This is a genomic window from Maribacter algae, from assembly GCF_047345745.1.
Taxonomy (GTDB): Bacteria; Bacteroidota; Bacteroidia; order Flavobacteriales; family Flavobacteriaceae; genus Maribacter.
The window spans coordinates 230,686-692,058 of the sequence record NZ_JBLFES010000001.1; the positions used below are offsets into that span (position 1 = coordinate 230,686).

At 39.5% G+C, this 461,373-nt stretch carries 377 protein-coding genes, 4 tRNA genes and 1 pseudogene (2 of these 382 cut by a window edge); 155 read left to right on the plus strand and 227 right to left on the minus strand.

Annotated elements, in window-relative coordinates:
* The 10 genes from ACKWBX_RS01085 to hemA all read right to left on the minus strand — a co-directional run.
* Positions 1-875 carry the 5' portion of a CNNM domain-containing protein gene (locus ACKWBX_RS01085; RefSeq protein ID WP_413966791.1) on the minus strand. Its footprint begins 289 nt before the window's first position, so 875 of the gene's 1,164 nt are visible here — the first part of the coding sequence; its start codon is at positions 873-875; its stop codon lies beyond the left edge, outside the window.
* 145 nt (positions 876-1,020) lie between these two features.
* On the minus strand, positions 1,021-2,010 hold the full coding sequence (hemB, locus tag ACKWBX_RS01090) for a porphobilinogen synthase (RefSeq protein WP_413966792.1): 990 nt from the start codon (positions 2,008-2,010) through the stop codon (positions 1,021-1,023).
* A gap of 17 nt (positions 2,011-2,027) precedes the next feature.
* Positions 2,028-2,816: a PhzF family phenazine biosynthesis protein gene (locus tag ACKWBX_RS01095; protein WP_413966793.1), complete on the minus strand. Its 789-nt coding sequence runs from the start codon at positions 2,814-2,816 to the stop codon at positions 2,028-2,030.
* Between the two features lie 4 nt (positions 2,817-2,820).
* Positions 2,821-2,970 carry a hypothetical protein gene (locus ACKWBX_RS01100; RefSeq protein WP_413966794.1) on the minus strand — a complete coding sequence of 50 codons (150 nt, stop codon included), beginning with the start codon at positions 2,968-2,970 and terminating at the stop codon, positions 2,821-2,823.
* Between the two features lie 3 nt (positions 2,971-2,973).
* Positions 2,974-3,876 (minus strand): oxygen-dependent coproporphyrinogen oxidase, encoded by a 903-nt coding sequence (hemF, locus tag ACKWBX_RS01105; protein WP_413966795.1) that lies wholly within the window; start codon positions 3,874-3,876, stop codon positions 2,974-2,976.
* Positions 3,866-4,402 carry a GNAT family N-acetyltransferase gene (locus ACKWBX_RS01110; protein ID WP_413966796.1) on the minus strand — a complete coding sequence of 179 codons (537 nt, stop codon included), beginning with the start codon at positions 4,400-4,402 and terminating at the stop codon, positions 3,866-3,868. The genes hemF and ACKWBX_RS01110 overlap by 11 nt, the downstream gene beginning before the upstream one ends.
* A gap of 7 nt (positions 4,403-4,409) precedes the next feature.
* Entirely contained in the window at positions 4,410-5,441 is a 1,032-nt protein-coding gene (hemE, locus tag ACKWBX_RS01115) for a uroporphyrinogen decarboxylase (RefSeq protein ID WP_413966797.1), read from the minus strand.
* 51 nt (positions 5,442-5,492) lie between these two features.
* A complete protein-coding gene (locus ACKWBX_RS01120; protein ID WP_413966798.1) occupies positions 5,493-5,849 on the minus strand; it encodes a four helix bundle protein in 357 nt (118 codons plus the stop codon).
* Between the two features lie 68 nt (positions 5,850-5,917).
* On the minus strand, positions 5,918-7,492 hold the full coding sequence (gene hemC, locus ACKWBX_RS01125; protein ID WP_413966799.1) for a hydroxymethylbilane synthase: 1,575 nt from the start codon (positions 7,490-7,492) through the stop codon (positions 5,918-5,920).
* Positions 7,489-8,745: a glutamyl-tRNA reductase gene (gene hemA, locus ACKWBX_RS01130; protein WP_413966800.1), complete on the minus strand. Its 1,257-nt coding sequence runs from the start codon at positions 8,743-8,745 to the stop codon at positions 7,489-7,491. The genes hemC and hemA overlap by 4 nt, the downstream gene beginning before the upstream one ends.
* Positions 8,746-8,937: 192 nt before the next feature.
* Here hemA and ACKWBX_RS01135 point away from each other — a divergent pair, with 192 nt between their 5' ends.
* Both ACKWBX_RS01135 and ACKWBX_RS01140 read left to right on the plus strand, forming a co-directional pair.
* Complete coding sequence (locus ACKWBX_RS01135) at positions 8,938-9,825, plus strand: helix-turn-helix domain-containing protein (RefSeq protein WP_413966801.1); 888 nt, start codon at positions 8,938-8,940, stop codon at positions 9,823-9,825.
* Positions 9,826-9,977: 152 nt separating this feature from the next.
* Positions 9,978-10,388 (plus strand): EthD family reductase, encoded by a 411-nt coding sequence (locus ACKWBX_RS01140; RefSeq protein ID WP_413966802.1) that lies wholly within the window; start codon positions 9,978-9,980, stop codon positions 10,386-10,388.
* Between the two features lie 23 nt (positions 10,389-10,411).
* On the opposite strand, the gene ACKWBX_RS01145 is transcribed toward ACKWBX_RS01140, so the two are convergent.
* Positions 10,412-11,257, minus strand: coding sequence for an N-acetylmuramoyl-L-alanine amidase-like domain-containing protein (locus ACKWBX_RS01145; protein WP_413966803.1), 846 nt, complete (start codon positions 11,255-11,257; stop codon positions 10,412-10,414).
* Between the two features lie 8 nt (positions 11,258-11,265).
* The gene (locus ACKWBX_RS01150; RefSeq protein WP_413966804.1) at positions 11,266-12,330 is read right to left on the minus strand and encodes a mechanosensitive ion channel family protein; all 1,065 of its coding nucleotides are present in this window, start codon (positions 12,328-12,330) and stop codon (positions 11,266-11,268) included.
* Positions 12,331-12,562: 232 nt separating this feature from the next.
* Here ACKWBX_RS01150 and hemH point away from each other — a divergent pair, with 232 nt between their 5' ends.
* The 3 genes from hemH to ACKWBX_RS01165 are packed head-to-tail and all read left to right on the plus strand — an operon-like array spanning position 12,563 to position 16,164.
* Positions 12,563-13,594 (plus strand): ferrochelatase, encoded by a 1,032-nt coding sequence (gene hemH / locus ACKWBX_RS01155; protein ID WP_413966805.1) that lies wholly within the window; start codon positions 12,563-12,565, stop codon positions 13,592-13,594.
* 48 nt (positions 13,595-13,642) lie between these two features.
* Entirely contained in the window at positions 13,643-15,019 is a 1,377-nt protein-coding gene (locus tag ACKWBX_RS01160; protein ID WP_413966806.1) for an MATE family efflux transporter, read from the plus strand.
* A gap of 47 nt (positions 15,020-15,066) precedes the next feature.
* Positions 15,067-16,164: a lactonase family protein gene (locus ACKWBX_RS01165; protein ID WP_413966807.1), complete on the plus strand. Its 1,098-nt coding sequence runs from the start codon at positions 15,067-15,069 to the stop codon at positions 16,162-16,164.
* A gap of 6 nt (positions 16,165-16,170) precedes the next feature.
* On the opposite strand, the gene ACKWBX_RS01170 is transcribed toward ACKWBX_RS01165, so the two are convergent.
* Positions 16,171-17,484 (minus strand): alpha/beta hydrolase family protein, encoded by a 1,314-nt coding sequence (locus ACKWBX_RS01170; RefSeq protein ID WP_413966808.1) that lies wholly within the window; start codon positions 17,482-17,484, stop codon positions 16,171-16,173.
* 616 nt (positions 17,485-18,100) lie between these two features.
* Complete coding sequence (locus ACKWBX_RS01175; RefSeq protein ID WP_413966809.1) at positions 18,101-19,216, minus strand: ATP-binding protein; 1,116 nt, start codon at positions 19,214-19,216, stop codon at positions 18,101-18,103.
* Positions 19,217-19,540: 324 nt separating this feature from the next.
* On the opposite strand from ACKWBX_RS01175, the gene ACKWBX_RS01180 reads away from it, so the two are divergent.
* The 5 genes from ACKWBX_RS01180 to ACKWBX_RS01200 all read left to right on the plus strand — a co-directional run bounded on the left by ACKWBX_RS01180 (position 19,541) and on the right by ACKWBX_RS01200 (position 29,027).
* Complete coding sequence (locus ACKWBX_RS01180; protein WP_413966810.1) at positions 19,541-22,678, plus strand: VPS10 domain-containing protein; 3,138 nt, start codon at positions 19,541-19,543, stop codon at positions 22,676-22,678.
* 372 nt (positions 22,679-23,050) lie between these two features.
* Complete coding sequence (locus ACKWBX_RS01185; protein WP_413966811.1) at positions 23,051-23,422, plus strand: endonuclease domain-containing protein; 372 nt, start codon at positions 23,051-23,053, stop codon at positions 23,420-23,422.
* Between the two features lie 294 nt (positions 23,423-23,716).
* Positions 23,717-26,845 carry a VPS10 domain-containing protein gene (locus ACKWBX_RS01190; protein ID WP_413966812.1) on the plus strand — a complete coding sequence of 1,043 codons (3,129 nt, stop codon included), beginning with the start codon at positions 23,717-23,719 and terminating at the stop codon, positions 26,843-26,845.
* Between the two features lie 55 nt (positions 26,846-26,900).
* Complete coding sequence (locus tag ACKWBX_RS01195) at positions 26,901-27,449, plus strand: CopD family protein (protein ID WP_413966813.1); 549 nt, start codon at positions 26,901-26,903, stop codon at positions 27,447-27,449.
* 168 nt (positions 27,450-27,617) lie between these two features.
* A complete protein-coding gene (locus tag ACKWBX_RS01200; RefSeq protein WP_413966814.1) occupies positions 27,618-29,027 on the plus strand; it encodes a sensor histidine kinase in 1,410 nt (469 codons plus the stop codon).
* Between the two features lie 15 nt (positions 29,028-29,042).
* Here ACKWBX_RS01200 and ACKWBX_RS01205 read toward each other — a convergent pair whose 3' ends face one another.
* On the minus strand, positions 29,043-29,333 hold the full coding sequence (locus ACKWBX_RS01205; RefSeq protein WP_413966815.1) for a hypothetical protein: 291 nt from the start codon (positions 29,331-29,333) through the stop codon (positions 29,043-29,045).
* 173 nt (positions 29,334-29,506) lie between these two features.
* Here ACKWBX_RS01205 and ACKWBX_RS01210 point away from each other — a divergent pair, with 173 nt between their 5' ends.
* From ACKWBX_RS01210 to ACKWBX_RS01220, 3 genes are read left to right on the plus strand one after another with little or no spacing between them, the layout of a single operon-like run.
* A complete protein-coding gene (locus tag ACKWBX_RS01210; protein WP_413966816.1) occupies positions 29,507-30,289 on the plus strand; it encodes an enoyl-CoA hydratase/isomerase family protein in 783 nt (260 codons plus the stop codon).
* A gap of 16 nt (positions 30,290-30,305) precedes the next feature.
* Positions 30,306-31,862, plus strand: coding sequence for a hypothetical protein (locus ACKWBX_RS01215; protein WP_413966817.1), 1,557 nt, complete (start codon positions 30,306-30,308; stop codon positions 31,860-31,862).
* Positions 31,863-31,908: 46 nt separating this feature from the next.
* Positions 31,909-32,982 (plus strand): PA0069 family radical SAM protein, encoded by a 1,074-nt coding sequence (locus tag ACKWBX_RS01220; RefSeq protein WP_413966818.1) that lies wholly within the window; start codon positions 31,909-31,911, stop codon positions 32,980-32,982.
* Positions 32,983-32,985: 3 nt separating this feature from the next.
* Here ACKWBX_RS01220 and ACKWBX_RS01225 read toward each other — a convergent pair whose 3' ends face one another.
* Both ACKWBX_RS01225 and ACKWBX_RS01230 read right to left on the minus strand, forming a co-directional pair.
* The gene (locus ACKWBX_RS01225) at positions 32,986-34,713 is read right to left on the minus strand and encodes an amidohydrolase (RefSeq protein WP_413966819.1); all 1,728 of its coding nucleotides are present in this window, start codon (positions 34,711-34,713) and stop codon (positions 32,986-32,988) included.
* A gap of 86 nt (positions 34,714-34,799) precedes the next feature.
* Positions 34,800-35,438, minus strand: coding sequence for a hypothetical protein (locus tag ACKWBX_RS01230; RefSeq protein WP_413966820.1), 639 nt, complete (start codon positions 35,436-35,438; stop codon positions 34,800-34,802).
* A 299-nt stretch (positions 35,439-35,737) separates the two neighbouring features.
* Between ACKWBX_RS01230 and ACKWBX_RS01235 the strand changes: the two genes are divergently transcribed.
* Both ACKWBX_RS01235 and ACKWBX_RS01240 read left to right on the plus strand, forming a co-directional pair.
* Positions 35,738-37,150 (plus strand): glycosyltransferase family 2 protein, encoded by a 1,413-nt coding sequence (locus tag ACKWBX_RS01235; RefSeq protein ID WP_413966821.1) that lies wholly within the window; start codon positions 35,738-35,740, stop codon positions 37,148-37,150.
* Positions 37,151-37,256: 106 nt separating this feature from the next.
* Positions 37,257-38,528, plus strand: coding sequence for a nucleotide sugar dehydrogenase (locus ACKWBX_RS01240; protein WP_413966822.1), 1,272 nt, complete (start codon positions 37,257-37,259; stop codon positions 38,526-38,528).
* 9 nt (positions 38,529-38,537) lie between these two features.
* On the opposite strand, the gene ACKWBX_RS01245 is transcribed toward ACKWBX_RS01240, so the two are convergent.
* The 3 genes from ACKWBX_RS01245 to ACKWBX_RS01255 form a co-directional block, all read right to left on the minus strand.
* Positions 38,538-39,224, minus strand: coding sequence for an HD domain-containing protein (locus tag ACKWBX_RS01245; protein WP_413966823.1), 687 nt, complete (start codon positions 39,222-39,224; stop codon positions 38,538-38,540).
* Positions 39,221-39,805, minus strand: coding sequence for a lysophospholipid acyltransferase family protein (locus ACKWBX_RS01250; protein ID WP_413966824.1), 585 nt, complete (start codon positions 39,803-39,805; stop codon positions 39,221-39,223). The genes ACKWBX_RS01245 and ACKWBX_RS01250 overlap by 4 nt, the downstream gene beginning before the upstream one ends.
* 229 nt (positions 39,806-40,034) lie before the next feature.
* Positions 40,035-40,445 carry a BrxA/BrxB family bacilliredoxin gene (locus tag ACKWBX_RS01255; RefSeq protein ID WP_413966825.1) on the minus strand — a complete coding sequence of 137 codons (411 nt, stop codon included), beginning with the start codon at positions 40,443-40,445 and terminating at the stop codon, positions 40,035-40,037.
* A gap of 127 nt (positions 40,446-40,572) precedes the next feature.
* Here ACKWBX_RS01255 and ACKWBX_RS01260 point away from each other — a divergent pair, with 127 nt between their 5' ends.
* The 4 genes from ACKWBX_RS01260 (at position 40,573) to ACKWBX_RS01275 (ending at position 44,186) form a co-directional block, all read left to right on the plus strand.
* Complete coding sequence (locus ACKWBX_RS01260) at positions 40,573-41,313, plus strand: TerB family tellurite resistance protein (RefSeq protein WP_413966826.1); 741 nt, start codon at positions 40,573-40,575, stop codon at positions 41,311-41,313.
* Between the two features lie 136 nt (positions 41,314-41,449).
* Positions 41,450-42,034 (plus strand): HupE/UreJ family protein, encoded by a 585-nt coding sequence (locus ACKWBX_RS01265; protein WP_413966827.1) that lies wholly within the window; start codon positions 41,450-41,452, stop codon positions 42,032-42,034.
* Between the two features lie 84 nt (positions 42,035-42,118).
* Positions 42,119-42,550 (plus strand): deoxycytidylate deaminase, encoded by a 432-nt coding sequence (locus ACKWBX_RS01270; RefSeq protein WP_413967971.1) that lies wholly within the window; start codon positions 42,119-42,121, stop codon positions 42,548-42,550.
* A 13-nt stretch (positions 42,551-42,563) separates the two neighbouring features.
* Complete coding sequence (locus tag ACKWBX_RS01275; protein WP_413966828.1) at positions 42,564-44,186, plus strand: S41 family peptidase; 1,623 nt, start codon at positions 42,564-42,566, stop codon at positions 44,184-44,186.
* Here the strand turns inward: ACKWBX_RS01275 and ACKWBX_RS01280 are convergent.
* Complete coding sequence (locus ACKWBX_RS01280; protein WP_413966829.1) at positions 44,183-44,386, minus strand: hypothetical protein; 204 nt, start codon at positions 44,384-44,386, stop codon at positions 44,183-44,185. The two genes, ACKWBX_RS01275 and ACKWBX_RS01280, sit on opposite strands and share 4 nt — an antisense overlap.
* 42 nt (positions 44,387-44,428) lie before the next feature.
* On the minus strand, positions 44,429-45,013 hold the full coding sequence (locus ACKWBX_RS01285; RefSeq protein WP_413966830.1) for a MarC family protein: 585 nt from the start codon (positions 45,011-45,013) through the stop codon (positions 44,429-44,431).
* A 114-nt stretch (positions 45,014-45,127) separates the two neighbouring features.
* On the opposite strand from ACKWBX_RS01285, the gene ACKWBX_RS01290 reads away from it, so the two are divergent.
* Positions 45,128-45,700, plus strand: a complete 573-nt coding sequence (locus tag ACKWBX_RS01290; protein WP_413966831.1) for a DUF3109 family protein — start codon at positions 45,128-45,130, stop codon at positions 45,698-45,700.
* Here ACKWBX_RS01290 and ACKWBX_RS01295 read toward each other — a convergent pair.
* On the minus strand, positions 45,690-47,675 hold the full coding sequence (locus tag ACKWBX_RS01295) for a tetratricopeptide repeat-containing sensor histidine kinase (protein WP_413966832.1): 1,986 nt from the start codon (positions 47,673-47,675) through the stop codon (positions 45,690-45,692). The two genes, ACKWBX_RS01290 and ACKWBX_RS01295, sit on opposite strands and share 11 nt — an antisense overlap.
* A gap of 8 nt (positions 47,676-47,683) precedes the next feature.
* Positions 47,684-48,418, minus strand: coding sequence for a LytR/AlgR family response regulator transcription factor (locus ACKWBX_RS01300; RefSeq protein WP_413966833.1), 735 nt, complete (start codon positions 48,416-48,418; stop codon positions 47,684-47,686).
* 515 nt (positions 48,419-48,933) lie between these two features.
* Between ACKWBX_RS01300 and ACKWBX_RS01305 the strand changes: the two genes are divergently transcribed.
* From ACKWBX_RS01305 to ACKWBX_RS01315, 3 genes are all read left to right on the plus strand, one after another.
* A complete protein-coding gene (locus ACKWBX_RS01305) occupies positions 48,934-49,488 on the plus strand; it encodes a hypothetical protein (protein ID WP_413966834.1) in 555 nt (184 codons plus the stop codon).
* A gap of 470 nt (positions 49,489-49,958) precedes the next feature.
* On the plus strand, positions 49,959-50,945 hold the full coding sequence (locus ACKWBX_RS01310; RefSeq protein WP_413966835.1) for a ribonucleotide-diphosphate reductase subunit beta: 987 nt from the start codon (positions 49,959-49,961) through the stop codon (positions 50,943-50,945).
* A gap of 150 nt (positions 50,946-51,095) precedes the next feature.
* Positions 51,096-53,582 carry a ribonucleoside-diphosphate reductase subunit alpha gene (locus ACKWBX_RS01315; protein WP_413966836.1) on the plus strand — a complete coding sequence of 829 codons (2,487 nt, stop codon included), beginning with the start codon at positions 51,096-51,098 and terminating at the stop codon, positions 53,580-53,582.
* 688 nt (positions 53,583-54,270) lie between these two features.
* Here the strand turns inward: ACKWBX_RS01315 and ACKWBX_RS01320 are convergent.
* Together ACKWBX_RS01320 and ACKWBX_RS01325 are read right to left on the minus strand one after the other, a co-directional pair.
* On the minus strand, positions 54,271-54,918 hold the full coding sequence (locus ACKWBX_RS01320) for a gluconate 2-dehydrogenase subunit 3 family protein (protein WP_413966837.1): 648 nt from the start codon (positions 54,916-54,918) through the stop codon (positions 54,271-54,273).
* The gene (locus ACKWBX_RS01325) at positions 54,918-56,630 is read right to left on the minus strand and encodes a GMC oxidoreductase (protein ID WP_413966838.1); all 1,713 of its coding nucleotides are present in this window, start codon (positions 56,628-56,630) and stop codon (positions 54,918-54,920) included. Before ACKWBX_RS01325 ends, ACKWBX_RS01320 begins: the two co-directional genes overlap by 1 nt.
* A 143-nt stretch (positions 56,631-56,773) precedes the next feature.
* Here ACKWBX_RS01325 and ACKWBX_RS01330 point away from each other — a divergent pair, with 143 nt between their 5' ends.
* The 3 genes from ACKWBX_RS01330 to ACKWBX_RS01340 all read left to right on the plus strand — a co-directional run bounded on the left by ACKWBX_RS01330 (position 56,774) and on the right by ACKWBX_RS01340 (position 59,602).
* Positions 56,774-57,784 (plus strand): sugar phosphate isomerase/epimerase family protein, encoded by a 1,011-nt coding sequence (locus ACKWBX_RS01330; RefSeq protein ID WP_413966839.1) that lies wholly within the window; start codon positions 56,774-56,776, stop codon positions 57,782-57,784.
* Positions 57,785-57,798: 14 nt separating this feature from the next.
* Positions 57,799-58,242, plus strand: coding sequence for a DinB family protein (locus tag ACKWBX_RS01335; RefSeq protein ID WP_413966840.1), 444 nt, complete (start codon positions 57,799-57,801; stop codon positions 58,240-58,242).
* 220 nt (positions 58,243-58,462) lie between these two features.
* Positions 58,463-59,602, plus strand: a complete 1,140-nt coding sequence (locus tag ACKWBX_RS01340) for a Gfo/Idh/MocA family protein (protein ID WP_413966841.1) — start codon at positions 58,463-58,465, stop codon at positions 59,600-59,602.
* Positions 59,603-60,034: 432 nt separating this feature from the next.
* On the opposite strand, the gene ACKWBX_RS01345 is transcribed toward ACKWBX_RS01340, so the two are convergent.
* Entirely contained in the window at positions 60,035-60,496 is a 462-nt protein-coding gene (locus ACKWBX_RS01345; RefSeq protein ID WP_413966842.1) for an ASCH domain-containing protein, read from the minus strand.
* A gap of 87 nt (positions 60,497-60,583) precedes the next feature.
* Entirely contained in the window at positions 60,584-62,287 is a 1,704-nt protein-coding gene (locus ACKWBX_RS01350; RefSeq protein WP_413966843.1) for a GMC oxidoreductase, read from the minus strand.
* A gap of 158 nt (positions 62,288-62,445) precedes the next feature.
* On the opposite strand from ACKWBX_RS01350, the gene ACKWBX_RS01355 reads away from it, so the two are divergent.
* The 6 genes from ACKWBX_RS01355 to nadD all read left to right on the plus strand — a co-directional run bounded on the left by ACKWBX_RS01355 (position 62,446) and on the right by nadD (position 67,277).
* Positions 62,446-63,498 carry a sugar phosphate isomerase/epimerase family protein gene (locus tag ACKWBX_RS01355; RefSeq protein ID WP_413966844.1) on the plus strand — a complete coding sequence of 351 codons (1,053 nt, stop codon included), beginning with the start codon at positions 62,446-62,448 and terminating at the stop codon, positions 63,496-63,498.
* Between the two features lie 87 nt (positions 63,499-63,585).
* The gene (locus ACKWBX_RS01360) at positions 63,586-64,332 is read left to right on the plus strand and encodes a 3-keto-disaccharide hydrolase (protein ID WP_413966845.1); all 747 of its coding nucleotides are present in this window, start codon (positions 63,586-63,588) and stop codon (positions 64,330-64,332) included.
* Between the two features lie 40 nt (positions 64,333-64,372).
* Positions 64,373-65,185, plus strand: a complete 813-nt coding sequence (locus tag ACKWBX_RS01365; RefSeq protein WP_413967972.1) for a 3-keto-disaccharide hydrolase — start codon at positions 64,373-64,375, stop codon at positions 65,183-65,185.
* Between the two features lie 54 nt (positions 65,186-65,239).
* Positions 65,240-66,097 carry a YicC/YloC family endoribonuclease gene (locus tag ACKWBX_RS01370; RefSeq protein WP_413966846.1) on the plus strand — a complete coding sequence of 286 codons (858 nt, stop codon included), beginning with the start codon at positions 65,240-65,242 and terminating at the stop codon, positions 66,095-66,097.
* Complete coding sequence (gene gmk / locus ACKWBX_RS01375) at positions 66,097-66,687, plus strand: guanylate kinase (RefSeq protein WP_413966847.1); 591 nt, start codon at positions 66,097-66,099, stop codon at positions 66,685-66,687. Before ACKWBX_RS01370 ends, gmk begins: the two co-directional genes overlap by 1 nt.
* 5 nt (positions 66,688-66,692) lie before the next feature.
* Positions 66,693-67,277, plus strand: coding sequence for a nicotinate (nicotinamide) nucleotide adenylyltransferase (nadD, locus tag ACKWBX_RS01380; protein WP_413966848.1), 585 nt, complete (start codon positions 66,693-66,695; stop codon positions 67,275-67,277).
* 13 nt (positions 67,278-67,290) lie between these two features.
* Here nadD and ACKWBX_RS01385 read toward each other — a convergent pair whose 3' ends face one another.
* The 4 genes from ACKWBX_RS01385 to ACKWBX_RS01400 form a co-directional block, all read right to left on the minus strand.
* Positions 67,291-67,701: a hypothetical protein gene (locus ACKWBX_RS01385; protein ID WP_413966849.1), complete on the minus strand. Its 411-nt coding sequence runs from the start codon at positions 67,699-67,701 to the stop codon at positions 67,291-67,293.
* Between the two features lie 119 nt (positions 67,702-67,820).
* Positions 67,821-68,555, minus strand: a complete 735-nt coding sequence (locus tag ACKWBX_RS01390) for a DUF6503 family protein (RefSeq protein WP_413966850.1) — start codon at positions 68,553-68,555, stop codon at positions 67,821-67,823.
* Positions 68,542-70,785 carry an inorganic phosphate transporter gene (locus ACKWBX_RS01395; RefSeq protein ID WP_413966851.1) on the minus strand — a complete coding sequence of 748 codons (2,244 nt, stop codon included), beginning with the start codon at positions 70,783-70,785 and terminating at the stop codon, positions 68,542-68,544. Before ACKWBX_RS01395 ends, ACKWBX_RS01390 begins: the two co-directional genes overlap by 14 nt.
* Before the next feature lie 155 nt (positions 70,786-70,940).
* Positions 70,941-71,336, minus strand: a complete 396-nt coding sequence (locus ACKWBX_RS01400) for a carboxypeptidase-like regulatory domain-containing protein (RefSeq protein WP_413966852.1) — start codon at positions 71,334-71,336, stop codon at positions 70,941-70,943.
* Positions 71,337-71,505: 169 nt separating this feature from the next.
* Between ACKWBX_RS01400 and dgt the strand changes: the two genes are divergently transcribed.
* On the plus strand, positions 71,506-72,852 hold the full coding sequence (dgt, locus tag ACKWBX_RS01405) for a dGTP triphosphohydrolase (protein ID WP_413966853.1): 1,347 nt from the start codon (positions 71,506-71,508) through the stop codon (positions 72,850-72,852).
* Positions 72,853-72,860: 8 nt separating this feature from the next.
* Here the strand turns inward: dgt and ACKWBX_RS01410 are convergent, their stop codons facing one another.
* Positions 72,861-73,985, minus strand: coding sequence for a DUF3078 domain-containing protein (locus ACKWBX_RS01410; RefSeq protein ID WP_413966854.1), 1,125 nt, complete (start codon positions 73,983-73,985; stop codon positions 72,861-72,863).
* A complete protein-coding gene (locus ACKWBX_RS01415) occupies positions 73,982-75,745 on the minus strand; it encodes a 1-deoxy-D-xylulose-5-phosphate synthase (RefSeq protein WP_413966855.1) in 1,764 nt (587 codons plus the stop codon). The genes ACKWBX_RS01410 and ACKWBX_RS01415 overlap by 4 nt, the downstream gene beginning before the upstream one ends.
* Before the next feature lie 48 nt (positions 75,746-75,793).
* Between ACKWBX_RS01415 and ACKWBX_RS01420 the strand changes: the two genes are divergently transcribed.
* Entirely contained in the window at positions 75,794-76,237 is a 444-nt protein-coding gene (locus ACKWBX_RS01420; RefSeq protein WP_413967973.1) for a nucleoside deaminase, read from the plus strand.
* A 53-nt stretch (positions 76,238-76,290) separates the two neighbouring features.
* On the opposite strand, the gene ACKWBX_RS01425 is transcribed toward ACKWBX_RS01420, so the two are convergent.
* The 4 genes from ACKWBX_RS01425 to aspS all read right to left on the minus strand — a co-directional run bounded on the left by ACKWBX_RS01425 (position 76,291) and on the right by aspS (position 80,780).
* Positions 76,291-76,482, minus strand: coding sequence for a cold-shock protein (locus ACKWBX_RS01425; RefSeq protein ID WP_413966856.1), 192 nt, complete (start codon positions 76,480-76,482; stop codon positions 76,291-76,293).
* A 73-nt stretch (positions 76,483-76,555) separates the two neighbouring features.
* On the minus strand, positions 76,556-76,819 hold the full coding sequence (locus ACKWBX_RS01430; protein ID WP_413966857.1) for a hypothetical protein: 264 nt from the start codon (positions 76,817-76,819) through the stop codon (positions 76,556-76,558).
* Between the two features lie 40 nt (positions 76,820-76,859).
* Positions 76,860-78,575 carry a chloride channel protein gene (locus tag ACKWBX_RS01435; RefSeq protein WP_413966858.1) on the minus strand — a complete coding sequence of 572 codons (1,716 nt, stop codon included), beginning with the start codon at positions 78,573-78,575 and terminating at the stop codon, positions 76,860-76,862.
* Between the two features lie 456 nt (positions 78,576-79,031).
* The gene (gene aspS, locus ACKWBX_RS01440) at positions 79,032-80,780 is read right to left on the minus strand and encodes an aspartate--tRNA ligase (RefSeq protein ID WP_413966859.1); all 1,749 of its coding nucleotides are present in this window, start codon (positions 80,778-80,780) and stop codon (positions 79,032-79,034) included.
* Positions 80,781-81,039: 259 nt separating this feature from the next.
* Here aspS and ACKWBX_RS01445 point away from each other — a divergent pair, with 259 nt between their 5' ends.
* The gene (locus ACKWBX_RS01445) at positions 81,040-81,387 is read left to right on the plus strand and encodes a toxin-antitoxin system YwqK family antitoxin (protein WP_413966860.1); all 348 of its coding nucleotides are present in this window, start codon (positions 81,040-81,042) and stop codon (positions 81,385-81,387) included.
* A 75-nt stretch (positions 81,388-81,462) separates the two neighbouring features.
* On the opposite strand, the gene ACKWBX_RS01450 is transcribed toward ACKWBX_RS01445, so the two are convergent.
* The 7 genes from ACKWBX_RS01450 to ACKWBX_RS01480 form a co-directional block, all read right to left on the minus strand.
* Positions 81,463-84,969 carry an efflux RND transporter permease subunit gene (locus ACKWBX_RS01450; RefSeq protein ID WP_413966861.1) on the minus strand — a complete coding sequence of 1,169 codons (3,507 nt, stop codon included), beginning with the start codon at positions 84,967-84,969 and terminating at the stop codon, positions 81,463-81,465.
* A 164-nt stretch (positions 84,970-85,133) separates the two neighbouring features.
* The gene (locus ACKWBX_RS01455) at positions 85,134-86,300 is read right to left on the minus strand and encodes an efflux RND transporter periplasmic adaptor subunit (RefSeq protein WP_413966862.1); all 1,167 of its coding nucleotides are present in this window, start codon (positions 86,298-86,300) and stop codon (positions 85,134-85,136) included.
* A 97-nt stretch (positions 86,301-86,397) separates the two neighbouring features.
* Positions 86,398-87,747 (minus strand): TolC family protein, encoded by a 1,350-nt coding sequence (locus ACKWBX_RS01460; protein ID WP_413966863.1) that lies wholly within the window; start codon positions 87,745-87,747, stop codon positions 86,398-86,400.
* Positions 87,748-87,749: 2 nt separating this feature from the next.
* Positions 87,750-88,355: a TetR/AcrR family transcriptional regulator gene (locus tag ACKWBX_RS01465; RefSeq protein ID WP_413966864.1), complete on the minus strand. Its 606-nt coding sequence runs from the start codon at positions 88,353-88,355 to the stop codon at positions 87,750-87,752.
* Positions 88,356-88,409: 54 nt separating this feature from the next.
* Entirely contained in the window at positions 88,410-88,577 is a 168-nt protein-coding gene (locus tag ACKWBX_RS01470) for a hypothetical protein (protein ID WP_413966865.1), read from the minus strand.
* Entirely contained in the window at positions 88,555-88,983 is a 429-nt protein-coding gene (locus ACKWBX_RS01475; RefSeq protein WP_413966866.1) for a hypothetical protein, read from the minus strand. The genes ACKWBX_RS01470 and ACKWBX_RS01475 overlap by 23 nt, the downstream gene beginning before the upstream one ends.
* A gap of 5 nt (positions 88,984-88,988) precedes the next feature.
* Positions 88,989-89,522, minus strand: coding sequence for an RNA polymerase sigma factor (locus ACKWBX_RS01480; protein WP_413966867.1), 534 nt, complete (start codon positions 89,520-89,522; stop codon positions 88,989-88,991).
* 144 nt (positions 89,523-89,666) lie between these two features.
* Between ACKWBX_RS01480 and ACKWBX_RS01485 the strand changes: the two genes are divergently transcribed.
* Together ACKWBX_RS01485 and ACKWBX_RS01490 are read left to right on the plus strand one after the other, a co-directional pair.
* Positions 89,667-90,641, plus strand: a complete 975-nt coding sequence (locus ACKWBX_RS01485) for a polyprenyl synthetase family protein (protein ID WP_413966868.1) — start codon at positions 89,667-89,669, stop codon at positions 90,639-90,641.
* A gap of 53 nt (positions 90,642-90,694) precedes the next feature.
* Positions 90,695-91,060: a hypothetical protein gene (locus tag ACKWBX_RS01490; protein ID WP_413966869.1), complete on the plus strand. Its 366-nt coding sequence runs from the start codon at positions 90,695-90,697 to the stop codon at positions 91,058-91,060.
* 12 nt (positions 91,061-91,072) lie between these two features.
* Here ACKWBX_RS01490 and ACKWBX_RS01495 read toward each other — a convergent pair whose 3' ends face one another.
* Together ACKWBX_RS01495 and ACKWBX_RS01500 are read right to left on the minus strand one after the other, a co-directional pair.
* Entirely contained in the window at positions 91,073-92,221 is a 1,149-nt protein-coding gene (locus ACKWBX_RS01495) for a lycopene cyclase family protein (RefSeq protein ID WP_413966870.1), read from the minus strand.
* Positions 92,222-92,319: 98 nt separating this feature from the next.
* Positions 92,320-94,590: a TonB-dependent receptor gene (locus ACKWBX_RS01500; RefSeq protein WP_413966871.1), complete on the minus strand. Its 2,271-nt coding sequence runs from the start codon at positions 94,588-94,590 to the stop codon at positions 92,320-92,322.
* A 78-nt stretch (positions 94,591-94,668) separates the two neighbouring features.
* On the opposite strand from ACKWBX_RS01500, the gene ACKWBX_RS01505 reads away from it, so the two are divergent.
* Genes ACKWBX_RS01505 through ACKWBX_RS01515 form a run of 3 tightly spaced genes read left to right on the plus strand, consistent with a single transcriptional unit; the run spans position 94,669 to position 96,710 of the window.
* Positions 94,669-95,325 (plus strand): metal-dependent transcriptional regulator, encoded by a 657-nt coding sequence (locus ACKWBX_RS01505; RefSeq protein WP_413966872.1) that lies wholly within the window; start codon positions 94,669-94,671, stop codon positions 95,323-95,325.
* A 36-nt stretch (positions 95,326-95,361) separates the two neighbouring features.
* Entirely contained in the window at positions 95,362-96,183 is an 822-nt protein-coding gene (locus ACKWBX_RS01510; RefSeq protein WP_413966873.1) for a ZIP family metal transporter, read from the plus strand.
* Positions 96,184-96,200: 17 nt separating this feature from the next.
* Positions 96,201-96,710, plus strand: coding sequence for a Cif family virulence factor (locus tag ACKWBX_RS01515; RefSeq protein WP_413966874.1), 510 nt, complete (start codon positions 96,201-96,203; stop codon positions 96,708-96,710).
* 287 nt (positions 96,711-96,997) lie between these two features.
* Here the strand turns inward: ACKWBX_RS01515 and ACKWBX_RS01520 are convergent, their stop codons facing one another.
* Positions 96,998-97,894, minus strand: a complete 897-nt coding sequence (locus tag ACKWBX_RS01520) for a DUF4382 domain-containing protein (protein WP_413966875.1) — start codon at positions 97,892-97,894, stop codon at positions 96,998-97,000.
* Between the two features lie 235 nt (positions 97,895-98,129).
* On the opposite strand from ACKWBX_RS01520, the gene ACKWBX_RS01525 reads away from it, so the two are divergent.
* The 5 genes from ACKWBX_RS01525 (at position 98,130) to ACKWBX_RS01545 (ending at position 102,012) form a co-directional block, all read left to right on the plus strand.
* On the plus strand, positions 98,130-100,160 hold the full coding sequence (locus tag ACKWBX_RS01525; RefSeq protein WP_413966876.1) for a S9 family peptidase: 2,031 nt from the start codon (positions 98,130-98,132) through the stop codon (positions 100,158-100,160).
* Between the two features lies 1 nt (position 100,161).
* Positions 100,162-100,602, plus strand: coding sequence for a hypothetical protein (locus ACKWBX_RS01530; RefSeq protein WP_413966877.1), 441 nt, complete (start codon positions 100,162-100,164; stop codon positions 100,600-100,602).
* A 59-nt stretch (positions 100,603-100,661) separates the two neighbouring features.
* Complete coding sequence (locus ACKWBX_RS01535) at positions 100,662-101,081, plus strand: DUF2141 domain-containing protein (RefSeq protein WP_413966878.1); 420 nt, start codon at positions 100,662-100,664, stop codon at positions 101,079-101,081.
* A gap of 91 nt (positions 101,082-101,172) precedes the next feature.
* A complete protein-coding gene (locus ACKWBX_RS01540) occupies positions 101,173-101,538 on the plus strand; it encodes a SnoaL-like domain-containing protein (protein WP_413966879.1) in 366 nt (121 codons plus the stop codon).
* 87 nt (positions 101,539-101,625) lie between these two features.
* A complete protein-coding gene (locus ACKWBX_RS01545; protein ID WP_413966880.1) occupies positions 101,626-102,012 on the plus strand; it encodes a DUF423 domain-containing protein in 387 nt (128 codons plus the stop codon).
* 5 nt (positions 102,013-102,017) lie between these two features.
* Here ACKWBX_RS01545 and ACKWBX_RS01550 read toward each other — a convergent pair whose 3' ends face one another.
* The 9 genes from ACKWBX_RS01550 to ACKWBX_RS01590 all read right to left on the minus strand — a co-directional run bounded on the left by ACKWBX_RS01550 (position 102,018) and on the right by ACKWBX_RS01590 (position 110,303).
* Positions 102,018-102,731 (minus strand): DUF4097 family beta strand repeat-containing protein, encoded by a 714-nt coding sequence (locus ACKWBX_RS01550; protein WP_413966881.1) that lies wholly within the window; start codon positions 102,729-102,731, stop codon positions 102,018-102,020.
* 34 nt (positions 102,732-102,765) lie between these two features.
* A complete protein-coding gene (locus ACKWBX_RS01555; RefSeq protein WP_413966882.1) occupies positions 102,766-103,527 on the minus strand; it encodes a DUF4097 family beta strand repeat-containing protein in 762 nt (253 codons plus the stop codon).
* Between the two features lie 43 nt (positions 103,528-103,570).
* On the minus strand, positions 103,571-104,368 hold the full coding sequence (locus ACKWBX_RS01560) for a HEAT repeat domain-containing protein (RefSeq protein ID WP_413966883.1): 798 nt from the start codon (positions 104,366-104,368) through the stop codon (positions 103,571-103,573).
* Positions 104,365-104,889, minus strand: a complete 525-nt coding sequence (locus ACKWBX_RS01565) for an RNA polymerase sigma factor (RefSeq protein WP_413966884.1) — start codon at positions 104,887-104,889, stop codon at positions 104,365-104,367. The genes ACKWBX_RS01560 and ACKWBX_RS01565 overlap by 4 nt, the downstream gene beginning before the upstream one ends.
* A 296-nt stretch (positions 104,890-105,185) precedes the next feature.
* Complete coding sequence (locus ACKWBX_RS01570; protein WP_413966885.1) at positions 105,186-106,715, minus strand: carboxypeptidase-like regulatory domain-containing protein; 1,530 nt, start codon at positions 106,713-106,715, stop codon at positions 105,186-105,188.
* 183 nt (positions 106,716-106,898) lie between these two features.
* A complete protein-coding gene (locus ACKWBX_RS01575; protein WP_413966886.1) occupies positions 106,899-107,048 on the minus strand; it encodes a hypothetical protein in 150 nt (49 codons plus the stop codon).
* A gap of 1 nt (position 107,049) precedes the next feature.
* Positions 107,050-109,287, minus strand: a complete 2,238-nt coding sequence (gene feoB, locus ACKWBX_RS01580; protein WP_413966887.1) for a ferrous iron transport protein B — start codon at positions 109,285-109,287, stop codon at positions 107,050-107,052.
* A complete protein-coding gene (locus tag ACKWBX_RS01585) occupies positions 109,272-109,529 on the minus strand; it encodes a FeoA family protein (RefSeq protein WP_413966888.1) in 258 nt (85 codons plus the stop codon). Before ACKWBX_RS01585 ends, feoB begins: the two co-directional genes overlap by 16 nt.
* Before the next feature lie 99 nt (positions 109,530-109,628).
* Positions 109,629-110,303 carry an SCO family protein gene (locus tag ACKWBX_RS01590; RefSeq protein WP_413966889.1) on the minus strand — a complete coding sequence of 225 codons (675 nt, stop codon included), beginning with the start codon at positions 110,301-110,303 and terminating at the stop codon, positions 109,629-109,631.
* 161 nt (positions 110,304-110,464) lie between these two features.
* Here ACKWBX_RS01590 and rseP point away from each other — a divergent pair, with 161 nt between their 5' ends.
* The 4 genes from rseP (at position 110,465) to ACKWBX_RS01610 (ending at position 113,827) form a co-directional block, all read left to right on the plus strand.
* A complete protein-coding gene (gene rseP / locus ACKWBX_RS01595) occupies positions 110,465-111,820 on the plus strand; it encodes an RIP metalloprotease RseP (protein ID WP_413966890.1) in 1,356 nt (451 codons plus the stop codon).
* Positions 111,821-111,957: 137 nt separating this feature from the next.
* Positions 111,958-112,031, plus strand: a tRNA-Asn gene (locus ACKWBX_RS01600).
* A gap of 502 nt (positions 112,032-112,533) precedes the next feature.
* On the plus strand, positions 112,534-113,076 hold the full coding sequence (locus ACKWBX_RS01605) for an RNA polymerase sigma factor (RefSeq protein WP_413966891.1): 543 nt from the start codon (positions 112,534-112,536) through the stop codon (positions 113,074-113,076).
* 4 nt (positions 113,077-113,080) lie between these two features.
* Positions 113,081-113,827: a tetratricopeptide repeat protein gene (locus ACKWBX_RS01610; RefSeq protein WP_413966892.1), complete on the plus strand. Its 747-nt coding sequence runs from the start codon at positions 113,081-113,083 to the stop codon at positions 113,825-113,827.
* On the opposite strand, the gene ACKWBX_RS01615 is transcribed toward ACKWBX_RS01610, so the two are convergent.
* Together ACKWBX_RS01615 and ACKWBX_RS01620 are read right to left on the minus strand one after the other, a co-directional pair.
* Positions 113,802-116,705, minus strand: a complete 2,904-nt coding sequence (locus ACKWBX_RS01615) for a CHAT domain-containing protein (protein ID WP_413966893.1) — start codon at positions 116,703-116,705, stop codon at positions 113,802-113,804. The genes ACKWBX_RS01610 and ACKWBX_RS01615 overlap by 26 nt on opposite strands.
* Before the next feature lie 70 nt (positions 116,706-116,775).
* Positions 116,776-117,393 carry a hypothetical protein gene (locus ACKWBX_RS01620; RefSeq protein ID WP_413966894.1) on the minus strand — a complete coding sequence of 206 codons (618 nt, stop codon included), beginning with the start codon at positions 117,391-117,393 and terminating at the stop codon, positions 116,776-116,778.
* A gap of 306 nt (positions 117,394-117,699) precedes the next feature.
* On the opposite strand from ACKWBX_RS01620, the gene ACKWBX_RS01625 reads away from it, so the two are divergent.
* The 4 genes from ACKWBX_RS01625 (at position 117,700) to ACKWBX_RS01640 (ending at position 120,824) form a co-directional block, all read left to right on the plus strand.
* Positions 117,700-118,380, plus strand: a complete 681-nt coding sequence (locus tag ACKWBX_RS01625; protein ID WP_413966895.1) for a collagen-like triple helix repeat-containing protein — start codon at positions 117,700-117,702, stop codon at positions 118,378-118,380.
* Positions 118,381-118,429: 49 nt separating this feature from the next.
* Positions 118,430-118,810 (plus strand): hypothetical protein, encoded by a 381-nt coding sequence (locus tag ACKWBX_RS01630; protein WP_413966896.1) that lies wholly within the window; start codon positions 118,430-118,432, stop codon positions 118,808-118,810.
* Positions 118,811-118,931: 121 nt separating this feature from the next.
* Entirely contained in the window at positions 118,932-120,095 is a 1,164-nt protein-coding gene (locus ACKWBX_RS01635) for a hypothetical protein (RefSeq protein ID WP_413966897.1), read from the plus strand.
* 78 nt (positions 120,096-120,173) lie between these two features.
* The gene (locus tag ACKWBX_RS01640) at positions 120,174-120,824 is read left to right on the plus strand and encodes a hypothetical protein (RefSeq protein WP_413966898.1); all 651 of its coding nucleotides are present in this window, start codon (positions 120,174-120,176) and stop codon (positions 120,822-120,824) included.
* Between the two features lie 198 nt (positions 120,825-121,022).
* On the opposite strand, the gene ACKWBX_RS01645 is transcribed toward ACKWBX_RS01640, so the two are convergent.
* Entirely contained in the window at positions 121,023-122,792 is a 1,770-nt protein-coding gene (locus tag ACKWBX_RS01645) for a hypothetical protein (RefSeq protein ID WP_413966899.1), read from the minus strand.
* Positions 122,793-123,108: 316 nt separating this feature from the next.
* On the opposite strand from ACKWBX_RS01645, the gene ACKWBX_RS01650 reads away from it, so the two are divergent.
* Complete coding sequence (locus ACKWBX_RS01650) at positions 123,109-124,848, plus strand: hypothetical protein (protein ID WP_413966900.1); 1,740 nt, start codon at positions 123,109-123,111, stop codon at positions 124,846-124,848.
* Positions 124,849-124,852: 4 nt separating this feature from the next.
* Complete coding sequence (locus ACKWBX_RS01655; protein WP_413966901.1) at positions 124,853-126,601, plus strand: right-handed parallel beta-helix repeat-containing protein; 1,749 nt, start codon at positions 124,853-124,855, stop codon at positions 126,599-126,601.
* 84 nt (positions 126,602-126,685) lie between these two features.
* Here the strand turns inward: ACKWBX_RS01655 and ACKWBX_RS01660 are convergent, their stop codons facing one another.
* Entirely contained in the window at positions 126,686-127,267 is a 582-nt protein-coding gene (locus tag ACKWBX_RS01660) for an RNA polymerase sigma factor (RefSeq protein WP_413966902.1), read from the minus strand.
* Positions 127,268-127,396: 129 nt separating this feature from the next.
* On the opposite strand from ACKWBX_RS01660, the gene ACKWBX_RS01665 reads away from it, so the two are divergent.
* The 4 genes from ACKWBX_RS01665 (at position 127,397) to ACKWBX_RS01680 (ending at position 137,561) form a co-directional block, all read left to right on the plus strand.
* Entirely contained in the window at positions 127,397-128,566 is a 1,170-nt protein-coding gene (locus ACKWBX_RS01665) for a FecR family protein (RefSeq protein ID WP_413966903.1), read from the plus strand.
* Between the two features lie 180 nt (positions 128,567-128,746).
* Positions 128,747-132,208 (plus strand): SusC/RagA family TonB-linked outer membrane protein, encoded by a 3,462-nt coding sequence (locus tag ACKWBX_RS01670; protein WP_413966904.1) that lies wholly within the window; start codon positions 128,747-128,749, stop codon positions 132,206-132,208.
* An 11-nt stretch (positions 132,209-132,219) separates the two neighbouring features.
* Positions 132,220-133,761 (plus strand): RagB/SusD family nutrient uptake outer membrane protein, encoded by a 1,542-nt coding sequence (locus ACKWBX_RS01675; protein ID WP_413966905.1) that lies wholly within the window; start codon positions 132,220-132,222, stop codon positions 133,759-133,761.
* A gap of 230 nt (positions 133,762-133,991) precedes the next feature.
* Positions 133,992-137,561, plus strand: a complete 3,570-nt coding sequence (locus ACKWBX_RS01680; RefSeq protein ID WP_413966906.1) for a VCBS repeat-containing protein — start codon at positions 133,992-133,994, stop codon at positions 137,559-137,561.
* A gap of 107 nt (positions 137,562-137,668) precedes the next feature.
* On the opposite strand, the gene ACKWBX_RS01685 is transcribed toward ACKWBX_RS01680, so the two are convergent.
* The 8 genes from ACKWBX_RS01685 to ACKWBX_RS01720 all read right to left on the minus strand — a co-directional run bounded on the left by ACKWBX_RS01685 (position 137,669) and on the right by ACKWBX_RS01720 (position 149,399).
* The gene (locus ACKWBX_RS01685) at positions 137,669-138,706 is read right to left on the minus strand and encodes an aldose epimerase family protein (protein WP_413966907.1); all 1,038 of its coding nucleotides are present in this window, start codon (positions 138,704-138,706) and stop codon (positions 137,669-137,671) included.
* Positions 138,696-140,960, minus strand: coding sequence for an NADH:ubiquinone reductase (Na(+)-transporting) subunit F (gene nqrF / locus ACKWBX_RS01690; RefSeq protein ID WP_413966908.1), 2,265 nt, complete (start codon positions 140,958-140,960; stop codon positions 138,696-138,698). The genes ACKWBX_RS01685 and nqrF overlap by 11 nt, the downstream gene beginning before the upstream one ends.
* Before the next feature lie 10 nt (positions 140,961-140,970).
* Positions 140,971-143,076, minus strand: a complete 2,106-nt coding sequence (locus ACKWBX_RS01695) for a hypothetical protein (protein WP_413966909.1) — start codon at positions 143,074-143,076, stop codon at positions 140,971-140,973.
* Between the two features lie 23 nt (positions 143,077-143,099).
* Positions 143,100-144,815 carry an arylsulfatase gene (locus tag ACKWBX_RS01700; RefSeq protein WP_413966910.1) on the minus strand — a complete coding sequence of 572 codons (1,716 nt, stop codon included), beginning with the start codon at positions 144,813-144,815 and terminating at the stop codon, positions 143,100-143,102.
* 11 nt (positions 144,816-144,826) lie between these two features.
* Positions 144,827-145,699: a creatininase family protein gene (locus ACKWBX_RS01705; protein ID WP_413966911.1), complete on the minus strand. Its 873-nt coding sequence runs from the start codon at positions 145,697-145,699 to the stop codon at positions 144,827-144,829.
* Positions 145,692-146,723, minus strand: a complete 1,032-nt coding sequence (locus ACKWBX_RS01710; protein ID WP_413966912.1) for an aldo/keto reductase — start codon at positions 146,721-146,723, stop codon at positions 145,692-145,694. The genes ACKWBX_RS01705 and ACKWBX_RS01710 overlap by 8 nt, the downstream gene beginning before the upstream one ends.
* A gap of 17 nt (positions 146,724-146,740) precedes the next feature.
* The gene (locus ACKWBX_RS01715; protein WP_413966913.1) at positions 146,741-148,309 is read right to left on the minus strand and encodes a sodium:solute symporter family transporter; all 1,569 of its coding nucleotides are present in this window, start codon (positions 148,307-148,309) and stop codon (positions 146,741-146,743) included.
* Between the two features lie 70 nt (positions 148,310-148,379).
* Entirely contained in the window at positions 148,380-149,399 is a 1,020-nt protein-coding gene (locus tag ACKWBX_RS01720) for a GntR family transcriptional regulator (protein WP_413966914.1), read from the minus strand.
* 355 nt (positions 149,400-149,754) lie between these two features.
* Here ACKWBX_RS01720 and ACKWBX_RS01725 point away from each other — a divergent pair, with 355 nt between their 5' ends.
* The 3 genes from ACKWBX_RS01725 to ACKWBX_RS01735 are packed head-to-tail and all read left to right on the plus strand — an operon-like array spanning position 149,755 to position 153,368.
* Entirely contained in the window at positions 149,755-151,656 is a 1,902-nt protein-coding gene (locus ACKWBX_RS01725; protein WP_413966915.1) for a hypothetical protein, read from the plus strand.
* 1 nt (position 151,657) lies between these two features.
* Positions 151,658-152,491, plus strand: a complete 834-nt coding sequence (locus ACKWBX_RS01730; protein ID WP_413966916.1) for a DUF2490 domain-containing protein — start codon at positions 151,658-151,660, stop codon at positions 152,489-152,491.
* 34 nt (positions 152,492-152,525) lie between these two features.
* Complete coding sequence (locus ACKWBX_RS01735; RefSeq protein WP_413966917.1) at positions 152,526-153,368, plus strand: MORN repeat-containing protein; 843 nt, start codon at positions 152,526-152,528, stop codon at positions 153,366-153,368.
* Positions 153,369-153,620: 252 nt separating this feature from the next.
* On the opposite strand, the gene ACKWBX_RS01740 is transcribed toward ACKWBX_RS01735, so the two are convergent.
* From ACKWBX_RS01740 to ACKWBX_RS01765, 6 genes are all read right to left on the minus strand, one after another.
* Positions 153,621-156,884, minus strand: coding sequence for a S41 family peptidase (locus ACKWBX_RS01740; protein WP_413966918.1), 3,264 nt, complete (start codon positions 156,882-156,884; stop codon positions 153,621-153,623).
* 297 nt (positions 156,885-157,181) lie between these two features.
* Positions 157,182-157,787 carry an SIMPL domain-containing protein gene (locus tag ACKWBX_RS01745; RefSeq protein WP_413966919.1) on the minus strand — a complete coding sequence of 202 codons (606 nt, stop codon included), beginning with the start codon at positions 157,785-157,787 and terminating at the stop codon, positions 157,182-157,184.
* Positions 157,788-157,806: 19 nt separating this feature from the next.
* Positions 157,807-158,232, minus strand: coding sequence for a hypothetical protein (locus tag ACKWBX_RS01750; protein WP_413966920.1), 426 nt, complete (start codon positions 158,230-158,232; stop codon positions 157,807-157,809).
* Between the two features lie 192 nt (positions 158,233-158,424).
* Positions 158,425-159,072 carry a response regulator gene (locus tag ACKWBX_RS01755; RefSeq protein WP_413966921.1) on the minus strand — a complete coding sequence of 216 codons (648 nt, stop codon included), beginning with the start codon at positions 159,070-159,072 and terminating at the stop codon, positions 158,425-158,427.
* Complete coding sequence (locus ACKWBX_RS01760; protein ID WP_413966922.1) at positions 159,059-161,029, minus strand: tetratricopeptide repeat-containing sensor histidine kinase; 1,971 nt, start codon at positions 161,027-161,029, stop codon at positions 159,059-159,061. The genes ACKWBX_RS01755 and ACKWBX_RS01760 overlap by 14 nt, the downstream gene beginning before the upstream one ends.
* Positions 161,030-161,209: 180 nt before the next feature.
* A complete protein-coding gene (locus ACKWBX_RS01765) occupies positions 161,210-162,454 on the minus strand; it encodes an MFS transporter (RefSeq protein ID WP_413966923.1) in 1,245 nt (414 codons plus the stop codon).
* Positions 162,455-162,670: 216 nt separating this feature from the next.
* Here ACKWBX_RS01765 and ACKWBX_RS01770 point away from each other — a divergent pair, with 216 nt between their 5' ends.
* The 4 genes from ACKWBX_RS01770 to ACKWBX_RS01785 are packed head-to-tail and all read left to right on the plus strand — an operon-like array spanning position 162,671 to position 165,992.
* On the plus strand, positions 162,671-163,246 hold the full coding sequence (locus ACKWBX_RS01770) for a RidA family protein (RefSeq protein WP_413966924.1): 576 nt from the start codon (positions 162,671-162,673) through the stop codon (positions 163,244-163,246).
* Positions 163,247-163,280: 34 nt separating this feature from the next.
* Positions 163,281-164,285 (plus strand): TRAP transporter substrate-binding protein, encoded by a 1,005-nt coding sequence (locus ACKWBX_RS01775; protein WP_413966925.1) that lies wholly within the window; start codon positions 163,281-163,283, stop codon positions 164,283-164,285.
* Entirely contained in the window at positions 164,257-164,721 is a 465-nt protein-coding gene (locus ACKWBX_RS01780) for a TRAP transporter small permease (RefSeq protein WP_413966926.1), read from the plus strand. Before ACKWBX_RS01775 ends, ACKWBX_RS01780 begins: the two co-directional genes overlap by 29 nt.
* Positions 164,718-165,992, plus strand: coding sequence for a TRAP transporter large permease (locus ACKWBX_RS01785; protein WP_413966927.1), 1,275 nt, complete (start codon positions 164,718-164,720; stop codon positions 165,990-165,992). Before ACKWBX_RS01780 ends, ACKWBX_RS01785 begins: the two co-directional genes overlap by 4 nt.
* Positions 165,993-166,035: 43 nt before the next feature.
* Here ACKWBX_RS01785 and ACKWBX_RS01790 read toward each other — a convergent pair.
* From ACKWBX_RS01790 to ACKWBX_RS01810, 5 genes are all read right to left on the minus strand, one after another.
* Positions 166,036-166,107 (minus strand) — tRNA-Arg (locus ACKWBX_RS01790).
* A 19-nt stretch (positions 166,108-166,126) separates the two neighbouring features.
* Positions 166,127-166,462, minus strand: coding sequence for a GIY-YIG nuclease family protein (locus ACKWBX_RS01795; RefSeq protein ID WP_413966928.1), 336 nt, complete (start codon positions 166,460-166,462; stop codon positions 166,127-166,129).
* Positions 166,463-166,548: 86 nt separating this feature from the next.
* Positions 166,549-167,268 (minus strand): hypothetical protein, encoded by a 720-nt coding sequence (locus ACKWBX_RS01800; RefSeq protein ID WP_413966929.1) that lies wholly within the window; start codon positions 167,266-167,268, stop codon positions 166,549-166,551.
* Positions 167,269-167,402: 134 nt separating this feature from the next.
* Positions 167,403-167,978, minus strand: coding sequence for a hypothetical protein (locus tag ACKWBX_RS01805; protein WP_413966930.1), 576 nt, complete (start codon positions 167,976-167,978; stop codon positions 167,403-167,405).
* A gap of 118 nt (positions 167,979-168,096) precedes the next feature.
* Positions 168,097-169,035 carry an NAD-dependent epimerase/dehydratase family protein gene (locus ACKWBX_RS01810; protein WP_413966931.1) on the minus strand — a complete coding sequence of 313 codons (939 nt, stop codon included), beginning with the start codon at positions 169,033-169,035 and terminating at the stop codon, positions 168,097-168,099.
* 64 nt (positions 169,036-169,099) lie between these two features.
* On the opposite strand from ACKWBX_RS01810, the gene ACKWBX_RS01815 reads away from it, so the two are divergent.
* Positions 169,100-169,597 carry a hypothetical protein gene (locus ACKWBX_RS01815; protein ID WP_413966932.1) on the plus strand — a complete coding sequence of 166 codons (498 nt, stop codon included), beginning with the start codon at positions 169,100-169,102 and terminating at the stop codon, positions 169,595-169,597.
* Positions 169,560-170,078, plus strand: a complete 519-nt coding sequence (locus ACKWBX_RS01820; RefSeq protein WP_413966933.1) for a nuclear transport factor 2 family protein — start codon at positions 169,560-169,562, stop codon at positions 170,076-170,078. Before ACKWBX_RS01815 ends, ACKWBX_RS01820 begins: the two co-directional genes overlap by 38 nt.
* Here ACKWBX_RS01820 and ACKWBX_RS01825 read toward each other — a convergent pair whose 3' ends face one another.
* The 6 genes from ACKWBX_RS01825 to ACKWBX_RS01850 form a co-directional block, all read right to left on the minus strand.
* Entirely contained in the window at positions 170,079-170,402 is a 324-nt protein-coding gene (locus ACKWBX_RS01825; protein ID WP_413966934.1) for an ArsR/SmtB family transcription factor, read from the minus strand.
* A complete protein-coding gene (locus ACKWBX_RS01830; protein WP_413966935.1) occupies positions 170,392-170,823 on the minus strand; it encodes an SRPBCC family protein in 432 nt (143 codons plus the stop codon). The genes ACKWBX_RS01825 and ACKWBX_RS01830 overlap by 11 nt, the downstream gene beginning before the upstream one ends.
* Positions 170,824-170,982: 159 nt before the next feature.
* The gene (locus ACKWBX_RS01835; RefSeq protein ID WP_413966936.1) at positions 170,983-171,681 is read right to left on the minus strand and encodes a tetratricopeptide repeat protein; all 699 of its coding nucleotides are present in this window, start codon (positions 171,679-171,681) and stop codon (positions 170,983-170,985) included.
* A gap of 130 nt (positions 171,682-171,811) precedes the next feature.
* Positions 171,812-172,186, minus strand: a complete 375-nt coding sequence (locus ACKWBX_RS01840) for a hypothetical protein (protein WP_413966937.1) — start codon at positions 172,184-172,186, stop codon at positions 171,812-171,814.
* A 119-nt stretch (positions 172,187-172,305) separates the two neighbouring features.
* On the minus strand, positions 172,306-173,118 hold the full coding sequence (locus ACKWBX_RS01845) for an SDR family oxidoreductase (protein ID WP_413966938.1): 813 nt from the start codon (positions 173,116-173,118) through the stop codon (positions 172,306-172,308).
* Positions 173,111-175,396, minus strand: a complete 2,286-nt coding sequence (locus ACKWBX_RS01850; RefSeq protein WP_413966939.1) for a M20/M25/M40 family metallo-hydrolase — start codon at positions 175,394-175,396, stop codon at positions 173,111-173,113. Before ACKWBX_RS01850 ends, ACKWBX_RS01845 begins: the two co-directional genes overlap by 8 nt.
* Before the next feature lie 119 nt (positions 175,397-175,515).
* On the opposite strand from ACKWBX_RS01850, the gene ACKWBX_RS01855 reads away from it, so the two are divergent.
* On the plus strand, positions 175,516-175,980 hold the full coding sequence (locus ACKWBX_RS01855) for a CBS domain-containing protein (protein ID WP_413966940.1): 465 nt from the start codon (positions 175,516-175,518) through the stop codon (positions 175,978-175,980).
* Between the two features lie 72 nt (positions 175,981-176,052).
* Here the strand turns inward: ACKWBX_RS01855 and ACKWBX_RS01860 are convergent, their stop codons facing one another.
* The 9 genes from ACKWBX_RS01860 to ACKWBX_RS01900 all read right to left on the minus strand — a co-directional run bounded on the left by ACKWBX_RS01860 (position 176,053) and on the right by ACKWBX_RS01900 (position 184,430).
* Positions 176,053-176,403, minus strand: coding sequence for a hypothetical protein (locus ACKWBX_RS01860; protein WP_413966941.1), 351 nt, complete (start codon positions 176,401-176,403; stop codon positions 176,053-176,055).
* Positions 176,404-176,895, minus strand: coding sequence for a DUF6265 family protein (locus ACKWBX_RS01865; RefSeq protein ID WP_413966942.1), 492 nt, complete (start codon positions 176,893-176,895; stop codon positions 176,404-176,406). It abuts the gene before it with no gap.
* Between the two features lie 90 nt (positions 176,896-176,985).
* Positions 176,986-177,555, minus strand: coding sequence for a pentapeptide repeat-containing protein (locus ACKWBX_RS01870; protein ID WP_413966943.1), 570 nt, complete (start codon positions 177,553-177,555; stop codon positions 176,986-176,988).
* A gap of 1 nt (position 177,556) precedes the next feature.
* Positions 177,557-180,712 (minus strand): WD40/YVTN/BNR-like repeat-containing protein, encoded by a 3,156-nt coding sequence (locus ACKWBX_RS01875; protein WP_413966944.1) that lies wholly within the window; start codon positions 180,710-180,712, stop codon positions 177,557-177,559.
* Positions 180,713-180,831: 119 nt separating this feature from the next.
* Complete coding sequence (locus tag ACKWBX_RS01880) at positions 180,832-181,206, minus strand: hypothetical protein (protein WP_413966945.1); 375 nt, start codon at positions 181,204-181,206, stop codon at positions 180,832-180,834.
* 27 nt (positions 181,207-181,233) lie between these two features.
* A complete protein-coding gene (locus ACKWBX_RS01885; RefSeq protein ID WP_413966946.1) occupies positions 181,234-181,551 on the minus strand; it encodes a hypothetical protein in 318 nt (105 codons plus the stop codon).
* A 180-nt stretch (positions 181,552-181,731) separates the two neighbouring features.
* Positions 181,732-182,190, minus strand: coding sequence for an RES family NAD+ phosphorylase (locus ACKWBX_RS01890; protein ID WP_413966947.1), 459 nt, complete (start codon positions 182,188-182,190; stop codon positions 181,732-181,734).
* Complete coding sequence (gene parS, locus ACKWBX_RS01895) at positions 182,187-182,618, minus strand: type II RES/Xre toxin-antitoxin system antitoxin (protein ID WP_413966948.1); 432 nt, start codon at positions 182,616-182,618, stop codon at positions 182,187-182,189. The genes ACKWBX_RS01890 and parS overlap by 4 nt, the downstream gene beginning before the upstream one ends.
* Before the next feature lie 216 nt (positions 182,619-182,834).
* Positions 182,835-184,430: a hypothetical protein gene (locus ACKWBX_RS01900; RefSeq protein ID WP_413966949.1), complete on the minus strand. Its 1,596-nt coding sequence runs from the start codon at positions 184,428-184,430 to the stop codon at positions 182,835-182,837.
* A gap of 273 nt (positions 184,431-184,703) precedes the next feature.
* On the opposite strand from ACKWBX_RS01900, the gene ACKWBX_RS01905 reads away from it, so the two are divergent.
* A complete protein-coding gene (locus tag ACKWBX_RS01905) occupies positions 184,704-185,033 on the plus strand; it encodes a TfoX/Sxy family protein (protein WP_413966950.1) in 330 nt (109 codons plus the stop codon).
* 40 nt (positions 185,034-185,073) lie between these two features.
* Here the strand turns inward: ACKWBX_RS01905 and ACKWBX_RS01910 are convergent, their stop codons facing one another.
* Entirely contained in the window at positions 185,074-185,691 is a 618-nt protein-coding gene (locus ACKWBX_RS01910) for a LysE family transporter (RefSeq protein WP_413966951.1), read from the minus strand.
* A gap of 455 nt (positions 185,692-186,146) precedes the next feature.
* Here ACKWBX_RS01910 and ACKWBX_RS01915 point away from each other — a divergent pair, with 455 nt between their 5' ends.
* The 9 genes and pseudogenes from ACKWBX_RS01915 to ACKWBX_RS01955 all read left to right on the plus strand — a co-directional run bounded on the left by ACKWBX_RS01915 (position 186,147) and on the right by ACKWBX_RS01955 (position 194,263).
* Positions 186,147-186,473 (plus strand): hypothetical protein, encoded by a 327-nt coding sequence (locus ACKWBX_RS01915; protein ID WP_413966952.1) that lies wholly within the window; start codon positions 186,147-186,149, stop codon positions 186,471-186,473.
* Between the two features lie 126 nt (positions 186,474-186,599).
* On the plus strand, positions 186,600-188,126 hold the full coding sequence (locus tag ACKWBX_RS01920; protein WP_413966953.1) for a bifunctional GNAT family N-acetyltransferase/carbon-nitrogen hydrolase family protein: 1,527 nt from the start codon (positions 186,600-186,602) through the stop codon (positions 188,124-188,126).
* A gap of 54 nt (positions 188,127-188,180) precedes the next feature.
* The gene (locus ACKWBX_RS01925) at positions 188,181-188,597 is read left to right on the plus strand and encodes a VOC family protein (protein WP_413966954.1); all 417 of its coding nucleotides are present in this window, start codon (positions 188,181-188,183) and stop codon (positions 188,595-188,597) included.
* A gap of 53 nt (positions 188,598-188,650) precedes the next feature.
* Entirely contained in the window at positions 188,651-190,024 is a 1,374-nt protein-coding gene (gene rimK, locus ACKWBX_RS01930; protein ID WP_413966955.1) for a 30S ribosomal protein S6--L-glutamate ligase, read from the plus strand.
* Between the two features lie 211 nt (positions 190,025-190,235).
* On the plus strand, positions 190,236-190,625 hold the full coding sequence (locus ACKWBX_RS01935) for a serine protease family protein (RefSeq protein ID WP_413966956.1): 390 nt from the start codon (positions 190,236-190,238) through the stop codon (positions 190,623-190,625).
* Positions 190,622-191,107: a trypsin-like serine protease gene (locus tag ACKWBX_RS01940; protein ID WP_413966957.1), complete on the plus strand. Its 486-nt coding sequence runs from the start codon at positions 190,622-190,624 to the stop codon at positions 191,105-191,107. The genes ACKWBX_RS01935 and ACKWBX_RS01940 overlap by 4 nt, the downstream gene beginning before the upstream one ends.
* Before the next feature lie 379 nt (positions 191,108-191,486).
* A pseudogene (locus ACKWBX_RS01945) lies at positions 191,487-192,385 on the plus strand (IS1595 family transposase).
* Positions 192,378-193,490, plus strand: coding sequence for a virulence RhuM family protein (locus ACKWBX_RS01950; RefSeq protein WP_413966958.1), 1,113 nt, complete (start codon positions 192,378-192,380; stop codon positions 193,488-193,490). Before ACKWBX_RS01945 ends, ACKWBX_RS01950 begins: the two are co-directional and overlap by 8 nt.
* Positions 193,491-193,930: 440 nt before the next feature.
* Entirely contained in the window at positions 193,931-194,263 is a 333-nt protein-coding gene (locus ACKWBX_RS01955; RefSeq protein ID WP_413966959.1) for a single-stranded DNA-binding protein, read from the plus strand.
* 251 nt (positions 194,264-194,514) lie between these two features.
* Here the strand turns inward: ACKWBX_RS01955 and ACKWBX_RS01960 are convergent, their stop codons facing one another.
* From ACKWBX_RS01960 to flxA, 35 genes are all read right to left on the minus strand, one after another.
* The gene (locus ACKWBX_RS01960) at positions 194,515-195,657 is read right to left on the minus strand and encodes a gliding motility-associated C-terminal domain-containing protein (RefSeq protein WP_413966960.1); all 1,143 of its coding nucleotides are present in this window, start codon (positions 195,655-195,657) and stop codon (positions 194,515-194,517) included.
* A 12-nt stretch (positions 195,658-195,669) separates the two neighbouring features.
* Positions 195,670-198,705, minus strand: coding sequence for a hypothetical protein (locus tag ACKWBX_RS01965; RefSeq protein WP_413966961.1), 3,036 nt, complete (start codon positions 198,703-198,705; stop codon positions 195,670-195,672).
* A gap of 80 nt (positions 198,706-198,785) precedes the next feature.
* Positions 198,786-200,075: a flexirubin biosynthesis putative acyl-CoA ligase FlxY gene (gene flxY / locus ACKWBX_RS01970; protein ID WP_413966962.1), complete on the minus strand. Its 1,290-nt coding sequence runs from the start codon at positions 200,073-200,075 to the stop codon at positions 198,786-198,788.
* Positions 200,076-200,079: 4 nt separating this feature from the next.
* Complete coding sequence (locus tag ACKWBX_RS01975; RefSeq protein WP_413966963.1) at positions 200,080-201,747, minus strand: C45 family autoproteolytic acyltransferase/hydolase; 1,668 nt, start codon at positions 201,745-201,747, stop codon at positions 200,080-200,082.
* Entirely contained in the window at positions 201,744-202,616 is an 873-nt protein-coding gene (locus tag ACKWBX_RS01980; RefSeq protein WP_413966964.1) for a cupin-like domain-containing protein, read from the minus strand. Before ACKWBX_RS01980 ends, ACKWBX_RS01975 begins: the two co-directional genes overlap by 4 nt.
* Entirely contained in the window at positions 202,616-204,166 is a 1,551-nt protein-coding gene (locus tag ACKWBX_RS01985; RefSeq protein WP_413966965.1) for a phytoene desaturase family protein, read from the minus strand. Before ACKWBX_RS01985 ends, ACKWBX_RS01980 begins: the two co-directional genes overlap by 1 nt.
* Positions 204,163-207,858, minus strand: coding sequence for a 1-acyl-sn-glycerol-3-phosphate acyltransferase (locus ACKWBX_RS01990; RefSeq protein ID WP_413966966.1), 3,696 nt, complete (start codon positions 207,856-207,858; stop codon positions 204,163-204,165). The genes ACKWBX_RS01985 and ACKWBX_RS01990 overlap by 4 nt, the downstream gene beginning before the upstream one ends.
* Complete coding sequence (locus tag ACKWBX_RS01995; RefSeq protein ID WP_413966967.1) at positions 207,851-209,020, minus strand: DUF2062 domain-containing protein; 1,170 nt, start codon at positions 209,018-209,020, stop codon at positions 207,851-207,853. The genes ACKWBX_RS01990 and ACKWBX_RS01995 overlap by 8 nt, the downstream gene beginning before the upstream one ends.
* Before the next feature lie 95 nt (positions 209,021-209,115).
* On the minus strand, positions 209,116-209,601 hold the full coding sequence (locus ACKWBX_RS02000; protein ID WP_413966968.1) for a hypothetical protein: 486 nt from the start codon (positions 209,599-209,601) through the stop codon (positions 209,116-209,118).
* A 1-nt stretch (position 209,602) separates the two neighbouring features.
* Positions 209,603-209,971, minus strand: coding sequence for a hotdog family protein (locus ACKWBX_RS02005; RefSeq protein WP_413966969.1), 369 nt, complete (start codon positions 209,969-209,971; stop codon positions 209,603-209,605).
* A 4-nt stretch (positions 209,972-209,975) separates the two neighbouring features.
* Positions 209,976-210,560, minus strand: a complete 585-nt coding sequence (locus tag ACKWBX_RS02010; protein ID WP_413966970.1) for a porin family protein — start codon at positions 210,558-210,560, stop codon at positions 209,976-209,978.
* 2 nt (positions 210,561-210,562) lie between these two features.
* Entirely contained in the window at positions 210,563-211,168 is a 606-nt protein-coding gene (gene lolB2, locus ACKWBX_RS02015) for a flexirubin biosynthesis protein LolB2 (RefSeq protein WP_462043867.1), read from the minus strand.
* A complete protein-coding gene (gene lolA2 / locus ACKWBX_RS02020) occupies positions 211,149-211,766 on the minus strand; it encodes a flexirubin biosynthesis/transport protein LolA2 (RefSeq protein ID WP_413966972.1) in 618 nt (205 codons plus the stop codon). Before lolA2 ends, lolB2 begins: the two co-directional genes overlap by 20 nt.
* Positions 211,759-212,535 carry a polysaccharide deacetylase family protein gene (locus tag ACKWBX_RS02025; RefSeq protein WP_413966973.1) on the minus strand — a complete coding sequence of 259 codons (777 nt, stop codon included), beginning with the start codon at positions 212,533-212,535 and terminating at the stop codon, positions 211,759-211,761. The genes lolA2 and ACKWBX_RS02025 overlap by 8 nt, the downstream gene beginning before the upstream one ends.
* Complete coding sequence (locus ACKWBX_RS02030; RefSeq protein ID WP_413966974.1) at positions 212,529-213,593, minus strand: beta-ketoacyl synthase N-terminal-like domain-containing protein; 1,065 nt, start codon at positions 213,591-213,593, stop codon at positions 212,529-212,531. Before ACKWBX_RS02030 ends, ACKWBX_RS02025 begins: the two co-directional genes overlap by 7 nt.
* Positions 213,590-214,792 (minus strand): beta-ketoacyl-[acyl-carrier-protein] synthase family protein, encoded by a 1,203-nt coding sequence (locus ACKWBX_RS02035; RefSeq protein WP_413966975.1) that lies wholly within the window; start codon positions 214,790-214,792, stop codon positions 213,590-213,592. Before ACKWBX_RS02035 ends, ACKWBX_RS02030 begins: the two co-directional genes overlap by 4 nt.
* Positions 214,793-214,842: 50 nt before the next feature.
* Positions 214,843-215,097 carry a phosphopantetheine-binding protein gene (locus ACKWBX_RS02040; RefSeq protein WP_413966976.1) on the minus strand — a complete coding sequence of 85 codons (255 nt, stop codon included), beginning with the start codon at positions 215,095-215,097 and terminating at the stop codon, positions 214,843-214,845.
* A gap of 3 nt (positions 215,098-215,100) precedes the next feature.
* The gene (locus ACKWBX_RS02045) at positions 215,101-215,697 is read right to left on the minus strand and encodes a 3-oxoacyl-ACP synthase (RefSeq protein WP_413966977.1); all 597 of its coding nucleotides are present in this window, start codon (positions 215,695-215,697) and stop codon (positions 215,101-215,103) included.
* 5 nt (positions 215,698-215,702) lie between these two features.
* Complete coding sequence (locus ACKWBX_RS02050) at positions 215,703-216,764, minus strand: methyltransferase (RefSeq protein ID WP_413966978.1); 1,062 nt, start codon at positions 216,762-216,764, stop codon at positions 215,703-215,705.
* 55 nt (positions 216,765-216,819) lie between these two features.
* Positions 216,820-217,962 carry a beta-ketoacyl synthase N-terminal-like domain-containing protein gene (locus ACKWBX_RS02055; RefSeq protein WP_413966979.1) on the minus strand — a complete coding sequence of 381 codons (1,143 nt, stop codon included), beginning with the start codon at positions 217,960-217,962 and terminating at the stop codon, positions 216,820-216,822.
* On the minus strand, positions 217,955-218,392 hold the full coding sequence (locus tag ACKWBX_RS02060; protein WP_413966980.1) for an acyl-CoA thioesterase: 438 nt from the start codon (positions 218,390-218,392) through the stop codon (positions 217,955-217,957). Before ACKWBX_RS02060 ends, ACKWBX_RS02055 begins: the two co-directional genes overlap by 8 nt.
* Positions 218,382-219,641 carry an ABC transporter permease gene (locus ACKWBX_RS02065; RefSeq protein ID WP_413966981.1) on the minus strand — a complete coding sequence of 420 codons (1,260 nt, stop codon included), beginning with the start codon at positions 219,639-219,641 and terminating at the stop codon, positions 218,382-218,384. Before ACKWBX_RS02065 ends, ACKWBX_RS02060 begins: the two co-directional genes overlap by 11 nt.
* On the minus strand, positions 219,634-220,377 hold the full coding sequence (locus ACKWBX_RS02070; RefSeq protein ID WP_413966982.1) for an ABC transporter ATP-binding protein: 744 nt from the start codon (positions 220,375-220,377) through the stop codon (positions 219,634-219,636). The genes ACKWBX_RS02065 and ACKWBX_RS02070 overlap by 8 nt, the downstream gene beginning before the upstream one ends.
* 15 nt (positions 220,378-220,392) lie before the next feature.
* Entirely contained in the window at positions 220,393-221,400 is a 1,008-nt protein-coding gene (gene darH / locus ACKWBX_RS02075; protein WP_413966983.1) for a BtrH-related acyltransferase DarH, read from the minus strand.
* Positions 221,393-221,794, minus strand: a complete 402-nt coding sequence (DarG, locus tag ACKWBX_RS02080) for a flexirubin biosynthesis protein DarG (RefSeq protein ID WP_413966984.1) — start codon at positions 221,792-221,794, stop codon at positions 221,393-221,395. The genes darH and DarG overlap by 8 nt, the downstream gene beginning before the upstream one ends.
* A 29-nt stretch (positions 221,795-221,823) precedes the next feature.
* Positions 221,824-222,276 (minus strand): ABC transporter permease, encoded by a 453-nt coding sequence (locus ACKWBX_RS02085; RefSeq protein ID WP_413966985.1) that lies wholly within the window; start codon positions 222,274-222,276, stop codon positions 221,824-221,826.
* A 1-nt stretch (position 222,277) separates the two neighbouring features.
* Positions 222,278-222,712: a hypothetical protein gene (locus tag ACKWBX_RS02090; protein ID WP_413966986.1), complete on the minus strand. Its 435-nt coding sequence runs from the start codon at positions 222,710-222,712 to the stop codon at positions 222,278-222,280.
* Positions 222,713-223,846 carry a dialkylresorcinol biosynthesis protein DarB gene (gene darB, locus ACKWBX_RS02095; RefSeq protein WP_413966987.1) on the minus strand — a complete coding sequence of 378 codons (1,134 nt, stop codon included), beginning with the start codon at positions 223,844-223,846 and terminating at the stop codon, positions 222,713-222,715.
* Complete coding sequence (locus ACKWBX_RS02100) at positions 223,846-224,772, minus strand: NADPH-dependent FMN reductase family protein (RefSeq protein WP_413966988.1); 927 nt, start codon at positions 224,770-224,772, stop codon at positions 223,846-223,848. The genes darB and ACKWBX_RS02100 overlap by 1 nt, the downstream gene beginning before the upstream one ends.
* On the minus strand, positions 224,769-225,656 hold the full coding sequence (locus ACKWBX_RS02105) for an LpxL/LpxP family acyltransferase (protein WP_413966989.1): 888 nt from the start codon (positions 225,654-225,656) through the stop codon (positions 224,769-224,771). The genes ACKWBX_RS02100 and ACKWBX_RS02105 overlap by 4 nt, the downstream gene beginning before the upstream one ends.
* 16 nt (positions 225,657-225,672) lie before the next feature.
* On the minus strand, positions 225,673-225,915 hold the full coding sequence (locus tag ACKWBX_RS02110) for an acyl carrier protein (RefSeq protein WP_413966990.1): 243 nt from the start codon (positions 225,913-225,915) through the stop codon (positions 225,673-225,675).
* Between the two features lie 12 nt (positions 225,916-225,927).
* Positions 225,928-227,145, minus strand: coding sequence for a beta-ketoacyl-[acyl-carrier-protein] synthase family protein (locus ACKWBX_RS02115; protein WP_413966991.1), 1,218 nt, complete (start codon positions 227,143-227,145; stop codon positions 225,928-225,930).
* 14 nt (positions 227,146-227,159) lie between these two features.
* Positions 227,160-227,906, minus strand: coding sequence for a flexirubin biosynthesis SDR family reductase FlxB (flxB, locus tag ACKWBX_RS02120; RefSeq protein WP_413966992.1), 747 nt, complete (start codon positions 227,904-227,906; stop codon positions 227,160-227,162).
* Between the two features lie 29 nt (positions 227,907-227,935).
* Complete coding sequence (locus ACKWBX_RS02125) at positions 227,936-229,060, minus strand: WG repeat-containing protein (RefSeq protein WP_413966993.1); 1,125 nt, start codon at positions 229,058-229,060, stop codon at positions 227,936-227,938.
* Complete coding sequence (flxA, locus tag ACKWBX_RS02130; RefSeq protein ID WP_413966994.1) at positions 229,057-230,592, minus strand: flexirubin biosynthesis tyrosine ammonia-lyase FlxA; 1,536 nt, start codon at positions 230,590-230,592, stop codon at positions 229,057-229,059. The genes ACKWBX_RS02125 and flxA overlap by 4 nt, the downstream gene beginning before the upstream one ends.
* Positions 230,593-230,708: 116 nt before the next feature.
* Between flxA and ACKWBX_RS02135 the strand changes: the two genes are divergently transcribed.
* Entirely contained in the window at positions 230,709-231,965 is a 1,257-nt protein-coding gene (locus ACKWBX_RS02135; protein ID WP_413966995.1) for an NAD(P)/FAD-dependent oxidoreductase, read from the plus strand.
* Between the two features lie 2 nt (positions 231,966-231,967).
* Here ACKWBX_RS02135 and ACKWBX_RS02140 read toward each other — a convergent pair whose 3' ends face one another.
* Positions 231,968-232,585: a hypothetical protein gene (locus ACKWBX_RS02140; RefSeq protein ID WP_413966996.1), complete on the minus strand. Its 618-nt coding sequence runs from the start codon at positions 232,583-232,585 to the stop codon at positions 231,968-231,970.
* Positions 232,586-232,612: 27 nt separating this feature from the next.
* The gene (locus ACKWBX_RS02145) at positions 232,613-233,212 is read right to left on the minus strand and encodes a hypothetical protein (protein WP_413966997.1); all 600 of its coding nucleotides are present in this window, start codon (positions 233,210-233,212) and stop codon (positions 232,613-232,615) included.
* 257 nt (positions 233,213-233,469) lie between these two features.
* On the opposite strand from ACKWBX_RS02145, the gene ACKWBX_RS02150 reads away from it, so the two are divergent.
* Positions 233,470-234,441, plus strand: coding sequence for a GntR family transcriptional regulator (locus ACKWBX_RS02150; protein WP_413966998.1), 972 nt, complete (start codon positions 233,470-233,472; stop codon positions 234,439-234,441).
* 126 nt (positions 234,442-234,567) lie between these two features.
* On the opposite strand, the gene ACKWBX_RS02155 is transcribed toward ACKWBX_RS02150, so the two are convergent.
* From ACKWBX_RS02155 to ACKWBX_RS02195, 9 genes are all read right to left on the minus strand, one after another.
* Entirely contained in the window at positions 234,568-235,902 is a 1,335-nt protein-coding gene (locus ACKWBX_RS02155; RefSeq protein WP_413966999.1) for a Gfo/Idh/MocA family protein, read from the minus strand.
* A 26-nt stretch (positions 235,903-235,928) separates the two neighbouring features.
* Positions 235,929-236,879 (minus strand): formylglycine-generating enzyme family protein, encoded by a 951-nt coding sequence (locus ACKWBX_RS02160; protein ID WP_413967974.1) that lies wholly within the window; start codon positions 236,877-236,879, stop codon positions 235,929-235,931.
* A 2-nt stretch (positions 236,880-236,881) separates the two neighbouring features.
* Positions 236,882-237,805, minus strand: a complete 924-nt coding sequence (locus ACKWBX_RS02165) for a hydroxypyruvate isomerase family protein (protein ID WP_413967000.1) — start codon at positions 237,803-237,805, stop codon at positions 236,882-236,884.
* Between the two features lie 88 nt (positions 237,806-237,893).
* On the minus strand, positions 237,894-238,979 hold the full coding sequence (locus ACKWBX_RS02170; RefSeq protein ID WP_413967001.1) for an acyltransferase family protein: 1,086 nt from the start codon (positions 238,977-238,979) through the stop codon (positions 237,894-237,896).
* Positions 238,980-239,041: 62 nt separating this feature from the next.
* Positions 239,042-240,373, minus strand: coding sequence for a vanadium-dependent haloperoxidase (locus ACKWBX_RS02175; protein ID WP_413967002.1), 1,332 nt, complete (start codon positions 240,371-240,373; stop codon positions 239,042-239,044).
* The gene (locus tag ACKWBX_RS02180) at positions 240,370-243,891 is read right to left on the minus strand and encodes a VCBS repeat-containing protein (RefSeq protein ID WP_413967003.1); all 3,522 of its coding nucleotides are present in this window, start codon (positions 243,889-243,891) and stop codon (positions 240,370-240,372) included. Before ACKWBX_RS02180 ends, ACKWBX_RS02175 begins: the two co-directional genes overlap by 4 nt.
* The gene (locus ACKWBX_RS02185; protein WP_413967004.1) at positions 243,888-247,415 is read right to left on the minus strand and encodes a VCBS repeat-containing protein; all 3,528 of its coding nucleotides are present in this window, start codon (positions 247,413-247,415) and stop codon (positions 243,888-243,890) included. The genes ACKWBX_RS02180 and ACKWBX_RS02185 overlap by 4 nt, the downstream gene beginning before the upstream one ends.
* A gap of 110 nt (positions 247,416-247,525) precedes the next feature.
* On the minus strand, positions 247,526-249,055 hold the full coding sequence (locus ACKWBX_RS02190) for a RagB/SusD family nutrient uptake outer membrane protein (RefSeq protein ID WP_413967005.1): 1,530 nt from the start codon (positions 249,053-249,055) through the stop codon (positions 247,526-247,528).
* Positions 249,056-249,087: 32 nt separating this feature from the next.
* On the minus strand, positions 249,088-252,195 hold the full coding sequence (locus ACKWBX_RS02195; protein ID WP_413967006.1) for a SusC/RagA family TonB-linked outer membrane protein: 3,108 nt from the start codon (positions 252,193-252,195) through the stop codon (positions 249,088-249,090).
* Between the two features lie 489 nt (positions 252,196-252,684).
* On the opposite strand from ACKWBX_RS02195, the gene ACKWBX_RS02200 reads away from it, so the two are divergent.
* From ACKWBX_RS02200 to ACKWBX_RS02210, 3 genes are all read left to right on the plus strand, one after another.
* Positions 252,685-254,454: a glycoside hydrolase family 36 protein gene (locus ACKWBX_RS02200; RefSeq protein ID WP_413967007.1), complete on the plus strand. Its 1,770-nt coding sequence runs from the start codon at positions 252,685-252,687 to the stop codon at positions 254,452-254,454.
* A gap of 175 nt (positions 254,455-254,629) precedes the next feature.
* On the plus strand, positions 254,630-256,288 hold the full coding sequence (locus tag ACKWBX_RS02205; RefSeq protein WP_413967008.1) for a solute:sodium symporter family transporter: 1,659 nt from the start codon (positions 254,630-254,632) through the stop codon (positions 256,286-256,288).
* 57 nt (positions 256,289-256,345) lie between these two features.
* Positions 256,346-258,001 (plus strand): solute:sodium symporter family transporter, encoded by a 1,656-nt coding sequence (locus ACKWBX_RS02210; protein ID WP_413967009.1) that lies wholly within the window; start codon positions 256,346-256,348, stop codon positions 257,999-258,001.
* An 8-nt stretch (positions 258,002-258,009) separates the two neighbouring features.
* Here the strand turns inward: ACKWBX_RS02210 and ACKWBX_RS02215 are convergent, their stop codons facing one another.
* Positions 258,010-258,840 carry a phosphatase PAP2 family protein gene (locus tag ACKWBX_RS02215; RefSeq protein ID WP_413967010.1) on the minus strand — a complete coding sequence of 277 codons (831 nt, stop codon included), beginning with the start codon at positions 258,838-258,840 and terminating at the stop codon, positions 258,010-258,012.
* A 109-nt stretch (positions 258,841-258,949) separates the two neighbouring features.
* Positions 258,950-259,852, minus strand: coding sequence for a histone deacetylase family protein (locus ACKWBX_RS02220; RefSeq protein ID WP_413967011.1), 903 nt, complete (start codon positions 259,850-259,852; stop codon positions 258,950-258,952).
* 85 nt (positions 259,853-259,937) lie between these two features.
* Between ACKWBX_RS02220 and ACKWBX_RS02225 the strand changes: the two genes are divergently transcribed.
* Positions 259,938-260,894 carry an L-threonylcarbamoyladenylate synthase gene (locus tag ACKWBX_RS02225; RefSeq protein WP_413967012.1) on the plus strand — a complete coding sequence of 319 codons (957 nt, stop codon included), beginning with the start codon at positions 259,938-259,940 and terminating at the stop codon, positions 260,892-260,894.
* Between the two features lie 333 nt (positions 260,895-261,227).
* On the opposite strand, the gene metG is transcribed toward ACKWBX_RS02225, so the two are convergent.
* From metG to ACKWBX_RS02240, 3 genes are all read right to left on the minus strand, one after another.
* Complete coding sequence (gene metG / locus ACKWBX_RS02230; protein ID WP_413967013.1) at positions 261,228-263,351, minus strand: methionine--tRNA ligase; 2,124 nt, start codon at positions 263,349-263,351, stop codon at positions 261,228-261,230.
* A gap of 178 nt (positions 263,352-263,529) precedes the next feature.
* Positions 263,530-265,242, minus strand: coding sequence for a DUF1501 domain-containing protein (locus ACKWBX_RS02235; protein WP_413967014.1), 1,713 nt, complete (start codon positions 265,240-265,242; stop codon positions 263,530-263,532).
* A 12-nt stretch (positions 265,243-265,254) separates the two neighbouring features.
* Positions 265,255-266,760, minus strand: coding sequence for a DUF1800 domain-containing protein (locus tag ACKWBX_RS02240; RefSeq protein WP_413967015.1), 1,506 nt, complete (start codon positions 266,758-266,760; stop codon positions 265,255-265,257).
* A gap of 186 nt (positions 266,761-266,946) precedes the next feature.
* Between ACKWBX_RS02240 and ACKWBX_RS02245 the strand changes: the two genes are divergently transcribed.
* A complete protein-coding gene (locus ACKWBX_RS02245; protein WP_413967016.1) occupies positions 266,947-267,306 on the plus strand; it encodes a YraN family protein in 360 nt (119 codons plus the stop codon).
* Between the two features lie 89 nt (positions 267,307-267,395).
* Entirely contained in the window at positions 267,396-268,055 is a 660-nt protein-coding gene (locus ACKWBX_RS02250) for an aspartate kinase (protein ID WP_413967017.1), read from the plus strand.
* Positions 268,056-268,110: 55 nt separating this feature from the next.
* On the opposite strand, the gene ACKWBX_RS02255 is transcribed toward ACKWBX_RS02250, so the two are convergent.
* From ACKWBX_RS02255 to ACKWBX_RS02265, 3 genes are all read right to left on the minus strand, one after another.
* Entirely contained in the window at positions 268,111-269,430 is a 1,320-nt protein-coding gene (locus ACKWBX_RS02255) for a TlpA family protein disulfide reductase (RefSeq protein ID WP_413967018.1), read from the minus strand.
* A 95-nt stretch (positions 269,431-269,525) separates the two neighbouring features.
* Positions 269,526-270,332 carry a helix-turn-helix domain-containing protein gene (locus ACKWBX_RS02260; protein ID WP_413967019.1) on the minus strand — a complete coding sequence of 269 codons (807 nt, stop codon included), beginning with the start codon at positions 270,330-270,332 and terminating at the stop codon, positions 269,526-269,528.
* Between the two features lie 195 nt (positions 270,333-270,527).
* A complete protein-coding gene (locus ACKWBX_RS02265; RefSeq protein ID WP_413967020.1) occupies positions 270,528-270,857 on the minus strand; it encodes a tellurite resistance TerB family protein in 330 nt (109 codons plus the stop codon).
* Positions 270,858-270,982: 125 nt separating this feature from the next.
* Between ACKWBX_RS02265 and ACKWBX_RS02270 the strand changes: the two genes are divergently transcribed.
* Complete coding sequence (locus ACKWBX_RS02270; RefSeq protein ID WP_413967021.1) at positions 270,983-271,819, plus strand: zinc ribbon domain-containing protein; 837 nt, start codon at positions 270,983-270,985, stop codon at positions 271,817-271,819.
* Positions 271,820-271,827: 8 nt separating this feature from the next.
* Here the strand turns inward: ACKWBX_RS02270 and ACKWBX_RS02275 are convergent, their stop codons facing one another.
* A complete protein-coding gene (locus ACKWBX_RS02275) occupies positions 271,828-272,535 on the minus strand; it encodes a Dph6-related ATP pyrophosphatase (protein ID WP_413967022.1) in 708 nt (235 codons plus the stop codon).
* 3 nt (positions 272,536-272,538) lie between these two features.
* The gene (gene mfd, locus ACKWBX_RS02280) at positions 272,539-275,925 is read right to left on the minus strand and encodes a transcription-repair coupling factor (RefSeq protein WP_413967023.1); all 3,387 of its coding nucleotides are present in this window, start codon (positions 275,923-275,925) and stop codon (positions 272,539-272,541) included.
* 133 nt (positions 275,926-276,058) lie between these two features.
* On the opposite strand from mfd, the gene ACKWBX_RS02285 reads away from it, so the two are divergent.
* Positions 276,059-277,402, plus strand: coding sequence for a dihydrolipoyl dehydrogenase family protein (locus ACKWBX_RS02285; RefSeq protein ID WP_413967024.1), 1,344 nt, complete (start codon positions 276,059-276,061; stop codon positions 277,400-277,402).
* A gap of 30 nt (positions 277,403-277,432) precedes the next feature.
* Here the strand turns inward: ACKWBX_RS02285 and ACKWBX_RS02290 are convergent, their stop codons facing one another.
* Together ACKWBX_RS02290 and pdeM are read right to left on the minus strand one after the other, a co-directional pair.
* Positions 277,433-278,230, minus strand: a complete 798-nt coding sequence (locus ACKWBX_RS02290) for a tryptophan-rich sensory protein (RefSeq protein WP_413967025.1) — start codon at positions 278,228-278,230, stop codon at positions 277,433-277,435.
* A 67-nt stretch (positions 278,231-278,297) separates the two neighbouring features.
* Entirely contained in the window at positions 278,298-278,966 is a 669-nt protein-coding gene (gene pdeM, locus ACKWBX_RS02295) for a ligase-associated DNA damage response endonuclease PdeM (RefSeq protein WP_413967026.1), read from the minus strand.
* Positions 278,967-279,044: 78 nt separating this feature from the next.
* Between pdeM and ACKWBX_RS02300 the strand changes: the two genes are divergently transcribed.
* Complete coding sequence (locus ACKWBX_RS02300) at positions 279,045-279,341, plus strand: putative quinol monooxygenase (protein WP_413967027.1); 297 nt, start codon at positions 279,045-279,047, stop codon at positions 279,339-279,341.
* Between the two features lie 27 nt (positions 279,342-279,368).
* On the opposite strand, the gene ACKWBX_RS02305 is transcribed toward ACKWBX_RS02300, so the two are convergent.
* From ACKWBX_RS02305 to ACKWBX_RS02320, 4 genes are all read right to left on the minus strand, one after another.
* The gene (locus ACKWBX_RS02305) at positions 279,369-281,831 is read right to left on the minus strand and encodes a ligase-associated DNA damage response DEXH box helicase (protein ID WP_413967028.1); all 2,463 of its coding nucleotides are present in this window, start codon (positions 281,829-281,831) and stop codon (positions 279,369-279,371) included.
* 45 nt (positions 281,832-281,876) lie between these two features.
* The gene (locus tag ACKWBX_RS02310; RefSeq protein ID WP_413967029.1) at positions 281,877-282,194 is read right to left on the minus strand and encodes a GIY-YIG nuclease family protein; all 318 of its coding nucleotides are present in this window, start codon (positions 282,192-282,194) and stop codon (positions 281,877-281,879) included.
* A 120-nt stretch (positions 282,195-282,314) separates the two neighbouring features.
* Entirely contained in the window at positions 282,315-284,030 is a 1,716-nt protein-coding gene (locus ACKWBX_RS02315; RefSeq protein ID WP_413967030.1) for an ATP-dependent DNA ligase, read from the minus strand.
* 30 nt (positions 284,031-284,060) lie between these two features.
* A complete protein-coding gene (locus tag ACKWBX_RS02320) occupies positions 284,061-285,089 on the minus strand; it encodes a ligase-associated DNA damage response exonuclease (protein WP_413967031.1) in 1,029 nt (342 codons plus the stop codon).
* Between the two features lie 100 nt (positions 285,090-285,189).
* On the opposite strand from ACKWBX_RS02320, the gene ACKWBX_RS02325 reads away from it, so the two are divergent.
* Positions 285,190-285,621 carry a tellurite resistance TerB family protein gene (locus ACKWBX_RS02325; protein WP_413967032.1) on the plus strand — a complete coding sequence of 144 codons (432 nt, stop codon included), beginning with the start codon at positions 285,190-285,192 and terminating at the stop codon, positions 285,619-285,621.
* A 49-nt stretch (positions 285,622-285,670) separates the two neighbouring features.
* Here the strand turns inward: ACKWBX_RS02325 and fbp are convergent, their stop codons facing one another.
* On the minus strand, positions 285,671-286,681 hold the full coding sequence (gene fbp / locus ACKWBX_RS02330; RefSeq protein ID WP_413967033.1) for a class 1 fructose-bisphosphatase: 1,011 nt from the start codon (positions 286,679-286,681) through the stop codon (positions 285,671-285,673).
* 111 nt (positions 286,682-286,792) lie between these two features.
* On the opposite strand from fbp, the gene ACKWBX_RS02335 reads away from it, so the two are divergent.
* From ACKWBX_RS02335 to ACKWBX_RS02350, 4 genes are all read left to right on the plus strand, one after another.
* Entirely contained in the window at positions 286,793-287,272 is a 480-nt protein-coding gene (locus ACKWBX_RS02335; protein WP_413967034.1) for a GNAT family N-acetyltransferase, read from the plus strand.
* Positions 287,273-287,288: 16 nt separating this feature from the next.
* Entirely contained in the window at positions 287,289-287,624 is a 336-nt protein-coding gene (locus ACKWBX_RS02340; protein WP_413967035.1) for a n-acetylglutamate synthase, read from the plus strand.
* Positions 287,625-287,669: 45 nt separating this feature from the next.
* A complete protein-coding gene (locus ACKWBX_RS02345; protein ID WP_413967036.1) occupies positions 287,670-288,917 on the plus strand; it encodes an aspartate kinase in 1,248 nt (415 codons plus the stop codon).
* 86 nt (positions 288,918-289,003) lie between these two features.
* A complete protein-coding gene (locus tag ACKWBX_RS02350) occupies positions 289,004-290,824 on the plus strand; it encodes a GNAT family N-acyltransferase (protein WP_413967037.1) in 1,821 nt (606 codons plus the stop codon).
* Here ACKWBX_RS02350 and ACKWBX_RS02355 read toward each other — a convergent pair whose 3' ends face one another.
* The 10 genes from ACKWBX_RS02355 to ACKWBX_RS02400 all read right to left on the minus strand — a co-directional run bounded on the left by ACKWBX_RS02355 (position 290,825) and on the right by ACKWBX_RS02400 (position 296,179).
* Positions 290,825-291,328, minus strand: coding sequence for a GNAT family N-acetyltransferase (locus ACKWBX_RS02355; RefSeq protein ID WP_413967038.1), 504 nt, complete (start codon positions 291,326-291,328; stop codon positions 290,825-290,827).
* A 112-nt stretch (positions 291,329-291,440) separates the two neighbouring features.
* Positions 291,441-291,929 (minus strand): DUF6428 family protein, encoded by a 489-nt coding sequence (locus ACKWBX_RS02360; RefSeq protein ID WP_413967039.1) that lies wholly within the window; start codon positions 291,927-291,929, stop codon positions 291,441-291,443.
* Between the two features lie 79 nt (positions 291,930-292,008).
* A complete protein-coding gene (locus ACKWBX_RS02365) occupies positions 292,009-292,332 on the minus strand; it encodes an ArsR/SmtB family transcription factor (protein WP_413967040.1) in 324 nt (107 codons plus the stop codon).
* Between the two features lie 77 nt (positions 292,333-292,409).
* Positions 292,410-292,835, minus strand: coding sequence for a YtxH domain-containing protein (locus tag ACKWBX_RS02370; protein WP_413967041.1), 426 nt, complete (start codon positions 292,833-292,835; stop codon positions 292,410-292,412).
* A gap of 54 nt (positions 292,836-292,889) precedes the next feature.
* On the minus strand, positions 292,890-293,276 hold the full coding sequence (locus ACKWBX_RS02375; protein WP_413967042.1) for a VOC family protein: 387 nt from the start codon (positions 293,274-293,276) through the stop codon (positions 292,890-292,892).
* 59 nt (positions 293,277-293,335) lie between these two features.
* Positions 293,336-293,791 (minus strand): DUF1801 domain-containing protein, encoded by a 456-nt coding sequence (locus tag ACKWBX_RS02380; RefSeq protein ID WP_413967043.1) that lies wholly within the window; start codon positions 293,789-293,791, stop codon positions 293,336-293,338.
* Position 293,792: 1 nt separating this feature from the next.
* Positions 293,793-294,164, minus strand: coding sequence for a VOC family protein (locus ACKWBX_RS02385; protein WP_413967044.1), 372 nt, complete (start codon positions 294,162-294,164; stop codon positions 293,793-293,795).
* Positions 294,165-294,205: 41 nt separating this feature from the next.
* Entirely contained in the window at positions 294,206-294,715 is a 510-nt protein-coding gene (locus ACKWBX_RS02390; protein WP_413967045.1) for a DUF4199 domain-containing protein, read from the minus strand.
* Positions 294,716-294,820: 105 nt separating this feature from the next.
* The gene (locus tag ACKWBX_RS02395; RefSeq protein ID WP_413967046.1) at positions 294,821-295,231 is read right to left on the minus strand and encodes a response regulator transcription factor; all 411 of its coding nucleotides are present in this window, start codon (positions 295,229-295,231) and stop codon (positions 294,821-294,823) included.
* 9 nt (positions 295,232-295,240) lie between these two features.
* Positions 295,241-296,179 carry a 2-hydroxyacid dehydrogenase gene (locus ACKWBX_RS02400; RefSeq protein WP_413967047.1) on the minus strand — a complete coding sequence of 313 codons (939 nt, stop codon included), beginning with the start codon at positions 296,177-296,179 and terminating at the stop codon, positions 295,241-295,243.
* Between the two features lie 140 nt (positions 296,180-296,319).
* On the opposite strand from ACKWBX_RS02400, the gene ACKWBX_RS02405 reads away from it, so the two are divergent.
* The 3 genes from ACKWBX_RS02405 to ACKWBX_RS02415 all read left to right on the plus strand — a co-directional run bounded on the left by ACKWBX_RS02405 (position 296,320) and on the right by ACKWBX_RS02415 (position 299,876).
* Entirely contained in the window at positions 296,320-297,450 is a 1,131-nt protein-coding gene (locus ACKWBX_RS02405; protein WP_413967048.1) for a helix-turn-helix domain-containing protein, read from the plus strand.
* Between the two features lie 68 nt (positions 297,451-297,518).
* The gene (locus ACKWBX_RS02410; protein ID WP_413967049.1) at positions 297,519-298,466 is read left to right on the plus strand and encodes a Vgb family protein; all 948 of its coding nucleotides are present in this window, start codon (positions 297,519-297,521) and stop codon (positions 298,464-298,466) included.
* 123 nt (positions 298,467-298,589) lie between these two features.
* Positions 298,590-299,876 (plus strand): hypothetical protein, encoded by a 1,287-nt coding sequence (locus ACKWBX_RS02415; protein ID WP_413967050.1) that lies wholly within the window; start codon positions 298,590-298,592, stop codon positions 299,874-299,876.
* A 154-nt stretch (positions 299,877-300,030) separates the two neighbouring features.
* Here ACKWBX_RS02415 and ACKWBX_RS02420 read toward each other — a convergent pair whose 3' ends face one another.
* From ACKWBX_RS02420 to ACKWBX_RS02465, 10 genes are all read right to left on the minus strand, one after another.
* A complete protein-coding gene (locus ACKWBX_RS02420) occupies positions 300,031-300,396 on the minus strand; it encodes a cupin domain-containing protein (RefSeq protein WP_413967051.1) in 366 nt (121 codons plus the stop codon).
* Positions 300,397-300,482: 86 nt separating this feature from the next.
* A complete protein-coding gene (gene mgtE / locus ACKWBX_RS02425) occupies positions 300,483-301,835 on the minus strand; it encodes a magnesium transporter (protein ID WP_413967052.1) in 1,353 nt (450 codons plus the stop codon).
* Positions 301,822-302,682 carry a 16S rRNA (adenine(1518)-N(6)/adenine(1519)-N(6))-dimethyltransferase RsmA gene (gene rsmA, locus ACKWBX_RS02430; RefSeq protein WP_413967053.1) on the minus strand — a complete coding sequence of 287 codons (861 nt, stop codon included), beginning with the start codon at positions 302,680-302,682 and terminating at the stop codon, positions 301,822-301,824. Before rsmA ends, mgtE begins: the two co-directional genes overlap by 14 nt.
* Before the next feature lie 4 nt (positions 302,683-302,686).
* Positions 302,687-302,998: a DUF4286 family protein gene (locus ACKWBX_RS02435; RefSeq protein ID WP_413967054.1), complete on the minus strand. Its 312-nt coding sequence runs from the start codon at positions 302,996-302,998 to the stop codon at positions 302,687-302,689.
* Between the two features lie 105 nt (positions 302,999-303,103).
* On the minus strand, positions 303,104-304,891 hold the full coding sequence (locus tag ACKWBX_RS02440; protein ID WP_413967055.1) for a tetratricopeptide repeat protein: 1,788 nt from the start codon (positions 304,889-304,891) through the stop codon (positions 303,104-303,106).
* A gap of 57 nt (positions 304,892-304,948) precedes the next feature.
* Positions 304,949-306,220 carry a serine--tRNA ligase gene (gene serS / locus ACKWBX_RS02445; protein ID WP_413967056.1) on the minus strand — a complete coding sequence of 424 codons (1,272 nt, stop codon included), beginning with the start codon at positions 306,218-306,220 and terminating at the stop codon, positions 304,949-304,951.
* A 76-nt stretch (positions 306,221-306,296) separates the two neighbouring features.
* Positions 306,297-306,464: a hypothetical protein gene (locus ACKWBX_RS02450; protein WP_413967057.1), complete on the minus strand. Its 168-nt coding sequence runs from the start codon at positions 306,462-306,464 to the stop codon at positions 306,297-306,299.
* Between the two features lie 160 nt (positions 306,465-306,624).
* Positions 306,625-307,047, minus strand: coding sequence for a hypothetical protein (locus ACKWBX_RS02455; protein WP_413967058.1), 423 nt, complete (start codon positions 307,045-307,047; stop codon positions 306,625-306,627).
* 55 nt (positions 307,048-307,102) lie between these two features.
* A complete protein-coding gene (locus ACKWBX_RS02460; RefSeq protein WP_413967059.1) occupies positions 307,103-308,398 on the minus strand; it encodes an HTTM domain-containing protein in 1,296 nt (431 codons plus the stop codon).
* 28 nt (positions 308,399-308,426) lie between these two features.
* Positions 308,427-309,353: a bifunctional riboflavin kinase/FAD synthetase gene (locus ACKWBX_RS02465; RefSeq protein WP_413967060.1), complete on the minus strand. Its 927-nt coding sequence runs from the start codon at positions 309,351-309,353 to the stop codon at positions 308,427-308,429.
* 50 nt (positions 309,354-309,403) lie between these two features.
* On the opposite strand from ACKWBX_RS02465, the gene ACKWBX_RS02470 reads away from it, so the two are divergent.
* Positions 309,404-313,192, plus strand: coding sequence for a zinc-dependent metalloprotease (locus ACKWBX_RS02470; RefSeq protein ID WP_413967061.1), 3,789 nt, complete (start codon positions 309,404-309,406; stop codon positions 313,190-313,192).
* Positions 313,189-313,878: a fibronectin type III domain-containing protein gene (locus ACKWBX_RS02475; protein ID WP_413967062.1), complete on the plus strand. Its 690-nt coding sequence runs from the start codon at positions 313,189-313,191 to the stop codon at positions 313,876-313,878. The genes ACKWBX_RS02470 and ACKWBX_RS02475 overlap by 4 nt, the downstream gene beginning before the upstream one ends.
* A 7-nt stretch (positions 313,879-313,885) precedes the next feature.
* On the opposite strand, the gene pth is transcribed toward ACKWBX_RS02475, so the two are convergent.
* The 3 genes from pth to ACKWBX_RS02490 all read right to left on the minus strand — a co-directional run bounded on the left by pth (position 313,886) and on the right by ACKWBX_RS02490 (position 316,331).
* Positions 313,886-314,512: an aminoacyl-tRNA hydrolase gene (pth, locus tag ACKWBX_RS02480; RefSeq protein ID WP_413967063.1), complete on the minus strand. Its 627-nt coding sequence runs from the start codon at positions 314,510-314,512 to the stop codon at positions 313,886-313,888.
* Between the two features lie 89 nt (positions 314,513-314,601).
* Positions 314,602-315,249, minus strand: coding sequence for a 50S ribosomal protein L25/general stress protein Ctc (locus ACKWBX_RS02485; protein WP_413967064.1), 648 nt, complete (start codon positions 315,247-315,249; stop codon positions 314,602-314,604).
* A 140-nt stretch (positions 315,250-315,389) separates the two neighbouring features.
* Positions 315,390-316,331 carry a ribose-phosphate pyrophosphokinase gene (locus ACKWBX_RS02490; RefSeq protein WP_413967065.1) on the minus strand — a complete coding sequence of 314 codons (942 nt, stop codon included), beginning with the start codon at positions 316,329-316,331 and terminating at the stop codon, positions 315,390-315,392.
* Positions 316,332-316,641: 310 nt separating this feature from the next.
* On the opposite strand from ACKWBX_RS02490, the gene ACKWBX_RS02495 reads away from it, so the two are divergent.
* Positions 316,642-316,836, plus strand: a complete 195-nt coding sequence (locus tag ACKWBX_RS02495; RefSeq protein ID WP_413967975.1) for a GIY-YIG nuclease family protein — start codon at positions 316,642-316,644, stop codon at positions 316,834-316,836.
* Between the two features lie 26 nt (positions 316,837-316,862).
* Positions 316,863-316,942 (plus strand) — tRNA-Leu (locus ACKWBX_RS02500).
* A gap of 106 nt (positions 316,943-317,048) precedes the next feature.
* Here the strand turns inward: ACKWBX_RS02500 and ACKWBX_RS02505 are convergent.
* The 4 genes from ACKWBX_RS02505 to ACKWBX_RS02520 form a co-directional block, all read right to left on the minus strand.
* Entirely contained in the window at positions 317,049-317,933 is an 885-nt protein-coding gene (locus ACKWBX_RS02505; RefSeq protein WP_413967066.1) for a hypothetical protein, read from the minus strand.
* Between the two features lie 162 nt (positions 317,934-318,095).
* Positions 318,096-318,539, minus strand: a complete 444-nt coding sequence (locus ACKWBX_RS02510) for a LexA family protein (RefSeq protein WP_413967067.1) — start codon at positions 318,537-318,539, stop codon at positions 318,096-318,098.
* Position 318,540: 1 nt separating this feature from the next.
* Positions 318,541-319,800 carry a Y-family DNA polymerase gene (locus tag ACKWBX_RS02515; protein WP_413967068.1) on the minus strand — a complete coding sequence of 420 codons (1,260 nt, stop codon included), beginning with the start codon at positions 319,798-319,800 and terminating at the stop codon, positions 318,541-318,543.
* 166 nt (positions 319,801-319,966) lie between these two features.
* Positions 319,967-323,218 (minus strand): VCBS repeat-containing protein, encoded by a 3,252-nt coding sequence (locus ACKWBX_RS02520; protein WP_413967069.1) that lies wholly within the window; start codon positions 323,216-323,218, stop codon positions 319,967-319,969.
* A gap of 512 nt (positions 323,219-323,730) precedes the next feature.
* On the opposite strand from ACKWBX_RS02520, the gene ACKWBX_RS02525 reads away from it, so the two are divergent.
* The 6 genes from ACKWBX_RS02525 (at position 323,731) to ACKWBX_RS02550 (ending at position 339,392) form a co-directional block, all read left to right on the plus strand.
* On the plus strand, positions 323,731-326,802 hold the full coding sequence (locus tag ACKWBX_RS02525; RefSeq protein WP_413967070.1) for a SusC/RagA family TonB-linked outer membrane protein: 3,072 nt from the start codon (positions 323,731-323,733) through the stop codon (positions 326,800-326,802).
* 82 nt (positions 326,803-326,884) lie between these two features.
* Positions 326,885-328,408 carry a RagB/SusD family nutrient uptake outer membrane protein gene (locus ACKWBX_RS02530; RefSeq protein WP_413967071.1) on the plus strand — a complete coding sequence of 508 codons (1,524 nt, stop codon included), beginning with the start codon at positions 326,885-326,887 and terminating at the stop codon, positions 328,406-328,408.
* A 74-nt stretch (positions 328,409-328,482) separates the two neighbouring features.
* Positions 328,483-331,800: a VCBS repeat-containing protein gene (locus ACKWBX_RS02535; protein WP_413967072.1), complete on the plus strand. Its 3,318-nt coding sequence runs from the start codon at positions 328,483-328,485 to the stop codon at positions 331,798-331,800.
* Positions 331,801-331,825: 25 nt separating this feature from the next.
* The gene (locus tag ACKWBX_RS02540) at positions 331,826-336,088 is read left to right on the plus strand and encodes a hybrid sensor histidine kinase/response regulator transcription factor (protein ID WP_413967073.1); all 4,263 of its coding nucleotides are present in this window, start codon (positions 331,826-331,828) and stop codon (positions 336,086-336,088) included.
* Positions 336,089-336,096: 8 nt separating this feature from the next.
* Positions 336,097-337,893, plus strand: a complete 1,797-nt coding sequence (locus ACKWBX_RS02545; RefSeq protein WP_413967074.1) for an arylsulfatase — start codon at positions 336,097-336,099, stop codon at positions 337,891-337,893.
* Between the two features lie 2 nt (positions 337,894-337,895).
* Positions 337,896-339,392 carry a sulfatase-like hydrolase/transferase gene (locus tag ACKWBX_RS02550; protein ID WP_413967075.1) on the plus strand — a complete coding sequence of 499 codons (1,497 nt, stop codon included), beginning with the start codon at positions 337,896-337,898 and terminating at the stop codon, positions 339,390-339,392.
* 27 nt (positions 339,393-339,419) lie between these two features.
* Here the strand turns inward: ACKWBX_RS02550 and ACKWBX_RS02555 are convergent, their stop codons facing one another.
* Entirely contained in the window at positions 339,420-340,292 is an 873-nt protein-coding gene (locus tag ACKWBX_RS02555) for an AraC family transcriptional regulator (protein WP_413967076.1), read from the minus strand.
* Between the two features lie 34 nt (positions 340,293-340,326).
* Here ACKWBX_RS02555 and ACKWBX_RS02560 point away from each other — a divergent pair, with 34 nt between their 5' ends.
* The 7 genes from ACKWBX_RS02560 (at position 340,327) to ACKWBX_RS02590 (ending at position 354,403) form a co-directional block, all read left to right on the plus strand.
* The gene (locus ACKWBX_RS02560; RefSeq protein WP_413967077.1) at positions 340,327-341,535 is read left to right on the plus strand and encodes a DUF6786 family protein; all 1,209 of its coding nucleotides are present in this window, start codon (positions 340,327-340,329) and stop codon (positions 341,533-341,535) included.
* A gap of 119 nt (positions 341,536-341,654) precedes the next feature.
* Entirely contained in the window at positions 341,655-344,876 is a 3,222-nt protein-coding gene (locus ACKWBX_RS02565) for a DUF1553 domain-containing protein (protein ID WP_413967078.1), read from the plus strand.
* A 15-nt stretch (positions 344,877-344,891) separates the two neighbouring features.
* A complete protein-coding gene (locus tag ACKWBX_RS02570; RefSeq protein WP_413967079.1) occupies positions 344,892-346,415 on the plus strand; it encodes a DUF1501 domain-containing protein in 1,524 nt (507 codons plus the stop codon).
* 21 nt (positions 346,416-346,436) lie between these two features.
* Positions 346,437-347,543, plus strand: coding sequence for an NHL repeat-containing protein (locus tag ACKWBX_RS02575; RefSeq protein WP_413967080.1), 1,107 nt, complete (start codon positions 346,437-346,439; stop codon positions 347,541-347,543).
* A gap of 110 nt (positions 347,544-347,653) precedes the next feature.
* The gene (lacZ, locus tag ACKWBX_RS02580; RefSeq protein ID WP_413967081.1) at positions 347,654-350,914 is read left to right on the plus strand and encodes a beta-galactosidase, LacZ type; all 3,261 of its coding nucleotides are present in this window, start codon (positions 347,654-347,656) and stop codon (positions 350,912-350,914) included.
* A 136-nt stretch (positions 350,915-351,050) separates the two neighbouring features.
* The gene (locus tag ACKWBX_RS02585) at positions 351,051-352,619 is read left to right on the plus strand and encodes a sulfatase family protein (protein ID WP_413967976.1); all 1,569 of its coding nucleotides are present in this window, start codon (positions 351,051-351,053) and stop codon (positions 352,617-352,619) included.
* Between the two features lie 56 nt (positions 352,620-352,675).
* Positions 352,676-354,403, plus strand: a complete 1,728-nt coding sequence (locus ACKWBX_RS02590) for a glycoside hydrolase family 32 protein (RefSeq protein WP_413967082.1) — start codon at positions 352,676-352,678, stop codon at positions 354,401-354,403.
* A 19-nt stretch (positions 354,404-354,422) separates the two neighbouring features.
* Here the strand turns inward: ACKWBX_RS02590 and ACKWBX_RS02595 are convergent, their stop codons facing one another.
* The 10 genes from ACKWBX_RS02595 to ACKWBX_RS02640 form a co-directional block, all read right to left on the minus strand.
* On the minus strand, positions 354,423-354,764 hold the full coding sequence (locus tag ACKWBX_RS02595) for an L-rhamnose mutarotase (RefSeq protein ID WP_413967083.1): 342 nt from the start codon (positions 354,762-354,764) through the stop codon (positions 354,423-354,425).
* 1 nt (position 354,765) lies between these two features.
* A complete protein-coding gene (gene fucP / locus ACKWBX_RS02600) occupies positions 354,766-356,094 on the minus strand; it encodes an L-fucose:H+ symporter permease (RefSeq protein WP_413967084.1) in 1,329 nt (442 codons plus the stop codon).
* A gap of 45 nt (positions 356,095-356,139) precedes the next feature.
* Positions 356,140-356,931 (minus strand): SDR family oxidoreductase, encoded by a 792-nt coding sequence (locus ACKWBX_RS02605; RefSeq protein WP_413967085.1) that lies wholly within the window; start codon positions 356,929-356,931, stop codon positions 356,140-356,142.
* A gap of 47 nt (positions 356,932-356,978) precedes the next feature.
* Complete coding sequence (locus tag ACKWBX_RS02610; RefSeq protein ID WP_413967086.1) at positions 356,979-357,806, minus strand: amidohydrolase family protein; 828 nt, start codon at positions 357,804-357,806, stop codon at positions 356,979-356,981.
* A gap of 116 nt (positions 357,807-357,922) precedes the next feature.
* On the minus strand, positions 357,923-359,464 hold the full coding sequence (locus tag ACKWBX_RS02615) for an alpha-L-fucosidase (RefSeq protein WP_413967087.1): 1,542 nt from the start codon (positions 359,462-359,464) through the stop codon (positions 357,923-357,925).
* Positions 359,465-359,474: 10 nt separating this feature from the next.
* Entirely contained in the window at positions 359,475-360,926 is a 1,452-nt protein-coding gene (locus tag ACKWBX_RS02620) for a tagaturonate reductase (RefSeq protein ID WP_413967088.1), read from the minus strand.
* Positions 360,927-361,028: 102 nt separating this feature from the next.
* A complete protein-coding gene (locus ACKWBX_RS02625; protein ID WP_413967089.1) occupies positions 361,029-362,681 on the minus strand; it encodes a UxaA family hydrolase in 1,653 nt (550 codons plus the stop codon).
* A 3-nt stretch (positions 362,682-362,684) separates the two neighbouring features.
* Positions 362,685-363,353 carry a bifunctional 4-hydroxy-2-oxoglutarate aldolase/2-dehydro-3-deoxy-phosphogluconate aldolase gene (locus ACKWBX_RS02630; protein ID WP_413967090.1) on the minus strand — a complete coding sequence of 223 codons (669 nt, stop codon included), beginning with the start codon at positions 363,351-363,353 and terminating at the stop codon, positions 362,685-362,687.
* A gap of 57 nt (positions 363,354-363,410) precedes the next feature.
* Positions 363,411-364,451: a PfkB family carbohydrate kinase gene (locus ACKWBX_RS02635; RefSeq protein WP_413967091.1), complete on the minus strand. Its 1,041-nt coding sequence runs from the start codon at positions 364,449-364,451 to the stop codon at positions 363,411-363,413.
* Between the two features lie 50 nt (positions 364,452-364,501).
* On the minus strand, positions 364,502-365,515 hold the full coding sequence (locus ACKWBX_RS02640; RefSeq protein WP_413967092.1) for a zinc-binding alcohol dehydrogenase family protein: 1,014 nt from the start codon (positions 365,513-365,515) through the stop codon (positions 364,502-364,504).
* A gap of 152 nt (positions 365,516-365,667) precedes the next feature.
* Here ACKWBX_RS02640 and ACKWBX_RS02645 point away from each other — a divergent pair, with 152 nt between their 5' ends.
* Positions 365,668-366,552 (plus strand): AraC family transcriptional regulator, encoded by an 885-nt coding sequence (locus ACKWBX_RS02645; protein WP_413967093.1) that lies wholly within the window; start codon positions 365,668-365,670, stop codon positions 366,550-366,552.
* Positions 366,553-366,664: 112 nt separating this feature from the next.
* Here ACKWBX_RS02645 and ACKWBX_RS02650 read toward each other — a convergent pair whose 3' ends face one another.
* Positions 366,665-368,224 (minus strand): alpha-L-fucosidase, encoded by a 1,560-nt coding sequence (locus ACKWBX_RS02650; protein ID WP_413967094.1) that lies wholly within the window; start codon positions 368,222-368,224, stop codon positions 366,665-366,667.
* Between the two features lie 494 nt (positions 368,225-368,718).
* Here ACKWBX_RS02650 and ACKWBX_RS02655 point away from each other — a divergent pair, with 494 nt between their 5' ends.
* The gene (locus ACKWBX_RS02655) at positions 368,719-370,260 is read left to right on the plus strand and encodes a sulfatase family protein (RefSeq protein WP_413967095.1); all 1,542 of its coding nucleotides are present in this window, start codon (positions 368,719-368,721) and stop codon (positions 370,258-370,260) included.
* A gap of 131 nt (positions 370,261-370,391) precedes the next feature.
* On the opposite strand, the gene ACKWBX_RS02660 is transcribed toward ACKWBX_RS02655, so the two are convergent.
* Both ACKWBX_RS02660 and ACKWBX_RS02665 read right to left on the minus strand, forming a co-directional pair.
* Entirely contained in the window at positions 370,392-371,282 is an 891-nt protein-coding gene (locus ACKWBX_RS02660; RefSeq protein ID WP_413967096.1) for a 3-keto-disaccharide hydrolase, read from the minus strand.
* 25 nt (positions 371,283-371,307) lie between these two features.
* Positions 371,308-372,777, minus strand: coding sequence for an alpha-L-fucosidase (locus tag ACKWBX_RS02665; RefSeq protein ID WP_413967097.1), 1,470 nt, complete (start codon positions 372,775-372,777; stop codon positions 371,308-371,310).
* Positions 372,778-373,288: 511 nt separating this feature from the next.
* On the opposite strand from ACKWBX_RS02665, the gene ACKWBX_RS02670 reads away from it, so the two are divergent.
* The 11 genes from ACKWBX_RS02670 to ACKWBX_RS02720 all read left to right on the plus strand — a co-directional run bounded on the left by ACKWBX_RS02670 (position 373,289) and on the right by ACKWBX_RS02720 (position 386,598).
* The gene (locus ACKWBX_RS02670) at positions 373,289-375,379 is read left to right on the plus strand and encodes a hypothetical protein (protein WP_413967098.1); all 2,091 of its coding nucleotides are present in this window, start codon (positions 373,289-373,291) and stop codon (positions 375,377-375,379) included.
* A gap of 1 nt (position 375,380) precedes the next feature.
* Complete coding sequence (locus ACKWBX_RS02675) at positions 375,381-378,443, plus strand: DUF7133 domain-containing protein (RefSeq protein WP_413967099.1); 3,063 nt, start codon at positions 375,381-375,383, stop codon at positions 378,441-378,443.
* A gap of 4 nt (positions 378,444-378,447) precedes the next feature.
* Positions 378,448-379,404, plus strand: a complete 957-nt coding sequence (locus ACKWBX_RS02680) for a sugar phosphate isomerase/epimerase family protein (RefSeq protein ID WP_413967100.1) — start codon at positions 378,448-378,450, stop codon at positions 379,402-379,404.
* 28 nt (positions 379,405-379,432) lie between these two features.
* Positions 379,433-379,750 (plus strand): hypothetical protein, encoded by a 318-nt coding sequence (locus ACKWBX_RS02685; protein ID WP_413967101.1) that lies wholly within the window; start codon positions 379,433-379,435, stop codon positions 379,748-379,750.
* Positions 379,751-379,763: 13 nt separating this feature from the next.
* Entirely contained in the window at positions 379,764-379,955 is a 192-nt protein-coding gene (locus tag ACKWBX_RS02690) for an acetolactate decarboxylase (protein ID WP_413967977.1), read from the plus strand.
* 211 nt (positions 379,956-380,166) lie between these two features.
* A complete protein-coding gene (locus ACKWBX_RS02695) occupies positions 380,167-381,468 on the plus strand; it encodes an MFS transporter (protein ID WP_413967102.1) in 1,302 nt (433 codons plus the stop codon).
* A 50-nt stretch (positions 381,469-381,518) separates the two neighbouring features.
* Positions 381,519-382,682, plus strand: a complete 1,164-nt coding sequence (locus ACKWBX_RS02700) for a mandelate racemase/muconate lactonizing enzyme family protein (RefSeq protein WP_413967103.1) — start codon at positions 381,519-381,521, stop codon at positions 382,680-382,682.
* 4 nt (positions 382,683-382,686) lie between these two features.
* A complete protein-coding gene (locus ACKWBX_RS02705; RefSeq protein ID WP_413967104.1) occupies positions 382,687-383,694 on the plus strand; it encodes a PfkB family carbohydrate kinase in 1,008 nt (335 codons plus the stop codon).
* Positions 383,691-384,320 carry a bifunctional 4-hydroxy-2-oxoglutarate aldolase/2-dehydro-3-deoxy-phosphogluconate aldolase gene (locus tag ACKWBX_RS02710; RefSeq protein WP_413967105.1) on the plus strand — a complete coding sequence of 210 codons (630 nt, stop codon included), beginning with the start codon at positions 383,691-383,693 and terminating at the stop codon, positions 384,318-384,320. The genes ACKWBX_RS02705 and ACKWBX_RS02710 overlap by 4 nt, the downstream gene beginning before the upstream one ends.
* Complete coding sequence (dgoD, locus tag ACKWBX_RS02715) at positions 384,317-385,477, plus strand: galactonate dehydratase (RefSeq protein ID WP_462043913.1); 1,161 nt, start codon at positions 384,317-384,319, stop codon at positions 385,475-385,477. The genes ACKWBX_RS02710 and dgoD overlap by 4 nt, the downstream gene beginning before the upstream one ends.
* Positions 385,478-385,494: 17 nt before the next feature.
* On the plus strand, positions 385,495-386,598 hold the full coding sequence (locus ACKWBX_RS02720; RefSeq protein WP_413967106.1) for an SMP-30/gluconolactonase/LRE family protein: 1,104 nt from the start codon (positions 385,495-385,497) through the stop codon (positions 386,596-386,598).
* A gap of 251 nt (positions 386,599-386,849) precedes the next feature.
* On the opposite strand, the gene ACKWBX_RS02725 is transcribed toward ACKWBX_RS02720, so the two are convergent.
* From ACKWBX_RS02725 to ACKWBX_RS02740, 4 genes are all read right to left on the minus strand, one after another.
* A complete protein-coding gene (locus tag ACKWBX_RS02725; protein WP_413967107.1) occupies positions 386,850-387,020 on the minus strand; it encodes a DUF6747 family protein in 171 nt (56 codons plus the stop codon).
* Between the two features lie 432 nt (positions 387,021-387,452).
* Positions 387,453-388,223, minus strand: coding sequence for a sugar phosphate isomerase/epimerase family protein (locus ACKWBX_RS02730; RefSeq protein WP_413967108.1), 771 nt, complete (start codon positions 388,221-388,223; stop codon positions 387,453-387,455).
* Between the two features lie 71 nt (positions 388,224-388,294).
* Positions 388,295-389,200, minus strand: a complete 906-nt coding sequence (locus tag ACKWBX_RS02735; RefSeq protein WP_413967109.1) for a phytanoyl-CoA dioxygenase family protein — start codon at positions 389,198-389,200, stop codon at positions 388,295-388,297.
* Positions 389,201-389,212: 12 nt separating this feature from the next.
* Positions 389,213-390,184: a GntR family transcriptional regulator gene (locus ACKWBX_RS02740; RefSeq protein WP_413967110.1), complete on the minus strand. Its 972-nt coding sequence runs from the start codon at positions 390,182-390,184 to the stop codon at positions 389,213-389,215.
* 131 nt (positions 390,185-390,315) lie between these two features.
* On the opposite strand from ACKWBX_RS02740, the gene ACKWBX_RS02745 reads away from it, so the two are divergent.
* The gene (locus ACKWBX_RS02745) at positions 390,316-391,665 is read left to right on the plus strand and encodes a sugar porter family MFS transporter (protein ID WP_413967111.1); all 1,350 of its coding nucleotides are present in this window, start codon (positions 390,316-390,318) and stop codon (positions 391,663-391,665) included.
* Between the two features lie 556 nt (positions 391,666-392,221).
* Here the strand turns inward: ACKWBX_RS02745 and ACKWBX_RS02750 are convergent.
* Genes ACKWBX_RS02750 through ACKWBX_RS02765 form a run of 4 tightly spaced genes read right to left on the minus strand, consistent with a single transcriptional unit; the run spans position 392,222 to position 397,660 of the window.
* Positions 392,222-393,178 (minus strand): hypothetical protein, encoded by a 957-nt coding sequence (locus tag ACKWBX_RS02750; RefSeq protein ID WP_413967112.1) that lies wholly within the window; start codon positions 393,176-393,178, stop codon positions 392,222-392,224.
* 42 nt (positions 393,179-393,220) lie between these two features.
* Positions 393,221-393,922 (minus strand): cyclodeaminase/cyclohydrolase family protein, encoded by a 702-nt coding sequence (locus ACKWBX_RS02755; protein WP_413967113.1) that lies wholly within the window; start codon positions 393,920-393,922, stop codon positions 393,221-393,223.
* 19 nt (positions 393,923-393,941) lie between these two features.
* Positions 393,942-394,649: a hypothetical protein gene (locus ACKWBX_RS02760; protein WP_413967114.1), complete on the minus strand. Its 708-nt coding sequence runs from the start codon at positions 394,647-394,649 to the stop codon at positions 393,942-393,944.
* Positions 394,649-397,660 (minus strand): HsdM family class I SAM-dependent methyltransferase, encoded by a 3,012-nt coding sequence (locus ACKWBX_RS02765; protein WP_413967115.1) that lies wholly within the window; start codon positions 397,658-397,660, stop codon positions 394,649-394,651. The genes ACKWBX_RS02760 and ACKWBX_RS02765 overlap by 1 nt, the downstream gene beginning before the upstream one ends.
* A gap of 193 nt (positions 397,661-397,853) precedes the next feature.
* Here ACKWBX_RS02765 and ACKWBX_RS02770 point away from each other — a divergent pair, with 193 nt between their 5' ends.
* The 9 genes from ACKWBX_RS02770 to ACKWBX_RS02810 all read left to right on the plus strand — a co-directional run bounded on the left by ACKWBX_RS02770 (position 397,854) and on the right by ACKWBX_RS02810 (position 408,152).
* Positions 397,854-398,945: a Fic family protein gene (locus tag ACKWBX_RS02770; protein WP_413967116.1), complete on the plus strand. Its 1,092-nt coding sequence runs from the start codon at positions 397,854-397,856 to the stop codon at positions 398,943-398,945.
* 774 nt (positions 398,946-399,719) lie between these two features.
* Positions 399,720-402,038: a TonB-dependent receptor gene (locus ACKWBX_RS02775; protein ID WP_413967117.1), complete on the plus strand. Its 2,319-nt coding sequence runs from the start codon at positions 399,720-399,722 to the stop codon at positions 402,036-402,038.
* A gap of 17 nt (positions 402,039-402,055) precedes the next feature.
* Positions 402,056-402,742, plus strand: a complete 687-nt coding sequence (locus ACKWBX_RS02780; protein WP_413967118.1) for a family 16 glycoside hydrolase — start codon at positions 402,056-402,058, stop codon at positions 402,740-402,742.
* A gap of 53 nt (positions 402,743-402,795) precedes the next feature.
* Positions 402,796-403,779, plus strand: a complete 984-nt coding sequence (locus tag ACKWBX_RS02785) for a sensor histidine kinase (protein ID WP_413967119.1) — start codon at positions 402,796-402,798, stop codon at positions 403,777-403,779.
* Positions 403,776-404,465, plus strand: a complete 690-nt coding sequence (locus ACKWBX_RS02790; protein WP_413967120.1) for a LytR/AlgR family response regulator transcription factor — start codon at positions 403,776-403,778, stop codon at positions 404,463-404,465. The genes ACKWBX_RS02785 and ACKWBX_RS02790 overlap by 4 nt, the downstream gene beginning before the upstream one ends.
* A 111-nt stretch (positions 404,466-404,576) precedes the next feature.
* A complete protein-coding gene (locus ACKWBX_RS02795; RefSeq protein WP_413967121.1) occupies positions 404,577-405,425 on the plus strand; it encodes a DUF6503 family protein in 849 nt (282 codons plus the stop codon).
* Positions 405,426-405,524: 99 nt separating this feature from the next.
* Positions 405,525-406,253, plus strand: a complete 729-nt coding sequence (locus ACKWBX_RS02800; RefSeq protein ID WP_413967122.1) for a trypsin-like peptidase domain-containing protein — start codon at positions 405,525-405,527, stop codon at positions 406,251-406,253.
* Positions 406,254-406,405: 152 nt separating this feature from the next.
* Complete coding sequence (locus tag ACKWBX_RS02805) at positions 406,406-407,275, plus strand: DUF2911 domain-containing protein (protein WP_413967123.1); 870 nt, start codon at positions 406,406-406,408, stop codon at positions 407,273-407,275.
* A gap of 10 nt (positions 407,276-407,285) precedes the next feature.
* Entirely contained in the window at positions 407,286-408,152 is an 867-nt protein-coding gene (locus tag ACKWBX_RS02810; RefSeq protein WP_413967124.1) for a tetratricopeptide repeat protein, read from the plus strand.
* A 545-nt stretch (positions 408,153-408,697) separates the two neighbouring features.
* Here the strand turns inward: ACKWBX_RS02810 and ACKWBX_RS02815 are convergent.
* Positions 408,698-411,103, minus strand: a complete 2,406-nt coding sequence (locus tag ACKWBX_RS02815; RefSeq protein ID WP_413967125.1) for a TonB-dependent receptor — start codon at positions 411,101-411,103, stop codon at positions 408,698-408,700.
* Between the two features lie 217 nt (positions 411,104-411,320).
* On the opposite strand from ACKWBX_RS02815, the gene ACKWBX_RS02820 reads away from it, so the two are divergent.
* The 4 genes from ACKWBX_RS02820 to ACKWBX_RS02835 all read left to right on the plus strand — a co-directional run bounded on the left by ACKWBX_RS02820 (position 411,321) and on the right by ACKWBX_RS02835 (position 415,145).
* Positions 411,321-412,382 carry a sensor histidine kinase gene (locus ACKWBX_RS02820; RefSeq protein ID WP_413967126.1) on the plus strand — a complete coding sequence of 354 codons (1,062 nt, stop codon included), beginning with the start codon at positions 411,321-411,323 and terminating at the stop codon, positions 412,380-412,382.
* A complete protein-coding gene (locus ACKWBX_RS02825; RefSeq protein ID WP_413967127.1) occupies positions 412,379-413,089 on the plus strand; it encodes a LytR/AlgR family response regulator transcription factor in 711 nt (236 codons plus the stop codon). The genes ACKWBX_RS02820 and ACKWBX_RS02825 overlap by 4 nt, the downstream gene beginning before the upstream one ends.
* A 203-nt stretch (positions 413,090-413,292) precedes the next feature.
* Positions 413,293-413,991: a hypothetical protein gene (locus tag ACKWBX_RS02830; RefSeq protein WP_413967128.1), complete on the plus strand. Its 699-nt coding sequence runs from the start codon at positions 413,293-413,295 to the stop codon at positions 413,989-413,991.
* A gap of 47 nt (positions 413,992-414,038) precedes the next feature.
* Positions 414,039-415,145, plus strand: a complete 1,107-nt coding sequence (locus ACKWBX_RS02835; RefSeq protein ID WP_413967129.1) for an AraC family transcriptional regulator — start codon at positions 414,039-414,041, stop codon at positions 415,143-415,145.
* A 161-nt stretch (positions 415,146-415,306) separates the two neighbouring features.
* On the opposite strand, the gene ACKWBX_RS02840 is transcribed toward ACKWBX_RS02835, so the two are convergent.
* The 6 genes from ACKWBX_RS02840 to ACKWBX_RS02865 all read right to left on the minus strand — a co-directional run bounded on the left by ACKWBX_RS02840 (position 415,307) and on the right by ACKWBX_RS02865 (position 423,512).
* Complete coding sequence (locus ACKWBX_RS02840) at positions 415,307-416,605, minus strand: site-specific integrase (protein ID WP_413967130.1); 1,299 nt, start codon at positions 416,603-416,605, stop codon at positions 415,307-415,309.
* A gap of 199 nt (positions 416,606-416,804) precedes the next feature.
* A tRNA-Asp gene (locus tag ACKWBX_RS02845) sits at positions 416,805-416,878 on the minus strand.
* Positions 416,879-416,951: 73 nt separating this feature from the next.
* Positions 416,952-417,881, minus strand: a complete 930-nt coding sequence (locus tag ACKWBX_RS02850; RefSeq protein WP_413967131.1) for a DUF58 domain-containing protein — start codon at positions 417,879-417,881, stop codon at positions 416,952-416,954.
* A gap of 72 nt (positions 417,882-417,953) precedes the next feature.
* Positions 417,954-418,271, minus strand: a complete 318-nt coding sequence (trxA, locus tag ACKWBX_RS02855) for a thioredoxin (protein WP_413967132.1) — start codon at positions 418,269-418,271, stop codon at positions 417,954-417,956.
* 214 nt (positions 418,272-418,485) lie between these two features.
* Positions 418,486-422,871, minus strand: a complete 4,386-nt coding sequence (gene dnaE / locus ACKWBX_RS02860) for a DNA polymerase III subunit alpha (protein WP_413967133.1) — start codon at positions 422,869-422,871, stop codon at positions 418,486-418,488.
* Positions 422,872-423,056: 185 nt separating this feature from the next.
* Positions 423,057-423,512, minus strand: a complete 456-nt coding sequence (locus ACKWBX_RS02865) for a ferritin-like domain-containing protein (RefSeq protein ID WP_413967134.1) — start codon at positions 423,510-423,512, stop codon at positions 423,057-423,059.
* Positions 423,513-423,783: 271 nt separating this feature from the next.
* Here ACKWBX_RS02865 and ACKWBX_RS02870 point away from each other — a divergent pair, with 271 nt between their 5' ends.
* Positions 423,784-424,365, plus strand: a complete 582-nt coding sequence (locus ACKWBX_RS02870) for a 30S ribosomal protein S16 (RefSeq protein WP_413967135.1) — start codon at positions 423,784-423,786, stop codon at positions 424,363-424,365.
* 12 nt (positions 424,366-424,377) lie between these two features.
* Positions 424,378-424,905: a ribosome maturation factor RimM gene (gene rimM / locus ACKWBX_RS02875; RefSeq protein ID WP_413967136.1), complete on the plus strand. Its 528-nt coding sequence runs from the start codon at positions 424,378-424,380 to the stop codon at positions 424,903-424,905.
* A gap of 15 nt (positions 424,906-424,920) precedes the next feature.
* Here the strand turns inward: rimM and ACKWBX_RS02880 are convergent, their stop codons facing one another.
* The 5 genes from ACKWBX_RS02880 to ACKWBX_RS02900 form a co-directional block, all read right to left on the minus strand.
* A complete protein-coding gene (locus ACKWBX_RS02880) occupies positions 424,921-428,253 on the minus strand; it encodes a VCBS repeat-containing protein (protein ID WP_413967137.1) in 3,333 nt (1,110 codons plus the stop codon).
* A gap of 95 nt (positions 428,254-428,348) precedes the next feature.
* A complete protein-coding gene (locus ACKWBX_RS02885; RefSeq protein WP_413967138.1) occupies positions 428,349-429,872 on the minus strand; it encodes a SusD/RagB family nutrient-binding outer membrane lipoprotein in 1,524 nt (507 codons plus the stop codon).
* A 10-nt stretch (positions 429,873-429,882) separates the two neighbouring features.
* Positions 429,883-433,008, minus strand: a complete 3,126-nt coding sequence (locus tag ACKWBX_RS02890) for a SusC/RagA family TonB-linked outer membrane protein (RefSeq protein ID WP_413967139.1) — start codon at positions 433,006-433,008, stop codon at positions 429,883-429,885.
* A 326-nt stretch (positions 433,009-433,334) separates the two neighbouring features.
* A complete protein-coding gene (locus ACKWBX_RS02895; RefSeq protein ID WP_413967979.1) occupies positions 433,335-434,303 on the minus strand; it encodes a glycoside hydrolase family 130 protein in 969 nt (322 codons plus the stop codon).
* Positions 434,304-434,319: 16 nt separating this feature from the next.
* Entirely contained in the window at positions 434,320-436,191 is a 1,872-nt protein-coding gene (locus ACKWBX_RS02900) for a sodium:solute symporter family protein (protein WP_413967140.1), read from the minus strand.
* Between the two features lie 188 nt (positions 436,192-436,379).
* Here ACKWBX_RS02900 and ACKWBX_RS02905 point away from each other — a divergent pair, with 188 nt between their 5' ends.
* From ACKWBX_RS02905 to ACKWBX_RS02925, 5 genes are all read left to right on the plus strand, one after another.
* Positions 436,380-437,465, plus strand: a complete 1,086-nt coding sequence (locus ACKWBX_RS02905) for a sensor histidine kinase (RefSeq protein WP_413967141.1) — start codon at positions 436,380-436,382, stop codon at positions 437,463-437,465.
* Positions 437,465-438,172 carry a LytR/AlgR family response regulator transcription factor gene (locus ACKWBX_RS02910; protein ID WP_413967980.1) on the plus strand — a complete coding sequence of 236 codons (708 nt, stop codon included), beginning with the start codon at positions 437,465-437,467 and terminating at the stop codon, positions 438,170-438,172. Before ACKWBX_RS02905 ends, ACKWBX_RS02910 begins: the two co-directional genes overlap by 1 nt.
* 203 nt (positions 438,173-438,375) lie before the next feature.
* Positions 438,376-440,670 (plus strand): PSD1 and planctomycete cytochrome C domain-containing protein, encoded by a 2,295-nt coding sequence (locus tag ACKWBX_RS02915; RefSeq protein WP_413967142.1) that lies wholly within the window; start codon positions 438,376-438,378, stop codon positions 440,668-440,670.
* A 3-nt stretch (positions 440,671-440,673) separates the two neighbouring features.
* A complete protein-coding gene (locus ACKWBX_RS02920) occupies positions 440,674-442,167 on the plus strand; it encodes a DUF1501 domain-containing protein (RefSeq protein WP_413967143.1) in 1,494 nt (497 codons plus the stop codon).
* Entirely contained in the window at positions 442,167-444,227 is a 2,061-nt protein-coding gene (locus tag ACKWBX_RS02925) for an FN3 associated domain-containing protein (protein WP_413967144.1), read from the plus strand. Before ACKWBX_RS02920 ends, ACKWBX_RS02925 begins: the two co-directional genes overlap by 1 nt.
* Before the next feature lie 96 nt (positions 444,228-444,323).
* Here ACKWBX_RS02925 and ACKWBX_RS02930 read toward each other — a convergent pair whose 3' ends face one another.
* Positions 444,324-445,730: an FG-GAP repeat domain-containing protein gene (locus ACKWBX_RS02930; protein ID WP_413967145.1), complete on the minus strand. Its 1,407-nt coding sequence runs from the start codon at positions 445,728-445,730 to the stop codon at positions 444,324-444,326.
* Between the two features lie 639 nt (positions 445,731-446,369).
* On the opposite strand from ACKWBX_RS02930, the gene ACKWBX_RS02935 reads away from it, so the two are divergent.
* The 6 genes from ACKWBX_RS02935 to treF all read left to right on the plus strand — a co-directional run bounded on the left by ACKWBX_RS02935 (position 446,370) and on the right by treF (position 455,686).
* Positions 446,370-449,396: a SusC/RagA family TonB-linked outer membrane protein gene (locus ACKWBX_RS02935; protein ID WP_413967146.1), complete on the plus strand. Its 3,027-nt coding sequence runs from the start codon at positions 446,370-446,372 to the stop codon at positions 449,394-449,396.
* A gap of 11 nt (positions 449,397-449,407) precedes the next feature.
* A complete protein-coding gene (locus ACKWBX_RS02940; RefSeq protein WP_413967147.1) occupies positions 449,408-450,829 on the plus strand; it encodes a RagB/SusD family nutrient uptake outer membrane protein in 1,422 nt (473 codons plus the stop codon).
* A gap of 12 nt (positions 450,830-450,841) precedes the next feature.
* Positions 450,842-451,753 (plus strand): hypothetical protein, encoded by a 912-nt coding sequence (locus tag ACKWBX_RS02945; protein ID WP_413967148.1) that lies wholly within the window; start codon positions 450,842-450,844, stop codon positions 451,751-451,753.
* 236 nt (positions 451,754-451,989) lie between these two features.
* On the plus strand, positions 451,990-452,649 hold the full coding sequence (locus ACKWBX_RS02950; RefSeq protein ID WP_413967149.1) for a tRNA1(Val) (adenine(37)-N6)-methyltransferase: 660 nt from the start codon (positions 451,990-451,992) through the stop codon (positions 452,647-452,649).
* A 56-nt stretch (positions 452,650-452,705) separates the two neighbouring features.
* Positions 452,706-453,884, plus strand: coding sequence for an acyl-CoA dehydrogenase family protein (locus ACKWBX_RS02955; RefSeq protein WP_413967150.1), 1,179 nt, complete (start codon positions 452,706-452,708; stop codon positions 453,882-453,884).
* 209 nt (positions 453,885-454,093) lie between these two features.
* Complete coding sequence (gene treF / locus ACKWBX_RS02960) at positions 454,094-455,686, plus strand: alpha,alpha-trehalase TreF (RefSeq protein WP_413967151.1); 1,593 nt, start codon at positions 454,094-454,096, stop codon at positions 455,684-455,686.
* Positions 455,687-455,893: 207 nt separating this feature from the next.
* Here treF and ACKWBX_RS02965 read toward each other — a convergent pair whose 3' ends face one another.
* The 6 genes in view from ACKWBX_RS02965 to nirB are tightly spaced (at most 43 nt apart) and all read right to left on the minus strand, a layout consistent with a single transcriptional unit that may run on beyond the window.
* Entirely contained in the window at positions 455,894-456,259 is a 366-nt protein-coding gene (locus tag ACKWBX_RS02965) for a DUF7009 family protein (protein WP_413967152.1), read from the minus strand.
* Positions 456,249-456,842 (minus strand): precorrin-2 dehydrogenase/sirohydrochlorin ferrochelatase family protein, encoded by a 594-nt coding sequence (locus ACKWBX_RS02970; RefSeq protein WP_413967153.1) that lies wholly within the window; start codon positions 456,840-456,842, stop codon positions 456,249-456,251. Before ACKWBX_RS02970 ends, ACKWBX_RS02965 begins: the two co-directional genes overlap by 11 nt.
* Complete coding sequence (locus ACKWBX_RS02975) at positions 456,829-458,679, minus strand: PAS domain-containing sensor histidine kinase (RefSeq protein WP_413967154.1); 1,851 nt, start codon at positions 458,677-458,679, stop codon at positions 456,829-456,831. Before ACKWBX_RS02975 ends, ACKWBX_RS02970 begins: the two co-directional genes overlap by 14 nt.
* 31 nt (positions 458,680-458,710) lie before the next feature.
* Entirely contained in the window at positions 458,711-459,301 is a 591-nt protein-coding gene (locus ACKWBX_RS02980; RefSeq protein WP_413967155.1) for a DUF4202 domain-containing protein, read from the minus strand.
* Positions 459,302-459,315: 14 nt separating this feature from the next.
* Complete coding sequence (gene nirD, locus ACKWBX_RS02985; protein WP_413967156.1) at positions 459,316-459,693, minus strand: nitrite reductase small subunit NirD; 378 nt, start codon at positions 459,691-459,693, stop codon at positions 459,316-459,318.
* Between the two features lie 43 nt (positions 459,694-459,736).
* Positions 459,737-461,373: the 3' portion of a nitrite reductase large subunit NirB gene (gene nirB, locus ACKWBX_RS02990; protein ID WP_413967157.1), read on the minus strand. 877 nt of this gene lie beyond the right edge of the window; only the last 1,637 of its 2,514 coding nucleotides appear in the window; its start codon lies off the right edge, out of view; the stop codon is at positions 459,737-459,739.

Sequence of the window (461,373 nt, forward strand, 5' to 3'; positions counted from 1 at the left end):
CTCCGCGTCACCAAAATATCCCTTCTAATTTCGCCTAGGGGCAAATCTCCATTATTATTGATAATCTCCTCATACACATTGTCCTTTAGAACAAAACCAGAGATATTATCCATTTTTTCACGGAAAACGGGTATCCTCGAAAATCGGAGTTTTGGATTTTCTTCAAAAAAAGACTGAATTGTTTTTTCTTCGGAAGCAATTTTCATGACTGCCCTAGGTGTCATGATATCCTTTACCAATACTTCATCAAAGCGCAATAGATTTTTGATGATGGTGGATTCGGATTTCTCAAAAACACCTTCCTCGTGCGCCATATCCGTCATTACGGTAAAGTCTTCACGGCTCAAAACACTTCCATGATGTCCTTTTCCGCCTACAAGTCTGGTAAAAAGTTGTAACAGCCACAAAAGACCTGTATATTTTAAGCCCAATACCATTATATTCAAAGCTTTTGCCGTAAAGTTGGCCAACTGTCTCCAGTATGTCGCGCCAATGGTTTTTGGAATGATTTCCGAAGCTACCAGAATTAGGATGGTCATTATAGTGGAAACTACTCCTACCATAAGGTCTTCTGTAAACGAAATTCCGAAAATACTGCGTTGGGTACTTCCATAGAGTTCCGCATAAGCTACTTTGGCTTGTACTCCTACCAGAATAGCACCCACGGTATGGGCAATGGTATTGAGTGTTAAAATAGCAATAAGGGGTTTGTCCACATCTTTTTTAAGCGATTCCAACGTACTGGCATAAGACTTGCCCTCCCTTTTTTTAACATTTACGAAAGTTGGTGTAATGCTTAGCAATACTGCTTCCAAAATTGAACAGAGGAAGGAAAAAAATATAGATATAACTGCGTAAAAGATGAGTAGTCCCATAGGGTTGATTTATGGGACTAAGATACAAATTATTGGAAGCTAAAATGGCACTCGGCATTTTGTAATGTACCTTACAAAAAACGACACTAAACAGGAACCTAAAAAAGTATTACGCTATTAAATAAACCAAAAAGTATAAAAGGAGTTACCCCATTAGTTTAACCGCATCTTTGGCAAAATAACTGGCAATGATGTTCGCGCCGGCGCGCTTTATGGCAATAAGTTGTTCCATCATCACGGAATCATGGTCCAGCCATCCTTTTTCTGCGGCAGCTTTCAGCATGGCATATTCTCCCGAGACCTGATAGACCGCAACAGGTACATCAACTTCGTTTTTGATTTCCCGGACGATATCCAAATAGCATAATCCAGGTTTGACCATAACGATATCGGCCCCTTCATCAATATCCATTTGGGTTTCACGGATGGCTTCAAACCTATTGGCAGAGTCCATTTGATAAGTGCTTTTATTTTTAGGCACGTTTTTGATATCCACGGGAGCAGAATCCAAAGCATCGCGAAACGGGCCGTAAAATGCGCTTGCGTATTTTGCGCTATAGCTCATAATCCCGGTATTGGTAAAACCTTCATCTTCCAAGGCTTCCCGAATGGAGAGAATACGACCGTCCATCATATCACTGGGCGCTACAAAATCCGCTCCAGCCTGCGCATGGGAAACGCTCATTTCTGCCAAAACCTCGACTGTTTCGTCGTTTAGAATTTGACCATCCGCTACGATACCGTCATGGCCGTAGGAAGAAAAAGGATCCAATGCCACATCTGTCATGACCAACATATCCGGGCAGGCATTTTTAACGGTTTTAATGGCCAATTGCATCAGTCCGTTGGGATTAAGTGCTTCCGTGCCCTTATTGTCCTTTAAATCGTCCGAAACCTTTACGAAAAGGAGCACGGCGCAGAGCCCCATATTCCAAAGTTCCTTGACTTCTTTTTCAAGCTGGTCCAAGCTCAATCTATAATAATTGGGCATTGAGGAAATCTCCTCTTTTACGCCTTTTCCCTCAACCACAAAAAGAGGTACTAAAAAGTCGCTCGGCGTGATAATGGTTTCACGCACTAAGTGCCGAATGGCTTCATTGCTGCGTAATCTTCTATTTCTTATGAGTGGGTACATGGCTTTGCGTTTAATGTTTATATTTCTATATCTCCTATTAGATAAGGTACGGCCTTTCCTGAAATTTTTATGCGTTCCCCTAAAAATTCACAGTTTAAATCTCCTCCTCTTGAGGATACTTGTTTGGCCGTCATTTTGGTTTTGCCAAGTGTTTTAGACCAAAACGGTGTTAAGGTTGTATGTGCCGAACCGGTTACGGGGTCTTCGGGCACACCACATTGCGGTGCGAAAAAGCGCGATACAAAATCCACTTCGTTTCCTTTGGCGGAGATAATGACCCCGCGACAATCCAACTGGTCGAGCAAATGAAAATTTGGCCGTATTTCTTCAATTTCGGATTGAGTGGAATAAATAAGAAGGTAATCCGTTTTTCCTCTAAAAGTTTCCAAAGGAACTTTGCCAATAGCCTTATTGATAGCTTCGTTAAAAGGTACGGATTGTAAATCATCTGCCGGAAAATCTAGGGTCATCCAGCCATTATTCTCTTTCTCCACAATTAGTTCTCCACTTCTTGGAGATAAAAACCGGATGGTATTTTCTTTATAATTATAGTAATTGAAGAGTACAAAAGCTGCTGCCAACGTGGCATGTCCGCAAAGGTCTACTTCTACTTCCGGGGTAAACCAGCGTAGGGTATAGCAATCGTTATCTTTTACGGCAAAGGCTGTTTCTGCCAAATTATTCTCAGCGGCAATATTTTGCATCAATTTATCTGAAATCCAATTTTCAAGAATACATACCGCAGCAGGATTCCCACTAAAAACATGGTCGGTAAACGCATCAATCTGATATATTTTTTGTTTCATAGTGTTACATAGCCGTTTTCGATTTGGCTACAATAGCTTTCAAACGTTCTTTTCGTAAGGCTGACTCTTTTTTGAGCTTGTTCTTTTTGCGTTCCATTAATTTGGAATGTTTTGCCTTGTTGATTGTATTTTTTGCTTTTCTCTTTTTCGCCATACTTCACACCCAAGTTTCAGGTTTCTTTAAAACTTGAAGTAGTCGCTCCTCTTCACTTCCCTTTTCCGGTTGATGGTCATAACGCCATTGCACGTGTGGTGGTAGGCTCATCAAAATACTTTCAATACGACCATTGGTCCTCAGACCAAAAAGGGTTCCCTTGTCATGTACAAGATTAAATTCTACGTAACGCCCCCTTCTGATTTCTTGCCAATCCCTTTGCACAGGAGTGTAGTCAAGATTTTTTCGTTTTGTAACAATCGGTATATAACTATTTAAAAAGCTGTTTCCTACCTCTGTGACAAAGTCATACCAAGCTTGCATGTTCATTTCATCCGTAGCTTTGCAATAATCGAAGAAAAGTCCGCCTACACCCCGAGCTTCGTTTCGGTGAGCGTTCCAAAAATACGCATCGCATCGTTTTTTATACTTATTATAAAAATCCGGATAATGCTTGTCACAGGCTTCTTTGCATATGGTATGAAAATGCTTGGCATCTTCATCGAACAAATAATAGGGCGTTAAATCCTGACCGCCACCAAACCATTGGTCAACTAGGTTCCCCTGTTTGTCATACATTTCAAAATAACGCCAGTTGGCATGGACTGTCGGAACCATGGGGTTTTTGGGGTGAAGCACCAAACTGAGCCCACAAGCATAAAAATCGGCGTCTTCAACACCAAAATAGGCCTGCATACTTTTGGGCAATGCTCCATGTACCCCAGAAATATTAACGCCTCCTTTTTCAAAGACGGCTCCGTTCTCGATTACACGTGTACGACCGCCACCTCCTTCAGGGCGTTTCCAAATATCTTCTTGAAATTTGGCCGTACCATCAACGGCTTCCAGCTTTTGGGTGATAGTATCCTGTAATGCTAGAATGTATGCGTAGAATTTATCTTTCATAACTACGTTCGTAAAGTTCCATATCCAAGGCGATGCTATTTGGCGGGGTGAATTTCTTCGGCAAGGTAGCCTTCCATAGAAATCCACAATTTTCCGCAACTTTTATGCTTTTTGTATTTTCTTTGTTGACGATAATTTGTAGGGTTTTTAAGCCTTGTTTAAAAGCCCAATCACATATGGCCGAAACACTTTTGGAAATATAGCCTTTGCCCTCAAAAGTATAGCTTACCGCATATGCTAGTTCGCCCTGACCCTTTTCCCAATCCAATTCTTTGAGATAAATAAGCCCGATAATAGTTCGATCGGTTTTTTCTTTCAATATGAACAGAAACTCTTCTTTCTTTTGAAACGCTTTTACTTTTTTTGACGTAAAATAACCTGCCAAGTCCGGCGTAAGATTCGCTTTTAAGGTTTCAGGGAAATATTTTTTAAAACGGTCCGCATTGATAGTCACAAAATCACACAAACGCCAAGCATGTTTTTCATGCACAGGTTCTATGATATGGCTATCGAATTCAGTGGTCATCATTTCATTAAGACGGACTCTTATATTCCTTTACCGCGTCCACAAAGGCTTTTGCATTATCCAAGGGAATATTGGGCAATATGCCGTGACCTAAATTTACTACATATTGGTCTTTTCCAAATTCATTGATCATTTGCGTTACCATCTTTTTTATTTCCGATGGAGGCGATAATAATCGAGAAGGGTCAAAATTGCCTTGTAAGGTGATGTTTCCACCGGACAAATACCTGGCATTTCTTGGGGAGCAGGTCCAATCTACCCCTAAGGCCGAAGCGCCAGACTTAGCCATATCACCTAAGGCAAACCAACATCCTTTCCCGAAAACGATTACGGGAGCGTAATCTTTTAAGGCATCAATAATCTGTTGGATATACTGAAACGAAAATTCTTGATAATCCGTAGGCGAGAGCATTCCTCCCCAGGAATCGAATACCTGAACGGCATTTACGCCTGCTTTTACTTTCGCTTTTAGATAGGCAATAGTCGTATCCGTTATTTTTTGGAGCAGCTCATGTGCTACGGTCGGTTGGGTAAAACAAAGTTCTTTGGCCTTGTCAAACGTTTTACTGCCCTGTCCCTGCACACAATAACATAAAATGGTCCAAGGAGAACCTGCAAAACCGATTAACGGAATCTCATTGTCCAGTTTTTCTTTGGTGGCTTTTACGGCTTCCATGACGTAGCCCAAAGCATCGTTTACATCTGGGACGATGACACGGTCCAAATCTTTTTGCGAACGAATCGGATTGGGCAAGTACGGCCCAAAATTGGGCTTCATTTCTACCTCAATATTCATAGCTTGTGGAATTACTAAAATATCGGAAAATAGAATGGCGGCGTCCATCCCATAACGGCGTATAGGCTGTACGGTAATCTCAGAAGCCAATTCCGGAGTTTGGCAGCGCGTAAAGAAATCGTACTTTTTTTTGATTTCCATAAACTCCGGTAAATATCGCCCGGCTTGACGCATCATCCACACCGGTGGCCGTTCGACGATTTCGCCTCTAAGGGCTCTAAGGAATAAATCGTTTTTTATCATTTTGATGTATAAGCTTTTAGCAATTGGCCTTTGGATATGAGCGCTTTGCTTTTAGCGTTTTTTTATTTTAGTTATAAGGCTATTTATCATCCTAGCTTCTTGTTGAATCAAATCAAGGACAGGCTTTAATTCTTTTGATGGAATAAATTTTAACTCTTGTGCTATTATTAATTGTGTTTCGACTTCAAAGAGTGAACCTATTGAAATTTCCAAATACCTTTTAAATTCGATTTCACTGTTTCTACTACACCCTTCTGCAATATTTGAAGGAACTGAAACTACTGCTCTAGTAATTTGAGACCGAAGACCAAATCGCTCATTAGAAGGTAGTTTTTCAGAAAATTTGTAAACTATCTTCACTAATTCAATACCATTCTTCCAAATTTCAAGTTTTCTAAAGTCTCTCATATTTCTTTTGTTCCAACAGCCAACAGCCAACAGCCAACAGCCAACAGCCAACAGCCAACAGCCAACAACTAAAACCCTTCGTTCACCAAATCAATCAAACTTTCCACATCGGGTATTTTGGCTACTTTCACTTCCTTAAAATGCTTGCGCGCTGCTGCAGCCGTTGTTTCCCCAATACAATAGGCCACTTTATCCGCGCGATTGTTCTTTAGGTAACTTTCTATGGTAGACGGACTGTAAAAAAGAATGCTTTTCACACCTTCTTGTACCGTTTTCCCGGAAAGCTTCGTTTTATAAGCTTCTACTTTGTGTACGACGATATTGTTTTCTTCCAATATCCGAGGCATTTCTTCCAAGCTTAAATTTCCATGGAAATAGGTAAGCTCGGTTCCTTCAATATACTCCACTAAATAATTGGCCAAATTGATAGCATTGTTTTCGAAATGTTTGACAGGACCTATTTTTTTTTGGATAAGGCGGCGTGTCTTTCGCCCTACACAATAAATATTTTCAAATTGTAATTCTGCTGGACTAGCGTTCGTTAAAAGGCTTTCTACAGCATTTTTACTGGTAAATACTACGTTTTTGTGTTTTTGTTTTATGATGGATGGTGCAATACGGTTAGGGCTTATTTTTATAAAATCTTCGGAAGCCACTCTGATGGTCGGTTTGAACCGTTGAAGCTGTGCATCGGTCAGTTTTTTGGTAGAATAAAAGTGAGGGGCGGTATCCGCATTTTGTAGCTCGTTCATCAACCTTTTTCCGCCTCTGCTCAAAATACTTTTGGCACAGTCCACGCCCAGATTTTGATGTCTTCCCAAAGGTGCGGAGAGTGATGCTTCCAGTTTTTTGGAACCGTCCGTAGTCAATAGTACGCCATCCAAAGTTACGTTGTTCTCCTTGTCAATTTTGGCAAGTGCTCCGATGGGCGCGGTACAACCCCCTTCCAGTTCCCGCAAGAACTCGCGTTCCAAACGGGTACAGATTTCAGTTTCTCTATGGTTGAGTGCCGCACATATTTCTTGGACTTCAGGATTATTTTCCATAGCTACCACCATAATGGCTCCTTGTGCCGGAGCTGGCAGCATCCACGTGAGTCCAATGGTATTTTCCGGTTCCAGACCAATACGCGTGAGTCCCGCGGCGGCAAAAATAGCACCGTTCCAGTCATTATGGTTCAGTTTTTCCAAGCGACTGTTGACGTTCCCCCTCAAATCTACCACGGTGTGGGTGGGATAGCGGTTAAGCCATTGCGCTTTTCTGCGAAGGCTTCCCGTAGCGATGATACCTTCCCGTTGGCCAAGAAATTCTTCATTGTCCTTGTAGGCTAGAATATCCAAAAAATTGGCACGTTCCAAAACGGCGGCCTGCACAATGCCTTTTGGTAGGGCCGTAGGTACATCTTTCATGGAATGTACTGCAATATCAATATCGCCATTGAGCATGGCAACATCCAGGGTTTTGGTAAAAATACCGGTAATGCCCAGCTCGTATAAAGGTTTGTCCAGAACAAGATCTCCTGTAGATTTTACGGGGACCAATTGGGTTTGATGGCCTAAAGCTTCCAGCTGATTTTTAACGTTATTGGCCTGCCACAATGCCAATTCACTATCGCGTGTCCCTATTCGGATGATTTTGGTCATTTTCTTTTCGGTTCAAGTTGGAAAACCTTTTGAATCAATTCCAAACTTGAATCGGAATCAATCGTATCATCCTTTAAGTGGTTGGCAAATTGTTTGGTTATTTTTTGGATGAAGCGGTTGGAAACAATATCCGCCTGTTTTGCATCAAAATTGGCCGTTTTTTTAGATTGATAGTCCAGCTCTTCTTCCTTCATGATATGCAACTTTTCTTTTAACGCTTTGATGACCGGAGCAAACTTTCTGGTTTCCAACCATTGGGTGAAGTCGGTTTTGACCTCGTCAATAATAGTTTCCGCTTGTGGAATAAATTGTTTTCTACGCTCAAGGGTCTCATCCGTGATTTGCGAAAGATGGTCCAGATGCACTACCTTTACATTGTTCATTTCCAATACCGCATCATCTACGTTTTTAGGTACGGAAAGGTCCAAAATGAGTAATGGTTTCTTCGTGTAGATCAATTCTTTGGTAACCGTAGGGTGTTGCGCTCCCGTGGCCACGACCAGAATATCCGCCTTTCTGATTTCGGCCTGTAAATCCCCATAATCCTTCACTTCAAGATTAAACTTCCCGGCCACTTTTTCGGCCTTGTCCTTAGTTCTATTGATCAAGGTGATATGTGGATTCTTGGTATGTTTTATAAGGTTCTCACAGGTATTTCTTCCAATTTTCCCAGTACCGAACAGTAAAATATTTTTCTCGGATATATTTTCAACATTGCGAAGAATGTATTGTACCGATGCAAAAGCGACCGAAGTGGCTCCAGAAGATATTTCCGTTTCGTTTTTAATACGCTTACTGGCTTGTATGATGGCATTGCAAAGCCTTTCTATGAAAGGATTGGCGATATCAAGTTTTTTGGAGCGGTTAAAACTTTGTTTTAATTGGCTTATAATTTCAAAATCGCCCAAAATCTGACTATCCAGTCCCGTTCCTACGCGAAAAAGATGCCCAATGGCCTCATTGTTCTTGTAGACGTAGGCCACTTCTTGAAATTCTTCTACCGTACCGTTGGAATGTTCGCAAAGTAATTTGATAAGCTGAAAAGGATGCTGTGCAAAACCATGGAGTTCCGTGCGATTACAAGTGGACGTTGCCAACAGACCATCTATGCCAAGTGCTTTTGCCTTTAAAAGTAATTTGTTGATAGAGGTTTCGTCCAGACTAAACTTACCGCGTACCTCGGCATCGGCCTTTTTGTAGTTAAGTCCTATAGTATAGAAAGAGCTGTGTCTGGAAATATGGTAGTCCTTCATAAAGCAGCACAAAAATAAGGGCAACTCATTTGTAAAAATAACGCTAGAGGAACAATTAACATCGATTAAAGTATTTTTGGATATAATTGGATAATAATACGGCCAATAACACTATTTTTATACTGAATTCAACGTTTAGGAGAAATCTTATTTAGACGCTTTCTAAATAGATAGGATAAAGTTAGAAAAAGGATGAAATTAAAAAATGTCGCTCAAGGTTCATACGAAGAAGTGTTAATCGATGACGGATTTTATGTGTTGAAAATTCAGAACGAAGGTTCCGAAACAATACAGGTTCATAGAGAAATTAACAAACGCTATATTCAATTTCACTTTTGTTTAAAGGGTGGGGCCAAATTCCTTTTCAATCAGGGAAATTACGCATTGGATATTTCAGAAGAGAATTCCCTTTTGTTATATAATACAAAAATGGATTTGCCATTAAATCTAGAGGTTACTCCTAGTTCTTGGATAGTTTCCATCGTGATGACGTTGCGCAAATTTCACTCTTTATTTTCCAGTGATGCCAGTTATATTCCTTTTTTAGCGGATGAGAACAAAGAAAAAAAATATTATGCCCAAGAAACTATTTCGCCTGCTATTGCGGTAGTTTTGAGTCAGATCATCAATTATAATTTGCATCCCACGATTAAAAAACTTTATGTAAAAGGAAAAATTTATGAGTTGATATCGCTCTATTTTAATAAAAGTACGGACGCGGATATAGAACAATGTCCCTTTTTGGTAGATGAAGAAAACGTAAAACGCATCAGAAGGGCCAAAGAATTGATACTGGCCAATATGGCCGAGCCGCCCTCTTTGGCCGATCTTGCCAAAGAAGTAGGCCTCAGTCTAAAAAGGCTTAAAGAAGGTTTTAAACAAATTTATGGAGACTCGGTTTACAGTTACCTGTTCGATTATAAAATGGAGTATGCCAGAAGATTGTTAGAGTCCGGGCAATACAATGTGAACGAAATAGGATTGAAAATTGGCTACAGTACGTCCAGCCATTTTATTGCGGCTTTCAAAAAAAAGTATGGGACTACGCCTAAAAAATATGTGATGGCCTTGGCCAATTAAATTGCTTTTTTAACTGGTTTTATTGTATAGTGTCTAGCACAGTCTTACTTACCGTCAAAACTAATATTGTTTAATTCTAAGGTAGTTAATTTACTGTTTTTGAAGCCATTGGAAAATCATTAACTTTATGCAAACCGTTAAAGCTGAGCTAAATGAAAACCAAAATAGCATTACTGGCATTTCTTATTGTTACATTTTCTTCCTTTGGCCAAGAAAAAGCCGTAATGACTACCGCCAAAGTAAAAACAGGAATGATCAAAGTGGCCATCATGTACCCCAGTGGCGAAGAAAAAACGTTTGACATGGATTACTATTCCAACAAACATATGCCCATGGTCGCAAGTTTGTTGGGCAACTCGCTAAAGTCATGGTCCATTGACAAAGGTATCTCCGGAAGAACGTCAGAAGAACCCATCCCTTATCTAGCTATAGGATATCTGTATTTTAATAAACTGTTCGAGTATCAAAATTCCTTTGGACCGAATGCGGAAAAAATAGTGAACGACATACCCAATTACACCAATATTCAACCTGTGATTCAAATCAGTGAGGTCTACAAATAATAGCCGTTTATCATTTTAATGAATCAAGGAGCGATGGGTCTCGCCACCATGATTCCGGTATTGTTCTTTACCTTTTTGAGGTAATCCGTCAAAGGAAGTTTGGAAACGACCACTTCACCTACGGTCGAAGCATGGAGTAAATGTATTCGTCCGTCTTTTTCCTTTATTGCTATACCGGTATGGGTAATGTCCAAACCTTCTATAGCGGTAGTCAGGGCGATAATATCCCCGGATCGTATTAAATGTTCATTGGCTTCAATTTCATCTTGCGCCAATATGCAAATGGCTTCATTGTTCAAGTAAGCTTCGGAAGCTTTTATCTTTTCAAAGTTTTCTTCATCGCTTAAAAATAGATATAAATCCCGATGGGCACTCATAAAATTAATGGTCTTGGTAGTGGGTTTGCCACCAATTTCCGAGGTGATGTCTTTTAGAAGCCCTTTCTTTTCATTATTATCGATCCATTCCGAAAAGTAGTGCAAGCGGGAGGCATAACCGTTCAGTTTTCCATTTTTATACCGAATGGTTTCTAGCTTTTCGATGAAGTCATCAAAAGAATCTTTGTCATTTTTGAGCATCAAACTAAATGCGAATACATTCTCCACGAATGTAGTACAATCCAAACCGTGGAGGTTAACAACCAGTGATTCCGTCTTTCCAATTTCCAAGGTTTTAGCCACATAAGGAGTGCCTAAGAACGTTTTGCCAACAGCAACCAGTGTTTCGCCAAAATCATTTACGAGTAGACCATCTATTTCTTCTATTTTGGCTTCTACCGCTTGCCTATCTTTAGGGGAGCAGGTAATTTTTTGGGCACTACTAATTTGGAATGCAAAGATTGCCGAAAGTAGCACCGTTAGTTTTTTCATAGATTTTATCATGCATCTTTTTCTGTCATATTCTTAAATAAAACCCTTGTTTGAGCAATACTCTCCGGATAGTTTTCCTGTAAGAAGGAAATCAATTTTTCCCGTACCATCACGCGCAAGTCCCAAGCGGTCGAGGCATCTTTTGCACTCATCAAAGCACGAACTTCTACATAGTCCGCTTTGCTATCCGTAACCTGAATATTGTTCACTTCCCCATCCCATAAATCGGTTCCCTTTAAGATGCTGGTCAATTCTTCACGTAAAGCGTTGAAGGGAACTTTATAATCGGTATACAAATACACGGTACCAAGCAAATCCGCTGAGGTCTTTGTCCAGTTTTGGAACGGTTTTTCAATAAAATATGGCGTTGGGACAATTAATCTTCGCTTATCCCAAATTTTAACGACAACATAGGTCAAGGTAATTTCTTCGATACGGCCCCATTCACTCTCTACAATGACTACATCATCAATTTTTATAGGTTGCGCAATGGCTATTTGAACACCTGCCAAAATAGTACCGATCAGTTTTTGTGCCGAAAAACCAATAATAATGCCCGCAACCCCAGCTGAAGCAAAAATACTGATACCGATTTCCCTGATTTCCTTGAAACTCATCAAAGCGAGTCCTATGGCGAGGATGATTACGATGAAAATAACAATGCGTTCCAGGATATTGAACTGGGTATAAATTTTCCTTGCCTTTAGATTATCGGCCTCGTTGACATCATAACGGTGCAGAAGCACTCTTTTGATAATTTTTAGGATTCCTATGACCAATAGGGTGAAAGCAAGTATAAAGGTGAGCGTACTCGCTTTTTTGAACCAAAAACCATCATCCTCCATTCCAAAAAGCGAAATGAACGATTCCATTCTCACCACGGTGGCCACAAAAAACAGGAACAGTGGCAAACCGATTCTTTTCATAACGCCTTCGGGTAAAAAAGAAGAAGGGTCTTTGCCTAATTTTCTGAGTATGAACAATAAAATCCAGTACAGCACCACAAAACCGATACAGATGAGGCTTAGATGCAGCAATGATTCTTTTGAGATATTTTTGAACAATGAATCCATGTATAGACTATGTTGGATAAAAAACTAGGTTCCCTTTTCCAAAGCTACGATGTTTCATCTATCGATACAATTGATATTACAATTGAAAAACTATTGGTCCGCCAATGGTATCAAATGAATATGAAGGTTTATTTTTGTTCTCAAGTTTTTTGTTTATCAATTTATTGAAAAAGATAGACATTTATTGTTTTTCCGTTTCTAACGGAATGGATATAATTATATTTTATTAGTTATGAAGGGAGTTTTATTGGTCAATTTAGGTTCTCCGGATAGCCCGACACCAAAGGATGTAAAGCCATATCTAGATGAATTTTTAATGGACGGACGTGTGATAGATGCCCCAAAATGGCTTCGCACGTTATTGGTGCGCGGTATCATCCTTCAGACCAGGCCTAAAAAATCGGCCAAGGCCTATGCAAAGATTTGGTGGGAAGAAGGCTCACCCCTCATTGTGCTTTCCGAAAGATTTCAAAACAAATTAAGGAAACATACGGAAATGCCTGTGGCCTTGGGAATGCGCTACGGCACCATGTCCATAAAAAAAGCGTTACAAGAATTGAAAGATAAAGGAGCCGATGACGTATTGTTGGTGCCGCTGTACCCACATTATGCCATGTCCTCTTTTGAAACGGTGGTCGTTAAGGTATTGGAGGATCAACAAAAGCATTTCCCGGAAATGAAAGTGACTACGATGCAGGCATTTTATAAGAACCCGGATTATATTAAAGCCCTTTCCGAAAGTATTGCAGACGGACTGAAAGATTTTGAATACGACCATATACTGTTCTCGTACCATGGGATTCCTGAGCGACATATCCGTAAAAGTGATCCAACGCGTTTTCACTGTAAAATAGATGGGAGTTGTTGTAAAATCAATTCCGTAGCGCACAATACTTGCTACCGTCACCAGGTATATGATACTACGGAAATGGTCAAGGAATATTTGGGACTTCCCGAAGAGAAGGTGAGTACCTCTTTCCAATCCAGATTGGCGGGCGATCCGTGGTTAAAACCATATACGGATTATGAGTTTGAGCGATTGGCCAAGGAGCGCAAAAAACGGCTTGCCGTAATTACCCCTGCTTTTGTTAGTGATTGTTTGGAGACCTTGGAAGAAATTGCCATGGAGGGCAAAGAGCAATTTGAAGAGGCGGGCGGTGAACATTACAAACACATCTCTTGCTTGAACGATAGTGATGCTTGGGTCAACGTAATGGCCAAATGGGTCAATGAGTGGATGGAAACCGAAAAACTACCCGTCTAAAACTACACAGCCATCTCGACTCCGCTCGATGTGACAGATTAATATAAAATGCCCAAAACAAAATCCGATGAACTGGGAATACTGCCCATAAGCAAGCTGCTGATCAAACAGTCTATTCCAGCTTCTATTGGTGTTTTGGTCATGTCATTGAATGTACTGGTAGATTCCATTTTTGTTGGTAATTGGATAGGCCCTCTTGCCATTGCGGCCATAAGTGTGGTACTCCCGGTCACTTTTTTCGTGGCCGCCTTGGGTATGGCCATAGGTGTTGGAGGTGCCAGTATCGTTTCACGTGCGTTAGGGGCCGGGGAGCGGGAAAAAGCGAAACGTACCTTTGGCAATCAGATTACCTTGACCGTACTGGTCACGGTCATCATGATGTTTTTGGGATTGTCTTTTAAGGATGACCTTATTCTTGCCTTTGGCGGGAAGGGCGAGATATTCGACTATGCAAAACCCTTTTATACGGTCGTCTTTTATGGTGTTCCATTTTTAGCGTTGACCATGATGGGCAATATTGTCATCCGTTCCGAAGGAAAACCCAAATATGCTATGATCGCAATGATCATTCCCTCGGTCATCAACCTCACGATGGATTATCTTTTTATCTATGTATTCAATTGGGATATGGAAGGTGCTGCATGGGCCACAACCGTTTCCTATATCATATCTTTTGGCTACCTGATTTATATTTTTCGCTCTAATCGTTCGGAATTACAGATCAGTTTTTCCCATTTTAAACTAAAACTCCCCATTATAAAGGAAATAGGCTCTTTGGGGTCAGTAACTTTGGCACGCCAAGCAATGATCAGTTTGGTCGTACTTATTCTAAATAATATCCTATTTGATCTAGGGGGTGAAGCTATGGTCGCCGTGTATGCCATCATAGGCAGAATGCTAATGTTCGCCCTGTTTCCTATTTATGGTATTGCACAGGGTTTTCTGCCCATCGCAGGCTATAATTATGGCGCAAAAAAGTATACGCGGGTCAAGGAAAGTATTTTTACCGCAATCATTTACGCTTCTTTTTTAGGAACGATAGTCTATGCCGGTCTTTTTCTTTTTCCTGTTGAAATTGCTACGTTGTTTCTGAGCTCAAACGAAAATCTTAGCACTAATGAAATCGCTATCAATGAATATGTTTTGGAGCATATTTCCGTAGCAATGCGATGGGTCTTTGCAGCTACTCCCGTCATTGCGATACCCTTGATGGGCGGTGCCTATTTTCAAGCGATTGGTAAGGCTATACCCGCAATGTTATTGACCATATCACGACAAGGATTTTTCTTTATCCCCTTGGTGTTCATACTCCCCTATTTCTATGGAGAATCGGGAGTTTGGACCTCCTTCGCCATTGCGGATGTTTTGGCAACGATCGTTACATTGTGGTATCTGCGTCGGGAAATCAAAAGAACTCTTTATTAATGCTTTTGTGCATCGGATTGAGTATTTTAGGCCGAAATTCATCTAAAATGAAAAAAACAATATTGTTTTTATCCATAGTTTTATCTTTTTCTTGTACCCAAAATAAAAACGACTCGGAAATGACCAATTTATATGTAGGAACTTATACGGATGGCGATAGTGAAGGGATTTACCAGCTCAAATTCAATACAGAAACAGGAGCGTTGACCCAGAAGATAATCAAAGCGAAACTTCCCAATCCATCTTTTTTGGCCATCACCAAGGATAAGAAAAATCTTTATGCAGTTCAAGAAACAAACAGTTTTGAAAACGATGCGGGAGCGGTGACCGCTTTTGCTATGAAAAACGATAGTTTGATTGAACTGAACACGGTTTCTACTGGTGGCGCACATCCCTGCCATGTTTCTTTATCCCCGGACGGGGACAAACTGGCCGTTTCCAATTATAGCGGAGGGAACGCGAGCGTTTTTAATATTGATGCAGAAGGCAAAATAGCTGGACAATCTGCTTTTATGGACCATAAAAAACTGGATACGCTAAAAACGCCCCACGCTCATATGGCCCAATGGCTCAATAATGAAATTTACATTGCGGATTTAGGTCTGGACGCGTTATTGGTTTATGAGGACGATGATATGAAAAATGCGAAGCCAACGGCTAAAATTCCATTGCCCACAGGTGCCGGCCCAAGACATTTTACAAGTACGCAAAACGGAAAATTTCTTTATGTTATCAATGAACTGAACTCCAGTATCTCCGTATTTGAAAAAGATGTATCGGGAAACTATACCTCAAAACAGAATGAATCTACCCTAGCCGAAGATTTTAAAGGAGAGAGCTTTTGTGCGGACATTCATATCTCCAAAGACGAAAAGTTCCTATACGGCTCCAACAGAGGGGAAAACACTATCGTGATATTTTCAATAGACCAAGAATCGGGCCGTTTAACGCTGGTAGGCCGCGAAAGCGTAAAAGGGGATTGGCCGCGCAACTTTGCGATAGATCCTTCGGGAAAATTCCTTTTAGTGGCCAATCAAAAGAGTAACAATATCACGGTTTTTAAGAGAAACACGGCGGAAGGCACACTGACTTTTATGAGTGAGATGGTAATATCCAGCCCAGTCTGTCTTCAGTTTTTGAACTAATTTAAATTATTCTTCTTCTTTGGGTGTAGCGTATAATAGTTCCATACCGGTAGAGGACCTTGGTTTAAAACCCGGCCAATCCTTTTTATTGGAATCTTCGGGGATTTTTAAGTAGGCAGACATATCTTTTGCTTTGAGATGTTGCGCTAAAAAGGCCGTTACAAAATGTTGGTTTACATTGTTTATTTTTCGCTGGTCCCATGAAGGTTCGGCGTATCTGTAGTATTCATCAATATGCAGGCCCGGTCGTAAAGATTCCGCGGGCGGGGGATTAGGGGCTACATTATGTCTGGCGTTCTTGTAGGTAAGTAAATACCGTTCAGTATTTACGGTTCCTTCATAAATGGCTTTGATGCCCTTTTCATATCCAGATATATCGTCTTCGCTGCCCGCAATAAAAAAAGTAGGCTTGTTCAGGCCTTTAAGTCCTTCGGCATTCCAAACTCCGCGTTCCATTCCCCAAGGGGCAAAAGCAACAATCGCTTTTACACGTTTATCAATCGTCTTTTGATATTCGGGATTACTGGCAGCCAAAGCGGAAATAGCGGTACTTCCACCCGTCATCTGCCCGAAAAAAGCGGAGAGACCGTCACTGTAACCCGCACCACCAACATTCAACACCCCATAGCCACCCATGGAATAACCGATAATCCCGGTTTTGGAAACATCTATTAAATTGTATAATATATCGTTTTTGTTACTATTTAGTTTTTCCAGTTGGTCAATAACAAATCGGATATCTTTTGGCCTGTTCAGCAATGTGCTTTGAAATGCATTTGCATCTCTAAAAGTAGATTCCGTGTGGTCAATAGCCGCAACCACATAACCTTTGGAAGCAAGATTTTCTGTCAAATAGGTCATTAAATAACGGGAACCCACATAACCATGGGAGACAATGACAAGCGGGTATTTTTCCATATCAATTTTGGGTGTTGCTCCCTTTAAGGCCCTTCCTTTAAAGGTGAACGGGATCAATGGTCGTAAAGAATCGCCACGCGTGCCCATCACCTCTTCATAAACAACAGATACTTCCGTACCGGATGCCAAATCTGCAGGATACCAAACTTCTACCGTTAAAGGCCTATTGTATATAGGGTCTTTTCCATCTTTAGAGTTTAAAATATCCACCTGATTCGGATGTACCATTTCAAGCGTTTTCACCCCAACCGCGTACATTCCTCTTGCTGATAGCTCTGGAGCATCGGGAAGCATATCGCCGTATATAAATTCGTTTTGTGACCGGACTTCATAACCTGTAAAAAACAGGAATACCGCGATAAGAACTGTAGTTCTAAATAGTGTAGGGAGTATTATTTTCATGTTGGGCCGTTTCAGTTTCCTTTTAAAGGTAGCCAAATTTAAACATCCCTTTTCGTGCTGCGAAAGGACTTCTTTGCGATTGCCTCCAGGTCTTTTGAAATCAACTTAAATTATCAAGGTGAAGAGGGTTTCTTAAGTCCTTTATACGGATCAGAAATAGACAGCATCAGATACTACGGCTACTTTTATGGGGTGCTTTTGCATGGCAAGTCAGTTTAAGCTCCGATACCTATTGGGGCGGGGAATTAGTTGGGTAAGGTGGGGAAACCTACGAAAGAGAACTATTATGTACCAATTTTTAATCCTTCACATAAAACAAGAGTTTATATAGAGAATTTTGAATCTTTGTCAACTAACGCCATTTTTTAATACTCTTTCTTCACTACGTTTAGTCTGATTAATTTAAATACCCATTGAAACCAAATTCTTTTCTCGCTTTTACTTCGACTCCGCTTAGGATTACAGCACAAAAATTGTTTTTCTTGTATGGTCTTAAAGAACAAAAGTGAAAAATACTACGGCCAACTCGACTTGTTGGTCTTTATGTATTCCACGAACGGCAGATTCCCAAATTTCGACGGCGAGTTGTTGTTTGTTCATAGTGTCCGTTGTTTATTTATTGTAAAAACTCTCTAAAATTATCACGGGTAACCACCTTAACCTCAGTGTTGTAGGTTGCTATAAACGTTTTTGGTATTTTAACCTTGCGTTGCGCATTCCATTTGAGTTCATACCCTTTTATGGTTCTGGCTTCTTCTTCTACATAATCAATTTCTTGTTGTTGTACCGTTCGCCAGAAATAGCCTTTTGCCAGTGAACCAGTATAGGCATTCTGTTTTAAGCGCTCTGCAATTAAAAAATTTTCCCAAAGGCTGCCTTTGTCTTGGCGGACTTCCAAAGGATTTAAATCGCCAATGATGATATTTCTTACTCCGGTGTCGTAGAAGTATATTTTTTGATTGGTTTTTATTTCATTCCGTAAATTTTTGCTGAAACTGGGCAACCTAAAAATAACATAGGCTTGACAGAGCAAGTCTATATAACTCGATACGGTTTTTTTATCGATGCCTAGAAGTTGTGAAAGTTCATTGTAGCTCACTTCACTTCCTATCTGAAAAGCCAAGGCGCGCAGTAACTTTTCTAAGAGTTCCGGTTTACGTATACCCCCGTAGCTTAATATATCCTTATACAGATAGCTGTCGGTTAATTGTTTCAATACCGCTTTTTCATCCCCGAAATTGGTAATCACATCTGGGTACATACCATATACTATTCGCAGTTCTAATTGTTGTTGTGCTTTTAGATAGCCAATATTATTTTCAAACTCGTTCCATGAAATAGGATATAGTTGATACTCCCATTTTCTTCCGGTCAGCGGTTCTTGTGTTTGGTTATTCAGTTCAAAGGCAGATGAACCACTCACCAAGACCTGAACAGATTGAAGTTGGTCCGTGAGCAGTTTTAACGTAAGACCGATATTCTCGATTCGTTGGGCTTCGTCAATAAATACAAGGGCATGATTTCCTATTATATTCTTGAGCTGTTCAATATTTGGGTTGGTCAGTAATTTTCTGATTGTGGGATCATCACCATTGAGAAAGAGATGCTCCTTTCCTTCCAATAAAGTGTTGAAAAGCGTAGTTTTGCCCACTTGCCTGGGGCCGGTTAGTAGAATAGCTTTACCTTTTCCAAAGCGCGCACTAATCTGCGATTCTAATATTCGTTTAATCATATTTGGAGATTGTAATCCCTAAATATACTATTTTTTGAGGATTACGATAGCTAAAAATAGTTTTATAAAAGTAAATTACGCCGTAGTTATAAGATAGATTGAAAAAATTATTTCTTACATTTTTATAAGGCTATTGCACAATATGGAAGCTCCTATTGTGCGCGTTCGTATATCATGCACAATATTTCTCTATTTTGTGTTTTTAAAATAGAAAGTTGGTTACCCAGATTCTTAATCTATCTCTCCAAAAACTCTATCAAACACCATTTTTTTAATACCCCTTTCTTCACTACATTTAAAGGGACTAATTTGAAGACTATTAAAATGAAAACTCGCTACAACTTTCTAGGGCTGTTAACTACGGCCCTTTTCCTTTTTACTTTTACCTCCGAAGCACAAAGAAGAAAAAAAACACAACCTGTCAAGACCGCTTTCCCGCAAGAGCTCTATTCCAGCATGGAGTACCGTTCCATTGGTCCGCATCGCGGTGGGCGCTCCGCTGCCGTAACCGGCGTACCGGGAGAACCCAACCTCTTTTATTTTGGTGCCGCAGGCGGTGGGGTGTGGAAAACTATGGACGGCGGCCGTACGTGGGAGAATATTTCCGATGGCTATTTTGGGGGTAGTATCGGTGCAATCGAGGTGGCGAAAAGCGACCCAAATGTAATCTATGTTGGCGGTGGCGAAAAAACATTAAGAGGCAATGTATCCTCGGGCTATGGTATTTGGAAAACCGAAGACGGTGGAAAAACATGGACCTCCGCCGGACTCAAAAAGAGTAGGCATGTGCCGCGTATCCACGTTCATCCGACCGATTCGGATGTCGTGTATGCAGCCGTACTCGGTAATATTTATAAACCTACCCAAGACCGAGGTATTTACAAATCCACCGATGGTGGAAAGACGTGGAGCAAGAAATTATTTGTCAACGATCAATCAGGTTTTGTCGATTTGACCTTTGACCCAAACAATCCAAGGATTCTATACGCTTCTTCATGGCGTGCGAAACGTACGCCCTACAGCCTGAGTAGTGGGGGTGAAGGTTCCGCCCTATGGAAAAGTACCGATAGTGGTGAAACGTGGAAAGAGATTTCCAAAAATGATGGTTTCCCAAAAGATACCTTGGGCATCATAGGTGTTACCGTTTCCCCTAAAAATAGCGAACGTGTCTGGGCAATCGTTGAGAACAAAGCCAAAGGTGGACTCTACCGTAGCGATGATGGGGGCAAAAAATGGACGCGCATCAACGAAGAACGCAAATTGAGACAACGAGCGTGGTACTATACTAGGGTATATGCAGATACCGAAGATGAAGACATCGTATATGTGCTCAACGTCCGCTATCATAAATCTACCGATGGTGGGAAAACTTTCAATACTTTTAATGCACCCCACGGGGACCATCATGATTTATGGATATCACCGGAAAATGGTCAACGTATGATTATTGGTGATGATGGGGGAGCGCAAGTGACCTATGACGGAGGCGAGACTTGGAGTACCTATTACAACCAGCCCACGGCGCAATACTATCGCGTGACGACCGATAATGCGCATCCGTACCGTATTTATGTGGCGCAGCAAGATAACTCTACCCTGCGCGTAAACCATCGTTCGGATGATGGAAGTATCGGGGAAGATGATTGGGAACCTACCGCAGGGGGAGAATCGGCACATATTGCAGTAGATCCAAACAATAATGATATTGTCTACGGAGGTTCTTACGGTGGATTCCTAACTCGGGTAAATCACAAAACAGGAACGGTTCGTGGCATCAACGTGTGGCCCGATAACCCTATGGGATATGGAGCTGAGGGTATGAAATATCGTTTTCAATGGAATTTCCCCATCATGTTCAGCAAGCACGACCCCAAGAAATTATACACGTTCTCACAACATGTACATAGGAGTACTAATGAAGGTCAGAGTTGGGAGTTGCTTTCGGATGATCTAACACGGAACGACCCTGATAAATTGGTTTCCAGCGGCGGACCGATTACGCAGGACAATACGGGGGTGGAATACTACTGTACCATTTTCGCGGCAAATGAGAGTCCATTGAAAGAGGGATTGCTATGGGTTGGAAGTGATGACGGATTGGTACATGTTTCTAAAGATGGCGGTGCCAATTGGGAAAATGTAACGCCTTCCGGAATGCCCGAATGGATGATGATCAATAGCATAGAACCTTCTCTTTTTGATGAAGGAACCTGTTACGTAGCAGGCACACGATACAAGTTGGGAGACTTTAGGCCCTACCTCTACAAAACCACTGATTATGGTAAGACATGGACGAAAATAACGAACGGTATAAATGAGGAGCATTTTACCCGTGTAGTCCGTGAAGACCCGAAGAGGAAAGGTTTGTTATACGCCGGAACTGAGACCGGAATGTATGTTTCTTTTGACGATGGCGCAAATTGGAGTCCGTTTCAACTCAACCTTCCGATTGTTCCCATCACGGATTTGGCGATAAAAGACAACAATTTGATCGTTGCTACCCAAGGGAGAAGCTTATGGATTTTGGATGATCTCACGGTCTTACATCAATTGGATGATTCTAAGAAAAGTATGTCGGCTATTTTATACAAACCCAAAGATTCATATCGCACCAAAGGAGGAGCTTCAAGCGAACCTTCAAAGACGGAGGGGGTGAACCATCCCAACGGCGTCATTTCACATTTTTATTTGAAAAATCTTGCTGAAAAAGATAGTGTCGCACTGACCTATACAACAACGGCAGGAGATACTTTGGCATCCTTTAGTAACTCGGCCAAAGATAAAAGCAAAAAGTTAAAAGTTGAAAAAGGAGGCAATACCCATGTTTGGGATACCCGCGGAAAAGAGGCGGAAAAACTAAAGGGGATGATTTTTTGGTGGGCGAGTTTCAATGGACCAAAAGCTGTGCCCGGGAAATATAAAGTCCATTTGAACGTAAATGGTTCAAACCGAACACAAGAATTCAATATTGTTCCCGATCCACGTGCCGAAGTTTCTATAGCCGATATGCAAAAACAGCACGATTTTATTTCGGCCATCAATAAAACGGTTGACCGTGCCCATAGTTCTATAAAGAAAATCCGTAAGGTCAATACGCAGCTCGAGGCCTTTACAAAGCAATATAAGGACAATGAGAGCACAAAGGAATTGGTCGAAAAGGCAAAAACGATGAAGGCCGAATTTGAAAAAATCGAAAAAGCGCTGTACCAAACGAAAAATCGAAGCAATCAAGACCCCTTGAACTTTCCCATTCGTTTGACGAACAAATTAGCACATTTGAACAGCTTGGTCGGTTTGGATGATTTTCCGCCCACAGATCAAGACATTGCTGTTCAAAAGGAACTGACCGGCAAAATTGAAACCCAATTAAAAGCTTTTGATGCAATGGTAGACAAAGAGCTACAGGATTTCAATGCCGCTTTCAATGACTTGAAATTGAATTATTTGTTTGTGGAGGAGTAGGGTAATAGTTGTCAGTTGATGGTTGATTGGTGTTTTATGCTCGATGCTCGGTGTTGGAAGTAAGGTGAAAGAAAATGAATAGACCCAAATCCTCCCCTGTCAAGGGGAGGTGCCCGCCTTGTCTCCGACGAGTGAGGCACGAACGAGAGGAAGACATAGAGGGGTTTGGTGAAGTAACTCAGAAAGTTCAATACAAGAACAAACTATATTTAATAATTAGAGGTCTCGGAAAAAGCGAAGGAGTTTTAAAGAAGTAATAAAGAAGGTTTAATTATACAAGTTCCTAGCCTCAACCCCTCCGGCTGTCGCCACCTCCCCTTGAAAAAAGGGGAGGATCCCCTGAAGGTTCAAATTTTGTAGTACGATGTAATAATGCCCGAAAAACTATACAATTATAAATACCTGAAAGAGTTTAGAAAGGAGCTACGGAAAAATCCAACAAAGGCAGAATCGCAATTGTGGAAAGCGCTTCAAAAAAACCAATTAGAAGGAAGAAAATTCAGAAGACAACATAGCATAGGAAATTATATTGTCGATTTTTACAGTTCTAAAGAAAAACTGATAGTAGAATTAGACGGACAAGTACATGACAATTTTGTCAACGAAGAATATGACACAAAACGAACCAAATATCTTGAAAGCCTAGGTTTTAAAGTTTTGCGTTTCGAAAACTATTTGGTCTTCGAACAATTAGATATGGTTCTAGAAGCCATAAAAGCAGAATTTAGACAAAAAGATGAATAACGCGGTCCTCCCCTGTGAAGGGGAGGTGCCCGCCTTGTCTCCGACGAGTGAGGCACGAACGAGAGGAAGACATAGAGGGGTCCTGGTAAGGTAAGCAAGAAATTTAATTCATCAAACCTAGTTTTTAAATAAATAAAATTTTAAAGTTTAGTGGGAATGAGGGATTTTTATTAAGCCATCTAGAAAGTTGAATCATTCAAGTCCCTAGCCCCAACCCCTCCGGCTATCGCCACCTCCCCTTGGCAGGGGAGGACTCAAGAAAAGAACATTATATCAAGAAATAAACAATCCAAAATGAAAAACAACATCCAACTCCTATTGCTAATCTTCCTAACCACAACTACTACCTTCGCCCAAACAGCAGAAGACTATTTTAAACCCCTAAAATTCCGAAATATTGGTCCCTTTAGAGGTGGACGTTCAGTCTCCGCTAGCGGAGTAGTAGGTGACCCCATGACTTATTATATGGGTACTACGGGCGGTGGACTTTGGAAAACTGAGGATGCGGGTCAGCGTTGGAACAACATTTCAGACGGGTTTTTTGAAATGGGCTCTGTGGGTGCCGTTACAGTTTCGACCTTAAATACAAATATCGTTTATGTGGGTATGGGCGAACACGCACCACGTGGGGTGATGACTTCCTACGGAGACGGAGTCTACAAATCCACCGATGCCGGAAAGACCTGGAAGCATATGGGACTCAAGGAAACCCAGCATATTTCACGAATTATCATTCACCCAACGAATCCCGATATCGTTTATGTGGCAGCACAGGGTCAATTGTACGGCCCGAATAAGGAGCGTGGCATTTATAAATCAACAGATGGCGGAAAGACTTGGAAAAATACCCTTTTCATAAATGAATTGACAGGTTGTGCCGAACTTTCGATGGATGCCAATTATCCCGAAATTATGTATGCCGCGATGTGGGAACATCAGCGCAAACCCAATATGGTAGTCAGTGGCGGCGAAGGGAGCGGATTGTACAAATCCACCGACGCAGGGGAAACATGGACAGAAATGACCGAAGGCCTTCCAAAGGAAAAAGGGAAAATGGCGATTTCCGTGAGCCCCGCAAATTCCAATAAGGTGTACGCTTTGATTGAAAGTGACAGTAACCAAGACAAAGGGGGACTCTTCGTTTCCAATGATGCCGGAAAAAGTTGGACTATGGTCAGTGGAGATAATAGATTAACGCAACGTGCTTGGTACTATATTGAAGTATTTACAGATCCCCAAGATGAGGATATTGTTTATGTGTTGAGTGCTCCGGCCTTACGTTCTTTAGATGGTGGAAAAAACTGGGAACGTATCACAGGTACCCACGGTGATTTTCATGATTTATGGATAAATCCTGAGAATTCCTTAAACATGGTTATCGCCAATGATGGTGGAGCAGCCGTTACGTTCGACTTTGGCAAAACCTGGTCTTCACAAACGAATATGCCTACGGGACAGTTTTACCGTATTAATACGGACAACCTGTTTCCGTATAATATCTATGCCGGACAGCAAGACTATTCTTCGGCGATGATTGCAAGTATGTCCGTTGGAAGTAGTGGTATTACGATGTCCGATTTTAGTCCCTCTGCGGGTGGGGAAAGCGCTTTTTTGGCCTTTGATCCTGACCATCCCAGATATGTGATGGGCGGAAGTTATTTGGGTACTATCGAGGTCTTGGATACCAAGTCAAAAGCCTCCACCAATGTTATGGCAGCACCTATTCAGTATTTGGGACGGGAAGCACGAAACATGAAATATCTCTACAATTGGAACGCACCGACCTTACGCTCCCAACATGAGAAAAATACGTTTTACCACGGGGCGCAATTGTTGTTGCGTACTCGCGACATGGGAATGACCTGGGAAGAAGTGTCTCCGGATTTAACGCGTGATATAGATGCCAAACAAGGCAATGGTGGCGGCCCTTACACTAACGAAGCGGTCGGAGCCGAAAACTATGGAACACTGGCCTACGTTTTGGAATCACCGCATGAAGCAGGTGTTTTCTATACAGGAAGTGATGATGGCTATGTACATATTACCAAGGATAATGGAGAAAGCTGGCAGAATATCACTCCAAAAAATTTGGGAGAGTCTTTAGTGAACGCCATCGAGGTTTCGCCACATGATAAGGGGACGGTTTATATCGCTACTACAAAATATAAATTTAATGACCATACACCCGCACTTTATAAAAGTATGGACTATGGAAAAACCTGGACGAATATTTCTTCGGGAATTCCATATGGCGCATTTACACGGGTAGTCCGTGAAGACCCGGTTCGCAAAAACTTGTTGTATGCCGGTACCGAAAAAGGATTATACCTTTCTTGGAACGGTGGGAAAAGCTGGAAGCCTTTTCAGCTTAACCTTCCTAAAACTCCGATTACGGATATTAAAATCCACCAGGGAAATTTGATCGTAGCCACTTCAGGAAGAGCTTTTTGGATATTGGACGACCTTTCAATGTTGAGTCAGTACGAGCCCACTCAAAAAGGAATGAAATTATACCGGCCCAACGATGCCATGAACGGTTCTTGGTACAGCCCCATGAGCGGAAACACGGATAAATTCAAAGGGACCAACACTTTGTCCGGCATAAATCCTGCAAACGGAATGGTTATGTATTATGAGCTTCCAAAGTTAAAGGATACTACAGAAATTATTATGGAAATTTTGGATTCCGATGGAAAGATGGTCCGTAGTTTTTCTTCCGAAAAAGATAAAAATTACAAACCGAATAATGGAGGTGGCCCCAGACCTGAACCGACCTTATCGAAAAAAGAAGGCTTGAACCGTTTTGTTTGGGATATGAAAACGTATCATCTGCCGGGAATCCCCGGCGCGTATATTGAATCTCGTTTTGCCGGACACGTAGTTCCTCCGGGCACATACACAGTTCAATTGAAGTCCGAAGGCAAAATGGTCACCACTGAAGGCAAAATCGTCGCGGTACCGACTTTCAGTACTACACCCGAGCAGTATACGGAATACCATACTTTTTTGACCGATGCCGAAGCAAAACTAACCGATATGCACAATACTGTAAATTCTTTGTACAAAGCGCAAAACCAGATCAAGGAAGTATTGAAAGAGGTAACGGATGCTTCGGTAAAGGAGGAAGGTGAAAAGTTATTGAAGGCCTTACAGGCGTGGGATGTCGATATGATTCAACGGAAATCCAAGGCGTATGACGATGTTGAAAATTTCCCCAATAAATTTACAGCGGAGTATTTATTTTTAATCGATGCTACAAACAGCACAATTCCCAGAGTGAACCAACCTTCAAAAGACAGAAAAGCAGAACTTGATGGACAATGGAACATTTTAAAAAGCAAAGCAGATTCTTTTATGAAAACCACTATTCCAGATTTCAATAAAGAATTATGGGAAGCAGGTGTTGGGGCGATACGCATTTAAGCTGTCAGTTGTTGGTTCATAGTTGTTCGATTACTTAATTTTACCATCAACTAAAATGGAATACTACTACTACATAAAAGCCCTTCACCTTATTTTCGTAATCACATGGTTTGCGGGTCTTTTCTACATTCCACGCTTGTTCATTTATCACATTGAGGCCTCCGAAAAACCATCCCCTGAAAAGGAAATATTGACCAAACAATTGAAGTTGATGACCAAACGATTGTGGTACATCATCACATGGCCATCCGCTATTTTGGCTACTCTCTTTGCCGTTTGGTTATTGGTCTTAATGCCATCTTGGTTACAGCAATCATGGATGCACATAAAACTCGCTTTTGTGCTACTACTTTTTTTCTATCACGGAAGGAATCATCTGATATTCAAACAATTGAAAGGAGATAGAATAAAATATACTTCTCGGTATATGCGTATTTGGAATGAAGTGGCAACGTTGGTCTTGTTTGCGATAGTGTTCTTGGTCGTTCTTAAAAGCGCCATCGATTGGGTCTTCGGTGTTGTTGGGATATTAGTTTTGGGCATTATGCTGATGTTGGGTATAAAATTGTACAAACGTATCCGAGAGAAAAATCCTGAAGCATAGAAAATTCAAATTCAAGAATCAAGTTCAATATACGGTTTCGCTTTTTTTGAGTTAGTATTTGTCATTTGGGTTTGTGTTTTAAAACATGGTGCGATATTTGCTAACTTTGAATGAAACGCTAAGCCCTTGTTCAAAAAATTCTCCTTACGGTCCCGAATTTTTATTTCAATGATTCTATTGGTGCTATTGGCATCCGTATTGATTGTAGGGATTACCGTATATCAATTTCAAGAAATAAACAACGACTACCATCAAAATAGGATGGAGCGTAAAGAAGAGCAAATTAGGCAAAGTATTGATTTAGCCATACAGAAAACGACCTACCCCGTTACTACAGAAAATCTAGGCCTTATTTTCAAGAACGAAATCTATGAAATAGCCGTGGTTCAGAACATGAACTTCAATATGTATAGTCTTGATGGTCAATTGATCAAAAGTTCACGTCCAAAACTGGATAACGATGCCATTTCCATGTGTTTGGATGCCGAGGTGCTCAATCGGTTGGAAGCAAGCCCGGACAAAAGGTATGTACAGGAAAATGAAGCTGCAGGAGACAGATATCAAACCTCATATACTTATATAGCGGACCGGAAGTTCAAACCTATCGGGATACTGAATTTGCCGTATTTTGAGGATAATTCCTTTAATAACAAAGAACTTAGGGAGTTTTTGGCTCGTTTGGCCGGGGTGTATTTCTTTATGCTCCTGATTGCCATCGCCCTGGCTTTCTTCATATCAAAATATATAACACGCTCCTTAGAAACGATTTCGGATATGATGGAAAGTACTGATTTGACAAAACGAAACAAGAAAATCCATATCGAAAATCCTGGGGAGGAGATTGAAAAACTTATCGATTCCTATAACGGTATGATAGATGAATTGGGGCAAAGTGCGGTAAAACTGGCAAGGAGTGAACGGGAGCAAGCGTGGCGCGAAATGGCAAAGCAAGTGGCCCATGAGATTAAAAACCCCCTGACGCCCATGCGCCTTAGCGTACAGAGTTTTGAGCGCAAGTTTGATCCGAACGACCCAAATGCGGAGCAAAAACTAAAGGAATTTTCCGACACGCTCATACAACAGATAGATACGATGAGCAGTATTGCTTCGGCCTTTTCCAATTTTGCCCAGATGCCGGCACAACAAAACGAAACCCTGAACGTGGTACAGATCGTAAAATTGGCGTTGGACATTTTTAACGAGGACTATATTCATTTTATAGCCGATGAAGAGGAAATTATTGCAAAATTGGACCGCACGCAACTGATCCGCGTAGTCACTAATTTGGTAAAGAATGCAATTCAGGCAGTGCCAGAGGTAGCCTCGCCCAGAGTGTTGGTTTCCGTAGCTAAGGATGGTAATCATGTCAAAATTTCTGTAGCGGACAATGGGGTGGGTATTTCCGATGAAAACAAGGAGAAAATTTTTGAACCTAAGTTTACCACCAAAAATAGCGGTATGGGCCTTGGCCTTGGCATGGTGAAAAATATTGTCGAGACCTATAACGGGAGTATCAATTTTACATCCCAACCGGGTAAAGGAACTGTTTTTTGTGTAAATTTTCCGCGTGCGAGCTAATTGAAATTTAACTCATCAATCTATAAAGACAACTCTGTTTCTAGGGATGTAAATACCCTGTTTCAAGACCACGGCATCATTCGTAACGGCCCAAATAGTAGTATTTACGCGCATTAGATTTTCTTCAACATCCTTAAAATAAATGTTTACTTTATTTTTTAGCAGGTTTCCCAACTGTAAAGCACGCATAAGTTGATTGGTCCTTAGTTTCTTTTGGTCCATATTTTCCAATACTTCTAACGATGTAAACTGTAGTTCGGAAATAGCTTCTTTTTCTATAAAACAGGATGGTGCCGTATTTCTCATAGCATTTTTTATTTTTAGTCAGCGATGCCCATAGATTACTTACGCCTTCCATTTATATTTGGGTAAATTTTAACGCATGCGCTTAGGGCCGTACAAATAGAAAGAGGTTGCCATCGCAAGGAAAAAAATCTTGTTAATTAGTACCTTAGATGCCATAAAACAAAAATAAGACCATGTCCTATTCAAATATAATTATCGATAAAAAGTATCCACTCGCAATAGTTACTATAAATCGTCCTAAAAAATTGAATGCCTTAAATCGCGACACCATTCAGGAATTGCACGGGGCTTTTGTTCTTTTGGAAAAAGATGAACAGGTAAAAGCTATTATCCTCACTGGGAGTGGTGAAAAGGCTTTTGTTGCGGGTGCCGATATTTCTGAATTTGCGGATTTCTCCGTAAAAGAAGGGAAAAAGTTGGCGGCCAAGGGCCAAGAGTTATTGTTCGATTTGGTGGAAAACCTATCCACGCCCGTAATTGCGGTTGTCAATGGCTTTGCCTTGGGCGGAGGACTGGAATTGGCCATGTCCTGCCACTTTAGAATAGCAAGCGATACTGCCAAAATGGGGTTGCCAGAAGTTTCCCTTGGGGTCATTCCTGGATATGGAGGAACACAAAGACTGCCCCAATTGGTGGGTAAGGGTAGGGCTATGGAACTCATTATGACCGCTGGAATGATTTCTGCGGAAAAAGCCTTGGATTACGGTCTTGTAAACCATGTAGTTTCTCAGGAAGAGCTACTTCCTTTAGCCGAAAAATTGGCCCAAAAAATAACAAACAATTCATCTGTGGCCATTTCTTATGCAATAAAAGCGGTAAATGCTGGTTTTATGAATACTGTTAACGGCTACGAAGCGGAAATTAAAGCCTTTGGGGCTTGCTTTGGCACGGATGATTTCAAGGAAGGAACTACCGCCTTTTTAGAAAAACGAAAAGCCAATTTTCCCGGTTCCTAGCGCAAACTAAACCGGCATGTTAAGATTTTCACTAGCGTTTCTTTTCATTTTTATCACCGCATTACACCTTCATTCACAAGAGAGCGGGCAAGTAGACTATACTATTGGTGAAAAATATAATGATAAGTACAGGTATTCCAATATGTTGGCCATCGCCGATGATGGCAAGGATGGCACCATAGTGGTGCGTTCCTATTATCAGGGAATCGTATTACGTCCAAAAGGTTATTTTATTGAGCATTACAATAAGAATTTGGAACTAATCTCAGATTACAATTACAAGCTCAAGAACGCCAATTTTGTGAATGCCTTCGTGAAGAACGGACAGGTATACTTGCTTTTTCTGGAATATAATTACGGTACTTCTGCCTATGAATATATTGTACATAGAAGCCCGTTCTCTGAATTTAATTTTTCTAAAGAGGTGCTTTTGACCATTCCTTCGGAGGTGGTTCAACAGCCTTTGGACAGGAATTATTATAATAGAAATTTTTCCTCTGGCTTTACCACTTCGGTTTTGTTCAATGAAGCAAAAACGGCTTTTGCCATTACGACGCACTTTAAGAGGCGAAAAGAAAACAAACATTTTATACATGTCTTTGATTCCAGTTTGCGAAAATTAATGGAGCATGATTTTTCCGCAGAAGTGGAGGAAAAAAATTACGCCTTTGAAAATGTAGCTTTTTCGAAGGATTTGAAAGACGTTTACCTAACCGGGAAGGCCTATTTTAAGAAAAAGCGATTCAATGCCACGGAACGTAGGTTTCAATACGAACTGGTTCGGATTTCAGGCCAGAACAGGGCAACACAATCCTTTTATACGCCAGGAAAATTTCCGGAAGCCGTAAAGCCTATTTTTAAGGGAGATGAACTCATCTGTCTTGGTTTTTATGCGGACCGAAGGGATAATCGTTATAACGGTATCTCATATTTTAAATTGAATCCAAAATCCTTGGACATCGTTTCCAAAAAATTCAATCCTTTTTCAGAACAGTTCATGTTGGACAAGTTTGGTCGCGAAGATGATAAAACCATAAAAAATCTTGTTTTTAAGAGTACGGATGTCACTTCATCCGGACATATTCTGTTCAATGCCGAGGAGTATTTTACCAGTACCAGTACGCAGGCGAACTCTAGTGGCGGTCGTGTGATGGTAACACGATTCCATCACAATGATATTGTAAGCGCTAAGCTAAGCCCAACAGGAGATTTGGTCTGGGCACGTAATATCAACAAAACGGAAGTTACCCAGGGAGATGAAGCATATACTTCCTACAGTGCCTACACCAAAGGGGAGGACACGTATTTTTTTATCAGTACGGCATCGGATAACCCGCAACAGCTAAGTGCTGAGCGAATCATGTTCAAGCAGGGCCTTAGTAGAAATAGAAATGTTTTCTTGATTAAATTAGATGCCAAAGGGCATATGAATTATGAAAAAGTAATCGATGCCCAAGATGCCAGATTGCCTTTGATGGTCTCCAGACCTTTGATAGACAATGTAAATGACGAGTTGTTATTCTATGCAAAAAGAGGAAGTAAAAAACAATTGGTGCAAGTAGCTGTTAAATAAATTTTAATAATGGATTATTTCCATATTTTTGGATTAAATCCATTAAATGAATTTCAAGAACACCATAAAAGGAAGAGGAGCGCAGCAAAATGTTCCCAACAAATTTTTGCAACATATCTATGAAACACGAGATGATTTCTTGGAATTTTGCCGTGTAGAAGGTGAAGAGGCGGATAATAATCGCACGCAGTACATTCCTATTTTTCCTAAAACGATTGTAAACAAGGTAACCAGTCCGGATATCGGGATGGGCTATTCCATGAACTCCTACCAAGGGTGTGAACACGGTTGTATTTATTGCTACGCAAGGAACACACATGAGTTTTGGGGCTATGGTGCGGGCTTGGATTTTGAAAGAAGAATTTTAGTAAAAAAAGATGCTCCGAAACTCTTGGAGGAAAAGTTGAAGAGCAGAAATTGGAGGGCGAATACCATCGTAATGTCCGGAAATACGGATTGTTATCAACCTGCAGAAAAGAAATTCAAGATTACAAGGGCCTGTCTTGAGGTGTTCTTAAAATATAGACATCCGGTAGGCATCATTACCAAAAATGCTTTAATTCTAAGGGATTTGGATATCTTGAAAAGGTTATCCGAAGATACTTTGGTAGGCGTAAATGTTTCCGTGACCTCTTTATCCGAAGAAACCAGAAGAATTTTGGAGCCAAGAACCACAACTATTAAAAAGCGTTTGGAAACGATTAGGATACTGTCCGAAAATGGCATCCCGGTCAATGCAATGTTAGCTCCGATCATCCCGGGAATCAATAGTCATGAAATTTTAAACTTGGCCAAAGAAGTTTCAAGAAACGGGGCAAGGTCCTTTGGCTTCACCGTGGTAAGATTAAACGGTGCCATTGGTGAAATCTTTACGGATTGGATTAAAAAAACGATGCCGGATAGGGCGAAGAAAGTACTACATCAGATACAGGAGTGCCATGGAGGCAAACTGAATGACAGTCGGTTTGGAATTCGCACTAAGGGAGAAGGAAAAATTGCCACACAGATTCATGACCTAATGCGATTGGCCAAGCAAAAATATTTTGAGGATAAAATATTTCCTAAGTTGAATACGGCATTACATGAACAATACAAAGATGGGCAAATGAAACTTTTTTAAAAGCTACTCCTTTTTTTCATATACCACTTCGCCATCAAAAATGGTCATTGCGATTTCCGTTTCCAATATTTTGTTTTCGGGAACTTGCATCAAATCTTGATTATAAATAGTGAAATCCGCTAGTTTGCCAACGGTAATGGAACCTTTTATATCTTCCTCAAAAGCACCATAAGCAGCATCTAGGGTATAGGACCTTAGGGCTTGTTCCCTTGTCATTTTCTGTTCGGGTTCGTAACCACCATCCGGAGTTCCTTTTAAAGTTTTACGACTTACACTGGCATAAAAACTAGCGATAGGATTTAACGGCTCCACGGGAACATCCGTTCCATTTACAATGGGGACACCACTTTTGAGTAGGGTTTGCCACATATAGGCTCCTTCTTTGATTCTTTTTTCACCCAAACGGTCTATCGCCCAAGGCCTGTCCGAAGACATGTGCACCGCTTGCATTGCCGGGATAACCTGTAATTCAGCAAAGCGGGGAATATCATCTGGATGCAAATGTTGCGCATGTTCTATTCTAAACCTATGGTTTTCCGTAGTATTGGGCAATGCTTTCATTGCCGCTTCGTAACGGTCCAGTATTTCCCTATTGGCACGGTCTCCTATGGCATGTGCACAGACCTGAAAACCGTTTCGCAATCCGTTTAAAGCTGTCTCCTTAACAAATTCCATAGGCAGGGTTTCATGGCCAAAATGCCCAGGTCTATCCGTGTAAGGATCTAATAGCCAGGCTCCTCTGGAACCTAGGGCACCATCGCAATTTAGTTTTACGGCGCGAATGGTCATTAAATGATCTTCATCTACCATAGGACCTTTTTCATACCACTCATTGAGCAGGTCTTTATCCCACCCTGTGAGCATGGCATATAAACGCACTTTTATTCTATCCGCTGCTTTCATATTCTCGTATAGCGCAATGGTTTCTTTACCGATACCGGCATCGTGAAAACCTGTAATTCCGTTTCTGTGACAGGCGGCTACTGCCAATTCAAAAGCTTTTATATCTTTTTCAGGCGTATTTTCCGGAATATGTTCACTGATAAGTCCTTGGGCCCGCTCATTGAAAATACCCGTGGGTCTTCCCAAGGCATCACGCATGACCTCACCCCCTTCTACCTCAAACTTATCGATACCATCTTTGGGCAATAATTCCAAACCTGCAATTTCCATGGCCTTTGCATTGGCAAAACCGGCATGACCGCTAGCGTGGGCCAAGTAAACAGGATTGTCGGGAGATACTTCGCTTAGTCTATAGTGCGTTTGAAACCCGTTTACGGTATCGGCCGGCATCTGTGTCCATTTGCTTTGGTGCCAACCCCTGCCTGTTATCCATTCACCTGGTTTCGCGTTTTTCACTGCTTTTGCTACGGCATCTATCATTTCCTGATAACTGGTCGTATTGATGAGGTCTATATTCAATTCGTTATAACCTAAGCCCATGAAATGCCCATGACCTTCAATGAGTCCCGGGGTCATGGTTTTACCCTCTAAATCAATAACTTGGGTCTGTTCGTTTTTATATTTTTCGGCATCTGCCAGAGTACCTGCAAAAAGAATGGTATTGTCCTTCGTAGCAACTGCTTCTACCGTAGTTTGGGCGGAATCAACCGTATAAATGGTTCCCCCATGAATAAGCAAAGTGGCCGATTCTTTCTTAGGATTTGAGCAAGCTGTGAAGGTAAATGCGGCAATAATCAGACCGCCAAGAATAGATTTTTGAAAATGCATAGACGTTGGACTTTTTAAAAGATTGAATTTACGATTTTTAATCTTTTGGTTTTAATCACATCTATCTTTTGTTCACGGTAATGTTTCTATAATTTGGTAATCCCAATATTTGAGAAGTTTGCGTTAAGGGTAGTACCTCCCGCATTCAATACATATTGTATGCCAACCACATCATTGGCATTCAAAGCATACATCAAAACTCCCGTAGTACCCCAAAAATCCTGGCCGGGAAGGCTTGCAAAACCACGACTAAGATAACCGCGCCGTATGCCGTTGATGAATACCGCTAGAATGAACTTGGTATCACCACTGGGCATATTGGTCGTGGAAATTTCTCCTGAAATCATATAATTTCCTTGCTTTAATATGGTTACTTTAGAAGTGCCGGTTACATTAAAATAATTCGAGTTGATATATTGTATATCCGTAGCATCCAATGGTAGGTTAAAAAATGTATTCGTTGCTGTGGGCAAAGAGCCGCCACTGGCATTCAGGATAACGGTTCTACTGGGCGCATCGATAAACTTGTTCCAATCCGTACCATTAAATTCATATAGGGTACGCGCATCGGTATTAAAGATTAATGAGCCTTCCTCTGGAGAAACGATTGCGTTCATTTCAGCATTCGATACCGAATGGATTTTAACCAAATCCCCGGCCGTGGGAGTCTGGGCGCATATTTTGAAAATACCGCAGACCACAAGTGCAAAAAACAACCTTTTCATGATATTCAATAGTTTGGTGGACTAGTAATGCTATAAATTTTTGCATTAAAACCTTTTAACTAACGTTATTTTAAGAGTCTTATTATCTTATTTTAATACTGATTCCAAGAGAATATCCAAGTCTTGAGAAGCTTTATTAGTTGTGCAATGAAGTCCTTTTTTAAGGAGGTATGGCCACTGCCATATTGATGAGGTTGTTTTTTATAAAAGCCGTAGAGAATATGCTAATGTTAAATAATTGAAAACACGGAGTCTAAAACGGAAAACCTGCCGTATAACAAAGTGAACACAGAATATAAATGTCAATGAAATCTAAAATTACTACGCCGAATAAAACCGATCAAAGGAAATTTAAGAACAAGTTTGTCCAAAGTATAGAAAACGCAAATGCATGGGGTATCTTCGTGATGGGAAGTACGTTCGTACTCATGTTAGGTGCCGCTTATCTTGTATACATTCTACAAAATGATTTTACACAATTTAAGATAGATAGAAATAATTCTCTTCTAGGTTCGGCCTTTATGAAGTTGGCCTTGGGACTGTTCATATTTAAAGCTTCTTTTTTTGCTTACATCGTCTACCGATTTTTCAAGTATAAACCCATAGCCCCTGTTTCCGATGAAGAATTGCCAACGGTAACGGTAATCGTTCCGGCATATAACGAAGGAAAACAGGTTTATGCCACACTGATGAGTTTGGCGGAAAGCGACTATCCACATGAAAAAGTACAGCTCCTTTCCATAGATGATGGTAGTCAAGACGATACTTGGTATTGGATGCAAAAAGCAAAGGAGGAATTGGGCGATCGGGTTTCCATTGCCCAACAGCCACATAACAAAGGCAAACGCCATGCGCTGTATCGCGGTTTTAATGAAGGTACTGGCGAGATTTTTGTCACGGTAGACAGTGATTCCATCGTGAACAAGGATACGCTCCGAAATTTAACAAGTCCGTTTATTGTGGATGAAAATTGTGGTGCCGTAGCCGGAAACATTCGTGTATTGAACAACGAAAAGGCATTACTCCCTAAAATGCTGGATGTTAGTTTTACCTTGAGTTTTGAATTCGTACGTTCTGCGGAAAGTAGTCTAAATTCGGTATTATGTACACCCGGAGCATTGGCGGCCTACCGAAGTTCTGCCGTTTTCAACTGTTTGCCGGACTGGATCAATCAGACCTTTATGGGACAACCTTCCGATATTGGGGAAGACCGTGCCATGACGAACATGATATTAAAACAAGGGTTCCACGTTTTGTTTCAAAAAAACGCTTTCGCATACACCAACGTTCCGGAGAAGTACAAAGGATTGTACAAAATGTTTATTAGATGGGGTAGAAGCAACGTTCGTGAAAACATTCAAATGTCCAAATATGTATTCAAAAACTTTAGGGAAGGCAATAAAGCAGGTACGCGTCTTTTGTTTGTAAGTCAGTTTTTAAAAATCATCATGAGCTATCCGTTTTTAGTCTTTATGTTGTTTTTTATCATCTCACACCCATTATTGTTTTTAAGTTCTACGCTACTGAGTATTTTAGTATTGAATACGTTTCCGGTATTGTTCTATGCAAAACGATATGAGCTTAGGGAATCTTTTTGGGCCTACTCTTACAGTATTTTATATACCTTCGGATTGTTTTGGATAACACCCTATGCGATTGTTACGGCAAACAAAAGAGGTTGGTTGACCAGAGGGCTTTCAGAAAAGAAATAAAGAATACCTTTTTCTTGGCAGACTTTGATTTTTTCATAAAACTATCTTGTAATGGTATTTTTACATGAATCTTATTTGAGCATAGAGTATCTGATAAATTTAGACCATGAGTGATTTAAAAAACAAAAAGCTAGCGATAGTAGGTTTGGGATATGTAGGTATTCCCTTAGCGGTCGAATTTATCAAAAATGGATTCGAGGTTACCGGGTTTGACATCGATACGAACAAGATTGAAAACCTAAGAAAAGGTGTAGATATCACGGGTGAAGTTGCTCTAGAAGATTTGAAAGCGATGGAAAAGATAAGATTTACCCATAATGATGAAGATTTAGCTCTCGCACAGATTTATATCATAACGGTACCAACGCCTATAAACCATTCCAAACAGCCAGACTTAAGCCCATTGTTAAGTGCCAGTAAAGTTGTTGGAAAACACTTAAAAAAAGAGGATATCGTTATTTATGAATCTACGGTTTATCCCGGCTGTACAGAGGAAGAATGTGTGCCGGTTTTGGAAAAATATAGTGGACTTCTATTTAACGAGGATTTTTTCTGTGGATATTCCCCGGAACGTATTAATCCGGGAGATAAGAAAAGGCGGGTTCATAACATCGTAAAAGTTACCTCTGGAAGTACCCCGGAAATAGCGGAGATAGTTGATCAACTTTACAACGAAATCATTACGGTAGGCACCCATAAAGTTTCTAGTATGAAGGTTGCCGAGGCCTCTAAGATTATAGAAAACACACAGCGCGACGTTAATATTTCCCTAATCAATGAATTTGCGCTGATTTTTGATCGGTTGAATATTGATACGGTAGAAATTTTGGAAGCTGCCGGAACCAAATGGAACTTTCTCCCTTTTAGGCCGGGATTGGTAGGTGGACATTGTATAGGGGTCGACCCCTATTATCTTACGCACAAGGCCGAAAGCGTAGGGTATTATCCCGAGGTCATACTGTCCGGTAGAAGGATCAATGACGATATGGGTGTCTATATTGCCAATAGGGTCATTAAACTAATGGTCAAAAATGATGTAATGGTCCGAAAATCCCGAATTCTAGTTTTGGGAATAACCTTTAAGGAAAACTGTCCCGATATCAGAAATTCCAGGGTAATAGATATGATCCGTGAATTTGAGAGTTTTGGGGCCCACTTGGATGTGTACGACCCCTATGCCAATAATGAACAGGTTTATGATGAATATGGACTTAGTCTAGCGCCAAAAATCGGCAAAGGATATGATGCTATCGTACTTGCGGTTGGGCATGACGCCTTCGAGGAAATAAATCTGGGAGAAATCAAGGCTAGTTCCAAAACTGTGATTTTTGATATCAAAAGCTTTTATCCAAAACAACTTGTTACGGAAAGGCTTTAGGGTACCACTTTATTTGATCAGAGGTTTTTTGACCGCCAAAGGATTCCATTCCAAAAAGAATTGTTCCAGAAAATCCAACATATATTGATGCCGTTGCTCCGCTAGTTTTTTTCCGGTTTCCGTATTCATTTTATCCTTGAGCAATAACAGCTTTTCATAAAAATGATTTATGGTAGGCCCATCCGATTTTTTATATTCCTCTTTGGTCATCCCCAATTTAGGCGCAATGTCCGGATTGTGCATAGTTCTATTTTTATATCCACCATAATTGAATGCCCTGGCAATACCAATAGCCCCAATGGCATCTAATCTATCGGCATCTTGTACCACATGAAGTTCTGGAGAGCTGAACCTTCTTTTTTGTTTGCTGTGGGATAAAGAGGATTTGTATGAAATATGTTGAATGATTTTCACCACATGGTTTATAGTGCGTTTAGGAACTTTTAGGGAGCTCAGAAAATCCTTTGCCAGTTGCGGCCCCACATTTTCGTCGCCATCGTGAAATTTTGCGTCTGCAATATCGTGTAACAAGGCACCGAGACTTACTACGAGGATATTTACTTCTTCGTCCTTTGCAATGAGCAAGGTATTGTTGAACACACGCTGAATATGAAACCAATCATGGCCTCCTTCTGCGTATGCCAAGGTTTCTTTTACAAATAGAATAGTTTCTTCGATCAGTTCGGCATCGGTCATTTAAAAGAATTTACGCCGGCGGTAACGGCTTTTTCAATTTGCTTGATAAGGATATCTACATCACCTTCATTCTTAATGGGCCCATGAACATCAAAAGACACTTTTGCTCCCAATCCCATGGGGAATTTTCCATAACGGACCAGTTTCCAAGAATTATTGATGCTTATGGGAACTACAAGGGCAGATGGTGCCTTTTTCAATAGCATTTTCAATCCCATGGGTTTAAAAGGTTTGGGATGACCATCTCGGCTACGGGTACCTTCGGGAAAGATGACCGCACTACGGTTATGTTTTTCAATATAGGCCCCTAATTTACCAATTTCCATCAGGGCACCCTTGCCATCTTTTCTATCGATCAAAACAGACCCACCGTATTTTAAATTATGTGATACACTCGGAATGCCTTTTCCCAATTCTTTTTTGCTTACAAACTTTGGATGGTATTTTCGCATATACCAGATAATAGGCGGAATGTCATACATGCTTTGATGATTGGTCACAATAACAAGCGGTCTTCCGGTAGGGATATCATAATTGTTTCTAAATTGGTAAGTAGTTCCCAAAATATTGGTACTTCGCATTAAGCACCAATTCAGAAAGCTCACCGTTCTTTTTAGAGCACTATATCCAAAAATTTTATAGCCAAGCCATTGTATAGGATGAAAGAACACGAGACAGCCTCCAAAGGCAATAAAAAAAATTGGGGTAATTATGTAGGACAGGTACTTCCGCATAATACAAAAATAAAAAACCACCCCGTTAAGAAGTGGTTTAATTTTAGAATTCTATTCTTAATAATAGGAACTCAGGCTAACAAAACTCATCATAAGCCTGTACTAAGTTTTCCGCAATCATTTCTGCCGGTCTTCCCTCAATATGGTGACGCTCTATCATATGGACCAATTCTCCATCTTTAAACAATGCCATAGAAGGAGAGGACGGTGGAAAAGGAACCATAAGGTCTCTAGCGGCATCTACCGCTTCCCTATCCACCCCGGCAAATACGGTTACCGCATGGTCGGGCTTTTTTTGGTGCTGTAAGCTCATCTTAGCGGCAGGTCTAGCATTGGCAGCGGCACAGCCACAAACGGAATTCACGACCACCAAAGTAGTACCTTCTTTTTTGATGGCATTTTCCACGGCTTCTGCCGTATATAATTCTTCAAACCCGGCAGTTGCCAAGTCATCTCTCATAGGTTTTACTAATTCTGCAGGATACATAGTCTTTTTTTTTAATCTGATGAACAAAGATAACCAATTTGTCGTATTACCATGATCGACCTTAACTTTTCGTTCACCTAAAGATTAGCACTATATATTTTATCTTTGGCACTTTCAAAATCTGTATATGATTAAGTGGTTAGGTGCTTTCGTGGGCTTTTTTATAAGGGGACTTGGCGGTGCCGTTTTGGGTTTTTTTGTGGGGAGTGCCATTGATAGTCTGTTTGGTTCCAATACCTCTAGGGCCAGAACTGTTTTTAGTGATTTTACAAGACCCAATGTTTCCCCGGCAGATTTTGAACTAAACCTGCTTTCGCTCTGTTCTATAATTATAAAGGCCGATGGTACGGTAAGCCGAACGGAAATGGATTACGTCCGCCAATATTTTGTGGCCACTTATGGAAAAGAGAAGGCAAATGCCATTTTTAGGACCTTCAACGAAATCAATAAGAAAAGGGAGATTTCTGCGCAACGTATCTGTGCTTTCTTGACACAGCGAACGCGTTATGAAGTGCGGCTGCAACTGCTTCACTTTTTATTCGGGATAGCTCAGGCGGACGGGAACATCAGTAATCCTGAAGTGCAAAAACTAAAGGAGATAGCAGGGTATTTAAGGGTAAGTTTGAACGATTTTGAGAGTATCAAGGCAATGTTCATCAAGTCTGCCAATAATTCTTACAAGATTTTAGAAATCGATAAATCGGCTACAAACGATGAGGTGAAAAAAGCCTATAGGAATATGGCGAAAAAGTATCACCCGGACAGGGTCAATACACAGGATGAAGCGATTAAAAAAGGTGCCGAAGAGAAATTTAAACAAGTGCAACTCGCTTATGAGACCATTCAAAAAGAACGGGGAATTGGTTAAATTAGGAGTTAGGAGAAAAATTTACAAATGGAAAAGAGAGCTATAAAAGATAAAAAGATAGATTTAAGGCCAAGGCAGCATCTCACGAATACAAAGAAATACTGATTACTTAATACTGTCAACTTATTACTGAATAATGGAAGATTTTTGGTTTTACATACAGTTGGGTTTAGATCATGTGCTGGATTTTGCTGCGTATGATCATATTCTTTTCCTTTCGGCATTGGCCGTTCCGTTTACGTTTAAAAACTGGAAAAAAGTAGTGCTTTTAGCTACTATATTTACAATAACCCATTGTCTGTCACTCATACTTTCGGTCTTTGAAATTTTGGTGATGGATGTTTCTTTGATCGAGTTTTTGATACCGGTCACAATATTTTTAACGGCCATCTTCAATTTATTTTATCAAAAGATGGAGGTCGGTCAAAAAAACATAGGATTGCATATTGCGGCCACGGCATTTTTCGGATTAATCCATGGTTTTGGTTTTTCAAACTATTTTAAAATGCTGGTAGCTGGCGTTGAAGAAAAGACTCCTCCGCTCATGGGTTTTGCACTGGGTATTGAAATTTCGCAAGTCATTATAGTACTGTGTATTCTACTTTTGGCTTTTATAGTTCAGTCTATATTTAAAGTATCGCAATCCATTTTCATCTGGGTAGCGAGCGGTATCATTTTGCTGATTACATTGCCGCTGTTGTACCAAACCTTTCCTTGGTAGTGTTTTGTTAAATTTAACCCTATGGGGTTGTACCAACTGATCAAAGCAGGTATCTTAGTAAATTATCCTGAGAAGATAGTTTTCATGAAGAAAACCAAGCAGAAGAAATATGATAAGGCCTATTTAAGAATGGCCCAAGAATGGGGAAAACTTTCGTACTGCGAACGCAAACAAGTGGGAGCTATAATTGTAAAGGATAGGATGATTATTTCCGACGGTTACAATGGCACTCCAACAGGTTTCGAGAATGTTTGTGAAGATGAAGCGGGGGATACCAAATGGTATGTATTACATGCCGAGGCCAATGCTATCCTGAAAGTAGCTGCTTCCACACAGTCTTGTCAAAACGCCACCCTCTACATTACGTTATCCCCTTGTAGGGAGTGCAGTAAGCTCATACATCAATCTGGCATAAAACGTGTTGTATATCAAAAGGCATATAAAGATGACTCCGGATTGAAATTTTTGGAGCAAGCTGGCGTTGAATTAGTGCATAGCCCTGAGATTGAAGCATAGTTATAAATATAAAATGAAGAAATACAGTTATTTAGCCCCCGCAATTATTGGTGCCGCTCTGGCCCTTGGTATTTTTGTGGGGGGCAAACTTCATTTCAACGATACCCCGGAACGTTTGTTCACCACAAATTCCAAAAAGGACAAACTCAACAGGCTTATAGACTATATAGATTATGAATATGTAGATGAGGTAAATACCGATAGTATCGTGGATGTTACCGTCAACAGCATATTGGAAAAGCTAGACCCACATTCAGTCTATATCTCGGAAAAAGACATGTCTCGTGTATCCGAAAATATGAAAGGCGATTTTGTGGGAATCGGCATCAATTTTTATTCATACCGAGATACGATTTCCGTTATCAGGACGGTAAAAGGAGGTCCGAGCGATAGAAAAGGAATTCGACCGGGAGACCGTATTTTAATGGCGAACAACGATACGCTTTACGGAAAGGGAATGCCCAGTGATGTTATTGTAGATAAATTGAAGGGAAAAGAAGGAACTTCCGTAAATCTTACGGTATATCGAAAAAGTGAGGACAAAACCTTTTCCGTAAAAGTTAGGCGTGGCATAGTGCCTATCAAGAGCGTGGATTCCTATTACATGTTGGAAGATGATATTGGGTACATAAAAGTGAACCGCTTTGCGGAATCTACTTTTAAGGAATTTAAACTGGCCCTGACCGATCTTCAAAAAAATGGTGCCGAAAAATTGGTTTTGGACCTAAGGGATAATCCAGGCGGTTATCTAGGCATTGCTGAAGAAATGGCGGATGAATTTTTAGAAGACGGGAAACTTATTCTTTTTACCAAGAACAAAAAAGGGAAAATAGACAAGTCCTACGCTACGGATGAGGGTAGTTTTGAGGACAAACACGTATATGTGCTTATCAATGAACGTTCCGCTTCTGCCAGTGAGATAATCGCCGGAGCGTTACAGGATAATGATATAGGTACTATTGTAGGTCGCCGTTCCTTTGGAAAAGGATTGGTACAACGTGAAATGGCCTTGGGAGACGGTTCAGCGGTACGGCTTACCGTATCAAGATATTACACACCTACGGGAAGAAGCATTCAAAAGACCTATGCCAAGGGAAATAAGGATTACTACCAAAGGTTTACGGAGCGCTATCACAGTGGGGAAATGATTTCTGTAGATAGTATAAAAGTAGCCGATTCGCTAAAATTCACCACGCCCAAAGGAAAGGTAGTTTACGGTGGCGGCGGTATTATTCCAGATGTATTCGTACCTATAGGCACCAATGAGGAGGAAGCTTTGGAAAGTATGGATAGCCTTGGATTTTTATCCTTCTTTGTCTTTGAGCATTTGGAAGAAGACCGTACGCGCTATTCGGAATACACCAAAGAAGAATTTATAAACGATTTTAGGGTAGACGATATTCTTTTTGAGCAATTTGTGGACTACGCCATCAATCGAAATCTTAAGATGAATTTCTACGATTATGAGGGCACGTTAAAGCGCTACATTAAAGCGGCTCTGGCAGAACAATTGTTCAATGCCAATGTTCACGCCAAAATAAAAAGTGTGGAAGACCCCATGCTTATAAAAATATTGGAATTGGAAAACCCTGTAGTTCAGCAAAAAGAGGCAGAGGCCATTGAATCCAACAATTAATCCTTGTTCACTTTTTTCTGTACTTTTTTACTTGCGATAAAAATCAATAAAAGTACCACGGCACATAAGGAGGCCATGATTCCTATCATTGCTATAATACTATCTCCTTGAAACGGATCGGCAAAATCGATTAGCGTTACGTTATAGGTTATCAGGGCCAAGGCCAAAACCATTAAAATAATAGAAAGTGTTCTGCTCATGCCTTAGTTTGAAGTTGCTTTTCTACAAAAATACATCCTTTTTTAATGGCTGAAAAGCTCATTGATATTGGCGGCAAATAACTTAACGGCGATAGCCATAAGAATTACCCCAAAGACCTTACGTATAACGTTCACTCCGTTTTTTCCAAGAATACGTTCCAGTTTTGCGGAAGATTTAAGCACTATAAAAACGAAGATGATATTTAGTATAATCGCTATGATAATGTTTTCTACGTAATATTCGGCTCGTAAAGAGAGCAAGGATGTTAACGTACCCGCTCCCGCTATCAAGGGAAAGGCAATAGGTACAATAGAAGCGCTTTCGGGTTCGTCATCTTTGTAAAGCGATATGCCCAAAATCATTTCTATGGCAAGAAAGAAGATGATAAATGCCCCGGCCACGGCAAAGGAATTTACATCAATACCAATGAGGTTGAGTATTTCCTCCCCCACAAAAAGAAAAGCTACCATGATAACAGCGGCAACAATCGATGCCTTTCCGGATTGTATATGCCCTACTTTGTTACGCAGACCTATAATGATAGGAATGCTTCCCAGTATATCTATCACTGCAAAGAGCACCATGGCCGCGGTCACTATTTCCCTAAAGTTAAAATGAAATTCCATCTTAAAATTTTTGCAAATTTACGTTTATATAAAAGGTTTTGGACGTTTGTTCATTAAATAATCTTTAAGTTGATAGGAACCAAAAAAACGTATCTTTCCGGTTTAAAATAAGCCATGTTTCAATTAGGAAAAACCATTGTTTCCGAGGAGATTATCGAAAACGATTTTGTTTGCAATCTTAGTGCCTGTAAAGGAGCTTGTTGTGTTGATGGTAATGCCGGGGCACCGGTAGCGGATGACGAGACCGAGATAATGGTAGACATTTATGAGAAGGTTAAGCCTTTTCTTAGACCGGAAGGCGTAAAGGTAATTGAGGAAGAAGGAGCTTTCGTAAAAGGTGATGATGGTGAATGGGAAACCCCGCTGGTAAACGGTAGTGAATGTGCCTATGTGATTTTTGATGAAAAGAACACGGCAAAATGTGGCATAGAAGAAGCCTATAATCAAGGAAAAATCGATTGGAAAAAACCGGTCTCCTGTCATTTGTATCCCGTTAGGGTAAGAGAATATACCCAACTTACCGCAGTCAACTATCATAAATGGCAAATTTGCGATCCGGCCTGTGCTTTGGGAGATGAACTACAGGTGCCAATTTATAGATTTGTAAAGGAAGCATTGGTGCGGAAATTTGGGCAGGAATGGTATGATGATTTGGCAAAAGTAGCCGAGGAGCATCTTACTCGATAGGAATGTGCAATACTATTTTAGTACCGGTGGGCTGATTGTTATCATCATATAGATCCACGATTTCTACATGAAATGAATTTTGATAGTCCCGCGAGAAATTTGCGAGTCGCTCCCTAGTAATATCGATCCCGACCGATTTTCGTTTAAGCACTTTGTTCTGTTTTATTTTTTCCGCGGCATCCCTGCCTACACCATTGTCGGTAATGGAAATGTTAATGAAGCCGTAGTCTTCTTTGTTAACATCTAAAGTGATGTTTTTTTCACCTTCTTTGGACGAAAGCCCATGCCAAAGTGCATTTTCCAGAAAAGGCTGTAGAATTAGGGAAGGAATGCGTATTGTGTGCACATCAATATCATCGGCAATATTTATTTTAAAGTCTATTTCGTTTGAAAATCTAATGTTCTCAATATTCATGTATAGTTCTACGGTTTCCAGTTCTTCCGATAATGGTATTTCCCTTTGTGAAGAGGCTTCCAGGATTTTGCGTACCAGCTTTGAAAATTTGTTCAAATAATGGACCGCATTTTTCTGCTCATTATTGATGATATAAAGTTTGATGGAGTTGAGCGAATTAAATAGAAAATGTGGGTTCATTTGACTGCGCAGCATGGTCTGTTCCAAGGTCAACAGTTTCTTTTCGCTCTTTAGTTGATATTGCCTGTAGAGGATGTAAAGGATGCCGGCCAAAAGCGCTAACGCAATTCCGCTGATGAGCAGCATGGTACGGTTTTTTCTCAGTTTCAGCCTAACGATTTCATTTTCTTTGGCAAGTACCGCGATCTGATTTCCTTTTTTTTCATAATTATACCGGAACAGGATATCGTTTACATATTTCACGGTTCCTTCATTGAGTATTTCCCGATCCAGCGCAATGGCCTTGTTTTTGTATTGAAGGGCCATTTTATATTGAGCTTTATTTTGATATACCTCGGACAAAAAGTGACTTGCCTGTGCATTTTCGTCCCTCAGGTTGTGTGTTTCACATATTTCAAGACTTTTTAAAAGATATTTTTCCGCACTTATATTGTCCTTGGCGAGTAAACTGGCCCAACCCAGATTATTGTAAACGGGCGCGGTCAGGAACCCGTCCCCTAATTCATTGGCCTTTTGTAGTGTTTTTTTAAGAAGTGTTGTTGCTTCTGATATTTTGTCTTTTTTAATAAATACTCGTGCGATACTATTATTGCAAATGACCCTGCCCATGTCATTGTTCAATTGTTCATTATAGGCGAGGGAGGTTCTATAATTTTGAAGTGCCTTGTCCAATTGGTCCAGTTCTTCCTGACATTTCCCTATGTTTTGATGGTTGATGGCGAGCCCTAATTCATTGCCTAGTTCGGCCTCAAGCTTCATGGATCTTTCAAAATAAGAAATGGCTAGGTCATATTGCTTTAAAATTTTGTAGAGATTACCTATGCTGTTCAAGGAAACATTAATACTTCTTTTTAACCCTTCGGATGGGTTCGGTACCGATTCCGCAAGCTCCAAAGCCTGCTGGATATAGTCCATGGCAAAGCGGAAGGAAGAGGTTCTTCTATAAACCACTCCCAAATAGTTGAGACTTGATACCTTAAACTCTAGGTTATTTATTTTTTTGGCAATATCCAAGGCCTCTTCATGCAATTTAATGGCTTTGGAGTAATTGGATAGGTTTCTGTAATCTCTTCCCAGTTCGCTCAGAGCGTAGGATTGTCCTTCGAGGAAATTCTTTTCTTTGGACTTTTCGCTGAAATAGCGCATTAAAACGGTATCTTTTCGGTATTGTCTAAAAGCATCGTGTATTTCGGTATAGGTCTTTGGAGCTGCCTTTATTAAGCTGTCTACGCGTTGACTGAATTCTGGAGAAATTTCTTGGGCAGTTCCAAAACTGAAAAAGAATAGTGCAGCAAATACCAGTGTTACAAACCCTGACGAATTTATGGATGAGCTTAGGGACGGATTACAAAACACATGCTTTACTGCTACCAACCTCATACATCATTTTATAATAAATCCAAGAAGTCGGATTTCTTCTGTCTGGAAACGGGTATTTTATGGTTGGATTTTAATACCACATAACCATCCGTCTTTAAAAATTCCTTGATTTTATTTAGGTTGATGATATAGGAATTGTGTATCCTAAAAAAGGAATCGTCCGGGAGTAACTGGTTGACTTCCTTTAGTTTTTTTGTGAGTACAATTTTTTGACCATCGGCAAGAAAGATGGTGCTATAATTTCCATCGGATTCGGCATACAATATCTCATCGCTTTCCAAAAAAAGTAATTTTCCATCCGTATTCAAGGTTATTTTTTTATTGATGGACCTGGAATTGAAGTTCAGAAGTATTTGCTCCAGTTTTTCGGCAGTAAAATTTTTGGAGTTGAATTTTTTTATCTTAACGATGGTTTCCTTAAGATCATCTGTATCTATCGGCTTTAAAAGATAGTCAATGGCCTCGTTCTTCAATGCTTTAATGGCATACTGATTGTAGGCCGTAGTGATGACGACAGGGAAATTTTTATTGGTCAGTTTTTGTATGAACTGAAAACCATCCATAGTTGGCATTTCAATATCCAAAAAAAGACAATCGGGAGTATTGTTTTCCAAATACTCCAACGCCTCAAAAGGATTGGTGAAAGAAGCGGATACGCTTATCTCCTCACTAAAATTGGTGAGCTCCCAAGAAAGGCTTTGCAAGGCTTTGATTTCATCATCAACTATAACAGCTTCTAGCATACAAATAAATAAAGATAGAAAATTAGTCAAAAATAATATTTAGGCCTTCCCAATGGCTAAATTTTGTATCAATGGGAGTTATTCTAGTATAATTGGCAGAAAATTCTTTAAATAAATCTTTTAAACCTTATGATATTCATTTTATAGGAAAAAGATTACAGATAAATAATGGTAAAGAGGTTGATTTTAGGCCGTTTTCCCGTTTATACAAAAATTACTGCCGATTATACATAATGCCTCAAAGTTCTATGTCTCTGCCCTTAATTTAGTCGAAGATTAGGTTTTAAAGGTTGTTTGCGTAACAGATTAAGAACATCCAAATAGTATTGAATGAATTTTAAAACTAAGGTCATGAAAAAGTGTTTGTTAATGTTTGCATTGCTCATTTTAACTCTAATAGTTGCGGTTATTAGCAATAATGCCGAAACACGATTCTTGGAAGATAAAGTTGCCACTGAGAACATAAAGAATACAACTGCTTTGACTAACCTAGAATAACATAAGCCCCTTTAAAAATGTCACCCTTCCTATTTAAAATCCCTAAAATTCTAATTCTTGGTTTTGTTCCGCTTTTACTGATTTCCGGTGGAAGTAAAGAGCATTTGGAAACCAAGGTCTTACCCAACAGCGAAAGTCTTTTGACAACCAAGGGTGCTTTGAATCAAGAACTTATGGCCAACGTTAGTTTTGCTTTCAATGTGCTTTCTTCTATAAAAGAGGATTTTGTTAGCACTTTATCAATTAATTTTGTTGATACTGCCGAAGAGGATACGGAGTATGAGATAAACCTTACGATAACAAAAAATGATAATGTAGAGGGTATTGCTGATGGTACGTATGATGTTGAGAAAATTGAAGGCTTCTTAAATAATTTTGATAATGTCTTTGGAGTGGCTAATATTGCATCGCTTGGGGAAAAACCCTTTTTCGCAAAGGGGGGTACTATAAAGATTCAATCAAGAAGAAACAATACTTTAAAAGGTGTTTTGGAAATAACATTCGTAAACGAACAGGGGGCTACTTTTGAAATAAAAGGGGCTTTCGACACAAAAAACAGTATAAGTAATTAATATCAAAAAGAGGTACGGCTCAGGATAGCTATTTGTAAAGATATTTTATCCGCCCAATGTTTTGAGCGCCAAACATAGTAACCTTTGGGTTATAGGTCTAATGATAGGTTTCGGGGGAACTACCTAGATTTGGATTTTGGTGGGCATTTTCATAATATGAAGCGTTGGAAGGCCGTACATTTTGATACTCTGGATTTTACCTAAACAAACCAAAAGGTATATTAATAACATACTTTTTGGTTTATTTTTTTCTGTTCATTCCTTCTGTGAATTTATTGTAAAGTATCTTTTCTTCTTAAGGCAATAAACATCACTTGCGAGCCTAGATTTCAACATGTTGTGTTAAAAACTTTGTAGCTTAAAAGCTAAAACAAGCTTTATAGATCGCTCACATTTTCCAATCTTTGTTAGTCCCTATAAGAGGGTAATATTCAGCCTCTTTACACTAACATTTATTTAAAATATATATTATGTCCACAGCCGTAGAGCCTATTTTGGAAGCAAATGACGACCGATTTGTAATTTTCCCCATAAAACATGATGACCTTTGGGAATGGTATAAGAAATGTGAAGCATGTTTTTGGACTGCCGAAGAAATTGACCTCCATGAAGACTTAACGGACTGGAACAATAAACTGAACGATGATGAACGTTATTTTATCAAACATATTTTAGCTTTCTTTGCTGCTTCGGACGGTATTGTAAATGAAAATTTGGCCGAAAACTTTGTGAGCGAGGTTCAATATGCGGAAGCAAAATTCTTTTATGGCTTCCAGATTATGATGGAGAATATTCACTCGGAAACCTATTCTCTTTTGATAGATACCTATGTAAAAGACGAAAAAGAAAAGAATATTCTTTTTAAAGCGATAGAGAATTTCCCTGCTATCAAAAAGAAAGCGGACTGGGCATTGAACTGGATCGAATCCCCAAGTTTCGCCGAGCGTTTGATTGCATTTGCGGCTGTAGAAGGTATTTTCTTTTCCGGTGCTTTCTGTTCCATATTTTGGTTAAAGAAAAGAGGACTCATGCCGGGATTAACATTCTCCAATGAATTGATTTCTAGGGATGAAGGAATGCACTGCGATTACGCGGTTCATTTGCATAACAAGCACTTGATCAATAAAGTGCCAAAAGAACGTATTACACAAATCTTGACGGATGCGCTGAACATTGAGCGTGAATTTATTACCGAGTCACTTCCTGCAAGTCTAATCGGGATGAACTCTAAATTGATGACCCAATATTTGGAATTCGTAACGGATAGATTATTGGTAGAATTGGAATGTGATAAAGTGTACAACGCTACCAATCCTTTTGATTTCATGGATATGATCTCGCTACAAGGAAAAACCAATTTCTTTGAAAAAAGAGTATCTGAATACCAGAAAGCTGGTGTTTTGAACAAAGATAAAGACGAGGACGCCCAGAAAATCAGCTTTGATGCAGATTTTTAGATAGCATTTGGCCACAAGCTTTTGACCGGAGTCTGTGACCGTTACTTGCCCCTGAATGAAAAATAATCAACTAAAACAAGCCATCAAGGTTGGAGAACCTTGAAGGTCTTTATAGCCCATAGTATTAACAATTAAATCAACAGTAGCCACATGTATGTAGTAAAAAGAGACGGAAGAAAAGAACTTATCATGTTTGATAAGATTACGGCCAGAGTACGTAAATTATGTTACGGACTGAACGGATTGGTAGATCCATTAAAAGTTGCTATGCGTGTCATAGAAGGGCTTTATGATGGTGTAACAACATCGGAATTGGATAATCTAGCAGCAGAAATTGCGGCTACGATGACCACTACACATCCGGATTATGCAAAATTGGCGGCCCGTATCTCTGTTTCTAACTTACATAAGAATACCAAGAAGTCTTTCTCGGAAACGATGACGGATTTGTATGAGTATATCAACCCTAGAACGGGGAAAAAAGCACCACTTTTATCGGATGAAGTATATAAAGTGATTTCCGAAAACTCGGAAAAATTAGATTCTACCATAATTTATAACCGTGATTTTGGCTACGATTATTTCGGTTTTAAAACATTGGAGCGCTCTTATTTGTTAAAGCTTAACGGAAAAATTGCCGAACGTCCCCAGCATATGTTGATGCGTGTATCTATCGGTATTCATTTAAACGATTTGGATGCGGCCATTGAGACCTATGAGCTCATGTCCAAAAAATATTTTACGCACGCCACACCAACACTTTTCAATTCCGGTACACCAAAACCACAAATGTCCTCTTGTTTCCTTTTGGCCATGAAGGATGACAGCATAGACGGTATTTATGATACCTTGAAACAGACTGCCAAAATATCCCAATCGGCAGGCGGTATTGGGTTGTCTATTCACAATGTTAGGGCTACCGGTTCTTACATTGCCGGAACAAATGGCACGTCTAACGGTATTGTGCCTATGTTACAGGTATTTAATGATACTGCTAGATATGTAGATCAGGGTGGCGGAAAACGTAAAGGGAGTTTTGCCATTTATATGGAACCATGGCATGCCGATATTTATGAATTTTTGGATTTGAAAAAGAACCATGGGAAGGAAGAAATGCGTGCGCGAGATTTGTTCTATGCAATGTGGATTTCAGATCTGTTCATGAAAAGGGTGGAGGCCAATGAGGATTGGACCTTGATGTGCCCTAACGAGTGCCCAGGTCTTTTTGAATGCCACAGTGAAGAGTTTGAAAAACTATACACAGGTTACGAAGCGGCCGGAAAAGGTCGTAAGACAGTAAAAGCACGCGAACTTTGGGAAAAAATATTGGAATCCCAAATTGAAACAGGAACACCTTATATGTTGTATAAGGATGCGGCAAACCGTAAGAGCAACCAGAAAAATTTAGGTACCATACGTTCATCCAACTTATGTACGGAGATTATGGAGTACACTTCTCCAGATGAGGTTGCCGTTTGTAATTTGGCTTCGATTGCATTGCCAATGTTCGTTAAGAATGGTGCTTTTGATCATAAGGAACTATTCAAGGTGACCAAGCGTGTGACCAAGAACCTGAACAAGGTGATCGATAGAAATTATTATCCGGTAAAAGAAGCGGAAAATTCCAATATGCGTCATAGACCTATTGGTCTAGGTGTACAAGGATTAGCCGATGCTTTTATCATGCTGCGTTTGCCCTTTACAAGTGATGAAGCTAAAAAACTAAATCAAGAAATTTTTGAGACACTTTATTTTGCTGCCGTAACAGCATCAATGGAAATGGCCAAAGAAGAAGGTGCCTATTCTTCCTATAAAGGTTCTCCAATGGATAATGGTGATTTTCAACACAATCTCTGGGGAATCAAGGATGATGAACTTTCAGGCCGTTGGGATTGGGCCAAACTAAGAAAGAGTGTCAAGAAGAACGGTGTGCGCAATTCATTGTTGGTGGCACCCATGCCAACGGCGTCCACTTCACAAATACTTGGAAATAATGAATGTTTTGAACCGTACACTTCGAACATTTATACGAGAAGGGTACTTTCTGGGGAGTTTATCGTAGTGAACAAACACTTGTTGGAAGACTTGGTGGAACTAGGTCTTTGGAACGAAAACATGAAGCAGGAGTTGATGAGAGCCAACGGTTCCATTCAACATATAGAAACCATTCCACAGGATATTCGAGAATTATATAAAACGGTTTGGGAGTTGAGCATGAAGGATATCATTGATATGTCCAGACATAGGGGGTACTTTATTGACCAAAGTCAATCCCTGAACTTGTTCATGGAAAATGCGAACTACTCCAAACTTACTTCAATGCACTTTTATGCATGGAAGAGCGGTCTTAAAACGGGAATGTATTACCTAAGAACCAAAGCTGCCGTGGATGCCATTAAGTTCACGTTGGACAATAGTAAAAAGAAAGCGGCTCCAGTAAGTGTTGCTGCAGAAGCTGAAGCAGCGGCAACCACGCCTGCTGTGGAAGCTGCTCCGGGAATGCAAGTGGCGGCTACTCAAGTCACAGCACAAACGGAAACGGACATACAGCCTATGACGCCAGCAGAGATGAAAGAGATGATTGCTAGAGCAAAAGAAGGGCAAGCTGATGACGATTGTCTCATGTGTGGTTCTTAACACGTTAAGGGAACAATCCAAAACAAAAAAGACGCGTCCTATAGGACACGTCTTTTTTGTTTCTTCTAATTATTTAAATTAGGGAAAGTCTTATTTTTTCTTGATATACGGTTTTAGCATACCAGTAAAAAGCAAGGCTGCTGCATATATCATCAATATTATTGTATAATTATCCATAATTGTATCTTTTTGGGGGATGTAATACCATATACGTCGATATAACGTAAAAAGGATTACGGAAATTTTATTAAATCATTAAAAAAATTGTTAAAGTTTAAAAAATATGGCTTTTCCTTTCGAATCAAGGAAGAAATCGCCGGTTTTTTAACCGATTTTGAAAGAGTAATCTTTTTTGATTGATAGTAATGGAATCCTATTTTGGATATACAAAACAGGGCCACATAGCCGATAAGTAAATAGATGTAGGGAAACATATATTAAAGTAACGAAAAAGTAATAAAAAACTTACATTTTTATAACGTAGTTCATCGAAATGTTTGATTTTTTCGATGAAATGCACAAAATACACTACTTTTTATTGATTTTGCTTATTGCTGAACGCAAGTGGCATGCTATAAATTTATTCTTTTAGAGAAATAACGATTTCGGATAAAGTGTTTTATAGATTTGTTAAATAAAAAAGGGGCATGTTTAAAACATGCCCCTTTTTTATCCATTTAGATTATGTTTATAAAGACCAAGCCTTGCCTCCAGTGAGTTCCTGAACATCCACACAACCCTTGTATTCTCCTGGGACGGGAAGATAGGCCAATACTTCTTCACCGACATATTCAGAAGTTTTATACCCCCAAATAGTCAAACCACGGAGGTTGTTGGCAAAAGCAAAACGGGAGACCTCATCATCCAAAACGGATTCCTTTCCCTGCTCCACATCTTCATGATACTTATTGATCATATCAAAATGGGCTACTTCTTTTTCTTTAGTGACCTTTAATGCACTGGCCAAAACTGGCTCTAGGTCTTCAGCGGACAGATCTGCAATTTTTTCTTTTCCAGCATCTTTCAAGGCTTTGTCCATAAATTTATCCATGGACATTTTTATAAAGTCCTGATTTTCTTTTTCGACTACTTCGTTAACGAAACGGTCTATAAAAAGATCTACTTGTACTTCAGAAGCTGATGGGGTATCTGTTTTAGGTAAAATAATATCAATTAATGTGGTAAGAACTTTTCCTTCTTCCTTGGTAAAGAAATCCGGGGTCCATTCAATAGCCTGTTCGCCCTTGCAACTTTGCATGATGCTTACCAACGTAGGTGTAGCAACCGTATAGCCTAAGGCCATACCCATATTTTTGAGTGCTTTTCTTCTATCCATTATATATTTCCTTTTTTAAGTTGTTCGGCTGCGTGGTTTGCAGCTCTGGCTGAAAATGCCATATAGGTAAGCGATGGATTTACACAACTTGCCGATGTCATGAAGGAACCATCGGTTACATAGACATTCTGTACGTCGTGCAAGGCATTATTGCCATCCAAGACAGACGTTTTTCTATCTCTTCCCATACGTGCAGTACCCATTTCGTGGATTCCTAATCCCAGTGCACTTGGTTCGTCATAACCTTTTACTTCTCTTAAACCTGCCTTTTCCAACATATCTACAGCAGATGCCTGCATATCCTTACGCATTTGGAGTTCATTTTCTTGGAGTTCGGCATCAAAAGTAACGGTTGGTAACCCCCATTGGTCTTTTTTATCATAATCCAGTGTAAATCGGTTGTCCTGATGTGGTAAAACCTCTCCAAAGCCCATCATTCCGAAGGTCCAGCCACCCGGTTTTAAAACAGCTTCCTTAAGATTTTTTCCATAGGAGAGTTCCGCAATGGTTTCTTCCCAATTACCTCTAGAAGCACCTCCTTGGTATCCGAAGCCTCGCTTATAGTCATCTCGATCACTGGAACCGCCAAGGTTTCTAAAACGGGGAATATAAATGCCATTGGGTTTTCTTCCCTTAAAATATTTGTCCTCAAACCCATCAAATTTACCGGATGCTCCAACTTTTAACTGGTGATCCATGATGTTACGACCCAATTGGTCGGAATCATTACCCATACCATTAGGGAAACGATCGGATTTGGATTGCATCAATATAGAAGTAGAGGCAATGGCGGAAGCACATAAGAAGATAACTTTTGCCTTAAATTCAAATTCTTCCTTGGTTACTCTATCAATAACCTTTACACCGGTCGCTTTTTTCGTATCCGCATCATACATTACTTCATGCACAATGGAATCCGGTCTGAGGGTCATATTTCCCGTAGCTTCTGCTGCAGGCAACGTAGAAGAAAGACTACTAAAATAAGCTCCGAAAGGACAACCTCTTATGCATCTATTCCTAAACTGACATTTACTACGTCCGTCAAAATTTTTGGTTCCGGTAATATGAGCCACTCTTCCTGCTGTGACTACACGGCCATCAAAATTTTCCGCCACTTTTTCCCTGAACTCTTGTTCTACACAATTAAGTTCCATCATTGGTAAAAAATCACTATCCGGGAGTTGCGGTAATCCTAAAGTTTCTCCACTTACACCAATATAGTTTTCTACTTTGGAGTACCACGGAGCAATATCCTTATACCGCACGGGCCAATCTACGGCAACTCCTTCTTTAGCATTTGCTGTAAAGTCGATGTCGCTCCAACGATAACTATGTCTTCCCCATTGTAAAGAACGTCCTCCTACGTGATATCCTCTCATCCAATCAAAACGTTTGGTTTCGTTATAAGGGTGCTCCAAGTCGTTTACAAACCACATTTTACTTGCCGCATTGGTAGTGTACCCCGTTCTATGTTGTTTTTCTTGTTTGGAAATATCTTCTTTTGTGGGTTGTCCTGCATTTGGAAAATCCCATGGGTCCATATTGGCGGTTTTGTAATCCTCAATGTGCTTGACCATTCTTCCTCGCTCCAACACAAGGGTCTTCAACCCATTCTCGCATAATTCCTTTGCAGCCCATCCGCCACTGATTCCTGTTCCTACGACAATCGCATCATACGATTCCTGCTCTTCATTATAATAGAATTTACCCATGTGCTTTAATAGTTTGTGCCTAAATTTATTAAATATTAAATTAATTTTCTACATTTAAATTCTATACTTATTACGAGAATCGTACTACAACGTTGTAGCAAATCAACAATCACTAAAAATTAATTACAAATATTACAGAAAATATGAAAAAATCAGGGTTTTTAAAGCATGGCCTGCTGGCTTTTATGGTATTTGCAGTGTTGGGATTGAATGCATGTAAAGAGACTAAAAAAGAAGCTGAAAAAGAAATGGAAGAAGTAGCCAAAGCCGAAGAAAAAGAACCCTTTTTTAAACTTTCCTTGGCGCAGTGGTCCATCCACAGAATGATAAGGGAAGAAGGAATGGACCCCTATTCGTTTGCCGAAAAAGCGAAAGCTTGGGGTTTTGAAGGTTTGGAATACGTAAGCCAATTGTATGAGGAAGAACTGGAAAAAAGCAATTACTCAGAGGAAGCCATGGCCATGTTTGTTGAAAAATGTAATGCGGAAGCCAAAAAACACGGACTAAAAAACGTACTCATCATGATAGATCATGCAGGGGATTTATCCGTTAACGATAAAAAAGAGCGAGACGCCGCTATAGAAAAACATGCTATTTGGGTAGATGCCGCCGCTGCAATGGGTTGCACATCGGTACGTGTAAATTTATTTGGAGGAGCTGCGGAAAAGAACCCTGAGGAATGGCATAAAAATTCAGTAGATGCCATGGGGAGGCTGGCCGCCTATGCATCAAAGAAAAATATAAATGTAATTGTCGAAAATCATGGAGGGCTCTCTTCCGATGCAGAAAAAGTAGTGGCCGTTATCAAGGAAATAAATATGCCCAATTGTGGTACTTTACCGGATTTTGGTAATTTTTGCGTTAAACGCGATAGCGGGGAACGTTGGGGCGGTAATTGTATAGAGGAGTACAATATATATAAAGGTGTTGCTGAAATGATGCCCTATGCAAAGGGGGTAAGTGCAAAAAGTCATGATTTTGATAAAGAAGGAAATGAAACTGCAATAGATTATACAAAAATGCTACAAATAGTTAAGGATGCAGGGTACACCGGTTACATAGGCGTGGAATATGAGGGAGATGTAATGGGTGAGGAAGCTGGTATTATGGCAACAAAAGAGCTCTTGCTAAACGCGGCCAAACACGTTGAGTAAATTATCTACGGTTTATGAAAGTATTTTTTAACGAGCTTTTTGATTATAATTTTCATTGTAATAAAAAGATAATTGAAGCATGTATCGCCATGGAAACTGTTCCTGACATAACCCAGGAACTCTTTAGCCATATTTTGAACGCCCATCATATTTGGAATGCCAGGATTCTTGGAAAACCATATGAATTTGAAGTTTGGCAAAAACATCCTGTCACTACGTGGGGAGATATACATTATGAGAACCAAAGAAGCTCTTTTGAAATTACAATGAACGCAGATGCTTTTGACAAGCGTATTGATTACGAGAATACAGAGGGCAGGTTGTTTACGAACACGCTCAGGGATATGTTGTTCCATATCATAAACCATTCAACCAATCATAGAGGTCAAATAGCTTTGGATTTTCGAAAGAACAATTTAGAACCTATTGTATTGGATTATGCTTTTTACAGGCGATGAGAGAAAAGCTGAAAAGTTAACGGGAACTTTGCCGTGTACAGCGATAGGTAACCTTTTAGTTTGCGATATTGATTTATGACCGGTGTTTAATGCATAAGAACCAGCTATAATTCTTGGAATTTTTGATGAAATGGAAAGACATTTTTTCAAAAAAATAGCAATCTTTGTTTCACAGTGAAAAACAAAAAGAAATAATAGAACTTTTAAACAAATTTATAAAATGCCAAAAAAAATAAGATTAGGGATTTTAGGAGGTGGAGGTGATTCCTTGATCGGAGTCTTACACAGAGTGGCCAGCCATATTAATGATAACTATAGGATAACGGGTGCGGTTTTTAATCCGGATTTTAAAGCAAATGTGGATTTTGCCAAGGAAATAGATATTCCTTTGGATAGAGTTTACAAAGATTTTGACACTTTTATTGAGGAGGAAATGAAGCTTCCCAAACAAGAGCGTATAGAAGTCTGTTCCGTGCTTACGCCTAATTTTTTACATTTCCCAATGGCTAAAAAGCTTTTGGATAACGGGTTTCATGTCATCTGCGAAAAACCGATGACCACCTCATTGGAAGAAGCGAAAATTCTACAGGAAGCGCATAAAAAAGCAGGGACTGTCTTTGCTTTAACGCATACGTATACAGGATACCCTATGGTACGCCAAATGCGGGAGATGATAAAAGAGGGTGCTTTGGGCAAAATACATAAAGTAGATGCCAGGTACTATCAAGGATGGATAAATACGATCATCCATGATGCCGAAAAACGTTCTTCCGTTTGGCGATTAGATCCAGAAAAAGCGGGCATCAGTTCCTGTATGGGAGATATTGGGGTGCATGCTTTTAACATGGTGGAGTACACCACCGGTCTAAAAGTGAAATCGCTTTTATGTGATTTCAACTATATCTATGAGGATAATAAGATGGATGTGGACGGAACCGTGCTTATACGAATGGGAGACCACATAAAAGGTGTGATACGTGGTAGTCAAGTGGCTACCGGAGAAGAAAACGGATTGGCAATTACCATTTATGGTGAAAAAGCAGCTTTCCGTTGGGAGCAGGAACGGCCCAACTTTTTATACATGATGAGCGATACGGAACCGACTAAAATCTATAAACCGGGCCATGCCTATAATTCCGACCTTTCGTTGGACGGTACAAAATTACCTCCTGGACATCCAGAGGGCATTTTTGACTCCATGGCGAATATTTATTTGGGAGCTGCCAGAGCCATTCGTGGAGAGCAGTATAACAATGGTGAATTCCCAACGATGACAGATGGTGTAAGAGGTATGGATTTTATTGAATCTACCGTTAAATCGCACAAAGACGGGAATACATGGGTGACATTGGAAGATTAATAACAAGCAGAGCGAAATTATTCGTTTTATATGATATCCTAATGAAATAGGAGCCTTTCTAAAAAACTTGCTTTCATCATGCTGTCCCATGGAGCTGGGTCGAGATGTATTGAATATCAATTTAATCTAAATAATGCCCCGATGGTTCTGCTTCGGGGTTTCCGGATTTACTTCCCCTTGGGGGAGGTAGGAATTGGTTTTTTGTAATTCCGGGTGGCGCAAAATAAAAAATTTCGGTTTTCGGTCCTAAGCTAAAATGAAACTGCCGAAACCTGCCGACCGTAGACAGGTAACTCTATGGCTTGCCTCTGGGATACTCGGTTTCAAGATTTTTTTTATTTTGATGAAAGCCTCTCCCGAAACCTTGGGAAAATCAGTAGGGTTAAGTTTTTAGACAGGCTCGTATTTTTTTGGCATATACTACTATTGCTATTACCCAAAAACCTTTTCAAATTCTTGACAAACAATGATCATGCTTTCTCTGGGAACGCGTTCAAAAGCTTCTAGCTCCCTTGTGTAATAGTCCCAATGCACTTTTTTCCAATGATCAAGTGATTTATCGCCTTCGCCTTCTAATTTAGCATATTCGGCATCAATACTAAAAAAAGGTTTGAGCTTTACTGCGGTAGTTCTTACAACACATTGCGCTTTTCCTTCCCAATCGGTGACGATTAAAAAATCTCCGATTTTTGGTAAGGATTCATTTCTATATTGTAGTCCCAAAAGGGAATGCGAAGTGGCTTTTTTTATTTCGTTTTTGACCAATTTCGCACATTCATCAGCATCTTTTTGGTTGTCACAAAAGTGATCTACTGTTGGGGTGTCTACAAAAGCATGCTCCAAATGAGCATCCAAATAATCACCCCACATATTTCTCGCAGATGCATTATCCATGTACGTATTGTTTTATTTTAATGCAATAAAGCAAATGATTCTGATAAGACCATAATTTAGAGGACACTTTCTCCTTATTTTTCGATATCAAGCAAATTTACCGGCTTTAAACTGTTTTGCCGCATGATGGGCAGCCCGTGCGGTAAATGCCATATAGGTCAAAGAGGGGTTTACACAACTGGAAGAACTCATAAAAGCACCATCTGTTACATAGACATTCGGCACAAGATGAACTTGATTGTGTTCATTTACGATAGAGGTTTTTGGGGAATGCCCCATTCGTGCACCGCCCATTTCATGAATGCCGAGACCGGGGCCGGAGGATTCCTCATAAGGCTGTACATCCTTAAAACCAGAAGCTTTGAACATAGAAACGATTTCTTTTTTGATATCTTCTCGCATTTTGTATTCGTTTTCTTTGAATTCAACATCAAAAGCCAATTGGGGAAGTCCCCATGAGTCCTTTTTTGAAGTGCTGAGCGTTACCCTGTTATCATCGTACGGGAGAAATTCGCCAAAACCGGTTACGCCTATTTGCCACTGCCCGGGCTTCAGAAGTTCCTCTTTTAATTGTTGTCCGTAGCCCATTTCAGATACTGAGGCGGACCAATCTTCCCTACTTGCCGTTCCTTGGTACCCGAATCCTCTTAGATAGCCTTTGCGCTTTGTTTTTTCATCCAGGTTTACAAATCTGGGAATGTAGAAACCGTTAGGTCGTCTGCCCTTATAATACTTTTCTAAATGGCCCTCTATTTTTGCGGTGGCCCCCAATTTATAATGATGGTCCATAATGCCTCTGCCAAGGGCGCCGGAATCATTGCCAAGGCCATTTGGGAATCTTGTAGATTTGGATTGCAATAAAATACCTACGGATGCCATGGACGATGCGCATAGAAAAATAATTTTTGCCTTGAACTCTAGTTTTTCATGTGTTTCCGTATCGATTACACGAACGCCGGTGGCTTTTTTCGTTTTGTCGTCATACATAATTTCATGAACTATGGAATTGGCCCTTAACGTCATGTTTCCGGTGCGTTCCGCAGCAGGTAATGTGGATGAATTGCTGCTAAAATATCCGCCAAATGGGCAGCCGCGCCAACATCTGTTTCTATACTGGCATGGGTTTCTTCCTTCAAATTCGGCATTTTTATCGGTTATATGCGCTACTCTTCCTATGGTAACTAGACGGCCATCATCAAATTTATCGGCAACGGCATTTTTAAAATCGATTTCTGCACAGTTTAAATCCATAGGCGGTTGAAATTTACCGTCCGGTAATTGAGGAAGGCCCAAATTCTCGCCACTAACACCTATGTATTGTTCTATTTTGTCATACCAGGGCGCAATATCTTTGTATCGCAAGGGCCAATCTACCCCTATATTTTCTTTCTTGTTCGCATTGAAATCCAAATCGCTCCAACGATAACTTTGCCGGCCCCAAGTAAGGGACCTTCCGCCAACTTGATATCCCCTGATCCAATCAAAACGTTTTATTTCTTCATAAGGGTGTTCCAAATCGTTGACAAAAAAGTGTTTCACATCTTCTTTTGGCGCCCATTTTACTCTTCCTTGTACATGATATTTTTTTTGGTCCACTTTGGAAAGCTCTCCTTTAAGGGGATAATCCCATGGATCGTCGTTCATGGTTTTGTAATCTTGAATGTGCTTTACCATAGGCCCACGTTCCAAGACCAAGGTCTTTAAACCGTTCTCACATAGTTCCTTGGCTGCCCAACCTCCACTTATGCCAGTGCCCACGACAATAGCATCATACATTTCGTTTTGATTCATCTTTAATTTTTTGTCTTTTTCTGAAGGTATTCCCTATATTTATAAATTATCGATATTGGGATTCAGATTGCAAATAATTCAATTTTAAATATAACGTTATTCCGCAAACTTCTCATAACAAACAAAAGAACAATTCACAAAAACAAGAGCATTAGACTATGAAAACAATCAAAGGCCCTGCGGTTTTTTTAGCACAATTTGTAGATGGCACAGCCCCTTTCAACTCTTTGGACGGCCTATGCAAATGGGCGTCCGACCTTGGATATAAAGGCATACAGATTCCTACATGGGAACATTTTTTAATAGATGTTGACAAAGCGGCAGAGAGCCAGACGTATTGTGACGAGCTTAAAGGAAAAGTAAATTCATACGGTCTGGAAATCACCGAGCTTTCTACACATTTACAAGGGCAATTGGTAGCGGTACATCCAGCTTATGACATTATGTTCGATGGTTTTGCACCGGATACCGTTAAGAACAATCCAAAAGCGAGGACGGAATGGGCAGTAGACGTGGTTAAAAAAGCAGGTACGGCCAGTAGAAGATTGGGAATTAATGCACACGCTACATTTTCTGGTGCGCTCCTATGGCATACGATGTATCCTTGGCCGCAACGCCCTGCAGGATTGGTCGAGATGGGATTTGAAGAATTGGCTAAACGATGGATGCCTATTTTGAATCATTTTGACGAACAAGGGGTAGATGTTTGTTATGAGATACACCCTGGAGAGGACTTGCACGACGGTGTTTCATTTGAACGCTTTTTAAAAGCCACCAACAATCACAAAAGGGTGAATATGTTATACGACCCAAGCCACTATGTGCTTCAGCATTTGGACTACCTTACTTTTATTGACCATTATCACGAATTCATAAAGGCTTTTCATGTAAAGGATGCAGAGTTCAATCCTACCGGAAAACAAGGTGTGTATGGCGGGTATTCGGATTGGATAGATAGAGCGGGCCGATTTAGGTCCTTGGGAGACGGTCAAGTAGATTTTAGCGGAATTTTCTCAAAACTTACACAGTACGGTTGTGATGTTTGGGCGGTAATGGAATGGGAATGCTGCATGAAAAGCCCTGAGCAGGGCGCAAGGGAAGGAGCTCCTTTTATCCAAAAACATATCATTGAGGCTACACAAAAAACTTTTGATGATTTTGCAGGAGGAGAAACCGATAAGGATGTATTAAAGAAAATATTGGGACTTTAACATCTAAAATTTCCTTCACATGGTTTGATGTATAAATATCGAAATATACTTTTCACCTCTATTTTAGAAATTAAAAGAATAAGACATATGAAAAATTTGACAGTATTGGCAATGGTTGTTTTAATAGTTTTTTCGTGTAAGGAAAAGACAAAGACAACCTTTGAAGAAAATGCTGATTCAGCAGTAGCTGAAATGCCAAAAACAGATACAGAACAAGAATGGACGATTCTTTTTGACGGCTCATCTTTTGATGCTTGGAAAGAATACAATACAGATGGTGTAAGTGAAAACTGGAAAATAGAAAATGGTGCCATGGTTTTTTATCCAACTGAAAAATATGAGGCCCATAATTTAGTGACCAAAAAGGAGTACACGGATTTTATATTATCACTGGAATGGAAAATTTCGGAAGGTGGCAATAGCGGTATTTTTTGGGGCGTTCAAGAAAATCCAAAACTTAGCGAAGCCTATCAAACGGGTCCGGAAATCCAGGTCCTGGACAACGAAAAGCATCCAGATGCCAAAGCGGGACTTAATCACCAAGCAGGAGCGTTGTACGATATGGTAGCACCATCCAAAGATGCTACGAAACCTGTTGGAGAATGGAATTCCTGTATTATTACCATTGATCATAAAGAGCAAAAGGGGAGTGTAAACCTAAATGGAACCGAGGTTGTAACTTTTCCGGTAGGAAATGAGAAATGGGATGAAATGGTATCCAAGTCCAAATTTGCGGATTGGGAACATTTTGGAAAATATGATACCGGTAAAATAGGATTGCAGGACCATGGAAATAGGGTATCCTTCAGAAACATCAAAATAAAAGAATTATAATATTCCTAATAGTTTAACCAACCGTATTATTATGAAAAATATGAAACCGTTCTTATTATTGATAGTTATAATACTTGCATCATGCAAACAAGAGGGTGAGGTAAACATGCCGGAAAAGGTACCAGAGGCAGAAGATGTAGTTATAGTTTATGAAGAATATTCCGGTGTTGAACCCACAAAACCGGAGCAGACGGAATTCTATGAGCCAAAAGTCCCTGTGGTAGGACCTGCGACCAACAACAATATTCCGAGTGACGCCATTGTGCTTTTTAACGGTGATGATTTAGACCAGTGGATCAGTGTAAAAGATAGTACAATGGCCAAATGGCATTTAAATGGCGATGGAAGTATGACCGTGAATGACAAAACGGGTGATATCCAGACCAAGCGAAATTTTGGGGATATTCAACTGCATATAGAATGGCGTTCCCCAGCAGAGATTAACGGTGAAAATCAAAGCAGGGGCAATAGTGGAGTGTTTATCTCTGGCCTTTATGAAGTACAAGTGTTGGATAACAATGACAATCCCACTTATGTGAACGGTCAGGTAGCATCGATCTATAAACAGCATACGCCTTTGGCAATGGCATCTGTCCCAACGGGAGAATGGAATACCTATGATATTATCTATCATGCCCCGGAATTCAATAACGAGGGCCAGAAAACAAAATCCGGCACACTCACCGTATTGCATAACGGCGTTTTGGTCCAGGACCATGTGGAAATAAAAGGGACCACCCCATATATTGGCTGGCCAAAGAATCCGGCTCATGGGAAGGGCCCCATTATCCTTCAGGATCATGGCGATAATAGCAGGGTGAGTTATAGAAATATTTGGGTAAGGGAATTATAGTCCATACGCGAGTACCCGAAATAAATTAACTTTGTCAAAATTTAGTTTTAGCCCATGATTAAATCCATGACCGGTTTCGGGAAATATGTTGTTCAACTTCCAACAAAAAAAATAACAGTAGAAATCAAATCACTCAATAGCAAAAGCATAGACTTGAACGCTCGCATGCCTTCTTCCTATCGTGAAAAAGAGCTTGAAATACGAAAAGTGATCGCGAACTCCTTGCAAAGAGGGAAAGTAGATTTTAATCTTTATGTTGAGATTACCGGCGATGAAACTACTACCGAGGTCAATGAAACGGCGGTACGGCAGTATATGAAGCAATTAAGGTCCATTGCCGATGGTGATGATTTAAGATTGATGGAGATGGCTTTGCGTTTTCCGGACGCAATGAAGACCGATAAGGACGATATTGATGAACAGGAATATGAGGCCATTAAAAAAGCATTGGAAGGTGCTTTGCGAGAGATCAATGACTTTAGGTTGGAAGAAGGTACCGTACTAGAAAAGGATTTTTTGGAACGGGTGGATGCCCTAAAGGAATTATTGGAGCAAGTCCTGAAAATGGACCCTGAAAGATCGGGAACTATTAGGGAACGTTTAGAGAAGGCGGTAAACGATATCAAAGCGGAAATAGATGCGAACAGGTTTGAGCAAGAGCTGATCTACTATTTGGAAAAGTACGATATAACAGAGGAAAAGGTACGTTTGGCAAACCATTTGGACTACTTTCAAAAAACCTTAAAATCAGACGATAGCAACGGCAAAAAACTAGGATTTATTTCTCAGGAAATAGGTAGGGAAATAAATACCATTGGTTCCAAAGCTAATTATGCCCCAATGCAGCAATTAGTAGTGCAGATGAAAGATGAGCTAGAGAAAATAAAGGAACAAATGTTGAATGTGCTTTAATGAAAGGAGGTAAGCTTATTATATTTTCCGCACCTTCGGGAAGTGGTAAAACAACGATTGTGCGGCATCTATTGAAACAGCCCGATTTAAATTTGGCTTTTTCGGTCTCGGCTACTTCAAGACCTAGAAGAGGAAAAGAAAAAAATGGGGAACATTATTACTTTATGTCCGTTTCCCAATTTAAAAAACATATTAAGAACGATGATTTCCTGGAATGGGAAGAGGTATACCGGGATAATTTTTATGGTACGTTAAAGTCTGAGGTAGAACGACTTTGGACCGAAGGTAAAAATGTGATTTTTGATATTGATGTGGTCGGAGGACTTCGTATCAAAAAGAAATTCCCAGAACTTACCTTGGCCGTTTTTGTAAAACCGCCCAGTGTGGACGAACTTAAGATCAGATTGAAAAAAAGGAGCACGGAGAGCGATGATAAAATAAATATGCGCGTTGCCAAGGCATCGGTAGAATTGGCAACGGCACCGCAGTTTGACAAAATCATTAAAAATTATGATTTGGAAGTTGCGTTACAGGAAGCGCATGATTTGGTCGCTGAATTTGTTGGTGCGGATAAGTCTGGGGAGGAATAGGAAGCATGAAAAAAGTGGGCCTATATTTTGGAACGTTCAACCCTATTCATATAGGTCATATGATAATAGCAAACCATATGGTAGAGTTTTCGGACTTGGATGAGGTTTGGTTCGTTGTGACACCGCAAAGTCCATTTAAGACAAAGAAGACCTTGTTGGACAACAACCATAGGTATCAGATGGTTTTAGAGGCTACCAAAGATTTCCCAAAGCTAAGACCCAGCACCATAGAGTTCAACCTTCCACAACCCAACTACACTATAGATACTTTGGTGCATCTTTCTGAAAAGTATTCCGATCATCATCAATTTTGTTTGATCATGGGAGAGGATAATCTAAAGAGTTTTCACAAATGGAAGAACTACGAGGTGATTTTGGAAAATTATGAACTATTTGTATATCCTAGAATTTCGGATGGGGATGTGGAACATCAATTTAAAGATCATCCTAAAATACATCGGGTAGCGGCACCTGTTATGGAAATATCATCGACCTTTATTCGTAACGAACATAAAAAAGGGAAAAACATCAGTATTATGTTGCCCAAGGCTGTTTGGAAATATATGGATGAAATGAATTTTTATCGATAATGAAACAAAAAAATCAACTTGCTTTTTCTTTCTCCAAAAGTTCTTGCGTCCACTGAAAAGCGCTTTCCAAATCTTTGAAAGCCCGTATAGGCTGTTTCATGAACATCCGTTCCAAACCCGCCAACGTTCTTCTTTTTTTGCTTTTGGCCACTACCGCCAATCCCACAAGATTAATAAACATTTTAGATGCTTCGCGATAACCCATTGGGTCAATGGAGTAGGAATAAACCCTGTTTGAAATATACACAAATCTTTTGTCGTAAGTGTATATTTGGGCAGCGGTCTGTAAGGATATAATGGCCTCTTCGAAAGTGACATGGACACCTTCTTTTATACACCCAATTACAAAATTGGGATAATAATCAAACCTGCCTATATCAGTTTCAAGTGTATGGATGATGTTATGGGCCAAATACGTTTCCAATACTTCTACTTAATAGAAGCACAAATTAACATATTTGCGATAGGGTTGCTTTGTAACAGGGTAACTATCCCCAATGATCGATAAACTGCAATTCTGAAGAGTTGGGGAGTAATATGTCTTTAAAGCGGTACTGCTTTCGTGAGCACATCCGTTCCTAGATATTTATCCTCTTTGTTATAATACCAAGCCCTGACCTTTGGCATTTTGATATCGTTTATCTCCAAGATATCCGTGAGAAGAATGTATTCCCCGTCATTTTTAGTCTCGTCATGATAAAACTGGTATACTTCCATAGCATAGGTTTTTGCATCAAAATAAAAATACCAAATATCTTTCCCCACTTCGGGATCATACGTTGCCTTCAGCCGAAGGTATTCTTTATCCTTAAAACGTACTTTTTCTACCTTGGGGTCTATATAGGTCCCGGGATCTTTAAGTTTCATAGGTAGCCCGTAAAGATAAGTGTAGTAATCTTTCATCATTTTGGCCCTTTCACAGGTGATGTTCAACTGCTCCCGGTATTCATCTGAAATAACTTCGCTATTGTCTAGCTTTAAGGTGCAATTGCCTCTATCCAATACGGATTCAATTGTATGGTCATCCTTCAAAACTATCGATTTATAATAATTTCCGGGAAGATTCAAAAAGAGAGTGGTACTGCGTTTGCCCTTGTCGGGAGTGGTCATTTCTATGGCCAGGGTTCCTTTAAAATTTCTCCAGTTTCCCTCCGGGTCGTGATAGGAAATAGCTTTTTCTAAAAGTTCCTCACCTGACAATTCTTGGGCAAGTCCTGACCAAGCCATAAAAAATACTAAAACAATCCGTATGCTTAAACTAAAGCTATGAGTTTGCATATTTGTCATAGGTTTCTATGAGGTTCATCGTAGCGGAAAGTAAATCTTTTGTTTCGAGCAATAAGCTAAAGTATAGTGCGGTGTTTTTTGGGCTGGATTCATCCGCGCGAGTACGTTCCACTTGTTTTGCGATTTTCTGATCTAGTTTTGCCAGCATTTCTTCTTTGTTCATTAACAACGAAGTCAATTTTTCAAATTCTTTGGTGCTGAAAATTTCTTCAATATCGGCAAGTAGTTTGGAAACGTATTGATCTGTCTCCTTTAAATCCTTAATCTGGTTGAACCGTAACTTTTTATGATTGTTGTTTACGTGTTTATAACCTGCCTTTGAAATATACTCTAAAGACTGCGTCATGTCCTGCAGGTAACTAAGGGCGGTGATGTAAAAATTACTGGTCCCAACACTGGATTCGTCCAGATTTTTTATAAAGTAGAAAATATTGTCCCGTAAACCTTCAACTTCCGTATCTAATTTGGAAATGCCTTTTTTGCTTTTCTTTAGGGTATCCAAATCATGTTTTGCAAGACCATCAATACTCTGTGTATAGATTTTATTGCCTCGTTTCATGGTCAATGCTATATTGGCGGCACTCTCCTCAATTAGCCCTATGATGGTGTTACTTTCCGCTTTCTGTAGTTTTTCCTCTAGCTTGGTTTCTTTCACTTTTTTGGAATGGGAAAGGTAATTTTTCCCGATCAGCAGAAACGCCACGACCAATAAAATTCCAATGGCAATAATACCTCCCAAGTGAATGATATAGGCTATGATGGCCGCCGCGGTAAAAGCACTGAAAGCAGTAAAGAACCATCCTCCAATTACGTTTAACACACCTGCAACCCTATAAACGGCACTTTCCGGGCCCCAGGCCCTATCGGCCAGGGAAGTTCCCATGGCTACCATAAACGTCACATAGGTTGTGGATAGTGGTAATTTCATGGAGGTCGCCAAGGAAATAAGGACACTGGCTACCATGAGATTAACGGATGCCCTTACCAAATCAAAAGCGGGAAGGTCTTTTACCTTACTTTTTGGAATATAAACGTAGGGCTTTTCAAATTGTTTGTCCATTTTCTTCTGAAGTCCTACCGGGATGACACCGGAAAGATTTTCAGAGGCTTTGATACTATATTTTACGATCTGTCTGGATAAAAAGTTAGGTTGAAACCGCTCATCGCCCTCATCTTGTCTGGAAAGATCAACACTGGTCTTTACTACATTTTTCGCCTTTGAGGAAAACCATAAAGTAATGACCATAACTACTCCGGAGGCCAATAGAAGATAAGTTGGTGTTTGCACGGCAGCGGAAAGCCCTTTCATGTTGAATTCATAAGCGTCTATTCCAGAAGCTTGCCAACTATTAAAAGATTCCAAAGCAGCCAATGGCACACCGATAAAATTCACCAGATCGTTGCCCGCAAAGGCCATGGCCAACGCAAAAGTCCCTAAAACGATAATTACCGTATAAATATTCCATTTTAGCACCGCAGAAAATACCCATGAAACTAGAGACCAAAAAACAATGTTGCCCAATACAAAGAGTTCACGCTGTGTGGCAATAAATTCATTTATATCCGAAGGTAAAATGGTCGTGCCCTTTAACCCCTTAACAACAATGAAATAAACGATTGCGGTAATGGCCAGCCCTCCAAACAAGGCACCTACCCATTTTGGTTTTTCTTCGAACTTAAAAGAAATAAGCAGTCTGGAAACAAATTGTACCAAAGCGCCTATAGTGAATGCAACGACGACAGAAAGGAGAATTCCCAAGATTATTTCCGTGGCCTTATCGGTATTGATATAATTGGGCAATTCAGAGAAACCACCGTCACTGTTGAATATTTTTACTAAGGAAATAGCCACGGCAGCACCTAACAATTCAAAAACGATGGATACCGTGGTCGAAGTGGGCATTCCAAGGGTATTGAAGAAATCCAATAGCAGAATATCCGTAATCATGACCGCCATAAAAATGATCATGATTTCCGCAAAGACAAATTCGCTAGGATTAAAGATTCCTTTACGTGCTACCTCCATCATACCACTGGAGGAAATAGCGCCAAAAGCAATTCCAACACTCGCTACGATCATAATCGTCCTAAAGGAAATAGCTTTGGAACCTATGGCAGAATTTAAAAAGTTAACGGCATCATTACTAACACCAACGACTAAATCGGTTATGGCCAAGACCGCCAAAGCAATAATCATGAAGAGGTAAATGTTTTCTCCCATCAATTTGAAATAATCACAAAAATGATATTATAATTTAGTAAGTATGTTAACATAAGGTTATGAAGTGTAGCAGGTAGGCATTACACTTTTTAACAAGTGCTCAATGTACTAATTTCTTTTTGGAAATAGGAGCTGTATAAAAAGAAGAAAAGGCGTTACTTTAAACGCCTGGCCAAAGTTTCCTCGACCGCATTTTCAGAAATATTTTCGGTTGTGGCAGTGGTTGCTCCGGGCGTTAAGGATTTTGCCCGTAAAGACTGTAAAATAGTGGTGTATTCCCCCGACTTTATTTCAATAGGCAATGTTACGGCTTCATACCCCAAAAAAGCAATCTCCAATGTGTATTGACCGGGAGCCATATCCGCTATTTCAAAATTACCGTTGAAGTTGGTCTGTACGGATTTATCCGTTCCTTTTACGGAAACAAATGCCATCAACAAAGGCTCATTGAACATTTCCGCATCAAGAACTTTTCCACTAACGCCACCCAAATCTTGAGCAGACGATATGAGGCCGGACAGTAAAAAAACAACTGTTAATATGTGTTTCATTAAGATTGCATTTATTTGCACTGCAAATAAACTTACACAAGGTTAAATTAAAGTTAGCTGTAGATTATTTGTATGTGTTTTTAAAGTTAAGTTTATCGTATTACACACATTTTGTAGCACGATGTTCGGCCGTTTAAAAACTGTATCTTGCGGTTTATTTTGATGAAAAATGCACTGGGAAAAACTACTTTCTTTAAAACGTAAGGGCGATAAAAACAAAAGACTTAGAAACGAGCAGGACGAAACCCGGTTAGGTTTTGACGTAGACTACGATCGTATTATTTTTTCTGCGGCGTTCAGAAGTTTGCAGGACAAGACCCAGGTAATTCCACTTTCTAAAACGGACTTCATACATACCCGACTCACGCATAGCTTAGAAGTTTCCGTGGTGGGGAGAAGTTTAGGCAGATTGGCGGGAAAGAAAATATTGGAGAAGCATCCTTATCTAAAAGAGGTCCATGGGTACCAATTTAACGATTTTGGGGCTATCGTAGCAGCGGCCGCCCTGGCACACGATATTGGGAACCCTCCTTTTGGACATAGCGGGGAAAAATCCATTGGGGAATATTTTAAGACAGGAAAAGGAAAAGTCTATAAAGCATCACTTTCTGAAAAGGAATATCAGGATATCATTGATTTTGAAGGAAATGCCAACGGTTTTAAATTAATGACCCAGGACAAGGCCGGAACGCCGGGAGGGTTGCGGCTCAGTTATGCAACTTTGGGTGCGTTCATGAAATACCCAAAGGAATCTCTACCAAAAAAGCCCACCAAACACATTGCGGACAAGAAATTTGGGTTTTTTCAACCTGAAAAAAATGATTTTGCCGAAATAGCGGAAGAATTGGGATTGATACAGAGCAGAAAAGGAACAGCTGTTTCCTTTGCAAGACATCCTTTAACGTATTTGGTAGAGGCGGCCGATGATATTTGTTATACGATTATCGATTTTGAGGACGGTATCAACCTCGGACTCATCTCCGAAGATTACGCCTTGGAATATTTGATCAAACTGGTCAAGGACTCCATCAACACCAAAAAATATAATGCCTTGGCCTACAAGGAAGACCGTCTTAGCTATTTGAGAGCACTGGCCATCAATACTTTGATACAGGATGCAGTAACTATCTTTATAGAAAATGAGGAAGCTATTTTGAATGGGGAATTTGAGGTTTCCTTGATGGACAAGAGTAAGTATGATGCACAGATAAAGGATATCATTAGCCTCAGTGTGGAAAAAGTCTACCAATCACAGGAGGTAGTGGAAAAGGAAATTGCGGGCTACCAGATTATTGCGGATATATTGGATGTGTATATAGAAGCACTTGTACAGCAAAAAAACGATAGAGCTTCCAATTACCACAAATTGATTTTATGTACGTTGCCTGAATTTTACCGAAGAACTTCAGGTATATCGCTTTATGAAATAATCCTGAATACGTGCTGCTATGTGGCCAGTTTATCGGATAGTTCTGCGGTGCACATCCATAATAAAATTAAAGGAAGCCAACTTTAGAAAGATTTTTAGAAATCATAGGAAATGCCAACACCTAACACTTGTTTAAATTGTATTCTTTGTTGACCGGGGTCCGTGACAACACCATCGGTCCTTACTTCGTCAAAAAGGATATCGTCGTCATAAATAACATGGGTGCCGAGCGTGGTGAGAATATACTTATTCACCCTTAGCTTAATATTCATTTCCCAGTCCAGGTCCACGTTTCCAAAGCTGTTCAAATAATCCGTGTAAAGATTTATCCTGCTTTTTAAATCGATATTTTTAGCGATGTTCACCTCCCAATTATGGGTAATGAGAAAACCAAGTTCCAACAAATGATTTTTACCGGGCGTGATGACATTGCCATCATCGTCCAAAATTGCTTTGTCCACTCCAAAAGCACCTTTGTCCGCAAGTTCTTGATCCAATACAAAAGTAGATTTTTGGGTCAGCGGAGAAATGTAGAGGTTAAATTTCTGGTCCTTACTAATATAAGAGGTACCGGCACCAAGAAACAAATAGCCAGGGGCCATAAAACGGGAAATAGGGGTTTCCCTATCCGGATATTTAAAACCGTTGGAAAATTGGGTATTAAAGTTCAATTGAACGGAATAATACCAGTTACTTATGGTATCCCTCCTATAGCCTACGTTAGAATTTAAGCGAATAACATCCTCGGTCTTGCGCAGTCTTCTTCCCTCTTGGGCATTAAGCCCGTACCTTAAATCTAGATTATTGTCCCATTTAAAATAACGGAACTTATAGTTGCGCACAAATTTTAAAAATCCCAGTGCACTTACGGCATTGTTCCCACCGGCATTCCAATTTACGAAAGCGACTTCGCTCAGATTAAAACCAAAGCCGTTTTCCTTGGTCCAGAAAGAGGGAACCCTGAACCTATTGTATTTATCCCTTAAGGGTTTCGTTCTTTTGAATGATATCACCGGATTGGTGAGGTTCACACCTCTACGAATGTTGTTCACTTTTTCCTGGGTCTTCCGTATGACAATGGTGTCGATTACAACAGAATCCAACAATACGGAATCAGGTGCCGTGGGAGACGGGATACTGTCCTGACCAAATCCTAAGTTTACGGTAAAAGCAAAAATTAATAGAGACAGCGCTTTTCTGAATGTATGCTGTTTGCTCATGAAATCTCTTTAATATAATTTTTAATGGATTTCTTGTCCAGTCCGACGATTTTATAGAGTTCTGAGATGGCCCCATGCTCTATAAAACCATCCGGGACGCCAAATATCTTAATATTTTTTTGAAAATGGATAGCATTTGCAAATTCTAGAATCGCACTTCCAAAACCACCATTTATGACACCATCTTCCATGGTTATAATGTGAGAATGATTTTTGAGAATTTGTTTTAACATTTTGGAATCCAAAGGTTTGATGAATGGAAAATCATAATGGGCAATATCAATTTCTTTGAGTTCATTGGTAATTTCAATTGCCATGTTCCCAATAGGTCCAGTGCTCAAAATAGCAATTTCCTTGCCAGATTTTATTTTTGCTGCCTTCCCTATTTCAATTTTTCGCATGGGTTGTTGCCAGTCTTTCAACACCCCTCTTCCCCTGGGATACCGAATGGCAATTGGATGGGGCAGACCCAATTGTGCCGTGAACATGATGTTGCGCAATGCAATTTCGTTCAAAGGCGAAAAGAGGATGAGGTTGGGAATGCAGCGCAGGTATGCAATATCAAAAACCCCGTGATGTGTGGCACCGTCCTGACCTACCAATCCAGCCCTGTCCAAACAAAAAATAACGGGTAGGTTCTGTAGTGCAACATCATGGATTACCTGATCATAGGCGCGCTGTAAAAACGTAGAATAGATATTACAGAAAGGAACGAGCCCTTGCGTAGCCATTCCTGCGGCCAAAGTAACCGCATGTTGTTCCGCGATACCCACGTCAAAAGCACGGCTCGGAATTTCATCCATCATAAATTTTAACGAACTGCCACTGGGCATTGCAGGGGTAATACCTACTATTTTTTCATTTTTGTTTGCCAGTTCTACAATGGTTTTTCCAAATACATCCTGAAATTTAGGAGGTTGCTGGGCTTCTATCTTTTTGAATAGTTCCCCCGTGGTTTTATCAAATTTTCCGGGAGCGTGATAAGTGACCTGGTTTTCTTCGGCCTGTCGTAGACCTTTGCCTTTCGTGGTAATTATATGAAGCAATTTTGGACCGGAAATTTTTTTCAATCGTTCCAGTTCGGAAAGAACCAATTCCAAATTATGACCGTCAATAGGTCCGGTATAGTTAAGATTCAGGCATTCAAAGATATTTTCCTCTTTTGCTGTCCCCTTTTTTACATTGGTCAAATATTTTTTAAGGGCACCTACGCTTGGGTCAATACCAATGGCATTGTCGTTTAATACGACCAATACGTTGCAATCGGTCACTCCAAGGTGGTTCAACGCTTCAAAAGCCATTCCACTAGCAATGGAAGCATCTCCGATCACGGCTATATGCTGTCTTTCTTTTTCTCCCTTTAATTGTGAGGCGATGGCCATGCCCAAAATAGCGGATATAGCGGTAGAGCTATGACCTGTACCGAAAGCATCAAACTCACTTTCCGTAATTTTTGGAAAACCGCTGATACCGCCCAATTGCCGGTTGGTATCAAAGATTTCTTTTCTTCCCGTCAAGATTTTATGTCCATAAGCTTGGTGGCCTACATCCCAGATAAGCTTATCGTAGGGCGTATTGAAAACATAATGCAGGGCAATGGTCAGTTCAACTACCCCAAGACTTGCGCCCAAATGCCCTTCCTTAGTGGCAACGATATCAATGATAAAATTTCGTAATTCTTGTGCAAGTTGGCGCAATTGCTCTTTAGAGAGCTTTTTTAAATCTTTAGGATTTGTAATATGATCAAGAAGGTTCTCCAAAAGTCATAATTAAAGCACAAAAGTAGTTCTTTATTGTATTTTTGAATGATGGTTCTCCCTTTTGACGATACATATTTTATGAAAAAAGCCCTGCAAGAAGCAGAAGCCGCCTTTGATAAAGGAGAAATTCCGGTCGGAGCCGTGATAGTTGTAAAAGATAGGATAATCGCCCGTTCCCATAATCTAACGGAACAATTAACGGATGTTACGGCACATAGTGAAATGCAGGCCATCACCGCCGCGGCCAATTTTTTAGGGGGCAAATACCTACATAACTGTACCATGTACGTTACGCTGGAGCCTTGCCAAATGTGTGCCGGAGCTTTGTATTGGAGTCAAATTTCCAAGATTGTTTATGCGGCCAATGACCCTAAGAGAGGATATGCCGCCATGGGGGCTCAACTGCATCCAAAAACTGAAGTGATAAGCGGTATTCTGGAACTTGAAGCCTCGGATTTGCTGAATCGTTTTTTTGAAAAGCTGAGAAAATAGAAAACCATCCGATATGGATGGTTTAAAATCTTCAAAAAGTAATACGTATTACATCAAAGGACCTGAACTTGTCCCGCTACTGTGCCTTTTCTTCCTTCTTCTTCTTCGTATGCTACTTTATCTCCTTCGCGTATCTCTGTTCCGTTAAGAGCAGTCGCATGAACAAAAATGTCCTTGCCCGTGTCATCGTTCGTAATAAATCCATATCCTTTGGATTCATTAAAAAATTTTACTGTGCCGGTCATTAAAATAAAAATTAAGAATTAATATCTCTAATTTACTATTTTTATTGGAATTATATGATAATCAGCACCTTAATTATTTTTTTGATGCGGTATCATCCGTTTTTTTAGGAGGTTTCCCCTGCATTTTTCTTACGTTTTCCTCCGTTAACATATAATCGTTCATTTTTTTGCCTTTACTTTCTTTGTATAGAAACAAGGGCATTGCAATCAAGAACAGCCCCAAGGTTCCCGAACCGATAAATTTATTGGCCAATTGCTTTTCGGTTTCTTCTAGATTAAATCCGTAGATAATCAATCCAAAGGAGATGAATACAATTCCGGTAATGAAATATTTCATACCCTAAAATTAAAAAAATAAGAATGAAAAGGGGGAATCGTTATTTGGTAAAATTGATGAGTTCTCTGCGGTATGCCGTCAAGAGTTTGGATTTGGATACAAAACCTTCATATTTGCCATCCTTGATGACAGGTAAGTTCCACGCACCGCTATCTTGAAATTTTTGCATCACTTTACGCATGCTATCCTGATCGTAGAAAATATGTTCGGGCGCGTGACTCATAAAGGTCTCTACCTTTGTGGTTTTATAGAGCGAAGTATCGAACATAAATTCTCGGATATCGTCCAGAAGAATTATCCCTACGAGCGATTTTGATTTATCCACCACAGGAAAAATATTTCGGGTAGATTTGGCAACGGCTCCATGGAGCATGTCGCCCAAGGTGGTTTCAGGCGTAACAGATTTAAAGTTTTTCTCGATGATATCCTCAAGTTGCATCAAGGTAAGCACGGCTTTGTCCTTGTCATGTGTGAGTAAATCTCCCTGTGCGGCCAATTCTCGGGTGTAGATGGTATAATCGATTGTGTTTTTGGTAATCAAGTATGATATCGCCGCCGTAATCATCAAAGGAACAAATAGGCCATAGCCACCTGTAATCTCTGCGATAAGGAATATAGCGGTCAGCGGCGCATGGAGCACCCCGGCAATTAGGCCTGCCATACCGATCAGGGTGAAATTACTTTCCGATACCGAAAACCCCAAGCCAACGTTATTGATGACTTTTGCCACCACGTTTCCAAGTGCACTGCCCATAACCATAGTAGGAATAAAGATGCCCCCGGCACCACCAGCGGCAAAAGTGGTCGTCATGGCGACTGCCTTAAAAATAGTAATACCGAACAATAGGGCGATGACCACCCAAATGTTATCCAAATAAGCATCAAATGGCGTAGCGCCGAGCGCCATCAGGTGATTGCCATCCAATAAATGATTTATAAAACCGAAGCCTTCTCCGTATAACGGTGGAATGAAGTAGAGCATAATCCCAATGGCCAGGCCTCCCACAAGAAGTCTATATTTTGGGCTTTTTAAAGGACGAAAGAGTTTGATGATGCCAAAATACATTTTGGTAAAATATATAGATGCCACTGCGGTTCCCATGCCCAAAGCGATGTAGAATAACGTATCCTTAACTTCAAATTCTTGGGAAATCGTGAATTTGAAAAGTACTTCGTTTCCCAAAAAGAAATAGGAGGTGAGCACTCCAGAAATAGAGGCCAAAAGTAAAGGTAACATGGAAATCATGGTCAAATCCATACTAAAGACTTCTACGGCAAAAATAATGGCCGCAATGGGTGATTGGAAAATGGATGCTATTGCCCCGGCAGATGCACAGGCAATCAAGAGCGAACGTGTTTTTGCGTTAATATGAAAAAGTTGTCCCAGATTGGAGCTTATGGCAGCTCCAGACGCCACTGCCGGCCCTAACAATCCTACAGATCCTCCAAAACCAACGGTCAGCGGTGCTGTGATCAATTGTGTGATGATTTGTTTTTGTTTAATGATTCCCTTGTTTTTGGAAAGTGAAAAAAGAATGGAGGAAACAGCATGTCTCAGTTTTTCTTTATGGATATATTTTACATACAGGTAAACAAGCGTAAGCCCTACAATGGGGAGGATAAAATACAATTGATTTTTAGAAATGATAATCCCGCTTTCCAAGGAGGATTCTATGAAATAGGTTATATTTTTTAAAGTAACCGAGGCCAGCCCTGCCAAAAGCCCTACCAGTACACTTAAAATATAGATGAACATTTTGTTGGAGATGTTTTTATACCTCCATTTTAAAATGCGTTTTAGAAGTCCTTGGGTTTTGGTTGGCATTATGTGATATACAATCGTTCCCCTAAAGGTATTTAAAAAGTGAGGAAATATAGCTGGGTTATTAGGGTTTAAAATAAATCTCTAGTGCTACCCTATTATTGGATTAGAAATAGCTGCTCGAATACACAGTCAATTCGATGAAGCTTGCGAGCAATAAATCTCAACATGTAAACGACATATTAGATTTCTCACGTCCATTTCATTCGGTTCGAAATGGCTGGAACTTTTTATAATTGACATTACAAACCTTCGCTTTTGTGCCAGCGTTCAAAGAGTTGTCATTTCTGGATTTCTCACATCCGTTCGAAATGATAAAATGTACTAAAAGTCATTTTGATATAAGCGGAGCGATTGAGAAATCTAAAAACGCTTTTGTAGTATGAAAAACTACAAATCTACTTTCAAATTCAACTCTTTAAGTTGCTCCTCATCAATAGTTGCGGGAGCATCGATCATAACGTCACGACCACTATTGTTTTTTGGGAAGGCAATAAAATCACGTATGGTTTCCTGTCCGCCCAAAATAGCCACTAATCTGTCCAGCCCAAAAGCGATTCCTCCATGAGGGGGTGCTCCATATTGGAAGGCATCCATCAGAAAGCCAAATTGCGCTTTTGCTTCCTCGGGCGTGAAACCGAGATGTTTGAACATGATAGCCTGAGTTTCCTTATCATGAATACGAATAGAGCCTCCTCCGATTTCGTTTCCATTTAAAACCAAATCGTAGGCATTGGCACGAACCGCTCCAGGGTCACTATCCAATAGTTCCAGCTGACCAGGTTTCGGGGAAGTGAACGGGTGGTGCATGGCATGGTAGTGTCCTGTTTCCTCATCAAGCTCCAATAATGGGAAATCAATCACCCAAAGAGGTGCAAATTCATCCGATTTTCTGAGCCCCAAGCGTTCTGCCAGTTCCATTCGTAAAGCACTTAATTGCGTCCTGACTTTATGGGTATCTCCCGAAAGCACGCAGATCAAATCTCCTGACTTGGCACCGGTTACGGCCGCCCATTTGGCCAGATCTTCTTGGTCATAGAATTTGTCAACGGACGATTTAAAAGTACCGTCTTCGTTGCATCTGCAATAGACCATACCCAATGCGCCTACCTGCGGCCTTTTGACCCAGTCGGTCAATTTATCTATTTCTTTTCGAGTATATGAATTTCCTCCCGGTACGGCGATACCGACCACCAATTGGGCCGAATTGAACACATTGAAATCTTTATGTTGGGCAACTTCGTTCAGTTCACCAAATTCCATCCCAAAACGGATGTCCGGTTTGTCGTTTCCATATTTGGCCATGGCCTCATCAAAGGTCATTCTTGGAAAAGTATCGACATCAATCCCTTTTATTTCTTTGAGCAAATGTTTGGTGAGCCCTTCAAAAGCATTTAGAATATCTTCCTGCTCCACAAAGGCCATTTCACAGTCGATTTGCGTGAACTCGGGTTGCCTGTCCGCACGTAAATCTTCATCGCGGAAACACTTTACGATCTGAAAATATTTATCCAGGCCACCGACCATCAATAATTGCTTAAAAGTTTGTGGCGATTGTGGTAACGCGTAAAATTGACCTTCGTTCATACGGCTAGGGACCACAAAATCACGGGCACCTTCCGGTGTGGATTTTATGAGATATGGGGTCTCCACCTCAATAAAACCTTTATCGGATAAATATTTCCGGACTTCTATGGCGACCTTACTTCTAAATATAAGATTGTTTTGAACCGGTTTTCTTCGGATATCCAAATAACGGTATTTCATACGGAGGTCCTCACCGCCATCGGTATCGTCTTCTATGGTGAAAGGAGGTGTCCGGGATTTGTTTAGAATGGATAGTTCATCTACCAATACCTCAATATCTCCTGTTAGGATATTGTTATTTTTCGAAGCCCTTTCAATCACTTTCCCTTTGGCCTGAATCACAAACTCCCTGCCCAGATTTCTGGCTTTTTCCAATAGCTCTGTCGCTGTCCGATCCTCATCAAATACCAGTTGGGTAATTCCGTAACGGTCACGGATATCTACCCAAACTACAAACCCCTTGTCCCGGGTTTTTTGTACCCATCCAGATAAGGTTGCCGATGTGCCTATATGGGAAGCGTTGAGTTCACCGCAGGAATGACTTCTATACATAGTTTATGTTTTACCAAAGGGCAAATTTAAGAAGTCTCAGGGATTAAAGATGTATATAAAAAGTCAGTTTTTAGTGTTAAAATACCTGTTGTGAGCAATATCCAATATGAAATTAAAATACTGATAATCAATTATTTATATTTTCAATGTAAATTTAATGTAAACAAAATGTTATTTTAAAGTTGATTTAAAGTGAAATAAATGTATATTTGTAACGTTAATGTAAATAATCGAAGATATAATATAACTCCATATACTCATGAAAAAGATTTTATTTTTAGCGGCATTTTTGGTTTCCATAGCAATGAGCGCACAGGCAGTGAAACCAAAATTTGAAAAAGAAGGCGATAAAGTGAAAGCAACATATTTCCATGCCAACGGTGAAGTTTCCCAACAAGGTTATTTTTTAAATGAAAAACTTACCGGGGAATGGACCATGTACAATACCCAAGGAGAAAAAATTGCTATGGGAAATTATGTTGAAGGTGTAAAAACAGGAAAATGGTTGTTTTGGGAAGGTGAAACTATTAAAGAAGTAGATTTTAATAATAACAGGATAGCTGCAGTGGTAGATGCCAAAACTAAAGAGAGCTTGGTAAAAAATTAAATCACTATTTAAAATAATTGAAATAAAAATGCCCAACCGTAACGGTTGGGCATTTTTTTATGGAATTATAGTGGACTATGCTGCTGCACTTTCCAATACTTCTGGCTGTGTTTCTTTTTTCTTTCCGCCTCCCCTGATTTTTATTTTAATCCTATAAACAATATTGAACAACACTGGTACGATGATCAAGGTTAGAAAGGTTGCTACTATCAAACCAAAGATTACGGTCCATGCCAAAGGCCCCCAGAAAATAACATTGTCACCGCCAATATAGATTTTCGGGTCAAACTCCGAGAATAAAGAAAAGAAGTCAATATTCAGGCCAATGGCCAACGGAATCAATCCAAGTACCGTAGTAATAGCCGTTAAGATTACCGGTCTTAATCTTGCCTTTCCACCGCGTGTGATAATTTCGGTTACTTGCTCCATGGAAAGCAGGTCCTTATCATCCATTCCCAATGCTACTTTCTTTCGGTCTATTAGAATTTGTGTGTAATCTAACAGTACCACCCCATTGTTTACGACGATACCTGCCAAGGAAATAATACCCATCATGGTCATCATGATGACAAAAGGCCATCCGGTGAGCATCAATCCCCCAAAAACACCTATAAAACTCAGGAAAATAGCAATCATTATGATAATGGGTTTTGAAATCCCACCAAATTGGAATATTAAAATCAATAAAATCAACCCAAGCCCAGAAAAGAAAGCACCGACCAAAAACTGCATTTGTTTATTTTGTTCCTCAATCTGTCCGGTATAATCAATTTTGATATCTTCAGGGAGACCCTTGTAATTCTCCATTTCTTTTTGGATTTCTGCCACGATGGCTCCCGCATCACTAAATCCGGGCTTAAGTCCTGAATATACCGTAACGATTCGTTTCTTGTTCTTATGCTTAATAGCACTAAAACCAGAAGAGTTTTTCTGCGTAGCTACAGCGGAAACAGGGATTTCCTTAATCTGCCCGTTGGCCGGGTCCCTGAAAATTATATTTTGGTTGAATAATGCGTTCTTATCATAGCGAATGTCTTCCTGAAACCGCACATTGATGTCATAATCTTCACCATCTACTTTGTAAACCCCCGCTTTTTCACCAAATAAAGAACGACGCAATTGTTGCCCTACTTGCCCTACTGCTACGCCCAACTGTCCTGCTTTTTCGCGATCCACCGTTACTTGCATGGAGGGCTTGCTTTTGTTTACATCAATTTTGAGCTCCTCGATTCCTGCAATGTTTTTGGCATCGATGAAGTTTTTGATATCCTCCGCAGTATTGATAAGTTCCGCATAATCTTTTCCCTCCAATTCTATATTAATAGGATATCCTGCCGGAGGTCCCGCAGCATCTTTTTCCACAGAAATAGCTACTCCCGGATAGACATCCTTAAGACTTTCTTGGATTTCTTTACGAAGCTCTTCAGTATCCAGACCGTTTCTATATTTAAATTCCCGCATAGAAACCGTTACTTTTCCGCGGTGTGGCATTTCCGCTGCGGAACCTCCATCGGTTTGTGGATTTCCGGCACCTTCGCCAACTTGTGAAACAGCTGACTCTACTAAATAATTTTCCCCATTAGGTCCCTCGTATTTGTCTTGATTCACGATACCGTAAATACGCTTTTCAATATCCTTGGTAATTTTGTTGGTCTTTTCAATAGAAGTCCCTTGAGGATATTCAATGTACGCATAAACTTCATTGGGAATGGTGTCCGGAAAGAATTCAATTTTAGTTCTGCCAGAGCCAATAGACCCACCAAAGGCCATAAATACGGCAATTAATAAAAAGAAGGTAATCCCAAAATACCAATACACATTTTTACCGCGTAAGGAATGTTGAATGCGCCGCTCGTACCAATTTTCAAAATGCACCATGGTCTTTTTTTGAAAATTTAACGCCCATCGCTTTAGAACATATTTATAGACCCAGAACATAATAGCGGTTAAAATCATAACCGTTCCCAAACCACGCATGGCACCTCCGAAAACTAATATGAAAATTCCCAAACCTCCTAAAATAGCACTGATGCGTATTAGTTGTTTTGTCTTCAATTCTTTTTCCCCAATTTCCATAAACTGTGAAACCAACATGGAGTTCATAAAAATAGCAACGAACAAGGAAGACCCCAATACCACGGATAAGGTTATCGGGAAGTAAATCATAAACTGACCAAAGATACCGGGCCATAAACCTAAGGGCACAAATGCGGCGACGGTGGTCAAGGTGGAAATAATGATTGGGAAAGCGATTTCGCCGATACCTTTTTTGGCAGCTTCCGTTCTGGGCATCCCTTCATCCATTAATCTATAAACATTTTCGACTACTACAATACCGTTATCCACCATCATTCCCAGCCCCATGATCATTCCAAATAAAATCATTGTATTTAGCGTATAACCAAGTGTACTTAAAATGGCAAAAGACATAAACATGGACATTGGGATGGCAAAACCAACGAACAAGGCATTTCTAAAACCGAGGAAGAACATGAGTACCGTAACCACTAAAATAATCCCGAAAATGATGTTGTTCACCAAATCATCTACTTGATTTAAAGTCCGTCCCGATGAATCGTTCGCGATAGAGATATTCAGGTCAGAAGGATAATATTCCGCTCTTTCCTTTTTTACGATTTCACGAATCTTGTTGGAAGCTTCTATCATGTTCTTTCCGGAACGCTTCTTAATATCCAGCATGACCACGCTTTCCCCAAATTCTCTGGCAAAGGTAGTTTTGTCCTCTTCTGAAAAGGTGACCTTGGCAATGTCTCGAAGATAGATAGCCCCTTTTTCCGACTTCACCACAAAATTGTTCAGTTGCTTAGGGTCTTTTATTTCTCCCAGCACTCTGATAGTTCTACGTTGTTCATCGCTTTTTATGTTACCGGCGGACATGGTCATGTTACCGTTGGCGATAGCCCCGATGACATCTTGAAAACTGACTTGTGCGGCCATCATCTTATACACATCTACTGCAACTTCTACCTCTTTTTCCTGTGCTCCACGGATACTTACTTCCTTGATTTCCGGTAGATCCTCTATTTCATCCTGTAGGTATTCTGCAAATTCCTTCAACTTTTCTACAGGATAATCTCCTGTAAAGTTGACGTTCATAATAGGAAAGGATTCGGATAAATTTAGATCAAAGACATTGGGTTCTACCTTTGCATTGTTAAAGGTAGGCCAGTCTTCACTTGCTTTTTCACCGTCTACTTCATCCTTAACCTTTTGTTTTGCCTGTTCCACGGTCAAATCCTCATCAAACTCTACGGTGATAATGGAGTAATCCTCTTGTGAAGTGGATGTGATTTTTACCACGTTACTTACATTTTTGAGTCGGTCTTCCAATGGATCGGTTATCAATCGCTCAATATCTTCCGCTGTATTACCAGGATATGGAGTACTCACATAAATTTTAGTTTCTACGATTTCCGGGAAATCCTCACGTGGCATAGCCTGATACGATTTAAAACCTATCCACAGAAAAATAGCGATCATCACATAAATGACGGATGGATTATCTATGGCCCAAGAGGAGAGTTTAAACTCTTTGTCGGCGTTTTTCTTTTGTTTACTCATTTTTTTAGTCTTTAGACGGTAGTCGTTAGTCTTTAGTTTTATTTTTTAAGTATTTCTGAAATCCAAATATCATTTTGGATAATTCTTCCAGTTTAATCCTTATGTAATTTTCTTCTGTTAAGGCGAATTTAATTTCCCTCATAAAATATAATTTCGTCTACCTTCTACTTACTAATTTGCACTTTCTGTCCGTCCTTGACACTTCTTGCCCCTTCCTTGATCAAATGATCACCATTGGATATGCCGGAAATGATTTCCACATCACTGCCCTGCGTTTTTCCGGTAGTGATAATATGTTTTGCCACAGTAGCTTCTTCAGCACCGTCCGTTAGTTCTGCAACATATACATATTGTTCGCCTTCGGCATTTTCCGAGATAATGCTTTGTGGAATCACAATGGCTTCTTCATTGGAATAATCGTTGATGTTGACTTTTGCCGTTAAATTCGGTTTAATGTTGCCTTCTTTGTTCGGAACGGGAATTTCAACGGTAAACGCCCTGTTGCTAGGATTGATGAAGTTGCCGGTCTGTCTAACTTTGCTTACGACCGTATCTCCCAATACAGGAAAATATACTTTTGCTTCTTTTCCTTCGGAGATACCGGATAAGTAATTTTCTGGAACATCGACTTCAATATACATATCGCTCAAATTGACAATTCTGAATACTTCGGAACCCGGTCCAGGAGCCACTACCGTGCCCTGTTCTTTGATGACGTCATCAATAATTCCGGAGAACGGTGCCCTAATGGTAGATTTTCCCAATTGGCTTTGTACCTGTTTCACGGCACTTTCCGCAGCTTCATAAGTTGTCTTTGCCTGTAAATACTGAATTTCAGAACCAATTTTTTGCTCCCATAACCTTTTCTGGCGCTCATAAGTTGTCTTTGCCAGTTGCGCCTGTGTTTTTAATTGGTTTAATTGACTTCCCATACCGCCATCATCAATGGAGGCCAACACTTGTCCTTTGGAAACTTTTTGTCCTTCTTTCACATATACACGATATAAAGTTCCTGCCATTTCCGGATAGATCAAAACGTTTTGCTTGGTCTTCACATCGCCCTGTAATTCCAAATAGTGTTGAAAAGGAGCCGTTTTTGCTTCTATCGTTGTGACAAGAGCAAGATTACTTTCTCGATTGGCAGATCCCAACGCATCATCTATCTGTTTCAATTGCGCCTCAATTGCTTTTTGGGTTTCCGATAGTTCCGTTTTCTTTGCTCTAAGGCCGTCTAAATCTCCTGCTTCGACAAGGTCGGATACGGATTTTTCGCTCGCCCCTCCACAGGATATGAGAACTAAAGCCGTTATAAGATAAATTATGTTTTTCATTACTTTAAAGTTTATTTGTTTGTAAGTTGATGCGTTTATTAAAATGTTTATGTGACAAAAGGGTTATATGTTTATTTGTCATAACAGATGATACCAATCATTCATTAAGGATAATTTCCAGTTCTGTTTTCTTATTAATTACGGATACCATCGCTTGTAAGTATTCTTGCTGTGCGGTATACAGTTGTGTCTGTGCCTGTCTAAGCTCAAAACTTGAGGCGATGCCCTCAAAATATTTGATTTGATTTTTATTTTCGATACGCTCCGCGAGATTCAGATTATTTTTTGAGGTTTGATATTGTTCTATGGCCAAGGTGTAGTTGCTTTTGGCATTTTCCAATTGTAGTCTAATTTGTGCCTCGGCTTCGGTCAGTTGCGTTTTTGCTTTTTCCAAAGCGATTTTTGCCCTTGAGGTACTTGCACTTCTTTTAAGCGAACTGAAAATTGGGATATTTAAATCGAAACCAAGTACCGAAGATTCGAACCATTCTTGGTCACTGCTCAGAAAGGTAAAATCATCCGAAAAAGAATTCGCTCCATAGTTTACAAAGGCGTTCAAAGTTGGCAAGGCCCTACTTTTTGCCAGCTTCCATTCAAAATAACGCTGTTCGTTAAGGTTAAGGGCCAGCTTATAATCTACGTTGTTTTCAATGCTCAATTGATTTTCGAGTAGGCCGAAATCAATTTGTTTTTGGGTCAAATCGTCCAGCGTTTCTTCCAACTTAGTGGGCGCATCCAAATCGATTCCCATTACCAAATTCAGCATTTTTAGCGTAATTTCCTTTAACCGAATGGCATTTTTTAATTGATTCTCAACGGATGATAAGGTAATCTGTAACTGTTCTACACTTTCCTCGTCACCCAGTCCGTTTTCAAATATTTTGGTGGTCTCGAACAGGTTTTTTTCGAGCGTAGCCTTATTGTTTTCAAAGATATCCACACTTTCCTGTGCCAACAGCACATTGCCATAGGCTTCTACTGTGGCCTTCCGAACTTCCTGCGCTGTTTTCTCCTTGTTGTTGGCACTGTAGCTTAGAAAAGATTTTGTGGCCTGCACGCCCACAATGTAGGAGCCGTCGAAAATTTGTTGTTTAAGTGTAGCGGTTGCCCTTGCAGACTGTGCCTGACCGAACACCACTTCTTGGAAAGTGCCGGGTTCCCCACCAAAAAATTCTGCCGGTATTTGGGTCACAGGTTGTATCAATTGGTTTTGATAACCAACGGCCCCACTTATTTGTGGCAATCCAGAAGCTATAGTCTCCCATTTTTGTTTTTGCGCATCCATAATATCACGGTCCGCATTTATGGCACTGTAATTATTTTCCAGCGCAAAATCAATGGCTTCTTGTAAAGTAAAACTGTAGGTGGTTTTTTCTTGTTCTTTTTCCTGTGCTTCAGTATGCCCAAAGGAGAACAGGAGGATAAGAATATATAAGTAATTACGCATTTTTATTCTTGGTTAGAGTTGATGATTGCATTTAATATTTTTCTTCCTTTTGGGGTTACAATTCCTCTTAAGTGGTATTCTAGATATTCATCCATGAGCGTAGCGATCGGAAATTTGTTGATGGGGAATAATTTTTGATCTTTGATACTGGTAACACCGGAAAAATAGATACGTGCTACAAAATCCTTATTTAAATTTTCTCTGTAAATGCCCTGTTCCATTCCTCTTTTGATATTGTCCAATACACAATCTTCCATGAGTTCAAATTGCTTATCGCGCATCACCCCGTACACCGCCGGGTAGTATTTTTGAAGTTGGTATTGGGGCGAAGATTTTTCATCTTTCAAATGGAGCATTACAAATTTCTTTATCTCGTACAATTCGGCTATCGGATTCTTTTCCAGCGCACATATATGGTCAATGCCAAGGGCAATACAATGTAACAAATGTGTTGTACTGGCTTCGATCAGTTTTGTCTTGTTGTCAAAATGGGTATAAATCGTCTTTTTTGAAATACCCATTTCGTTGGCCAGATCGTCCATTGTGACACTTTTAAAACCTAGGTTCAAAAATAGATCCGTCGCTTTCTCTAAAATTTTTTCTTTCATAGCGAGGCAAATGTACAATAGGAAACTTTGAAAACATTTAAAGTTTCCTAAGTTTTACAATTTTTTAACACTCGCTTTTTTGCCATGTATGATTGTTTTTTTCTCAGTTTCTTTTTCTTTATTGGTACGGGAAACATTGGTTTTTGGATTCAAACTCCAGAAAAAGGCTTTGTTTTGGTACCCATACGTTTTTCTGTTTCTATTGTCCTTGGGTACTGCCATTGTTTTCTTCTTTAATTCGCGCTATATAATTGTTGTAGGCCTGTTCCCCTTCTGCTTCCCAGAATTCGTCATAATATTTCCATTCGGAAAAGTCCTTTCGCAACGTACTGCATTTATGGGCACGGTTTCTCCTTTTCGATTTACTGTTCTTGCCCGGGCCGTCGCCACCGCCAAACCCAAATAGAATCTTGGCCAAAATAAGAACGCCCACAGCTTGCCAATAACCCACCATAGGCAATCCAAATAGCTCTGGCATTAACCAGTTCCACAGGCGCATTACAATATATCCTACCAAAAAGGCAATGGCCAGTCCAAGAATAATGAAAAAGAAAATTTTGAATCCTTTGGTGACATAGTGTTTAACATTGTCCTCCACCTCTTTTTTAATTTGTGCTTTATGTTCCATAACTTTTAATTTTTATCTGTTTCTAAATATTTTAATAATAATGCTATTGCTCTATGCCTCCTGGACATTAAGGTTCCTTGCGCAATTCCGGTTTCCTGGGAAATTTCCCTGTAGGTATACCCTTCAAAATCAACTGCTATAATGATATCGTGATAAACTGGTTTTAGTTTTCCAATAGCCATTTTCAACTGTTCTTGTAGTTCCTTCGAATAATTTTCCGCTTCGCCCTCGTAGAACATTCCTGTAAATTCGGTCCAGGCCTGTTCCAAGGTTTTTTCATCGTGTACGCTTTCTTTCTTGGTACGCATTACATCAATGATTTTATTTTTGATGGCGTTATAGACAAAACCTCCAATATTACGTATAGGCAGTGCATCCGTTGGTCTCGAAAATATCCGGAGCGCCACATCCTGTATGATATCTTCCGCATCACTTTCCGATGTATGCGAGATTTTGGAACGCACGTATCCTTTAAGCGAAGCATATTCGTTTTTAAAGAACTCGTTTAGGTTGTTGTTTTCTTGTTTTTCGGAAACCACGTTGCCGTTTTTCTTTAGGTCGTCTATTGATAAAGACGACGGATTTAAGATCTATTGCATTTTCAAGAAAGATTTTTTGTCATACATCTGACGGTTATCAAAGCTATTTGTAACAATGGATGTATTTTTGAAAAAAATTGTCCTATGCACTCCATCGAAAATTATCGCTCTGCATTTATAGATTACTTGGAAACCCGTACAGCTACAAAAGAACCCAAGAACCTTTACGAGCCGATAACCTACATTTTAGGCTTGGATGGAAAGCGATTACGGCCTGTATTGACATTGATGTCCGCCGAAATTTTCGGAACGGATTATCTAAAAGCTATGGATGCAGCCCTAGCTATTGAGGTGTTCCACAATTTTTCTTTGGTACACGACGATATTATGGACGATGCTCCATTGCGAAGAGGTAAAGCTACGGTACATGAAAAGTGGGATGTGAATACGGGAATTCTTTCCGGTGATGCCATGCTCATCAATGCTTACCAATTGTTTGAGAATTATAAAGGCGAAACGTTTCGCAACTTGGCCAAATTGTTCAGCAAAACGGCCATAGAGGTTTGTGAAGGACAACAGTACGATGTAGATTTTGAGACCCGGGACGATGTGACCATACCGGAGTACTTGAAAATGATCGAGTATAAAACTGCAGTCTTGGTGGCCGCTGCCTTAAAAATGGGAGGAATAATTGCCGAAGCTTCCAAGGATTGTCAGAATCATATTTACGATTTTGGATTGAATCTGGGCTTGGCCTTTCAATTGCAGGATGATTATTTAGATGCCTTTGGTGACCCAAAAACATTTGGAAAGCAAGTAGGAGGGGATATTATTGAAAATAAGAAGACTTATTTATATTTAAAGGCATTTGAACTGGGAACAAAAACGCAACAAAAAGAGTTGATGGATTTATTTTCCATACAACCAACGGATTTTTCAAGCAAAGTGGAGCGTGTAAAGGAAATATTCTTGGACAGCGGTGCTGCCAACGTTACAAGGCAAGCCATTGAAAGCTATACCCAAAAAGCCTTTGAAATATTGAAACATTTGGAAGTCTCCGAGGATAAAAAAGCTATTTTGAGACAATTTGGAGAGCAGTTAATGCGGCGTAAGGTGTAAAGGCTAGCAACCTTTTCAATAATTGGACATCTATCTATAAAACGGAACGCTTTATGAGAAAGTTGGTTATGCTGTTACTCTTATTTGCTGGTTCTTGCAATAAATATGATTTACCAAAGTGTGAATTTGATGATGCTACGCAAGATTTAATTTGGCTTAAGGATATTATAGAGGAGAGAGAAGCCAACCCTACGGACGATATGATGTATTGTTACATTGTTCAAGGAAAATTAAATAAAAGGCCAGTATTTGTTCTGGGAGATTGTAACCCCTTAGTAAATAAAGTTATTTTCGTTCTTGACTGTGAGGGAAATGCAATAGAAGAAGATGGCCGGAAAATTGGGGCTAACGAAGTAGATATAAAAAATCAAAAAATCATTTGGCAACCAGAGAACTTTGCCTGCGATCTGGATTTATAACCACGACCCACTTTATCTATTGAATATTCTTGAGAGCAATGCCCTTGTAAATGGCCAAGGGCTAGGGGCGGCCATCATCTCGATATCCTCTAAAATACTTGTTTTTTCATCCAAAAATTTAAAAATCTTTTGAGGTTTTCTATTTCTAAAGAGCGATTCAAATATTTCCTGACCCAAACTGTTATCTCTTTTAAGAATATCCAACAAGATTAGGTCATAGAACCAAAATTTGGTTTTAAAGCTCAACTTGTTCAAAGGGCTGCCTGATTTTAAATGGGCTATTAATTTTGGGATTTTTCTGGCGGTGCTCATAAAGGTGTATCCTGTACTAGGTTTTGCCCAACCGCCCGCCATTCCTATATATCTTATGTTTTTAGAGTGATGTTCCTTAAAGTCATAGCAGGTCATGGGAATGCTGCCTTGTTCCTGATCCGTTATCGTATAATTGACAGTTCCAAATTCTTCCAAAACATAATCCTTGATAGCGGTTTCATATTCTTCTTTTGGTAAAAGGTGTTCGGAAAACAAGGTATATTCCAATAAGGCTTCCGTATCGGAAAAAGGGAGTACATACATAAAACGTGTATTCCCCTCTTGGGGAACGGAAAAATCCATGAAAGTGGCTTGGTCTTCCTTAAAAACAGGCTTTTCCGTTTTAATGAACCATCCTATAAAGTGTTGCTGTAAAACAGGATATTTGGTTTGATAAGTAGCCATCTTATAATCAAAAATACTGTTCATAACCTTTTTACCTCTATAGGTCTCGATAGTGGTGGTTACCGTAACAAAATTGGTTGAATCTACAACGGAAGAAACGGTTTCCTGTTTAAAATGAATGTTAGGGTAGTTTTTGATACGATTCAGATAATCCTCATAAAAATCAATGCCCTTAATCACTTTATAAGTATAAGGCGCTATTTTAAATAAATTCGAAAATTCTTGTCCACCAAAAAAAATATAGTTCCATTTTTTGTGAACGATGGCATCAAATTCTCCTTCTCCTTTTTCCCAAAAACACCAGGTACGGTCGTTTGTTTTTTTGTCGTCCTTGTCTAAAAGCAAAATAGATTTATCGGAAAAATAGGCATCCTTACCCATAGCATCGGCCAGCATGAGTCCAGCTGCACCGGCTCCAATAATGATATAGTCGTATTCGGGCATAAACTGAATTTGACGAGTCAAGAAGGTTTAAATCAAGTCGAAGATACTAAAAGGATATTTTGGCTAGCATCTTATTGGTTTGAATAGTATTTCAAATGCTAATCCAATCGATACCGCAACCCAAAAAAACCACGGATTCCCTGGTTGGGTCCATAAACGTAGGAGGGATCAAAAGTAAGCGCATTGGGATTGTCCGCTGTGGCTATGACGTCCCCATTACCATCAAACTGTACGTTACGGTCAAACGGGTCATTGGCACGGGCAATGATAAAAGGGTTGTTTCGGTTGGGTGTCCAGTTCAATAGGTTTTTAATACCTCCGTAGAATTCAAAATTGCTCAATTTTTTATAGGTAAACTGAATGTTCTGTATGCTCCAAACGGGAGAGAAATCGCTTCTGGGGTCGTTTTCGCCAAGGGTAGGCAATCGCATGGGGCCGTATAGATTTCCGGTATAATCAATACTTAATTGTATTTCCCGAAACGTATAACCTACGTTCCATGTTCCCGTATAACTTTCGGTCAATATTTGACGGGATTTTATGCCGTCTTCGGTTTGCGCAACATCTTGAAAGGTAGCTCCGACCAAAAATTTAAATCCACTGGGAAGAACAACATCTATATTGGCACTCACCCCTTGTGAAACCGATTTTCCGTTAAGATTGTCATAGATGATCTGGTTGGGATCGGTATCATAATCCGGGAGTATGGCATTGCTGAAATTGGTATAGAATATTGAAGCGTCCAAGCTTACAAAAGTACCGTTATCCCCATATATTTTTTTAAGATAGTTGAGGTTGAAATTAAAGGATTGCTCCGGCTCCAGTTCCTCGGTAACGATAACATCGCGAGCTCCCGTAAGTGCTGCATGTTCCTCGGTAAAAAGATTGACCACCCGAAACCCCGTCCCGGCATTAAAGCGAATGATATCGTTATCTGTCACCTTCCAACGGTAAGCGGTTCGTGGCGTAAAAATGTTACCGTGCCTTTGGTCGTAATCATAACGAGCCCCCAGCAATAAGGAATGTTTTTCGGCCAATGCTATTTCATCTTGTACAAAAAGACTAGGAATGACCACTTCATCGGCATTCACCGTTGCCGTGGTATTATCATCATAATAGTTATAACGCAATGCGGAACCGACGAGCAGATCATGTTTCCCTAAGTTTTTGTCCCATGTTAATTGGGTAAAACCAATGCGTTGGTCCGCTAAATAGGGGACATCTCCGTAAACGGAATTTTGGGCATGGTCATTATAGGAAAAGGAAAGCATTAGTTTTTCATCTATGGGAAGCTGGTATTTTCCCAAAACTTCCCACCGGCGAGTATAAATACTTTCACCATAGATTTCATCACCGCCCCTGGATTCTGGCGTCCATTGCAATTCGCCTCCCCATCGGTCTTCATAGAAAAACCGACCTGCCAGTGAGAAAATACGGGATTTATTTCGTTTGAAGTTCCATTTTTGAAAGATAGAGATTCTGTCCTGAAGGGTCAGGTCCGTGAAATTATCCCCGTTATTATCTATGAGCTCATCATAGTTAAAATAGTTGACGCCCAATAGTAAATCGGTTTTTTTACTTACGTCAATTTTGGCCCCTACATCTAAATTGTATTCTCCCCATCCCGTCGCAAAAGCATCGGCAAAGAAATCAGGAGCTTCCAAAGCATTTTTGGTAATGACGTTGATTAGTCCGCCCACGGCTTCACTTCCATACAAACTAGACGCCGGACCTTTTACGATCTCAATCTGTTCAATAAGGGAATTCGGAATCCCGGAGAGCCCATAAACCGTTCCTAGACCGCTTACAATGGGCATCCCATCGATCAAGACCAACGTATAAGGCCCTTCCAGCCCGTTGATGTGAATATCGCCCGTATTGCAGACGTTGCAATTGATCTGTGGGCGCACGCCATTAACATTTTGCAATGCTTCAAAAATACTGGCCGTTGGATTTTTCTTTAAAAAAGTAGGGCTATATACTTCTACTGGAACCGGGCTATCGGAACGCTTCACGGCTTTTAGGGTTCCGGTGACCACGGTTTCTTCCAAAGACTCGGTTGATGGTCGTAGAATGACATCTAGGATTATGTTTTTCTTGGTAAGCGTTATGACCTTTTGATAGGGCGCATAGCCAATGGCAGATACAATCAGGGTATATTTCCCTTCTTGAAGCCCTGTTAGCTCATAGTTTCCGTTCCCGTCTGACGAAGTGCCTTTTTCCGTTTCTTTTAAATAGATGTTAGCGAAAGGAACGGGATTAGCTTCATCGTTTACTGAACCTATAATGGAAGACTGTGCGGAAACTCCCCAGCTAAGGAAGAGAAGCATACATAAACTAGAAATCACTAAAAATAATTTTGAATTCATCAAAATATAAATTTAGACAAAACTAAAAATTTGTTTTTAGATATAAAAATGTAATTTAGCCTTATTGAAAAATTTGTAATGACGCTATCCGAAGAGGATTATATCAAGGCTATCTACCACTTGGGAAAAGGGGAGGGGAATCCTATTTCTACCAATGCCATTGCGGAACAAATGAATACGAAACCTTCTTCCGTAACGGATATGATCAAAAAATTATCCGATAAAAACCTAGTACATTATAAAAAGTATAAAGGGGTTCAACTTACCGAATCGGGTATTTTAACAGCGCTTTCCATTGTTCGAAAACATCGGCTCTGGGAAGTATTTTTAGTGGATAAGCTAGATTTTGCATGGGATGAGGTACATGATGTGGCAGAACAATTGGAGCATATTAAAAGTGAGCAACTGATAGATAAACTGGATGCTTATTTGGGTAGTCCAAAAGTGGATCCACATGGTGATCCCATACCCTCCAAGGAAGGAAAGTTCACAAAATCCGTCAAAAAGTTGGTCAGTGAATTGCCCGTAGGCACCAGTGGTATCTGCGTGGGGGTAAAAGATTCTTCAGTGGCATTTTTGAAATTTTTGGACAAGAATAAGATCGCATTGGGAGATGATTTTATGCTCATAGACCGTGAAGAGTTCGATGGATCCGTTCAATTGAAGACCAAAGATGAAATTTTACGCATATCCCATCAAATAGCAAGTAACTTATACTTGGAAGTTTCAGAGTAAGAATGAAGAAAATGAGGATACAATACTATTAAAGATATGGAACAAGTAATCGACTATTTTGAATCTATCAACCCCATTTTAGCGGCATTTTACGCTACATTATTCACTTGGGGGCTTACTGCTTTGGGTGCTGGACTGGTTTTTTTGTTCAAAAATCCGAATCGCGCCGTGATGGATGGTATGTTGGGTTTTACGGGCGGTGTTATGGTGGCGGCCAGTTTTTGGAGCCTTTTGGCACCGGGCATAGAATTGAGTCCCGGAGAAGGCTTTGTAAAAGTAATCCCTGCTGCGGTAGGGTTTTTGTTGGGTGCATTTTTCCTTTTTGGTCTGGACAAGATACTGCCGCACTTACACATAAATTTTAAGGAAAGCGAAGCGGAAGGCGTAAAAACACCTTGGCATAAGACCACCTTATTGACTTTGGCCATTACACTACACAATATTCCCGAGGGTTTGGCGGTAGGAGTACTTTTTGGTGGTGTAGCCGCAGGTTTTGAAGGTGCAACGATCGGGGGTGCCGTAGCCTTGGCCTTGGGAATAGGACTACAGAATTTCCCAGAGGGTTTTGCCGTGGCCATGCCCTTGAGAAGACAGGGACTTTCCAGAGGAAGAAGCTTTATGTATGGCCAGGCTTCCGCTTTGGTAGAACCTATTGCCGCGGTAGTAGGAGCTTGGGCAGTAATAACATTTCAGCCTATATTGCCTTATGCTTTGTCATTTGCTGCAGGAGCCATGATTTTTGTGGTAGTAGAAGAAGTAATACCCGAAACGCAACAGGATAAACACTCAGATGTAGCTGTTATGGGCTTTATAGGAGGTTTTATAGTAATGATGGCCTTGGACGTTGGTTTAGGGTAAAATTTAAATAAAAGATTATGAGAACTAAGATTAGTATACTGATGTTGTTTTGCATTGTAGGAATATATGCCCAAGACGATGCTGTACAGTTTCAAAAAGAGATTGACCAAACCGTTTGGAAACCTTTTCAAAAAGCTTTTGAAACCTTGAACGGGGATGCACTCAATGCAACCTATGCGACTGAGGTGTTGCGTGTAACACCCAATGGAATTGATACGGACGGTTCCTTTAAAGCAGAAAACTTAAAACGCTTTGTCATCAACAAAGCGGATGGTATCACCATTGCTTTGGATTTTTGGTTCGATAGTAGGCATACGAACAAAACTACTTCTTATGAAGTGGGCTTTTATCGTATTGCGGCAACGGATATAGAGGAGAACACTTCCTATAATTATGGGCAATTTCATATTGTACTTAAAAAGATAAATGGCGAATGGAAAATCATTCAGGATTGGGATACCAATTTAATAAATGGCGAGGCTATTGGGGCCGATGATTTTGCCAAAAAGGAACCTCTGGTGTTTTAGAAAGGGTTTGCCTATACCTCCAACCATCTATTTAAAGGTTTTTTAATGAATTTTTAATGAATTGAGATTTCTTAATCACTTCGTTCATAACGAAATGCTTTTTTTAGATTGAGTCATTTCGAACTTGCCTATCGCAGATAGGCACATGTGAGAAATCTCAATTTTTCAATCGTTGTTCCGCCCCTTATTCAGGAATAATTGGTTTGATTTTTTAATCGATTTAAAATATTGGTATAAAAAAAGCGGGATATTATCCCGCTTTGATTCCCAATCTACTGACCGTGAAACTAATCGCTACCAGTTTCTTCAACAACTTCTTTTTCCAATATAAAATCCTGTATAGTCTTATTGGCTGCGGTAATCTGTATATCCAATGTATCGCTGCTGGTATAGCCTTCAAATTCTGCTATAGCTTTATAGCTTCCTGTTTCAAGCCCCATAATCATATAATTACCATCCGCATCCGTAAAACTGGATGTGTTTACGGTGTCTGCCGCCAGTACAGAAATCTGTACGCCTTCGAGGGCCTTTTCTATCTCGTCCTCAATTGTGATAACGTTACCTAATAAACTACCGGATGTAGAAAGGTTACTTGCCTTTATGACAGGTTTAAAATTAAACCCACGTATACCGTCCACTTTTTTCAGATTGCCTTTGGCTACAAAAGAACGGCTCACGTCAAAATCCAATAAAAGGTCAGTAGAAAGACCACCAACTACAGTAATTCCTGGTTTCAGAAAAACTTTTATTCCAGTTTGTTCTCCACTGGGCACTTTAAGGTCAAATGTTCTTCCATCTGTCAATACCACGTTTACTCCTTTTACATAAACTCGGATTAAATCATAAGTGCCCTGGGGAATTTCTACATCTGCCAAGATTTGTGTAACCCCATTTGTCAAGTTCAATAGGTTTACGGATATTTCTTGTTCCATTAAGGTAATGAACGGCAACGTTTCATTATCCGCCATATCATTTTCTTCCACCGCTTCATCGTCAACTTTTCTTGCTTCTACCTTAAATAAGGTGACATTGGCTTCTGAAACCAAATCATAGGGAAACGGAGCATCAGTTAACTTAAGGATCAATCGACCTGAGTATTCATTTCCTGTCTTAACATCTTCGACACAACTAAAAAATAGTAGGGCGGCACCTAAACATATGGCTAAAATTGCTTTTGTATTCATGTATTGAGTTTTATCTTTTTTCTACGATACAATTTAAAACTTGTTGTTATTCTAGAACTATAACAACTGTAAGCCCCTAACTCCTGAGCAGAAACCTAAATTTTTTATTTTTTCGATGAACTACACTATACAAATCCTTTGACTTTTAGCATAGAATATCCTAAATGTCATAAGGGTATATGGGTTTTGCAATATTGATGCTATCCGCTATCTTTAAAAAAATAAATTCAATACTATGTACAGGCTTATTTTCTTGGTAATATTTGCACTTTCCATACAATTTTCATCGGCCCAAAAAACCAATTTCTCTTATTTGGACGTATTTGATCTGCAATACGCATCGGACCCGCAAATTTCCCCAAATGGAGATTGGGTAGTATACAGAAGAATGGGTTTTGACATCATGAAAGACAGGGCTTCCGGAAATCTATGGATGTTACGGACCGATGGTTCCCAACATCAAAAACTCACCTCTAGGGAAGTGGGCGAATCCAGTCCCAAGTGGTCGCCTTCCGGAGACCGTATTGCCTTTACCAGTAGTACGGAAGAAGGTTCAGAAATTTATATATACTGGATAGCCACGAGCAGGATCGCTAAAATTTCGCAACTTCCTTTTGGCCCTAGTTCATTGACATGGTCACCCGATGGAAAACAATTGGCCTTTTCTATGAACGTGCCAAAGAAAGCACCTGTATTGGCAAATATGCCGGCAAAACCCAAAGGTGCCGAATGGGCGGATCAACCAAGAATTACGGATAGGCTCTATCACGAAGCGGATGGTAGCGGTTACATAAAACCGGGATTTAACCATATTTTCGTAATCCCTGCAAATGGAGGGGCGCCCAGGCAAGTTACTTCTGGGGATTATCATCATAGAGGCCAGTTGTCTTGGAGTAAAGATGGGCAACACATATTTTTTTCCGCCAATAGAAATGCAGATTGGGAATATGATTTCAGGAATAGTGAAGTGTATTCCGTCAGTATAACTAACGGAACTATAAAAGCCCTAACGGATAGAAAGGGCCCGGATAGTAATCCCACCGTTTCTCCCGATGGAAAACATATTGCTTATATAGGATTTGATGACAAAGTACAGGCCTATCAGGTGAGGAAACTCCATATCATGAATAGGGATGGAACCAACCAAAGGGTAATTTCAGGGAATTTGGACCGTGGGGTATCCAATGTTGTTTGGGACGCTAAAAGTCAAGGACTCTACTTCGCGTATGATGATGAAGGAAATGGAAAAATTGCGCATATTTCTCTGGATGGGAAAGTGAAAAAATTAGCGGACAATCGTGGGGGGACCTCTATTGGTAGACCTTACGGGAGTGGTTCTTTCAGTGTTTCCAAAAATGGAGAAATCGTTTTTACGCAAAGTACACCATCTTATCCCGCCGAGCTGGCTGTGGTACCTTCCAAAACAAAAAATCCGGTAAAGATAACGGCTTTGAACACAGCGCTTTTGGACTATAAAAATTTGGGAAAGGTTGAAGCCGTTTGGTATAAATCCTCGGTGGACCAGCGTGATATTCAAGGATGGGTGGTTTACCCACCGGATTATGACGAAACTAAAAAATATCCTTTTTTGGTGGAAAACCACGGCGGACCAATTCTCAATTATGGAGACCGTTTTTCAGCTGAAATGCAGTTATACGCTGCAGCGGGATATGTAGTTTTTTATCCCAATCCGAGAGGGAGCACCAGTTATGGTGAAGAATTTGGAAATTTGCTCTATAACAATTACCCGGGAGAGGACTATAATGATGTGATGGATGGCTTGGATTTTTGTATCGAAAAAGGAATCGCGCATGAAGACCAACTGTTTGTGACCGGAGGGAGTGCGGGTGGTATTATGTCCGCTTGGATGATCGGTAAGAACAATCGGTTTGAGGCTGCCGTGGTGGCTAAACCTGTCATGAATTGGATCAGTAAGACCTTAGTAGCGGATAATTATTTTGGCTATGCCAACTCTAGATATCCTGGACAGCCATGGGAAAATTTTGAAGGATATTGGAAATTTTCTCCGCTTTCTATCGTTGGTAATATTGAGACCCCTACCATGGTTATGGTAGGAATGAACGATTTGAGAACACCGCCGAGCGAGGCGAAACAATTATACCATGCTTTAAAATTGCGAAAGGTAGAAACGGTGTTGGTAGAGATTCCAGGCGCAAGTCATGGCATTGCCAACAGGCCCAGTAATCTCATTACAAAAATTGCACATACCTTGGCGTGGTTGGACAAGTATAGGATCAAAGAATAGTATGGCCGTTAAGAAGCGACATTGGTTTTGGAATTTGTTACTGGTGATTACGGTAATCGTTTGCTTGTCCGCTTTGGTCATGCATTATAAGAATTGGATAAAACTGAAACCGAAAAGCATTCAGATAATCTCTGGATTTTATCATGTTGACATTCAATATGAAGCGTTGGACAGTGTCGTTTTTGTAGAACGAATTCCCCCTATGGAACGTTTGAATGGTTTTTCCGCCTTGGAAAAAGAGAAAGGGATATTCCGGGAATTCAAAGACTCATTGACGGATAAAAAAGTGCGTGTTTTTGTAGATAATATTTCACAGCAAAAAATAAAACTGGTCTATCAGGATTCCGTGAAGCTTTATTTGAACGTAAAGGATTCTGTTAAAACAATCGATTTATTTAATCACTTGGAAGAAAAACGGGCATTAAATGTTGCATCAAACTAAATATTGTTTTCAATGGAAAAGTTTGGTCTGGATTTTGGTATGAAAAGCGAAACAAGAGAATGAAAGCAACAAAAATTTTATTGGTATTCGTTTTTAGTTTACTATTTCAATGGTCCTCCGCACAGTATACGTTGAACCTTAAGATTGATGGAGTGAAGTCCGCTGAGGGAAATATACTTGCAGCGGTATATACGAGTGAAGATTCTTTTTTAAAGTTCGATAAAGTTTATAAAACAAGTGGTTCTAAGGCTATCGAGGGAACAACCCAGATTGCTATAAAAGATTTGCCCAAGGGCACTTATGCGGTAGCTATTTTTCATGATGAAAACGGAAATAATGAACTGGATACCAATATGTTGGGTATTCCAAAAGAACCCATAGCCTTTTCAAAAGGGAAGATGAAAATGTTTGGTCCGCCAGATTTTAAGGATTGTGCTTTTAGCTTAGAAAGCAATAGTGAAATTGAGATTTCTTTGTAGTTTAATGTAGTACCATTTCGTAATAATTCTTTGTTTTAAAGTATAGGCAATTATTAGTATCTTGAGATTTCTAATCAATAAATCATCTATCATGAACACGAATGAAATTGCAACAAAATTGGTCAGCTGGTGTAAACAAGGGGAATTTGAAAAGCCTTACCAAGAGCTCTATAGCCCTCACATTGTAAGTATAGAAAATGATGGTACCGCAGAAGGTGCTTTGGTCAAAGGATTTGACGGAATCCAGAAAAAAGGGGAGTGGTGGCAAGAAAATTTTGAAGTGCATAACACAGAAGTTTCCGAGCCTATTGTAGCGGATAATTGGTTTTCGGTAAAATTTGAAATGGATACTACCCATAAACCATCAGGACATCGGTCTACCATGTCGGAAATCGCTGTTTATGAGGTCAAGGAAGGAAAAATCGTGAAAGAGCAGTTTTTCTATGACGAAAATTAAATTAGGGTACAAAATATAAAACAGAGGGGCCAAAAACGTTTTTTAGCCCCTCTGTTTATATCTTATCTTAGCCTATAAATTTTTCATATGGTTTTAGTGGCACAATTTGTTGGAGCGTTATATGGCCTGTTGGCGGTCGTCTTCGGAGCTTTTGGCGCACACGCTTTAAAAAAGCGCTTTACGGAAGAGCAGCTCAAAAGTTTTGAGACCGGGGTCAAATATCAAATGTATCACGCCATCGTATTGTTGATGTTGGGCTTCAACCTTAATCTGGATACGACACTGGAAAAGTACATGGTATACTGTTTTCTTCTTGGTGTCTTTCTTTTTTCGTTCAGTATTTACGGACTATGCCTGAGTGCTTCAAAAGGGAGGAAATTAAAGTTTCTAGGTCCAATTACTCCCCTTGGAGGACTGTTTCTAGTGGTTGGCTGGAGTTTGTTGCTTTACTCTTTTATCAGGAACTTCATATAGCAAACCTATCGCCTCAAATACATATTGCCGTTTATAGTATTCAAGCGTAGGGTATGCTTGCCTTCCGCTACTGTACCCATGATTTTCTGCCCCACATGACGGTCGGTCGAATCAAATTTCAGTTTTTCGTCCGCGTAAATATCCCCATGAATGGTTTCGGCCACTAAATTGGCATTGACCATTTTCAGGTCAATTTCTCCATTTATCGTGTTCAGGTCCAATATCCCGGCGTACTCTTTAATATCAATATCACCATTGATCAAATCGGCCGTAAAAGTTCCTTCTATCACTTCGGATTTTAAATCACCATTGATACTACTGATTTTGAACTTGGCATTTTTGGGTACATAGAGCGTATAGTTGAATTCGAACAAATCCCCATTATTATAGCATTTGCGCTTATCACCGTTATTTATTTGTAAGCAATCTTCCCGTTGTGCCTTGTAAAGAGGCTTGGCGTTGGATGCTATGGTAATGTTATTGTTGGTATCGTTCGTTTCTACCGAATAGAGGTTTAGATATTTTTCTTCCTTTGCACTTATACTTGCCTTAAAGTAAACGGTAGATTTACCCCATGTTTTTACATCGATTTCATTTGCGAACTTTACGTCCATTTCTATATGCTGGCCATCATAATCTATGTTTTTTTCAATGACCCTTTGTGCATTTCCGAAAAGGCAGATAAGACCGATCAAAAGACTAAGTGTGTTGTTTTTCATGACTGTTCATTTTTTATGATTTGATTGATGTGTTTTACTTCTTCCTAAGGTAGATGTTGCCGTTGGTAGATTTTAGTTTGATGCTGACCCCACCGCCATTGATATCGCCTTTGGTCTTACTACTGCTATAGGATTTTAACCCTTTTTTCTCCGGACGTTTTAAATCGAAGTTGCTATAAATGTCACCGTTCCATGAGCTTAACTCTAGATTGGCGGGCGTGCTCCCTGGTAGGGTAACGTCTATCTCACCGTTGGTGGTCCTAATATCAATAGGCGAATCTTGGTTGATTTTGTCAAATATCACCTGTATGCCCTCATTCAGGGAATATGCAGTAATAGGGCCGGATAAGTCTTTCAATTGAAGTCCGCCGTTCAAGTTGGCATTGGCTTCCACTTCACCCGTAAAACCTTCGATAAAAATATCGCCGTCCCAAGTATTGGTTACCGATATGTTTTGTGAGGCTGGAAGAAATATTTCCGCTGCACCAGATTTGCGTACATTTTCTACAATGAGGTTATTGCCGGATTCTACGACATTAAAGCCCACATTGGTATTGTCTTCGCCGCCTACACCAAGAAGTTTTAGGCCTTTTGCTCTTGCCGGTGCCGGTTTTTGATTACCAACTTTGATCAGCAGCTCATTTTTGTCATGGGTTTTTAGTACGATTTCCGATTTTGATGAGATTTTGACCCATTCTATGCCGTCCAAAGATTTGCTGAAGTTAGCTTGTGCTTGTAGTCCATAAGATAATAGACAAGCCATTAGGATAAATGTGATTTTTTTAAACTGTTTCATGATGTTCGTTTTTTGATGTTTTGTCTGTGTTTAACATAGGTTATTATATAATTTGTGGCAATACTCTATTGATTTCAGCTCGTACAAAGGGCTGCGTGTCCTCTTTCTCCAACAATCTTTTCATGGGTGTAGCGGCTTTCCCTTCTTGAAGTTGAACCAAGTTTTGGATAAGTGCTATTTGTACACTAGGGTTTTTTTCAGTTCCCAATGCCTTTATAAAAGCTGTTTTTACCTGTTCTGACTCTGAAAAATGGGCAAGTGCTTCTACTGCGGTCAAACGCACGTTGGTATTTTCGTCTTCTAATAGTCGGTTCGTCAAAGCGGTTACAATCTCCTCGTCAGGATTGGAAAATGCTTCCACAAAATTTACACCTTGGATGCGTTTGCTTGCCGATTTATTTTCCATAAGCGAGAGCATCGCCGTTTGTTTTATGGCTCTGGTTTCAACCTTCAAAGCAGCGATATCCCTGTTCAGTCTTTCAGACTGATGAAATTTGCCCATTAAAAAAGAACCGATTAACAATGCGATGCCTGCCGCTATTTTGAGAAAGACTTGTAACTTAAAAGAGCTTTCCGAAGATGGGTTCATTTTCACGACGCCATCTTGCTGCTGCTTCTCGGCCTCCAATTGCTTCAAAAAATTGCTTTTGAGCTTATTGGAAGGTGTGTTTAGGAGTTCATCCTCAAACGCTTTGAATAAGGTTTGGTATTGTATTAACTCTTCTTTGCACGTATTGCAATTTTTCAAGTGCGCTTCCACCAATTTTTGTTGTTTCGCTGGTAGTATTCCATCAATATACTGCGGCAGCAATGCTGTGATATGTTCGTTTTTCTGTATCATATATTTTGAAAATAAATGGCCTTCAATTTTTGGAGTGCCCTGTTCACTTTTGTCTTTACCGCTCCGGGCGTACTTCCAATAATTTCTGCCAATTCATTGTATTTTATTTCTTGAAACCGATTCAAGATCAGTAATTCCCTATCCGCGGCGCTCAGTTTTGCCAAAGCTTTTTGCAAATGCGAATACTCTTCTTCTTTTTCTTCATTTTCCGATATCAGTTTAAAGGAGCTATCGTCAATATTGTCATGGTTTTCCTTGTTTCTCCGAAAATGAGTATGCAAGCTGTTTCTTGCGATAGTGAACATCCAAGAGACAAAGTTTCCGTTTTTATATGAGCTTCTGTATTTCATCACTTTGTAAAATACTTCTTGTGTTAAATCCTCACTGAGCATTTTATCCCCGCACATTTTGTGCAGAAAATTAAAAACATGAACATGATGTCTTTCAAAAAGCACCTTCAATAAATCCAGGTCGCCCTGCGCGACTTGTTCCATCAGTTCTTCGTTGCTCAATGCTTCCAAAAAAATGTCTTTTAGTTGGTGTTCACTATTATATAGTCAGGAATTTACAAAAGGTTACAGGAAGGGATTTAAAAAAAATTAGAAATAAGAAATACGTAGTAGTCCTTCTAATTTAATTTTTTTAGAATAATCAAAAAATCCAAGATGAATCATTATGGCTGTTCAATAATAAACATGTCTTTTGGAGATTAATTGGGATAAACCGAATTTAACAGAAAAGTGAAGGTGTTAATTATCAGAATATAAGAAAGTTACAAATTATTTTGGAAGTGAAAACAATGTCGAATTTCATTAAACTATTCGGCTATCTGTACCTCGGATTTAAATTCGCGGATGGCGGTATTGGGCTCCATTATGGTATATCCCTTCCAGAACTCAGGGTCATAATTGGGCATAAATTGAGGCAGCACCGTGTTGTTTTCTTTGAACGCTTCAAATTGAGGTTCATTAATAGGGTCCACATCAAAAACCACGACCTCATACTTGTTACGGCTACCAAAGGCAGCATCGATTTTTAGGTGCAACTCGTTCTGTTTTCTTCGCCCCTTAACATTTTTATTCTTTTCAATGATCTTGATCGGTCTCTTAAAACCTACCCTATTTCCTTTGGTAATGTCATAGTACCTTAGACTGTACAGACCGTCATCATCCTTCCCAAAAAGCACGGTTCCCTTGGCCAAATACTCATTTAGTGAAATTCCCAAAAGTTTAAAGTTCCGTAAGGATTTTACATTTTCAAACTCCATTTTTATCAAAGCAAAATCTTCCGCATTGATATATAGCTTGCCTCTGAACTCTTGGCTCCCTTTTGGTTCAAAATTAATGACATACAAAGCCTTATCCCCTATATAGGTAAACTCTTCTAAAGTTAGGGTATAGCGCCCCGGTCTAAAAAGGACATTGTAATCCGTATCTTCAAAAATGGGAAGATTGGAATAGAGATTGCCCAAGGTCCTACGTTTGTAATTGGCAAAAAACTTTCTTTGTTCCTCTTTGTCTTTCTTCTTTTTTTCCAGTTGTTCGTTCAATGCGGAGACATCGGTAGAATCTACATCGGCTTCGAACAGATCATCGGCATCCACTTTAGTGCCAAATAGTCCTGATTTCACTTTAAAATAAGAATCGCTCTTTACATTTTTTTGAATAATCTCATTAAAACGCTCTTCTATGTTGTCCAGGTCCAAACGTTTGCTCTTGTCATAAAGTTCGGAAGCTTTTATCAAACTCAATTTTTGTTCATCATCATCTTCGTTACCATATAGGTCGCCCAGCATTTCTGTGTAATACGTATCTCTCTTTGGAACACTGTTGAGCACACTGTCCAAGAAGGGTTTGTTAAAGGCATCTATGGTCGACTCTTTGATACGGTAGTTTGTTTTTTCAATGACATTACTATAAGTTTCCCTTAGGAACAGTCTTTTTTTCGTAAAACCGTACCGGTAATTTTTTTTCAGGCTGTCCTGAACCAGCTCGATAATTTCTCTGGGAGTATAATTTTTGTTGGATACGATGACCTCTCGCAGTTCTATGGCTTTAGGAGCAAGAAAAATGGCATTCTCGATAAATTCGTTTAATGGTTTTCCGATGGATTCATAACCGATGCAGGAAATAAAAAGCGAATCGGTCTCCTTGATTTTTTCATCCAACAGAAAAGTAAATTGTCCTTCTTCATTCGTGATAACCCCTTTTTTATTGAGCAGCACCGTTACATAAGGAATAGGCTTTTGGGTAACGCTGTCCAAAATTTTGGATGTTAGCCTTTGCGCGCTGATCTGTGAGGTCAAAAAAAGAGTAATCGTAAAAAAGAGAAAAATGTTGGTCTTCATAAAATGATTGCTAGTACAAACTAAAGCATCGCTATTGATTTTGCTGTGCTCTTTTGGATTTTGTTAGGATGTATTTATTCTTTTTTTAACGAAAGAAGCCTGCCTGTTTTTCTATAAGACGCTCAAAATCTTAATTGGGTTGCTTTTGTACAAGAATATTTTTAGGCAATGCGAATTAAAAACTCAATGACACCCACAATCCTCTTGCCCGCAGGCTTTGGAGTTTCTTTTTTTAGAGGATAAAAGCGATTTTGGGAGGATAAATTTCCATAGGATATAACCCACGGCAATGGCTAATGTAATGTAGACCAAAATGTGCTGAAGTATATCCATGTTATTTTAGAATTTGATAAGCGATTAACGCAACAATATAGGCAAAAAGGCTCATAAAAACCAATTGACCGGTAGGCCATTTCCAAGAATTGGTCTCTCTTTTTACAATGGCCAACGTACTCATACATTGCATGGCAAAGGCATAAAACAACAATAAGGAAATTCCCGATGCCAAATTGAACAATGGTTCTTTGGTAACTTCATTGATTTCTGCCGCCATTCTGTATTTAATGGTTTCCTCCTCATCGTTGCCCACACTGTAAATTGTGGCCAAAGTCCCTACAAATACTTCTCTTGCGGCAAAAGATGTCAATACTGCAATACCTATTTTCCAGTCGTACCCCAAAGGTCTCACGATGGGTTCAATAGCCTTGCCGGCATACCCCATATAGGAATGTTCCAATTTGTAACTGGCTATCTCTTGGTTCAATGCGCGTTCTTCCAAAATTTTGGACTGTAGGGCCATTGAATCTTTTAGTGTACCAATGCTCATAGCGTTGGATTGTTCCAAAACACTTACCTTTTTACTGTTCCTGTATTCTTGTAGCTTATTTTGAATATAGGTTTGACTGTAGGTACTGAAACCTTCTTTTTGAATACGTTTCGTTATGATGGCTTCCGCATTTTTAAAATCGTCCGAAAAACCGTTGGAACCCAAAAACCAGAGGATGATGGAAATGGCCAAAATAATCTTACCTGCCCCAAGGACAAAACTTTTTGTCTTTTCCAATACGGTATAGCCTACATTTTTCAATAAAGGAAGCTTGTAGTTGGGCATTTCTACAACAAAAAAAGATCGGCTTTTGATTTTCAGGATTTTATTCAAAACCATGGCGGAAAGAATTGCCGCTCCAAACCCTAACAGGTATAAGAGCATTAGCGTCAAGGCCTTGTAGCTCAACCCTAGAAATCTTCCTTCTGGAATGACCAAGGCAATAATAATCACGTAAATAGGAAGTCGCGCCGAACAGGTTGTAAACGGTGTTACCAAAATAGTGATCAAGCGTTCTTTCCAGCTCTCTATAGTTCTAGTAGCCATAATGGCCGGTATAGCACAAGCAGTTCCTGAAATAAGGGGAACAACACTTTTTCCGCTAAGACCGAAGGGGCGCATAATGCGATCCATCAGAAAAACAACTCGGCTCATATAGCCCGTTTCTTCCAATAATGAAATGAAAAAAAATAAAAAAGCGATTTGGGGAATAAACATTGCTATACCACCGATACCGGGAAGAATGCCTTCTGCAATTAGATTGGTAAATACCCCGGGTGGAAGAACGTCTTTTGTCCATCCGCTTGCCGATGCAAACAATTCTTCAATCATATCTTGTGGATAACCGGTCCAGCTATAAAGTGCCTGAAATATTGTCAATAGAATGATAAAGAAAATAAGATATCCAAAGACCTTATGGGTTAAAATTTTATCCAGCGTGGCACGGAAACCTTTGGCGGCATTTACATCTACCTTGTACGTCTCTTTGAGGATGCCATTGATAAACTGATACCTTAAAATAGTCTCTTTTTGTTGTAATCTCTTTAATTCCGATTTTGATTTGGTGGCAAAGGATGAAGCATCTTTTATGGCAATTTTTTCTATGGGCATAAAGTTGACATCTTGCGTGATGACCAACCAAAGTTTATAGATCTCCTCTTTAGGAAAGGCAAATTTAAGTCTGTTGAAATAATCTGGGGCAATTACGGTGGTGTCAACGTTTGGACCGTTGGAGAGACTTTTATAATCACCTATAAGTTCTTTTAACCTGTCTATCCCAATTCCTTTTCGGGTACTCACCAAGGCTATCTTGGTATCCAATTTCTCTTCGAGAAGTGCCAAATCTATACTGATTCCTTTTCGGGACATACGATCGGCCATGTTAATGACCAAAATCGTCGGAATTTTTAAATCCTTTATCTGGGTAAAAAGGAGCAGATTCCGTTTCAAGTTTTCTACGTCGGAAACTACGAGGGCCACATCCGGGTGGTCCTTGTCGTTCTTGTTTAGAAGAAGTTCCACCGCAACACTTTCATCCAGTGAAGTCGTATTGAGGCTATAGGTCCCCGGAAGATCTAAAATGTGGGCTTTTACGCCTCTTGGGAGCTTACAGATACCTTCCTTTTTTTCTACGGTAATGCCGGGATAATTCCCAACTTTTTGATTGAGCCCCGTCAATTCATTAAAGACCGATGTTTTTCCGGTATTGGGATTGCCTATCAGGGCTACATTTATTTGTTTGCCCATGGAGTAGTTTCTTCATCGATCAGTTCCAACGTGATCTGTAGCGCCATGGTACGCCTTATGGCAATATGGGATCCGTTGACATTGATATAAATTGGGTCACGTAAAGGGGCTACTTGCACCAGCTCAACCTCATTGCCTGGAAGGCAGCCCAACTCCAATAGCTTTATGGGCAGTGAATCTTCCGAGAATTCCTTGATAATTCCCCTTTGCCCTCTTTTTAGATTTGCTACGGTAGTCTCCAATTTTTATTTAGATTCATTTTAAGTAAGGGCAAAAGTAACGTAAAATTACTGCACTTAAAAATTTGAAATTCTAAAAATAGGGAGTGGTTTAGAAAAGTTCTATTCCAAATAGGAAGCTTTTAAAATTTTGAGATCTTCCAACAGTTTTTGAATGTCGTCCTCTTTAGTACCGTCGTAAAAACCGCGTATTCTTCGTTCTTTATCTACCAAGATAAAATTCTCCGTATGAATCATATCAAAAGGTCCGCCGTCACCATCGGTCTTAACGGCCAAATAAGATTTTCTTGCCAGCTCGTAAATATCCTTTTTAGCTCCCGTTACTAAATTCCATTTTTCGTCGATCACACCTTTTTCGAGCGCATATTTTTTAAGCTGTGCAACGGAATCTATCACAGGGGTTACCGAATGTGATAAGAGCATCACATCTTTCTCATCTTTAATTTCTTTTTGAATTTCCGCCATATTTTTGGTCATGATAGGGCATATGGTAGGACAGGTAGTGAAGAAGAAATCGGCTATATAAATTTTATCCTTATAATCTGCTTGGGTGACCGTTTTGCCATTCTGATTGGTCAATGAAAAGTCTGCAATGGTATGGTATTTTCTAACATGCTGAATCTCTTCCGCAACCAATTCTGCATTGACCATGGCCGGGGAATATACCGGAAGTGTTTTTTGAGGTTTTAAAGCGTTATAAAACAGATAAATGATTACGGCCGAAAGCCCCAATAGAACAATACCTAAAAACTTGAATTTGCTAAAAAAAGAACGCATCTTTTTTATTTGTAAAGGTACGTTAGCCAAAAGAAGCTTTCAAATAGGATTAGGAAAAATGCTGATAAATTATTCTTAAAATGGATACCCCATACCGACTTTCTTTTTTTAAGACCCTGTAAAGACGTACTTTTGTCCGATTTTAATTCTAGAAGACGCTGATGAGCCCCATTATAATAAAGACCATACAATTTTTTCTAAGCCTTTCGTTACTTATTGTTTTGCATGAGCTAGGCCATTTTATACCTGCAAAACTGTTTAAGACCCGTGTTGAGAAATTCTATCTCTTTTTTGATGTGAAATTTTCTCTTTTTAAAAAGAAAATAGGGGAGACAGTGTACGGTATTGGATGGTTGCCGTTGGGCGGTTATGTGAAAATAGCGGGTATGATAGACGAAAGTATGGATACCGAGGCCATGAAAGAAGAACCGAAACCTTGGGAGTTTCGCAGCAAACCGGCGTGGCAACGTTTGATTATTATGTTGGGAGGGGTTACCGTAAATTTTGTCTTGGCTGTCATTATTTATATTGGAATGGCTTGGAGTTATGGGGAAGAATTCATTCCTGCAGATAGTCTAAAAGATGGTTTTTGGGTCACCGAAAAGAGTATTGGGGATAAATTAGGAGTGCAGACCGGGGATTTGATCGTTGCTATTGACGGTGAAAAAGTTCAAAAATTTGGGTCGCTACCTATAGAGATCATCAATGGAAACACCATGACCATCCAAAGAGATGGCCAAACCTTCGAAAAGGAGATTCCTGTGGATTTTATAGCCACTCTTTTAGAGGACGAAGATAAAATTAGATTTATTACGCTTCGGAGACCTTTTTTCGTAGGTGAAATTCCCGATGACTCCGCAAATAAAGATTCAGGATTAATGGCGGAAGATAAAATAATCGCCATAGAAGGTCGGGAAGTAAAATATTTTGATGAAGTAAAACCTCTTTTGGAAGAATTTAAATCCCAAAAAGTGGAGTTGACCGTTTTAAGGAATGATAAACAAAAATTATCGATACCGGTTCATATCAGTGATACGGCAACGGTAGGGTTTCGTCCAGGATTAATAGATACTGATGCCATGAAAGATTTAGGTCTTTTGGATATACAGAAAGTTAAATATTCCTTTTTGGAATCTATCCCCGCCGGAATAGATAAAGGAATAAGCACTTTATCCGGCTATGTGAAGCAGATGAAAAAGATATTTAACCCTTCAACGGGAGCTTATAAAGGAGTCGGAGGTTTTGCGGCCATTGGAGGTCTTTTTCCTGATGCTTGGAACTGGCCAGCATTCTGGAGTGCTACCGCTTTTATATCCATTATCCTGGCCTTTATGAACATTCTTCCTATACCAGCTTTAGATGGTGGTCATGTGATGTTTTTGCTATATGAAATTGTCACCGGTAGAAAGCCGAGCGATAAGTTTCTGGAGTATGCCCAAATGATTGGATTTTTCTTGTTAATAGCCCTATTGTTGTTCGCAAATGGAAACGATGTCTATAAATGGCTTTTTAAATAGAAAAACCACTTTTTTTTGTTTGGCGAGTTTTAAAAAACGATTATATTTGCACCCGCCTACGCAAAAAGAAATTTGCCTCGGCAGGCAAGCCCGCAAGATATAGTAGTCTTTTATATTTGTAGGTCTTTGAAACATATTCCTCCTTAGCTCAGTTGGTTAGAGCATCTGACTGTTAATCAGAGGGTCCTTGGTTCGAGCCCAAGAGGGGGAGCAAAAAAACAAATCCAATCTATTTATTTAGGTTGGTTTTTTTGTTTTCGTTAGGTACGACAATCTTCACGGCTTTGCCCTATTGCGTTTCTATATGGCTTTATTCTTATGCCCTGAGATGTCGAATTTTTGTTTTTGGAAACGTCCTCAGTTTCAATTATCTTTTGAGTGTTATAAACTCTAATCATGTCTTTAAGTATCAATGAAAAAGAGATGGGTGTGATATCCAACAAAGAATTGAAAATGTGGTAAATGCCTAGGAAAAGATTGCCATCATTGAAGCTTATCTTTTGGGGCAATTAGCTTCGACCAATTTTTCAACTCAAGAAGTAGTAAAAGCGGCCAATGAAATTTATGAACAAAAAGGCCAATTTAATGGACTTACTTCACGAAGGCCGCCGGAAACCAAGAAGCAAGGTCGACCTTTTTCCTTAATTTAAACTACTTCCTTATATTTAGGTGTAACAAACCCTTAGTTGTCGTAGGTTATTGAAAGTTTTTATATGGATAAACAAGAACTCAAAGACTTGCAATCGAACGATAGGCTAAAAATTAAGGCGTTGTATAATAGTTACCGTTCTGAGTTTTTAGGTTTCGGTAAAAGCTATAATCTAAATCAAGACGACTTGGCTGATGTATATCAAGAATCGTTTTTGGCACTTCGTAAGCGAGCAATGCAAGGAAAATTAGATAGTGTGGAAAGTACTATGAAAACCTATCTCTTTGGTATAGGGAAGTTTAAAATCTATGATGCATTAAATAAAAGGAAGCAAGAAGTTCCTTACGAGCCGCAACTGCATGCTGTTAAAGATGAGATTGCAGAAATTGAAATCGAAACGGAACCGCAACTAACCGAAAAACAGTCGCTGTTGCGAAAATACATAAAGGAACTGGGCGAAAAGTGCCGTCAGGTGTTAACTATGTTCTATTATCGAGGACTAAATATTAAAGAGATTACCGAGCAAGGCGGCTACTGTAACGAAAACACGGTTAAAGCTCAAAAGTCCCGATGCTTAAAAACGCTCAGACAACTGTGTAACGGATAATACCATGGAAAGAGAGACGTTGTTAGAAAAATACCTGCAAGACAAACTAACCGAATCGGAAAGGCAAGAATTTGATGCGCTCCTACAAAGCGACCCCGAATTTAAGGAAGAAGTGGAATTTCAAATGGATGTTAAACGGGCCTTAACTGCTGAAGAGGATGATAATTTTAGAGAAATTTTATCTGATTTCGAGTCTGAAGCAAGAGCCGGAGGGTCGGATGAAATTTATTCGGATAAATCAAAAGTAAGAACATTCCCTACCAAATGGTTGGTGGCCGCTTCTGTAGCTTTGCTAGTCGGCCTGACCTATTTCTTTACCGCGAACCAAGCAACGGACACCAAAGATTTGTTCACCCAAAATTTTAAGCCCTATCGTAACGTAACCTATCCTATAACCCGGGGAGAAGAAGCTGTAAATAAAAAGACCAAGGCATTTTTAGCCTATGGAAAAGGCAATTACAAAGGGGCTTTACCGTTGTTCACAGAGCTCTATGCATCACAAAAAGAGCCATACTACCTTTTCTATAAAGCCAACGCCCTTATTGAATTGAATAGAGCTGAGGAGGCCATACCTTTGTTGGAAAAGCATTTGGAAACCAAGGATTCACTTGTCGATAAATCATACTGGTATTTGGCCATGGCCTATCTACAATTGGAAGATTCTGAAAAGGCAAAGCAGGCACTCAAAAAGGTTGTGGAAACCAAGGCATACAAAGCCGAAGAAGCTAAGCAGCTGCTTGATGTGCTTTGATTTTTTTGTATCCGAATACAAGTATTCCAGTTCCTATAAGTCCAAGTCCAAAAAGTAGCCAAGGGGAAATAGGTTTGTTCGATATGGGAGAGTTGTCTCCTAAAACAACAAAACCGGCCCAATAGTAGGGGTGTTTCAACTCTGGCTCTTCGGTGTTGTTAAGATATTCAAGTTTAGCTAGTTGCAGGGCTTTTGATTTGGTGTGACCTTTTTTTAGGTATTTATAGTATAGTCCCATTAGCTCACTTGTTGCCTGATCATCGTTTTTCCATAAGGTGGTCGTCAAACTGGGAACACCTGCATATTGAAAGCCACGGGCTAGACTTAGCATGCCTTCGCCTTTTTGTAGTTTGCCAATACCGCTTTCACAGGCGCTCAAAGTAACCATGTCGGCGTGAAGGCTATAGTTATAAAGATCTTTTACGAAGAGCCGATTTTCTTTGTTGTTTTCAGGAGTAAATGCCAAATATGAAAAATCAGGTTCTTTATCGTTGGCGGAGGCATGGGTTGCAAAGTGGAGCAAGGAGTACCCATCTTTAAGGTTAATGAAGTTTTTTATGGAAGCGTCTTTACCGGAAAGTATTTTCCCTTTGAAATAACTCTTTATTAGACTGGTTTCCCTTTGAGAGAAAGGAAGTGGATTGTATCCTGAATCGGAATTAAAGGCAGGGGAAATGGCCAGTAGGCTATTTTCCCCAATATCTTTTTTCTTTGCCATATAAGTGAGTAGTGTTGCCGAATTGGCATAACTTACACTTTTGTCTTTTATCAAATAATCTCCAGTACTGGTATCTATAAGCGCATCGAAGGGGATATAATTCAGAAGACCATCTGCTATAATAGTTAATTGGTCGTTAGCATCGTTTTCTAAACAAGATGCCAAGATTTGGTTATAAATGGATTTACCGAGGTTTTGAATTTCTTTAGTTTTATTGAATGTTAGTTTTGAAAGTAGTTCATGGAATTTGGTGACATCGTCCCTGATTTCCTTCTTAAACGGAATCTTTAAAAACTTGACGGTAGAGGACGTAATTGCAAGAGAAAAAAGTTCTTTGTCCGTTTGATGAAATACCAGAACTGTTTCATGATTACTTATAAATTTCTGTAATTCTTTTAAGCTTGTAGTTTTGGTATCGTATTTTAATTGATAATATTGTGGGTATTTCTTTTCAATAGTGCTCAGGAAATCATAATAGTTGGTATTTAATCTAAAGAGAGAATCTTGAAGCAAGGTCTTGGATTCTTTATCAGCATCCAAAAGTTTTTTTTCTGCATTGACAATATAGGCTCGGTATTTCAACTCTTTTTCCAAAATGGAATCTGGCACCTTAGCAAAGGCGATGGCCTCTGAATTTCTAATAGCCTCTAAAAGGAAGGTGCTCTTACTCTTTTCCATAAACAGAAAAGCGTCGTCTAAATATTTTAAATCTTTGGTTTTTGCATAACCAGTATAAGCGGTCTTTATCATTTCGTGGAAGGCCGGATAAGTCTGTTCGATGAGAAATTGCTTGTCCACTTTATTTTCAAATTCCGGGCGCAGGGCATCTAATGTAGCGACCAAATCTTTTGAAGTGTTGGTGGATGCCTCTAATATGTGCGCTTCATTATTTTGAATAAGTTGCTCGTTCAGTATTTCGAGTTTTTTCTTTAATATAGTGAGTAGTTGGGTTTTCGAGAAAACATCGTCCGGTTTAGGGTTGCTTGAGATTTCTTTTTCCTCAAAATTTTTGGAAGCACTAATCAATGATTCTTGATAATAACTCAGGGCCATAAAAGGATGTTCTCTATCCTTTTCCAAATCACCAAGTTTTGTGTAAATAGCGGAAACGTCTTGATGCTTTATTCCTTTTCTGTAAGCAATAGTTTCCCGAAGAGCACATTCATATGCTTTTTTGGCTTTTGCAACTTTTTTGATTTTTTTGAAAATATCACCACGAATAATCATTAGACGATTCTTAAAAGGCCTGCTAAAAAGTATGTAGTTTTCTGATTGTTTAAGTGTTTCTAGGGCTTTTTCAATTTTGTTTTGCCTCAAATAGTTTTCGGTTAGACGAAAGCTCGTGGTAATTCGCGCATTGTTGTGATGAATTTTATCTGCCTTCCTATAGTAAAGCATAACTTCTTCTAATAATATAGCTGCTTGTTCAAGTCTTCCCTGTTTTGAATAAATATCTGCCAATAACTTTTTCGAATTGTTAAAGGAACTTTCCCAATAAGGTAAGCTATTCTTATTATTTGAATACAATTTTTGTTCTTGAATAAAATACTCTTTCGCAAGATTTAGTTTTCCTTGTTTTCTGTTAATCGCACCAAGATAATTCAAAGTGCTGCCATAAGTATCGATGTCTTCTGAATCCCAACTTTTTGTCGATTTGTTAGTCAGGTTTTTTTGTAGTTCAAGAAATTTTTCCTTGGCTCTTGTATAGTTGCCAATTTTATAATTGTGGTTACCTTCCTCGAATAACAAAGTCTGCAAATAATATTTCTTGTTTGGAATTTTGACCATGTCATTTGCTAAGGCATTCTTCAGTAAATTTAAATATTTTCGATGCACATCTAAATCATAATAAAAACCGCTTGCATACACGAAAAAATCATACAGGTAAAGTTTTTTTTCGAGACTATATTCGTTATGTGCGAGTGTAAGAGCCTGATTCAAAATTTCGTAGGTCTTATACTTATCTGAAAAAAGTGTTTCTTCGGCTTTTTGAATCAACTCTTCATAAGTTGTCTCATATTTTATGCTTTGGGAAAAACTAGGGGTAGAATAAACGTAGAATAATAATATTAGACATATAGCATTATAGACCTTGCATGTCTGTAAAGCCATGGTATTTTTGCAATGAAAGAACCTATTCACAAATATTATTTCTTTCATCTGGTCTTCTTCTTGTCAATCAGTATTGAATTTGCACTTTAAGAATCCATGGAATATTCCAAATCAACACTTACCAGTCGACATTCAAATTTGATTTATAGGTTAAGTTCTCACTATTATCGGGGGAAGGCAGCGTTATATCAAAATCGTACAGACCCTTTTTCGGAAAAGTTATGCGATATGCTTCATGAATATTGTCGGTTAGCACTTTTTCCGCGGAAACAACCTCATTGGTTTCTTTTAGTTTGACCGTGATAGATGTACCTGGGTGAGTTAATAGAATATCGATTTTCCCATTTTTGGGCATTAAGCAATTACAACTTTTTGGCCTTGGTCTTAGACTAATTAAGTCAACATAACAATCCTCAAACTTATTCTGGCATTGATTTCTAAAAATATATGCCAATTTAGCACTCATTCGGGCTTCTTTTTCTTCTTCACTGTCATCCTCATTCCACTCCTCTTCCCGATTTTCTCCAGTAAGCGTTAGATATTTCAAAATCTTTTGGTCAAGAGAATCTTGGTCGAAAAGATTATATCCTCTGTCATTTAAAAAAACTTCTCTAATTGCGAGCTCGTTTGTACTAGGGATGTTTGTGTTTTGATTTTTGCAATCGCATGGCATCGTTTTGCAACTATATATAATTAGAACAAATATAAAACTAGATATAGCTAGTGTTTTTTTCATATTCAAGATTTTAAGATTAAAATGCTTAGTCCCTCTCTTAACACGAAGGTTAACAAAAACTAAAAACAATGGGGGAAGTACGTTAGTAAGATACGAATATAAATTATTAAACATCTGTTTTGAGGGTGTTCTGAATTGTTTTCTTTACCTAGCGTAAGCCTAGTAGGTCACTCTTTTTTTAGGGGATCAATAGCTAAAGCCCTATTTCCCATTGAAATCATTTTTTTCGCCTGCCTTTGTTAACCTATTCTTCTTTGACCGAGACAAAGGGGAAACAAATAATTAATTCATTAAAATTTTTGAATCATGAAAACAAAAGTGAAATTTTTAGCGTATTTGATGATGGCCTTGGCTATTACAGTTACTTCCTGCACGAAGGAAGGTGAAATTGGGCCGATTGGCCAACAAGGCGAACAAGGCGAGCAAGGTATTCCAGGAGAACAGGGTATTCCGGGCGAACAAGGTCAACCCGGTCAAGATGGAGCCGACGGTGCCGATGGACGGGATGGTAATGCCAATGTCGTACTCTACAATTATGATATTTCCAATAATTTGCCAGCCTCGCTTTTAGAGTTACCTGTCGAAGGCCTTGACGAAGAGACTAATGACAGAACTGCCACTTTAGTATATGTCGGTTATAAATTTGGCGGAAGGACTTTTTATTATTCTGCACCGGGAATCGGAAGATTTGGAACACATTTCATGAGAGTTTCTACAAATTTGGCAGATAGAAGTAATCCAGATATTTCGATAAGATTTGTTGATAGAAGTGATGCTGTGAACACAAATATACCTTACACTGTACGAGAAGGTCTTTATACTAAAGTTAAGGTAATAATGATATTCGCTCCTCCTGCTCCTACTACTACCGGAAAGTCTAATCAAGATGAAACCTCTTCCAAAGATATTCTTAATAAACTAAAACATAAGGGTGTTGATGTTTACGACTACTACGCTGTTTGCAATTATTATGGATTAGACCACTAATTATACATTTTAATAAAAAAAGAAAATGAATCGATAAAATTTAGAAATCATGTCATGTAAAATAGAATTTAAAAAAGGTACTAGGGAACTAACAGATAAATCAAGAGAATGTCTTGCCCATCAAATTGAAATATGGGAAACAAACAAATTTTTACGGGAAATCGGAATTCTACCGATACCGAATCCCGAGGAGCCCTACCCTCCATATCCGTGGCCTTGGCCTTGGGTGCATCATTATGGAATCCTTGATTGGATAAAAGAGGATGTGATCATGGAAGACCTATACACAAAAAAAGTATTTTCTAATAAACACTCCATTGCGGCAATAATCCATCATCAAGGTATTGCGAAAGAGGCTTTGCTTAACCTTTCAGAAAAGCTAGGTATGGTTCAGGAATCCATTTCAGAAAAATTAAAGCGATTGAAATAAGTTACAGGGCGGAAAATAGGTAAAATTAAAACCGAGGCATTATGCCTCGGTTTTTTGTATTGCTATGTTAACCTAGTCACAATTTTATTGGACTAAGGTTTGAACTTTAAAATTTTATATAATGAAAGCACAATTAACAACTTTTTTTATCGCATTATTTTTCGTGAATATTACTTCGGGCCAAGTGTTTGACTTTGAAGAAAAGGCTACTGAGGCAAAGTGGGAGTCATCTACCTTAGACCCAAATTCCAATGCTTTACCGGGTACAGCAACTTGGTTAACTTTGGGCAAAAATGCCGGTGCAGCAGGTATCGCTGTTATCAAAGATGCCGTAATGGAAGACGGTCGGGAATATAGGGTATTGCATACGCACCCGAAATGGTCTAGAAACGGAACCATTAAGGGTTGGTTTCCGGTTATAGATAAACTTCCGGGAAAATCTATCTTAAAAGGAAAGATTGGGTTTATTAGACCGAATGGCCGACCAAGTACGGATGGTGCAAGATTTATGATTTTCATTCATTACTACGAAAATGGAAGGGAATATTGGAAACCGATTTTTGATGAGTATAAAGAATACACCGGTTCGCTTGAATCGATTAGAATAGACCTTTCCGATTATTCTGGTCAAAAGGTCTTTTTTGAATTGAGAGTTGACACTGGAGAGTCTTCAGGTCAGGACTGGGCGGCTTGGATCGATACCAAAATCGATTCTGACTTGGTTGTAATCGATCGTTTTAACACAGGAGAGCTTTGTCCTAACACAGCTGATGGTCATCTCGTAAATGGCAATAGACATTTTGACGGCCAGGTCGATGCCGAGCTAAACCTTGAAGTCAACATTAATGAAGCTAGAAGTCAAATCATCTTGACTGTTGACCTTACGGAGCAGGCCTTGGCCAATAGCACAAGAATCGAGGCACAATGGCAAAATATCATGATTTATGAAGCTCCGCCTAATAAGGTAATATCATCTTTTTCATGGGACTGCGGTTATAGAAACACCTCCCAGATGCGTGTAGTCAGACGCTGTAGAGAGCTGAATTCTTCCACTTATACCTACAGGCAGAGGTTGCCGGAAAGCGGAGGTGAGGCAAAACCGTTTTCATATAATGACGGAGAATTCAAAAGCATAGCCGGAGGGAGAAAGTCCCCAATTAAATATATAAGTTTGGTTGGTGACACTGGTTCTGAAGATATCAGTGATGACAGGAACTGCGAACATGATAGTAAAATTTTGGACATAGTATTCGAACGTTTGGAAATAAAACTTGAAGATAGTTAAGGCCATGAATTGTATCGTGAAAATAGGGCTAGATATAAAATTGAAGCTTCAGATAGGAAACCGGGGCTAAATACAATTTTGGAGCAAGCATCTCTACGACTTAATAATTTCACCCCAGATAAAAATGAAGCACTTGGAGAATATGAATTTTATCTGGAGAACGACAGTAATTTAGAGTTATTTGGAAATGTTAGTCCTATCAATATTGGAACTCCAATTGAAACTGGGCCAAACGAAATGTACAAGATGTATGTGAATGATTGGGGCTCGCGCGATTTTTCTGCTAGGGGCATTCAAGGTAACACGATTAGATTGGAAATTCTAATGGAGGACGCTGGGTATGAAATTATTGGAAAATGTCATGATAACTTTTTATGTGGCTTTTCTCCAGCACCTAGCTTTAATTTTTTGAATACTGCCATTCGAATAGACTTAAATCTAAATATTCAAAATAACGAATTGGATTTCCATGGAGTGTCAAAAATAATTGCCGATATACAGGAAACAGGACCTTGCACTAATAATGTTTTTGCCATGTTTTGTCCATCAAACAAGACATCAATTTTGAAAACTAATTTTGAGACTCGAATTAATAGACAAATCAATGGTCGATATAGGAATCAAATTTTAGACTTTTTTAATATGATTATTGAGTTAAAAGGAATTGATTTGAATATTATCAATTCAATTTATATTGATAGTGACGAAAATATTATGTTCTTCAATTAAGTTCCTAATATCTATACAAATTTTGGAAAGAACTATCGTACGAAGTTTGTAAACGGGAAAATAGAAATAGGAGGCATATTGTAACAAGAAGAATCCCATAGAGAGGTAAAAAAGCTCGAGGTTAATGTCTCGGGCTTTTACACGTTAAGGTTGGAAAATCATAAGCCTTTTTGGCACTTGCTTAAACAGGCTCTGAACCTATTGATATAATATGATGTCTTCTAGCTCCTTAACGGATTCTTGGAAAGGTTTGAACCAAGGAATGTGTATGGCTTCATAATCCACGTACAAGGTAGGGCAAGAGACGTGATCTTTGCGCAATTGTCGCCATTCTTTCCACTTGATTTTGTAACGGGTAAGTGCAGCTTTGGCGTCTTCCTTATCAATTTTTTGATTTACAGCATATTGGGCGAGCATAAGCTGTATTTTCCAGATCTCGTTGATAATCTCATATTTTATCCTTCCGTAGGTGGTAGATACCTCTAGAAATTCTTGATCTTTCGGTCGGGGCAATTGTATTTCCTTGGACAGGGTTTCCATGGTGTAAAAGTGCTGTAGGTTCAATTCCTTTTCCTTTAAAATTTTTTCTGTAAGACCGTCTTCTACCACACGGGTCAAATCTATCCCTGTCATGTAATGGTCGCGGATATACCAAGGAATCGTGCGGGCATATTTTGTAGCTTGTCCATAGTAAACGGCATCGGTCGATAGCAGGCAAAGTTCCCTAAGACGTTGTGCATTCTTTTTGGAGAGCCCCAATTCATCTTTTGCATATGTAAAAAATAGTTCTTCTTCCGTATGGTCGGGGTTTTTTGCATACGCTCGCAAGATGTACTCGTTGAGCTTGATCCATAATTCGTTATCGAAATAGGGGCCTACCCAGCCATCGCCCCAGGTCCACGTCCAAAAACCCTTGATTTTAGGATTGTCATACAAATCTTGTAGGCCTTTTTTACTTTCCATCTCTGACCATCCTTCTATAATACCTTTTCCTATGTAATAAGGATGCGCGTTACGCCCGTAAATTCCTGCCTGGTTTGTGGACAATTCAACGATTTGTTGATGCTTGCCCAATCCGATGGTAGTGTTAAAAGGATTGCCACGCAAAAAATCGTTATTCACGTGCTTGATGGAGAAATAGAGCTTTTCATGAGGTGCAACAGCATCGGTAGCTTTGAGATAGTACTCGGGGTTAGTATGAAATTTGCCAAAATCCCAAGTTCTGTAGAATAATTTTTTATCCTGTTTTACGCAAATTTCCTCGCGCAAAAGGGCAATCATGATGCTGTGTTCCTCTGGCGTAATGGCGGGTGAGGTGCCCACATGATACGGCGTGTCGTGCAGGTAAGTTTCTCCGTGGCGTATGGTAAGTCCGTCAATACTCGGAAAGCGTTTAAAAATCTCGGTAATTTGCGCCTTCAGGATTTCTTGGGTTTTGGGGCTCTTAATCGATAATCGCCCATCGACTTTCATTACATCGCCGTACTTGTCCATAATACTTTTGGGTACCACAAGAACATCGGTAAAAGGATATACCGGCATCTTATTTTTTTCGGCTATAGCTAGTCGTGTGCGTACCTCGGCGGCATGGCGTAAAATCCACATTTTCTCGGCAGTACCTTCGGGCACGACGTTATCTTCCCAATCATCGTAGGTAAGGCCGCACTGTATCTCAATTTTGGGGACTTGCCCTGTGTAGCCCAATGCTTGTATATATTCGGGCTGGGTAAATTTGGTCTCAAAATGAGGTTCGCCAGGATTATGGTGCACCATATTAAGTAGTACGGGATACCGATCCATACTTTTTTGGGCGTTGACGGATAAGATATTACCAATGAAAAGTAATAAAATCAACTGCTTTATTGAAAAAGGAATGGTCTTCATAATGGTCCGAGATGAAATGGAATTTATCTTGAGTTTTTGTTTGGAACCGTACCGATAGCAATCAGAATCTGATTTTGCGCACATATGGCAGCTATTGGGAGTAGTATAGCTGTAGCTATGAATCCATAAAAAATACAGGGAACGGTCAAAAAAGAGTGAATTTTTTAACAAATAAAAAAATTAAATAAGTTCAATGTAAAAATGGGAATTTTCTATTGAATTTAAAAGTTTGGTTTCTTCCATATTATACATGTGCCCTTTCCTAAAACTCATGTTGAAATTCTATTAAAATTAAGCTGTGCATAAAAATCAATCGATTTTTTAATCTATAGTGATGGATTAGTGTCTTATTTTTATCCTATCCAAATATTTGGACATCAATGAAGATATATACATTACTATGCGCAGTATAATCCTGATACTCTTCTTTCTAATATCGGAAACGGCACTTTTTGCATTCCAGACCAAAAACAGCGAGCAGGTTACACCTTACATTCTAGATGCTATCCATGAAAATCCAGGAGAAGATCCGCCCGAAACCCAATTTAACAATCCCAAAATATTAGCTGAAAAGGGCTATAACGGGCAGATTATCAATGATTTTATATCTCCGGTAACCACTATTTCCTATGATGATTTTGAAAATGGTGTTTTTCCAACAAGTGTGGATGAACAACAATGGTTGACCAATGCCACAAACCATACCGAAGCAAAGATCAAAAAGGCACATTCAGCAGGGATAGACCTTTATTATTGGACAGATCTCTTCGTCGTGCCCACAAAAATTCTTGACAAATACAAATCTGAGCTTGCCCGGGATGACGGTAAGGGCATCGATATAAATAAGCCCCTTACCCAAAAATTGCTCAAATTTATGCTGGCCAAAACCTTTGAACGCTACCCAGAGCTCGATGGTCTGGTCATCCGTACCGGGGAAATTTATACGCTAGACACACCTTATCATGATGGTGGTATGCTCTGTCATAGCCCAGAGGATTATCAGGTACTGATCTCCCTTCTACGCGAGGAAGTCTGCGTAAAACAAAACAAGAAAATTTTCTATAGGACTTGGGGTTTCGATGGCTTTCATACCGACCCCGAGTACTATCTCAAAGTTACCGATGCCATTGCGCCGCATCCAAATCTCATTTTCAGCATCAAGCACAACCGTTACCATCGTATGAATCCGTTTAGCAGTGTGCTTACCCTGGGCAAACACCCTCAAATCATCGAGTATTCGTGCCAACGTTCCTTTGAGGGCAAAGGCGCCTATCCGCATTACGTGGCAAAGGGACTCATAGAAGGTTTTGAGGAATACCGTTTAATGCCAAAGGGTGCGAACAAAAGCCTGAGCGATATTATAGATTATGATAATATAAAAGGTTTATGGACATGGTCACGAGGTGACGGCTGGGCGGGACCTTATATTAAGAATGAACTTTGGCCAGAATTAAATGCTTATGTGGGAGTACAGTGGTTCAAGAATCCCCAAAAAAATGAGAAAGAATTTATTGATGCTTTTGCTATAAGCAAAGGTCTCAAGGGAGAGGATATTGCACGTTTTAGAAAAATTGCTTGGCGCTCTGCGGATGCCGTGCTGCGAGGAAGAGAAAAGTACGTAGGAGAAACTGAATTATCATATGATAGCCCTGGCCGGCTTTATATTCGCGATGAATATATGGAAGGCGACGGTGGAAACTTTGGCCCGTTGCGGGATATGATCATCGAAAAAAATGATGTTGCTGCCGCCCTCAATGAAAAAGCTGAGGGCATAAAGATTTGGAAAGAAATTGTTACCACCGCTAAAACCTTGGAAACCGACGACACCGCGCTTAAGGAATTTCTTGTCACTTCCTGTAAATACGGCTTGCTAAAATATCAGATTGTTGAACAATTCTGGACGGTTTCGCTCTTGGGTCGTCAGGAAGAGCTCACCGGAAAATCCCATAAAAAAAGAATTATAGCGGCCTTAAAAAAATATGACCAGTTATGGCAAGAGTGGGAAACACTCGTTAATCAATCCCCCAGCGCGGCAACTATTTTTAATGATGTGGGCTTTACCTGTTACCTTGTACCGGACCGCCCCGGCACAGGCATGGGTACGACCATCGAAAAATACAAAAACCGATATCTTAAATAATCTTATGAAAAAATCCATACTACCGTTTTTCCTGCTTTTTTGTAGTGCCTACATTGCCATGGCACAGGTGTACCACGTCTCGCAAACTCCGTTGAAAAATATCCCTGAAAATAGGCAAAGCCGTTCTATCAATGCGGTAACGGAAGAGCTTAAACCTGGCGATACGGTAAAAATTTACAGTGGAATCTACCGCGAAGCTGTACAAGTGAATGTTAGCGGCACTGAAGCCAACCCCATTGTTTTTATGAATGCATTTGGGCAAAAAGTCGAGGTTAGTGGGGCAGATGTAATTCAAAACTGGCAACCTATGAACCCATTAAGTGAAGACCGTATATATGTAAGCGATTGGCAGCCGCTTACCCAAACCGATGCGAGGGGCAACTACCCTGAAAATGACTATCATAAACTCGTGGGAAGGCGTGAAATGGTCAGTATTATGGATGTACCCTTGCGACAAGTTCTGCAAAAAGATCGTTTGGAAAGAGGCACTTTTTTTGCCGATAGTCTATCACAAAAACTATATTTCTGGAACAGCTCAAACGAAGAAATGATGAGTGAGGGCGAACCCAAAGTCGCTTTTAAGGTAGAAACTGCCGTCCGTTCACAGATATGGATCAACGAAGGCGATCATATAAAGATAGAAGGTATTTATTTTAGACAAGCAGCCAACCACGCCTTGCAAGGGGCGCTTGAGGTACGAGGGAACTACAACACCATTTCCTCTTGTGTTTTTGAGCGAAACAATAGCATGGGTGCTAACTTTTCTGGAGACAATCTTCTTATCGAGAACTGTACTTTTCAAGACAATGGGCAGTTTGGCTTTCAAGCCATTACGGCACACAACAGCCTTATGACCCAGTGCACTATACGAAATAACGGTTGGAAGGGCTATAAACTCGATTGGGCCGCAGGCGGGAACAAAATTCTCTTTAGCAGACGCTTTATTATCGATCGTTGCGTATCTGTTGATAATCGAGGTAATGGAATATGGTACGATATTGCTAACGAAGAGAGCGAAGTCCGCAATTGCCTTATTATGAACAATCAAAACGGGGGTATTTTTTACGAAATTTCCTTCGGATTACATGCGCACGACAACGTTATTCTATACAATGGTCTTCGATCGGCCTTTACCGCTTGGGGTATGGCCGGGGGCATTGCTATCAGTAGTTCGCCCAATTGCGTAATTGAACGCAATATACTTTTTGGCAATAAAGAGGGCTTTGTACTTCGTGAACAAATGCGTAAATCGCCAAAAATTGAGGATTATGAAGAGCATAAAAATAAGATTTGGTCTGGTGATTATGATAAAGCGATATGGAATCACGATCATGTCTTAAAAAATAATATTATCGCCTATAATCGAGACGCACAAACTTGGGGTTGGTTTGCGGTAAAGGATGCCCGTTTTATGCCTAAAACCCAAGGCAAAAAAATCACTATAAGCGAAGAAGGCCATCCCGTAGGACTCAACTTAAAATCGCTTAACCTTAGCTTCGAAAACAACATCTACGCTAGTGATGAAGGTAACCTACCGCTATTTAATTGGGGCGTAAACTGGTTTGAGGACAAACTAAAATTTACTTCTCTAGATGCGGTCACCGAAAGCCTGAACTTAGAACAGGGTAGTGTTCAGATGCCCATAAACTTTAAAAGTCCCAACACCCTTGATTTTACCGTAGATGCTGCCCAAGTGCCCAAAGAAAATTATCCCCAAGGCATAATACCCGGCGTAATTTTAGGTAGAGAATAATCTAATTTTATTGGTATAGCTAAAGAAAGGTTCAACGTATTACATTTAAACTTTTAGAAGACTTTTTTAAAATATTGATTAAAGCTATTCTAGTGTTTTTTGATGCAATCCAAAGACCAAGAAAAGTATGGTTTCATATTTGTTTTTCAGTTTTAGTCTAAGTAAATGAAAAGCCTTTGTAATCTGTTTTTCCACTGCTTTTGGTGTTATATCCAAGTACGCCGCAATCTCTATATTGGATAATCCTTCTTTTTTGCTAAGAGAGAAGATCTGACGGCATCTTGGGGGTAGTTTTTCCATCTCTTGGGAAACCAATTCAATCATTTTTTGAATGACATTATTATCCGCACTTTCTACTACCTCTGTTAACGATTCAAAGTACTTCATCTGAAGAAGCATAACCGATTTGTCTTTCTTATAAGTATTGATAAATTCGTTATAAATAGACCTGTAAAGAAAACTCTGTATAGAAAATTCACTGCTTAATTTTTTTCTGAATTGCCAAGTTTTTAGGAACACGTTCTGTACGATATCTTCGGCTATGGCATGGTCGTTTACCAGAGTCATTGCATAAGCGTACAACCTCCTGTGATATTGGTCCAATAGGTATAAGTATGCCTTTTCCTCTCCATTTTTAAGGCTATTGACCAAATCTCTATGCATCATATTCTATTATTTTAAATGTTGATTTCGCAACTTTTTATTCAAATATATATGAATTTAAAAAAAAATTACAAAAAAAGGTGGGGTATTAATGATCCGCATTGTATTACTAGTGTAGCGTGAGGATAAAAAATGATTGAAATGACAGAGGATGAAATCAAGAATAGCATCGTTAGATATCTGAGTAATTCCGCGAATACCTCGGATTTGGACTTGTTAAATGATTGGGTCAAAGATGAAAAGAATTATTTGCTCTTCAAAGATTATATAAAAACACATTTTGCAATTACGATTGGTATGCATGAACCTGATTCAAAAGAATTACGAAAGCGATTATTAAAGGAAATACGTAACGATAAAAAAAACACACTACGGAAAAAGGTAAAAACTATATTAAGATACGCAGCAATTATTTTCTTGTTAATTGGCCTTGGCCATTTTTACCTTAAAACAATCAACGAGTCAAATGATGAGGAAATACTGGCACAAGAGGACAATCAAATAACTTTGAAACTCGATAATGGCGAAAAGATAGTTTTATCGGATGTGGGTAAGGCAAAAATTTCTAATTCTATTGGAGAAATAATCGGTAAGAAAGATGGGGATAAACTGGTATACAAAGGGGTATCCGAAGAAAAAAAACTTGTTTACAATACTGTAAAGGTGCCCTATGGAAAACGTTTTGATATTGTCTTGTCCGATGGCACTAAAGTTTACCTGAATTCGGGAAGCTCTATAAGATATCCTGTAACTTTTATTAATGGTTTTGAAAGAAGGGTTTTTCTTGATGGAGAAGCTTTTTTTGATGTAATCCATGATCAAAAACATTCTTTCGTAGTAACAGCGGAAGAATTAACGGTTCAAGTGCATGGGACTAAATTCAATTTATCCAATTATGCTGAAGATTTTGATACTGAAGTGGTGCTGACAAGCGGGTCTGTGGAATTATTCAATTCTTCTTCAGGTGAGGAAGCCGTTAAGACGCTGCTCAAACCGGGTTTCAAGGGAGCTTTTGACCGAACTCATAAGACAATCTCTACCAAAAAAGTGAATACTACGCTGTACACTTCTTGGATGGATGGCAATATGGTTTTTAGAAATACGCCCTTTGATAATATTATCAAGCGGTTGGAAAGGAAATACAACGTAGTCATTATCAATAATAACAAACAACTATCAAAGGAGACTTTTAACGCAACCTTTGAAACTGAAAAAGAGACAATAATTCAAGTTTTTGAATATTTCAGTAAAGTATATAATATTGATTATCAAATAGTTAACAATAAAATTATTATCAATTAAAAACTAACTCCTAAAACTAAAGACAATGTAGAATATAAAATTTGAACAAGAATCAATCATTAGGACGGATTTTCCCAATACTAAGGTCGGGTCAAAAAAAATCGGAAAATGCTGCAACATTTCCCGATTAAGTCCAAGTGATTTCACCAACTAAGTTAATCACAGAAAACACTTAAAAGTATGAAAAAACCATCAAATTCCAGGACCAAGGTATCTTGGAAAATTAAAATGGGGCTAAAAATGAAACTCTCATTCCTTTTTCTATTAACGACAACCTTGGCTTTGCAAGCGAATCCAACTTATTCTCAGTCAACAAAAGTTACTTTTGATTTGCAAAATGTAAGCGTTAGCGATGTTCTTGATGAAATAGAGGCAAAAACTGAGTTCAAATTTATTTTTAACACCAAAGCAGTAGATCTAGATCGAAAAATTACCTTAAAGGTAAAGAAACAAAAAATCCAAAAAATTCTTGATAAACTATTCCTGGATTACGGTACAGACTATGAAATTACAGATCGTAAAATTCTTCTAACAAAAGCAATTCCGGAAAAGATCCCCAATAATAAAATCGAGTCCCAGAATCAAGTTACTCAAGAATTCAAAATAAGTGGTACCGTTACGGAAGAATCCGGCACTCCTTTACCCGGTGCCAGCATTGTAGAAAAGGGAACTACCAACGGTACACAAACCGATTTTGATGGTAACTTTTCCTTAGAAGTAACAGATGAGAACGCTATATTAATTATCTCCTATATTGGTTTTGAGACTAAAGAAGTCTCCGTGAATGGCCAAACCGTCATCAATGTTGCCCTGAATGAAAGTACTTCCTCTCTTGATGAGGTCGTCGTTGTGGGCTATGGAACCCAAAGCAACCGAAAAGTGACTACGGCCGTATCACGCCTCTCAGGAGATGACATTGCGGACCAACCTGTGGTGAGTGCCGAGCAGGCGCTACAGGGCAGGGTTACAGGTTTGAATATTGTGGGTGGTGGCCAACCCGGCGTAAATCCTACGGTACGTATACGTGGAATTGCATCGGCTTTGAACAGTGATCCATTATTCGTAATCGACGGAATTCCGGTAGGCCAAAATGCCTTGAACGATATTCATCCTGATAACATACAGGATATTTCAGTACTGAAAGATGCTGCAAGTACAGCAATCTATGGTTCCAGGGGAGCGAACGGAGTCATCTTGATTACTACAAAAAAAGGTAGACAAGGAAAAGGGAAGTTATCTTTAAGCACTTACTACGGCTTTCAAAGTGTTCCGGATAACACCAGGTACGACTTGCTCAATACAGATCAATACATCAATTTCGCCCAGAATACGTTCGGGGTAAGTGCCCCGAGATTTGACGACTATGATTTTGCGGCGCAACAGTTCCGTTCCGGCACGGCGAGCGAACCGCTTATTGGTGTCGAGACCGATTGGCAAGATGAACTTTTTCCTGGGGGTTCAATACAAGACTATTATATAGACTATTCCGGAGGTACTGAAAATGTTACCTATAACATTGGTGGTGGATATTTTGACCAACAGGGTGTTCAAATAAATACGTATTTTCAAAGGGCTACCTTAAACGCTAATTTTGAAGCACGTTTAGGTGAACGTTTCAAAATAGGCACATCGACCGTTCTATCACGATCCGTTCGAAATAAGGACCATACGGATTTATCTATTCAAAGGGCCTTGCAAATGCCGCCTTATCTTCCGGTAAGGGATGAAAATTTTCTCGGAGGTTTCAGGGCAACGGATTTTGCAGATGGTGCAGATCCTTTTCAACCTATCCTATTAAATGTTCTGGTAGATGACGAAGAGGTGTCCACCAAAATTTTTGCGACCGCCTATCTACAATATGAATTTTTAGAGGGCTTATTCGCAAAAATACAGGGTGGTATTGAAAGTACCTCAAGACAAGATGGTGAGTTTATACCAAGTTATAACGCAGGTGAAATTGCATTTAACCAAAATGATACACCCCGAGTCCGGAGAAGTAGCAACATCTATCTATCACCTATATTGACCACAACTTTAAGTTACAATAAAGAGTTTGGAAATCACAGTATCAATATGGTGGGCGGGTATGAAATTCAAAAGTTTCTGAACGAGAACATTCAAGCTCAGGCTTTATTCTTACCTAACGAACTGGTGAGAAATCCTGCGAACTCCCCAATAGAGTTCCAAAGATCTCAAATCGTTGAACAAAATACCGGTATCGTTTCTTGGTTCGGTAGACTTAACTATGATTACAAGGGCAAGTACCTGATCGGAGGTTCTATCCGTCGTGATCAATCCTCGGTGTTTGCGCCTGAAAACAATACCGGTGTATTTCCCGCAGTCTCCGCAGGATGGAGAATTTCTGACGAAGGTTTCTTTAAAGGATTGAACAATGTGGTCACGGACTTTAAATTAAGGGGTAGTTGGGGGATCAACGGTAATACCGCTGTGGGAGCCTATACATGGGACCCGACCGTATTTTCTAATTTGCTTTATCTCAACGGTGAAGGAGGATTGGTCAACGGGTTGGCCATTAACACCTTGTTCAACCGAGGTTTGCAATGGGAGCAGGCAGTGAAGACGAACATTGGGTTAGATGCTGAATTGTTCAACGGGAAGCTGTACTTTTCTGCGGAATGGTTCAAAAACCGGAACGAAGATCTGATTATTCGTGTTCCGATATCCGCCTCTACCGGATTTGACAATCCGCCTTTGGGTAACGTAGGTACGGTTGAGAATAGAGGATTTGAATTTAGCCTAGGATATTCGGACTCGTCCGAAGATTTTAGCTGGTCCGTAGACACGAATCTTTCTTTCGTAGAAAATGAAGTAATATCCCTTGGGGGCGGAGAGGATTCCAACATCTCGGGCCCTACGTTTCAAAATACGGCGGTACCCTCAACAAGAGCGGAAGTAGGCGAACCGTTCGGCTTTTATTATGGTTGGCAGGTTGACCGTATTTATCAGTCGCAGAGTGAAATAGATACTGATAATGCTCAGGCCGAATCACTGTCCGGCGCATCGGGGACCACCAGACAAGGTCCGAATTTGGCACCGGGTGACATACGATTCAAAGATTTGAACAACGATGGTATCATCGATGGGGACGATAGAAGCAACATAGGCCACTATCTGCCCGATTTCAACTTTGGCCTCAACCTAAAGGCGAACTATAAAAATGTAGATTTCTCGGCCAATTTTATAGGTGCTTTTGGTTTTGAACTTTTACATTCGAACAGGTATTACACCGAGGGCATGACCCGCCTGTTCAATTTTGGTACTGACGTGTTGGACGCTTGGACTCCGACGAATACAGATACCAATATACCCCGTGCCAACATTGATGGTGCTACCAACAATGCCCGTTTATCCGACCGTTGGGTAGAAAAAGGCGATTTTGTAAGGTTACGTTTTTTGACCTTGGGCTATACATTTCCCGAATTTAGTGGCAGTCCCTTCTCTAAACTGCGTATTTACGGTCAAGGCCAAAACCTGCTGACATTTACCGGTTATACAGGTTATGATCCAGAAGTACAGGGCCGGGTCGGGGGTAATAATAACTCGATATTCACCCAAGGGGTTGATGATAGTATCATACCCAATCCAAGAACGTTCATATTAGGCCTTGAAGTTTCTTTCTAAAAAATAACTCTATGAAAACAATGAAAAAACTCGATTTTAAAATATTGCCCAAAACGGGTATCACTCTATTGGTATGTTTTATATCTACATTTGGGTGCAATGATGATTTTTTGGCAGAAGGCAATCCGTCTTCACCAAGTGTGACCACTTCATTTAATAACGAGGCCGAGGCCGAAAGTGCCGTATTCGGAATTTACGCCGCGCTTCAAGGGAACGATACTTGGGCACGCTTTTATTGGTGGATACCCGATATGCTTTCTGATGAATGTCAGACCGCTGGCCCTCAATTGGTATCGTTCTTGAACGATATGCTAAATTATAATATAGATTCTTCAAGTCGTTTAATTTCAAGTGTATGGCGGGGATTGTACCGAATAATACATCGAGCCAATTTTGTAATCTATACGTTGCCCGATAAGGAGAATCCGGAACTTCCGGCGGAGACTATCGAGAAATTGGTCGCAGAGGCTAAATTCTTACGGGCACTATGTTACTTTGAGTTGGTAACGTATTGGGGCGCCGTACCGTTCCCGACAGAACCGGTGACCGGTGCCGACGGGGTTCCCATGGCCGAATCGGAAGAGGCGATTTACAATCTGATCCTTGAAGACCTGGCGGCGGCCGAGGCCGGTTTGCCAAGTGTCAGTGACTATCGGGGCACATCAAATTTAGGAAGGGCCACCAAAGGTGCGGCCCAGGCTTTGGCAGGCAAGGTAGAATACTACAGAGGCAACTACCAAGCGGCCAAGATACATTTGGATAAGGTCATCGCGTCAGGAAATTATGACCTTACACCTACTTATGAGGAAAACCATCAAGAAGAGAACGAAAATAATATAGAATCGATATTCGAAGTTCAGTTCGGTCTTTACGAAAGTGGTAACCAAGGATGGAGCAACAGTGGTGATGGGGGGAAAATCGAACAACTTCGGTCGCATGAGTACTCTCCGCATGTGTGGCATAATACTATTCCTTCAGAAATATTAAAGGCAGCGTTCGAAGATGATGATCCAAGGTACAAGGCAAGTTTTATTGAGTATGGTGATACCTATGGAGCAAACAATGAAGCAGTTTTTGATGCCAGTAAAGTGGCTCAGGGCATTACAGAGATACCCACGCATTGGAAAAAGTATGGCTATGAATATAAAAATACATCCCCAGGACTTTTTTCAGGTATAAACCTGAGGGTCGTCCGTTATGCGGATGTATTATTAATGATGGCCGAGATAGAAACCGAAATTAATGGTCCATCGGCAGTTGCATTGAACTATCTGAACAGTACAAGAACAAGGGTAGGAATGCCAAATTATCCCACGGCGGAATACCCAACGGATACCAAGGAACAGATGATAGCGGCCATTATACACGAAAGACAGGTTGAACTGAATTCTGAGCAGATAAGGGCCAGGGATGTGAAACGATGGTTCAGGGAAGGCAAAATCGGTCAACCGCATCCCAATTACGAGCCAAAGCACGAATTTTTGCCAATACCCATTGATGAAATCGATAATAATGCGGCTATTGATGATACAGATCAAAAGCCTGGATATTGAGTTAGTTAAGTTTAGTTTTAGGAAAACCCATGAATATCGTGGGTTTTCCTATTTTGAGAATATCGTAATCGATATTGATATAGAAATTCCATGACTACAAGTAGCAGTGAAAAAACTATGAAGTTTCGCGGCCAATCTTAAAACTTTTGTATACTTATTGGCTAAAGTTAACAACATTTTGATTTTTAAAATTTAACCATCATTTGAATTAATTGCAGAATAATTTAATAATGTCCCTCAAAAAATGTATTGCCCTTCTTGTTGTAATCCCGGTATGCTTTGGATGTCAGGATGAGGATGTGCACCGACCCAAGTTTTCCTTGTTGTCAGCATCTGAAAGTGGGGTGGATTTTGAGAACACCATCAATGAAACCGATGTAAATGTTTTGGAATATGTGAATATGTACAACGGAGCAGGGGTAGGCGTGGGTGATTTTAACAAAGATGGGTTTGAGGATATTTTTTTTGGAGGAAATCTTGTCTCCTCCCGTTTATATTTGAATACCGGAAAGGGTACTGCCATAAAGTTCGCCGATATTACTGAAAAATCCGGTGCGTCCACAAAAAATTGGGTAAACGGCATTGCCGTGGTCGACGTTGACCAAGACGGTTGGGAAGATATCTATTGCAGCGTTTCCGGGGGAAACAGTGCAGAGGATAGAAAGAATTTGCTTTTCTTGAACAAGGGTCTTGACGAGAATGGAATCCCGCATTTTGAGGAAGTTGCCGAAAAAATGGGCCTAGACGACACGTCCCATACCATTCAGTCCGCTTTTTTCGATTACGATCAAGATGGTGATCTTGATGTCTTCATGATCGTAAATTATCCCACGGGATATTTGGATGCCGAGGCCAATAGAATCGTTCCCATAAAGAAAATAGGAAATCCTGAACGGACAGATCGTCTTTATAGAAATGATGGCATAGGGGCTAATGGCCATCCGACATTTACCGATGTGTCCGTCGAGGCCGGCATCACTTTGGAAGGCTTTAGCTTGGGACTGGCCGTTCACGATGTCAATGAAGACGGTTTTCCCGATATCTACGTGGCCAATGACTATATTACCAACGACATTTTATATATCAACAATGGAGATGGAACCTTCACCGACAAGATACGAGACTATGTACAACATACCAGTTACTCGTCCATGGGTATCGATATGGCAGATATTAACAATGACGGACTTGATGACTTCATGGTGCTCGATATGCTTCCCGAAGAAGACGACAAGATGAAGATGATGTATGCAGCGGCAAGCCAAAAAAGTTTTGAGCTCGCCAAGAAGGTAGACTATGTTGATCAGTATTTTAGGAACACCCTTCAACTCAATAACGGTAAAATTGATACGGCTGTGGTCAAATACAGTGAAATCGGCCAGCTGTCCGGTGTTTTTCGAACAAATTGGAGCTGGAGCGTTTTAATGCCTGATCTTGATTTGGACGGATGGAGGGATATTTTCATCACCAATGGTTTTTCCAAGGATGTAAACGATCTCGATTTTATTAATTATGAGCAACCTTCGGCTTTTACAGAGAAGGAAAAGTTTGATGGGGAAGCCTATGTCGAGTCCTTAAAGGAACAACAGGGAATCTACGTGCCGAACTATATTTTTAGGAACAGTACCGATTTGACCTTTGAGGATGTAGGCAAGATTTGGGGGATACATACCCCCAGCTTTTCAAACGGAGCGGTGTACGCAGATTTTGACAATGATGGGGATTTGGACTTGGCCGTAAATAATATAAACGACAAAGCGTTCATCTACAGGAACAATGTTGTTGAAGAAAATCCGAATACAACCCATTATTTACAGCTGGTGCTTGAAGCGCAAAAACCTAATCGTCAGGCGATAGGTGCCAAGGTAATGCTGGAGACCTCACAAGGAACGCTTGGCTACGAACACCAACGCACCCGTGGATACATGTCATCTATAGGCTCTGTTATTAATTTTGGATTGGGCCAGGACGCTCTTATCGGTAAGGTAGATGTTTTATGGCCGGACGGTTCGCGGCAATCCGTCCAAAATGTGAGATCAAATCAGCGGCTCGTCATCGCGAAAGACACCAAGGTAGAACCGCGTTCCGATAAACCGACAACCCTTGAACCACAAGGCTTATTCTTCAGCCCCAAAATTGCTGGACTTGGCTACCGGCACGTGGAAAGCCGCTTCAACGATTTTGACCATCATATTCTATTGCCCCATAAACTTTCGGAGTCGGGGCCAGCGATAGCTGTGGGTGATGTTGATAAAGATGGTCTTGACGATTTTTATATCGGGGGATCCGACGGTACTCCCGGCCAACTTTTTCTTCAGGAAAAAAATGGGAACTTTTCTTCGCGTCAAATTGACTTCGAACCCGCTTACGAAGATCAAGGTTGTCTTTTGTTCGATGTCGATTCCGATGGGGATTTGGATTTGTACTTGGTAAGTGGGAGCGTAGAACGGGGAAAGAACAGCCGTTTTTATTCCGATAGGCTTTACATTAACAAAGGGAACCGCCTTTTTGAAAAGTCACCGCTTGAATTTCCTAGGGAAAATGGGACTTGTGCTGTTGCGGCGGATTTTGACCGTGATGGGGATTTGGATATTTTCGTCGGAGGTGCATCACGACCCGATGAATACCCCCTCCCAGCTGCATGCAGACTTTTGCGCAACGATTCCCAAAAATCCGACGAACCCATACTTACCGACGTTTCGAACACCCTCCTTCCCGAAATAAAGGATTTGGGAATCGTCAAGAGCGCCCTTTGGTCGGATTTCGACCAAGATGGTTGGATCGACTTGTTCGTAGTCGGCGAATATATGCCCATTACCCTTTTCAAGAATTCCGAAGGTACGTTGACCAAGGTAGATGCCGGGGCGCTGCCGAATGAAAAGGGATTGTGGAAAAGTATCAATGGTGCCGACCTAGATCAAGATGGCGATATTGATTATGTCCTGGGCAACGCAGGACTGAATACTCGCTACCGACCTACAAAAGCGGAACCGATAACGGTGTATGCGGCGGATTTTGACCAAAATGGGGTAATCGACCCGATTATGACACAATTCAGTAAAGGTCGTGAAGTGCCCGTACACCTTAGAGATGATTTGTTTAAGCAGCTAATCGGCCTCAAAAAGGGCACCCCCACTTATGCCGAATACGCCAGTGCCGAAATAGACGATCTGTTGCCCAGAAATATATTGAACAATGCCCTGACCTTACAATGGGATTATGCCGAGAACGCCTGCTTGATGAACGATGGCAATGGTAAATTTCGATTGGTCAGTCTGCCAAAGCGAGCCCAAATAGCGCCATTATACGGCACCATGATTGAAGATGTAAACGCGGACGGTATTCCTGATATTCTTGCCGTAGGCAATTCGCACGGCAATGAAGTCTTTTCCGGATGGATGGACGCTTCCGTAGGAACCCTGCTCTTGGGGAACGGCAATGCTACCTTTAAACACGTACCTGTGAAAAACAGTGGTTTTTATATCGATGGCGATGCGAAAGCCATGGCTCGACTACGTCATGGAGACGCTTCATTTCTACGCATGGTTTCCCAAAATAACGATAGCCTTCTATACGTTGCGCGAACTGGGCATGTGAAGGAAAAAATCATAACCCTAAAACCTTTGGACATGTTTGCGGAAATTCATTTTTCCAATGAAAAAAAAGAACGACGGGAATTTTACTACGGTTCTGGCTATCTCTCGCAAAGTTCAAGATCGATGCTGCTTTCAAAGGACATGCAATCGATAAAAATCACTAATAGTGCTGGGAAAGTTAGGATGATAGACTTGGCGTTATAAGTAGCTTTACCGCTCGTTTTCGAAGTTTACAATCTTAGTCGGCCATTTATAGTACTGCAATTCCCAGTGTTTACATTTCTTCCGAAAATCCTTCGATAATCAAAACCCTACACAACCCCAAACCGATACTCCGTAACCTGCTCGAAGTTCTCATCAGGTCTCAAAATGATGGATGCAAAGGCATTATGATTGGGGGCATCCGCAAGCCCTTGACATTCGAGGCAGAGTCCGGCATGAGCGCGATAGGGGCTTCCCGATTTGCCGGATGCCGTAGTGTGCAGTCCACTTCCCGTATAAAGTTGCAGATGAGGAGCTGTAGTCCATACTTCCATACTGCGATTTTCGGCACTTACCTGTGCTACTTTTTTGAATGCCCCCGAAGTGTGGGTTAAATAGTTATCGCCGTGGTTTCGGTGCAACAGGGGTAGGCGTACCCCGAGTAGGGCAGCTTGCCCAAAATTATTTATACCCTTCGAGACTTTATTTATTTTTCCCGTAGGAAGCATCAAAGTGTTGACTTCAACCACTTCATCACTCTCAATTTTGAGGCGGTGTTTTTTAATGTCCGCTTCGGCGGAAAGATTAAAATAACTGTGCTCGGTAGGGCAGAAGGGGGTGGGGCGATCGGTGGTGGCGTTGATTTTTATTTGAAGTCCGTTTTCGTCCGTCAAAATGTAACGAACGGTCACCTTGAGATTGCCAGGATAGCCTTCTGAGCCGTGCGGACTCTTATGCCGAAGTTCTAGGGCTTTTCCGCTTGCGGTTTCAATAATTTTATAATCCCAGATTTGTTTGTCGAATCCCGTATGCCCACCGTGCAAATGATTAGAGCCTTCGTTTTGGGTCAGTTGATAAACCTTCCCATCTAAAAAAAAACGTCCTTGGTTAAGTCTGCCTGCAATACGACCCACGATGGCTCCTGCGTAAATGTTTTCTTTAAGATAGGTTTCTAAATCCTTGAATCCCAATACTACATCACGCATTTTTCCATCGCTATCGGGTACGTGTAGCTCCATTAAAGTACTCCCGAAATTGGAGATTTTTGCGGTGATTCCATTTTTCCGCGTTAGCGTAAAAAAATGTATCGCTGTATTTCCGAAAGGTGCCTCGGCGTTTGAAATACTGATCGTGGTTTTAGAATTCATCGTAAGCGATCTGATCTTCTGAAATACCCAGTTCAAAAAGCATTTCTTGGCAGGCGGCAATCATCAAAGGCGGTCCGCAGAGATAAAATTCCACAACCCTTAAATCAGGATGGTCTTTAAGATACTGCTCATACACCACATCGTGAATGTACCCTGTATGCGATGCCCATTGGTCGTTAGATTTAGGTTCAGATAGCGCCACCTCAAACCTAAAATTCTTGTTGGCTTCTTCAATCACTTCAAAATAATCTTCGTAAAACAGTTCTTGCAACGAACGGGCACCATACCAAAAGCTCACTTTTCGCTGTGTTTTTTCCGTTTCGAATAAATAGGACAAGTGTGAGCGCAAGGGTGCCATTCCCGCTCCGCCGCCTATATAAATCATTTCTCTTTTAGAATTTTTAATGTGAAAATTACCATAAGGGCCGGCCACTTTTACAATATCTCCTTCCTTCAACCCGAAGACATAAGAAGAACCGATTCCCGCGTGAAAATTCCCCTCTTTTGGGGGAAGAGCAATACGAACATTGAACCGAAGTTGCGTGCTATTTTCAGGGTTGTTCGCTAAAGAATAATTGCGACGTGTGGCATTCAAATTGGCCGATTTATGTTGAAAGATGTTCTGCTTTTTCCACTCGGTTTGGTAGGGCAGATCTATTTCAAAATCTTGAAAAGCTGTGGCGTGAACGGGTATTTCTAATTGCACATAATCACCAGGACTATAGTCAAGCGATCGAGCTACAGGTTCGAGTACCAATTCTTTTATAAAAGTGGCTACATTCTTGTTGCTAACGACGCGATAAGGCAGAATTTCGTTCGCCTCTTCTAGTCCTTTTCCGCCTGGGTTGTTGACGTCAACAGCAATTTTACCTTTTATAACTGAAACCTTATAGGTCTTTAGCGCAGCACAAACAGGCGCGCGTTGTGGCGAACCATCTACCACACTAAAACGCCCATTATGTTTAGGGCATTCGATTTGCTCGCCAATAACGAGTCCCTCTGCCAAATGTGTGCTGCCGTGTGTACATATTCCGTCAGTGGCATAATACGCACCTTTTTCGGTTTGGTAGATGGCAAAGGTTTTTCCATCATAATCAAGGCGTAACACCTCACCTTTAGGCAGTTTATTCGCATCGCAAACTACCACTTCACCGTCTAGTAAATCGGCATCGGTAGCCTTAAAGTGGGTCAATTGATTTTCTATATCAGCATCCGGGGTATCTGGTATTTCTCGTGCTACAAAATATGCCGGGTCTTTCTCTTGTTTTAGCAGGGCTGGAATAATCTCTTTGTAAGTTTCAATGATTCCGTTGTAGGCTGGGGGACAGTAGTCTTTGATCAACGCGTGCAACTTTGGCAAATTATGATAAGGCACTAATGGGAACATGTGATGTTCTAAATGGTAGTTCATATTCCAATACAAAAATCTATGAATGCGGTTCATATACACCGTTCTACAATTTTGCCGATGGTCAAGTACGTTTTCTGCTAGCCCTGCGTGTTGGGTAAGGCCGTAAACGGTAATCATATAAGACCCCAAAAAGGTGGGAAAACCAATATAAAAAAGTGGCAGCCAAGTATTAAAATAAATCGCTGATGCAATAACCGAGAGATAGATCAATCCCCATATTCTAGAGACCAAAAACACTTTTGCTTTTTCGCTCTGCGGAATAAATTGCTTTTCTTCTTCGTCTAACCTACCGATGATGTGCAACAAGCATTTTCGAAATTCGGGTGGTGCACTTTTTAAGGCGAACAAATTGAGGATGATACCTTTGATATCGGGAGGTCTGGGTACCGCAATTTCGGGGTCCCGACCTACAATTTGAGTATCGCTGTGGTGGCGGGTATGGCTCCATCGCCAAGAAACGGAATTGCGAAAGACCATAAACGAAGCAATTTCGTAGAGTACATTGTTCATCCAATCGGTCTTAAAAGCAGTGCCGTGGCTAGATTCGTGCCACCGTGAATCAGACGACGAGGCGTACAGCACACTATATGCTAAAATCGGAAGCACCACCCACCAAGTGCCCCATAGCGCGTATATCAGATATCCCGCACCGAAGAGCAAGCCAAACCAAAGGAGGGTATCGATTATTGCCGGACCATTTTTCCGTTCTAGCAATTCGCGCATTTTATCGCGCGGCACTGGCGGCTGATACCAAGTGGCCTCGGCCAAACCTTGCTGTACGGCCTTGATCGATTGCGGACCGACCAAACTGTAATCTAACTTTTCTTTTTCTAATGTTTCCATCTGCTTTTTTTTAATCTAGTATCTCATATTTCAAAAAGCTATATGAGGGTGTTTTGGGGATTTCAATGGATAGGTTTCCATTTTCTACGGTCACTTCTCTTGACGCGCCATCCTTTTCAAGGTCGGTGAGCTGTATGCGCTTGCCATCGAGAAACTTGAGGGCTAAATCTTTGCTTTCTTCCTTGTTATGTAACTCGCGGAATACCATAAGATAGCCAGTTTTTTTATCAGGATGGTGTATTTGAAAGCCCGTCCAAGAGGCATTGTTCGGCTCTTCCCCGATGGGGAAAACATAGCTATCAAAAATTTCGGCTCTTTCCTTTTTGTAGGTGGCAATCACTTTTTTGAGTTCTGCTTTTTCTTCTGGGGATAAAAACTGCGTCAACATAAAACTTGCCGGAACGCCCATAAATGCAGTCATAGCGCTGTAGGCTTGACTATGTTGCGGTGCATCGGAATAAGCGGCATTGGTACGGCTCGGGTTTTGCCAATTGGTCTGCAACTTGTTCATGTTGTAATATTCCGACATCATCCAATGGTGGCGCAGCGTGATGTACGGCACGTAAACAATATGATGCGGCATATTGTTTTGAATGTTCTGAAAATACATAGGCCCGTATTCGCGGGCAGTGCTGTACCACCCGTATCGCGGATCGTCATATTCGGGACACCAAGAAACTTGTGTTTTATAATCGGCCGACGTAATAAAATCGCGCATTCCGTTCATTCTGTCGTGGTACGATTGCCAATCTTCAATTTTATCAAAATCTAACTTCCAAGTGGCTACATCTAGCGTTTGTTGATTGGCTTTCATTTCTTCCAACGAGATATAGCGAATGGCCGCCCAAAGGCCAATGCGTATGTTGTTTTTTGCCGCTAGTTTTTTTACTTTTTTCCAATCCGCCTCATAGCCGATCTTCGGGTTCGGATGCCACGAATCAGTACTAAAAGTGTCGCCTTCTTGCCAACCGTCATCAATGCGTACGATATCCATACCCAACTCAGAGGCCGATTCAATTTCTTTTTTTACTACCGAAAATTCCGAATTCTCGCGGCCGTAAATTTTATCGCCGTCGCCTTCCCGATAATCACTTCCCCAAGTGTCTACCAAAATATGCATATCGCGTTCTTTTTTAATCGGAAATCGAGCCCGATCAAACTGTTTTAACGCCAGTTGCATTTCGTCTTCACCGCCCGAGTAGAGTATGCTCCATGTGGCCCACGTTTGTCTGAATTCCGAGGTGATTTCCTTTGGTTTTAGGCCCCAACCAGTTACTTCTACACCGTGTGGCGTACAGTAAAAACTACCCGTTTGATGTCCGTAATTGTTCACGGTTTTATTCGATTCTTTTACCAGTATCAGACCTTCGTTTTCGGCGTGTATGGCCAATCCGCTGGCCCATGTGTTCTGCTCATCACTGAAGAGCGGCCAGCCGTCAACGGTCTCTTCCTTTACCATATTTTGGGTGTTTACGCGATTGCCGGGGTCGTTATAAAATCCCCAATATGTACGAACGTTCGCTGTTGAAAAATCTACGGGAATGAATTCGTTGCGTGCAATTTTTACGGGTTGGTTTGAGCCGTAATATTTTTCGTAGGCGATGTCTTCGGGAATCCCTTCGGGGGAAAAATCAGCGTCGGCTTTTACTTCCAAGGCGGTCCATAAACCCGTCGCATTCGGGTATACGCGAACCAATAGTTTAATTTGGATGCCATTTGCATATTCGAACAGCGCGTTGACCAATAAATGTTTTGAAGTAAAATGGGCATCGTCGCTTTCTTGGCAATCTACGGAGACCAAAGTAGCTTGGGAATCTTTGTCAATTTTAGTAGGTAAATTCCAATCTGCGCCAAACGTATTCGCCTTGTTCGTACTCCATTCTTTTCCAGAACGCTCATTTTTAAAGCTGACGGTTTTAAATCCGCTGCCCGTCAATATCCAAGTTCTGCTGACTTTTCCTGTGGAGACCAAGAGTGCGCCGTCGTTAAAACTCACCTTGGCGTTTTCTAGATTTTTTTCAAAGTTTTCGGTGTTGTTTCCTGTTTGTGCTTGGGTAAATCCCGTCCATAGCAAAAAAAACAGCCCTAATAAAATCACTCTTTTATGCTTAGCCATATCTATGTTGTTTCTGCTCATTTCTATTCGTTGATTTCGATAATAACATTGCGATAGCCGAGATCTTCCTGATTCCATCGGCCTATTTTGGGGGTTTTGTATCCTTCTGTGTAGATGGTAAAATTTTGAAGTCCCCTGTTTACTTCAACATCCTCAAAAACGACTTGATCTTCACCTTTAACAATATCCTTTTTTACCAAGGTATCACCAATTTCAATGCAGAGTTTTGCCCCTTTGGGGAAGAGTTTCGGGTTTACGTTTTCCACCGTGAAGGTGTAAGGCCCGGTTTCTAAAATCTTGAGCGGCCAACCTTTATCGTTACGATCGAAAAATTGAAGAGTCAACTTTTTCTGTGCCGGCGAACCTAGCTCGGTGTAGCTGGTCTCGTAGCCCCGCGTTGAAGAAACATCGTTGAACCAAGCTTTGGTGGCCTCGCGCATTTCTTCGAACACGTCAGGTTTTACCTGAGCAAGGTCATTTTTTTCATAAGGGTCTTTTGATATATCGTAGAGTTCTTTACCGTTCACTAGTTTAAATGTGTCGGTACGCATGGTAACATTATTCCAAAGTTCGGGTACTGCCGCGCGATCCCATTGGTTGAAATAGGCACGGGTAGTATGTTCCATATTTTCTTTCTCGAACAAGGTCGGTACTAAACTGATTCCATCGATAGGGTTCGGAAGTTTTAGGTCGGTGCTATCTGCGATTTCCACTAAGGTGGGAAGTAGGTCAATATGCGCGGCCATAGCCTCTATTTCGCGACCTGCGGTGAGTTTGCCCGGCCATCTGAAAAAGCAGGGGACTTTGATGCCGCCTTCGTACACATTTCCCTTCTCGCCACGAAGACCTACGTTAAATCGTTCTTGCCGACCGTTATCACCGCCCTGCATTTGCGGACCGTTGTCCGACAGGTAGACCACGAGCGTATTCTCATCTAAGCCCAGTTCCTTCATTTTTGCCATCAATCGGCCGACGTTTTCGTCAAGTTTGGTGACCATACCGTAGACCTCGGCGGTATGCCGTACCAAGGTGTCATTTTTTAAAAAAGGTTCAACGTATTCTATGGGCACTTGGGGTTTATCGGCAGTGTGGGGCATAAAGGTGGCCACGTAGGCGAAAAAGGGCTGGTCTTCCTTAGATTTTTCCTCGATCCAATCGATGGCATCATCGAACACCACATCGGTCAAAAAGCCTTTTCTTGGGTCTAGTACGCCGTTGGTTTTCATTATCGGATCAACTCGGGTGGCGGTGTCTTTGGCGTATTCCTCAAACTCCAAAGTCTTATCGAAACCTTGATCCATGGGGCGTTGTGGGGTGTTGTACCCTAAGTGCCATTTTCCGAAAAGTCCGGTTGCGTATCCGCGATCTTTTAATGCTTCGGCAATCGTGTATTCGTCGCCGTGCATACTTACCCTTCCTTTCCAAGTATCCCAAACGCCCGTGCGCTGATTGTAGCGTCCGGTCATGATCGAGGCGCGGGTAGGGGCGCAAACGGGACTCACGAAAAAATTATTGAACCGCGTACTCTCGCGGTAAATATTATCGATGTTCGGTGTTTTAAGAATGGTATTGCCGTACGCACTAAAATCGCCATAGCCTTGGTCGTCCGCTAAAATAAAAAGAATGTTGGGCGGCTTTTTCGCAGTTGGTTTCGCGTTGTCTTTTTTCTCTGCACCGCAGGATACTAAGAGCAGCGTGAGCAAAGGCATTAGGGTAGCTTTAAAGGTTATTTTATTCATCTTTTTATATTTTAATAGTATTCATAAGGTTTCCATTGCGAAGTCTCAGCAACCGCTTCTTGTTCTTTACGGGGTTTTGCGGTTACCCATTCGGATTTACGACTTAGCACTTTTTGCCAAATTTTTTCCGTTTCCTGATAATTCAGCTTTTTTGATGTCTGTTGTTGGGGAAGGTTTGCAATTATACTTCCTAATGAGAGGAGACTTTCTTCAATAATATTTTTTCCTAGTTCCGCATTGGCCTCATGCGCATTATCCCCTTGCGCAAATTGACCTAGCGCATCGGTTTTCGATCTAGCCATACGATCCATAGCCATGAGCTCAGGATGCAGATAAAGCAATTGTGAAATTTCGTATTTGCCGGCATGATCGCCATTAAATTTGCCGTCTACCAACTCAGGATCAGCCTTTACAATAATGTTGATGCTAATCTCTTTCATAAAGGCTTCCGCGACCAAGCGGTAATCTTTTTCATTACCCCCTGCATGACCTGTAATCACAACAATGGAAGTAAAACCTGCATTGTAGAAACTTCGAAGTTGATATAAGAAAAATCGTAGCATCACATCTGGCGGCATACTGGTCATAGCGGGTTCAACTTCTCCCACAACCCGTTGCAACCATTGGGCATGGTAACCCACTTCATGGATTTGATAGCCCAATGTAGGTGCCACAATTCCACCAAAACGCTTTGCCGCTTCCTCGCAGAGGTAAACCGCCTTTAGCGTATCGAGTCCAAAGGGAGCGATATGACCATGGGGTTCGCACATCCCCAGCGGGAGATAAACTAGAGGAAGTGTCTGCTGCCGTTCAAGAAATTCTTCAGGCAATAGATTTTCCCATCGTACGCGCGGCGTATTTTTTATACCATTTGATTTATGCATCCGTATTTTCTTTTATGCTTAGGGTACCGCCAACGGCCTCTTTATCCCACAACTTGGTATCGTAAAAGTTGCGTATCCACCGGTGGAATTGGCGTATCTCTTGAAAAACTTCTTCCGGCAACGGAGCTTCCTTCATGGCGGCAATGTTCATATTGGCATATTTTTCAACGTGCATAGAAGTCAATGCAGTCGTAATGCCTTGGTGGTGGGTGGCAAATTTTATGGCCAAGGCAGCGAGACTTCCCGCATATTCTGGCACGTATTTTTTCAATCGATCAATGCGTTTGATGTACATCCTACGAGGCACACATTCAAAAAATGTCTTGCGATAATCATCCTCGGAAAACTGGGTATCTTCCGTAAGAAAACCGCTTAATCCGCCTTCATCCATGATACAGCGCGCTAAAATGGCGACCTGATTTTGCTGGGCAATCGGTACCAAACAATCTAAGGGCGTGGGGTCGAAAATATTAAAGATGGTTTGCACGGCATCTATGAGTCCGCTTTGCACTAAAGGCAGCGCAGTATCACAGCGACAATCGGGATTCGATATGCCTATAAAACGAATTTTACTCTCTTCTTTTAGGGCTTGAAGTTCATCCATCCAATACCCAGAAACACCCCAATTAGGCCAATAGAGGTGCAGCTGTAACAGGTCGATCTGCTCTATACCCAATTTTTTTAAAGAAGTTTCGGTGCTATGGCGAATATGTCCCTTCGGGAAAGTCTCTTCAACCTGAGAAGGAATACCCCATCGTGTGTTGTCTGGCCCAAGCGATTCAACTTTGGTCGCTAAAAAAGGTTTTTCGCCTTGCCAGTCCTTTAGCGCTTTCCCTAAAATAATTTCAGAATCGCCGTAGGCACGCGCCGTGTCAATAAAATTCACCCCTTGCTCTAGGGCATTGATTACCGATCTGTGCATTTGTTGTTGCGTACGATCTTCAAACCAACCCGCTAAGCCCATGGCTCCGTAGCCCAGTTTACTTATTTTGTCTTCCGATTTTGGGAATTTTGTGTATTTCATTTTGATGGACTCTAATTTTATTTAAATACTAAGTAAAACACGGCAGTCAGGGCTACGAGCACCAACGCACCAATATTATAAAAAGCCGTAGCATTGTCAGCAGCCTCCAGTTTTTGAATCTCTCTCTGTTCGGGTTTATCTTTCAGACTGATCAATACGGTCGTTACAACCAGTAGGAGAAAGACAAGCGTCATACGATCTAAAAATGCGATTTCGGGCAGCAAAACTTTAAATAGTACTGAAATAGGAATGGTCAGCAGTACCGCCCACAAGGCCGCCTTACCTGTAGTTCTTTTCCAAAAAAGACCCAGTAGAAAAATGCAAAGCACCCCCGGAGTAACAAAACCTGTATACTCTTGAATAAAGGCGAACAATCGCCCCATGGATGCCACTGCGGGCGTGACAATAACAGCAATAACTAGCGCCACAGCGGTAACGATACGCCCAACGAAAACCAATTGATAATTACTCGCCTTTGGGTTGATGCTGTTTCGGTAAATATCCATGGTAAAAATAGTGGCCACGCTATTGCACATCGAATTCAGTGAGGAAATAATGGCCGCGATCAAGGCAGCGATAACCAGACCAGAGTAACCCACAGGCAGCAACTCGCGAATTAAAACAGGAAACGCCTCATCACGTGCGCCAATACTATCGGGAAATAGTTCACTTGCAATCACCCCTGGGACTACGATTATAACCGCTACGATAATGGACAAAACGGCGGCAAAGAGAAGACCGTGTTGGGCTTCTTTTAAACTTTTGGCTGCCAGTGCGCGTTGGATGATATATTGGTTGCAGCCCCAGTAGCTTAATGCAGCAATCCAAAGGCCGCCCATGAAAACGCCTGTCCACGGTAATTCTTCATGCGATGTGGGCAAGATGGTGTGAAACTTTTCGGATTGGACTTCCATCAGTTTAGACAAACCTTCAATAACGCCTTCCCCAGAATGTTTTAAAGCAACCTCGTCGAGACCCAACCAAACTACGGCCAAACCACCGACGACGAGAACGCCGACTTGAATAATATCCGTCCAAGCAACCGCCGATAATCCCCCATAAATCGTATAAATCGCTGAAAATAACGCAAGACCGATAACGCTGTATATGATAGGAATACCCAAAACCGCGTTCAGGGTAATGGCGCCAAGAGAAAGCACGCTGGTGAGGTTGACGAAGATGTAGACCAGAATCCAAAAAACGCCCATGAGGGTACTTACGCGTTTGCCGAAACGCTTCTCGAGGAATTCGGGCATACTGTAAATTTTTCCTTTAAGAAAGCGAGGGAGAAAATACTTTCCTACGATTAAAATAGAGATGGCACCCCCAATCAGGGAGTAAGAAATGACCGCAATGCCACTTTCAAATGCCGTACCGTTCATTCCGATAATCTGTTCCGTAGAAATATTAGACGCGATGAGCGAGGCGCCGATAATATACCATGGCAACGAACGACCTGCTAGAAAATAATCTTCCGCATCGCGATCGTGGTCTTTGGGTTTTCGCGATACGTACAGTGCCACACCTACTACGAGTACGAAATAGAGACCGAAGACGATATAATCTAGAAGTTCTAAAGATTTCATTTGCTCATGTTTGATTGGTTTTTATACAATTTGGTTTTTGGTCTAATTTGGTAGTTGAGGAAATTAAACTCTAAAGAGAATTCCGCAAGATTACCTTTGTCTCCATAATTTCAGAGACAACTTTTCTATTCTTTACAAAGGCTGCCGCCTTTTTCCCTATAGCTTTAAAATCGGTGCTAATAACCGAAATACCATCCGCAATTACCTCTTTGGTTGGCATATCGTTATAAGAAAGTAACCCAACATCGCTTCCAATTTTTAGTGCTGCTTTTCGCGCACCTTTGACCAATTTCACCAAATCACTTTCCGCCAGTACAAAATATACGGTACCTCGTTGTATGGTCTTTACTGTTTTAATTCCTTCCTCAATAGTTAATGGCAATTGAATTTCTTGTGCAAATTCACGAAATGCGGATTTTATTTCGATGGGGAATTTTTTGTCTTCAGGAAACAAAAGAACACCCCTCTTATACTTTTTAAAAACAGTTGAAACTTGAAACAGGGCACTAACTACCGCAGTATCGAAATTTTGACAAATGTGCGAATAGGTTGAAAGTCCGGCCAACTGATCGATTATCAATATTTTATCTGTAGGAAGTTCTTTTAGAATAACACCCATCTTTTTGTGTTGAAACGGAGTAATTACAAAAAGACCGTAGCGGTGCTGCTTCTCTAAAACCAAATTTTTGAAGACCTCAATATTGCAATGATGAAAGAACACATCAATTTCAGCGGTATTACCTAACTTTTTTTCAAATGCATTGTAAAGTTGTTCTTGAAACGGGTTTAAACTGTGCAGTAATAACATTACTTTAATCCGACGTTTGGTGTTCTCGCTAATAACGAAGTAACCGTGTCTCGGCCGCGATTCAACTAATCCCTTTTGAATTAATTGTTTATAGGCTTTGACCACTGTCGTACGGGCTACCGAAAGACCCTCAACTGCTTCATTTACGGAAGGAAGGCGATGGTTGCGAGTGACAATCTTGTTCTCAATCGCGGAGTTGATGGCCAGTGCAATAGCATCCGATTTTACGGCAGTGTTGCTCGAAATTTCATTTTGAATAGCTGAAAAAAGTTGCTGAAACATGTGTCAGTTGTACTGTGCTGTGTTGTGCTGCTTCACAAATATAAAGAATTCATATTTAACTTAATAATCAAAACATTACCTTAAAAAGGGTACGCTATAGAATTCGTGAAGTTTAGTAAGCAATGACTATATTTAATAGATTTTTGTTTGAGCCTAAAAACCTAGTTAGTAGCATCATTTTGAAAAGTTATGAGCGATGCTCAGTATATTTATACACTCTAAAAATTTCCTTTTTAGCCCAATTGCTCGGGATTTGGATTTTTTACAGGCAACATTCCCCTATCTAATTATATTTTAGTTTTTTTGTCAAATGAATAGGTCGGGGCATTTTTGTTATCATTCAATAGTGTTGCTAATGCTGTGCTTTGCCGTCACTGCTATTCACGGTCAAGAAACAGAACGGTTTCAGGGTTCTATGCAGATTGGGGCCTATCAAGGCGAAGCTGATTATACCTATAAAATAGTCGATGGGGATACGCTTCTAAACGGACCTTTTGAATTGCGTAAATCAAGCCTAGAGGCACTTATACAAGAAGAGGACAATTCGTTTTTATTCAAGGGAAATTTTAAGGAAGATTATCCCAGTGGGCGATGGCGATTTGAGTTTGGGGATTTTAAATCCAACAACCAGACAGAAGTTGTGGACTATCAATACCGAGTATTGATCAACGGTATACAGGAAGAAGCGGAGGGAATCATAACAAAAGGAAAACCCGATGGCCCATGGACCTACATTGTTAATAAAATTACCGATTCTGAAATTGAAGAAACCATTTTTAAAAGTGAATTTGATTTTGATGAAGGAGTTCCACAAAAAAACTTCAGTATAGAAGATGAAAATAATACCTTAATCGGCCGGTTTCTAAGAGATGGCCTTGCCCACGATGAGTGGTCCTTGTTTAAGAAGAACGTTATAGGGGATTCAGAAAATTGGTATTTTACGGAAGGTCTGCTCAATAAAATCGTTATCGAAAAAGATGGGGAAACCAAAACCTTTTCAGTTTTTAAAAAGGATGCCGCAACATATGAAACCCTGAATCTTGATAATCAATATATTGAATTGTTAACCTTGGAACTCTCCGAAGACGGGGTTTCGTTCAAGGATGATGTAGAGGACCTCTTGGCGCTGAATATTTCGTATTATCAAAAAATTGATTCCATATTGTCCGCGCTGGGCAAAGCACAATTTCTACCTCGGTTTCAGGTAAAAGCTCCATATTTTCCTTTGGATACTACTGAAATACGACAATTGGATACTATCGCTGTTAATTTAAAAATCGCAAAAGATGTCAGCGAATCCTTGTTGAACGATACGCAACTTGCCATTCTGAAACTATCGGAGCAGGATGCGGCATACTATTATGCGGTCACCGATTCTATTTCCAATCAATTTGTGAAACCGTTGACTCGAATGGCCGGGTTTCACAAATCTGGAATTTTAGAATTTATTTCGCCAGAAAATCTTTCAAAAATCCTTTGGCCAAATGAGAAACCATCCACCGAAATTACGGTTAGAATGGATAGTGTGTCGAACACTAAAAAATATCATCTAAAAAATGCGGAACATTTGGATTTTAATGGAGATGATTTTACGAGCTTGACCCAAATGGCCAACTATGCGAGGCTAAGCTTGGAAGATATTGAAGAAACGCTTTCCAAGCGACTTACCCGGGAAAGAAAACTTCAGGAATTAGTCACACTGGAAGAACAGCTTATCAGTAAAAGTAAGTCGCTAAATCAATATATAGATTCTTTAAAAACTGAGGTCCCGCCCAAATTTAAAAATGCCGTTCAATCTATAGCTGCTTATGCAAATCAGCAATTGAGCGACTATTCCAATATTGAGGAGACCGGGCAAAAATTTTCAAGGGCAAAAGGGTTGGTAACGTGCTTTTCTTCACTGGATAAATTGTCTAAAACCGTTGCGCAGTTGCCGAATAGTTCCATGGAAATCCAAGATAAATATACGGACCGTATTTGGAATCCGTTCATGGCAACCTTGATGGATGAAGAGGTAAAAAAACGAATTGTTTCAGCCTATAAGAAAACATTGGTCCCCTATTTTTTAGATCAGGTTACCACAAATTTGAATTGTGAGCGTTCCGAAAAAATTAATTTGCTTATCCAAAATACCAATCAACGAATGTTGGAACTCCGAGAGATGGATACCAAGAAATTGGAACGCAAACTTAAGAGAACACAAAATCCGGAAACCGTATTGGAATTGTTCAACCTAGCAAATCAAAAACAGCCCTAGGATGAAACAATTTTATACGTGCTACGGTCTCCTCATCCTATGTTTTACAATTTTGTTAACGCCATCTGCTTTGGCACAGGATCTGGAGAACGAGGTGCTTCCATTGGAATCCGAATTCAAGGAACCCAAGACCAGGCTATGGGTGAATACCTACGGTAACATCCGTATTTCCAAACGCTTGTTTTGGGTAGCGCAGACCCATTTTCGTTTTGAAGAGACCAAAGAAACACCGTTTATAGGACAGGTTGGGCAAATCTATAATCGGCACGCCATCGGGTATATCTATAACAAAAAAGTAAATGCGGCCCTTGGAGGGGTTTTACGATTGAATTTTAACACCGATGAATCCTCTACCGCTCGAAATTTAGTGCCGGAGTGGCGCATCTGGCATCAATACCAATTTGCCATGCCACTCTACAGTGCCATGGTCTATCACAGGATTCGTATAGAACACCGGTGGACACAATCTTTCGAGGAGAATAGCGAGTATATTTTTAGAAACCGGTGGCGCTATATGTTCCGTATGAAAATACCATTGAACAGTACCAAACTGGAAACAAAAACGCTTTATATATCGCCCGAAGCGGAGCTTATCATGCAAAGTGGAAAGGCGGTCGTTGCCAGCCCAATGGAGGATTTACGGTTAACGACCACACTCGGATATATTGTAACACCAAGACTCACTTTTGCTGCCGGACTTATGTATTCTCAGGGACAAACGTTGGAAAACGGAGGTGTGTTCAAACAAAATTGGACCATGCGTTTTCATATGTACTTTTCCCCGGACTTTAGAAAAGTCCGTAACAAATTGCCCTCTATTCATCTAAACGACTGATTGCTCCGTAAGTATATCGCGAAAAACTATTTTAATGAAAAAACGAATTGCCATACCATACCTTCTGTTCGGGTCAATTTCCATTTTGGCTATCTATTTGGTCATCCAAAGTTCAAGTCTGGAGCACAAACTGCGGGAAAGTGAAAAAGAGCAATTGAATATGGAGCAATTGCTGATGGAAAATGAAAGATTATTAAGTATCGATTCCGTTTTGTTGAACGGAAATTATAGTGAAGCGATAGCGTCTTACAAAGCCACTTTGGGAACAGAACGGGAGCTAAACAATACCATTCCCTTACGGATTGCGTTAGCGGAGCGGTTGATGAAAGTAAAAACCTCGACCAATAATAAAGCAATGGACAGTATTGCGATGGATTCTTTACGTTTAGCCTCGTTCTCCACCAATGCGGAAATCAGAAAGTACGATTCGCTCACATTTGCCTTGGAGAAGGCCAAAGTGGAATTGAGGGCAATGCGCAATCAACTACAAAATAAATCACTTGGAAAATACTTGCAATTTGAGAGCAAAAAAGGCAATCAGATGCATTATGTTGGCCAAGTGAAAAACAACAAAGCACATGGTACGGGAATCGCTATCTTGGATACCGGAAGCAGATATGAAGGGCAATGGAAGGAAAATGAACGTCACGGGGAAGGCACTTTCTACTGGCCCGATGGGGAGTATTATGTAGGGAGTTATGACAGCGACAAGCGCAACGGTCTAGGCACATATTATTGGCCCAATGGCGAAAAGTATACAGGGCAATGGAAGGATGACAAACGCAACGGAAAAGGATCATTTTATGGCAAGGACGGAGAAGTTGTGACTACCGGTATCTGGAAGGACGATAAATTGACCAAAGAAGAAAAGAAATGATGCTGGTAAAAAGGTAGTTCGATTTTTGAAAGCTTCCATAGTATTTCACTCTCGCGACGATGTTTGGTTAAGGAAAACAGGAAATCGTGATTCTACAGAAATAATAAGACTGTCCAAAATTTTGTTTTCAACGTACCATCTCATCGAGCGGAGTCAATATCTTATTGGATAGTATCGCAATAAGTTTCTCGACTCCGCCCCAATCAACAGTAAGTAAATTTTTGGACGGCCTTTTATAGAAGACGTGTTTCGCTATGATTTTATTTTATCAGGATACGCGGGGCGCACCATTTTCTTTGGTGGGTTTTCCTCTAATTGCTTCTTGATGATTTCAATGGCTTTTTCTAGTTGTGGATCTTGCCCCTTTATTACTTGTTCTGGTAATTGCTCCACTTCTACGTCCGGTGCTACGCCCTCATTTTCGACCCTGAATCCGTTTTCCGTATAAAATGCCACATTAGGTGCCGTAACCATACCACCATCAATAAATTCAGGATACCCCAATACGCCTACCAAACCGCCCCAAGTACGTTTTCCAACAATGGTTCCCATATTAAATTTTCGGAACATCCATGGAAGGTAATCCCCTCCAGAACCTGCCGTTTCATCAACTATCATCACTTTAGGCCCTTGGATAGATGCGCTTGGTGATTTTAAATCTTGACCGTACCTAAAATTCCAGTACGCTTGTTCCGGGCGTTTTAAAATATCGATATAATAATCCGCCAAAGAACCTCCACCATTAAAACGTTCATCAATGATGATAGCTTTTTTATTCGCTTGGGGATAGAAGTAGCGTTTAAAATATTCAAAACCGGCGACAGTGGTATTAGGCACATACACATACGCTACATCTCCGTTGGTAGCCTCATGGACTTTCTTCATGTTCCCTTCTACCCAATCCCTGTTTCTAATGGCCCACTCGGTAGCCAAGGGAGTCACGGCAAATGTTTTGGCATTCTCACCATCCGCAGTCTTGCTCACTTTTAAGTTTACCAAAGTATTGGCGGTATTTTCAAAGAAGCGGTAGAGATTATCCGTTCCGTAAACTTCCTTTCCATTTACGGCAATAATATAGTCGCCCTCGGCAATGTCTACACCTGGTTCCGTCAATGGAGATTTTAAATCTGGGGTCCAGTTTAAACCGCCATATATTTTTTGTATTTGATAACGATTGTTATCAACAATATAATCCGCTCCTAGGAGTCCACCGGGAATATCTTTTGGCTCGTTCAACGCATCTCCATCACTTCCAAACCGATGATGTCCCACGGCCAGCTCGCTGAACATCCACTGCATGACCCTATAAAGGTCATTTTTGGAGGCCGCATGAGCTATCAGGGGAGTGTACTTTTCTTTCATCGCGTTCCAATCTACACCATGCATTCCGGGATCATAGAAATAATCCCTGTTTACGCGCCATGCTTCGTTAAAAATATTGTTCCATTCCTCCCTTGGGTTGATCTTGACAGTGATACCTTCCAGGTTTATGGGACTGTCCTCTGATTTCTTTCCCAAATCCGAAACATACCATGAGCTGCCACTGTTGTAGAACATCTTTTTACCACCGTCCGCTATCTCATAATAGTTCAATGGAAAAAGTTCTTCCGCTTCCCTTTTCTCAAATGAAAATTTATATAGGTCAGACGTTCTGGAATGAAAAGAGGAGGAGAGATAATACAATTCTCCTTCGTTTACAGATTTTAAATTGTCATATACACCAGGTTCAATGGGTAAGGCCAACATTCTATTTTGGATGCCGTTCCAGTCTATTTTCAATTTTTTAGTGGGAGCAGGAGTTTTCTTTTTATTATTTTTCTTTGGCTCCTCTTCTTCCTTTTCTTCTTCACCTTTCTCCTCATCATTTTCTTTTTTTAAGGGCGAAACCACATCTTTTTGTAGGGTGATGACATAGATGGAATTAGTGAGCTCCTTGTCAATGTTCGATTGATCAAACCAATTGACCAATGGTCCTGCATCCGTGGATGCCAAGAGGTAGATGTACTTTCCGCTAGGGTCAAAGACGGGACTCGTTACATGGGAAAGACCATCTGTAAGGGCGTAGGATTTATTTTCGATCAATGAATATAAAAACGCTTTTTCAAAATTGGTGTCCGTTACTTGTGTGTAGGCCACCCAATTGGAATCAAAGGACCAGTCGCTGAACAGATCCCTTATATCCCCGGGAACAAAAAGTTCGTCTTGGGCAATTTTGGTCGTTTTCTTAGTGGAAACGTCCGTTACGTACAAATTTCGGCCGTTGTCCACGTAGCTTACTTTTTTACTATCTGGTGACCAATGGATGTTGGCGTAGAAACCGGAGCCATCCAGTTTTATTTTGGATACGTTTCCATCTCCTACGGGAGCTATATGCAAACCATATTCTCCAGAAGCATCGGAAAAATATGCAATGGATTTACCATCTGGAGACCATGCCGGAAATTTTTCGTGTATCCCGGTAGTTTGGGTTATGTTTTTAACGTCTCCTTTTTTGGCCGGTACGGTTACGATATCTCCCCTAAAATCCAGCACAACCCTTGCGCCCGATGGAGAAATATGCCCGGAACGTACATATTCTTGGCCCGAAACATAACGTTCACGCAATTCAAGAAGATCTGTGCTAATACTTAAAGTAAGTTTGTTGTCTGTTCCGGATGAGACATCGTACAAATGCAGCGTCCCCGCATGTTCGTATATGACGCTATTCATATGCACTTTTGGATTTATGACAGGAAAATCCTTATAATCGGTATGTTTCTTTATTTCTTTTGAAACAGTATTATAGCTGAACAGATTAAATTCGCCTTCACGGTCACTTCTAAAAAAAACACGTTCGCCGACCCATTGCGGTTGGGTATCATTACTGCCACCTTCCGGTTTAGGAATTTCCACTACTTTATGGTTCGCAGTATTGTAAACCCAAATTCGTGAAACCCTACCACCTCTGTAATGTTTCCATTGGTTGAAAGCATCAAAAATAGGAGTATAGGCAATATATTGACCATCATCCGAATAGGAAGCCCAAAAAGCGTTGGGAATTTCCAATTGTGTGGTAGCTCCACCATCAATAGAAACCGTGTACAATTGTAAATACCGATTGGTATGGGAATTACGTTGCGAAGCAAATAGTACGTTTTTCCCATCCGGAGTAAAGTCACGGACAAGATCGTTATAAGGATGCCATGTTAACCTTTTGGGAATGCCGCCAGTAGCGGGGATGATAAAAACATCGGAATTACCATCATACTCCGCATTAAAGGCGATCATACTACCATCCGGTGAAAAAATAGGACTCGATTCTATGCCCTCGTCAATCGTGAGTCGTTTTGGATTGGAACCGTCCCTGTTGGCAATCCAGAGGTCTTCCGCATATACAAAAGCGATGTGCGAATCGCTCAGCGCCGGTTGATGCATGAGTTTGGTCTCCGATTGTGCATATAACACACTGCCCGTAATAGAGGATAATAGTAGAGTGAAAAAAATGGATAGGCCTTTTTTTGTAGAATGATGTTTCATTTTGAAAGATGTTATTTTGTGGCCTTTAAGATAGGCGTTTAGAATCAAATAATCACAACGAAAATAGCGGCATTAAGTGCCGCTATTTTACATAGGATTCATATTCATCAAAATAATTTCCTTGCTACTCTATCCGCTCGTTCGGATTTCGAGTTCTTGATACTACCTCTACACAGGAAAGTCAGAACAGCCTTTTTACAATTTTGGGAGATGTAAATAAAAATGTATCGAATTTTTTCTTTAAAACCCGGCCCATCCAATAAAATGGACAGACCGGGAATAAACAAAACCAACCAACTATTTTAGTTCGTAAGCCACGCTTACGGTCAAAAATTCTTCGTAGTCATTATAATAATTGTTCCAAATATGTTCGCTTGGAATATCCTGAACAATACTTACAATTTCACCCACTGATTTACCTGCTACTTTGCAAACTTTTGCGGCATTTGCCTTTGCATCGGTCAAGGCATCCGTAAGGAGAGCCTCTATTTTATCTTGTGATAAAGTAGCCCTAGATTGATAGGAAAGTTGAACTCCGTTCATTTTTGTGCTCAAAAGCGTTTTTACAATTTCTTTATCAGAGGTTTCATAGATTAAAATAGTTCCCTCTTTTTGATAGCCCAAGGAGAAAAATTCCATTTTTTTCTCTTTGAATTTGGAAACATCCACACCTTGTTCTTTTAAGGCGTCAAAATATTTGGCCTTCAATTCTGCTAAATCCTTACACTTATAATCCGCGTAATAAATTTGGTCCATGCTTAAAGTAGCTTTCACCTTGTAATTGGTGATAACTCTTTCCACTAAAGCTTTTCCTGAAACCGAAACCGTTTTTTGATTGTTGTTCATTTGCGCTTTTACTCCTGCAAAGGCCATAAAAGCCAAAATCATGATTATTTTTTTCATATCTAATTTATTAAGAGGTTTATACTACGCTGAACATAAAAGAAGCAACGATCATCCACACGCCAACGACAATACCAAGAACTCCTAGTTTTCCCTGTTTTGGGGCAATTTTTTCACGCAATTGCGCCGCTTTTTCTTGGGCCTCTACATTTTTCCCTAAAAACAGACTGTTCATAAGACCAAAGCCTAGCATAAATCCTAAAGTGGCCTGAACAACGCTTCCAGCCATTAACGTAATCCACCAAATAGGAGCTGCTGTCAACCAACCTAAATTGATAATGGCACTGATAATTCCCCAAACGCCTCCAATACAGAAAATAAGACCTATCCATCCTTGATAGGGTTCAATCTTTTCCAATAATTCTTTTGCGTTTGGTTTTTTGGACAGTACCAAAGAAGGCACTGCGATGATACTGAGTAGTACTAAAAAAATTCCGTAGATCATAATTCAAAAGTTTTAATGATTATTATTTGTTTCTACAAAGATGCCTTGTATTTGAGCCGTGTGCAGCCCCTTTTTCCGTAGAAATGCATCCCTGAAAACAGGGTGTCATAAAAAAAAGTAATATGAATTACGCGAACAACCGAGTTGTTGTTCGTATCCAAAATAAGGATGAATTTTACATAAATGTTGAAACTACTGTTCTAAAAGCCCCAATTTAAGGGCATATTTGGTAAGTCCCGCCAAGTTGCGAACCTCCAATTTGGAAATTAGATTTTTGCGATAGCTTTCTATGGTGTGCTTGCTTAGGAAAAGTTTGTCCGCTATTTCCTGTGTTGTGAATTCCTGTGCGATCAACTTCAAGACTTCTTTCTCTCTTTTTGAAAGTGAATCCGCAACCGATTGTTCGTTGGAGAACATTCCTTTAAGATATACATCCTTTATGGATTGCGAAAAATACTTATCGCCCTTTAGAATGGTTTCAATGGCTAGGAGCAATTCTTCCTTTTCGGCATTTTTAGGGATATAACCATCAACGTTGTCCTTGGTCAAGGTCTGAACCGTTCTTGAATCGTGAAGCATACTCACCACCAATGTCTTTATTTTAGGATGCTTGGTCTTAATATGTTTGTTGAGCTCTATACCATTTAAATCGGGCATATTTACATCGGTGACTACCAGATCTACGCCTTCATCAGGGTTAATGTCCAAATACTTGGCTACATTTTTACCGCTATCCGCGGTCAAGGTAATTTCATAGTCTTCCCTATGCGAGAGAATACTGAGCAGGCCATCCAAGAACATTTTATGGTCGTCTGCAATAATGAGTTTATACTTTTTCATATTTTTCTTTTAAGGGTATTTCAATGGTAATAGCTGTTCCACGGCCAATAGTACTATCTATGATAGTTTCCCCGCCTAACTGTTCCACTCTATTTTTTATGTTCGATAGTCCTATGCCAACTTCTGTCCGGTCCATTTCAAAACCTACCCCATCATCCTCGAAGAGTAATTGGAGTATCGTTTCATAAATGGTCAAGTGCAATTCTATATTTTTTGCGTCAGCATGTTTTAAAGAGTTGGTAAAGAGCTCTTGTATAATCTGATATATTTCTACTTTTACGCTCTCCTTCAACCCGTTTATTTTTTCTTCGGGATGCGATAAAAAGGTAATAGAGAGGTCTGAGTGCCGCTTTATATTTTGAAGATATTCCCTGATCAACAAGGTGAATGCACTTTCATTGAATTTTTTTGGAATAAGATCATGGGAAATACTTCTCACAAGCTCGTAGGTATCGTCTACTTGATGTATAATATCCTGTTGCGAAGCATCGGTATTTACCATATTGGACATTCGTAGTTTTATCCCTGCCAAATTACCGCCAATGCTATCGTGAAGCTGTTGTGCTATTCTAGCTCTTTCCTCCTGTTGTGCATCAAGGGCGGCACGTGCCAGTTTTAGTTCCTGTTCACTCAAAAGGGATGCGATTTTTTGATTGTTCAGTTCTTCTTGCTGTGTATTGAGCTGGCTTTGTGTCTGTAGTTTTTGATAATACACATAAAGTAGTGCCAGTATAGGGACCAAGAGTGCCAAAAAGCCATATAGAAATGCTTTTTTAATTGTTTTTTGTCGCTCTATTTCATTCTGTTTTGCCTGTTGGGTTTCCTTTAGTTCATAGATTTCCTTCTCTTTCTGTAAAGTTTCGTATTTAAATTCCAATTCCTTGATGACCTTGGTATTTTGTTGTTCGGAAATTTCAGAAGAAATCTGCAAATATTGTGTCATTAAATTATAGGCGTTTTTATAATCGCCTTTGGCTACGTAGGTGAGACGCAAGCCATTGATTATTTTTTTCTGTAGTTCCAAACGGTTCCAGTTCATGGCATTGGCATACGCCATGGACAAGGACATTTCGGCAGCTTCATATTCCCCCAATTCCCTATAAATGGTCCCGTAGGCAGAAACCGCCTCTGTATAGGTATCATAATAATTGTTTTCCAGACTACGGTTCATGACCTCCTCAAAAATGTTCAGGGCGGTATTATTATCTTTCTTGCGCCATGCGATAATGCCCTCATAGAACTCAATTTTGAGCAATGTTTTTTTATTAATACCGTCAGATGTAACCGCTTTTGCTTTTTTAAAAAAAGAGGTCGCTTTGGCTTCATCTTCTTGCCTTAGTGCCAAAACTCCTAAACAATAATTGGCCTGTACTTTGAGTTCATTGTCTCTTTCGGTTTGGGCCGATGTCATGAATAAGGCCCTGGCTTTTTCATGGTCTCCTTTTTGTAGATAGACTTTTCCCAAGCCCAATTCCAGCCACTTACGTTCTGCATTGTCCGTTATTGTGCTGCCTATGTTAATACCGTCTATGTAGGCTTTAAGCGCTTCTTCGTAATACCCGTATCCATATTTGCCATCACCTAAAAGTCTCTTGGACCAAATTAGATATTGATCGTAGTTCTTTAGTTTTTCTTTGGCCGGTAAAATAATAGCCTCAATTTGTTTGGAATAGAATACGGTAGAATCGGCATATCCAAATTCGTTGTGCATCTTGCCTATTTCATATAATAAATGTAGCTTCTTGACAATATTGGTTTCTTTCTTGAGCTTACTGTAAACTGAATCCGGGATAGTTCTTGGAGTATATCCAAAGGCTGTAAACCTAATTTCATCTTGGGCATTTAGACCGTTTGAAACAAAAGAAAGTATAGAGAAAAAAACAAAAGCTAGGGGCAAGCCATAACAGTTGTTTCTTGTTATATAGGAACCGAATCTTTCTTTTGCGTTTATTTTCAAGCAGTAGTATTTGAATTCTTTTATGGATATCAAAAAAAGCCCATCAGATCTAATTTTCAAAAATACATTTTTAATAAAGTCAAAATCACCCTGTTTACAGGGAGTTTATCAAAAAAAGCATATCAAAAAAGCCATCCGTTGGTTGAGGATGGCTTTTAATTTTTTTTAAGATGCTACTTTTTAAGCAGTGGCCAATTCGGCACTTTTTTTATTTTTTAACCAAAAATAAAGAATGGTAAAAAGGACTATCAGGATTCCTGGGAATAAGGTCATTGTTTCCAAAGTAGCCTGCCCGGAAACTAACTCCAATTCATCACCTGTTAATCCCTGCGCGCTGGCGGCTGCTCGGTCAGCATCGATCCAACCCCCTATAATAGGCTGAAAAATAAAATTAGCGAACATTCCTACGGCACCGATAATAGACATGCCCAAAGCACCACTTTTTGGAACTTTGGTAGCAACCAAACCAATCATATTGGGCCAGAAATAGGCGATACCCAAAGCGAATACAATTGCGGCCACATAGGCCATGGCACCGGTTTGCGTACTAAATAAATAAATACCTATGGTCGCTAAAATTGCCGAACCTAAAAGAACACCGGTTTGGTCAAATTTCTTTACCATATCGCCACCAAAATATCTTGCTACTGCCATAAGACCTGCAGTAAGCGCTAAAATTAGGTAAGGTTGCGCACCACTTTTCGCCAGGATAAGGCTTACCCATTGGTTGGGGCCAAATTCTGAAATGGCGGTTAAAGACATACAAACTGCAATAAAAAGGAATAGGGGCGTAAACATAGATTTGACGTTTCCACTTAGGGTGGCAGCCTCTTGTACTTTTGCTTTTGGCCAAGACTGACCTAAGAACAAATAGGCATAAATCACTGTAGGAATCAATAATAACCACATCTGGTTACGCCCAATTATTTCTAAATTATCCGTCATGAAACCAGAGAGTAAACTACCTATGGCGATTCCACCTGGAAACCACATGTGAAAACGGTTCAGCATTTTACTCATCTTATTGCCCTCGTAAGCATCCGCTATCATTGGATTACAGGCCGCCTCGGTACACCCATTACCAAGTCCAATAAGTAAATTGGCAATAATTAAGCTTATAAAATTACCCGAAAAAATGAGTAATAAAATACCAATTGCGTGGGCAAAAACGGCAAATTGCATTATCACTTTCCCGCCTACTTTGTGATAGATAAGCCCTCCAATGACCATTGATAAAGGAAAACCTAAAAACCACATTGATGTTGCCACCCCTGCTTGACTGGCAGACAAGCTTAGCTCGGTTTTCAGTTGATCTAAAATACCAGCCGCGATAGCAAATGAAAAGGCAGTCGTAATCAATGCGAAACAACTACCATAAAATAACCTATTAGCATTTACATTTGGATTTGCCGTGGAACTTTCCATAGATATAACTTTTAATTGATTTTGGTTTAGATTGAATGCTAAGCTAACAAAAATGAAATAATTCTACTTCATTTTTAATGAAATCCTAGCGATGTTCGTCTTTATATACTGAATTGTTATATTTTGGAGCACTATTGAAGATATAGTAGTTTTTTAAAACATGAACTTACTGGATATTCTTTAAATTCATGCTGAATTAATTAAAAAGTGTTGATAATGAAAAGAACCGTATTGTTTCTTTGCCTATTGTTATTCCTCTCCTGTGGAGAAATACATCATACGACTACCAACGAGATTGAAAAAACGATAACTGATCCGATTCCAGAAGGATACGACCCAGAAGCAAAACTAGAGGAATTGGGAATTGAACTCAGGAACCAAGGAACTCCCGTAGCAAATTATGTACATGCCGTGAGGACCGGGAATCTTATTTTTTTGGCCGGGAAAGGCCCAAAACAGGCCAATGGTGAGAATATAACCGGAAAACTTGGCGCAGATTTGGATATTGAAAAAGGGTATGCCGCAGCAAGGGAAGCAGGAATAAATCAGTTATCTGTCCTAAAGGAAGTATTGGGAAACCTGAATAAAGTAAAGCGAGTCGTCAAAGTAAAGGGAATGGTGAACGCTGTAACGGATTTTAAGGATCATTCTAAAGTCATTAATGGCTATTCGGATTTAATGGTCGCTGTTTTTGGTGAAAATGGCAAACATGCCAGAGCTGCCGTGGGTATGGGTTCTTTGCCGGGCAATATGGCGGTAGAGGTAGAAATGGTAGTTGAAGTCCAAGATTAACGACATGACTGGCCAAGGACAATTAGTAAAGTACATGGCGAAGTCATTGCTATTTCTTCAGTTGTTCCTGCTTTTGGCCAATTGCAAATCAAAAGAAGCTGACCCGGAGTTTCTCTTTCGTACATCGATTATCGTAAAGGAAGACCATACCTGGTATAAGGCTTTTGATTATTTCAAGCAAATTCTTGAGAAACGTTCCAATGGGCGAATTAAGGTCTTACTCTATCCATCGGAACAATTGGCAAAGGAGATTGAAGCGATTCGTTTGATTCAGGCCGAAGTTATCGATATTACGACTACCGGTTCCACTTTGACGAACTGGTTTGAAGTCGCCACCTTTTGCGAATTACCTTATTTAATGAAGGATTCCATCGATATGAATCTCTATATCAATGGCCGTGTTGGTAAATTGATGGAAACGGAGATGATCGAGAAAGCCGGAGTAAGGGCCTTATGTCATTTTGAACGTGGTCCCAGACATTTGACTTCAAATAGGCCCATTAGGCACCCAGATGATTTGAATGGACTGATTTTACGTGTACCCAATGTCCCTTCCTTCGTAACAACATGGAGTGCGTTGGGCGCAAAACCCACACCAATGGCCTTTTCCGAAGTTTTTACTTCTTTGCAGCAAGGCACTATAGAAGGTCAGGAAAATCCTTTTGCCATGATCAATAATGGCGGGTTTGCTGAAGTACAGAAATATGTAAATCTTACCGGTCATGTAATCAGTTGGGTCTATGCCGTAATCGGGGAGAAGCAGTTTCAGAAATTACCTTCAGACCTTCAAGAACTTGTTGTTCAAGCCGGCAAGGAAATGCAGAAATACGAGCATGACCTTTTCTTGGAAAACGAAAAAAACATACAGCAAGTATTGATAGACAAAGGCATGGAGTTGATAGAGGTAGATACGGAAGCTTTTGCCAAGAAGTGCGAGCGGGCCATCTTTGAAAGCCTGTCTCCTGCGATGCAGGAAATTTATAACGAATTGAAACGAGAACAGGAAACATATGCGAAAAGCAATAGGGAAAATTCTTAAGATCGGTACCCTTGTAAGTACTTGGGGCTTGATTGCCATGGTTTTGCTTCAGATTATATGCCGATTTTCTTGGTTCGAAACACCTTCTTGGACGGAGGAAGCATCACGTATACTTTTCATTTATGCCATTTCCTTTGCCTCTGGACTCGCCCTTAAATCATCAAACTATTATGTAGCCCTTGATGCTTTTTACGATAGGTTCGGTCCAAAATTCAAGATGTTTTTGGACAAGTCTATTCCAATAACCATATTTTTATTATTTGCAGTTTTCGCTTTCTATTCTATCCGGTTCATCAGCTTGGGCATCATAGAAAAATCACCTAGCATGGGTTTCAACATGGGCGTATCGTTTTGTAGTATGTTTATCATTGGTGCAACACTTTGTTACTATGCTTGGCATAAAATTGTAAAGGCTTTTAAAAGGAAGGACTCATGATCTGGATTCTGGTTATTGTATTCGTAGTTGCTCTTATATTGCGGTATCCCATAGCTTTTGCCTTAGGATTGGCTTGCTTGGTCTATTTGATAGGGGCCGGTATTCCTTTAATATTGATGCCCATGAAAATGTATTCGGGCATTGATGTTTTTGTGTTATTAAGTATTCCGGGCTTTATAATTGCCGGTAATTTGATGAACCAAGGAGGGTTGACCGAGAAAATCATCTCATTTTGCAATCATTTAATGGGACATATCAGAGGTGGACTTTCCCTAGTGAATATTGGCGCATCCATGTTGTTCGCAGGAATTTCGGGAACGGCAATTTCGGACACGGCCAGTATGGGTTCGGTGATGATTCCCGCCATGAAAAAGGAAGGTTACGATGCAGATTTTTCTTGTGCGATAACAGCGGCTTCTTCTACGGTAGGACCAATTATTCCACCTAGTGTACCCATGATCATAGCAGCAACTTTAAGCGGACTTTCCGTAGGAAAGTTGTTCTTGGCAGGGGCAATTCCAGGATTGCTTTTGGGTGTTGGGCTGATGTTAGTCGCTTATTTCATCGCTAGAAAAAAGAATTACCCCAAACATCCAAAAAGTTCTTTTGGACAAGTGGCAAAGGGTTTTGTGGATACCTTTTGGTCGTTGCTAATGACCTTCATTATCCTTTTTGGAATCATAGGAGGTATTTTCACTCCGACCGAAGCTTCCATTGTGGCGGTTCTGTATGCACTTGTAGTAGGGAAGTTCGTTTATAAAAAACTAAATTTCAAAAATGTTCAGGTAGTCATTCTAGACTCCATGAAAACCTCTGCTTCGTTAATGGTTCTGGTAGGTTTTGCCAATCTGTTCGGTTATATCTTGATTACCGAACATATACCGCAAACCATTTCAAGCGAAATACTAGGGTTCAGTTCTAACAAGTATGTGGTTTTGCTTTTGATCAATCTGTTATTGATTGCGGTCGGGACTTTCATGGAAACTATTGCGGCACTTTTGATTCTTTTCCCAATTCTTTTAAAAGTAGCTTTGGCCGTTGATGTAGACCCCATTCATTTTGCCGTAATTGCCGTTTTGAATTTGATTATTGGGTTGACCACCCCACCTGTTGGTGTTTGCCTGTTTGTTGCCTCGAGCATAGGTAAGGTTTCCATTGAAAAAGTTAGCAAAGCAGGCTTCCCGTTTTTATTGGTGAGTTTGATAGTATTGATCTTGGTTACTTTGATTCCTGAAATTTCATTGTGGTTGCCAAGTCTGTTTATGGACTAAATTTGTTATTTGCAGTAAAACCGATTTCAATAAAAATCGAATGTAGCCCCGGCAAGAATCGAACTTGCATCTAAAGTTTAGGAAACTTCTATTCTATCCATTGAACTACGGGGCCAATAATTTGGTGGTCAAAATTAGGAATACTTTTTAATTAACTTTAAACTTATTTCGGGATATTTATTTAAATCGAATATGTATTTTCTGCTTTTCATTCGTTTAATATGATTTTCTATCATACGAGCGGTCCTCATATTCTCAACTCGCAATATAAAAAGTAACGCCAAGGAATTTTCATTCTTAATAACACCTTGGTTTAATGAACGGTCATTATGGAAAACCAACCTAGCCTCAAGATTGCCGGTCATGCCAACATAAAAGCTTCCGTCTTCCAAGGATTGGATTATATAAACAAAATGCACGTTAAATTTAAAATTAGGAAACTTCCCCCGATAGCTATCGGGGCTATCCATTGAACTACGGAGCCATAAAGTCAAGAGGGGAAAAATAGAATTTTTTGTGAATAAATTGTAGGATGATCAATAATTGTGCTGAAGGATTATTCGTTGCCAATTCGTTTTGCCCATATCTCGTACATAGGTTTGCCTTTACTGTTATTTCCAGTATGATGCCAGTCATCTCCTTCAATTTTATAATTGAATTTTAAACTGGCGCCAACACGAGCGTTATCCCTAGAAAAATATTCAATATTTTCAGTGTAGATGCCATTCTCGGAAGAGAATGAACCGCCACCCGTTCCTTTGAAATCTAGAGATTCTGAATCATAGGCAATCCATTGAAAATGAACATCTTGAAGAACTTTTAAAGTTTTTCTGGTATTACGCTCCCCTCTACGTTCTTGCCCGTTATCCGGGCCTCTAGTTGCAAAAAGCCAATGACCGTCCAAATCTTGATTTTTGGTTCGTAGTTTTTTGAAATCCAATGTATCGAACCAATGAAGTTGTAGATTCTCGTCCTCTACGTTAAACATTAAATCCAGTTTTCTAATGGAGTCATTGGTATAGTTTGAATTAAATTCTAACAGTACGAAAAGTTTGTCCTTATATGTTTCTGTAAAACCACCAAGAGTTCGGATAAATTTCGGCGGACTTACTTCATATTCGGAATAAATGAAATAATCATCACTGATTTTTACCTCTTGGCGCACGTTTTCATTATCGGAAATATAGACTCCTGAAGGGATTTGGGCCTGTAAAAGGAGAGCTGAACAAGCAAAAAGAAGTATTGGAAATAAAAATTGAATTTTTTTTGGTGCCATGCCTCTATTATTTTTCATTCAAAAATAATAGTAAGGTATTAATTATCAATGTTTTTCGTGCATAATAAAATTAAAAAGCCCCTACAATAATAGAATTGTAGGGGCTTAGTTTTCAACAAAACGAACCCAAAATATTATCGCTCACCGTGGATTGCCAAATCGTCCGTATGGGTGCAACTGGCATGGGCAATAGCAGCGGCGTATGCAGCATCTTCCGCAGAATTTTTAGCCATTTTACTGGCAGTTTGGTATTTGCGCATATAGTATTGTATATCTCCTAAAGTTCTTGCGGTATTGGCTTTTTTTGCATTGTTATATGCTTCATCCAAAAAATCACGGGCATCAATGGTATTGCTTTCCGCATCAATGGTATAGCTTATTACATCGTCCAAAGCACATGATTCGGAATAATATTGTGAATCTCCAACTCGGGTTACCGCCTCATCTGCAGACGAAAGTGCCTTCCCTATCAATATTTCAATTCTTTTTGCATTGGAACGTACAATTTTTAACTGTGCTCCAAAAGCGGCCGTCTCAGCTTTCGTACGTAAGGAATCAACAATTTGGGTCACTTGGTTCATATGGGTTTCCACGTTGCTTATCTCGCTCTTGAATATTTCGCATTGTGATTGTGCCTGTATTCCGATAGGAACAAGAAAAAGAAGCCAAGCGGACTTTAATATCAATTTTGTTTTTTGTGTAGGTTTCATTCGGGGTTTATTTTTATAACAGTCTAATAACCCCAGGACCTTCCTTTAAATTTCAATCAATAGATAAAGTGTCATTAAAAACGATGAATGCATTTTCACCGTTCTATTTATACTGTAGTTATTTTAAATTCCCCAACATTTCTTTTGTAGTGGCTTCCAAATCAAATTCCGCTTGCCAGCCCCAATCCTTCTTCGCTTGGGAGTCGTCAATGCTGTTAGGCCAAGAATCAGCGATTGCTTGTCTAAAATCAGGCTCATAGGCAATCTCAAAATCCGGAATGTGGTTTTGGATGCTCTCGGCCATAGCAGAAGGCGTAAAACTCATAGCCGCCAAATTATAGGAAGAACGGACTTTAATATTTTCTGAATCTGCATCCATAATCTGCAACGTTGCTCGTATGGCATCGTCCATATACATCATTGGAAGTGCGGTATCGGCTTTCAAAAAACAGGAGTAGGAACCCTCTTCCAATGCTTTATGGTAAATGTCCACGGCATAATCCGTAGTACCACCGCCCGGCATTGTTTTCCAACTGATGAGCCCTGGATAACGAATACTGCGCACATCTACATCGAATTTTTTGAAATAGTACTCGCACCAACGTTCCCCGGATTGTTTGCTGATACCATATACCGTACTAGGTTCCATAATAGTGTTTTGTTTTGTGTTTTGTTTTGGGGTGTTGGGTCCAAAAACTGCGATACTGGAAGGCCAGAAAACTTTATCCACTTTTTTCTCCTTGGCCAGGTTGAGCACGTTAAAAAGAGAGTTCATATTCAAGTTCCATGCGCGCATGGGAAATTTCTCTGCCGTTGCACTGAGCATGGCGGCCATGAGATACACGTCGTTTATCTCGTAATAGGCGATAACCTCTTCCAAGGCATCATAATCGGTAGCATCTAAAATCTCAAAAGGTCCTGATTCCATGAGGTTGTCACTGCCCTCCCTAATATCGCTTGCAATAACGTGGTCATTGCCATATTTGGCACGTAAGGCCAATGTAAGTTCCGTTCCAATTTGGCCGCAGGCACCAATAATAAGAATGTATTTTCCCATTAAAAATGAAGTTAAATTAGTCCTGGATAAAGATAGCCTTTCTTAAAATTTGTACATTCGTCCCATGCAAAAACTCACCTTTTTTCTGCTATTTGTTTCTGTATTTATTGGTTGTAAAGATAAGACTTCAGCAGAAGCTAAACTTCAAGACACCGGTGAAGTTATGGAGCTTTCTAAATTGCCAAAACTTGTTTCCGTAAATTCGGAGGCTAGGGCAATTTTATCCGATTGGCCGGAATACAAGGCTTTTGAGCTTAGTTTTAAAGGTATTTATGACGCTGAGTTTCGCGAAGACCTTGTACTCGTCATAGAAGATTTAGTTGAGAAACAGAAGACGTGGGAAGCATCCGATTATCCAGCGAAGTTTGATGTTCCACAAGTGAAAGGAAGGCAAAAAGTACTCAAAACATTTATCCTAAAAACAAAAGGGAACTTGGAATACAGGCAAGACCCAAGGGCTTCATTAAAAGAAGCCATTACGGCTTTTAACGCCTTACTGGAACAATTTAATATTACGCTAAACTATGTTTTACCTGAAGAATTACTTTCCGATAAAAATTAAATATGTATTAGTTCTCTTTTTAAGTGCGAATGTTTTCTCGCAAACTCCAAAAGATGACACCAATAAGGTATTGGATGCTTGGCATTTGGCCGCGGCCGAGGCAAATTTTGATGCTTATTTTGACTTGATGACAGAAGACGGGGTTTTTATAGGTACCGATGCTACGGAGAATTGGCAACGTTCCGAATTCGAAGAATTTTCCAAGCCTTATTTCGATAAAGGCAAAGCATGGGATTTCACCGCCGTAGAACGAAATATTTATCTGAGCCAAACAACTGATGATATAGCTTGGTTCGATGAACTTTTGGATACCCAAATGGAATTATGTAGAGGTTCAGGAGTTCTTAAAAAAGTAAACGGCGCATGGAAAATTGCGCACTATGTGCTTTCCATTGCCGTACCTAATGAGAATGTAGCTGAACTTGTAGCACTTAAAAAAGAGAAAGATAGCGTGCTATTGGACAAGTTTAAAAGGCAATGATCAAGATTGCCCGTCTAGATAAGAGCCCAATCTGCCAAGGGAGTCGTCCCAGAACTTTTCATAGAAAGCCAACCAACGGTTCACTTCTTTTAAAGGTTCAACATTAGCATTGCAAAAACGTTCCCTTCCTTTTTTACTGATTTGGACCAATCCTGCTTCATGGAGCGTCCTAATATGTTTTGTTACCCCTTGCCGGGTCATGTCAAATTGATTTGATATCTCGGTGATGGGCATCGCAACCGCTGCGACTACCAGTACGTGAAAAATTTCACGTCTGGTAGGGTCGGCAATGGCTTTTAAAATTGTGGTAACCTTATCCTGCATTTACTTCTTCCGTTAAATGTTTCGTTAACAAAGAAACACAATTATCCCATCCTGCATTAAAATGACCGAACATCGTTGTGACAATGTCTTCGTTCCCGTAATTAGATATTCCAGAATGCTCCAAAATTAGTTTCGTTTTTCCGGAGATTTCTTCCAAATGCCATTTCACGGTAGTTTCTACGTCGGTATTTTCAACTATCCAAGTATAGATAAGGGTATAGGGAGTAGCCTTTTTCACGACCCCGGTAATTTCGGTACAGTCCTTTTCCGGGCCAGCGGTGAAGGTATAAGCATAACCTTCCACGGGTTTAAAATCGGCATTGATAAACCATTTGGAGATTTCTTCCCCAGTGGAAATGGCCTTCCAAATTTTATCAATGGAATGGTCAAACAACTGTTCTTTGATAATTACATCTTTCATGACTTTTTTCGATTTTTAGTATTTAATAAGCAACTTTACGGTTGCTAATATAAGAAATAAAATCTGTTATGCAACTAAAAAGTTGCATTTTTGTTTTGACAAATATATTCCAAAAAAAAGCAGCCGTAAAGCTGCTTTTAAAGTGATACTTGATAACGATTATTGTTTGGTTTCAGCCGGAGCAGCTTTTCTGGATACTAGGGCCTGCTTGCTTAAGCTCGCGAGATTGAAATTTGGTTCTATTTTTAAAGCTTCGTCAATTATGGCAACGGCCGCATCAATATTTTCCTTGTCCTTATTGAATTGGATTAAAGCTTTCAAATGTAGAAAAGCAGCTTTCAAGGGGACTTCATAGGGTTGTTGCCTTTCATAGAAAGCATATTTCATATCGTCCTTGGTATTGGCCAAGCCATATTCTACATGCGTCATTGCACCATCATTATCACCCGTCTGAATTTTTAAATCCGCCAGTTCATAAGCTAAATAGGCATTGGGTTGTCTTGTATTTAAAATTTCAAATTGCTCCAGAGCACGTTTGGGCTGGTTCAGGGCTTTTAGGGAAATGGCTTTTACCTGTACGGCCAAATCGGAATCGGTATCCAACTTTTCAATTCCAATAGTATTTAATGCCTGTAAATGTTGGTTGTCGTTCGCATAGATATAGGCCAAGGTATCTCTACGTTCTTTTGAGGGGGCTAATACGTTTAAGTGGGTGAGGGCGTTGATAACGCCATCTATATCTCCTTGCAGACGCATTTGGTCATAAAAATCCTCGTAGTGCTTTTGTAGTTCGGTTTTGGTCTGCGCTACCCCGAAAAAACCAATGGATAAGACTAGCGCAATTAGTAATTTTTTCATCATTTATTTTTTAGGTGCGCTAAACTATTAAAATATTAGATAAGATGCTGTTAAGGAAAGCTTTAAATGTTGCAAAAAGAAAAAGGCATTCACATGAATGCCTCTATAATATTAAATTTATTTTTTTGGTCTAAGCCAAGCTATATGACTTCTCTTTGGTGTTAAAGGTATTCAAGAGTTTAGCATAAAAACCTAGACTTTTATGGTCTTTATCAACACATGATTTCAAAAACCTTCTCAGGTTGTCAAACAATAAATTCGTATGTAAAGTGGGCAAGTAAGTATTTACTTTCCCAGCTTTATAGGCTTTATCGTCCAGAACAATATTCATTTCGATTCTATGTCTGTGATAATCTATGGATACATCAACGGCATTATAGTATTTTTTGAGTAGTGCAATGTGCAAATGCTCAAACTTTTTAAATAGTCTAGGACTGCTACAACTTAACGTAATCAACTTTTCCAAGTCCGATAAAACCTTGTTTCCTAAATTCGATTTTTTCATGACATTTCTTTTTAGAGTTACTCAAAGTTATGCATTTCATCGATAACTAATTAAAAATCAGTAATTTATTAACGATATTTACGCTGTTATGTTGTGAAATTAGAAGAAAACGTGGTGAATTAACTAACTATAGAGGTCTGAAAAGTGTAAGAATTAAGAAGAAAATACTTACAAGTAGTTACTTTTTTATATTTTTTATTGTCAATTTTCTGATATTCAGGTGCTTTTATAGTTCTCTTTTTTGCTTCTAAAGTGTAATATTCCTGTTTTTTGGGATGATGAGGATATACGGCATTGAACGTTTCACCCCATTGGTCCTTTTTAAGGATTGCCGAAATAATACGGATACAATCATCCAAATGAATAAGGTTTACCGGGGCATTGCCACCACTCAGATTTTCTCTTCCCGATAGCATGGTCACCGGATGCCTGTCCGGCCCAATAAGACCACCAAAACGGATGATGGTGATGTTTGACGTTAAACTTTTTTTGAATAGAAGTTCGCTTTGTAGAAGTTGTTTTCCAGATTCCGTTTGGGGAACAGGTGTAGTCTCTTCCGTAACATCACCAGAAATATCGCCATACACTGAGGTGCTACTAACAAAAATGACTTTTTTAATGCTCGATTTTTTTACGGCTTCCGCTACCAACTTCATCTTTTCAACGAAACTTTCTTTAGAGCCTTTCCCCCTTAACCTTGGCGGCACGTTGATTATTAACAGTTGTTGGTTTTGAAGAAATCCGGAAATATCCCCTATGATTTTATGCTCGGTCAGTTGTATAAGATAGGGTGCTATACCTTCTTTTTGAAGTGTTTCCAGTTTGTTCTCAGAAGTAGTGGAACCTTTTATAGTATATCCCTCCTGTAACAGTCTTTTGGCCAAGGGGAATCCCAGCCAACCACAACCCATTATGGCGACCGATTTAATCAAAGGTTAGTTTTTGAATGGTCAAAATGGCATCGTTCAATACAAAAGGCATCGGGATGTTGTCAGCAGGTCTTTGCGGAATGCTAAAAAGATTATTTTCCAGTAAATCATTGGACGCTTCATAAATGGTGAGTTCCAAGTCGGCTTTTTCATCTATCTCCAACTCCAACTCGGTGTAGGCATTGTCGCTTACGTAATGGGTAATTAATTTTTTTCTGCCTCTTTGTGATAGATAATACTCGGAAAGGGCAACGCCGTTGACCGTAGCCTTTTTTATATCGATTTGATTATTGAAAATTTCCAATCTGTTGATATTACGTTTTGGGGTGATGCAGATTTCCAGCTGTCTATTACCATTAATTACCGTGTCTTTTGAAACTTCAATAAGTGGTTTGGCAATTTCCTTTAAAGGCGCTTCGGCAATGTAACTAAAACCAGAACCATACTTGCTGCTGATGGTTTTATTGGAAAGTGCTGCGGGATCCGTTTTATCATCACCAATATACTGTGCCGTCCAATCCGAAAGTTTCTGGTCATAGGTGGCCCAATTGGCAGTTTGCGAGTCCGTATCCAGAACATAAAGCAAACTGGTAGGTTTTGGCGATGTTTCGGTAAAATCGGAATTCATATGTGCGGCGACCATGAAACCAACGCACAAAAGAAAACTGAATATGGCCAGTCCTCTTTTATTTCTGAATCTTGTAAAAATAGGAAGCAAAAGGAAAAATATCAAAGTGGTAAAAAGGGTAGCGGTAACCATCATTTTAAGGCCTAGCCCTACCGGAAACATTTTAACAAATGGCGCGAGGATAAAAATAGCGGGAATTCCTAAAAAAACTAGGAGAAAAGCATTCGGATTTTTTTGATGGACCGAAATATAAAAGGCTACGAGCATGGCCAACACTGGAACGATAAAGAACGCCGCACCCGATAAATATTCATTGACCAGGGTACAAATGACCAGCCATATAAATATTGGAGCTACCAAGAGATTTGGTGTTTTTACCACTTTAAACTTATGATAGGCATAAAAACAGATACCCATTGCGAAAAAAGCAAAGGCAAAAATATAGGCATGACCGTTATAGGTGAAGCCGTGTAGCATATCTTTATATTCAGGGTATAGCCATTTTAATGAACGCCAAGCATAAAAGCCTACAATACCATTTATAAGAAGTGAAAATAGAAGGGGGACAAACCCCTTAAAAATATCTTTCCCGTTTAGAACCTTCTTCTTGAAACCTATTATCAGGGTAGCTAAAAAGAGAATGAAGGCAAGGAGCAACATGGGCCAAATCCATCCAAAAGGGTAGGAGACCATTTTGAAGAAAGGGACATTAAAATAAACATAATCGCTCAGACTTTTGAGTTGGCCTAAATCGGACTGGCTAAAATGTGATAACAAGGGCATGAGGTAACTCCCTTGATGTGCCAAGGTATTTCGGTCCAATCTATCATAGGTGTCCAAAGCGGTATGATAGTCATAATGGTCGTCTATGAAGGCAAAGTTGAAACCTTCAATGTCCGCGTCTTCCCTAAAAACGGTAAGGTCCGTATCGTTGGGGAGCATTTTGTACACGCTGTAGGCCAAAGAAGTGGCCACCGGATATTCTGGATTCGCTTTGATAAATTCCTTGATGAGGTTGGCATTGCCACGATTGGTTTCCATGAGCATAAAGCTTGGTCCTCCACTTCCCCGGGCCTCAAAATTAAGAATGAGGCCTACATCTTTTGCCCATTCATGTTCTTTTACGAATAACTGCGCTCCGTTAAGCCCCAATTCTTCGGCATCGGTAATGAGAACGATGATATCGTTTTTGGGCTGTTCGTTAGCGGCCAAAAAAGCGCGTAACCCTTCTAAAATAGTGGCTACGCCGCTACCGGCATCACTGGCACCGAACGAAGAATGTGGATTACTATCGTAGTGGCTCATGAGCATTAGAGCTTTTCCGTTGGTGGTACCCTTTACTTTGGCGAGAATGTTTGTGGCTTTGCATAAATTGGCCCAATCACCGGCAGTGTATCCTTCTTGAATGGTGGTTTCCAAGCCCAGTTTTTCCAGTTCATTGACAATATAGGTCCTTACTTGTTGATGCCCTTTAAAACCTACGGCATGGGGCTCCTTTGAAATTTCTTTAATATGGGTCAGCGCCCTATCCGTAGAAAAGGAGTTATCGCTAGAAGTTGCATCGGGGCTATACGTGGGCATTAACGCCTTAAAACTCCAATAAACGGCAAAAATGAGGAGGAGTAATGTAAGTACAGAGGTTGTTTTTTTCATTGGTTAAGGTTCTGCGCTAAAATTATAAAATATTGAGGGACTGACACCTTACAACGAGTTTTTTTAAGAATTCCATAATTTTTTTCTATCTTTAGTAATCAACCTAAAAATAATCTGCTATGGGAATCAAAAGCTTTCAGGGGGTACGGAAGGCCATAAAAAAAGAATTTAAAGCACCTATTTTGGTGGAGGATTACATGACCACCAAGTTAGTGAATTTTAGTCCGGACCAATCTATTCTAGAAGTAATGGAAGCTTTTGCCAAACATCACATTTCCGGGGGACCTGTTCTGGACAGCAACGGATTTTTGGTGGGTATCATCTCCGAAGCGGATTGCATGAAGCAAATTTCAGAAAGTCGCTATTTTAACCAACCGATTCTTGATAAAAGCGTGGAGCGTTTTATGACGAAAGAAGTAGAGACTATTCCACACGACATCTCTATTTTTGATGCGGCAGGTATTTTTGACAAACATAATAGAAGACGTCTTCCCGTGATGAAAAATGGCCTATTGGTAGGTCAAATTAGTAGAAAGGATATCGTTATCGCTGCCCTGAAATTAAGTGGGCACAACTGGAAATAAGAATCTTTCCCAAACCCCAATAAGTTAACTTTAGTTCTAATTCTCTGAATTAGACTTTCTCTTTAGAGTGGCTTACTCTCTTTTCACGATCATATAATAATCGTTATCCAGCGGTAGATAGCCTAAATCATACACAAAATAATAGGTGGTCCCCTTTTTTGTGGTGTAGAGGTTGGTTATAAAATCAAAATCGAAACCTTTGTCCAACAAGCGCGTTCTTGTCGTTTTTGTTTTTCCGTCATTGAGTTTGAAACTGTCCAGGATTCGATAATTTTTGCGCAAACGATTGTTGATGTTGCGCATTAGGTTTTTACTGTCTTTATTTACTTTGTTATTGTAGGCGTTGCGGCAATAGTCATTACAGAATTTTTTATCTATCCTGCCCATGATTTCCGTGCCGCATTCTAGGCATTTCTTTTTCATCTATTGCCTTTTGTAATTAAAGGTAACCTCATCTGCACTACCATCATTATTATGGATCAACCCATAGATATTTATTTCATTGGGGCTTACTTTTTCAAAAGTAAAACCGTCAAAATACATTCTGTTCTCCGAGGTTTTTATCAATTTAAAACGTTGTACTTCATCTTTTTCTTCCCAGCCTTTTAAGTCTTTCCCAAAGTGTTTCAGTTCAAAGGCCAATGTGCCTTCTATTTCTCGAATATGCCCTATTTCATAGAAATTGACTTCTCCTTCGGAAATCAATCTGAAAACGAACATCATTGTACCTGCAGCTGGCGGACTCCATATTTCTTCGGTGATACCTCCAAAAGCTTCGCCCTTCCAGTGTCCTGTCATCCATTCGATTTCCGAAATCGAAGCTTTAGGCGAAACGGTATCTTCCGAAAAGGACATGGTATTCTGGGCATTGATGGCCCCAATGGTAAGCAGTAGTACGAGTAAGGTGATTCTCATGGCGATTATTTTCAACAAGGTACAAATTATCCGACTACAAACGGATTTGTTTTTTCCATCATCAAACTTTAGTAGCTAGAAAGCAGGGGATTAATTGATGACAAGCTCATATTTATGAAGCAATCCCACAACATTTTCCTTTGAAAATTGAGCACCTTTCATTGCGTTCTGTTCCAAATCTATTTTAAAATTATAGGCAGTACAAAAATCAGCTTTATTAAGTTGGGTTCCTGAAAAAATGGCCCTGTTCAAGTCACAATTGGCAAATAAGGCTTCGGTCAGGTCGGTTTCCGTAAAGTCTACTTCAATAAGCTTACAATCTTTAAAATACTGTTTTTTAAGCGATAATCCATTGAAGGAGGCTAAATTGAGGGCACAATCCATAAAGCGAAAATCTATTAGGAAATCATTACAGGTTTCAAATTTTAGCCCCATCATTTTACAATGTTGAAATAGCACTTCCTTAAATTGTGAATGCACAATATTGGCATTGCTCAAATTACAATCCTGAAACGTACATTCCATAAAATTCTGATTGTCCAAATAACCATCGGAAAAATTACAGCCTTCAAAAACGCAGTTCTCATACTCAGCTTTGGGCAAACGGGTTTTTGTGAAATCTTGATTTTTAACTGTTTTATCGCAAATAAAATCTGGCATGTTATTCCTTTAAAATGATTGCAGGAATTTTCAATTTTCCATAGAGGGCATTATACTCCTTCATTTCTTCATTGACAATAACATCGTGTTCCTTTTTATACGATTGCCATTGACTTAGCACATCTTGCAAACGCTGTTTGGCCCCTGCGGTGACTTTTGGTTCTACGGCATCTACATAGCCCCTAAGATGTAGCAATTGTGCATTGAGCTTATTGGTAAAATTAATGACATCTTGAAAGGTTTTTTGTTTGGGCTGAATTAAATTTTCCTCCCAAGCGGTGATGCGCTTCATGAGCGAATCTCCCTTAACCAATAACGTTTCCGCTTTATCATCATCTTCCAAGAGCGCATCATATTGTTGCAATTGGTCTTTTGCGGAACGCATGGCATTCACGGAAGTATGGATTTCTCTCACAGTACTTTCGATCGTATCCAACAGTTCCTGTTGTTCTTTATAGTCGGTCATGTTGGCTTTCACTTTTGGATTTGGTAAAATATTTACTGTGGTCTCCGAAGTATCTTTTCCCGTAGTAAGTCTCAGGGTGTAGGTGCCGGGCCCAACGGCAGAACCTTCGAGACCTCCAAAAACAAAAACCTTGTCCACGGACGGGAGGCTTTCCTTTTTAAAGTCCCATGTAAAGCGATTATACCCCTTTTTGGATGGCAAAACTTGAGGTTTTGAGGGTCCACCGGGCCACGATTTAAAATCTTTTGATTCTTGATTGGTTAGGATGCGGATGATTTTTCCATCCTGTAGCACCGCTAACGTAAGTTCGGTGCTGTCCAGTTTTTGGTCCAGATAATAATCGAACGTGACGCCACTTTTTGGGTTTTCCCCTAGACCGGGAACTGGTTTTTCAGAATGACCTCCAAAAAATAGATACGTATCCTTTGGCTGAAAAATAGTTACGGCCTGCTTTGCCGTTTTGATATTCTGAACAGCGGCAACATCATCCAGAATCCAGAAAGCCCTACCCGCAGTGGCCACAACTAAATCATTATCCTGAATGGTCAAATCATTGATGGGCGTTACGGGCAAGTTGAGTTGAAAAGGTTGCCAATTTTCACCATCGTTCAAGGAAATGAAAAGTCCGGTTTCCGTTCCGGCATACAGCAATCCTTTTTGTTTCCTGTCCTCACGCACGACTCTGGCAAAGGTATGGTCTCCCGTTATGCCATTTGTGATCTTAGCCCATGTTTTACCATAGTCCTTCGTTTTATAAATGTATGATTTTAAGTCCATGGACTTATATTTCATTACTGTAATATAAGCTGATGCAGAATCATGAGGTGATACTTCAATAGTATTGATAATGCCATTGTTGATACCTTCTGGAGTAACATTGTTCCAGTTTTGGCCGCCGTCATTGGTCACATGTACCAAGCCATCATCACTCCCTGCCCACAGTACACCTTCCTCATGTGGCGATGCCACTAAAGCGGTGAGCGTATTGTAGTTTTCACCTCCCGCAGCTTCATTGGTATAGGGTGCACCACCAACACCGTGCTTGTCTTTTTCGTCTCTTGTTAAATCGGGGCTTATTACTTCCCAACTTTGTCCTTCGTCAGTAGATTTGAACACTACATTTCCTGCGTGGTAAATAGTTTTTCTATCCTGCGGAGAAGTAATGATAGGAGCGTTCCAATTGTACCGATATTTAGAATCTTCCGGGGCTACGCTCAATCCAAGTTCAGGGTATTCTTTAATGGGTTTGGATTCTTTGGTTTCGGCATTCCATTTATCAATATTTCCTTGATAGGTGCCTCCATAAATTAACATAGGATTATCGGGGTCGAAGGCCAAAAAGGCACTTTCCCCACCCGCCACGGCGTACCAGTCTTTCCAGTCGATACCGGCATCATTGGTGCGGCTGGTAATGGCCACGGTAGAATTGTCCTGTTGCCCTCCGTAAACATTGTACGGGACCAAATTGTCGGTAATGACGCGATAAAACTGTGCCGTATTTTGGTTTTGTTGGGTACTCCAGCTTTTTCCTCCATTATTGGAAATATTGGAGCCACCATCATTGGAATTGATCATTTTTTGATTGTTCTCTGGGTGAATCCATAAATGATGATTGTCCCCATGCGGTGTGGGAAGTGGGGTAAATGTTTTTCCGCCATCAATAGACTTCGTCACAGGTGCATTTAGCACGTAAACAATATTCTCATTTTGGGTATCCGCAAAAATCTCCATATAATACCAGGAACGGGCAATATTGATACGGTCTTTGTTGATTTGTTTCCATTTTTTGCCCGCATCGTCCGAACGGTACACGCCGCCCTCGTCACCTTCCGCTTCGATTACGGCAAAGACCCGTTCCGGATTCGCCCTGGAAACGGATATCCCGGCTTTCCCAAATGTTTTTGGCAAGCCTTCTTTTAATTTGTTCCAAGTAATGCCGCCATCCGTAGATTTGTAAAGTCCGGAACTTTTGCCACCGGACTCCATACGCCATGGGTATCTCCTATGCTGCCACATAGCGGCATATAGGATCAAGGGATTTTTCATATCCATGGACAGGCTGGAAGCCCCCGTATTATTATCTACAAAAAGGACTTTTTCCCAATTGGTACCGCCATCCGTAGAACGATAAATGCCACGTTCTGTAGTTGCACCGTATTGTGCACCTTGTGCCGCGACAAAAACAATATCCGGATTCTTGGGGTGTACAATTACATCCGAAATGTGCCGGGTTTTGTCCAAACCTACGTGTTTCCATGTTTTACCGGCATTGGTAGATTTGTAAATACCGTTCCCCATGGAGGTCATAACGCCCCTTGCAGCGTGTTCGCCCATTCCGGCAAAAACGATATTGGGATTGCTTTCTGAAACGGCAATGGCCCCTACCGTGGCTGTTTTCAGAAATCCGTCGGATATATTTTTCCATGTTATCCCATCGTCAACGGTTTTCCAAACACCACCGCCAACGGTACCCATATAGTAGGTCATAGGTTGGCCCACAACGCCCGAAGAAGCTACACTTCTACCTCCTCTAAAAGGACCAATGTTTCGCCATTTCAATCCGTGGAACAGGGAATCTTCAATCTTTATAAATGGTGCAGTGTTTTTCTTTTTTCTGCGCTGCGATTGTACATCAGGAACGTTTATTATCGATATGAAAAGAAATAAAAGAACAAAAGGTGCGGATTTCATAGTGTTGCTCGGTTTTTCAAATTAGTCCAGTTGAAGATAGTAAAACAAGTTTGGATTTTTCAATCACCTTAATAAGTTGTAAAAAATTGCTCCTTATTAACTACTATAGCTATTTTGGCTTAAATCATCCCTTGCGTTTTTGGACCGCCCTGATGTTCAATCATTATAAATAAAGATAATCCTAGAGAATAGGCCAGAATGTCCATAACATCTGCGGTGTACCTACTGTTCAGCTGTGGTAACACCCCTTCAAAATAGAATATAAACAATAAGGCTATGATAACTTGTAGTAGTAGCGGTATTTTTATGGTTGCGTCGGATTTAATATATCGGACGGCATATTGACATATTTTAAGCACTATAGGGATGCATAAAAAGTCGTTGAGGTAATTATTTGCCAATTTGGGTATTTCCATTTCAAACTGCTGCAGGAGATATACCGTTAAAGAAAGAATGAGTAGTACCGGAAAATAAAATTGTCTCACGTGTCTCATGAAAGTATGCTAAAACATTGTTTGAAATTAAGCTGCGATGTAACCAAATAATAAGGCCAGAAACGAACCTATGGCGATGACAATGACCCATATGGAATAGAAAAATTTAGCGGTATAGCGTATCATCAGATTTTCATGTTCTTTGGCGTTTTCAAAGAAAATAGTAATCCTGTTCTTTTTCTTGTCCTCTCTTTTTTGCAATTCTATTTTTTTCTTCGCCTCCTGCTCTCGTTTAAGCTTTCTTTTCAGATTTATATTGATGATTTCCCCGCATTGTTTGCAGTAATTCCTATTCAAGTTTTCCGTACCGCAATTTTGACAGGTTCTATATGTCTTGTTCGCCATAAACTATTGGATTTTATTTTGGATGTCCGATACATCTTGTAGAAAGTTAGCGGAATCTCCTAACTTATTTTGACCCTTGTTCCAAAATTATTCAATCCAACGGACATTACATTGCTTTATAAAATTTAAATATATCCCAATGTATAAAGAAGGAAATTGAAGAAAAGTTTTGAATAAAGCCTACTTGAACAACCTCAAGTCAAAACTGAACTTTTCGCTACCCAAAATCTTAATTTTACTTGCGTGGGGATGTTGTGGATTTATGAGGTAGTTATAATCACCGTCCACTACGGCCGAAGGAACCTTCATTGCCAAGAATTCATTTTTGTGAACAAAAGCATTGCCTTCGGTTTGGGTGAATTTTATAGGGGGGTTGTTTTTCCAATCATGCCCCACCAAGTTTTGCACAGGGTATTCAAAAATGAGCTTGTCCGGAATTTCGATAATGGTCATGTAGTAATTCTTGGGGAGCCTGTTCAGGGCCATATTCACGGCCACCTCTAGCTTTGCAAGCGCACGGGAATCCGAAGCGTACACCATTCTTGTGCCTTTACTGTTCCACCGGCCACCCAATTTTTCGGCACCGATACCCGATAAATCGGCTTTATATTTTTCTTTGGAAAGTCTATATGCCTTCATGCAAGGATACCATGTTCAATCCTTCCTAATTGGTCATGTACCATGTTAATGCCCAAAGTAGTGTCCAACAGGTTTTTTGGAACAATACCTCCCATGGGAATATTCTTTGTCTCTAACCATTCCATAAAATTATCATAGTCTTCAAAAACGGATTCCCCAAAATCCAATAATCGTTTGATTTCCAAAATACGTTCGGACTGTTTCACGGGAAAGCTCTTTTGTCCAGTTTTGTACCGGTCCATAGTTCTTGGGGAGATGCCAAGATAATCTGACCATTCTTTGTCCGTAAAGGGATTGTTCTCAAAGAGCCCAAGGAAATCATGGTAAGGAATACCTTCCCTAATAAGCGTTATGATATCATAACGCTTAGACTCATCGTCCCAATCGTTAAATTCACCGTTGGCAATTTTAGATTTCTTGGATTTCATGTTTTATACTTAGTGACAAAACAAATATACGAAAAATGTCTATATTTTTTAGACTTTTGTCATTTATCTTTTATAAGATTAATCCATTGTATAATAGTTGGTGTTAAAAAACAGGTTCTTGATGTCTTTCCGTTTGGTAGGAGGGCTTTTTAGTTGGGAAATACTCGAACAAATTTTGTTGAATGTTGAATCAAAACATACAAGAGGTCAATATGGCTAATTCTTGACCTTTTCTCCGTCACCGGTGAGTACGCTAATGAGTCCGTCTTGTGTAATGATCCATGTATAATTGAAAAAGGATTTATTAGGATTTCGCTCTACATCAATTTTTCCATATCTATAACCGTCTTCATCTGTTTTTGAACCATCATTGATAAATAGATTTCCAATGGCCGAAAAAATCTTATTTACACTGAAACCATCTTTTTTCAGCATTTCAAACTCTAAATTCTCATACTTCATTTTAATATCGCCCCGGGCACTAATATCATTACCAAAAACATTGAAATACATTTCGTTGACCTCGCCCAATACTTGGGCATTTAAATTTGGGCGTAAAAAAGAATTTACCTTTTCACCTTTCAGGTTAAAAAGAGAGGCTTTTAACGTAAAAGCATCATTATCGTTATTCATATCAAAACGATAGTCCATCGTAAAAGGAGCGGTACCCGATAGTTTCCCTGTTATTTTTACAACGGTATTTTCTCCTACCGCGTAATCATTGGCAATATTATACATTTCAAAAGCCAGATCATCGAACAATATACTTCCTGCCGCCGTATTATCATCTAATTTTTCTTCATATCGTACTTCTCCTTTCTTTATAAAAAGGCTATCAACCCTTATGCGCATGGGAATTTCCTTAAGTATTGTGCCGTACATTTGTTTTTTTACGATGTTATCCGGAAGCGACTTATCCCTATGGATATTCAAGTTTGGCCGAAGTATTTTTCCATATTCAGAATTAAAGTAAAATTCTTCCTCGGCAACACCAATATCTATTCCCTGTAAATGAAATTCCGGAATACTCAAATTGATATGGTCATGTTCCTTTTGTATTATTTGTGACAATACTTTCTTGGAATATTTAGATTTCAGTGTCAAATTCTTGAGTAAGGCTTCTGATTTGGAAAGGACTATTTTTTGGAGTGTAAGGGTTTCATAACCACCCATATCCATGTTAATTTCACCTCCGGTAATCCTATAATCGTCATATTTAAACGGAATCCGTTCTGTTATGGTTTTTGGCCCAGTACGCCCATTAACGATAGTTACATTGAAATTGTTGACCTGAAAGTTGAGACTATCGTTTTTTCTCTTTGAAAAATTAAAACGCCCATTCGTGATGGCTATTTTTTCAACCCTAATTTCCTTCAAAAGATTTACCACACCTTTTGGTCCAGTACTATTTTTTTCAATATTTGAATCCAAATAGTGTATACGCGGGTTTTCCACAATCAATTGGTCAGCTTCTATCCTGTTCCCGAAAAAAAATTGTGAATAACCAAGATCTAATAAATTGACATGGTCTGCTTTTAAATCTGTATGGATTTGGGTACTATCCCTGTCCGAGATGCGCAGGTCTACGTTGGAAAGACATAAATTTCCTGTGAGGATGTTAAAGTCCAGTTTTTCATAGGTGAACTCAATATGGGAAGGTATTTTTTCGTGTATAAATTGATTTATGGAAAATTTCGTAATGAATTGAAGTGATAGTACAAGGACAATAATAGTGATGCCCCAGATTGAAATCAATTTAAAATTCCGGTGCTTTAAACTTTTCCCATCAACGACCATAATTATATATTGCAACTTTTGAGGAATATAACGAAATATTTTATTTGCAATTGATGCAATGAAATTAACTTGCGGCATAAAGCTAAACCAAGGGGTACTCAATAGCATAATGAAATATAAAAATTGGATAATAGGGGGCATATTAGTTTGGATAAGTTTACTTTCCATATTTTGGGCAACCTCTGTACATGGGTACGCCGGCTTTTTGGTTGCCCTTATCATTGTTGGTGTCATGGCGTTCGGCATCATTCAATATCGCGGAAAACGTAACTCAAGGCTTAAATAGGAATGGCGTTTAGTAAAGAATTGGCACAACGAATCAGAAAAGCTCTCGAACATCTACCAAGAGTAGAGGAGAAAAAAATGTTCGGCAGCCTTGCCTTTATGGTCAATGGAAAATTGTGCTTGACCGCCGGACCCTCAAGAATGATGTGCCGAATAGATTCGGTTCTATATGAACATGAAATTAAAAAAGACGGATGCACTGCCGTTGTTATGAGAGGTCGGGCGTATAAAGGCTATTTGCACATCCAAGAAGAAAATTTAAGTAACGAGAGTGACTTCGACCATTGGATAAAACTTGCATTGGACTTTAATGAACAACTAATTTCCAAATAAGATCCACCGAGTAATACACCTCAATATCCATACCTTCAAATCAAAGCAGATAAATGAGGTTCCCAATGCCCACTACACCCGTTAAACAACCTAAAATAAAATTCATTTTGGTCGCAATATAAGTGAGCTTATGTTCTATATTGCTCGCAACCGTTGCATATAAAGCGTATAAGATAAACGAACCCGCGGTAGAGCCTAGAGAAAAATAAAAACTGTTCAATAAAGAGTATTCAAAATAGTCCAAACCTATTAAGAAAGAAATAGCCGTAAAGTAAAAAGGAATGGCAAACGTATTTAACAAGGACATGCCTATGCCATGTAAATAGGCCTTTGATTTCTCTATTTCCTTTTTCTTTTTCTCTTTTCTTGAATTGAAGTGTATTCTAAAAAAATTCAGGGACAATAGGATGAGAATTCCTGTACCCACTTTTTGAATGATGGTAATGTATTCTGAATTTTTCATCAAAATACTGGCAAGGTAGGCCCCTATATTAGCTTGAAAAAATAATACCGTGGCAAAACCCCCAATGAGATATAAAGCTGATTTTCTACCACTTTTTAAACTGAACTTAACAACGGTCAGGTTTAGAAAACTAGGCGTAATGCTGCCAGCAGCTGCAATTATAAATCCAAAAAAAAGGTAAGTGAAAAAGGTCATATTTGGTTTCTGGGATAAAGAAACAACTTAAAACTTTGCGATGTTACCACATTCACCATTTATCGTGGTTCAAAAGGAATTAAAGGCGATTAATGTTTCCTCCAAAAAAAACGTTTTGCGAATTTTTTTAACCAATGAAGGTTTGGTTATCAAAAGGAAAAATAAAATCGATTATCACCAAAAAATAATTTCTTTTTCTTGTTTCTTTAAATTATTTGTTTTCATTTGTATTCTCAAATCGAAACAAAAAACGATTTGTTTTTTAGCATTAGCTGAACATCATGAACCGTGTTTCTACGTTCGGGTCAGGGGGAATTAAGAAGTCAAACTCCATGACGGTCCATCAGATGGACAACCGGATTTTAAAGCTAACTTCTGTTGTCTCCAAAATCGTGCGTAGCCAACACGACTATTGTTACGCCTTTAATTTTTGCTTATCTTTTGAACATGTAATTATGGACAAGCACGCACACTTAAGAAAAGTAATCGTTGATTTTAAAAAGTTGACCCCGGAGGTCTTGAAGCTCACCGTGGAGCGATATCCCGATGGATATGATGATGACGATATCATCTCTTTTCGCAATGCCCATGGTGAACGCGTAGAAGCAGTCGAAGTCATAACGGAGGATACCAAGTATTTGGTAAAGATCAGTGAAAAACTGGTGTATACCATGGAAAATTATGACGAGTCCGATTATGATGACTTCGAAGATGACGACCCAACGGCGGTTGTCGAGCCCGACCCTAAAGATATGGTCGATGGGGAAGAGAACGATGACTAGATCCATTTTCATTCAAACAGACCTTACAATTTAAAGTTCCTTTTATTTTATTAGTTTGATTGCAGTTGCCATTGACAAGCTATGGGATTGTATTCATTCCTATAATACTATCTAAATACCCCATAGATGAAAATTGAAGAGATTGAGAATATAGAATTAAAGTTTTTAGATCTTGAAGATTATCAAGAATTGAAAAGCGCAATGATTTCTGCTTACACCAACATGCCGGGTGCTTATTGGAAAGAGAAGCATATCAAATCGCTCATAGAAAAGTTTCCTGAAGGGCAGGTGGTCATCAAGATTAATGGGGAATTGGCAGGCGTTGCTTTATCTATAGTAGTAGATTATGATGCCTTTGATGATACGCATACCTATGAAGAGATTACCGGCAATTATTCCTTCAAAACGCATGATGACGAAGGAGATGTGCTTTATGGTATAGAAGTTTTTATAAAACCCCAGTTTCGCGGGTTACGATTAGGTCGCCGTCTTTATGATTATAGAAAGGAGCTATGTGAAAAATTGAACTTGAAAAGTATCGTATTTGGAGGTCGTATGCCAAATTATAATCGCTATTCAAAGGAGTTGACGCCCAAAGAATATATCGCCAAGGTCAAAAGAAAAGAAATCCAAGATCCCGTCCTAAATTTCCAAATTAGCAACGATTTTCATCCGGCCAAAGTAATGAAGGGCTACTTGGAAGGCGATAGTGATTCAAACGACTTTGCCATATTAATGGAGTGGGACAATATCTATTATCAAAAACCCACTAAAAAAGCGGTGACCAAAAAAAAAATAATTAGACTTGGTTTGATTCAGTGGCAAATGCGCCCCTATAAGGATTTAGAAGAATTGTTGCAGCAAGCTGAATATTTTATCGATGCCGTGTCCGGCTATCGTTCGGATTTCGCTCTTTTCCCAGAGTTCTTTAACGCACCTTTGATGGCAAAAGACAATCATTTGTCCACTCCGGATGCCATACGCGAACTGGCAAAACATACGGAAGCGATTGTTCAGAAATTTGCAGAGTTCTCCATTTCTTACAATATCAACATCATAACCGGTAGTATGCCCGAAATGATTGACGGGCGTTTGTACAATGTAGGTTATTTATGTAGACGTGACGGGACTATGGAGCGTTATGAAAAATTACACGTAACTCCTGATGAGGCCAAAGTTTGGGGTATGCAGGGCGGTAATAAATTAAAGGCCTTTGATACCGATTGTGGGAAGATTGGAATCTTGATCTGTTATGATTCCGAATTTCCTGAATTAAGTAGATTATTGGCTGATGAGGGTATGGACATTTTGTTCGTTCCGTTTTTGACCGATACCCAAAACGGATACTCGAGGGTACGGCACTGTGCACAGGCTCGGGCTATTGAAAATGAATGCTATGTTGCCATTGCAGGTAGTGTTGGGAACCTTCCGAACGTTCAAAATATGGACATCCAATTTGCGCAGTCAATGGTATTTACGCCATGTGATTTTTCGTTCCCGACAAATGGCATAAAAGCCGAGGCCACCCCGAACACCGAAATGATTTTGATTGCGGACGTCGATATCGATTTATTGCGCGAGCTAAACCAATTTGGGGCAGTGCGAAATTTAAAAGATAGAAGAACAGATTTATTTGAACTAAGAAAAAAGTGATGTTATTTTGATGCTTTTGCTATCTTTCCACAGTTAACTAAAATAAGGATTTATATGAAAAAAGCACCTTTTCATCTGTCATTGCCCTGTTTGAGCATTAGCCAAACAAAGAGGTTTTATATTGATATTTTGGGAGCTAAGTTGGGAAGAAGTGCTCACCAATGGTTGGATATTGATTTGTTCGGCAATCAAATAACGTTTACGAAATCGGGCGGATTTGATTTTTCCTATAAATCGTACAAATTTGAGAATACAGTGCTGCCTTCTTTTCATTTTGGGGTAATAGTTGATAAGGAAACCTGGGGTGCCGTTTACGATAAACTTATGGAATCCAACTACGAGGTTACCACTAAAGTAACCTTTCTCGAAGATAAAGTGGGCGAACACATATCCTTCTTTATCGAAGATCCCAACAAACATAATGTTGAATTTAAAAGCTTCCAAAATGTGGAAGAAATGTTTGAGAGATAGTTCTCATTTTTATTCTTAGGGATTCTCAAATAGTATTGTGAAAAGAAATGGAATTGAACAATTTACATATAATCGGTAGTGAAGAATGGTGTGTCTTTGAAAATTTGGGTATACCGGCAATTAAGGCAAGGGTAGATTCCGGGGCAAAAACATCCTCTATCCAGGCAACGAATATCAAGATACATACAAAAGGGGTTCAGGAGTGGGTCAAATTTGAAGTGAATCCCTTACAGGAAAATAGGAGCATAGCCGTTACGTGCGAGGCACAATTGATAGACCGCCGCATGGTGAAAAGCTCTTCCGGTATTTCCGAGGAACGTCTAGTGGTCAAAACTCCGGTTACACTAGGTAAGGATACCTTTGATATCGAATTGACCTTGGCCAATAGGGACACTATGGAATTCAGGATGCTCCTTGGTCGTGAGGCCATTATGGAAAGGTATATGGTGAATCCTGCCTTGAGCTATCAGGTTCAGGGGTTTTCCGATGCCGAAATAAATAAAAAATATGCACCGTATTTCAAGGAAAAAACCGGACTAAAAATTGGGTTGTTAGCCAGCAACCCTGAGTTGTATAGTAACAAAAGAATTATAGAAGCTGCGGAGGCCCGTGGCCATGAAATCGTTTTCTTGAACGTGGAACTGGCCTATATGAAGTTGGATGCGCATTCCCCTGAAATCCGCTACCGCGGAGGTAATATTTTAAAGGAATTTGATGCCGTTATCCCAAGAATAAAACCTTCCGTAACTTTCTATGGCTGTGCCTTGATACGCCAGTTCAATAATTTGGGGGTGTATTGTCAGAATTCCGCGGAAGCCATAACGCAGTCACGTGATAAACTGTTCGCTTCGCAATTGTTTTCCAAGAACGATATCCACATTCCCATAACCGGATTTGCAAAATCCCCGATGGATACCAAAGACCTTATAAAAATGGTCAATGGCGCACCTTTGATCATTAAATTATTGGAAAGTACCCAAGGCAAAGGTGTGGTCCTTGCCGAGACGAACAAAGCTGCAGAAAGTGTGATCAATGCCTTTAAAAGTGTAAATACGAACATTTTGGTCCAAGAATTTATCAAAGAGGCCAACGGACAGGATATTCGTTGTTTCGTGGTAAACGGAAAAGTGGTCGCATCAATGCAGCGGCAAGCGCAAAAAGGAGAGTTCAGGGCGAACATACACCAAGGCGGAAAAGCCTCTATGATCAAGATTACCTCTGAGGAGAAAAAATTGGCTTTAAAGGCCGCCAAGATTTTGAATTTGGCCGTTGCGGGGGTAGATATCATCCGTTCCAATAAGGGTCCACTTTTGCTAGAGGTAAATTCCTCTCCGGGCCTCGAGGGTATTGAAAATGCCACGGGCAAGGACATAGCCAATGAAATGATTATGGCCATTGAGCGAAAGTTGAAATTTAGCTTTACTTGATGGACCTATTAGGGTAGAATTGAATTTTATAAATTACTTTATTTTGTTCGCCCACATTGTATATAGATGCCCCAAAATATAGGGTATAGCATCCGAAATCAAACTTTACTTCTTAGTGTAAACAAGTATAAATTTTTAAATATGTTAGGAATAATTAACAATATGCCAACAAAGTTTTAGAATAGGGTAAGAGTTTTCTACATTTACTTTTATGAGAAATTTTTACCTTATAATAATCATTCTTTTTTATAATACTGCCGTTTCACAATCACTTGGTAAAAGAAGAATAGATAAAATTGAAAATACTATAGTCAAAATAACGATTAACGGTGCTCAAGTTGGAACAGGTTTTGTTGTTTCTGAGAATGGTATTGTTGCAACTTGTTTTCATGTAATTGAACCTGCATTTGTAAGAGATAGAAATACAAATGATATTGTTGCGGTTAAAAATGTAAAAGCTAAGTTTGAGAATAAAGAAGAATTGGAAATATTTGTGTTAGAAGACTTTTTGTATAATGGAGCTTGGTACGAAGAAGGATTGGTGGGGGATTATATTCTATTAGCACCTAAAGAGAATAATTCAAAAAATATGAGTATTTGAAAGTTGGAAACTGGTCAGATATTGAAGATGGAGATTTAGTTTATACATCAGGTTATCCACATAGAAGAAACGAGAGAGTAACCGCAAAAGGCATGTTTTCAACAAAATATCAAAAAAGAGTAAAGCCGAAATACTCTAGAAACGATTCAATATATGAGGTAGAAGCCGCTAGACTGGATTTAACCGTAAATAATGGAAATTCAGGAGGCCCATTAATAAGGCTTGGTAAGAGTCATAAAAGAGATATTGTGGTAGGATTAATAAGTTTTAAATTAAATCCGAACGGAAGCACTTTTGGAGAATATGCTGACTTATTTTATAGGTGGGCAAACGATACTTTAGTTACTAAAACCACAGAAATGAAGGATGTTAAGTTATCGCTATCCTACCTTTATAGGGCGGCGGCAAATAATTCATTAGGAGTAAGCGGTGCGGTTACTATCGATGGTCTGGAACAGAAGCTAAAGATGTTGAATCAGTAGGAATTTGCATCTGTGTAACGGGTGAAACCCTCTCTTTATTAAAGTTTTCTGGAGTTATTACAGATATATTATTGCTAGCTGGTGCTGTAGAAGCACAGCCGACAAACATTGATATTACGCCAAGAAATCCTAAAACTCTCATAATCCTTAATTAGGTCGTTAGTAAAACTATGGGCTAATATAGCGAACAAGCTTATTAATATACGAAAAATGTTGTATAGATTGATTAAACGCATGTTAAATCGCTCAAAGTTGATGTTTCAATATATTATAAAACATAACTTAATTAATAACTCAACAATTTATTAGTACTTATTTACACTAATTAATTAGGATTGGTGTAATTAAAGTATTATCTTATCTGTATAATAATACAGTTATGATCAACCAAGATTTCAACTCCATTTTAGACCTAATCAAAGCCTTTCCAGACCAACAGTCATGCATAGACCATTTGGAACAATTACGTTGGAATGGAAACGTTGTAAGTCCTTTTGACGCTGAATCCAAAGTTTATAACTGTAAGGGCAACAAATATAAATGTAAGAATACGGGAAAATACTTTAATGTAAAAACAAATACCATATTCGATAACACTAAAATAGACCTTCAAAAGTGGTTTTTGGCTATATGGTTGGTCACTTCACACAAGAAAGGGATTTCATCTTTACAGTTAGGTAGGGATTTGAACATTACCCAAAAATCCGCTTGGTTCATGTTGTCCAGAATCCGTCAATGTTTTGGTTTGGAAAACGGTACTAAACTGGATAATGAAGTTGAAGCCGATGAAACCTTTGTAGGCGGAAAGAACAAAAATAGACACGCTAATAAGAAGGCACTAACGACGATAAAGCACCTGTTTTAGGAATGGTAGAGCGTGGCGGTAAAGTAGTTGCTAAGCACGTGTTGAATACTACTATGGAAACGCTAACACATGAGATTTTAAGTAGCGTAAACGAAACTGCTAAGCTTTATACGGACGAATACACTTCTTATGCTAGAATGAAGCGAGTGTACGACCATTCGGTTGTAAAACATAGCCAACACCAGTACGTTAACGGAAGAGTTCACACAAACACTATAGAAGGTTTTTGGTCATTGTTAAAGCGCGGTATTTTTGGAATATATCATTTTACCTCTAAAAAACACTTGCAGTTATATGTTGACGAGTTTGTATTTAGATACAATTCAAGAAAGCAACCCGAAGCAATGAGATTTAATTTATTTTTGAAGAATATAGAGAACAGAATCACTTATAAGGAATTGATTAATGCATAGTTTAGAGAATACAAACTTTATGTTTTATACTTCGGATAATGGAACTACCAATATCCAAGTAATACTTGATGATAAGAATGAAACGGTTTGGGTTTCTCAAAATAGTATGGCTGAAATATTCGATACCTCAAAACAAACCATCAGCTACCATTTAGGGAATATTTATAAGGACGGTGAATTAAATAAATTTTCAACTGTCAAAGAAATTTTGACAGTTCAAGAAGAGGGAAATCGTAATGTTCAAAGGAACATAGAGTTTTACAACTTAGATGCAATAATATCAGTAGGTTATCGTGTCAGTTCTCAAAAAGCAACTATGTTCAGGATATGGGCAAATAGTATTTTGAAAAACTATCTCGTTAAGGGTTTTGCAATTGACGATGATAGGCTGAAACAAGGCAAAAACCTTTTTGATAAGGACTATTTTGAAGAGTTAATTGAAATAGTAAGAGAGATACGAGCTTCTGAAAGAAGGTTTTATCAAAAAATTACCGACCTATACGCTACGGCAATAGATTATAATCCCAAAGCAGAGATAACAAGATTGTTTTTTGCGACTGTACAAAACAAACTTGAATTTGCAATAACACATTACACAGCACCTGAAATTATTAAACTAAGAGCAGATGCAAACAAACCCAACATGGGGTTAACTAGTTGGAAAAACGAAAAGAAAGGAGGTAAAATTATAAAAACAGATGTTTCAGTAGCTAAAAACTATCTCAAAAAAGAAGAGATTGGAGAATTAAACACTTTGGTAAATATGTACTTAGATTTTGCAGAGCTTCAAGCTAAAAGAGGAAAAACTATGACTATGGCGGAATGGGCAGACAAATTAGACTCCTTCCTTAAATTTAACGATTACGATCTTTTAAATGATGCTGGAAAAATTAGAAAAGATGTTGCTAAAAAATTCGCCGAATCAGAATATAAAAAATTTAGAATTCAACAAGATAAAGAGTTTGTGTCTGACTTTGATAAAGTAGTTTCTAAAATAAATAAAGGAGAAAAATTGCCACCCCCACCGCCTTTAGCACCTCCTTTATCCGACTTTAATAAAAAACTAAAACAAGGATTAGATTGGAATCCTAAAGAAAATAAATAGCATCGGTTCTAACCGTTTAGCCTTGGTTTCGTCCTAAGAAAACGATTCATCGGCAATGCAACACGCTCTCTGAAATACAGGAATACCTCTAGCGGAATCTTTTCCCGTTGCTCTGCCTTACCTATTTAGCGGTTTGGTAACCACGTTGGTTGAACTTGTAAAAAAATGGATAGTCCTTTCCGAAATCAAATTTTACTTTCTAGTGTAAACAAGTGTATAGTTAACTGATTATCAATATTAAAAAAGTTTTCAAACGACAACAAACGATTACAAACGAAAGTAAATATTTTGTAACCGAATAAAAGCAAAGTGCAGTTTTAAGTTTGCAGTGTTGAAAGAATGAGCCGTGTAATTCACAACTTATTTTTGAGGCAAATTAAAAAGATACCGAAACGAGTTCGGTATAAAGTATTAACTGTTTAACGATAAAATAAATTAGGATGAACGCACTTAAAAACAAAGTACAGTTGATTGGACATTTGGGGCAAGACCCAGAAATTGTAAACCTAGATGGCGGGACCAAACTGGCTAAATTTTCAATAGCTACCACGGATAGCTATAAAAATGCAAAAGGTGAAAAAGTAGAAGATACCCAATGGCACAATGTAGTCGCTTGGGGAAAAACAGCGGAGATTGTAGAAAACTATCTTTTAAAAGGAAAACAAGTGGCCGTAGATGGGAAATTAACACACCGCTCCTATGAAACCAAGGAAGGGGAAAAACGCTATATCACAGAAGTACGGTGCAATGAATTATTGATGCTAGGGAAATAATAAATAACGTGAGTTTGATATAAAACCTTAGCGTTTGTATCTGAAATAACAGATAGGAACATTGTCACTTCGAGCCTGCCGACTAGGCAGGCTCGACCGGACAGTCAATCATCAATAACTGAAAATCAATTTAGTATTGATTAGCTTATGTCTAACTCACATTAAATAGCAACTGAAGAAACGAGCGAAGCAATCGGTAGGCATATATTATCTACGGGTTGCTTCGCTTTGTTTTCAAAAAGCTTCAAATCTTATCTATCCAAAAAAATAAAACCTTGTAGCGTAAACTTTCCATCGTCCAGTGATATGATATAATAGTAAATACCATTGGGTAAACCGGTATCCCTATTGAGAGCGGCAATGTTCGGGGAGGAAAATCCCGTAAATTCGTCCGTATAGTTTTCCTTTTCAAATACCTTTAAACCGTTCCTGTCATAGAGTTGAACGTGATTGTTTTGGAAACCTTCCAATTCCGGAAAATACAGAAAGTCATTGATACCATCTCCATTAGGGGTAACGATGTAATGTTCTCCTTTTGGCACACTGGTATTTTGGCCTTTCAAAGCCCCAAGGGTAATACGGGTGTACATATTGGGAATAAAGGTTTCCGAGGTGACAAAGCCTTCATTTAAGGTTCCCGTAACATCCGTACTTTTTAGATTTACCCATTTTTTCAGGAATTTATCATACCCTACTACAACAATAGGGGCCAAAGCATTGCTCAATTCGGTCAGTCTGCTACGTTCGTTCCAGCTTAGGGTCACTTGAGCGGGAATGCCACTTTCCAATTTCCAAAATTCGGTAGTGCTTATTCTGGAAAGTTCTTCAATTTGGTCCGGCTCAAAAGGATATTCCGTCAAGGCGTTTTCAAACAAATAAACGCATTTGGAGAAAGCATCTCTTACATTACTTTTAATGGACAAAGGTCTTAGAAATTCCTCATCACCAACAGGAAACAAAAAATTATCCGATACATGTGTTCGGACAAATCCGTTTACCTTTGAAAAATTGGAACTACCTGTATAAAAGGCCGATGGGTACAGTTCTAAAAAACCGGTATCCTCTATTTTGGAAGTGCCGAAATCCCCAAAAACAAAATTAATATTGTTGGTTACCCTTAGCGGAATGTTCAATTGTATCTGTTCTTCATTAGCAATTTCGATATCCCTGAACAATGGAATTTCAGTACCGGAAAAGGTAAATCCGCGATTTCCATAAAATCCGGCGAGCCCCACAGAATTTTCAAAGAATCCATCATTCGCCACTGCCGAATAAAAGCCCAATCTTGCCCCTTCATGCATTTGCGCGTCCCCGAAATTCCGAATGGTCTGCGCGCAATTTTTAATGGGGTAGGCCATTAGAAATATCGATATGAAGTAGTGCCTGATTTCCATTTCTTATATGGGCTATAATTTGTAGAACGATACACAACCACAAGCTAGGCCTGTTCCCGGCGGACTGATATTATTGCCTCCCGTAATAGTTCTACTTTGAAAACCTGCAAGGGATGTGGTACTCGTAAAAATATGATTGAAAGTACCGTTGCCGTTATCAATAACCTGATAGGTATGATTTCCTAAATTTAAACTTGGTATAGTAGCATAAGGCGCGTTTTCAATTAGTGCCTCATAGCTTATCGCATTACCAGTTGTATTTCTGATTTGCAGTTGAAAGGTATTGGTCGGACCGTTTTGACCATCATCCATAAAATCCGAAACAAGTTCTGTAGTCAATGTTCCGGTCGTTCCATTGGGGCCTCCTCCCCCGGTGGTAGCACCTGCACCCCCAATATTATTGATAAGCTGCCATTCCATACCATCACTCTGTAACCAGATAATCGATTCCTCATCAACGGATGTGGTGTTACTCCCTTTTTGGTCTACATAGGTACTAATGGTCGTTGCAGTACTGCTTGTATTTTTGATGATATACATACGCCCGGTACAAGAAGAGGCAGTGGGTAGGGTAATGGTGTGATTTCCTCCTAAAATAATGGTATGATGTGTATTATTTAAAGTGAGGCTGCCCGTGGTTCTCAAAATACCTGTGGCAAAAGAACCGGAAATCGCTACGGTAGAAGTTGGGTCGTTGGTGCCAACACCAATATTTCCATTGGTAAAAATGTTCTGATTTATATCGGTTGCAGCGTTCGTGGTCGTTGCTTGATACCAATCTGCATCATCATTGGTAGGCAAGGTGATTGTATTTCCGCCCGTTCCTGATATAGTGAGCTCATTGTCCGTTACGGAAAGGGTTTGTATTTCATTGCTGGCATCATTATCATCATCATCCACATCGTCTCCATCGGCCAAACCATCAGGAACATCCGCCAAGTCCTCAAAGCTTCCTGAGAAATCGTCTGTGATGTCCACATCGAGATTAGGAAACTGGCTATTAACGGCTGCGGCGACCTCTGCCTCTGTAAGTTGGGTGTCAACGGTATGTTCGCCCTCCACGAACCCTAGTGCCTCGATGTCCTCCTTGGATAGCTGTGTGTTGTCGTCGCCATCGGCGAGCCCATCAGGAATATTTGCTAAGTCCTCAAAGTTTCCGGAGAAATCGTCCTGATCGTCCGTATCGAGATTGGGGAACTGGTTGTTGACCGCTGTAGCGACCTCTGCTTCGGTGAGTCGGGTATCCACGGTATGTTCCCCTTCCACGAATCCCAACGCCTCGATATCCTCTTTGGAGAGTTGGGTGTTGTCGTCTCCATCGGCCAAACCATCAGGAACATCCGCCAAGTCCTCAAAGCTTCCTGAGAAATCGTCCTGATCATCCGTATCGAGATTGGGGAATTGGTTGTTGACCGCTGCAGCGACCTCTGCTTCGGTGAGTTGCGTATCCACGGTATGTTCGCCGTCCACAAACCCTAGTGCCTCGATGTCCTCTTTGGAGAGCTGGGTGTTGTCATCACCATCGGCAAGCCCGTCAGGGATGTTGCTTAGGTCCTCAAAGTTTCCGGAGAAATCGTCCTCATCATCCGTATCGAGATTTGGGAATTGGTTGTTTACCGCTGCAGCGACCTCGGCCTCTGTGAGTTGGGTATCCACGGTATGTTCGCCCTCCACGAATCCCAGTGCTTCGATATCCTCCTTGGAGAGCTGGGTATTGTCGTCCCCATCGGCGAGCCCGTCCGGAACATCCGTTAGGTCATTAAAACTTCCTGAGAAATCGTCCTCATCATCCGTATCGAGATTGGGAAATTGGTTGCTGACCGCTGCGGCGACCTCGGCCTCTGTGAGTTGGGTATCCACGGTATGTTCGCCCTCCACGAATCCCAGTGCTTCGATATCCTCCTTGGAGAGCTGGGTGTTGTCGTCTCCATCGGCAAGTCCATCGGGGACGTCCGCCAGGTCGTTGAAACTTCCCGAGAAATCGTCCTGATTGTCCGTATCGAGATTTGGGAACTGATTATTGACCGCTGTCGCGACCTCTGCTTCGGTGAGTTGCGTATCCACCGTATGTTCGCCCTCTACGAATCCCAGTGCTTCAATATCCTCTTTGGAGAGTTGGGTGTTGTCATCGCCATCAGCGAGCCCATCAGGAATATTTGCTAAGTCCTCAAAGTTTCCGGAGAAATCATCTTCATCATCCGTATCGAGATTTGGGAATTGGTTGTTTACCGCTGCTGCGACTTCTGCTTCAGTGAGTTGGGTGTTATCATCGCCATCGGCGAGCCCGTCGGGGACGTCCACCAGGTCGTTGAAACTCCCTGAAAAGTCATCTGTTGCATTCGTATCGTAACCACTCAAATCAATAAGTGTATTGGTAGGGTCTTGACTCAATGAGATGACACCGTCATTAAAGTTTAGATTCTGTATTTCATTTGTATCACTCGCATCGGCATCATCAACATTAATATCAAGTGTGTTTCCATTGCTAATGGTAATATTTCCAGCGAAACCGTTGGTACTCAAATTTTGAGAGTCTGTACCAGCAATTGAATTGATGGTTGCTTCAGTACCCTCCTCGTTGATGTACGTGTACGTGCCATCCAAATTATCCCTTAACTGCGTTACCGTTTCTGGATTTCCAAAGAATGTAGTTTCTTGACCGCTGCCATCAGTATAGGTGAAGGTGCCATCTTGATTATCCGTAAAATTTCCTGGGGAATTGGCCTGATTGCAGAGATTAAGCCAGGCATTTCCGTCATAATAATGTACACAGCCTGTGTCCGTATTAAAGGCCATTGCACCTCTCAACGGATTTAACGCCTGCATTTGCGAATTGGAGATTCTGGTAAGTACCAATACTTTAGAAGTACTTTCCAGTTCAAGAATTGAAGCTTCATTTATAGTGCTGACATTGTCACCAATTTTTAACTGGGCATGTAGTGTCGTCGCAATACAAAGAAGCCACAAAGATGATAGGTAGGGTTTTGGGGCAACCATGGTATCATATTTAGGGTTCTCAAAAATGCGTATAGCATTCTTTGTATACATTATGTACGTTAAAAGGTAAGAAAAAGATTGCAATAAAGTAAGGACAACTTAAAATAAGTTAGGACTTTAAGGAACCAAGGTTATTCCCTACTGTCTATCACGGTAACCGGTTTTCTGCCCAATTTGGAAGCTTGTAATTTTTGAATTTCTTCTTTTTTGCAAAATTCTATTTTAGGCGATACACGTAATTTGGACCTAAAATGATCCTTAATGTTTCTTAGAAGTTTTTCAGAAGTATCATTGGAAGAAATTTTAAGTCTTATTTCATCCGTGCCAATGTCATTATGGTAAATTTCTATCACATACCCTTGAACGCTCTTAAAATCATTGAGAAGATTGTCCATTGCGGGTGGGTACAATGTGGTGCCCTTGTATTTAACCATTTGCTTTTTTCGCCCTAAAACAGGCCCCAATCGCAAGGTATTTCTTCCACATTTACAAGGATGCCGATGCGCAACCATAACATCTCCGGTTCTAAACCGCAGTAGCGGTACGGCCTCAACACCCAACGTTGTAATCGTTAATTCACCGGGATATCCTTCAGGCACTTCATTGCCTTCTTCATCCAGAATTTCGGTAATGATAAGTTCCGGATTTTCATGTCCACCTTGTTGTGCCCCGCATTCGGTATATGCGGTGCTCATTTCTGTAGAGGCATAGGTAGAGTACAATTCAATATCCCATTTGGATTTTATTTTTTGCCCAAGCGTATTGAGTCCAAAATCTTGGTCGCGCAACGCTTCCCCAATACAAATGACGGCTTTAATTCCGGAATTTTTATAATCTATATCGTGAGCCTCGGCGTATTCAATCAGTTTCAATAAGAAAGAAGGTACTACTATAAGATATGTGGGTTTGAATTTCAGAATCGTATCCCATTGTAATTCCGGTATTCCTGCACCTACCCGTATGATTCCCGCACCCAATTTTCTTGCCCCTAAAAAGTAGGCTAGGCCGGCCATAAACCGTCGGTCTATGGTTGTAGTCAGTTGCAGGATATCTTCTTTTTGCACCCCAGCACAGGCAAAAGAAGCAGCCTCGTTTTGGGCCAACCGATTCAAGTCCCTATCCGTTAACCCGATAGTAACAGGGTCTCCTAACGTGCCGGAAGTGGTCACAAAATCAATGATTTCAGTTTTGGGCACGCAAAAGAAATCATCGTTATAGTTTTGCAAGTCCTCTTTGGTCGTGGTAGGTATTTGGGCCAAGTCTTCCAACGTATTTATTTCCGATGGATGAATGGAATGCTTTTTGAAAAGTTGCCGATAGAAAGGGGAATTTTCAGTTAGGTAAAAAAGCTGCTTTCTTAATTTTTCTTCTTGAAATACTTTTATATCGTTGATGGAAGCCTGCTCAATTTTCGGAATCATAGTGCTATCTCCTTTTTATATTGCGAATATACTCCGCTATCTTTTCTTCATCGGGAACTGTGGTAATTTCTTTGGTCTGGGCTTTCAGAAAATAAGGGAGCGCCACTGCTTCGTAACCTCTGTCATAATTGTACTTCCCCGCCAAATAATAGGCTTCCCAGAAATGCGGGTTCAAGGATATCAACTCATCTAGAATATTTTGATCCAAACGCGTTTCTTTACGTATGGCATTTTCTACTTTGGTTCTCAGTTCCCGATAGCGCTCGTAGTTCGCATAGGTTTCGGTTGTCAAAAAGGGGTCTTTTTGAATGTTTAAATTCTCTTGTGCAATACTATTATTAGGACGGGCTTCTTTTCCGAATATCTCATTTAGATCATAGGCTACAAATTCGCCCAATTGGTACGGATTGCTACTGACCCATACCAAAAGGTCTTCTGGCTGAAAAACAACACCGTGGTGTGCCAAAAGCTGGTTCAAGGCCTTTTCGTTTCCGTAACCGATCTGCTTTTCATCAAGACCTTCACGGTCCCTTAAAATTTCCACGGCCTTGGTAGGGCTTACTTTTTCGGTCTCTTCCAATAACTCCGTCATTCGTTCATATCTGTATTGGGAATGGCTTTCCAAAATATGTTTTTGATTTTTTTTGTCGTTCGCATAGGCTTCGCTCTGAAAATGATTGGCGCAAATAAGCTGACTGCTATTTTCTACGTCATATACCCCAAAATTATTGGGCGAAACCTCAATGATAGCGGCTTTTTTGTCGCTTGCACTTCCCACGAAAATAGATTCCGAAACAAATACTTCCCGTTTTTTGGCGATGGCGACCGCTTCCTCAATGTTGGAGGCATATTGCAAAATTTCCCGTGTAACCAAGGATACAGGTGTTTTGGCAATCAGTGGAAATTGGGATTTTCCAGCGTTGATGGTAACGGTCAATCCTTTATCGTTCATACCCGAAACCACACCGATCATTCCGCCCCAAGTGACGGACATGAATGCGTTGCCATCATCCGGTTTTACGAAAGCAATGATTTTATTTTTGGCAAAGGCATCTCCGGCATAAAAGTCAAAATTACGACCTATAATAAGCTTCCCGTCCTTGCTTTGATTTCCCCACGTTGCAAAAGAGGAACAGCCCACCAAGGCCAAATCCTGTAACGCATGTCCAATGTCATGGGCGCCATGAAAATACATGACCCGTTGGTACGGTTTTGCCACATAGTCATAATCAGGTGATGCATATTTGGAGACACCGTAAAGTTCGGTTTTATATTCCTCGTCAATATTCAGGTACATCTTACGATTGAACCACGCCAAAAACTTTCGGAGTAAATTCTGATATCCTTTTGATGGAACAAGCTCATCAATCTTTTTAATAAAGATATCTTCCTGTTCATTAAATAATTCTTGGGTAAGTTTTCCCGTTTTTAAACCGAGCTCCAATGGATTTCCGTCAACGTACAATTCCCATAATCCTTGCCTGTTCTTTCTTAAGAAGTTGTCCCCAAGAGTATAAGTAGAATCGTTTAACTGAACCCGTTCAGGAACATTGGTTTCGTATTGGGAAATCTGGGGTTGGTCTTTGAGCGATTTTTTCACCCCGCAGGAAACCACTGAAAACACTATAAAAGCGACACTAATACATCGATATAAACAAAATATAGTTTTCAAATGTTGACCAAGTTTTTATGGGTTTTCCGTATGGCGAGCTCGTCTTTGTAGTCCAACCATTTTTGACCCCAATATTTACGCGTAAAATTATCAAAATTGCGCATAATCAGCACATTGTAAAGCATGTTCGCGAATCTTTTGGGACTTCTTGGCAATGCCCGCAATGTCATGGAAAAACCACCATCCAAGTATTTGATGTAATGCCAATAGCCGCTGGGCATAAAAAGCGCGTCACCATGTTCCATCTCGGCCGTAATGCCCCGTGCATATTGTAACGCAGGGTATTTTTCAAAATCGGGATTATCCATGTCGATGGATTCTAAATTATGGATGGAGTAAGGTACCCGATATAAATATTTGGTCTGTTCCGGTGAAAATAAAGTCACACTTTTATGGCCATCAAAATGAAAGTGCATGCTGTCCGGCAGATCAATATCATAATGCATGAACACTTTGGATTCCCCACCACCAAAGAATAATGCGGGTAGCTTTTTAAAAAACTTCAACCCAATATCCGGGTATTCAAAATCTTTCAAAAGCTCTGGCATTTTCTTTAAAATTTCATAAAAAAAGATGCGGAGGTCGGTCGGTTTTGTTTTTAATATTTCAATATAATCTGCCAGTTTCATCTCTTCGACCGGAGCATAGACACTTTGTTTGTCCTTTGCCGGCTCGTTATTATATAATGGAACTATTTGATCGCCCGCTTTTTCCTGTATATAATCCAACGTCCACTTTTTATATGCGGGCCAATCTTTGGTCAAACCTTTTATAAGAACCGGTTTTTGAGGTTTAAAATAATTCTTTGTGAAATCTTCTTTGGAAATAGTTTGCAAAACCGTGACCGGGGTGGTTTTAAATGTTCCCATTAGACTACTGTTTTATTGGTGATATTGTTATTTGCGGCAGCTTTGATCTTATTCAATATATGGGCGTCACCAAGAATCTCGGAACAGGTAACCACACCACTTATGGTTACGCCCAAAATACCGTGCATATTAAGGCTCTGCCCGGTAAAATAGAGATTTGGAATTTTGGTTCTGGGAGAAATAAATGCCTTTAACGGGTCTTGTACATCTTTTACATAGCCGTACATGGATCCTCTATTACAGCCTATATAATCACGATAGGACAATGGGGTGGAGGTATAGACGGATTGTATGCATTCCCTGATATTCGGGAACTTTTTTTCCAATTCGTTTAGGAATGCTTCCGTTTTTTGCTTTTTGAAATCTTCATAGGTTTCTCCGCGGTCATTTTTGTTGGCAACGGTATTGAAAGTATCCTCCCATTGTTTTACCTCGTCATAATGCATATAGGTAATGGCCGTAAGCTGCTCGCCCCATTCATCCTGATTTTTTCGGACTCCCATGGATATCATATACGTTTCCGGCCAGCTTTCCTCCGTATATTCATGGCCTCGCCAAACCCTTTTGTAATCTTTAAAATGATAGTAATTCTTGTTGAGGTACGGAAAGGTTTTTGGTTTAAGGACAATATGAACGCTAAATGCGGATATGGTACTTTCCAATGCTTCGATACGGTAGTTATAGGATTTTCTAAAATGCGCTTCCCCAACTAGTTTTATGGTATGTTTTGGTTCAATATTGGAGATGAATATATCGCCGGAAACCGTTGTGCCATCTTGTAGCACTGCTTCCATAATCTTTTTATCCACGCATGTAAGTTGTACCACCTCACTATGTTTAAAAGCATCGCCCCCAAACTCTTTTAATTTTCGGATGAGTCTTTTGGTAATCTGGCTACCGCCATCCGCACATCTATAGGCACTTTCAATGTATGAGTTTATGGAAAGAGCATGCACGTACAAAGGTGTTTTTTCCGGGTCACCAGCATATAAAAGATTGGACCCTGCCAGAACAGCTCTTAATTTTCCGTTTTGGGTAAGCTCGTCCAAATATTCTTTTGCGGTTTTTTGGAATATTTCCGGGTCGTTTCCATAAGGTTTTCCCTCCTCCAAATTGTATAACGGAAACTTGCTGCAAACCTCTTTTAACTTATTGCAATAGGTATGTATAGCTTCCTTTTCTTCCGGAAACGCTTCAATAAGTTTGTTTGAAAAGTTGTCATAGCCTTGTGCATGAGGATATTCTGTAGTGTCGTTATCAAAAGTGATAATGTCAAATCCGTCTTTGTTCAACTGTTTTAGTTCCAGCCCATCCAAAATATCCAAATAACTGAAATACTGGTGCAGGTTTTGCCCTTCCGAGAGCCCACCAATATAATGTACCCCAGTATCAAAAATGGTCCGCTCCCTAACAAAAGTCTGTAAGTTGCCCCCAAACTGATTGTTCTTTTCCAGCACACATACACTATATCCTTCGCGGGCCAAGATATTGGCAGAAACCAAACCGCCCATACCGCTGCCAATAATCACAAAGTCATAATGTGTTTTCAATGGATGTTCTTTTTAGTAAGTACGATAAAATTATCACTTTGGACATGAATGGAAAAACCAAAACCTAAAAGTTCTTCATACACTACAGTTCTAGATGCTTTGAATAGGATTACGGTATTGATTTCTTGTTCCAATTTTGTGGTAAGTAAATGTAGGTTGAAATCCTTAATATTAAGCAACAACACATTTATTGGAATTGCTGGCATTTCTTTAATGTTATCCAATACCGTAATACGACTGTATTGTTGGGTCAAGAAATTGTGCTCGAGCAGCGCGCGTTCCGAAGGATTTTCGAGAAATGTGAAGATTTTTCGGTCAATGCTGTCCAGCGCCAAAAGAAAATCCAACTGCCCGGAATCTTCTGAAATATGTAGTATGCTTTCTTTTTGGTCTATTTGGTGTAAGAATGAAAAATATATTTCACCGTTCACGTGTAAATCTTCTTTTACCCGTTTGTACAATCTTTCCCCTTTAAAGCGATAGTGCTCCAAAATCGTTTTGTTCCAATAACCGTTCGTTTCTACATCGCTTCGCAGCCTTCTGAATTCATTTCTAAAGTAGGCACCCAGCAATTTCCCTTTCTGGGTATAATCCGCCCCATATTTTGTATTTCCGGGAGTAATGCGCGGTAGGATTTCTATCGTAATACGGCCATCTCTGATTACGAAACTTCCCTTGGGCAATACTTCGGAATTACCATGGATGAGTACAGGAAGAATGTCCAAATTAAATTGTTCCGCCAGATAAAAAGCCCCCTTGTGAAAACGCTTTATCTTATTGCTAGTGGAGCGGGTACCTTCCGGAAAGGCGATTAAAGAGAAGCCTTGTGCAACTTTCTCCTTCAGATAAGCTTCCCCATTTTCGATACCGCCGCTAACGGGATATGCACCGACCAATTTGGCGGCACTTCCAAAAACCGGAGAGTTGTAGACCCAATCATTGACCAAAAAAATGATTTTTGGATGGAGCATACCAATACTCAAAATGTCCAAAAATGAAGTATGATTTGCAATGATCATCGCTGGTTTTTCAAAAGTCTCTTTTAACGGATTACGGATTTCCTTTTTTACAAATGGATTGGTGTACAGCACGGAACCCATCAATTTTGAAACGATTTTATGAAAACCTAAATTTTTCTTTTCAATACTTTTTGGGTCAATTTTCATGACTATCCAGGCATATATCGAAAACAAGAAACCGCTAAATCCAAAATAGAAAAAGGAAAGTACGGAATGCACAAAATACCGTAGCGAAATAGGTCTTTTTTTAGAACTGCCAATGAACAAACGGAACAGTAAAGGCTGAAAGGTAAAAGCGACAAAAGCGGCCGAGAAAATACCAATAAGGGACACCTTGGCAATGGTGGAAAGTACAGGGTGTTTGGCAAATACCATCACCCCAACGCCCGCAATCGTCGTAATTACGGACAAAATAATGGACGTTTTATGCGTAGGCAGAATTTTTTCTCCGGTCCTGTATTCCGTTAAAAGTCCGTTCGTGATAAAGATGCTATAGTCTACTCCAAGACCGAAAATAAAACTACAGATGATAATATTGAAAATATTGAATTCCATTCCCAATAACCCCATAATACCTACTGTGAGAAACCAAGTAAGCATTATGGGAATTCCGGTAACGAGGGTTAATGACACACTTCTATAAAAAACAAAAAGGATAAGGATTACGGTAATCAAGGAATAAAGTAAGAGGCTGTTAAAGTCATTTCGTAAGGTGCCCAAAAACGACTCGTTTACCTGTTTCCTGTTGATGAACAAGGTATTGGGCATGGTTTTAAAATGCTCCTTTATAGTTTCCAGTTGACTGGCCTCAATTTTGACCAAGGAGGTTACCGTAGTACTACCTTTTTCATCTGTGACAATATAATCGTTTACCGAAAGTGACGGGACACTATCATATGCAGACAGCGTTATGGGTTGAAATTCTTTTTTTAACCACTTATAAAATATAGAAAAACTGTTTTCTTTGAATCCTAAACCATTACCGGAGTCGATTAAATTTTTGGTCAACGTATCCCTCTTGCCCAGGGTCCAGAAACGCTTCCAATCCTTTATTTTTTCAAGCTGCGTTTTATTCGATTTTACAAGTCCGCCAACTGAAGTATAGTTGATGATAGTGTTGTCCTTTTTCAGCTTTTCCAGTTCCGCATGAATGAGGTCATTGCGTTGCATAACTTTTTCTTGGTCCATGCCATAGGTGGCCAAATAGACCGATGTAGCCCCTATATCCGTAAGTGTTTCAAGGCGTTCTCTTGCCGTTGTAAGAACATTGGCCTCGTAATTCAATTTACTGATATCCTTATTAAAGCCTACGGTATTGTACGTGAAAATACTGATGGTAAAAGCAATTGCCAATATTGCCAAAGCCCACTTGTTTTTATGAAGTTCATACCCCGCCATACGGTCCAAAAAAGTTGTTTTTGAAGGGTTGCCTTTCTTTTTCCGATAGACTTGTGGAATAAACAACAAAGCAAAAATAGCCGCTCCGGTAACACTGATGGCCGCAAAAATACCAAGGTCCTGCAAAGCTTGGGACTCCAAAAACAAAAGACATAAAAAAGCCGAAGCCGTAGTAAGACTGCTCATCAAAACCGAGGGAGCCACTTCTTGAAACAACTGTTTTATACTACCACCGTTGCGAATATGGGTGAGAATATGTAACGCATAATCCAAGGTTACACCCAATAGGATAGCGCCTATTCCCAATGAAATGGCCGAAATATATTCCCGGTATAGATACAAGAATGCTATGGAAAGCAGGGCTCCAAAAATGGTCGGCATGAACAAAATAAGGGGTAAGGCAATTTTTCTATAAAAAAGAATGAGAAAAATCACGAGGACGGTCATAGTGATGCTTACCGTTAACTGAATATCTTTTCGCACTTGGTCCGCATTCGCTACGGCCACCAAAGCGGCACCAAAAAAAGTAGCTTTTACCGTATTGCCGTACTGTTTTTTTAATTTTTCCTGTAGGGCATAGAGCCCGTCCGAAAGTGGTTTGTTTTCAACAGTGGCACTGGACGGGAACGTCGGGGTGATGAACAGTAGAATGTTCGTTTCTTCACGGTTGACCAAAAAACCGTTCTTCAGTTTAAAACCTTCCGCAATACCTAATTGTTGTAGCTTTTTAAGCGCAATAAAAGAGATGCCCAAAGGGTCTTTGAGAATGCTTTTTTTGGCGACAATACCTGTTGGTGAAATGAGCGTACGGTAATGCCGCTGCATCATTTTCTGAATGCTATCGGCAGGTAGTTTTGCGTTAATATTTGGATAGTCCGAAGCATCCAAAAACAATGGAATGTTTTCATAAATAAAATCGAAGGTTTTTAATACTTCGGTATCATCCACTTTGCCCTGTATTTTTTCCACATAATTCCCATGGGATGATTGAAGGCTATCAATGAAGTCCGTGGCGTGTTGCGTTAACTCATCTACTGAAGCGTTATCATTTTTTTGGATGTTAACGATAATTTTATCGGTAAAAGAAATAGATTTCAAAACGCTCTGCACCCTTTGGGTTTCCTCATTGGCAGGAATCAGTGCGGTGATATCATCCTCAAATTTGATTTTGGAAGCAAAAAAGGCAAGTATGCCCAATAATAGGGCAAGTACCGTTGCACTAAAAATTTTATTTTTTTGGATGAGCCGATATGTTCCGTAGCAGAAATCACCCATTGTTCACGGCCATTTTTCGCTTGCCAAAAAATGAAAGTACGAAATATCCTATTCCCCCGGAAAGTAGCGAACCTCCTGATGCCAAGATAAGACTACCGATGACATAGGATTTTAAATTGGTGAGAAAATCAAAATCGGTAGTCATATTTTCCAACGTGAACCGAAATGGCTCGCCCAAGACCCAACTTCCTATTTGTAGGCTAAAAAATACAATGAACGGGATAAAAGGAGGAAAACTTACATTGGAAAAAGCGAAGGCAATGGGCTTGTTCAGTTTAAAAAGAAAGGCCAACCCAATAACCAATAAGGTGTGAAGTCCCCAAAACGGACTTAATCCTATAAAAACCCCTAAAGCAATGGATAATGATTTCTTAATGGCGGAATCCGTACTTCCCAAGACATCTTCCAAGAGAAACTTTTTTACTCCCTTTTTTTTAAATTTTCTAAAGAAATCCCTTGGTTTTATATAGAAAATAGTGACCAATACAAACCAAGTGTTCAAAATGCTTATGCGGGTAAAATCGGGAACCGTTCTAAAATGGGAAACGCGCTCAGCCTCGTCGTACAAAATTTTAACAGGTACGTTTTTAACCAGAGTGCCCGCCCAAGCCGCCTTAACGATAACTTCTATTTCAAATTCAAATTTTGGCGTAAATAGCTTTAGTTTTTTTATTTCTTTTAAGGGATACAGCCGATAACCGCATTGGGTGTCGGTCAGTTCGATCCCTGTTTCAAACCAAAACCAAAAATTGGAAAACTTGTTTCCAAAACTGCTTTTTCCCGGCACATCGGATTGTGCCATATTACGCGCTCCTATGTATAGCACGTTTTTCGTTTCTTCCAATTCCAAGGCATCCAAAAAAACGGGAATGTCCTCCGGAAAATGTTGCCCGTCCGAATCTATGGTAATGGCAAAATCATAATTTTTTTCCAAAGCTGTTTGAAACCCTACCTGTAAAGCCTTTCCTTTTCCTTTGTTTTCTAGAAAATGTACCTGATGAAGTTGTTCGTATTTTTTAAGGATTTCAGCTGTGTCATCCGTAGCACCATCATTCACGATAATGATTTCCGAAGTGTGCTCCAAAACGCCATCCAATACTTTTGCAAGTGTTTTGGCATTGTTGTAGGTAGGGATGATGATGCAACAATGTAATTGTCGCATTTTTTTTTGTACAGATGTAGTTGGTTCTGGCACGCAATTCTTTGTAAAAGTTCCTTTTGGGAACGGCATGCACAAAGATAAGCATTAGGCTTTGCCTAATACAACTGCTTTTCGGCATCCGTAAAGAGTTCGGATGTTAGCACATACCCTTTTACAAAACTTTTCACATCAGGATTTTTGGTCTTAGGGTAGTGGGTATGAATAAATTCTTTGTCTTGTTCTAGATTATCCTTATATCCCGTAATCCTTGGGGCATTTTCTTGAACACTTAACCGCAACAACCGTATTTCAATATTGGTGGGTTCTTTTTCTATGGCCGTTTCCAGAAGTGAGGCACCTTCTTTGAAGAAACTTTTTTTACTCCCTAACCCTTTGGCATGTTTGGCCTTCAAGGTCAGTGCGGCACCTTTATAGGCCATTAATAGTGGTTCGTCCTTTGCAGTAACAGCTGATAACATATCGCTCAAATCATCCGTGACGGCACTACTTTCGTTCGCTTTTTTATAAAGTGTCCTTACCTCGGAAATATCGATTTTTAAAATAAGGGCAAAACCAATTAGAAGAAATACGATACTTTTCATGTTAGGCTTTATTTATAAAGGTAGCACTCAACTTTAGTGCCAGCGTATCTTCAAACCTTACAGTATTTTTCACTTTTACGCCTTCTTCCGTTTCCGTAAGGTCTATGGTAAAGTCGATCGTATCATTTTTTTCAGGATTAATGACCGCCATAAATTTTACGTTGGAGGCTACGTTGAGCAATAATTTCCTATTTATAGCTTTCTCCGTTAGCTCTTTTATCATTTGAATAACACAAACACCGGGCAATACGGGATGCCCAGGAAAATGACCTTCAAAAATATGATGCTCCTTGTTCAGTTTTACTGAAGCGGTAACCTCCTGTGCTTCGTATTTGAAATCCAAGATTTCGTACAATCCTTCTATCAACATGCTTTTATAGTTTGAATTTGTAGGCGGCCCCTATTTGAAAAACGCCATTGAGGTTGCTACCGGGCTCCTCGTATAGATCATCACCCCCTAAAAAATCTATACTAACGGTTCCTTGCTTATAACGGGCCTCTAAAATAAGGCCGAGGCCAAACTCATATCCCAGACCACCATAGACAACAACATCCAACGGTGAAATTTCGCCATCACCTTCAGTATTTAAAATATTTACAAAATTGCTCTTCAGGTTAAAATCCAATCCACCACCTATTATAAAGTGAAATCCTTTATTGGGTGCCACAAAGAATTTATTGGTGACGCCCAAGGACAGGTAATCGATTTCCACATCGCCAAATTCAGTGGAATTTGAAGTTCCGCCTTGGCTGGAATAGAAAACTTCCGGTTGCAGTGCGTAATAGTCGGAAAACGTTATGTCCAAGATACCGCCAATGTATAGCCCTGTTCTAGAATCCAAAAGGGTCTTGCTTATGGTGCTATTGTTTACACCCAATTTTATTCCGGGTCTTGCTTGGGCCGATATTGTTACGCAAATAAGTCCCGCCACGATGCTTAAAATAGATAGCTTGTTCATGTTTAAATTGCATTTAATTGAATGTTCAAAGCAAAGTTTTTATGAGCGATCTCAATCTGGTTCGCAATGTCATCATTTATTTCGGAAAAAGAAAAAACAACTTTTTCCTTTTGACTGCCTGTACGCGTTATTTTGAGCAATTTCTGTTCTTCTAACTTATAAAAATGGGTTTTTTTCTTGATTTGTGTTTGAACCAAATCATCCTTGCCATTTGAAAACGAGGCAATGATTTTTGGATTTTCCGTAATCAGGGCCTTAAAATCATTTTGCAGCACATCAATGAGAATTTTCTTGTCCATTTCCTTTAATATCCTATTCACCTTGAAATCGTTTCCTTCAAAAGAAAAATCAAAAAGGGAGTTGCCCATTTCTGTAGTAAAAACTACTCGGTGTGCGTTATGTTCAATTTTTTTGATGATAAGAATGCCACCAAAGGTCTTTTTAAAAACATTTATTTTAGCCTTGTACACATAGTCTTCATCGGTGTTCGAGAAATAAGGATTTAGGATTTTGGTTTGAAATGTTTCCGTTTTCTCAAATCCCATTTTTTTGGGATAGGAGACGCATCCTACAAAAAGGAAAAGAATACTACTGAGCAAAAACCGCATCTGGAATGGATTGGTTTTCTGTTCTGTTGCTAAAGACAATTTGTGTGTAATCGTCGGAAGGCTCAATCATTTTAACAGCGGTAACCGCCCCGGAATTTGAAAATGTGATGTGAAATGCCTTAATGAATTCCGCGAATTGGGCATCTTTAGGTCTAAAATGAACAACACTGCTATCGGCTTCTTTAAAATAATCGATATGGAACTGCTCCATAATGAACATATCCCCGCTGATACTTGCCGTAATAAGTTGATTCAATTGTTTAAAAACCTTATTGGAACTTAAATCCATATTGCTTTTGTTCCCGTCATCGTTCACAAAAAGTTTTTCGTCCCTAAAAAGAACGCTATATGAAAACGGTCTTACGTATTCCCATTTTACGATATCCGGAGCTTTAAAAGCAAGTTTTCCGCTGGATTCAATATCATTGGATAAAAAGTCCAAATGTTTGTATTGGATAAAATCACTGGTGATGGTTTTGGTGCTTTCCGCTTTTTCTTTAACCTTTTTCCGTAGCGATTCGGCTTCGGTTTGGCTCATTTTGGTTTGGGCGACCAGACTGACCGTAAAAATTAGAAAGAAGAATATAAACTTATGCATAGGCTTTTATCTGTAGCAATTGGTCAACCGTGACCGACTGTAACTTTTTCCGCTCCAAAAATAACAATAACCGTTCCAAAACCCGGACCGTTTTCTCGCTGGTATCGTGGAGCAATACAATATCTCCCTTGGAAACCGTTCCGGTAATTCTCTTTAAGATCATATCCTCGGTACGTGGCGTCTTATCCAAGGAACGAACGTTCCAACCGATAACATGTAGTTGAAGCGTTTTAACGGCTTTTTCGATACTGGGATTGGTCACGGCAAAAGCAGGCCGGTATAAATTCATTCTGAGTCCGGTTTTCTCTTTTACAAGGTCATTGGTATCGCTCAATTCTTTGATTACTTTTTTTGCACCAAAAAAACCAAAAGATTTGGAGTGGCTATAGGTGTGGTTGCCGACTGCATGGCCCTCATCCAAAATTTTTTGAAATAACTCCGGATGTTTTTCAATTTGTTGACCGATGCAAAAAAATGTAGCCTTTGCATTATATTTCTTTAATAGTTCCAGAATTTTAGGAGTAAATTCTTGATGGGGCCCGTCATCAAAAGTAATGGAAATATGATTTTGTGGAGTGTTTTTGTTGGAATGAAAAGAGGTCAAGTGATAATTCCATCGAATAAAAAAAGAACCACAAAGCGTAATCAAAAACCAAATAAGACCTATTAAGAAACTTGGCCATAACGGAAGAATGTTCAGATAATAAAATAGTATTAACGTTGCCAGCAAGACTGACGTGATGTAATTAATGGGTCCGCGCCTTAGCATTTTCTGAGTAATACGATGCTGTGATTTTTCCCTCTATACTGGTTATAGAGTAGTACGGTCTCCACTTTTTCTGGCTTCTTGTTTATGATAAGTGCTTCCGGAACGTGTTGTGTCCTAAAAATTTGATTGGCCATCCAAAAAGCGAAACCCGTTGCAGTATCAAATTCCCCGGAAATATGTTTGTAGTAGAGTTGGGCGGTATTAGAAAAAAGACCATCGCTTAGCTTTTTATAATAGTGGTCAAATTCAACATCACCGTTATATCCTAAAACAACCGCATCTATTTCAGGTAGTGCAACTCCGTTTTGTTGTAGAAAGGCTTCAATTTCCTTGGGAGTTTGCTCAGGGTTCAATGTATTGTAGGTTTTTATCCCAATCAATTGCGCATAGGTAGAAGCTTTTTTCTTGGTAGAAAGCACAAAAAAATGAGAACCTTCCGCAACTTTACTGCCTTTTGTATTTGAATTTAAGAGTTCTTCCGGTGCTTGGGGCGCTTCTTTGATATGCCCGATGAGCTTGTGCGTTTCTATATGATGGTTAACCAATTCGTCCACACCGCCTATCAAAATGTTTTCGGTTTCACCTAATTCCAATTGCATTTTGGCATCCCAAAGACTGGATTCAAAAGAAATATTGGCATGTACGTAAGTGAAATTATATCCTTTGCAACCCATGTCCAACGCAATTTGTCCGGCAACCGTATTATGGGAAGATTGTATGAAACGAGTAGGAGTGAGGTATTGTTCATCGTTATCTATGATATTGCTCACGAATTTCTCAGAGTCGTCCAAACAGCCCAATCCCGTGCCAACTATAATGGCATCTACGTTTTCCAGGCCAGCTTCCCGCATAGCGGTTTTTGAACTCACCATACTCATTTTTATACCTTTCGCCATTCTTCTGGCCGCTGCCGGAGGTAAGTAGGCCTTGTAATTTGGGTCAACTACTTTAAGGCAAGTTTCCGAATATGGAATAATTTCTTCGAGAAACTTGGTATTGTCGAATGTTTTCTGAATGGATACAGAACCTATTCCATTGATATAGACCGGTTTTTTCATGGTTCCTTTGAAAAAATTACGGTTGAACAATTCCCGCCAAAACCAAAGGAATTGGACAGTACCGTTTTTAATTCTCTTTGCTCCAATACCAACTGAGGCACCAAATCAAATTCTTTCATCGGCGTCTTGAAATTAAGGTTGGGATAAATGATATTGTTTTGGAGCGCCAATACGGAATATACCGCTTCCACGCCCCCGGCCACTGCTAGGGTATGGCCCGTATAGGCCTTGGTGGAGCTGAATGGCGGTACGTTGTCTTCGCCAAATACGCGCAATAAAGCTCTCCCTTCCGATAGATCATTATTGGGCGTTGCCGTACCGTGGGCATTAACATAATCAATATCCGAAGGAGACATGCCAGCGACATGCAGTGCTTTTTTCATGGCTAAAACGGCACCATCCCCATTGTCGGATGAAGCGGTCTGGTGAAAAGCATCGTTGGCATTGCCATACCCTTTTACATAGGCCAAGACTTTTCTGTTTTCACTGGTTACGATTTCGTCCGACTCCAGTACCAAAAATGCTCCGGCTTCACCTAAGTTCAATCCTTTTCGTTCTTCATCAAAAGGAGTACTATGGGTATCGGATAAAATCATCAAGGTCTTAAAACCGTTTATGGTAAATTTTGAAAGACAGTCAGTCCCTCCAACGATTACCCTGTCCAGTTCCCCGGTTTTGATCATTCGTGCGCCGAGCATGATAGCATTTGCAGCCGAAGAACAAGCGGTGCTGATGGTGGTTACAAAACTTTCTTTAAGTCCGATGGCATCAGCTATTTTTTGAGTAGAATCCCCGGCATGTAGGGCATTGATATGTGCCCAATGGTCGTCTCTTTCAAAATAATCGTAAAAATATTGTTCGGCCTTGTCCATGCCTCCTACCGTAGTGCCGGAAATAAGACCTGTTCTATAATCGTTGATATCTGTAATTCCGGCTTGTGCAATGGCCTCTTTGGCCGCGACTATTCCCAGGATAGGGGTTCTGGAATGAGTGTTTTCAGGAAGGTTCAGTTGTTTTTCAAAGGTCTGGTTGGTGGTTTCTATTTCACCGACCATAATTTCGTTCTCATGGACCGTGGCAATCTTTTTGATTTTGGTAATGCCCTTTTTGCCTTCTATCAATGAAGCATAATTTTCTTCGACATTGTTTCCAATGGCTGAAATAACACCCATTCCTGTAATGGCAATACCTTGGTTCATGGATTATATTTAGTAAGAAATTAATCTTTCGAAGAAAAGAAAATACCCTTTTAGGCTTTATTCTCCTTAATGTAGGCCGCCATGGTATCTATAGATTCAAAAATCTTTCTACCTTCTTTTGGGTCGCCCAATTTTATGCCGTAATCTTTGTCCAACATTACGATAAGCTCAAGAGCATCTATGGAATCCAATCCAAGACCTTCTCCAAAAAGGGGGTCGGCATCCGCAATCTCGTCCACGGAAACATCTTCCAAATTTAGTTGCTCAATAATCTTCTCTTTCAATTCTAATTTCAAATCGCTCATAATCTAATATAATCGGTTTATTTCGGCAATGGAATGTACAAAAGTACCTTTCTTTGCCACAACATACAAAAATGCATCATATTTTCCCTCATCCATTTCTACCCAGCCGCACAAGGCTTTTTCGGCCTTGTTTTCGGAAATAAGACTGTTGGAATAATCATGCAGAACATCAGGGGAGAACGTATCAAATATAAAAAAACTATTCTCAGAATATAGTTTATGTTTTATGCTGATTTCGCCCATACAAATATTGGGTAAGGTATATACAAAAACGGCCGGACTCGGATAAAATTGAGTGGCATCTTGGATAGATTTTTGGTGTTTTCTATCCGTATCCAAACTTCCTGAAGCATTGGAAAGTACTAATGCCACGTTTTTTTCATTTTCGTTTTCCAAAAGGATTTCCGCCGCCATAAAAGCCAATTTGCTCAGATTATCCATTTTAAAAAATTTGGAATAATCCATATCCAAGGTTTTGTAGGCCGATTTCATGACCGACTTAAAATTGGTATCCGAACTTTTGAATACGGTTTTTCCATTACTGGAAATTTCGCCGTTTCTTATATGGCAATAATCTTGTATGTAATATGTGTTTTCCAATTAGATTATTTCTTTTTGCAAACGAACAAAGTGTGAAATTCCCCAAGATTAATATCCTCCTTTACTTCTAGACCTGCAGCATTGGCCAAGTCTATGAGTTCCGTAGCCTTGTACATTTTACTGTTGCCGTTCGCTATGGCCGTGAAATATAAAGAGGTAGCTTCTAAAGTAAATTTGGCGTTGCCAAATTTTTGGCGGTCCGTATAGGTCTCGATAATAATGAGTTCCGTATCGGCACCCATTGCCTTAACGGCGGTTTTTAATATCTTGAGGATTTCCTCTTTCGAGAAACAATCCAAGAACTGGCTCATCCAAATGGTATCCGCACCTGTTGGTATTTGGGGGTTCTCGGAAAGCCAATCTATTTCCGTGCCTTGTACCCGTTCTCCAAAACCAGCCCTTTTTGTATTGTCCAAAGCCTTTTTTAACTGACCGGGCAAATCAAATATCCTTATGGAAATATCTTCATTGTAATTGCAACATTGCAAGGCAAATTTTCCGGTATTTCCACCGATGTCAAAAAGCAATTTGGGATTTTTGCGAAAAACGATTTTTAAGGCTTCCTCGAAAATACCGTCCGAATAAAAATGGTCAAAGGCAAACCAGGATTGCTGTATGTTCGGGGGTAATTGTGACAAACCTTCGTAAACGGTCTTCCAATTTCCAAGTTCTTTTAATCCGGAAGGTTTTCCTTCTTCAATAGCATCCGTTAAATGAAAAAGACCTTGATAACAGACATCTTGGGTAAAATTTAGGTTTACCTCCGTCATTGGGTTGTAACTTAGAAAATAGCCGATCTTTGTTAGCTCATACTTTCCGTCCCCATCTAAACTTACAATATCGGCACTTTCCGCAATTTCTAGGAGGACACTTAGACCATATTCGGTGAGAGATTTGGCCTTGGCTATTTCGGAAAGCGTTACACCTCCCTTGGCATTATTATCAAAAATATAATCAAATACGCCTAATTTGCGCAGTGCAACGGTAGTTTGAAATACAAATGGTGCAAAAGCTATTTTTTGAGCTTCTTGAAGGGCATCAATAGCTTTCATATTCTTCTTTGGCATTGGCAATCAATCAATTTTATCGCGAATTTAACACTATCCGTCAGTATATTAAAACTTATGCTTTTTGAAATACCATGGCCGTATTACATCCTCCGAAGCCAGATGCTGTTTTCAGAAAGGTATGGATTTCTTTGGAAGTAGTTTTTTCAATGACGTTCAACGGCTTTGTAACGCCTAGTTCTTGAAAACCAAGGGATGCAAATAAAGTATTTTTATATCCAGAATGCATCCCGATAATCGTCTCCAACAAACCGGAAGCACCAAGAGTATGCCCAAAATAACCTTTAAGGCTGTTCAAAGGGGTGCCTTGAAGACCACTTCTGCTAAAAGCGATAGCTTCCATTTCATCGTTGAACATTGTCGCTGTACCGTGGGCCGAAATATAATCGATATCAGAAGCGGCCAAGTTTGATTGCGATATTGCCGAGAGTACACTTCTGTACAGTCCTTCCCCCGTTCTTGAAGGACCGGAAATATGGTTCGCATCGTTACATGAAGCCTCCCCCAAAATGCACATAGACTCCGGGGTAAGCAATTTTTCATTTTTGGTAACCAGTACACTGGCACCTACTTCTCCAATATTGATGCCCGTTCGGGTCTTGCAATACGGCCTACATGGCTTGTCACTCAAGGCCTGAAAAGCATTGAATCCCGAAAGTATAAATTGTGTTACCAAATCGCCTCCCGCTACAAAAACATGGTCATACTTTCCTTGGCGAATTAGACGCTTTGCGACCGCTATAGCTAAAACTCCCGAAACACAGGCATTGGAAAGTACAATGGCCTTATCCTTAAAACCAAAATGTGTCCGTATACTGTGCCCAAGACTTCCTAAGTAAGAGCGTTCCTCTGGGAAAGGACTGGTTTTTTCCAAAACATCAATACTACCTTTTGTGGTGGAGAGGATTAGGCCTACTCGGTCAGTAAGTTCCAAACCGGATGATGAAATGGTTTTCGCCAAAGAAACCAAAAGCATTTTTTCCAAGCGCGTATGCTTTTCCTGTGGATTAAGTTTTTGATATTTCTCTTCCAGTATATCTTTATCGATGAGCGAAGCATAAAATGGTCGAGGCAAGACCGTTTTATCCTCGACCAATTTTAAGGCACTCGTCTCGTTTTGAATATTTAAAATGGCCGATGCACTATCAAATCCAAATCCAGAAATAATATTGTTATGTGAGAGATAGACCTTACTCATTCAAAAGACCTACTTTACGTTTCCAATCCATAAAAAAATCTGGGGCAACGAGCGACAGATTTCCGTGTAATTCCACGAAGACTTGAACGGTCTCCCCGGTACAGACCACTTTTCCTTCCGGGTTTAAAATCTCATATCTAAAAATCAATTTGGCAGCGGCAGAATCTACATAAGTTGTTTTTATCTCCGCAACATCACCATATTTTAAGGGAAGCTTGTGCTCACAGGAAGATTTCACGATGGGTGTGGAAAAGTTATGTTTTTGTTGGTCCAAATATGAAATGCCATGGTGTCTGCCAAAGGCCTCACGGCCATCCTCAAAATATTGAATATAATTGCCGTGCCATACGATACCCAAGGGATCCGTTTCCGTAAAACGAACGCGAACTTTACTGGTAAAACTAATTTCTTTTTGGGATTTAGACCGCATTTTTTCTCTTGTTATAAAGTATGGCAATAATAGTAGTACCTAAGAAAAACACCAGTAAAAGACCTATTTCCGGTATGATTTCCTTAAAACCAACATTGCGCAAAAATACATCATAAAAGGCACTTAGTCCCCAATTCATGGGAGAGAGATTGGAGAGCACCTGCATGAATTTGGGCATGGCGAATACGGGAACCCAAACCCCTCCAATAGCGGCCAAAATGACCACGAAAGTAGCACCGAAAGGTGCTGACTGTTCCTGCGATTTTGCAACAGTACCCAATAACAGTCCTAAACCAACTGCGGCCAATCCGGCAAAAAAGGCGACTATAAATAGCATGGGCAATCGTCCGGAAACATCCAATCTTGGTAATCCCAATAAGGGAAACAAATAAATACCTACCAAAAGCATAAAAGCAAACTGGACTATGGAAACCATCAGAAATACCAAACCTTTTCCGCCTAGAACAATGGCATAAGGAATGGGTTGAGTACGTAACCGAACGAAAGTACCTTGGTTTTTTTCATTGACCATGTTAATGGACAGCGGTAGGATAATGAAAAAGATGGCGAACAAGGTCCAAGCTGGGATATTGTGTTGTGTGGAATTAGGAATGGCCGCCTGTTTTTTAGTGTTGGGAATGATTTCTTTGAACGTAATAATGCTATCCGTATCAAAAGTCAAATCCTCCTCGCCCAGTTGTTCCTGAAAGGCTGAATAAATAGCCTGACTCTCAATTTGGGCAATCATTTTATCAATATTGCTACGAACCGAACTTTTAAAAGATTGTTGGGAAGCAGGGTCAAAATAAAGCCGAATTTCTTTGGAAGGAATATTTTCCTTTGCAGTGGTGGTATCCTCATCCAGACCAAATTTTGCTAGAATGCCCGAAACGTTTTGGGCCACTTTCAGGTTTAAGTCCTTGGTCAGATTTTTAGGTAGTATGAACGCCAATTGATATTCCCCTTTTTGAACCAAGTCTTCGGCCGTAACTTCATCTTTTTCGGAGATAATTTCGAATAAGTTCGATTTTGAAAGATTCTCCATGATACTTTTGGAAACCTCATCCTGATCTAAATCCACCAAAAGAATGGGAATTTGATTTTGTTGTACGGTCTTAAAGGTATTGTCCTGGATCAGCGTAATGGTGATGACCAATAACAAGGGCATAATAAACAGCACCGCAAGCCCGCCTATATCTCGGATAAGCAATAATAGTTCTTTGCGTGCGGAGGCTAGAAGTTTATGCATAGTCCCGCAGTGCTTTTCCGGTTAGACTTAAAAAGACATCCTCTAAATGTTCGGCATCCTTATTTTCGGCAATAAGTTTTGTGGGGGTTCCTATAGTAATCAGTTTGCCATGGTCAATGATTCCGACCCGTTTGCAAAATTGCTCCGCTTCGTTCAAGTGATGCGAGGTATAAACGATAGTGGTTCCCTCATCATTCAATTTTTTTAGAAAATCCATGATGACCGTTTTGGACTGTACGTCCACGCCAACGGTAGGTTCGTCCAAAAACAAAACTTTCGGACGGTGTAAAATGGCCGCAATGAGATTTACTCTCCGTTTCATTCCTCCTGAAAACGCCTTTATTTTTTTATGGGCAAAATCTATTAATCCCAATGTTTCCAGATGTTGCGTGATATCATTTTTTAGGGAATCCCCCTTTAATCCATACATGCTACCAAAGTAGCTGAGGTTTTCCATGGCTGTCAATGAAGGATACAATGCATATTCCTGTGGAACGATACCGATGATTTGTTGTAAGGCTCTTTTATGGTTTTGATAATCGAGTCCGTTTATCTGGAATGCTCCCGAGGTGGGTTTCAAAAGTGAACATAAGATTGAAATCAAGGTTGTTTTTCCGGCACCGTTAGGCCCTAACAAACCAAAAATTTCACCCTCGGCAATGGCCAAATCCACATCGGAAAGCGAGAACCGTTCGGCATCTTTGTATTTTTTTGAAAGTTGTTGGATTTGAATCATGGTCTGCCAAAATTTTTAAACGGCTTTTTTCAGTCTTTTGAAAAAAGATTCCTCACGGTCCGCCAAATCCTCTAACTGAAGTGCAATGTTTTCATATCCGTTACTTTTGGCATTTCTATTTTTATAGATACGGGAGGCATCCACTGCAAAATCGCGCCAATCATCACCGATTTTTGTGATTTCCTTGGAGAGTTCTTTTAGTTTTTCGTTTTTGAGTATTTCACTGGCTTCCTGTAAAAAAGCCCCGTAAATATATCTAAATCCACCACCTCCGGTACCAATTTCCTCTTGCATCCGCACCAATTGCCCTAAATAATGATTTGTTCTTTTGGCACCTAATTTCTTGGGCCATTTTCTAATATTCCTTGCCACCCATCTCATGGCTTTCACCCCTACAATGGGCACGGGAGCGGTCATGTCCCTACAGGTTTGTTTGATACCTTTTACGATAGCCTTTTCCAGCTCCAACTTTTCCGGAAAACTGGTCGGGTAATACATATGCCCTTTTGGAGCAAAAGCACCTTTGGCGAAACGTACTTTTTCAAGTTCCTTTTCACTAAGGCTGGTAACGGTTTCCATCACGGGGTCACTGATGAGATAGCGGTCGGCCTCTTTTCCATAGACCACCATATTGTGTGCATTGAAATGGAAGCGATATTCGTCCGGGAAATACAATAGGTTAAAAACGCCCACTTGAAGTCCTACAGGGTTGTTCTTGGCCAAATTTTCATCCAAGCGCGCTTGTGCGTTTGCGGGATTTTTAAACTTTTCACGCTTCATTTTCACGCCGGTACGTTTGGCAAAACGCTTAAAGACCAAACCGGGGATAATCCTGTAGGTAAAGGCCGGGGCATGGTTCACTTTGATAAATGGCAAATAGCTGAACAATAATCCCGAACCGATACCGAATACCATAGGTTCACTGATATCAAAACCATTATAACGCATGAGGTTGGAGACTACCCCGTTTTCGCAGTGCGCGGATTGGTAGTGGGTAAAATCAATTTTTACGGTTTCAGTCATTTATATTTTTTAACTGTTCAATCGATATGTTGAACACATCGGCATATTTTGCCAGCGTTTTATGTTTTAATTTTTTGAAGACCGAAGGCTTAAAATGTCTTTTTACGCGCCACTGCCAAAATCCTATATAACTCGCTAAAACGGGTAAGTCCATTTTGTTCAGTTCCATATAATATTCAATCGGACTTGTTTCATTCGCCAACACTTTTCTTTTGGCCTCTTCCGTACGCTCTTCAATGTCTTTGATGGCATTGTCCAGGGCGATGGTCTTAGGGTCCCAGCCAGAGCTCAGCGCAGTGGTATATTCTCCGTTTTCATCAACGGCGTACACCATTTCGCGCAGATTTGCATCGGTGAGATTACTTTTGTCCTGAGGTACTTCCTCTTTTTTCATTTGATGGCTACCGAATAAAACTTAAAAAATTATACTTCGTGAATAAGACAATTTAAAGTACAATCTACGATTAAATCGTCATTTGTAAAAGAGGAACAACTAATGGTGCAAATGCTTAATTCATCCGTATCATATCTGGATATTAATTTTGCCTTGGAAATCAGGGTCTGCCCAATTTTGGGCAATTGATATATCTGAACTTTTTTAATGGCACTGATATACCCTATGAGTTTATTGCTAGTGCCCTCAAGGTCATCATATTCAAAATAACTTTGCCCTACGATGGCGGAACAGGTTTGCGCAACGTTTTCGATAAGTCCTGATTCGTTTAGCACAAGCTCATCCGTGAAAAGGCATTCCTTTGAAATATTGAATTCCGTGATAACAGAGTCATTATCTATATGTGGCATGGAACTGACCATAAGCATTGGAGGTCTGTGCGGCAAGAATTTTTTAATATCTATTTGCCGTTCGTTTCCCATGCTAAGCTAGGGCCGTTTTTATGGAACTCTCCGCGATTCTTTTGGCATTGCACAGTATGAAAGCTTCTACCAAGGTAACGCCCATGATATCATGGAGAATGTTCACCGTGGTTTTCAACTCCTCACCGATTTTTGGCAAATCCAGAATTTCTACTTTTTTAATGGCGCCAATATAGCCAACGGGCGCTGCCATGTCTTTTAGATAATAGGTATAGCCCTTGTGCATGGCTACGGTCTGCGCCATATTTTCAATAAGCCCGGGCGCATTGAACACCCCGTTTTCAGTAAAAAAATGATTTTTGGTAATGGTAAGACCGGATATGATTTGATGTTCTGAAAATTCATAAAGCTTATCCACCATAACGAACGGCTTTTTTTGCGGAATCAAATCAATGATAAAGCGTTCTTCTGTTATGGGAGGGGATAGCAAGCTCATTTAATGAACGGTTAAATAGGCATACATATAGGAAAAACGTGCACTTTCCGGCACTCCCAAAAGAATCCTATCTCCTTTTTTAAGCTTTCCGGAATACATTAATTCTTCTAGCATAAGGTAAATAGAGGCTGCGCCCACATTTCCGACTTTATCAAGATTGAGAAACCATTTTTCCCACGGCATTTTTATCCCCAATTTTTCCATTTCGTCATATAGTCCGTTCTTGAAATAAAAGGACGAAATATGTGGTAGATAATAATCTACATCCTCTGGGGTGATGTTATACTTTTCGTAAGCCATTTTTAAACTTTCGGCACCTTTGACCAAAATATTATTTCCCAATAATTTGGTGTCCTGGTGAACCGCAAAAAGGGATTTTTTCCCCCAATCGTCCGAGTGAAATTCCCTCCAGGGAATTAAGTTTCCGTCTTCTTTTTTGATACCACCGGCGTACATACAAGCGCCCATTTCAAAAGCATAGGAAAAACCTTCCATCCATTCTATCTTTAGCGAAATGTCTCCTTTCGGACTATTTTCCAGTAACATAGCTCCGGCACCATCGGAAAGCATCCATCTTAAAAATTCTTTATCAAAGGAGAGTATGGGATTTTCTTCCAATGCTTTTAAGTGCGCTATTTCGTTTTCATAAATTTTGGACTTGAACCATGTGGAAGCGCGCTCGGAACCTGTACATACTGCATTATTTACTTGTCCTGATTTAACGGAGAGATACCCATACTTTAAGGCATTCATGCCGGAACAACATGCGCCGGATGCCGAATTGATTTCCATGTTGCCATTTTTTAAATAGCCGTGAACCATTGCGGCATGGGATGGTAGGATCTGATCGGGACTTGACGTTCCACAGGACAGAAGTTGAATGTCTGCCGTACTGAAATTTTCATCACATAATTCCTCAATAACTTCCTTTGTCAATTCGGAGTTATTATGGGTAATGGTACCATCCGCATCTATGGCGTAATAACGTTCCTTTATCTGATTGTTGCGAAGTACAATACGTCTTGCTTTGGATGCTTTACCGTCAATATAACCAAGTCTTTCCTCCATTTCCTCATTGGTAACGGGTCGGTTGGGTAAAAACTTAGCTATTCTTGTTATAAATACGTCCTTCATTATTCGTTATTAAACGCTACGGAAGAATAATAGGTCCTTTGTTTTTTTCTTATGTTGTAGCTAGGCAAATAAGTCAGCAAAAATACAATAAAAACTATAGGTGCTATGACCCAAATGGCAAATAACAGGTAATAATTGAACATTGTAATCCATTTTGATCTTTTAGGGTCTCCCGGCGGTCCTTTTTTGATGATGAGATTTGCCCATTTTGAAAAAAGAATGTTGGCACGTTTATCTGCCAACACTAAAAAAGAATTTATTTTAACACCTCCAAGTTGTACAATTTCCGACTGTAAATTTGAATAGTTCTGGCTTAATAGTGCATTTTTAATAGGAAGTCCAAATCTTTCTGCGGCGACAATATCCTCGTCTGAAACTCCTGGTTTTGGAAAAATGCCCCACATTTTATCTTTTTTCCCTCTCATCATCCAATGCACAATGGTGATGACACTAATGTGGTTGATGTGGCGATCTACCAACGCAATATTGCCCACTAATTTGGCACCGCAATGTTGCAGCAATTTCTTTACTTTTTCTTGGGCCATGATCCACATATTCCTAGCTCCGATAACGGTAATCACCGGAGTGTCTTTCAACAAAGTTGCAGCGTATTTTGATTTCAAAAAAGAATTTAGGGGAATAGAAGGCGTCAAATACCACACTTGATGGCCTAAAAGAATCAAATCATATTTTTTGTTGAGAATACTTTCTGAAGGTGCTTTAAAGTTTGACGGAATCTGTAGAAAAGATTCAGGAAAACAGTCTAGGAATTCTTTCTTTTTCCAAGGAAAACTGTAGTTGGGCTCTGGAATAATCTCATAGTAGGAAACATTTACATCGGACCCATGAATGTTCTTGGCCACATTTTCCAAAATGGTCAATAATTGTCCCGTTTGGGAATAATATATAACGAGAACTTCTTTCATTTTTTTATGCCATCCTTCCAGAAATCAAAATAATTAAACCACTGCAAGGGATATTTTTCAAGGATCCATTCCATGCTTTCCGTGTATTCCTTCAGTAAGGCTTGGGCATCTCTCGCTTTTGCCTTTGCCTGTCTGGCGAACAGATGGTATTGGCGTTTTGGACCCTTCATTACATACACGAACAGGACCGGCACTTTAAGGCGTGAGGCCAATAAATAAGGGCCCATTGGGAAATCTGCATCGGCTCCTAAAAACCGTTCGGTCAATACTTTGGTTCCCGGAAGATAGCGATCTCCCGTAAAAACCACTAATCCACCTTGGTCCAACGCATTATGAATTTCGAATATATGGGACATGTCATTCTCTACTACTATAAATTTCATGGTGGATTCCGCTACGATACCATCCATATATTCTTTGATATCGGCATGTTCCGCATGGGTCGTTACCATATAAATTTTGGAAATAGAGTAGCGGTCCTGCAGAAAGTAATGGGCAATTTCGAAATTTCCAATGTGTCCACTGATCAAAATTCCTCCCTTGTTTTTTTTTAACAAAGCATCTATATGCTCAATCCCATCATGGGAATAATCAAATTTATTTCTGAACTGGGTTGAAATGGCCACTCTATCGGTCAACACTTTTCCGAGTGTATAATAGCTATTGTAGATGTTGCCAACACTTTTTATAACCGAGTTTTTTAGCCTTTTCCTAAAATAGTAATAGATGGTCTTTGAACTTTTAAAAGAGAAGAAAAAATAATAGGCAACTACAAAACGAAGCAAAAAGTACGCCGCCCCAATACCAAAAATTCTTAAAAAAGAAATGTAAAGTTTATACCCTAAAAGCGTTCCTTTAGATTTTCCTTCCCATTCCGTCGCCATTAGCTATAATATGCTATTAGTCTAGTTTGTCTTCAATAAGGTTATAAAAGTCTTGGAGGGTCACTACGTTTGCGAAATCTTCGCCTACCAATTTCACTCCAAAATTACTTTCTACGGCCACTACTAAATCTACGAAGTCCAAACTATCCAAACCTACGGTATCCTTTAGGTTGGCACCGGGTTCCAATACTTCTTCCTCAACCTCAAAATCATCGATGAGGAAGTCGTTTATTTTCTCAATAATGGTTTCCTTGGTCATTATCATTTTAAGCTAGCAATTTTTTATAATCAAGGCGGAATTCGTCCCGCCAAATCCAAATGAATTGGACAAAAATACATCAATTTTTTTATCTACCGTTTTAGTAGCGATGTTCAATTTAGCCGAATCCTCGTCGGGCTTTTCCAAATTTATATTTGGTGCAATAAAGCTGTTTTTCATCATGAGCATGGAATAGATGACCTCGCTTGCCCCCGCCATCCAACATTCATGTCCGGTCATTGACTTTGTGGAACTTACTAATGGGGTACTCTCACCAAATACATCATGAATGGCCTTTGCTTCATTGGCATCACCCACCGGTGTAGATGTTGCGTGCGCATTTACATAATCTATGGCAGATGCTTCCATACTTGCATCTTTCAATGCCTTGTTCATGGCCCGGGAAGGACCTTCTACGTTCGGTGTAGAAATATGGGCACCATTGGATGAGAATCCGTAACCCACAACTTCACCCAAAATAGGCGCACCCCTTTTTAGGGCCGACTCATAACTTTCCAAAATCAACGTAGCACCACCTCCACTGGGAATAAGTCCATTTCTTTGGCTATCAAAAGGCCGTGATGCTTTTGTGGGCTCGTCTTGCCGAATGGCAAAAACCCCAAGACCATCAAAACTGGCCATAGCGATATGATTTATTTCTTGTGCACCTCCTGCAATAATACAATCTTGTAAACCGCTTTTTATTAAATGGTATGCCATACCAATGGAATGTGAGCCACTGGCACAGGCGGCACTTATGGTATAGTTTACTCCCGTAAGTTTAAATATGGTAGAGAGGTTCATGGTTACCGTAGAATTCATCGCCTTGAAAATAGCTCCAGAACCTACTAAAGTCGTATCCTTTTTTTCTTTTATGGTTTCTATGGATTCCACTACTGCCAAAGCCGTACTGTCATTGCCATAAATAATACCTACCTCTTTCGTATCAAAAAAATCTTGATCGATTCCCGCATTTTTCATAGCTTCAATTGTGGCCATGTAAGCATATCTGCTTTCTTCACCTAAACTAACGCGTTGTCTCCTGGATAATAAGCCTTTTAAATCTGGGTCTTCAACAAAACCGGTAAGTGCAGATCGGTATCCAAAATCGGTACGGACCTGGTCATAGATAATGCCGGATTTACCTTTGTAAAGCGAATCCTTTACTTCGGCCAGATTCTTGCCTATGCAAGAATAAATCCCCATACCTGTTATGACTACTCTATTCATTTAATTCTATTCCATTAAGAATATATTCCGCCGTTGATATTGATTACTTCACCTGTAATATAAGACGCTTTGTCAGACGCCAAAAAGGAAACCACATGGGCCACTTCCTCTGCTTTTCCAAATCTGTTCAACGGAATCATTTTCTTTAATTCCGATTCATCCAACTCGGCAGTCATATCGGTGGCAATAAAGCCTGGTGCAACGGCATTTACAGTAACGTTTCTTTTTGCTACTTCTTGTGCCAAAGCTTTAGTAGCTCCTATAACGGCACTTTTTGCCGCAGAATAATTGGTCTGGCCAGGAGTACCTTTTAATCCGGAAACAGAGACCATGTTGATAATCCTACCGTATTTGTTCACCAATAATTTCTGAATGAGGGCATTGGTCACGTTAAAGAAACCATTTAGACTAGTGTTAATGACGGAAGACCAATCTTCTTGGGTCATCCACATAAACATGCCATCCTTTGTAATTCCTGCATTATTGACCAAGACTTCAATAATCCCATCCTCGTTGGTTTCATGCCAGTTTTCTAAAGTGGATTTTACACTTTCGGCATCCGTAACGTCAAATTGGAGTAACTCACCGGTTCCACCCGATTCAGAAACCATTTCAAGGGTTTCCTCGGCCGCCTGTTTGTTACCTTGGTAGTTTATAAGCAATCTATAATCTAAATCTTTGGCCAATTGTAAACAAATGGCCCTACCTATTCCTCTAGAGCCACCTGTAATCAGCGCATATTTTGTTTTTTCTTTCTTCATTCGCAATTATTTCCGAGATGGGGGTAGGGTTACTTCATGTTAACAAACGGCTCTGCATTCTGGTACCATTTGTTCCCTAAGAGTTCCCCTTTGGTATTAAAGAATCCCCAACCTTTTTTGGATTTTAATCGAGCTATATCTCCATTAAAACCTTTATCGTTGTTTCCAGCAAGGAATGCCAAGCCGGCAGTGATGCTATAATCCGTTGGGATGATCATATTTCCCGAAGTATCAATAAATCCCCAATCTTTCTCTTTTACGGGAGCCAGGCCATTATCTGAAAAAACTTCTGCATCCTTATATTGTAAAGCTATCACGGTTTCCCCATCTGGATTAATGAATCCCCATTGTTTTCCGTTGGCCACAGGTGCCAAACCTTTGGAAAATGCACGGGCCTTATCAAAAGTTGGTTCTATAACCCATTCTCCTTTTGAATTCACAAAACCTGTTTTCTTATTTTTTCTTGCATAGGTGAGTCCGGAATCTCCATGGAAATTCCATATTTTATCGGCACCGGCCACAACATTGAAGTTGCCATTATGTATGATGCCAAAAGCTTCCCCTTTTTTTCCATAAACCCCAAATTCACTGTAGGTATTTCCTATTTCATCGTACTCAAAAGGAATTATGGTTTTACCTGTACTGTCAATCATTCCCCAAGAATCTCCTTTTCGGGCTTTGGCATAACCATTCCTAAATTTTTTGACCTCTTCAAAGCTAGGCTCCATAATCATTTTACCGTCCGTTCCAAGGAGCCCCACTTGGTCGTCTTTTTTGATGAGTGCCACGCCGTCAATAAAATCGAAATATTTATCGGCAATGGGTGTATCCAGTTTTTTGCCGGATTTATCAATGTAGTGCCATTGGTCGCTCTGTAATACCAAAGCATATCCAGAATTGAAATATTTTACTTTATCATATTCAGGCTCAAGTGCCCATTCCCCGGAAGAGTCTATGAATCCCCAGGATTTTCCTTTCTCCACGGCGGCCAGTCCCTCGGAGAAACTTTTTGCTTTTGTAAACTGTGGTTTTATTACATATTCCCCTGATTTATTGATGTATCCAAAAAGGCCATCTTCACGGACCAAGGCCAATTCTTGCGCAAACGAAAAAGTGAGACAAAAGGTTAACAATAAGGTTAAAAATGATTTCATGACTTCTTATTTTGATGGTTTATAATATAGTTCTTAACTTCATTAACATACGGGTACATGACCTCGTCTTCTTTGAACGGGGGAACTATCTTACGAACGGCGTCGTACATTTTTTTGGTCTTGGAAGAAACTTTGTCCTGTACACCAAGATATTCTATGGCCTGTACAACGGTTATCATTTCTATCGCTACGACTTCAAACGCATTTTCAATTACCTTCTTTGCAATAAGTGCCGCATTGGTGCCCATGCTTACAATATCCTGATTATCATTATTGTTCGGAATACTGTGTACATACATTGGGTTGGAAAGCATTTGGTTTTCGGCCGTAGTGGAGGTAGCCGTAAACTGCACGCCCTGCATTCCAAAGTTTAACCCTAAGGTACCTAAATTTACGAATGGAGGCAAAATATCGTTTAGCTTTGAATTCAACAAATAATTGAGCTGCCTTTCTGCCAGCATACTCATTTTGGTCACCACAATTTTAAGCTTGTCCATTTCTAGGGAGACATAGTCCCCATGAAAATTTCCTCCGTGGTAAACATGTTGTTTTTCTACATTTACGATTGGGTTGTCATTAGCAGAATTCACCTCTTCAATAAGGATGCGCTCTACTTCGTCCAAAGTATCCAAAACAGGTCCCAATATTTGGGGAACGCATCGTATGGAATAGTATTCCTGTACTTTTTCCTCAAAAACGGAAACTCCGTTATTATCGGTATATAAATGGTGTTCGCGTTTTCGCGTAAGCGTGCTGTCCTCTAGATGACTTCTCATGGAACGTGCTATTTCACGCTGGCCCAAATGCTTCTTGGTTTGATTTAGATCATAGGAAAGATGGTCGTCATACGCTTCCATAATTTCATTGATGGCGGACGAACAGCAAATGACCCATTCTAATAAACGTCTTGTATAAATCGTATTTACGATACCGATTCCAGTCATTACGGAAGTTCCGTTAATGAGACCCAGACCTTCCCGTAATGCTACCGATATCGGTGTAATGCCTTCCAACCTAAAAACCTCCGCTGTAGGTTTCCTATCTCCTTTGTAGAAAACTTCCCCTTCACCTATCAGTACCAAGGCCAAATGTGCCAATTGCACTAAATCCCCACTGGCACCCACACCTCCATGCTCATAAATTAGCGGTATAATATCTCTGTTCAGCAGTTCTGTCATCACCTCGATAACAGAAATATGTACTCCGGAATTACCTAAACTCAAGGTATTCAATCTGGCCAACATGGCCGCTTTCACATATTTGGGGGGTATAGGATTACCAGTGCCCGAAGCATGGCTTCTGATAAGGTTATATTGTAACTGTATGGTCTCGGAATCCTTTATTTTGTATTGGGCCATAGGTCCAAAACCGGTATTTACGCCGTAGATGACCTTGTTTTTAGAAAATTCCTTTAAAAAATCAAAACTCTTCTGAACCCTGTCTACTAATGTCTGGTGTAGCGTGACGGATTTTCCTTCAAAAATCACATCATAAAACTCCGTTATTCCTAACTTCTCTTTAATTTCTGGCATGTATGGTTGATTCTATCCGGTATAAATAATACCTTAGTGCGTAAAAATAAGCAACTTGATTCGCAAAAATAAAATATTTACAGACTTTGCAACAAGAATCAAGTCAAAATAAAACTATGGGAAGGGAAAAAGTTGATGTCCTTATAATTGGTGCCGGTCCATCGGGTTCCGTGGCCGCATCTTATCTTCATAACAATGGGTTTACCGTAAAGGTTGTCGAGAAAAATAAATTTCCACGTTTTGTTATTGGTGAAAGCCTTATTCCAAGATGTATGGACCATTTTGAAGCGGTCGGTTTAATAGACTGCCTGAAGGAAAAAGGCTTTGAGGTGAAGACCGGAGCACGGTTTTTACAGGGACCAAAGGCTTGTGAGTTCGATTTTAGTAAAAAACATACGGATGGTTGGAATTGGACATGGCAGGTGCCAAGGGCAGAATTTGACAAAACCCTTACGGATGAACTTGAAAGGAGAGGAATCGATATCGATTTTGAGAAAGAAGTGACCGCTGTAGAGTTCTCCGAGGATGGGAGTTCCGCGACCACCATTTTGGATATTGATGGAAATTCATCACAAATTGAAGCAAAATATATTATAGATTCCAGCGGTTTTGGGAGGGTGCTGCCCAGACTGTTAGGTTTGGACAAGCCTTCCGAAATACCCAAACATTCCTCCATTTTTACCCATGTAGAGGATGTTAGGCGACCGGAAGGTTGGGAAGGCCATCGTATTACTTTTGACATTGTAAGCCGGGAAACTTGGCTATGGGTGATTCCTTTTTCCAACGGCTACACGAGCATCGGCTACGTTGGTCCTACGAATTATCTAGAATCTTTTAAAGGTAACAATGAAGACAAGCTTAGGGAAATGATGAAACTGAGCAGCCATTATTTAGACCGTTTTGAAGGTCTGCCCTATGCATTTGAACCTAAAATGATAAAGAACATTGCCAAATCCGTAACGAAACTATACGGTGACGGTTTTGTATTGACCGGAAACAGTGCTGAGTTTTTAGATCCCGTTTTTTCCTCTGGAGTAACCTTTGCCACCGAGTCTGCCCATTTGGCCGCAAAAATGATCGCGAAAGAATTAAAGGGCGAAACGGTAGATTGGGAAACGGATTATTCGCAACATATGTTAGATGGCGTAAATGTATTTTCGACCTATGTAAAGGAATGGTATACTGGGAATCTCCAGAAAATATTCTTTACGGATTCCGAAAACCCGGTTATAAAATCACAGATATGCGCTGTTTTGGCAGGTTATGTTTGGGATCAGACGAATCCGTTCGTAAAAAATCATCATAGATTGGTCCGCACTGTAGCGCATATTACGGATATGGAGAAGGAAGCGGCAGCGACTTCGTTCAAATAACCTTATGTTTTTCTGTGTAAAAATTTAGAAAGGATACGTCCTAAGTTTTCATAGGCAGCAGTTATTCGTATGGCATCGGTATTTCCACCTTCAACTGCTTCTGTTTTTATTGTTTCAGAAGTATAAAGAATGTCACTTTTTTGCTCTGTTCTATAAATTTTCATTACTACTTCTAACTTGGTATGCTCATAATATACTGTAATATAATATCCCGGATAAGTTAACAAAGTTGTTATTTCTATAGTGAAATCACTTTCCTCATCAGTTGAAATATTCACTTCTCTTTTTTTCAATTGAAAATCATTGAAGGATTTTATGAAAGCCGGTTCGTATAGGTTTTTTCTATTACTAAACCATTCCTCCTTAAATTTTTCTCCCAAACCATTTTGAACCTTTTCTTTTTTATTAAATTGGAATTGAAGGAAATCTCTCTCTGAGTCATATTTCGGAATCCTCATTGAATCGGAATCTACATACTTAAATTCAATATTGTAATCTAAAATACCTTTAAGCTTTTCTAAGCTCCCATTTGCAGTTCTAATTTTTTGAGCATGTAAAAAATGAGAAGAAACTATTATTAATGAAGTAATTTTTAGGCTTAGTAAGAGTATATTTTTCAATTAAAGAATAGTTGTTTTTAACAATAATTATTTTGCTTTCTTTTTTATCAGTCCGGCTATGGATTTGGCAAGTTTTGCATAGGCTTCGGAAATTCTATAACCTGTATTAAAATCATAACCTGCAGCTCCTCCTCCCGGTACATCTACATATTTGCCTGAAAAGATAATGGTTTCCGGATTTGCCGTTTCATAAACTTTTATAGTAGCGTCTATCTTGGCATTTTGTCTCCAAACACCCACGTTGTAACCCGCATAGATAAGATTGGTATGAACCAACATGGTATATTGCGCATCGTTTAAATCCTTTCCAACGGTAACGGCGCCATCAAAACGCTTATTAAAAGACTCGATAAATTTTGGTTCGTAAAATTCTTCCCTATCCGAAAGCCATGAATTCTTGAATTTTTCTCCACCGCCGGCTTCTTTTTCCTCACGCGCCTGCATTTTATCGGCTAAAAAGTCCTCCTCGGAATCATATTTTGGGATTTCCAGATTGGAGTAATCAAATTCCAAAGTGTAACTGGTGATTCCTTTCAAATTTTTAATATCTCCGTCCAGTGACTTATATTTTTGTGCAGAGGCAACGGTTGTTCCTATACAAAGAAAAATCAGGATTATTTTTTTCATGGCTATCGGTATTTGAAGGTTGTCAAATTCATAAGAAAGGTACGGAAACTTTTGAGTAATTCAATGCGGTTCCAATGCAGTCTTGTTTCTGTCCGGTTAACGATATGTTACTTCATTTAATCAATTAAAAAACAGAAGTTCCATCGTTTTAACTGTTTCTTTGTAATATTACAAGATTATTTTATTCGTTCATTCATAATTCTTCGCTTCCTTACGTGGCCTTAATTCATAAAATAAAGCAATTAGAGAAAGTAAATATGCTTTCCAAACACGAACAATTGGTGTTGGGAATTATTGAGGCAATAGATAGTGGAGTTCTTAAAACGGGCGACCAACTCCCTTCTATAAACGCGATGGTGGCCGAGATGGGCTTCGCCAGAAAAACCATAGTAAAAGCCTATGAAGAGCTCAAGGAACGGGGATTGGTAGAGTCAAAAAAATTAAAGGGCTATTTTATTATAAGCGAGGAAACAAAAGTGACCTTGAAGATCGCTTTGCTATTGTTTTCATTTCAACGTTTTCAGGAAGAATTTTACAATACCTTCAGAAAAGAACTGGGCAAACGTTTTCAGATAGATGTTTTTTTTCACCATAACAATCTTTCCATGTTCGAGTCCATGATGACCAATATCATGGGCAAGTACGGAATGTATGTGATAGCTCCCATACAGCACCCTTCGGTAAAAGTAATGCTCAAGGCCATAGCGCCTAAAAAACTATTGGTGATCGATAGATTTTTATCCGTTGGAAAAGAATACTCCTATATCTCTCAGGAGTTTGAAGTATCTACCTATTCCAAATTGGTAGAACTGTTGCCATCCATAAGAAAATTTAAAAAATTCAATTTATTTTTTTTGGAAAATGCCGATTACCCTTTAGGTATATTGAAAGCCTATAAGCGCTTCTTGGAAGATTACAAGATACAGGGCGAAGTTTTGGAAAATTATGACTCCGGCATGTTGGAAAAAGGAAATCTTTATTTCTTTATCAGTGACACCTATTTATGGGAAGTGCTTCGTGATGCAAGAAACGAAGAATATATTGTAGGCAGGGATATAGGTATATTGTCCCATGACGACCATACCGTTAAGGAGTTGGTAGCTGGTGGTATTACCACCATTTCTACAGACTTCAAGGAGATGGCAAGGAAGGCGGCAAAGCACATTAAAAATGGCGAGACTTCCCAAATTATAATGCCTTCCAATCTTATACGGCGAAATTCTCTTTAGCGTCGTAAAGATCCCAAAAGATACCGACCGCTATTCTCGCCATACTTAGTCGCCTAATCTATAGCTTACTCACATGAATACCGTACCATCTGCTGTAACAACACATTATCTTAGTGTTTCTCCAAATTAAATTACAGTAGTTTTACCAGGAACGGGTACGGAATAGAATCCGTCTTCATTTGGCATGACCGGTGGTTTTGTGTTCCAGGACAGTTCATCGGGAACCAGTTTTAAATCAGACTTCATAGCTTCACCCCATGTAACTACTTTTCCGCTATAGGTGGCCATTCTTCCCAAAATAGCGGCCATTGTACTTTTAGCTCCATATTCACCGTTATTAATCGTTTCGTTGTTCCTTATTGCGGCAAAAAGCTGGTTATGTTCCTCTTGATATGGATTATGACCTTCACTGTTGGAAATGGAGTGCAATTCTTTTCCGTTTAAGTCTACAATTTTAGCAATACCGGCATCATTAGTAACCACAGAACCTTTTGTGCCTTGAAATGCCTCTCCTACACGATTCATAGTATTTGGCTGATGTCTGCATTGACTGGCAACAACAGCTCCGCTAGGGTAGGTGTATTCTACAAAATGATGGTCAAATATCTCTCCATGTTCCTTTCCTGTACGAACCGTTCTACCACCCATTCCCTGTGCCGAAACAGGATATTCCCCAATAAACCAGTTGGCTACATCAATATTATGTATGTGTTGTTCCAAAATATGATCTCCGCATAACCAATTGAAATAATACCAGTTTCGCATCTGATACTCCATTTCCGTATATTCTGGTTTTCGAGGTCTTACCCAAACCCCGGCACTGTTCCAGTATACTTGACCGGAAACTATTTTACCTATAGTATCCTGTTTGATCAAATCCAATGTTTTTAAATAGTTTTCTTGGTAGTGGCGTTGTAAACCTACTACCACATTTAACTTTTTGGCTTTGGCCACTTCTGCCATTTCCAAAACTTTCCGAATACCGGGTACATCCGTAGCCAATGGTTTTTCCATAAAGATGTGCTTGTCATTTTCTACGGCATAGGCAAAATGTTGTGGCCTAAATCCTGGAGGAGTTGCCAAAATAACTACATCCGAAAGCTCTATCGCTTTTTTGTAAGCATCAAAACCTACAAATCGGTTTTTTTCCTTCACGTTTATCTTCCCCGTTCCTTCATACTTTTCGCTTAGATTATTAAAACTGGAAGTTAGCCTATCCTCAAAAGCATCTGCCATAGCTACCAATTCAACATTGTCATCTGCCTGTAATGCCTGATCGGCCGCTCCTGAACCCCTGCCTCCACAACCTACAAGGGCAAGCTTCAATTTCTTATTTTCAAAAACATTGGCCATAGCGCCAACTTCCAAAGTGGGCAATAACATACCTGCCGATAATAGCGTTGTATTCTTAACAAAATCTCTTCGTGTATTCTTACTGTTTGAAGCTTTATCTTTTTTCATGGTTCTATTTATTGGTTTTACAGGTTTTATTTTTTTAACCAGAAATTATCCTGATTTTCTTTATCCGGAGTCTTGTAGGGTCTCACTATTCTAAATCCCACGAATGGTGCATCTGTATTCCACCACTTACTTTTTGGAAACTGTGGGTCCCGTTGTTTCCAAACAGGTTTTGACGCCTGCCTTGAGGCACTTCTTAAATCCTTTGGACCGTCCTTATATGAACCTCCGCGAACCGCTGCCGGAAATTCTTTTTTAACAGGGACAAATTGGCCATACTTTTTCTCATAAGCATCAACAACGTATTGATCCAAGGTCCATTCCGCAACATTGCCGTATATATCATATAATCCCCAAGGATTTGGCTTTTTTTGACCTACTTTATGATAGGTCTCATTACTATTTGCACTATACCAAGCGTAGGATGATAAAGAATCATTTTCCGAGAAGAAATAAGGTTCACTGCTACCGGCCCTTGCGGCATATTCCCATTCTGCCTCTGTTGGCAATCTATAGAAATTTCCGGTAACCGCTGAAAGCCATTCGCAGAACTTGGATGCACCCAATTGCGTTATGTTTCCTACAGGAAGGTTTTTACCTGTTCCCATACCTAAACTCATATCTACATAGGGAATAGTAGCTCCCGAAACGGCATCAGGTGTTATGGAAACCTCTTGCCCTTTTTCACTATACTTGGCGTTGTCCAAACTTCGCTCTAAAAAAAGGTGGTATACATTCCAAGTTATCTCCTTGCTTGCCATCCAAAAACCTTCAATCTTTACATCTCGTTGCGGACCTTCGTCATTCTCTCGACCTACTTCATTATTTGGACTTCCCATTTTAAATTCTCCTGATGTAACAGGTACCATTTCTATAGTGAAATCACTATTGGGCAATACTTGAACATATTTATTCTTTTGGGAATAACTCCAAAATAGGGGAACAACTAAAAATAATATTAAAATAGGATTGGTTTTCACAATCAAAACGCATCTGATTTTTTATAGGCTTCAATAACTGCCAATTCCCCTTCTTTTCCTTCTCCACTGTTTCCGTGCTCCATGCCCATAATACCATCAAATCCTTTTGAATGGATATGTTTGAACACATTCTTATAGTTGATTTCCCCTGTTGTAGGTTCATTTCTACCTGGATTATCCCCAATTTGAAAATAGGCTATCTCTTCCCAGCAAGCATCTATATTTGGAATAAGGTTACCCTCTTGGATTTGTTGATGGTAGATGTCAAAAAGTATTTTACAGGACGGACTATCCACAGCTTTGCAAACTTCATGGGCCTGTGGACTCTCCGTAAGGAATAAGCCTGGATGATCTCTAAAATTGAGAGGTTCCAAAACCATAATCAACCCATGAGGTTCTAAAATAGCACTGGCCCTTTTTAAGCTTTCAACAACATTTGCTGTTTGATACCCCATGCTAAGCCTTAAATCTAAATGGCCCGGGACTACGGTCATCCATTTGGCATTTACTCTTTTGGCAACTTCAACGGAAGCTTTAATTTCACTTAAAAATTTTTCCCTAAGTGTTTCGTCACCGTTGGTAAGATTGGGTTCTTTCCAATAGATTTCATGAGCGACAAAAACACCCATCTGTAAATTTCTTTTGCCCATAGTTTTAGCCATTTGCTCTTGTAGGGCTAAAGGGCGTTGCTTCATTCCGTTATCTTCAAAAGCGGTGAAACCCTGATCTGCCATAAATTCGAGCTCTGCGATCGGGTCATTGCCGGCATGATTTTTAAACATCCCGATATGCGGCGCATAATTCAATTGAAAAGTGTTTTTTAGCACTTCATTCGCTACATTTTTTGATGCATAGGCACCAACACCTGTTAATCCTACCGCAGTAGAGGCAATTAGGTTCTTTTGAATAAAATCCCTTCTTTTCATTATCGGTGTGATTTATTATTTAAAAAATTCGACTCTTAAGATAATGATAATCAAATAGAAGTCATCCAAATAGAAAAAATCAATTTGACTATACTTTAAAATAAACATTCTTCTTGTCCAGAAAATAAGTTATGTACCAAAACATAAAAAGGACAAAGAGCGCATTTACAACTGCAATACCATCATCGCCAACCCCAATAGGTTGTAACAACCCATTGGTAAAGATTTTACCAAACCCCCTAAACCATTGTACGCCTACCGTTTCCGCAAACAGATAAATAAAAATGGAATTGGTACCGACTACTGAAAAAATACGCATCCATTTTCCGGTATTTCCCTTTACATCAATGAACCAATAGAACAACGTTAAAATCAAAATTGTAATCCCCCCGGACAATAAAGTAAAAGAAGTAGTGGCCAGTCTTTTTATGATGGGGGTTATATTGAATATTTCCAAAGCAATACCTAACAACACAGCAATGCCACCCCAAAGCAAAAAGGTTTTTAGCTTTTTAATGGCGTCACCTTTTTTGAGCAATATCTGTCCGCATAATACTCCCCAAATGGTGTGTGCCGCCGTTGGGATAAAATTTATGGTAACCCAACCGTCATCATTAATCTTGCCCATGAATATTTGATCCATAAAGGAACCAAAACTTGCTCTTTGATTGTAAGGAGCTGAAGGGTCGTATGTTCTATACAGTATTTCGGTCAGTACCAATAGTGCGACTGAAATCAGCAACTGATTACGGTGCGATAAATTCATAATGCTATAGGCAATTAGAATGGTAAAAGCCAACTGTACCAGAACGTTCCAGAGTTCCCAGACCAAGGCATGACTGTACACACAGTGTAATAGCACCCCAAATGCGAACAGTAAAAAACATCTTTTTAAAATATGTTTGGTTACACTGCCTTTTGTGCTTTTCGTTAAGCGTTTACCAATTGAAAAAGGCATGGCAACACCAACGATAAACATGAAAAAGGGTTGTATTAAATCCCAAAAACGAAATCCATGCCATGGATGATGGTGCAATTGTTTGGCCAAGACAGAAAGAAACGGTTGGTCTTTTACCAGTTCATAAAAATTATGATGAAACCCTGCCGCTTCTGCAATAAGTAAAAACATGGTCAACCCTCGAAATACGTCTAAAGAAAAAAGTCTCTTACTCAACGTTGTTGTTTTTTCTTTCTTCAGATTCGGCTTATTTGGATGTTCCATGGTTGATTTTTATATTATTCTTTTGCAGCAGTAAAGTTTATTTTTTCTAAAACGTACGCTCCAATATTTTTTCCTTGTGCTACACCTAGCTCAATAGCCGGTTTGTAATGAATGCCACCATACAATCTACTGATTGCAGCTTCTTCCGAAGCTTCAAAGAAAGAATTGTATTTTCTTACGGGCAGCCCATAAGGAACTTCGGTAGCATCGGAGAAAGAATAGTTTTCTCCTAGAAGACCGGTCAATACTGTTGCTGCCGCCGAGGAAGCTACGCTATGACCGGAAGTATGCTCGGGAAATGCAGGGGTCTGTAAAATTGGTTCCCAGTCTTGGTCTATATAATTGTTGATAAATGTCTCGGGACGGGTGAGGGAACTCTTGTATTTTTGATCCCAACAACTAATAAAAGCATCCGCAATGGCAATACTTGTCTGGGTCATAATTGCAGCATCATTTACGATGCCCTTCTGTTCTTGTTCCAACACTTGTGCGGTAATATGAATCCAGTGTCCTCCGGGGGATATTTGCTGCTGAAAATACATTACATGGCCTTTGGTAGTTGAAATATTGGGGTTGCAATCCCAAAATTTGGCAATTTCCAATTGTTCTGGAGAAAGCTTTAGCACCGTTTGATAAACTTCTCTCGCCTCCTGAAAAAACTTGGAATCTTCGTCCAGTTCAAATTTTGTTGGTAGGCCGGGGTCAAATTGTCCGGCTGAGTCCAGAACAAAAGGCCTTATAGTGTTCCAGTGCGGTTCAATAGCTTCCATATAATCTGGCGGGGTCGGACGCCAACGACCGGGATCGTCACTAACGCTATAACGCGGAAGTGCAGTTCTTCTCTTGTAACCATCTTCGTTTGCCCAAGCCAAAATGTGTTGCCCAATTTTCTTGCCGAGCTCCAACGAATTCTGATATATAGTTTCATCAATACCCATTTCCTTGACTTCTGCAAGAAGATTGTTGCGTTGCGCTTCAATCTTTTCAAAATCATAAACCAGAGATTCGCCCACGGTGGTAAAGGCCACTATCGAGGCCAATGGATAATAATAGGTTTTACCCTTGTTTGGATTGGGTACGGATTCCAATCCGTTTAGTTGGCCTGCCAGAGAACGTTTCGTAGTGTCCATAAACCGTATGGTCTCATAGGCTGCAATATTGGGATAAGCATAAATACGGCTCGCCACAGGAGGCGTAAAGATATCCGTTACGATGACATCCGTAAGTTTGCGATTGTATTTTTGGATAGCATTCTCAAAAATAGCATTGAGCCCTTCTTCATTATGTGGTTTTTGACATGCCGAAAAAAATAAGAACAGCACGATACAACCGATGATATTTCTCATTTGGAATATATTGTTTTTGTTTCCCCTTTGAAATTAGTGACTTTTACCTCTTTTACGTCCGGGCCAATACTCAATTTTCTGGAACTTTGGGAGAGATAGCCAGACCCATATTGAAACTCATGCCTTCTACTGTTCCCGTTTTCAAATAGTAATTCCGCAAACATGCTGTTTGCGGCTATTTCTAGAATTTCATGATTTCCGTTAAGCCTAAAAGCTTTTAGAGGGCCATTATTGTTTGCGGAGATAACCCATGATTTTCCGTTCTTATTTTTTAGGGAAACCAATCCGCTTCCGTCAAAATTATTAAGAAACCCACTTTTTTCAAGTGGAAGCGTGTTAAAAGCTCCATCGCCATTACCAATTAGGACAGTACCCATTAAGGCATCATACCTTCCAGTGGCCACATCGGTAGCATAGGAGTTTCCGGTAAGAAGTATATCCAGATTGCCATCAATATTAAAATCGTCTATTACGATGCCCTCAACTGGGGCTACTTGTACACTCAATGGTAATGGAGTAAGCTTAAAGGAACCATTTCCCAAATTTTCCATATACGAACTTGTAAACAAATGACTTTTTACCACGTAGGCAGCATCCAGTTCTTCCGGTAGAAAAGATTTTTCAAAAGGAGTTTCCGAATAGGATTGATAGGTTTTGAACCGACCGCGCATTGCACTGATCTGGCTAATAATTTCGTCCCTTGAGTGTGCTAGGTAATTTTCACCATCTATGTAATAGCACATTACGGGATCTACACGGCCATCTTTGTCGTAATCATTGGCATAGATGCAAAGAGGTTCTTCTTTTGAGGCTTTGTATTTGCTGTTAAGCCCTAAGTTGCCCAAAACATAGTCTATATCCCCATCGCCGTCAAAATCGGCACCGGAGATACTGTTCCACCAACCTTCGGTCTTTTGTAATCCTTTGGGATTTTCTACATAGTGAAGCCTCCTTTTTTTATTATGGAAAAGGATAATGGGCATAAACTCGCCCACTACGATTAAATCCATCCACCCATCCGAATCGTAATCTGTCCATGTGGCAGAAGTGACCATGGTAAGCTTTTCCCATCCGGCAAGATTTTGGCCTATATTCTTGAATTCAGGTCGGTCCTTGGTTTTAGTTATGTTTTCTAATAGCATACTCTGTACGGGCATAGGATATTTTCCTGGATTTACCCTTCCGCCAACGAATAGATCTAAATCACCGTCCTTGTCAAAATCGGTTGCGGTGACCATAGATCCGCTAACCGCTATTTCCGGTACAATTGTATGTTTGTTGAAATTTCCTTGTCCATCGTTTATATATAATCTATCCTGATATACGTCCGATTTAGACGATGTTCGTACTCCACCGCTAACAATGTATAAATCTTGGTCACCATCATTATCCACATCAAAAAAGAGGCTGCCCATATCTTCTTTATCCGTATCCATGGTCCATTCTTTTGAGGTAAACGAACCATTTTTTTGCTGAACGAATAATTTTCCTGACTGGTTTGCGGCACCGCCTACATAAAAATCCTCTAACCCATCATCATTAACGTCCGATACCGAAACACCGGGCCCATTACGGGAGTGCATGTGCGGAAGAATAGGCTGTAGTTTAAAGTCTACCATATCATCTTCTTGATGCGTATAGTCCACGTTCAAAGTATCCGTAACCTCTGTAAATAAGGTATTTGTATCATCAGCTTCAGCTCTGTTTTCTTTTGATTTTGCCGCTGTCTGCTTGAGCAAGATCAGTTGATCGGTCTTTACGTTTTCTAAAGTTTGAAATGTATCATCTGGCCATCGAATTTTTATTTGGTCAATGATGGTATCCGTGCCAAAACCAAAGTGGATAATGGGTTCCACACTGGACTCATAGCCTCTGCTTAAAAAATGCTGGTAATACTGTGAGCCTGATGGCGTATTTATATCAATTTTAGCCCCGATACCGCCTAGATTTCCCGATTTTCCTTCCAGCTTTATTTTTAAATAATGGTTATTGGTAGTAGTATTTTCATATACAAAGGCAGGTTGATTTACATTATTGACGACTAGGTCCAAATCCCCATCATTGTCCAGATCCGCAAAAGCGGCACCATTGGAACAGCTAGCATCGGTAATGCCCCAATTTTCAGAAACATCGGTAAACATGATGCCACCTTCATTTTTATAGGCATAATTAACTAGTTTTGCCGGCGGTAATTCTTGTATGGATTTTAGTTTCTGTTGAATCTTAACTTCGCGTTCCCCTAAAGGATTGTCGTAAATCCCCTGGTAATGTATATAATCCAGATTTCCTAAATCTCTTAAAAACCCATTGGTAACGTAAAGATCCTTGTAACCGTCATTGTCATAATCCGCTAAAAGCGCGCTCCAACTCCAATCTGTACTGCTTACTCCGGCAAGATTTCCTATTTCACTAAACCTGCCCTCTCCTTGGTTTAATTGTAACGTGTTTCTGCTATATTGAGGGTCATATCCGGCTTGGAGCATCATTTGAAAACGATCGTAACCCGTGGATGATATGATCAGTTTTTGACGTTCATTATCTTCCGGACGCATGTCCAAGACCATAATATCTGGTTTTCCATTGTTATCAATGTCCGAAATATCGTTTCCCATGCCCGCGTAAGAAGTATGGTTTATGTGTTGCGAAATTTGGTCCTTAAAAGTACCATCCTTCTGATTAACATATAGAATGTCGTTTCCTATAAAATCATTGGAGATGTAGATGTCCGGCCAATGGTCCCCATTAACATCGGATATGCCTACTCCAAGGCCATAACCTTCTACTTTAATACCTGCATCTTGGGATACATCCGTAAAGGTGATTTGTCCGGAACCATCTGTTGGTCCATTGTTTTGATATAGCCTATCATTACTAATGGATTCTCCATTGAGTTTTCTGGGGAGACTGTTATTTACCTGATATTCATAAGCTGCCGGATTTACCAAAAGATACATGTCCAAATCTTGATCTTTGTCATAATCAAAAAAAGCAGCTTGCATGGACTGTCTCGTATCGGCAAGTCCATATTCTGCAGCTTGTTCAGTAAAGGTCACTTGTCCGGAACCATGGGACAGGCCGTTATTTATATATAACATATTGCCCCGTTCGGATTCTTTTGCCCCACCGGAAACACAAACATAAATATCTAAAAAACCATCTTGGTTAATGTCTACCATAGTGGCTCCGGTGCCCCAGCGATTGTTCAAAATTCCAGCTTGGTCGCTCACATCCTCAAACGTTAAATCTCCTTTGTTGAGGTATAATTTTCCCGATACCATATTACCGCTGAAATATACATCCGTAAGCCCGTCATTGTTTACATCGCCCACGGCCACTCCTGCACCGGTATAGATGTTCATATAGTCAAAAACATTGACACTATCGTTCTCTTGAATTATATTATTAAAATCGATACCTGTTTGTGATACGTCCAATAATTTAAAAAGGCCGGTCTCCTTTTTTTGACAAGAAATTATGGAAAACACTATGCCGAAAATGAAAACGTAGCTCTTTTTCATGGTGTCACAAGAATTTCGGTTTCTTTACCGTCACTATTTTTTATGACTGCTGATACAACCCCTTCTGGAATTTTTAAAACGCGTGAAGGATTAGATAAATAACCGGAACCATAATAGAATTCTATTTTTTGGGTATTGCCATTTTCAAAACGAAGCAGTGCACAGATGTCATTTGGTTTGGGATGATACAATCTTGTATTTCCTTGATCAATTACATGGACTTTGGTTGCACTATTATTAATGCCAGTAACGATAAGTTCCTTATCTCCCAAAAACAAATTTACGAGGCCTTTGGCATCTTCTTGAATGTAAAAACCACTTTGAGTCACGTGAACATTGGTGAAGTTTCCCTTTCCGTCGCCTTGCATCAACCACCCGATAGAAGCATCATACCTGCCGGCAAAGACTTCTCCGCTGTAAAAATTGCCTACGGCCAGAATGTCTAGATTACCATCGGTATTATAATCTCCTACCAGTGTTCCGTAAATGGGAGCGGTCTGTGCAAAACGGGGTAGCGGAACAAGCTTGAATTTACCGTTGCCCAGATTTTCCAAATAGCTGCTCTCGAAAGTTTCGCTTTTTACAACGTGTGCGTTGGCAAGTTCTTCCTTAAGGAAGGATTCCTCAAAGGTGGCGTTTGCGTAGTCCGAATAGGTCCTAAACCTTGCTCGCATAGCGTTTATCTGGTCTATAAGGTCATTGCGTGAATGGGCTACGTAATTTTCACCATCAATATAATAACACATTACGGGATCTATCTGCCCATTTTTATCATAATCATTGGCATAGATGCATAAAGGCTCCTCTGCACTTGCGCTATACCTACTGTTAAGCCCTAAATTTCCTAAAATGTAATCCGTATCGCCATCGTTATCAAAATCCCCGCCGGAAATACTGTTCCACCATCCTTTGGTATGTGCCAATCCCGACTTTTCCGTAACCTCCTCTAATGTTCCGTTGTTGTTCTGAAATATCCTAACGGACATAAATTCGCCCACCACGATCAAGTCTTGCCAAGTATCATCATTAAAGTCTGTCCATAAAGCTGCGGTGACCATTCCCAGTTCCGAAAATAGTTGTTGTGCGGATTGATCGTCCGCTACGAAAGTTATAGTTTCTTTTTCAGTGGTATTCTGGAGCAATACACTTTTTGCGGGTAACGGATATTCCCCAGGGCGTACCCTTCCGCCTATAAACAGGTCCAAATCCCCGTCTTTGTCATAATCCGACGCCGTAACTACGGAACCACTGATGTTGATGGCGGGTAATGCATCGGTCTTTTTGAAATTCCCATTTCCATCATTTTGATATAACCGATCCTGGTATAGCGGACTGTTCGCTTCAAAAGATGAGCCTCCGCTAATGACGTAAAGATCTTGGTCGCCATCATTATCCGCATCAAAGAAGAGGCTTCCCATATCCTCCTGTTTATTCTCGTCACCAAGCAGTATTTTTTTAAAATTTTGATCGGTTTGTTGGAGGAACAAGCTGCCCGCCTGTCCTGTAGCCCCACCTATGTAAAAATCCTCCAGTGAATCCCCGTTTACATCGGCTACGGATAAACCTGGGCCATTACGGGAATGCATGTGCGGTAACAGGGCTTGAATCTTATAGTCTACAAAATCATCCTCAATATGGGTATGGTCTATTCCTACACTATCTATTTTTCTGAACAAGGTTTCGTGCTGCTCATTAGGATATTTAGTTTCAAGGGTTTCACCATCCTTATAGTGTAAGGTAATTTCTTGGTTGGGTTCAATAGTGTGTACTATTTGAGTATTTCCATCGTGCCAAACAACCTGTAAACTGTCTATTGAATTGGTGTTGCCCAACCCAAAATGTAAGGCTTGTTCCACAGTGGACAAATACCCCCTAAATGGGGTAAAATATTGTTTTTGCGATATACCTTCGTAAAAAAGGGTTACTTGACTTCCAATACCTTCCAAATTGGGGGCTTCTCCCTGAAATTTGACTCTCAAAAAACGATTATCTTCCTGTAGAACGGTAGTGTTTTCCAACAGACTTGCCGGGTCGTCTATATTGTTCATGACCAAATCAAGGTCACCGTCATTGTCCAAGTCGGCATAGGCCATTCCGTTGGAGTAAGTAGGTTCTGTAAACCCGGCTTGTTGGGATATATTTTTAAATTGAAGGTTGCCCTCGTTTTTGAAAAGGTAATTTGTTTTCTTGATTCCTTCTAGTCTGTTCAAAGCTGCCAACCGCTCTTTTTTATTCGCTTCTTCCGTGCCCATGGTCAAGGCCTGGTTGCCATAGACCATAAAATCCAGATTGGTAATGTCTTGGCGGTATCCATTGGTAATACAAAGATCTTTAAGTCCGTCATGGTCAAAATCGGCCAAAAGCGCGCTCCAACTCCATTCCGTTGCGGATATTCCGGCCAATTGTCCTATTTCACTGAACGAACCGTTGCCATTATTTAGCTGTAAGGTATTTCTAATGTATTGGGGTTGGTAGCCATAGGAAAGTCCGTTTTGAAACTCGTCATAATTATTGCCCATCATGGTCAACTTCCAACGTTTATTATCCGGTGGTAGCATATCCAAGACCACAACGTCCATTAGGCCGTCGTTGTTAATATCAGCTATATCGTTGCCCATACCATTAAACGTAAGATGTTTAAAATAATCGGAAATCCGGTTTTGGAACGTGCCGTCTTTTTGGTTGATGTATAATAGGTCATCGGTAAGAAAATCGTTGGAAACGTAAATATCCGGCCAACCATCGTTATTCATATCACAGATTTCGACACCCAGACCAAACCCTTCTACCAAGATGCCCGCTTCTTGCGAAACTTCCGTAAATGTTTCATCTCCGTTATTTTTAAAGAATTTATCTACTGAAGGCGCTTTTCCGCTACGGTCTTTTGGACGCGAAGTATTTCTATTAAAATCCACTAGGGCATTACTTAAAAGGTACATATCCAAATCCCCGTCCTTATCATAGTCAAAGAAATTGGCCTGCACGGAATAGCTTATATCCGCCAGACCCCATGCCTCCGCTTTTTCTTCAAATTTCAACTGACCACTAACGATTCCTTGATTAATAAAAAGAAGATTTTTACGATTATTGGTGCTAGAACCACGCGGACCACCGCGGCATACATAAATATCCTTGTACCCATCTTGATTGATATCGACTACCGCAACTCCGTTGGACCAGCCGTCAGAACCTGTAAAGGAGGACGTAGTGATGTCTTTAAATTTCCAATCCCCTAAATTTTTATATAACCGATTGCTGACCATGTTCCCCGTAAAATAGATATCCTGCAAACCATCATTGTCAAAGTCTGCTACCGCTACTCCCGCACCGTTATACATATATTCAAAATCGAGTACAACCAGCTCTCCATTTAAATCCAAAGTGTTGGAAAATGAAATGTTGGTCTCATTAGGATGATGTTGTTGAAATAAAGTATTCTTATTCTCATTGCAGCCATAAAAAAATGGAAATACCATCAGTGTTATGATGCCAAAAATATAGGTTGTTCTAATAGCTCGGTGCATAAATCTAAGATAGCAAGAAGGTATTAAACAAAAGGAATCCAATCTCTTAAAAATGGATTGGATTCCCTTGTTTTTCGCCCTAAAAAGAGGTTTTAAATATTTGGAAGTGTTTAGTATCCAGTGTTTTGGTTTAACAGTCCGCCTGAACGGTCTACCTCTGACTGAGGAAAAGGAAAGACTTCAAACCTTGGGTCCCATTGTCCTCCAAAAATGGTAGGGCCTAAATCCCATCTTACAATATCAAACCATCTGTGGGGTTCCAGTGCCAACTCCACTCTTTTTTCTTGTATCATTGCCGTTAATAAATCACCATCTGCTGCCGTTGTGGGAGCTAGACCGGCTCTGTTTCTAATGTCATCGATTTGGGTTCTTGCAATTCCTAAGTCCCCACTACCTTGAATTAGTGCTTCTGCATATAACAACTTGATTTCGGCCAAACGCATCCATCTTTCATTATTAAAATCTGCTTGTTGGTTTGGTGCATGGTTCCCGGGCACCGTATTGGTTTCCCCGCGATACTTTTTTAACGTGAAATTGGTAGATGACCATTCTGTGTCGTATGGTAATGAAGTAAATGTTGTAAAGTACATGTCACCATCTTCGTAAAGTATCGTTTGTTTTCTAGTGTCACCATCCTCAAATGAATCTACTAAATCTTGTGTGGGTGCCCACCATCCTAATTTACCGCCGGGCGCACCGTTTCCAGCATCCCAATACCAACCTCTACCAGTACCTTGTGATGCTTTAAAATTCTCAGAGTGGGTATCATCAAAAACCCAAAGATTATCATCGGACTGTGGTCCGCCATATTGTACTTCAAAAATGGATTCAGAATTGTTTTCGTTTTCAAAAGAGAAAACATCTTCGTAATTAGGAACTAAACTATATGGCCCGTTGTTAACAACATTTCCTAGATTTGTTATTGCTGATGCAAAATCTTCTTGAAATACATTTACTTTTCCTATAAATGCTCTTGCTGCCCAAGATGTAGCCCTTCCCGTATTGCTAGAGTCCCAAGATTCTGGTAAACCTGTTGCAGCGGTATTGAAATCTGCCAAGATAAATGCATAAAGGTCTTCTTGGGTTGCATTAGGTAACGCTAAATTATTGATGTCCGTCAATACCTCATCGGCAATAGGGGGTGTACCGAACATTTTCAGTGCTTGAAAGTGAAACCAGGCTCTTAAAAATTTTGCCTCCGCTTCCAAAACCGTTTTATCTTCTGCTGTTAGTTCGTTATCCCCATCCAAATTTTCCAATACAAGATTGGCGCGAAAAATACCTTCGTAAATCTGTGTGTAAACTGCAGCGTAAGGTACATCTGCTGCTCTAATTTGTAAATTATCTATGTCAATAGAAATTTGATCGCCAGCAGCTGTAACTGGATCGGCCGCAACATCGTCTGTAATTACCATAGACAATTTCCAGTATTCCCCTCTTTCAGAAAGGGTCTCCGTACTGGTGCCCCAAAAATCCTGAATGGAGGAATACGCTGCAAAAACAGCACCGTCAAAATCACTTCTTGTATTGTAGAAACCATCAATGGTAATACTGTCCAAGGGTTTGAGGTCCAATTCATCACTACACGACCAGAATGTCATGGTGAAGATTCCGATAAGACTTAAAATTTTTGTTTTCATAATCTTCTTTATATTTTAATATAACAATTTTTTTACTTAAAACTTACTGACCACCCTAATTGAATGATACGAGGTAGGGGTGCTTGACCATCATCCTGTCCCGTGGCCAAAGGATTATTTCCTCTTTGGAAACTTTGAGCTCTACCAACTTCTGGATCAAACCCAGTATATCCGGTGAAGGTTGCCAAGTTTTGGGCACTGATATAGAATCTCATATTAGAAACGAAATCATTGGTCCAAGTCCTTAATTTTTCTTGTGGTAGGGTATAGCCCAACTGTACGTTTTGAATCCTCAAATAATCCGCATCTTCAATAAAACGATCAGAAATACGATTGTTTCCATTTGGGTCGCCAGCGGCTAACCTAGGATTAGAACTGGAGTTGGTAGAACCTTCACCGCTCCATCTGTTTAAGACCTGTGTGCTAAAATTATTGGTTCCGGTAAGGCCTTCTAAAGTAATTCTAGATGAATTAAAGATTTGTCTGTCACCAACACCTCTAAACAACATGGAAAAATCAAACCCTTTGTACTTGGCTTGTAAATTGATGCCATAGAAATATCCCGGAAAAGGACTTCCTAAGTTTGTTCTGTCCCTAAAATCTACAACACCATCATTATTTACATCAACAAAACGGATATCTCCTGGTGAGGGTGTTCCATTAGCATCTGGAATGGCTGCTGCAACTTCTGCAGCATTTTGATATAGCCCATCTGTTTTATACCCAAAAAAGTGTCCTAGACTCTGACCTACAATCGTTCTATGGGATTGGGCACCACCTATACCATCAATGATACCATCAACAGGTCCTAAACTTTGAACCGTATTTTTAATCGTTGTGAGATTGGCTCCGATACCATATTCAAAATCCTCTCCAATCTTATTTTTGTAATTTAATGCCAATTCTACCCCTGAGTTGGTGATTTCACCTACATTAGTTCTTGCACGTAAAAAGAAACCACTACTGAAAACCAATGGCAATCTTACTAATGCATTTTCATTAGTTTTTTTAAAATAATCGATTACACCGGTAACTTTTCCTTTCCATAAGCTAAAATCCAAACCTATATCTATCTGTTTTGCGGTTTCCCAACCAATGTTAGCATTTGCGAACGTCGTAGGAGCTGGACCAACAACCGTTCCTTGATCATCCCCCAAAACATAAAATATATTGTTATTTAAGGTGGTTAAGAAAGGGAAAGTATTTGCTGTACCGTCTCCCAAATTCTGGTTCCCCAATTCTCCATACCCAATACGAAGTTTTAAATCGTCAAAGGCTTCAACATTGAAAAAATCTTCCTGTGAAATTCTCCAACCTACTGAAATTGATGGGAAAACCCCGTCTCTTCTGTCTTCTGCAAATTTTGAGGTAGCATCTCTACGTACGTTTACGGTGGCCAGATATTTGCCTTTGTAATTATAGGTCAAACGCCCAATAATACCTTGAAGGGTAAATAGGTCCGCTTCATTGGCACCTGCGACAGCAGTACCACTTGCGGCAAAATTATCATTGAACAAGTTTCTACCTTGCAACCTTACTTTATTAAATCTAAATTTGGTCTGTTCAAAACCCAAAAGGGCACCAAAATTATGATCCCCAAATGTTTTATCATAGGATAGCGTAGCGCCAGAAGTCAATGTCAACTCAATTGGTCTTGATTGTACTAAAAGCGATTGACGATCAGAATTTCCGTCCAGCGTAGTCGCTGCTTGAAAGAAGTCTCCGGAACCAACATTGTAATCAATGCCAAGGGAGGGTCGTAGTTTTAGGTTTTCAATTATTTCCAATTCCGCGAAGAAGTGCCCTAATACCTTTCGGTTTTGTATCGTAGTACTATTTATTCTTTCATCTGTCAAGAGAGCAAAATTAGAACCTGTAGCACCACCAAGTGTGCTTGGGTTGGCCAGACTGTAACCAAGTGGCCCGTCTCCGAAAACTGGAAAGTAAGGCGCATTCAGAGCGGCATTAAAACCAGCATTCAAAGCACCTTCACTTTGTGTTAAACGGTCGCTTTGGCTAATCTGTAATGATTCTCCAAATTTCAAATACTTACCGATTCTGAATTCAGAATTTGCCCTTAGCGAATATCTTTTGAACGACTGTGCCCTTTGAATACCTTCATTGTCCAATATGGATCCAGAAATATAATAAGTTCCATTTTCACCACCACCGCTAACACCAACATTATGATTTTGTACGAAGCCTTGTTGAAATATGGCATCTTGCCAGTCAACATTAGGGCTGCCACTGAATTGGGAGAAATCTCTTCCCAATTCATTTTGTACGGCAATAAACTGCTCAACATTAAGAACATCAAGAGTCTCCCTGGCCGAGGCTACCGAGGCATAACCATCATAAGTAACTTTGGGATCACCGGAACTACCTTTTTTAGTAGTTATGATAATAACGCCATTTGCACCCCTAGCACCATAAATGGCCGCAGAAGCTGCGTCTTTTAGTACATCTATACTTTGAATATCGCTAGGATTAATGCTTGCCAACGGATTTGAATCTGTGGTAGATGATGTATTTACCGTAATATTGTTTGTACCCACCAATGGAACACCATCAATAACATAGAGCGGGTTTGCATCTGCACTTAGCGTACCCACACCACGGATATTAACACTGATTGGTGCACCAGGATCACCACTACGATTGGTGATGTTTACCCCGGAAATTGTCCCGGCCAATACCTGATCAGGACTCACAATAGGCTGTTTTACGATTTCTACAGCATCAATGGAACCTACAGCACCTGTTAAATCGGCTTTTCTTTGAGTACCATAACCTACTACGACAACTTCGCTCAATGCCTGTGCATCTTCTTGCATGGTTACATTGATAGTACTTTGACCGTCTACCGCAATTTCTTGCGTGGCATAACCCACATAGGAAAATACCAATGTGTTTGATCCATCCGGTACTTCAATGACATAATTGCCATCAAAATCGGTAACGGTTCCGGTAGTCGTTCCCTTAACTACAACACTTGCACCTGCAAGCGGTCCAAGTTCATCACTGATAGTACCACTTACCGAAGTTTGCGAAAAAACGGAATGAGTAGCTAGAAATGAGAATAAAACAAAAAAGATAGTCATGAAATTCCATCCATTTTGCCTTTCAAAATCGTGTTTCATAATGAGTTTAATTTAGTTAGTTAATATTTATTGTTTGTTGCCAGTAAATAAATCTAAAAACAGTAATTCTTATACTATGATACTCTATGCTACAATTTGACAACTACTAGCAAATTTATACAAAATTTTGTTAAATACTACTAAAATTATTTATTTGATATTTATTGAACTAAAAAAATGATAGAATCACATTTCAAGTGACCAATTAAGACAACTTTAAAAATGGCATTTATAACTACTATTGTTGGCATGCCTTATAGAATATCGATTTCATAGATTATTGGGTATAAATTTTAATTATATGTAAATTTAATTTACTTTTGACATAATAGCATAGTATATCATAGTATTATGATAATTGAGTTAGTTTGCAGTTTAAGTTGAAAAGCCAAGTAATACATTACTTGGCTTTTGTGAATTAATTGACTATTAAATTTTTATAAATGTTCGGTTTTGGAGCATTTAGAATACTTTTGAAAATTAACATTCATGTCTAAGACCTTGGAAATATATTCTGATTTTAACGTAGAGATTGTATGCGATGATGAAAAAGTCATAACTGAGTTACATGAAATTTACAAAAAGAACGGAGTGTCTATTTTGGAACTGAAAGTGAGTCCCAGTATACACAATTCATTAGTTCCGGTAACCTTAAAATGGAAAATTCCGGCAATCAATGTAAAGGGTATTTGGAAACCTACATCGGACTTTAATAAGAGAATTCAAGCGGATTGGGAATTGGAACATATGGAATCCAGAATTTCTATAGATGCACCGGTCATTAATCTATTTGGGCATAAGGATGAGAATGTAATGACTTTTGCCTGTTCCAATGCTATAGATAAGATAGAAATGAATGCGAGTTTAAGGGAAGAGGACAATCATTATTACTGTCATATTACTTTTTTCTCTGAACAACATTTTGATATTAAAGATTTTAAAGTCCAGCTTCGTTTAGATTCACAAGAAAATCATTTTTCCCAAAGTCTCAAAAATGTGGCAAAATGGTGGGAATCTTTTGAGAACTTAAAACCTGCCCATGTTCCTGCAATCGCAAAAAGGCCCTTCTATTCTACTTGGTATCAATTTCATCAAAATCTAGATCCTGAAATTTTGTTGGAGGAATGCACTATTGCAAAGGAGTTAGGATATGATGCCATAATTATTGACGATGGTTGGCAAACCCATGATACTAATAGGGGATACGACTATACGGGAGATTGGGAGCCAGATCGCATTCCGGATATGGCCGGTTTTATTGAACGAATCCATACCAAAGGTATGAAAGTGGCCCTTTGGTATTCGGTTCCCTTTTGTGGTAAGATGTCCCGGGCCTATAAGAAGTTCAAGGGTAAATTCCTGACGGAAAACCATCGGTGGGCCCCGGTTTTTGACCCAAGATATCCAGAGGTGCGGTCTCATCTCATCAATCTATATACAAAAGGCCTGAAAGAATGGAATTTGGATGGTTTTAAATTGGATTTTATAGACGATTTTAAATGGTATCCGGACACACCTGAATTTAAAGAGGGTATGGATTATGATTCCATCAATTTAGCAGTAGACCGCTTGTTAATGGATGCCCAAAACGCTTTATATAAGATTAATCCAGAAGTGTTCATAGAATTCAGACAGAAATATACCGGTCCGGCCATGCGGAAATACGGTAATATGTTCCGTGCGTTTGATTGCCCTGGTGATGCCACCATGAACAGGGTACGGATTGCCGATATAAAAATGCTCTGTGGTGATAGTGCGCCCCATGCGGATATGGTTACATGGCATCCTGATGAGCCTGTGGAAATCGCTGCGCTCCAGTTGGCCAATATTCTTTTTGGCGTTCCCCAATTATCCGTTGTGCTTAAGGAAACTCCTAAATCATATCTGAAGATGATTCGCTTTTTTACGCAGTATTGGAACAAATATTCCGATATTTTGCTCAGTCAGGATTTTGTTCCGATGAACCCGTTGGCGAACTATCCATTACAGTATGCCACTTTAAATGAAACGCGTATTTATGGTATTCATAGCCCTGTGCTAGTGTCCTTGGAAAAAGCATATTCGGAAATTCATTTTATTAATGCGCAAATAGCGGATGAAATTATTTTAAAATGTAATGAGGATTTTGGGAAATATAGCCTACAGATTTTTAATTGTAAAGGTGAAGAAGTGGATGCCAATGCCGATTTTGAGTTGAAAAAAGATATTGTTCAGATTGCTGTTCCTCCATGTGGAATTATTAAAATGAGGAAAATTTAATCATATTATAAACCCATAACAATTTATAGCACTCCATCCTCTTTATGTGTATTAAAATTCGCATGCTTGTGTTGTTTATATTATATTAGGGCCTTGTCCTTGTTTCTGTCTGCTTTAAATATAGTATTCAGATAAGGCATTTTAATATGATAATCGGCCAAAACACCAATAAACAATGGATTTAGTATCGATCTTATCTTTTGTAGGATTTACATCTCTCGTTGCTATCATTGCCTACTTTGCAACACGATCTACCAATGAAAAATCATCTGATGGTTACTTTTTAGGGGGCAGAAGCCTTACCGCTGGAGTCATTGCCGGATCCTTATTACTGACCAATCTTTCTACGGAACAAATCGTAGGGTTGAACGGTAGTGCCTATAAAGACGGCCTTTCCGTAATGGCATGGGAAACTATAGCGGCAATAACAATGGTTGTTACTGCAATACTTTTGTTGCCAAGATATTTAAAGGGAGGAATAACAACAGTACCACAATTTTTGGCCGATCGCTTTGATGTTGGCACAAAAACGTTAACGTCCGGACTCTTTCTTACAGGATATGTCGTAGTGCTTTTGCCCGTAATTCTATATTCGGGTTCCGTTGCTATTAGCGGTATGTTCGATGTTCCGCAAATGCTAGGTGTTTCGGATAAATCCGCTTTGGTGATATGTATCTGGGGTATCGGAATCATTGGTTCCATATACGCTGTTTTTGGAGGATTAAAAGCGGTTGCCGTATCGGATAGTATCAATGCAATCGGCTTGATCATAGGTGGAATACTGATTCCTGTCTTTGGTCTGATGGCAGTGGGAGATGGCAGCGTTATTAACGGTTTGAATACCTTGATGGAGGCCAATCCAGAACGGTTCGATTCCACTGGAAATCACGGACAGGAAGTGCCTTTTTCTACCTTGTTTACTGGAATGCTATTGATCAATCTTTTCTATTGGGGAACCAATCAACAGATAATACAACGTGCATTGGGGGCTAAAAACTTGGCGGAAGGACAAAAGGGATTACTGTTGGCATCGTTCCTAAAGATTTTAGGCCCGTTGATTTTAGTACTGCCCGGAATGATTGCGTATCATTATTTTGATGGCAACTTGGCTTCGAGTGATGTAGCATATCCTGAACTTGTACGCGCCGTATTGCCTAAATCATTGGTCGGTTTTTTTGCTGCAGTATTGTTCGGCGCTATTTTAAGTTCATTTAATAGTGTATTGAATAGTTCTGTCACTCTTTTCGGAATAGATATTTATAAGCAGCATATTAATAAGGAAGCCTCGGAAACGACCGTTGTAAAATATGGTAAAATATTTGGGATTTGCTTGGCATTGGCAGCAATGTTCATTGCACCCTTGATTGCCAACGCGGGAAGTTTGTTTGCGTACCTACAGGAAATAAACGGTATTTATAGCATTCCGATTCTTACTATTATCGTAGTAGGATATTTGACGAAAAGAGTTCCTGCCATTGCCGCTAAAATAGGATTGTTATCCGGCTCCTTGCTTTATATCTTAAGTCAGTTTATCCTCAAGCCCTATTTTGTGGGCAATGCATTAAAGGATGCAGAAGCTTCTGGAATTACGGATGCTACCGAGTTGGTTCTTGTAGAGGCCGATGCCTATCCACATTTTATACACGTAGTGGCTATTTTATTCGTATTGAATGCATTGATCATGCTGATCATCGGTAAAATAGCACCTAGAAAAGAAGCTTTTGAATTGAAATATACAGAACAGGTAGATATTACGCCATATAAGTACGTAAAGCAGGTAGGACTTATCGTTTGTGTAATAGTCATAGGAATTTACGTGTATTTTGCTAAGTAATGACGTGGCAAAAGTTTCGTTTTGATGAAATAAATACCTATTAAAAATGATATCGTAATGGATTATTTATCGCTTTTTTCCTTTGTGGGCTTCACATTGTTGGTTGCCGTAATTGCTTGGTATGCTACTCGTGGCACCAATGAAAAATCCGCGGACGGGTTTTATTTGGGAGGTAGGAGCTTAGGTGCTATAACCATTGCCGGTTCTTTGCTATTGACCAATCTTTCCGCAGAACAGATCGTAGGCTTAAATGGTCAGGCCTTTTCGGAAGGCATCTTGGTAATGGCATGGGAGACGTTGGCCGCTATTGCCATGATTATAACGGCCATTGTACTCTTGCCAAAGTATATGAAATCTGGAATTACTACTATTCCAAGTTTTATTGAAAATAGATTTGACAAACAGACGAAAGCTATTCTGTCCGTTCTTTTTCTTTTTGCTTATGGATTGGTTTTGCTTCCAACTATTTTGTATTCGGGTTCGCTTGCTTTTAGTTCTATGTTTGATCTACCAAGTGTCTTGGGGATTAGTCAAAACGCCACCATTTGGCTATGTGTGTGGAGCATTGGTGTCATAGGGTCCATTTATGCTCTTTTTGGCGGATTAAAGGCCGTAGCGGTATCCGATTTGATCAACGCGATAGGTCTTTTGATAGGAGGTATATTAATTCCTTATTTTGGTTTAAAACTTATTGGAGATGGCAATCTTTTGGACGGTTTGGGAACGCTTTGGGAAACTAATCCCGAAAAATTCAATCTAAAAGGAGATGTGGATGCCTCTATTCCTTTTGGAACGATATTTACCGGAATGATATTGGCGCAGATGTATTATTGGGGTACAAACCAGTCTATTTTGCAACGGGTGTTTGGCGCAAAGAGCCTTAAAGAAGGACAAAAAGGTGTTATTCTAGCGGCATTGGTCAAGTTCTTGATTCCGGTTATCGTTGTTTTACCTGGAGTTATCTCTTGGCATATTTTTGAAGGAGATTTGGCCACGGCAGATTTGGCTTATCCTGAACTGGTACGTAAAGTATTACCATCTGCATTGCTCGGATTTTTTGCCGCGGTGTTGTTCGGAGCGGTATTGAGCTCTTTCAATAGTTTGTTGAACAGTAGCGCTACCCTTTTCGGATTCGATTTATATAAACAACTTTTCAATAAAAGTGCCACAGAGGAAAAAACGGTGAAGGCGGGAAAGATTTTTGGCTTGGGACTTGCTATAATTTCATTGTTTATAGCACCGTTTATCGCCTCGGCACCGGACGGACTTTTTGCCTATATCCAAGAATCATTGGGTAGCTTAAGTGTGCCAATTTTTGCCGTGGTGGTTGTTGGTATCTGGACAAAGCGAGTCCCGGCATTAGGTGCAAAAATAGTTTTGATTGCCGGTGTTGTTATGTATTTGGTAAGTCAATTTGTATTGAGTCCAATAATGGTAGATAGTGCTTTGGAAGCCGCAGCCGCTAATGGCATCACTGACGCAAAGGAATTAAGTATTATCAAGGCAGAAGCGTACCCACATTTTCTTCATGTAATGGGCATTCTTTTCTTGGTCAATGTGGGTATAATGTTATTGGTAGGTGCAATTAGGCCTAAAACAACTGTATACGAAGAATTTGTTACGGATGAAATAGATACTACTCCTTGGAAATACGCACTATTAGCAGGCGGTATCATAACCATCATGGTGTTGAGCACCTATCTTATTTTCTAGGCAATCCGTTAAAAATTCAAGACAAGACCAACTTGTCCGGGGCCAAAATTTAGGTTCCAACTTAGTTTTTTGTTCTGGTCGTTATATTTTTGGTCGTACTTTTTATCCAGATAACGGTCTATGGATTCCACCGTAAAAATACTGATCGCCATACCTAAAGCTACATCCGAAAGCCAATGTTTACCCTCCCAAAGTCGGGAGATACCGGGAATGGCTCCTAATGTGTAAATTCCTGTTTTCACCCATATGTTCTTAAATTGTTTGGCAATGGCATGTGCATTGGTCATGGCCAAAATAGTATGGCCCGAGGGAAAAGAATGAAACGCTTTATCACCTGACCACAGCGGATTAAAAGTGTTCTTGCTAAGACCACTAGAAGGTCTGGCCCTACCCACGGCAGATTTTAAAATCTGCTGTAACAATCCTGCCGAAGAGGCGGAAGCAATAAGCAATACTCCGGTTCTACGCAATTTTTCGTTTTTTATGGCCAATCCCGTAGCATAGACCGCTCCGGTAATGAGATAGTTGTTTGATGGGCTTCCATAATTAAAACCATAATCTCTCATCACCTTTGGAACATCGTCCTTGATTCCCCTGAAATAGTCGCTCGTAGGCGTATCTATCAAATATAGTATTGCCGTTCCACCCATAGTATAACCTAAATTGGCCCATTGTTTTCCTTGCCAATGCAAAGGTCTGCTGTATGAATATCCTATGCTTTTAAAAACATTCCCCATGTCATAGGTGAACATTTTCCAGCGGGTATTCACGGAATCTTTGACTACGGTCTGGGCATTAATGGAAAACGAGAACAAAAGGAGTAAAAGTAGATATCTCACAATAAAATTTTAAAGCTAAACTATTAGAAAACGACCTATTTTTGGCACTATCATGTAAAAGATATTGACCTATTTCCGCCAAACGGGATGATAAATTATAATTTTTTACCTAAAAAAAGATTTTCTGCGCTTCCCGAAACGTATTGGCGTGGGCTTCTACAATCACTTTTATGTCCGGGGAGTAGCCGCCACCCATACTACATTGTACGGGTATCCGTAGTTTTTTGCATGTTTCCAAAACAAAAATATCACGTTGTTTACAGCCTTCTATGGTCATGCCCAAGGTGCCTAGCTTGTCCGAGGCCACCACATCCACTCCACAGAGGTAGAAAATGAAATCGGGCCGTTGCTCATTGATGAGTTTTGGTAATGTTTCTTTTAATATCGATAAGTAAGAATCATCGTTTGTGCCTTTATCCAAGGGAATATCTAAATCGGATCGTTCTTTTTTGAACGGATAGTTGTTGGCACCATGCATGGAAAATGTAAATACCGAATCATCATCTTGAAAAATTTCAGCTGTACCATTTCCTTGGTGTACATCCAGATCAACCATCAATATCTTTTTGGCCAATCCTTTGGATTGTAGATAACGGGCACCGATGGCTTGGTCGTTCAACATACAGAAAGCTTCGCCTCTATTGGTATACGCATGATGAGTACCACCGGCTATATTCATGGCAATCCCATGATTTAGGGCAAATTCACACCCTTTCATAGTGCCATCGGTAATGATACGTTCCCGTTCTACCAAATCTTCGGTCAACGGGAAACCTATTTTACGGGCTTCTTTAGGGGGTATTTTAATATTGAGGAGGTCATAGTAATACTCCGGATTGTGCACTGCAACGATATGCTTGTCATTAGGCAGTTCCGGCTCAAAAAAGTTGCTGGTCTCACAAGTGCCTTCATGCGTTAATTGTTTTGGAAGCAAATCATATTTCAACATTGGAAATCGATGCCCTTCAGGCAATGGGTGTTGGTAAATAGGATGATAAGCAATCTTGAGCATTCTAAAATGTTGTTCTAAGGATTTTGGAATCCCTTTGAAAGGTTTCGGTAAAAATACCAAAAAGCTATAGTACCTTTGCCGTGAAATGGATACCAGTATAACCAAAGATATTGCCTATTGCCAAAAACTTCTTAGGAACAATGAGTTGGTGGCCATACCTACGGAGACCGTTTATGGTCTTGCCGCCAATATTTTTGAGGCCGATGCGGTACGGGATATTTTTAAGATGAAGGGGAGGCCTTTGTTCAATCCTTTAATTGTTCATATCCATAATGTGAATCAGCTTGAAACATTGGTGGAATATGTTCCCAAAGCGGCCGAGGTGCTAATGCAAAATTTTTGGCCGGGCCCTTTGACACTCATTCTGCCAAAAAAAGAAAATGTAAGCGATTTGATTACCGCCGGAAAATCTACGGTGGGCGTCCGCATGCCCAAACACCCTGTTGCTAGAAAATTATTGGAAGGTCTGGAATTTCCATTGGCTGCCCCAAGCGCCAATCCGTTTACGAAAGTGAGCCCTACTTCGGCGGAACATGTGGCATCCTATTTCGGAACTAAGATACCGGCCATTTTGGATGGCGGCCCTTGTGAAGTAGGGTTGGAATCTACAATAATAGGTTTTGAAGGAGATACACCTGTGGTATACAGAAAAGGGGGAGTTCCTATTGAGGCCATTGAACAGCTCGTGGGCAAGGTAAAACTGTTGACGCAGGACGAGAACGCTCCCGTGGCACCGGGAATGTTATTGAAGCATTATTCACCCAATACTAAATTAATTATCAGTGAAGCTGTTGATGAGGATATTAAAAAACATGCTAATCTTAGCATCGGGGTGATTTCATTTAGCAAGAAGGATTATCAAAACGTTTCAGTGACTAAAACACTTTCCAAAAAAAGGGATATGTCCGAGGCGGCAAAACATCTTTTTTCGGCCCTGCATCAACTAGATCAGATGAATTTGGACCTTATCATTGCCGAAAAATTTCCAGAAGAAGGTCTGGGAATTAGTATTAATGACCGATTGGAAAGAGCAGCCTACTGATTTTTTCTATGCAGTGCCAATTGAACTCTTTTGCGAGCAACATCGACCGAAAGTACTTTTATTATAATTTGTTGATATAGATGTACCTGGGCATTCACATGCTTTAAACTCTTTTTCGTATTGAACAATACTCCCTATTCCTATTCTAAAAACTTGACAGCCTTTGAAGTGGCATTAATTTAGAATTGAATTTATCACATTATTACGTTTGATATTTAGCAAAAGATGAAAACAGCCAAATGATGACTAAAAAAAGCTTTTTTAGGTATCGACTTTAGTTTATCTAGAGCGAAGTCGAAAGACTCGACCTGACATCAATTCAAGCTTTACAAGCTAACTTATCCCTTCTCCATTTCTTACTTCCTCGGAGCCTGTGCTGAGCGGAGACGAAGTATCAGGGTTTACAAAAACCAATTTACCCTCAGTGTTTTCGGTCATTAAAATCATACCCTCGCTTTCTACACCCCGTAAGGCTCTTGGGGCCAAGTTGACCAAGACCGTTACTTTTTTACCTACTATTTCCTCAGGGGTAAAGCTTTCGGCTATTCCAGAGACTATGGTACGCGTATCCAAACCGGTATCTACTTTTAGAACCAACAATTTTTTGGCCTTTGCCATTTTTTCGGCTTCAACGATGGTTCCCACACGCATATCCAATTTGGAAAAATCATCAAAAGTAATGGTGTCTTTCTGTGGGGTTACTTCTTTGTTCATTTGCTCATTTTGTTTCTTGGTAGCTTCCAACTTATCCAATTGTGTCTGTATTTCTTTGTCTTCTATCTTTCTGAAAAGTAGCTCTGCTTTATTGATTTGATGTCCGGCGGACAACAATATTTCCTTTTGTGAAACATCATTCCAAGACATCTCGTCGGAGCTTGTGCCGATCGTAGTCGAGGTGTTCGAAATGACATTGAGGATAGATTTCAGCTTTTTTGAGGTAAAAGGTAAAAAGGGTTCGCTCAAAACCGCTAATCCGGTAGCGATCTGAAGGGCAACGAACATGATGGTTTTTACACGTTCTTCATCTTCCTTGATGACCTTCCAAGGTTCTTCATCGGCCAAGTATTTATTCCCTAACCGTGCCAAGTTCATCAATTCTTGACTGGCTTCCCTAAAACGATAGCGTTCTAATGAGCTTTCTATTACTGCTGGAAATTTGCTCAACTGTTCTAGCGTATCGGTATCAACTTTTAATAAATTCCCTGCAGTCGGTACCTGCCCGTCATAATATTTATTCGTTAATACAACCACCCGGTTTACAAAATTTCCAAAAATGGCTACCAGTTCATTGTTGTTTCTGGCTTGAAAATCTTTCCAGGTGAAATCGTTATCCTTGGTTTCAGGTGCATTAGCGGTCAACGCATAACGCAATACATCTTGCATATTTGGAAATTCCTCCAAGTATTCATGCAACCAAACTGCCCAGTTTTTGGAAGTGGAGAGCTTGTTTCCCTCTAGATTTAGAAACTCGTTGGCCGGAACGTTTTCAGGCAGAATATAATCTCCATGTGCTTTTAATATGGCCGGGAAGATGATACAGTGAAAAACGATATTGTCCTTTCCTATAAAATGGACCATTTTGGTATTTTCGTCTTTCCAATAGGGTTCCCAATCCTTGTTTTCACGAGCCGCCCATTCTTTGGTTGACGATATATAGCCGATGGGCGCATCGAACCAAACGTACAATACTTTTCCTTCTCCGCCTTTTACGGGTACGGGAATTCCCCAGTCCAAATCCCTAGTTACGGCTCTAGGTTCCAGTCCGCCATCTATCCATGATTTGCATTGTCCATAAACATTGGGTTTCCAATCGTTTTTATGGCCTTCCAATATCCACTTTCTTAAAAAATCTTCATATCTGTTTAACGGTAAAAACCAATGCGTGGTTTCTTTGGTGATAGGAACACTGCCCGTGATGGTCGATTTTGGATGGATAAGGTCCGTGGCATTTAAAGAAGAACCACAATTTTCACACTGATCCCCATAGGCTTCCTCGTTTCCACATTTTGGACATGTACCGATGACGAAGCGGTCGGCGAGGAATTGATCTGCTTCCGCGTCATACAATTGCGCCGTGGTCTCCTCTATAAAATCACCCTGATCGTACAACTTCTTAAAAAATTCCGAGGCTGTTTCATGATGAATAGGTGCCGATGTTCTAGAATAATTATCAAAAGAAATCCCAAAATCTGCAAAAGACTGCTTGATAATGCCATGGTATTTATCAATGACGTCCTTTGGTGAAATTCCTTCTTTCTTGGCTTTCATGGAGATGGCCACACCATGTTCGTCACTACCACAAACAAAGAGTACATCTTTTCCAATAATTCTCAAATAGCGCGCGTAAATATCGGCAGGTACGTAAACTCCCGCTAAATGACCAATATGTATAGGGCCGTTGGTGTAGGGAAGTGCTGCTGTTAGCGTGTATCTGGAAGGCGAGATTTTTGCGGACATCAAAATAAATTAAGCCACAAAAATACTGAAATAGTTTATTGCATTGGATATGGATTCTTATAATAAAAAGTTCCTCCTTCTTCGAAAAGTGGGAGATTTAGGTGAGCAACTTAAAAAAGAAAACCTTCGGCATACCAAAAGTATTACCGAAGGTCAAGTTGCATAGTGGGGAAACAGATTAAGCTACCATAACCGACTTACTCATCTTCTGATTCTGTACACTTATACGATAAATGTACTTGCCAGTTGATAGTTGCTTGGGCATGCGCTCTCGTATGTTGATTTCTGTGGAGCCCTCTAGCATCATTTCATTAAAAATGGTGCCTACATTTTGCCCTAAAATATTATACAATTGAATATCTACTTGTGCCGTAAATGGCATTCTCAAGAAAATATGTGGAACTCCTTCCTGCGGATAAAAAGGCCTATGCTCAATGACATTCGCCAATTCTGGATCTTGCATTTCGGGTTCCTCAGCCTCCGGTTGTGTTGGTGGCACAAAGGGATCATCGCTATAAACGATATCCGGGAAATCCGTACCGCTACAGTTAAACCCAAGATTTACAGGGCTATAGGAACCGGGAGCTTGCAACAGGTGTTGTTCTACCAATGGGATGTCTACACAAAGCCATTCTGCCAATACAGTGGCATATAGATTCCTAAAATCCATAGTGTAATCCAAATTGTTCTTTCCTTCCAATTCAGGATGGTCCCCTACAAAGGCACTACCGTTCAGACCGGAGCCAAAGAATAATGTGGGGGCCGCTTTTCCATGATCGGTACCCGAAGAACCATTTTCAAAAACACGTCTTCCAAATTCGGAGAAAGTCATACTCAATACCTGATTGTCTTGGTCGGTACACGCTAAATCCTCATAAAAATTATTTACGGCAACGGATAATGTGGACATCAATCTTTCATGAGCGACGGGTTGATTACCATGTGTGTCAAAACCACCCATAGAGATCATATATACTTTTGTGCCTAAATTTCCTTTTATCAATGCCGAGATTATGGAGAGTTGTCTGGCAAAACCATTGTCCTGGTATTCCACACATTGTAAATCCCTTCCTCTCAAATAGGCTGCGTGGATTTTACCGGCATACTCATTCGTAACATTGGAAACCCCTCTCAAATATTTTATTTGGTCACCGTACATACAGGTGTCATCTACTGGATCTATAGGATATTGTAACCCGGTTTCGGCTATTTGTTCCAATTGATCAATATTATTGGTAACAAAGGCATAATTTGTTTCTTCTCCTTCAAAAACCAAGTTGCCAAAGTTCCCTATCTGTATGGCTGCGGGGCCTTCAGGACGACTTCCCGGAAAATCGGAGAGATAATCAGGATATAGGTTTTCAAAATGTCTTCCCATCCATCCGGTTTGTGTTCCGGAGAAACCTGTAGTATTCAAATCGGTATTGGCAAAAATGTCCGAACCGGTAAAGTGCGAAAGACTTTGGTTTTCATAACCGACACCATGGACCGCCTTAAATTGACCTTCGCCCCACATAGGTTCTAAAGCGCCCATATAGGAGGGAATTCCAAATTCGTCCGTAAGTTTTAAGACCTTACTTTCAGGAATATAGATATTGGGTCTAGCATTGGCATAGGCATCGTATTGCTCAATAGGTATTACAGTACTTAAACCGTCATTACCACCGGAAAGACGTATCAATATTAAAATATTATCTGTTTCTGCGGCCGCAATACCTGCCGTTAATGGCGAGGGTGCGGAAGCGGTCAACATATTTGCTCCCAACATCATTGAACCAGAACCGGCTATTCCCAATGCTTGTAAAAAAGAGCGACGACTCCAAACTTGGTGTTCGTCATTATGGCCATCATGTTCTAGGCCTTTATAAGGAGTATGAGATGTATCGCACATAATAGTAGGTGTTTATTTAAGTTGAAATTCTGGTTGTCTTGTAAGATGTCTTATGAGCAGCATAACCTGCATAGGAGAAGATGGGTACATGCTTAACGACCAAATAGATTCTCCACCGTCAACATAGTCTGGACTGTAGTAGCTTTCAGGAACATCTTCAATCTTAAAGGCGGACATACAGTTTTCAAACTCCTGTTCGTCATACATGCCTTTTGGGGTTATCTTATCCACGATAGCCCTGACCACAATTTCTGGATTACTGGTATTTTCGTTTGCAGGACCAACGGCATCCATGGCAAATCTTCTAAATTGTTCTTCGTCGGCAGCATAAAAACCATCTACTATCGTTTCCATAGTCAACCAACGTCCGATCATAAAGTTGGTATTGACCCACTTTCTATCCCGTTCCCAACCAGCAACGTCTACAGGGTCAAAAAGTTCCTGCCCTAACAATCGGCTATAATTGACTGCGCTGGCAACTTCTGTGTCCGTATATGCAAAATCGGTCTCGTTGATGAAATTATAGTAAACGTCAAATGGACTTTTAATGATTACGCCTATAGCGTCATCATCAAAGAAATGTTGACTCGTGAATAGCTGAGTTAACACGGGAGCTATCTCAAAGTTATTATTGACAAGGGTTGTAGCCAATCCCGGGATTATCGTTGTATTTACAAAGTCCTCCTTAGAATCTGGATGTACAAAGAATTCATATAGTTTACGACAGATAAATTCCGCTACCGCGGTAGTCCTTTCATCGAAAAGAATATCAATCACATCGTCATAGCCCCAATTACCGGTCTGTCCAAAAATAGTTTTGTTATCGGTATTGAAGGTAGTAGCATCAAAAGTTGGTGGTGTACAACCTTCCTCACCCCGTTCCGTGTAACCACTCAAAGCTTTTGCGGTTTCCTGGATATCCTCTTCCGTATATCCATTCCCTTCGCCTAAAGCAAAAAGCTCATATAACTCTCGGGCATAATTTTCGTTAGGATTGTTACCATTGTTACGTACACCATCCAAATAGTATAGCATGGCACTGGTAAGGCCAATCTCGCTCACAAAGGTTTTAAAGTTGCCAATAGCGTTCCTTTGGAGACAATTGATGTAATAATAAAGAAACCCGTTACAATCATAAACATCATATTCCGTAACGAAATGATTGCTCCAAAAGAAACTTAATCTGTCCCTAAGGTTATTTTGTAATAATCCATTGGCGTAATCCAATTGAAACTGTCCGAACTGTTCCCTGCGCAACTGTCTTCTGGCATCATCATCTTCGGGATAATTGGCATTGTTCCAATCTGCCCAAACGGGAGCTGGTAAAACAGGCATGTTGATGGCCTCGGTAATCAAATTACCGACAATAGTAGCCGCGTTACTTCCTACTGCTGAGTTTATGGTAGCAACAGAAGCACTGAATCCCAGTCTTCTGAATAAATGTTCTGCTTTGGGTTTGTCTAAGGCAGTTGTATAAGTCTCAAGAGTAGAAGTATTACAATTGACGAAATATTCCATAGTCTTTTATAGGCGTTAGTAATTACGTTCATAGAGTTGGGGCTTCTAATTAACGTAACGAAATTTTGGTTAGTATATGAATACACCTATTTTCGTTCACTGACAGACTAAATTACGTGCTAAAACCGAAAAAAGACGTTTAACTGGGGTGATTTTCGATGAAATACACTATTTCAACACAATTTTATGGGTAGACATAATGAGTTCGGGAAAGAAGGGGAGCAGATAGCGGTGGACTTTTTGATAAAGAACGGATACAGTATTTCCTATAGAAATTACCGCTACCTTAAAGCGGAAATAGACATTATAGCACAGAAAGATGATGTTCTGGCCATTGTTGAGGTGCGGTCTAGAAGTTCTAACTTTTTGGAAAACATTGCGGATACGGTAACTCCCAAAAAAATCAAATTAATGGTAATGGCAGCCGACCATTATGTTACCGAAGCAAATATTGATGTTGAGGTACGTTTTGATATCATTACTATTTTAAAGAATAAAAGCCGGTTTGAACTGGAACATCTAGAGAATGCATTCTATCACTTTTAATAGCCTAGTGAATAAGTAGATTATTTTAAAAAACATTTTGTTTTATTTGTAACAAGTTGTTATATTTGCAATAACAACCTAATTCCATAATGAAAACAATATCATCTGTTGTAGAGCAGTATATCAAGAAAAAACCATTTCTGCAAAGTGCCTTGGCGCAGGGAATTATTAATCTTACCTCTCTTTCACGAATTGTAAAACCGGAGATTGAAGAAGAGTTGGGAAAGGACATACGTAATGGCGCCATTGTTATGGCACTTAAACGTCTCTCGGACGATTTGGAGTTTAGGGCTACCCACAAAATCATTAAGGTATTAAAAAATATTGGGGAGATAACCGTCCGGTCCTCCTTGACGGATTACACTTTTTTAGCTTCTGATGATATTTTGGTAAAACAAGCCAAATTGCTGGAAGAAATAAATACCAATCAAGATGTGTTTTACACTTCTTCCAGAGGGGTCAACGAAATAAACATTGTAATTAGTGATGTGATGGACAAGACCGTTGAGGAATTGTTCAAAACCGAGAAATGTACTCAAAAAGCCGAAAACCTTTCTTCTATTACCGTAAAGTTACCTGCTGAAAATGTTTCCGTTCCCGGTATCTACTACTTTATTTTCCAACGTTTGGCATGGGAAGGCATCGTGCTTTATGAGGTCATTTCAACTACCAATGAGTTTACTATTTTGGTGAACGATGAGCAAGTGGATGTCGCCTTTAGAACCATTAAAGATTTAAAATCGCTTTAATCAAAATAATTCCCCCGATGGTTTGCCAAGGGGATAATCAGTTTCAAGAAATTTTTTATTCGCTCTTTAGGTATGCTACCATTTCCTTATCGGATTCGGGTTTGGCAATAAAATGTTGGTCCTTGTCCAAAATAAAATAGGTAGGTGTTTTTTGAATATTAAAGGTTTTGGCATACTCGCTTTCCCATTTTCCCAAAGCAATGGCGTGTTGAAAGAAAGGAAATTGGGCAGTTTCTTTTTCCCATGTACTCCTATCTTCTTCCAATCCTACGGCCACCACTTTTATACTATCAAATTTTTGTAATTCTTTGTGTAAGGGAGGTAGCTCCTTTAAGCAATGGGAACAAGTGCTGCTCCAAAAAATAAGTATGTAATTTTTGGCTCCTCTCAAGTCGGAAAGGGTTTTTGTAACATCGCCATCTTTCCAAGTAATATCTGGAGACTTTTCACCTAATCGTAGTCTGTTGGTATTTTCAATCTCTGCAACCATTTCATGTTTTCCCGCTTTTAACGCCAAATTTTTTAAGTGGTTCGTAAATATATAGTCAGAGACATTATTTAGTTTAACACCGTTGGTAGACTTCCATAACTGATAAAAGACATCAATTTTAAATGCTTCCGGCATGGTCTTGATTTTCTCTCCAACCATAGCTATACTCCCATATAGTTCACTCTCCATTTCGGATTGAGAAGTAATGTCAGGGGATAATGTAGAGAATGGATAATTTATGATCTTATCCGATAAATAGGTAGAGCCTTGTAAAAGGGGGTTGTCAAAATCAAGATGGTCAAAATAGGTCTCTCTTTTGTTGGACAGATATTGTTCTACGGGCTCATATGTTTTTGGAATATAGGGTTTGTTAGCGGTTATGAATTGATGCGCTAATGAATTTGTTTGTAAGGCTTCCATCTTTGTCTGTGTCTCTGCCAGCTTTTTGGTAAGTCGCAGAAAATCTGTTTTTGAAGTATTTTCGGTTTGGTAAATAGCCAAAATTTCCTTTTCGATCTCGTTGATTTTAGCAAAGTAATTGTTCAATAGTATATTCTCATCGGATTTGATGAATTGGACTCCTTCTTCCCAGTTAAAGTTGAACTCAATATCTTCCTGACCATTATAAAGCACATCAATAAAATATTCATCCTGTGGTACGGCATAGACCAATCTGTAATTTCCCTTTGTGGTTCCGGCCGGGAGCTCCATCTTAAAATATCCTTCTTTTATCTCGGTATCCGCAACATAACGCTGTTCGCCCGGTGTTAGCTCATAGGCTATTAACCACTTAAAATCTTTGGCAGGGGAAAAATTACCTGAAATAGTATGTTGTGCGGTAAGTCCGTTGAAAAGTATTAGAAAAAGAAAGAGTAATTTTTTCATGTTTTTCAATAATCAAAAATTACTCCAAATATACTGCTGAACCATTAATTAATTCGGTATAGCACTAAAAGAGGCTCCAAAAAGTACACTTTTGCCTATGATTTTAGCATTCCCCTAATTTTAAAGAGGAAAACTACTTCCATAATTACCGCAGGATATTGTACAATGAGACCCATTAACGACAGTATCACCATAAGGAAACATAGAGATGCCATAATTTCCAATCCTCCTGCAGCATAACCAATGGCACCCAGTTTTTTGGCAGATTTAAGGATGGAAATACCAAATAAAATCCCAACAGTACCCAAAATGATAGATTCGGCTACCAAAACAGCTTCTATGGTAATTGTTGCCGCATAGAACAAGGATGCAATGTCATACACGTAAAAAATCCCCAAGGTAATTATCAATAAAACCGAAGCAATTTTCATCAAGTAATTTTTGAGCAGCTTGCCGGAAATCAGAAATCCGTAGATCATTAGAGCGTAACTAATATAGGTGAGAATTTTTATAAAGATATGACCACCTGTACCGAAGATCATCTCATCTTCGGTAAACCGATAATAATCCGCAAAACCCTCAAAAGGGCCGGTGATGAGATAAATAATTCCAAAAATACCGGCTAGGGTCAATAAGGTTTTAATGGATTTTGCCTCGGTATCTGAATCCACCTTAATGATATCATAATCATCCACTGCTTCTGCCCCATAGACTTCTTCAAAATCATGTTCCAGGGCGGACAAAATAGTTCTAACGGTATAGCTTCTTGGCGTTACTTCACCATTTTCTATACGTTGCAAGGTGCGCACATTTATGTTACAGCGTTCTACCAATTCTTCTTGAGTAAAACCCTTTTGTTTTCTCAATGCACTAATTCTATTTCCCAATTCTGGCTGTTTCATTGTATAAGGATTTAAAATTGATGCAACAATGATAAGGGTAAATTAAAATGAAACGGACGAACTATCTGATATTTGACCTGACATTCTCCCGACATTTAAAAATCGATATGGAAAATTAAATTTAATTATTTGATATTCAACAGGTTGAAATGTTCCTGTCTATAACGGGAATTATATCCGGATTTTTAGGAAAAACTAATCAATAGTGCTACCAATATGGATGGAGGCGAAGATCTGAAGCATCAGTTCTTTCTCTTTTCGATGGACAAAACCATCGGATTTGGCCACATCTTCCAGAATTTTGGCCAGTGCTTCCTTTTTATCCAAAGGCATTTTTTTTAAAATGGTCAGTCCTTGGTCTTCAGTAATTTTATGTGCCTCTAGGATTAAATTACTATCAAAACCGATAACGTTCATGAGTTCCGTAACTGCGCTTACTTCTCCTTTGTGCACTACTCCGTCTGCCATGACCACGGAATCGATCACTTTGACAATGGCTAGTTTTTCGGCAAGATCAAAATCCATCTGGTGGTGTTTATAGTATGGGTCTTTGTGCAATGTTAGGAATTAGTTTTCATAAATCCCCGAAAATAGGGAATAAGAGTTACTTGGATTCGTTTATTTTTGGGATATAACCAACGTGAAATTTTATGTTATTCTTTTTTGGAAGTAGGGCCACGAAAATTAAGGAACGTCGTTTAAGAAATACAAAATGTCCTTATTGTGAAACCAAGGATTCTTTCACGGTAGCTACCTTTAGTAAGTATTTCCATTTCTTTTGGATACCTATTATTCCACTGTTCAAAACCCATGTAGCCGAGTGTTCCCATTGTAAAAAGAGTTATGCAAAAGGTCAGTTTACACCGGAAATGCTACGGAGTTTGGAGAACGAAAATAGGGTGAACCCTGCAAAAAAACCTATATGGCAAGGTTGTGGCTGTATTGTCTTGGTTCTGTTTTTTGGAACAATGTTGGCTTTCTCTTTTTATGGCGTGTATATGCGTTCTCAAAATCCCGAAAAATACAAGATAGAACTGGACCCCAGATTGGAGCTTCTCAATGCGGATATGGATAAACTTTCCAGACGGGTACAGCGGGATACCGACAGTCTTACCTTTTCCTTAAAGGAATGCGTGGCCTATGATATCGTTGACGGCATCGATACCGATGAAATTGGCTATTTTACCAAGTGGAACGGAGATAAATTATTGGTGCTTCTAAAGGTGAACGACATCAAAAAGATTGAAGCCAAATACAGAAAGGAACTTTTTGATGTCATTGAAGACTGTATGGACGATATTAATCCAAAAGATAGCATCACCGAATATTATATGGCAGTAGAGGGCAAATGGAATACCGTTTTGGTAAAGACCCCAACCGATGCCGATTTAGGTGGCCGTTTTGCGGATAAAAAGAAGCTCTTGCCTTTTTATGGTGAGAAACCATTACCGATTGAAAAAACAGAAATGGATTCAATTTTGAAATGACTTGGTATTTATTCCTTCAGCAAAACATCACAAAATCCAAACCTAATAGATTTGCTTTTGTCCGAAGGATTATCATAAGTTCTAAAGACATGTTCTCCAATCTCGTAAGCTATCGGAGCTTTAAAAATGGGCCCATCAAAACAAAAGGTATGGAATTCGCCATTTTCACCACAAGGGTCTACCGTATCCGGTAAAGCATCAATAAGTTCTTGAGTTATGGTTTTACCTAAAAATGAAGCGTTGATCTTTGTATTATCAATACAGACAATTACTGCTTTAAAACCCAATTTTAAAAATTCACCAATGAGTTGGCGTGTATCTCTTTTCCAGATAGGGAACACAGCTTTTACATGAAGAGCGGAAAGCATGTTCTCCCTATATTCTTTTAAATCCTCCAAAAAAATATCTCCAAAAGCCGTGTGGGTGTATCCGCTTTCTTTCAATGTTTTGATTTTAGCGGTCATTAAGGAATTATATTCCTCCATTGTTGGATTTTCGGGGACTTCCAAAACATCCAATGAAATAGCAGTGGCAGCTGCCTGCGCTTCTAAAACCTTTCTCGATAAGCCATGCATGGAAACTCGATCATAGTGCGAGTTCACCGTTGTGAGCAAACGGTCTATCTTAAAATTTTGGTCTTGTAGCAAATAATAAAGTGCAATTGCAGAATCTTTACCGGAACTCCAATTAAAATAAGTTTTGAATGCCTTTTTCATTGATCAGGATAAGGGTTGAAGTGCTTTTAACGCTTTTTCCACGGAAGTGATGTTCTCAAAAGTCAATAACAAACGCAGTCCGTTACGGGTGTTTTTCTCCTTCATTTTGCATTTGCCCGGATTTTTCTGTACAAACTGTAACACTTTGGTAAAAGCCGGGCTTTGATAGAAGTCGGACTGTTGGTCGGCAATAAAGTATCCGATGAGTTTCCCCTTTTTCATGATGACTTTTTCCAAGCCAATACCATTGGCAATCCACTTGATACGAACGGAGTTGAACAGGTCTACCGCAGGCGTGGGCAATTCTCCAAAACGGTCAACAAGTTTCGCTTCGAACTGCTGTAGCTCCTCTTCGTTCTTACACTGATTCAAATCGGTATAAAGCGTTAAGCGCTCCGTGATATTGTTGATGTAATCATCAGGAAAAAGCAGCTCAAAATCTGAGTCGATCTGTGTTTCTTTCACAAAGACTTTATCGGTCTTGCCTTCTACTTCTTCATAGAGCTCCTTAAACTCGTTTTCCTTGAGTTCCTCAATGGCTTCGGATAATATTTTCTGATAGGTTTCAAACCCGATTTCATTGATAAACCCACTTTGTTCTCCACCTAATAAATCCCCGGCACCCCTAATTTCCAAATCCTTCATGGCGATGTTAAAACCACTTCCCAGTTCCGTAAACTGTTCCAAGGCTTCAATGCGTTTTCGGGCATCAGTGGTCATGGATTCATAGGGCGGCGTAATGAAATAACAAAAGGCTTTTTTGTTGCTTCGGCCTACCCGGCCCCGCATTTGATGAAGATCGCTTAATCCAAAATTATTGGCATTGTTGATGAAAATGGTATTGGCATTGGTCACGTCAAGACCACTTTCCACAATCGTTGTGGAAACCAATACATCAAAGGAACCATCAATAAAATTCAGCATGAGGTCCTCTAATTTTTTGCCTTCCATTTGTCCGTGGCCAATCCCTACTTTGGCATCAGGGACCAAACGCTGGATCATTCCGGCCACTTCTTTAATATTCTCTATTCTGTTATGAATAAAAAATACCTGTCCGCCACGTTGTATCTCATAGGTAATGGCATCCCTAATCGTTTCTTCGTTAAAACGAATGACCGAACTTTCAATGGGATATCTATTGGGCGGTGGTGTCGTAATAACGGATAAGTCCCGAGCGGCCATCAAACTAAATTGAAGTGTTCTTGGAATGGGTGTGGCCGTAAGCGTAAGCACGTCTACATTTTCTTTAATGGCTTTTAACTTGTCCTTTACCGCCACACCGAATTTCTGTTCCTCATCTACGATGAGCAGGCCCAAATCTTTGAATTTTACATTTTTGTTCACGAGTTGATGCGTGCCAATGATAATGTCCACTTTTCCGGCTTCCAGTTTTTCAAGCGTTTCCCGGCGTTCTTTGGTGGTACGAAATCGGTTGAGGTAATCTACGGTGACGGGCATTTCCTTCAACCGCTCTGAAAAGGTACGATGATGTTGAAAAGCCAGAATGGTGGTAGGGACTAGAATGGCAACTTGTTTGCCATTGTCCACGGCTTTGAATGCGGCGCGGATGGCAACTTCCGTCTTTCCAAAACCTACATCCCCACAAATGAGGCGGTCCATGGGGCGCTCGCTCTCCATATCTTTTTTGATATCCTCGGTAGCCTTGCTTTGGTCTGGCGTATCTTCATAGATAAACGAAGCTTCCAGCTCATTTTGCAGATAGCTGTCCGGGTCATATTGAAATCCTTTTTCCAGTCTACGTTTCGCATAGACTTTTATAAGGTTAAAGGCTATTTTCTTAACACGGGATTTGGTCTTTTCCTTTACCTTTTTCCAAGCTCCCGAACCTAGTTTATATATTTTGGGAGGAGCCCCGTCCTTCCCGTTGAATTTGGATATTTTGTGAAGTGAATGGATACTCACGTAAAGGATGTCCCGTTCGCCATAGGCCAATTTTATCGCTTCTTGTTTTTTACCTTCGACATCAATTTTTTGGAGTCCGCCGAACTTTCCGATACCATGGTCAATATGGGTCACGTAATCCCCAATTTCAAGTTTGTTGAGTTCTTTTAACGTAATGGCCTGTTTTTTGGCATAGCCATTTTTAAGATGGAATTTATGGTACCGCTCAAAAATCTGATGGTCCGTGTAGCAGACCAGTTTTAGGTCATCACTGATAAAACCTTGGTGCAATGGAAGAACAATGGTCTTATAATGCACACTTCGGCTACGCTCAGTGCCTGTCTTTTGGTTGCTGAGCGGAGTCGAAGCAACCTCCTCAAAAATATCATGGAATCTTTTCGCCTGTTGCTCACTGGCACAAAAAATGTAGTTGGTGTAGCCTTGTGCTTTAAACTGGTTGAGGTTTTTAATGAGCAGATTAAATTTTTTATTGAACGAGGGTTGGGGCTTTGTGCGGAATTCTATTTCTACGGAGCCCGATATGACAGAAGAAGAAATTAATCGGAACGTTTCCAGCTGCTTTTCAAAGGCTTTGGAATTCAAGAAAAGTTCTTCCGGCTCGGCATGTTTTATTTCTTTGGATAATTTTTTAAAAGCTTCTTCCGCCTTTCCAAAAAATTCATCCAACCTTCCAAACAGCAGACTTGTATTTTTGGAAAAGACAACGGTTTTGGGAGAAATGTACTTTAGAAAACTTTCGCGCTTTTCTTCCAAAAATTTATTGGCAACATTAGGGATAATGGTAATCTTTTTGACTTTTTCGGTAGAAAGTTGGGTTTCTACATCAAAAGTGCGGATGCTGTCCACTTCGTCCCCAAAAAACTCCAAGCGATACGGTTCGTCGTGCGAAAAAGAAAAGACATCTACGATTCCGCCGCGAACCGAAAACTCTCCGGGCTCCGTGACAAAATCTACACGTTTGAACTTGTATTCAAAAAGGACTTCGTTCAGGAAATCCAACGAAAGCGTATCGTCTAATCTTATTTTTAACGTATTCTTTTCCAGCTCTTTTCGGGTGACCACTTTTTCAAAAAGTGCATCCGGATACGTAACAATGACTGCTGGCCTTTTTCTGGAATTGATTCGGTTCAATACTTCGGCACGTAAAAGCACATTGGCATTGTCCGTTTCTTCGATTTGGTAAGGTCTGCGATAGCTCCCCGGATAAAAAAGCACATCTTTCTCCCCAATGAGCTTTTCCAAATCGTTTAGATAATAAGCTGCTTCTTCTTTATCGTTGAAAACGAGCAGAAAGGGGTCGTCCGCATTCAAAAACGCATTGGCCAATACAAAGGAGAGGGATGAGCCCGCGAGGTTTTTAAGATAGATTCGAGAAGGAGCGGATGCTTCTGAATTGGCAATAGCCTTCCGCAGTTTCCCGGTATTGGGAGACTGTGAAAACAGTTGTTGAATAGAAGAATGCGTCAACCGTAAAATTTTGAGCTGCAAAGATACAGATGCCTAAAAACTTAAAGTGCTATTTAGATAAAATATTTGTCCTTTGCGTCATTTAGAGAAAATCGATTTTTATAACTTCAGTCTCGATTATAATTCAAAATAGATGGAAGAATTTGACGTATTTGTCATCGGTAGCGGTGTAGCGGGCCAAACGGTAGCCAAAGCCTGTGCCGATAAAGGAAAGAAAGTTGCCATTGCAGATAGGCGAGAATTCGGAGGGACTTGTGCCAATAGGGGATGCGACCCTAAAAAAGTGCTGTTGGGTGTTACGGAGATATGGGAAGAAGCCCAGAATTTAAAAGGGAAAGGGATTGAGAAGTTGCCCGAGCTCAATTGGAAAAAACTTCAAAAGTACAAGCGTAGTTTCACAAAGGCCATACCGGCCGCTACGGAGAAAAATTTAAAGAAAAAAGGAATAAGCCTATACCATCAATCACCTGAATTTGTGGACGAGCGTACGTTAAAGGTAGAGGGCAAAACCGCGAAAGCCAAAAATATTGTCATCGCCACGGGCTACGAACCCAGAAAGCTATCTTTTAAAGGAAGCAAACATTTAAGCACGAGCGATGATTTTCTAAACCTCAAAAAATTGCCCAAAAGCATAATTTTCATCGGGGCTGGATATGTAGGGATGGAATTTGCCCATATGGCCGCAAGGTTTGGAGTACGTGTAACGGTTTTGGATTCCGGCAATCGCCCTCTGTCCGCTTTTGATGCTGATTTGGTCGGAACATTGACCGACTATTCCAAAAAATTGGGGATAAAGTTTATTTTTAACTCGGAAGTAAAGGCTGTTGAGAAGCTTCGGAAAAATTTCAGGGTATCCTATAAGAGCGGGAAAAAAATGAAATCGCTTACCTCTAAAATGGTTATCAATACGGCAGGCCGTATACCGGCTATCTCAGCGTTGAATCTTGAAAAAGGGAACGTAGCGTTCAATGAAAATGGAATAGCGACCAATAATTTTCTGCAAAGCGAAACCAATCCCGGGGTATATGCTTGCGGAGATGTTTCGGACAACGGATTGCCGCTCACGCCATTATCCGGTAGGGAAGGTTATGTGGTCTCTGAAAACATATTGAACGGAAACCGCAAAAAGTTGTCTATTCCGGTAATACCATCAGTGGTATTTACCTTGCCCAATATAGCTTCCGTCGGGTATTCCGAAAAAGAAGCAAAGAGTCGTTTTAAAAATATAATCGTAAAACAGGCATCGGCCTTGGATTGGTTCAACGCTAAACGAATCAATGCCCCAGCGTATTCCTATAAAATAATTTTAAATGAGAGAACACAAAAATTGGTTGGGGCTCATATACTTGGACCCAATGCCGGGGAGACCATCAATATTTTCGCTATGGCAATCCATAAAGGAATGAAAGCCGATGAGTTACAGTCTATGTTATTTACCTACCCTTCCTTGGTTAACGATATTAAAAATATGGTTTAATGTAAAATGAAAGGTGCTCATTAATCCGGTTCACTGCGATATCTCTTGCTGTAACTTCATAAACGGATTTGTTTTCCTGTTCTTAAATCCGTGAACAAATATCGCAACCAAAAGAATGATGCTTCCCGTTAGCGCTGTATAGGCAATGTTTTCCGGACCATCCTTATGTCTAATATAAATGGCAAATAATGCCCAAACGCCTACAGCGGCAAACTCGCGCATATTTCGTTTTTGAATCATCAAAAGGTTCAAGAGCGTAGCAATACAGATCATAACAATAGTCCAAGTTATTTCGGAGAGAAAGCTACCTTTCCAACCTATTTTGGTAAGATAAACAGCTACATTGGCAATGGTCGCCACGGAAATCCATCCACTATATAAACAAATGGGCCACCAAACAAAAGCGATGGTTTTAAGGGGAGCGTCCCATCTTTCCATATTCGTGTTCAGGATTATTTTGATAAGTGAAACGAGGATGCCGATCATAATCAATACCGAAAGTCCGGTGTAATCATAAATAAAAGCAAATACCCAAGCTGAGTTCAATACATTGGCAATAACAAACCAAGGTCCCGTCTGCTCAATAAAATCACTTTTTTCATCCGTAAAAAAAGCACGGTAAACTTGAAAAATACTATAGGCCAATAATCCTAAAAATATGAGTCCCCAAATAGCAAAGGCGTAGCCAGCGGGCGTAAACAGATTGTCATATTTGTTGCTTATTTCGCCTATGGTGGTATTGTTGACCCGTAGTGCCTGCGAGACGTAGTTTACCGTAATAACAAGGATTACCGATAAAAGATTCAGAAGCGCCAATGTTTTTTGCATGAGAACTATTTCTACAAAAATAAGACTTACCGGACTTGGTTTTTAACCCTATTACAACAAAGCTTTACTACTTGGAACGCCCACGCTTTTTCTTTTCGGAGATATTTACTTTTAATACGGTATCCCCAAGAATAGCATAGATTTCGGAATCCGTAGTAGGCTCTACGGTAAAAGTTCCGGTGAACTCACCAAAAGCAGGCATGATCAGTTGCTGTTCGGTTTTGTAAAAACAAGGAAGCCGTACCGATTGCCTTCCCAATCCCGTGAGCCGTATGGCAGGGTGAACGTGTCCGGAAAAGTTAAAGAATCCTTCTTTTTCCTCGGGGTGGTGGGTTAGCAAAAAACCGTCCTGCACTATTTCCTGCGTGACCAAAATTCCTAAATCTTCATATTTTAAGGGTGAAATGATATCATGATTTCCGGATACCAAGATGATTTTTGACGAGATGGTCTTGGTCCACTCCGAAAAAATATCCCACTCTAAATTTAGGGAAGAATGAAACAAATCGCCCATAAAGACTACCGTTCCAGGATCAAAATTTTGAATGGCCGAAGTAAGGCTATCAAAGTTTTGCCGCACAGCATTTTGCGGGACGGCAGCTCCAAATTTGCGAAAATGCGAAACTTTGCCCAAATGCACATCACTGATTAAAAGCATACCCGGTTTCACCCAAAATAATGCCCCGCTGCAATGAAGGATAAATTCCTGATTCTTGATGTAAATGGATTCGGTCATAAAGTCTTCACTGCAAAGAAAATATATTTTGCATTTATAATGCTATTTTCGCATGAAACGCCACTCATTTATACACTTATGAAAAATGAAATACTGACCATTGTCGCCAATATCCATGCGAAACCGGAACACGTTGAACGTGTAAAGTCGGAACTTATTAAACTCATTGCCCCAACACGGGCAGAAGAAGGTTGTCTTAATTATGATTTGCATCAGGACAACGTCAATGAAAATCATTTTATGTTTTACGAGAATTGGGCCAGCAGGGCACTTTGGCAAAAGCATATGCAAAGCGAGCATATACTGGAACTACAGAAAATCATAGATGATATTGTTGAAGCTACGGTTATTAACGAAATGATGCCTATAGGGTAGATTTTATTTTTTATAATTTAGAGAAATTTATTTCATCAAAATAGCGGTCATACGTTTTATCCTGTCCGCCAGTTTTTCACTGGATAGTTTTTCGCGCAGTCTATCGGTAATGATAGGGAAGGAGAAGGGCGTGGGTTTGGAACAGGCCTTCCAGACAATTTTTTGGGTAGCGATCCGCTCCAAGGCCATTCGAAGCCTACCTTCTTCCAATTGATGTTCAAAAGTTTCGGTGTACGCCTGTTGGTACAGCAGATTATCGGCCTCAAAATCCTTAAAAACATCGAACAGCAATTGCGAACTGCTTTGCAGATGTTTCATTTTAATTCCTTTATTTGGATAACCGGTAAATACCATGCCACTGATGACGGCTATATCCCTGAATTTTCTGCGCGCCATTTCGTTAGAATTTAAGCTTTTCTGCAAATCGCTCAGCATATATTCCGTAGTGAATAAATCGTTGTCCAAAACATTTTGGATATCAATTTGTTGGTCGGAAAGCAGCTCAAACCCATAATCATTGTACGCTAGCGAGCAGGTTATCGGGGTAAGAAGACTAATTCTGTAGGCCAATAGACTGCTCATGGCCTCATGTACGCCTCGGCCTTCAAACGGATAAAAAATATGGTGATATCCATCCCGCGTTTTAAAGGTCTCGATCAAAAACTCATCAGGTCTCGGAACGATACTTTCCTCTCGCTGTTTGGCGAACATGGGTGCCAAGGATTGTATCTCTTTTGATTGTTTGGAGGCAGGTAATCCTGCAGTATATAACTCCTTACGAAGCAATTCTGACATTTGGGCCGAAAAACTCAGCCTCCCGCCCATCCAACTCGGTACTTTGTTCGTGCGTTTCGTAGAATTTTTTACGTGTGCCTGCATTCCTTTTACACGGATGAATTCCAGATTTCTTCCGGCGAAGGTAAATACATCGCCTGGACTCAGTTTGGAAATAAAATATTCCTCGATAGAGCCAATGTATCCCCCTTTTTGATATTTGACAGCAATGGAGGCATCACCTACGATGGTACCGATTTGAAATCGGTGACGCATAGCTATTCCACGATTATTGACTTTAAACTTCCCATCTTCTTTTACTTCAACTTTTTTATATTCATCATAGGTCTGTAGGCTTTGGCTCCCCATGACCAGAAAATTCAAGAGCCATTGCCAACGTTCTTCGGTCAGGGTTTGGTAACAGAATGTCTGGGCGACTTCCTCATAGATTTCATCAGGATAAAACCCATCGGATACGGCCAAAGTGGTCAAATACTGAAGTAGAACATCATAACTGTTCAAATAGGGAATCCTATCTTCCACGGCTTCTTTTTTTACCGCTTGTTGCATAGCGGAAGCCTCTATCAGCTCCATGGCGTGCGTAGGTAGAAAATGGATAACACTTTCTTTTCCCGGCCGGTGACCACTACGGCCTGCACGCTGTAAAAAGCGGGCTACTCCTTTGGGTCCGCCAATTTGCACTACGGTTTCTACGGGAGCGAAATCTACGCCAAGGTCCAAACTAGAGGTACAGACCACCGCTTTTAAACTCTCGTTGCGGATGGCCTGCTCCACCCATAACCGCGTTTCTTTATTGACACTGCCATGATGCATGGCCAGTTCCCCGGCATACTCCGGATGCTTTTCCAGTATTTTTTGAAACCATATTTCGCATTGGCTCCTTGTGTTCGTAAAAAGTAGCGTGGTTTTGCTATTATTGATAATAGGCACTACGTCTTCCAAAAGTTTTAGGCCCAAATGGCCACGCCATGGAAAAGTTTCCATTTCTTTTGGAATAATACTTTTGACCGATATTTTCTTGTTGAGTTTTGCTTTGATTAAAACGGAATTTTCAAGTGCCTGTGAAGTAGGCCCTAGCAAAACTTCCCTTCCCTGCTCAAGATTTCCGATGGTGGCCAAAATACCCCAAATGCGTAAATTCTTGCAGACTGTCTTTAATCGGGAAAGCCCCAGTTCCATTTGCACGCCACGTTTGGTGCCCAAAAGCTCGTGCCACTCATCCACGACAATAGCGGAGCACTCTTTAAATACGTTGCCATACCCTTTAGAGGACAGCAAAAGCTGAAGGCTCTCCGGGGTCGTAATCAGCAAGTCTGGCATCGTCGTTTTTTGACGGGAGCGCTCTTTGGTCGAAGTATCTCCTGTTCGAATACCTACGGTCATTTGGGTTCCCAGGTCATGGGTGATGCGCTCGGCGGACTGTTTTATTTCATTGGATAGCGCACGAAGCGGTGTAATCCAAATAGCTTTCAATCCTTTTTTATGCTTGGTCTTATATTGCGGATTTTCTTTGATGTAATTTAAAACGATAGGAAACCATAGCGCGTAGGTTTTTCCGCTTCCTGTTGGAGCGTTTAAAAGTCCGTTTTTACCCTGCAAAAAAGCCTTCCAAGTGTCTTTTTGGAATGTAAACGGTTTCCAGCCTTGTTCTTGGAACCAGTTTTGGGCGATGTTGAAAAGTTTTTCTTTGTTCATTATTACGAGCGGAGCGAAATAATCTGTTCAATTGTATTTGAACATTTACTTTTTATTTCTCATTAAAAAATTCTTATCGACCCAATTTAGAGCGAGATCATTCCATTCTGGATTTATTGAATTAATCAATTCCTCTTTTCTTTTTCGATTACCGGCTTTTAATTGTTTTTCTCTTTTGAAAGCATCCTTGACGTTATCGAACTCCTCAAAATAAACCAAAATATCGCAATTGTATCTTTTTGTAAATGCATTAGGATAGATTCGGTGTTTGTGCTCATTCATTCGCCTGTGGATATCATTTGTAGCTCCAATGTAAAGTACTGTCTCATTTTTATTGGTCAATATGTAACAATATCCTTTCATAACTTAATTGCGAGCTTCGCTCACTTCAATACAGTGGCGAAGCAATCTGTTAAATTCACCTTTTTTGGCCAATTAAATAGATGCGTAATACTTCCGTATTGTAAAACAAAACGCATTATTTTATGCTCGTTTTGTTTTGCCCTCTGATTTACCTTCAACAGATTCCTTCGCTACGCTCGGAATTAAAGCCTTAATATCCGAAATACTGTTCGCTTCCTCAATTTTTTTATCCTGTCGCCAACGTAAGATTCTAGGAAATCGTGTAGCTACACCACTTTTGTGCCTTTTGGAAAGTGCTATGCCCTCAAAGGCGATTTCAAAAACGTGATGCGGCGTTACGGAACGGACCGGTCCAAAACGTTCCAAGGTATTTTTCTTTATCCAAGCGTCTACTTTTCTGAACTCGGCATCGGTGAGGCCGGAATAGGCCTTGGCAAAAGTGACAAGTTCTTTTTCTCCATTTTCGTTTTCATCCCATAGCGCGAAAGTATAATCAGTGAATAGATTACTTCTGCGGCCATGTCCTCTCATGGCATATGTGAGTACTGCATCAATGGTCAGCGGGTCCACTTTCCATTTCCACCAATCTCCTTTTTTACGCCCCACCAAATAAGGGGAATCCTTGCGTTTGAGCATTAATCCTTCACTACGTACTTCACGGGAGCGTTCCCGTTCTTGTGCGACTTCTTCCCATGATTCAAAGTGTATGGTTTCGGATAGCTGTAACGGCAGATCGGTAAGAGAAGCCGAAGCGACTCTTTTGTGATTTCGACTACGCTCAATCACCGTTTGTTCACGCTCAATCAAAGAATGATAAAGGATCTCCAGTATTTTCCTTCGTTCTAAAAAAGGCTTGTTCCTAATATCCTTTCCTTCCCATTCCAATACATCATATGCCTTTAAAACAACGGGTACTTTTGCCAAAAGCGCTTTTGAAACGGTTTTACGTCCAATGCGGGTCTGAAGGTCGTTGAAGGTGCCAATTTCATTATTGGGGTAGGGGAGTATTTCCCCATCAATGACGGTTCCGTTAGGAATTATACCTATGAATTTTTCGAATTCCGGATATTTGTCGGTCACCAATTCTTCACCTCTACTCCACACAAAGATTTCATCGTTTCTTAGGATTACCTGTGACCGGATGCCATCCCATTTATGTTCTGCTGACCATTCCGAAACATCACCTAAATCCTCCACTTTATCCTCAATAGCATAGGCCAGATAGAACGGGTAAGGTTTGGATAGGTAATCGCTTTCATTTTCCTCAAGAATCAATTCTTGGAACGAAATTTCGTTAGGATCCCAATTCCCCATCAATTTATAGGCTAAAATATCTTCTTCTATCTCGGTTGCTTTGGATAATGCCCTGGTCATCAGTTTCTGGCTCACACCAATCCGAAAGCCTCCGGTAATCAATTTTGTAAACACAAAACGCTCATAATAATCCAATACTTTCCAATTCTCATAGAGATAGGCTTTTTTCTCTGCGTCTTCCTTCTTTTTAAGCGAAATCATTTCCTCCAAAAATTCGGTTAGGCTTTTTTCGGTAGATTTTGAAGAGGAGGGGATAACGAGCGCGATGGTCTCGGCCAAATCGCCCACGATATGATAACTTTCTTCGAACAGCCATAAGGGAATATTCGCCAAATCCGATGCCCATTCACGCAGCAAAGTAGTGTTCACCGGTCTGGGGGGCCTACGGTGCGAAAGGATGGCAATAGTCCATACTTTATCTTTGTCATTCGCCTTTTGAAAATACTCCGCAAGTGCCTTTACCTTTAAGTTGGTCTTATTGGTGCTGTCCAAGGTTTTGATAAGCGATGCAAAGTTCTTCATGGGTTTGTTATTGCGAGCGGAGCAGTTTTTCTAATTGATTTCGGCAGGTTCTTCTTTAGCGACATTGGTTTCGGTTTCCTCCTCACCGTATTGTGTCTCTTCTGTCCGTGCGTCATAACTTTGTTCTCTCAAGTATCTGGAAAATATTTCGGTATAACCGTGCGTACAGATAATTTTTTTGGCTCCCGTAGCTTCGATACTTTCCAACAGCCCTTGCCAATCGCAATGGTCGCTGAGGACAAAACCTTTGTCAATGGCCCGCCTTCTTCTGGCACCACGGAATGTCATCCATCCGCTGGCAGATGCGGTTACATAAGGCACCATTTTCCTGATCCATGTAGAACCATGTGCACTTGGCGGAGCCAAAACAATGTTGCCCAACAATTCTTCTTTCTTGGTTTCTCTTGTGATAAGCGTCGTTTTGGGAAAATTGACCAAAGGCCTGAGTACTTGGGTCATATTTTCAATGGCACCATGGGTATATATTTTTCCGATATCGGTATTTAGATATTTTAAAAGACGTTGTGCCTTTCCTAGACTGTAACCGAACAGGACAGATGTTTTTTTCTCCGCCTTATTTTCGGCCCACCAGTCATTTATATTTTGAAGAACCTCCTTTTGGGGTGTCCATTTGAATGCCGGAAGTCCAAAAGTACACTCGGTAATAAACGTATGGCATTTTATGGGTTCATACGGAGTTGAAATACCGTCGTTCTCTGTCTTGTAATCTCCGGTAAAAACCCAGACTTCCCCTTTGTGTTCTACCCGTATTTGGGACGAGCCAATAATATGGCCGGCAGGGTGTAAACTAAATTTTACGTTGTTTATAGAAAAGGTCTCCCCCCATTCCTTACCGGACACATTTATTTCCCCTAATCTGTGCGAAATTATCGGAACGTTCCTATGGTGCGTAATGTAGTGCTTGTGTCCCCAGCGGCTATGATCTGCGTGACCATGTGATATGATGGCTTTGTCCACAGGTTTCCAAGGGTCTAGATAAACCTTTGCCATACTACAGTAAATACCCTTCTCCGTAAACGCTAAAAGTGGTTTTTTCATAGCATGTGAAAGTTACAAATTTGGATGTAGAACAAAGTTGTATTCAATTTAAATTTTGACCTCTAAAAAATTTATATTTGCCATTACAAAATTTAAAAGCATGTCGATTTCAGATTTATTTGATAGTGGATTTCAGAAAAGAAACCAAGACCACTTTGCCGCAATTGTTAAGGTTGCCATGAGTGATGGGGTTATAACCAATGACGAAAAAGCCTTTCTCGACAGATTGGCAAGCAGATTGTCTATTTCTGACAATGATTACAAGGAGATATTAAAGGATTACATGACTCATCCGGTAAATCCACCAACAAGTTATGATGAACGTTTGGAAAGGCTGTATGATTTGGCGCGTATGGTATATGCCGATCATCATTTGGGGGAAAGACAGACACCGATGTTGGAACGTTTGGGAATTGGACTCGGGTTTTCTCCAGAAAATGTAAGTTATGTGGTAGATAAAGCTTTAAAATTAGTCAATAGCGGTGTTGATATCGACGGGTTTTCCGAGGAAATAAAAAATATGAACAGATAAGAATTTGATATCATTAATAAAAGAGGGGGAGCAATTTGCTCCCCCTCTTTTATTCGTGGTATTTATTCAAAAACTCCTGTAGTTTTTCTACCATTTTTCGGCTTCCACAGAAGAACGGTACACGTTGATGAAGTTCCGTAGGCTGGATATCCATGATTCTATTTTTTCCGCCAATGGCCATTCCGTTCGCCTGCTCCGCTATAAAGGCCATGGGATTGCATTCATAGAGCAAACGTAATTTTCCACTTTCCGTGACGCTACTTTTCGGGTACATGTAGATACCTCCCTTAATCATATTTCTATGAAAATCCGATACCAAAGAACCTATATATCTTGAAGTATAGGGCCTATCTCCTTCCTCCATTTGGCAGTATTTGATATAATCCTTAACGCCCTGTAAAAAATGCACATAATTACCTTCGTTCACGGAGTATATTTTTCCCGTCTCCGGAAATTGCATGTTTGGATGCGACAAATAGAACGTTCCTAAAGCGGGATTTAAGGTAAAACCGTTTACCCCGTCTCCGGTAGTGTAGACCAACATGGTAGAGGTGCCATAAACCACATAACCTGCCGCCACTTGTTGGTTGCCCGGTTGCAGAAAATCTTCCATGGTCACCGGGGTGCCTACCGGTGTAACCCTTCTATAAATTGAAAAAATAGTCCCGACGGATACGTTCACGTCCACGTTGGAGGAACCGTCCAAAGGATCGATCAATACTACATATTTGTTCTGGTGTTTTTTGTCATTACTATTTATGCTTATAAAACTATCCTCTTCTTCAGAAGCGATACCGCATACAATTTCCCTATTCTTTAAGGTGGATATAAATTTTTCATTGGCGAAAACGTCCAGCTTTTTCTGTTCCTCTCCTTGAATATTCGTGTCTCCAAAATCTCCTAAAATATCTACCAAACCTGCTTTGTTCACCTCATGGTTCACTACTTTGGCGGCAAGTCTAATGGCGTTTATCAATTTGGAAAGTTCTCCTGAGGAATATTGGAAAGAAGATTGGTTTTCAATAATGAACTCCCCAAGAGTCTGATTTTTTTTGATCATCTAGGATAGGTTAGTATTTGACCACAAATATCGGGTATTTTGTGAAACTAAATCGATTTCGTTATATTTTGATTTTTTAAATTTATAACTTTGTGTTTTATTTGTAACAATATGAAATTTACAATACGAAATGCTGTAGCCGCCGATATGCCCAAGGTCCTGGAACTTGTTAATGAGTTGGCCCTTTTTGAAAAGGAACCTGATGCTGTTGAGGTTACCGTTACCGATTTGATTAATAATGGTTTTGGTTCAAACCCATTATTCCACTGTTTTGTAGGAGAACACGAAAATGAAATTGTCGGGATGGCCCTCATATATCCGCGATATTCTACATGGAAAGGACCGGTAATTCATTTGGAGGATCTAATCGTTACCCAAAAAATGAGAGGAAGTGGTTTGGGTACTGCTTTGCTGAACGAAGTTGTAAAATATGGGAATACGTTAGGGGTGAAAAGAATATGTTGGGAAGTTTTGGATTGGAACGATCCTGCCATACATTTTTACGAAAGTAAGGGTGCCAACGTTATGCGGGATTGGGACGTAGTGCAATTGGACGAGTCCGGTATAAAAAAATATTTGGACAATATTTAAATTATTCCTGTTTCCAATGAATTATAACAATAGAAAATTTAGACCCCTAAAAAGTTCTAAAAATGCCGAAACTTCTGAAGAGACTATTTTTTGCTACAAGCAAGAAAATCACATCGTAACATCCGAGTACAGTGGCGGTGCCATCGTAAAAGGACATCTAATGGGTACAATAGATGCTGAGGGAGTAATAGAAATGTGTTACCATCAAATAAATACGGCCGGAGATTTGATGACCGGAAGATGTACCTCTAAACCGGAGTTGATGACTAACGGGAAAATTAAACTTCATGAAACATGGCAGTGGACTTCAGGTGATAAATCAAAAGGCAATTCTGTATTGGTTGAAATATAATATTCATTTCCGGAATATCGGAATATAAAATAAACAAGAGTTTTTATGCGTGTATTTAAATTTGGAGGAGCATCGGTCAAGGATGCCGATGGTGTAAAAAATGTAGTAAAGGTATTGGGAGAAGTGGGTCACGAAAACACCATAGTGGTCGTATCCGCGATGGGAAAAATCACCAATGCCATGGAGGCCATTGTAAACTCTTATTTTCAAAATAAAGCAGACCTGCCGGGCCATATCAATGAGATGGTCGCATATCATGATGATATACTAAAGGATTTGTTCCCCAATATGCAACATGTTGTTTATAGGAAAATCAAGATTTTAGTGGATGAAGTAAACGGATTCTTGGCTTGGAACAAGTCGCCCAACTACAACTTTGTGTACGATCAGGTGGTCGGGTACGGAGAATTGATTTCCACCACGATTATTAGTGCCTATTTGGAAGAAGTGGGAATCAAAAACAATTGGTTGGACGTTCGGGAATATATCAAAACCGATGACAGCTATCGAGACCCCATCGTCAATTGGGAAAAAACACAGGAGAATTGTTCAAAAATCGATAAAAACATACTCAATGTTACCCAAGGTTTTTTAGGGAGTGATGACAACAACTTTACCGTTACCTTGGGCCGTGAAGGGTCAGATTATTCCGCAGCTATTCTGGCCTATTGTCTAAATGCAGAATCCGTAACCATTTGGAAGGATGTTCCCGGCGTGCTCAATGCAGACCCAAGACATTTTAAGGAAACGCAATTGCTGAACAATATTTCTTATCGTGAGGCCATAGAACTTGCCTTTTACGGAGCATCGGTAATTCACCCAAAAACACTGCAACCTTTACAGAGAAAAGAGATACCGTTACGGGTAAAGTCTTTCATCAACCCAAAAAAAGCAGGGACTACCGTTGGTAAAGGCGTTGGGATAGAACCAAAGGTGCCTTGTTTCATCGTAAAAAAGAACCAAGTATTAATGAAATTGTCCTCGCTGGATTTTTCCTTCATTGTAGAAAACAAGATCAGTGAAATTTTTAAGCTGTTTCATGACCATAAAATAAAGGTTGACCTGATCCAGAATTCAGCGATTAGCTTTTCGGTTTGTGTGGATAATAAATTTGGGGGCTTGGAGGCTTTGTTGAACCAATTAAAAAGTAAATTTAAAGTAGTTCATCACGAAAATGTATCGCTCTATACCATTAGGCATTTTGATGATAAATCACTGGAATCAATTCAAAACGGGTATGAAATCCTGTTGGAACAGCGTGGAAAAGAGACCGTTCAATTGGTTGTGAAATAATTATTATCCATTATTTTTTCGAATGTTAAATAGTGAGCTCCACTAGGGTTTTTCCTATATTTACCCCTCTATAACATTTTCTTTCTATGGGTTTAGTAACCGCAAAAGAGGTAGCCAAGGCTATCAATCTATCCAAGTACGGTTATGTGGGTACGTTTATAGGCTGGATCTTGATGAAAATCACAAGAATCTCAGGTATCAATTCCTATTATGATAAGATTTCCCATTTAGAGTGCGATGAATATGCCAACGCAATTTTGGAGCATTTTGAGATTGATTATGATATTCCGGAAGAGGATTTTAAAAGATTGCCCAAGGAGGGTCCTTATATCACCATAAGCAATCATCCCTTGGGTGCTATTGACGGGATTTTATTGATGAAACTGATGCTGTCCGAGCGGAAGGACTACAAAATTATGGCCAATTTTCTCTTAAAACGTATGGTTCCTTTGGCACCTTACATTCTTCCCGTAAACCCTTTTGAAGGACACAAAGATGCAAAGAGCAGTATTGCGGGGTTTAAAAATGCATTGAGTCATCTTCGGGATGGTCACCCGTTAGGTATTTTTCCTGCAGGAGAAGTTTCTACCCATAAAGATGGAAAGCTAATCGTTGACAAACCTTGGGAGGAGGCTGTTTTGAAATTGATCCGTAGGGCGAATGTGCCCGTTGTCCCTATTTATTTCCATGCTAAAAACAGCAAGCTCTTCTACAGGATGTCCAAGTGGAACGATGTTTTTAGAACGACAATGATACCGTCCCAAGTCTATTCCCAACGAAATAGGCCCATAAAAGTGCGCATTGGCCAACCTATTTCGGTCAAAGCGCAGGAAGAGCAGGAGACATTGGAGGATTTTACGGATTTGCTCAGAAAGAAAACCTACATTCTGGCCAATGCCTACCAAAAAGAACGATTGATAGATCAGATACCAACTACCCTAAAAATTCCAAAACCGCCCAAGAAGATAGCTACGGCCATGCGCAAGGAGGTAATGCAAGGTGAAATTGAAAAGCTGCGCGAAAAAGATTGCCGTTTACTGGAAAGCAAGAATTACGAGGTTTTTTTGGCCCAAGAAAAAGATATGCCTTTTATACTAAAGGAAATCGGGAGGCAGCGAGAAGTTACTTTTAGGGCCATTGGGGAAGGAACCAATAACGCCATTGATCTGGATATTTTTGATTCCTATTATTACCACTTGTTTCTTTGGGACAATACGGAACAGTGTATTGTTGGTGCTTACAGGATGGGGATGGGTTCCGAAATTTTTCCGGAATATGGGATTGACGGATTTTACCTTCAGGATTTATTTAGGGTGGAACCCGAACTGTATGGAATGATGCAAAATTCCATCGAAATGGGCAGGGCCTATATTGTTAAGGAATATCAACAAAAACCCATGCCGCTCTTTTTATTATGGAAAGGAATCGTCCATACCACATTAAGACATCCAGAGCATAAATATTTGATTGGTGGCGTAAGCATTAGCAATCAGTTTTCGAACTTTTCGAAATCCTTGATGATCGAGTTTATGAAATCAAACTATTGGGATCCCTATGTAGCACAATACATTAGGCCGAAAAAAGAGTTTAAGGTAAAGCTCAACGATGCCGACAAAGAATTCGTTTTTGATGAAACGCAGGCGGATCTGAACAAATTTGACCGTTTGATAGATGAGGTAGAACCCGGAAATCTTAGATTGCCGGTCCTTATTAAAAAATACATCAAACAAAACGCCAAAGTTGTAGCGTTCAACGTAGATCCGTTGTTCAACAATTCTGTGGACGGCTTAATGTATATTAAAATATCCGACTTGCCGGAGAGTACGGTGAAACCGGTTATGGAAGAATTTCAGGCGGAACTGGAGCGTAAATTGATGGAATCGCAATCCCAAGAAAAAGAAGATTAATCAGTGTATTCCAATTTTGGTGCTTCTTCGTTCAAAAAGTAAATTATCTTTCCAAACACCTGATAATTTCCCCACTTTTTCTCTTTTGCCAATATACCTGAATCCCATATTTTCATGTAGTTTTATACTTCCAATATTTTCGGGAAATATGCCAGACTGTATGGTCCATAGGCCTTCAGCCTCACTTTCTTTTATCAATGCTTGCATCAATAACTTGCCAACACCCTGGCCGCGACTTTTGTTCGAAACGTAAACGCTTACTTCACCGATACCGCCATAAACACATCTGCTTGAGACAGGAGATAATGCTGCCCACCCTAATATGTCATCATTATGGGCAGTAGCAACCAATCTGCATAAATCCATATGTGCACTGTCCCATGATTCATAACTGGGAACGGTGGTCTCAAAAGTAGCAAAGCCTGTTGCGATACCTTCCTCGTAAATCTTAGCTACCGCGTCCCAATCTTCAGCTCTCATGGGTTTTATTGTAATGGGTGTCATCATTTAGAATTTAAGTCCAAAAAATTTATAACGTATTCACTTTTTCAAGAAGAGGTCTCGACTGCGCTCGACCTGACACTATTGAAAATATAAAATAAACTAAAGTTTTTGATCAACAACATCCACTTTCTGGCGCACAGCTGTTTTCTGAAGCTACTGCCATAGGCTCCGGCACACCACAAGTTTCTTTTGCCTTACAATCGGTTTTTGCAACTCCTAATTGGAATACAAGTTTTTCGTGATTGGCCAAGTAATCATTGATGAATAGTTGCGCCGTGTGAAAGTGTTCATTGCTGTATTCAATTTTAACTTCCACCTCTTTTTCCATAGGTTTTATCTTATCTACTTTGTTCAAAATAGAAAGGGCCTTATAAGCGGACATATATTCCCTTTTGTCTTTTTCAGTAGGACTTTCCCATAGTTGGATGATGGTTTCTTTCCAAGAATCTGAATTTCCCCCACAGTCGACACTATCAATGGTTATATTTTTGACTTCGGTGATGTGGTAGTTGGCCGGAACGAATGCTCCAGGTTTGTATTCAAAAAGCAAGCTCTTATTTGGGTTCTCTTTTAGAATGGATAAAAAATCGTTTGTCTTCATGTTGTGCTTTTTAATTTAAATCATTATATGATATTCATGTTTTTATGACTAGTATTATACTCCTTTAAGGGTGGGGCTTTTAACAACAGTTGGTTTTTGTCGTATTAAAGAAGGTGTTCAAAAGATCTTGAATAGCCGACCATTTTTTTAGATTGATACAGTAACAGACCTTTTTCCCTTCTATTTCTCCTTTTATTAAATCGATGCTTTTCAACTCCTTTAAATGTTGCGAAATAGTAGGTTGTGCCAATCCTATTTCGTCTACAATGTCATTGCAGATACAGGCGTCCTGCTTGCTTATATATTGCAGTATGGCTATCCTTGCGGGATTTGACAATACCTTGAAAATAGTAGCAAGTTCATTTTGCTTGGTATTGAATATTTGCGATTTGGTAATACCCATGATATATTTATATATTGCAATATTACGATAATAAAATCAATAAAAAAGACCAAACGTTATATTCGGTCTTTTTTGTTTTATAAACTCTTAAACCAGTCTTGGAAATATTGGCCTACTACAGGTGTAGGAACCATTTTTTCATTTATGGCATTAATGAAACTCATGACTAAAAGTACTACTGCTATAATAGCCGCAAAGCATCCTATAACTGGGATTAGTCCTAAAAGGAAAGCTAAAATAAAGATACCCAAGGTTTGTCTTATATAATAACTGCCCAATGCTGTTTTATTATTGTTGTTCATGATGATGGCGACAATCCACCCTATAAAAGTTAAATGTGCTATAATGGCTACCATTTTACCATTATCGGCATCGTTTTTTATAGTTTCTTTAGTGTCATCTATGGCATCCTTTACCTCATCGGCAGCGTCTTTAGCTGTTTCTTTCGCTTTGTCAAAAGCCTCTTCGGCCTTATCTCCTAAGTCTTTGTTCTCGTCAGACATTTTATTGTTTTTTTGGTGGTTTAACTTAGGCTAAATGTAACAAATAAATAGTTGCTATAAAAATGCTTTGTCCACTGGTTCCCAAAGCTCTAATTTATTGCCTTCAGGGTCCATAATCCAACCAAATTTACCATAGTCATATTCCTCAATTTCACCAACTATGGTAACCCCTTCTTTTTCCAGTTCAATTAAAAGTTCTTTTAAATTCTCGACCCGAAAATTCATCATAAACTGTTTTTTGCTAGGGTTATAATAGTCTGTATCCGCGGCCATGGGGCTCCATTGGGTGGAGCAATCGTTGCCCTCTTTGTCTTTCCACCAAAAGGTACATCCGTATTGGTCCGTATTTAGCCCTAAGTGATTTTTATACCATTCTTTTATCATGTTTGGATCATCGGACTTAAAAAAGAAGCCGCCTAATCCCGTAACTCTATTTTTCATCTATAAGTGTTTTATCGTCATTTTCTCGAAGGAGGAAATCTTGATTTCATTTAAATTCCTTATCGCTTAATATTCTTTTCATACAAGGTTATCCAATCTTTTACCGACATTTTTGTGCAGAGTTCCGCAATCAATTCATAAGGAATATCGTTCATATCTTTAAAACGTATACAGCTTTTGCCCATATCCAATTTACGTTTACAGTGTTTGGGATATACGGCAACAAACCAATCGAATAATTTTTTATCCGCATAAATCCCAGAATGGTACAGGGCGACATAGTTTTTCTGTGATGCAAGATTTATAAAAGGTAACGGAAGTTTGGTATCGCAATGATAACCTGCAGGATAAACGGAATGTGGGACTACAAAACCTAACATGCCATAACTCATTTGTTCTTCAAAGCCTTCAGGAAGATGTTCCCGGATAGTTTCCCTTATTTTAGAAACCACCGGTTTTCGTTCTTCGGGAAGTTGCGCCATATATGCTGCCGGGGTGTCCGCTTTGTAATTCATATTATACGTGTTGGTCCAAAAGGATAGGATTTCCGTCGGGATCTATTAAAGTAAGACTTGCTGGTCCCGAAGTAGTATCGTCCGCTTTTCTGACCAATTCCAAGCCTTTTTCCAGCATATGTTTTTGAATTTCCCGAATGTCGGTAAAAGATTCAAGAGCATTGGCATTACTGTCCCATCCGGGATTGAAGGTTAATATGTTTTTTTCAAACATGCCTTGAAACAAACCTATAACGGCCGTTTCATTTTTCATAATAAGCCATTTTTGTTCAATATCTCCGTGAAAAACGGTAAAGCCTATTTTTTCATAGAATGATTTTGACGCGTGGATGTCCTTAACAGTAAGACTGACCGAAAATGTTCCTAGATTCATTATTTTTGATTTTAGATGAATAAACTCTTATTTATTTTCTTTTAATTTTTTCTTTGAAGTATCAATGCCGAAATCAGGGTGATTATAAAACCTATTAAAAAAACGGTCATGAACATAACCGTGGCATTAAAAGCCGGATTTTTATATTGTTCTATTTGTTCCAATAACTTTTTTCGCTCCACTTCATAAGTAGCCGCAGGGAGTTCGGCTTTCAATTTTTCCAATGAATATGCTAGGTATTGTTCGGCAAAATCAGGATTGATTACAGTTACATAAATGGTATCTGCAATCGCAAAGCCTATTCCGGCAAATACCGATATTGAAATACCTATCAAAAAAGCTTTTTTAAAACTGATGAGACCATGATTTTCTTTTTCCCTTAAGTGTTTAATAGCGAAGAAAATAAATAGCAAGGAAGTAAGAATGGTAAGATATCCCAGCACCTCCTGAATGGAGAAATCCAGGCCCTGTCCAAAATATAGGGCTGCCATGAATAATAGGAAAGCGCACAAAAACGCATATATTCCAAAGTGAACGATAGTTTTTTTCATATTAGGCTGTTTTTAGATGATAGGCCTAAAAGTAACGGTAGGGATAAAAAAACAACTCATACTAAAGTACCAAATTCTATAAACTTGGGTTTTGGAAATCTTTTTTTAGATGATTTGAAAGTCTTTCGCAATCTGTATAGCCTGTGTTCTTCTTTTGGCATTTAACTTTACCAAAAGGTTGGAGACATGGGTTTTAATAGTACTTTCGGAAAGGAAAAGTTTTTCGGCAATTTCTTTATTGGAGAGCCCCAGAGCGACTTCCTTTAACACTTCGTATTCTCTTTTGCTGAGTTCCAGTGCTTCAATTTTATCAAAGTTTACTTCTTGTGCCGGCACGGTTGTTTTGTGAAGACTTTTTTTGTTCAGGTAAATACCGATGAAAAAGAAAATAATAGCCACTGATGCAATGATAAATTCCAACGTGCTATCGCCACTGATTAGCGCGTAGGAACTAATTCTAAATAACAATAATAGCACTAGAACAAGAACACTAAAGATGACTATGGTCTTCTTCATGGCTTTCATTTAGCAAAACTTGGCTTTGATTTTATCTATAACGGTTTGCGCCAATTTTTCTTTGCTTTCCACCGTCCAACCCGCTACATGGGGGGAGAGCAAAACGTTATCTGCTTTTACCAGATACTGGAAGGCTTCGGGGAGTTCATTGGTGAACATATTTTCAAAGGAAGCCTTTTCATATTCCAAAACGTCCAGCCCTGCACCCAAAACTTTATTTGATTTTAGTGCTGCCACCAAGTCATTGGTTTTAATACATTTCCCCCTTGCGGTATTGATGATCCAAATGGGTTTATGGAATTTTTCAAGGAACTCGGTATTCACCATTCCAACGGTCAAATCGGTTTGTGGCACATGAAGACTTATAACATCTGCACGCTGGTGCAGTTCCATAATACCTACCTGTCTGGCATTGTCATCCTCTACACCTCCTTTGATATCATAGCAAATGACTTCATCTATATCAAAGCCCTTTAATTTTTTAGCAAAAGCTTTCCCCATATGTCCGTACCCAATAATACCGACAATTTTTCCTTCCAATTCCCATCCGCGGTTGCCTTCCCTGTCCCATTTTCCATTTCTAACTTCTTTATCGGCTTTATTGAGATTGTTGAAGAGGGAAAGCAACATTCCCAAAGCGTGTTCGCCAACCGCATTTCTATTTCCTTCCGGTGCAGCAGCCAAAAAGATACCTTTGGATTTTGCGTAGCGCACATCTATATTTTCCAGTCCAGCACCCAGTCTTCCAATAAATTTTAGATTTGTGGCCTTGTCCAAAAAAGCTTCGTCAATACGAAACCGACTACGGATAATAAGCCCGTCATACAGATGAATCTTATTTTCAATTTCGGTCTTGGAAGAACTATAATCTTCATCGTTCTGAAAACCCATTTCAGAAAACTGTTCAATAATCAAAGGGTGGTTGGTATCTACATGGAGCACTTTCATAGGACGTAAAATTACGATTTCTAAATCAGGAATATAAATTCAGATTAATCTAATGAAAATTATGAAATAATAGTGTTTTTGTACCCAGACGGTCGATAAGACTATGGATTAAAATTAAATTTATCTTTGATACGGATAAAATGATAAACGATATTGGTCTTATTGATGTGTTATTGCTCATGGGAATCTCCCAAGGTGTTTTTCTTACCGTAACCCTGCCTATTGTCCATCAGAAAAATACCAAGCCGAACAGCATACTTTCCATACAGTTGGCCATGACCAGCATCTTGTTGCTTTCTAAATTTATATTGACAAAAGCAACGGAATCTTGGGTTATACAGTATGCCAGTACATTGGAATTCATCATCTTTCTGTTCGGGCCTTTGGGTTATATGTATATTAGGCGTTTATTGATCAAAGGAGACCAAAACTTCATATTATCATGGTTTCATTACGTTCCGGCCATATTTTACGGTTTATTTTTATTGTATTTGTGCAGTTATTCCCAAGCGGAATATGTAGCATTGTACAGAGGAGGATATTTGAGGGTTATTTTTTCAGCCGTGGAAGCTTTGGCATTGATTTCCAACGTGTATTATCTGTTCCGATGCGGAAAATTGATTTTCAATTTTGAGAAAAACGAAAAAGAACAACTCTCTTTTTCCCAACCCTCCCTTCGGTTTTTGAAAGTTATGTTTGGAGGTATAGCGCTCATCCTAATGCTGTGGGCCTTTAGTTTTATAACATCGATTGCCTTTGGTTTCAACAATGCTTATTTGAATTATAATACTGTTTGGATCGCGTTGCCATTACTCGTTTACGGAATAGGTTTTTACGCCTTAAGGCAGCCTGAAATCTTTAGGGTTCAATTGGCCCAAAAAGAAAATGCAAAACAAAAAAATAGACTGGACGAGACCGAAACTAGAGAATTACAATCATCGCTCCATACACTCATTCATAAAGAACATATCTATTTGGACAATGAGCTGACCCTGGCAGTTTTGGCAGAACAATTGAATACCTCTCCTAATAACCTTTCATGGTTGTTGAACAATGTATATAACTCTAATTTTTATGACTACATCAATCAATTTAGGGTTGCGGCTTTTTTAGAAAAATTGGATAAGAAAGAGCATCAACGCCAAACCTTATTGGCGCTTTCCATGGAGGTAGGGTTCAAGTCCAAATCTACGTTCAACAAAGCTTTTAAGGCCAAACTCCAGGAAACTCCCAGTAATTATATAAAGCGATTGCATGCGCAATCTGTCTAAATGGGTACAAGCGGTCGATTCGCATAAGGGTTAACGGTTAACATTGCCAAAACTTTAAAACTATCCTCATGAAAAATCGAAACAAGCATCTATTAAAACACACGTCGCCATTTTTTGCACTTATTTTAATCATCACTGTATCCTGTAGTAAGTTTCCCTACGGAGGAGGCCCTATTTTAGAGAAGGCCAAGGTAGAAACATTGGTCAATGATTTTCAAGCTACGGACGGATTATCGGTCGATAGCAGGGGAAATATCTATGCAAGCAACTTTGCCAATTTTGGAGGAACGGTAGTACTGAAAACAAATCCATATACCGGTGAAACCTCCGTAGTTGTGGATGGTTTAGTGGCACCGACCGGAAACGTAGTAGATCGCGAAGGGAATATTTATGTAGTGAACAACATCAGGTTTGTATCCGGGACTTCGGGACCCACTCAAGCAGATGTGCTTAAAGTATCGCCGGACGGGAGTAGGGAAGTGCTCGCTACTTTGCCGGGTTTCCCGGCAGGAATAGTATTGGATAGGTATAATAATGCCTACGTTTCCAATTTTAGTTTTCCGGGAGTGCATAAGATTACTCCTGCCGGAGAAATCAGTATATATGTGCAAGACAACAGATTGTTTGGCGGTGTAGGAATAGATTTTGACAATAAAGGCAACCTGTTCGTGGGGAATTTTTCTACAGGGGATATCTTAAAGATAAACCGAAATCTGGAGGTAGAAGTGTTGGCAACTCTTCCCACTGTTACAGAAGGTTTCGTGATAGGGTACATTACCTATTCCGCAGGTTCTGTTTTTGCTACGGCAATAAGTGAACATGTCATTTACAGGGTCAGCATGGATGGCGAGGCAACTATTTTTGCCGGGAATGGAGAAAAGGCCACAAATGATGGGACACTTTTGGAAGCTTCTTTTGACACCCCCAATGGCATTACGGCAGATCGCTTTAGAAAAAGACTATATGTATCCCAAGGTTCTGAACAAGGGGCATTGCGGGTCATTAAATTAAAATGATAATTCTTGGCTAACTCAAAAAAGAAGGAAAAGCAGTTACTGCTTTTCCTTTTACCTATTACGCTAACAATATTCATTTAACCGACTCGTTCTTAAAAAACTAATGAGCAATACCCCATTCTTATGTTAAATACAAGATTTTTACTATTGTTATTTTGTTTCGTGTGCCTCTCTTGCAGTAAAGAGGAATCTCCAAAAACCGGGAGAGAAAACCTGAGCCCTGGAGTAGTATCCATTACTCCGGCAAGTGCCGTTCTAAACGATACCATTCAAATTAAGCTGAAAGATGCTACGGTCTCCAATTTTTCCTCGGTAGACCTTAATGGAGAACCCGCCACTGTGCTGGAGAACATGAGTTCGGGAGATGAACTGTATTTTTTGTCTAGGGAAATTCGTGGAACGGATACCACTTTTGACGTTACGGTAAAGATAGGGTTTGATACGGATTCACTCTTTGTAAAGGATGCTTTTGAGTTAAAGCGAATGGAGATAGATTCTTTAAGTTCCCGAATAATTTTTGGAGATACGGATACCCTTACGGTCTACGGAAAGAATTTCCCTAAGGGGGGACCGGGGAGTATATCCATTTATGGGCGTTCCGTTTCGGAAAACGGAAATGTTTTATTTTCGAAATTTGACGGCAATAAGATTGAAAAGATATATAAGGATAGTTTGATCATGGTGTTGAATCGGTTTTCATTTATTTCCGACGAAAGTGCCAATGTAAATCTTACCACGACCTTGGGAGGGCAATTTCTTGAAGAAAACGAAGTTCTGGAAAGCGATTTTGTAAATCTGGGCAACTTTGATTACAGCAGTTTCTTTGCAATACAGCCTTCAGTAGTCTATACTCCGGAACAACGTTTTTTTATTAGCAACAATAATTTTGAAGATAAGATTTTTGTAAACGGTCTAGAGGCTCCAAGATTATTTAGTGCACCTAAACCGGAGAACGGATTTAATAGGGAATCGGGCTATAAGGTTCCAGCGGGTCTTAGTACAGGGGAATATGAGATTACCGGGACCACAAAAGATGGTGTGCCGCTTAAAAATATTGGAATTAAAACCATAATGGTGAGCGATATCAGTTTTTGTCCGGAAAGTAGAAATGTGGCCATAAACGGTACATTCCGTGTAATTGTTTCCCCAATAGGGGCCATTAACAAATTTTCATGCAATAATTGTCCGGTAACCGCGGCGCTGGTAGATGATTTGAGTGGTATGCGATGGCCTATTGAGGTAGATGCTTTTAATGATATCACCTATGAAAACGATGTTACGATTTTCACTTTGGACGTACCGGATGGTATTGTACCCAATGCTATTTATTCGATTTCATTTGAGACCCAAAACGGTTATACCTATATCGCCGATGCGCAGTGTGCAAGTCCTAAAATATTTATTGAGTAGCCATCACTATAGGCTTAAACATTTATAGAAACTAAAATAACCGTAATGAGATTATGGGGTCTTGACCTTTGGCCGGATTTTAAACTTCAGAATTAAAAGTGTTCATCAATCGAAAGACAAGGTGGAAACCCGTATAAAGTTTCCACCTTTTTTTTCAAATTTTAGGGTATTCCGTTTGCGTCATTTCGTGGTCCACATCACCGGTATGTGCCGTATTTTGTTTTTCGAATAAAAGAAGATGCACCTCTTCATCATCCTTTGTTGAAGGACAATGTTCCACACCTTTTGGTACAATGATGATTTCCCCTTCTTTTACTACCTCTGTTCTATCTCTAAATTTCATATACAGAGTACCTTTTAAAACTTGAAATAGTTCATCTTCGTTTTCATGGGCATGCCAAACAAATTCACCTTGAATTTTGGCGAGTATCACCTGCATATCATCTACGGTAGCTATTTGGTGAGGGTGCCATTGTTTGTTGAACAAACTGTGTTTTTCTTTTAGATTGATGGGTTTCATACTGTTGTTTTTTTGCATTAGGGATTGTAGCGAGCTACCGTGTAGCGCGAAAAGCCCGGCGCAAACACCAAGTTTGCGAAATACCCTTAAATCCCTAAAATGAGTTTTGCGATTAAAAAATAAATTAAGATTCCAAAAATATCGTTGCTGGTGGTGATAAAAGGTCCGGTGGCAATCGCGGGGTCAATTCCTCTTTTGTGCAAGAACAAAGGGGTGAACGTGCCTACAAAGCCTGCCACTACAATAACGGCGATGAGCGAGGCGGATATGGCTATGGCGGTAAGGAAATCTCCTTTCCAGGCCCAAGTGAACAACAATAAAATGGCCGCAAGGATGACGCCGTTCAAAAGCGCCAATAATATTTCCTTGACCAAACGGCTCCCGATACTTCCTTTAAGGTAATCGTTTGCCAGGCCTTGTACAATAATGGCGCTGGACTGTACGCCAACGTTCCCGGCCATCGCCGCAATCAACGGTGTAAACAGGAAAAGTGTGGTGTATTTGCTGAACATTTCCTCAAAGCCGCCCATGATCACCGCTGCACCTGCACCGCCAAAGAGACCGAGAATCAACCATGGCAAGCGAGCGCGCGTTAATTCCCAGATACTGTCATCTGCCTCTACATCTTGCGAAATACCTGCTGCCAATTGGTAATCTTTTTCCGCCTCCTCACGGATGACATCCACAATATCATCAATCGTGATACGGCCTACGAGCCTTCCTATTTCGTCTACCACGGGAATGGCCTCCAAATCATATTTACTCATGATCTTGGCAACTTCTTCCGGTTTCTCGTTTACGTTCACGGAATCTACTTTTGGAATGTATATTTCGCTGATATGCGTTTGGGTAGAAACCGTCAGCAAATCCTTTAAGGACAATCTTCCCTTTAGGACTTCATCCTTATCCACTACGTAAATGGAATGTACCCGGGTTACGTTTTCCGCTTGCGCGCGCATTTCCTTTACGCATTTGGTAACGTTCCAGGTATCCCTTACCCTAACCAATTCCTTTGCCATAAGACCACCTGCGGAATTTTCGTCATACCGCAAAAGGTCCACAATGTCCTTGGCATGCTCTTTATCCTCAATTTCCGAGATGACTTCCTGGACAATTTCCTTGGGAAGTTCCGCGACAATATCCGCGGCATCATCCGTATCCAATTCATCAAGTTCTTCGGCAATTTCCTTGGATGAAAGATTGTTTAGGATGGCCTCCCTGACATCTTCGTCCAGCTCGGTAAGCACATCGGAAGTTTTATCGCTATCCAATAATTTGATAAGATAGGTGGCCTCGTCTTCGTTGAGCTCATTGATGATTTCGGCAACATCGGCATAGTGCACCTCTTCCAAAAGGGCGTTCAATGCTGAATCCTGCTGGTTTTCAATGTATTGCTCTATTTCTGTTAAAAGGTCCTCTGTGAGTTTAAAGGGTGTCATCCGCTATCTTCTTCGTCAATGCTATAAAATCTGACACGGCCAGTTGTTCCGGGCGTTGGTCAAATATAGTATCTTCTTTCAGATTATCGGAGAGTGAAAAGCTTTTTAAACTATTGCGAAGGGTCTTTCTTCTCTGATTAAAGGCCGATTTTACCACTTGGTAAAGTAGTTTCTCATCGCAATCCAATATAAAGTTTTCTTTTCGTGTTAAGCGTAAAACACCGGATTGCACTTTGGGCGGTGGATCAAAAACCTGAGGATGTACAGTGAATAAGTATTCCGCATCATAAAAGGTCTGGACCAAAACGGAAAGTATTCCATAGGTTTTATTGCCTTCTTTGGCACAGATGCGCTGTGCAACTTCTTTTTGGAACATTCCTGAAAACTCGGGGACTTGTTGTCGCATCTCCAACATTTTAAAAACAATTTGGGTAGAGATATTATATGGAAAGTTTCCTGTTATGGCAAAAGGCTCTTCGCCAAATAACAGTCGTAAATCGTATTTTAGAAAATCTGCTTCAACAACCTTGAAAGAACCTTTTCCTTGCAATATTTTAGGATGTTCCAAAGGGAAACTATGGTTCAGATAAACAATGGAATCGGCATCTAGATCCATCGCCACCAAATCGATATCCTGTCTTAAAAGATACTTGGTGAGCACGCCCGTGCCCGGACCAATTTCCAGTACATCGGTATAACCTTCAAGAGATAGGGTTTCCGCTATTTTTTTTGCTATTTCCTCATCTTTTAAAAAGTGTTGGCCAAGGTATTTTTTGGCCTTAACGGGACGCAGTTCCCTTTTGGTTTTTTGCTCATGATTTTTAAATGGTCCTTTCTTCTTCCTCATGCCTTCAATGCTCGCTTATAATCTCCAATTCCGTTCGGAAGGCCACAAATTTATTGGTAAATCGTTGTAAAGCATCGGTTCGTAGCCGCTCCGCATCTTCGGTATAATAACGTTCCAGTGTCTCCTTGTTTACAGTAGTAAATTGAACCGAATAGGTGACGCCGCCCATTTCCTCTTCGACCAAAACACGACATATTTTAGCGTTCGTGAATTTTTTCGTGGCCAACATATCCGGAATATGGATTTCCTTCATCCATTGCAACCATTCGTTCTCAACGGATTCATCAATATTGGTCGTTACGTTGTATATGTACATAAGCCCCTCTCTTATCTCCCAAAGGGGGAGAAGTTTAAACTATTTTCTAAAAGTATCGTATTCTTCATGATAAAAGACTTTTTGGAAAGGTTGTAAACCGGGCCTTCAGTTTATGGCATCGCCCCTTAACATTCTAAAATTCTTTCTCGCCTGCGGAAAATAATAACTGTCCTGATAATTATAGATTATTTTTTCATAATGACCTTTTGCCTGTTCCGGATCGTTGAATATTTTTCTGTATAATTCTCCCAAAGCAAAGTGGGCATCGTCAGCCAAAATTCCATTACCATAGAATTCCACTATTTTTTGATAGTTGAACTGCGCATCCTCATAGCGTTTTTCAGCTTCATAAATTTGCGCCTGTTTCAATAAGGCTTCATCTTCAATTTTCTCGCCTTTGTGGTTTTGAAGAATATCCTCCAAAACGGAAATGGCATCATTGGTTTTATTTTGATAGGCCAAAAAATCGGCACGGGCATATTTTTTAAGTGCCGTTTGGGTAGAGTCTTCCAAAGAATTATCGGAAATTAAGAGGCTCAACTGCATGGCATCGTTCGCTATTAATTGCGAGGTAGAGCTTCTTAATACTTTCAGCTGTGTTAAGGCCCAATCAAAATCACCCTTGTAAAAACTGGTCTGTGCTACTTTGAAACGTGCATTTTGGCCTAGCACATCGTTCTTTAATTTTTGCTGTATCTGCGAAAAATAGATGAGTGCTTCATTGAATTTTTTATGGTACACCAATATATCTCCCAAAGCCAATTTAATATATGCGATTCCCCTTTGGTTGAGCGGCAGCTCTAAACTGTTCTTCAAAAGTTTTTCGGCAGGTTCCGGGTCATCTTTTTTGAATGTTAGAAAATTGGCATACGCTACTTGAAGCTGTAATGTTTGGCTCTTGTAACCGTAAACCGTGATGAGTTCCTCATACTGTTTTTCAATGGTGGCCAAGTCTTTTTCTTTGGCATTGATAAGGGCAATGTCCAATAAATTTAGTTGCGCATTCAGTTTTGTGGTTTCATTGCTGGCACTTTCCGCGATGTACTCAAAAATATCCCGGGCAACTTCATTGTCTTCGGCTTGTAGAGCAATGTTTCCCAGATTCTCCAAACGTTGCGTAGAACTCCCCTCGGTTCTCTTATAAATTGCTTTTTCTTGACGGAATGCACTGCTATACTGCTCCTGTTGTACAAATAGCCAACTTAAAAGCTCGTTCCAAGTCAAGTCCGGATTTTTCTGGGCATTTTCTAAAAGAATTCTTTTAAGTGCTAGATTATTAGGGTCCTGTGGGTCTGACGACACAAAGTCATCAATACTACGAAGGATATTGGATTTGGAGGTTTTTCCCTCGCTGATTAGCTTAAGGTAGGAGCGGTACATTTTATCCACATTGCCCTGCTCGCCATAAATTCTTGCCAACTGATAATCATAGTTTAGGGCCGGGTTGATTTCCATGGCTTTTTGATACGCTGAAATGGCCCTGTCCAACATACTATATCTTTGAAATTGGTTACCTAACGCGTATCCATAATTTGGATTTTTTTCTATGATAGCAATGGCCTTATCATAATATAGATTGGCCTTTGTTACCGAATCCTGTAAGGTATAATTGTAACCTTGTTCAATAAATAGATTAGGGTGCGGATTTCTTTGTTCCAATTGTTTGTCCAAAAATTTTTTAGCGTCCCCATAACGTTTTAATTGTTGGTAACATCCTATCAAACCTTGAACGTAATCAGTTCTTCTAGGGCTTTTTTCTACTAATTTTTCATAAAAGACCACAGCTTTTTCAAAATCCCCATCGGAGAAATATTGCTTTGCCAAAAAATCTTCTTGTGCCCATATGGAAGTAAGAAATACGAAGTACGAAATTAAAAGTAGGGTAAAACGCATGGTCTAAAGATAACACAGAATAATAAGGGTTTATGTTAAGCGAATCAGAAAGGTATTCTAATCAATACTATCAAAACCACAATATGGAACCAATACTTTCGGAATTTTGATACCTTCCGGGGTTTGATAATTTTCTAAAATACCCGCTAAAACTCTTGGTAGAGCCAATGAGCTACCGTTCAAGGTATGGGCCAATTGGTTTTTGCCGCTCTCGTCCTTATATCTTAATTTCAATCGGTTTGCCTGATAGGTTTCAAAATTGGAAACGGAACTAATTTCCAACCAACGGTCCTGGGCGGTAGAGAACACTTCAAAATCAAAAGTCAATGCCGCGGTAAAGCCCAAATCCCCGCCACATAGGCGTAAAATACGGTAGGGTAATTCCAACTCCCTTAAAATACCTTTTACATGTCCTACCATACCATCCAAAGCCTCATATGATTTGGATGGATGTTCAACATGTACAATTTCTACCTTATCAAACTGATGCAATCTGTTCAAACCTCTTACATGCGCACCATAACTGCCCGCTTCTCTTCTAAAGCAAGGCGTATAGCTCGTATATTTTATTGGGAAATCCGATGTGTTTACGATGACATCCCTAAAGATATTGGTAACAGGAACTTCTCCAGTTGGGATAAGATATAGGTCGTCCGTACCCACGTGGTACATCTGTCCTTCCTTGTCCGGCAACTGCCCTGTTCCAATACCCGAAGCTTCATTGACCAAATGGGGCACTTGTATTTCTGCATATCCGGCCGCTGTATTCTTATCCAAGAAATAGGCAATGAGTGCCCGTTGTAACTTTGCACCTTTTCCTTTGTACACAGGAAAACCTGCCCCCGTTATTTTTACGCCGAGCTCAAAATCTATGATGTCATATTTTTTGGCCAATTCCCAGTGGGGAAGTGCCTCCTTTTCCAAAACGGGAACGGTGCCTTCCTTGAATATTTCTTCATTGTCCTCCTCGGAATTTCCAGCAGGCACGGATGCATGTGGTGCATTGGGGATTTGGTATAATAATCCCTGTAAATTTTCAGCGGTAGTATTTAAATCTTCGCCCAATTTTCTGGAATCCTCTTTTAGGCCCGCAGTTTTTTCTTTTAGGGCATTGGCTTCTTTTGCCTTTCCTGCTTTATAAAGTACTCCTATTTCTTTGGAAAGTGTATTGGATTCTGCCAAAACGGTATCCAATTGTGTTTGGGTCGCGCGTCTTTTTTCATCCAATTGTAAGACTTCGTTCAATAAGACATCGGCATCAATATTTCGTTTCTGCAACGCTTTTATGATTTCTTTCTTATTTTCTCGAATAGCTTGTAGTTGTAGCATTTTAATGAGGTTTAAAAGCGAGCAAAGTTAAAATAATCCTCGGGTTTTGAAGGTTTAATATAGATTATAAATAACCTTAATTTTCTTCAATACAAGTAATTTTTATAAGGTCGTTCTGAAAACAGTCCGCAGTTAGGGTACGCTCGGATAGTAATTGAAAAGAAAGCTTAACTTGAACACTATCTTTTCTGAACACTTCATCTAACCCGTCTTGAAAGGTGTATACCCTTTTGTCTTTTTTCAAAACTACGTAGCCATTTATTGTTGCGCAGTCTTCTGTGTAAAACAAAGTGGCAGTTTGCAGATTGTCACAATCATCTTTGTCGCAGCTAACGAAAAATATAAAAACGAAAACTAAAATAAATTGTATAATCTGATTTTTAGCAAATAATCTCATAGTCCGATCATAAAATGATATCCCTATTTCCAGAAAGTAGTTTTACATGACAACAATCCGCCCCGACTTCGAATACGGATGAGATAATTTCTTGGTCATTTTTAATGCCGATGAAATTCAACATAGTACGTTTGTTTTGATAATCTTTGGCGAACCTATCGCTAAATATGACATAAATCCCATTTTCTCCAAAGGAATCATTGTCCATATTGGATAGTTCAGGAGCTATGTTTTGATCTGTATCTTCTAATATGGCCTTGTAGCTGTCTAATTTCACCGGATTTCCCGAGACGTCCATTATGCTAATTGTTATGGATACAAACTCTTCCGTACAGACACCCCCGGTACAGTCCTGTAATGTATTATTTGAGCACCTGAAATTTATCAACAGTAATAAGCTTACTAAAAAAATTTTGAAAATTTTAAGCATTGTTTTGAAACTTTCTTTATATGATAGATGAGAAACCTTCAAAAGGTTGCGCAAACTATTTGTCCAATTGGGAAGGTAATATCCATTCATGGTGTTCCAATGGTTTCCAAGGTGTATCGGCCAAGTTGGTCTTTCCGTCTATAAAGGATTTATAGGGTCTTCCGTTAATACTGATTTTGGAATTTTTTAGGTAGACCGCAACATCCTCGCCTTTTTCGGCGTATTTCTTTTTTAGGTATTGCGCAAATTGCCAAGCAAAATCCGGATAGGAAAAGACTTTGCGCAACTGACCCTTATTAAGATAATCTTTGGGTCTAACCAGTTCTTCTTCCTTGGTTTTTATGTTGATTACTTTAAATGTTCCTTTCCCATAACGGCTACGGAGCATCATTCTCCAGCTCATTCGGTGTCCTTCTTCCGTCCAAAGGACTTCGTCTTTAATAAAATAATGACGTATGGGGAGCAGTAATTGAATCAAAAAATAAATGCCGAACCCGACCAACACCATATTTTTATAAGAAGGAATTACGAGTGCATGCTCCATTTGAGCAGCCCTGTGTTTGAAAAAGATTTTGTTAATGGTTTCCGCGGGAAAGAAAAACACGGTAAATGCCAAGGATAGGTATGGGAAAATACCAATTTGAAATACAATGGAATTAAAGAGATGGAAAAAAATAGAGGCAATAAAAGCAATTTTTCGAGTCGGTTTCCAGAGTAGGGCAGGAACAATGAGCAAATCAAAAAGAATGCCTACCGTGCCGATAACTTTATGGAGCCATGGCTCTTGTAACAAACTTCCAATAAGGTGATAATCCGCTTTGGGACTCATCAGGATTTTTATCATACCAAAATCCAGCCAATCCCCATACAATTTTGCTACAGAAGCATATACATAGACGATAAGAAGCTGAAAAACGATGGTCCATTTCACATAACCGGGCATGGTGTGTATTTCTTTTACATACCCTAGTTTTACATCTAAAGACTTGGCCTTATTAGCAGGAAAAATACACATGAACAAAGAAATCAATACCAATAAATAGTAGTGATTGTTGTATGCCGCTTTTTGCATCAGATAAGCACCTGTCCATAAAACGGTAAACGTAACAATGCTAATGCGGTATCTGTAGCCCAAAGCGATACAAATACCCGTAAGGCCCATCAATCCAAAATAAAAATACATCCCCATACCGGGCAAAGGCTCTAGACGTTCGAAATCTATAAAGGGGAACGTGTATTCGGGATCGACCAAATTTCTTTTTACCCAACCTGTAATGATGGCTCCCCAACACTCCAGGGTGACAAGGATTCCAAAAAAAATCCGAAAAATCAGAAGCGGGCCGTTATCCATTCTTTGAAAAAACAACCGCTGTAGCATTTTATCTGGAAATAAATTGAAGTGATTTCTCCTTGTCTTTTGCCAATTGGTTTTTGAGGTCATCAACAGAATCGAATTTTTTCTCGTCCCGCAACCTCGCTAATAAATCCACTTGGATCTTTTGTCCGTACAAATCTCCCTCATAGTCAAAATAATGGACCTCAATGGTTTTTTCTTGTCCATTAACGGTAGGATTAAAACCAATGTTCATCATCCCATGGACAGTTTTTCCGTTGATACTGCTTTTCACAACGTATGAACCATTTTTTGGAATAAGTTTATACGCTTCCGCAATGATGATATTTGCCGTGGGGAAGTTTATTTGCCTGCCCAATGCTTTCCCTTTTTGAATCGTTCCGTTAAGCATGTAGGCATATCCCAAGTAGTTGTTTGCCGTTTCAATATCGCCGTCTTCCAGTGCTTTTCTAATTTTGGTAGAGCTTACGGATACATCGTCTATTTCTTGCGCGGGGATTTCCTCTACTTCAAAATCAAAAGTATTGCCAAAGGCGATGAGGTCCGTAATATTGGCATTTCTGTTTCTGCCGAACCTGTGATCGTATCCAATGATGATTTTTTTTGATTTTAGTTTATTGACCAAAAGGTCTCTCACGAATTCCGTTGCCGATAAACGTGAAAAGTCTTTTGTAAACGGATGGATTACCAATATATCCAATCCCATTTCCTTTAAAATGGCATTTTTTTCCTCGATCGTATTCAACAATTTAATGTCGGCATCTTTTTGTAGGACCATTCTAGGATGTGGAAAAAAAGTGAGTACGGCAGATTTTAATCCCGACTCTTTGGCATGGTTTATGACCCTTTCCAGTATTTTACGATGCCCTATATGCACCCCATCAAATGTACCGATGGTTATGGCAACGGCATCATTTTGATTGTGTTTATGAATGCTATGAACAGTAATCACTTATGATAGGAATAAAAAGACTTATATTTGAATTTGAGAAAAGCCCCTCAATGATTACAAAATTACGCCTTGTTTTTTCAATTACCATAGTATTTCTCTCCTTTTCCGGAGTAGCCCAGAACAGTCCTTGGAAGACCGTTTCATTATCCAATAAAGAAGAAAGTCTGGAGCTGAAACAGTGGAATGTAGATAACCTAAAGGCATTTCAATTAAACGAACAGGCTTTTAGGGCGCAACTTAAAAGCATAGGAGTACAGCAAACCACCACAAATATTGTTTATTTTCCGGATGAAACCGGACGTCAAATTCCGTTCGAGGTGATAGAGGCACCCGTGTTTTCAAAAGAACTGGCAAAAAAGTACCCCAATATCAAATCGTATAAAGGATTGGCTCTGAACGATAAAAGCAAACGGATTCGTTTCAGTGTTTCGCACAAGGGAATTGAAAGTATGATGACTTTGCCGGGCGAAACAGGAACATTGTTCATGCAGAAAGGAAAGGGAGAACATTATATCCTTTACAATAGAGAGGCCCATACCAAAAAGGAGATGGACTTTTTTTGTGGTACGACCAGTAAAATTTTAGAAACTTCTACAAATTTAACGGCAAGATTGGTAGACGATCAAACCTTGCGAAAATTTAGGGTTGCCATAACGGCTTCAGGGGAATACACTACTTTTCATGGTGGTACCAAAGCAGATGCTTTGGCGGCTATAAACGCTACATTAAACAGGGTCAACGAAATTTTTGAGCGCGATCTGGCGGTCACTTTGGAACTTATAGCCAATACGGATGAGGTTATTTACCTTGATGCTGAAACAGACCCTTACACGGGTAGCCTCAGTACGCAGACACAAAACACACTGAATACGGTTATTGGTAGCGAAAATTATGATATTGGACATTTGTTCAACCAACAGGACGATACCTTGGACGGGAATGCAGGTTTTATTGGAGGTGTTTGTAGTGACAATCAAAAGGGGAGTGCCTATTCAACACTTTCTGCACCTCAGGGAGACGGTTTTGATATTGATTTGGTTGCCCATGAAATGGGACACCAATTCGGCGCGAACCATACTTGGTCCCATCTTTCCGAGGGGACTGTATTTCAGGTAGAACCGGCCAGTGGAACCACTATTATGGGCTATGCGGGTATCACCGGGGTAAACAACGTTGCATCGAACAGCGATGCCTATTTTCACTATACGAGCATCGTTCAAATACAAGATTTTTTGCAAACTATTTCCTGCGGGGAATCCACAAGTTTTACCAATACGCCGCCTACCGTAAATCCCGTTGAAAATTATGTGATACCAAAGTCAACACCTTTTGTATTGACCGGGGATGCTTCGGATGCGGATGCCGCCGATGTTTTGACCTATACATGGGAACAGATTGATAACGGAATCGTAACACAGGCAACTTTTGGCCCTACGAATCCTACTGGAGCTATGTTTCGTTCTTTGCCGCCAGTAACAAGTCCAGAACGTTATTTTCCAAGATTGGAAAGGATTTTATCAGGTAACCTTACACAGTCTGATCCCGCTATCGGAGAGGCTTGGGAAACGCTTTCCGATGTGGAACGTAGCCTAAATTTTGCTTTGACCGTTCGTGATAACGCTTTAAATGGTGGTCAGTCCGCTTCTGATGAGGTATCGGTAGATGTAATCGCCAGTGCGGGACCTTTTGTAGTGAATTCACAAAATACCGCCGTCTCATATGTGGCGGGCGAAGTACAGACGATAACATGGGATGTTTCCGATACCAACTTGGTGCCGATTTCGGCCGAGGATGTTTCTATTTTTCTCTCTTTGGACGGTGGACTTACTTATCCAGTACTATTGGCCGATAATGTGCCGAATGATGGAAGCCATGATGTAATCATACCGGGAACACCGACTACAACGGCTAGGGTTATGGTAAGGCCTACCAATAATATCTTTTTTGCGGTGAATAACACTGATTTTACCATAACGGCATCGGAAGTTGTGTTGAATTTTGAACAGTTGAACTATGAAGTTTGTAAACCGGATGATGTAGTAATCAGTTTTGACTACGAAACGTACCTTGGTTTTGCAGAGGAAAGTACTTTTAGTGTGGAAGGTGCACCAGCAGGGTTGGGAGTAGTGTTTTCTCCAATAGCGACCGATAATACTGTGACCAATCCTACCACAGTGAGCATGACGCTAACGGGTATAGGAGCTTTGGCGGTAGGAACCTACCCGCTTCAAGTTACAGCTACTGCTGCAAGCGTAACAAAACAAGTAACGCTTCAATTGGGCGTATTTGATACGAATTTCTCGGAGGTAAATCTCGTTTCTCCGGCAGATGGTGCTTTGGATACTTCCAAGGATTTGTTATTGGAATGGGAAGAAAATGTACAAGATACTTCATATGATATTGAGATTGCTACGGATGCGGCCTTTTCTAACATTGTTGAAATGACTACGGTGGCTACCAATTCTTACCCTCCGAACAACTTGGATAACGACACGCAATATTTTTGGAGGGTGAAACCCAAGAACAATTGTGGCGAGGGAGTGTTTGGTCCCGCCAACAGTTTTACGACCATACAATTTAATTGTACCACAAAATTGGCAACAGCAGCGCTGCCTCTTGTAATTTCGGCTAGTGGTACACCTACCGTTTCTACCAAAATTGCCTTTTTTGAAGATTTACCGTTGGCGGATATCAATGTAAGTCTGGATATAGACCATACCTTTTTAGGGGATTTGGTCATTAGCCTTACTTCTCCTGCGGGCACGACCGTAGTTTTAACCTCTAGCTCCTGTAACGATGCTCGTAATATAAACGCCACGTTTGATGATGATGCCGCACCGTTTGTATGCGACAATAATCCTGCTATTGGCGGTACGGTAAAGCCGCTAGGTTCTTTGAGCTCTTTTAATGGAGAATCTATTTTAGGGGAATGGGTATTGGAGATAAGCGACAATGCGCCTTCGGATGGAGGCACATTGAATGCCTTTTCCTTGGAGGTTTGCGTGGAAGGTGATTTTAGGCCGGATGAAGATAACGATGGCGTTTTTGATGATGGCGATGACCTTTGTTTGGGAACTCCCGAAGGCCAAGAAGTGGATATTTCCGGATGTCCCGTGTTCCGCTTTCCAAATGAAAATTTTAGTGTTAGTTTAGATAGCGAGTCGTGTATCAACAACAATGACGGCCAAATACAGATAACGCCTAAGATAGCATTGGATTATGAAGCGTCCATAACCGGCCCAGGAACAGATACTACGCTGAGCTTTACGGATGGCCTTACCGTTCCTGACCTAAGTGCAGGTACATATGCCATGTGTATTACGGGAACTGACGGTACTGTCGTATATGAAGAATTCTGTTTGGACGTCGTGATTACAGAACCAGATGCCCTCAGTGTTACTTCGAAAGTTTCTTTGGATGGAAAACAGGTAACTGTAAACATGCTTGGTTCGGAATTGTATAATGTTGCCTTAAATGGAAAATTGATACAGACCGAAGCTGACGAGATTACTTTGGATTTGGAAAAAGGAATTAATTTCTTGAAGGTGACCACCAACAAATCCTGTCAAGGTACTTATGAAGAACAGTTTATATTTTCAAGTACTCCCGTGGTATTTCCAAACCCTTTTGATAACAGCACTAACGTATTTTTCGGAAATATGGACGGAATGTTGAGTGTAACCGTTTTCAGTGCAGATGGCCGATTTATTTCAACCAATTCCTACCAAGTAAACGGAGCACAATTAGAATTGGATCTATCCGCATTGGCAACAGGACTTTATTATATCGAGTTTAAGGGCGATGGAGTACAAGGAACAACTAAAGTTATTAAAAGATGAAACGGGTATTATTAATTTTAGGATTTTTGACCTTGACCTTTTCGGCATGTAAAAAAAAGAGTGCTCCTAAACCGCCGGAAGCCGTTCAATTGATATTTCCGGAAAGGAACTCGGAATGTACCGTAGGCGATAATCTTAGTGCCACAGCGACACAGATTGAGTTCCGTTGGCAAGCAGCCGATAATACGGAAACTTATGATTTGAGAGTGACCAACATTAATACAGGCGTTGTACAGACGCTAAGCAACCTTTCAACTACATCCGGGAGATTGCCCATACAGAGGGGAGAGCCGTTTACATGGCGAGTAACCTCTAAAAACGGTAAGGTTCAAGAAACGGTGTCAAGTGTGGAATGGAGTTTTTATAATCAAGGCTCTACCACAACTTTTGCACCTTTTCCCGCAGAGGCGGTTTTTCCGGAAATGGCTTCCAAGGTTTTTAAGGATGTCAACAATGAAGTGGAATTATCGTGGACGGCTTCCGATTTGGACAATGATATTTCCGAATACGAAGTTTACTTTTCTACGGAGACATCACCGGATACTTTAATTGATACATTGCCTTTGAATACTACTGTCGTAAAAGTTAACGTTGCCGCCGATACTGTTTACTATTGGCGCGTAGTGGTAAAAGACGCCGAGGGGAATGCTACAAACTCCAACATATATAGCTTTAAAGTATCTTAATTGCTTTTTAAGTGTTGTTAAACTGGTTCATGGTTCTTTCGATACCGGCCAATACAAAAGATTTAATTACTTCAGCTGATTTTTTGAGTCGCTCGTCCATATTGGATTTCTCTTCCTCGTTCCATTGCCCCAATACGTATTCTACCTGCCTGCCTTTTCCAAAATCAGCGCCTACCCCAAAGCGAAACCTATTGTATTTTGTAGTTTGAAGAAACTGCTGAATGTCCTTTAATCCGTTATGCCCACCATCACTGCCTTTGGTTTTGATACGTATGGTACCAAAAGGAAGATTAATATCGTCCGTGACGACAAGGATATTTTCCTGTGGTATTTTTTCCTTGTCCATCCAATACTTTACAGCTTTGCCGCTCCTATTCATATAAGTAGAAGGTTTTAGGCACAAAATGCTCCTTCCTTTTATTTTGAAAGTAGCTACATCGCCAAGTTTGGCAGTTTCAAAACTAAAATCCTCGGCTTCGGCTAGTGCGTCCAACACTTTAAAACCAATATTGTGTCGGGTCTCTCTATATTCATCACCTATATTTCCTAGGCCAATGATTAAAAATTTCTTCATGGGATTATCTTCGTCTAAAAAAGTGTTGGAATTGAAAATAGATTTAAGAAATTGAAACATATCATGAATTCATCGAACCTTATAAAAATACAAAAGCATCTTGATAGCGATACCAAGATGCTTCTACGAAATCTATAACTGTTACTGGGCTATTCTTGAGCTGCCTCTTCAGCTGGTGCCTCTGCACCTTCTGCCGTTGCTTCTGCTCCTTCTTCACCTTCACCTTCTTCCTCATCCTCATCTACGGCTATGGCTGCACGGGCTGTCTTAACCTGTACCACAACGGTACTGTCCGGATGTAAGATGGTAAAATCATCATTCAAAAGTGTAGCTACTGAAATGTTTTGACCGATTTTTAACTTCGAGATATCAACATCAAAGAAATCCGGTAATTTGTCCGGTAAGGCCTTGATGGCCAATTTTCTCTTTCTGAACAATAAACGACCACCATTTCTTACCCCCGGGGAATTTCCCTGTAAACGTACCGGAATGTTCATGGTGACTTCCTTATCATCAAATAATTGATAAAAATCAATATGCAGGATTTTATCCGTTACAGGGTGAAACTGAATGTCCTGCATAATAGCCTTTACTTTACCTTCTCCTAAGTCAACCTTTACGGTATGAGCGGCGGCAGTGTACACTAAATCCCTGAACGCTAGTTCAGGTGCTGAAAAATGTAGTGGTTTTTCCCCTCCGTATACTACGCAAGGAACCATTCCAGCATTACGTAGGGCCTTCGTTGCCTTCTTGCCCACGCTTTCTCTTTCTGATCCTTTAATTGTAATTGACTTCATTATATGTATTAAAAATTAATAATTCGACTTTAATCATGACTTCGACTATGCTCGGTCGCCTCCTCGTTTATATTCTTGTACAGCTATCATCCGAAGATAGGTAGCTGAGCGTACCTGCCTGTCGGCAGACAGGGGCCAAGTTACATGAGAAATTTTGAGGAAATAGAATTGTTGTTGTGTACTTTGTCCATGACATCCGCAAAGAGATTGGCACAGCTCAACACTTTAACTTTATCGCTCTTTATTTCAATGGGAATCGAATCTGTAATGATCAATTCCTTCAATTTTGAATTTTCTATTTTTTCATAGGCATCCCCGGACAAAAGGCCGTGAGTTGTTATGGCCCTAACACTTTCCGCACCTCTTTCCATCATTAAATCCGCCGCCTTGGTCAATGTGCCCGCTGTATCTACCAAATCATCTACAAGCACTACGTTCTTACCCTGTACGTCACCGATCAACTCCATATGGGAAATTATATTGGCCTTGGCACGCTGCTTGTAACAGACTACAACATCACTTTCCAAAGCACGGGAATAGGCATAAGCCCTTTTGGAACCTCCCATATCAGGAGATGCGATAGTAAGATTATCCAACCCTAAATTTTTTAGGTAGGGTAAAAACAAAGTAGAGGCAAATAAATGATCCACGGGTTTTTCAAAAAATCCTTGAATTTGGTCCGCATGCAAATCCATGGTAATAATTCTCGTTGCCCCTGCAGCTTCCAACATTTTAGCTACCAGTTTTGCGGCAATAGGAACTCTTGGTTTGTCTTTCCTGTCCTGTCTGGCCCATCCAAAATACGGCATGACAGCGGTGATGTGCCTGGCCGATGCCCTTTTGGCCGCATCGACCATTAATAGCATTTCCATTAAGTTTTCCGGACCGGGATGTGTTGAACCTATGATAAAGATTCTGGTGCCCCTTATTGATTCCTCGTAAGAGGGTTGGAATTCACCATCGCTATAACGTGAAAAAATAACATTGCCCAACTCCATACCGTAAGCTTTGGCAATCTTCTCACCTAATTCCATACTTTGGGTACAGGCAAAAATTTTAGGCTGCGGAACTTGATATGGCATAGCTAGTCTTGTTATGTCTTTAAAGGGAATGTTTAATATACGAAACACCCTGTTTTCTAAGGAGGTGCAAATTTAAAAATTAATTTTTGTTGCTAAAGGATAATTGTTTCTTTTTTTAGGGCTGAAAAGAAAATATTTTTTAATTTTGCACTCCTGTTTTATGTTATGCCGTACCTTTCGGTAGGCAAGCTCGAGTGGCGGAACTGGTAGACCTGTCTGCCGACAGGCAGGCACGCTTTTTGAAATATGGTTTTGTATGATTATGGTTTATGCCTTGTCTAGCTTGCAGCACAACTACATTTATGTAGGGATGACAAAAAACTTGACGAACAGAATAATACGGCATAATTCGGGTAGTGAAAAAACAACCCGTTATTACGCTCCTTTTAAATTGATTTATAAAGAGGAGTGTGCAGATAGAAAATCTGCTCGGATAAGAGAAAAATATTGGAAATCTGGCTGTGGTAAGGAACAGCTAAGAATATTGAGAGACAAAGATAAATAGTACTATGCCTGCCTACGGGCAGACAAGCTCGAGTGGCGGAACTGGTAGACGCGCTGGATTCAAAATCCAGTTCTTCGGAGTGTGGGTTCGATTCCCACCTCGAGTACTCTTCAAAACCTTCCCTAAAACAGGGAAGGTTTTTTTGATAATGGCTTCCTTTTTAAGTGTTGCGGTCACTTGCAGTATGGAAAATCTCTTTAGTGGTGGGATTTTTACTTTTTCACACTAATCATCACTGCCTCGCAACTTTGCAGGTCCGAGTTGAGGACAATATTTTCAGCTTTGTTGCCATCTGTAATTTCTATGGCAACGGTATTTGGCGGAGCGTTCCCTAAGTTATGGGCATAGAGGAACAGGTCGTTGGATTTGTTGGGATTCAATTTTATATTGAATTCCTTTTTTTGGTACGTTAAAAGGTGTTTTGATACTACTGCGGCACCGTTTAGAAAAATAGACACAATATCTCCATCCTGTCGTCCATGATCCCATATTTTTATACTGATTTCCTCACTGTCAAACGCGAACTCTTTAGTATAGGAAATTTTTCGCCCTTGGAACGCTTGACGTGCCGTTGATTTGGAAGCTTGGGTACCGGCACTTTTTTCTTCTTTCTTAGGCAGAACCTTTTTTCTTTTTGAGTTCTTTTTCTCTTTTTTTGGAACTGGTTGTGCCATTGCCAACTCCTTTTTTCTTTTTCGCGCATCGGAAGCTTTATTGACGATGGAGAAAAATGGAGTCACGAACTTGGCTATGCTATATTTATTATCCGGGAACAGTTCAATACCCACTACTTGATACTTATCACCGGAACCTATATTTTTTGCCAAGGCTATACCGTTCGTACTGCCCGTGTTTTTGAACGAACCTAATTCCTGTACGACCATTTCATTGCGTACCAGAAAAAATCGGATGGATTTTTCCGAAGTTATATTTTCTACTGACCATTGTAAAGCTGCAGGTTTTGTAATATCCCAAACGGTTCCATGTGCCGGGTCCGTTATGGTAATGGACGATTTTTCCGATTGAGCGCTTGTAGGGATGGCACCTAATAGGATAATACATCTTAAGAATGAGGTCAAGAATCTCGTTAGACTCATAAAAATACTACTACATCGGTTTGGTGAAAAGGTATCATAGCCAAAGAATTGGATTCTTCGTATTTAAAATAACGCCTTTTCGTCTTAAATGTTGGAAAATTTCTTTATTTTTTAAGTTATGCTCCACAATGAAAAATTCAGTACCTAGGGATACGTTTTAAGTTATACAGCTTTAATCACGTAAGTTACTACGCCCCAAATGAGTAGATTACTTTCTTTTTGAACCCTCATGGGCTCATAAGACTTATTTTCTGGCATAAGGTAAATAGCATCTATAGTTACCTTTAGCCGCTTTACGGTAAACTCACCATCAATGAAACAAACTGCTATTTTACCATTTTCTGCTTCTAAACTACGATCAATAACAAGTAGGTCGCCATGGTCCAGTCCGGCACCTATCATCGATTTTCCTTCTACTCTGGCGTAAAACGTAGCTTCTTTGTTCTTTATCAAGGTCTTATCCAAGCTTATCCGAGTTTCTTTAAAATCCTCGGCCGGGGAGGGAAAACCAGCTGAAATTCCATTTTCTACGAGCGGGATTTTTACTTTTTTGGTGGTATCCGGAATAAAAAAATGTAAGTTTCCTGTATTGAGTTTCTTTTTCAAACTACTTTACTTTTATAATATCCTTTATTTGGGTAGTGTATTTAGGGGACAAATGTTCTTGACGCATTTTCCAAGTACGCTGTAAATCTTGATTGGCTATTTTGAGCTTGTGACCGTTGTACTTATTATTGATTTTGTCCACCACTTTCATAAGTTCATCATGTTTCGGGTTTTCACGCTGAAACAAATCTAGTTGTCGTGTATCCGTAGGCACCAATCCAGTGACAATGACCCCGGCTTTTTTATATTTTATTCCTTTTTTGAATATGGACGTAACGGCCCTCACTGCATAATTACTTATGGTAAGATTGGAATCACTGGCATATGGCAACGTTATATATGTACTACTTCTGTCCTGTATTGTGTTTTTTTTATGTTTATCGCTCCTTAAAAATACCATTACAATGTTACAACTACTTTTTTGAGCTCGAAGTTTTTCGGCACAACTGCTTGCAAAAGTTGATATTCGTTCTTGTATATTTTCAATATCGGAATATGTATTTTCAAAACTGCGGGTAGTCGCAATTGCTTTTTTATCCCTCGTGTCGTCATCTAAATCTAAAGTGGGTTCGCCTTCCAAATCCTTTTTTAAGCGCAAACCTATAATGCCCATTTGTTTTTTTGTCCATTCATCCGAGAGTTGGGTAAAATCATAAGCGGTTTTCACACTTTTGGAACGTACCCTTTTTAAATTACCATGGCCAATGCCCCAAACGGTTTCGATTTTTGTCCATTGCAAAGCCTTTATTCTATCTTCTTCAGAAATGATAACAAATACCCCTCCAGTTTTTGATTTAAATTTTTTTGCAATTTTGTTTGCTACCTTGGATAGGGCCTTAGTGGGAGCCAAGCCTATACTTATAGGGATTCCTGTAGATTTCTCTACCTTATACTGTATTTTTCTCCCATAGGTGTTAAAATCATATCCTTGGAAACCTTCAAATTTCAAAAATGCCTCATCAATACTATAGGTTTCAATGTCCGGAGTGAATTTATTGAGAATGTTCATTACCCTATTGCTCATATCACCGTACAAAGGATAATTGGAGGAAAGGACTTTTATATCGTGTTCCTTACAAAAGCTTTTGTATTTGAACGCTGGTGCGGCCATGGGCAGGCCTAAAGCTTTCGCTTCACTACTTCTAGAAATAAAACACCCATCATTATTCGATAAAATGGCTACAGGTCTATCATTGAGAGAAGGTTGGAAGACCCGCTCGCAAGAAGCATAAAAATTATTGCAATCTACTAAAGCAAACATGACACAAAATTACTGATTTTCAAGCCCGATACAATTTGAACCCAAATATAGACTTTATAAAAGTTCCATTTTGGCTCTGAGGCCAAAATGGAACTGGTGAAACCTGCTGGCCGCAGGCGGGTACTTCTATGGCTTGCCTCGGGGATATTCGGTTTCAAGAAATTCTTTATTGTATTTTTTTGAATACTTGTAGACTATCACTATTGTTCCCCACCAATATCAGTTCTTCTTCCTCACTTCCCAGTTTTAATGTAATCATGTTTTTCGCATTTTTATCTACCAAAAACCCTGAATACGAACCTCTTTTTACATCAAATCCGCCTTTTCCGTTTCCCAACATAACAGCTCCTGTAGACGCATCATAACGACCAATGGTAACCTCGGTGCTGTAGTCGTTTGCGATGGCCAATACATCTAGATGTTCATCATTATCTATTTTTTTTGTTAAAAGCTTATTGATTGGCGCAATCTGTAGTTCATTTGGTAATGGTCGTAAGTTAAACTTGCGGTTTCCTAAGTTTTCAATATAACAACTCTCCAAAATGTAGGTTTCTAGGACTTGTGTATTTTCAAGTTCCTTTTCATTGAAAATGTCCTTAAAAGGAGTACTGGCATATTTATGGTAGGTGGTGAACCTTTTTTTTATTGAGGGAATTTGTTCTATTAATTTATCTCTTGGAGCAATTGTATACTCAATGCCATCATTATACTGGCAAATAATCGGGTCTACGCTGCCATTATTATCAAAGTCATTACTGTAAATTCGTAGAGGTTCTTCTTTACTGGCCCTATAGTCAGTATTCAAACCTAAATTTCCGGCTAAGTAGTCCAAATCTCCATCATTGTCAAAATCACCTTCTGAAACAGTGTTCCACCATCCATTGGAATATGGAATAGTGATAGGAGAAGAATTAATTTGTCCTTGATCATTTTCGAAAATGGTGATGGGCATCCACTCACCAACTAATATCAAATCTTGATCATTATCCATATCATAATCAGTCCAGAGCGCATCGCTGACCATTCCTATTTCCTTCGGGAATTCTGTATGTTTATGAAAGGTTCCCTCTCGATTTTCTAGCAAGAAGCTTTCTGGAAAATTAGGATATTTTCCCGGTGTTATCCTACCGCCGATAAACAGATCTAAATCACCATCTTTATCATAATCGGCAGCTGCTATAGCCTTGGTACTGGAATTTATTTTAGGTAGTGCGGTTTCATCTTTTGTAAAATTACCTTTACCATTGTTCATATAAAGCCTGTCTTGGAATATTGTAGCGTTATTAGTTTGCGTGCCTCCAGAACAAACATATAAGTCCAAATCACCGTCCTTATCTGCATCAAAGAACAGGGCGTTTGTATCTTCATGTTCCATCCCTAACGTCCACTCTTTTATTTCAAATGTCTTATCATCCTTTTGAAGGACTAGAGCGGCAGGATTACCGGCCGACCCTCCGATATATATATCCTCTAAGCCATCACCATTTACATCACCTTTTGTCATTGCTGGGCCTAGCTGTGAATGTTGATGAGGTAAAAGTGATTGCTGATTAAAATCTACTTGTAGATCTTCTTGGTGTGTATAGTGTAAGCCATAGTCATAATTGGCTGTTGAAAAAAGAAATTCGTCTCTTTTTTGTTTCTCCTTAGCAGGAACGGCACCTTTGTTTTCCAACACAAGTAAGGTATCCGCTTTTATTTGTTTTTTAATTATAACCTTCCCATCGGGAAAAATCACTTTTAAACTGTCAATTTTGGAGTTATTGCCAAGACCAAAATGAAGTATGGGATCCATGGTAGATTCATAACCCCGGTAGGTCGTTTGTTCAATAAACTGTACTTTATTATCATAATAAAGCCATATTTTGGCACCAAGAGCACTAAGGTTTTGATTGGCTCCCTTTAACTTTATTTTTAAATAATGATTTGAGTTTAGTTCATTGGCCCTGTTTTCATATATAAATGCCTCTTGGTCTATATTATTGGTAATCAAGTCCAAATCGCCATCGTTATCCAAATCCCCATAGGCTGCCCCATGTGATTGAGAGGGTTCCCCAATTCCCCAAGGGACTGATTTTTTAAGAAATCCCATGCCTGATTGATTTTGAAAAATATAGTTAGGCAATTTTCCACTGGATTGTTTATTGATTGTCTCCAATTGTCTTTTCTTAATCATTTCAGGAGATCCAAAAGGATTCCAGTTTCCATACATCATATAATCTAAATTGCCTAAATCTCTTTTAAATCCGTTCGTTATAAATAAATCCTTATACCCGTCATTGTCATAATCTGCGAATAGGGCGCTCCAGCTCCAATCCGTTTTGTGAACGTTGAATAGCTGACCTACTTCACTAAAAGAACCATCGCCGTTGTTCAATTGTAGTGTATTGCGCGAATATTGGTGTAGATAGCCCATTTTTAGGGTATTTTGAAAGCGGTGATAGTTACCGCCCGCAACAATTGTTTTTTGCCTGTAATTATCTTCAGGCAACATGTCCAAAACGTAAATCTCTGGTTTAGCATCATTGTTTATATCTGCTATATCTATACCCATACTAGCGTAACTGGTATGTTTCAGTATTTGGTTCGCCTTGTTCGTAAAAGTTCCATCTTGATTATTAATATATATGATGTCATCACTTAAAAAGTCATTCGTGATATAAATATCCGGCCAATTATCATCATTGAGGTCGCTTATATTCATACTAAGACTATACCCCTCTGTTAAAATGCCTGCTTCTTTGGAAACATCCGTAAAAAGAGGAAGTTTTTTTATTTTTTCGTTAAAGGATACGTTATTCCCTTGAATAGGATTTTTTGTTATCGTATTGTTTCGATATAATTTATCGGTACTCGGGGATTCGCCTTTTGTTTTTTTCTGACGAATGTCGTTGACGATTTTTAAATTAAAGTCTGGAGGATTGATAATTAAAAATAAATCTAAATCCCCGTCTTTGTCATAATCAAAAAAGTTGGCATGACTACATTGTGATGCATCTGCAATACCGTAATCTTCCGCACTTTCGGTAAAAGAAATCTGTCGGGATGTGTCTCCAAGGCCATTATTGATAAAAAGCAAGTTTTTGGTTTTTTCACTAGGGCCAATACCGGATACACTTAAATAAATATCCTCCCAGCCATCGGCGTTGATATCCACAATAGCAACTCCGGTAATCCAACGGTCGGTAAGTATCCCTGCTTCTTCAGTATTATCCTTAAATTTTAAACCACCTTGGTTAAGGTATAAACGGCTGCTCTGCATACAACCGCCAAAAAAGATATCGGGTAAGCCGTCGTTATTAAAATCTCCTATTCCCACTCCAGAACCTGTATAAATATTGCTAAACTCCAGAAAATTATAGGTTTCGTTTTCCTTGATTTCATTTTTAAAATGAATACCGGTTTTCGATGAATCCAATCTTTTGAAAAGAGATTCGGAACGGGTACTGTCACAAGAAATAATGCAATTAAAACATATTATGAAAGCTAATAGTTCTACGATCTTTTTCTGTCTGGTGTTTTTCAAATAATAATTTTTAAATTTTAAAAAAAGAGAGGTAATATTCTTCGGATATATAATTTGAGATCACACTCTTAAAAGTATAACAATATATTTTTAATAGGATAAAGTAAGTTTCACTTGAAATTAATCTTATACCGTATTACAAAAACAAGTAGCGTGGGTCAGGTTTTAAGGGGGATAAATCGCAATCAAGATTCAAACATAAAAAATAATCACAATTATTTAATTGTAAAATAAGTATTGATTTTCTTAAAAAAAAGAGATTACTTCTAAATTTTAATGAAAAAAACAACAAAACCATATGTTCTCTTTTTAGAATCATTTGGTACACGGTAATCGATTATTCATTCGCATTTTTGGTTTAGACTGTTTAAACTAATTTGAATAATAACCAAAATTGAACGCTTATGAAATTATCAAATCAAGTCTTAAAAACGTCCCAACAGCGGACTATGCTGTTTACTGTTTTTTTGATTTTCACTATTGTAATGGGTCATGCTCAAGACATTACTATCTCAGGTAATGTTACGGATGACCAAAACCAACCTCTTCCGGGTGCCAATGTATTGATAAAGGGTACTACGAACGGAACACAGACCGATTTTGACGGAAACTATACCATCAATGCGCCAAGCGGTGCAACCTTGGTGGTGAGTTATATAGGTTTTACGAACCAAGAAGTAGCTGTGGATGGGAGAACTACAATAAATATCTCATTGACGGAAGATGCAAGTTTGCTGGATGAGGTCGTTGTAGTAGGGTATGGGTCTCAACGAAAAACTGATTTAACGGGTGCCGTAGGCCAAGTTGATGGCGATGAATTGGGCAAGTTTACAACCAATGATGTAACACAGTCCATTCAAGGTAGAGTTGCTGGTGTTCAAATAGATACCGATGGTGGAGGTGCGGGAGCCGGTGCATTCGTGACCATTAGGGGATCGGGTACATTATCCGATGCGCAACCGTTATACGTGGTGGATGGTTTATTCGTAGGGGGTATAGACAACTTAAATCCAGCCGATATCGAAAGCATAAGTGTGTTGAAAGATGCTTCCGCAGCTGCTATTTACGGTCAAAGAGCGGCAAACGGTGTGGTCATTGTAACGACTAAAAAAGGGAAAAAAGGAAAATTGACCATTGATTTTGAAGCAAGTGCCGGCTTTGACCAAATTATCAATCAATTGGAATTTGCGAATGCCCGTCAATATGCGGACATAAGAAATGCCGCCAATGATAACGATGGTCAACCAAGGGCTCCTGCTAACGATACGCAGTTTAATCCAAATATAGATACGGAAATTCAAGATCAAACCTTGCGATCTGGACCTCGAAGTAATTTTAACCTTCGTCTCTCGGGTGGAGGAGAAAATTCGGCATACAGCGTTTCTGCCAATAGATTCGATAGAAAAGGGATTTTGAAAACGGATGAGTTTGAACGTTCTGGCCTAAGGGTCAATAGCTCATTTGAAAAGGGTAGGGTCCGTTTTGAACAAAATTTGAATCTTACACAAACGGTCAACAAGCCCAATCCTTATTTTAATCAAGAACGTGACCATATTCCAACAGCACCAATTTTTACCAGCAATCCAATTTTCGAGGGTGGATTTGCCGGCTCTGCTACTTCTGATGGGAGCTTAGGTTTTCATGGAATAGAAGATGTAATTAATAGTTTGGGACTTGCTGAGTTGGAAGAACGTAGGATTACGACCAATCAATTACAGGCGAATGCTATTATAACGGTAGATATATTGGATGGGTTAAGCTATAAACTCAACGCGGGGATCAATTATTTTAATCGTAATAATTTTGAGTTTACGCCAACGTATTTCTTTGCAGCATCTAATAACGGGCAAAACCCTATCAATGAGCTTGATGAGGAAAATACGAACTTTTTGTCTACCCTAATCGAGAACACATTAAATTATAATAAGGATTTCGGCAAACATACCGTAGGTCTTTTGGCGGGGTTTACGGAACAACGTGATGAATTGCGAAGTTTGGGAGTAGTTGCCCAAAATTTCCCAAGTAATGATATCCGAGTGGCAAGTGCAGCAGAAGATTTGCAACAGGCAACGTCTGAAGAGATACGATCGGCATTACGCTCTTGGATCGGCAGGGTCAATTACTCATATGACAGTAGGTATTCCTTTACGGGAACTATACGTAGGGACGGTTCTTCTTTATTTAGAAGTGATTTAAGGTTTGGTAACTTTGTTTCAGCGGCTGTTGCTTGGAACGTAATTAACGAATCCTTTATGGAAAAACAGGAATTGTTTGATAATCTTAAGTTCCGTCTAAGTTACGGGGAACTGGGGTCAAGTAATGTGGATGCTTATTCTTTTGCACCGATCTTAAATACCAATAGTTCTTTTATAACAGGTAGTGGTTCTGGAAGAGCAACAGGTTTTGCGCAAACAGCCGGGGTAAATTCAGAATTGCAGTGGGAGACTACGACTACGACCAATATTGGTTTGGAAGCTGCTTTTTTGGACAATAAATTGCAAATTACGGCAGACTACTTTACAAAAGAATCTGCGGATATCATTGCGCCATTGCCACCAAGTAATTTTCTGGGCTTTGGCAATGCCGTGCCATCAAACGCTGCTACTATTGAAAATAATGGATTTGAATTTCTGGCAAACTATTTTGCGCAGGCTGGGGAACTGAACCTTAATATAAGCGCTAATTTTTCTACGATTAAAAATGAAGTTACCTCTCTTGGAGAAGGGGTTTCTCCTATAAGAGGAGGTGATTTCACTTCAAATGGAGACAGAAGGATTACCAGAACAGAAGCTGGACATCCTGTAGGCGCTTTTCACGGTTGGAAGGTCATAGGTATATACCAAAGTGATCAAGAGGCTATAGATGACGGTAGAACTGATGCCGTAGCGGGTGATCTCCGCTTTTTGGACGTAGATGATGATGGGGATTTAGATGATGATGATAGAATATTCTTAGGTCAGTCACAACCTAAATTCACGTATGGATTCAATATAGACGCCAATTATAAAAACTGGGATATGACATTATTCTTTAATGGCGTATCAGGAAATACAATTGCCAATGCATCCAAATGGCGGTTTACATTTGACACCACTTCGAATTACCTCCCTGAATTGTTGAACGCCTGGACACCTACCAATACGGATACCAATATTCCTAGGGCCACATTATTGGATACTGGAGTTAATGGTAGACCATCCGATTACTTTTTGGAAGATGGAGATTATTTTAGGTTGAGGAATTTGCAATTAGGATACACTCTGCCCGAAAATACATTATCCTTTTTGGGAGTCTCTAGAGCTCGATTGTTTTTTTCAGCGACCAATCTCTTCACGATTACAGGTTATACGGGTTATTATCCAGAATCTGGAAGGAGCTTTAGGGGGAACAATGTTCAATTGTTCAACGCAGGTGTTGACGACGCTAATGTGCCTATTCCTAGGACTTATAACTGGGGAGTACAAGTGTCATTTTAAAAAATTGCTAACTTTATAATAAAAATTTAATCGATATAATATGAATATAAAATCGAACATAAAAAGAAAAAAGTGGGGCTTTATGAGCTGCCTATTATTAATTGTAATTTTTGGATGTGAAGAAGATCTTTTGAATCAGGTAAATCCAAACTCTATTACTCCGGATACTTTTTGGCAGACTGCTGAAGATGCGGAACGTGGTGTTATCGGAGCCTATAGCCCAATAACCGGTGTACAGTTTTATGGACGGATGTTTGTTTTTGCATCGGATTACAGAGATGATATCATCAACGGTTTTGCAATTTCTGCGAGAACTGCACCAGGAAGGTTCCAAGGTACTTCGGATGTTGCGGCAGTACGTGTAAGCTGGCAAGAAGGTTGGAAAGCCATTGTAAGGGCAAATGAGGTTTTGTTCAATGTTCCCAATATAGAAATGAACGATGCACAGAAAAATGCAATTTTGGGTGAAGCACTATTTATTAGATCATTTATTTACCATGATTTTGTAAATCTTTGGCTCAACGTACCATTGATTACTACTCCATTGACAGTAGAAGAAGCCAACTCGGTATTTCAGGCGACACCTAATGAAGTGTGGGCCCAATTGGTTACAGATTTAGAACAGGCAAGGGATTGGCTGCCACCTACTCGCTCCGAAAACGAGTTGGGGCGTGCTACATGGGGTGCAGCATCCGCATTGTTGGCCAAAGTTTATCTGATTACAGAACAATACGGTCAAGCTGCGACAGTGCTTCGTGAAATTAGGGATAGTGGTCTATATAGTTTGGTTGACGACTACGGCGATAATTTTAGAAGCAGTACGGAGAACAATACGGAATCCGTTTTTGAATTTCAAATGTCTAATGACGGTAATACTGGCTGGGTAGGAGATGCACCTAATACCGGCCGAGCCAATTCTGTAGTACCCGATTTTGCGCCACAAGGTTTTACAAATCAAAATGGTATGCGTATCAATGACTGGGCTTTAGACCTTTTCTTGGATGAACAGACGGTCAATGGAGAAACAGACCCTAGAGCATTCTACACATTATTTTGGGACACGGACGAAACGACCAACTATGAGGGTCAGGTGTTGAGTTCCAGAACGTACAAGAATTTAACGTATCAAGAGGCAAGACCGGGAGATACGAATATTTATGGGAATAAATATGTCTTTGCAGATGCTGAAGATGGTAATGAACAGGCCGTGTTTCATAGAGGGGATATGAACTGGAGAGTTATTCGTTACGCGGATGTATTGCTTTATTTGGCCGAAGCCATTATGGAAGGTGGCAGTTCACCTACAACACAAGAAGCTGTTGATGCTGTTAACCTTGTTCGTGCGCGTGCCGATATGCCCGAATATGATTTAAGCATGACTTGGCAAGATGTTATGGACGAACGCGTAAAGGAATTGGCCTTGGAACATTACAGGTATTATGATTTACTACGTTGGGATATGGTGAAGGAGCGTATCGTTGACATACCCGGTATAAAATCAGAAAGCGGTGGTGTAGGAGCATACCAACCTGGTAGGGAATATATGGATATACCACAAGTGGATTTGGATATTAACCCTAACTTACAGCGGAATCCAGGATATTAATCAGTTTAGTTTAAGTTTATAACTTTTCGGCGACCCAATAATTATTGGGTCGCCGATTAATTTGAAGAATATTTATGTACCGTATTTTTTTGGGTGTATATATTTTATCGGTTTTTTGTTGGTCATGTGAAAATAAAAACAAAACGAACACTTCCAAAGCGGATATGGCCTTTGAGCTATTGGATGCCTCCGTTTCCGGAATTGATTTTACCAATGTTATAATTGAAAATGATACGCTTAACTATTTTACGTTCCCATATCTCTATCTTGGGGGTGGTGTTTCGGTTGGAGATATCAATAATGATGGGTTGACAGATATTTATTTCACCGGTAACCTGGTTTCAAATAAACTCTACCTGAACAAAGGTAATCTAGTATTTGAAGATATTTCGGAAAAAGCAGGGGTCTCTGGCGATAGTAGATGGTATACAGGCACTACAATGGCCGATGTTAACAATGATGGCTTTTTGGACATTTATGTTGGCGTTTCCGAGGTATTCGGAAACAGCTCCAATCAACTTTTCATTAATAATGGTGACAATACATTTACTGAACAAGCAGAAAATTATGGTATAGCTGATAAAAGTACGTCTATTCAATCCACATTCTTTGATTATGATAATGATGGCTTTTTAGACCTTTTTGTAGCTAATTATCCCTTGGTACCGGTAAGTCAGGGCAATTGGTTTTATTATGATTTGATCCAATCCAATCCAATGCATTATTCTGGCCATTTATACCGTAACAATGGCAACAATACTTTTACTGATGTTACCCTAACATCCGGTGTTCAAAATTTTGGACTAACGTTGGGTTTGGTCGCCTCTGACTTTAATAATGACGGCTATAAAGATTTATACCTTTCCAATGATTTTAATGTTCCGGATTACTTTTACCAAAATAATGGAGATGGGACTTTTTCCGAAGTTGTAAAAAATATTACCGAACAAACCTCTATGTTCGGTATGGGTGCCGATGCAGCTGATTTTAACAATGATGGGCTAACGGATATTATCCAAGTTGATATGACGGCAGAGGATTATAAAAGGTCCAAAACCAACATGGCCAGTATGAGTCCTTCTACTTTTTATGAAGCCATTGATTTGGGTTTTGGTTACCAATACATGCAAAATTCATTACAGCTAAATAATGGAATCAATGATGGCCATCCAAATTTTAGTAACGTTGCACGGTTTGCGAGTTTGGCCAATACGGATTGGAGCTGGGGCCCTTTGTTCGCCGATTTTGACAATGACGGGTTAAAGGATGTTTTTATTACCAATGGCGTTAAGCGCGATGTGAACAATAATGATGTCAATAAGGTATATGATGATAGAAATCCCTTTGATAAAGAGGTGAAACCAAATTATAAATTACTTCCCAGTACACCTATTGCAAATTACGCGTACAGAAATAATGGCGATTTGTCTTTTTCCAAGGTAACTGACGAATGGGGGTTGGACGAAAAAGGTTTTTCAAATGGATTTGCATATGCGGATTTTGACAACGACGGCGATTTGGATTTGGTTATCAATAATTTAGATGCAAAGGCTTCTATTTATATTAACAATAACCAACAAAAATCAAATCATTATTTGAAAATTCAACTAAAAGGTGAGAATCATAACCCTTTTGCGCTGGGAGCAAAAGTTTCCATTAAAACCAGTGGATCAAGACAATTTCAAGAACTCACGCTTACGAGAGGTTATCAATCAAGCGTAGAGCCTATATTGCATTTTGGGCTCGGTAAGGAAGATATGGTTGAAGAACTACAAATACTATGGCCTAAGAACGGTCAAAGACAGATTTTAAACAATATTAAGGCAGATCAATTGGTTACAGTTCAATTTGATGAAAACATTTCTGATCCTCTTGTAAAAAAGCCCAATGAAGAGCATCGTTTTGAAGATATCACTATTAATTCTAAAATAGATTTTATCCATAAGGAGGATAAATATGACGATTTTAAATTTGAACCGCTGTTGCCACACCAAAATTCCAAGATGGGCCCAGGATTAGCTGTTGGTGATGTAAACAATGATGGGCTTCAAGATTTTTTTATCGGTAATGCTAAGGGATTTAAGGCTGCGCTATTTGTTCAAAACAATGAGGCAACATTTCAAAAGATCACTGGTCCTTGGGAGTTAGATGCTTCCTATGAGGACACGGGTGCAATTTTTTTTGATGCTGATAACGATGGCGATTCAGATTTGTATGTAGTCAGTGGAGGTAACAATAAATTGATTTCTAAAGAAAATTATAAGGACAGACTTTATCTGAATACGGAGAAAGGTTTCGTGAAAGCAACTTATAGTCTACCTAATAATTATGCCAGTGGACAGGTGGTTCTTCCCCAAGATTTTGACAATGATGGTGATTTGGACCTTTTTGTTGGCGGGAGAATTTCCGTTGGCCATTATCCATATCCGGCTAAAAGTTCCATTTTAAGAAATGATGGCGGTAAGGATACCGAGTTAAGATTTACGGATGTAACCAAAGAAATTGCCCCGAATATTGAGCAGGCCGGTCTTATAACATCGGCGCTTTGGGATGATTTTAATCTAGACGGAAATACAGATTTAATTATTTCGGGAGAATGGATGCCCATACGTTTTTTTAAAAACAATGGCGCATCTTTCACTGAAGTAACGGATAATTATGGGCTGAAGGAAAAAACAGGCTGGTGGTATGGTTTGGAAAAGGCGGATTTGGATGATGATGGAGATATGGATTACGTAGCCGGTAATCTTGGCCTAAACTATAAATATAAAGCTTCTGCAAAAAACCCGTTCGAGGTTTATGCAAATGATTTTGATGAAAATGGAAGTTCGGATATTGTATTGAGTTACAAGAAAAAAAATAGAAATTTACCGTTAAGAGGCAGAGAATGCTCTTCAGAACAGGTTCCGGCGATTAAAAAAAGATTTAAAACATTTGAATCTTTCGCAAACGCTGATTTAAATGATATCTACGGGGAATATATGTTGAAAAATTCCTTACATTATAAGGCCACTACGTTTGCTCATTATTGGCTGGAAAGGATGGATAATGGTTCTTTTGAAATGCATAGATTGCCAAACGAGACTCAATTATCATCAATTAATGCTTTAGAAGTATTTGATTATAATAATGACCGTTTTCCGGATATTATGATGGGTGGCAACCTTTTTAATTCGGAAGTGGAAACACCTCGCAATGATGCTGGTATAGGAACCATTCTACTTGGAGGTTCAAAGGAGATAAGTATAGTTAAACCTGAAGATTCTGGGCTATTTTTGAAAGGCGAAATAAAAGAGATAAAATCCATTAAATTAGGAAATAGTGCAGGAATAGGATTTTTAGTGGCCGCCAATAATTGCCCGCTTAAACTTCTTATTTTAAAGAAGAAATAAATTATTTTAAAATTTATAGCAAAGGATGAGAAATATTATTTATACAAAAGCAATTAAAGCTGGTTTAAGTATTTCAGCCATTGTTTTTCTTATGCAATTCTCATTTTCTCAGAAGAATATCATCTTTGAAAATATCACTACAGATGATGGACTCTCCCAAAGTGATGTAAATAGTATTTATCAGGATCATCTTGGCTTTATGTGGTTTGGGACGCATGATGGGCTCAATAAATATGATGGTTATGCTTTTACGATATACAATCCTGATCCTGAAAAATCAAATGCTATAAATAGTAATCTGATTTTTGCCGTAGAAGGCGATGATGATGGTAATTTGTGGATAGGAACTACGGGAAATGGACTTAATTTTTTTAATTCCGATACGGAAGAATTCGACTATTACAAGAATGATCCCTATGATTCAAAGAGTTTGGATAATAATCATATAAGAGTTCTTTATAAAGACTCTAAAAATAGATTGTGGATAGGGACCGATAGGGGAATAAATATGTTGGACCTTTCAAAAACGAAGGAAGAAAAGGTTTTTCACAGATTTAATCTCGAACAAGAGGTCATGATAGCATCAAATACTATCCAATCTATTGATGCCATTTATGAAGATAGCAAGGGACAATTACTAATTGGTGGGGCCGCAGGGGTGTATAAACTTTCAAGGGATACCGGAGGTAATAACTATTTTCGATTAATAAACAAGGCACTAGGTATTCCAAGGGTCTCCGTTAGGGGTCTTGTGGAAGATGCTTCGGGGAAACTTATTTTGGCAACGGATGATGGCCTTTACATGCAGACACCAAAAAGTCCCGAAAGAATGGTCAAATTAAAAGAAGGGCAGTTCAATTGTCTTTTATTGGACCTTCATAATCATATTTGGGTGGGATCTACCAATGGGTTGTATTATTTTGAGAATTATCCTAATGAAGATGAACCCTTTTTGGTAAATAGGTTCACTTATAACCCTAGAGAGACAAATAGTATCAGCAAAAATGTAATCAGGTCCCTTTATTTGGATAAAACAGGTATCATTTGGATAGGCACTAACGGCGGCGGAGTAAGCAAATTTGATCCTTCTAGAAAACAGTTTGCCCATATAAGAAAGAGTCTGGATTCCGAGAGTCTCAGCTATGATAAGATCAGATCCATTTTTGAGGATAGTAACGGAACCCTATGGATAGGGACAGAAGGCGGTGGACTCAATATGCTTCCAGCAAAAAAAGATAATAATACTTATATAGGTTTTGAGAATTTTCAGAGCATACCCATGCCTTTTGCTATTGCGGAGCTAGAAAATAATGGGAAAAAGACCCTGTTCATTGGAGCTGAAAGTAGTCCCGGTCTTTTTAGTTTGGATATTACCGATCCTGATAACATAAAGGAATCTGATTTAAAAGCACTGCCACTTTCAAGAAGTGTTTTCACAATTTGTGTAGATAGCGATAAAGACCTATGGATCGGAACGTATGGGAATGGATTACATAGGTGGCGTAACGATGATAATAGCGGACACTATATAAAGGATGTTTTTACATATAACCATAATGATCCAAATTCTATATCCAGTGATATCATAAGAAATATTTTTGAGGATAGTGAACATAATATCTGGATTGCGACCGGGGACGGTTTATGTATGTTGTCCAAAAAAGAACGCTATAAAAAACGACCGTCCTTTAAAGTATTTAAGAATGATCCAAAGGATAACAGATCACTTGCCCATAACTATATTTTGGCACTTTATGAAAGCAAGAATAAAGACATGTGGATTGGAACGTTTGGTGGCGGTTTAAATAAATACATTCCCGGAGAAAATGGTGAGGCAGATGAGTTTGTGTCGTATTCCAGCAAGCACGGGTTGCCGAATAATATTATAAAGGGAATTTTAGAGGACGACAGTGAAAATTTGTGGGTTTCCACTAACAAAGGTCTTTCCCGTTTTAATATGAAGACCGAAGAATTTAAGAATTATGATGTTGATGACGGCCTGCAAAGCAACGAGTTTCAGGAATTGGCATGTCTAAAACGTGAAGATGGGCAAATGCTCTTTGGAGGAATCAACGGGTTTAATGCCTTCTATCCGGAGAATATAACGGAAAATAGCTACGAGTCGGAAACTGTTATTACGAATTTTTCAATTTCTAACAAGAGTCTAAGCGTTGGGGACAATATTCAAGGACAGACGATTTTGGACAAGAATATTAGTGAAACGCAGGAAATAGAACTTAGATATCAAGACAATAGTTTTTCATTTGAGTTCGCTTCCTTGCATTATGCCGCCCCTCGAAAGAACAAGTTTGCTTACATGCTAGAGGGTTTTGATTCGGATTGGGTCTCCACAACATTTGACAAGCGTTTTGCTACCTACACTAATATAAGCCCTGGAGATTACACTTTTAAAGTAAAATCCTCCAATAATGATGGGATTTGGGACCAGACCCCTAGTGAGATCAAAATAGCGATAACTCCACCTTTTTGGAGGTCTACACTGGCTTATATTTTCTACAGTTTGTTGGGAATAGGTTTGTTATGGATGTTTTGGCGCTATACGTTCATTACCACTACGGAAAAACATCAATTGGAATTGGAGCATTTGCAGAATGAAAAATCTGAAGAGATGCAACAGATAAAGCTAGAATTCTTCACTAACATTTCCCATGAATTCAGAACCCCTCTTACCCTAATAAAAGGACCGCTGGAATATTTGCAAAAAAAGGGACATAAGCTCGGCCCTGATAAACTGAAAGAACAATACAGCTTAATGCAAAAGAACACGGATTACTTGATGCGTCTTGTGAACCAGTTATTGGACTTTAGAAAGATGGGACAGGGTAAAATGAGTTTGGTCGTCCGTAATACGGATATAACAGAATTCGTCAAAGAGGTGGGAGAGCCTTTTCAGTTCTTGGCGCATAAGCAATCCATTAACTTCACTGTAAATTCAATAAATTCCAAATTATATACATGGTTTGATCATGAAGCCTTGGAAAAAATATTGAATAACCTGTTGTCCAACGCTTTTAAGTTTACTCCAAAATTTGGGCATGTATGTTTAGAAATAACAACAGGGGAGGAATATATGCAGGAATACAACCCAAAATTGGAAAAAGATGTCTCGGGCCATGTAGTACTTCAAGTAAAAGATTCTGGCATCGGTATTCCAAAAAAGAGTATAGGGCAAATTTTCGAAAGGTTTTACATGGAAAAAGACCGTAGCGAACAAAACTTAAATGGTGCTGGTATTGGACTGTCCTTCGTAAAAAATCTTGTGGAATTACATCAAGGGCAAATTGAAGTTGTAAGTGAGCCCGATAAAGAAACCAATTTCATTGTCTCTCTTCCAATAAATAGAGAAGCATACGAGAACATAGAAACAATAACCATTAAAGAAGAGTCCGATGGTGATTTTAAAATGCGCTCTTCTGAGGCCGAATCTTTTGCAATCGGCATAAACGACGAAATCGTAGATGAGAACATTTCTCAAAAACGACCAAAATTACCCGTTCTTTTGATTGTGGACGACAATAAGGATATTCGCTCTTTTATTAAAAATACGCTTGAGGAAAAATACACCATTTATGAGGCGGAAAATGGTCAGGAAGGATATGATTTGGCTTTGAGTATTCTACCAAACGTCATATTGACCGATGTTGTTATGCCCGTAATGGATGGTATGACGTTTTGTGAAAAAATAAAGACAAAATCCACCACAAGTCATATTCCGGTTATGATGATTACGGCAAAATCCTCCCAGGAAAGTGAAATTCAAGGATTGCAGAACGGGGCCGATGATTACATTAGAAAACCATTTGACATGGAATTGCTTGAAATAAAATTGAATAATATCATGAAACAGCGTGACGAGCTTCGTAAACGTTTTAATCGTGAAATAAATTTAAAACCAAAAGAAGTTACGGTTACTTCTACTGATGAGTTATTTTTGCGGCAAGCTATTCGCATTGTAGAAAAACATATGATGAATACGGATTTCAATGTAGAGATGCTAGTAAAGGAAATGGGGCATAGCCGTAGTAATCTATATTTAAAGTTCAAGGAAATAACAGGGCTTTCCTCAAGTGAGTTTATCAGAAACATTAGACTTAAAAGAGCTGTTCAGCTTTTCGACCAAAGTGATTATTCCGTAAAGGAGATTATGTACATGACCGGATTTAATACGGCATCCTACTTTTCAAAATGCTTTAAGAAACAGTTCGGTGTAATTCCGAGCGAGTACGTTGCCAAAATGAAAAACAAGAAAAAAGCCTTCCATATATAAAAGACAAAATGAAAAAAAAATCACTTATCCTTCTAACGGTACTGGCAATTTCCTGTGCTGGAAATAATAAAAAAGAAATAGAGAAAGCCCGCACACAACCTAATATAATTATTATTCTAACGGATGATCAAGGATATGGCGACATAGGTCACCATGGCAACCCAATCATCAAAACACCACATCTGGATGAGTTTGCGAAAAATTCATTAGAACTGACCAATTTTCATGTGGGGACGACCTGTGCGCCAACAAGGGCCGCTATCATGACGGGTAGAAATGCAAATAGAAATAATGCATGGCATACCATAGCCGGCTGCTCTATTCTCTTGGACGATGAGGAAACCATGCCCGAAGTCTTTCAGCGAAACGGATATGCCACAAGTATGCTCGGGAAATGGCACTTAGGGGACAACTATCCTTTTAGACCTCAAGATAGAGGCTTTGAAGAAGCATTTTATCTTGGAGGGGGAGGCGTACAGCAAACACCTGATTATTGGAACAATGATTATTTTGACGACACTTATTTTAGAAACGGAATTCCTGAAAAAACAAACGGTTATTGTACGGATGTTTGGTTCAATGAAGCGATAGCGTATACAAAAACCAGGAAAGACCAACCGTTTTTTATGTATTTGGCATTGAATGCGGCCCATAGTCCTTTCAATGTTCCGGAAGAATATGCTAAAATGTATGCGTCCGCTCCTTTGGATGAGGTTCAGAAGCGTTTTTATGGAATGATTTCCAACATAGATGATAATTTTGGAAAATTGGTGGCGCATCTAAAGGCTACGGATCAGTTTGATAATACTATTATTGTCTTTACTTCGGATAATGGTACCGCCGGAGGATTTAAAACGTCAAAGACAGGAGAAGTTTTGGGATATAATGGCGGCCTAAGAGGCGTAAAGGCCAGTCATTATGAAGGAGGGCACAGAGTGCCTTTTTTTATCAGTTGGCCTGATGGGGACATTCAGCAAGAAACCACTAATAACGATTTAATGGCGCACGTAGATTTACTTCCAACTTTAGCACACCTTGCGGACATCCCCTTTTCAGCGAAAAAAACCTTGGACGGTACAAATATGGCAGCTACGTTAAAAGGCAAAAAAGACGCGGATAGAATGTTGATAATAGATACACAGCGAAATCAATTGCCGGAAAAGTATAGAAACCCTAGCGTCATGGACGGGGAATGGCGTTTGGTCAACAATAAAGAGCTTTACGATTTAAGAGAAGATATCGGCCAACAAAATGATGTAGCCGAGCAATACCCTGAAAGGGTCAAAAAAATGCAGGCTTTCTACGAAAGTTGGTGGAAAAGTATTCAATCGGACATTAAATATGCAGAAATCCCATTGGGATATGCCGAGGCGAATCCGGTAATGGTGACAATACACGACATGCATACCACAAAGGACTATACCATTCCTTGGAATCAGGTGCAGATACGGGAAGGAGAATCTTATCCCGATGGATATTATAGTATAACGGTCAAAGAGGATGGGCGGTATAGATTCAAATTATATAGATACCCACCTGAATCTAAATTGGCCTTGAACGCTACTACGGAGGAAATACCGGCTACAGCTTACACAGATGCCTTGCCCAAAGGAAAAGTATTTGACTTTTCCAGTGCAGAAGTTGTATTAGGAGATGTTGTTCTTAATGGAAAAGTAGATGCTGAGGAGGATTTCGTAATACTTGAGGGAGACCTGCAAAAGGGAAGTTATAAACTCAGAAGTAACTTTAAGACTGCTGATAACAAACTTGTTCCTGCATATTTTACGCAAATTGAAAAATTGTAGGAATGTATAGATGGCCTATAGTTTTTTTAGCCATTGTTCTATTTGGTTGTAAAACTAAAAAGCCACAGGAAAAACCCAATTTTGTCTTTGTCTTTGTAGATGATATGACCCATACAGCTATCAATGCACTTGGCAATACCGAAATCCATACGCCTAATTTGAACAAATTGGTAGCGAATGGAACCACTTTTACCCACGCCTACAACATGGGCGCTTGGAACGGTGCTGTTTGTGCCGCTTCACGTGCCATGATGATATCCGGGCGTAGTGTATGGGAAGCGGACAAATTTCGTCAGAATTGGGTAAACGGACAACGACAAACCGAAAAATCCTGGGGAAAGCTAATGGAACATGCCGGTTATGAAACGTACATGACAGGAAAATGGCATGTTGATGCGAAGGCATCGAATATTTTCCAAAATGTAGCTCACGTAAGGCCAGGAATGCCAGATGATGCTTGGGAACATACAGTACAGGCAGCTAAATTCAAAGCTATCAAAGGTACGGATGTGAATCCGGCAACGTTGATGCCAGTAGGCTATAATAGGCCGTTATCCGAGAATGATACTACATGGTCACCTTCAGACCCGAAATTTGGTGGTTATTGGAAAGGTGGGAAACATTGGAGTGAAATAGTAAAGGATGACGCTTTAGGCTATATTAAAAAAGCCAAAACGAGCAACAAACCCTTTTTTATGTATTTGGCCTTCAATGCACCGCACGATCCAAGGCAGGCTCCTCAAGATTTTTTGGATATGTATCCTTTGGATAAAATTAGCCTTCCAAAGAGCTGGTTGCCCATGTATCCTTTCAAGGATAGCATAGGAAACGGTCAAAATTTGAGAGATGAAGCATTGGCACCGTTTCCAAGGACCGAGTATGCCATAAAAATGCACATTAGAGAATACTACGCACTCATTACACATCTGGACAAGCAAATAGGCGAAATATGGGATAGTCTGGTCGCTACTGGGGAAATGGATAATACCTATGTCATATTTACTTCGGACCATGGTCTTGCTATGGGCAGGCATGGCCTATTGGGAAAGCAGTCCCAGTTTGATCATAGTATTCGCTCACCGTTTATTATAATCGGGCCGGATATTCCAAAAGGCAAAAAGATAGATGCGGATATTTATTTGCAAGATGCCATGGCCACTAGCTTAGAATTGGCTGGGATAGAAAAACCGGATTACGTATTTTTTAATAGTGTACTTGATCTGGCAAATGGAAACCGGACAGAAAGTAATTATAAAGCTATCTATAATGGCTATGTGGATTACCAAAGAATGATTCGCAAGGACGGTTATAAATTATTGGTTTATCCTAAATTGAAAAAATTGTTGCTGTTCGATTTAAAGAATGATCCTGAGGAGATGAACAATTTAGCTGAAAACTCGGCATATAATGAGAAAATCGCCAATCTTTTTAGTGACTTGGTACAGCTTCAAAAAGAACTAGACGACCCTTTGGATATTTCTGATTGTCGGCCAAAATAAAATCGATTTTTCAACATTGAACAACAGTTAGACCGTTAATCTTTCCTTTCTAAAGTTTCCCGGGGTTTTCCCGGTAACTTTTTTAAATGTTCTTGAAAAATAAGAAACCGTACTCATCCCTGTTTTAGAAGCTATTTGGGCTAAGGAATTGTTTGTTGTAAGTAAAAGCAATTGCGCGCGCTCTACTCTTTTAGCCTGTAAATAGGCATTTGGGCGAACACCAAAGGTCTCCTTGAAAATCCGGGAAAAATGATCCGTACTCAAATGGCAAAAAACCGATAACTCCTTGACCGTCAAATTTCTATGAAGGTTTTCGCCTATATAACTTAGGACGTTGGCAAGCCCTTTTTTTATTGGAGCAACATGCTGTTTTCCGTTTTCTATAAACCTGGATAAAAGAATGCCCAGAATACTTTGTGTTTCAATGTATTTTCGGGCCGGAAGGGATTCGTTCTCTTTTACAAAACCCATTAGGGTAGGTCTGTTGTCATATACTTTAGGGTCGCCATGCGTAAGTCCTCTTTTAGGGTTTAACGTTAGAAGTCTTTCAAAATAGTATTGGTCAATTTCTGTCGCTTCAATTTCATATCTAAAATTTTTCAGGTTGTAGATAGAAAGTCCGTTCGCAATTTCTTCCAAGAAGCTAATGTAAAATTGTTCGTGGTAATCGGGGCAGCTATAACGGCTATAGCTATAGCTCGGAATAAGATACATGTGACCTGGTTTTAGTAAAAAAGTTTGATTGCTGTGATGAACGGTTGCGCTTCCTTTTGTAATGTAGTACATCCTTGTGAAAGGGCTTATAACATTGTCATAATTCCATTCTTTCCCTAATTTGGCATAGGCTGTATTCAGAAGGGTAAGCCTTAAAGAGTTTAGTTCATTTTGTATGGGATGCATATTTTTTCCGATATTATAGAAGTAAAAGTAACAAATGACACTATATAGGTTTTATACAATTTTCAATAAAAGCTTCATAAGTGGTTTTATAGCTGTAACACTCCTATTAAAATTAAGTAGTTGTGCTTCCTTTAGAGAAAACAACTTTCAAGAGGATATCGCTTTTGTACAAAAATATCAAAAGCCGATTGTTTTAAAAAACGAAGCTTCGGCCATTATGATTGTACCCGCTTTTGAAGCACGTGTAATGACGAGTACCGCTCAAGAACGCAATGGGCTTAGTCACGGTTATTTGAATTACGATTTTATCGCTAAAAATGAAATAGCGGCAGGAGGAAATCCATATGGGGGAGAGGATAGGCTTTGGTTGGGCCCATTGGGCAGCAAGTATACTTTGTTTTATGACCAAAAGGAGATAAAAGGGGATAATTGGCATGTGCCAAAATCCTTTGATGCATCACCTTATGCACTTGTTGATACTACAGAGAATACTGCTCATTTCAGAAAAAAAGTTAGTGTCAAAAATAACATAGGAACAACCTTTGAGATTGCAATTGACCGTGAAATCACGATTTTTTCAAGAAAAGAGATTGAAGATCAATTGAATACAAAACTGCTAAAAACCGTTTCTTCGGTGGGGTTTCAATCTGAAAATACAATAACGAACTTAGGTGCCGATTGGTTGGAAAAAGATGGACTTATTGCTCCGTGGGTTCTGGGAATGTTTAAAGGGAATGATAAATCTACGGCCGTATTCCCTGTTAAGCTTTCCGAAAAAAATCCATTGGAAATAAGAAAATATCTGAACGATTTTGGGAAGGATAGGGTCATGGTAAAAGATAATATCGTTTTTTTTAAAACCGATGGTAGTTTTAGAAGCAAAATTGGTCTGCCTAAAAATAATACGGTAGCGATAATGGGAAATTATGATGCAAAGAATAAGGTGCTGACCATTATCACTTTTGATTTTGATAAAAGCTCCAATTTTTTGAGCAGTATGGAGAAAGATATAGATGATCTTTATGGCGGAGATGTGGTCAATTCCTATAATAATGCCTCAAATGCATCCGGTCCTACTTTTTTTGAGCTGGAAAGTGCTGCCGGAGCAAAAATATTGAAGCATAATGAACAGAATGTCTATACGCATAAAACTTTTCATTTTAAAGGAAACAGGAAAGACTTGGATACACTGGCCAAACAGCTTTTGGGAATAGATTTAAGAACGATTGAATCTCGGTTTTAGATAAAAAAAATAGTCGTTTTGACAGAAAAAATCGGATTTATACATTACATGGACTGATTTGTATAAAGATTTGAGCATTCAAAAAATTATATTTGTTTTCGTTTAATTGTCAGGTATTTATGCGTTTAGATAGTATTGTTCAAGGTCTTTTGAGTCTTTTCATATTGGCCTCTTGCGGTGGTCCCAGTATGCCGGAAGATGTAAAACTTGCATATGAAAAGCTACCGGAAAATATCGATTTTAATCAACATGTAAAACCCATCCTTTCCGATAAATGTTATTTATGCCATGGTCCGGATGAAGCTAAGATTTCCGGGGGTTTACAATTACACTCTCCGGAGACTGCCTTTTCGGAACTTCCTAATTCACCTGGTAAATATGGCATCTTTCCCGGAAATGCCGGTAAAAGCGAAAGTATTGCCCGGATTTTGAGCGATGACCCTGAACTGGTAATGCCCGTTCCCGAATCATATCTTACGCTTAGCGCCTATGAAAAAGCAATGTTGATCAAATGGATCGAGGATGGTGCGGAGTATAAAGATCACTGGGCATTTCTGCAACCGGAAAACACGGCACCACCTAAAGTAGCGCAGACCGGAAAAACAGAAAATCCCATTGACAATTTCGTACTGGTCAAATTGGCGGTAGAAGGTCTGGAACCGAATGAAAAAGCAGATAGGGAAACTCTTTTAAGAAGATTATCCTTTGATCTGACCGGATTGCCCCCAACACTGGAAGAGTTAAATTCATTTATGAATGATGATTCGCCCAATGCCTATGAAAAACAGGTAGATCGTCTTTTGGCGTCGGAACATTATGGTGAGCAAATGACATTACGCTGGATGGATCTAGCGCGTTACGCGGACACACATGGATATAGCGTGGACCGTTACCGAGACATGTCGCCGTGGAGAGATTGGGTAATCAAGTCCTTTAATGAAAATATGCCCTACGACCAATTCGTGACATGGCAATTGGCAGGTGACCTTATGGAAAACCCTACCCGTGAAATGAAACTTGCTACGGCATTTAATCGTATCCACCCCCAAAATATGGAAGGCGGCATCGTTAACGAAGAGTTTTTGGTAGAATATGCCGTGGACAGGACCAGCACGTTCAGTGAGGCATTTTTAGGGCTTACCGTTGCATGTGCTCGGTGCCATGACCATAAATATGATCCTATTTCCCAAAAGAATTTTTATGAGTTGACCAGTTACTTCAATAACATTAATGAATCCGGGCAAATTTCGTGGAATGATGCTATGCCCGTTCCCACAATGTTACTTACTTCGGAAGAAGAGGATAAGATGATGGCTTACATAGATGGAATTATCAAGGATACGGAAGCCAATATAGAGAAGATTGAAACGCAAGTTGCCGACACGGAATTTGAGGTATGGTTGAACGAAAACAAATATGCCTCCCTTCCCACTTCTAGTCCAAAGGATAAATTAATTGCGCACTACAAACTTGAAAATAAGCATCTTGGGAACGCGTTAAATTCAGGTCAGAAAGGAACCATGAAGCGCGAGTACACTGAGGGGCAAAAGGTAGTATCTGCAGATGGCAAAAAAGGAGATGGTATTCTTTTGGATGGTGATACATGGCTAGATTTAAAACAAGTAGGTGTCTTTGGAAGAAACGATGCCTTTTCCATTGGACTTTGGGCAAAGATTCCGGCAGATATTACAGATGGTAATATTTTTCATAAAGGTGATGGAGCCATTTTGAATAACTGGCGCGGGTATCATTTGCGTATCGTAGAAGATAAATTAGAATTAATGATGGCACATACGGCCCCGGATAATGCCATCACCGAAATTTCCAAAAAAACAATACCCAAGGACAAGTGGATTCATCTTTCCATAACTTATGATGGGTCAAGTATGGCTTCGGGATACAAACTGTTCGTAAACGGGGAAGAGTGGGATACAGAAGTAATATCGGATAATTTGTACAAGGATATCCTCTTTAGGAGAGAAAAGGAACCGGGACTTCAGTTGGGTGCGCGCTTACGGGGCAAAGGGATAAAAGGGAGCATTATAGACGAAATCAAAATCTTTGGTAAAGAACTTTCTGGATTGGAGGTTCAACAATTAGCGGAAAAAGATGGCCTTACATCGCTTTTGGATAAACCAAGCGCAAAATTAACATCAGTGGAAAAATCACTGTTGAAGGATTATTATCATAGTGTCGTCTCCAGTAAAGCGGATAAGGAATATCAACGATTGGCAAAATTGCGAAAAGCGTACGTGGACAGTGTGGAAAAAATACAGGAAGTAATGGTCATGAAAGAAATGCCGGAACCTGTGCAGGCATTTGTCTTGGACCGTGGGGTTTATGATGCGCGTACAGATTCCGTTTTTCCAAATACGCCAGAAGCGGTACTGCCCATGCCGGAGAATTTCGAAAAGAATAGGTTGGGACTGGCCAAATGGTTGTTTCATGATGAAAATCCATTGACCGCTAGAGTGGCCGCCAATAGATTTTGGCAATATTTCTTTGGAAAAGGTATTGTAAAAACTTCGGAAGATTTTGGTAATCAAGGAGAAATGCCAAGTCACCCAGCGCTGTTGGATTGGTTGGCCTTGGAGTTTAAGAATTCTGGTTGGGACATGAAAGCGCTGCAAAAGAGAATCGTAATGTCCAGTACCTATCAACAATCTTCAAAAGCATCTGAAAAACAGATGGAAATGGATAAGGAAAATCGCTTATTGGCAAGGGGACCTGCAAAAAGGTTGACAGGAGAAATGCTCAGGGACAATGCTTTGGTGGCATCTGGTCTACTTCAAAGGCAAATAGGTGGGGAAAGCGTTAAACCATACCAACCGGAAGGGCTGTGGAAGGTAAATGGTATGGCCTATCAAGAGGATACTGGGGATAAATTGTACCGCAGAAGCATGTACACGGTATGGAAACGCTCCGTGCCACATCCTACTTTGGCCACTTTTGATGCGCCGGACAGAGCAATCTGTACCAGCCGTAGGCAAGAAACCAATACGCCGTTACAGGCACTTGTCTTATTGAACGATCCAACCTATATCGAAGCTGCCCGGGTTTTAGGAAAACAGATGATGGATGCGGACGACTTGGAAAAAGGTATTGGCAAGGTTTTCAAAAAACTTACGGGAAGAAGCATTCGTAATGATGAATTACAGATATTGAAGGGGCTCCAAAAGGATGAATATATTGATTTCACCAAAAACCCATCAAAGATGGAAGGTTGGTTGAACACAGGGGAATTTAGGATTTCAAAGAATGAGGATAGGGCTTTGATTGCCGCAAATGCAATTGTTGCTAGTACCATTATGAATTCCGATGCCACGATAACAAAAAGATAAACAATACAATATGTTATGTGTAGTCATGACTATAAAATAATAAAGTCCACTAATAAGGATTTGCAGCAGGTTGAAAGACAAATGGATAGGAGAAATTTCCTCACCAAAAGTTCTCTGGGCTTAGGAGCTCTTGCAATGGGTTCATTGTTAAATGCCGATAAGGTTTTTGGTTCCGTAAAGGGAGATATCAATTCCGGTAATGCGGATGCCTTTCTAAAATCCTATAATAAAAACCGACTGGGATTACCAAATCATTTGCCCAAAGCCAAACGTATCGTATACCTTTTTCAAAGTGGAGGTCCCTCACAGATAGATATGTGGGATTACAAACCGAAATTGAGAGATATGTTCGGTCAAGATTTGCCTCCCTCGGTCAGACAAGGTCAGCGGCTTACCGGCATGAGCGCAGACCAAACGGTGTTTCCGATCGCTCCTTCCATTATGGACTTTAAACAATATGGAGAATCACGTACTTGGGTAAGTGAACTAATGCCTTATACCGCAGAGGTTGTAGATGACCTTTGTTTCATAAAATCCATGCAGACCGATGCCATTAACCACGATCCTGCCATTACGTTCTTGCAGACGGGTAATCAACTGCCAGGTCGCCCCTCAATCGGGGCTTGGTTGAGTTATGGACTAGGGTCCGACAATGACAATTTACCTACTTTCATTACTTTGGTAACCAAAAACATGGGCGGGCAGCCTTTGTACTCCCGTTTATGGGGAAATGGTTTCTTGCCAACGGAACATCAAGGCGTACAGTTTAGGTCGGGAAAAGATCCCGTACTCTATTTAAGTGACCCGGAGAATTATGATGGTCATAACCGTAGGAACATGTTGGACTATCTAGGGAAACTTAATAATGTACAGCATGATGTGTATGGAGATCCGGAAATTAGTGCCCGAATGGCACAATATGAGATGGCTTTTCGCATGCAGACTTCGGTGCCTGAAGTAACGGACACATCTGACGAGCCAGATTATATTTTTGATATGTATGGCGAAGACAGCCGTGATCCGGGCACATATGCCGCCAATTGCTTAATGGCCAGAAAACTATTGGAGAAAGATGTAAAATTCGTGCAATTATACCACCAAGGTTGGGATCAACACGGTAATTGTCCGGGCGGTGTTAGAAATCAATGTAAATTAACGGATCAAGCCAATGCAGCATTGATAAAAGATTTGAAACAACGTGGTATGCTAGAGGATACCTTGGTCGTATGGGGCGGGGAATTTGGCCGTACCGTATATTCACAGGGGCAATTAACACCAGAAAATTATGGTCGTGACCATCATCCCAAAGCATTCACAATGTGGATGGCGGGTGCCGGAGTGAAACCCGGTTTCACCTTTGGGGAAACGGACGATTTTAGCTATAATGTAGTAAAAGACCCGGTACATGTGCATGATTTTCATGCTACGCTCATGCATCTTTTTGGTATTGACCATGAACGTCTTACCTTTAAACATCAAGGACGTCGTTATCGTTTGACCGATGTTCACGGGCACGTCATGAAAGATTTACTAGCCTAATATTTAGAACTATACAAACTTATGAGCAATAGAAGAAATTTTATCAAAAAAACTACGCTTGGTGCTGCAGCACTATCTACAGTACCCTCTTTCGGTTTCAATATCCTCAAGAAAACATCCATGGAAGAGGAGTTGATAGGGCATGGCGACTTTAAATATAGGGTCAAAAAAGATTGGGCAAAAATGACTGTTGGCCATAACCCTATTCTTAACTGTCACGAAATGCAGATGGACAGTAAGGGACGTTTGATAATGCTAGGGGACCATACGGCCAATAACATACTGGTTTTTGATAAATCAGGGAAGTTATTGGATTCATGGGGTACACGTTATCCTGGCGGGCACGGACTTACCTTGCATAGTGAAGGTGGTGATGATATGCTGTATATCGTTGATTGTGGATGGTTTCAAGACCGAACCGGAAAATGGAAAAAACAGGCCGGTGCCGTAAGCAAGACTACCATAGATGGAAGATTGCTTTTTATGCTGCCAGATCCACATACTATTGGCGAGTACACCGCTGATATGGAATATTTGCCTACAGAAACCGCAGTGGGACCCAATGGTGATATCTATGTGGCGGATGGTTACGGTTCCGACTATATTTTACAGTTTTCACCTAAAGGAGAGTTTATCCGAAAATGGGGCGGTCATAACAACACTGATGAAAATTATAATATAAACAATGCCCATGGAGTGGCCGTAGATTATAGGAATAAGGAAAACCCCGTTTTGATCGTAACGTCAAGGGCTACCTGTTCTTTTAAATTCTTTACGTTAGAGGGGAAATATATAAAAACGGTCCCGCTACCGGGAGCTTTTATTTGCCGTCCTGTTTTGGATGATGACAATATTTATGCCGGGGTTTGCTGGTCAACAACTAAAGAGGGCAAGAACTATGTCCGAGATACTGGTTTTACTACGATATTGGACGGAAATAACAAAGTAGTCTCCAATCCGGGAGGGGAAGCGCCCGAGTACAAAAACGGAGAACTTCAACAAATGTTTCAAGCTAAGAATCCAACATTCAACCATGGCCATGATGTCTTTGTGGATGAGGATAAAAACCTATATGTCTGCCAATGGAATGCGCATCATACACCTCCCGTAAAATTAGAGCGTGTCTAAATAATGCCCTATTGCTTTAAAAAGGGTATGCGGTTGTGCTCATCTACTAATGTTTAACGGGAATTTATTGATATCTTATGGGTAAAATTATCTTTCCAAGCCTTTAGAAAATGAAGAAATTATTTGTTTTGGTCATCGTTTTGTTAGTGATACCATTAACTGCACAACAGAATGACTGGGAGAACCCATCCGTACACCAGATCAATAAACTTCCGGCACATGCTACTTTTTATTCTTTCGAGAGTCCAGAGATGGCAAAAGCTAACGATAGGGAAAAATCAAAATACTTTAAATCGTTAAATGGGGAATGGAAATTCAATTGGGTGGCCACCCCAGCGGAATCCCATCAAGAATTTCAAAAGATGGATTTTGATGCTTCTCATTGGGATGATATTAATGTGCCTTCCAACTGGGAAATGCGCGGTTACGGTATACCAATATACACCAATATTACCTATCCGTTCTTTCAGGATTTTCCATACATAAACCCTACGGATAATCCCGTTGGCCACTACATCAAAATATTTAAGATTGATGAAAATTGGAATAACCGTGACATTATTTTGCATTTTGGTGGGGTTTCTTCAGCATTCTATGTTTGGGTGAATGGAAAATTGGTGGGCTATAGTGAGGATACGCGTTTGCCCTCGGAATTTAATATATCCGATTACATAAAAAAAGGAGATAATATGCTTGCCGTAAAAGTATATCGTTGGTCAGATGGGAGTTATTTAGAAGATCAGGATACTTGGCGTATGAGTGGTATAGAACGTGAGGTTTTTCTTGCTGCCGTACCAAAAGTTCGTATTTCGGATTTTACGGTACGTACCGATTTGGACAGTAATTACGAAAACGCATTGCTACAGATACGACCGGAATTTATAGCGAATATTCCAAATAAATATGTAAAGAAGGTCGGTCATTTTGGTACCGCACCTTTGGAAACTACAGTTGATGATTGGATACTTTCTGCGGAGCTAACGGATGCTGATGGAAATCCGGTAGGAAAACCTATGCGTATTCAATTAAAAGATTATTTCGGGGAGGCCTATCCGCAAAGGGATAATGTGTATTTCGGTGCATTAATGGAACAGGAAATCGTCTCGCCAAGAAAATGGTCGGCAGACGATCCGTATCTATACACGTTACAATTCTCTTTAAAAGATGATAAGGGCAATGATATTGAATATATTAATACCAAAGTCGGTTTTCGGGAAGTGAAATTTGACGATAAGGGTAGATTTTTAGTCAATGGAAATCCCGTAAAAATAATTGGCGTAAATCGGCATGATCATGACTATAAAGACGGTAAGGTAGTTTCCCGAGAAGATATGGAAGCGGACGTAAGATTAATGAAGCAGCTTAATTTCAATGCCGTACGTACTTCGCACTATCCAAATGACCCATATTTCTATGATTTATGTGACCAATATGGCCTGTATGTTATGGATGAAGCAAATTTGGAAACCCACGGTTATGGCGGAAAATTGAGCAGCCAGCCTCATTGGGCAAGTGCGTATTTGGAAAGAGGGGTACGAATGGTAGAGCGCGATAAAAACCATCCAAGCATTGTTTTTTGGTCATTGGGAAATGAATCCGGGATGGGTCCCAATCATGCGGCGATGGCGGGATGGATCAAGGATTTTGACCCAACACGTTTTATTCATTATGAAGGAGCAGAGGGCAACCCGGCTGATGAACGTTATCAAAAAGAATATGTCACAAAGGATAAGGGAAATCCTACCGATCCGCTTTATGTTGATATGCTGAGCAGAATGTATCCCCAACCATGGGAATTACAAAGTTTAATTGATGACACCGATTTTGATAAGCGTCCTGTGGTCATGTGCGAATATGCCCATGCCATGGGTAATTCATTAGGGAACATGCAGACCTATTGGGATGTTATTTATAAAAATGATCGTGCGTTGGGAGGATATATTTGGGATTGGATCGATCAAGGCCTCATAAAGAAAGATGAGAACGGGACTGAATATTTTGCTTACGGTGGCGATTTTGACGATACACCCAACGACGGCAATTTTGCCTTGAACGGAATTATTGCTGCCAATCGCACCCTTAAACCGGAAGCTTATGAGGCTAAAAAAGTAAATCAGCCAGTAAAAATAACACCTGTAGACTTGGAACAGGGCAGGTTTGATTTTGAAAATAGACATCACGCAATAGATTTATCCATATATGAAATTGCATGGGAATTATTGGAAAATGGAGAGTCCATAGGAGGTGAACCGATAGCCACTTTGCGTACCAAACCTCGGGAAAAAGAAGCTGTGGATGTTTACTTCAAAAAACCTCGATTAAAGAAGAACAGCATTTATCATCTCAAGTTTACGGGAAAATTGAAAAAAGATATGATATGGGCAAAGAAAGGATATATCGTTTTCGAGGAACAGTTTAAAATGCCTTATCAAGGAGAGGTTTCTAAAATCAATATTAAAAAACAGCCAGAAATCACTACCACGGAAACTGACATCGAAATTACACTTTCAAATGCTAATTTTAAACTCACTGTTGATAAATCAAACGGTTATATTTCTGACTATGCCTACCAGGGAAGAAGTCTTTTAAAGGCACCTTTACAACTTAATTTTTGGAGGCCGGAAACCGATAATACCGCGGCCTATCGTACAACCATGAAGAAGACCAGTGAACGCGATTGGATGGCCGCTGCGGATACATTCAACATAACGGAAATAAAATCAGATACAGCTGAAAAAGGAAAGGTAACCCTTACGGTAGAGGGCGAAGTGACGAAACCGAAAACGGCAGTCACACTTACATACTCCATTTTGGGCAACGGCCAGGTTAAAGTAGATTACACCGTTGTTATTAATGAATCCGTACCAAATGTGCCAAGGTTGGGCATGCAGTTAAAAACGGACAATAGCTATGCCAATATCACTTATTTTGGAAAAGGGCCACATGCCAATTATCCTGATAGAAACACCGCTTCTTTCGTCGGCTTGTACGAGACCAGCGTGGGAACAATGGATTATATTTATGCAAGACCGCAGGAGTACGGAAATAGAATGGGAACGCATTGGTTTAAAGTATCGAATAACACTGGCAACGGGTTCTATGTGATAGGGAAGGAACCATTGAATTTTAGTGTGCAAGAGTACGATACACATAATATTGAAACGGCCAAACATACCAATGAACTTGTCAACAACGGTACGCTTACCGTAAACATAGATGCAAAGCAGATGGGCGTCGGGGGTGATAATTCATGGTCTTACCGAGCTGAGCCTTATAAAGAATTTTTAATACGACCGGGCACCTATTCATATTCCTTTTACATCGCCCCAATTAATAAGAAATTAAGCAATCCTATAGATATCAATTGGTAATCAAATAACCTAGCAGCACATGAACTCTTTTTTTCTAAATCGGAATTTTGGCATCGTTTTAATAATTGTCTTTTTACAGTTTTCTTGTGGGAAAAGTCCAGCGGTGAAAAATAAGAAACCGAACATCATTTACATCATGGCAGATGATCATACTACCCAAGCCTTTGGTATATATGGGAGTAGATTGGCTGATTTGAATCCTACACCAACATTGGATAAACTGGCCAGCGAAGGAATAATTTTTGATAATGCATTTGTTAACAATTCCATTTGCGTGCCCAGTAGAGCGGCCATTATTACAGGACAACGCGCCCAGACCAATGGTGTTATTGATTTGGAAGGAGTTATTTCTCCCGAAAAACAATATCTACCAAAGGAAATGAAAAAATTAGGTTATCAAACGGCCCTTGTTGGAAAGTGGCATTTACATGACGAACCTGCCGAGTTCGACTATTATAAAGTTTTTCCGGCGCAGGGCAAGTATTTTGATCCTGAATTTAGAGTTCAAGGAGAAAAACCATGGCCTCAAAATGTGGTCCAACACGAAGGGCATTCTTCCGATAACGTAACGGACATCGCTTTAGACTGGTTACAGAATAAAAGGGATCCCGGTAAACCTTTCTTTTTGATGCATCACTTTAAAGCTCCCCATGATGATTTTGAATATGCCCCTAGATATGAAGAATATTTAAAAGACACTTTTATTCCCGAACCTGAAAGTCTATATGACAATAAAAATAACGGTTCCGTGGCCACCCGAGGTAAAAACGATTCTTTGACCAGGATTATAGGTTCTTCCGTATCCCATAGGAATTTAATAAGAAATCAGGCCATGAATATCTATTGGAACGATACTACCCTTTATAGAAAGTACAGGAATCAGGCCGATATCAAACCTGAAGAATATGTCAAATGGGAAATGACTCCCGAGGAAAAAGCCTATACAAGTAAGACCTATCAAGATTATTTAAAGAAGTATTTACGGTGTGTAAAAGGGGTGGATGACAATGTTAAAAGATTATTGGATTATCTAGAAAAGGAAAATTTGTTGGACAATACTATCATTGTTTACACAGGCGATCAAGGATTTATGTTGGGTGAGCATGATTATATTGATAAGCGATGGATGTATGACGAATCCATGCGGATGCCATTCTTTGTTCGCTATCCCAACAAAGTAAAAGAAGGAACAAGAACCGATGCTATCATAAATAATACAGACTTTGCACCAACAATGATTGAAATGGCCGGCGGTAGCACTCCAGACTACATGCAAGGTAAAAGCTTTAAAGCAATTTTGGAGACCGGTAATGAACCGGAAGAATGGCAAAAAGCGACCTATTACCGTTATTGGATGCATTTGGCGCATAGGCATCAAAATCCGGCACATTTTGGCATCCGCACCAAAGACTATAAGTTAATTTTTTACTATGGAAAGTATTGGGTAGATACCGATGACCCCAATGCTACTTGGAACAAAGAAAGTTGGGGCAACGATTTTACCAACCATACACCACCCGCTTGGGAGTTCTACGATTTGAAAAAAGACCCCAAGGAAATGAACAATGCATATGGTTCGGAGGAGTATAAAGAAGTGATTTCCGATTTGAAGAACCAACTCATCAAAATGCGGGAAGACCTTAATGAAACAGATGAGAACTATCCCCACATTCAAAAAGTTATTGATGCACATTGGAATGATTGATTACGCTTTGTTCGAAAAATGTTAACACTTAAGACCATTATATAAAAAACTATATTTTGAAGCTAAAAAGCCATCTATTATACTTGTATATTGCTCTGGGGCTTTTTGAGATTGGCTGTAATCCAGTAGCGAATAAAGAACTATCCGAAATTCTCATTTCAAAAAACTATCTGGTTTTTCCAGTAGACAATTCAGCGAAGCCTAGTTCAATTGTAATGCTTCACAAAGGCGACTCCGTTAGTCGTTTAAACGTAGGCCTTTCCGAAGGAAAACCGGACTTTTATAGTTGGATGAACGTCTCGCGGTTCAAGGGTGAAAAGCTTCATATTAGCATCGATTCAATGGCTTACGGTCTAGATGAAAATTTAAGACTCTTTCAAAGTGATACCATTCCCGGAAAATATTATGCAGAACAATACCGTCCTCAATTTCATTATTCTCCCAAAGTAGGCTGGGTAAACGACCCAAATGGAATGTTTTTCTATAATGGAACGTACCATATGTTCTATCAATACAACCCCTATGGGCAAAGTTGGGACAATATGCATTGGGGCTATGCAACAAGTCATGATTTAGTGCATTGGCAGGAGCATGATCCGCTTATAGCACCAAATTCATACGGTTCTGCCTATAGCGGTTCGGCAGTGGTAGATTTTAAAAATACTTCAGGGCTTCAAACGGGAGAAGATCCTCCTTTGTTGTTATTTTATACTGCCGCAGGAGCACACGCTATAACACCAAAAACAGGTGCTTCACAACACTTGGTATATTCCATAGATGGCGGTCAAAACTGGATTTCTTATCAAAAAAATCCAATCATACCCAAGTTTTCCGAACATCAAGACCGTGACCCTAAAGTAGTATGGTATGAAAAAGGACAATGTTGGATAATGATGCTCTTTATTGGAGAACAGACTTTTCGCATCTTAAAATCCGAAAATGCCATTGACTGGGAACCGCTTTCCGATATGAAAGTAGCAAGCCATAATGAATGTCCCGACCTTTTTCAACTGTCTGTAGAAAATAATCCACAAGAAAAGAAATGGGTATTCATATCCGGGGCGGGAAAATTTTGGGAACTCGACAATGCAAAATATGTGGTCGGGACCTTTGATGGAAAAAAATTTATTAAAGAACAGGAAAGCCTGCAGATGGATTCGGGCATTGGAAATTATTCTACACAAACCTTTAGCAATGCACCGGACAACAGGCGTATTTTTATGGGATGGTTCACACGCCAATTTGATTCTAAGGGATATACCAATATGCCTAGTAATGCCCAATTTAGGGTGCCTTGGGAGTTGAAACTGTTCAAAACCGAAAACGGTTATTCGTTGCATAGGTATCCCGTTAAGGAAATCGATACACTTCGGGGAGCCTTGTTGCAGAAGATTGATATTTGGCTAAAAAAGGGGGAATATGATGCATATGATATCTCCCGAAAATCTTTGGATATAGAGCTCCATATGACCTTTACAGAAGCCACAAATTTTACTATGACTTTGGCAGATTTTGAACTCACCTATGAAGGAACTACGTCAGAAATCACAGCTTTTGGCAAAACCATAAGGTTGAGAACGGAGAATGATCATATGAAATTTAGGATGTTGCTTGACCAGAATTCCTTGGAGCTCTTTTTGAATGAAGGAGAAACTGCGATTACGGGACTGATTAACGAGGAATATCTTGAAGGAGATACTTTTAAAATCACTTGTAACGAGGGAGAATTATATATTAAGGATTTAAAAATTTATGATATGCAATCTATTTGGAATACCAAGTAGTAGGTACTTATGAGCATCTCTAAAGCTGAAATACTTTTTCCATTTCAATCCATTTTTCACCTTTTTTAGCCCAAGGTAATTCTTGCTGATATTTCCACATAAGTTGTTCCCATTCTTGTACTTTTGAATTGCGGGCGTCCATTTCTGCCTTTTTGTTAGGATCAAAAGTCTCGTCTACTTCCATGATCATGAACATGCGGTTTCCTGTCAAATAAATTTGCATGTCCACGATACCTGCGTCTTTAATGCTTTTTGTGATTTCCGGCCATGCATTTCCAGCAGCATGGTATTCTTTATATTCCGCAATAAGTTTTGGATCATCTTTTAAATCGCAGGACAGACAATATCTTTTGGTAACCATATTATTGCTTATTGGATTTATAACTGCTATATCCATACCATGCTACAACCGCCAAACAAAGTAAAGGAAGTATAAACGAGAATTTCACCTCTGGAATAAAACCTAGAACTTGTACATCGGCAAAGCCACTACCGCCCCAATCCAAAATGCTTCCCTGCAATACAGGCATTAAGGCGCCTCCAACAATAGCCATTACGAGACCTGCGGAACCTATTTTTGCTTCGTCGCCCATATCTTTTAGAGCGATACCATATATGGTCGGAAACATGATGGACATAAAAATAGATATCCCTACCAATGAAATAAGCCCTATTATTCCGGGGAGTAAAATAGCTCCTGCGGACATCAGCACACCTCCTAGGCCGAATAACATTAAAAGTCTAGATGGGTTTATGGTTTTCATCAATGCCGTACCGATCCATCTTCCGGTTAAAAAAACAATCATAGCAGCTACGTTGAACCACGTTGCCGTTAGTTGTTCCGCTTCGGGAAGACCATCGTTTAGATTATCTACATATTGAAAAATATAGGTCCAACACATAATTTGTGCACCCACGTAAAAAGCTTGTGCTATAACGCCTTTGATATAATTTTTGTTGGAAAATAATTTGTTGAACGATTCCGAAATGGACATTTTGTCCTCATCTGCTGTTTTTGGCATTTTCGTCACTACAATAATCGCCATAATAATCAGCACCAAAATCCCCAAACCTATATAAGGTATGCTGATGATTCCTAAGTCGTTTTCGCGAATACCCGCCAATTCTACCGAAGTCAAAGCGTTATAGGCTTCGGTAGTGTAATCATCCGACCGCAGAGCACCAATAACGAATACTTGGGCTATGACCATACCCATCAAGGAACCGATAGGATTAAAAGCTTGAGCCAGATTAAGCCGTTGTGTTGCCGTTTCCTTATCGCCCAATGCTAAAACCAACGGATTGGAAGTAGTTTCCAAAAAAGCCAAACCACAGGTAATGACCCAAAGGGAAATCAAAAAGAAATTAAATTCTTCAAAGGCCGCTGCGGGATAAAACATAAATGCGCCAATGGCATACAGAATCAGACCCAGAATAATACCTGATTTATAGCTATATTTTCTAATAAAAAGTGCTGCGGGCAACGCCATAAAGAAATAACCGAAATAAAAGGCGAACTGTACCAAAGATGCCTGAACATTGGAAAGTTCCGGCATTACCTTTTTAAAGGCGGATACCATAGGATTGGTCAAATCATTGGCTATTCCCCAAAGGGCAAAAAGCGATGTGATAATGATAAACGGAAACAATAATTCTTTACGGACTACTGGTATTTTTTTTGAATTGCTCATATATGTTCGGTTGTTATGAAAGTCAAATGTTAAGTTGATATATTCCTATTCGGTAAGCAAAGACCTGTCTAAATTTACATATCCCCCATCAACTGTGATAAATTGGCCCGTAGTATGGGAAGATTTATTGGAAATGGTGAAAAGGCATTGGTCCGCAATTTCCTTGGGCGTTGTCATCCGGTTTTCCAATGGAATTTTCTCAACGATAGATTTTAATTTTTCAGCACCATTATCCAATGTCTTAATCCAATTTTCGTAGGCCGGCGTCCAGCTTTCCGCAATGATAATGGCATTACACCGAATTCCATCGGAAATTAAATCTACGGCCCACTCTCTGGTAAGACCTAGAACACCACCTTTGGATGCCGCATAGCCAGAAGTACCTCCCTGACCGGTCAGTCCTACTTTGGAGCCAATATTCAAGATATTTCCTTTTGCTTTTTTGATATAAGGAAGACAATATTTGGTCATGGCAAAAAAGCTGACCAAATTTAATTTTAAGGACCACATGAAATCATCTATAGAGGCATCAAGACCTGCGCCATCGTTTACGCCCACATTATTTATCAACGCGTCAATACGTCCATATTTTTCCCCGATCACTTTTGCAGCTTTTTCTATTTGAACGGGGTCGGCCAAATCGGTCTTTACAAAAATAGAATCAATTCCTTTATCCTGTAGTTCTTGGGCGTAGCCAATACCACGGTCATTGCGACAAACAATAACTGGAACGGCCCCTTCATCGGCGAGTGCCTGAACGATAGTCTCACCTATGCTTCCTTTTAATCCCGCTGCTCCCGTAACTACTACTATTTTGTCTTTTAGTCCTAAATCCATACGAATTTCATCTTTTTATTTTCGGTCAAACCGATGCTGTCATCTGTTTATAAGCTATAAAAATCAATAGCGTTCTGTCCCATTATTTTATTTTGCTCATCCTTACTAAGCTTAGAAATAAAATCGGTTACCAGTGTTTTTACTTCGGCATAATTTCCGGCGACCAAGCACACGGGCCAATCGGAACCGAACATGATTCGGTCAGTTCCAAAACTGTCCAATACCAAATCCATATATGGGTGTATCTGCTCTGGTGTCCAATTATTATAATCTGCTTCAGTAATCATACCGGATAATTTACAGCACACATTTTTTTGCTTTGCTATTTCTTTGAGCAAAGTGGCCCAACCATCAAAAAAACCATCTTTGATATAGGGTTTTGCCATATGGTCTATAACAAATTTTTGGTGGGGGAATTGCTTCACAAACTCCAACGTAGCCCCTAATTGATGTGGGAATATCAAGATGTCATAGGTGTAATCATATTTTTCCAAATAGGAGACACCTTTCAAAAAATCCGGGCGCATTAAAAAATTATGATCAGGTTCGCCCTGAACCACGTGTCGCCAACCTTTCAGTTTTTTCTCCGAATGGTATTTCTCCAAAACGGAATCAATATCATCCGAACGTAAATCGACCCAACCGACAATACCTTTGATAAAATCGTTTTCTTTGGATAGCCGTAATAGAAAGTCGGTTTCTTGCAATGTTTGGTCCGCCTGTACCGCAACGCAACCATCGATACCATTTCCATCGTAGACTTTTTTTAAATCCAATGGTAAAAAATTACGCCGTATCACGGACATATCATCATCTATCCAAGAATGTTTTACGGGCTCATACTGCCAAAAATGTTGATGGGAGTCTATGATCATTTTTGTGTTATTGTAATTTTTATCCTGTCCAAACTTTCCAATTTTTTTATGGAATCACTTTTTGAATTAAAGAAACAAGAATTTTTGTCTTCGGTCTAGATTCTATTGACTCCTTTTTACTGCGATATCGTTACTTTGATTACCGTTCCCATTTCATCGATAACCTTTGACGGAGTTTTTAGGGTAAGGCCTTTTTCTTCGTCATAGTTCCAATCTATTTTTTCATCGCTTCCTAAAAACGAAACGGATTCAATACTTGGTGCATCCAATATTTTTTCTTTGGCAAAAGATTCTAGTACCAATTCCGAATTTGGTTTTGTAGCCCCAAGTACAATACCATAAATATCGTAATCTTTGGTCGTATACCGGATATCCTTGTTGGAATATGTTAATTTCATAAAAGCCTCATGGTTTTCAAAATGTCCTTCGGGTTCTTTGGTCGGTCCTTCGCCAAAGGTGTACCAGGCCTCCGTGCCATAAATGGCTTCCCCGTATTTTTTCAACCAAGTTCCCATTTTCAACAACCCTTCCTTTTGATTTTCTGGAATAGTACCATCTGCTTTGGGTGAAACGTTCAACAACAAGACCCCGTTCTTGCTCACGATATCAATTAGCATGTGCAATACGTCCTGAGCAGGTTTTACGCCCAAATCCTCTGTATAGCACCAGCTACCATCACTTATAGTGGCATCTGTCATCCAAGTCTTTGTGCCGATTTCATTCTTACGGGCCTGCTCTAAATCCTCAACGCTCATATTTAACGGAAGGTCGTGTTGTTTACGTACAATGACCACTTCTTCGTCCCTATTATTGGCATCGTTCAAATAATAGGCGGCAAATTCCTTTCGGTATTTTTCTGGAATATCGCCTAAAACATAATCAAACCACATAATGTCCGGGTGGTATTTGTCTATGACCTCTTTCATCTTTCCGAACCAAACATCTTGATACCATTTTTCAGGCTCTATATTGCCGTACATTAATTGCAGGTCTGGGTCATTGGAACTTGGGGGCATATCTTTAAAATATGGGAAATGGCTATTGTCTACCTGTTCGCCCAAGGTTGTGCTCCTTTGTAAGTTCTTGGCATGATGAAAGGCGGTTATAAACTTCATTCCCTTACCTTTTATAGCTTTTTCCAATTCACCGGTTATATCTCTTTTTGGACCGGTATCCATAGTGTTCCATGGTGTAATATCACTATCCCACATAGAATATCCGTCGTGGTGTTCCGCCACAGGACCCGCAAATTGTGCTCCTGCGTCTTTGAATAATTGCGCCCAAGCATCGGCATTGAATTTCTCCGCTTTGAACATTGGTGCAAAATCGTGATAGCCGAATTCGGACGGGTCGCCATATTTCTCAACATGATGCTTATAAATATCATGGTCCTTAAAGTGCATCCAACGCGGATACCATTCCGTTTTATAAGCAGGTACGGAATACAGCCCCCAATGAAAATAAATACCCAACTTTGAATCCTTAAACCATTCCGGGGACTCATTATGTTTTCCTAAAGATGCCCAATCCTCGGTATATTCAGGAGTTTCTGTTTTTTTGTCTTGTACTTCTTCTTTGGTCGTGTTTTTTTCATTTCCGCAGCTGTAGAAGAAAACGGCACTGGCAAGAAATAATCCGAGATGTTTTGATTTTTTCATTTTTTTTAAGTTATTTTAGTGTTTTGATGGCATTCTTGATTCCATTTTCATGGATAGTTTCTATATTCTCCAAGACGGCTTCGGCGAGCCCGTCCAATTTAGTAAGGTCTTCTTTCCAAATAACAGTATTGGAAAGTACCATTTGGAGCATTTGCTTTAATTGAATTTCATTGGCAATCAATTTTTTATAGGTCGATGAGAAAAAATCCAATACGTTTTGGTCATCTTTTAAATCGATTTTCTCCCCATTGAATTCACCTCTGTAAAAAAGAATAAGTGCCGATAAGCCAAAAACGATACGCTTTGGTAGTTTTCCTTGGGAATTGAGATAATCTTTTAGTGTGGGCAATAAACGCGCTACAAACTTAGAGGTGCTGTTCAAGGATATACTGATCAACTGATGTTTCAGAAGAGGATTGCGGAACCTGTCCAAAACATCCGCTACGAATTGATTTTTTATCTTTTCCGAAAAATCTAAGGTTTTAGCGGTTTCTTCAAGTAAAAGGGATGCTACAAAATTGCTTACGACATCATCTGCCATAGCTTCCTTTACCAAACGGATACCTGCCAAATATGCTACAGGGACCATTGCTGTGTGGGCTCCGTTGAGTACACGAACCTTCATTTCCCTATAAGGTGTCAGATCATCTACAAATTCAACATTTAAATCGGTCCGGGCGAACGGCAGTTCTTTTTGAACCTGGGCATCAGCCTGAATGACCCAACTATGATAGTATTCACCGGCGACCAACAAATCGTCCGTGTAGCCTAAGTTTGACACTATTTCTTCGGCCCTGTCCGTTGGATAGCCCGAGACGATCCGATCTACCAGCGTACTGCAAAAATGATTTGCAGTTTCAATCCATTCCTTAAAAGCTTCGCTGAATCCAAAATGATCTGCATATTTCAGGATATTGTTTTTCAAAACGGAGCCATTGTCCTCAATTAATTCACAGGGCAATACTATACATCCTTTCGCGATAGCTCCCTTAAAATAGTTAAATCTATGATTGAGCCAGATGGTGAGTTTAGCGGGAAATTCCTTTGGTGGATTCGCATCAATACGGTCATTTGGATTAAATTTTATACCTGCCTCCGTAGTATTGGAAACAACAAAACGAACATCCGGATTTTGGGCCAACGCTAAATAACTGTCCCATTCATTATATGCGTGAAATATCTCCTGAACACAGGAGACCAATTTCTTTTCCGCAATGAGCTCTCCCTTTTTTATACCATCCAGAACCACGGTAAAAAGACCGTCCTGATTTTTTAATTCTTTGTAATCTCCTCTTTCAGTAGGTTTAATGATAGCTACACCGGCATTAAAATCGGTTTCTTCGTTCAATACCTGTATCATCCAATCTACGAATGCACGTAAAAAATTGCCTCCACCAAATTGCATGACCCGTATAGGCAATGTTTTGGATTTATTTGCTGTATTTCTATTTAAATTTTTCAACTCTTGAAATTCGGTATTTTATTAAAATTCTTTTAGAAGAAATGGTTTTTTAGAGATAACTAATGGTCTAAAACTATTGGTATTTTTCAATAATGAAAATGGTCAAAGCGATATGCCCCTTTTCCAAGGAATAAAATCCTCTTGCCCTAACCTAACGGCATTGGTGATTTTTTCTCCACTCGCCACTTTGATAATGTATTCCAAAAGTTCTTCTCCTTTACTTTCTATGGTGTCCTCGCCAGTGATAATACTTCCTGTATTAAAATCGATAATATCTTTCATGCGTTCACTAAGGGCATTATTGCTGGATATCTTTATTACAGGTGCAATGGGATTCCCTGTAGGAGTGCCCAAACCAGTAGTAAAACAGATGATATTACAACCGGAGCCTGCCAGACCGGTAGTGCTCTCCACATCGTTGCCCGGAGTGCAGAGGAGGTTCAGCCCTTTTTTTGTGATGGGTTCGGTATAATCCAAAACATCCGTTACAAGTGAACTTCCACCTTTTTTTGCTGCACCGGCGGACTTCATGGCATCTGTGATCAAACCATCTTTTATGTTGCCCGGAGAGGGATTGTTTTCAAAACCTGAACCTACGGAAACGGCCTTGGTCGAATAGGCCTTCATCAAATCAGCGAATTTTTTGGCATTTTCTTTGGAATCACATCTATTGATCAATTCTTGCTCTACACCATTTAACTCCGGGAATTCTGCCAGCACAGTAGTGGCTCCCAAACCTACCAATAAATCCGAAGTGTAGCCTAGCGCAGGATTGGCGGATATGCCCGAAAAACCATCGGAACCACCGCATTCAAGCCCCAATACCAAATTATCCAAAGTTGCCGGCTTTCTTTCAATTTTATTGGCTTCGATCAATCCTAAAAAGGTCTTCTTGACGGCCTCTTCAATAAAGTGTCGTTCGCTTTTGCTTTTTTGTTGCTCGAGTACGTGAATGGGTTTGGAGAAGTCGGGGTCCAATTTTGCAATGGCTTCCTCCAAAATTTTGAACTGCGCATTTTGGCAGCCTAAGCTCAATATAGTTGCTCCTGCGGTATTCGGGTGTGTAATATATCCAGCCAAGAGGTTGCATAAGGTTTCCGAATCTTGGCGAATGCCCCCACAGCCCCCATCATGATTCAAGAATTTAATTCCGTCTACATTAGGGAACGTTCTATTTTGCTTTATGTCTTCAGGCGTACGAATTATGTTGGCGGACAGTAACTCATCAGTTGAAGCACCGTTTTTATAGTGGTGTACCAAAGTTTCCGTGTCCACTATAAAGTCATTGGAAGTGTGGTATCCTAACGATTTTAACAATGCTGATTTTAAAACATCAACATTTCGGTTTTCGCAAAAAACCAAGGGAATCACTAGCCAATGGTTGGCCGTACCTACTTTTCCGTTCGCTCTGTGATACCCCATAAAAGTAGCCTCTTTCCATTTGTCTACATTTGGAGGCACCCAGGTAGATTTTTTATTCCCTACAACATAATCCCTAGAGGCATGTACTACATTTTCTATGGTCAACGCTTCACCTAATTCGATACGCTGGGTAGCTTTTCCGATGAGGTTGCCGTACATATAGATGCTATCGCCCAATGCCAATTGCTTGATGGCGAATTTATGTTTGGCCTTTACCAAATCCGGTAGATCAAACTTTAAGCCGTTAATTGAGATGGCAGTTCCAGCTTTTAAATCTGTTAAAGCGGCCAATACATTGTCCTTTGGATGTATCTGAACAAATGGTTTTTTCATTTTCTACTTTCGTATGGCTTTAATCAAGGCCAGTGTTTCCCGTACTTTTGTTTCGAGTCCTGTATAGTTTTCGTTGGCCAATACTTCTTTACTGATGAGTTTTGAACCCATGCCAACGCAGGTGACTCCAGCATCGAACCAGCCTCTCAAATTACTTTCCTCCGTACTTACCCCACCTGTTGGCATAACGCTCGTCCAAGGTTGTGGTCCTTTGATCGCTTTCACGAATCCGGGCCCGTATGTAGATCCTGGAAAGAGCTTTACGATTTCACAACCCATTTCTTCGGCCTTGTTTATTTCGGTCAAGGAGCCGCAGCCAGGTGACCATAATACTTTTCTGCGGTTGCAAGCAATGGCAATATCTTCCCTAAGTGACGGTGTTACGATAAAATTTGCGCCCATCTGCATGAACATGGAAGCTGCCGCTGCATCCGTGATGGAACCGACGCCCATAATCATTCCCGGAAGCTCGGCAATGGCATATTTGTTAAGTTCTGAAAAAACCTCAAAAGCGAAATCGCCACGAGCGGTGAACTCCATCAATCTGGCACCACCATCATAACACGCCTTTAAGACTTTTTTTCCTAACGCTACGTCCGCATTGTAGAAAAGAGGTACCATACCGGTTTCCTTCATGACGTTAGCGACTTCTATTCTTGAATATTGTGCCATATTTTGGATTGTATTTACTTTCTGGATTCATTTAAAAACAGGAATCCATGAACTTATTTATCTTGCTACTCTTCCCGATGCATCGCCGCCCATCAATTTTTCAACTTCGGAAACAGTGACCAAATTGGCATCCCCTTTTATAGTATGTTTTAAACAGGATGCTGCCACGGCGAAGTCCAGTGCATTTTGGTCATCTTCAGGATATTTAAGGAGGCCATATATTAACCCGCCCATGAAAGAATCACCACCGCCAACACGGTCTACAATATCGGTTATTTGATATTGACGCGTTTCGAACATTTCTTTTCCATCGTACAAAACACCGGCCCAGGTGTTGTGCGATGCGGATATGGATCCTCTTAAGGTCGTAATCACTTTTTTTGCTTTTGGGAACTTTTCCATCATTTGTTTACAGACCGATAGGAACGCTTCCGCTTTTACATCGTGGCCGTCTTTATGAACATCCAACCCTTCAGGGTGTATTCCAAAATGCTTTTCAGCATCCTCTTCATTTCCTAAGATGATATCGCAGTAGGAGGTGAGTTCCGTCATAATGGCTTCGCGGTCACCGCCATAGTTCCAAAGTTTGGCTCTATAGTTAAGGTCCGTAGAAATGGTAATGCCCATTTCACTGGCCACTTTTACGGCTTCAAGGCACGAGTCTGCTGCCCCTTGCGAGATTGCCGGGGTAATTCCTGTCCAATGAAACCAAGCCACATCTTTAAAAACTGTTTTCCAGTCTATCATTCCGGGCTCAATTTCGGCAATAGCGGAATGTGCACGGTCATAGACAACCTTACTGCCCCTAGACACTGCTCCCGTCTCTAAAAAGTAAATCCCCAAACGATCGCCACCATAGATGATCTTATCTACACCAACGCCTCTTTTACGCATTTCCATCATGGCGCATTCCCCAATATCATTTTTTGGCAAGCGCGTCACAAAATCCACCGGGACACCATAATTGGCCAAAGACACGGCCACGTTGGACTCACCGCCACCATAAACAACATCAAAAGAACTGGCTTGCGAAAATCTTAAAAAACCCGTTGGGGCCAAACGCAACATTATCTCTCCAAAGGTCACTACTTTTTTCATACGTTACTTATTTTCATTTTTAACTAAGGAAAATTTATTTTATATCGAAATTAAAAATTCACGGTTGCTTTTATTACTCCTGTTTCTGGTTTTAACCAGTTATCAAAATGGGCTATCATTTCCGTAAAATCTACGTTATGGGTAATAAATGAATCCAGTGGGAACGATTCTTTTTCCAAAACCGAAATAACATGCTCAAAGTCCTCTAAAGTAGCATTTCTACTGCACATAATAGTCGTTTCTTTTGCATGAATGGCCGGATGTGCCCATGTTAATTCGCCTTTGGAGAGTCCAACCAAAATATAACGACCTCCGTGCGACATATAATCCGGACCGGATTCCAAGGCTCCTTTATGACCGGAAGCATCGAATACCGCGGTTGCCATATCACCATTGGTGATGCTTGCAACTTTTTCTACTGCATCGGGTCCGCCTAAGACAATATGGTCCACGCCAATTTTTTCCTTGGCATATTCTAGACGCTGTTGGTTTACATCAATAGCAATTACCTTGGCACCTGCTATCTGGGCCAGTTTCATGATGCCTATGCCAATAGGACCACAACCTACTACTGCAATGGTTTCTCCGGATTTTAATCCCGAACGTCTTATGGCATGTGCACCAATAGCTAACGGTTCTACCACTGCCATTTGATCGTCCGTTAGATTTTTTGCCGGAATCAATATATCTATGGGAACAATTATTTCTTCTTGCATACCACCGTCCGTATGAACGCCCAATACTTGGATATTGGTGCAGCAATTGGTTTTTCCATTTCTACAAGCGATACATTTTTGACAACTTATGTATGGCATGACCACTACATTATCACCCGCTTTAAGACCTTTATCATTGTCATCTATTTCTTTGATAGTGGTTGCCAGTTCGTGACCTAAAATTCTAGGATAAGTGAAAAAGGCTTGATTGCCTGCGTAAGCGTGTAAATCTGTTCCGCAAATACCAACTTTATTGACTTTTAATAATGCTTCTCCGCTATTTCTTATAGGATTTTCTTTTTCCTTCAAGATAAAATTTCCGGGTTTTTCGCAAACTATATATTTCATTTAACTAACATTACTATTCAATATTCATATGTAATCTCAAAATTAGGGGAACAACATACCAATAACTACTATTAAACGGATCAATTACGATACTTTTTTTGCCTATTTAAAGTTTAAAGTTTACATTCTGTCGCTAAAAGTAGTCGTATAAGATGAAACTTCATTTATTAAACAGGGAAAATCCCGAAAAGGGATCTTTTATGGTTACACACCATAAAGAACCCTATTTTCTTAAAATATGGCACTATCATCCAGAATTGGAATTGGTTCTAACCTTACAAAGCATCGGTACTAGATTTGTAGGTGACAGTATAAAAAAGTTTAATCCAGGTGATGTTGTCCTGCTTGGCAAAAACCTACCACATATGTGGCTTAATGACGACGACTATTTTGGTGAAAACTCCAACCTTATTGCTGAGGATATCGTTATACATTTCAAGAAAGAATTTTTAGGTTTTGATTTTATTGAATCAAGGGAAATGGAGCATATTTTCAAACTTTTATACAATGCCAGATATGGTATAAAATTTATAAACCCAAAAGCCAAAACATTAAAGAGAATCCAAAAGTTAGTTGAAATACATGATGCTTTTGAAAGGACGATAACATTTTTAAATATCTTAAATACTTTGGCCAAGCATGAAAAATACGAGCTCTTATGTACCAAGGATTTTGTAGATTCTTTTAAAGAAAATCAAAATGAGACCCTTGATAAAGCATATGAGTACATTTTCAAAAACTTCTCTGGATCTTTACGTTTAGAGGATGTTGCAAAGGAAGTCTGCATGAATCCATCAGCTTTTAGTAGATTTTTTAAACGTGTCAATCAAAAAAGTTTTTCCAAGTACATCAATGAAATACGAATAGGGTATGCATGTAAGCTATTGATTGAACATAAAAACAACATTTCCACAATTTGTTATGAATCGGGTTTTAACAACATCTCTAATTTTAATAGACAGTTTCGTTCTATCATGAACATGTCCCCGAAGGAATACATATCAAAATATAAAAACCCGACAGAAGAAAAAAACTAAGTAGTGTGGCATGCCAAATTATCAAAGAACGTTTATAAAAAACGCACCATTAAATAAATAACGATGCGTCTTTTTGATAAAAAAACTAACTCAAATTAACATTTTTGCAGCATCACATAGTTATTTCCAATACGTGTGCATAATTTCCTATTTGTTTTCCCAAGTTGCTTACCACCAATCCTTCATCGGTTTGGTCGTAGGTTAATTGAGAATCACTTCCTAAAAGCTTAACTCCCTTAATATCCAGACCTTTTGCATGTTCACTGGTCTTGCTCAGGGACTTTATGGTTATTTCGTTATTTTTAGGCCATGCCAACATGATGGCGTATAATTTTCCATCTTTTTGGGTAAAGCGAATGTCATTGGCGGTAAATATTTTATTGTTTTTGTGATCGGCCATATACCCGCCTTCTTCTTCGGTTGGTCCTTCGCCAAAAGTCTTCCAATATTTGGTGTCATAAATGGCATCACCATTCATATCTAGCCATTTTCCTATTTCCATCAGGATTTCTTTTTGCTCCTCGGGAATAGTCCCGTCTGCCTTTGGTCCAATGTTCAATAATAGATTTCCATTTTTTGAAACAATATCGACCAAATCATCAACTAAGCTATTTGGTGTTTTGTATTCTTCATTGGTTACATGTGACCATGAATGCTTTCCTACCGATGTATCCGTTTGCCATGGCAACTTTCTGATCCCTGGAAGTTTCCCACGTTCCAGATCATAAATTACGGTTCCTTCAGGGAAGGCTTCATGAAATAAGTTTTTATCGTTTATCACTACTTCTTTGCCCCACTCCAAGCCTTTGTTATAGTAATAAGCTGCGATTTTAGGACGATACTCATCATAATCCGGGATGTCCAAATAGAAATCGAACCACAAAATATCCGGCTGATAATTATCTATTAAATCCGTGGTTCTTGCGTACCAATTTTCTTTAAACTCTTTGGAGACGGGCTCGTTTAAATCTTTTCCTTTTGGGGAATATAAATCTGAATATTCTGGATCAGTGGTATCAAAATGGTCTTTTTTATTGTAAAAGGACCAATTAAAGGCATAGTGGGACGAAGCTCCCATAATTAACCCTTGCTTACGGCCTTCTTTGAACAATTCTCCCAAAATGTCTTTCTTAGGTCCCATGTTAGCGGCATTCCATCGTGTTGTTTTTGAGTCGTACATGGCAAAACCGTCATGATGGTCCGCGACGGGAACTACATATTTGGCACCTGATTTTTTAAAAAGATCGATCCATTCAGCGGCGTCAAATTTTTCTGCCTTGAACATTGGAATAAAGTCCTTGTATCCAAAATCTTTTTGAGTGCCCCATTTTTCTTTATGATAAGTAAAAGTGGGGTTGGGACCTTCACTTTCTAAGTTCAATTGTGCGCTAAAGGTAGCCGTATCCATATACATTTTTCTTGGGTACCATTCAGAACCGAATGCTGGTACGGAGTAAGCGCCCCAATGGATGAAGATTCCAAACTTACTATCGTTGAACCATTCCGGGTCCTTATAATTCTTTTTTATGGATTCCCAGTTTGATTCAAAAACAGCCAAAGAATCGGGCTGTGCATTTTTTGCGATGTCTTTCTCACTTTTGGTCTTACAGGAAATTTGTACCGTAAGCGTTAAAAGAAGAAATATAGAGAGTATCTTGATTATCGATTTCATTTATTAAAATTGAAATTTACCTTTAAGACGTATAATACTACAGCCTTTGGCTAAATTCTTATTTTTGAATCTATATGGAAACGCCTTATGTCCAAATAAGTGCAACAAATGGTCAACCTCAATAAAGACCCTGTCTAGGGGATTGTAATGTTAATAGAAAACGAGAATTTTTTCCGTTACAACCAAAAACCGATAGTATTACTATTTGAAATATTGTTGAAATTCTTCTTATTTAATGGAGTTCGATATAAAGCCTTAGCGTTTGTACCTGGAATATCAACAAATATGGACACTTTCCCTTCGAGCGTAGTCGAGAAGTCTTTAAAAATATATGCTCCAAGGAGGTCTCGACTGCGCCTGTCTGCCGACTAGGCAGGCTCGACCCGACAGTAAATCATAAATAACTGAAAATCGATTTAATATTGATTAACTTAGGTCGAACTCACGTTATTTAAAAAATTCAAAAGAACTCAATAAGAAACAGATTTGATGTTATGAAAGGAACACTTGCAGGTTTATTTTTTGCTTTTCTAGCCATTAGTTGTAGAGACGAGAAAAAAACTGAGGCAGCTTCGGTTATTAAAAGACCGAATATTGTTGTAATCTATATGGATGATTTGGGTTATGGTGACGTTAGTTTTAATGGCGCCACTGAAATACAAACACCAAATATGGACGCCCTCGCCAATGGAGGTCTCCGTTTTACGAACGGTTATGCCTCTTCTGCCACTTGTACGCCCAGTAGATATGCCTTGTTGACTGGGCAGTATCCATGGCGTAAAAATGCGCAGATTCTTCCGGGAACAGCCCCTTTAATTATAGATACTACTCAAATGACCTTGCCCAGAATGCTAAAGGAGCAAGGTTATTATACGGGGATTGTTGGAAAATGGCATTTGGGTTTAGGAAACGGGTCGGTTAATTGGAATGAAAGAGTATCTCCTGGACCTAATGAAGTGGGGTTTGACGAATCTTATATATTGGCGGCAACCCAAGATAGAGTGCCAACGGTTTATATGGACAACGGCCATGTAGCCAATTTAGACCTGAACGACCCTATTGAGGTTAGTTATGATAAAAATTTTGAAGGAGAACCCACTGGACTGGAAAATCCTGAGCTCACCACTATGAAATGGAAACATGGCCATAACAATAGTATTGTAAATGGTATCCCAAGAATCGGCTTTATGAAAGGTGGAAAGTCCGCTTTGTGGAATGATATAGATATGGCGGATGAGTTTTTGAACAGGGCCAAAAAATTTATAAAAACGAAAAGAGAAAATCCCTTTTTCCTCTATTATGCCTTACAGCAACCCCATGTTCCCAGAACACCACACCCAAGATTTGAAGGGAAATCCGGCATGGGTCCCAGGGGAGATGTCATCTTAGAAGCCGATTGGTGTATCGGGGAGTTCATGAAGACTTTGGAAAAAGAAGGACTTTTGGAAAATACGTTGATTGTTTTTTCTAGCGACAATGGACCAGTACTGAACGATGGCTATTTTGACTTTTCTAGAAGAAAGCTTGGGAAGCACACTCCTGCCGGACCCTTGAGAGGTGGAAAATATAGCCTTTTTGAAGCCGGTGCCAGAGTGCCCTTTGTAACCTATTGGAAAGGGAAAATAAATCCGGGTGTTTCCAATGCATTGGTCTGTCAGGTAGATTTGCTTTCCTCTTTGGCCAATCTTGTAGGAAGCGATGAAAAATCACATGATGGAGAGGACTTGATAGATGTTTTTATGGGAAATAGCGATCAAGGCAGAAAAGAGCTGATTTTGGAAGCGACTACCCGAACAGCTTTGAGAAAAGGCAACTGGGTCATGATTCCTCCGTACGATTTAGCTCCTATAAATAGGGAGGTAAATATTGAGCTTGGAAATGATAAAACATATCAATTATATAATTTGAAAGATGATATTGCTCAGCAAAATAATCTAGCAGCAACTCATCCTGATAAATTGGAGGAAATGAAAACGGCCTTTGAAAGGATAAGGGGCCAATCTCCTAATGAAGTACAACAACTGGAATTGAAGTAAAGAAAAGAGCGTATCTAAAATCTTGTTTTCAACTTTTTGTCCCATCGAGCGCAATCGAGATGTTTCGAACGTCCTTTTTTCAAGATTCTCCTCCGAAATTTAGAGACGCTCGTGACAATTGGATACACATTTTAGACACACTTTTTTTTGATTGATGAGTGTTTTATTCTCAAAAATGAAGGCAGTTCCCTGAGTTCTTTGATCATTATTTTTCTGTAGTAAGCTTCTGCAGCCTCTGACTGTATTTGAATTTTCCCTCTCGTAACACGTTCATAACCTACTTCCGTACGTCTTTCCGCATTGGTCAATACATTTACTATTTTGCCGTTTACGATATGATAGGAGGTTCCGTCAAAACAAATCAGCTCCAACGTATTCCACTCACCATTAGGTTTTTCATAATTTCCATTACGAACGCCTCTGTACTTGTATTTTCCTTTAATAACAGTGCCCAATCTCATTTCAATCCCGTTTTCGTCATACTCATAAAAATTATCTTTGTTCTTTGAAACTTTAATGGTGTTTACACCGCCGGCCAAACCAAAATAATCGCCCATATCACCTTCTTGCACCTGAAATTCTTGAGACTCCATCCAAACATTCCAAAAAGCACCGTGTTCGCCGTTACAGTGGTACAATACTCCGTTGTCCCTTTTATCCTTTAATCTAGGCTCCCATTTTTTCTCGCCCCATTTAAAATCGAATTTCAAATGGTAATTTTCATAAATTTCTTTGGACGTTAGTCCACCATATATTTCACCGGTAATGTACAATACCTGCTCACCATTTTCTTTTTTTATACTAAATACGTTCAACGGGTCCACGTTCAAACCCAAGGCCGTTCCTTCTACACCGTTACCCTTTGGAGCCCAATCTATTCCTTTCACGCTAGTATGCGGAACGCCAATGTATTTATCCCACTTGCTAAGTTGTTTGTCCAATAAAGGTGTCCAATCCTTATCTTGGGCATATGTGCTGATGGCACATAATAAGATGAGTGCAATCGATGTGTTTTTTTTCATTTTTAAAAATATTTAGGATTGATTGTTATTCAGCGCTACTGATTTTAAGAACAAATGCGTGTTTTCCAATTGGCTTTTTAGGAAAAGTAATGTGAAGCGCATCCTCCTTTCTTTCAAAGGTGATGTTTTCTTCCGAACCTATCAATTGAATGGATTTGATTTCGCCAGTATAATAGTCGCTGTTCTTTTTCAAGGATTTAATGGTAACCGTTTCATTGGGCCAATCCAAAACGGTAGCATATAAAATATCGTTTTTGGTTGTAAACCGAATATCCTTTGCAGTGTTGTCTGGGTTTTTGTCTTCACTTAAGTGCCCTTCAATGACTTTGGCATCGCCTTCTCCATAAATTTTCCAAGGCCTAGTGCCGTAAATGGCCTCTCCGTTGTGTTTTAACCACTCTCCAATTTCCAAAAGACGTTCTTGTACGGGTCCGGGAATTTCCCCGTTCGCCTTTGGCGTAATATTGAGTAAAAGACATCCATTCTTGCTTACTACATCCACTAGAAAATCAATGATTCTGTTAGTGCTTTTATATTTTGGATTATCAATATGGCTCCATGCTTTCCAATCAATAGAATCGTCCGTAAGCCAAGGAAAATCTTTCATTTCACTCATTCGGGAGCGTTCTACGTCCAGTACCGCGGTTCCTTTGGCTAAATCATAGAATTTGTATGTAGTTACAACTTCTTGTTCCTTTTTTTTGGATTCGGTATAATAGTAATCAAGGAATTCTTTTCGATATTTTTCGCCAATAACATCCATCTTATTGTCGAACCAAACCAAATCAGGATCGTAATTATCCACTATTTCCTTTAAACGGGCCAACCATTCCTTATTGAATTCTTCTTCTGCAAGTGGATAATATTTTTTTATTCCTGCATCAATTTCATGGGGAGTAGGAGGATATTGAAAATCTCCCTTTTTCATTTTGGGCCCGTACAGGTCGCTCAACTCAGGATTCGAGGCATCTGTTGTGGTGTCCCAAGTGGGGTACCATCCCAAAAGCCAGTGTCTGTGATAGGTGGCAATGAACTTCATGTTTCTTTTACGGATTTCTTTGGACAGTTCGCCCATGATATCCCGCTTAGGGCCCATTCTTTTTGAATTCCAACGTGTCAACTTACTGTCCCACATTGCAAATCCGTCTGCATGCTCAGAAACCGGACCGGCAAATTTTGCACCCGCTTTTTCGAATAAGTCGGCCCATGCTGCCGCGTCGAATTTTTCCGCAGTGAACATGGGAACAAAATCCTTATATCCAAATTCATTTAAAGGGCCGTATGTCCTAATATGATGCTCATAGAACTTTTTTCCTTGAGGATATTCCGGGTTATCGGGATTTACGTACATCCAATGCGAATACCATTCATTCTCATAGGCGGGAACGGAATAGGGCCCCCAATGACAATAAATACCAAATTTTGCATCCTTGAACCATTCCGGTGTCTCATGCTTTTTGAGAGTGTCCCAATCCAATTTAAAATTCTTTTCCATTTTTTGGCCATAACCAGTAATTGACCACATAAGAAGGATTAAATGGAATAACTTGAAGTTGTGGGGCATCTAATGAATATTTAGTTTGATAAACTTGAGGTAATTTACCAAACCTAAATCCAAGGTTATATGACATATGTTTTTGATTGTTGTTGGGATGGGTTTATTTTATGCCATATCTAAATTGTTTTCTTCAGCATAATGTAGTATTGCGTTAATTTTATACTGTTAACCCTCTCGCACAATGGGCCTAACCTTTTTGAGTTTAGTTTTTGAACCGGAATGATGGATTTTTTATATATTGATGTCTTTTCGGTCATTTTTTGGAATAGCGTAATGCAATTCCAAGGCAAATACTATCTAGATGCTTAATCCATGCTGACTAAAGACATTTGTGGTACTTATAAGTACATATAGGTTTAGTTAGTCAAAAATTAATCTCCAATTTTATGAGTGGATATAAAAGGTAGGGGCTATAATCTTGCCATTACTCCAAGTTCAAAACAAAGGAATGAGAAAATATATTGGTCTAGTAGTAGTATTCCTACTTTTTAACTGCACTTCAAAAAATGATGAAGTAAGCATTTTTGTAGAAGAAGCCGTTAAAACCAATTTGCAATATGGATTACAAAAGTTGGAAAACGAACTCTCAGCAAAAAAAATCAATACGGTTTATGTTGCGGATTCTACCAAAGCAGATTTTAGAATTGTTCTAATAGAAAGTCTAACCGAAGAAAAGAACGAAGGTTTTGCAATATCTCGAAAAGATGGGTCGGTACAGCTAACATCGGAAAGTTCCAGAGGTTTACTTTATGGTATTTTGGACATTGCCGAGCAACTTAAAAAAGATGCTACTTGGAAAACGTTGAAAACGAAAGACATAACGTCACACTATTCCTTCAGGGCCATAAAATTCAATCTACCTTGGTTTCCATATCGGGGTGGCGAAAACTTATCACTTCACTATGAAACCTGTAAAGACTTGAAGTTTTGGGAAGCGTATTTGGATATGATGGTGGAAAATAAGTTCAATGTACTTTCTCTCTGGAATTTACATCCGTACATGTATATGGTGCAATCCGAAAAGTTTCCGAAGGCATCCCCTTTTACAAAGGAAGAAATGGCAGAGTGGAAAACATTCTGGAAAACACTCTTCAAAATGGCCAAGGATAGAGGTATAGATCCCTATATCTTTAACTGGAATATATTCGTGTCCGAAGAATTCAGTAAAGCTTACAATGTTGCCGGGTATTCCAAAGAGGGTGGTTATTGGGGAGATGGTGAAACCAATGAACTTATTGAAGAATATACCAGAGAAATGGTGGCCAAGACCATAAACGAGTATAAAGATATCGTCGGAATTGGAATTACCTTGGGAGAACGTATGGGCGGTATGACTTCGGAAATGCGCAAGGATTGGATAGATAGGACCTTGGTGCAGGGCGTAAAAGAAGCGGATAGAAAGGTTAAATTTTTTTATCGGGCACCGCTTTCCGCAGGATTGACCAGTCATGGTACGGTAAGCAAAGCTACCGAAGTCATTACACGAGAAGCCATAGAAAACATTGGTTTTGAGGATAATGTATTATTGGGTTTCAAGTTTAACTGGTCCCACGGCCATTCTTCGCCCAAACTGTCCGTAGTACATGGGGGAATTTTAACGGATACCTATTGGAATCCCAAACCCAAAAATTACAAAGGAGTCTATACCATAAGAAACGAGGATTTTTTCGTGCTTCGTTGGGGCCAACCGGATTTTATACGTGAGTATATGAAGTACAATAGTCAAGATTATATGGCCGGAGCCATCATAGGTTCGGAAACGTATATTCCTGCCAAGGACTATATCACTAGAGAAAAAAATAAATTATGGGACTATGCTTTTCAACGGCAATGGCTCTTTTACAAAACATGGGGAAACCTTTTATATAACGACCAAACATCGGATGCCTATTTTGCCGAAGCGCTCACAGAAAAATATAGAATCGAAGATGGCGAAAAACTTATTGAAGCTTGGAAACTAGCTTCCCAGAATGCAAACGGTTGGGCAAGTTTTTATCGTGGGGAATGGGACGGCACTTTATACACGGAGGGCATGACACGGGAAAGAGGTCAATTTATTACCGTTGAAAAGATGATGACACATCGTGTATTGGATGCTGCTTATGTAAATATTGCAGACTTTGTAAACGGAAAATTTGAGCAAAATCAGATTACACCGGTGCAATTTGCAGAAACCATGGAAGAAAACAGCAAAAAGGCCCAACAGATTGCTTTGGAAGCTATAGCTGACCATCCCGAGAACGATTTGCTGAAAATAGAATTGAACGATATTGATGCTTGGGGGCATTTTGGACTTTACATAGCCGATAAAATACGAGGGGGAGTAGCGCTACAAAACTACAGATCTAACGGAAAGCCCGTAGTACAAAAAAAGGCGGTATCACATTTAACGGATGCATTGAAACATTGGAAAGATTACGTAAAGGCTGTTGAAAAATATAATGTTGTCGTAATGCCTCATCAATTCGATGAAGAATTTTCTTTCCGAAAACATATCAAAAATGTGGAAGCGGATATAAAAATTGCAGAAAAGGGATAGTATGGAGAAGCATATAAGTTTGATTCTAATTTTACTGAGTTTTGTTGGATGCAAAGAGGAGATAATAAAGCAGCCTAGAAATCTTACGGTAGATGAAATTACGGATGATGAGGAGATAAAGAGTTTTATGAATTCTTTTAATAGTATGGGAATTCAAACGGATGGGTCTTTGAATATGCCTGCTGAAGAATCTTTGAAAAAATTTAAGATTGAAGAAGATTTGGCTATTGATCTTGTACTTTCCGAACCAATAATACATCAGCCGGTAGATATAAGTTTTGATCACAGAGGACGTCTTTGGGTAGTGCAATATAACCAATACCCGTATCCGGAGGGAGTCAAGGTCGTAGATCTTGATAGGCATAATAGAGCCATTTTTGATAAGGAGCTCAAGCCGCCCACGGAAGGAGAATTGGGAGCGGATAAAATTACTTTTTTTGAAGATACTAATGGAGACGGTACTTTTGATAAATCCACAGATGCCATAACAGGTCTCAACATTACTACTGGGGTCGTTTTGGGACGGAACAAGATATGGGTATTAACACCACCATATTTAGTAGCTTACCCAGACCCGGACGGCGATGGCTTGCCAAATGGAAAACCTGAAGTTCATTTAGAAGGTTTTGGCCTGGAAGATACGCACGCGGTGGCAAATAATCTGAGATGGGGTCCGGATGGTTGGTTGTATGGTGCTCAGGGAAGTACCTGTATCGCCAATGTAAGTTCCAAGAACAGTAAAAATGTGTACCTCAGTGGTCAGGGGATTTGGAGATATCATCCTGCGCACAAAATATTCGAAATATTTGCTGAAGGTGGTGGTAATACCTTTGACGTAGAATTTGATAAAAAAGGACGTGTCTATTCGGGAGATAACGGAACATCCAGAGGACTCTATTATAAACAAGGGGGTTATTATATAAAGAACTGGGGAAAACATGGCCCCCTAAGAAATCCGTACGCATTCGGTTTTCTACCGGGTATGGAACTGGTGGGGGAGAAATTCAGATTTACACATGCGTGGATCAAATACGAAGAAGAAAATTTACCGGAAAGATATCAAGGTAAAATTTTGGCGTTAAACCCGCTTCATAATTTTGTTCGTTTAACAAGAGTAGTCCCCAAAGGTTCTACGTTTTTATGTATTGATGAAGAAAAAGTACTGCAATCCGAGGATCATTGGTTCAGGCCGGTCGATATTAAATCCGGTCCGGATGGTGCCGTGTATCTTGCAGATTGGAACGATAGTAGAATGTCTCATGTAGACCCCCGTGATACATGGAGCAAGACTACTGGGCGTATTTATAGAATACGAAATAAGGAAGGCTTGCCAACGAAGTCATTTGATTTGAGCAAGCTAAATGATGATGAGCTCATTACATTATTACGGGATAAGAACAAATGGTTTCGTCAAGAGGCCTTGCGTCAATTTGGAGATAAAAAAAATACATCTATAGTACCTAAACTGGTAAAATTATTAGAGCAAACTACAAATGGTCAATTGGCCTTAGAAGCACTTTGGGCCATTAATCTAAGTGGAGGCTTTACGGATGAAATCGCGATCATGGCCTTGGAACATACAGACCCGTATGTTAGATCTTGGGGAATACGCTTGGTCGGGGATACCAATGAATCATCAAAAAAAGTGGCATTAAAATTGATTGATCGTGCTGGCAATGAAAAACATTTAGAAGTTTTGGGGCAACTAGCATCGACCGCAAAGAGACTTCCGGCCGCTACAGGAATTCCTATCATCAAAAACTTGCTAAAAAACACATCCAATCAAGAAGATATAGAAAACCAATTGTTTACTTGGTGGGCTATTGAAGCGCACGTGGAAAAAGGAAGAGAAGAGCTGTTGGCTCTTTTCAAGGACAAGGATTTATGGAATACCAAACTGGTCAAAGAGGTTATTTTGAGTAGGTTGGTGCAGCGCTATGCTATAAAAGGGACTTTTGAGGATTATAAGTCTTGTTTGAAATTATTGCAAATGACGCCTTCGGATATGCATTCAAAAATTGCGCTCACGGGTTTGCAAGAAGGTTTAAGGGGAAGGAATCTTTTAGAAGTACCTACGGACATTGTAAAAGTAATGGAAGAATTGCAATCTAAGTTTGGTGCGGGAAGATTAACCTCGGCATTGCGCAAGAATGAATCCGAAGCGGTAAAGGAGGTACTTGATTTATTGCCGAATACAAATGTGGACAAACTGGAACGGTTATCATATATCAAAGTATTTGGAGAGATAGATCAACCGCAAGCTATTCCTGTTTTGTTGAAAATTGCAAAAGACCATAAATATTCCACCGCTCTTCGTGAAGCTAGTTTAAAAGCCCTGAACCATTATGACAATGATGAAATTGGAGCGGAATTAGCAGAATCATATCCCTTTAAGTTAAGGGCGGATTTAGGATTGAGGAATGCGTCTTTTAGATTATTTGCAAGTAGGGCTACTTGGGCCCACGATTTTTTATATCGCATTACAGAGACAAGACAAGTAAAAAAAGAGGAAGTTCCTTTAGATATTGTACGGCAGTTCAAACTTTTGGGAGATAGCACATTAACAAAAAAAGTAGAAACTATATGGCCCGATGTAAAACTGGTTACATCAGAAGAAAAACAGATAGAGATTCAACGTATTGCCAATGCACTTTCTAACGGTAAAGGAGATATAGCAAACGGTAAAACCGTTTATAAGAATTTTTGTGCCAGCTGTCATGTTTTTAAGGAACAAGGAGGTGATATTGGTCCGGATTTGACAGGGTATGATAGGAGCAATCTAACTTATATGGTGCTCAATATTGTGAATCCTAATGCAGATATCCGTGAAGGATACGTGAATTACAAGATTGAAAAAAATGATGGACAAATTTTTGTCGGGATATTGAGAAACCGCACTGCAGAGAGTATTGCGATACAGCCTTTGGGAAGTGATGAAATTATCTTGGCTACAAGTGAAATTAAAAATATAGCTGCACAATCCAACTCGATCATGCCCGAACGTTTGTCAGAGGATTGGAGCGAACAAGAAATACGTGATTTATTTGCATACATCCAAAGCTGAATACATGAAGAAAAAAATAACAAGACGTAATTTTATAGGTAAAACCGCATTGGTTACGGCGGGAGCAGGTCTCGGAATTTCAAATGAGCTTTTTTCGAAAACATCAAAACCTTTAGGAGATGAGTTAAATATTCATGTGTTCTCAAAACACTTACAGTTCTTAAATTACAACGAACTGGCCCAAGCAGCGGCAGAGATTGGTTTTCAAGGAGTAGATTTGTCAGTTCGTCCAAAGGGGCACGTACTTCCTCAAAATGTTGCACAAGATTTACCGTTGGCAGTTCAAAGTCTTAAAAAAGTAGGGTTTGATCCTGTGATGATGACTTCCGGTATAACGGACGTAGATGACGTACATACTAGAAACGTGCTAAAAATAGCGGCTGATCAAGGGATTCGGTTTTATCGTTTGGGATACTATCATTGGACGGAGAATGGTTCTATCCTTGAAGATTTACGACTGATTAAGAGAAAAGTTGAGGAGCTGGCCAAACTCAATGAATTATATAGGATTAAAGGAGCATTTCAGAATCACGCAGGTTCTTTTGTAGGTGCATCTATCTATGAAGTACACAATCTTTTAGAAGGTTTGGACAATAAATTCATGGGATGTCAATATGATATTAGACATGCCAGTGTAGAAGGAGCACAGGCATGGCCAACACAATTAAGATTAATTGCGCCCAAAATAAATACCATTGTTATAAAGGACTATAAATGGTCAAGAGAAGGTAATCAATGGAAATTAATGAATGTTCCTATAGGTGAGGGGATGGTAAATTTTCATGAATATTTTAAAATGCTGAAAAAACACAAAATCAATGTTCCTGTTTCCATGCATTTTGAATACGATTTGGGAGGAGCTGAACATGGCATGACAAAAATTAATATTGATCAAAAGGAAGTATTCAAGGCAATGAGGAGAGATTTGAAAAAAGTTCAAGACTTGTGGAAAATGGCCTAAAAATCACAGAACAACTTCAAATGCAAAAATGAAAAAATACCGGCCCCTACTTTTTCTCTTTTTAGTATTATCTACCTTTTTAATTTTTGGTCAGGATGGAATCAATTTAGAATTTCCCAAAAAGCAAATTGAAAATGCACTAAAGGAAAACAGATCGGCTCCAATTATTATCAATTTTAAAATAGATGAAAAATTAGGCTCAGAAAGCTATCGCATCAAACCTTCTAAAAACAAGATGACCATTAATGGCGGTGACGGTAAAGGGTTGGACGTGTTGATTCCTAACCGGCCAATTTTTGAAAGGGAGAACTTTTCCGGTACTATGGTAGGTTTTTTTTTGTCCTGAATTTATTGGTGACATTAATGCGTCCGGTCATCATTTACATTTTGTTTCGGATGATGAGACCTTCGCAGGTCATGTGATGGAGTTTGAATCTAAAAATCTTAAAGTAGAGATTGACGAAATTCATGAATATAATTTTGTATTGCCACAAACCGAAGCTTTTCGCAATGTAGGTTTTGATAAAGAGTTTCAATACAAGAAAAACTAAAAATGATATTTTGGTTTCAGAACGCTTTTGAAAAAGAGTACATTTATTCCATTCTCTAGAATTGATACCAATGAAATAAGTATTAAGGCAATTAATTACTTTGATTTTTAAAAAACTTCTACCTAAAACTAAAAGTTGGATTTTTATAAATCGAAGTACGAAAGAAATAACTATTAAAATCACTGATAGACTAAACTATGAATCTAAATTGATGAATACCGCCAAACCAAAAACTAAAAAACGGTACAATATCTTGGCGATGATATTTTTTACTGTGGTAATCAACTATCTAGATAGGACAAACATGTCCGTTGCCGCTGCCGCTTTAAAAGAAGAGCTTGGATTGAATGCAATACAAATGGGCTATATTTTTTCGGCCTTTGGATGGACCTATTCGCTCCTGCAAATCCCGGGTGGAATCGTTGCCGATAAGGTTCGCTCTAGAATTCTATATCCTATCATCATGGCCTTATGGTCAATTGTAACACTGCTCCAAGGCGTGGTGAATTCTTTTATCGCATTAATCGGTCTAAGGGCCAGTATAGGCTTTTTTGAGTCACCTTCCTATCCGATCAATAATTTGATAGTTACGCGCTGGTTTCCCGAAAATGAAAGGGCATCGGCAATTGCGACTTACACTTCAGGACAGTTTTTGGGTCTGGCGGCACTTTTGCCTATATTAACGTTTATCCAAGATTCCTTGGGATGGCGCGGACTGTTTATCGTATCCGGTATTATTGGCTTGGTCTGGGCCGGGGTGTGGTACATATTTTATAGGGACCCGCAGAACCATAGATCTATGGACAAATCTGAGTTGGACTATATAGAAAAAGGAGGAGGTATTATTGATAAGGAGGGAGTGGTTCAAGAAAAAAAGAAATTTCAATGGTCGGATTTAAAGCAAGCCTTCATTTACAGAAAATTATGGGGCCTATATATAGGGCAGTTCTGTTTGGGAGCAACGACAGCTTTCTTTTTGACCTGGTTCCCGACCTATTTGGTAGAATACCGTGGACTGGATTTTATAAAATCGGGCTTCTATGCTTCGGTTCCTTACATCGCAGCTTTCTTTGGAGTGCTGTTGGCCGGGTTCGCTTCCGACTTTCTGATTAAAAAAGGATATACACCCGAAATTGCTAGAAAAGCACCTATCATTACGGGAATGCTTTTGTCAATAGCTATTATTGGGGCCAATTACACGGACGATACCTTTTATATTATCTTGTTCTTGTCCATTGCTTTTTTTGGCAACGGATTGGCGAGTATAGCATGGATTTTCATATCGCTCATAGCACCAAAAAATAATATGGGGCTCATAGGCGGGGCTTTTAATTTCATCGGCGGTTTGGCTTTTGTAATTGTTCCGGTAATCATCGGCTATTTGGTACAAGGAGGTGATTTTAGTCCGGCACTTTTTTTTATAGGCGCGGTGGCATTGATGGGCTTTTTTGCTTACACGCTTATCGTCGGGAAAGTTGAACGTATTTCACCGAAAGAAAATAGGGTTGTATAATAATTTTGAAGGATTAAAGATTCCATTTTTAGGAACAACATCAATTAACAATGAAAATAACCGATATAAAATCGTATCCTATTAACATAAAAGGGGGTGGGGTACAATTAGTAGTGAAAGTAGAAACAGATTCCAGTCTTTACGGATGGGGCTGTTCGGGGCTTTCAGGAAGGGAGCTGGCCGTTGTAGGTCTTATAAAACATTTTAGAAACCTTTTAATAGGTAGGGACCCGGGGCAAATTGGGGCCATATGGCAAACTTTGTATCGAGGGCAATATTTTGAAGGTGGACGCGTATTCACGGCGGCTATTTCGGCCATCGATATTGCTTTGCATGATATTAAGGGAAAGGCATTGGAAGTTCCCGTTTATGAATTATTGGGAGGTAAACAACGCGATTTTGTGGAGTGTTTTGCTTCGGTTAGGTTCACTACCAGAGATGAATTGTTGGAATATTCCAAGATTTGTGTGAAAGAAGGATGGACGGTTTTACGATTGGCCCCCGCGGAATTTGAATCGCAAGAAGACAAAAATAGGTTTGAACCTAGGAAATCCATCAACAAATTATCCAAATGGATCGTTGAACTCAGAAAAGAGGTAGGACCTGATATTGTCATAGGGCTAGACTATCATACTAGGCTAAATGCTGCGGAAACCTATTCCTTTATGAAGCGAATGCCGGAAGGCACTATTGATTTTCTGGAAGAACCTATAAGAGATGAGAATCCGGGAGCTTATCAAGCTTTACGAAATATGATCAATGTTCCTTTTGCCATTGGTGAGGAATTTTCCAGTAAATGGCAATTCATGCCTTTTTTGGAAAATGACATTGCTCAATATGCCCGTATAGATGTATGTAACGTCGGCGGAATTACAGAAGCTATGAAAGTGGCTTCCATGGCAGAAACCCATTATGTGGATTTAATGCCGCACAATCCGTTAGGTCCTATTTGTACGGCGGCCAGTATCCATGTGGCGGCGGCCTGCCCAAACTTTAGTTATTTGGAGGAGGTAAATACCCCGGCACAATATATGGGTACGAACGCACCTGATTTTTATCCCGTTCAACCTAAATTGGAAGGTGCTCGTTATAAAGTTCTGGATACTCCCGGATTGGGAGTGGAATTCAATGAGGAATTGGCGATGGCACAGGAATTTAAATTGGTGGATATTCCAAGATTATATAGAAATGATGGTTCTTTAACTAACTGGTAGTATTATGGGTTTTACAACTTTTGGGGAAATTATGCTTAGGCTTACACCGAGCAATCATGCGGGGAAAATCAATACCGCCCAATCTTTTGGGGTACATTATGCAGGTTCGGAGTCCAATGTTGCGAGTTCCTTGGCCATATTGGGAAATACCGTTCAATTCGTCACCAAAATTCCTTTGAACGGAGTGGGGGATGGGTGCATGATGTCACTACAGAACTTCGGAATATCAACAAAAAATATTTTGAGGGGAGGAGCAAGAATAGGAACTTATTTCGTTGAAATAGGATTGTCCATAAGACCTTCAAGTGTTATTTATGACCGTGCTGACTCAGCCATTAGCGCAATTCATCCAAATGAATTCGATTGGGAAACAATACTTAAAGGACAACAGTGGTTGTTCATTTCCGGAATTACACCGGCACTATCCAAAAACTGTGCGGAGGAAACCATAAAAGTAGCCAAGATAGCAAAACAAATGGGTGTTAAAGTGAGCTTTGATATGAACTTTAGACGAACCTTATGGAAGGATAAAAGTGATGCCAGAACTAAATTTGATGCGATTCTGGAGCATACGGATTTACTTTTTGGAAATGCAGGAGTCCTAAAGGATGTTTATGATATTGAGGCAAAAGGGAACAATACATTGGATACGACCTTGGATGCTTTGGAAACGGCGAAGAAGCAATTTGGACTTGAACAATTGGCATTTACCGTGAGGAATCATAATTCTGCAAGCGAAAATATACTTTCCGGTGTGTGTTCCATGAACGGAAAAACCATGGTTTCGAATAAGTATAGAGTCGAGATTATGGATCGTTTTGGTACAGGCGATGCTTTTGCAGCTGGATTTTTACATGGGCTAGGAAAGGAATGGGACGTAGATAAAACACTTGGTTTTGCAACTGCAGCCTTTGCCTTAAAACATACTATAAAGGGAGACCAGCATACCAGTTCGGAAAAAGAGATTATATCCATAATGGAAGGTAACACATCAGGACACGTAATAAGATGAAGAAAGAAACGATTTTAGATAAAATAGGAAAAGAAAAACTGGTCGTAGTCATTAGGCTATCTGAGCAAAAATATATTCCCGAAGTAATCAAAGCTTTGGTTACCGGCGGTGTAAAAGTTTTGGAAATCACCTCGAACACGCCCGGTTTTCTTGAGGAAATAAAAAATGCGAGAATTGCTTATCCTGATATTTTGGTGGGTGCCGGAACCGTTATCAATGCAAAAATAGCTAAAGATGCTATCGAGGCAGGAGCTCAATTTATAGTGACCCCCAATACAAATCCGGAAGTTGTAAAAGTATCGCACGATAATAATGTCCCGGTATTAATGGGCGCGCTAACCCCCACGGAAGTTTGTAATGCCGTAGCTGCCGGTGCGGATGTCGTAAAACTATTTCCCATAGCCAATATGGGGGTGAAATATTTCAAGGCCATAAAAGGACCATTGAGCAATGTAGCTTTCTTTGCCGTTGGGGGGATATCGCTGGAGAATATCCAAGAATGGAAAGAGGCCGGTGTTTCCGGTTTTGGTCTCGGCGGAAATTTAGTAAAACCGATTCATAATCAGCAGAACTTTGAGAGTATTGTATCACTTGCCAAAGAAGTTATAAAAACCATACACAAATGAGCAATTCCTTGTTAATTGAAAGAATAGAACTTTTTAAAGTACCACCAAGATGGTTGTTCCTCAAAATCACTACCAAAGAAGGCATCATAGGTTGGGGGGAACCTGTAGTTGAAGGTAAGGCTTCTACTGTGGAGGCCTGTGTAAAAGAGATGGAAAAATACATAATAGGAAAATCCGCTAAAAGTATTGAAGATATATGGCAGGTATTGTACCGTGGAGGATTTTACCGAGGCGGTCCTGTTATCATGAGTGCCATTTCGGGCATAGACCAAGCACTTTGGGACATTAAAGGTAAGGCTTTGGGTGTTCCCGTCCATGAGTTATTGGGAGGTGCCGTTCGTCATAAAATGAAAATGTATTGTTGGATAGGTGGCGATAACCCCGATGTGGTATTGGAGCAAGCCCATGAAAAAGTGAAAATGGGCTTTAAAGCCGTAAAAATGAATGCTACCGGAGGTATGGATTGGATAGCCGCTATGAAAGATGTGAAAACAGTTTCAAACAACATCAAATTGTTGAGGCAAGAATTCGGATACGATTTGGACATCGGTTTGGATTTCCATGGACGTGTGCATAAAGGCATGGTAAAACGGCTCATAGATGAGTTGGCTCCTTATGAACCGTTATTTATAGAGGAACCGGTTCTGAGCGAGAATAATGAAGCTCTTAAACATATCTATGATTACACCAGCATACCTATTGCTACTGGGGAACGAATGTTTTCGAGGTGGGATTTTAAACCCCTGTTGGAACAAGGCACGGTAGATATTATTCAACCGGATTTGAGTCACGCAGGCGGAATATCGGAAGTTAGAAAAATTGCAACTATGGCCGAAGCATATGATGTTACATTGGCACCCCATTGTCCATTAGGACCCGTTTCGCTGGCCTCTGCCTTACATGTGGATTTTGTGTCTGCAAACGCCATTATCCAAGAAAATAGTATAGGTATACATTACAATCAAGGTTTTGATTTATTGGATTATGTAGTCAATCCCGAGGTTTTTGACTTGCAAGACGGCTATGTGAAGCTCTTTGAAAAACCGGGACTTGGAGTAGAGATAAATGAAGAAAAGCTTAAAGAAGGCGTAAAAATAGGTCATGATTGGAGCAATCCCATATGGCGTGGAAAGGATGGAAATTTTAACGAATGGTAAATTCATATTTTAATAGCATGAAAAGAATCATAAGTCTGATAGTTTTATCCTTAGCTCTCGTAAGTTCTTGTAAAAACGAATCTAAAAAGGAACTGAGAAAAGCTATGAACAAGGAGGTGGTCTATTCCATATCGGAATTAAAGAATCAGCGGAACAACTGGCAAAAAAGGACAAAGTCGGAAATGGAAGCGATGTTCAAAATTGAAATTTTGGACAATGAAGCCTTGAATATTATTGACCCTAACACTAAAATAAATATTCTGGCAGACGGATTTACATGGACGGAAGGACCTGTTTATATAAAAAATGGAGATTATTTGCTGTTTTCGGATATACCCAATAACAAAGTATATAAGTTGAATAAAAAGTTGGATACTGTCACCTATTTGTATCCTTCCGGTTTATCCGGAACCGATTTCACAGGATCGGAACCGGGTTCCAATGGATTGTTGGTCAATACGGAAGGGCAACTGATATTGATGCAACACGGAAATCGTGCCGTTGCTAAAATGAATGCATCTATGTCCATTCCAAAGGCCGATTATGAGTTTTTAGTGGATAACTATCAGGGAAAAAAACTGAACAGCCCTAATGATGGCAATTTTGATGGCCAAGGCAATCTGTATTTTACAGATCCTCCTTATGGTTTGCCAAATGGATTGGAAGATGAAGGAAAAGAGTTGGATTTTCAAGGAGTGTATTGCCTGTTAAGGACAGGAGAATTAATGCTATTGGACAAGGATTTGAAATATCCTAACGGACTATGTCTCTCTCCCGATGGCAAAAAACTTTTTGTGGCAGTTTCCGATGTAGAAAATGCGGCCTACTATGTGTACGATATAGAAAGTCCGGGTAAAGTGAAAAACAAAAAAGTTTTTTATAATGTAGATTATATATTGGCCAAAGAAGGATACCATGGACTGCCAGACGGACTAAAGATCACTAAATCTGGATATGTATTGGCTACTGGACCAAAGGGATTGTTAATCTTTAATATGGAAGGAAAGTTGTTAGCGCGAGTTCATACAGGACAATTGACCGCCAATTGTGCGTTAGGAAAGGATGAGAAAACCCTTTATATGACCGCACACGGTTTTATTCTTTCTATGGATTTAATATAAACATGCGCCCATAATATTATAAAACCAAAGGCCAGACTTGTAAAGTCTGGCCTTTGATTTTAGTATGGTTTTATTTCAATACTTTCTTAAAATGCTTTTTTATATACATTACAATTGTAGTTCAATAAAAGAACCTGTCCAAGAGGAAGATGTCATTTTTGTGATTAATAAAAGAACAACAGCAACGAATATACAGCAAGCAATAGTAAACACTTTCTCATAATTTAACTTTAATTCCATTATTAAATTTCTTAAGCAATAACAAATCCTGTAAACAATCTATAGGCAAATGCGTAGAGCACAACGCTGAACATCGCAAGGGTAAACCAAGCAAAAGCTTTAAAATAGTTTCGGACTACATAGTTTCCTATGTTTCGGAAACCGTCGCTATAAATTTCTTTAAGTAGTAATACTGTTTTCATAAATAGGTCTTTATAATTTGTTCGACAAAGATTCTACTTGTTTTTAAAACTTATGATGTAATTCGAAAAACGACAAGAATTCATCGGTTAACGAACCATTTTGAACACTTAGTCAGAAATATTGACCGCTTGTAGAAAGTGTATACTTTCCTTGGAAAGGACAAAACGAAAAAAATATGGGATTAAAGCACTTGGATGTTCTTCGTAGAATATCGGAATTGGAAAACATTTAAACATTAACCAAAAAAACCTTCAACTAAAGTTGGATGTTTTAAGCAATCTGGACAGCCCAGAATTTTCGGGAGTACTGTTCCTGAAACGCTTTTTATCTAGGACCTGCGAAAGGGTCTTTTTTAAGCGAACTTTTGCTTAGGTTTAGCATTCAATGAAGTTCTGGATGCCAATTATTATAAAATTGTTTGAAATGATTTTTTAATTATACCTATCGTTTAAAAAACCTTTCATGTATAAATTAACATCCCATTGAGAGGTAATTGGCAGGCCTGTAAACGGCATCATAGTCATGTATGGAAAAGGACCAAATTCGGGGGAAATGGTAAATTCAGTGTTATCTTGGGATTTTTTTAATTCGATAATGGCATCCCACCAAGTTAAATGTGCCTCCAGGGCATATTTCCATTCAGGAGTACGAGGGTCGGGAATTTGCGGTCCTTCAGAAAAACCTACTCGAGCGTGCAAGTGATCGGTTCTAGTTATTGCTAATGCCACATGGTGCTGCTGGTCTTCGAGAAGCGATTCAGAAACATTACACCAATGCGAAAAATCGGCAGTAATTCTTAAATCTTTATTTTTTTCTAAATACTCTCGTATGATATGCGCGGCAAAGCTAAATTTTCCCCTGTGTGTTTCATGAATTACCTTAACATTTGTTTCTTCACTTATAGCTTTAGCCAAATTTAGAAACGCCATATTTTCTTCAAAAGTATAATGGTCTTTACCTGTTTGAATATTTACAAATTTCGGATTTATAGAGCACGCATTTCGCAGGTGGGCTTCATAAGTTTGTATACTTTGGTCAAAATCTCCTACTATGACACCGCCCCATAAAGCAATGATTTCCAAGCCTAATTTTTCAGCTTCGTTTACTATGATTTCTTTTTGATTTTCGTCGTATGGAAGAATAATTTCTGTACCGTCGTAACCTGCTTCCTTAATTTTTTCCAGAAAAACTTTATAATCCAAATGTTCGTTCCCCCAATAGGGACAGAAAAATTTCACCCTCATAGTTTTTATTTTGAAATAAGATTTAAATGTTAGCCTTCTCTCTGTAGTCTTTTACGTGAGGCTTCTGTATTAAAATCCATCACGTCGGGGCGCACAAATGGCTTGGATAAATCTACTGTTCCCTTATGTGCATAAGGATCTTTACCTGCAACCATAAAAATATCTCTGTTGTCGTGTGTAAAGTCTAATCTTCCATCCTGGTCCCAAGGCAACATCGTTTCTGCACTACTATAATGCCCTACTAATGCTCTACGAAAGCGACTATTGGACCTATTGGCCAAAGACATATGTAACAAATACCCGTGAAAAAAGATAACACTACCTTCAGTAACCTCTACTTTAATCATATCTTTTTCGGTATATGGCTTAATATCGGCCCTATCAACATCGGCAAAATTTGGATTCTCGTTCGGGATACGCTTTCTGATATAGCCTTCTTTATGCGATTTAGGAATTACCCAAAGACAGCCATTTTCTTCATCTGCATCTTCTAAGGCTATCCACGCGCCTATAAGTGATTTATCTCGGGTAGGTATAAAGTATTCGTCCTGATGCCATGATTGCCCTTTTTTACCGGGTGCTTTCATAAAAAGCATTGTTTGTAGGCATTTTACATTAGGACTGACAATTTTTGAGAGTACCTCAGCAATTTCATCACAGCTGGCATGTTTTTTCATTACATCGGAAACTTTATGCGGAAAATGTATGGCTGCATAACGTTTAAGTGTGTCTTCTATTGTATCATTTACTTCGACCGGTAAAACACCTTCGATTTCTCCAGATTTCCCCGTCACAATTTTAACGGCATCATCGTTGAGTTCATCAATACTCTTTTTATTCAATAGATTTGGTGCTACCAAAAAGCCGTATTCATTGTAGAATAGTATGTTTTCTTGTGTAACTTTTCCATTGATTATTGAATTAATTTGCCTCATCTCCTCTTGGTTTTAGAATGAATTCCGTTTTATTAATCTTGCACCGCTATGTATTATCTGTATGTTTTCAGTAGCGTAAATCATAGATGCCAAATGTCTCCCCATTTCATGAAAATCGGCAGAAATAGTAGTAATTCCATTAGCGATCAAAGCTTTTAAACGTGTTTCATTATAAGAAATTAGTCCAATGTCTTTACCTAGTGTTAAATGCTTTTCTTTTGCTTTTTCTACAATTAAAGCAAGGTCTTCATCTTCTATGACCAAGTAAGCATCACCTTTTTTTAAATTTTTAAATTCAGAATGAATTTTGAAAGAAATTGCTTTACCCTTGCAAAAATCTGAAAAGCCTTCTTTCAATTCTATAGGGTGGAATGAATTTCTTGGAAAAATAAATTGAAAATCCTGATACTTTTTTATGTTCTCTCCCAGATCGTTAAGACATCTTACAATATCTTCTTTATACTCTTGACCAACAAACTTATAACTGTCCTCTTGTTGGTCGTGCCTATCTATAAGTATGAGTTGATTTTTCGGAATTAAATGCAGCATTTCACTAACCGTTTTAGAATTTGGAAATGGACTTATTACATAGTTGGTATAATTTCCTATAGCTGCTTGTATTTGATTTTTAAAAACCACTTCATTATAATGATGAAAAAAAATATGGCAATTGGCTTTACCTCCTAAATTAGCTTCAATAGACTTTACAAGTGAGTTTTTGTATTCTGAAAGTTCATCAAGAAACAAAAAAACATTTTTCTTAATCGTCCAATTTTCTTCAGATACAAAATACCCTTTACCTGGTTTTGCAGTCAAAATTCCTCTGTGAACCAAATTTTTATAAGCGCGAACAACAGTATCTCGTGAAACTTTATTTTTTGTTTTTATAAAGTTTAAAGAAGGTATTTGGTCTCCTTTGGAAAGCGATCCCGATAGGATTTGATTTTCCAAATTACCTTCTATTTTTTCAACTTTTGTTTTCATAAAACATACTGGTTCGTACCAGTACGAAAATAATTGCTTACATTCACGATTCCAAATATTATTGATAATTTATCATTTTTGGAATGCCAAAAAGTACACTTCGTTGATGTTACGATCATTTATTAATACATATGAATTTTAGATTTTTAACACTTATAAGTTTTGCTACCGCACTTGGTGGTTTTTTATTTGGTTTTGATACTGCTGTAATTTCTGGAGCAAACCTTTACATACAGCCCTATTTTGAATTAAACGAATGGGCATTTGGCTTTACCGTTAGTAGTATGTTGATTGGATGCGCGCTAGGGGGCATATTTTTTGGAGCACCTAGCGATAGATACGGACGAAAACCTATGTTAATAATTACTGCCATACTATTTTTAATCTCTGCAGTAGGAAGCGCCTTAGCCACTTCGCTTTCTTCTTTCATAATTTTTCGATTAATAGGAGGTTTAGGGGTTGGCGGCGCGTCAATGTTATCGCCAAATTATATTGCAGAAGTTAGTCCTGCGAAAGTCAGGGGCAAAATGGTTTCCCTTAACCAACTCACCATTGTTTTAGGAATTACGGTGGCGTTTTTTTCAAATTACTTTTTAGACAACCTTCCTGAAACTATTAATTGGCGTTGGATGCTGGGAGTAGAAGCTATACCAGCATTCTTATTCTTAATTTTTATGTTTTTTGTTCCCGAAAGTCCACGCTGGCTTATAGTACATAAAAAAAACGCAAAGGCATTAAAAGTATTAGAAAAAATTAATGGTAAAGAAAATGCTCAACAAATACAGAACGAAATTGAAAGCGACATTAATAACGAAGCTGATGAGAAATTGTCGTTTGTAGATGGTGTGAAAAAACTATTCGGCAACCGATATAAAAAGTTCACTTTTATTGCCATAGTGTTAGCGGTGCTTCAGCAAGTTTCAGGGATAAATATTGTAATGTATTACGCTCCAAATATATTTAAAAGCATAGGTTTAGGATCGTCTGGGGCTATTTTTCAATCCTTGAGCATAGGTGTCATTATGTCTTTATTTACAATAATTGCCATGTTTTTAGTAGATAAAGTGGGGCGAAAAAAATTACTGACTTACGGTGCTATTGGTATGGCTTTTTCGCTCTGTGCTTTGGGAGTTTCATTTTCTATGGATGTTAAAAACCCAATTGTAATTCTTCTATTGATTTTATCGTACATCGCTTTTTTCTCTATTTCAGCCGGACCTATTGTTTGGGTCATCATAAGTGAAATTCTTCCGAATGAAGTAAGAAGTTTAGGGATTGGAGTCGCAACTTTTTTCCTTTGGTTGGCAAATTATATTGTTACATTAACTTTCCCTGTTTTGCTTAATACATTTACAGGAAGCATGAGTGGATTTGCCTTTGTACTTTACGGGGTTTTAAGCTTCCTTTTATTTTTGTTTGTCAAGTATAAAGTACCTGAAACCAAAGGGAAATCTTTGGAAGAGATTCGGGATTTGGTATAATTAAAACATTAATATTTAACTAACAACTAACTCTACAGTAGTTTTTGAACGGTATCTGATAATAATCTAAAACAATACATAAAACAATCAATTCCAAAACAACAACGCTATCAATAAATTTAAGGAAGAAGTCATCTTGTCTTTTAAATTTGAATTGAAAGATAGGGCTACCGATATTTGTATAACCGCATACAAATCCCATTGTCTATTTATAAAGTACTTGACAAAGATGCCATAGCAATGGAAATAGTTCCGGACATACCGTTGTCCAATCGCGAATTTCCCCCATCAGTTTCCCTGTGCAGAAAAAGAGGCATCGAAATAGGTACTTTTTTTATGGTTTTAAATGTTATTTTTTGGCATCAAATAAATTAAAAAGCCTGTAAATCATTGATTTACAGGCTTTTTTTTTTGAAATTTTGAACAATTTTTAGCGGTCTGGACGGGACTCGAACTTTTCTTGAAAACACCTTGTTTCAAAGGCTTGCCAAAGGGTCGTTTTCTGGGCGCACCGCAAGGCTCACCTTTTAACAAAGTTTAACATAATTTGATTGATTCAGGTCACCGAAAAAGTCAGTTTGTCAATAGTGACTTCCATTCTTTTCCAAAATTCTGCAATTAGTCTTGGAAGCAATTCATTTAATTTTGTGTCCTGTCCAAAAAATCTTTTTCTGTTCTTGTAGGTGTCGAAATTTCCATTTGTAGTATCTGGTATAAGTATAAATTTTTCAATCATTCTATTTTTTTCAAATACTTGGTAGACTTTAGGTATATTTTCTAATGAAGCGTTATGCACTATTTCATTCCTAATGTTTAAGATTAACTGAATGTCCTTTGTTTTTTCAAAGACTGTGTCTTTAAAATCAATTGAGCTAATTTTTTTTGCATCTCCATAGAGTACCTTGCTAGACTTCAGTTTGGGATATCCAGTAAAATCAAGTTGCATATTTTCAAACTCAAAAGTAATCTTAGTAATAATGTCAAGTTGACTAACAAGATTAATGAAAAGATGATTTATCTTAGAAAATGGCTCTATAATGTGTTGCCCAGCGGCATAAAATATTCCGTTTGGTTGAATCGGCTTTTCAATAAGTAGAAAGGAGTTTTCATTAAATGTTTTATAAAAATCACAAAAAAGAAACTTTGATTCTTGAACTAAGTTCTGCAAAAATCCAATTATATTTTGCATATCATAATAGTAAAGGACTTGATATGTTTCTTTTGAAGCTTCCTGATTAATCCATTTCTCAAAATCTTTCTTCGATAACTTTATTTCTGCGTCAATACCTCCAAATGGGTATATAGATGAAAAAAAAGGAAGCTTACTGTAAAAATTTTGAGTGCCTCCAAATATAGTTTTGATAACAATGTCTGAAAGCTGAATAAGCTTAGAATCAATGTCATAAGTATTATCTTCTTTACTTATAGAAAAACTGTTCTGCCACTGAGAAATCCAAAATTCACCTTTAGGTTCTTCCGATGGAATTCCATTTACATTAAAGTATTTTATCATTTACGACTATATTAGGCAAACTATTGTGATGATGTAAAATAGCTACTGCTCAAAAGGGATGTTAGTCTGCCCATCTGGGAGACCTTCTGAATAGAGACCAACCACTCTTTTAAAAGCTTCCCTATGAATCTTCAAATAATCATTTCCGAGTTGTTCAGACTCTTTACGCTTTTCTTCTGTCCATTTGCTTTTTTTCGCAACCCTTATGTTCAACATTATAACGAATAGTGTTCCTGAAATAGCTGATAGAAAGTTGCTTATTGCAACTCCTGCGTCACCTCTAGTTGCTTTATATCCATTATCAAAAATTGCAATTGCATACTCCATTAACTTAAAGCACATTTTACAAAGTTCAATTGGTATTTCTGTTGCTTTCCGAAGTTGTTCAGCAGCTTCCCTTCCTAACTTTTCTTTTTTTGATTTATCCACTTCCTTATCTCGCAAAACTCTTAAATCCGATACTTTACCGAATTCAATTGAATCGTTATAAAAGATCTGAATCACTTGTGGTTTATACTTTGACTCTAACTCTTCTTCTATAAACTTCATTTGTGCATGAACATCAGAATATTGGGGCTTTTTTCGAGTAAGTTTACAAACTGTTCTTACTAACTCTAATCCAACTAAGGCTGACAACGCAGCAGCACTGCCTGATCCGGGAATATGGCCACCTTTGCCAAATTCGTTTAAAAGCTTATTGGCGGGTAAATCAAGTAATCTCAATATTTCTTTTTCATCACTCATTTTTTTAGCTTAAAATTTATTATATAAGCTCAATCCAGAAATGGAATAAACTTATAAAGTCGTTTTCATCATTTAATTCTGTCCTAAAATTTTTGGAAATAAATTTCCTGAGATTACCTGAAGGATTCTCCTTTTCAATTAGTTTATCATCCATATTCCAAAAATCTGGCGTAGATAAAATAAGCTCATCAATCCACTCATTGATTTTTAAATACCAATGATTTCCATCTTTTTCCTGAATATAACCAATGATTGCGGCATATTTTAGGTCTTTGCCATGAATTCGTTTTTTGAATCTTTCCATTCCACCACTCGGTCTATCATGTCCAATTACATATTCTTTTTCACGGTTTTGTCCAGGAGTCGGGAGTCTTTTTGCTTCCATTGAGAAGAAAGAATCCCATTCATTGTAACTTCTATCTCCAATTGTTATCTGCTCGCTTCGTGAAACTGTACCAATATCAACTTGAGGGCTTTTACCAGTCGTATAATCTTCAACATTTTCATGATGAAAATAAAATGGAAAATTTCCCGCATTGCGATTAAAGTATTTACAAAGTCTGTCAGTCAATGATTTTTCACTAGCAGTGACTTCTCCATCTACCTTTTCTCGAAATTGCGGAAAGTGGACTTCTATAAATTCAATGACAGAAGTAATTGATGAATCCAATTCGACTCCATGCGTTAGCTGACCGCTACTTATATTTTGAGAAGCATCTGCTAACATTAAAACCCTTGTTTTCTTAAGTCTGAAAATGTTTCATCTGCATCCCGAAGAGCTATAGATTTTAGCCAATAACGGAGCTTTTTCGGTTTGATTAGATAAATAACATTTCCTTCATATAGTCTTACAATTCTGGTTAACCTCAAGCTTGTTCCTGAATTTTTATGTACAAGACTTTCTATATATTGTTCAGCTTGCTCGGCATCACTGAAATCAATATCAGGTTTCTCTCCAAAATAGAAAGGAAAGCAGATATAAGAATCGGTTTCAAAAGGTTTAAAAGCTTTTATTGATTTATATACGGATTTTAATACATCACAAAATGTATCTCCAAAGTCTGAAAGGTGTTGCTCAGATGCATCCAATAAAGCAATTTTCGATTTTTCTCCATTCCGTCTAAATTCAATGAGATATTGAACGAAGTCCTTCACCACAATATTTTCTGAATCATTTAATTCAATTTCTTTATGGTCTTCAGGATAAGGAAGGTTCTTAATATCGGTAGCCAATAAAGATGAAGATTTATTAACCATAAATCTGCCGCTAATTCCAGCTAAATAATATGGAAATAATTGATTGTTCGAAAATCGATTTTTAACCTCAAGTAGAGCTTCCTCTGTATGAGCATGAATACCGTAAATTGAATTTTTAAAAACTAAGTCATCATTTCGATACACAACTGGAATAGAAAAAGAAGAACTTTCTATTATTTCCTTAATTAATAAATGTGGAGCGTCATATACTTTAGGGTCACCTTTACTATGAAAGTATTGTATATTCAATGACTCTTCAATTAGGGATTCATCAACCCCCGTGGAGCTAAGTGCCTCGACGGGTAGATGTTTCTTTCCAGTTAAAAAAGTAGCTTTCAGTTTACTTAATTCCTTTTGATATGATTCTTCTGAATCATATGAATTGAATCTTTCCGATTCTAGTTTGTCCAACTTTTTTATGTCGGATTTTATGGCAGCGGTGAAACCTTCTGAATATGCCCATCCGTTTTCATGTTTTTGTTTAATCAGGAAATCTCCGAAGGTTGGTAACTTAGAAAGTCTCTGAATTATTTGATGATGTCTATGACCTCCTAAAAAGTTTGATTTCCAGATTAAGGAATCGCTATAAGCCATATTAAATGGAACATGATGAAAATCATAGGTATCTAGCTCAAAGTACAATTTCTCCTTATGAGGCTTTGTTCTTCTCACCGTTAGATGAAGTAACCCATTCTCTTTGGAACTTTCATTCTTAATGAAAATAGCAGCAGTCGCTACATCACCATTTTTGCCAAAAAGAATTCTACTGATATGCGTAAAATCTATTATCTGTGGAACGTTATACTTCTTTAGCAATACCTGCCTGAACCGGAAGGAAGAATTGTTGTAGAGTAAAGGTCCAGAAGGTTGAATTAGACATACAAGTCCTTTCTCTTTACAAAGTTCAATTGATTGTTCAAGAAAAAGTAAAGCGATTTGATTATCAGGAAGTTTTACTGGTAGTTCTTTTGTCTTGTTATCATCTGAGAGAATGGAGATTTTCCGTTCTCGACCTTTGACAATTTCAATTCTTTTAGCTGCCTCTGTCAGTTTTGCTTCAAATGGAGGATTTCCTATAATTAAGTCAAATTGCTTTTGTAGTTTCTTATCAGAAATAACATTGAAAAAGTCATCATGAAGAATATTCTCTTTGTGAAGATCATCAAATCGAAGATCTTTCCAAATTTGCAATGGAGTGAGTTCATCGCACAAAGCCAAACTCAAACTGAAAACTGTCAGGTCAGCGGCTTCTTTTTTAAGTTCAACGCCATAAATATTCTCTAGCAATAACTTCTTTAAGGTTTTTAAATCAGGATAATTCCAGTTATTCTTTTTTCTCCACCTATGAATTAATCTACGATACGCTCCAACGAGAAAAACTCCAGAGCCACAAGCAGGATCAAGTATTTTAAAATCTGTTTCTTCATTGCTTAAAGGCATAGCTTCATCAAGCAAGAAATTTACAAGGTATGGAGGGGTGTAAACAACCCCAGGTTGCTTACCTAAAAATTCTTCATAGATATTGCTGATTAATTCAACAGGCAAATCATTGAATGAATAAAGTCTCCAGAATACAAGTTGGATTCCTTCTGTCTCTCCATCTAAAAACTGACCAAATCTTGATAAATCTCGATTAGTTATAAATTCACGCTCGTTATTTTCAAGTTGAAAAATACCTCCGTTAAAGTGCTTCGCCAGATAGTCGAGCAATTCCAAATAGCCCCCCGTTTTGTTAAAAACTTCAGTGAACTTTGAAGCATTTTTCGCAAAACGAGAAAAGAAACCTTCTGGGAAGACTTTATTTCCATGTTCATCCTCACGTTCTTCTAGGTACTTAATGAGGATGGAAATAACCATAATTTTACGAGCAAAATTATCCGGTAAAATTTCTTGGTCAATTATATCTTTTAACGCTTGTTTAAGTTCGGTCAGCAATTTTTCATAGGCGCTATTACTAAACTTAAACCGTGCGCTGTATTTTGAATTTTCCCAAAACGTTCCATTGTCAAACGACTTCCCTGAAAACGCTTTGAATTCCTCTTGGGACTTACTATCAATCGTTTCCGATAAATTTGAAGCAAGTTTTATAACTGTTAGAGGGGTATATTTAAGATTCTTTCCCTCAGCAGGACGGTCGAAACAATTGAATATCCGAACATCTTGTTTAGTAAAAATGAAGAACATTGGCACTAAACCTGAACTATACAACTTCTTATGTAGGTTTGTTAGTTCTTTTTCATCTATGTCCAATTGATCTGTATAGTCATAGAGGTATACTTGAGGTACTGAAGGTCGGTTTTCAAACCTTCTAAAGTAGACATATTGGGCTTTGTATTTATCTGCGTTTTCTAATGCAATGAATTCTTCAGGAGGTAAGTTTTTATTTGATTTAATTTCGTTAATGAGAACCAATCCAGAACTTTGGTTGGTGCTGTCAAGCATTTCCAATTTTTCTAGACTATATTTTAACTCCCTATTCATTTTAAATCATAAAAACATCTATAAATGATGGTTTTACGTTGTATTTTTTAAGTAAATTTTTGTTCGAAAAGTGTAGAAAAAGTTCTTTCTCTTGAGCTATTTCAAAAGTAGCACAAATTTGTGAGCCAAATAATTCTTTTATTCAACTCATATTTTTATTATTTTTGAGCCGAATAATACTTCTAATCGGCTCATGAAATACAATTGGCAACTAAAGGACTGGCCCAATTTTCAATATGAAACTGATGGTATTGAAGACTTACTCTATGATTTTGCGCAACGCACAGGTCGTATCAGTGGAGTTTTGGATGGTTTTTCAGAATCAGAGAAATCAGATGCCATGATAAACTTAATGGTTTCTGAAGCTATCAAAACCTCTGAGATTGAAGGCGAGTACTTGAGCCGAAAAGATGTAATGTCTTCTATCAGAAGAAATTTGGGGTTAAACCCTCAGCTTCCCGTATCCAAAGATAAAAGAGTGGAAGGGGTAGCTGAGTTAATGCTTGCCATCCGTAAACATTTTAAAGCTCCGCTTACCAAAAAGATTTTATTTGATTGGCATATAATGCTCATGAAAGGTAGTAAAGGAATACAAATTGGCCAATGGCGTTCGCATGAAGAACCTATGCAAATAGTTTCTGGGGCAATCGGAAGAGAAATAGTTCATTTTGAGGCTCCCCCTTCAAATAGTGTTTCTTCTGAAATGGGCAAGTTCATCGCATGGTTCAATGAATCCCAAAATAGCATCAAAAAACCAATCATAAGGTCGGCTATCGCACATCTTTATTTTGAAACCATACACCCCTTTGAAGATGGTAATGGTAGAATAGGTAGAGCTATTGCAGAAAAAGCCTTATCGCAAAGTATGGGTCGTACCGTGCTGTTCAGTCTTTCCAAATCCATCGAAAGCAATAAAAACAAGTATTATGATGCTTTGAAAGTCGCGCAACGCTCAAATGAAATCACTGATTGGATAAACTACTTTGTTAAAACAGTTTTAGATGCCCAAATTGATGCTGAACAGGAAATTGAATTCACTTTAAAGAAAACAAAGTTCTTTGACAAGCATAAAAATGAACTTAATGAAAGACAACAAAAAGTTGTCCGTAGAATGTTGGATGAAGGACATCAAGGTTTTGAAGGTGGTATGAATGCTCGAAAGTATGTTTCCATTGCTAGTACATCAAAAGCAACCGCTACGAGAGATTTAAAGGACTTGGTTGCAAATCGTGTTTTTAAATCTATTGGTGGGGGTCGGAGTACGCGATATGAAATAGACTTATAACATTAAATGAAATTTTAATTTCGTTTAATTCAAGATGTGTCATTGTCATGACAATCTTGCTTTTTCTCCCGAAGGTCGCAAAAGGGAAAATACATAGTTACCAAGAACAGGGCGAGCGAAACGAAGTTTCGTGCTGCAAGTCCCAAATCCTTACCAAGCTTCATCCTTTCTTTTTGCGAGGTATAAAAATTTTTATTGGTAATTTTAAAGTTTTACAGTAAACTTTTTCCATGTTTACTGGGGTTTTCAGCGTTTTTACAGTAAAATTTCAATATTAGAAATATTACCAATTTCCGTAAAACCCCTGTAAAAATAAGGTCTAAGTGGAGAAATCAACCTTCACAACATCGCTTTAGCGTGTTGTCCTCTTGCTATTCAAACTTTATCCGCTTCGCTACTAAACTTAGAATACTCTCAAAATGTAATAAACAAGAAAAAAGTAGGTTGCGCCCTATTGGATTTTTGTTTTACGCTTACCTATCGGGACGCTACAAAAACCCAACAGGAACCATGCGCAAAAGTTAGCGGTAAGAATTTGGGACTCTAAAAAATTAGAAGTATTGTTTCGTAACGCGTCCTTAAAAACCTTCGTTTTAGAAGACTATGAAATATAACATAAAACCAGCATGTGAATTGAGTTGTCACCAACTTAAAAATCCGCAAGTTAAAGTATAATGATTTTTAGCTGTCATTAACAGACCAAACGGATGCACTAACAGAATAAAATTCCCAGTAACCCAATAAACTAACACATTTGCTGGAAAGTAAAGGTAAATGCGTTTATTAACTCTATGGCTGTTTTTTGGTTTAACTAGTTCTTTCGTAAAGGCTCAAAATGACAATTACCTAGGTGTAGTAATAGATGCTAATTCTAGTGAGACCATACCTTTCGCGACTGTTGCCATCTATAACAACAATGTTCTGGTGAATGGAACTACGACTAACGAGAATGGACAATTCAAACTAAAAATAAAAGAAGATTTCACTCATTTTGAGGTAAGTTTTATCGGGTATGAAAATACCATAGTTCAATTTTCAGAAATAGAAAACCCCAAGAATATTAGGTTTATCCTTAAACCATCCGTTACAGCTCTGGACGAAGTAGTTGTGCAAGGGGAGCAAACTACTTCGCAACTAAAAATTGACCGGAAAATCATCAATCTCGGCGCGGACTTGCAACAAGCCGGAGCAACCACATTGGAAGCTTTTGACCAAATCACGGAAATACAGACCGATTTGGGTACAGGAAGTCTATCCCTTCGGGGAAGCGGTAATGTACGACTTTTAGTAAATGGTAAACCATCCAGTATGAATCCCACCGAACTCCTGGAGCAACTGCCTGCTTCTTCCGTACAACGTGTAGAAATAATTACTTCACCATCGGCTAAAAATCAAGCCGATGGACTTTCAGGTATCATCAATGTAATACTCAAAAAGAATAGCGCCCAAGGTTTAAACACAAACTTAAATGCGGGGGTCGGCACCATGCGCTATAATTACGGAATCGACGGCAACTACAATCTTTCTTGGATAAATTTTAGGTGGAACCTTTCACAAACCGGCAGGGGCATGAACAGTAAACAGAACATTTCTCAACTGTATGAAAATGGGAATAGCAGAGACTTTTTTGCGCCTCATGATTTTTATGGGTTATCAAGAAGATTAGATACAGGATTGGATTTTTTCATTAATGAGAATAATGAACTCTCCATCGGATTGGATTACACTAAGGACTTTCATGGATTTTTTAACGATACCTTTTATAGCAATATGACCGATAGAGAAGATTATGTATATACCCGTAATTCTTCACATGACCATAAAACCAGCAATTTTAATGTCAATTATAGGACAAAGTTTACAGGAGAGAATCACTTTTTAGAATTTGATTATCAGTTTTCCAATAACGATAATCTTTTACCCGCAATTGATTTTGAAGAAGATGTCTTCCTTTTCAACGAAGAACGCAGAAACGATAATATTCTTAATGCTATTGCATTAGACTATTCCTTACCGCTAACAGAAAAAATTTTAGTAGAAGCAGGAGGTTCTTGGAACAGTAGAAACTTAACCAGCTCTCTTTTTACCAACCTGGCCAGAGCTTCAGAATCGTTTGATGTTTTTAAGTACGATGAATCATTGTTGGGATTGTACGGACTTACAAACGTTACCTCGGGAAAAGTAACTTATCAGGTGGGGCTTAGATATGAAAACCTCGTATCTAATTCTATTAATCTTTCCAATAGCCAAACCACAGATTTAAAGTTTTCCAACTTGTTCCCCTCCCTTCATATATCCTATACAATCAATGAGATGAACACATTAAGTTTGGGGTACAGTAGAAGGGTTACTCGTCCCAATTTCAGAAACATCAATCCTTTTCAAGCTAGAAATCAATATTTTGAATGGGTCGCCAACCCAGGTCTACGGCCAGAATTCAGTAACAATATTGAAGCCAATTACCAATATAGCGGAAACAAATTAAGTGCTTCTGCCGCTCTCTTTTATAGATACAGAACTGACGTCATAGAGCGTTTGCAGGATATTGATGCCGAAGGAGTTCTGCGCAACGTTTTTGACAACATAGGTGAAAAACACTCCTATGGTGTGGAGGTAAATATGAGTTATAAGCTAACAAATTTTTGGAACAGTCAACTCTCCGCCAACTACTATCACACTACCATAAACCAAGACATTTTTCTGAGTTGGGACGAGTTATATTCTTCTAATCTGATTTTTAAAAACACCTTTAAGATAAACAAGGCCTTAAGTGCTGACATTTCCTATCGACAGAATTTTAAAACACAAAACGCCTTCGATTTTATTGAACCCAGAAATCGAATAGACGTCGCGATTAGGCTAAAGCTCCTGGAAAATAGGCTGGCTATGAACTTGCGTATTGTTGACCTGCTGGATAATAATTTAATGTATAGAACCGCTGTTACCCAAAACGCAAAACAGAATGAAGTATGGCGTTTTCAATCACAAACCTTTGGCTTTCTTTTAAGCGCGAGCTACAAGCTATTCCAAAATAAAGGAAAAACAAGAAACAGAAAGAACAGAAACTACCAATACGGTGGTACAACGGACTAACTTCTAAATCACTATTTATGAAAACAAGAATACAGATAGCGCTTATTACCATGTTAAGCAGCATGGTTTTTAGCTGTGGACAAAACAATAAAGAAGAAATAACACCTGAAGAATTGGCTACATGGCAAACTTTTGATAAAGGTAAAACTACCGCACAGGATGATATGCTAATTGTTGAGGAAACCGAAGGCTCAGATGGGTATTTTTTAATAAGCCCTAAAGAATATGAGACTGATTTTACACTTACGTATAAAGTAAAGGCACTATCGGAATCAACCGTGTTGATTACCTTATTTTCGGTCTTGCAAGAAGGTGATGAAGGCACTTTTTCAGTCCCTCCAATTTCAGCTACCCCGCGAGAAGTATGGGACTGGCGAAGTAATATGAAACATTACAACTTGACTATAAATAATCGCTCGCACGGTATCACACCTTTCTTTTTCAAGAATATACCGCCCAGTTCCAGAGGTTTTAATGAAAGACTGGAGGAAAATATAATGGAAGTCGGTCAATGGTACGATATCGAAATTGGAAAAAAAGAAAACCGATTATGGTTCAAGCTGAATGGAAAAACTTTTTTTGATGAAGAAGATACTGACCCCTATCAAAAAGGCAGATTGATTTTTAGGATAAGCGGTACTACTGGAGAAAAAGTCATTTTTGCCAAGGCCGCTTTTAAAGATATTGTGATTTCATACGAATAGGGCGTAATTTGTAACTCTTGGAAAACCAAAATACCTATCAGAAGTTCATTAAAATGGAACCCTATTTTCATGGGCTTCTCTGGTGCGTGGTATTGTTTTATCCTTATATGAAGTATATGGGGAGAGAAGGTGGATACCCCATGTCATTTTTGCATGAGCTAAATTCGCTGTTCTTTAAGATGACAATATCATATTTTTTATATGCATGGTATTTCCCTAAGAAGCAGCAACTAAAATATCTGCCAGTTGTACTTGTTGTCTTCGCACTTAATGTCTTGGGATATGGGCATACCGACAATTATTTTCACTCTAATTCACATGATTTTTGGATAAATTTTGTTTCCCAATCATTAACTTATATTGCATTCGGCTTTGTCTTTTTCACCATTTTCATCATTAAAAAAAGTTATAAAAGACAGCTGGAAATACATCAACTTACGCAAGAAAAACAACAAGCCGAAATACGAGCGCTTAAGGCGCAGGTGAATCCGCATTTTTTGTTCAATACGCTAAACACCATCTATGCGAATGCGCTTAGAAAAGATGATAAAACACCTGAATTGATTTTAAAGCTTTCTGATGGATTTAGATATATGCTGCATGAGGGCCAAAAGGAGTTTGTTACTATTGAACAGGAGATACAACACTTAAAGGATTATGTGCATCTACAAAAAGAACGATTGTCGAAGAAAGTGATTGTAAATTTTTCCACCAACATAGATGATGAAACACAGCAAATTGCACCTTTGTTATGTATCGGTTTTGTAGAAAATGCCTTCAAATACACAAGTATCTTAAAAGGAGAAGGGCACAAAATTGATATTAACATAAAGCTGCAAAACAAAAAGCTAAGCTTTCTCTGCAAGAATCCATTTAATGATAAAGCAGTTGAAGAAATTAATGTGGATTGGAAGGAAAGTGGTGTCGGGATAAAGAACACCGAGAATAGATTACAGCTATTATATCCTGAAAATCACACATTGGAAGTAAGAGAAGAAAAACAGGTATTTAATGTGAAATTAGAAATGCAGTTATGATTCAATGTGTGATTTTAGAGGACGAGCAATCTGCGGTAGAAATACTAGAGGCTTACATTGTAAAGACTCCTTTTCTAAAATGCCTGGGTTCTTATGAAAGCGGATTGGATGTTCCTCCAAAACAATTGCAAGAAGCAGACATCTTATTTTTGGATATTCAGTTGCCCGAGTTAAGCGGACTATCCTTTTTAAAAACCTTGCAAAATCCACCACTGGTTATCGTAACAACCGCCTATCCTAATTATGCTATTGAAGCTTTTGAAGAAGCGGTAACGGATTATCTGGTAAAGCCTTTTTCGTATGAACGCTTTTATAAATCACTTGCTAGGGCGCGTTCTCTGTTGGAACAACACGAAAAAGACAAGAAAAATCAGGTGTTTCTCTATGCTGATAAAACCATATACAAAACTGCCATTGAAGATATTCTTTATTTGAAAGCCGAGATAGACTACGTTAACGTTGTGACGCAAGAAAAAGAAGTGTTAGTTTTAGATAGCTTGAATAATTGGACGGAGAAATTGAATCCGTTTAGTTTTAAAAGAATACATCGTTCCTATATGGTTAACCTAAATCAGATAGAAAAAGTGTTTGGAAATCAAGTTTTCGTAAAAGGTAATATCCTTCCAATCGGTAGAACTTATAAACAAGATTTTTTAGAGGCTTTACGGAAAACGGGTCTTTTTTAAGTTCGTCTACACTTGTCAACTTTCTAGCTACACTTATGCAGTGCATAGCCACTCCAACAAAACCGAGAACTGAATTGTTCTATTTTTCGGCTTCAAAACAATCTGTAATCAATGACACAGCGAAAGTCCTTTTTGATAGCTTTACTAATTTCAACGACCCTAATCGGATGTAAACAAGCTGATAAGCAAGTGGTGGCGGAAAAGCAAGTTGAGAATTCTAAGATTGACTTTACAAACCCTAAAGATATACTCGCCGCTGTGGAAGCTGCTCATGGTGGATGGAATCATCTGCGCAGTAAAAATGATGTGGAATACCATTATGAATATACCGTTCCGCAAGGTAAAGCTGATATCTCTACAGAACGTTACCTATTTGATGCTGAAATCTCATTTGGCCACTATACCCGGCACGAAATAAATACCATGCCAAATGATGGAGGGATTGTGACACATCTTTTTGATGGTGAAAAAACAACCCTTACGCTTAATGGGAAAACTGTTGTCAATGAACAAACTATTTCAGTTGGTCAATTCGTGAGACGTGCCAATTACTTTTGGTTTGTTATGCCTTACAAATTAAATGACCCTGGTACAATTACAAAATATTTAGGCAAAGAAGCTTATAATGGTATTGACTACAAAAAGCTAGAAATCACCTATGATGCTAAAGTAACCGAAAAAGAAAAGAATGATATTTATATCCTTTACATAAATCAGGAAACACAGCTAATAGACCGGTTTTATTTCTCACTTCCTTTTCTGGGTATTAACGCACCTGTAATTTTGGCTGAATATGAATATGAGGCTATAGAAGGTCAAAAAATAGCAGTAAACCGAAACTACTTTTTGCCTGATGCAAAAGGTGCCTATGTTCAATCACCGAGCATAACACAAACGCTAACCCACATTAAGTTCAATAATGGGTTTACTAAAGAAAATATTCTTTCAATAAACAAATAGAAATCAATCTTCAGAAGAACTAAGTAAGTACTGGATATATATTAATTAGCAACCCAATACATTAAAATGACATTTACAGATATTTTGAAATTTAAGAATATGATAGTAGTAACAGTTATTACGTTAATACTAATAAGTTGTTCATCAACAAAAAAATTGAACAACACCCCTATTGCTCTAATAAATAATGTTTCTTATCAGGATTCGTCTTTTGACAATTCAAATGCATCGAACAGTTTCTTGGTTGCGCATGAGGGGAATACTTATGCTATCACCGCAAAGCATATTTTAATGATAGCTAAAACCGACGCTATGAAATTTGTTGATTTTGAAGGAGGTTTAAAACAATGGAAAATGCACCCGAAGAATGATAGCACAAAATTTATAGTTGCCGACAAACTATTGAATGCCAATAGAAAAGATTCTCTTACCTGGGATTATATGGATACTAACTGGGATACTTATGAAGATTGGTTGGTTTTCTCGGTGAAAGAAAACAAAACAGATTATACTCCTTTATCCTTTAGAAAAAAACCGCTAAAAAAAGGAGAACACCTGTACGCAATAGGCTGGACGTATAAAGATACGGTTGGTTCGCAGCGCATGTATGAATACAAATTCGATACCACGAAAGGAAATTTCCATAGTTTGATACAAATAAATGGTCCAAATAGTATGGGAGGCTTAAGCGGAGCACCCGTAGTGGACAACAAAGGAAAAATTGTCGGGTTGGTATCCTCTGGTGGAGAGGATGAAAACACAAAAGAAGTGTTGCTTCAAGCTACCGATATAAAAAACGCTTTTGAATTTATTTCCAACATGAAATAGAAGCAATCGTAAAATAACATAGAATTCGCAGGAAGCTTACAAGGTATCAGTGTGCTATAGTCCCTTAAAATTTAATTACAAAAGCTATTACATCTGTATATTTTACCAATATAACTTACTACAAAACAGTTTAGAATTAATAACATAGGAGCATGAAAGATTGTATAATATTATTACTTACGCTTTCCACCTTTGGGATGGTAGCTCAAACAGAATTCCCATCACTAAGTCCGTTGGGAAGTATTGAACAAAAAGTTGGGATTACCGAAATTTCAATAGCTTACGAGCGACCCATAGCAAGGGGCCGTACCATTTTTGGAGAACTTGTACCCTTTGGAACACTATGGCGAACAGGAGCTGGGAATGGCACAAAAATCAAATTTGATGATGCTGTAGTAATAGATGATACTGTAATACCGGCGGGACAGTATTCATTGTTCACCATTCCAAATAGACAAGAGTGGACCATAATTCTGAATAACGATGCAACTATTTATGGATTGGAAGGTTATGACGAAACCAAAAATGTAATTCGTTTTAAAACAAAAGCCAACATATCTAACAGGTATTATGAGTCATTTACCCTTGATATTGATTTAGTAGCCGCCAATGCAGAATTGAATATTTCTTGGGAAAATACCCGCGTGACTTTCCAAATCAAGACACAAACCGATAAGCGTCTGATGCAAATGGTCAAAGAAGAATACTTATCAGGTAAAGTCACGGATTCAGATTTACTTGCAACAGGAGCTGACTATTACTACTTCCTAAATACAGAATTGGAAACTGCCCTAAAGTTGATTAACAGAGCAATCGATTTAAGAAAAGTATCGTGGTATTACGACCTCAAAATCGATTTATTAACAAAGAGAAAACAGTACAAAGGAGCTTTGCAAACCCTTAAAACAGCAATAGATTATGTAAAGACTAATCCTGAAAATTGGACCGATGAACGGCAACTAAGGGTCTCAGAGGCTCATGCAATAAAAATGAAGGACTTATTGAGTAAAATTAAAAACTAAAATGTTAGATATGAGAAGTAAAAAGTATATGGTTGTATTGTTAGCAGCAGCCAATTTATTAAGTTGTCAAACCCAGAAAACAGATCGAGAAATTGAAGACGAGTTTGTTGAAAAATACGCTCCAAAAGATTTGAATACGCATGGGTTCACCCTCGCTGTAGATTCAAAAGTTCCCGAAGTACATCAACTTTTTAATGATCTGTCAGCAAACTTCTATTTCTATGGAGATAAGGACGAGTTTGAAAGGAAAGCTGCAAAAGTTCAGGAGTTAGATCCCAATTATCCAAGTGGATTTTTAATGGGAGGGTTTTATGAACAAGACCCAGAAAAATATAAAGAAAAAGTAACCAAAGCGTTTGAACTATCTAAAAAATCGAATCTAAAATCAGAACGAGATATCATGCAAGCGGAGTATTCTCTTTTAGTTGAAGAAGATTATGATAAAGCAAAAAAGTATTTTCAGAAAGTGGTAGATATGTATCCTGATAGCGCTGCTGCTATTTGGTCTTTAGGTATGGCATACTATTATAATGATGAATTGGATGAGGCATTTGAATGCTATAAAAAAAGTACCGAATTGATTCCCAATCTTCCTAAAGGGTATGAATTTATGTCTGCAGTACTTGCCTGGAAAGGAGATAAAGAAGGAGCATTAGAGTATTTGGAAAAGGCCAAAAAATATGGTGCAAATACTAAAAATGACATCTATTTTGCCGAGTTTGAACATATTGTTTATTACAACAATAAACTTTATGACAAAACAGTAAAGTCTATTGAAAAAGCTTTTACTTATGGGGAATATTTTAGGAATAGCGAAAGTCTAAAAAAAACCTACGAACTTTCAAAAAAGAAGCTAGATTCCCTACAGGCACTATAGCCTCAGAAATTGGTATAACAAGTTAAAAGAACATCTAAGCTATTTGGATGGTCTTTGTGTTTATTTTAAACTGAAAATAGGTGTAATTCTGATACTGATATTACTAATAGCCAGTTGTGTATCTTATCGAAACAGTTTTGGACGCAAGCGATTTATTTGCTGTAAGTTCACAATGAAACGAAATTCCAACAATGAGGTCTATAAATTCATTAACACGCCAAAAAATATATGAGCGAGTTTCTGTTTTAAGTATAAAGGTCAAGGACAGCACCTATTTAGAAACTGTTCAAGGCGGTGGGTTTATAAAAAATAGATTAAAGAAAAGTACTGATGAGTATTTAGAATTTTTGGAGATGAAGATAACAATGTGAAGTATGAGAAAGCGGATATACCTGTAGAATTTTTAATTTATACACCAGATTGGTAGCGCTTTTGAGCCACCTAATCAAAAAATCTAATTACATAAAAACTCCCTGCCCAAGGCATAATGCGATGAACAAGGAGCATCTTAAAAACACTAATCCAAATTCTTAAGAAGATATTCTCTACAAAAGTTTATCCGCCTTCTCATTTTTATCTCTTTTTTTACGCTTTATACTTTTATTTTTTCCACTACCTAAACGGTATGCCAAACCTAAATACACGGAACGGGAATCTGTTTTAAACTGTCCCTCCTGAATGATGGTTCTAAAGGTTTCAAAGGCAAAGCGCTGCGTTCTGAATATATCGTTGAAATTTAGACTTAGTGTTCCTTTACCTTTGGCAAAATTGTAGCGTGCACCGGCATTCATAAAGAAATTATCCTTTAAATCATATTGTAAAACACTTTGCCTTCCACTGTAAAACGTAAATAATTGAAAGGTGAGGTCCTTTGTGGCTTTAAAACTGTTATTCAGCTTAGTATTCATAAGCGTATTTTTCACTTCTACGCTTTCTCCCTCGATAAAACCTTTTTGGGTTCTAGAATACACATCAAAACTTCCGTTAAGGCTCCACCAATTGGTAGGCCGGTAACTTGCGGATAACTCCAAGCCATAGGCATCATTACTGTCAAAGTTATCGTAGTCAACAATCAAGACCGTAGGGTTGTCTTCATCAAAAAACCCTCGTCTGTTGATTTCGTCATTGATTCTTCTATAAAAACCGCCAAATGTGAAATTGCCTTTTTCGAGTTTTCTACTATAGTTGAGTTCTATGGAATTGGTAAATTGAGGCACCAAACTTGGGTTTCCCGAAAGAATGAGTTGAGGTGTGCTTAACTGCCGTATGGGGTTAATCTGATTTAAAGAAGGGCGGTCAATCCTTCGGCTAAAACTTACCTGATACGAGTTTTTACTTTCCTCACTAGGGCTATATTTTAAAAAGCCCGAAGGATAAATATTAAAAAGCTTATCGGTAAAATTAAATGGCGCCTCTGAAACTTCGTTGAATTGTGTATCTACATTATAATCTTCTAAGCGTATTCCGAGATTGTATTGCCATTTACCTAAACTTTGGCTAAAAGTGGTGTAAAAAGAATGGATATCACGGTCATATCTAAAATCTGAATTACTAAAATCAATCCGGTCAGTAGTATATGTGTTTTCTGTACGTCTCAAACGGGTTTCCAAGCCAATTTCTAAAGTTGCATTATCCGAAAGTGGATTCACATAATCCAGATTTATTGTGGTGTTGGTTCGGGTATCATCAATAAACTCATCATAGTTTGCCAAGGGTGTATTTTCAGTGAAATCAAAATCGTTATTGGTATCGCTTTTTAAGGTGTTATAATCAACTTCCAGTTCAATGGAATGGCCTTCTTTTGAAAAATCATGCTTAAAATCTACATTATAAGATGCATTTGTATTATCCCTATCGGTCAAATCAAATTGATTGAAATTGGCATCCGGAGTGTTTAAAAATGAAATGTTTCGCTCAGCATCTAAAATTGCATCAAAAAAATTCTGGTTGGTGTAGACAGATAAAGTGTTCTTATCATTGATATAATAATCAACTCCAAATTTGAACAAGTGCGATGTACGGTCCGCAACACTTAAAATATCTTGCCCTGTACGTTCTACGGTTCTGTTAATGAATCCGTTGGTCACTCCCTCTCCAAATCTGTTTCCATAGCTCCCGTAAAAATTCGCTTTTCCATTTCTATAGTTTAGGCTAAGGGAATTATTATATCGCGCACGTTCTCCATAGGTAAATCCAGTGTTTACAGAACCATTGAACCCTAAATTGGTATTCTTTTTTAGCGTGATATTAATGATTCCACTCATTCCCTCAGGATTATATTTTGCTGATGGATTGGTAATCAGTTCGATGGTTTTTATAGAGGTAGAAGGTATTTGTTGCAAAAGCTCACGAGAACTAATGTTAGTGGGTTTGCCATCTACGAGTACACGTACATTTTCATTACCCCGTAAAGACAAATCTCCATCTTGGGTAATACTGACCGATGGTATGTTCCCCATAATATCACTGGCAGATGCTCCAGCTGTAGTGAGGTCTTTACCAACATTGATAACTTTTCTATCAATTTTTTGTTCTATGGTAGAGCGTTCCGCCGTTACTTCGACAGCTTCCAATGCCACCGCATCTTCTTCAATACCTATAGCTCCTAAGCTTAGTTTTTTATGGTCTTTGTCTAGGGTTAGTGTTTGGGTCTCAGTCTTGTAGCCAATAAACTGGACTTCAAAATTATAGGTTCCAAATATGACATCTTCGATACTGAAACTACCATTTTCAGTAGTGATTCCGCCTGTAACGATGTTATTGCCCGATTTCAGAATAACATTGGCATATGGAATAGGTTCTTGTGTAGTTTTATCCAATACAGAACCTGAAATGGCTCCTTTTTGGGCAAAACTAGAAAAGGAGAACAATATGAAAATCGATATAAAAAGGAACTTTGAACTCTTTTTAGGGACTACTGAAAAATAAGAATTTGGAAAATGCTTCATCATGAAAAATTAAATTTTAGACGAAGCTAGAAGTAGAAATGGCACCTTTTTACCTGTGAGGTTACATTGCCAGTTAAGGATGTTAAATACCACACAAATGGGGCTGAATATTTTGGTCTACAAAAAGGAAGTTTTTAGCATCGCTTAAGTGCTATTCGTCGGTTATTTAAAAGAGCCCCTGAATAGATTTGTATCTTTAAATATTTAGAAGTAATAACCCATGTGGCAACGAGTGCAACATTTTTTGGAAATTTCAAAGTACAAGTACTTGGTATTTGCGATTTTGATTTTTGCTTTCTCCGCATCAACTTCAAGTTGGTATTACACAAGTACTTATGAATTGTCCGTAACTTTTAGTATCAGGGTAGCACTTCAAATTGCAATGGCTTTTGTTATTGTTGAGTTTTTAATCCCCAAACTTTTGAATAAAGGGAAAACAATCGCTTTTGTAGCAGGCGTTACATTGGTGCTCTTTTCATTCTATGCGATTTGTAACCTCATTTTTATTTACTTTTTTGAACCATCATTCCCGGCAACGTATGCGAATTATATCAAACGTTTTGAAGACCCTTCGTTTTTCGGTCGCTTTTTAAATTTCGGTGAATTTGTTTCCAAATCATTGTACCTGCTCTATCCTACTTTTCTGATTTTAGTATTAAAACTATATACGGAAAAGCAACAATTGCTAAAGTTGAACGAACAGAAGAAAACCGCAGAGCTTGCTGCATTAAAAAATCAATTGAATCCGCATTTTTTGTTCAATACGTTGAACAATTTATACGCGTTGGCCTTGAAGAAATCAGAGGATACTCCAAAAGTAATCCGAAAGCTGTCAGAAATTTTAGACTACATTTTATATCGCTGTAACGAATCTTATGTTTCTTTAGAAAAGGAAATTGAGCTCATTGAAAACTATTTGTCCTTAGAAAAAATGCGCTATGCGGATAGGGTAAAAATTGAATTCAGTAAAAATGTAACAGGTCAAGAAAGAATTGCCCCGCTGCTTTTGCTCACTTTTGTGGAAAATGCCTTCAAACATGGTGTTGCCAATGAGATACATCAGGCGCGTATAAATATCACCATTTCTAAAGAAGGAGAAGAGCTTCTTTTCAAAGTTGAAAATAGTAAGCCTACTGTTACCACGGAATCGGACAACAAAGAATCCATAGGGCTTCAAAATATAAAAAAGCAACTGGAACTTTTATATCCAAAAGCCTACGACCTCATTATTGAGAATGGGAAAAGCACGTTTTCGGCCAATCTTAAACTAGCAGTGGCATGAGTTACCGGTGTGTAATCATAGATGATGAACCATTGGCGAGGGAGTTACTTGAAGGCTACCTCGAGAAGATTCCAGATTTTGAACTCGTTGCTTCTTGCCCAAGCGCTATAGATGCAAGTGGAATTTTAAGCAAAAACAAGGTTGACCTTTTGTTTCTTGATATTGAAATGCCAGTACTAAAGGGTACAGATTTTTTTAAAAATCTGGTTCAAAAACCCGAAGTAATTTTTACCACCGCTTATCGAGATTATGCAATAGATGGTTTTGAATTGAACGCGCTGGATTATCTATTAAAGCCGATTTTCTTTGAACGCTTCTTTCAGGCAATTCAGAAATTTTTAAAACAGGTAGAAAAGACTGAATTGAGTAACTCCAATGATACTACCATAAATAAAAGCGACTACCTCTTTGTAAACAAAGCCAAAAAACAGATCAAGGTTGTTTTTGATACTATTTTGTATGCCGAAAGTTTAAAAGATTACATTAAAATACACTTTCAAGAAGAAGCGCCCTTAACCGTAAAAGAAAGTATCTCCGCTTTTGAAAAGCGATTGGATAATCGGTTTATTCGTTTGCACCGTTCCTATATTGTGAACAGCAAAAAAATTACCGCCTACACCAAAAATGATGTTGAAATCGGAAGAATGGAAATCCCGATTGGAAACAATTACAAAGACAATCTACTCCCCTTTTTAAATTCGATTTAATCTCAAAATCACACTTGATTATTCTTTGGTGAACGTGATTTTACATTCATGCTAACATGTACATATTTGGTCGAGAATCGCTGAAACACCCTTAAAATAAGAACGTATACCGTATGCGCACCTATACCAACTCGTTTTCTTTTGTGGGTTATGGAACGCATTCTACATTAGCCACATGAATTTTAAACTTAAAATTATTTAGTATGAAAAAATTAAAATGTACAGTAGTATTAGCAATCCTTTTTTGTGGTGGATTAATAGTAAACGCTCAAGAAAAAACGAAGAGATTGGAATTTAAAAAAGGTGAGGTGTTAGACATCCTTTTATTTACCGGAAAACCAGATTTTTCCAAATTATTCCCCAGATATAAAGAAACAGCATTTACATTCGCCCTTAAAACGGGATACCAACCGCAGCCTATCCTTTCCATTGTAGAAACTACACAAGGGGGCATACAACCAGGTTCCTTCGTTTTTGGTAAATGGACCGATTTGGCGAGCAGAAAAAAGTTCCTAAATGAAATAACTACTGTAGTACCAGATTTTCACGAACAAAGAAGAGCTATGTGGTCATCGTTCTACCTCGCCTATTACGAGATAAAAGAGGATACTTTTTTTGATTTAAATCCTGAAAAGGTACTTGTGGCGACCGCCTATTGGAAAGAGGATACTGGCACTTTTATGGACTTCAAAAAAAAATGGCTCAAAAAAGCTAAAAGCAAAGGCGGAAAAGTATTGTTGGAATTGAATGATTCAATGTCCTCTGTAGGTTACATGTATAAACCAGATTATATGGTATTGACAGAGTGGAATGATAGAGCGTCTTTTGATGCGTTCGCCAAAGAAAGTATGAAAATGGGCGACAAGGGAATCCGGAACGTAAACCAATTTATAATCAAATAAGCAGTAAAGCTGGTAAGTTAACTATGCTTGCCAGTTTATTTTAAAATATGCAAACACTTTTAAATCAGTTGGTCTACTTCGGCTTTTTTCAAAGCCTATTCTTATTAGGGGTTTATCTGTTTTCGGCAAAGAATCGAAAAAATGTAAATGGGTATATAGCGTTTTTGATTTTAGTTCTTTTTATAGGGTTGTTAGGTCGAGTATTATATATATCGAAGTTGTTTGGAGATAATTTCAGGTTAATCACTGTCTCTGAATTTGCTATTCTACTTTTTGGGTCAACCGTATTTCTTTTTACCAAATCATCACTTACCAATCAGCGTTTTAACGTTAAAGATTTAGTGCATTATATTCCTGCTATTGGCTACATTTTATTTGTGGTATTTTATTTTATGATACCCTCAGATGAAGTTATTGTTGCCAGAATACAACGAGGAGAATTATACGTCGTAGTTGATGTTTTAGTAGGGATTGGGCTTACGTTTAATTGTACCTATTGGTTTTTAAGTTTAAGACAGTTTTTAAAGTTTAGGAACAGCCTTAAAAATGAACTAAGCTATACGATAAAAACACAATTCTTTTTGAATTTTTTGATTGCCATCGGAATCTGTCTTTTGGTTTGGACAAGTATGTATTTCATCAGTCTTTTTGGGCCGGAAACCATAGAAAGAGAAGCGCGAAAATTCATTTGGTTAGGAATCGCTTTTATTATTCTTTTTATAGCCTATTATGGCATGATTGCACCAGAACTATATCGAATAGAATCATTGAATCTCCCACAGAAGTATAGCAAGTCTAAATTGAGCCATAAAGATTTAAATCAGTTGAAAACACAGCTAGAGCAAATGATGATGGCAAAAAAACCCTACTTGAACACCAAATTAATGAAGGCCGAACTCGCCACAATGCTAGGCATTAGCAACCCTGAATTAGCACGCCTTTTGAACGAACGCATTGGTATGAATTTCTTCGATTTTGTCAACTATTACAGGATAAAGGAGTTTATAGACTTGGCTAAAACCGATAAGGCAAAAGAACTAACATTTTTCGGATTGGCACAAGAAGCGGGTTTTAATTCTAAAACCACATTTAATAAGGCGTTTAGGAGTTTAATGGGTACTTCACCTTCTGGCTATTTCAACAAAGAACTATAGTTAATCATGTGTGACTTTCTATAAAAATTGATAGTTATTTTTTGTTAAATAAAACGGCGATTTCAAAGGACTGTATTGAAAGATTATGAAGCTTTTTTGTAGAAAGCCTCATTCGTGGTCTCTTTTAGTAGTTTCGTTAATTGACCTTTTATGGGACAACTTTAGTTATCAATGGTGCTTTCATTATTCGAAGCTGAAATCTCGTTCGTTTTTATCTTTTCTTTTAGTCGCCCCATTTCTTCTGCAATTTTGCTATCAAGAACCTTTGCATATATCTGAGTAGTCTTTAACGAACGATGGCCTAACATTTTACTAACTGTCGAAATTGATACTCCATTTGACAATGTCACTGTAGTTGCAAATGTATGGCGCGCTAAATGCGTAGTAAGATTTTTATTGATTCCACAGACATCCGCAATCTCTTTTAGATAGGCATTGGATTTCTGATTGGTCAATACTGGCAAAACGCCTTTTCCATCTAATACGTAAGGATGGTTACGATACTTAAGAATAATTTCTTCAGCTGGAGCCAATAATGGTATACTACTTATAGCCTTGGTTTTTTTTCTAGGCATTTTAATCCATCTATCCTCATTGACCCCTATTATAATATGCTCTTCTTTTAGTTGTTGCACATCCGAATAGGCTAGACCTGTGTAACAGCAGAAAACAAAAACATCCCTGACCAAATCAAGACGGGGCAAAAATGACTTCTTATCCCGTAGCGCATCCAATTCGGCTTGGGTCAGATATTGCTTTTCCTTTGTTTTCCAAGAAGCTTTCCAATGAAAGAAGGGGTCTTTGGTAATCCATTCGTTGGCCAAGGCAATACGCATAATCTTTTTAAAATTCACCACATATTTGATGGCCGTGTTGTGTTCGCAGTTTCTTTGCGACTTCAAAAAGAATTCCAATCCCGTAATAAACTTATGGTCGACCCTACGCACGGGAATATCGTTTCTATGGTAGTTTTGTATGATGTAAGCCGAGACGTGCTTATAAGCTGCCTTATAGCGTTGTAAAGTCCCTTTGGTAAAACCTTTACCCAACAGACTTTCAATCTCATCATTATGCTCTTGAAAGATTTCAAGAAGCATATACTCTTTGCCCTGTTTTCCCAGATAGATATTCTTTACGATGGTTGCTGAAATATCTTCTCGTTCTTTTAGCAACGAATCATAAATGTCGTAAAGCCTATTCTTGACATTATCCAGAAATCGATTGAAATTGGATACCTCTGTAGTTGTTCCTCTCAGCTTTCCGCCACGTGAATCCCACCGTTGTTCATCTATGCGACGACCTAAACTGAACTCACCACGCTTACCATTTATGGTTATACGTGCATATAGCATGACCATTCCGTCATCATTTCTTTCAGATTTTTTCGGGTAAAAAAGGATGCTCATCTTTCCATACATAGGTGCGGGTTTTAAATCCTCACCAGAAGGTACGAAAAACAAATGTTAAAATTTCGCTGTAAAGTTTTCTTTAACAGTCAATTACAGCGATTTAGGTGCGGGTTTTTGGAGGGGTAAAATACGCGCCGATTTCCGCACTTTTTATATGATATCATATGGTGACTTTTGATATTATTTAAAATTAAAAAGCCCGTAAATCATTGATTTACAGGCTTTTTGTTAAATTTTGAACAATTTTTAGCGGTCTGGACGGGACTCGAACCCGCGACCCCCTGCGTGACAGGCAGGTATTCTAACCAACTGAACTACCAGACCGTGGCGTTTAGCGTGTGCAAATATACGTTGCTATTCCAATTACGCAAACAATTTTCGTAAAATATCTTTGAACCTAAATGAATTTTTGCCGTTCTACCAGAAATGTATTTAGAATGATAGAAAAATCAGTGTGTATGTCCACATCAACATATTTAATGCGGTATTGCGCACATTTTAATTTTATAGCGTTAAGATATTCGGAAACACTCTTTTCATAGGCTTGCTTTATATTATCGGCATACAAATCTAAATGTTCCCCAGTTTCTACATCCAAGTAACGCTTAGGGGTATTTTCAAAGTTAAAATTCAATTCTTTCTCTTTGTCCAGTAAATGGAAAAGCACTACTTCGTGCTTATTATATTTTAAATGTCGGAGGGCCTCAAAAAGTTCTTCATCAGTTTTTTCGGTTTGAAACATATCGGTAAATAAAAAAATGAGACTGCGTCTTTTTATTTTTTCCGCGATCAGATGTAAATAGGTATAGGTCTCCGTTTTTTTTGTCGGATTCATTTCCAAACTTATTTCGGAAAGTTTGGCCAAAAGCATTTGAAAATGGCGTTCACTCCCTTTTTCAGGAGAATAATAGTTATAATTGTCGGAATACACGCTGAGCCCCACAGCATCCCTTTGTTTTTTTAATACGTTCATTAAAGCGGCGATAGCCAATACGGAAAATCCTATCTTATTTAGGTTGTTGAGGTTTAAATGTTCCACTTTCGGATAGTACATAGAGGCGGAATTGTCTAAGATCATATGACATCTCAGATTGGTCTCCTCCTCATATCTCTTAGTATATAATTTGTCCGTTTTGGCAAAAAGTTTCCAGTCTATGTGTTTGGTGCTTTCTCCGGTATTGTAGATTTTGTGCTCGGCAAACTCGGCGGAAAAACCATGGAACGGGCTTTTGTGGATTCCGCTAATAAATCCTTCAACAACTTGATTGGCCAAAAGTTCTAGATTTTGGAAAAGCGATGCTTTATTTAATTCCGATTGTAAATTCATTTGGTTTCAAAGGTAAAATAAAAAAAGCCCGGCATATGCCGAGCTTTTTTAAAATTGTATTAAAATGCATGCTTATAGCACGGCATCAATAGCATCCGTGTATACTTTTTTTGGAGAAACCCCTACTTGTCTATTTACAATTTCTCCACCTTTAAAAACCAATACGGTCGGGATATTGCGCACGCCATACTTAGCTGCAAATTCTTGATTGGCATCAACATCGACCTTACCAACAACGGCCTTGCCTTCATATTCGGAACTTACTTCGTCTATGATTGGACCGACCATTCTACAAGGACCGCACCATGCTGCCCAAAAATCAACTACTACAGGTTTATCGCTCTTTAAAACTACTTCGTCAAAAGTAGCATCCGTTATTTCTAATGCCATTATATTTACTTTAAATGATTATGCAAACTTAGTCAAATATTTCTCACGTTCCTTACTATTGCCATATTCATAATACCTATAACGGTATTGGGCATACTTATACTATTTTACTCGGTCTCCCAGATTTTTCGGCGTATACTTTTAAAGTGTGTCCGTACTTTTACGGGTATGTCTTTCTCGCCCAGTTTCACTTTTGTAGACTTAGAAAATCGCATCAATTCAATTTGAAATGAACTTGATCTTCCTCCAATTGCAGTAGAAGTTCACTGGATATTTGGACCTTTTGCTTTCGGCTCGTTAAATTTACTTTTATTTCCTCCTGCATTTCGTACACCACAAAATTTAGGGTATGATTGCCTTTGTGGCTCACCAAAGTATCCTTTAATTGATATACGTTCTCTTCTTTAAGCTCATCAATGTTAAGTTTTATGGTCAGTTTTTTGGCATAGGTTTCCATGACTTCCTGTAACAACATAAAGCTATTGAACTGAATTCTGGGATCTCCTTTTTTGCCTGTTTCCCGGTTCGTCCAACCTTCACGTACAAAAGCTTTTACATAAACAAAGGAATTTATCATCAAGAAATGCCGAAATTTTAGATATTCTTCCCCAAAAATTCTAAACTCAAAGGAATCCGTATAATCTTCCATGGTAAAAGCGGCCCAGCCTTTCCCATTTTTGGAAATACGGTGTTGCACATCGGTAATTACCCCGGCGAAGGAGAGTTCTCGGTTTACGCAGCTTTCCAAATCATTGGCATGCGCGAGTCCTGCATTGCAAAATGCATTTATTTCCGTTTTAAAATCATCCAACGGATGCCCGGAAATATAGATGCCTACAACCTCCTTTTCCCGCCTTAATTTTTCCATGGTACCCCATTCTTCACAGGGAGGGACGATAGGTTCTGGAATCTGTGCCTCGCTCATTCCTCCGAACATATCCATCTGGGAAGAATTTTTGTTTTCCTGATATTTTGCAGCGGATTTAATCACTTTTTCCAAAAACGTAATACCATCGCCTTCATCGTGAAAATATTGTGCCCTATGAGTAGTTCCGAAAGAATCGAATCCTCCTGCAACGGCCAAATTTTCGAAAGCTTTTTTATTAGCAGAGCGTAAATCGATACGTTTTGCCAAATCGAATACAGAGGTGAAATTGCCGTCTTTTTTACGGTGTTCGACTATGGTCTCGACCGCCGAACGACCTACCCCTTTAATGGCACCCATCCCAAAACGTACGGCACCTTTTTTATTTACCGCAAATTTATAGTAGGATTCGTTGACATCAGGTCCCAGCACTTCTAGACCCATACGTTTACATTCTTCCATAAAGAAGGTCACTTGCTTAATGTCGTTCATATTGTTGCTCAATACCGCGGCCATATATTCGGCAGGGTAGTGGGCTTTTAGATAAGCGGTCTGGTAGGCAATGTACGCATAGCATGTAGAATGGCTTTTATTAAAAGCATAGGCTGCAAAAGCTTCCCAGTCTTTCCATATTTTTTCGAGGACATCTCGTGGGTGACCGTTCTTTTCCCCACCGTCCAGAAATTGGGGTTTTAACTTTTGTAGTAGGGCAAAAATCTTTTTTCCCATGGCTTTACGGAGTACATCGGCATCGCCCTTGGAAAAGCCCGCCAATTTTTGGGATAAGAGCATCACTTGCTCTTGGTACACCGTAATCCCATAGGTCTCTTTGAGATATTCTTCCATAACGGGAAGGTCATAGGCAATCTCTTCCCTCCCATGTTTTCTGGCAATAAAACTGGGAATGTATTCCATCGGCCCCGGTCGGTATAGGGCATTCATGGCGATGAGATCATCAAACACCGTAGGTTTTAAATCCTTCATGTGTTTTTGCATTCCGGGCGATTCATATTGAAACACCCCTACCGTTTCTCCTTTTTGGAAAAGCTCATAGGTCTTTTCATCGTCCAATGGAAAATCATCCGGTACCAAATCAATATCATGTTTGGCTTTTACGATTTTTACGGTGTCCTTGATTAGCGTTAAGGTCTTCAATCCGAGGAAATCCATCTTCAACAATCCGGCACTTTCCACAACGGAGTTATCAAACTGCGTGACGTACAAATCTGAATCCTTGGCTGTAGCTACCGGAACAAAATTGGTGATATCATCGGGCGTAATGATCACGCCACAGGCATGAATCCCCGTGTTTCTTACGGAACCTTCCAATGTTCTGGCCATTTTCAAGGTCTGGCCTTCCAAATCGTCCCCTTCCGAAATGTTCAATAGCTGATGCACTTTCTCCAGATCATCCGCCCTGAACTTTTTCTTTAGGTCGGCATCGGACTGACCAAAAATCTTCCCGAGCTTGGACATGGTTGGGATAAGCTTGGCGATCCGATCTGCGTCGCCCAAAGGCAGATCCAACACGCGTGCCGTATCCCTAATGGAAGATTTTGCCGCCATGGTGCCATAAGTGATAATCTGTGCTACTTGATTTGAACCATATTTATCGATTACGTAGTCCATGACGCGACCACGGCCTTCATCATCAAAATCAATATCAATATCCGGCATGGAAACCCTATCCGGGTTTAGGAATCGCTCAAAAAGCAAATCGTATTTTAAGGGGTCAATATTGGTGATGGTCAGACAATAGGCTACCACGGAACCAGCTGCGGAGCCACGTCCCGGGCCAACGGAAACGCCCATGTTACGGGCTTCCCTGATGAAATCCTCCGTGATCAAAAAATATCCGGGATATCCGGAGTTTTTAATCGTGTTCAACTCAAAATCGATTCGCTCTTTAATTTCATCCGTTATTTCGGCATACCTTTTTTTCGCCCCTTCATAAGTAATGTGCCGTAAATAGGCATTTTCACCGCGGTTGCCACCATCCATAGCATCTTCTTCTACCTTAAAGCTATCGGGAATGTCAAATTTGGGCAAAAGTACATCCCTAGCCAGTTCAAAAGGTTCTATTTTGTTGACAATTTCTTGGGCGTTCAAAATGGCTTCGGGAACATCCTTAAAGAGTTCCTTCATCTCCTCCTGAGATTTGAAATAGTACTCTTGGTTGGGTAGTCCGTAACGATACCCGCGACCGCGACCTATAGGCGTAGATTGTTTTTCGCCATCCTTTACACAAAGTAAAATATCATGGGCCTCCGCATCTTCCTTATCACAATAATAGGTGTTATTTGAGGCGACCACTTTTACTTGGTGTTTTTTTGCGAATTCTACCAATACCTGATTAACCCGGTCCTCATCTTCTTGGCCGTGGCGCATCAATTCTATATACAGATTATCTCCAAATTCGACCTTCCACCAAAGCAAGGCTTCTTCGGCTTGGTTTTCACCAACGTTCAGCACTTTTCCCGGGACTTCCCCATAAAGGTTTCCGGTCAGTACGATAATATCCTCCTTGTACCGTTGAATCACTTTTTTATCGATTCGTGGAACGTAATAAAAACCATCGGTATAGGCTATGGATGACATTTTGGCCAAGTTATGGTACCCGTTCTTATTCTTGGCCAATAGTACAATTTGATAACCGTAATCTTTTACGCTTTTATTGGTATGGTCCTCGCAAACAAAGAACTCGCATCCTATAATCGGGGTAATTTCCTTTTCTGTCGGAATCTCCCCTTTTTCTATTAATTCCGCATTTTTTTCTTTTACGGATTTATTATGCGCTCCTACTTCCTTTACAAAATGAAAGGCCCCCATCATATTCGCATGGTCCGTTAAAGCAACCGCCGGCATCTTATTTTGCGCAGCCGATTTCACCAAGGATCTTATGTCGATGGTGGATTGTAATACCGAAAATTGGGAGTGGTTATGAAGATGTACGAACGTGGCATCTTCCAAGGTTTTAATATTCTGGTTGATTTCTTCCTCGGAAACACCACCGGTATCCTTATCCCAAAGAGCGTCCGCTATTTTTTGGGAAGCTTTTTTAAGATTGATGTGCTTTAGACCGATTAATTCGATTGGCTTTGGATTAGCCTCCGAGAAATTCTGGAAATAATCGGGCTGTACATCCAACTGTTCGACCGTATATTGTTTCTTGCGAACCAATTCCAGAAAGCAACGCGTCGTTGCCTCTACATCTGCGGTAGCATTGTGGGCCTCTCCAAAAGGTTCACCAAACAGGTATTCATGCAGTTCTGTAAGCGTGGGCAGCTTGAATTTTCCCCCACGACCTCCGGGAATTTGACAAAGTTGTGCGGTATGCTCCGTACAGGTATCCAAAACGGGCAATTCCTGTAACGGATTTTCAACGCCCATTCTATGGAATTCCGCACCCATAATGTTTAAGTCAAAACCAACATTTTGCCCTACGATAAATTTGGTCTTGGACATGGCGATATTGAACTTTTCCAAGACCTCGGAAAGAGACACTCCGTCCTGTTCCGCCAGAGCCGTAGATATACCATGTATTTTTTCAGCATCGTACGGAATGTTGAATCCATCCGGTCTTACCAAATAATCTTGATGTTCTACCAAATTCCCCATGGCATCATGCAACTGCCATGCAATTTGAATACATCGCGGCCAGTTGTCCGTATCGGTTATGGGAGCGTTCCAGTTTTTGGGAAGGCCTGTGGTTTCGGTATCAAAAATCAAGTACATATATAAGATTCTATCTATTTGAGTTATATTCCATGAATAGTCAGGGGACCAGTACTCATTAACGAGTAATGAATAAAAATACCTAAAATGTCCAGTTGGAAAAAATGTAGTTTTTAGGAGTTATCAACCATAAAAAAGACCGGATTAATTCCGGTCTTAACTCTAATTGATATGATACTATCGTATTAGGATACGAGTTCATCGTACATTTTATTGGTGTTCAATGCTGCTTGTATCGCATTTCTATGTTTTCTCAGCATATTTTCAGTAGATGGTGCCAACACTATATCCGAATCGTTCAAGATTTCATTGTACTCCTCTAAGCTCGCTTTCTCTCCACGTTCTACCTCTTCCAAGATTTTTTCGGTTTCGTCACTTGACAAGGTTGCAGTTAAATTCATCCAAGTTCTGTGTACATCTCCCTTAAAACTTCCGCCTTTATCGGGTAATTGTCCAAAACTGGAAATTTCATTTTTAAGTTCATGCCCAAAGTTATATCGCTGTTGCACTTTATCTCCCAGAAATTTTTTGATGGAAGGATTATCTACTTTATCCTGTGCCAGTTTGTATCCTTTTTCGGCATCGTATGTACGGGTTAATAAATCGTTTAATCTGTTTGAAATTTTTTCTGAATACTTCATTTTATCTCTTATCATTTTAAATTCATGTGCTATTGTCTATCAATAACCTCATATATAAGATAACAGAAATCTTCGTAATTGCAAGTATTCACAGGGGTTTAGCATCACTTTAACGATAAAAGACGTTAATGTTAAAGGCATTTAACACTAAAAGTGAATTTAATCCTTTTATAGTCGTGTTGTATATTATAGAAATTTATATATTTGCAGCCCTTTTAAGGGAAAAATAGAATTAATAACCAGGGTCGGGCACCCTACAAATTAATGTGATATGCCAGTAAAAATTAGATTGCAAAGACACGGAAAAAAAGGTAAACCTTTTTATTGGATCGTAGCTGCGGATTCTCGCGCTAAGAGAGATGGTAAGTTCTTGGAAAAATTAGGAATTTACAATCCAAATACGAATCCTGCTACTATTGAGTTGAACGTTGACAAATCTGTTACATGGTTACAAAACGGAGCGCAACCTACGGATACCGCTAGAAACATTCTTTCTTACAGAGGGGTTATGTTAAAGCACCATCTTTTGGGAGGAGTTCGTAAAGGAGCCTTGACGGAAGAGCAGGCAGAAGAGAAATTCAAGGCTTGGGTGGAAGAGAAAGATGCTGCTATCGCCGCTAAAGTGGGCGGCTTGGATAAAGCCAAAGCGGATGCCAAGGCAAAAGCGCTTGCTGCCGAAAAAGAAGTGAACGAAAAGAGAGCATCCGAAGCAGCAGCAGCTGCTTTACCTGAGACTCCAGAAGGAGAAGATGCCACTGAAGAAGTAGAGGCCGTGGAAGCTGCCGGGGAGCCGGAAGCCGCTGTCGAAACTGCTCCAGAAGTCAAAGAAGAAGCTACTTCAGAAGAAGAATAGATACGTTACGATATGCGCAAGGAAGATTGTTTCTACCTCGGCAAAATCGTTTCAAAATATAGTTTTAAGGGTGAAGTACTTGTCAAACTAGATACGGACGACCCTGAGATTTACGAAAAAATGGAATCGGTATTTGTTTCTTTGGGAAACAATCTGGTTCCATTTTTTATTGACCGCTGTCGGTTACATAAATCCAATTTACTTCGCATCGATTTTGAAGAAGTAAAAACGGAGTCCGATGCGGATCGCATTATGGGTTCGTTATTATACTTGCCTTTGACCTTGTTGCCCAAACTCACTGGGAACAAATTTTATTTTCATGAAATAATAGGTTTTACTATTATCGACTCCGAACATGGGAATGTAGGCGTTGTTAAAAGTGTGAACGATACTACCGCACAGGCATTGTTCGAAGTGCTTAAAAACGATAAGGAACTTTTAATTCCTATCAACGATGATATTATCACGAAGGTAGATAGGGAAAACAAGGAAATTCATGTGATTACTCCAGATGGCTTGGTGGATTTATACCTTGGCTAATACTCTTTATTTAGATTACTTTTTGTTTATCAAAAATGATTGAAGCTTGGCATTATTGTTTCCCACGAATATCATCCGCTCATTTTTTGTGTTTATAAAAATTATTTTCTTCGCATCTTTCGGGGCATTAAAACCACTCTCCAATAAGGATATAGGGGAGAAATTCCCTTTTCCGTTTCCTGCAAGGAAAACTCCCTTCCCGGCATCGTTTCTTGGCGTCTCTATTTCGGAAACAAATAAGTTCCCGACCATAAGCACATCCAAATTGCCGTCATTATTAAAGTCTTCTATAAGCATATCGTTAATATTGGAAATTTGGGTTTCCATCGGTAATCGGGATATTTTGAAACGCCCGTCCCCAAGATTTTCAACATAGGATGAGGCGAACGTATTGGTCTCATAACGAAGAGCATTCTGTAGGTTTGCCCTGCCATAAATTTCTTCTAATTCCAAAGCGGCAAATGTGTCGTATTTCTTGAATGTTTTTTTAAGACCGGGTATTTGTTCGGAGGAACAGGAAAAACCACGTAAAGGGTAATGAACATTATTATTGTAGTATCCCAATACGATATCATTGCTGCCATTTTCATCAAAGTCATCATAATATATATCAAATGGATTCTTTACGGATGTTTTGTATTTATAATTTAGCCCTAAGTTGCCCGCAATAAAATCAATATCGCCATCATGATCAAAATCTCCTTTATCAATACTGAACCACAACCCGGAAGTTTTTTCTAAATCTTGAACGGTCTCTTTGGTCAGAATGTCCCCTTCGTTTTTAAAAATGGTTAATGGCATCCATTCTCCTACTAAAGTTAGGTCTATATCCCCGTCATTATCATAATCTGCCCAAACCGCATCGGTGACCATTCCAATATTCTTAAGTTCCGGTGCCAAAGCTTCGGTCTTGTTTATCAGCTGCCCATTATTGTTCTGTAACAACATGCTGGACGTTGGCAAAGGATATTGTTGGGGCGTATGCCTTCCTCCAACGAACAGATCAACATCACCATCTTTGTCATAATCCGAAGCTATAACTTTGGAACCACTTACACGATTCACATTAAGAATAGCGCCTTTGGTAAAAGTTCCTCCGCCATTGTTCATGTATAGACGATCAATGTAATGAGGATCATTTTTCGGATATTCATTTCCCCCACTGACCACATATAAATCTTGATGTCCATCTCCGTTAACATCAACAAAAATAGCATCTACATCTTCGTAATCATCTTCCTTTTTCCATAGTTCCTCGTTACTTTTTGAAAAGCTTCCATCCGTATTTTGAATATATAATGCTGCACTATAACCCGTTGCTGCCCCTACGAAAAAATCATCCAGGCCATCATTGTTCACATCGCCTTTTGCTAAAGCCGGTCCAAATTGGGACATCTTATGGGGAAGCAATACTTGGTATTCAAAATCATCAAAATTATTTTCTTGATGTGTAAAATCGATTCCGGATGTAGAAGTGTTATCTACGAAAAGCTGTTTTTTGGTGGTGGCGGAAGATTTTGGTACCTCCGTACCTTCGTCCATAGTCAAATGTAGGATTTGGTTGGCTTCAAGATTATATTTAATTGTTCTTGTGTTGTTGGGCCAAATCACCTCCACGCTATCTATTTTGTTAATATTGCCCAAACCAAAATGTACACGAGCTTCACTTGTGGAGTAGATTCCCCTTACATTGGTGGTTTCCTGTACTTGTACCGTATCTCCCGTATATATTTTTATCCTACTGCCAAAAACCGGTCTGTTGGATGCGTCTTCTAGTTTAAAACGAAGGAAATTCATATTGGTATTGGTTTCGGAATTATTCCGATATAAAAAGGCTTCCGAATTAATATTGTTGACGACAATATCCAAATCGCCATCATTGTCAAAATCTGCATAAGCTGCACCATTGGAAAAGGACTCCTGGTCCAGGCCCCAATCTTCCATAGTTTTGTCAAATGCTAGATTGCCCTTATTTTTAAATGCATAATTTTTGAGTGGTTGAGAAGGCAGTATGTTTATGGTCTTGTCCAAATCTAGAATGTCCCATATACTAATATCACCCGCGTTTGGATTTTCCTGTATCCAATTCTTTGCTGTTTCCTGTACAAATTCGCCTACTTTTTTGTCGGCATCGGTATTTCGTATGTCGTAAAGTAAGCCGTTGGTTATATACACGTCTTTTAATCCATCATTATCAAAATCTGCAATTAGGTTTGCCCAACTCCAATCTGTGGCGGCCATTCCCGTTAATTGGGCTACATCACTGAACGTGGTGTTCCCATTGTTCAGTTGCACCGTGTTGAACATGTATTGATAATGGCCACCGTTATTGACTACATTCCAAAAAGCATCAATGTTCATACCGCTCATGTTGGATTTGGCCCTAAAATTATCCTCCGCCACCATGTCCAGTACAAAAATGTCCAAAAGCTCGTCATTGTTTATGTCGGCTACATCAACGCCCATACTATAATATGAGATGTGATTTAAAGCCTCGTCGGCATTATTGGTAAATGTACCGTCTTGGTTGTTGATGAACAAAAAATCCGGTGCGTAGAAATCATTGGCTACATAAAGGTCTGTCCATCCATCATTATTGATATCACTTGCCGATACGCCATTGGGAAATCCAGTTTTATCCAGACCTGCATCTTTAGTGACGTCTTTGAAACCATCTCCGGTATTTTTGTATAAGGTTAGGGAATATTCCGGCCGGAGCAAAACAGTTCCTTTATATTCAGAAAAATTACCGGGATTGGGAGGCTGTGTCAATAAAAAAAGATCAAGCAAGCCATCTTTATCATAATCCAAAAATGTAGAATGCCGCGTTCTTTGATCGTTGGCTATGCCATATTTTTCTGCCTGCTCTATGAAAGTGCCATTTCCTTTGTTGATATACAATAAATTTGTACGCCACTCAGGTCTATCATCGTAAAGTTCACGACTTACGTAAATATCCAAATGCCCATCATTGTTAACATCGGCCACGGTTACCCCGGTAGACCAACCTCCGTCATTTTGTATTCCTGATACGGCAGTAGCGTCCTTAAAAGTTAAATCACCCTGATTTATATAGAGTTTATCCGGAACTAGATTCCCAGCAAAATAAATGTCCTCAAGCCCGTCTTTGTTAAAATCTCCCACGCCTACACCAGCACCACCATAAAAATTGGCATACAGCAGGATATTACATTCACGGGTGTCTTTTATCGTGTTGGAAAATGTAATGCCCGTATGTTGTGAGTTCAATAAAGTAAACTGTTTAATATTTTCAACAGTATCTTTTTCAGTCTTACCACAGGCTAAAAAAAGGATAGAAATGCAGTAAAATACGTAACGAAATTTCATGAGATTAAGATACGGATTATACAAAAAAGAAAGGAGGGGAAACCCTCCTTTATCAAACTAAACTTACTCAAACTAAACTAATATTTGTATTAAAATTATTCAGCGTCCCACCAAATACGCGTAAAAAATTCATCTCTACCCTGGCGTGCTACCGCAGCTTGATAATTAGTTGCATTTGCGGTCATTTCTCTTTCAAAATAGCGTAATCTTCTAGGTATTTGACCCATGGACACGTTACCAGGAAAATTTACTGGCGTTAATACGGGGAACCCTGTTCTTCTCCAGTTTGCATAGGACTCAATGTGGTTTAAATACGTAGCAATCCAATATTGTGTGTTAATTTGGTTTAAAGCATCACCGGTATCAAAAGGGTTTGCAACTAAATAATCTGCTATTTCACTATCGGTTACACTTTCATCGCCAATATCATACAAGTCCAATTGGCGCATTGCTGCTTCAACACCGTTTGCATAATTTGTAGCTGGGTCACCTCCAATACCCCATCTAACACCGGCTTCTGCAAGCATAAAGGCTACTTCGGCATAACTCTGAAAAAAGTAGGGATCCGCCTCACCTGTAATCAAATTTCGATTGGGTTCGGAAAAATTATTTATATCATCACCATCTGGAATATCCAGAACAGTAGTAGGGTCCAGACCATTTGGAAGGCCTTGTTGAACCGCAGGATCGTTACTACCGCTTAAATCGAATTCATCTCCCGCATTAGGGTCTGGCAAAGCTGCAAAAATTCTAAGCCTTGGATCCCCATTCAGTGCATCTACAAAAGTATTGCTTAAACGTAATCCACGGCTATCACCTGTTTGAAAAACTTGGCCATTCCCATTTCTATTGATACCTGCCGGACCATCTGTATGTTCGATATAGGCAATATCGGCGTTGGACAGCATAACACCCCCATCTATGGCCCGTTGAGCCCACATCTGAGCTGCCGCAGGATCTACTTTTACCAAGCGCAACCCTAAACGAAGCATCATGGAATAGCCAAAACGCCTCCATTTTCCCAAATCCCCATCAAACAGGATATCAGAACTTCCAAATTGCGAAGTTCCAGAACCTAATTGTGCGGTAGCTTCTGCAAGTTCATTCAGCATATCCGGATATATTTCGCTCTGTGGATCGTAGACCGGTCTTAAAATAGCTTCATTAAAACCTTGACCAGCTTCAAAGTAGGGGACATCTCCATAAAGATCTGTAATCTTATGGTAAATGAAGACCCTTAAAATTCGGGTTATCCCTATCATTTCTTCTGGAAAATCTTCGGTTTCCACTTGATTGAGCAAATCTTCTATGTTCTTTACCTGATCATTATAGCCTCTTTCAAACCAAGCCCCGGACCATTGAGAATTATAAAAGTATTTATCCCCTGCCCAAACACCTCCCAAAGCGGCATGATGCTGTATAAAAAGGGAGGAGTAAATTAAGTTGCCGCGCCAGTTCTCAAAACGATCCCCCGAAGTACGTAATAAGGTATTTACCAATTTTGGCTGCGGCGCTAGAGAGGTGCTCGCGTTTGGGTTTTCGTTAATATCCTCGAAGCCGTCGTCACAGGAGGTAACCATCACGAAAAATATTGTAAATAAAATTGAAAATCTTTTCATCGCGTATATTTTAAAACTTTAAATTAAGACTAAAGCCGTAACTGGCCACTGTTGGTAGACTAAAAAACTCGACCCCTTGGGCATTACTTCCATTAAAGGACGATTCCGGATCAATATTATCTGTAGCCCTGTACAGAAAGAATAAGTTTCTACCAATGACAGATACAGAAACGGAATTCAAAAAGGTTTTATCCAAAATAGAGCTTGGCAAGGAATATCCTAAGCTAAACTGTCTTAATTTGATAAAGTCCGCATCTTGGGTCACTTCTTCCGCAATAGAGCTTATCCTTCCATAATACGCTTGTAAAGTAGTATCGTCATGTGTGAACGTAAACGGTTCTCCATTTGGGTTCTCATCTGTTACGTTGGTAACCCCTGTAACTGTAAGACCTGTTTCCCTTCCTTCTAAAGTTCTCTTATCCAATCCATTACTAATTGCAAGTGCATCTGTTCCAGAGTAAATCTGGCCACCAAATTTACCATCCAACAAGAAACTCATGTTCCAGTTTTTATAACGGAATGAATTGTTGAATCCAATGGCCCATGGTGGAACACCATCCCCTAATATACGTTGGGCGGCCGCTTCAACTGGCAATCCATCCGCATCATATACAATTTGACCTTGTGGATTTCTTTCATAAGCAGTACCGAATATGACGCCAAAGCGATTGCCAGGAACCTGTTGAATAGAAGCATCAAAAGTCCTAACATTACCAACATTAATATTGTTATCGTTTTCATCGGTAGAAACTACCAAACTTTCATTGAAGGTTACGTTTGTATTAATATTCCATTGAAAATCATTGCTCTGCACAGGCACAATACGCAATGCGGCTTCAACTCCTTCATTCTCCAATACCCCAATATTAACAAACGCTCTTCCAAAACCTGATGTATTGGAGATATCAACGGGTAGAATATCATTGGTAGTTTCGGAGCTATAGTAAGCCAAGTCCAAGCCAAGTCTATTATTAAAAAAACTAAGGTCTAAACCTATTTCAATATCTTGTTTGTCAAACGGAGTCAGAGTGGGATTAGGAAGATCTCCCGTAGAAATACCTCCTAAAGGTTGTCCCAAATGGCCTTGGTCAAAAATTTGAAAAGGTAAGTTGAGACCAAAAGGTTGTATTCCTCCTTGTCCAGCCAATTCTGCATAACTTGCGCGTATTTTGGCAAAGCTGACCCATGATGGCATTTCCAAAGCATCGGACAGCACAAAGCTACCACTGATAGATGGATAGAAATCATCGTTTGGCGTTTCTTTACCCGGAGCCGACAATGTCGAAAACCAGTCGTTTCTGCCCGTCACCGTCAAGAAGAGATAGTTTTTATAGGATAATTCCACGGAACCATACAGACTACCTAGTGCCTGACGTTGCAGATCCCTTCTACGACTTGCATTCTCCGTATTCCCTAAAATCTCTAGAAAAGGTATGATAAAGCGTTCTCCCCTTAAAAATAAGAAATCACTTCGTTGAATGTTTCTGTTGCCCCCAAAAAGCGCGTTTATCCTAAAATCATCCTTAAATGTTTTATCTATACCTATAATTAAGTCAGAATCAACTTGAGATATACTGCTTTGGTTTTCATCTATACTACCTAACGGAGTAAATGCAGTCCCAAAACCTTCGATCCGGTCTGCGCGCGTAGAAGCAAAATCTATACCGGCCCTCGCCGTGATGTTCAACCAATCCAGAATATCATATCGTAATGTGGCCGAACCCAAAAACCTATTTCGTCGATCAAAACTCGTAAAATTATTGGCAGCCCAGTAAGGGTTGGTCACAAAGGCATTGGGACCTGCTTGCAATTCACTACCGTCGGCTCTTGCACCTCCAGTATCCGCTCCTAGATTTTCTATGTTCACATTGGCAGGTAAGGACACCGCGGAAAAATTTGCGTTACCGGGCGTATCGGACACCCTCGGCCTGTTTGTTACCTTTTCTACATTATATCTTGCACTAAGATTAAGCGACAACTTTTCCGCAAACGTAGAATTTAGGTTTAGTGAAAATATTTTTCTGTTCAAGGAACTATTCGGCAAAATATCATTATTATCAAAATTGGTAACCCCAAATCTGTAATTGTATTCTTCACCTCCTTTTGAAAGTGCCAACGTATTGATTAGTGTAGTTCCTGTTCGATAAAAACGGCTTTCATTATTGCCAGTATTGGCATAAGGCCTGGATACACCATCGAATTGAATAGATTCACCAGACCCCAATCGTTCCCCCCATGAAGAAAAAGCGGTATTCAAACCTTCCTCGGCATTGGCTGGCCGGCGGCCTTGGGTACCTTGTCCAAATTCTCGTTGAAAATCCCGAATGTTACTATTCAATGCATCAAAAGTTATTTGGCTGTTGTACTCCACACCAAGTCCTTGTTGGTTTTTACCGCTCTTTGTGGTGATAAGAATAACACCACCTGAGGCCCTGGATCCATACAAGGCGCCCGCGGCTCCACTTTTTAATACACTAACGGATTCTATATCGTCCGGATTTAAGCTGGATATACCATCACCTGAATCGGCCCCGCCCCATTCGCTCGCGGCTCCTAATTGAGTGTTATCAATAGTTACTCCATCTACCACGTATAAAGGTTGGTTATTTCCACTTAAAGTTGTCGCTCCACGTATGATAACACGGGTTGAGCCTGCCGCTCCAGTAGCCGGAGGAGTAATATTAACGCCTGCTACTTTGCCCTGCAACGCGTTTAATGCACTTGAGGTCTTTACTTCTGTCAAGGCCTCACTTTCCAGTTGTGTCACGGCATAGCCCAGAGAGCGCCTGTCTCTTTCTATACCCAATGCCGTTACAATTACCTCGTCCAAACTTTCGGCATCCTCATCCAAAAATTCATTAATAGTGCTTTGACCGTTAACCGCTACTTCTTTTGTGGCGTATCCTAAAGAGGATATTACCAATACCGCGGATGGAGAAGATACCGTAATGGAATAGTTCCCATCAAAATCCGTAGCGGTACCGTTAGACGTTCCTTTTTCCACGACGTTTGCTCCCGGAAGTGGGGCACCGCTATCATCGGAAATAGTTCCTGAAACTGTCGTGCTCTGTGCCATTATACTCTGTAAACAGAGTAGGGCCGCAAACGTAAAAAAATATCTAATTTTTTTGTTCATACTTAAAGCGTTTGTTAGTTAGTTTAAATCTTGATTAAATAATGGTTAAACAATTAAAAATTTCGTTATTGTTAAATATTGTTAATATTGATTTATAATGAGAACCTTTTCGACTAATAACAAAGTTGAAAAGCTAAAGAGCAATTTTTAAAAAGGTATTGGTAGTTTGCTAATCGATAATTTTATAGTAATAAAATTGGATAGTCTATTATAAACATGGTAATTTCTTGATCAATTCCTAATGGATTTTTCAAGTTTGTTTTCCCCGATTTTCCATACATATTTGATAATAGTAAAAATCAAATCTTGATAGTTCCTCCTTTTTCTCAAATACTATTTTCTTTGGTGAAGGCAATAATTTCAGAAAGTCGCCCAAAGGCCATACCAACTACAGTATCAGCAGCACCGTAGTAAATTACTACTTTGTCTTCCTTTTTGGAATGTAGGGCAGCACAGGGGAAAACTACATTGGGTACATCTCCTACGCATTCATAGAGGGTCTGCGGAGATAATAGATAGGGCCGGGTTCTATATTTGACCTGATCGGGATGGTCCTGGTCTAGAATGGCAGCACCCATGGAGTATCTAAAACCGTTGCAGGTATTGATTACACCATGATAGAACATAAGCCAACCCTCATCTGTTAGGATAGGAATAGGGCCTGCACCAATTTTGGTGCATTGCCACGCACTATCCATAAACGGGGTTACTTTTAATACACACCTATGCTCTCCCCAATACTTCATATCCGGGCTATAGCTGATGTAAATATCTCCAAAAGGGGTATGTCCATTATCACTAGGCCTGCTTAGCATGGCATATTTGCCATCAATTTTTTGAGGAAATAATACTCCATTCCTATTGAAGGGTAAAAAAGCGTTTTCACATTGAAAAAACTCGGAGAAATCATACGTATAACCAACTCCTATAGTGGGTCCATGGTAGCCGTTGCACCAAGTAATCCAGTACCGGTCCTCTATAAAAACAACACGAGGATCATATTTATAGTCCGAGCTTATCATTTTTGTGTTTCCTTCCTTAAAATGTATAGGCTCATGGTCAATGTCCCAATGAATACCATCTTTGCTGAAGCCAGCAAAGATGTTCATTTGCACGGCTTTGTTATCACAACGGAAAACACCCGCATAGCCATCTTTAAAAGGGGTGACGGCACTATTGAATATACTGTTGGATGTGGGGATGGCATCCCTCTTTATAATGGGATTTTTAGTATAGCGCCAAACAACATCCGTACAACCCTTAGGTCTTTCTTGCCAAGGAATTTTACTCATTATCATTTCAAATTAAGTCTTACATTTTTTTGATTCTGTCCAACCACGTATATTTTAAAATTAGGGAAGTTGCTACAAATACCGTCAACGTAATCAAGGCTTTGGGATAGTCGCGAATCATAAAATAGATAGGCAACAGAATCATGCTGGATTGCCACAATATGCCAATGATACAGTTCATCATGTCCAACCAAAAATCATTGTTTTTCTTAAAAGCGGCATCATCGGATTTTATGAGATTGTAAATTGGTCTCCAAAACCCCCAAGGCTTAACTTCTCCATAAAAAGACTTTAATACTTTTAGATCTGTGGGTTGTGTTAGGTAAGTTCCTAAAAAAGAACCCAATAACGAGAATCCAAATATGATAGGGAATAGATAAATGGCATGTATATGGGATAGTTCATACAACCAGGAACCTATATCAAAGCTTTCCTTATTTTGATCTAATAAAAATTGTAAAGTAGCAATGATGAGTCCTGCCAGCATACCCCAAAAGTAGCCCCAACCATTAAACCGCCACCAAATCCATTTTAAGAAATTAGAAGCCACATAACCTCCGTAAAGGGAACTTGTAATCCATAGGGTCAAGGAATTTATGGAATCCGCGAAAAATCCCATAAATACCCCGAGAACTACTACAGAAAAGGAAGCAATGTGGCTGACCTTAATATAGTGGGCATTGGTTGCAGTTGGTTTTATATATTTTTTGTAAATATCATTGACGATATATGCAGGTCCCGCATTAACGAACGCGGAAAATGTGGACATGAAGGCGGCAAGAAGCCCTGCCAATAATAATCCTTTTATACCAATAGGAATATGTTCATTGATTACCTTGGGGAGAATAATTTCCAAGTCCCCTCCGTTCAAAGCCGGATCTGCCGCCATTTGTGGACCAAGTACCACTAAACCTATGACCACTATACCGGAGATTAATAAATACCTTGGCGTAAAAAGCACTAAATTGGTGAACCCGCTCATGTAGGCCGCTTCCTTGACGGATTTGGTAGATAGTATCCTTTGCAAATCGTAGCTGGGCGTGGGGCCCGCCACACTTGCAAAAAAGCCTTTGAATAGGGACATCCCTATCAATGCACCGAACATTTTATATCCTTCGGAATCTATTAGGTCGTTAAAGACTTGAAACTTTTCGCTCCAATGCATATCCAATTGCGGACTAAAGAAGACGTTCTTCCATTCTGTGGATATGATAGCATTAATCTCAATATCCGTGTAGGTAAAAAAGGCATAACCCGCTACAAGTAAGCCAGCCAATACCATAATGCCATATTGTAATACTTCTGTAGCCACCACGGAGTACATACCTCCTTTTATCGTATATAATGTGGTAAGGAATATGATAATCAACGCGTAGGATTGTTCCGAGGTGAATAAAAGTATGTCTCCAAATTCCAAGGGAATCTGCCATGGTAAAATAATGGCCATGAACTTTCCAACACCTTCAAAAAAATAAGCAATGAATCCTACCGCGGCTATTACGGCAAAAATAGCAACGATGCTATGGGATGCCCTGCCTGCCTTACCATCCCCAAAGCGGGTCAAAATCCATTCGGAGCCTGTCATGATATTGGAGCGCCTGATCCATACAGCAAGGAACATCATTATGAAAATCTGGTTCCACACTGGCCAAAGCCACATAAACATAAAACTTTTGGCACCATATAAAAAAAGGAGCCCAACCATCCATGCCGTTCCTGAAACATCGAACATGCCCGAACTATTGCTGAGCCCTAGATAGTACCATTTAATGCTGTTGCCCCCAAGAAAGTAGGATGCTAACCCTTTAGAAGCTTTTTTGGAAACCCATATACCAACCAATAGGGTGAGTAGCACATAGAGTACGATTATACTTACGTCAATTACATTCATTCTTTATGTGCTTATCTATTACTTTTACTTACTTTAGGTTTTGGTAATGGTAATAGGTATTGAAAAAGGTCGTCTGTCTTCTTTGTTAAAAGTTGTTAATTTTAAACTGAGGTAGAATATAATTTAGACTAACGACTCTACAGTGGAGCTAAACGTCAAAAAAAGAAATCTAAATCGTTGAATTACCCATGCTACAGAAGAACCAACTTGATGATTTTTTTAAAAAAAACTCCTCAAAATATTATAAGGTAGACTACAGGCACCATATTATTTTTTGGACCATTTATTTTATGTTCAACGTATTGCGTTGGGGCAGTTTACATAACGATTTTATTTACTCTTTGAAAACCAATCTAATCGGTTTTCCCATTCATATGACTTTGGCATATTTCAATGTCTATTATTTAATGCCCAAATTTGTCTATGCAAGGAAATATTTTACTTATGCCATAATGGTATTGCTATGCCTTTTCGTTATGCTTTTGGTAAAATATAACTTGACCTATTATCTCGTAAGCACCAATGTAATGCCAGAATCTGCCGAGACTGTTGATAGCATAACCCTAAATTATGCCATTGTGACCATGTTGGGGGAATTTTATGTCGTTTCTTTTGTGACGGCCATAAAAGTAACCGTAGATTGGCTGCGGGAAAACAGCAAGCTACACGATTTGGAAAAAAGACAGTTAACGACCGAATTAAAATTCCTAAGATCACAGGTCTCTCCACACTTTTTCTTTAATACGCTGAACAATATCTATTCCTTGACCTTGGAAAAATCGGAGAAAGCTCCAGAGGTCATTCTAAAATTATCGGAATTAATGCGATATCTGCTGTATGCCACTAAAAAAAGAAGGCAGGACCTTACGAACGAAATTGAGTGTATACGCAACTATATTGATCTAGAACGCATTCGTTTTGACAATACTTTAAAAATAGATATGAATATTTCCGGTAACCTAGATAACCATACCATTGCGCCTATGCTATTGGTTCCCATTATAGAAAATTGTTTTAAACACGGTGCCAGTAAGAATATTGGTGAAATGTTGATCAATATAGATTTGGAAGTAGTAGATAGTATTATGCATTTTAATGTATCCAACACCATACCGGAAGAAAATAAAAAAAGTGAAGTGCCCACTAGGGCCGGAGGAATTGGACTTTCCAATGTCAAAAAACGGTTGGAGTTGGGCTATGATAAAGATGATTATGAGTTGACCATCTTTGAAAAGGAAAAGATGTTCAATGTGATTTTAAACCTTAAAGTATGATTTGCCTTAAAGTAATTATTGTAGATGACGAACCTTTGGCCATCAACGTGCTAAAAAACTATGTTTCACAGGTACAGGAATTATGTTTGGAAGCTACTTTCTCCAATGCGGTGGAAGCTTCCTCTTATTTACAGAACAATGAAATAGACCTTATCTTCTTGGATATCAATATGCCTATATTGGATGGACTGGATTTTCTACAAACGTTCAGAGTAACTCCATTTGTTATCATCACTACCGCACATGAGGAATATGCATTAAAAAGTTTTGAACTGCAGGCATTGGATTACTTGGTGAAACCCATTCCCTTGCCCAGGTTCCTAAAATCTGTACAGCGGGTCATTGCTCTCAAACAAAATGCTGTTGTACCGGGCAACAATAGCAAATATGAAAAGGAGAGTATTTTTGTGAAGGTGGATAAGAAAAAGCTTCAAAAGGTTTATCTTGATGATATTATGGTCGTGGAAAGTTTAAAGGATTACATACGCATATTAACGCTCACGAACAAATACATCATCCATCAGACATTGAGCAGCTTTACGGATGAACTTCCTTCCAATCGTTTTTTAAGGATACATCGTTCTTATACGATAGCGATAGACAAAGTAAATGTTGTAGAAGGCAATAGCTTGGAAATAGGGGGTATTAGGTATACGATTGGCCGCAGTTATATAGAAGAGGTCAAAAAGGCCATTCTTCAAGGCTGATTACAATATTTTAGCGAATAATTCCTTTATATAACGACATAGGGAAGTTGTTAGTCGAATTTAATGCCGATTAAAACTTTTTTTTCTAGATTTTAAGGTCTAAAATTAATTTCCTTATGGATAGGTGTTCAAACATATTTAAAAATAATATGCCTATTGTTTCGTATCGAAACCTATTCTGTACTGTTTTTGAGGTGGCACTAATGTCAATTTTTTTAAACTGTTCCCCCAATGAATCCAATTCCAAAAAAATTGCCTCAGTAGAGGGAGATAGAAGAATACCTGAAAAAGTGGACTTTACTTTTGATGTAAAGCCAATATTGTCCGATCGTTGCTTTAAATGCCATGGACCCGACAAAAACGCCATAGAAGGGGAGCTTTCATTAAGTACCCCTGAAAATGCATTCAAAGCGCTTGGCGAAAATCAAGATCACTTTGCCATAGTTCCTAATGATATCCAGAAGAGTACGTTGGTAGAAAGAATCTATTCTGAAGACCCAAACTTAAAAATGCCACCACAGGAATCTAATCTAGAGCTGACGGATTACGAAAAAGCAATACTAAAAAAATGGATAGAGCAAGGTGCGGAGTACAAGGCACATTGGTCATTTGACAAACCTGTTTTACCAGAAATACCACAGGTTAAGAAAGTGTGGGGCTTTAATAAGATCGATGCTTTCATCGCCGCAAAACTTGACCAAAATGGAATGGTTCCCAATAAAAAAGCATCTCGGGAAAAAATTATAAGGCGTATTTCTTTTGATCTAACGGGTTTGCCGCCTTCTGTTGACCTAATTCAAGATTTTTTGACGGATACCTCCGAAAAAGCTTATGAAAATTTAATCGATTCTCTACTCGTCACTACCGATTATGCAGAGCATATGGCAGCTGAATGGATGGATATTTCCCGCTATGCCGACACACATGGCTATCAAGATGATTTTGAAAGAACCATGTGGCCATGGCGTGATTGGGTAATTCATGCATTCAAGGAAAATATGCCCTACGACCAATTCGTCACCTATCAACTGGCAGGAGACTTATTACCAAATCCAAATCTGGAACAAATTCTTGCGACGGGATTTAATAGAAACCATAAGATAACGGCCGAAGGAGGTGCAATCCCTGAAGAATATCGTATTGAATATGTGGAGGATAGAACCACCACATTGGGAATAGCTTTTTTAGGACTTACTCTGGAATGCGCCAGATGCCATGACCATAAATACGACCCCATAAGTCAGGAAGAGCATTTTCAATTGTTTAGCTTTTTCAATTCGATTCCCGAAAAAGGCTTACTTGCAGGAGCTAGCGATTTTGGCGAGCCCTACATTAATATCTCGGAGAGAGAGGTCAGAGGTGTTCTGGACTTCATTAATATGGATAAAAGTCCTAAAAAAGAAGTTGCGGTAATGGTCATGAAAGAAATGAACGAACCAAGACCATCATATATATTGAACCGGGGTGTATATGACCAACCTACGACTGAAGTTTTCCCGAACACCCCCATGTCTATTCTAGCATATCCCGAAGATTATCCCAAAAATAGATTGGGTCTTTCCAAATGGTTGTTCAACGACGAAAATCCATTAACGGCTAGAGTAGCGGTAAACCGATTATGGCAGCGTATGTTCGGTAACGGAATTGTAAGTACTTCATATGATTTTGGAAATCAGGGCGCATTGCCAACACATCCGGAGTTATTGGATTTTTTGGCCGTAAAATTTAGGGAAGAGGGTTGGAACATTCGAAAAATGCTGAAGTATATCGCGCTATCCGAAACGTATCAACAAAGTACCGATGTTACCCCTGAATTATTGGAGAAAGATCCTGAAAATCTACTTTTGGCCAGAGCACCACGATTACGGCTTTCTGCCGAGATGATCCGCGATCAGGCTTTGGCCATAAGCGGACTTTTGAACAAAGAAGTGGGCGGACCAAGTGTGAAACCATATCAACCTGATGGCATCTGGGAAGAAACTACAGGCGGTGGAGGTGGAAGTACGGCCTCATATATACCAAGTACAGGGAAAGATTTATATCGTAAAAGTCTGTACACTTTCTGGAAGCGCACCGTACCACCACCAAGCATGATGACTTTTGATGCTTCTTCCCGGGATATCTGTACCGTAAAAAGGCAAGAGACCAATACACCATTACAGGCATTGGTGCTTTTAAATGACCCTCAGGTAATAGAGGCTTCTAGGGCTTTGGCCTTACATGCGCTATCAGCGGAAAAAGAATCCGTTGAAAATCAAATCAAATATATATTTCGGCGCGCTACCAGCAGATTGCCTAACGAATCGGAACTTATTAGTTTAACCGGCTATTATAAAGAAATGCTCAAACAGATAAAGGAAGAAGGGGTAAAAACCGAAACGTATCTGACTATTGGGGCATATGAAATACCGGCAACTGTAGATAAAGAGAAGCTGGCGGCTTTGTCACTTACTTCACATACTATATTAAATTTGGATGAAACCATCTCAAGAGGATAAGCAATGAGCGAAAAGAAAATTATTAATGAACGGTCCTTGATCTTAAACCGGAGAACCTTTTTGGGAAAATCCGCATTGGGTATTGGCGGGGTTGCATTATCATCTTTACTTGGGGTAAATTGTTTTCGAAAAGATAAAAACGGGCTGCTTACCACCGATTCAGGTGCTGGCAGTGTTAAGGGTGTTCTGGATTCATTACATCATCCTGCAAAAGTCAAAAGAGTCATCTATCTTTTTCAAAGCGGAGGGCCTTCACAATTGGAGCTTTTTGACTATAAACCTACACTCAACAAAAGAAGGGGAGAAGATTTACCTGAATCCATTCGTAACGGTCAGCGATTGACCGGTATGACTTCTGGCCAAGATAGCTTTCCATTAGTGGGTTCCCAATTTGGTTTTAAACAGTATGGGAAAAACGGGACTTGGATAAGCGATTTACTACCATATATAGGTAAAATGGCCGATGATATCTGTATTATAAAGTCCATGTATACCGAAGCCATAAATCACGATCCTGCGGTTACTTTTTTTCAAACGGGATCACAACAACCGGGCAGACCCAGTATTGGCTCATGGTTAAGTTATGGACTCGGCAGCGAGAATGAGAACCTGCCCGCTTTCACCGTACTACTCTCAAGAGGTTCCGGAAGACCTAATGGTCAGCCTTTGTACACGCGTCTGTGGGGAAACGGTTTCTTACACTCCCTTCATCAAGGAGTGCAATTTCGCGCAGCGAAAGACCCTGTATTGTATTTGAACGATCCGGAAGGAACCACCAAAAAAACGAAACGGGCCATGCTTGACCAATTGGCCGAGCTAAATGACCAACATTACCAAACATCTGGCGACCCGGAAATACAAAGTAGAATAGCTCAATATGAAATGGCCTACCGTATGCAGACTTCGGTCCCCGAAGTAATGAATACCGATAAGGAACCCGATTACATTTACAAAATGTACGGAGCGGATGCCAAAATACCGGGTACTTTTGCGGCCAATTGCTTGTTGGCCAGAAGATTGGCCGAACAGGATGTGCGTTTTATCCAATTGTACCATATGGGTTGGGACCAACATGACAACCTGCCCAATGCGATTGAGAAACAGGCAAAAGATGTTGATCAAGCATCCGCTGCACTTATTGCAGACCTTAAGCAACGTGGTATGCTAGAGGATACATTAGTAGTTTGGGGCGGTGAATTTGGAAGAACTAACTATTCACAAGGGCTACTGACCGATACCAATTACGGAAGGGACCATCACCCAAGATGTTTTAGTATGTTCATGGCGGGCGGCGGTATAAAACCAGGAATAGTCTATGGGGAAACCGATGAATTTGGTTATAATATTGTCCAGAACCCCGTTCACGTCCATGATTTTCAAGCAACTATGCTACATCAATTGGGCATAGATCATGAAAAACTTGTCTACAAATATCAAGGAAGACGTTTCCGATTGACCGATGTTGAGGGCCATCTTGTTAAAGATATTTTGATTTAATGAGCGAAGTTTCCCTAGCAATACAAATTGGTCACTTTCATCCGTTATTGGTACACTTGCCCATTGGTATTATCCTGCTGGCATTTGCTTTGGAAATGTACAATCGTTTTCGTCCAAAAACCGCTGGAGATGAAATGATTCTTTTCTCTTTGGGTTTTGCTGGTGTCACGGCATTGATATCTTTGGGCACGGGATGGCTTTTAGGGGAAGAAGGAGGTTTTGATGAAGATCTACTCTTTTTGCACCGTTGGATGGCGGTAGCCTTTACGGCGACAACTATTTTATTGTTCTTCTTAAAACGCTCAAAATCCGCAAGCGTCAACAAACTGTATCTACCGGTGTTCGTTGTTGTTTTGATACTGGTTTCCATTACGGGACATTATGGAGGAAACATGACCCATGGCGAAGATTACTTGTTTAGGGACACAAGTTCCAATAATATTGTCATTACGGATATTGCAGAAGCAAATGCACATACGGATATCATCCAACCCATTTTAAATTCCAAATGTGTGAGCTGCCATAATCAAGGAAAAGTAAAGGGCGGACTTCTGATGACCACTGCCGCTGACTTATTAAAAGGTGGTGATTCCGGTAGCGTTTTTGATTCCATAGACGGAAAACCATTACTGATTCACCGTATGCATTTGCCAATGGAAGATGAAGAGCATATGCCCCCAAAAGGTAAGGTACAATTAACTCCTGACGAGATTGCCTTGATGGAATGGTGGGTGAACAATGACCATTGTCTTGATTGTAAGGTAAAAAGTCTAAAAACCTCCGAAAGACTGGAGATTGTATTGGCGAGTCTTGAGGAAGACGATTCCCCGCACGCGATTATTGCAAAAGAACTTGAACAGGTGCCTACCCATTGGCTTGAAGAAATGAATGCTTCGGGTATTACTGTTTACCCACTTTCAGAAGACAATCCCTTGCTAATAGCTAATCTTTTTGGGGCGCAAAAACAATTAAAGCAAAAGCTTATTGCTTTGGATAAGTTTGCAGAAAACATAGTAGAATTGAACTTGGCCAATTCCCGATTCAACGATACCATTGCTGATTTGATCGCCCCGTTCAAACATTTGACAAAACTGCAATTGCAGAATACCGGTATTACGGACAGGTCAATCCCTATCTTTGAAAACTTTGAATTCTTGGAATCGCTAAACCTTTACGGAACCAACATTGGCAACTTAATTTTTGAGACGGCTCAAAACATACCTGGCCTAAAAGCACTATATCTTTTTGAAACACAGGTTACGGAAGTTGAAAAAGAAAAATTCCAAGAAAAATTTCCGAATATAAACGTCCAACATATTCCAAAAGATGCGTTTAAGGCTGCTTCATTGTCCGCACCTGTTATAGTTGCCGAAACCGCATTTTTTAAGGATACCCTAGAAATAGCTTTGGAAAATACGTTCGAGGACTCCAAAATATACTATACCTTGGACGGAACTCTACCGGATAGCACATCAACCCTATATACAGCACCTTTTCAGATTACGGACTCAAGACTACTTCAGGCCGTAGTGCTAAAGGAAGGTTGGCAACCAAGTAAGATAAGTACTCAAAAATTTAAGACTACTTCAGTGGATTATATTGACGTTGCTTTAAATAAACTGCCTAACGAAAAATATAAAGCTCAAGAAGGTAAAACCCTAATAGATTTAAAGCGGGGTTCCACTAATTTTGTGGATGGTGCTTGGCTCGGTTATGAAGGGAGTCATTTTAGTACTACCTTGACTCTTAAAGAGAACAAGGAGATTTCATCGGTCTCTGTCGGAGCCCTTTCAGCACCGGCTAGCTGGATTTTCTACCCTGTTGGATTAACAGTCTATACCTCTGAAAATGGAAAAAGGTTTAAACGGATAAAGAGTATAAAATTGCCAAAAGAAGAGCCTAGTAATGATGTTACTACTACTTTTTTTGATATGGAAATTCCCCCTACCAAAGCAAAGTACGTAAAGGTGGAAATTAAGAGTCCGCTTAAAAATCCTTCATGGCACACAAACCCTGGGGGAAATAGTTGGATATTCATAGATGAAATCATATTGAACTAATATTTCCTTCATGGGAAAATCCGATATCGGATTTTACTCTTATTGTTAGGTGCTGGAAACCTAAAAATCAGGCTAGAATGTATTCTAATTAGGACATTAATGCTTATTGGTCAACAAAAGTACCTGTGAAAAAGAAGTAACCCCTGTGACTTTGCTTACACGTACCAGCTCGTTCAGATCGTACAAAAAAGCACCTAATACTACATCATCAAAACCATCTTTATCAAAGTCAAGTATTTCCATGGATAGCCAATTGCCATGTATGGGATTCGCCATGTAAGAAGGAGTAAAATCCAGATTGCCATTGTTCTCTAAATACACAACGGCTTTATCTTTGGTCCTTTCAGCAGTATAATCGGAATATAGCGAAGCCGCTATGATATCCAAGTCTCCGTCATTATCAAAATCACTTGCCATTGCCTTATGGCAGTCATACATAGGGAAAAAAAACACTTCTTCAAACCTATTTTCCTTCTTGTTCAAATAGACACGCACACCATGATATGGCTTGTCAATGGGTGAAAAGTCCCTATTATCGCCATTGCTTATCAAAAAATCTTGTAAACCGTCACCATTAAAATCTGCCAATTCAAAATAACCAAGGCCATAGACTGGCGAAAACTCCAAAACTCTCTTTTTTTCAAAAATGTTGTTTCCATTATTGTAGTAAATATCAACTCCTTCGTAGGCTTGCCCCATTAAGGCCACAATATCCGGTTTGCCATCGTTGTTCATGTCCTTTACCTCAACTTTTCTGGTGCCGGGGTTAAGGTTTAAAATGTACTCTTTTGAAAAATCCATTGCATCGTACCAGGCCAATTTCCCAATAGAATGTCCAAAATTACAAACTATCAAATCTTGATTTCCGTCTTGATTAAGATCATGCTTTGTCATTTGTACCGGCCTCCGTAATTCAGAAAAACCAGTTACCAAACTTCTGCCATTATTTGCCTTGTCCAAATGAGTCAGTTTGCCCAACTTCTTATTGGAAGGAGCAATTTTACCAATTTCCATTAGAATAGGGGGCGATGTTGATGAAAATTCCAAATCTACCGCATAATCGTCCAAATTCCATTCGTTCAAAATTTCTCCTGAGGCATTCAAGGAAAATAGTTTCTTGAAATCACCAATATAAAGTGCTGAGTTCAAGGTGTCATATTCCAACAGAGTTACCTGGGGTAAGGTAGAATTGTCAATGGTCACCGTTTGCTCAATAAATGGGAATACGCCTTTTTTATCATTTGAAAAAAATGGTTTTGGCATAGATTTAGGAGCGTTTGATGAATAATACGCTGCGATTAGGTTCCAATCCTCTTTGGAAATAAGCGGTATATCCGGATAAACGTTCAAACTATCCAATAAAATCCTTTCTTCTTCATCGTTTTCCGCTTGCAAGGTTTTGCCCGCCATTTTCAGGCCCAAGCGTAAAGCCATATTCGGGAGCACCGATTTTTCCCATGTTTCTTGATCCAGTAATTCCGGCCCGGTATACTTGTGGCACATTGCGCAATAAATTGAAGATAACTGTTTGCCGTTTTTAGAGCTTTCAGATATCGATTGTGCATTTGCGAGTATCGCTTTTATATTACATGCTATAAAAAAAAGAAATATTCTCCTGTAAAACATATGGGTCAAAGATATTTTACACTGATAGTTATAGTGCTAACAAATTAATATTCCGTAAAACCGATTTATTATTAGAAAAATCCATTTAATGATGGAGTTGGCATCTACGCAAAAATAACCAGTACTTTTTTAACCGGGATAGGAAATGAACAATCTATAAATAAAGAGGAAATCATTTTTTGGAATTCAAATGATAATATCGACCTTTTTAATAGAGACTATTATCGTCTCTTGAGCAATATTTTCGACCTAAAACATGCTACTTAAAATGATTTACCTATAAAATCTATAGATTAAAAATAAAATATGAATTCCTAATAGATTTCAACTATTCGCATTTTGAATCGTGAAAATTATGATATGTTCATTTAAAAAAGGGTTTAAGTTACAATATGTAAGTAATTATCATTTTAACATAGTTATTGATTTTCATTTTATAACTTTATACGCTTCTTTTATATAAAAGTGTTAGCATATAAAAAATTCATTGATCTAACTAACTAAATAATCAAAGTCATGAAACTTGTACGTATTTTGATGCTGATATCATTATCGATAATTTGCATCATACCATCTTATGGACATTTCGAAAGAAGTGATTGCCACAACGAAATCTTATTTAAAACAATTACTGGTCAAGTCGTTGATGAGGTAGGTGTTCCGGTACCCGGGGCAACAGTCATTCTAAAGGGTACAACAATAGGCACTGTCACAGATTTTGACGGTAATTATTCTTTGGAGGTACCTGATGAGGACAGCGTTTTGGTTTTTTCTTATACCGGCTTTCGGACAGAAGAAGTAACCGTTGGTGATGAAACAACGGTAAATGTAACAATGGTTCCCGAGCAAACCCAACTTGATGAGGTAGTCGTGACCGGCTTCAAAACCGAGAACAGATCTACATATTCGGGTTCCGCCTCGATCGTTAGTGCGGAAGAAGTAGCGAATGTTCCCGCTCAAACACTGGACCGGGCCTTACAAGGTAGGTCTTCAGGCGTGTTGATCAATGGTAACTCCGGTATACCCGGTGCCAGTATTTCTGTAACTGTTCGCGGTTCCGGTACAATTACGGGTAATTCACAACCTTTATATATTGTGGATGGTGTGCAGATCAATGCTGGTGATAATAGCAATCTATTACAGACTTCAAATGGATTGGGAGGTGTTAATCCAAATGATATTGAGACAATAACAATATTGAAAGATGCGGTATCAACTTCTCTCTATGGTGCGCAAGGTGGTAACGGCGTTGTCGTAATTACTACTAAATCAGGTAATAAGGGAAAATCAAAAATTACACTGAATACCAGTTTTGGTACTACTGAGGTCATTAGAAAACTAGATGTATTGAGTAGACAGGAATATCTTGATATTTCTTTTGAAGCTCTAGCCAATGCAGGTTTTTCTGAGGGCTCCCCACAATTTGATGGTTTTGTAAGTACAATCAATGAAGATGGGATTGACTACGTTTGGAATGATTTCATATTTAAGAAAGGAAATATAAAAACATATGAACTAGCAGTCCAAGGAGGAGGCGAAAAAGGGTCTCATTATATCTCTGTAGCGCATAGTGATACAGAAGGTCATGTCATAGGCACCAATTTTAAACGGTATACGCTCAAAGGAAATATTAATCACAAAGTAAATGACAAGCTTTCTGTTAATTTACGTACCAATTTAGCTTTAATTGAATCAAAGGTACCACCTGGAGGAGGGGCTTTTGCAAATCCTATTTTTTCGGCTTATGTGGTTCCGCCCACACAAAACCCTTTTAATCCGGATGGTACATTCCGTTTGGCGGAAGATGGTTTTTTCGCTCCAAACTCTCCTTATAACGCATTATCGGTTGTTGCTAATGATTTTGATACAGGGCAAACATTTTCCGGTCAAGCAAGTCTAGATATTATCTATAATATATTGCCCAACCTCGTTTCCACAACGCGTTTTGCCGGAGATCTTCAAGACATCAGGGAATCTGCTTATGATAGCCCTTTAAACGGAGATGGGGAAGATTTTGATGGGCGTAGATTTGAATCGGATACCAGGATCTACTCTTATCAATTGGAACAGTTATTGAATTATTCGTATGACTTTAAAGAGCATAGTTTTAATGCTTTGCTAGGTTTGCAATACAAACAAGAGAACTTCAATTTCTTTGATGTACAGGCAGTAGGTTTTCCAAATGAATTTGTGACCAATGTTGGCAGCGGTTCGGCCTTTAACGGGTTGCCTGATGGTGATAGTAATGAGGTTAAACTTTTTGGGCTCTTTTTTAATGGAACCTATAAATATGATAACAAATATATTTTGGATTTTGCTTTTAGAAGAGATGGTAGTTCTAGATTTGGAAGCAGTACACAATATGGTCTTTTTCCCAGCATGGCGATCGCTTGGCGAATCTCTCAAGAGGATTTCATGTCCAACCTAAGCTTTGTAAATGATTTAAAACTTCGTTTTAGTCGCGGTTCGGCAGGTAGTCAACAAGGTATCGGGCCTTTTGCCGCTCAAGCTGCATTCGGTAGTTTTGGTAGTTTTAACAACCAACCCGCGGTTGCCGCGCAACGCCTGGCGAACCCTACGCTAACATGGGAGGAATCAACGACCACGAATATTGGATTGGATTATGGATTGTTTAAAAATAGAATATCCGGTTCTGTGGATGTATATCGAAAAATTACGGATAGCGGTCTCCTAGATGCTTCTCTACCCAATACCACCGGGTTTGCATCTATTGCAAGTAATTTGGGCGAAATAGAGAACAGAGGTGTAGACGTAGAGGTAACTACCAATAATGTAAGCACCAAAAATTTCAAATGGCGTACTGATTTCAATATTTCGTTTCAAGATAGCGAGGTGCTTTCAACCGGAGAGAGGGATACATTGTTTTTAAATAGAAGAGACGGTACTTTTATAGTAGGAGAAGAACCAAACGGTTACTTCCTTCCTCGTTTTGCAGGCGTAAATACGGCTGATGGGCGACCTTTGTGGTTTGATGAAAATGGTGATGTAACTTATAATTCCAACTTTCAAGAAAATGTTGGCAACTCCAACATCAACTTTTATGGAGGCTTAAATAATTCGTTCAGTTATAAAGGACTCAGTCTCGATTTTTTCTTTCAATACCAATCGGGAGGATTTAGGCAATTGGATTTTTTGGCGTTTACTGCAAACACGGGCAATGTAGGTCAACAGCACCTAGGTTTTACACGAAATAGATGGCAGTCGCCCGGTGACTTGACCGATGTGCCGATTGCGGTAATCAACAATAATTATCCTAATGGTGGAAACAGCATTTTAAACCGATCGACCTGGTTTTTGGATCGTCAAGACTATATCCGTTTAAAACGGGTATCACTATCATATAATTTACCCGATAAATGGTCTTCATTATTAGGGCTATCCAATGCGAAAGTGTATGGAGAAGGCTATAATCTTTGGACATGGACAGATTATCGTGGCTTTGATCCGGAATCCGCTGGATCTGATTTTGGAGATTATCCGCAGGCAAAAAGCATCATTTTCGGCGTCAATCTAGAATTTTAAAAAATTGTATCATGAAATACACATATAAACTTATAAAGATTTTTATAGTAACATTGACCATATTTATGATTGGTTCATGTGAGGATATATTAGACACTTCTAGTTCTAGAATTGGAGAATTATCAGAAGATCAGGCATTCCAGAATGAACAGGGGTTTACCTCCGTTATGGCTGCTGCATACACAGAACTGGAACAGCTTGATTACTATGCCCGTGACTTTGTGCTTATACCTGAACTCTTGGCCGATAATTATACGTTGACGGTAGCCAATCGGGGATTTTTGAACGCTCCTCCAAACAACAATGGCCATGTAAACATTTGGCGTGAAATCTATCGCGGAATGTTGAGCATTAACCAAATCCTTTCAAGAGTGGATAATTTGGAAAATAGGGAATTTGCCACAAGAGTTGAAGGTGAGGCCAAATTTCTTAGGGCACTATATTATCATGATCTCGTGAAGTCCTATGGTAGAAACCCAAGATTTCTGGATTCGAATATAGACGCAGCCCAAAATGGAGTCCCTTTAGTGTTGACTCCTACAGATTTGGAACAGGCCTTAGAATTGCCCCGAAATTCGGTACAACAGGTATATGCTCAGATAGAGGCTGATCTTAACGATGCCATAAATTTTTTGGATGACAGTACTTCTGTTCTTTCCAATGGTTCCAATGATGTCTTTTTAGCATCATCGGTAGCTGCTAAGGCATTGCTTTCAAGAGTATTTTTGTATCAAGGTAAATGGGAGCAGGCTGCCCAAATGGCAAACGAGGCTATCAATGATTCTGGTCTAGAATTACAAGACGGTACAGATTTAGTAGGGATTTATCGTGACAATTCAGAATCGATATTCGTTTTACAACCGGACGTGGCCAATGCGTTTTTCTCCTTGGCCCCTTTTACCACAGGCGATAATGTAGAAATTGTTTTACGTCAAGACATGATTAATGCTTATGAGGTGGGCGATATGCGCAAAACACAATTGACTACGGAAGGCAATAAGTCCGGTGAAAATGTCACCTTTTCTTTAAAGTATAACAATTATGTATCATCTCAGGGAATAACGAATATTCCTATCATTAGATTGGCAGAACTCATATTGATTAGGGCAGAAGCAAATTTAGAGAATGCTTCTAGCATAGGGAATTCTCCTTTGAACGACATTAACAGTATAAGAACGAGAGCGGGACTTTCAGAACTAGTATCGGTAACTATGAATGATATTTTAAACGAGCGTAGGGTTGAACTCGCTTTCGAGGGCCACCGCTTTTGGGATTTAAAAAGACGTGGACTTAACATTCCCAAAGGCGTTCAAGGTGTGGATTGCCAAGCGGAATGCACCGTGCAGAGCAATGACTTTAGGATAGTTGCTCCAATACTTAATCGAGAACTGGTCATTAATCCTAGTCTAATACAAAACCCTGGCTATAACTAAAATTATAAAATGATGAAGAACATTAAAAATATTAAATACATATTCATGTTATGCGCAGTGGTACTGAGCATGGGGTGTGAGGAAGAATTCAATAGAACATTGGACTTTCAATTTGTAGAATTTGCGAGGTCCTTTACCGGATCGTCTACAAATGTTACAGTACCTAACTTAGGACAAACTATACGTGATAGCGTACTTATTCAGGTGGTTGGGCCTAGCAATGATCCAGTAACCATAAATTGGGATATAGACATTGATAACACTAACGCAGTTGAAGGAGTCCATTACCAATTGGTTACGGAAAATCCAATAACCGTTCCAGCTGGGGAAAGTTTTACTTCCATCTATTTCGATATTATTTTAGATGGTTTTGGGACAACACAGATACCGGACGAAATAGATATGCCCAGAAACATAACATTTCGAATTTCAGATTCCAGTGTAGGTGTACAACCTAACGTAAATACGATAAATCACCTAATTACGCCAATTTGTCCGTCATGTTTAACGATTTGGACAGGTCCGGACATCACATTCACAAAAGCGGATATGGCAGATTGGACCTTACCCGAAAATCAAGATCGTATTACCGATAATGTGTGGATTACGAGACAGAACCAATGGAGTATTTTTAATATAGCCCAAGGTGATATCTCTGCTTTTACACCATGTGATAATAACGACCCTGGAGGAGGTCAACCCGTTGGTACCCTATGGGCTTTAGGAAGTACTGATGATGTCGCCTCATTGACCTTTGATTCGTTCTTGGGTACTTTTTGTCAACCGGGTAGAAATCTTCCGCTCAATACACCTATTGTACTCTTCTTGGTCGATGAAGAAATATATATAGATATTCAATTCCTATCATGGACATCTGGTGGTAACGCTGGTGGTTTCAGCTACATAAGATCTACAGAAAACTAATAAGTCAGAATTATTTTGAGTTAGTGATTTTTTGCGTTAGTAAGGGTTTTTTGATAATAAAATATTAAACAAATCCTTGCTTTCGCAGAAATTTTAAGGCCATAAAACTATTTTTTAATTTCTTTAAGTTTGCCATAGTAGCAATATGATATAAGAAGATTAGCTACAGTAAAGTTTTACAATTGGCAAAACCTTTCAAATTCAAACAATTTACAATCCATCAGGACCGTTGCGCTATGAAAGTGGGAACGGATGCAGTCTTACTGGGCGCATGGACGACCTTGGAGCATCTTCCACAAACCATTTTGGATATTGGTACGGGTACAGGACTTCTTAGTTTGATGCTTGCGCAACGAAGTAATGCAGAAATCATTGATGCAATAGAGATTGATGAGCGTGCGTATGAACAGTGCGTGGAGAATTTTGAGACTTCCGTTTGGGCAGATAAGCTGTTCTGCTACCATGCAGGTTTGGATGAGTTTCTTGACGAAGTAGACCAAACCTATGATTTGATCATCTCCAATCCTCCTTTTTATACAGAAGAAGTAGCTAGCGGCAACGTTTCAAGGGATAAAGCCAGACAAACGATTTCACTTCCCTTTGATGAATTGTTGGAAAGCGTTTCCAAATTACTTTCCGATGATGGAATATTCTCCGTAGTTGTTCCAAGTAAAGAGGAATTCATGTTCGTTGATTTGGCAAAAAGTTTTAATCTTTTCCCAAAAAGAATGACTAGGGTAAAAGGAAATAATAAAACTCCAGTGAAACGTGTGTTGATGGAGTTTGGCTTTGAGGATAAACCAACTAAAATCGATGAATTGGTTATTGAAGTTGAACGACATCAATACACACGGGATTACATCGATTTAACGAAAGCATTTTATTTAAAAATGTAACATTTGAAGAGTTAATTGTTATATTTCTTTAATTATCTTTGACAAAAATTTGTGCTATGCGACCAGATCTATTCGAGGCTCCCGATTACTACCTTCTTGATGATTTACTTTCTGAAGAACATAAACTAGTGCGCGATGCCGCACGGCAATGGGTGAAAAGAGATGTATCGCCTATTATAGAAGAATATGCGCAAAAAGCGGAATTTCCAAATCAAATCCTATCTGGATTAGCTGAAATAGGTGCTTTTGGACCATATATTCCAGAGGAATATGGCGGAGCGGGATTAGATCAGATCAGCTATGGTTTGATCATGCAAGAAATAGAGAGAGGTGACAGTGGAGTGCGTTCTACGGCCTCGGTCCAATCTTCGCTGGTAATGTATCCCATTTTCGCTTATGGAACAGAGGAGCAACGAAAAAAATACCTGCCTAAACTAGCTACCGGGGAATGGATGGGTTGTTTTGGTCTTACCGAACCGAATCATGGTTCCAACCCTGGAGGGATGGAAACCAAATATAAGGATATGGGCGACCACTATCTCTTAAATGGTGCTAAGCTTTGGATATCCAATTCTCCATTTGCGGACATTGCCGTGGTGTGGGCCAAAAATGAAGAAGGACGCATTCATGGACTTATCGTAGAACGTGGCATGGAAGGTTTTTCCACCCCGGAAACACATAATAAGTGGTCCCTAAGGGCATCGGCCACAGGTGAGTTGATATTTGATAATGTGAAAGTTCCCAAAGAAAACTTGCTTCCCAATAAATCGGGTTTGGGAGCACCTTTGGGTTGTTTGGATTCCGCACGTTACGGAATAGCTTGGGGGGCTATCGGTGCCGCAATGGATTGTTATGATACGGCACTGCGTTATGCAAAGGAGCGGGTACAATTTGGAAAACCTATCGCGGCCACGCAACTGCAACAAAAAAAACTGGCCGAGATGATTACTGAAATCACCAAGGCGCAGTTGTTGGCCTTCCGCTTGGGACAATTAAAAAATGAAGGCAAGGCCACTACGGCACAAATCTCCATGGCCAAACGCAACAATGTGGAGATGGCGATAAAAATTGCCAGGGAAGCAAGACAGGTGCTGGGCGGCATGGGAATTACCGGAGAATATAGTATTATGAGACATATGATGAACTTGGAAAGTGTCATCACATACGAAGGCACACATGATATTCATCTTCTGATTACCGGTGCCGACATTACAGGGCACCAAGCTTTTAAATAAGATAACCTACTCCTTAGATTGGCTTAACATTAGCTGTAAATAGTTGATCTACATTTGCACTGTTCTTTTCAGGGCATACGTTCATTATTTGAGTTAGTTTAGTCAAAGCCGATATTTCTATCGGCTTTTTTTTATCCATTTTATCTGCTTACTTCCCTTTAGATATTAGTTAATTTTTTTACTTTAGGTCGATTCAAAAACGAACCATTATGAAACACTATTTCCTTATTTTTTTGCTGATATTCCTTTCTTGTAAGGGGGATGTTAAAAAAGAGATATCATCTTCGGATGCTTCAATAACAATCCAGGAGTCGGAAACCTTGAATATTGTTCCGATAGATGAAGCATTGGGAGAATTATTCGTGGCCGTCCAATTAGGGGAGGTGTTTCCGGATAGTAAAACCTTTGTGGACTGCACGGCTAAATATCCCTATGCCGAAATTCTCTCAGAATATAAGGACCAAAAGAACACGTCTGATTTCGATTTAAAAAAGTTTGTACTCGAGCATTTTGAAGTTCCCATGTCCATCAGTTCCAATTTTAAATCGGACCCCGACAAAACGGCAGCAGAACATGTTATTTCACTTTGGCCAGTGCTCAAAAGGGAATCTGACGGCAAGGTAGAAGGCAGTACTTTATTACCGCTTCCTGAGCCCTATATCGTTCCCGGCGGACGTTTTAGGGAGGTGTATTATTGGGACAGTTATTTTACCATGTTAGGATTGGTAGAGAGCAAGGAGTACGAGCTTATCGAAAATATGTTGGACAACTTTTCCCATCTTATTCTGACCATTGGTCATATTCCAAACGGAAACAGAAGTTATTACGTGACAAGGTCGCAACCACCATTTTTCTCGCAAATGGTAAAGCTTTTGGCTCAGGAAAAGGGCAATGACATATATCAAAAATATAAAGAAGCATTACGCAAGGAATATGAATTTTGGATGGATGGAAGCACCGTACAAAATGGAGCTAAAAATCATTGCGTTGCCACACCGCAAGGGATTGTAAACAGATACTATGATAAAGGGGATACTCCAAGGCAAGAATCCTACAAGGAAGATTTTAATCAAGTTCAAGAAGTAAACGGAGGTGAAAAAATGTACAGGGACCTCAGGTCCGGGGCAGAATCCGGATGGGATTATTCTTCCCGTTGGTTTGCAGATAGTGAAAATATTGAGACGATAGAAACTACGGATATTGTTCCAGTAGATTTAAATGCGCTATTGTACGGTTTGGAAGAAGTGCTCATGCTGTGTTATACCGATGACGTGAAATTTAAGGAACGTTTAAAAACCAGTATGAACGATAGAATCAAATTCTTGGATGCCAATTCATGGAACCCTGTAGAGGGTGTCTATGAAGATTACAACTGGGTAAAAAAAGAAAAGACCGGGATTAAATCCTTGGCCATGGTTTATCCATTGTTCTTCAAAATGGCAAGTGAAGAACAGGCTAATAGTGTTGCGAATATTATTGAGGTGCACTTCTTAAAGTCTGGAGGAGTGGTCACTACATTGAATTACACCGGCGAGCAATGGGACGCTCCAAACGGTTGGGCGCCGCTTCAATGGATGACGATTGTGGGATTACAAAATTATGGGCACACGGAATTGGCCAAAACAATTGCCCAGAGATGGGTGACCATCAATGAAAAAGTATATCGGAATACCGGAAAATTTGTGGAGAAATACAACGTAGAAGATATGGGATTGGAAGGTGGTGGCGGAGAATACCCTGTTCAAGATGGTTTTGGTTGGAGTAATGGAGTGTATTTGGCTTTAAAATCTTACTTGGAATAAGTTCATAAACGCCTAATATCATTTTTAGGACATTTCACCACAATTATTGAATGGTTCACAACAAAGCTTTCCGCTTACGTGATAACTAAGCTACATTTACAGTGTTACAAAAGCAAAGTAAAATTTTTTCATTTTCATATAGTGTTCTCGTAAAAGAGTCCGGTTTATATAAATCGGACTCTTTTTAGTTTAAATGCTTTTGTACACTTAAGCCGATTTAGGATTGGGGTAATTATCGGATTGGTCTTCCACGCGTTCATCCATACAGACAAAATCCTTTTCCAGAAGCAGGGAGAGCGTACTCCCATCTTCATTTTTTTGAATTGTATTAAATCCTACGACCGCATTCGTTGGCCAACCTTGGCTTTTTGATTTTGAAAGAAACAATGAAATCGTATCTTCCTCAAAACTGGCATCTAACACAACAGTATGATCGACCAATTTTACCCTGTAACCAAACCTTTTGTTTTTGATTTGTGTAGTTTCTTCTATTTCTCCCGTTTTAAAAAGTGTTTCTACCTCGGTTTTTGTTAACCGAAAACGTATGGAATTTCCCCTGATTCTAATTTTCATCCTGTCCTTTTTTACTGACCAGCCCTTTGGTGAACTCATTTAGGGTCTCTACCTTTTCTTCAAAATCGCCTTTTATCGTTTTTCGGTATTCATTGAGGTTCTTTACCAAATCGTCTACATTTTCCGGGATTACATCCTCAAAAAATTGCCGTAAGCGTTTGGCGGTCGTGGGAGACTTTCCGTTAGTAGATATCGCAACTTTTACATTTCCCTTGGTCACGATTCCGCCCATGTAGAAATCACAAAATGGTGGGTTGTCGGCCACGTTCACCAAGATGGATCGTTTTCTGCAATCCGCATATACCTTTTCGTTCACTTTGGGAACATCCGTAGTGGCCACAACAATATGTTTTCCTTTTAGATACTTCGTCCTGTATTTGCCATCATGTATTTTCACCCCGTGCTTTTGTGCCAATTTCACGGTACCTTCCCTGTACATAGGGGAAATCATTTCAACTTGTGCATTGGGGCTCGATTTTAACAAAAAGGTCAGTTTTTCTTCGGCCACGTTACCTCCGCCAACAATCAAGACCTTTAAATTGTTTACTTTAAGAAATATGGGATACAGTTCATTTCTTTCCATCTTCAAAGGTATTGTTAATCTTATAATTTATGGTAACCCGTGTGCCCTTTCCCAATATAGAATTTATGAACAAACGACCATTAATATAACTAATACGTTCTTTCATGGATAATACGCCCATACCACCTTCGCTATTATGTTTTGGGGCATCGTTCAGTGTGCTGGTATCAAAGCCTTTTCCATCATCATCGATCACTACACTTAAGATTCCATCCTTATGGTTTATGGTAACTAAAATATAGTTGGATGCCGCATACTTTATGGCATTGTTGACCGCTTCTTGTGCGACCCTATAAATATTGGTCTCGGCCAGGGCGTTAAACCTAATGTTGCTTTCCGCTTTATTGTCGAACAATATGTTTTTGCCCGTAAGTCTGCTAAGCTCCGTTGTCATTTTCTGTAACGCTGGGAAGATTCCATGGTCCTCCAGCTCAGGTGGCGTAAGGTTAAACGTTGCGGTACGTACCCCTTTTATAAGATCGGAACATAATTCTTTGAGGTAGGCAATTTTTTCCTCGGTCTTTTTCTGTTCGCTTAAATCAATGGATTCTATATTGAATTTTAGGGCCGTTAGCATCTGTCCAATACCGTCATGAATGTCCTTCGCAATCCGTTTTCGTTCTTCTTCTTGCCCTTCGACTATTAAACTGGCCTGTTGTTGTTTTTGGCGGATGTTCTCTTCATAGTTCTGCTTGGTGAGTTCCTCGATCTTTAGTTGATTGTTCTTGCGTTCGGTAATATCGGAGCATAAAATGAGAATACTTTGGTTTAAGCTAGATTGATGCATCGGTATGATGGACATATCCAACCAAACGGAAACACCTTTTTTGGTTTCTATTTTCAATTCTTCGGACCGTATGACATTTTTTCGATTGGAACGAAGCACTTCTTTTAAATAAGTTTGCTGCCCTTCATCGGTTGTCAGGACCTCTGATAAGGGTAGCTTTAAATCTTTTGAGGAATGCCCCAATAGTTCCAAAAACTTTTTGCTGATGAACACAATGCTACCATCTTTTCTTGCACTTGCAAAAAGAGCGGCATTGTCAATAACAAAATTTAGTTCTTGTAGTTCCTTTAAAGATTTTTCCTTTTCTAAAAAGAGTGTCTTAATTTCTTGTGTTGCCTTGTCCGACTCGTTTTGACTCTGTATCAATTTAGAAATGGTTTCCTTTATCTGTATGGAAAGCGGTCTAAAAAGAAAGATGATCTCGAGCAGGAGAATAAAGAGCGAAAAACCTAAAAGTAGGTATTCCTTGAACTTTAATGCTTGTAACTGCTTTTTACTTTGGGCGTCGTATTCATTTACAATGGCATCCATCTTCGATAGGAAAAGCTGCTCATTTTCCAATAGAATTTTCAGTTGGGGATTAAAGAATTCTTTTTTTGTAGAAACTACGTCTTTTTTTAATAATTCCTCAGTGGCCTTGACCATGGCTTGGTGATACGGGTCCAATTCTTCAAACAACTTTAGGACAATCTTATTTCGCTCTTTTGATAGGCCCATACTATCATTGCCGTATTGTAAGGCCTTGTGCGATATCTGCCAGGTCCGTAAAGTTGTTTTGAGACGTTTCAGGTTGCTTTCTTGGGCTATTGAACCGGAAGTTCTATTGACAATTAACAAGGCTTCTTTGGTCAGTTTTTGACTTAATGCTCGTTGTCGTCCCGCTACGTTAATGACCCTGGAATCATCTAACTGATTGTTGAGGTGTTGTTGAATAAGTACTTGTGCCAAGATAACGGTCAGTGCAATGGCCGCAATAGCGAACAAATAACGGCGGCGAACTTTAAAAAAAGTTACCGTATCTAGTTGGTGTTGTGGATTTTTGTTTTGCACGCCGTAAAAATAGGATTATGGGAATAATACATCAACCCTCCAGTGCTTTCTTGATCAAGGCTTGTGATTTCTCCGAGAAAGGGAGCTTTAAAGCTGCACCGTGTCCTTTCTCGGACATTTTTCGCCAAGTCTTTTGTAAGATAGCTATGATTTTCCCTTCATCATGCTTTTCGGCGAAAGGTTCAAAATAGTATTTCAAAAATACCAAACAGATGACATCTTCGAGGGTTTGGGTCTCCTCACTCTTTTTAAGTTGTTTTTTCATCAGCAAAAAAACCACTTGTTCTATTATTTGGGTCTCATAACCTATTGTTTTAAGAATTTCGCTGGCTTTTTCCGCGTGGAATTTTTTTAATTCTTGACGCCATTTCAAATATCCGGCGCGATTCATTTCATAACGATCTCTGGGGATTTCCCATCTACAAATATGTTGGCAGCGTGCGGTAAGCCGTAACGCTTCGGAAGCATTGGGCATGAAACTGTTTAAGGTTTCGGTCATCCGAAGCCCATAAAGCACTTCTTTTGGGTATGATTTCCCTTTGAAAACCTCGGTGTTGGGATCTTTACTATTGGCTTCGTCAAAAAGTTGAAAAGCTTTCTCTAATTTTTGGGAATCGGGCATATATGGCACATTGCTTATTCGGAAAAGCCAATATACACAAAGTCGTTCTCAATCTTTACAGGATATGTGGCGATTCCTTCTAAAGTACCATTTAAATTTTCGCCGGTCTTTAAGGAAAAAATATTCTTGTGCAACGGGCAGGCAACTTTGGCATGGCCTTCTTCTTCCCCTATCATTCCCCTAGATAGGACCATTTCCATTTTGTGGGGGCATAAATTTTGACAGGCATACCATTCGCCTTTTCTGGTAAAATTAAAAACGGCAATTTGTTTGTCTTTGTATTTTACACAGGCTCCACCATCTTTTGGGAATTTGGAGACCGGTGCAGCCTTGAACCAAAACGTTGCTTCATTTTCCGTTGTTGCTATATATGTATTCAGTCCCGGTATCATATTTCACTTTTTAATATGGTCATAATTTGTATTCCTGACTTTATTAAACCCATTCTTTTGGCATCTTTTGTGCCCTTAGCGCTACAAATTCAATATTGTTGTCCTTTTCTTCGGAATTTACAAAGTGAGTATAGCGCTCCCGTATTTCTGGGGTTTCCACGGCTTCTTTCCATTCGCATTTGTATGAATCTACCAAATGTTGCATCTCATTGTCCAAATCCTCCGCAATGCCCAAAGAGTCATTGATAACAATATTTTGTAAATAGGTGATGCCGCCTTCCAACTTTTCCAACCAAGCGGCCGTACGCGTTAAGGGAGGGGCGGTTTTGATATAGTACATGATAAAACGGTCTACGTATTTTATAGCGGTTTCCTTATCCACTTTTTCGGCCAATAATTCAGCATGTTTGGGATTTGCCCCTCCATTGCCGGCCACGTAAACGTTCCAGCCACCTTCTACTGCAATGAAACCAAAATCTTTGCAGCGTGCTTCTGCGCATTCACGGATACAACCGGAAACCCCTCCTTTAAATTTATGTGGGGAACGGATGCCTTTGTACCGGTTTTCAATTTCAATGGCGAAGCTTACGCTTTCATCCATTCCGTAGCGGCACCAAGTAGAACCTACACAGCTTTTTACGGTACGTAGCGATTTTCCATAGGCTTGGCCGGTTTCAAATCCTTCTGCAATCAGTTCTTCCCATATCAAAGGGAGTTCGTGCAATTGTGCACCGAACATATCAATGCGCTGGCCACCCGTGATTTTGGTATACAAGTCATATTTCTGCGCTATTCTTCCAATGGCCATTAATTGTTTAGGGGTGATTTCGCCCCCGGCAACTCTTGGCACTACGGAGTATGTTCCGTTTCGCTGAATATTTGCGAGGTAACGGTCATTACTATCCTGAATGGTATCCTGCTTGTTCGCCGTTTCATTGTAAATGCTTGCAAAAATAGACGCCGCTACCGGTTTGCAAATTTCACAACCGTGCCCTGTGCCTACCTCGTCCAATAGGATATTATAATCTTGGATGCCTTTTAGTCTCACCAAATCGAACAACTCTTGTCGGGAATAATCAAAGTGTTCGCAAACACGTTCTTTTACTGTTTTTCCAATGGTTTTCAAGCTTTCTTTGATTAAATCGGCCACCATTGGCTTGCATCCACCACAACCTGTAGCCGCTTTGGTCGCTTTGGCAACCGCTTTAAGGGTCTCGTTACCCTCTTCCAATACGGAACAGCAAATACCTCCTTTGGTCACTGCTTCACAAGAGCATACGACAGCGGTATCCGGTAAATCCATAGCACTGCCAAACGCCGAGCCGCCTTCACCTCGGGCACCAACGATAAGTTCCTCGGCATTTTCGGGCAAGGGCATATTGTTAAGATGCATTTGGTGCAGAATATTGTAATCTTCCGCATCGCCTACCAAAATACCTCCCAATAAGGTCTTACCATCGTGGCTTACGTTGATGCGTTTGTATAGGCCCTTGGTCTTGTTCTCGTAGATAATGGAGAGTCCTTTTTCAGGGGACATATAGGGTACCCCGAAACTCGCGACGTCAACGCCAATAAGTTTTAGTTTGGTGGACATATCAATTTCTTTTCGCATCGTTATTTCTTCCCCTAAAATCTGATTTACGGCAACCTCGGCCATTTCATATCCCGGAGCGACCAACC

Bases quoted from the DNA above. Each gene is read 5' to 3' on its own strand.
- ACKWBX_RS02950 (WP_413967149.1), top strand. From the start codon at position 451,990: ATGAAAGTGGGAACGGATGCAGTCTTACTGGGCGCATGGACGACCTTG.
- ACKWBX_RS02755 (WP_413967113.1), bottom strand. From the start codon at position 393,922: ATGAGTGATGAAAAAGAAATATTGAGATTACTTGATTTACCCGCCAAT.
- ACKWBX_RS01245 (WP_413966823.1), bottom strand. From the start codon at position 39,224: ATGACCGATGCCGAACTGATCGAAGAAACTATTCTATTTGTAAAAGAA.
- flxY (WP_413966962.1), bottom strand. From the start codon at position 200,075: ATGATTCCGAAAATTGAGCAGGCTTCCATCAACGATATAAAAGTATTT.
- ACKWBX_RS01220 (WP_413966818.1), top strand. From the start codon at position 31,909: ATGAATTTCAAGAACACCATAAAAGGAAGAGGAGCGCAGCAAAATGTT.
- ACKWBX_RS01990 (WP_413966966.1), bottom strand. From the start codon at position 207,858: ATGGGTGATTTCTGCTACGGAACATATCGGCTCATCCAAAAAAATAAA.
- ACKWBX_RS02810 (WP_413967124.1), top strand. From the start codon at position 407,286: ATGAGAAGTAAAAAGTATATGGTTGTATTGTTAGCAGCAGCCAATTTA.
- ACKWBX_RS02220 (WP_413967011.1), bottom strand. From the start codon at position 259,852: ATGCTCAAGATTGCTTATCATCCTATTTACCAACACCCATTGCCTGAA.
- ACKWBX_RS01815 (WP_413966932.1), top strand. From the start codon at position 169,100: ATGCAAAAACTCACCTTTTTTCTGCTATTTGTTTCTGTATTTATTGGT.
- ACKWBX_RS02475 (WP_413967062.1), top strand. From the start codon at position 313,189: ATGAAACGGGTATTATTAATTTTAGGATTTTTGACCTTGACCTTTTCG.
- hemC (WP_413966799.1), bottom strand. From the start codon at position 7,492: ATGACCAAAATCATCCGAATAGGGACACGCGATAGTGAATTGGCATTG.
- ACKWBX_RS02955 (WP_413967150.1), top strand. From the start codon at position 452,706: ATGCGACCAGATCTATTCGAGGCTCCCGATTACTACCTTCTTGATGAT.
- flxB (WP_413966992.1), bottom strand. From the start codon at position 227,906: ATGAAGAAAGAAAAAACAAAATATGCGCTGATTACAGGTGGCTCTAGA.
- darH (WP_413966983.1), bottom strand. From the start codon at position 221,400: ATGACTGAAACCGTAAAAATTGATTTTACCCACTACCAATCCGCGCAC.
- ACKWBX_RS01840 (WP_413966937.1), bottom strand. From the start codon at position 172,186: ATGAAAAAATCGAATTTAGGAAACAAGGTTTTATCGGACTTGGAAAAG.
- ACKWBX_RS01590 (WP_413966889.1), bottom strand. From the start codon at position 110,303: ATGCGTTCTTTTTTTAGCAAATTCAAGTTTTTAGGTATTGTTCTATTG.
- pdeM (WP_413967026.1), bottom strand. From the start codon at position 278,966: ATGACCGAATCCATTTACATCAAGAATCAGGAATTTATCCTTCATTGC.
- ACKWBX_RS02055 (WP_413966979.1), bottom strand. From the start codon at position 217,962: ATGAGTAAGGTCTATCTCTCACATAACAATATTATTTCTGGATTTGGA.
- ACKWBX_RS02795 (WP_413967121.1), top strand. From the start codon at position 404,577: ATGACACAGCGAAAGTCCTTTTTGATAGCTTTACTAATTTCAACGACC.
- ACKWBX_RS02740 (WP_413967110.1), bottom strand. From the start codon at position 390,184: ATGAAAACAAAAGTTGAAAAAATAGAAGGTAATTTGGAAAATCAAATC.
- rsmA (WP_413967053.1), bottom strand. From the start codon at position 302,682: ATGAGGAAGAAGAAAGGACCATTTAAAAATCATGAGCAAAAAACCAAA.
- ACKWBX_RS01550 (WP_413966881.1), bottom strand. From the start codon at position 102,731: ATGAAAAACAACACACTTAGTCTTTTGATCGGTCTTATCTGCCTTTTC.
- ACKWBX_RS01395 (WP_413966851.1), bottom strand. From the start codon at position 70,785: ATGGGAGAAAACATTTACCTCTTCATGATTATTGCTTTGGCGGTCTTG.
- ACKWBX_RS02745 (WP_413967111.1), top strand. From the start codon at position 390,316: ATGAATTTTAGATTTTTAACACTTATAAGTTTTGCTACCGCACTTGGT.
- ACKWBX_RS02375 (WP_413967042.1), bottom strand. From the start codon at position 293,276: ATGAAAAATAGAGTTACGGGATTAGGCGGCTTCTTTTTTAAGTCCGAT.
- ACKWBX_RS02245 (WP_413967016.1), top strand. From the start codon at position 266,947: ATGGGTAGACATAATGAGTTCGGGAAAGAAGGGGAGCAGATAGCGGTG.
- ACKWBX_RS02115 (WP_413966991.1), bottom strand. From the start codon at position 227,145: ATGAATAGAGTAGTCATAACAGGTATGGGGATTTATTCTTGCATAGGC.
- ACKWBX_RS01980 (WP_413966964.1), bottom strand. From the start codon at position 202,616: ATGGGAACATTTAAAACCACCCCGGTCACGGTTTTGCAAACTATTTCC.
- parS (WP_413966948.1), bottom strand. From the start codon at position 182,618: ATGAAATCCAAGAAATCTAAAATTGCCAACGGTGAATTTAACGATTGG.
- ACKWBX_RS02765 (WP_413967115.1), bottom strand. From the start codon at position 397,660: ATGAATAGGGAGTTAAAATATAGTCTAGAAAAATTGGAAATGCTTGAC.
- hemB (WP_413966792.1), bottom strand. From the start codon at position 2,010: ATGTACCCACTCATAAGAAATAGAAGATTACGCAGCAATGAAGCCATT.
- rimM (WP_413967136.1), top strand. From the start codon at position 424,378: ATGCGCAAGGAAGATTGTTTCTACCTCGGCAAAATCGTTTCAAAATAT.
- ACKWBX_RS02760 (WP_413967114.1), bottom strand. From the start codon at position 394,649: ATGTTAGCAGATGCTTCTCAAAATATAAGTAGCGGTCAGCTAACGCAT.
- serS (WP_413967056.1), bottom strand. From the start codon at position 306,220: ATGCTACAACTACAAGCTATTCGAGAAAATAAGAAAGAAATCATAAAA.
- ACKWBX_RS02260 (WP_413967019.1), bottom strand. From the start codon at position 270,332: ATGAAACAGCCAGAATTGGGAAATAGAATTAGTGCATTGAGAAAACAA.
- ACKWBX_RS02540 (WP_413967073.1), top strand. From the start codon at position 331,826: ATGAGAAATATTATTTATACAAAAGCAATTAAAGCTGGTTTAAGTATT.
- ACKWBX_RS02865 (WP_413967134.1), bottom strand. From the start codon at position 423,512: ATGAAGTATTCAGAAAAAATTTCAAACAGATTAAACGATTTATTAACC.
- ACKWBX_RS01425 (WP_413966856.1), bottom strand. From the start codon at position 76,482: ATGACCGGCACAGTAAAATTTTTTAATGAATCCAAAGGATATGGATTT.
- ACKWBX_RS01240 (WP_413966822.1), top strand. From the start codon at position 37,257: ATGAGTGATTTAAAAAACAAAAAGCTAGCGATAGTAGGTTTGGGATAT.
- ACKWBX_RS02135 (WP_413966995.1), top strand. From the start codon at position 230,709: ATGGGAAGGGAAAAAGTTGATGTCCTTATAATTGGTGCCGGTCCATCG.
- ACKWBX_RS02150 (WP_413966998.1), top strand. From the start codon at position 233,470: ATGCTTTCCAAACACGAACAATTGGTGTTGGGAATTATTGAGGCAATA.
- ACKWBX_RS02225 (WP_413967012.1), top strand. From the start codon at position 259,938: ATGGATACCAGTATAACCAAAGATATTGCCTATTGCCAAAAACTTCTT.
- ACKWBX_RS01330 (WP_413966839.1), top strand. From the start codon at position 56,774: ATGAAAAAATCAGGGTTTTTAAAGCATGGCCTGCTGGCTTTTATGGTA.
- ACKWBX_RS01195 (WP_413966813.1), top strand. From the start codon at position 26,901: ATGGAATACTACTACTACATAAAAGCCCTTCACCTTATTTTCGTAATC.
- treF (WP_413967151.1), top strand. From the start codon at position 454,094: ATGAAACACTATTTCCTTATTTTTTTGCTGATATTCCTTTCTTGTAAG.
- ACKWBX_RS01890 (WP_413966947.1), bottom strand. From the start codon at position 182,190: ATGAAGGCATATAGACTTTCCAAAGAAAAATATAAAGCCGATTTATCG.
- ACKWBX_RS02595 (WP_413967083.1), bottom strand. From the start codon at position 354,764: ATGGTTACCAAAAGATATTGTCTGTCCTGCGATTTAAAAGATGATCCA.
- ACKWBX_RS01215 (WP_413966817.1), top strand. From the start codon at position 30,306: ATGTTAAGATTTTCACTAGCGTTTCTTTTCATTTTTATCACCGCATTA.
- ACKWBX_RS02695 (WP_413967102.1), top strand. From the start codon at position 380,167: ATGAATACCGCCAAACCAAAAACTAAAAAACGGTACAATATCTTGGCG.
- ACKWBX_RS02420 (WP_413967051.1), bottom strand. From the start codon at position 300,396: ATGAAACCCATCAATCTAAAAGAAAAACACAGTTTGTTCAACAAACAA.
- ACKWBX_RS01675 (WP_413966905.1), top strand. From the start codon at position 132,220: ATGAAAACAATGAAAAAACTCGATTTTAAAATATTGCCCAAAACGGGT.
- dgoD (WP_462043913.1), top strand. From the start codon at position 384,317: ATGAGCAATTCCTTGTTAATTGAAAGAATAGAACTTTTTAAAGTACCA.
- ACKWBX_RS02310 (WP_413967029.1), bottom strand. From the start codon at position 282,194: ATGAAAGGATATTGTTACATATTGACCAATAAAAATGAGACAGTACTT.
- ACKWBX_RS01725 (WP_413966915.1), top strand. From the start codon at position 149,755: ATGCTGTGCTTTGCCGTCACTGCTATTCACGGTCAAGAAACAGAACGG.
- ACKWBX_RS02820 (WP_413967126.1), top strand. From the start codon at position 411,321: ATGTGGCAACGAGTGCAACATTTTTTGGAAATTTCAAAGTACAAGTAC.
- gmk (WP_413966847.1), top strand. From the start codon at position 66,097: ATGAAAGGAGGTAAGCTTATTATATTTTCCGCACCTTCGGGAAGTGGT.
- ACKWBX_RS02545 (WP_413967074.1), top strand. From the start codon at position 336,097: ATGAAAAAAAAATCACTTATCCTTCTAACGGTACTGGCAATTTCCTGT.
- ACKWBX_RS02125 (WP_413966993.1), bottom strand. From the start codon at position 229,060: ATGAAATCATTTTTAACCTTATTGTTAACCTTTTGTCTCACTTTTTCG.
- ACKWBX_RS01960 (WP_413966960.1), bottom strand. From the start codon at position 195,657: ATGGAAATCAGGCACTACTTCATATCGATATTTCTAATGGCCTACCCC.
- ACKWBX_RS01610 (WP_413966892.1), top strand. From the start codon at position 113,081: ATGGAAAGAGAGACGTTGTTAGAAAAATACCTGCAAGACAAACTAACC.
- ACKWBX_RS01175 (WP_413966809.1), bottom strand. From the start codon at position 19,216: ATGATTAAACGAATATTAGAATCGCAGATTAGTGCGCGCTTTGGAAAA.
- ACKWBX_RS01290 (WP_413966831.1), top strand. From the start codon at position 45,128: ATGTTTCAATTAGGAAAAACCATTGTTTCCGAGGAGATTATCGAAAAC.
- hemH (WP_413966805.1), top strand. From the start codon at position 12,563: ATGAAGGGAGTTTTATTGGTCAATTTAGGTTCTCCGGATAGCCCGACA.
- ACKWBX_RS01430 (WP_413966857.1), bottom strand. From the start codon at position 76,819: ATGAAATATTTCATTACCGGAATTGTATTCATCTCCTTTGGATTGATT.
- ACKWBX_RS01160 (WP_413966806.1), top strand. From the start codon at position 13,643: ATGCCCAAAACAAAATCCGATGAACTGGGAATACTGCCCATAAGCAAG.
- feoB (WP_413966887.1), bottom strand. From the start codon at position 109,287: ATGGGCAAACAAATAAATGTAGCCCTGATAGGCAATCCCAATACCGGA.
- lolA2 (WP_413966972.1), bottom strand. From the start codon at position 211,766: ATGCATAAGTTTATATTCTTCTTTCTAATTTTTACGGTCAGTCTGGTC.
- ACKWBX_RS02980 (WP_413967155.1), bottom strand. From the start codon at position 459,301: ATGCCCGATTCCCAAAAATTAGAGAAAGCTTTTCAACTTTTTGACGAA.
- ACKWBX_RS02200 (WP_413967007.1), top strand. From the start codon at position 252,685: ATGTCTAAGACCTTGGAAATATATTCTGATTTTAACGTAGAGATTGTA.
- ACKWBX_RS01365 (WP_413967972.1), top strand. From the start codon at position 64,373: ATGAAACCGTTCTTATTATTGATAGTTATAATACTTGCATCATGCAAA.
- ACKWBX_RS02880 (WP_413967137.1), bottom strand. From the start codon at position 428,253: ATGAAATTTCGTTACGTATTTTACTGCATTTCTATCCTTTTTTTAGCC.
- DarG (WP_413966984.1), bottom strand. From the start codon at position 221,794: ATGAAAAAAGAGGAAGTACCTCAGGACAAAAGTAATCTCACCGATGCA.
- dnaE (WP_413967133.1), bottom strand. From the start codon at position 422,871: ATGTACTTGATTTTTGATACCGAAACCACAGGCCTTCCCAAAAACTGG.
- ACKWBX_RS02360 (WP_413967039.1), bottom strand. From the start codon at position 291,929: ATGAAGACAAACGATTTTTTATCCATTCTAAAAGAGAACCCAAATAAG.
- hemE (WP_413966797.1), bottom strand. From the start codon at position 5,441: ATGATAAAAAACGATTTATTCCTTAGAGCCCTTAGAGGCGAAATCGTC.
- ACKWBX_RS02085 (WP_413966985.1), bottom strand. From the start codon at position 222,276: ATGGGAAACGAACGGCAAATAGATATTAAAAAATTCTTGCCGCACAGA.
- ACKWBX_RS01340 (WP_413966841.1), top strand. From the start codon at position 58,463: ATGCCAAAAAAAATAAGATTAGGGATTTTAGGAGGTGGAGGTGATTCC.
- ACKWBX_RS02885 (WP_413967138.1), bottom strand. From the start codon at position 429,872: ATGAAAAGATTTTCAATTTTATTTACAATATTTTTCGTGATGGTTACC.
- ACKWBX_RS01525 (WP_413966876.1), top strand. From the start codon at position 98,130: ATGTACAGGCTTATTTTCTTGGTAATATTTGCACTTTCCATACAATTT.
- ACKWBX_RS01095 (WP_413966793.1), bottom strand. From the start codon at position 2,816: ATGAAACAAAAAATATATCAGATTGATGCGTTTACCGACCATGTTTTT.
- ACKWBX_RS02555 (WP_413967076.1), bottom strand. From the start codon at position 340,292: ATGCATCCCATACAAAATGAACTAAACTCTTTAAGGCTTACCCTTCTG.
- lolB2 (WP_462043867.1), bottom strand. From the start codon at position 211,168: ATGCGGTTTTTGCTCAGTAGTATTCTTTTCCTTTTTGTAGGATGCGTC.
- ACKWBX_RS02110 (WP_413966990.1), bottom strand. From the start codon at position 225,915: ATGACCAAGGAAACCATTATTGAGAAAATAAACGACTTCCTCATCGAT.
- ACKWBX_RS02195 (WP_413967006.1), bottom strand. From the start codon at position 252,195: ATGAAACACGATTTTGAAAGGCAAAATGGATGGAATTTCATGACTATC.
- ACKWBX_RS02835 (WP_413967129.1), top strand. From the start codon at position 414,039: ATGCAAACACTTTTAAATCAGTTGGTCTACTTCGGCTTTTTTCAAAGC.
- ACKWBX_RS01260 (WP_413966826.1), top strand. From the start codon at position 40,573: ATGATTAAGTGGTTAGGTGCTTTCGTGGGCTTTTTTATAAGGGGACTT.
- ACKWBX_RS01505 (WP_413966872.1), top strand. From the start codon at position 94,669: ATGACGCTATCCGAAGAGGATTATATCAAGGCTATCTACCACTTGGGA.
- ACKWBX_RS02790 (WP_413967120.1), top strand. From the start codon at position 403,776: ATGATTCAATGTGTGATTTTAGAGGACGAGCAATCTGCGGTAGAAATA.
- ACKWBX_RS02350 (WP_413967037.1), top strand. From the start codon at position 289,004: ATGGGTTTAGTAACCGCAAAAGAGGTAGCCAAGGCTATCAATCTATCC.
- ACKWBX_RS02635 (WP_413967091.1), bottom strand. From the start codon at position 364,451: ATGAAAAAAGTAGTGACCTTTGGAGAGATAATGTTGCGTTTGGCCCCA.
- ACKWBX_RS01150 (WP_413966804.1), bottom strand. From the start codon at position 12,330: ATGGATTCATTGTTCAAAAATATCTCAAAAGAATCATTGCTGCATCTA.
- ACKWBX_RS01170 (WP_413966808.1), bottom strand. From the start codon at position 17,484: ATGAAAATAATACTCCCTACACTATTTAGAACTACAGTTCTTATCGCG.
- ACKWBX_RS02380 (WP_413967043.1), bottom strand. From the start codon at position 293,791: ATGAATTACAAAGCGGACACCCCGGCAGCATATATGGCGCAACTTCCC.
- ACKWBX_RS01765 (WP_413966923.1), bottom strand. From the start codon at position 162,454: ATGGAAAGTTCCACGGCAAATCCAAATGTAAATGCTAATAGGTTATTT.
- ACKWBX_RS02070 (WP_413966982.1), bottom strand. From the start codon at position 220,377: ATGATTCAAATCCAACAACTTTCAAAAAAATACAAAGATGCCGAACGG.
- ACKWBX_RS01950 (WP_413966958.1), top strand. From the start codon at position 192,378: ATGCATAGTTTAGAGAATACAAACTTTATGTTTTATACTTCGGATAAT.
- ACKWBX_RS01660 (WP_413966902.1), bottom strand. From the start codon at position 127,267: ATGATGCATAGAGATTTGGTCAATAGCCTTAAAAATGGAGAGGAAAAG.
- ACKWBX_RS01955 (WP_413966959.1), top strand. From the start codon at position 193,931: ATGAACGCACTTAAAAACAAAGTACAGTTGATTGGACATTTGGGGCAA.
- ACKWBX_RS01745 (WP_413966919.1), bottom strand. From the start codon at position 157,787: ATGAAAAAAATAATCATGATTTTGGCTTTTATGGCCTTTGCAGGAGTA.
- ACKWBX_RS02290 (WP_413967025.1), bottom strand. From the start codon at position 278,230: ATGCAAAAAACATTGGCGCTTCTGAATCTTTTATCGGTAATCCTTGTT.
- mgtE (WP_413967052.1), bottom strand. From the start codon at position 301,835: ATGACACCCTTTAAACTCACAGAGGACCTTTTAACAGAAATAGAGCAA.
- ACKWBX_RS02735 (WP_413967109.1), bottom strand. From the start codon at position 389,200: ATGAGGCAAATTAATTCAATAATCAATGGAAAAGTTACACAAGAAAAC.
- ACKWBX_RS01885 (WP_413966946.1), bottom strand. From the start codon at position 181,551: ATGGCGAACAAGACATATAGAACCTGTCAAAATTGCGGTACGGAAAAC.
- ACKWBX_RS02685 (WP_413967101.1), top strand. From the start codon at position 379,433: ATGAAAAAATACCGGCCCCTACTTTTTCTCTTTTTAGTATTATCTACC.
- ACKWBX_RS01645 (WP_413966899.1), bottom strand. From the start codon at position 122,792: ATGTGCGCAAAATCAGATTCTGATTGCTATCGGTACGGTTCCAAACAA.
- ACKWBX_RS02890 (WP_413967139.1), bottom strand. From the start codon at position 433,008: ATGAACAAAAAAATTAGATATTTTTTTACGTTTGCGGCCCTACTCTGT.
- ACKWBX_RS02830 (WP_413967128.1), top strand. From the start codon at position 413,293: ATGAAAAAATTAAAATGTACAGTAGTATTAGCAATCCTTTTTTGTGGT.
- ACKWBX_RS02060 (WP_413966980.1), bottom strand. From the start codon at position 218,392: ATGCGGTCTAAATCCCAAAAAGAAATTAGTTTTACCAGTAAAGTTCGC.
- ACKWBX_RS02780 (WP_413967118.1), top strand. From the start codon at position 402,056: ATGAAAACAAGAATACAGATAGCGCTTATTACCATGTTAAGCAGCATG.
- ACKWBX_RS01555 (WP_413966882.1), bottom strand. From the start codon at position 103,527: ATGAAACAGTTTAAAAAAATCACATTTATCCTAATGGCTTGTCTATTA.
- ACKWBX_RS02575 (WP_413967080.1), top strand. From the start codon at position 346,437: ATGAGCAATAGAAGAAATTTTATCAAAAAAACTACGCTTGGTGCTGCA.
- ACKWBX_RS01830 (WP_413966935.1), bottom strand. From the start codon at position 170,823: ATGAAAGATGTAATTATCAAAGAACAGTTGTTTGACCATTCCATTGAT.
- ACKWBX_RS02935 (WP_413967146.1), top strand. From the start codon at position 446,370: ATGAAACTTGTACGTATTTTGATGCTGATATCATTATCGATAATTTGC.
- ACKWBX_RS02870 (WP_413967135.1), top strand. From the start codon at position 423,784: ATGCCAGTAAAAATTAGATTGCAAAGACACGGAAAAAAAGGTAAACCT.
- dgt (WP_413966853.1), top strand. From the start codon at position 71,506: ATGCACTGGGAAAAACTACTTTCTTTAAAACGTAAGGGCGATAAAAAC.
- ACKWBX_RS02965 (WP_413967152.1), bottom strand. From the start codon at position 456,259: ATGAAAATTAGAATCAGGGGAAATTCCATACGTTTTCGGTTAACAAAA.
- ACKWBX_RS01190 (WP_413966812.1), top strand. From the start codon at position 23,717: ATGAAAAACAACATCCAACTCCTATTGCTAATCTTCCTAACCACAACT.
- hemA (WP_413966800.1), bottom strand. From the start codon at position 8,745: ATGAAGGACTACCATATTTCCAGACACAGCTCTTTCTATACTATAGGA.
- ACKWBX_RS01495 (WP_413966870.1), bottom strand. From the start codon at position 92,221: ATGCCCGAATACGACTATATCATTATTGGAGCCGGTGCAGCTGGACTC.
- ACKWBX_RS02700 (WP_413967103.1), top strand. From the start codon at position 381,519: ATGAAAATAACCGATATAAAATCGTATCCTATTAACATAAAAGGGGGT.
- ACKWBX_RS02325 (WP_413967032.1), top strand. From the start codon at position 285,190: ATGTCGATTTCAGATTTATTTGATAGTGGATTTCAGAAAAGAAACCAA.
- ACKWBX_RS01470 (WP_413966865.1), bottom strand. From the start codon at position 88,577: ATGGCAGTACCCAAGGACAATAGAAACAGAAAAACGTATGGGTACCAA.
- rseP (WP_413966890.1), top strand. From the start codon at position 110,465: ATGAGCCCCATTATAATAAAGACCATACAATTTTTTCTAAGCCTTTCG.
- ACKWBX_RS01515 (WP_413966874.1), top strand. From the start codon at position 96,201: ATGAGAACTAAGATTAGTATACTGATGTTGTTTTGCATTGTAGGAATA.
- ACKWBX_RS02525 (WP_413967070.1), top strand. From the start codon at position 323,731: ATGAAATTATCAAATCAAGTCTTAAAAACGTCCCAACAGCGGACTATG.
- ACKWBX_RS01510 (WP_413966873.1), top strand. From the start codon at position 95,362: ATGGAACAAGTAATCGACTATTTTGAATCTATCAACCCCATTTTAGCG.
- ACKWBX_RS01685 (WP_413966907.1), bottom strand. From the start codon at position 138,706: ATGAATTCTAAAACCACGATCAGTATTTCAAACGCCGAGGCACCTTTC.
- ACKWBX_RS02530 (WP_413967071.1), top strand. From the start codon at position 326,885: ATGAGCTGCCTATTATTAATTGTAATTTTTGGATGTGAAGAAGATCTT.
- trxA (WP_413967132.1), bottom strand. From the start codon at position 418,271: ATGGCATTAGAAATAACGGATGCTACTTTTGACGAAGTAGTTTTAAAG.
- ACKWBX_RS01630 (WP_413966896.1), top strand. From the start codon at position 118,430: ATGTCATGTAAAATAGAATTTAAAAAAGGTACTAGGGAACTAACAGAT.
- ACKWBX_RS01935 (WP_413966956.1), top strand. From the start codon at position 190,236: ATGAGAAATTTTTACCTTATAATAATCATTCTTTTTTATAATACTGCC.
- ACKWBX_RS01805 (WP_413966930.1), bottom strand. From the start codon at position 167,978: ATGAAACCTACACAAAAAACAAAATTGATATTAAAGTCCGCTTGGCTT.
- ACKWBX_RS01280 (WP_413966829.1), bottom strand. From the start codon at position 44,386: ATGAGCAGAACACTTTCTATTATTTTAATGGTTTTGGCCTTGGCCCTG.
- ACKWBX_RS02355 (WP_413967038.1), bottom strand. From the start codon at position 291,328: ATGACACCCATTACAATAAAACCCATGAGAGCTGAAGATTGGGACGCG.
- ACKWBX_RS01905 (WP_413966950.1), top strand. From the start codon at position 184,704: ATGGCGTTTAGTAAAGAATTGGCACAACGAATCAGAAAAGCTCTCGAA.
- ACKWBX_RS01575 (WP_413966886.1), bottom strand. From the start codon at position 107,048: ATGGATATACTTCAGCACATTTTGGTCTACATTACATTAGCCATTGCC.
- ACKWBX_RS02570 (WP_413967079.1), top strand. From the start codon at position 344,892: ATGTGTAGTCATGACTATAAAATAATAAAGTCCACTAATAAGGATTTG.
- ACKWBX_RS02625 (WP_413967089.1), bottom strand. From the start codon at position 362,681: ATGAAAAAACCATTTGTTCAGATACATCCAAAGGACAATGTATTGGCC.
- ACKWBX_RS02235 (WP_413967014.1), bottom strand. From the start codon at position 265,242: ATGTGCGATACATCTCATACTCCTTATAAAGGCCTAGAACATGATGGC.
- ACKWBX_RS01870 (WP_413966943.1), bottom strand. From the start codon at position 177,555: ATGCCAGATTTTATTTGCGATAAAACAGTTAAAAATCAAGATTTCACA.
- ACKWBX_RS02825 (WP_413967127.1), top strand. From the start codon at position 412,379: ATGAGTTACCGGTGTGTAATCATAGATGATGAACCATTGGCGAGGGAG.
- ACKWBX_RS02470 (WP_413967061.1), top strand. From the start codon at position 309,404: ATGATTACAAAATTACGCCTTGTTTTTTCAATTACCATAGTATTTCTC.
- ACKWBX_RS01540 (WP_413966879.1), top strand. From the start codon at position 101,173: ATGAACACGAATGAAATTGCAACAAAATTGGTCAGCTGGTGTAAACAA.
- ACKWBX_RS02370 (WP_413967041.1), bottom strand. From the start codon at position 292,835: ATGTCTGACGAGAACAAAGACTTAGGAGATAAGGCCGAAGAGGCTTTT.
- ACKWBX_RS02460 (WP_413967059.1), bottom strand. From the start codon at position 308,398: ATGGATAACGGCCCGCTTCTGATTTTTCGGATTTTTTTTGGAATCCTT.
- metG (WP_413967013.1), bottom strand. From the start codon at position 263,351: ATGTCCGCAAAAATCTCGCCTTCCAGATACACGCTAACAGCAGCACTT.
- ACKWBX_RS02770 (WP_413967116.1), top strand. From the start codon at position 397,854: ATGAAATACAATTGGCAACTAAAGGACTGGCCCAATTTTCAATATGAA.
- ACKWBX_RS01400 (WP_413966852.1), bottom strand. From the start codon at position 71,336: ATGAAACACATATTAACAGTTGTTTTTTTACTGTCCGGCCTCATATCG.
- ACKWBX_RS02275 (WP_413967022.1), bottom strand. From the start codon at position 272,535: ATGAAAAAGGCATTCAAAACTTATTTTAATTGGAGTTCCGGTAAAGAT.
- ACKWBX_RS01530 (WP_413966877.1), top strand. From the start codon at position 100,162: ATGGCCGTTAAGAAGCGACATTGGTTTTGGAATTTGTTACTGGTGATT.
- ACKWBX_RS01740 (WP_413966918.1), bottom strand. From the start codon at position 156,884: ATGAAACATCATTCTACAAAAAAAGGCCTATCCATTTTTTTCACTCTA.
- ACKWBX_RS01255 (WP_413966825.1), bottom strand. From the start codon at position 40,445: ATGTATCCTGCAGAATTAGTAAAACCTATGAGAGATGACTTGGCAACT.
- ACKWBX_RS02390 (WP_413967045.1), bottom strand. From the start codon at position 294,715: ATGAAAAAAACTATCGTTCACTTTGGAATATATGCGTTTTTGTGCGCT.
- ACKWBX_RS01205 (WP_413966815.1), bottom strand. From the start codon at position 29,333: ATGAGAAATACGGCACCATCCTGTTTTATAGAAAAAGAAGCTATTTCC.
- ACKWBX_RS01335 (WP_413966840.1), top strand. From the start codon at position 57,799: ATGAAAGTATTTTTTAACGAGCTTTTTGATTATAATTTTCATTGTAAT.
- ACKWBX_RS01180 (WP_413966810.1), top strand. From the start codon at position 19,541: ATGAAAACTCGCTACAACTTTCTAGGGCTGTTAACTACGGCCCTTTTC.
- ACKWBX_RS01965 (WP_413966961.1), bottom strand. From the start codon at position 198,705: ATGTATACAAAGAATGCTATACGCATTTTTGAGAACCCTAAATATGAT.
- ACKWBX_RS02100 (WP_413966988.1), bottom strand. From the start codon at position 224,772: ATGAAAGAAGTTCTCGTTATATATTATTCCCAAACGGGACAATTATTG.
- ACKWBX_RS02210 (WP_413967009.1), top strand. From the start codon at position 256,346: ATGGATTATTTATCGCTTTTTTCCTTTGTGGGCTTCACATTGTTGGTT.
- ACKWBX_RS02300 (WP_413967027.1), top strand. From the start codon at position 279,045: ATGAAAAATGAAATACTGACCATTGTCGCCAATATCCATGCGAAACCG.
- ACKWBX_RS01320 (WP_413966837.1), bottom strand. From the start codon at position 54,918: ATGGATAGAAGAAAAGCACTCAAAAATATGGGTATGGCCTTAGGCTAT.
- ACKWBX_RS01235 (WP_413966821.1), top strand. From the start codon at position 35,738: ATGTCAATGAAATCTAAAATTACTACGCCGAATAAAACCGATCAAAGG.
- ACKWBX_RS01410 (WP_413966854.1), bottom strand. From the start codon at position 73,985: ATGAGCAAACAGCATACATTCAGAAAAGCGCTGTCTCTATTAATTTTT.
- ACKWBX_RS01620 (WP_413966894.1), bottom strand. From the start codon at position 117,393: ATGAAAAAAACACTAGCTATATCTAGTTTTATATTTGTTCTAATTATA.
- nqrF (WP_413966908.1), bottom strand. From the start codon at position 140,960: ATGGAAACATTAGAAAAAGAAAAGTTAGATTACAGTTTGGTCGGTCCG.
- ACKWBX_RS02005 (WP_413966969.1), bottom strand. From the start codon at position 209,971: ATGTTGATAGAAGGATTGTACGAAATCTTGGATTTCAAATACGAAGCA.
- ACKWBX_RS02180 (WP_413967003.1), bottom strand. From the start codon at position 243,891: ATGAAAAAGAGCTACGTTTTCATTTTCGGCATAGTGTTTTCCATAATT.
- ACKWBX_RS02440 (WP_413967055.1), bottom strand. From the start codon at position 304,891: ATGCGTTTTACCCTACTTTTAATTTCGTACTTCGTATTTCTTACTTCC.
- ACKWBX_RS01730 (WP_413966916.1), top strand. From the start codon at position 151,658: ATGAAACAATTTTATACGTGCTACGGTCTCCTCATCCTATGTTTTACA.
- lacZ (WP_413967081.1), top strand. From the start codon at position 347,654: ATGAAGAAATTATTTGTTTTGGTCATCGTTTTGTTAGTGATACCATTA.
- ACKWBX_RS02165 (WP_413967000.1), bottom strand. From the start codon at position 237,805: ATGAAAAGAAGGGATTTTATTCAAAAGAACCTAATTGCCTCTACTGCG.
- ACKWBX_RS02905 (WP_413967141.1), top strand. From the start codon at position 436,380: ATGCTACAGAAGAACCAACTTGATGATTTTTTTAAAAAAAACTCCTCA.
- ACKWBX_RS02105 (WP_413966989.1), bottom strand. From the start codon at position 225,656: ATGGCGACGGAATGGGAAGGAAAATCTAAAGGAACGCTTTTAGGGTAT.
- ACKWBX_RS02030 (WP_413966974.1), bottom strand. From the start codon at position 213,593: ATGAAAAAACCGGTCTATATCAATGGAATAGGTTCTGTATCCATTCAG.
- ACKWBX_RS02455 (WP_413967058.1), bottom strand. From the start codon at position 307,047: ATGCTTAAAATTTTCAAAATTTTTTTAGTAAGCTTATTACTGTTGATA.
- ACKWBX_RS01450 (WP_413966861.1), bottom strand. From the start codon at position 84,969: ATGAGTAAACAAAAGAAAAACGCCGACAAAGAGTTTAAACTCTCCTCT.
- ACKWBX_RS02155 (WP_413966999.1), bottom strand. From the start codon at position 235,902: ATGAAAAAAGATAAAGCTTCAAACAGTAAGAATACACGAAGAGATTTT.
- ACKWBX_RS01715 (WP_413966913.1), bottom strand. From the start codon at position 148,309: ATGAAATCTTTAGAACTTCTAGATTATATCGTCTTCGGTCTCTATTTC.
- ACKWBX_RS02365 (WP_413967040.1), bottom strand. From the start codon at position 292,332: ATGGGTATTACCAAATCGCAAATATTCAATACCAAGCAAAATGAACTT.
- ACKWBX_RS02040 (WP_413966976.1), bottom strand. From the start codon at position 215,097: ATGAGCGATTTGAAATTAGAATTGAAAGAGAAGATTATTGAGCAACTA.
- ACKWBX_RS01605 (WP_413966891.1), top strand. From the start codon at position 112,534: ATGGATAAACAAGAACTCAAAGACTTGCAATCGAACGATAGGCTAAAA.
- ACKWBX_RS01850 (WP_413966939.1), bottom strand. From the start codon at position 175,396: ATGAAAAAAACAACCTCTGTACTTACATTACTCCTCCTCATTTTTGCC.
- ACKWBX_RS01305 (WP_413966834.1), top strand. From the start codon at position 48,934: ATGTCACCCTTCCTATTTAAAATCCCTAAAATTCTAATTCTTGGTTTT.
- ACKWBX_RS01500 (WP_413966871.1), bottom strand. From the start codon at position 94,590: ATGAATTCAAAATTATTTTTAGTGATTTCTAGTTTATGTATGCTTCTC.
- ACKWBX_RS01810 (WP_413966931.1), bottom strand. From the start codon at position 169,035: ATGGGAAAATACATTCTTATTATTGGTGCCTGCGGCCAAATTGGAACG.
- ACKWBX_RS02335 (WP_413967034.1), top strand. From the start codon at position 286,793: ATGAAATTTACAATACGAAATGCTGTAGCCGCCGATATGCCCAAGGTC.
- ACKWBX_RS01200 (WP_413966814.1), top strand. From the start codon at position 27,618: ATGATTCTATTGGTGCTATTGGCATCCGTATTGATTGTAGGGATTACC.
- ACKWBX_RS02655 (WP_413967095.1), top strand. From the start codon at position 368,719: ATGAAAGGAACACTTGCAGGTTTATTTTTTGCTTTTCTAGCCATTAGT.
- fbp (WP_413967033.1), bottom strand. From the start codon at position 286,681: ATGATCAAAAAAAATCAGACTCTTGGGGAGTTCATTATTGAAAACCAA.
- ACKWBX_RS02490 (WP_413967065.1), bottom strand. From the start codon at position 316,331: ATGCCATATCAAGTTCCGCAGCCTAAAATTTTTGCCTGTACCCAAAGT.
- ACKWBX_RS01460 (WP_413966863.1), bottom strand. From the start codon at position 87,747: ATGCGTAATTACTTATATATTCTTATCCTCCTGTTCTCCTTTGGGCAT.
- ACKWBX_RS02050 (WP_413966978.1), bottom strand. From the start codon at position 216,764: ATGCCAAAGAAGAATATGAAAGCTATTGATGCCCTTCAAGAAGCTCAA.
- ACKWBX_RS02720 (WP_413967106.1), top strand. From the start codon at position 385,495: ATGAAAAGAATCATAAGTCTGATAGTTTTATCCTTAGCTCTCGTAAGT.
- ACKWBX_RS02415 (WP_413967050.1), top strand. From the start codon at position 298,590: ATGTTAAATACAAGATTTTTACTATTGTTATTTTGTTTCGTGTGCCTC.
- ACKWBX_RS02645 (WP_413967093.1), top strand. From the start codon at position 365,668: ATGAAACTTCATTTATTAAACAGGGAAAATCCCGAAAAGGGATCTTTT.
- ACKWBX_RS02205 (WP_413967008.1), top strand. From the start codon at position 254,630: ATGGATTTAGTATCGATCTTATCTTTTGTAGGATTTACATCTCTCGTT.
- ACKWBX_RS01140 (WP_413966802.1), top strand. From the start codon at position 9,978: ATGAAAACCAAAATAGCATTACTGGCATTTCTTATTGTTACATTTTCT.
- ACKWBX_RS02035 (WP_413966975.1), bottom strand. From the start codon at position 214,792: ATGAACCAAGGTATTGCCATTACAGGAATGGGTGTTATTTCAGCCATT.
- fucP (WP_413967084.1), bottom strand. From the start codon at position 356,094: ATGAGCAATTCAAAAAAAATACCAGTAGTCCGTAAAGAATTATTGTTT.
- ACKWBX_RS01345 (WP_413966842.1), bottom strand. From the start codon at position 60,496: ATGGATAATGCATCTGCGAGAAATATGTGGGGTGATTATTTGGATGCT.
- ACKWBX_RS01700 (WP_413966910.1), bottom strand. From the start codon at position 144,815: ATGAATAAAATAACCTTTAAAGCTACCCTAATGCCTTTGCTCACGCTG.
- ACKWBX_RS02250 (WP_413967017.1), top strand. From the start codon at position 267,396: ATGAAAACAATATCATCTGTTGTAGAGCAGTATATCAAGAAAAAACCA.
- ACKWBX_RS01370 (WP_413966846.1), top strand. From the start codon at position 65,240: ATGATTAAATCCATGACCGGTTTCGGGAAATATGTTGTTCAACTTCCA.
- ACKWBX_RS01800 (WP_413966929.1), bottom strand. From the start codon at position 167,268: ATGGCACCAAAAAAAATTCAATTTTTATTTCCAATACTTCTTTTTGCT.
- ACKWBX_RS02400 (WP_413967047.1), bottom strand. From the start codon at position 296,179: ATGAAAGTGCTCCATGTAGATACCAACCACCCTTTGATTATTGAACAG.
- ACKWBX_RS02010 (WP_413966970.1), bottom strand. From the start codon at position 210,560: ATGAACAAGCTATCTATTTTAAGCATCGTGGCGGGACTTATTTGCGTA.
- ACKWBX_RS02065 (WP_413966981.1), bottom strand. From the start codon at position 219,641: ATGCATAAACTTCTAGCCTCCGCACGCAAAGAACTATTATTGCTTATC.
- ACKWBX_RS02175 (WP_413967002.1), bottom strand. From the start codon at position 240,373: ATGAGAAATATCATCGGTTGTATCGTGCTGTTCTTATTTTTTTCGGCA.
- hemF (WP_413966795.1), bottom strand. From the start codon at position 3,876: ATGAAAGATAAATTCTACGCATACATTCTAGCATTACAGGATACTATC.
- ACKWBX_RS01300 (WP_413966833.1), bottom strand. From the start codon at position 48,418: ATGCTAGAAGCTGTTATAGTTGATGATGAAATCAAAGCCTTGCAAAGC.
- ACKWBX_RS01295 (WP_413966832.1), bottom strand. From the start codon at position 47,675: ATGAGGTTGGTAGCAGTAAAGCATGTGTTTTGTAATCCGTCCCTAAGC.
- ACKWBX_RS02505 (WP_413967066.1), bottom strand. From the start codon at position 317,933: ATGAGTCTAACGAGATTCTTGACCTCATTCTTAAGATGTATTATCCTA.
- ACKWBX_RS02640 (WP_413967092.1), bottom strand. From the start codon at position 365,515: ATGAAATATATAGTTTGCGAAAAACCCGGAAATTTTATCTTGAAGGAA.
- ACKWBX_RS02145 (WP_413966997.1), bottom strand. From the start codon at position 233,212: ATGAAAAAAATAATCCTGATTTTTCTTTGTATAGGAACAACCGTTGCC.
- ACKWBX_RS01270 (WP_413967971.1), top strand. From the start codon at position 42,119: ATGAAGAAAACCAAGCAGAAGAAATATGATAAGGCCTATTTAAGAATG.
- ACKWBX_RS01835 (WP_413966936.1), bottom strand. From the start codon at position 171,681: ATGAAAAAATTACTAATTGCGCTAGTCTTATCCATTGGTTTTTTCGGG.
- ACKWBX_RS02680 (WP_413967100.1), top strand. From the start codon at position 378,448: ATGAAGAAAAAAATAACAAGACGTAATTTTATAGGTAAAACCGCATTG.
- ACKWBX_RS02615 (WP_413967087.1), bottom strand. From the start codon at position 359,464: ATGAAAAAATCAAAACATCTCGGATTATTTCTTGCCAGTGCCGTTTTC.
- ACKWBX_RS02385 (WP_413967044.1), bottom strand. From the start codon at position 294,164: ATGAATCTAGGAACATTTTCGGTCAGTCTTACTGTTAAGGACATCCAC.
- ACKWBX_RS01915 (WP_413966952.1), top strand. From the start codon at position 186,147: ATGGACAAGCACGCACACTTAAGAAAAGTAATCGTTGATTTTAAAAAG.
- ACKWBX_RS02850 (WP_413967131.1), bottom strand. From the start codon at position 417,881: ATGAATTTACAATCGGAATTAAATAAAGCATCGCTTTTCCAAAATCTA.
- ACKWBX_RS02255 (WP_413967018.1), bottom strand. From the start codon at position 269,430: ATGAAAAAATTACTCTTTCTTTTTCTAATACTTTTCAACGGACTTACC.
- ACKWBX_RS01635 (WP_413966897.1), top strand. From the start codon at position 118,932: ATGAAAGCACAATTAACAACTTTTTTTATCGCATTATTTTTCGTGAAT.
- ACKWBX_RS02785 (WP_413967119.1), top strand. From the start codon at position 402,796: ATGGAACCCTATTTTCATGGGCTTCTCTGGTGCGTGGTATTGTTTTAT.
- ACKWBX_RS01285 (WP_413966830.1), bottom strand. From the start codon at position 45,013: ATGGAATTTCATTTTAACTTTAGGGAAATAGTGACCGCGGCCATGGTG.
- ACKWBX_RS01390 (WP_413966850.1), bottom strand. From the start codon at position 68,555: ATGCAAACTCATAGCTTTAGTTTAAGCATACGGATTGTTTTAGTATTT.
- ACKWBX_RS01185 (WP_413966811.1), top strand. From the start codon at position 23,051: ATGCCCGAAAAACTATACAATTATAAATACCTGAAAGAGTTTAGAAAG.
- aspS (WP_413966859.1), bottom strand. From the start codon at position 80,780: ATGTATAGAAGTCATTCCTGCGGTGAACTCAACGCTTCCCATATAGGC.
- ACKWBX_RS02610 (WP_413967086.1), bottom strand. From the start codon at position 357,806: ATGATCATAGACTCCCATCAACATTTTTGGCAGTATGAGCCCGTAAAA.
- ACKWBX_RS01135 (WP_413966801.1), top strand. From the start codon at position 8,938: ATGAAATTAAAAAATGTCGCTCAAGGTTCATACGAAGAAGTGTTAATC.
- ACKWBX_RS02410 (WP_413967049.1), top strand. From the start codon at position 297,519: ATGAAAAATCGAAACAAGCATCTATTAAAACACACGTCGCCATTTTTT.
- ACKWBX_RS02665 (WP_413967097.1), bottom strand. From the start codon at position 372,777: ATGGAAAAGAATTTTAAATTGGATTGGGACACTCTCAAAAAGCATGAG.
- ACKWBX_RS01110 (WP_413966796.1), bottom strand. From the start codon at position 4,402: ATGACCACTGAATTCGATAGCCATATCATAGAACCTGTGCATGAAAAA.
- ACKWBX_RS01735 (WP_413966917.1), top strand. From the start codon at position 152,526: ATGAAAAAACGAATTGCCATACCATACCTTCTGTTCGGGTCAATTTCC.
- nadD (WP_413966848.1), top strand. From the start codon at position 66,693: ATGAAAAAAGTGGGCCTATATTTTGGAACGTTCAACCCTATTCATATA.
- ACKWBX_RS01520 (WP_413966875.1), bottom strand. From the start codon at position 97,894: ATGAATACAAAAGCAATTTTAGCCATATGTTTAGGTGCCGCCCTACTA.
- ACKWBX_RS01925 (WP_413966954.1), top strand. From the start codon at position 188,181: ATGAAAAAAGCACCTTTTCATCTGTCATTGCCCTGTTTGAGCATTAGC.
- ACKWBX_RS02725 (WP_413967107.1), bottom strand. From the start codon at position 387,020: ATGAAAACAGTATTACTACTTAAAGAAATTTATAGCGACGGTTTCCGA.
- ACKWBX_RS02710 (WP_413967105.1), top strand. From the start codon at position 383,691: ATGAAGAAAGAAACGATTTTAGATAAAATAGGAAAAGAAAAACTGGTC.
- ACKWBX_RS01445 (WP_413966860.1), top strand. From the start codon at position 81,040: ATGAAAAAGATTTTATTTTTAGCGGCATTTTTGGTTTCCATAGCAATG.
- ACKWBX_RS01145 (WP_413966803.1), bottom strand. From the start codon at position 11,257: ATGAAAAAACTAACGGTGCTACTTTCGGCAATCTTTGCATTCCAAATT.
- ACKWBX_RS01100 (WP_413966794.1), bottom strand. From the start codon at position 2,970: ATGGCGAAAAAGAGAAAAGCAAAAAATACAATCAACAAGGCAAAACAT.
- ACKWBX_RS02560 (WP_413967077.1), top strand. From the start codon at position 340,327: ATGACACTATATAGGTTTTATACAATTTTCAATAAAAGCTTCATAAGT.
- ACKWBX_RS01625 (WP_413966895.1), top strand. From the start codon at position 117,700: ATGAAAACAAAAGTGAAATTTTTAGCGTATTTGATGATGGCCTTGGCT.
- ACKWBX_RS02240 (WP_413967015.1), bottom strand. From the start codon at position 266,760: ATGGAATATTTCGTCAATTGTAATACTTCTACTCTTGAGACTTATACA.
- ACKWBX_RS01165 (WP_413966807.1), top strand. From the start codon at position 15,067: ATGAAAAAAACAATATTGTTTTTATCCATAGTTTTATCTTTTTCTTGT.
- ACKWBX_RS02320 (WP_413967031.1), bottom strand. From the start codon at position 285,089: ATGAAAAAACCACTTTTAGCGTTTACGGAGAAGGGTATTTACTGTAGT.
- ACKWBX_RS01695 (WP_413966909.1), bottom strand. From the start codon at position 143,076: ATGGCTAAGCATAAAAGAGTGATTTTATTAGGGCTGTTTTTTTTGCTA.
- ACKWBX_RS02775 (WP_413967117.1), top strand. From the start codon at position 399,720: ATGCGTTTATTAACTCTATGGCTGTTTTTTGGTTTAACTAGTTCTTTC.
- ACKWBX_RS02585 (WP_413967976.1), top strand. From the start codon at position 351,051: ATGGCAGATGATCATACTACCCAAGCCTTTGGTATATATGGGAGTAGA.
- ACKWBX_RS01785 (WP_413966927.1), top strand. From the start codon at position 164,718: ATGATCTGGATTCTGGTTATTGTATTCGTAGTTGCTCTTATATTGCGG.
- ACKWBX_RS02485 (WP_413967064.1), bottom strand. From the start codon at position 315,249: ATGAAGTCAATTACAATTAAAGGATCAGAAAGAGAAAGCGTGGGCAAG.
- ACKWBX_RS01720 (WP_413966914.1), bottom strand. From the start codon at position 149,399: ATGTTTCAGCAACTTTTTTCAGCTATTCAAAATGAAATTTCGAGCAAC.
- ACKWBX_RS02185 (WP_413967004.1), bottom strand. From the start codon at position 247,415: ATGCACCGAGCTATTAGAACAACCTATATTTTTGGCATCATAACACTG.
- ACKWBX_RS01710 (WP_413966912.1), bottom strand. From the start codon at position 146,723: ATGAAATACACAAAATTCCCAAAATCGGAAGACAAAATAAGTAAACTG.
- ACKWBX_RS01310 (WP_413966835.1), top strand. From the start codon at position 49,959: ATGTCCACAGCCGTAGAGCCTATTTTGGAAGCAAATGACGACCGATTT.
- ACKWBX_RS02815 (WP_413967125.1), bottom strand. From the start codon at position 411,103: ATGATGAAGCATTTTCCAAATTCTTATTTTTCAGTAGTCCCTAAAAAG.
- ACKWBX_RS02535 (WP_413967072.1), top strand. From the start codon at position 328,483: ATGTACCGTATTTTTTTGGGTGTATATATTTTATCGGTTTTTTGTTGG.
- ACKWBX_RS01770 (WP_413966924.1), top strand. From the start codon at position 162,671: ATGAAAAGAACCGTATTGTTTCTTTGCCTATTGTTATTCCTCTCCTGT.
- ACKWBX_RS01670 (WP_413966904.1), top strand. From the start codon at position 128,747: ATGAAAAAACCATCAAATTCCAGGACCAAGGTATCTTGGAAAATTAAA.
- ACKWBX_RS02705 (WP_413967104.1), top strand. From the start codon at position 382,687: ATGGGTTTTACAACTTTTGGGGAAATTATGCTTAGGCTTACACCGAGC.
- ACKWBX_RS02270 (WP_413967021.1), top strand. From the start codon at position 270,983: ATGTTATTCTTTTTTGGAAGTAGGGCCACGAAAATTAAGGAACGTCGT.
- ACKWBX_RS01420 (WP_413967973.1), top strand. From the start codon at position 75,794: ATGGTTCTCCCTTTTGACGATACATATTTTATGAAAAAAGCCCTGCAA.
- ACKWBX_RS01485 (WP_413966868.1), top strand. From the start codon at position 89,667: ATGCACTCCATCGAAAATTATCGCTCTGCATTTATAGATTACTTGGAA.
- ACKWBX_RS01325 (WP_413966838.1), bottom strand. From the start codon at position 56,630: ATGGGTAAATTCTATTATAATGAAGAGCAGGAATCGTATGATGCGATT.
- ACKWBX_RS02675 (WP_413967099.1), top strand. From the start codon at position 375,381: ATGGAGAAGCATATAAGTTTGATTCTAATTTTACTGAGTTTTGTTGGA.
- ACKWBX_RS02605 (WP_413967085.1), bottom strand. From the start codon at position 356,931: ATGGATTTAGGACTAAAAGACAAAATAGTAGTAGTTACGGGAGCAGCG.
- ACKWBX_RS02345 (WP_413967036.1), top strand. From the start codon at position 287,670: ATGCGTGTATTTAAATTTGGAGGAGCATCGGTCAAGGATGCCGATGGT.
- ACKWBX_RS02670 (WP_413967098.1), top strand. From the start codon at position 373,289: ATGAGAAAATATATTGGTCTAGTAGTAGTATTCCTACTTTTTAACTGC.
- ACKWBX_RS01250 (WP_413966824.1), bottom strand. From the start codon at position 39,805: ATGCGAAGTACCAATATTTTGGGAACTACTTACCAATTTAGAAACAAT.
- ACKWBX_RS02630 (WP_413967090.1), bottom strand. From the start codon at position 363,353: ATGGCACAATATTCAAGAATAGAAGTCGCTAACGTCATGAAGGAAACC.
- ACKWBX_RS01545 (WP_413966880.1), top strand. From the start codon at position 101,626: ATGGTTTTAGTGGCACAATTTGTTGGAGCGTTATATGGCCTGTTGGCG.
- ACKWBX_RS02925 (WP_413967144.1), top strand. From the start codon at position 442,167: ATGAGCGAAGTTTCCCTAGCAATACAAATTGGTCACTTTCATCCGTTA.
- ACKWBX_RS02660 (WP_413967096.1), bottom strand. From the start codon at position 371,282: ATGAAAAAAAACACATCGATTGCACTCATCTTATTATGTGCCATCAGC.
- ACKWBX_RS01795 (WP_413966928.1), bottom strand. From the start codon at position 166,462: ATGGATAGCCCCGATAGCTATCGGGGGAAGTTTCCTAATTTTAAATTT.
- ACKWBX_RS02435 (WP_413967054.1), bottom strand. From the start codon at position 302,998: ATGTACATATACAACGTAACGACCAATATTGATGAATCCGTTGAGAAC.
- ACKWBX_RS02000 (WP_413966968.1), bottom strand. From the start codon at position 209,601: ATGAAAAGTATCGTATTTCTTCTAATTGGTTTTGCCCTTATTTTAAAA.
- ACKWBX_RS02930 (WP_413967145.1), bottom strand. From the start codon at position 445,730: ATGTGCCACAAGTATACCGGGCCGGAATTACTGGATCAAGAAACATGG.
- ACKWBX_RS01435 (WP_413966858.1), bottom strand. From the start codon at position 78,575: ATGTTCATCTATATTTTAAGTGTACTGGTAGGGCTTTTGGCAGGGCTG.
- ACKWBX_RS01475 (WP_413966866.1), bottom strand. From the start codon at position 88,983: ATGGAACATAAAGCACAAATTAAAAAAGAGGTGGAGGACAATGTTAAA.
- flxA (WP_413966994.1), bottom strand. From the start codon at position 230,592: ATGCCAGAAATTAAAGAGAAGTTAGGAATAACGGAGTTTTATGATGTG.
- ACKWBX_RS02315 (WP_413967030.1), bottom strand. From the start codon at position 284,030: ATGAAGAACTTTGCATCGCTTATCAAAACCTTGGACAGCACCAATAAG.
- ACKWBX_RS01750 (WP_413966920.1), bottom strand. From the start codon at position 158,232: ATGATCTACGGAATTTTTTTAGTACTACTCAGTATCATCGCAGTGCCT.
- ACKWBX_RS01315 (WP_413966836.1), top strand. From the start codon at position 51,096: ATGTATGTAGTAAAAAGAGACGGAAGAAAAGAACTTATCATGTTTGAT.
- ACKWBX_RS01865 (WP_413966942.1), bottom strand. From the start codon at position 176,895: ATGAGAATCACCTTACTCGTACTACTGCTTACCATTGGGGCCATCAAT.
- ACKWBX_RS02550 (WP_413967075.1), top strand. From the start codon at position 337,896: ATGTATAGATGGCCTATAGTTTTTTTAGCCATTGTTCTATTTGGTTGT.
- ACKWBX_RS01265 (WP_413966827.1), top strand. From the start codon at position 41,450: ATGGAAGATTTTTGGTTTTACATACAGTTGGGTTTAGATCATGTGCTG.
- ACKWBX_RS01755 (WP_413966921.1), bottom strand. From the start codon at position 159,072: ATGAAAAAGTATAAACTCATTATTGCAGACGACCATAAAATGTTCTTG.
- ACKWBX_RS02495 (WP_413967975.1), top strand. From the start codon at position 316,642: ATGACAAAAAACTTGACGAACAGAATAATACGGCATAATTCGGGTAGT.
- ACKWBX_RS02750 (WP_413967112.1), bottom strand. From the start codon at position 393,178: ATGATAAAATACTTTAATGTAAATGGAATTCCATCGGAAGAACCTAAA.
- ACKWBX_RS02515 (WP_413967068.1), bottom strand. From the start codon at position 319,800: ATGTTTGCTTTAGTAGATTGCAATAATTTTTATGCTTCTTGCGAGCGG.
- ACKWBX_RS02915 (WP_413967142.1), top strand. From the start codon at position 438,376: ATGTCAATTTTTTTAAACTGTTCCCCCAATGAATCCAATTCCAAAAAA.
- ACKWBX_RS02920 (WP_413967143.1), top strand. From the start codon at position 440,674: ATGAGCGAAAAGAAAATTATTAATGAACGGTCCTTGATCTTAAACCGG.
- ACKWBX_RS01455 (WP_413966862.1), bottom strand. From the start codon at position 86,300: ATGAAAAACATAATTTATCTTATAACGGCTTTAGTTCTCATATCCTGT.
- ACKWBX_RS01615 (WP_413966893.1), bottom strand. From the start codon at position 116,705: ATGAAAGAAATAATATTTGTGAATAGGTTCTTTCATTGCAAAAATACC.
- ACKWBX_RS01355 (WP_413966844.1), top strand. From the start codon at position 62,446: ATGAAAACAATCAAAGGCCCTGCGGTTTTTTTAGCACAATTTGTAGAT.
- ACKWBX_RS02395 (WP_413967046.1), bottom strand. From the start codon at position 295,231: ATGAAGAAGACCATAGTCATCTTTAGTGTTCTTGTTCTAGTGCTATTA.
- ACKWBX_RS02405 (WP_413967048.1), top strand. From the start codon at position 296,320: ATGATAAACGATATTGGTCTTATTGATGTGTTATTGCTCATGGGAATC.
- ACKWBX_RS01360 (WP_413966845.1), top strand. From the start codon at position 63,586: ATGAAAAATTTGACAGTATTGGCAATGGTTGTTTTAATAGTTTTTTCG.
- ACKWBX_RS02090 (WP_413966986.1), bottom strand. From the start codon at position 222,712: ATGAGCTTGCTATCCCCTCCCATAACAGAAGAACGCTTTATCATTGAT.
- pth (WP_413967063.1), bottom strand. From the start codon at position 314,512: ATGTTTCAATTTCTTAAATCTATTTTCAATTCCAACACTTTTTTAGAC.
- ACKWBX_RS02565 (WP_413967078.1), top strand. From the start codon at position 341,655: ATGCGTTTAGATAGTATTGTTCAAGGTCTTTTGAGTCTTTTCATATTG.
- ACKWBX_RS01350 (WP_413966843.1), bottom strand. From the start codon at position 62,287: ATGAATCAAAACGAAATGTATGATGCTATTGTCGTGGGCACTGGCATA.
- ACKWBX_RS01490 (WP_413966869.1), top strand. From the start codon at position 90,695: ATGAGAAAGTTGGTTATGCTGTTACTCTTATTTGCTGGTTCTTGCAAT.
- ACKWBX_RS01680 (WP_413966906.1), top strand. From the start codon at position 133,992: ATGTCCCTCAAAAAATGTATTGCCCTTCTTGTTGTAATCCCGGTATGC.
- darB (WP_413966987.1), bottom strand. From the start codon at position 223,846: ATGAAGGACGTATTTATAACAAGAATAGCTAAGTTTTTACCCAACCGA.
- ACKWBX_RS01875 (WP_413966944.1), bottom strand. From the start codon at position 180,712: ATGAAATCCGCACCTTTTGTTCTTTTATTTCTTTTCATATCGATAATA.
- ACKWBX_RS01780 (WP_413966926.1), top strand. From the start codon at position 164,257: ATGCGAAAAGCAATAGGGAAAATTCTTAAGATCGGTACCCTTGTAAGT.
- ACKWBX_RS01225 (WP_413966819.1), bottom strand. From the start codon at position 34,713: ATGCATTTTCAAAAATCTATTCTTGGCGGTCTGATTATTGCCGCATTT.
- ACKWBX_RS01275 (WP_413966828.1), top strand. From the start codon at position 42,564: ATGAAGAAATACAGTTATTTAGCCCCCGCAATTATTGGTGCCGCTCTG.
- ACKWBX_RS01910 (WP_413966951.1), bottom strand. From the start codon at position 185,691: ATGACCTTTTTCACTTACCTTTTTTTTGGATTTATAATTGCAGCTGCT.
- ACKWBX_RS01560 (WP_413966883.1), bottom strand. From the start codon at position 104,368: ATGATACAGAAAAACGAACATATCACAGCATTGCTGCCGCAGTATATT.
- ACKWBX_RS01120 (WP_413966798.1), bottom strand. From the start codon at position 5,849: ATGAGAGACTTTAGAAAACTTGAAATTTGGAAGAATGGTATTGAATTA.
- ACKWBX_RS02265 (WP_413967020.1), bottom strand. From the start codon at position 270,857: ATGGATTTTGATCTTGCCGAAAAACTAGCCATTGTCAAAGTGATCGAT.
- ACKWBX_RS02305 (WP_413967028.1), bottom strand. From the start codon at position 281,831: ATGAACAAAGAAAAACTTTTCAACATCGCCCAAAACTGGTTCCAAGAA.
- ACKWBX_RS01465 (WP_413966864.1), bottom strand. From the start codon at position 88,355: ATGAAAGAAAAAATTTTAGAGAAAGCGACGGATCTATTTTTGAACCTA.
- ACKWBX_RS02285 (WP_413967024.1), top strand. From the start codon at position 276,059: ATGGAAGAATTTGACGTATTTGTCATCGGTAGCGGTGTAGCGGGCCAA.
- ACKWBX_RS02650 (WP_413967094.1), bottom strand. From the start codon at position 368,224: ATGAAATCGATAATCAAGATACTCTCTATATTTCTTCTTTTAACGCTT.
- ACKWBX_RS01665 (WP_413966903.1), top strand. From the start codon at position 127,397: ATGATTGAAATGACAGAGGATGAAATCAAGAATAGCATCGTTAGATAT.
- ACKWBX_RS01825 (WP_413966934.1), bottom strand. From the start codon at position 170,402: ATGCAGGATAAGGTTACCACAATTTTAAAAGCCATTGCCGACCCTACC.
- ACKWBX_RS02970 (WP_413967153.1), bottom strand. From the start codon at position 456,842: ATGGAAAGAAATGAACTGTATCCCATATTTCTTAAAGTAAACAATTTA.
- ACKWBX_RS01880 (WP_413966945.1), bottom strand. From the start codon at position 181,206: ATGAGACACGTGAGACAATTTTATTTTCCGGTACTACTCATTCTTTCT.
- ACKWBX_RS01650 (WP_413966900.1), top strand. From the start codon at position 123,109: ATGCGCAGTATAATCCTGATACTCTTCTTTCTAATATCGGAAACGGCA.
- ACKWBX_RS02940 (WP_413967147.1), top strand. From the start codon at position 449,408: ATGAAATACACATATAAACTTATAAAGATTTTTATAGTAACATTGACC.
- ACKWBX_RS02900 (WP_413967140.1), bottom strand. From the start codon at position 436,191: ATGAATGTAATTGACGTAAGTATAATCGTACTCTATGTGCTACTCACC.
- ACKWBX_RS02190 (WP_413967005.1), bottom strand. From the start codon at position 249,055: ATGAAAACAAAAATTTTAAGTCTTATCGGAATCTTCACCATGACATTC.
- ACKWBX_RS02025 (WP_413966973.1), bottom strand. From the start codon at position 212,535: ATGCTAAGGCGCGGACCCATTAATTACATCACGTCAGTCTTGCTGGCA.
- ACKWBX_RS01775 (WP_413966925.1), top strand. From the start codon at position 163,281: ATGGCGAAGTCATTGCTATTTCTTCAGTTGTTCCTGCTTTTGGCCAAT.
- ACKWBX_RS01920 (WP_413966953.1), top strand. From the start codon at position 186,600: ATGAAAATTGAAGAGATTGAGAATATAGAATTAAAGTTTTTAGATCTT.
- ACKWBX_RS01860 (WP_413966941.1), bottom strand. From the start codon at position 176,403: ATGAAAAAGAAATGCCTAGAATGCGGCACGGAAATCATGGGCAGGATA.
- ACKWBX_RS02805 (WP_413967123.1), top strand. From the start codon at position 406,406: ATGAAAGATTGTATAATATTATTACTTACGCTTTCCACCTTTGGGATG.
- ACKWBX_RS01820 (WP_413966933.1), top strand. From the start codon at position 169,560: ATGTTTTACCTGAAGAATTACTTTCCGATAAAAATTAAATATGTATTA.
- nirD (WP_413967156.1), bottom strand. From the start codon at position 459,693: ATGATACCGGGACTGAATACATATATAGCAACAACGGAAAATGAAGCA.
- ACKWBX_RS01855 (WP_413966940.1), top strand. From the start codon at position 175,516: ATGGGAATCAAAAGCTTTCAGGGGGTACGGAAGGCCATAAAAAAAGAA.
- ACKWBX_RS01705 (WP_413966911.1), bottom strand. From the start codon at position 145,699: ATGCATAAATCAAATGGTATAAAAAATACGCCGCGCGTACGATGGGAA.
- ACKWBX_RS01535 (WP_413966878.1), top strand. From the start codon at position 100,662: ATGAAAGCAACAAAAATTTTATTGGTATTCGTTTTTAGTTTACTATTT.
- ACKWBX_RS01210 (WP_413966816.1), top strand. From the start codon at position 29,507: ATGTCCTATTCAAATATAATTATCGATAAAAAGTATCCACTCGCAATA.
- ACKWBX_RS01570 (WP_413966885.1), bottom strand. From the start codon at position 106,715: ATGAAGACCAACATTTTTCTCTTTTTTACGATTACTCTTTTTTTGACC.
- ACKWBX_RS02800 (WP_413967122.1), top strand. From the start codon at position 405,525: ATGATAGTAGTAACAGTTATTACGTTAATACTAATAAGTTGTTCATCA.
- ACKWBX_RS02340 (WP_413967035.1), top strand. From the start codon at position 287,289: ATGAATTATAACAATAGAAAATTTAGACCCCTAAAAAGTTCTAAAAAT.
- ACKWBX_RS01655 (WP_413966901.1), top strand. From the start codon at position 124,853: ATGAAAAAATCCATACTACCGTTTTTCCTGCTTTTTTGTAGTGCCTAC.
- ACKWBX_RS01995 (WP_413966967.1), bottom strand. From the start codon at position 209,020: ATGCGACAATTACATTGTTGCATCATCATCCCTACCTACAACAATGCC.
- ACKWBX_RS02945 (WP_413967148.1), top strand. From the start codon at position 450,842: ATGAAGAACATTAAAAATATTAAATACATATTCATGTTATGCGCAGTG.
- ACKWBX_RS01230 (WP_413966820.1), bottom strand. From the start codon at position 35,438: ATGAAAAGGTTGTTTTTTGCACTTGTGGTCTGCGGTATTTTCAAAATA.